We start from the raw sequence: 434,840 nt of genomic DNA on the forward strand, positions 1-434,840 counted from the left end.
TAAATAAACCTGATTACGGACCATAATGTGTCAACCATGTCTCCGTACACGTGTCAGCGATGTGTCCGGTCTCTACAACAGGGTCAAAGTACCTGAGGAAGTCGCATAATACGCTTGCTGGATATGGCTGAACCCAAGGCTATTTCAGCCCGGGTCAGACGGCCTATGCTGACTTGATGCGGGAAGCCTTGACAGACCAGTGTTAACCATTAAACGAATGCCCCAAAAACTTTTAAAATGGCGCCTCATAAGGTCGAGGCCGCACTATCGGTCCAACCCGCGCCTCCCGGACGATAAATAAGTCATATCCCGATTCCCGAATAGCAATTTGCATTTTTTCATAAGGTTGCTGGGCGGCATGCGAAAAGTCGAAATGCTTCCCAGGTGTGAGGCGGGCCATATTTGGGGTATATACGTTATACGATTGTCCTCCGTCGCCGGAACCGAACATTGACCACGACGAATCCACTGCAACATAAAATCCACGCCCAAGCTCCTGATACCCATCGCGTGATTTTATAAATTTCGGGTCAAGCGATTTCAGTAAGCCCTTTTTATTAGGGGTTGAAGAACCGTGAATACCTATCCGGTCCCACCCCGGTGGAATTTCATCAACGGCTGGGCTGGCTACTAGCGAACGGGCCGAGCCAAACTCATGTCGCCTTCCCAAAGTTCTTTTATAGTTAGACATATTTTCATTAAACTCCTCCAGGTTTATTTCAAATCTTGTCTTACTTTTGTGTAGGCTTGGGAACATAGTTCGAAGCCTAATGATATTCCAGGATTGCTCCGGGGTTCGCCCATCGGGATCAGATAAATTTATCGGGTCGCACAGGCAATAACAATACGGGTTAAGACCTCCAGATCCGAAAGGGCTCACAGCATCTGGAGAAGTGAAGCGCATCAAGGCTGGGTTAAAAAATCGATAGCCAGCGCCCAGTGCATAATTATAAGTTACTGGGTCAGATCGCTCCCCATTAAATCCAGTAGCAGCCATCTGCATTGGCGCAGGGGGGCAATAACCATATGGCGAATAGGCAATAGCGTGGGTCATGCTGTTCTTCTTGAATATGTGCCTGGCAATCGACATGGCGGTGTTCTCCAAGCTTGACACTCTGCTTGTAAGTATTGCATTGCAGAAGGGTAATGAAAACTAGCAAAAATAATAGGTTCAATAATTGCGCGATGCTCGAGTGTGGCGCGCTGGATAGCACAGACTTTGCCCGTGTTCGCGGGTAAACCCGCTCCTACACCCGACCGCGCAGGCCTTTCGAATTTAGAGCAAGACAGTTGTTCCTACATCTACAGCGTATGTCTTGCGGCAGGCTAGTAGCCTTGCGATCACATGCCTGGCGCAAAATCCCGCCGTTAGCACGAACCCCCGTAGGAGCGGGTTCACCCGCGAACACCGGCGTAGCCGGTGCCATGCCCCGCGTCGCCTGCTTCGCGGGTATGAACCCTTTGATACAGCCAACCTTTTCAGTGCTGAACACCTCAAAAAGCTTGACCACTCACATATCAAGGAGCGAACTTCGCGCGCGATGCGCTCGATCTGTGTATCACAGCAACATTCAAGAGAAGCCTAGCGCTTGCCCAGAATCTTCCCCAGCATCTCCGGCCGTGGTGCCCCTTGCTGGCTTTGCAGGTTGCCTTGCTCATCTTGGTAGAAAATGGCCGGGGTCGCCTGCAACCCCATCTCTTCCATCAACGCCATGTTCACCGCCAGCTTCTGTTGCACAGCCTCTGGCACCTGTTCCAGCGCCTTCAGGGTGCTGGCCTTACCGGCCTTCTCGTGCTGTTGCAGTGCCTTGGCCGGGTCTTTCGCCGCCAGCAGCGCCGCCGACTTGCCCGGGCTGTCTTCGCGGATGATGCCGACCATGATATGGCGCAACTGCACCTTGCCCGACTTCACCCAGGGCCGCGCCTGTTCCCAGAACATGTTGCAGTACGGGCAGTTCGGGTCGCTGAACAGGTACACCTTGCGCGGCGCATCGGCCTTGCCGTCGGCGATCCACGCGGTCTTTTCCATTTTCGCCCAGATTTCCTTGCTCATCGGCGCGTATACCAGCTTTTGCAGCGGCTCGGCGCTCAGGTCCTTGCCCTGTTCGTCGAACAGGCTGCCGACCAGCACGTGCTTGCCGTCAGGGGTCAGGTACAGGGCCAGGGCGTTGTTCTGGTACTCGGCGGCATAACCGCGCAGGCCGTTGGGCGCATCGAAGCTGCCCTTGATCACGGCGCCCTTGGCTTGCAGCTGCTGAACTGCTTTGGGCAGTTCTTCGGCCTGCAGGGCAGGGGAGGCCAGCAGGGCCAGGGTCAGGGGCAGCAGTGCAGTCAATCGCATGTCAGTTTCCTTGTGCGGCAGGGGCGGGCGCAATGGCCCGGTCGAAAGGTTCCAGGGCGTGGCGCAGGCTGGCCCGGGACAGCTCGCCCAGGTGGCTGCCAACCAGCCGCCCGTTGGCGTCGTAGAACAGGGTGGTGGGCAAGGCCATGGAACCGACGCGCTGGGCCAGCAGGCCGGTGCCGTCGAACAGCACGTGGGTCAGGCTCAGGCCGGTGGTGGCGAGGAAGGTGCTGACGTTCTCCGGAGTTTCGCCCTGGTTGACGAACAGGAAGGTCACGTGCGGGTAATCGCTTTGTGCCTGTTGCAGCACTGGCATCTCACGCCGACACGGTGGGCACCAGGTGGCCCAGATGTTGATGACCAGCGGCTTGCCGCGGTAACTGTGCAGCGCCACCGGTTGGCCACCAGCGTTTCGCAGGCTCAGTTCAGGCAGCTCGGTGCCTTTGCTGTACAAGTGTCCGCCGAAGCTGGCCAGGCCCCAGAACAGCGCGCCACTGAACAATGCCCAGCCCAACGGGCGGCGCAGGCCCGGTTGACGCCAGCCCTGCCACACCGCACCGAGGACGATGCCGGCAAGGCCCGACCAGAGCAGGAAGCCGCCGTCGCGGATGTCGATCATTTGCAACGGCTCATCACGGTACATCGGCCAATAGGCCAGCACGAAGCCGGCACGGGCGCACAGCAGGCCGATCAGGAACAGGTTGAACAGCGCCGATTCCGGGCTTTCGCCGCCACGCCGGGCGACCCACCAGCCGACCACGCTGGCGATCACCAGGGCGGTGAGCATCAGCAGGTGGTTGAGGGCCATGGTCAGTGGCCCGAGGGTTACGGTCAACATCAGCCTTGGCTCCTGGTCTGGGCCCAGTGTTGCTGGAACGCGGCGGCATCCACTTCACCGGTAATGCGCCGCGCGCGGCGTTCGTCGCCTTCCGGGCCGATCCAGATGATGCTGGGCGGGCCGGGTACCTGGTAGCGCTGCAGCAGGGCTTTGCTGGCCGGCGTGTCGGCGGTGACGTCCAGGCGCAGCAGGTGCACGCCGGCCAGGCCGGCCTGTACGTCGCCACGGGCGAACACCTGTTTTTCCATGACCTTGCACGACACGCACCAGTCGGCATAGTAGTCGAGCATCACCCATTGGCCACGGGCCTTGGCCGCATCCAGTTCACGTTGCAGGTCTTCAGGGCGGCTGACCGTGACGAAGCTGTCTTCGGCATGCTGGGCAGCAACGGCCGCGGTACCCCCACCGGTGAACGGGCGCAGCGGCTGCCAGAGGTCATCGCCACCGGCGGCGGCACCGACCAGCAACAGGCTGCCCCACAAGGCACCCAGCAGCGGTACTGCGCGCAATGCTGGCAGGCGCTGCAGGGCGGGCCATGTGGCCCAGGCCAGGGCGATCAACCAGCCGCCACTCAGTGCCAGCAGCAGCGTGGCGGGCAACAGGCTACGCACGGTGTACAAGGCCATGGCCAGGAACACGAAGCCGAACACGCCCTTGACCCGGTCCATCCAGGCGCCTGGGCGCGGCAAGTAACGGTTGCCCAGGGTCACCAGCAACAGCAGCGGCACGCCCATGCCCAGGCCCAGGCTGAACAGCACCAGTGCCCCTTGCAGCACGTCGCCGCTCTGGGCGATGTACAGCAGCGCGCCGGCCAACGGCGCGGTCATGCATGGGCCCAGCAGCAGGCCGGACAACGCCCCGAGCAGCGCCGCGCCATACAGGTTACCGCCCCGGGTGCCTTGCCCGGCGCGGTCAAGGCGGTCCCGCAGGGCGGCGGGCAGTTGCAGTTCGAAGGCGCCAAACATAGGCAGGGCCAGCAGCACGAACAGCCCCGCCAGGCTGCCCAGCAGCCAGGGTTGCTGCAGCCAGGCCTGCAGGCTGGCACCCAGCAGTGCGGCGACCACGCCCAGGGCGGCGTACACCAGTGCCATGCTCAGCACATACACCCCGGCCAGCAGCCAGCCGCGTCGGGCGCTGGCGCCATTGCCCAGCACCAGCCCGGCAAGGATCGGCAGCATCGGGAGCGAGCAGGGGGTAAAGGCCAGCAGCAGCCCAAGGCCGAAGAACGCCAGCAGGCTCCAGGCCAGGTGGCCCTGTTGCAGGCCACTGGCCAGAGCCTGGTCGCTGGCTTGCTCGGCGGCGGGTGCCACACTGCCGCCCAGGTCGATCAGGGTGGTCTGCGGGGGGTAGCACAGGCCGGCGTCGGCGCAGCCTTGCCAGCCCAGGCGCAACTGGCCCTGGGCATCGGCCGGCAGCAGCAGTTCGAGCTGGTCGCGGTACACCGCACTGTCACCAAAGAATTCGTCATGGTGGTTGAGCGCCGGCGGCAATTGCGGGTGCTGCCCGGCAGGCAGGCCATCGAACTTCAGGCGCTTCTGGTACAGGTAGTAGCCCTGCTTGATCTGGAAGTACAGGCGCATCTGGCCGTCGGCCTGGCGGTCGTGGGTAAGCACAAAGGCCTGGTCGACCGGCAGGAAGTCCGGTTTTACATCGAACGGGTTGGCCTGCAACGGGCCGGCCAGAAGCAGTGTCAGGAAGAGCAGGAGGACGCGCATGTCTTCGCCTTGGCAGATCTAGGAATGGGGCCATGCTGGCTGGGGTTGATTAAATGAAGGTTAACTCTGGTTTTTGGTCTGCCAGCCCCACCCAATGCCACCCATCATCCCAGACACACCGCGACATATTGTCGGCTTGACTTTGCCAATCCCCACACACTTCCTGTAAAGTTGACGTACAAGTCAGCTTTTCCCCGCTAGCACTAGAATCAAAATAGGGCAGGCCCCCCAACTGCCCAGAGGATCAAGCATGTCCAACCGTGATATTTCCCGGCGCGCCTTCTTGCAAGGCGGGCTGATAGCTGGTGTCGGCGTGACCATGGCGCCACTCGGCAGCCAGGCATTCGCCGCCCTGATGGAGGACCGCGTCACCACCTCGCCGCAGAAGTGGATGAACCATGACGGCAAGGCGCGCTTCCGTAACGATGCCCTGTCCAAGGTGTGCGGCGACAAGGTGTTCGCCCGCGATATCCGCGCCAAGGACATGCCCGGCTGGCCCACGCAGCAGGGCCATGCGCTGCTGCTCAAGGCGACCAAGGCCGACCGTATCTATGCCGGTCACGACCTCAGCCTGCTCGGTGGCGAGCTGCAGCCTGACCGCATCGTTACCGCCGCCGATCTCGAGAAAGACGGCATTGCCTGGCCGGAAGCCCATTCGCCCGACCCGCTGCTGCCGCCCGGCAAGGTGCCGATGTTCATCGGCCACCCGGTGGCGATCCTGATCTGGCACGACTTCGAGCGCTTCCGCCAGGCCAAGCGCAAGCTGCAGTTCAACGAAAAGGCGATCCGTTACGGCGCCCAGGCGCCGCTGTACCAGCGCGACCCATACGGCAGCTTTCGCTTCGTGCGGGTGGGCGGTGCCACGCCGTTCGACGACGATGAGTTCTCCAGCCTGAAGAATTCCATGCTGTTCCCGACCATTCTCAACCGCAAGCCGGTGTGGTCGAAGCAGCCCAACCAGCACGGCGACCTGACCGAGCAGGGGCTGTTCTACGCCAATCGCATGGCCGAGCAGCTGGACAACCCGCCCGAGGACTGGCTGGTGTTCGACGAGCGCTACAAGACGCCGTCCATCGAACCCGCCGCGCTGGAACCGGACAACGGCAACGGCTGGTACGACCCGGCCAGCGGCACGCTGCACTTCGTGGTTGCCACCCAGTGCCCGTTTGAAGTGGCGCAGGAATGCGTGCACATGATCAAGCCGTCGCGTTTCGCCCTGAACACGCTGAACATGCACCCGGGCTATACCGTGGGCTACGGCTCGAAAGACAACAACATCTTCGTCTTCTACGCCGCCGTGGCCGCGCTGTATGGCGCCGGCGTGCCGATCCGCCTGGCCAATGACCGTTACGAGCAGTTCCAGAGCGGCATCAAGCGCCATGCCTTCGATATCCGCTACCAGCTGGCCGTGGACAAGAAGGACAACAGCTTCAAGATCTTCCGCGCCGACATGAGCTGCGACGGCGGCGGGCGCATCAACTACAGCCCGTCCGTAGCTGCGGTAGGCGCCACTGCTGCGCAGTCGATCTATTACATGCCGCAGAACGACCTGTCGGTTACCGCCTACCATTCCCGCGGTGTCGAGGCCGGCTCCATGCGCGGCTACGGCACCTTGCAGAGCATGGCTGCCACCGAGATGATGGTGGACGAAATCGCAGGCCGCCTGGGCGTCGATGCCATCGACCTGCGCCGTGCCAACGCGCTGAAATCGGGCATGAAGAACACCCAGGGCGCGGTTCCGGCGGGCGCGCTGCGTCTGTACGAGATTCTCGACAAGGCCGCCGTGCACGACTGGTGGCGCAACCGCGACGCACGCAAGCAGCAGATGGATGCGCAAGACCAGGACCACTGGTACGGCGTGGGCTTTGCGATTTGCCAGAAGGACTTCGGCACCGGTTCCGAAGCACCGATGGCCAGCATCGAGTTCAGCCGCGACGGCCGCATCAGCCTGCGCCACATCGGCACCGAGTTGGGCACCGGCATGGCTACCTCCCAGGCCCTGGTGGTCAGCGACTTCCTGGGGCGCTCGGCTGACGAGGTGAGGACGGCGGTTACCGAATGGCCAGAGCTGCAACTGAGCACCAGCGGCAACCCGTACCTGATCAGCCAGCCCGAGCAGGACGCCGCGCTGCGCAACCCGCGCTGGGTCGGCAAGCTGGCGTCGCCATCGTCGGCGACCAACTCGGCCTTCTACTTCAGCCATGCCACCCGCGAAGCGGCGCGCGTGCTGTTCAACCACGGCCTGTGGCCGGCGGCCATGGCCATCTGGAGCCAGGGCCCGCATGGCGGCCAGGCCAACCCGCTGGTGGTGCGCCGCGAGAACGCGGTGTGGGTCAACGGCGAGCTGACCGGTAACGGCCTGCAGCCGATCCCGTTCGCCCAGCTGGCACAGAAGGCCCACGACATGGGCCTGGTCACCGGCGCCAGCGTGCACGGTTTCAACCGTTGGAGCTGGGCCGAGGCCGACTTCGTCATCGACGGTGTGCGCGAGCGCTTCCCGCTTGACGCCGTGGCGGTGAAATACGGCGATGGCGCGGTGAACGCCAAGAAGGCGCAGATGAGCAGCCACGGTTACCACCTGCTCGACCGGCAGAACGCTGCCTACCCCGACACCCAGCTGAACAATGCCATGGTTACCTACTACAGCCCGGTGGCGACCATTGTTGAAGTCAAGGTGAACAAGGGCACCCATGAAGTGCAGGTGCTCAACCACCACAGCTGGGTCGAGTGCGGCCGAGTGTTGGTACCGGAGCTGGTCAAGGGCCAGCTCGAAGGCGGTATCGCCATGGGCATCGGCCACGCGCTGACCGAAGAAATGCCGATGTACGAGGGCGGGCCCGGGGAGGGCGACTGGAACTTCAACCGCTACCGCCTGCCGCATGCGCGCGACGTGGCGGTGTGGAAGCAGACCAGCGAAATCCTCCCGCCGCTGTCACCGACCGACCCGTCCAAGGGCATCGCCGAAGTGGTGATGATCCCGGTCGTGGGGGCCATCGGCAATGCCGTCGCCCATGCCATTGGCAAGCGCGTGCGCGATCTTCCCATCACTCCAGCCCGTATCAAGGAGGCCCTCAATGGCTAACCGTCCACTGCAACTGACCCTCAACGGTCAACCGGTCGGCCCGGTCGAGGTCCCCGCTGACCTGGCGATGATCGACTACCTGCACGAACACCAGAACCTCACCGGCTCGCGCCTGGGTTGCGGCCAGGGCATCTGCCACGCCTGCGTGGTGATCGTCGACAACCCCGACGGCACCAGCGAAGAAGTGCGCACCTGCATCACCGGCGCCCACTACTTTGAGGGCAAGAAGGTACGCACCATTGAGGGCCACGCCAAACCGGACGCGGCCGGTAACCTCACGCTGAACCCGATCCAGCAGAAGTTCGTCGACCTGTTCGCCTTCCAGTGCAGCTACTGCGCGCCGGGCTTCGTCAACGCCGCTACCGTGCTGGTGGAAACCGCCCAGCGCCAGCCATTGAAGAAGAGCGAAGTGGAAGACCGCATCGAGGCCAGCCTCGGGCACCACATCTGCCGCTGCACCGGCTACGTGCGTTATTACGACGCCACCCGCAAGGTGCTCAACGACCTCGGCCTGGTCAAGGAGGGTTGAGCATGGGCTTCGTTCGTAACGCAGTGGCATTGGCCCTGGGCCTGGCGGTCAGCTCGTTCGCCTTGGCGGCGGAAGAGGCTCAGGTCAAGCGCGGTGAGTACCTGGCACGCGCGGCCGACTGCATGGCCTGCCACACCGCCGAAGGCGGCGCGCCGTATGCCGGCGGGCTGCCGATTCATTCGCCGTTCGGCACCATTTATGGCAGCAACATCACCCCGGACAAACAGTACGGCATCGGCAACTACAGCGCCGACGAGTTCTTCGCCGCAGTCACTGAGGGCAAGCGCAAGGACGGCGCCAACCTTTATCCTGCCATGCCTTACACCTCGTACCACCTGATCAAGCGTGAAGATTCGGACGCGATCCTCGCCTACCTGATGACCATACCGCCGATCAATCGCCCGGCGCCGCAGACTGCGTTGCGCTTCCCGTTCAATGTGCGCATGGGCCTGAGTGGCTGGAACATGCTGTATGGCAAGAGCGTGCAGCTGCAGCCAACCGAAGGCAAAAGCCCGGCCTGGCAGCGTGGTCAGTACATGGTCGAAGTCATGGGCCATTGCGGCGAATGCCATACCCCGCGCAACCCCATCGGCGCGTTGCAGCAGGACCAGCGCATGACCGGCGGCCTGCTTGGTGGCTACCTGGCGCCGAGCCTGCTGGCCCAGGACCTGGCCGAGCGCGGCTGGACCCAGCCAGACCTGACCACCTTCCTCAAGCATGGCATCAGCGCCCAGGGCAGCATGTTCAACGAGATGTTCCCGGTGGTGCACCACAGCACCCAACACCTGGAAGATGCCGACCTGGCGGCCATGGCCACCTACCTGCTGGGCGACCAGCCACCGCCGGCCAAGGCCATCCAGGCCGTTGCCCTGGAGCAGATGAGCGACAGCGCCAAGCGCGGCCACCAGCAGTACCTCAACGTGTGCGCCGGTTGCCATGGTGTCGACGGCGAGGGCAAGCCGCACATCGCCGTGGCCATGCAGGGCAACACCGTGCTGCGCCAGGGTGACTCGCGCAACCTGGTCAAGGTCATCCTCGAAGGCATCCGTGAACAGCAGTTCACCGGCTTCGAGCGCATGCAGCCGATGCCGGGCTTTGCCGACAAGCTCGATGACCAACAGGTGACGGATATGGTCAACTACCTGCGCCAGGCCTGGGGTGGATTGCCCGGTGACCTGAACGTACAGCAGCTCGCCGAGCTGAAGGTGGAATAAACGTGCAGCATCTCGATCTACAGGTGGTCCGTCAGGCCTTGCAGTGGTCGTGCAACGGTCAGCGGGTTTGGTTATGTACGGTGCTCGCCACCTACGGCTCGGCGCCCCGCGCGCCGGGCTCGCTGCTGGCAGTCAATGCCAGCGGCCGGTGGCTGGGGTCGCTGTCGGGTGGCTGCGTCGAGGACGACTTCCTCGAACGTGTGGCCCTGGGTGAGTTCCCGGAGCCGGTTGCCATCGTGCGCTACGGTGACGACAGCGACCCGCGTTCGAGTATCCGCTTGCCCTGTGGTGGCGTGCTCGAAGTGCTGGTGGAGAACCTGCCCGCCGAGCGCGAGGTGCAGGCGCACCTGCGTCAGCTGGAAAGCGCGCTGCTGGGCCAGCGTCGGGTGCTGCGTGAAGTGAGCCTGCCGGACGGTACCCGCCAGCTGGCCGATGACCATTGCCAAGGGCCACGCGTCGAGCGGGATAGCGCCCGTGTTCGCCTGCGCGTCGGCGCCGCCCAGCGCCTGCTTCTGGCCGGCTATTCCAGCGTGGCGCATTTTTGCGCCGAGTTCGGCAAGGGCATGGGGTTTGAAGTCATCCTTTGCGAGCCGCGGGACGAAGTGCTGGATGGCGTGCGGCTGGACGGCATCGAAGTGCGCCGCGAGTTGCCGTCGGAGTTTATCCGCCATGGCGGTTGCCATGCCGACACGGCGGTGGTGGCATTGACCCATGACCCCAAGATCGACGACCTGGCGATGCTTGAAGCGGTGCGTACCGAGGCCTTCTATATTGGCGTGATGGGCTCCCGGGTGACCTCCGACAAGCGCCGTGAACGCTTGCAGCGAATTGGTGGCCTGGGTTGCGATGAGGTGGCGCGCATCCATGCGCCGATTGGCCTGAACCTGGGCAGCAAGACCCCGGCCGAGATCGCCCTGGCGGTACTGGCCGACATCCTTCGTGTGCGTAACGGCATCGAGCGGGCGGCGCTGTGAGCGTGGTTGCGTTGGTATTGGCGGCAGGCAGCAGTGTGCGCTTTGGCTCTGACAAGCGCCGTTCGCTGCTGGCTGACGGTCGAAGCTTGCTGGTGCACAGCGTAGAGAGCGCCTGCGCAGTGTTCGATGATGTTCGGGTGGTGTTGCGTGAAGGGGAGCGAGGTGTGGACCTGGGATTGCCAGCGCGATGCAGGGTGGTCTCCAGTGGCGATTACGCTCGGGGCATGGGTCATAGCCTGGCAGCAGGTGCCGCATCGCTGGCCGACAGTGAGGCGCAAGCGGTGGCGATCCTGTTGGGTGACATGCCCTGGGTGGAGTCCGCGACCCTGGATTTGCTTGCACGCGTGGCCAGTGGGTCAACGATAGTCCTGCCGTGTCATGCTGGACGACAGGGCCATCCGGTGTTGTTCGGGCGTGATTTCTGGCCGGCGCTTGCCCGGCTGAAGGGTGATGAAGGGGCGCGTTCGGTGCTGAAGACCCATGCGGACCGTTGCGTCCGGTTGGATGTCGAAGATGTCGGCGTGCTGCAGGATGTCGATTCGCCCGATGCGCTGCGCCAGTGAGCGTTGTAAGCGCGTGCTAATCATCTTCCTTTTCATCGAGTTCGTAGGGTCCCAGTTCGCCCGTCTACGCTAGCAGAATCAGATGCACGTCGGCCTTCAGCTGCTGAAGATTGGCCAGGCTGGCAGACACGCCCAGCACCAACGCCGGGACGAAGCCGTGCATCTCATCCGCCGCTTTTCAGGGCCAATACTGTGTTTAGAAGTCAGAAAAGCTATAGGGTTCGAGGGGGGAGATCTGTGCAAGTAGTATCAAGTGCTCGACAGCTTTGACTTTTTCTAGGTGGGCAAGATCGCAGGGTCCACCGAATGCCAAGGCTGGAACGAAACCATACATCTCATCATGATTGAGTTTGCCTAATTTGTTATATGCAGGCTCGAATAAATCGCCAAAGTCGTTGGACTCCCGTTCGATCAATAGAAAGAAGCCTTGCACCTCCTTGTCCATGTTGCCTGCATCAAGTTTATTCACTCTGCCGCAGTATTGTGAAGTGTGGGCTACGATGTCTAATGAAAACCCGGAATTTTCTCCGTACAGATAGAGATCACCAAAGGCGCCTCGAGCGATGACGTGATAGGTATCTCGCCCTTCGAGCGCAGTGCCCTCTATGAATGAGGCGGCGACACCCTCGTAGTCTTGCGGATTGACCGTCCAGAATATTCCATCACCATATCCGCACCATCCATGCTCGGCCCAGTATTCCAACAGTTTCTTCGGCAATTTACCGCTGTAGCGCTCTATGCTAGAAGGTGCCACCTCCTGCCTGAAAATCGGTTCGCCCATTTCTTCTATGAAGAGGGAGAAAAATTCGTCCATTGTCGCGCTCCTTATCTTGTTAGCATTTGTGCAGTCTGACATTTAAAAAGCCTGATGCGCGGCCATCTTTGGCTTGTTCTTCGACTGATCTTGTCAGCTCTCCTACCCTGCTTCTCCATTGGGGACCTATAGTGGAATTTACTTGCCTATCCCCGAAGTCAGAGATGACATCCTTGCCGCCGGCGATTAGATCTGGATTGTGCAGCGCAGCAAGAGAGGACATCGTTTCCTTAGCCTGCATCGTTGAAATTGTTCTTGCTTCAATTGGGTTCATGTCCTTGGGCAATTTTCTATAAGCTCTTTTCCTTAGGTCGTCATACAGTTTTTGTCTTGCTTTTCTCGCAGTTTTCGGATCTCGATTTATGGGGTTTGCAATATTTTCCAGGAACTCTTCAATCGTCAGCCGATTGAGTCCATCTTGTTGTCCCTTTAACTGCCGCTCAAACTCGCCATGCTTCGACGCTGGCAGTTTATCTGCCTTGAAACACGCCACCGTATGCAACGGCATCCTACCGGGCTTAGCTGTAGAGGGCTCTTTGTCTTTTCCCGCCTGCCGATTCGGCTGAACTGGCTGCGGATCATCCATCGCCCCTTTGCGCCGCTCCGGCACCTGCAGATCCGGCCGTTTCTTCAACCCCTCTTCATGCTGGAGCATCCATTGCCCCAGCCGCGCGCCTTTGCGGCTGGCCGCCATCTCCTGGGCCAGCACTCAGGCATCGCCGCGCCCGCGGGTGAGGTACGACACGATCGCCCCCAACAACAGCACCACGACTTCCACATGGCCTTGGGCAATCTGATGCGTGGCCCGGGATATCGCATAGGGGTCGTCCCGGCAGAACGGGCCGGTGCCTTCATTGCCGCAGGTGCCTTCCCAGGCGAAGCGGATGCCATCGACGTAGTACTCACCGATCCGCGGCAAGCCGTCGATGAAGAACTCGGTAATGGAGGCCAGCCCCAGCGCGCCGAGGATCCAGCCGCTGACCTTGAGGCCCATGACCGCGCCTGCGCCAGCGAACGGAATGGTTCCGGCGCCGCCGGCGAATGCGCCTACCCCCGCGCCAAGCAGGCCACCGGTAATGGTGCTGCCGGCGACGATCATCGCCATCTGCTGCACGATCCTCAGCAGTTCGTCGCTGATGCTGTTGATGTCGAGGTCGGCAAAGCGCTGGCGTAGCATGTGCGCCGCCTGCCATTCAGCCTGGTAGAAGGCTGTGCGTACAGCGTTGACCCGGCGCAGGTTGAGGCCCAGTGAGGCGACTTCTTCATTGAGGCTGGTGCGGAACTGGCCACTGCTTTGGTAGCCCACCATGGCGATGACACGTGACTCGATCTCGTGCCACGAGGGCACGAGGTAATCCAGGTACATGAGGTGTCTCCCTGACAACGTGTGCAGGGGGAAATCCCATCATGGATTCGGATCAGAGGTTTCTGCGTCAGCTGTAGGAAAAGGCGACTTCGTTTCTGTTGTGTTCGAGAAGCTCGGGGATTGGGGTGAGGCTGCTTAGGGCAGGGTGGCGACCCCGCGCGGCGCTCGATCTCCCCCCAACCCTCCCTAAAAGGTCCATAATCCCCCCTTAATCCGCCCAAGGTGCAATGCCAGCCATACCATTCCGGGAGCCCCACCATGCACGTTCTGCTCTGCGAGGACGACGACCTGATCGCCGCCGGCATCTGCGCCGGCCTTACCGCCCAGGGCCTGACCGTGGACCGGGTGGGCAATGCCGCCGATGCGCGGGCGATGCTGCAGGCCGCGCAGTTCGACGTGATGATCCTCGACCTTGGCCTGCCCGACGAAGACGGCCTCAAGCTGCTGCGTCGCCTGCGCCAGCAGGGGGTGGACTTGCCAGTGCTGGTGCTCACTGCCCGCGATGCCGTCACCGACCGCGTCGATGGCCTGCAGGCCGGCGCCGACGACTACCTGCTCAAGCCGTTCGACCTGCGCGAACTGGCCGCTCGCCTGCATACCCTGCTACGGCGGGTGGCCGGGCGGGCGGTGAATGTGATCGAGCACGGGCCGTTGCGGTATGACCCCAGCAGCTGCGAGGCGAGCCTGGCCGGGCAGCCCGTCGACCTGTCCCGCCGTGAGCAGGCCTTGCTCCAGGCACTGCTGCAGAACCCCGGGCGGGTGCTGTCCGGCGAACAACTGAAAGACTGCGTGTACGGCTTCAGCGACGAAGTCGAAAGCAACGCCCTGAACGTGCATATCCACCACCTGCGGCGCAAGCTGGGCAACGGCATTGTCGAGACCGTGCGTGGCCTGGGTTACCGGCTGGGCCCGGCGCAGGCACCGGAAGAGGCTGCATCATGAGCCTGCGGGTTCGCCTGAGCCTGATCCTGGGCAGCGCTTTCGTGATCATCTGGGCGCTGGCCGCGGCGTGGATGCTGCGTGACCTGCGCCAGCAGATGATGTTTTCCCTCGACCAGCGCCTGGTGGCATCGGCGCGTATGGTCGCCGGGCTGATCGACCAGTTGCCACAACCGCTGACCGCCAAGGGCGGGGAGGCGCACTTTTCTGCCGACCAGTTCAGTGTGCCGGACGGCATGGCTTGTCAGGTCAGTTCGCTGCGTGGCGAGATCCTCGCCAGCAACCACAAGCACGATGGCGCCATGGACGACGAGCGCAGCGGCTTCCGTGACCAGACTATCGACGATGCACTGTGGCGCACCTTCACCTACAACCACGGTGATGTGCGCATCACCACTGCCGACCGGCACATGGAGCGCGAGGCGCTTAACCAGTCGATTCTGCTGGCGGCGTCGGCACCCGTGCTGATGGCCTTGCTCGGCAGCCTGGGGTTGTTGTGGATCGGCCTGGGCAAAGGCCTGGAACCCCTCAACCGCATGCGCGACGCCTTGCGCCGACGGCGAGCGGACAGTGTCGAGCCGTTGCAGGTGGCGGGCATGCCCAGCGAGTTGCAGCCCTTGCTGGAAACCCAGAACCAGCTGTTCCTGCGCATTGCCCAGACCATCGAGCGCGAGCGGCGCCTGACCGACGATGCGGCCCATGAATTGCGCAGCCCGCTGACCGCGATCAAGACCCACCTGCAGGTGGCACGCATGACCGATGGCGCGGTGCGCGAGCAGGCGCTGGAGCATGCCGAGCAGGGCACCGACCGAATGCACCGCACGCTGGAGCAGTTGCTGATGCTGGCGCGGGTAGAAGGCAGCCTGTCCTTCGAAGATGGTGTGCAGTGCAGTGCCGAGCAGGTGGCCCGCCAGGCAGTGCAGGACGCCGGTGGGGGGGACAACCGTCGTATCGTGCTACGTCTGCCTGAAGCAGCCACTCAGGTCTACCTCGGCATGCCCGCACCGTTGGCGGTGGCCGCGCTGCGCAACCTGCTGGACAACGCACTGCGCCATGGCGGCGACGAGGCGGTGGAGCTGGAGGTGCAGATGGCCGACGGCCAGGTGGGCTTCATGGTGCGCGACCACGGGCCTGGGATTGCCGAAGCCGACCTTGAGCACCTGACCGAGCGCTTCTGGCGCAATGGGCAGAGCGGGGGCTGCGGGTTGGGGTTGGCGATTGTCCAGGCGATCGTGCAACGTTGTGCCGGTAGCCTGCGCTTTGACAGCCGTAGTGATGGATTGCGGGTGCTCTTGCAAGTACCGGCGCGCTCCGGGCATTGATCTTTATCGGCTGCGCCGGCCTCTTCGCGGCTTCACCCGCGAAGAGGCCGGCGCAGGCAAAGTAAAATCCAGTAACAACCGCTAAATCCTCCCGGCACTCAAGCGTTTTCCAAGCGATAACTGCCCATTCGCTTGCTTGCGAGGATTTACCCATGTCCACCGCTTCCAGCCTTGCCCAGGTTGCACCGGTCAGCGCGTCGCAACCTTTGTACGAGTTTACCGAATCACCCTTGCTGCAACGCCAGCAACAGCAGGAGTCCAACGCCCGCAGCTACCCGCGGCGCATTCCGCTGGCGCTCAAGCGCGCCCGTGGCATCTACGTGGAGGATGTCGAAGGCCGCCAGTTCATCGATTGCCTGGCCGGCGCCGGTACGCTCGCGTTGGGCCATAACCACCCGGTGGTGGTCGAGGCCATCCAGCGTGTGCTGGCCGATGAGCTGCCCCTGCACACCCTGGACCTGACCACGCCGGTCAAGGACCGCTTCGTCCAGGACCTGTTCGGCATCCTGCCCGAGGCGCTGCGCCGCGAGGCCAAGGTGCAGTTCTGCGGCCCGACCGGCACCGATGCCGTGGAGGCGGCACTCAAGCTGGTACGCACGGCTACCGGTCGTAGCACGGTGCTGGCCTTCCATGGCGCCTACCACGGCATGAGCCAGGGCGCGCTGAGCCTGATGGGCAGCAACGGGCCGAAACAGCCGCTGGGCGCCTTGCTCGGCAACGGCGTGCAGTTCATGCCGTACCCCTACGATTACCGCTGCCCGTTCGGCTTGGGCGGCGAAGCCGGGGTGAAAGCCAACCTGCATTACCTGGAAAACCTGCTGCTCGACCCGGAAAGCGGCGTGCCACTTCCGGCGGCGGTGATCCTTGAGGTGGTGCAGGGCGAGGGTGGTGTGATCCCGGCCGATATTGAATGGCTCAGGGGTGTGCGCCGTATCACCAAGCAGGCCGGTGTGGCGCTGATCATCGACGAGATCCAGAGCGGCTTTGCCCGCACCGGGCGCATGTTCGCCTTCGAGCATGCCGGCATCGTGCCGGACGTGGTCACGCTGTCCAAGGCCATTGGCGGCAGCCTGCCGTTGGCGGTAGTGGTGTACCGCGACTGGCTGGATACCTGGAAGCCGGGCGCACATGCCGGCACCTTCCGTGGCAACCAGATGGCCATGGCGGCGGGGTCGGCGGTAATCAACTACCTGGTCGAGCACCGCCTGGCCGAACATGCCGAGGCTATGGGGCAGCGCTTGCGCCAGCACCTGCTGCAGTTGCAGCGCGATTATCCGCAACTGGGTGATGTGCGCGGGCGTGGCTTGATGCTTGGGGTCGAACTGGTGGACCCACAGGGCAATGCGGATGCATTGGGTCACCCGCTGGCCAACCGCGAGCTGGCGGCCAAGGTGCAGCGTGAGTGCCTGAAGCGCGGGCTGATCCTGGAACTGGGCGGGCGCCATGGTGCGGTGGTGCGCTTCCTGCCGCCACTGATCATCAGCGCCGAGCAGGTTGATGAAGTGGCGCAGCGTTTTACCAAGGCATTGATCGCGGCGGTCTGAATCATGGCGGGGGCCGCCTTGCCGGCGAAAGGAGCGCAAAGCGCCCCCGGTTATTTCCAGTCAATCAAAGGTCCGCCCGGCCCGCCAATAGCCCATCAAGGTCAGGCACTCGCGCTGCAGCCCGCGTTCCTTGATCAGGTAGCGGCGAATATCCATGACTGTCGCTGATTCCCCCGCCACCCAGGCATGGAACGCACTGTTGGCGCTACTGGCCTGCTCCCACAGTATCCGCGTGTCGATATCCACCTCTTCCAGCTTTACTCGCGGCGCGGCTTGCACCTGCGGCAGGCTGGCCAGTTCGCGCACTGCATGCTGCATGGCCTGGCCATGCTCGCAATTGAGCAACTCGCGCGGCAACCAGTGAAGGTCGGTAGCGTTGCCATGGCGCAAAGGCAGGCAGTCCGCTTCCAGCGGTACTTCGATAAACGCTTGCACCGGCAATTCGGGTTGGTCTTCGGCCAGTTGCTCAAGAATGCCGGCAATTGCCGGCAATGCCGTCTCGTCACCAACCAACAGCACGTTGCGTACACCCTGCGGCGGTTTCCATTCATACCCGCCGGGGTCGCCTTCATGGGCAAGATTGGGCGCGACCATCTGCAATCTCTCACCCACTTGCGCGTGCGTGGCCCAGGCCGAAGCGGGGCCGTTGACGCCATGCAGTACGAAGTCGACATCCACCTCCAGTGCCTCAGGTCGCAAGGCGCGGATGGTGTAGGTGCGCATCGGTGGGCGCCGGGCTGTCGGCAAGGCGCTGTGCGCAGCCTTCCAATGCTGCGCGTTGCTCAGGTTGGGCAGTGAGCCGTCGGGCGCGGGAAACAGCAGCTTGACGCGCTGGTCCGGCGCCAGGGTGACCATCTGGGCGACATCCGGGCCGGTGAATACCAGGCGAGCCAGCGAGGGGCTGAGGTGGATGCGCCGGGCAAGCACCAGGTCGAAAATGCGGTAGGCGCCGGTGGCGGGGGCGCGGCCTCTGATCAAGCGGCGCAGCCCTTGCTGCAGCGCATGGGTGATGCTGGCGGAGCTGGACATGCGATGGGCCTCTTGCAAGCGGTTTCCTCTAGGACGAGCCGCTGGCGCTGCAAATTAACCCCGCATCGGCCGTTACCAGCCGCGCCCGGAGTTCACCCAGAAGTTCACCGACAGCGAGGTCGACACCGATTCCACCTGGTGGAACCAGCCCTCCGGCAGGAACAGCAGGTCGCCGGCCTGCAGCACCACGCGCAAGAACGGCACGTCGCGCGCTGCGGGGAAGCGCTGGTAATCCGGGGCGTCAGGATTGAAATCGCAGCCGTCGAGGCCGCCTTTGGGGCTGGTTGACCACGTGCCCAGCGCAGGGCGGTGATGCGGCGCGGCGAGGATGAACGACTTCTGCCCCCACACCTGGGCGAACAGGTTGTCGGTGTCGTCGCGGTGCAGGGGCGTCAAGGTGCCTTTTGGACCGATCCAGATGCGCGGTGCGATGAATTTGTCGCGGCTGAAGTATTGCGGGTAGTTGATCAGCGCCAGCAGCTTCTCCGGCACGATGTTGTTGCCCATGTAGGCCGGGGGGGGCCCCGGTTTGGTCGGGGTGTCCAGCGAGGCGATGAACGCGGCCATGGAGGTTGAGCGGAAATCGCGGTCGGTGGAGAAGGTCTTCTTCACGTAATCACCGTGTCGGGTGATGCCCTGCAATTCGGCGAAGTGCTCCAGTGATGCCTCGCGGCCCATGGTGAATAGCGGCCAGTCCTGCAAGGCAGCGCTGATGACCACCGGCGTGCCGTGCTTCAGATACTCGCTCTTGAAGCGTGCCACTGGCATGTCGGAGTGGGCAATGCGTGCCACCTCGCGCTGCACGGGCTGCGCGATCGACACCCGTTCGCTGAGGCGGGCAGGGGTCGGGTAACGCTGGTTCATCGACACCTTGGCCGCTGCGGCACCCCGACGGGCGTTGCTGATGATCTGCGGCAGCAGGGTGGCCAGGCCCATGTTGCCGGTAATCTTCAGTCGTGCGCTGGCGAACAGTTCCTCGACGTTGGCCGTACCGCCCATGATGCCGAGAAAGTCGCGCTCGGCCACCTCGATGGTGACATCGGGGGCGCTGTGCCGGCCGGCGCCGGTGCGGCTGGTGTCTCGTACCTCCGACCAGAAGGCCAGGTCCTGGGCGAAGACGAACTGGAATACGCCTTCGATGCCGACGGCATGGGCGTTGGCGAACAGTTTGCTGAGGATGCTCTGAAGGTCCACGGTGTGCCTCGGGCGGTGTTTCGTTGTGCAGGGATAACGAGCGCCTGCGCCAACGATTTAGCCGTATGGCGGTTAATTTTTCGGTGTGCTGCTACGTCCCGTAGGGAGGCTTGAGTCACATTGTTTACCCAAGGAACCCACATGGCACTGCACCCTGATCTGGCGGCATTTCTGGAATTGGTCGAGTTTGGCCGGCTGACGGGCAGGAGCCTGCCCATGCACGCGATGGACGTGGCCCAGGCCCGGGCCGAGTTCGCCGGTAGCTCGCAGGTGCTCGACCCGAGCCCACCGGGCAATGTCACGGTCAGCGAGTTGCAGGTTACCGCGCGCGACGGTGCCAGCCTGGATGCGCGCTTGTATCGCCAGGGCGAAGCGGGCGCAGACTTGCGACCGGTGATTTTCTACCTGCATGGGGGCGGCTATGTGGTTGGCAGCCTCGACTCCCACGACTCGGTGTGCCGCCGCCTTGCGGCCCTTGGTGAGTTCGCGGTGCTGGCGGCGGATTATCGGCTGGCACCGGAACAGCAGTTCCCGGTCGCCCTGCACGATGTGCTGGATGTTGCCAACTGGCTGGCCGAACAGGCAGCGGTGCTGGGCCTGGACAACCGCCGAGTGGTGCTGGCAGGGGACAGCGTGGGCGCCAGTCTGGCGGCGGTGCTGGCGATTACGGCGGTCGAGCAGCCCGAAGTGTTGGCGTTCAAGCCACTGGCACAGTTGCTGTTCTATCCGGTGACCGATATTTCCTGCCAGCGGGGCTCGCATCGCGAGCATGCCGAGGGCTACCTGCTGGAGACGCCAACCCTGGAGTGGTTCTACCAGCACTATGCGCCGCAGGCGGAGCAGCGCCGGGACTGGCGGGTTTCGCCGCTTCTGTCGACGCTGTGTGAGCCGCTGGCGCCGGCCTACCTGTTCGTGGCTGAGTATGACCCGTTGCATGATGAGGGCATTGCCTACCGTGACTGGTTGCTGGCCGGCGGGACGGCTGTGACGTTTGCGCGGCTGCAAGGGCTGACCCACGACTTCTTGCGCATGTCGGGGATCGTGGGGCAGGTGGAGGAGATTTATCGGGATGTCGGGCAGTGGTTGAGAGGGATTGCCGGTCAGCCATGACTTAGGCTTGCCAGGGGCGCTTCGCGCCCCATCGCCGACAAGCCAGCCCTCAAGCGCGCCGATAGCGCTTCAATACATCCACCAATCGCTCGATCTCGGCCTCGGTGTTCAACAACCCAGGCGCGGTGCGCACCACGGGCCCCGCATCCCGCGATACTGCATCCACCACAATGCGTTGGCTGTTAAGGTACCTGGCCACCTCATCGGCATCCTGCCCCTTGACCCTGAAGAAGGTGAAGCCCGCGGAATAGTGAGCGCTGCGCGGTGTTACCAGTTCTATCCCCGGCAGTGCCTCCAGGCGCTGCTTGAGGAAGTCGTTAAGCCCGTGGATACGCGCCTGTACGGCTGCCTTGCCCAGTTGCAGGTGCAACTCGAAGGCCTTGCCCAGCGCCCAGCGGTGCTCGAACGCGTGGTAGCCGCCTGGGGTCATCACCGTGGCGAAGTCTTCATTTTCGGAGAACGTGGCAATGGTCGGGGCCAGCTGTTTCAGCTCGGTGGAGGCTGCACATATGATCCCTGTACCGCGTGGCCCGAACATCCACTTGTGGGTGCCGGCGATGAAGTAATCGCAGTTGAAATCGGCGAAGTGCGTATTTTCGACGCCAAAGCCATGCACGCCATCAATCACGTAGATGATCCGGTCCTGCTCGTCACGCTGGCGATTGACCTCGTGTACCAGCTTGCCGACCTCGCCCACGGGCAGTTTGACGCCGCTGCCCGAATGCACCCAGGTCATGCCAAGAACCCGGGTTCTCGGCCCGATCGCGGCCGAAATCGTGCTCAGCACCTGGTCGGTACTCACCTTGGCGGGGTCGTCGAACAGCCGCAGGCGCCGCACAGCCGTGCCATCGCGCGCGGTGCGAAAGCCCATGGTATGGCGGGCCGCCGAGTGCTCGTGCACGGTAGTAAGAATTTCCTGCCCCGGCGCAATCTTCAGCCCACCATAGATCAGCCCCAGGCCTTCGGTGGTGCTGCCGGTCAAGGCAATCTGCCGCGGTTTCACTTCAAGGTAACGCGCAGCCCATTCACGCACGTCAGCTTCGTGCTTCCATTCCGACTGGCTGTCCCAGTCGACCATGTAGGCCGGTTGGCGGTCGAACTGCGCGCGCAGGGCTTCGATGGCTTCGCGCACGGGCCTTGGGTGCGAGGTGATCAGGAAGTTGGCAAAGTGTGCGTAGGTCGGGTCCAGCTCGAACAGGCTGCGAAACGCGGCCCAGTCATCGGCCGTGGCGGGCTTGGCCGGTGCAGCGTGGGCGACAGGCAGCAGCGGGCCGGGGCCGGTCAGTGGCAGGGCGGCAGCCAGCAGGCCGGCCTGCTTGAGGAATGTGCGACGGTCGTTCATCAAGGTGCTCGCAAGGGTCATGGGGACGAAGTGGCGACGGGTTGCGCGGCGCGCTGCACCTGCTCCCACACGCGCAGAAAGTTGCCGCCCCAGAGCTTGGCGATATCTGCTTCGGAATAGCCGCGGCTGATCAGTTCGGCTGTGACGTTGCGTGCTTCGCCTGCGTTCTGCCAGCCCTCGATGCCGCCGCCTTCGTTGAAGTCCGAGCTCAGGCCGACGTGGTCGATACCGACCTTGCGTACGGTGTAGTCGATGGCGTCACCATAGTCCTTGAGCGTGGCAGGTGGTTCTTCGTCGAGGATGCCGTACAGCTCGTTGGCGTACTGGCCGACCTTCTGCTCGGGCCAGCCGGCGATCACCGGGTCGCCAGGCATCAGCGCGTAGTTAAGGTTGGCCAAGGGCGGCAGGCCGTAGCGGGCGCGCAGGATGTCGAGTTTGTCCTGGGTCTTGCTGCTCAGTGGCTTGAGGTAGGTGGAGAAGGCCACCAACTGGATTACCCCGCCGCTGTCCTTGATCAGTTGCAGCTCCTTGTCGGAGAGGTTGCGGTTGATGTCGACCATCGCTCGTGGCGCCGAGTGCGAGGCCACCAACGGCGCGCGGCTCAGGGCGGCCACCTGGGCCAGCGCCTTGCTCGACATCTGCGACACGTCGATGATCACGCCTAGGTCATTCAGCCGTTGCACGGCGCGCTTTCCGGTTGGTGACAAGCCTTCCAGCGCATCGACGGTGTCATTGAAGAACGGCAGCGGGCGCGAAGAGTCGGCCCAGCTGTTGTTGCCCACGTAACTGAAGCCGAACATACGCACGCCGCGCGCGGCCCAGCGGTCGAGCTGGTCGATGTCGTCACCCAGGGCATAGGCGTTTAGCATGCTGAGAAATACCGCGAACTTGCCTTCGCCATGCAGGCGCCGCATGTCTTGCGGGGTATAGGCAATACCGACCTGCTGCGGGAAGTCGCGGACCATGGCGGTGATGGCGTTGTAGCGCACCTCCTGGGTGTGGCGCGCGGCCTCGACGAAGCCCGGGGTAGGGCGGTGCGGGCCATCGTTGCCGGTCCAGGATTCTGGCCAGGCGAAGATGGTCAGGGCGGCGGCTGACAAACGGCCCTGTGCGGCCTTGGCCAGGTCGAAGCGGCCATTGCCATCCTTGTCGGCCTCGCTGCCTTCGGTCCCGAAGGTCAGCGGCAACGTGATGTGGCTGTCAAACGAGATGATGCGTTCCTGCAGGTCGTTGGCCTGGCGGGTCACCTCGCGGGAATAGCCGGCTGGGGTGGCCAGGTAGTGCCAGGCGGCAAACCCGGCACCGGCGGCAATCGCCGTGGCCAGGCTGATAAACAGGGCTTTCTTCCAGCGTGGAGTCGTCATCTTGGTCTCAGTAGGTTCACCGTCAGGGATGGGCACAGAGGCCGCCGCTACCTGCAATGAACGAGCTCGCACGCGCAAAATTTAGCCAGCGTCCTTGGCCATGCGCCGTTAAATTTCGCTGTCCGTGCAACGTTCTAGCCTTGGACGGGCCGTGCTCCATGGCCGCAATGAATGCACAGGTAAGCAATGACGATTTCCCGACGCGGTTTCATCGCCGGTGTGGCATTGACGGGTGTGGTGGTACCTGGCGCGCTGGGTGCGTTGTATGTGCAGCGCCAGCGGGATGCCGAAGCGTTTCCGCAAACCCCTGGCGAGGCCGTGGTCGAGCTGGCCGACACCGCCTTGCAGCAGTTGGGCGATACCCTGCGCGGCATCTGGCGCTGGACCCTGCAGGGCAAGGATGCGGGGCTGGATGGCCTGCCGGGAGGTGAACTGGAGTTGTTCCTGGATGTGGCAGCCAGCGGTCGTGCACTGCGCGGTTACCTGGACACTCCAGAGCGCCTGCGTGGGGACGAGGAGCCGCGCTACCGGGTGGTCGGCGACCTGCTGGCGGACAAGCCGGGCACCGTGCGCTGGCGGCTGTTTTCGGCCCAGGCGCGCTATGAATGCCACATCGTGCTCGATGAAGTCTGGGGGCGGTTCGGCAATGCCGGTCCGGCAACCCTCAACGGGCACATTGCGCGCATGGACCGTGCGCTGACATTGCCGGTGGAGGACAACCACTTCCTGGCGTTGAAACGCACCTTCCCCGAAGCGCGCGAACGAACCCCGCTGAACCCTCGACTGCTGGCCTGGCTCATTGCGCCGGAGCATCGCCTTTTTCATCAGTTGTGGCACTCCTCGCGGGACAAATGGCACAAGCTGGACAAGAGCAAGCAGAAGGCCCTGCGTGGCCTTGGCTGGCAACCGGGGCCGCGTGACCGCGAGCGTGACGCACGCGGGCGGCACAAGGACCGCAACGGTTCGGGTGAGGACTTCTTCTTCATGCACCGGCACATGCTTGGCAGCGCCCGTGCCCTCCAAGACCTGCCCTCCTGGCCGCGCTTTCCGCTGCCACAACCGGAGCTGGAGCGTGACCGTGCAGGCTTTGCCCGCTACTTCGATAACCACGACGGCAATGCCCTGCCACCCACCTGGCTGGCCAGTGATGACGAGGAGTACACCCAGTGGGTACGTGACATCAAGTCACCGGATACCTTCCACGGCAATTTCCAGGTCTGGGAGTCGCGGTACACCGACCCGGATTACTTGAGCAGCCTGACCCTGGGCCAGTTCGGCTCGGAGGTGGAACTGGGCCTGCACGACTGGTTGCACATGCGCTGGGCATCGGTGCCGCGGGACCCTTCCAACGGCATGCCGGTGCCGACGGCGCGCTCCCCGGACGATTTTGCCGAACGCTGGTTCGCGGCGGACAACGACTTTCTCGGAGACCCGTTTTCTTCTCATGTGAACCCGGTGTTCTGGCATTTTCACGGCTGGATCGACGACCGTATCGAAGACTGGTTCCGTGCCCATGAGCGGCTGCACCCGGGCGAGGTGCGGCGGCTGGAGGTTAACGGTGTGCAGTGGTTTGCGCCGGGGCGTTGGGTCGAGGTGGCAGACCCGTGGCTGGGGCCGGACACCCACGGTTGCTCGACCGTACCGGGACTACGGCCCGGGCGCAGCGTGGAGATGGACCCGGAGACGATGAAGCTGGCATTGCGCATCATTTACAGTGATGAAGACCTGTTCGACAAGTTGCAGCCCAAAGTACCGAAGCGGCCTTGGTATGCGCGTAACCTCAGGGTGGCGCAGCGTTCGGGCTGACTGGCGGCGCGTTGCGCCCCAATCGCGTCACAAGGCCGCTCCCGCAGGTCGGCGCACGGCTTGAATCTTGCGCGGTCAATGTGGGTGCGGCCATGCGTCGCGATTGGGCTGCGCAGCAGCCCCCGAAGAAGACTCGGACTAACGTTCGACCTGCCACCCCCCACCCAATGCTTTGTACAACGCCACGCTAGCCTGCAGGCGGGCCAGGCGCAGTTGCGCCTGCTGGTCCTGCGCCACATACAATGTGCGCTGGGTTTCAAGCACGCTCAACAAGGTCTCGGCCCCCGCGCCGTAACGCTGCTGAGCAAGGTCGAATGCCAGTCGTGCCTGCTGCACCTCTTCATCCTGCCATTGCCGCTGCTGGTCCACACCGTGGATCGCATTGAGCGCTTTCTCGACATCGGCAAAGCCCGCCAGGATGCTGCTGCGGTAGGCCTCCAGCAATTCTTCCTGTTCAGCCTCGGCCAGCTCTCGGGCAGCGCGTAGTCGGCCGTTGTTGAAAATCGGCGCGACCAGGCCGCTGGTGAGGGTGTAGTACGAGCTGTCGAACAAGTGGGCAAAGGTATTGGCGCCAGCGCCCAGATTGGCCCCTAGGGTCAGCTTGGGGAGCATGGCGGCGCGGGCGACCTGCACATTGGCGCTGGCTGCAGCCAGCCGCGCTTCTGCTGCGGCAATGTCCGGGCGGCGTGTGAGCAGTTCGCTGGGTAGACCGCTGCCAATGGTCGGCCATTGCAACGCATCGATCGCTTCCGGGCTGGCGGGCAGCGACTGCACGGGGTCGCCGAGCAGGGTTGCCAGCGTAACCCGGCTGTCTTGCCATTTCTGCTCCAGCAATGGCAGCTGGCGTTGCTGGGTGGCCACCAGACTGCGCTGCTGGGCCAGTTCCAGACGCGTGGCGGAGCCGCTACGCTGGCGCGTCTCTACCAGGCCTAGCACGTCCTGGGCATTGCGCAGGTTGAGGCGGGCAATGCGCAGCTGCTCTTCCAGGGCCAGGCCCTGCAGGTAACTGTCGGCGACTGCGCTGACCAAGGTCAGCTCCACCGTCTGGCGGTCGAAGCGGCTGGCGTCGAGGCTGCGCAGGGCGTTGTCGCGCGTTGCCCGCAGGCCACCCCAGAAGTCGATTTCGTAGCGGGCGCTGAGCTGCGCGTCGAACGATGTGCTGGTGGGCGCGTTACGGCTTACGTCCAACTGGTCATTGCCTTCGCCATGCAGCAGGCGCTGGCGGCTGCCGTTCAGGTCCAGTTGCAGTTCTGGCAACAAGGGTGCGCCTGCAATGAGCGCGCGGGCCTGGGCCTGGCGGACGCGCGCCGTGGCAGCAGCCAGATCGTGGGCGTTGACCAAGGCGTGCTGTACCAGGCGGTCCAGCTCGCGACTGGCGAAGCTGTGCCACCACTGTGCTGCGGGCAGGTGGGCCGAAGGCGCTGCGGCATCGCCTTGCCAGGCAGGTGGCGCGACGATTCCACTGGTAGGCGTGGGGGGAGTGCTGCAGGCGGCAATGGTTGCACAAAGGGGCAGGCACAACGTCAACAGGCTGATGCGGCTAGGCAATGTCATGGGCTATTCGCTGGTAAGGGCTTTGACCGGATCGAGGCGGGCGGCCTTGCGCGCGGGCATGAAGCCGAACACGATGCCGGTGACGACGGCGCAGGCAAAGGCACCGAGCATGGCTGGCAGGGCAAAGGCTACTGCCACCTCGGCCAGCATCAGGCCGCCGCCAATGGCCAGGGCCAGTACGATGCCAGCCAGGCCGCCGACCATCGACAGCATTACCGCTTCGCTGAGGAACTGGCGCAGAATGTCGCGCTGTCGCGCGCCGGTGGCCATGCGGATACCGATTTCCCGGGTACGCTCGCGCACGGTCATCAGCATGATGTTCATTACGCCGATGCCGCCTACCAGCAGCGAGATCGCGGCGATCGCCCCCAGCATCAGCGACAGGCTGTTCTGCGTGCGTGCTTCGGCCTGGATCAGTGCCGCGTCATTGGTCAGCTCGAAGTCCTGGCGGCCATTGTGGCGTTGGCGCAACAGCTGGTCGATGGCTGCTTCGGCCTGGTTGACCCGGGTAGAATCAAGGGCAGCGACGGCGATGTAGTCCGGGTCGCGCTGGCCGAACAGGCGGATGGCGGCGGCAGAGTAGGGCACGGCGATGCGCCCATCGCTGTCCTGGTCGCCGGAGCTTGCGCCTTTGCCAGCCAGGATGCCGATCACCTGGAAGGGCACATTGCCGATCAGGATGTACTGCCCCAGCGGATCGCGCCCTGGGTCGAGCATTTTCTCCCGCACTTTCTGGCCGATCACGGCCACGGCGGCCGCATTGGCTTCGTCGCTTTCGCTGTAGAAGCTGCCTTGGGCCGCCGGCCAGTTGAAGATCTCCGGGAAAAAGGTGTTATTGCCGCCTACGTAGAATGTCTGACTGTTGTTGCCATGGCGCACCATCAGTTTTTCGCCAATCACCGGCATCACATGCTTGACCTGCGGCAGTTCGCCAATGGCTGCCACATCATCAAGGGTGATGGTGCCGGCAGGCTCGCCAAGCGTCGCCGGCTTGCCATTGAGGTAGAGGATGTTGGAGCCGAAGGCGGCCATCTGAGCCATGACCTGACGCTTGCTGCCTTCGCCCACGGCCAGCATCACCACCACCGAGGCCACGCCGATGACGATACCCAGCAGAGTCAGGGCGGTGCGGAAGCGGTTGACCCACATGACCCGCCAGGCTGCTTGCAGGGCTTCGAGCAGTTCACCCTTCCATGCCCCGCGCAGGGTAGCGCCGCGGTCCAGGCGCTGGCGCAACTGTTCGGCTTGCAGGCCTTGGCCTTGGTCGATCGCCGGCTGTTCGCCGGCCGAGTCACCTATGATCAGACCGTCGCGGATCTCGATCACCCGCTGCGCCCGCGCGGCCACTTCGCGATCATGGGTAATCAGGATGATCACATGGCCCTGGCTGGCCAGTTCGTCGAGCAGTGCCATCACCTCGGTGCCGCTGTGGCTGTCGAGGGCGCCGGTGGGCTCGTCGGCGAGGATGATATGGCCGCCGTTCATCAGTGCGCGAGCAATCGAAACCCTTTGCTGCTGCCCGCCGGACAGCTGGTGCGGGCGGTTGCCGGTGCGGCTGGCCAGGCCCAGACGGCCGAGCAGGGCGCTGGCGCGGGCGTGGCGTTCGCTGGCGTCAATGCCGGCATAGATGGCCGGCATCTCGACGTTTTCCTGGGCCGAGCCCGAGGGGATCAGGTGGTAGCCCTGGAACACGAAGCCAAATGCTTCGCGGCGCAACCAGGCCAGTTCATCGCTATCCAGTTCGGCCACATCTTTGCCGGCAAAGCGGTAGCTGCCAGAGGTTGGGCGGTCGAGGCAACCAAGGATGTTCATCAAGGTCGACTTGCCCGAGCCTGAGGCTCCGACGATGGCGACGAACTCGCCGGGGTGGATGCTGAGGCTGATGCCATGGAGGATATCGACTTTGGGGGTACCCACACCGCCATAGGACTTGCGGATGTCGATCAGCTCGATCAAAGGTGTGCTCATTCAGCCTCCGCTCACGGCGGGGGCGCCGATGACCAGGCGCTCGCCTTCGTTGAGGCCGTCCAGCACCTGTACCCGCAGCCGGTCACTGAGCCCGGTGCGTACCTGACGCTGTTCCACCTTGCCGTCCCCAGTCAGCACGTGCGCCAGGCGCAGGCCGTCACCGTCATCCAGCGCAGCCAGCGGTACCGTCAGCACCTGGCTGGCCTTGCCAGCGACGAAGAACACCTGCGTGGTCATCTCGGCCATCAGCGCGCCGTCCGGGTTGTCGACATCCAGCAGCACGCTGTATTGCACAACCTGGCTGCCGGCACTGCCATTGCTGACGCTGGCCGGGCTGCCGCCGCCCTGGCTGGCCTGTTCCAGTGGTTTGGGCGGGATTGGCAGCACTTGCCGCACGGTGCTGGTCCAGCGGCGCTTGCCGCCTGCCAGGGTGGTGAAATAGGCGGTCATGCCTGGTTTGACCTTGCCAATGTCGGCCTCCGACACCTGTGCCCACACGGTCATCGGCGAGAGCCTGGCGATGCGCAGGATCAACGGGGTTTGCTGCTGGGCGTTGAGGGTTTGCCCTTCGCGGGCATCAACCGCCACCACCGTGCCGTCCATGGGGGCGTAGATGCGCGTGTAGCCCAATTCGGCTTCGTCGCTTCGCAGGCTGGCCTGGGCCTGGCGGATCTGCGCCAGGAACATGTCGATGCGCGCCTGGGTGACCTTCATCTGCGCGAAGGCGGTTTGCACGTCTTCATCGCGGGTGGCGCCAGCGGCGGCCAAGTCGCGCTGGCGCTTGAGCTGCTGCTGGGCCAGCAGGTATTGCGCGCGCTGTTCGGCCAACTGGGCCTTGAGGTTGTCGATAGAGAAGCGCCCGGCATCCAGACGCGCTTGCTGGGTGGAGGGGTCGATCTCGACCAGCAGTTGGCCCTTGCGCACGGTGTCGCCAACTTCAACGTGCAGCTTGTGGATCTGGCCGGAGGCCTGGGCGCCAACATCCACGTAACGTCTCGGTTGCAAAGTACCCAGCGCGGTAACGCTGCTCTCGATATCAGTGCGGGTCACGGCGACCGTGCTCAACGGCTGGGCGCCGTAGGGCAGGGCCTTCAAGGCCAGCAGGCTGCCTAGGCCGAGCAAGCCCAGGCCAGTGAGCAGGGCACGGCGACGGGTGTTGGTTAAAGGTCTCATGCAGACATCCAGCCAAGGGGTGTGGGGACGCGCATCAAGTGGCGGGCGCGGACCGGGTGCCAGATAGACGAAAGCGGTAGCGGGGGATTTAGCAGGGGTGCGGGCTAACACGTGGCCAGCCGCGCTTGTTGCTGAGAATAATTATAATTTGTAAGATCGCACGTTGACATCACTCGGTCCTGCATTGCTGCCTGAAAGGGCTTTCTGGCAAAAGCTGGCAGGACATCTCAGGTATCGTCGTGGAACATTACTATCGCGAACTGGTGGGTTTCCTCTCCGCACGCCTGGGCAGTCGTCAGGCCGCCGAGGATGTGGCGCACGATGCTTACCTGCGGGTGCTGGAGCGCACCGACGCCGAGCGTATCGAGCACCCACGCGCCTTCCTCTACCGCACGGCGCTCAATCTGGTGGTTGACCGCCACAGGCGATACCAGGTGCGCCAAGCCGAGCCGCTGGAAGTACTGGATAGCGACGAGCGCTGGCACACGGCGGCGCCGGCCCATGACTTGCAGCTTGATCAGCGGCTGGCGTTGATGCAGCGTGCACTGGATGAGCTGAGCAAGGTGTGTCGCGACTGCTTCCTGCTGCGCAAGCTCGATGGCCTGTCGCACCCGCAGATTGCCGAGCACCTGGGCATATCCCGCAGCATGGTGGAGAAACACATCGTCAATGCGATGAAGCACTGCCGGCTACGCATGCGCGAGTGGGAATCGTGAAGGCCGGCTTAAAGGCAAATGCAAATTCCGTCAGTCAATCACTTGATTTATGCGGGTTTCCCGACTTCTATCAAAGAAGACCGCTGCCAGGCTTGGCCATGGCAGTAGCCGGTACTGGCGCAGTATGGTCATGGAGCGTACCCATTACCCAACTGCCCAGGTCCCACCATGGCAAACAAGACCCTGCGCATCCTCATCGCCGACGCACACCCGTGCCAGCGCCTGCAGCTGGAGCGGTTGCTCAATGGGCTGGGCTATTACCGGATCGCCCCCGTGGAGAGCTTCGAGGAGCTCCAGCGCCTTGTTCAGTGCGCCTTGCAGCCTTTTCATCTGCTGCTGGGCAATATCGAACTGGCCAATCATGCCGGGGTCGACCTGGCGCGCTTCTGCCGCGTCAGCACGCAGATCCAGCACGCCCTGCTTTACCACTCCAGTCAGTTGAAAGTGCCTTCAGTACCGCAGGCCGAACGCCAGGCGGTCAGCCTGAGCCTCCCGCAGGTGCCTGATAACGAGGCGCTGGAGTCATTCATGGCGATCATCGACGCGCCGCTGGTGGTCGGCAAGTTGCCGCTGCCGGGCAGCATGCCGGCTACCGTGGCGCGGCCACGGCCGCGGGCCAACTTCGCGCACACGGTGTTCAACCGCTAGCGGCGCAGCGTGCAGGGCAACGGGGCAGCTATTTGTTATCCTCTTGCCCTTTGCCGATTTGCGGACCCCTGCCATGACTGCCATCGATACCGCTCGCCCGCCCCGGTTCAGCCGCGGCGATCACCGGACCCTGGGCCTGGCGGCACTGGGTGGCGCGCTGGAAATCTACGACTTCATCATTTTCGTGTTCTTTGCGCTGACCCTCAGCCAGCTGTTCTTCCCGCCCGAAATGCCCGAGTGGCTGCGCCTGCTGCAAAGCTTCGGCATCTTCGTCACCGGTTACCTGGCGCGGCCGCTGGGCGGCATCCTGATGGCGCACTTTGCGGACCACCTGGGGCGTAAACGTGTGTTCAGCCTTAGCATCCTGATGATGGCCCTGCCGTGCCTGCTGATCGGCGTGATGCCGACCTATGCCGACATCGGCTATGCCGCGCCGCTGATTCTGCTGGCGCTGCGTATCTTCCAGGGTGCGGCGGTGGGGGGCGAGGTGCCGAGTGCCTGGACCTTCGTTGCCGAGCACGCGCCAGCCGGCCGACGCGGTTATGCCTTGGGCTTCCTGCAGGCCGGGCTGACCTTCGGCTACCTGCTGGGGGCGCTGACCGCGACCTTGCTGGCGCAAGTATTCACACCGCAGGAGATCCTCGACTACGCCTGGCGTTACCCGTTCCTGTTGGGTGGGGTGTTTGGCGTGATTGGCGTGTGGCTACGTCGCTGGCTGAGCGAAACACCGGTGTTTCTTGCCTTGCGCGCACGTCAGGAACAGCCGGTGAAGTTCCCCCTGCGGCGGGTACTGGGCGAGCACCGCCGTGCGCTGATTCCGGCGGCGCTGCTGACTTGCGTGTTGACCTCTGCCGTGGTGGTGCTGGTGGTGATAACCCCGACGGTGATGCAGCAGCGCTTCGGCATGAGCGCCGGGCACACCTTTGCCCTGAGCAGTGTGGGCATCGTCTTCCTCAATATCGGCTGCGTACTCGCCGGCCTGCTGGTTGACCGCGTGGGCGCCTGGCGTGCGCTGATGCTTTACAGCGTGCTGCTGCCGCTGGGCATCGGCGCGTTGTACGCCAGCCTGAATGGGCAGTGGGGCATGACCTGGCTGGCCTACGCGCTGGCAGGGCTGTCCTGCGGCGTGGTGGGGGTGGTGCCGTCGGTGATGGTCGGGTTGTTCCCCGCCGAGATCCGGGTTTCGGGCATTTCCTTCACCTATAACGTGGCCTACGCACTGTGGGCCAGTACCACGCCGCTGGCATTGATCGCGCTGATGCCGTGGAGCCCGTGGGTGTGTGTCGGGTTTTGTCTGATCATGGGTATGGTGGGGCTGCTGACGGCCCTGTATTTCGGGCGCCGCGAGCCATTGACGTTTACTGCGGAGCCGATGCCGATCATGTGTGGTGACAAATGAGAGGGTAACGCTATCGAGGCGCTGAGGCAGACTTCCGGGCGGGGGTTATTGGAATAACCTATTGGCCAAATTTAACCTGGAAGGTTAATTTCTCATGGAAAAGAGAACGCCTCACTGTCCGCTGGAACGGGTAAAAGTCTTGGCTGCTGCAAGGCGCATCAGCCCTACAAGCGCTGCACTGAGAGGCGCCAAAGCGCTGGGAATGGATTATCCGGGCATGCTTGAAGTGATCTCCAGTTTGGAGCGCACTGATTTTTACAAGAGCATGACCAGCCATATGGATCATCGGGTTTGGCAGGACGTCTATCGTCCGCTTACAGCAATTGGGTACGTTTATCTGAAAGTGTCCGTGGTAGACGACGTGCTCATCGTGTCTTTCAAGGGGTTGTAACCATGAGATGTCCAATATGCGGCGGTGCGGAGCTTGCACCTGATGTTCAAGGCATGCCCTATAGCTATAAAGGAGGGGCAACCGTCATCCCTGACGTAAGTGGCGATTACTGTTCCGCATGTGGTGAATGTGTACTTAGTCACGATGAGGCCATGCGTGTCAGTAACCTGATGACGGCATTCGAGCGCCAAGTCAACGCAACTGTTGTGGATCCTTCCTTCATTGCTTCAATGCGCCGGAAGTTCGATCTCGACCAGCGTGAAGCGGGGGAAATTTTCGGTGGTGGCGTCAACGCGTTCTCCCGTTATGAAAATGGCAAGACCACACCACCCGTGGCATTGGTGAAACTGCTCAAGCTGCTGGATCGCCATCCAGAGCTCTTCGAGGAAGTGCGTACTGCCTGATTTTGGCGGTAACAAAAAGCCCCCGGCTCGTGAGAACCGGGGGCTTTTTGTTGCCGCCAGGGCAGAGGCCTTACATGTTCGGGTAGTTCGGCCCGCCAGCGCCTTCAGGGGTGACCCAGGTGATGTTCTGGGCCGGGTCCTTGATGTCGCAGGTCTTGCAGTGCACACAGTTCTGCGCGTTGATCTGGAAGCGCTTGTTGCCGTCTTCCTGGGTGACCACTTCGTACACGCCCGCCGGGCAGTAGCGCTGGGCCGGCTCGTCGTACAGCGGCAAGTTGCTGGCGATCGGGATACTCGGGTCGGTCAGCTTCAGGTGGCAGGGTTGTTCCTCTTCATGGTTGGTACTGGAGAGGAATACCGAGCTGAGCTTGTCGAAGCTCAGCTTGCCGTCCGGCTTCGGGTAGTCGATCTTTTTCGAGTCGGCAGCCAGCTTGAGGCAGGCGTAGTCCGGCTTGGTGTCGTGCAGGGTGAACGGCAGCTTGCCGCCGAACCAGTTCTGGTCGACGTAGTTGAATGCACCACCAAACAGTGGGCCGAACTTGTGCAGCGCAGGGCCGAAGTTACGGCTGGCGAACAGTTCTTCGTGCAGCCAGCTGGCCTTGAAGGCGTCAACGTAAGTGTTCAGCGCATCGCCGCCCTCGCTGCCAGCGATCAATGCGTCCGCTACTGCTTCGGCCGCGAGCATGCCCGATTTCATCGCGGTGTGGCTGCCCTTGATCTTGGAGAAGTTCAGGGTGCCCAGGTCGCAACCGATCAATGCGCCACCGTTGAACACCATCTTCGGCAGCGAGTTCAGGCCGCCTTTGCAGATGGCGCGGGCGCCATAGCTGATGCGCTTGCCGCCTTCGAGGTACTGCTTCATCACCGGGTGGTGCTTCAGGCGCTGGAATTCGTCGAACGGCGACAGGTACGGGTTGGCGTAGGACAGGTCGACGATCAGGCCGACCACCACCTGGTTGTTTTCCAGGTGATAGAGGAACGAGCCACCGGTGTTGTCCTTGGCTACCACGTCCAGCGGCCAGCCGGCGGTGTGCACCACCAGCCCCTGCTCGTGCTTGGCCGGGTCGATCTCCCAGATTTCTTTCAGGCCGATGCCGTAATGCTGGACATCGGACTCGCTGTCGAGGTTGAAGCGCTTGATCAGCTGCTTGCCGATGTGGCCACGGCAGCCTTCGGCAAACAGGGTGTACTTGGCACGCAGTTCCATGCCCGGGGTGTACAGGCCTTCCTTCGGGTTGCCTTCGCGGTCGACACCCAGGTCGCCGGTGACGATGCCGCGGACCACGCCGTTGTCGTCGAACAGCGCTTCCTGGGCGGCGAAGCCCGGGTAGATTTCCACGCCCAGGTTCTCTGCCTGCTGGGCCAGCCAGCGGCACAGGTTGCCCAGCGAGATAATGTAGTTGCCATGGTTGTGCATGGTCTTGGGCACGAACAGGTCCGGCACCTTGGTGGCGCTGCCGGCATCCTTGAGCACATAGATGTCGTCGCGCTTCACTTCGGTGTTCAGCGGTGCGCCGAGCTCTTTCCAGTCGGGGAAGAGTTCGTTCAGGGCGCGGGGTTCGAACACCGCGCCGGAGAGGATGTGGGCGCCGACTTCAGAGCCTTTTTCCACCACGCAGACGCTGATTTCGCTACCGGCTTCGGCGGCCTTCTGCTTCAGGCGGCAGGCGGCGGACAGGCCTGCCGGGCCGGCGCCGACGATGACCACGTCGAATTCCATGTATTCGCGTTCCACTGGTTCTCTCCTACTCATCAAGGCTCGTGCTGTTGCTTTGTCTTATGGGTGTTTGCGCGCAGTAGCTCATCACGGGAGCGAAACTGTAGCTGCGCAAATGACGGACTACACCGTTTTGTCTTGGCCGCGCATTATATCTACACCACTTGGCGGGTCCAATACAAACGTTTGTTTGAATTTGCCGCAGGCCAGTAAAATCAAAGGAACACGGCTGGAGGGTGACCGATTTGCCGTATTGACCGGATGGGGTGTTACGGTCAAGATACGAGCGGTTTTACGTTCGCCGTAGGCTTGCAGCCGGGCGCAGGTACACCTCTAAAGACCAGGTGTGGAGCAGGGTTTTGCGGCCTTGGGCCGGTTTGTAGTGGAGTTTACACGCCACGACAGAAAATGACCCGTGAGTATTTGTCGCAAGAGTCCGGACAAGACTGTTCGGTCACAGTGAAGATACTGGCTCCCGGTACGTTTTTAGAGGTGCCCTTGTACCCACGCGCATCGCCGGGCTCAGCCCCAGGCGACTATCTATTCACCGGAGAGTAACGAGGAATCCATGAAGGTTCTTGTAGCTGTCAAACGAGTGGTCGACTACAACGTCAAGGTTCGCGTCAAGGCGGACAACTCCGGCGTCGACCTTGCTAACGTCAAGATGTCCATGAACCCCTTCTGCGAAATCGCCGTGGAAGAGGCCGTACGCTTGAAGGAAAAAGGCGTTGCGACCGAGATCGTCGTCGTTTCCGTCGGCCCGACCACTGCCCAGGAGCAACTGCGTACCGCCCTGGCCCTGGGTGCCGACCGTGCCATCCTGGTAGAAGCCGCTGACGAGCTGAACTCCCTGGCGGTGGCCAAGGCGCTGAAAGCCGTTGTCGACAAAGAGCAGCCGCAGCTGGTCATCCTTGGCAAGCAGGCCATCGACAGCGACAACAACCAGACTGGCCAGATGCTGGCTGCGCTGACCGGCTACGCCCAGGGCACCTTCGCCTCCAAGGTGGAAGTCGCCGGCGACAAGCTGAACGTCACCCGTGAAATCGATGGCGGCCTGCAGACCGTATCGCTGAACCTGCCAGCCATCGTCACCACCGACCTGCGCCTGAACGAGCCACGCTATGCGTCGCTGCCGAACATCATGAAGGCCAAGAAGAAGCCGCTGGAGACCGTTACTCCAGACGCGCTGGGCGTTTCCCTCGCCTCCACCAACAAAACCCTGAAAGTTGAAGCGCCGGCTGCCCGCAGCGCTGGCATCAAGGTCAAGTCGGTGGCCGAACTGGTCGAGAAGCTGAAGAACGAAGCGAAGGTAATCTAAATGACTATCCTGGTTGTCGCTGAATACGAAGCCGGCGCCGTTGCCCCGGCCACCCTGAACACTGTCGCCGCAGCCGCCAAGATCGGTGGTGATGTGCACGTGCTGGTCGCAGGCCAGAACGTCGGTGGCGTTGCTGAATCCGCTGCCAAGATCGCTGGTGTGGCCAAGGTCCTGGTTGCCGATAACGCCGCCTACGCCCACGCCTTGCCGGAAAACGTCGCGCCGCTGATCGTCGAGCTGGCCAAGGGTTACAGCCACGTGCTGGCCCCGGCCACCACCAACGGCAAGAACATCCTGCCGCGCGTTGCCGCGCTGCTGGACGTGGACCAGATCTCCGAGATCATCTCGGTCGAGTCCGCCGACACCTTCAAGCGCCCGATCTATGCCGGTAACGCCATTGCCACCGTGCAATCGAGCGCTTCGATCAAGGTCATCACCGTGCGTACCACCGGCTTCGACCCAGTCGCTGCCGAAGGTGGCTCGGCTGCTGTTGAAGCGGTGAGTGCCGCGCACAACGCCGGTATCTCGGCCTTTGTCGGTGAAGAGCTGGCCAAGTCCGACCGCCCAGAGCTGACCGCTGCCAAGATCGTCGTTTCCGGCGGCCGCGGCATGGGCAACGGTGACAACTTCAAGCATCTGTACAGCCTGGCCGACAAGCTCGGTGCTGCTGTCGGTGCCTCACGCGCTGCGGTCGACGCCGGCTTCGTGCCGAACGACATGCAGGTCGGCCAGACCGGCAAGATCGTTGCGCCACAGCTGTACATCGCCGTCGGTATCTCCGGCGCGATCCAGCACCTGGCCGGCATGAAAGACTCCAAAGTGATCGTTGCGATCAACAAGGACGAAGAAGCGCCGATCTTCCAGGTGGCCGACTACGGCCTGGTCGCTGACCTGTTCGAAGCGGTTCCGGAGCTGGAAAAGCTGGTCTGATCCGCCTGCTTCACTTATAAAGAACCCGGCCCTCGCATTGAGGGTCGGGTTTTTTTATGGGTTGAGGAGTGAGGGATGACGTTGCGCGGAACGGGCAGGGTGCTGGCATGCATGGTGGCGTTGGCTTCGCCGCTGGCCATGGCGGCAGGCAAGTGCGAGCGCCTGGTGGCAACCGGCAGCCCTGATGCGCCGCCTTATTCGTGGCAGGACCCGAAAGACCCGAAACACCTGATAGGCGCCAACGTCGACCTTCTGCGCCAGGTGGCTGGCGAGCTGGGGGTGAAGGTGGAGGTGCTGAGTGCAGGCCGTCGCGACCAGGCCCTGGAGGAAGTGCGCAGCGGGCGTATGGACCTGCTGCTCGATACGCCGATGCAGGTGGAGCAACTGACCGCGCTGGACTACATCCACCCACCCCTTCAACTCAACGAATACCTGGTGTGGACACGCCACGATGCCACGCTGACCTTCGATGGCCCGGCGGACCTGGCACAGTACCAGGGTAGCTTGTCCGAACGCGCGCGCCTGACCCCGGCCTTTACCGCGTTTGCCAAGGCCCAGCTGAAGCTGGTGCCGGCGCAGAACCTGACCCAGGCGTTCCAGAAACTGGTGCTTGGCCAGGTGGACTATGTGCTCGCTGGTCGCTATTCGGGCATGGCCATGGCCCAGAGCCTGGGCATGAACAATGACCTGGTCGCCCGCGGCCTGCCGGTGGACCGGCCAGGCCTGTACTTGGCCCTGTCGCACAACTCGGCATGCAATGACAGCTGGTTGCGTGGGCAATTGGCAAAAAAACTGACAGAATTGCCGATCTCCGGTGCGTCCGAGGCGGTCCTGCAACGTAATGTCGAGCGCTGGAAAGCGCAGTTGCAGGTGCCAGCGGACGCCCCCAAACACTAGGAAGATTGCGTGAGAACCCAACCACTAATCCTTGCCTTGGCCGTGCTCGGCCTGGCTGGCTGCGCCAATGATCCGGCCCCTGACGAGCAGATGCGCATTTCCGAGCAGGCACTGGAGCAGGCCAGGGCCGTAGGTGCCACCGAGCAGGTCGAAACGCTGCAGATGGCTGAAGACAAGCTGGCCCGGGCCAAGGCCAACATGCTGACCCAGGACTACCGTGATGCGCGCATGCGCGCCGAGCAGGCCGAACTTGATGCCCGCCTGGCCGAGGCCCAGGTGCTGAACCAGAAAAGCGAAGAGCAACTGCAACTGCTGCAGTCGCGGGTCAAGCGCTTGCGCAAGCAACTGGAGGTGCAGCCATGATGCGCCGTACCCCATTGGCCGCGCTGGTGTTGCTGGCGCTGGCAGCAGGCTTGCAAGGTTGTGCCAGCCAGCGCAGCTCTGCTGCGCTGGATGAAGCCAGTGCCACCTTCGCCAAGGTCAAGGATGATTCCGATGTGCTGCGCAGTGCGCCACGTGACGTGATCCGTGCAGGTGAGTCGCTGGCCCGTGCCGAGCGCCTGTCCAGCTATATCGGCACCGGTTCCGATGTGCGTCATTACGCTTACCTTAGCCAGCGCTACAGTGAAATTGCCAGTGAGCATGCCAAGCTGGCGCTGAACCAGGAGCGCCAGGCCAAGCTTGACCTCGAGCGTCAGCGCCTGCAGTTGGCGTTGCGCGAGGCCAAGCTGGCCAGCGTGCAGCAGCAGGGCAAGTGGGTCGAGTCGCAGATCGCTGCGCTGGCTTCGGAGCAGACTGATCGTGGCCTGGTGATGACCCTGGGTGACGTGCTGTTTGATACTGGCCGTGCCGAGCTGAAGAATTCGGCCAGCCGTACCGTGCTCAAGCTTGTGCAGTTCCTTCAGCTCAACCCGCGGCGGGTAGTGCGTATCGAGGGCTATACCGACAGCACTGGCGCGTCCGAGGACAACCTGAAACTGTCCCGCGACCGGGCGCAGGCCGTGGCCGACATGCTGGTGGACCTTGGTATCGACGAAAAGCGCCTGCAGGTCGAGGGCTATGGCGACCAGTACCCGATCGAGGCCAACGCCTCTGAGCGGGGCAGGGCGCAGAACCGCCGCGTGGAGATCGTGTTCTCCGACGACAAGGGCAGGCTCGCGCCTGCGCGCTGATCGCTGGCGTGCGGAGGACGGCACCGGCTTTGCCGGTGTTCGCGGCTAAAGCCGCTCCCACAGGGTAGTGTCAAGCCCAAGACATGTGCAGAACCTGTAGGAGCGGCCTTGTGCCGCGAAAGGGCCGCCATGCGGCCCCGCTTTTTGTCGGCTTAGTCGTTTCGATAGCTATCACGCTATTGTATTGTCGACTATGTTGCATACTGTCCCAGTACACTTTGCAACTGTTACGGTATCCTCTACCGTCACTGAGCCGTATAAGAACAACGAGCCGCCGCCATGACCAACCTGCTGCTGTACCAGCGTATCGCCCAGCAACTGGCCGATGACATCCGTCGCGGTGTCTACCAGCCAGGCGAGCGGGTACCCTCCGTGCGCAAGATGAGTGCCCAGCTCAATGTCAGCCATGCCACGGTGCTGCAGGCCTATGCCAACCTCGAAGACCAAGGGTTGATCCGCGCGCGGCCACAATCTGGCTACTACGTGCACCAGACGCCGGCCCTGACCGCGCAAACCCCGGACATTGCCCGGGTGGAGCGCCCAGGCCTGGTCACCCGTGCCAGCATCATCCAGCAAGTGCTGACCGAGGCGCGCCGTGATGGCGTGTTCCCGTTCGGCGCCGCGGTGCCGCATGTCGACTACCTGCCAGTGCGTGCCCTGCATCAGCAAATTGCCAAGGTCACCCGCTTTCACAGCCCGCGTGCCTTCAGCTACATGTTCAGCCCCGGTTTCGAGCCACTGCGCCGGCAGATCGCCATTCGCATGCGCGATGCCGGCGTGCTGGTCGACCCGCGTGAAGTGATCGTGACCCATGGCTGCGTCGATGCCCTGCAAATGTCCCTGCGCGTGTTGACCCGCCCGGGCGATCTGATCGCTGCCGAGTCGCCGACCTATTACGGGTTGCTGCAACTGGCCGATTTGCTCGGCCTGAAAGTGATCGAAATCCCCAGCGATCCATCCACGGGTATCAGCCTTGAAGCCTTGCAGCTGGCGGCTAACCAGTGGTCGATCAAGGCCTTGGTACTGACGGCGCGCCTGAGCAATCCGCTGGGTGGCACGGTCCCTGAGGAGCGGCAAAAGCAATTGCTGCGCCTGGCGTCAGACTTCGATATTCAGATTATCGAGGACGACATCTATGGCGAGTTGATGTTCGAGCAAGGCAAGACCAAAGCGCTGAAGGCATTCGACCGCCTGGACCGGGTGATCTACTGTTCAAGCTTCTCCAAGACCCTGTCCCCCGGTGTGCGCGTTGGCTGGATGATCGCCGGGCGCTATCAGGACGAAATTCAGCGCCTGCAGACCTTCACCACCCATTCGGCCTGTAGCGTGACGCAGATGGGGGTGGCGGCCTATCTGGAAAATGGCGGTTACGACCGGCACCTGCGCTACATCCGCCAGGAGTATCGCAAGAACCTCAGTGCCTACCAGTTGGCGGTGCAGCAGCACTTCCCCGAGGGTACCCAGATGACCCGGCCCACGGGCGGTTTCATCCTCTGGATAAGCCTGCCGGGGCGGGTCAATACCCAGGAGCTGCATGTGCGGGCGCTGGAGCAAGGCATCAGTATCGCGCCGGGGTTAATATTCAGTAACACGGAACAGTTCAACCACTGCATCCGCCTTAATTGTGGCATCCCGTGGAACAAAGAGGCCGAGCGGGCAGTGATTACGCTGGGTTTGCTGGCTCAGCAGTTGTGCAGGGAGCCTGCGCTCACACTTTTGTAAGGCTTGCCAGCCGCCCGTGGAACATGGAGCATACGCACCTTTCTTGCCAGTCTGTCCATTTGCCATGAAAGCTTTGCGCCGTTTTGCCTTGATCTTGTGCCTTGCACCGCTCTGCTACCCGGGCAGTCCAGCCTTGGCTGCGCAGCCGGCAAGCCAGGCGCAGGCAGCCCAGGGCAAAAATGTGCAAAAAAAGGCGCCAGGCAAGCCTGCGCAGAAGCAGGTGGTGAAAAAGGCTGGCAGCAAGAACAAGGCGCACAAGCCGGTCAGCAAAGCGGTCGCCAAACCATTGCCCAAGGCAAAGCTGGACCTCAGCCTGCCTGTCGATATGGTCGACAATCTGGAGCCGAATGTGGGTACCCCGTCGCCCATCCAGCGGCGCAAACCTTTGCTGCCGCCCATGTTTACCGAAAAGCCGGAAACCAGCGACAGCCCGTTCCAGCTCAATGGCCGGTTGATCAATAACGAAATGCAGCTGCAGTTGCGTAATGACAGCCGTCATGACGTGGAAGGGGCAGCCATCGATTTCGAGTATCGCCAGTAGCCGGGAACTGACTGCCGGGTCACGGCAAATTTCATCGTGCCAGTAATTTCAAACGCCTGTTTGAGCGGTTACTATCCAGGGACGTTCGTCCCGTTTTGTTCCAGGGAGTCCTGATTTTGGTGAATGACCATGAATTGCCGTGAGGGCTGTGGTGCCTGCTGCATCGCCCCGTCCATCACTTCTGCGATGCCGCGCATGCCCAATGGCAAGCCGGCTGGCGAGCGCTGCCTGCACCTGACGGCTGCCAACCTCTGCGACCTGTTCGGCAAGCCCGAGCGGCCGGCGGTATGTGGCGGCTTCAAGGCGGATGTCGAGGTGTGCGGCAGTGATCGTGACGAGGCAATCAGGATTCTTGGCTGGTGGGAGCAGATGACGGCGGCGTGACAGGCTGGATCTTCGACAACAAGGATAAACATATGAGATCGTTCAAGCGTATTGCACTGCTGTGTGGCGTGGGTGTTCTGCTGTCGCCTGCGGCCTGGGCCGAGAACTGGCAGGTGGCCAAGGACGAGGAGGGGATCAAGGTATCCCTCAGCGAAGTGGCGGGCTCCAAGTACAAGGCTTATCAGGGTGTCACCGTGATCAAGGCGCCGCTGGCCAAGGTGCAGGCGTTGCAGGAAGACGTGGTCGGCGCCTGCGCATGGATTCACGAGTGCAAGTCGCAGAAGCTGCTCAAGCATGAGGGTGACCAGAGCTGGACCTACACCCAGTTCAATACGCCATGGCCGGTGACGCCGCGGGATTCGATTCTGCATGTGACCACTGTCAAGGCAGCGGACGGCAGCCTGGTGCGGAACCTGAAGGAAGAGCCGACCTATCTACCGGAAGAGAAGGGCTTTGTGCGGGTAGCCAAGGTTGAGGGCTTCTGGAAGCTGGTGCCCAAGGGCGACAGCACGGAAGTGACCTACCAGGTGCACACCGAGCCGGGTGGTAGCGTGCCGGCGATGGTGGCCAACAAGTTCGTGGTGGATGCGCCGTTCAATACCCTGAAAGGGCTGCGCGAACGGGCTGAGAAAAACTGAGGTTTAACGCGGGGCTCCCGCAAGGGTCGAGCTGCGGCCATCAGGACCTGGAATAAAAAAGGCTGCCCGAGGGCAGCCTTTTTGCGTTCGGCTAAAAAGCTTACTTGCGGTCTTTCAGTGCAGTGATGTCGCGTTTTTGCTCGCCGGTGTACAGCTGGCGCGGACGGCCGATCTTGTACGGGCTGGAGAGCATTTCTTTCCAGTGCGAGATCCAGCCCACGGTACGTGCCAGGGCGAAGATCACGGTGAACATGCTGGTCGGAATGCCGATTGCCTTGAGGATGATCCCCGAGTAGAAGTCGACGTTCGGGTACAGCGAGCGTTCGATGAAGTACGGATCGGTCAGGGCGATCTCTTCGAGGCGCATGGCCAGTTCCAGCTGCGGGTCGTTCTTTATGCCCAGCTCGCGCAGGACTTCGTCGCAGGTCTGCTTCATCACGGTGGCACGCGGGTCGCGGTTCTTGTACACGCGGTGACCGAAGCCCATCAGCTTGAACGGGTCGTTCTTGTCCTTGGCCTTGGCGATGAACGTGTCGATGTTCGAGACATCGCCGATTTCATCGAGCATGGTCAGGACGGCTTCGTTCGCACCGCCGTGGGCCGGGCCCCACAGTGCGGCGATACCGGCGGCGATACAGGCGAACGGGTTGGCACCCGACGAGCCGGCCAGGCGGACGGTGGAGGTGGAGGCGTTCTGCTCGTGGTCGGCGTGGAGGATGAAGATCCGGTCCATTGCCTTGGCCAGCACCGGGCTGATCGGTTTGATCTCGCACGGGGTGTTGAACATCATGTGCAGGAAGTTTTCCGCGTACGACAGGTCGTTGCGCGGGTACATCATTGGCTGGCCCATGGAGTACTTGTAAACCATCGCGGCCAGGGTCGGCATCTTGGCGACCAAGCGCACCGCGGAAATTTCGCGGTGTTGCGGGTTATTGATGTCCAGGGAGTCGTGATAGAACGCCGACAGGGCGCCGACCACGCCACACATCACCGCCATCGGGTGAGCGTCGCGGCGGAAGCCGTTGAAGAAGGACTTCAGCTGCTCGTGAACCATGGTGTGGTTCTTGACGGTGCTGACGAACTGGGCCTTCTGCTCGGCATTCGGCAGTTCGCCGTTGAGCAGCAGGTAGCAGGTTTCGAGGTAGTCGGATTGCTCGGCGAGTTGCTCGATCGGGTAGCCGCGGTGCAGCAGGATACCTTTGTCGCCGTCAATGTAGGTGATCTTCGACTCGCACGAGGCAGTCGCCATGAAACCAGGGTCGAAGGTGAAGTGACCAGTGGCCCCCAACCCGCGGACGTCGATTACATCAGGACCAACGGTGCCGGTTAAAATGGGCAGCTCGACGGGGGCAGCGCCCTCGATGACCAACTGCGCTTTTTTGTCAGCCATGTGGCCTCCTATTAATGCTTGAAATCATCAGACAGACCCCCCACGCAGGGCCCGCACCACTATAGAGGGATAAATCCAGATGTCAATTTGCCTAAAGGCTTGTTGAAACAGGCATTCAAGCCTGATTTTTCCCGAAATTCTCGCCCATTTACGCCTTTTGTTCGTTAAAGGCAATGCGCTATTTGGGCTACCCCGTCACGTTGTCATAAGCAGCCTAACTGTCTATACTCGGCACCCGACCGCCAGGGGCTTGCAAGCCCGAACTGCTGGGGGTCGCCGTTCCCTGGGTGGTGGGTACCTGACCAGTACACTTACCAACAACTTTGCCCTGATTCGCTAGGGGCTCTTCAGTGTGAAAAAAGCCGTGAAAAGCCAACGACCTGTAAACCTAGACCTAAGGACCATCAAGCTCCCTGTCACTGCGTACACGTCCATCTTGCACCGTATCTCCGGCGTCATCCTGTTCATCGGCCTTGCCATCATGCTTTATGCACTGGGCAAATCGCTGGGTTCCGAGGAAGGCTTCGGTGAGGTGAAGGCGTGTCTGACCAGCCCGCTGGCCAAATTCGTGACCTGGGGTCTGCTGTCTGCCCTGCTTTATCACCTCGTGGCAGGTGTTCGTCACCTGATCATGGACATGGGTATCGGTGAGACGCTGGAAGGCGGCAAGCTGGGCTCGAAAATCGTGATCGTCATCTCCGTGGTGCTGATCGTTCTGGTGGGAGTTTGGGTATGGTAACCAATGTCACGAACCTGTCGCGTTCGGGCCTCTATGACTGGATGGCGCAGCGCGTTTCTGCGGTCGTTCTCGCGGCTTACTTCCTCTTCCTGATCGGCTACGTGATCGCCCACCCAGGCATCGACTACACCCAGTGGCATGGTCTGTTCTCCAACAACGCGATGCGGATCTTCAGTCTGCTGGCCCTCGTTGCCCTGGGCGCTCACGCCTGGGTCGGCATGTGGACCATTGCAACCGACTACCTGACGCCTATGTCGTTCGGCAAGTCGGCAACTGCGATTCGTTTCCTGTTCCAGGCGGTATGCGGCGTTGCGATGTTCGCTTACTTCGTCTGGGGTGTGCAGATTCTCTGGGGTATCTGATCCATGGCTAGCATTCCAACCATTTCCTTCGACGCCATCATCATCGGTGGCGGCGGCGCCGGCATGCGTGCTGCGCTGCAACTGGCTCAAGGCGGCCACAAGACTGCCGTAGTCACCAAGGTCTTCCCGACCCGCTCGCACACTGTATCCGCCCAGGGCGGCATCACCTGCGCCATCGCTTCGGCCGACCCGAACGACGACTGGCGCTGGCACATGTACGATACCGTCAAGGGTTCCGACTACATCGGTGACCAGGACGCTATCGAATACATGTGTCAGGAAGGCCCGGCTGCGGTCTTCGAGCTGGACCACATGGGCCTGCCGTTCTCGCGGACCGAAACCGGCCGCATCTACCAGCGTCCGTTCGGTGGTCAGTCCAAGGACTTCGGTAAAGGTGGCCAGGCCGCCCGTACCTGTGCCGCTTCCGACCGTACCGGTCACGCGCTGCTGCACACCTTGTACCAGGGCAACCTGAAAGCCGGTACCACCTTCCTCAACGAGTACTATGCCGTTGACCTGGTGAAGAACCAGGAAGGCGCCTTTGTCGGTGTGATCGCGATCTGCATCGAAACCGGCGAAACCATGTACATCAAGTCCAAGGCCACCGTTCTGGCGACTGGCGGTGCGGGCCGTATCTACGCCTCCACCACCAACGCCCTGATCAATACCGGCGACGGTATCGGCATGGCCCTGCGTGCCGGTGTACCGGTGCAGGACATCGAGATGTGGCAGTTCCACCCGACCGGCATCGCTGGCGCCGGTGTACTGGTCACCGAGGGTTGCCGCGGTGAAGGTGGTTACCTGATCAACGCCCACGGCGAGCGCTTCATGGAGCGTTACGCGCCGAACGCGAAAGACCTGGCCGGCCGCGACGTGGTTGCCCGTTCCATGGTCAAGGAAATCATCGCCGGCAACGGCGTGGGCCCGAACAAGGACCACGTACTGCTGAAGCTGGACCACCTGGGCGAGGAAGTGCTGCACAGCCGCCTGCCAGGTATCTGCGAACTGTCCAAGACCTTCGCCCACGTCGACCCGGTCGTCGCGCCGGTGCCGGTCGTTCCGACCTGCCACTACATGATGGGCGGCGTTGCCACCAACATTCATGGCCAGGCGATCACCATGGACGAAGAAGGCAAGGATCACATCATCCCTGGCCTGTTCGCCGTAGGTGAAGTGGCGTGCGTATCGGTTCACGGTGCCAACCGCCTGGGCGGCAACTCGCTGCTCGACCTGGTGGTGTTCGGCCGTGCTGCCGGCCTGCACCTGGAGAAGGCGCTGAGCGACGGCATCGAGCATCTCGACGCCAGCGACACCGACATCGAAGTTGCCCTGAACCGCCTGAACAAGCTCAACGAGCGCTCCACTGGCGAAGACGTTGCCAGCCTCAAGCGCGAGCTGCAGAGCTGCATGCAGAACTACTTCGGTGTATTCCGTACCGGCGAGTACATGCTCAAGGGTATCGAGCAACTGGCCGGCCTGCGTGACCGCATCGCCAACGTCAAGATCAACGACAAGTCCCAGGCCTTCAACACCGCGCGTATCGAAGCGCTGGAGCTGCAGAACCTGTTGGAAGTCGCCGAAGCTACCGCCATCGCGGCCGAAGCCCGTAAAGAGTCCCGCGGCGCTCACGCCCGTGAAGACTTCGAAGACCGTGACGACGAAAACTGGCTGTGCCACACCCTGTACTACCCGGGTGAGAAGCGCGTTGCCAAGCGCGGCGTCAACTTTGCGCCGAAGACCGTTCCGGCCTTCGAGCCAAAAATCCGGACTTACTAAGGGTGGCTGCTATGTTGAAAGTCGAAGTTTATCGTTACAACCCCGACACCGACTCGGCGCCCAAGATGGAGTCGTTCGACGTCGATACCGGCGGCAAGGACCTGATGGTTCTGGATGTATTGGCGCTGATCAAGGAAAAGGACGAGGGTTTCTCGTACCGTCGCTCCTGCCGTGAAGGCGTGTGCGGTTCCGATGGCATGAACATGAACGGCAAGAACGGCCTGGCCTGCATCACCCCGCTGTCGGGCGTGGTCAAGGGCAACAAGCTGGTTCTGCGCCCGCTGCCGGGTCTGCCGGTCATTCGTGACCTGGTCGTCGACATGAGCATCTTCTACAAGCAGTACGAGAAGGTGAAACCATTCCTGCAGAACGACACGCCGGCCCCGGCCATCGAGCGTCTGCAGTCGCCTGAAGAGCGTGACAAGCTGGACGGTCTGTACGAGTGCATCCTGTGCGCTTGCTGCTCGACTTCCTGCCCGTCGTTCTGGTGGAACCCGGACAAGTTCCTGGGCCCCGCCGCACTGCTGCAGGCCTACCGCTTCCTGGCCGACAGCCGTGACACCAAGACTCAGGAGCGCCTGGCGTCCCTGGATGACCCGTTCAGCGTATTCCGCTGCCGCGGGATCATGAACTGCGTAAACGTTTGCCCGAAAGGTCTGAACCCGACCAAGGCAATCGGTCACGTACGTAACATGCTGCTGCAAAGCGGCACCTGATACAACGTGTTGTACCTGCAGTATGCCGAGGTGCGGGTGTGAGCCCGCACTGAGGTAAAACCCGAACAAGGGCCCACAAAGCCCGCGTTCATACCTATGAAGATATGAGACCAGCAGGGGCTTTCCGGGCTGGTACCCGGAAAATCAGCAGGATCCAAGTGGCGTGGTTCAGTCGCTTTATTCGGACTTTTCCAGGTTTGCTGTGGCTCTTGTCGATCAGTCCCCTAATCGAGGGTGACCAAGCATGCAAGAAAGCGTGATGCAGCGCATGTGGGATAGCGCCCACCTTTCAGGTGGTAACGCTGCATATGTGGAAGAGCTCTACGAACTCTACCTGCACGACCCTAACGCTGTGCCAGAAGAGTGGCGCACTTACTTCCAGAAGTTGCCAGCCGACGGCAGCACCGCTACTGATGTATCGCACTCGACAATCCGCGACCATTTCGTACTGCTGGCAAAGAACCAGCGCCGCGCCCAACCGGTGTCCGCCGGGAGCGTGAGCAGTGAACACGAGAAGAAGCAGGTTGAAGTTCTGCGACTGATCCAGGCCTATCGTATGCGCGGCCATCAGGCTGCCAAGCTTGACCCGTTGGGGTTGTGGCAGCGTCCAGCGCCCGTAGACCTGTCGATCAATCACTACGGCTTGACCAATGCCGATCTTGATACGACCTTCCGTGCCGGCGACCTGTTCATCGGCAAAGAGGAGGCGAGCCTACGCGACATCTTCGATGCACTCCAGAAGACATATTGTCGCACCATTGGCGCCGAATTCACCCACATCGTCGATTCCGAGCAGCGCAGCTGGTTCCAGCAGCGTCTGGAAAGCGTGCGCGGTCGTCCGGAGTTTTCCGCTGACGTGCAGGCTCACCTGCTCGAGCGCGTGACCGCCGGTGAGGGCCTGGAAAAGTACCTGGGCACCAAGTACCCGGGCACCAAGCGTTTCGGCCTTGAAGGCGGCGAGAGCCTGATTCCGATGCTGGATGAAATGATCCAGCGTTCCGGCTCTTACGGCGCCAAGGAGGTCGTGATCGGCATGGCCCACCGTGGCCGCCTGAACGTGCTGGTGAACACCTTCGGCAAGAACCCGCGCGAGCTGTTCGACGAGTTCGAAGGCAAGAAGATGAACGAGCTGGGCTCCGGTGACGTGAAGTATCACCAGGGCTTCTCCTCGAACGTGATGACCCCGGGTGGCGAAGTGCACCTGGCCATGGCGTTCAACCCGTCCCACCTGGAAATCGTTTCGCCGGTGGTCGAGGGTTCGGTGCGCGCCCGTCAGGACCGCCGCAACGACACCGTTGGCGACAAGGTGGTGCCGATCTCGATCCACGGCGACGCAGCATTCGCCGGCCAGGGCGTGGTCATGGAAACCTTCCAGATGTCGCAGACCCGCGGTTTCAAGACCGGCGGTACCGTGCACATCGTGATCAATAACCAGGTTGGTTTCACCATCAGCAACCCGCTGGACGCGCGCTCCACCGAGTACGCCACCGACGTTGCCAAGATGATCCAGGCGCCGATCCTGCACGTGAACGGCGATGACCCGGAAGCAGTGCTGTTCGTCACCCAGCTGGCCATCGACTACCGCATGCAGTTCAAGCGTGACGTGGTCATCGACCTGGTCTGCTACCGTCGCCGTGGCCACAATGAGGCTGACGAGCCTAACGGCACCCAGCCGCTGATGTACCAGCAAATCAGCAAGCAGCGCACTACCCGTGAGCTGTATGCCGAGCAGCTGATCCAGGCCGGTCGCATCGACGCCGAGCGCGCTCAGGCCAAGATCGACGAGTACCGCAACGCGCTGGACAATGGCCTGCACGTGGTGAAGAGCCTGGTCAAGGAGCCGAACCGCGAGCTGTTCGTCGACTGGCGTCCGTACCTGGGCCATGCCTGGACCGCGCGTCACGACACCCGCTTCGACCTCAAGACCCTGCAGGATCTGTCGGCCAAGCTGCTTGAGCTGCCGGAAGGTTTCGTGGTCCAGCGTCAGGTGTCGAAGATCTACGAAGACCGTCAGAAGATGCAGGCCGGTGGCTTGCCGATCAACTGGGGTTATGCAGAGACCATGGCTTACGCCACCCTGCAGTTCGAAGGTCACCCGATCCGCATGACCGGCCAGGACATCGGCCGTGGCACCTTCTCGCACCGTCACGCGGTGCTGCACAACCAGAAGGACGCCAGCACCTACATTCCGTTGCAGAACCTGTTCCCAGGCCAGCCACGTTTCGATCTGTACGATTCGTTCCTGTCCGAGGAGGCGGTACTGGCCTTCGAATACGGCTACTCCACCACCATGCCGAACGCGCTGGTGATCTGGGAAGCCCAGTTCGGCGACTTCGCCAACGGTGCGCAAGTGGTGATCGACCAGTTCATCACCAGCGGTGAGCACAAGTGGGGCCGCCTGTGCGGTCTGACCATGCTGCTGCCACACGGTTACGAAGGGCAGGGCCCGGAGCACTCCTCCGCGCGTCTGGAGCGTTACCTGCAGCTGTGCGCCGAGCACAACATCCAGGTCTGCGTACCGACCACTCCGGCACAGATCTACCACCTGCTGCGTCGCCAGGTCATCCGCCCGCTGCGCAAGCCGCTGGTAGTCCTGACGCCGAAGTCGCTGCTGCGCCACAAGCTGGCCATCTCGACCTTGGAAGAACTGGCAGAAGGCTCGTTCCAGACCGTGATCCCGGAAATCGACGCAATCGATCCGGCCAAGGTCGAGCGCCTGGTGCTGTGCAGCGGCAAGGTTTACTACGACCTGCTGGAAAAACGCCGTGCCGAAGGCCGCGAAGACATCGCCATCCTGCGTCTCGAGCAGCTGTACCCGTTCCCGGAAGACGACCTGGTCGAAATCCTGGCGCAATACAGCAACCTCAAGCACGCCGTATGGTGCCAGGAAGAGCCGATGAACCAGGGCGCCTGGTACAGCAGCCAGCACCACATGCGCCGTATCCTGGGCCGCCACAACAAGGCACTGGTCCTGGAATACGCCGGTCGCGACGCGTCTGCCGCACCAGCCTGTGGTTACGCTTCGAAGCACGCCGAACAGCAGGAAAAACTGCTGCAAGACGCCTTCACTGTCTAACGCCTTCGCGCACCTGAAACCGAATTTAAGGAAACACAGATAATGGCTATCGAGATCAAAGCCCCAACCTTCCCGGAATCGGTTGCCGATGGCACCGTTGCCACCTGGCACAAGAAGCCGGGCGACGCCGTCAAGCGTGACGAGCTGATCGTCGACATCGAGACCGACAAGGTTGTCCTGGAAGTACTGGCTACCGCCGATGGCGTGCTGGGCGACATCGTCAAGGGCGAGGGCGACACCGTCCTGTCCGACGAACTGCTGGGCTCGATCGTTGAAGGCGGTGCTGCCGCGGCTCCTGCCGCCGCAGCCGCTCCTGCTGCTGCTCCGGCTGCCGCTGCTGTCGCTGCTGGCGAAGATGACCCGGTTGCTGCCCCGGCCGCCCGCAAGCTGGCTGAAGAAAACGGCATTGACCTGGCTGCCGTTGCCGGTACCGGTAAAGGCGGTCGCGTCACCAAGGAAGACGTGGTTGCTGCTGTTGCCAACAAGAAGTCGGCACCTGCCGCTGCCCCGGCTGCCAAGCCTGCCGCTGCTGCTGCCCCGGTTGTCGTCGCTGCTGGCGACCGCACCGAGAAGCGCGTGCCGATGACCCGCCTGCGTGCCAAGATCGCCGAGCGTCTGGTCGAAGCCCAGTCCAACATGGCGATGCTGACCACCTTCAACGAAGTGGACATGACCGAAGTCATGGCCCTGCGTTCGAAGTACAAGGACCTGTTCGAGAAGACCCACAATGGCGTGCGCCTGGGCTTCATGTCGTTCTTCGTCAAGGCCGCTACCGAAGCCCTGAAACGCTTCCCGGCGGTCAACGCCTCGATCGACGGCAACGACATCGTCTACCACGGCTTCGCCGACGTCGGCGTTGCCGTGTCCAGCGACCGTGGCCTGGTGGTACCGGTACTGCGTAACGCCGAATCGATGAGCCTGGCTGAAATCGAGAACGGCATCGCCACCTTCGGCAAGAAGGCCCGTGACGGCAAACTGTCCATCGAAGAGATGACCGGTGGCACCTTCACCATCACCAACGGTGGTACCTTCGGTTCGATGATGTCGACCCCGATCGTCAACCCGCCGCAGGCCGCCATTCTCGGCATGCACAACATCATCCAGCGCCCGATGGCCATCAATGGCCAGGTCGTGATTCGCCCGATGATGTACCTGGCGCTGTCGTACGATCACCGCCTGATCGACGGCAAGGAAGCGGTAACCTTCCTGGTCACTATCAAGAACCTGCTGGAAGATCCGTCCCGCCTGCTGCTGGACATCTAACCCTCTGGCTGCGTACCGTGCCGGCCCTGGCTTCGCGAGAAGCCATGCCGCGCGGTTCGCGGCTTGTAGCTAGTTGCTGATAAGGAATCTTTTATGACCCAGAAATTCGACGTAGTGGTGATTGGTGCAGGTCCTGGCGGCTATGTTGCTGCTATCAAGGCTGCCCAACTTGGTCTGAAGACTGCCTGTATCGAGAAATACACTGACGCCGAGGGCAAGCTGGCCCTGGGCGGTACCTGCCTGAACGTAGGTTGCATTCCTTCCAAGGCGCTGCTGGACAGCTCCTGGAAGTACAAGGAAGCCAAAGAGAGCTTCAACGTCCACGGTATCTCCACTGGCGAAGTGAAGATGGACGTTGCTGCGATGGTTGGCCGCAAGGCTGGCATCGTCAAGAACCTGACCGGTGGCGTTGCCACCCTGTTCAAGGCCAACGGCGTTACTTCGATCCAGGGCCACGGCAAGCTGCTGGCTGGCAAGAAAGTCGAAGTCACCAAGGCTGACGGCACCACCGAAGTCATCGAAGCCGACAACGTGATCCTGGCTTCCGGCTCGCGCCCGATCGACATTCCGCCGGCTCCGGTCGACCAGAACGTCATCGTCGACTCCACCGGCGCCCTGGAATTCCAGAGCGTACCGAAGCGCCTGGGCGTTATCGGTGCTGGCGTGATCGGCCTGGAACTGGGTTCGGTATGGGCTCGCCTGGGTGCTGAAGTTACCGTCCTGGAAGCCCTGGACACCTTCCTGATGGCTGCCGACACTGCCGTGTCGAAAGAAGCCCAGAAGACCCTGACCAAGCAAGGCCTGGACATCAAGCTGGGCGCTCGCGTCACTGGCTCGAAAGTCAACGGCAACGAAGTTGAAGTGACCTACACCAACGCCGAAGGCGAGCAGAAGATCACCTTCGACAAGCTGATCGTTGCGGTCGGCCGTCGCCCTGTAACCACCGACCTGCTGGCTTCGGACAGCGGCGTGACCATCGACGAGCGTGGCTACATCTTCGTCGACGATCACTGCGCCACCAGCGTTCCGGGCGTGTTCGCCATCGGTGACGTGGTACGCGGCATGATGCTGGCCCACAAGGCCTCGGAAGAGGGCATCATGGTTGTCGAGCGCATCAAGGGCCACAAGGCCCAGATGAACTACGACCTGATCCCGTCGGTTATCTACACCCACCCTGAAATTGCATGGGTCGGCAAGACCGAACAGTCCTTGAAGGCCGAGGGTGTTGAGGTTAACGTAGGCACCTTCCCGTTCGCGGCCAGCGGCCGTGCGATGGCAGCCAACGACACCGGTGGTTTCGTCAAGGTCATCGCCGATGCCAAGACCGACCGCGTTCTGGGTGTACACGTGATTGGCCCATCGGCTGCCGAACTGGTGCAGCAGGGTGCAATCGCAATGGAATTCGGCACCAGTGCCGAGGATCTGGGCATGATGGTCTTCAGCCATCCAACCCTGTCCGAAGCGTTGCATGAAGCAGCGCTGGCGGTGAATGGCGGCGCCATTCACGTGGCCAACCGTAAGAAGCGTTAATTATAAGAAACCACGGCGGGCAGCCCGTCGTGAGTCTTGCGTGCATGACTCACCGCGGAACGTCCGCCGGACCGGATCACACGGGAAAACCCGGGGTCAACGGTCACAGGTGGTGCGGCGCCAGTAATGGCGCAGCGCCGAAGCGCAGTACCTAACGAAGACGGTAAAAAGCATGAATCTTCACGAGTATCAGGGTAAGCAGCTGTTCGCTGAATACGGCCTGCCAGTTTCCAAGGGTTTCGCAGTCGATACCCCTGAAGCTGCAGCAGAAGCTTGCGACAAGATCGGCGGTTCCGAGTGGGTTGTAAAAGCCCAGGTTCACGCAGGTGGTCGCGGTAAAGCGGGCGGCGTCAAGCTGGTTCGCAGCAAGGAAGACGCCAAGGCGTTCGCTGCGCAATGGTTGGGCAAGCGCCTGGTAACCTACCAGACCGACGCCAACGGTCAGCCAGTGACCAAGATCCTGGTCGAATCCTGCACTGACATCGCCAAAGAGCTGTACCTGGGCGCTGTAGTCGATCGCTCGAGCCGCCGTATCGTGTTCATGGCCTCCACCGAAGGTGGCGTGGACATCGAGAAAGTCGCTCACGAAACTCCTGAGAAGATCATCAAGGCTACTATCGATCCACTGGTCGGCGCTCAGCCGTTCCAGGGTCGTGAACTGGCATTCCAGCTGGGTCTGGAAGGCAAGCAAGTTGCACAGTTCGCCAAGATTTTCGTAGGCCTGGCCAAGCTGTTCAAAGAACACGACCTGGCCCTGCTGGAAGTCAACCCGCTGGTCATCAAGGCCGACGGCGACCTGCACTGCCTGGATGCGAAGATCAACATCGACGCAAACGCCATGTACCGTCAGCCTAAGCTGAAAACCTTCCACGACCCGTCGCAGGACGATCCTCGTGAAGCCCACGCTGCCAGCTTCGAGCTGAACTACGTGGCCCTGGAAGGCAACATCGGCTGCATGGTCAACGGTGCCGGCCTGGCCATGGGTACCATGGACATCGTCAACCTGCATGGCGGCAAGCCAGCCAACTTCCTCGACGTTGGCGGTGGTGCTACCAAAGAGCGCGTTACCGAAGCCTTCAAGATCATTCTGTCCGACAGCAATGTCGCGGCCGTCCTGGTCAACATCTTCGGCGGCATCGTTCGCTGCGACATGATTGCCGAAGGCATCATCGGTGCAGTGAAAGAAGTCGGCGTCAAAGTTCCGGTTGTGGTTCGCCTCGAAGGCAACAACGCCGAACTGGGCGCTAAAGTACTGGCAGAAAGCGGTTTGAACATCATTGCGGCAACCAGCCTGACCGACGCTGCTCAACAAGTTGTCAAAGCTGCGGAGGGCAAGTAATGAGCGTCCTGATCAATAAAGACACCAAAGTCATCTGCCAGGGCTTCACCGGCTCGCAGGGTACTTTCCACTCCGAACAAGCCATCGCCTACGGCACCAAGATGGTCGGCGGCGTAACCCCAGGCAAGGGTGGCACCACCCACCTGGGCCTGCCGGTGTTCAACACCGTCAAGGAAGCCGTGGAAGCTACCGGCGCTGACGCTTCGGTCATCTACGTACCGGCTCCGTTCTGCAAAGACTCGATCCTGGAAGCTGCCTTCGGCGGCATCAAGCTGATCGTCTGCATCACCGAAGGCATTCCTACCCTGGACATGCTGGATGCCAAGGTCAAGTGCGACGAGCTGGGCGTTACCCTGATCGGCCCTAACTGCCCAGGTGTCATCACCCCGGGCGAGTGCAAGATCGGCATCATGCCAGGCCACATCCACCTGCCAGGCAAGGTCGGTATCGTTTCGCGTTCCGGCACCCTGACTTACGAAGCTGTGAAGCAGACCACCGACGCCGGCTTCGGCCAGTCGACCTGCGTCGGCATCGGCGGTGACCCGATCCCGGGTTCCAACTTCATCGACATCCTGAAGCTGTTCCAGGAAGACCCGAAGACCGAAGCGATCGTCATGATCGGTGAGATCGGCGGTTCGGCTGAAGAAGAAGCCGCGGCCTACATCAAGGCCCACGTGACCAAGCCAGTCGTTTCCTACATCGCCGGTGTTACTGCACCTGCGGGCAAGCGCATGGGCCACGCTGGCGCCATCATTTCCGGCGGCAAAGGCACTGCGGACGAGAAGTTCGCCGCCCTGCAGGACGCTGGTGTGAAGACCGTGCGTTCCCTGGCTGACATCGGCAAGGCCCTGGCCGAGCTGACTGGCTGGGAAGCCAAGAAGTAATACTGCTACACCCCCCACGCGCACAGAGGCCACCTTCGGGTGGCCTTTGTCGTTGTTGCGCCGGATATTTTATCGACATGGAACATTCGATAGTTTTTATCAGGTTTTTCCACCAGACATTCACGCTAATTGGCAATAAATTATCGCTTGGCACAGATATCCAGACGACAAACATGTACGCACATCGGACAAGCAGCACTGTAACAGTGCGTTTGCCGGGTAAAACGGTTAATCTACGCGCCACTCTGTGCCCGCTCCCCAAAAGGGAACGACACGCTAAACGGGTCTGGCCTATCAAGCCGGGCAGCATTTCCCTCACCCCTGGGGAAATCCCTTCTCGAATCCCGATTTCAGCAGTGTGGTACTACCTTAAATGAAAGTTCTCAAAGGCCAGGATATCCTGGCGCTTGGCTTTATGACGTTTGCGCTTTTCGTTGGCGCGGGCAATATCATCTTCCCGCCTATCGTCGGTCTGCAGTCCGGCCCGCACGTCTGGATGGCAGCACTAGGCTTCCTGGTGACCGCCGTGGGTCTGCCGGTCATCACCGTGGTCGCCCTGGCCAAGGTCGGTGGCGGCATGGATGCCCTTAGCAGCCCGATCGGCAAATTCTTCGGCGGCCTGCTGGCGGCTGTGTGCTACCTGTCGGTCGGCCCGCTGTTCGCCACCCCGCGTACGGCGACCGTGTCGTTCGAAGTAGGTGTTGCACCGCTGACCGGTGAAAGCCCGTTGGCGCTGTTCATCTACAGCCTGGTGTACTTCGCCGTGGTGCTGGCCGTGTCCATGTACCCGGGCAAGCTGCTCGACACCGTCGGCCGCTTCCTGGCCCCGTTGAAGATCATCGCCTTGGCCGTGCTGGGCATCGCTGCCTTCGCGCTGCCGGCCGGCACCATTGGTGAAGCACAGCCGGCCTATGCCGCCGCCGCGTTCTCCAAGGGCTTCTCCGATGGCTACCTGACCATGGATACCCTGGGTGCCCTGGTGTTCGGTATCGTCATCGTCAACGCCATCCGCTCGCGCGGTGTCACGTCGCCGAAGCTGATCACCCGCTACGCCATCATCGCCGGCCTGATCGCCGGTGTCGGCCTGGCCCTGGTGTACATCAGCCTGTTCCGTCTGGGTGCCGGCAGCCACGATATCGCGGCTGACGCTACCAACGGTGCGGCGGTACTGCATGCCTACGTGCAGCACACCTTCGGCTCGCTGGGCAGCGGCTTCCTCGCCGTACTCATCGCCCTGGCTTGCCTGGTGACTGCGGTTGGCCTGACCTGCGCCTGTGCCGAGTACTTCAGCCAGATCTTGCCGCTGTCGTACCGTGCGCTGGTAGTGATCCTGGCAGGCTCCTCGCTGCTGATCTCCAACCTGGGCCTGACCAAGCTGATCATGTTCTCGATCCCGGTACTCACCGCCATCTACCCACCCTGCATCGTGGTGGTGGGCCTGAGCTTCGTGAAAGACCTGTGGAACTCGCCGACCCGCATCCTGGCGCCGGTGATGCTGGTGTCGCTGTTGTTCGGCATGGTCGACGCAATCAAGGGCAGCAGCATCGCCCACGTGCTGCCGGACTTCATGGCGCACTTGCCGCTGAGCGACCAAGGCCTTGCCTGGCTGGTGCCTTCGGTGGTGACTCTGGTTGGCGCCGTGGCCTGCGACCGCATGCTTGGCAAGCCGCGCGAGGCGCTGGCCTGACCTGAAAAGTTGAAGCCTGAGGGCGGCACCGGCCACAAGCCGGAGGGTGCTCGCCAAGGGTCTAGACGCGAAAGCCCCGCATCCGAAAGGAAGCGGGGCTTTTTTTGGGCAACCCCTTTGCCTTGCGCTCCTACAGCTGATTGCGCCAGCCATGCACATTTCACAGTGCAGCTGTGTCTTTTGCCGCTTGCCAGCGTCGAAACCTGATCCCTATCCTCTAGGCATCTGGCCCTTTCGGGAACCCTGCATGAACTTCATCCAAAGCAACCTCAACAACCTGCTGGCTATCGCCTGGTTTGCCCTGTGCTGGGGTGGCTATACCCGCTATGCCATCTGGAAGGGCCGCGACACCGCGTGCCTTGCCAGCGTGTTGCACCTGTACCGTGAGGACTGGATGCGCCGCATGCTGCTGCGCGACAACCGTATCGCCGATGCCAGCGTGATCGGCAACCTCGAACGCAACGCGTCGTTCTTTGCCTCCAGCACGCTGATCATCCTCGCCGGCATCCTTACCGTGCTGGGTGCCTCCGACCGGGCGCTGTCGCTGTTGGCCGACTTGCCGCTGGTGCAGCAGACCTCCCAGGGCATGTCGGAGATCAAGCTGCTGTGCCTGGCCACGGTCTTCGTCTACGCGTTTTTCACGTTCAGCTGGTGCATGCGCCAATACAACTTTGCAGCGGTGCTGGTGGGTTCGGCGCCCATGATCGGGGAGCGGCTGGTCAACGAACTGGAGCGCAAGGCATTCGCCTCGCGGGCGGCGCGGGTATTGTCGCTTGCCGCCAACCAGTTCAACCTGGGCCTGCGTTCGTATTACTTTGGCATGGCCATGTTGAGCTGGTTCATCAGCCCGTGGTTGTTCATGGCCATGAGCGTCGGGGTAGTGTTGATTCTCTACCGTCGCGAGTTCCATTCGGATGTGCTGGATGTGATGGTGTTCACGCCCACGGAAAGTGTGCCGGGTGAACCGGCCCGGGAAAGTACGGCCACGGGTAACTGAAACGTTTAATCCGTAAATTGCAGGTACAAAAAAACCCGACAGTGTCGGGTTTTTTTGTTTTAGCCAATTACTGCTTGGCAGGTTCTGCCGGAGCAGTTTCTGGCGCAGGGGTAGCTGGCGCGGCTTCCGGAGCCGGAGTAGCCGGAGCGGCTTCTTCGGCAGCCTTCTGCTCGGCTTCAGCCTGATCTTTGGCGGCTTCAGCGTTTTCCTTGGCGGCTTCGTTCATTTTATCCTGAGCTTCGCCCGCTTTCTCCTGGGCTTGCTCGGCGTGTTGCTGTGCGTCCTGGGCTTTGTCTTCGCTCGCTTTATCGCAAGCGGCCAGGCCCATGGCAGCGGCCAGCATCAGAGCAAAAGCAAAAGGTTTACGCATGGGTGTGTTTCTCCTTGGTGGAATAAGTGACTTGTTCCTTCGAGTGCAACTACGCGGAATAAGTTCCGCGAAGACTACAGATATATAACGCACCGTTCTATATAGACTTTTTAACATTTTTATGCCGCTGCGGCAGTGCGCGTGGAAACAGCGAATGAGCGATTCAACCTTGATGGCCATGGCCGAGCGTTTTCTCTCGGCCCTTAGACATTGCCAGTTGCTGAACATGCGTGTGGCCCAGGCCGATGGCAATGGCATGACCCTGGTATTGCCCTGGTCGCCGGCCATTGTCGGCAACCCGCAAACGGGCGCGGTACATGGAGGGGCGCTGACCACGCTGATGGATACCACCTGCGGCATGGCCACCCTGTGCGTGCTGCCGCGCTTCGAGGTGTGCCCGACACTGGATCTGCGCATCGACTACATGCACCCGGCCGAAGCCGGCAAGGCCATCTACGGCCACGCCCAGTGCTACCGGGTTACCCGCGACGTGATCTTCACCCGTGGCACCGCCTACCAGGACGACCCCGACCAGCCGATCTGCCAAGTGGTGGGGACCTTCATGCGCCTGGGCCAGGAGATCAAGGGCGGTATCCGGTTCGGCAATAACCTGAAGGAGGGCGGCGCATGATTCCGTACGCGGTTCGCCAGCAACTCAACGCCGCCCACGCGGTCGGTGATTACCGGCCATTGCTGGCACTGATTCCCTACGCAGGGCTGATTGGCATCGAATGCGAGCGCCAGGGCGATGACCTTCTGTTCCGCCTCCCAGCCAACCCCGACAACATCGGCAACCCGTTGCTGCCCGCCATCCATGGTGGCGTGATTGCGGGTTTCATGGAGCTGTCCGCCGCGCTGTACCTGCTGATCTACAGCGAAAGCGCGAGTATCCCGAAGGTGATCGATTTTTCCATCGACTACCTGCGCGCCGGGCACTTTCGCGATACCTACGCCCAATGCCAGCTGTGGCGCCAGGGCCGCCGGGTGACCAATGTGGCTATTACTGCCTGGCAGGGCGACAGGCAGGCGCCAATTGCCACCGCCCGTGCGCATTTCAAGATCGAGCCGGAAAAGCCCTTGAAATCATCCGGGCAGCCCCCATCTGAATGACATCCGCCATTAACGCAGGCCGAACTGGCCGCCAGGCGCCACTGCAATCAGATCGGAGTTTCGAAGACCATGACTGTGGAAACACAAAAGGAAACGCTGGGCTTCCAGACCGAGGTGAAGCAACTGCTGCACCTCATGATTCATTCGCTGTACTCGAACAAGGAAATCTTCCTGCGGGAGCTGATTTCCAACGCCTCCGACGCCGTGGACAAACTGCGTTTCGAAGCCCTGGCCAAGCCAGAGCTGCTTGAAGGTGGCGATGAGCTGAAAATTCGCCTGAGCTTCGACAAGGATGCCGGTACCGTTACCCTTGAGGACAACGGCATCGGCATGAGCCGCGAAGACGTCATCGCTCACCTTGGCACCATCGCCAAGTCCGGCACCGCCGACTTCATGAAGAACCTCACCGGTGACCAGAAGAAGGACTCGCACCTGATCGGTCAGTTCGGCGTGGGCTTCTACTCCGCGTTCATCGTGGCCGACAAGGTCGACGTGTACAGCCGTCGCGCCGGTCAGCCTGCTGCCGAAGGCGTGCACTGGTCGTCGAAAGGCGAGGGCGAATTTGAAGTCGCCACCATCGACAAGCCACAGCGCGGTACCCGCATCGTCCTGCACCTGAAGCAGGAAGAGAAAGAGTTCGCCGATGGCTGGCGCCTGCGCAACGTGGTCAAGAAGTACTCCGACCACATCGCCCTGCCTATCCAGCTGCCGAAGGAGCAGGTTGCCGCTGAAGGCGAAGAGCAGCCAGCCGAAGAGTGGGAAACCGTCAACCGTGCCAGCGCCCTGTGGACCCGTCCGCGTACCGAGATCAAGGACGAGGAATACCAGGAGTTCTACAAGCACATCGGCCATGACTTCGAAAACCCGCTGGCTTGGAGCCACAACAAGGTCGAAGGCAAGCTCGAATACAACTCGCTGCTGTATGTGCCGGCTCGCGCACCGTTCGACCTGTACCAGCGCGAAGCACCGCGCGGCCTTAAGCTTTACGTGCAGCGCGTGTTCATCATGGACCAGGCCGAGTCGTTCCTGCCGCTGTACCTGCGCTTCATCAAAGGTGTGGTCGACTCCAACGACCTGTCGCTGAACGTTTCTCGCGAGATCCTGCAGAAAGACCCGATCATCGATTCGATGAAGACCGCGCTGACCAAGCGCGTGCTGGACATGCTGGATAAACTGGCGAAGAACGAGCCTGAACAATACAAGGGCTTCTGGAAAAACTTCGGCCAGGTGCTGAAGGAAGGCCCGGCCGAAGACTTCGCCAACAAAGAGAAGATTGCCGGCCTGCTGCGCTTCGCCTCCACCCACGACGACAGCGGCGAGCAGAGCGTTGCCTTGGCGGATTACCTAGCCCGCGCCAAAGAAGGCCAGGACAAGATCTACTTCCTCACCGGCGAGTCGTACGCGCAGGTCAAGAACAGCCCGCACCTGGAAGTCTTCCGCAAGAAAGGCATCGAAGTGCTGCTGCTGACCGACCGCATCGACGAGTGGCTGATGAGCTACCTCAACGAGTTCGACGGCAAGGCCTTCGTCGACGTCGCCCGCGGCGACCTCGACCTGGGCAAGCTGGACTCCGAAGAAGACAAGAAGGCCCAGGAAGAAGTCGCCAAGGACAAGGAAGGCCTGGTCGAGCGTCTGAAAGGGGCGCTGGGTGACAGCGTCGCTGAAGTGCGTGTGTCCCACCGCCTGACCGACTCGCCGGCGATCCTCGCCATCGGCGAGCAGGACCTGGGCCTGCAGATGCGCCAGATCCTCGAGGCCAGCGGGCAGAAGGTGCCGGAGTCCAAGCCGATCTTCGAATTCAACCCGACCCACCCGCTGATCGAGAAGCTCGACAACGAGCAAAGCGAAGACCGCTTCGCCGAGCTGTCGCACATCCTGTTCGATCAGGCGGCGCTGGCGGCCGGTGATAGCCTGAAGGACCCGGCGGCTTACGTTCGTCGCCTGAACAAGCTGCTGGTCGAGCTGTCTGCTTGAGTTGATGCAAAGGAAAGCCCGCTTCGGCGGGCTTTTCTCATGGTGAAGCCTTAAGGAGTGCTTGATGAGCAAGGTAATCGTCGAATCGCTGGTTTATCACCTGTCTGGCAAGACCTATGAAAGCCGCCTTGTATACGAGCCCGGCGCGCTGGGGCGCCCGGGGCTTGTCATGGCGCCGAACTGGATGGGTATTGGCGAAGGTGCCGAGCGCATTGCCAAGGAAGTGGCCGAGAAGGGATACGTGGTGCTGATTGCCGACCTGTATGGGCAATCGGTGCGGCCGTCCAATGCCGACGAGGCGGGGGCGGCGATGATGCCGTTGAAGAACGACCGCAGCGAGCTGCGCAAGCGCATGAAGGGGGCGCTGGAGCAGCTGCTGGCGCAGTCCAAGGCACTGCTGGAGCCTGGCAAGGTGGCAACCTTCGGCTTCTGCTTTGGCGGTTGCTGCGCCCTGGAGCTGGCACGTACTGGCGCCGACCTGAAGGCTGCGGTGTCGTTCCATGGCACGCTGGATACCCCGAACCCGGAAGATGCCAAGCACATCAAGGGTTCGGTGCTGGTGTTGCACGGCGCGTCGGACCCACTGGTGCCGAAGGAGCAGTTGCCGGCGTTCGAGGACGAGATGAACGCGGCCAAGGTTGACTGGCAGTTGCTGAGCTATGGCGGGGCGGTGCACTCGTTTACCGACCCGAATGCCAATGTACCGGGCAAGATGCAGTATGACCGCCGCACCTCGGAACGGGCTTTCCGTGCGATGCACAACCTGCTGACAGAAGTGTTCCAGCGCTGATATAGCAGGGGGCGCCTTGCGCCCCATCGCCGGCAAGCCAGCTCCCACTGGTACAGCGTACGCCGCTCTTTGTGGGAGCTGGCTTGCCGGCTATGGGCTGCACAGCAGCCCCGAAATTACCGGGGCAACTCGATCCTTGAAGTTTCCCCCGGTACCACCGGCCAATCCCCCGCAGCCCACCGTGCCCTGGCTTGCTCGATCAGTTCCGGGTCGCTTGCCACGAAATTCCAGTTCATTCGCCGCGGCCCATCCAGTGGCTCCCCGCCAATCAGTACCAACTGGCACTCTGCGTCCGCATACAGCGTCACGTCCTCGCCCTCCGGCAGCACCACCAGGCTGCAAGGCTCCACATCCTCATCGCCCAGCAGCAACTCGCCATCCAGCAGGTAAAGCGCCCGCTGCTCGTGTTCAGCCGGTATCAGCAGCGTCGTCGCCGGTTGCATCTGTACGTGCGCATAAAGGGTGGGGGAGAGCACCGGCACCGGTGACTCCAGGCAGAACCCGGTGCCAGCAATCATGCAGATGCGTACCCCCAGGTGGTCACTCACCGGCAGGCTCGCCGCCGGGTGGTGGCTGTAGCTCGCCGGGCCTTGTTCGTGCGCGCGCGGCGAAGCCAGCCACACTTGCAAGCCGTGCAGGCGCGAACCATGGGCCAGGGCATCTGCCGGCGTACGCTCGACATGGGCCACGCCGCTGCCAGCCGTCATCCAGCTGACATCGCCGGGGAGCACCCGCTGCTCTGAGCCGAGGCTGTCCTTGTGCAGGATCGCCCCCTCGAACAGGTAGGTCAGGGTTGAAAGGCCGATGTGCGGGTGCTGGCGGATGTCCATGCCATGCCCCGGGGCATAGTCGGTTTCGAGCATATGGTCGAAGAACACGAACGGGCCGACGCTACGGCACTGTGCTGCCGGCAGCGGGCGCAGGATCGGCTGGCCCTCGACCGATTCGGCACGTGGGCGGATGATCAGGGGGCTGCTCATGCGGTGGGCTCCAGGCGCGGTGGAAATGCCTCAAGCATAGCGGTTTGCCTGGTGCGGCTGAACCGTATCGTTTGCCGGCCGGTCTACTGTTTCCATACCCGTAGAAGGAAGCTGCCCATGATTGCCCGAGCGCTGGCCTGCGTGTTGTTGTCTGGCTGGCTGTGCCAGGCGGCACAGGCACGCGACTACCGCTACAGCGATGCCCACCTGCACTACGTCGACTTCTTCCAGGAGAGCGAAGGCATGCCGGCGTTGCTAAAGGCCATGGATGCCGCAGGCATCGAGCAGTCGATGATTTCCGGCATACCGGTGGCCAAGAAATGGCATGAAGACGAGCCCAAGCGCCCGCGTTATTACGCCGGTGACGATGCCGATGCCTATTGGTACAGCGCCACCGATACCTACGTGGCGGCCGCCCTGCAGCAGTTGCCGATTGAGCAGCGGAAACGCTTTCATCCGTTCCTGACTGGTTTCAACCCGGTGGACAAGAACGCTGTCAGCCATATCGAACGCATGCTCGATATGTACCCGGGGCTGTGGGAGGGAATCGGCGAGGTTTTCACCCGTCACGATGACCTGACAGCGCTGACCAGTGGCGACACGCCGCGCGCCAACAACGAAGCCATGACGCGCATTTACCATCTGGCGGCCGAGCGGGACCTGCCGGTACTGCTGCATTCCAATATCACTTCAAAACGCGAGCGTAACCCGCTGTACCTGGCTGAGATCGAAGAGCCGCTGCGCAATCACCCGCACACGCGGTTCATCTGGGCGCACGCCGGCAGCAGCATGGAGATCCACCGGCACCAGACGCAGATGGACTTTTTGCTCCCAGTGCTGACGCGGTTGCTGGAGGATTACCCGAACCTGTATGTCGACCTGTCGTGGAGTGTGCTGCAGCCCTATCTGCTGGATGACAAGGGCGTGCCGCGCAAGGCCTGGGTGGCATTGGTCGAGAAATACCCGGAGCGGTTCATGCTGGGGTCGGATGTGGTGGGGCGGTTTGGCAGCCTGGGGGAACAGATGCACGGGTTCAGGCCGTTTCTGGATGCTTTGCCTGAGAATGTAGCGAACAAAGTGGCCCGCGATAACTTTCTGGCCGTGCTGCCCAGGCAAAAATAGGGGGTTGCCTGTACTGGCCCTATCTCCGGCACAGGCTACAAATGAAAACGCCCCGAACCAGTCGGGGCGTTTTCGATTACCGCATCAGCGTCTTACTTGCCTTCCCAGCGCTTGAGCACCAGGGTGGCGTTGGTGCCGCCGAAGCCGAAGCTGTTGCTCATGACCGTATCGATCTTGGCGTTTTCTTCGGTTTTGCGCAGGATCGGCAGGTCGGCGACCTCCGGGTCCAGTTCGTCGATGTTGGCGGAGCCGGCGATGAAGTTGTTTTCCATCATCAGCAGGCAATAGATCGCCTCGTGCACGCCAGCGGCGCCCAGCGAGTGACCCGACAGGCTCTTGGTCGAGCTGATCTTCGGTGCCTTGTCGCCGAATACCGCGCGAACGCCCTTGATCTCGGCAACGTCACCGACCGGGGTCGAGGTGCCGTGGGTGTTCAGGTAGTCGATCGGGGTGTCGACGGTGGACAGTGCCTGCTGCATGCAGCGGATGGCGCCTTCGCCGCTCGGGGCAACCATGTCGTAGCCATCGGAAGTAGCACCGTAGCCAACGATTTCGGCGTAGATCTTGGCGCCACGGGCCAAAGCATGTTCCAGCTCTTCGACGACAACCATGCCGCCACCGCCAGCAATGACGAAGCCATCACGGTCGTTATCGTAGGCACGCGAGGCCAGTTCCGGGGTTTCGTTGCGCTTGGTCGACAGGGCGCCCATGGCATCGAACAGGAACGACTGGCTCCAGTGTTCTTCTTCACCGCCACCGGCGAAGACGATGTCTTGCTTGCCCCACTGGATCTGCTCCAGGGCGGTACCGATGCAGTGTGCCGAGGTGGCGCATGCCGACGAGATCGAGTAGTTCAGGCCCTTGATCTTGAACGGGGTGGCCAGGCACGCCGAAACGGTGCTGCCCATGGTGCGGGTAACGCGGTATGGGCCGACGCGCTTGACGCCTTTCTCGCGCAGGGTGTCCAGCGCTTCCATCTGGTTCAGGGTCGAGGCACCGCCGGAGCCAGCTACCAGGCCGGTACGCGGGTTGGAAACCTGCTCTTCGGTCAGGCCTGCGTCCTTGATCGCGTCCTGCATCGCCAGGTAAGCGTACGCCGCGGCGTGGCCGACGAAGCGGTATACCTTGCGGTCGATCAGTTCTTCGAGGTTGAGGTCGATGGACCCGGAAACCTGGCTGCGCAGCCCCATTTCCTTGTATTCCGGGTTGAAACGGATACCCGGACGGCTTTTACGCAGGTTTTCGGTGACGGTAGCTTTGTCATTGCCCAGGCACGATACGATGCCCAGACCAGTGATAACGACGCGGCGCATGCGAATAACCCTTAGAAATTGTCAGTGGAAGTGAACACGCCGACCCGCAGGCCTTCGGCAGTGTAGATCTCACGGCCGTCGACGCTGACCGAGCCATCGGCGATGGCCATGTTCAGCTTGCCCTTCAGGACACGCTTGATCTGAATGTTGTAGGTGACTTTCTTGGCCTCTGGCAGTACCTGGCCGAAGAATTTCACCTCGCCCGAGCCCAGGGCGCGGCCGCGGCCCGGCAGGCCTTGCCAGCCGAGGAAGAAGCCTACCAGCTGCCACATGGCATCGAGGCCCAGGCAGCCCGGCATGACCGGATCGCCTTCGAAGTGGCAGGCGAAGAACCACAGGTCCGGGTTGATATCCAGCTCGGCGACCAATTCACCTTTGCCGTACTTGCCGCCTTCTTCGCTGATATGGGTGATGCGATCGACCATCAGCATGTTCGGCGCGGGCAGTTGCGCATTACCTGGGCCGAACAGCTCACCGCGACTGCAGCGCAGCAGGTCTTCCCGAGTAAAGGCGTGTTGTTTGGTCATGCGAGCTCCTCAATAACCCCCTGCGGCAGGGGATGAATCTTCCCGGCCGGCCTGATACGCATCGCGTTCAAGACGGCAGCCTACAGGTAGACTATTGCGTTGTGGTGAAAGTCACAGTGCACCCGGTGAAAGAAGTACAGGTGTGCACTGAAACGTCTATTTTCAGGTCCGATGATGGTCCTGTCCAGTGTTTAAGACTGCCGCACTTTAGCATTTATCGCCAGTCGCGGTTGTCTGACCGGGTAACCAGCGTTCCAGCACCTGCTGCAGCTCGGTACGGCGCAAGGGTTTGCTCAGGTAGTCGTCCATGCCAGCGGCCATACAACGCTCGCGGTCACCCTGCATCGCATTGGCAGTCAGGGCGATGATCGGTAACCCGGTGCCGTTGGGCAATTGGCGGATACGCCGGGTGGCTTCATAGCCGTCCAGGTGCGGCAGCCGACAGTCCATCAGCACGGCGGCAAAGCGCTGGCGGCTGACCAGGTCGACGGCCTCAAGTCCATCTTCGGCTGTGCATACCGCCAGGCCCAGGCTGCGCAGCATGGCTTCGATGACGCTCTGGTTGACCGGATTGTCCTCTACCAGCAGCACCTGATCACTGCCGGGCGCAGTCGTTTTCGCGTGCGTTGGCAACGCCGGTCGGCTGGGGGGAGGGCTGGCCAGGGCCAGCGGCATCTCCAGGGTAAATGTAGAACCCAGGCCTTCGCGGCTTTCACCGCGCAGCTTGCCGCCCATGCGTTCGGCCAGGGTGCGGGCGATCGACAGGCCCAGCCCGGTGCCGCCATAACGGCGGGAGATCGAGCTGTCGGCCTGCTGGAAGGCCACGAACATCATTTCCAGGCGGTCGCTGTCGATGCCGATACCCGTGTCGCGCACACTGCAGGTGAGCCAGATCAACTGCCGGTCGAGCACCTGCCAGCGTGCTTCGACCTGAACCTGGCCGCGTTCGGTGAACTTCAGTGCGTTACCGACCAGGTTCAGCAGGATCTGGCGGATGCGCGTGGGGTCGCCGTTCACTTGCAACTGCTCGATGTCGGCCGGCAGTTGCAGGTGCAAGCCAAGGCCACGCTGCTGGGCACTGTGCTGGAACGACAGGACGCAGCTGGTAATCAGCTCACCCAGGTTGAAATTGATGTGTTCCAGCTGAAGCGCAGCGCGTTCGATGCGCGAGAAGTCGAGGATATCGTTGATGACTTTCAGCAAATGCCCGGTGGATTCGCTGGCCACTGCGGTGTAGTCGGCCTGTTCGGTACTTAGCTGCGTGGTTTCCAGCAGCTGCAGCATGCCCAGCACGCCATTCATCGGGGTGCGCAGCTCGTGACTCATCATCGCCAGGAAGTCCGATTTGGCTCGGTTGGCTTGCTCGGCTTCCTCGCGGGCCTGGATCAGCTCGGCAATGGCCTGCTTCTGTTCATCGCTGGCCTGCTCCAGGGCGTTGGCCAGGTTGTTGATATGGCGGGCCAGGTGGCCCAGCTCGCTATCATCGACCACGGGCAGCGGGGTGTTGTACTGGCCCTGCTGTATGGCCTTGACCGCATGGCCCATGTCGCTGATCGGCTTGGCCAGGCTCAGGGCCAGGCGGCGCGCCAGCAAGAAGGTGAACAGCAAGGCGAACAGCGCCAGGATGCCGGCCTTGATCACGATTTCCTGTTGGCGTTGGCTGAAGGCGTCATCAGACATGCCGACGATCACCCGGCCCAGGTAGTCATCGCCGATCGCGGGTGTGGCGGCCTTGCCCTGCTGCAGGAAGTCGCTGTCCAGGCGGATTTGCTGCAAGCGTATGGGCGCCTGGAACACCTCTACCCGCTGCGCGCGGTTGGCGCTTTCGTCGGACTGCTCGACGTACACAAGGATGTGGTTGCGGCTGTCCTGCACCTCGAGGAAGCGCACGTGCGGGATGCTGAGGGTGGCGCGCATCAGGCCTTCGAGCACCTCGTTGTTGCCCGAGATCACCCCGTACTCCGAGGCCGGGGCCAATTGGTTGGCGATCAGCTGCCCGGTATGGTTCAGCTCCTGGCGCAGGTCCTGGATGCGCACGAAGGTGAAGAAGCTGATCAGCAGCAAGGTCAGCAGCAGGGCAGGGCCAAGGCTTATGATTTGCGTGCGGGTGTGGATGTCCCAGCTCAGGCCTTTGCTCATGGGGTGGGCTCTCCTTCGGCCAGGGCCTTGGCGGCGGCGGACGGATCGATCGGTTGCAGGCCCAGGGCGCGCGCCACCTGCTGGTTGCCACTGACGCCGAAACGGGCCGGATACAGGCTGCGCGGCCAGCGCCCCGGAGGCTGGTCGAGCAACTGGTCAAGTACTGCCAGCCAGTCCTCCTGGTCGCTGTAGGTACTGGCCAGGGCGCCGGCGCGAACAAAGCCGGCGTTCGGGCCGATCAGCGCCATCTGCCGGCCATAACTGCTCAGCAACAGGTTCTTCGCAGTCTTGGAGTTGTACAGGTCCGGGTCATCCAGGCCCAGCAGCACATCGCTGTTACCCAGCAGGTGCTGCAGGGGCCGGCTGTCACGCAGGTCGGGCCAGTCCTGGGCAATGATTTCCAGGCCCAGCGGGCGGGCAGCATGGCGCAGCTCTTCGAGCAGGAAACCACTGTGCTCGCCGTACAGCACACCAATGCGCTGGGCCTGTGGCAGCAGGTAGCGCGCCAGGCGCAGTTGCCGGCCCAACGGCGGGTCGCTCCACAGCAAGGTGAGAAACGCCGGGCGCGACTTTCCCAGGCGCTGTTCAGCCTGCACCCGGCTTATTCGCATGGCCAGGGCTGGCGGGCCGGCGTTTTCACCCAGGCGCCACTCCAGGGCAGCACTGTCGAGCAGAATCAGGCGCTGGTCGGTCTTGAGCTGGCCAGGGCGTGGCAGGTCAGCGGTGGTCTGGAAATGCACATGATCGTGCGGCCGACGGTTTTCGAGTGCGGCGACGAAGCTGCGGATGCCGGGCTGGTCTTGCGCGCCTACCAGCAGAATTTCGCTGGCGGACAACGGCCCCAGGGGCCACAGACACAGCAGCAACAGGCGCAGCACCACGGCCATCAGAACGCCAGCTCCGCGCTGAAGCTGAGGCGGTGGCGGCTGTCGTAGCGGTTCTGCACGGTCGTGGTCGGCTCGTCGTCCAGGCGTTGCTGCCACAGCGCCGCCAGCTCCAGGTTGCTGCCCTGCACCCGAAGGCGCTTGGCCAGGCGCAGGTCCAGACGCTCGTAGCGGTACTGGTTGAGCGCATCGTCACCGTAGTAGAACAGCGCACTCGACCAGCCATCGCCCCATTCGCGCATCCAACCGACCGAGCCGCTGTTGCGGGCGGTGAGGCGGCGGTCGTCGGGGTTGCTGGCCCAGGCATCGACATAGGCATAGGTCAGGCGCAGGCGGTCACGCAGGGTGGGGCGCCAGTCCAGTTGCGTCTCGCTGCCGCTGAACCGGGCCTTGTTCGCGTTGCTGGCGACGTACTGGTTGTTCTTCAGGGGCTCGCTGATCATGCCGGTGATCTCGTCGTAGAACAGCTTCACATCCAGGCTCAGGTCGATGTCGCTGAAGTAGCCGTTGTAGCCCAGTTCGCGCGAGCGCATGCGCTCTTGGTCCAGGTCGCCCGGGCCGCGGGTCTTGACGAAGTACTCACCGTGCTGCTGGCCGAACGCATTGGGGCTGAGGTTCTTGACCGTGTAGCTCCAGTTGATGTTGTTCTCGAACATGTCGGGCGAGCGCACCGCCTCGGAATACACTGCACGCAGGCCGTGGCGCGGGGTGATCAGGTAGTTGACCGCAACGCGCGGGGTCAGCGAGCTGCCCGACAGGCGCGAGTCTTCGAACATCGCCCCACCCTGCAAGATCCAGTGCTCGTCGGCGCGCCATTCCAGCTGGCCGAACACGCGCCAGGTCTGGTCGTCGATGCTGCCGTTGAAGTAGGTCTGCGAGTCGGCACGGTCATAGCGGTAGTTCATGCCGCTGAGCAGGCGCAGGCTGTCGGTCAGGCTGAGGGTGTCCTGGATTTCCAGGTCGTAGCGGGTTTCGCGGGTGCTCTGGTCGACATCGCCGCAGACCACGCTGCTGCCGCCCTTGTTGTTCCACTGATCCTTGATGGTATCGACCAGCGCTTGTTCTGCCGGGTTGCTGCTGGGTGGCGGGTTGTTGGCGCCGCGTGCGACCAGCTCGGCGTAATTGGGGTTCATCTGCCACAGCCGGGTCAGTTCGGGGCTGAACGACAGTGCGGCATCACAGGCCCGCCAGACCTGTTGGCGGTCGAAATGCTGTGCCGAACCTTGCACATACAGGCTGTGGTCGGGATTGAAGTCGATGTTCCAGCGCACCGACCCTGCGTAGTCCTTGGCATTGACGTCGGCATTGTCGCCGCGCTGGGTAACGTAGGGGAATACCGGCTGGTAGGTATAGGGCCGCTGGTTGCTGCCTTCTTTTGCCGCCAGTTGCCATTCCAGGGTCTGGTCGACCGCCAGGTTGTGGCTGGCACTGAGGTTGAAGCGGGTCAGCCGGCGGCTGTCCCGGTAGTCCTGGCCGAACTGATCGTGGTCGAAGCCGTCGTCCTGCTGGCCCGACAACGACAGGCGCATGTCGCCGCCATCCCAGCCGAAGCCGTGGCTGGCATAGAAGTCGTTGATGCCGTCCTCGCCGCGGGTCACTTTCAATCGTGTGCCATGGCTGTCGGCGGGGTTGCGGGTGAGGATGTTGACCACCGCCATCAGCGCATTGGCACCGTAGCTGACCGTGTTGGGGCCGCGGAACACCTCGATGCGCTCGATGTCTTCCATGGCCAGGGGGATATCGCTCCAGTCCACCGTGGCCAGGCCAGCCCGGTACACCGAGCGGCCATCGATCAGCACCTGCATGCGCCGCGCTTCGCTGGCGTTGCTGCCGTGGTAGTTGACCGTCGGCTGGTTGCCGGCGCCGTAGCCGATCATCATGCCCGGTACCAGGCGCAGCAGTTCGGGGATGTCGCGGGCGCCGCTGGCGCGGATCAGCTCGCTGTCGAGCACGGTCATGCTGCCCGGGACTGCCGCCGGGGATTGTTTCAGGCGCGTGGCGGTCAGAACCTGCGGCAGGTCGCTATTGTCGATGAACAGGTCGTCGGCCATGGCCGGGCCACCGAGCAGGGCAGTCAGTATCAGCAGGCGCGGGAACGGGGGCGAGCCAGGGAACACGGGGCAGCCTTGTATCAGGATTGAAACAGGCATGGTAACTGACCTTGGCGTATTTTCCAGTGATCTGCGTCGGCTGTTCTGGCCCTTTCCCGGATGAGCCCGTTTTCACAGCGGCTGAACGCTGTGCTGTACCTGTGGGAGCGGCCTTGCCCGCGACGAGGCCAGTACTGACACTGGTTCTGTAGCAGGTGAGCCGTATAATGGCGGGGTCGCCACTTAACTTTTGGCTTTAACGGATTGGATATGACTGAACAGCAACCTGTTGCAGTTCTGGGCGGCGGCAGCTTCGGCACCGCCGTGGCGAACCTGCTGGCGGAAAACGGTGTGCCGGTGCGCCAATGGATGCGCGACCCGGCGCAGGCCGAGGCCATGCGCGTCAATCGCGAGAATCCGCGCTACCTCAAGGGCATCCGCCTGCAGGATGGCGTGGAGCCGGTCAACGATCTGCTGGCCACCTTGCAGGCCAGCGAGTTGATCTTCGTCGCCCTGCCATCAAGTGCCTTGCGCAGTGTGCTGGCGCCCCACGCCGAGCTGTTGCGGGGCAAGGGCCTGGTCAGCCTGACCAAGGGTATCGAGGCGCAGAGCTTCAAGCTGATGAGCCAGATCCTTGAAGAGATCGCCCCTGACGCCCGCATCGGGGTGCTGTCGGGCCCCAACCTGGCCCGCGAGATCGCCGAACATGCGCTGACCGCCACAGTGGTCGCCAGCGAGGACGAACAACTCTGCCAGCAAGTGCAGGCTGTACTGCACGGGCGTACCTTTCGTGTCTACGCCAGCGCCGACCGCTTCGGCGTCGAACTGGGTGGGGCGCTGAAAAACGTCTACGCCATTATCGCTGGCATGGCCGTAGCCTTGGGCATGGGCGAAAACACCAAGAGCATGCTGATTACCCGGGCCCTGGCCGAGATGACCCGCTTCGCCGTCAGCCAGGGTGCCAACCCCATGACCTTCCTTGGCCTGGCCGGTGTCGGTGACCTGATCGTCACCTGCTCCTCGCCCAAGAGCCGCAACTACCAGGTGGGCCATGCGCTGGGCCAGGGGTTGAGCCTGGAAGAGGCTGTCAGCCGCCTGGGCGAGGTGGCCGAAGGCGTCAACACCCTCAAGGTGCTCAAGGCCAAGGCGCAGGAGGTACAGGTGTACATGCCGCTGGTGGCGGGCCTGCATGCCATCCTGTTCGAAGGCCGCACACTGAACCAGGTGATCGAGCACCTGATGCGCGCCGAGCCCAAGACCGATGTCGATTTCATTTCCATCAGCGGTTTCAACTGAGCCCTTGGCGGCTCTGACACGAGCAAGGAGCAACACATGAACGATACGCCCGAACGCGCCCAGCGCGAGTCGATCATCCTGCGGGTGCTGTGGATGCTGGTGTTCCTGGTGGTCTGGCAACTGGCCGAATTGCTGCTCGGCGGCCTGGTGCTGGTGCAACTCATCTACCGACTAGTGTATGGCGCGCCCAGCGCCAGCCTGATGAACTTCGGCGACAGCCTGAGCCAGTACCTGGCGCAGATCGGCCGCTATGGCAGCTTCCACACTGAGCAGAAGCCCTGGCCATTTGCCGACTGGCCAGCACCGCGTGCCCCGGAAGGCGAGGCGCCGCATGCCGTGGCACCGGCCCCGCACCCGGTGCGGGACGAGGAACCCAAGCTGTGAAGCTGTGGGTGCTGCGCCACGGTGAGGCGGAGCCGCGGGCCAACACCGACGCCGAGCGCCGCCTGACCGGCCATGGTCGCGAGCAGGTGCTGCACAGCGCTGCCCGCCTGCTGGGGCAGCCGCTGCAGGCGATTATCGCCAGCCCCTACGTGCGCGCCCAGCAAACGGCGGCGCTGGTGCATGACACGCTGGGTTTCAGGGAGCCGGTGCGTACCGTGCCCTGGTTGACGCCAGAGAGCGATGTGCAGCAGGTCATTGGCGAAATCGAGCGCCTGGGCCTGGAGCATGTACTGCTGGTCAGCCACCAGCCGCTGGTGGGGAATTTGATCGGTGCGCTGGAGCATGGTCACCAACAGCAACCAGCCGCCATGAGCACCGCCAGCCTGGCGGAGCTGGAAGGGGATTGGCCGCTGGCTGGGTTGATGACCCTGCTGGCGATCAACCCACCGGTGTGATTCCTCGGCAAATCGATAAGGCAACTGGTATTTTTGTCAGTTGCCGCACTTGATGGCCTCTTGCTAGCGTTGCCTCAAAGCAATCAGGGAGGGAGCAGCGGATGAGCGGTGAGATGCGGGAGCTTTTGAGTTCCCTGGACCTGCAACCCACCGTAGACAAGGTGGGGCAAGGCGTTACGCTGGATTTTGCCCAGTACAGCCTGCTGCGCGACTCGGCCGACGCCAAGCTCTACCAGCTGCTGCACAAGGTCAGCCGCAACGGCAACCTGGAGCCCGCCACCAGGCAGCAAAGCGAGCGAGACCTGCGCACGCTGCAGGACGCCTGCCTGCGAGTCTCCCACCTGCTACAAACGAGTTGCCTGGCCTTGCGCCGTCTGCAACTCGACTTTCAGGACCAGCGCCTGGCCCGTGAGGCGCTGGAAAGCCAGTTGGCCTACATGCAGGCCTGCTTGCGCCGGTCTCTGGCCAGCTTCGACCGCTCGGCGTGACCTGATAGCCCTCGCCGATGACCTTTCCGAATGTTGCTGAATCGCGCCCCGATGCCGACAATGAGCCATCATCTTCCGTCCGGACCAGGCGCCATGTCGCAGCAGATCTTCTTCGCTCATGCCAACGGTTTCCCTTCGGCCACGTATGGCAAGCTGTTCGCTGCCCTGGCGCCGGACTACCAGGTGCAGCACCTGGCCCAGCATGGCCACGATCCGCGCTTTCCGGTAGACGACAACTGGCAGAGCCTGGTCGATGAGCTGCTGCATCACCTGGCGCAGCAGGACCAGCCCGTCTGGGGTGTCGGGCATTCGCTGGGGGGGGTGTTGCACCTGCATGCTGCCTTGCGTCGCCCCGAGTACTACCGCGGGGTGGTGATGCTCGACTCGCCGGTGCTCACCCGTGCCGACCAGTGGCTGCTGCGCACCGCCAAGCGTTTCGGTTTCATTGACCGCATTACCCCGGCCGGCCGCACCTTGGGGCGCCGCGAAGTTTTCAATGACCGCGACAGTGCCCGGGACTATTTTGCTGGCAAGTCACTGTTTCGCCATTTTGACCCCGACTGCCTCGAAGCCTATGTAGAACATGGCCTGCAGGCGATGGAGCAGGGGCTGCAACTGCGCTTCGATCCGGCTACCGAAATCAGTATCTACCGCAGCATCCCGCACACCAGCCCCGCGCCTGCGCGGCAGTTGCAGGTGCCGCTGGCCATGGTGCGCGGCGAGCGCAGCAACGTCATTCGCCGTCACCACACCCTGGCGGTGCGCGGCATGCCCAAAGGCGAATATCACAGTGTGCCCGGCGGCCACATGTTCCCGCTGGAGCGCCCGACCGACACCGCCAGCCTGATCAAGGGCCTGTTCGACCGCTGGAGCCAGGCATGAGCGCGCAGGTGCAGGAAGTGCGCCTGAGCCTGGGCCATATCGAACTGGCGGCACACCTGTTCGGCCCCGAGGACGGGCTGCCGGTAATTGCCCTGCATGGCTGGCTGGATAACGCCAACAGTTACGCTCGCCTGGCGCCGCAACTGAAGGGCCTGCGCATCGTCGCCCTGGACCTGGCCGGGCACGGTTACTCGGAACACCGTCCGCCTGGTGCCGGCTATGCCCTGGCCGACTACGCCCACGACGTGCTGCGGGTTGCCGAGCAGCTGGGTTGGCAGCGTTTCGCCCTGTTGGGCCACTCGCTGGGCGCAATCATTTCGGTACAACTGGCCGGCGCCTTGCCCGACCGGGTCAGCCACCTGGCGTTGATCGACGGCGTCATCCCGCCGACCGGTGCCGAGCAGGACGCAGGCGAGCGCTTGGGGATGGCACTGCAAGCCCAGCTGCGGCTGGATGGCAAACGCAAGTCGGTGTACGCAACGCTGGAAGAAGGCGTACATGCGCGGATGAAAGGCATGGTCGCGGTCAGCCGCGAGGCTGCAGAATTGCTGGCGCAACGTGGCCTGATGCCGGTACCCGGTGGCTACAGCTGGCGCAGTGACAGCCGCCTCACCCTGCCATCGCCGGTGCGCCTGAGTGAAACCCAGGCCATGGCCCATGTGCGCCGGGTGAGTTGCCCGGCGCTGTTGGTGGTGGCCGCCGACGGCATGCTGGCGCGCCACGCCGCGTTGCTGGAGAAGCTACCCTTTGAGCAGGTGACGCTACCCGGTGGTCATCACCTGCACCTGAATGATGAGCAGGGCGCGGCCCTTGTCGCAGACTGTATCAATCGCTTCTTTGGCTTTGCTTGACTTGCACCGGACAAGTGTCGAGGCTTGGCGGGTTGAACAGGGAGACAACCATGCAACTGCCAGACATCCTGGAGCTTCACTTCGGCGCCGCGCGCCGCCTGGTTCGCCAATGAGCGCGCCTGTTGCCATCCGTACTGCTGTCGCCGCCTGCCTGGCGCTGGCCAGCCCTGGGTTGTGGGCCGGCAGCCTGCCGGTGCCGGTGGACGCAAAGGTCGTTGACCAGCGTCCGGCCGTGGAGCAAGAGCGCGTCTACCCCATGGGCCCGCTGCGCAAGATCAGCGGCCGCCTGCGGGTCGAAAACAAGGTCGAGAGCCGTGGCCAGGTCAGCTCGGTAACCTACGAACTGCCGGTCGAACGTACGGCCCGTGAAGCCTTCACCAGTGCCCGCGAAGCACTGCAGCGCGAGGGTGGTTACCCGTTGTTCTGGTGCCAGGGCCGCGATTGCGGCGAGGCCAGCCTGTGGGGCAACGATGTGTTCGCCAACGCCCGCCTCAACGGTGGTGACGAGCAGCAGGCGTTCATCCTGCTACGCCGCTCGGCTGAGGAGGCCGACACGCTGGTCGCGCTGTACAGCGTTACCCGTGGCAACCGCCGCGCCTACCTGCATGTGGAGGAGTTCGTCGCCGCCAGCCCGCTGGGCGAGCTGCTGCCTACTGCCGCCACGGTGATGCGCGAAATGCGCGACACCGGCAAGCTCGACTACCCTGACCTTGCTGCGCCGCGAGACACCTGGGTGAACCTGCTGGCCCGCAGCCTGAACCTCGACAGCACCTTGCGCGCCAGCCTCAGTGGCGCCCAAGCCGAAGCCTGGCGCGAGGCGCTGGTCAAGGCCGGGGTGCGTAATGGTCGCCTTGAAGTCGGTAGCGCACCCACCAATGGCCTGCACCTTGAATTGATCCGTTGAACGAGCGCCACCATGGTTAACAATGACCGCCTGCTGATCCAGATTCTGCTGCTGGCCTTGCTGGGTGCCGGCCTTTGGGTGATGGCGCCGTTCATTTCTGCATTGCTGTGGGGGGCTATCCTGGCTTTTGCCAGTTGGCCGCTGATGCGCTTGCTGACACGTGTGCTGGGCGGGCGTGAAACCCTGGCGGCGAGCCTGCTGACCACGGCCTGGATCCTGATCGTGGCACTGCCGCTGGTGTGGCTGGGGTTCAACATGGCCGATCATATTCGCGATGCCACGGCGTTTGTGCGTGACGTGCAGGTCGACGGCCTGCCCGACGCGCCGGCCTGGCTGGGTGGCATTCCATTCGTGGGCGAGCGCCTGGTCAACGGGTGGCAATCGCTGGACCAGCAGGGCGCGGCCTTGGTGGCCTCGGCCAAGCCCTACTTCGGGCAGGTGGGCAACTGGTTGCTGGCGCGCAGCGCGCAGATCGGCAGCGGCGTGCTGGAACTGACCCTGAGCCTGGTGTTCGTGTTCTTCTTCTACCGCGACGGGCCACGTCTGGCGGCATTTGTGTTGCGCTTGCTGCACCGTTTGATTGGCGAGCGCGCTGAGTATTACCTGGAGCTGGTAGCCGGTACTGTGCAGCGGGTGGTCAACGGGGTGATCGGCACGGCGGCCGCGCAGGCCCTGCTGGCGCTGATCGGCTTCCTGATCGCCGGGGTGCCCGGGGCGATCGTGCTGGGCCTGGTGACCTTCATGCTCAGCCTGATCCCCATGGGCCCGCCACTGGCCTGGATCCCGGCCACTGCCTGGCTGGTGTGGAAGGGCGAATACGGCATGGCGGTGTTCCTGGGTATCTGGGGCACCTTCGTCATCAGTGGCGTGGACAACGTGCTCAAGCCCTACCTGATCAGCCGTGGCGGCAACCTGCCGCTGGTGATCGTGCTGCTGGGTGTATTCGGTGGCTTGCTTGCCTTTGGCTTCATTGGCCTGTTCATCGGGCCGACCTTGCTGGCGGTCGGTTACAGCCTGCTGCTGGACTGGAGCCGTAACGCCGCACAGCAGCCGCCCCAGCAGTAAGCCTGTAACGGCCTCTTCGCGGGCACGCCCGCTCCCACAGGTACTGCACAGTCTTCAAGGCCTGTGTCGTACCTGTGGATTCACCCGCGAAGAGGCCAGCACAGGCAGTCCAAAGTGCTGATCTTTACGCATTCTTTATACCTCACCCCATCCCCAGATCTCGCCCCTTTACGCCCCTCCCTAAGACAATTTCCCCAAAGCGGCCCAAGCCGTAACACGGGGAGAACCACTCATGAACATGCTCGACGGGCTGTCACTGCTGCTGGCAGTGGCCTTGGCGTTTTATCTGCTGGTGGCGCTGTTGCGCGCCGATCGCAGCTAGGGAGCGACCATGCACAGTTACGATTTCGCCTTGCTCCTGGCGTTCTTTGCCATCGTGCTGCTACCGGCACCCTGGCTGGGGCGGTTCTACTTCAAGGTCATGGAAGGCCAGCGCACCTGGCTGTCGCCGCTACTCGGCCCGGTCGAGCAAGCTTGCTACCGGCTGGCGGGGGTGAACGCCAGCCAGGAGCAGAACTGGCGGCAGTACACCCTGGCCCTGCTGGCCTTCAACCTGGTCGGGTTCCTGCTGCTGTTCGCCGTGCTGTTATTGCAGGGCTACCTGCCGCTCAACCCGCAGCACCTGCCAGGCCAAGAATGGTCGCTGGCGTTCAATACCGCCGTCAGTTTCGTGACCAACACCAACTGGCAGGCCTACAGCGGTGAAGCGTCGGTCAGTTACCTGAGCCAGATGCTCGGCCTGACCGTGCAGAACTTTGTCAGTGCTGCCACCGGCCTGGCCGTGCTGGTGGCGTTGTGCCGTGGCATTGCCCGGCGCAGCGCGTCGACACTGGGCAACTTCTGGGTCGACATGACCCGTGCCACCCTCTACTGCTTGCTGCCGCTGTGCTTGCTGCTGGCGCTGTTGCTGGTATGGCAGGGTGTGCCACAGACCTTTGCCGACTACGTCCATGCGCTGACCTTGCAAGGTGCTGACCAGACCATTCCACTGGGGCCGGCTGCCAGTCAGATCGCTATCAAGCAATTGGGTACCAATGGTGGCGGCTTCTTCGGCGTCAACTCGGCGCACCCGTTCGAAAACCCCACCGCCTGGAGCAACCTGTTCGAGGTGGCTTCGATCATCCTCATTCCGGTGGCCTTGGTGTTCACCTTCGGCCACTACGTGAAGGACCTGCGCCAGAGCCGCGCCATCCTCGCCTGCATGCTTGCCCTGTTCCTGATCGGTGGCAGCACGGCGTTGTGGTCCGAGCATCAACCCAACCCGGCGCTGCAGAGCCCGCAGGTGCAGCAGACCGCGCCCCTGGAGGGCAAGGAAATCCGCTTCGGCACCACCGGTTCGGTGCTGTGGACGGTCACTACCACCGCCGCCTCGAACGGCTCGGTCAACGCCATGCACGACAGCCTGAACCCGCTGACCGGCATGGTGGCGATGGTCAACATGATGGTCGGCGAGGTGATCTTCGGCGGCGTCGGCGCGGGCCTCTACGGCATGCTGCTGTTCGTCCTGATCGCGGTGTTCCTGGCCGGGCTGATGATTGGCCGCACCCCGGAATACCTGGGCAAGAAACTGCAGGCCCGTGAGGTGCAGTTGCTGGTGGCGACCCTGCTGGTGATGCCGGTCGGCGTGCTGGTGCTTGGCGCCATTGCTGCCAGCCTGCCAGGCCCGGCAGGGGCAATCAGCAACCCGGGGGCGCACGGTTTCAGCCAGCTGCTGTACGCCTATACCTCGGGCACGGCCAACAACGGTTCGGCGTTCGCCGGTTTTGGCGCCAACACGGTGTACCACAACCTGATGATCGGCCTGGCCATGCTCATCGGCCGCTTTGGCTACATCCTGCCGATCCTGGCCTTGGCCGGCAGCCTGGCGGCGAAGAAAAGCGCGCCACAGGGGCAGAACAGCTTCCCCACCCACGGCCCGCTGTTCACCGGCCTGCTGCTGGTGACCATCCTGCTGGTCGGCGGCCTGACCTTCCTGCCGACCCTGGCCCTTGGGCCAATTGCCGAACACCTGAGCCTGGGTTTTTGAGGACCGATCATGAACATGCCCATTCCTGAAGTGAATACCCGGCACACTGCCAAGGACCAGACCCGCTTCGCCGCGCTGTGGCGCCCGGCGCTGGTGCAGGCGTTTGTAAAACTCGACCCGCGCCAGCTCAAACGCTCGCCGGTGATGCTGGTGGTGGCCCTGACCGCAGTGCTCACCACCGTGCTGTGCTTCGCCCCCGGTAACGGCGTGAGCACGGGTGTTGCCGTGCAAATCGCCCTGTGGCTGTGGTTTACCGTGCTGTTCGCCAACTTCGCCGAAGCCCTCGCCGAAGGCCGTGGCAAGGCCCGCGCCGACAGCCTCAAGGCCGGTAGCCAAGGCCTGACTGCCCAGCGTCGCCAGCGTGATGGCAGTTACGAGACGGTTGCTGCCAGCGCGCTGCGCAAGGACGACGTGGTGCGCGTGGTAGCGGGCGAGATGATCCCCGGTGACGGCGAGGTGCTTGAAGGTATCGCGGCGGTCAACGAGGCCGCCATTACCGGCGAGTCTGCACCGGTGATCCGTGAGTCCGGCGGCGACCGCTCGGCGGTCACCGGCAACACCCGGCTGGTCTCCGACTGGCTGCTGATCCGCATTACCAGCAACCCGGGCGAGTCGACCCTGGACCGCATGATTGCCCTGGTCGAAGGTGCCAAGCGACAGAAGACCCCCAACGAGATCGCCCTCGACATCCTGCTGATCGGCCTGACCCTGATCTTCCTGATCGTGGTGGTGACCTTGCAGCCGTTCGCCCACTTCGTGGGGGGCAGCCTGCCGCTGATTTTCCTGGCTGCGTTGCTGGTGACGCTGATTCCCACCACCATCGGCGGGCTGCTGTCGGCCATCGGCATCGCCGGCATGGACCGGCTGGTGCGGCTGAACGTCATTGCCCGTTCGGGCCGTGCAGTGGAAGCCGCCGGTGACGTGCATACGCTGATGCTCGACAAGACCGGTACGATCACCTTCGGCAACCGCCGCTGCAGCGCGCTGCATGCAGCACCAGGCATCGCTGCCAAGGAACTGGGGGAGGGCGCCTTGCTGGCCTCGCTGGCTGACGATACCGCCGAGGGCAAGTCGGTTGTCGAGTACCTGCGCCAGTTGCACGACTTCGTCGAGCCTCCCGCCGGTCAGTTCGAAGCCGTGGCCTTCAGCGCCGAAACGCGCCTGTCGGGCATCGACTACCAGCAGCACCGCTACCGCAAGGGCGCGGTAGATGCCGTGCTGGCGTTCGTCGGCATGCAACGCCTGGAAATGCCCCCGGCGCTGGCCCGCGAAGTGGAACGTATTGCCCAGAGTGGCGGCACACCGCTGCTGGTGTGTATCGACAAGCGCCTGCTTGGCGTGATCCACCTCAAAGACGTGGTCAAACCCGGCATCCGCGAGCGCTTCGCCGAACTGCGCAAGCTGGGCATCCGCACGGTCATGGTGACCGGCGACAACCCGTTGACTGCCGCTGCCATCGCCGCCGAAGCGGGGGTGGATGACGTACTGGCCGAGGCCACGCCCGAGAAGAAGCTGGCGCGCATTCGCCAGGAACAGAACGACGGTCGCCTGGTGGCCATGTGCGGCGACGGCGCCAACGACGCCCCGGCACTGGCCCAGGCCGACGTGGGCATGGCCATGAACGACGGCACCCAGGCTGCGCGCGAGGCGGCCAACATGGTCGACCTGGACAGCGACCCGACCAAGTTGCTGGATGTAGTACAGGTCGGCAAGGAGTTGCTGGTGACCCGCGGTGCGTTGACCACGTTCTCCATTGCCAACGACGTGGCCAAGTACTTCGCCATCCTGCCGGCACTGTTTGCGGCCATCTACCCGCAGCTGGGCGTACTCAACCTGATGCACCTGGCCAGCCCACAGAGCGCGATCCTGTCGGCCATCGTGTTCAACGCGCTGATCATCATCGTGCTGATCCCGCTGGCGCTGCGTGGTGTGCGGGTGCAGGCGGCCAGTGCGGCGCACCTGTTGCGGCGCAACCTGCTGATCTACGGGCTGGGCGGCATTGTGGTGCCGTTTGCCGGGATCAAGCTGATCGACCTGCTGCTCAATGCCCTGAACCTGGTCTGAGGAGGCCGCCATGAATGCTTATGTACGCCCGGCGTTGAGCCTGGCCCTGTTGATGACGCTGGTGACCGGCGCACTGTATCCGCTGGCAGTGACCGGCATCGCCCAGGTTGTTTTTCCGGACCAGGCCAATGGCAGCCTGGTGCGGGATGACCAGGGCCAGGTGCGCGGTTCGGCACTGATCGCCCAGGAATTCAAGGGTGATGGCTGGTTCCATGCACGGCCGTCGGCAGGCGCTTACGCCACGGTGGCCAGCGGTGCCAGCAACCTTTCGCCAAGCAACCCGGCGCTGGCCGAGCGGGTCAAGGGGGAGGCGGCTGCGCTGTATCAGGTGCAGCAGGGGCCGGTGCCGCAGGCGTTGCTGACCACCTCGGGCAGCGGCCTCGACCCACACCTGCCACCGGAGGGCGTTGCCTATCAGATCCCACGTGTGGCGGCGGCGCGGAAACTGCCGGTGGAGCGCTTGCAAGCCTTGCAGGAAGAGGCCACCCTCCACCCATTGATCGGCCCACCGGTGGTCAATGTACTGGCGTTGAACAAGGCGCTTGAGCAATTGAGCCACTGATATTGGGGCCGCTTTGCGGCCCTTCGCGGGCTTGCCAAGCAGGCCCGGTGTTGGTCGACTGTCGCAAATCCTGAAGGATGAAACATGAGTGATTCCGCCCGCGCAGATGCGCTGTTGGCTAACCTACCGCGCACCGGCCGGGGTCGGCTGAAGGTGTTCCTTGGCGCCGCCCCCGGCGTCGGCAAGACCTTCGCCATGCTGCAGGCCGCCCACGGCCAGCAACGTCAGGGTGTGCAGGTATTGGCCGGGGTGGTGGAAACCCACGGCCGTGCTGAAACCGAAGCGCTGCTCGCCGGCCTTCAGCAGCAGCCGTTGCTGCGCAGCCAGTACCGTGGTGTCACCCTGGAGGAAATGGACCTCGACGGCCTGCTCAAGGCTGCGCCGGCCTTGGCTCTGGTCGACGAACTGGCCCACACCAACGCCCCCGGCAGCCGCCACGCCAAGCGCTGGCAGGACGTGCAAGAGCTGCTGGCCGCCGGCATCGACGTGTACACCACGGTCAACGTCCAGCACCTGGAAAGCCTCAACGACAAGGTGCGCGACATCACTGGCGTACAAGTGCGTGAAACCCTGCCGGACTGGGTACTGCAGGAAGCCTTCGAACTGGTGCTGATCGACCTGCCACCCCGCGAACTGCTCGAACGCCTGCGTGAAGGCAAGGTTTACGTGCCCGAGCAGGCGCGGGCGGCCATCGATGCTTACTTCTCGCAAACCAACCTCACCGCCTTGCGCGAACTGGCCATGCAAACTGCCGCCGCGCAGGTCGATGCCGACCTCGCCGACGGCTATCGCCAGCGTGGCCAAGAGGCCCCGGCCTTGCGCGGGCGGCTTCTGGTAGGCGTGGACGGCGACGACCAGGCCGAACGCTTGGTGCGCCATGCCAGCCGCGTGGCGCAACGCCGCCACCTGCCCTGGAGCCTGGTGCATGTGGACAACGGCCGCCTGCGCGACGAAACCGCGCGTCACCGCTTGCAGGCCGCGCAGCAGCTGGCCGAGCGCCTGGGCGGCGAGGTGGTGCTGCTAAGGGCTGGCGAAGTGGCGCGCACGTTGATCCAGCATGCCGCCGAACGGCGGGCCAGCCTGGTGCTGGTGGGGCAGTCCCGTGACCGCCTGCGTCGTCGCCTGTTCGGTGCCGGTGTGGCTGCGCGGCTGCTGCGCGAAAGCCATGGGCTGGAAATCAACGTGCTGGACCGCGACGTGCAGCCGCACGCACCGCGGTCGGCGGTGCGGCGGGTGTGGGTGTGGCGCCACTACCTGCTGGCGCTTCTGGCCACGGTCATGGCGGCGGGGCTGGCCTGGGCGGTGTCGAGTGTGCTGGCGCTGCCCAACATCTCGCTGGTGTTTCTGGCTGCGGTGTTGCTGGTGGCGGTGCGCAGCAGCCTGGGGCCTGCGCTGGCCTGCGCCGCGCTATCGTTCCTGACTTACGATTTTCTGTTTATTCCACCCAATTTCTCGTTCAGCATCCAGCGCGAAGAAGACGTGCTGACCCTGGTGTTCTTCCTGCTGATGGCCGCGCTTACCGGCAACCTGGCGGCACGCCAGCGCCGCCAGTTGCAGGCGCTGCGCGAAACTCAGGCGCAGACCAGCCAGCTGCTCGACCTGTCGCGCCGGCTGACCGTGGCCACCGACCGCCAAGCCGTGTTCAATGCCGCCGGCCAGCATCTGGACGGCTGGCAAGACATGCAGGTGTGCCTGCTGGAGCGCAACGCCGAAGGCCAGCTGCAGGTGGCCAGCGGCGAAGCCCAAGCCTTCAGCGACACCGAACGGGCTGCCGCCGATTGGGCCTGGCAGCACGGCCAGGCTGCCGGCCACGGCAGCGACACCCTGCCCAACGGCCGTTGGTGGTGGTGGCCGCTGGCGGTGGACGAGCAGCCGCTGGCGCTGCTGGGTGTGCGCCCGCGCAACGGGCAGCCGCTCAACGACCCACGCCGGCGCCTGCTCACGGCCCTTGGCCAGCCACTGGCTCAGGCCCTGGCCCGCGCACGTTTGGCCGAACAACTGGAGGCCGCGCGCCTGCACGGCGAAACCGAGCAGCTGCGCAGCGCTTTGCTGGCCTCCGTGTCCCACGACCTGCGCACGCCGTTGACTGCCATGCGCGGCAGCATCGACAGCCTGCTGGCGCTGGGCGAAGCGATACCGGCCGAGGACCGCCGCGAGTTGCTGGAGGGCACCCGCAACGAGGCCGAACGCCTGGACCGCTATATCCAGAACCTGCTGGACATGACCCGCCTGGGCCACGGCGGCCTCAAGCTGGCCCGCGACTGGGTAGCCCCGGCCGACATCGTCGGCAGTGCGCTCAACCGCCTGCGCGTTGTGCTGGCGCCGCTGCGGGTGCACACCGATGTGCCGGCCGAGCTGCCGTTGCTGTTCGTGCATGCGGCGCTGATCGAACAGGCGCTGGTCAACGTGCTGGAAAACGCCGCACGCTTTTCCCCGGCCAATGGCCGGCTTGAGCTGCAGGTGGCCGTGCATGATGACCAGTTGCGCCTTACCGTCAACGACCAGGGCCCCGGCATTCCGGTCGCCGACCGCGAGAAGATCTTCGACATGTTCTATACCGCAGCCCGTGGTGACCGCGGCGGGCAGGGCACAGGCCTGGGCCTGGCAATCTGCCAGGGCATGATCGGCGCCCATGGCGGGCAGATTCTGGTGGGCGAAGGCATCGATGGCCAGGGCACCGGCATCACTCTATGCTTGCCGCTACCCCCTCAACCTGAAGCCGAAAGCGAAACGCCATGAGCCAGTCCGCCACCCTGTTGGTCATCGACGATGAACCGCAGATCCGCAAGTTCCTGCGCATCAGCCTGGCCTCGCAGGGCTACAAGGTGCTCGAAGCCGCTACCGGCCAGGAAGGGCTGGCCCAGGCTGCACTGGGCAAGCCGGACCTGGTGGTGCTCGACCTGGGGCTGCCGGACATGGACGGCCAGCAGGTGCTGCGTGAGCTGCGCGAATGGAGCGCGGTGCCGGTGATGGTGCTGTCGGTGCGCGCCAGTGAGGTGCAGAAGGTGGATGCGCTGGATGGCGGGGCCAACGATTACGTGACCAAGCCGTTTGGCATCCAGGAATTTCTGGCACGGGTGCGGGCCTTGCTACGCCAGGTGCCCCAGGCCGGGGGCTTGGAAGTGGCAGCCAGCTTTGGGCCGCTGACCGTGGATTTTGCCTTTCGCCGGGTGACCCTGGACGGTGTGGAGGTGGCGTTGACGCGCAAGGAGTACGCCTTGCTGGCGCTATTGGCCGGGCACCCAGGGCGAGTGATTACCCAGCAGCAACTGCTCAAGGATGTCTGGGGGCCTACCCATGTGGAGAATACCCACTACCTGCGGATCGTGGTGGGGCATCTGCGGCAAAAGCTGGGCGATGACCCCACGGCGCCACGGTTCATCATCACCGAGGCAGGGGTGGGGTACAGGTTGGTGGCGCCGACCACATAATCCCTGTGGGAGCGGGCGTGCCCGTGAAGAATCAGCGCTATGCATGGCACCGGCTGCGCCGGTGTTCGCGGGCATGCCCGCTCCCACATTGACCGCATCGCCCTCAAGTCATGCGCAGTACCTGCGGGTGCCGGCTTGCCTAAGGGCCAGAGTAGGTTCAGGGCGCTGTTCTCGACTCCAGATCCATTTCCGTGGGCCACACTACTCGGGGTGCCAGGCGCAGGGCGAACTCACACCAGAGTACATCGTTGTGGTCCTTGGGCTCACCGGGTGGGGGCAGTGCCGAAGGGCCTTCCTGCATATAGGTGCAGATGTAGGCCCAGGCGTGCTGGTCGGCGCCCATGGTACTCAAGTGAAAACGGTCGATGACGTTGTTCGTACCGGGCGCGACGATGGAGAGCATGACACCCCATTTGAAAATGACCCCACCGTTTGGCAGGGCGCCGGTTTGTGACCAGCGCTCGGCGCGGACTTGGGACCAGTCGTAACTGACGGGCACGACTTTGCCTTTGTCGAAAGGGTTCCACCATTGACGCTTGAAGTTGTAGGCGTAAATTTTTTTGCGGACCCGGTTGAAACGGATGGGCAGGTCTCGGGGAGCTGCCAGATCCGCCCGGAACAGAATGATGATGCTCCATGAGAATAGTGAGTACATACCAACGAGTAGGAGTATGCTCTCAATGTCTGTTGGGTCCGTATGGAGGATCATCCAAGGAAGATCAACCAAGATCGAAATCAGATAGATTAATGTCAGTGCCGAAACGACACCACGCCATGCCATTGCTGAACGAGAGATTTCGAGGTAAATATCATCTTGATGGTTTGGCGCGTGAGTGCCCAGGTGCGGTTCCAGAATCGGTGCATCGAAAGGCGACGGCAAGTCTTCTTTCCATCCGGGGCAGGGGGGGATCAGTACTGGACCGCTCATTGACTGCCGCCGGTGCTGGAGCGGATATTATTTTCCTTGAGAACGATTTGAGCGCATGCGGATTGGTCATGTCTATCGGGCCAGTAGCTTAGGGTTAACTCAACGGCCTGGAGAGTGTGGTAGTCGGACAGTGGGAGCGTTCCCTGGATGCTGAGTGTTCCAGTTACTTCATCTAGCTTTATAAGTGGCTGCATAGGGGAAGCCCCTGAGAAGAGGTGCCTGGGTTCTTTATTTTCAGCGTGCAGTGTTAACGGTGACGAACTGTCGGCTGACAAATTAGCTGCTTCGCAGCCTCTAGCTCCGTAATGCAGAATTAGACTCCACTGATAATGCGAGAGGTGCTGATTAAAGTGTGGAATGCGCATGAAGTAGTCGAGGCTGAAACTTGCGGGCACCGCATTTCCGTCGTCAGTAAACATCGTGGATGCAACTTCTCGGTGAATGGCGTGGTTTATATCGAATTGGATCTGGATCGAGACCTCCGCATGCAAACCGATGATGGCCGCATTGAGGGCTCCAATGGCCGCGTCCATATCAGTTTCGGTTACCCATTGGCGACGTGATTGAGGTAGTCCCCACCTAGCATTTCTGGCCCAAAGCTCCGTTGGTGATGATTCTTTCCGCTTGGCCGAAGTTGCGAGCAGATAGGCTGCCATGCCCAACGTCATGCTTAGGCCTATTGGGCCAAGCAAAGCGCTATATCCAAAAGCGGCCCAGACTCCAAATGCTGCGGCCCCAAATGAACTGGCACTTGCGAGCTGGTACAACTGAGTCGCAGCGTTATCTCCTGTCTTCTTGGATCTCAGGCTTGCAAACCTGTATTGAGCCCCATCCATGACGCCAGCAATCGCCGCAATGCCGGCCCCAAATCTGGCCATACCGGTACCCAGGGAGGTCGTTGTCACTGTTCCTGGCCACGGAATCTGCGGGCGTATCTTCGCAACGAGAAGCCCTGCCGCTTCTACACTAGTACCCAGTAAACCAAGCGAAGAAGACCAGATTGCCGCAAGCGCCTCCGGGTTGTGCTGATGCGTTTCCTGCAACGTTCGATAGTTGTTGCGCAGGCTGTCCTGATGGAACCATAGGCCCCCCAGGGCAAACAGCAGTTGGACACTTGCACCACTGGCTAATCCATCCCGCAAGCTGCGCATGGCATCGCTAGCCACGCTTTGCGCGGCCATCGAGCTGACTTTCAATCCATCAGTAACCTGTGCACGCAGCGTACCCGTACCAATCACCACACTCCTTACCAGGTCCCCGACGCCACCGGCCGCACCTTCCCGTAATTGCACCAACCGAACCTGCAAACTCTCGGCACTTTCAAACGCCCAGAGCACCACCTCGATCATCTGGTTACGGTTGCCCGCTGCCGCAATGTTGATCGCGCCACTGAGCACCATGGCGCGTACCTTGCGGCCCAAGGGATCACGGAATTGCTTGTCTACCTGCTGCAGAAACGCATCGGTCCGTGCCTGCACCGCTTCATTAAGCAGGCTCATGTATTCGCCCACTGTCAGCGACACGCGCAGCGGCGTCACCTGCTGCCCGGCGAACAGCGCAAATGCCGAACGATGTACGTGGCCGATCAGCGTCCTGGAACGTTCACTGATGTGCTGGCTGAGTGCATTCCCAGCGCTGTTGGTCGCGGCCAGCAACTGGCCAACGGCATCCTGTATCGGCTTGATCATCAACAGCTGGCCATCGGCGGTGCCGGCGATACTTTTGATGATGTCGTACACCTTGCCGAAGTCATCCCCGGACAGCCCGCTGGCCACCTGCTGCATCAGCTTCTGGTTCTTGGCCAGCAACGCTTGGTAAAGCAGGCTACGGTCGTCTTCCAGAAGCTGCTGCCAGATATGCTGGGTCATCCCGAGCGGCTGGCCTTGCGCGGGTAGCGCTTCAGTGGGCCCGCCGGCCAGACAGGCCGCCATCATCTGTATGAAGTGCTCCACCGAAACAGGGTCTTTCGCGTCGTAGTCGAAGTAGCCGATCTGCTGAAACGCACGTTTGGCGTAGTGGTGCGCGTACAGCTTGCCTACCTGGTCGACCATCGACTGCCAGTTTTTCAGCTCGCGGTCGTAATCCGCCTGGAAGTCGGCACGGGCGCGCTCGTCGTAACGCTCTTCCAGCCGCTTGCGGGCCCCCTCTTGCCTGCGCGCGATGTCGCGTTCGCTCTGTGCTTGCAGGTCCACCGGAGGAAAGTGTGTTTTGATCCCTAACGGGCTTTTGTTCCACTGCTGAACCCGCCGGGCCTCGCGCTGTGCGTCCGCGGCCCCCAGAGCAGCAGCGGTGGCGGCATGCAGTTCGCGGATGCCCAGTAACGCTTGCGAGGTGAAATACTCGAAGTGGCGCTGGGGTTGGGCACGCCACTCCTGCATGGCCTGCACCCAGCCCGTGCGCTGCGCGTTGAGCTCCATCACCATCCCGACCGGGTCGGGCAGGGTCAGCGCCAGCACGCCGTTGGGTAGCTGTTCCTGCTGGATGACCTTGCGCACATGGTTGCGGGTTTGATCCCCGCGGCCCAGGCGGCTGTAAAAGCCATGAACGCTGGTAAACCTGGCAGAAGAAAACGTAGAGAACTCCAGCACATTTTCCATGCCGAAGCGGAAACTGTCGGTCATGGCAATGCCGATGCTGGCAGGGTTGTTGCGCGCGGTCTCCAGGTCTACCTCGACGAAGCGGGCGAGGGTGCCCGGATCACCGTCGGCAATACCTTTGCGATAACGGTCGAGTACGGCAAGGGGCCAGGGATCGTTGGCGAAGGCGACCCAGGCTTTGCGGTAGAGCGAGGTGTTGATGTTGATGAATGAGGCGATCACAGCGTGGCCTTCGGTGGCGCATACCTTGGGCAATGACTTGGGCGGCCCCAAGGGCATCTGCGACACAGGGAAACGCTGCAAGGTGCCTTCTGCCGCCACCTCGTAGGCCTGCCAGATTTCCTGGTCGAGCAGCACGTAGACATAACCCTGGCGCAGCAGGCGCAATTGGTCGGTGTGCATTGGGTGGAAGGTGATTTCGCTGTCGTCCGCCAGGCGATAGGGGCGCCCTGTATCAGGGCGAGGGGCGTAGGCCTCGCGCAGCAGCATGATCGGCAGGCCGGAGCGTTCGCAGGCATTGCAGCTGCCGTATGTGTTGGGTATCTCTTCCTGCATGGCAATGTGGACGGCTTTGCTGGTGCTCATGAATAACTCCTTGCCTGCGGCAGGGCGGCCACGATGTGCGACCAGGCGCGGTCGTCGTAGCAGGCGAAACGCGATGCCAGGCGTTGTATGCCGGCCGCTGCCTGTGCCACGTCGTGCTGGATGGTGGGATGTTGAAGGAGCAATGGGTGGACCATGACCATGTGCAGGCACATGCACTGGATATCGGCACGGTCGCGAAGGCCCTGCCTGAAGGCCTTGAGGAGCAGATTCATGGCATGAACGGGCGCGTTTTCGGGCAGGGCTGATGGGCCTGTGAATTGCCAGGGGGCGCCGGTTTGCTGCACGGCATTCAGGCGACGCCAGGCGCCGAGCAGTTGAATGATCTGCGGCGCGAGGTGCTGGGTAGCCCTTGCCGCATCAGGGACGACCAGCTCGCCAGCCGGCGGTTGCCGTTCGAACACCGCGCAACTGCCACAGCCATCGGGGTGCAGCCAGCTACGAATGGGCCCAAGGACTTGGGCCGCGTTGCGCATGGTTGCGCGCAGCAACACCAGGCGTACAGGCTCGAACCAGGCGGTGATGCCGTGCGGCGGCGGTTGGTGCAGCACATGGCATTGCTGGCTGATGTGTCGGGCGATGAGGTCGGCGGGTTGCTCGCTGACTAGCCAGCCACACACATAGTGCCAGGTGGCCGTTGCCTCACGTGCGGCGCAGGTCGCGCTGAGTGCAGCAAGGGCTGTGGGCGCTGCACCGGGTTTGGCAAGCTGCACCAGGGCTGGCCAGTATTGAGGGTCCTGGACTAGCCCGCGGCTATCGACGCGCACTACCGCATCGTCACCCAGCGTCTCGGTGAGCGATGCAATGCTTAACGGGTGCTCGGGCGTGCACCCCGCAAACGGGTCCAGTAGAAGATACAGGGCCTCTTCTGGTTGGCGCAGCTGGGTCGCGAAGCGATCGACCCACTGCAGGTAGCCCTGCGCGGACTGGCTCGACATGAGAAGTTCCTTTGTCTTCTTGATGGCGAGCAAAAATCTAACGAGGAATCAATTCTGTAGGGAGTTATCGGCTTCCTAACGTGCTGTAGGACTTTTCGTTTTCGGATGGGGCGGCTCAGGACCTTGGGGATTCTGTTTCAAAGCATTGGCGCATGACCTCCAGGTAACGTCTGGCGCCCAGGCCCAACGGGCGTGACTTGATCCAGATGATGTCCACCCACAGGCGCAGGCGGCTGGCCATGTTGTCAAAGCGCACCTCGGCCAGTGCACCGGATGCAATCAGCGGTTCAACCAGCGGCTGCGGCAGGTAGGCCCAGCCCAGCCCGGACTGCACCAGGTCCAGCGTGGCCAGGTAGCTGTCGGTCAGCCAGATGCGCCGCGACAGCACCATGCGTGGGTCCGACCCGGTGGCCTTGCCCGAGGCCACGATGATCTGCCGTTGTTCGGCAAAGGCCTCTTCAGGCAATGGCGTGCCGCTGTTCTGCCCGGCCGGATGGCGCGGCGAGGCGACGGCCACCAGCAATTGGCTGCCGGCTTCGAGGAATGACTCGCGCTCGTCGATGCCGGGCCGTTCGAACACCAGTGCCAGTTGCACACTGCCGTCATGCAGCAGGCGAATGGCTTCGGTCTGGGTGGCGGAGCGCACCTCGATTTCCAGGCTGGGAAACTCCTGGGCGAGGATCTCCAGTGGCTGGCTCCAGCGGCCGGTCTGCAGCTCGGGCGCCATGGCGATGGTCAGGCGCTTTTCCAGGCCTTTGTGCAATTGCAGGGCCTGGGCATCCAGCAGGTTGAGCTGGCAGATCACCTGCCTGGCCTGGGGCTCCAGCGCCAGCGCGGCGCTGGTGGGCAAGGCTTTGCGTGTGGCCCGGTCGAACAGCGGCATGTCCAGCTCCGCTTCCAGTTGGGCGATTGCCATGCTTACGGCCGAAGGCACACGGCCCAGCTTGCGCGCGGCAGCGGAGAACGAGCCGGCATCCAGCACCGCGAGGAAAATTGCCAGGGAGTCGCTGGAGAAGGCCATGTTCGGTGAACCTGATGTTGGGGCGTTGTGAGCGAATAGTAATGGATGGAATTGCCAAGGGTAGGGCTTGAAGTATTCGGTGTTTGTGAGATCGAGCGCCGCGCGGGCGGCGCTCGATCTGACAGGCGACGAACTTCCAAGGGCGAACGCTCCAGCCTCACCCAGATCCCTACAGCCCTTCGCCCAGCACCCGGTCAATGCAGTCGACAAAGTAGTCCACGCTCGCCCGGGTGGTGCACATCGGTGGCTTGATCTTGAGGATGTTCAGGTAATCGCCGGTCGGCTGCATGAAGATGCCCAGGTCACGCAGGCGATTGCACAGCGTCATGGTTTCTTCGGTGGCCGGCTCCAGGGTTGTGCGGTCGCGCACCAGTTCCAGTCCCAGGTAGAAGCCCGAACCATGTGCCGCGCCCGCCAGCGGGTGCTTGTCGACCAGCGCTTGCAGGCGGGCCTTGAAGTAGCGCCCGGTGTCGCGGGCGTTGTCCCACAGGCCTTCTTCCTGCATTACGTCCAGCACCGCCATGCCGATGCGGCAGCTGACCGGGCTGCCACCGGCCGAGGAGAAGAAGTAACCCTCGGCCTCCAGCGCCTCGGCGATCTCGCGGCGTGTGATGACCACGCCCAGCGGCTGGCCGTTGCCCATGCCCTTGGCCATGGTGATGATGTCGGGCACTACGCCCTGTTCCTCGAAACCCCAGAAGTATTCGCCCAGGCGGCCATAACCCACCTGCACTTCGTCGGCGATGCATACCCCGCCACGGGCGCGGACCTTGGCATAGGCATCGCTCAGGTAGCCGGCCGGCAACGAGATGCCGCCGGCATTACCGTACACCGGCTCGCAGATGATGCCCGCCAGCTGGCGGCCACGGGCATCCAGGTCAGCCAGTTTGGCGTCGACGTCCTGCAGGTAGTCGGCGGCGCTGTCAGCACCGCGGAAACGACCGCGGAAGGTGTTCGGTGCTTCGACCGGGTGTACCCAGGCCGGGCGGGTTTCCAGGGCTTGCGGGTTGTCGGCGATGGACGTGGAGATGGCGTCGGTAGCCACCGACCAGCCGTGGTAGGCCTCCAGCACGCTGAGCAGGTCACGCCCGCCGCTGTAGGCCCAGGCCAGGCGAATCGCCAGGTCGTTGGCTTCGGTGCCGCTGTTGACCATGAACACCCGGTCGAAACCTTCGGGTGCCAGCGCCAGCAGGCGCTCGGAGAACTCGGTGATGGCGGCGTAGTGGAAGCGCGAGTTGGTGTTCAGCAGCGACCACTGCCGCGCCGACTCGGCGACCATGCGCGGGTGGCCATGCCCTAGCACCGCGACGTTGTTGAGCATGTCCAGGTACGAACGGCCCTGCATGTCGATCAGGTAGTTGCGCCAGCCGCGTTCGATGTGTGGCGGCTGCGCGTAGTAGTGCTTCTGCGAACGGGCGAAGCTGGCGTCGCGGCGGGCCAGCAGGGCCTGCGGATCGGGTAGCGGCTCGGCTTCGCAATCGAAGCCCAGCAGCGCGGATGGCGACGGGCACAGGGCCAGCCAGGCGGCAGCGTGTGACGGGGTGGCGAAGAATGGCGGCTGCATGCCGCTGTCCAGGCACAACTGCACGCTGAGGAAACCACAGCTGCTGCCCAGGGACTGGCCTTTTTCCATGGCCTGGCCGTCTGCTGGTGCGTTTTCCAGGCCCTGCAGCCACAAAGCCCAGTGTGCGGTGCGCAGGCAGCCACGGCCGTCGCCATGGCGCTGCCAGGTGCCGGGTGCTGGCGCTTGCACGAGGGTACCGTTGGGCAGGTGCAGCTCAACGCCGAGGGCGCAGGTGGCGGGCTCTTCGGGGCGGTCGATGTGGGTTTGCGACAGGCGATATTGCCCGTGCAGGCTGCAGGCCGGAGCGGCTTGCGAAGCCAGCAGACGCTGGTCGAAACCGGGCTGCTCCCAGTTGCCGGCCTCGCAGTGTGTGCTGAGTACTCCCAGGTCCACCCGTGTTACGGCCTGCCCGGCCAGCTCGGGGAGCAGGGGTGCGCAACCGTTGAAGTCCGGCGCCTTGGGTTGCAGGCCCGCAGCCTGCAGGATGGCCGCCTCCATCAGGGCGATGGGCACGGCGGTGGCAGTGTCGAAAATTTCCCATTCGTGGGCAATGTTGTCGCGGGTGTACTGGTTGCCCGGGTCGACGGCGAGCTGCTTTTCACTGCTCAGCACCAGTACGGCAGCGCGGTTCAGCACCAATGGCCACAGCGCGCGCAGTTCGGCCTCGGTCAACGGGTTGAGCGCCTGGTAGGCCCGCACGGCTGGCAGGATGCGCAGTGGGTCGCCCTCGGCGTGGTGCAACAGCGCAGCGCAGGTTACCGACAGATCGGCGATGCGCCAGGTGCGCAGCAGGTCGCCGAAATCGATCACGCCTTGCAGTTGCCACTGGCGCTGGGCATCACGGGCCCACACGGTGTTGTCGTCGGTGATGTCCAGGTGCACGGCCTGACTCGGCAAGTGATCAACCAACGGCATCAGGCGCTCTCGGGCCTGGCGGGTGGCGTGTTCGATGCGGGCGCGCTGCCCGCTGTCCTGCAGTACCGGCAGCAGATGATCGATCAACGCCTGGGCATGCTGCGGGTCCCATTGCAGGGTGCGCGCAAGGCCTGGGTGGTCGAAATCGGCCAGGGCCTTGTCCAGCTTCGCACAGAGCCCGCCCAGCTCAGCCATCAGGTGTGGCTCCATGTGCTTGAGACGGGTCAGCGGCTGGCCTTCGATGTAATCGAGCAGCCGCAGGCGCAGTGGTTGTTCGTCGATGTCCAGTTCCAGCAACCCCATGCCGTCGTGGGCCAAGCGTACGGCGGGTACCGGCAAACCCTGCTCGCGCAGGAAGGCCAAGGCGGCGTGCTGCGCTTCAAGTTCCAGTTGGGCATAGCTGCCGTGGCAGGCCTTCAGCACATAGCCACCCTGGGGCGTGGTCACGCGAAAGTTCAGGTCTTGCTGGCTGCCCAGTACCGAAAGGTTGCCGGCAACGCCGTAGTGGGCCTGAAGCACGGCGTGGGCATGGGTTTCGCTCAGCGTTGGGCTGGGCCGGCCGGAGCGCTGTATCAGCGTGGCCAGGGCAGGGGAAGCGGGCGGGTGTTGTGGGCTGGACATGGCTCTACCGGTGGTACTTGGGGTTGACAGTGAAGAATTTATGCCCGAATCGATTGATGATGGAAGACGATTGTTGTCAGAAAAATTGATAACTAGGCTGAGTTATAGAAAATCAATGGGGGGCCGCTTTGCGGCCCTATCGCGACACAAGGCCGCTCCCACAAAGACCGCGCAGCAGTCTCAGTGCTTCCTGTGGGAGCGGGCGCGCCCACGAAGGGGCCGGCCTTTGCAGCACGTTGATCAGCCATAGGGCGAAGTTCTGGGCTCAGCGGGCATCTGTACCTGGAGCAATGCCGACTCAAGCAAAACCCGCAGCGCCTCCAGCTCATGCATCGAGGTCATCACCAGGATCGAAGCCGGGGATTTTGGCCGAAGCAGCAGCCCCCCAAAGCTAACTAACGGCATTCACCTCTAAAAACGCCGCCTCCAGCAACTGCCGGGTATACGGATGCTGCGGCGCATGGAAGATCGCCTGCGCATCCCCTTGCTCCACCACTTGGCCATGCTTGATCACCATCAACTGGTGACTCAGCGCCTTGACCACCGCCAGGTCATGGCTGATGAACAGGTATGTCAGGTTGTACTTCTGCTGCAGGTTACGCAGCAATTCCACCACTTGCCGCTGGACAGTGCGGTCCAACGCGGACGTGGGTTCGTCCAGCAGAATCAGTGCGGGCTTCAGCACCAGCGCCCGGGCAATGGCGATGCGCTGGCGTTGCCCGCCGGAAAACTCATGGGGGTAGCGATGGCGCGTGCGCGGGTCCAGGCCTACTTCCTCCAGGGCCGCAATAATCGCCGCTTCCTGTTCCTGCGCGGTGCCAATGCCGTGAATGCGCAGCCCTTCACCCACAATGTCCGCCACGCACATGCGCGGGCTCAGGCTGCCAAACGGGTCCTGGAACACCACCTGCATTTCCCGCCGCAGCGGCCGTACGGCCTTCTGGTTCAGCCCTTGCAGGTTCTGCCCATGGAAGCGGATGCCGCCCTGGCTGGAAATCAGCCGCAGGATCGCCAGGCCGAGCGTCGACTTGCCCGACCCGGATTCCCCGACAATCCCCAGCGTCTGCCCTTGCGGCAAGCTGAAGTTGACCCCGTCCACGGCCTTTACATGGTCAACCGTGCGCCGCAGCAGCCCCTTCTTGATCGGGAACCACACCTTGAGGTCATCCACTTCCAGTAGCGGCGCGCCCACCGGGTTGTGCGCCGGCAGCCCGCTGGGCTCGGCATTTATGAGCATTTGGGTGTAGTGGTGCTGTGGCGAGCTGAACAGCGTGGCGCATTCGGCTTGCTCTACAATTTGCCCGCGCTGCATCACGCACACGCGGTGGGCGATGCGACGCACCAGGTTCAGGTCATGGCTGATCAGCAGCAGCGCCATGCCCAAGCGCGCCTGCAGTTCCTTGAGCAGGTCGAGAATCTTCAGCTGCACGGTCACGTCCAGCGCCGTGGTCGGCTCATCTGCAATCAGCAGTTCCGGCTCGTTGGCCAGTGCCATGGCGATCATTACCCGTTGGCGCTGCCCGCCGGATAGCTCGTGGGGCAGGGCCTTCAAGCGCTTGTGCGGCTCGGGAATGCCGACCAGGTCCAGCAGCTCCAGGGTACGTGCGGTCGCTTCCTTGCCGGTCAGGCCCTTGTGCAGCAGAAGGATTTCGTTGATCTGCTTCTCGATGCAGTGCAGCGGGTTGAGCGAGGTCATCGGCTCCTGGAAGATCATCGCAATGCGGTTGCCGCGAATGCGCTGCAGGGTCTTCTCGTTCTGCTGCAGCAGGTCCTTGCCTTCGTAGCGGATGCTGCCGCTGGGGTGGCGGGCCAGGGGGTAGGGCAGCAGGCGCAGGATCGAGTGCGCGGTGACCGATTTGCCCGAGCCACTTTCGCCCACCAGCGCCAGCGTCTCGCCTTTGCGGATGTCAAAGCTGATGCCATCCACCACCCGGTTGACCTGGTCCCCGGTCACGAACTCCACGGCCAGGTCCCGCACTTCGATCAGGTTCTGTTCACTCATGTCACTTCCTCGGGTCGAAGGCATCGCGGGCGGATTCGCCGATGAACACCAGCAAGCTCAGCATCAGCGCCAGTACGGCAAAGGCGCTGATGCCCAGCCACGGCGCTTGCAGGTTGGACTTGCCCTGCGCCACCAGTTCGCCCAGCGATGGCGAACCGGCGGGCAGGCCGAAACCGAGAAAGTCCAGGGCGGTGAGGGTGCCGATGGCGCCGGTCAGAATGAATGGCATGAAGGTCATGGTCGAGATCATGGCGTTGGGCAAGATGTGCCGGTACATGATGGCGCCGTTGCGCATGCCCAACGCACGGGCGGCGCGCACGTATTCCAGGTTACGCCCACGCAGGAACTCGGCGCGCACCACATCCACCAGGCTCATCCACGAGAACAGCAGCATGATGCCCAGCAGCCACCAGAAGTTGGGCTGCACGAAGCTGGCCAGGATGATCAGCAGGTACAGCACCGGCAGGCCCGACCAGATTTCCAGAAAGCGCTGCCCGGCCAGGTCGACCCAGCCGCCATAGAAGCCTTGCAAGGCGCCGGCGATGACGCCGACGATGGAGCTGGCCACGGTCAGGGTAAGGGCGAAGAGTACCGAAATGCGGAAGCCGTAGATCACCCGCGCCAGCACGTCGCGGCCCTGGTCGTCGGTGCCCAGCCAGTTGTCCGTGGAGGGTGGCGCCGGGGCGGGCACGCGCAGGTCGTAATTGATGCTCTGGTAGCTGAACGGGATTGGCGCCCACAGCACAAAGCTGTCTTTCTTGGCCAGCAGTTCGCGGATGTACGGGCTCTTGTAGTTGGCCTCCAGCGGGAATTCGCCGCCGAAGGTGGTTTCCGGGTAGCGCTTGAACGCCGGGAAGTACCATTCGCCGTCGTAACGCACGGCCACCGGCTTGTCATTGGCGATCAGCTCCGCGCCCAGGCTCAGGCCGAACAGGATCAGGAACAGCCACAGCGACCACCAGCCACGGCGGTTGGCCTTGAAGCGCTCGAAGCGCCGGCGGTTGAGGGGGGACAAGGCCATGTCAGTGCTCCCGGCTGGCGAAGTCGATGCGTGGATCGACCAGGGTGTAGGTCAGGTCGCCGATCAGTTTCACCACCAGCCCCAGCAGGGTGAAGATGAACAGGGTGCCGAAGACCACCGGGTAGTCGCGGTTGATGGCCGCTTCGAAACTCATCAGGCCCAGGCCGTCGAGGCTGAAGATGACCTCGATCAGCAAGGATCCTGTGAAGAAGATGCCGATGAACGCCGACGGGAAGCCGGCTATCACCAGCAGCATGGCGTTGCGGAACACGTGGCCGTACAGCACCCGTGGCCGGCTGAGGCCCTTGGCCTTGGCGGTGACCACATATTGCTTGTTGATCTCGTCGAGGAAGCTGTTCTTGGTCAGCAGGGTCATGGTGGCGAAGTTGCCGATGACCAGCGCGGTGATCGGCAGTACCAGGTGCCAGAAGTAGTCCAGCACCTTGCCGGTGGTGCTCAGCTCGTCGAAGTTGTTGGAGGTGAGGCCACGCAGCGGGAACCAGTCGAAGTAGCTGCCCCCGGCGAACAGCACGATCAACAGGATGGCGAACAGGAACGCCGGGATGGCGTAGCCGACGATGATCGCCGAGCTGGTCCACACGTCGAAGTGGCTGCCGTGGCGCACCGCCTTGGCGATCCCCAGCGGGATCGACACCAGGTACATGATCAGTGTGCTCCACAGCCCCAGCGAGATCGACACCGGCATCTTCTCGACAATCAGGTCGATCACCTTGGCATCGCGGAAGAAGCTGTCGCCGAAGTCCAGCTGGGCGTAGTTCTTGATCATGATCCACAGGCGTTCTGGCGGCGACTTGTCGAAGCCGTACATGCGCTCGATTTCGGCGATCAGCGCCGGGTCCAGGCCCTGGGCGCCGCGGTAGTTGGAACCGGCCACGGAAACCTCGGCGCCGCCACCGGCAATGCGGCTGGTGGCGCCCTCGAAGCCTTCGAGCTTGGCGATCATCTGCTCTACCGGGCCACCGGGGGCGGCCTGGACGATGATGAAGTTGATGACAAGGATACCGAACAGGGTCGGGATGATTAGCAGCAGGCGCCGCAGGATATAGGCCAGCATGTTAGTTGGCCTCGTCCGCAGGGGCGTCGCTCACCGCCGGGGTTACCCCGGGCTTGATCCACCAGGTGTCGATGCCGATGTCGTACTTGGGCGACACTTGCGGGTGGCCGATGTGGTTCCAGTAGGCTACGCGCCAGGTCTTGATATGCCAGTTGGGGATCACGTAGTAGCCCCATAGCAACACGCGGTCGAGGGCGCGGCAGTGGTCGATCAGGCTCTGGCGAGAGTCGGCGTTGATCAGCTCTTCCACCAACTGGTCGATGGCCGGGTCGCGCAGGCCGATGAAGTTGCGGCTGCCGGGGTTGTCGGCGGCGGCACTGGACCAGAATTCGCGCTGCTCGTTGCCCGGCGAGTTGGACTGTGGGTAGCCGCCGACGATCATGTCGTAGTCCCGTGAACGCAGGCGGGTGATGTACTGGGAAACGTCGACCCGGCGGATGCTCAGGTCGATGCCCAGGTCGGCGAGGTTGCGCTTGAACGGCAGCAGAATGCGTTCGAACTCGGTCTGCGCCAGCAGGAACTCGATGCTTACCGGCTTGCCTTGGGCGTCGACCATCTTGTCGTCGACGATTTTCCAGCCGGCTTCCTGCAGCAGCTTGTAGGCCTGGCGCTGCTGCTCGCGGATCATGCCGCTGCCGTCGCTGACAGGGTTCTTGAAGGCCTCGGAGAATACCTGGTCAGGGACTTTGCCACGCAGCGGCTCGAGGATTTTCAGCTCGTTGGGGCTGGGCAGGCCGTGAGCGGCCATTTCCGAGTTGTCGAAGTAGCTGCCGGTGCGGGTGTAGGCACCGTTGAACAGCTGCTTGTTGGTCCACTCATAGTCCAGCAGCAGGCTCAGCGCCTGGCGCACACGCACGTCCTGGAACACCGGGCGGCGGATGTTGAAGATGAAACCCTGCATGCCAGTAGGGTTGCCGTTGGGCAGCTCTTCCTTGATCAGGCGGCCTTCCCGCACGGCGGGCACGTTGTAGGCGGTGGCCCAGTTCTTCGCGCTGACTTCCAGCGCATAGTCGAACGCCCCGGCCTTGAGCGCCTCCAGGGCAACGGTGGTGTCACGGTAAGAGTCGAAGGTCATGGCATCGAAGTTATAGAACCCGCGATTGATCGGCAGGTCCTTGGCCCAATAGTCCTTGACCCGCTCGTAGCGCACCGAGCGCCCGGCCTTGACCTCGGCAACCTTGTACGGGCCGCTGCCCAAGGGGATTTCCAGGTTGCCGCGGTTGAAGTCGCGGTTTGCGTACCAGTGCTTGGGCAGTACGGGCAGCTGGCCGAGAATCAGCGGCAGCTCGCGGTTGCCCTTGTGCTTGAACCTGAACAGCACCTTCAGCGGGTCTTCGGCGACCACTTCGGCGACGTCGGCGTAATACTGGCGGTACAGCGGCGCACCGTCCTTGATCAGGGCATTGAAGGTGAACACCACGTCTTCGGCACGCATCGGGTGGCCGTCGTGGAAGCGGGCTTCGGGGCGCAGGTAGAAACGCACCCAGCTGTTGTCCGGGGCTTTCTCGATCTTGCCGGCCACCAGGCCGTATTCGGTGAACGGCTCGTCCTGGCTCTGGCGCATCAGGGTGTCGTAGATGCTGCCGATGTTCTCGGCCGCGACGCCCTTGTTGATGAACGGGTTGAGGCTGTCGAAGCCGCCGAAGCTGGACTGGCGGAAGGTACCGCCCTTGGGGGCGTCGGGGTTGACGTAGTCGAAGTGCTTGAAATCGGCAGGGTACTTGGGTGGCTCGTCGTACAGAGTGAGCGCGTGCTGCGGTGCGGCCAGGGTGGGAAGGCTCAGGCAGGCGAGCAACAGGCTGCATGCCAGCCGGCGCAGACGGTGCGTTGGCGTCATTGGGCTTTCTCCGAAGTCTTGATCCACCAGCTGTTCAGCCCAAGGGTATAGGGCGGTGTGGTGACGAAGGCGAACCGGTTGCGGTAGGCCAGGCGATGGTTGTCGAGGTACCAGTTGGGGATCATGTAGTACTGCCATGAGAGCACGCGGTCCAGGGCGCGGGCGGCGGCGACCTGGTCGTCGCGGGTGCGTGCGGCAAGCAGGGTGTCGAGCAAGTGGTCGACCACCGGGTCCTTGACCCCAGCATAGTTCTTGCTGCCCTTGGTGGCGGCCTGGCTGGAATGGAAGTACAGCCACTGTTCAAGGCCGGGGCTCAGGGTCTGGTTCAGGGTCATCAGAATCATGTCGAAATCGAACTGGTCCAGACGTTGTTTGTACTGGGCACGGTCCACGGTGCGCAAGCGTGCATCGATGCCGATGCTGGACAGATTTTCGACATAAGGTTGCAGGATGCGTTCAAGGTTGGGGTTTACCAACAGCAGTTCCATGCGCAGTTGCTGGCCCTTGCTGTCGACCAGGCGCTGGCCGTTCAGCTTCCAGCCAGCCTCGGCAAGCAGGCCCAAGGCCTGGCGCAGGGTCTGGCGGCTGATCCCGCGGCCATCTGTGTGGCTGACCTTGTAGGGTTCGCTGTACAGCTTGGCCGGTAACTGGTCACGGAACGGCGCCAGCAACAGCCACTCCTTGCCGGTGGGCAGGCCACTGGCAGCGAACTCGCTGTTGGGGTAGTAACTGGTCGAGCGGCGGTAGGCGCTGCTGAACAGGGCGCGGTTGGTCCACTCGAAGTCGAGCATCAGCCCCAACGCCTGGCGTACCCGCGGGTCGCTGAAGGTGGCCCGACGGCTGTTCATGAACAGGCCCTGGGTTTGCGTGGGGATCTGGTGCGGGATCTGCGCCTTGATCACTTCGCCACGGCGCACGGGCGGGAAGTTGTAGCCGTTGGCCCAGTTCTTCGCCTGGTGCTCGATATAGATGTCGAATTCGCCAGCCTTGAACGCTTCGAAGGCCACCGTGGCGTCGCGGTAGAACTCGTATTCCACGCGCTTGAAGTTGTACTTGCCACGGTTGACCGCCAGGTCCTTGCCCCAGTAGTTCTTGACCCGCTCGAACACCAGGCGGCGCCCGGGTTGTACCTGGGTGATGCGGTAGGGGCCGCTGCCCAAGGGGGGCTCGAAGGTGGTGGCCTTGAAGTCGCGTTTTTGCCAGTAGTGCTTGGGCAGCACCGGCATTTCGCCCAGGCGCAGGATCAGCAGCGGGTTGCCCGCGCGCTTGAACACGAAACGGATGCGCAGCGGGCCGAGGATGTCTACCCGTTGCACTTCCTGCAGGTTGGTGCGGTAGATCGGGTGGCCGTCCTTGAGCAGCGTGCGGTAGGAAAAGGCCACGTCTGCCGAGGTGATCGGCTGGCCGTCGTGCCAGCGGGCTTCCGGGCGCAGGTTGAACACCACCCAGCTGCGGTCCTCGCTGTATTCGACCGAACGGGCGATCAGGCCGTAGCTGGAGGTCGGCTCGTCACCCGACGGGTCGTACTGACCGGTGCCGACCATCAGCGGCTCGTTCAGCTCGCTGATGCCGTACTGCTGGAAATTGGGCGTGGTGACCGGGCTTGACCCCTTGAAGGTGTAGGGGTTGAGGGTATCGAAGGTGCCAAAAGCCATGGCGCGCAAGGTACCGCCCTTGGGCGCTTGCGGGTTGACCCAGTCGAAATGGGTGAATGTGGCTGGGTACTTGAGCGTGCCGAACTGCGCGTATCCGTGGCTTTCGCTCACCATCGCGGCTACGGGGAAGCTCAAGGCCAGGCTGATTGACAGCAGGAGGGGACGTATCAAGTCGGCATCCGATCCAGAGGCGTTGGGCTTTGATCGGGTACAGTAACAGCTTGGTGGGATTGGAAAAAGAGTGCGGCCAGAGGATTGCAAAGGGCCGCTGGGCGCCCCATCGCCGGCAAGCCAGCTCCCACCCCGACTGCATCGGCTTCAAGCCATGTGCAGTACTTGTGGGAGCCGGCTTGCCGGCGATGGGGCGCGCAGCGGCCCCGGGTTTTACATCAATGCGAGAGGTAGACGGTCAGGGTCTGGCCTGGCTTGAGGGCGTGGCCGCTGCGTGGGTTCCAGCGCTTGAGGTGCTGCATTTCCACGTTGAAGCGTTTGGCCACCAGGTACAGCGAGTCGCCCTTGCGCACCTTGTACTGGGTGGAGCGCTTGCCGGATGCCGCTACCCGGTTACCGGCGGCACTCGGTCCCTTGCCACCGCGCAGGGCCAGCACCTGGCCGGCCCGCAGGCTGTTGCCGGACAGGCGGTTCCAGCGCTTGATGTCACTGACCGAGACGCGATTGGCCTTGGCGATCGCGCCCAGGTTGTCGCCGCGTTTGACCCGGTAGCTGCGCGCCGCCACCGGTGCCTTGGCTTCGGCTACGGCGCGGGCGAACACGGCCTTGTTCGGTTGCAGGCTGACCAGTTGCTCGGGCTTGAGGTTGGACAGGCTGTCGCTCAGCAGCTGCGCCTTGGCCGTCGGCACCAGCAGTTGCTGCGGGCCGTCCACGGTCATGCGCTTCTTGAAGGCCGGGTTGAGCTGGATCAGCTCGTCTTCGTCGATGTTGGCAAAGGCCGCCACCCGCGACAGGTCCAGGCGATCATTGATGGCGACCGCTTCGAAGTAGGGCTCGTTGGCAATCGGGTTCAGGTTCACGCCATAGGCTTCAGGCGTAAGCACCACCTGCGAGAGGGCCAGCAGCTTGGGCACATAGTCGCGGGTTTCCTGAGGCAGCGGCAGGTTCCAGTAGTCGGTTGGCAGGCCGAGCCGTTCGTTGCGCTCCATGGCGCGGCTAACCGTGCCTTCGCCGGCGTTGTAGGCGGCCAGGGCCAGCAGCCAGTCACCGTTGAACATGTCGTGCAGGCGGGTCAGGTAGTCCAGTGCGGCGTTGGTCGACGCGGTGATATCGCGGCGGCCATCGTAGAAATTGGTCTGGCGCAGGTTGAAGTGGCGGCCTGTCGCTGGCATGAACTGCCACATGCCGGCAGCACTGGCGCGTGAATAGGCCATCGGGTTGTAGGCACTTTCGATGGCGGGCAGCAGGGCCAGCTCCAGCGGCATGTCGCGCTCTTCAAGACGCTCGACGATGTAGTGCAGGTAGAGGCTGCCGCGCTCGCCGGCACTTTCGATGAAGGTCGGGTTGCTGGCGAACCACAGGCGCTGCTGCTCGATGCGCGGATTGACGTCGATGCTGTCCTGCAGGGCAAAGCCCTGGCGCATGCGCTCCCAGACATCCTGCGGTGCCTGCTCGGCCGGCTTGACCAGCAGCGGTGCAGGTTTGTGCTTGATCCGCGCCTGGTAGTTGTGCGCGCGAACGCTTTCGGATTCGTCAAGCTGACGGGTGCTCTGGCAGCCCACCAGGGTGGCGGCCAGAGCCAGCGCACTGATTTGGGCCAGGCGCGTCAGGGCGACGGAATGAGAGGTTCTGCGGCTACGGGAAGACATCGGCTGAGACAGGTATCCGGGCGAAAAATTTCGGCGATTCTAGAAACCGCTCCGGGCCTGGTCAACCTTTGACCATCGATTGCGATATATCTTGAGGTTATCAGAAGGTGTCCTTCCAAGACCTCAAGGCAGCAAAAACAGTGACCTGCGAGTCGTTTGGATGTCCCTTCCATTCGTCTGCTTTTTGTTTAACTAATGTTTCAGAGGTACGCAGGAAGGGGTTGGTCAGGCGTTCCAGGCCAATCGTTGATGGCAAGGTGATGCGATTGTCGGCGCGTAAACGGGTAACGTCCTCGAACCGCTTTAGAACGTGCTGGTTGGTAGGTTCCACCGCCTTTGCAAAGCGCAGGTTGCTGAGGGTGTATTCGTGGGCGCAGTACACTTCGGTGTGGGCCGGCAGTGCCGCCAGGCGGGCCAGGGCCGGCTGCATCTGTTCGGGTGTACCCTCGAACATGCGCCCGCAGCCGGCGGCGAACAGGGTGTCGCCACTGAACAGCACTGGCGTTGCCGGTTGGTCGCTGAAGAACGCGATATGCCCCAAGGTGTGGCCGGGCACTGCCAGTACCTGGAACGTCATGCCCAGCACCGTCACCTGGTCGCCTTCGTCCAGTGCCAGGTCGCGGCAGGGAATACGTTCGTTGGCAGGGCCGCACACCCGTGCGTTCGTCAGTTGCTTGAGCCGTTCGACGCCGCCGACATGGTCGTTATGGTGGTGGGTAATCAGGATGTCGCTGAGCACCCAGTCGGGGTTGGCCGACAGCCAGCGTTCCACCGGGCCGGCGTCACCCGGGTCGACCACCGCGCAGCGGCGTTTGGCAGTATCCTGTAACAACCAGATGTAGTTGTCGGAGAAAGCGGGGAGAGCATCGATCTGTATCATGGTGCGGATCCGATTCGCCTAGCGTGGCACATGAAGGCATCTTAGCCGCGATGGCGCGGTGGGAGAACCTTCGAGGGAGAGCGCAATGACCGACCAAGCTTTTGCCCAGGCTGACCCGGACTGGGTCAAGCTGATCAGCCTGGCCCGTGAGTGGTTCAATGGCCCGATCGGCCAACTGATGCTCAAGGAAGAGGAAAAGCTGCTGGAAGAAGAGCTGGGCCGCTTCTTCGGGGGCTACCTTGTGCACTACGGCCCCTGCGCGGAGCCGCCGCCCAGCGCCCCCCAGGTGCAGCGCAACGTGCGCCTTGGGGCGCCGCTGCCGGGGGTGGAAATTGCCTGTGAAGAGCAGGCCTGGCCGCTGAGCGAGCATGCCGCCGATGTGGTGGTGCTGCAGCATGGCCTGGATTTCAGCCTGTCGCCCCATGGCTTGCTGCGCGAGGCCGCCAGCGCCGTGCGCCCGGGCGGGCACCTGCTGATCGTCGGGATCAACCCGTGGAGCAGTTGGGGCATGCGCCATTTCTTCAGCCATGGCGCCTTGCGCAAGGCGCGTTGCATCTCGCCTTCGCGGGTAGGCGACTGGCTCAACCTGCTGGGCTTCGCGCTGGAGAAACGCCGCTTCGGGTGCTATCGTCCGCCGCTTGCTTCACCGGCCTGGCAGCAGCGCCTGGCGGGTTGGGAGCGGATGGCCGGCGGCTGGCAGAGCTCCGGTGGCGGGGTGTACCTGCTGGTGGCGCGCAAGATGGTGGTGGGCCTGCGGCCGTTGCGCCCGGAACGCCGCGAGCCGATGGGCAAGTTGCTGCCGCTGCCGCTGGCCAAGGTGAACCGCACGGCGGTCAACCCTGAAACTGACAAGCACTGAATTCAAGAGTGGTACATGAGCGATAGCGTCGAAATGTTTACCGATGGTGCCTGCAAAGGCAATCCTGGCCCAGGTGGCTGGGGGGTCCTGATGATCTACAAGGGCGTCGAGAAGGAACTGTGGGGCGGCGAACGTGAAACCACCAACAACCGCATGGAGCTGATGGCGGCGATCCAGGGCCTGATGTCGCTGAAGCGCGAATGCGAAGTGGTGCTGACCACCGACTCGCAGTACGTGATGAAGGGCATCAACGAATGGATGGTCAACTGGAAGAAGCGCGGCTGGAAGACCGCTGCCAAAGAGCCGGTGAAGAATGCCGACCTGTGGCAGCAGCTCGATGAGCAGGTCAACCGCCACAAGGTGAGCTGGAAGTGGGTGCGCGGCCATATCGGCCACCCCGGCAACGAACGCGCCGACCAGCTGGCCAACCGTGGGGTCGATGAGGTGCGCGCCCAGCGTTGAGCTGGGGTACAATCGCGGCCTTTGTAACTGATGCAAGTTGGAGCGCCCCGCGTGGAGCAGCAGCAAGATAAACGGTTCGTCATTCTCGATACCGAAACCACGGGTATGCCGGTCAGCGAAGGCCACCGGATCATCGAGATCGGCTGTGTCGAGGTGCTCGGCCGGCGCCTGACCGGGCGGCACTTCCACGTCTACCTGCAGCCGGACCGCGAGAGTGACGAGGGCGCTATCAACGTCCACGGCATCACCGACACCTTCCTGGTCGGCAAGCCACGGTTTGGCGATGTAGCCGAGGAATTCTTCGAATTCATCCAGGGCGCCACGCTGGTCATCCATAACGCGGCGTTTGACGTTGGCTTCATCAACAACGAATTCGCCTTGCTGGGCCAGCAGCATCGCGCTGACATTTCGCAGCATTGCACCATTCTCGACACTCTGTTGCTGGCACGTTCGCGCCACCCAGGGCAGCGCAACAGCCTGGATGCGCTGTGCAAACGCTACGACATCGACAACTCTGGCCGTGAGCTGCACGGCGCATTGCTCGACTCGGAACTGCTGGCTGACGTCTACCTGGCGATGACCGGTGGCCAGACCAGCCTGTCGCTGGCGGGCCATGGCGCAGACGCCGAGAGTGATGGGCAGGGCGCTGGCGGCAGCGAGATCCGCCGGATTGTCGGGCGTACGCCGGGGCGGGTGATCATGGCCAATGCCGAGGAACTGGAGGCGCATGCCGAGCGCCTGGCCGCTATCGCCAAGTCGGCGGGTGGGCCCTCCATGTGGCAGGCCCTTACCGAGACAGCTGCTGGCTGATTTATAGCCTGTACCGGCCTCTTCGCGGGCGTGCCCGCGAAGAGGCAGGCGCTGAGAACACAGGTTCAACTACCCTGAAATGGACGTCATGTCCTTCGGAGGTAGCCACCTGATGTACAAGGACCTCAAGTTCCCGATCCTCATCGTCCACCGCGCCATCAAGGCGGACAGCGTTGCCGGCGAGCGCGTGCGGGGCATCGCCGAGGAGCTGCGCCAGGATGGCTTCGCCATTCTCGCCGCCGCCGACCATGCCGAAGCCCGCCTGGTTGCCGCCACCCACCACGGCCTGGCCTGCATGCTGGTCGCTGCCGAAGGCGTTGGCGAGAACACCCACCTGCTGCAGAACATGGCCGAGCTGATCCGCCTGGCCCGCCTGCGCGCACCCAGCCTGCCGATTTTCGCCCTGGGCGAGCAGGTAACCCTGGAAAACGCCCCGGCCGAGGCCATGAGCGAGCTTAACCAGCTTCGAGGAATCCTCTACCTGTTCGAGGATACCGTGCCGTTTCTCGCCCGCCAGGTGGCGCGCGCCGCACACACCTACCTCGACGGCCTGCTGCCGCCGTTCTTCAAGGCCCTGGTGCAGCACACTGCGCAATCCAACTATTCCTGGCACACCCCTGGCCATGGCGGCGGCGTGGCCTACCATAAAAGCCCCGTGGGCCAGGCTTTTCACCAGTTCTTCGGGGAAAATACCCTCCGCTCGGACCTGTCTGTTTCCGTGCCGGAACTCGGCTCGCTGCTCGACCACACCGGGCCGCTGGCAGAAGCCGAAGCCAGGGCGGCGCGCAACTTCGGCGCTGACCACACCTTCTTCGTCATCAACGGTACTTCCACCGCCAACAAGATCGTCTGGCACGCCATGGTCGGCCGCGACGACCTGGTGCTGGTGGACCGCAACTGCCACAAGTCGGTAGTGCACGCGATCATCATGACCGGCGCCATTCCGCTGTACCTGTGCCCGGAGCGCAACGAACTGGGCATCATCGGCCCGATCCCGCTCAGCGAATTCAGCCCCGAGGCAATCGCGGCGAAGATACTGGCCAACCCCCTTGCCCGCGATCGTGGGCAGCGCATCAAGCTGGCGGTAGTGACCAACTCCACCTATGACGGCCTGTGCTACCACGCCGGGATGATCAAGCAGAGCCTGGGTGCCAGTGTCGAGGTGCTGCATTTCGACGAGGCCTGGTTCGCCTATGCGGCGTTTCATGACTTCTTCACCGGGCGCTATGCCATGGGCACTGCCTGCACGGCAGACAGCCCTCTGGTGTTCAGTACCCACTCCACCCACAAACTGCTGGCCGCATTCAGCCAGGCCTCGATGATCCATGTGCAGGACGGGGCCAGGCGTCAGCTGGACCGTGACCGATTCAACGAAGCGTTCATGATGCATATCTCGACCTCGCCACAGTACAGCATTCTCGCCTCGCTGGACGTGGCCTCGACCATGATGGAAGGGCCGGCCGGGCATTCGCTGCTGCAAGAGATGTTCGACGAGGCGCTGAGTTTTCGTCGTGCCCTGGCCAACCTGCGCGAGCACATTGCTGCGGATGACTGGTGGTTCAGTATCTGGCAGCCACCGAGCACCGAAGGTACCCAGCGCCTGGCCGCGCAGGACTGGTTGCTGCAACCGGGGGCGGAGTGGCATGGCTTTGGCGAGGTTGTGGACGACTATGTGCTGCTCGACCCGCTCAAGGTGACCTTGGTGATGCCGGGCCTGAGCGCGGGGGGTGTGCTGGGCGAGCATGGCATCCCGGCGGCGGTGGTCAGCAAGTTTCTCTGGGAGCGGGGGCTGGTGGTGGAGAAAACCGGCCTGTACAGCTTCCTGGTGCTGTTCTCCATGGGCATTACCAAAGGCAAGTGGAGCACTTTGCTTACGGAATTGCTGGAGTTCAAGCGCCACTATGATGGCAATACAGCCCTGAGCAATTGCCTGCCGAGTGTGGTGGCAGCCGATGCATCACGCTACCAGAGGATGGGGCTGCGCGACTTGTGTGAGCAATTGCATGACTGCTACCGCGCCAATGCCACGGCCAAGCAACTGAAGCGGCTGTTCACGCGCTTGCCGGAGGTGGCTGTGAGCCCGGCCCGGGCCTATGACCAGATGGTGCGTGGCGAGGTGGAGGCGGTGCCGATCGAGGCGCTGCTGGGGCGTGTGGCTGCGGTGATGCTGGTGCCGTATCCGCCTGGTATTCCATTGATCATGCCGGGCGAGCGGTTCACCGAGGCGACCCGCTCGATACTCGATTACCTGGCCTTTGCCCGGGCATTCAACCAGGGCTTCCCCGGTTTTGTCGCCGATGTGCATGGCCTGCAGAACGAGAGCGGCCGTTACACCGTGGACTGCATCACGGAATGCGAATGATCTCGACGCCGCTGCGCGCCAGTTCGAAACGGTTTTCACCGAGGTGGTTGACCTTGTCGCCGATGGCCAGGCGGTAGGTGGTGATGGGGGCGCCCAGCGTGCTGCCGTCAAGTTGCAGGGTGGATTCCTGGAACTCGTGCACGGGGTAGATACGGCCTTCGGCGTCACGGGCGTGGAATTGGCCGACCATTACTGCTGCCATTTGGGTGGAAACCTCTGAATTACGTAGAAAATGTCTGAAGGCATAGACCGTGGAACAGCCTCGGAAGTTTTCACCCTGCGGAAAAAAAACCAAAGCGCCGAGGAACGGTCATCTATAACTACAACGTCTCTTTACCCAGCAAAGGTTGGAAATTGCCATGAGCCAGGTGTATTCGGTAGCGGTTGTCGTGGGTAGCTTGCGCAAGGAGTCGTACAACCGCAAGGTCGCCCGCGCACTTTCGGAGCTGGCGCCGTCCAGCCTTGCCCTGAAGATCGTCGAAATTGGCGATTTGCCGTTGTACAACGAGGACGTCGAGGCCGAAGCGCCGCCGGAGGCGTGGAAGCGGTTTCGCGAGGAGATCCGTCGCAGTGATGCGGTATTGTTCGTCACGCCAGAATATAACCGATCAGTGCCGGGCTGCCTGAAAAATGCCATCGATGTGGGCTCGCGGCCGTACGGGCAAAGTGCCTGGAGCGGCAAACCGACGGCGGTGGTGAGTGTATCGCCCGGGGCCATTGGCGGCTTTGGCGCCAACCATGCCGTGCGCCAGTCGCTGGTGTTTCTGGACATGCCGTGCATGCAGATGCCCGAAGCCTACATTGGCGGTGCCGCAAGCCTGTTCGAGGACTCGGGCAAGCTCAACGACAAGACCCGGCCGTTCTTGCAGGCGTTTGTCGACAAGTTTGCTTCGTGGGTGAAGTTGAACCGGGCGGTTTGACGCGGTCTTTGCAGGAGCAGCCTTGTGCTGCGAAGAGGCCGGCACAGACCATACTGATGCGTGATCTGTACCGGCCTCTTCGCAGCACAAGGCTGCTCCTACAGAAACAGTGCACTGCATGTTCTAGCGGAAGCTGTAGGAAACGCCGGCATAAACGCCAAGCCCTTCGCCCGGCGTAGAGCGGGCGTTGTCCTTGCCGGCATCGTTGTAGGTGGGTGTCACCGTGGCCGCATAGCGCTTGTTGGTCAGGTTGCGCAGGTCCAGCCAGGTCTGCCAGTCGTGTTTGGGTGAATTCCAGCCCAGGCGCGCGCCGAGCAAGGCATATTCATCGGCGTGGTAGCTGTTGGCATAGTCCACCTGCACCTTCGACGCCATTTGCGTGTTGATCCCGGCATAGAAGCCACTCGGCCAGTCATAGCGCAGTTCGGCCTGGTAGTAGTGCATGGGGATGCCGGGCAGGCGGTTGTCGCCAAACTTGTCGTCATCACGGTAGTGGAAGTCGCTGAAGGTATAGGCCTGGCGCAAGCTCAGCTTGCCGGTGCCGGCGCTTTCCCACAGGGTGCTGTCGAGGCCGGCCTCCACGCCCTGGTGCACGGTAGCGCTGGCGTTGAACTCCGAGGTGAAGTTAGGCACCACCTCCACGGCCAGCAGTTCGTGGCGCACTTGCGAGTAGTACCAGGCAAGGTCCCAGCGGCCGAGCGCCGAGTCGCCACGCGCGCCCAGCTCCAGGGTAGTGGCAGTCTGGTTCTGCATCTCGATCGGCTGGATCTGTTTGCCGCCTGTGCTGGGCGCGCTCCAGATCAGCGACCACGGGTGTGGCGGTTCTACCGAGCGGCTGAGGTTGCCGTACACCTGCAAGTCCGGGCGGATGTCGTAGCGCAGCCCCAGGCGCGGTGCGTAGTCCCAGTCATGCATGCTCACCTTGCCACCTTCGGCCGGGTAGGTCACGGCACTTTCGCGGCGGGTGTAGATCATCGCAAGACCCGTGGTCAGCCACAGGTCCGGGACCAGTTCCAGGTCGTTGCCGACATGCAGCACGGTGTCCGAGCCCTGGTAGGTGAAGTCACGGGTGCGCGCGCCGAATACATCGCCATCGCGGGTAAATTGTGAAGCGCCACTGTTGGGCAGGTGCTTGGTGGTGCGCCAGCCGATGGTGGTCTTGCTTTCGTGACCAAGCAGCGTGTCGCGGCGGAAATAGTTCAGCGTGCCGCTGACATCGGTATAGGCCACCTTCAGGCGCATCGGGCCTTCACGCAGGTCCATCGGGTAATCGTGATAGACCAGGCCGGCTTCCAGGCGCGCATCGTCGTCGAGGTAGAAGGTGGTCTTGTTGCCCACCCAGGTGCTGCCTGGTTGCGGGCGGCTGTCGTCGCGGGCCAGATAGGCCGGGTTGGCAGCGCGCGGGTGGTGCTTGATCTGGTCTTTGGTCAGGCGCCCGGCCAGTTCGTTTTCGGTCTCGCGGTAGCGCAGGTAGAAGCGGGTTTCCAGGTTCGGGTTGAAGCGGTAGCCGACATTGGCAGCAATGCCCTTGGCACTGCCGCTGCTGTGCGCCTGATACCCGTCATATTCCGAGTCGGTCAGGGCCATGTAGTAGTCGAGGTTGCCCAGCACTTGCCCCGAGCTGATGTGCCGGTGCTGGTAACCGCGGCTGCCGACCTCGTAGCGCACTTGCAGCGGCGCGGCGTCGTAGCCGGTGTGGGTGACGTAGTTGATCGCGCCGCCCAGCGCCAGGGCACCCTGGTCGAAACCATTGGCGCCCCGCAGCACTTCGGCACGGCTCAGCCATAGCGGCTCGAACAACTCGTAGGGTGTACCGCCCGGGCCAGTCAGTGGCAGGCCGTCGAACATCGTGTACACCCCGGAGCCATGGGCCCCCGGCGCGCGGTTGATGCCCGAGCCGCGGATCGACAGTTTGATGCCATCGTTGCCCGCCGATTGGGCGAATACGCCGGGCTGGTAGGCCAGCACGTCCTGGTTGCTGGCCACTCGGCCTTGCCCCACGCTTTGCATGTCCACCAGGTTGCTGGCGCCTGGCACCTCCCGCAGGCGTTCGCTGGCAGCTGTCAGGTCGTTCTGCTCCTCATCGGTGATCAGCACCTGGCCCAATTCGACCGAGGATGCTGCCAGGGCGGGCTGGGCGGCAACAAAGGCAGCCAGCAGGCCAAGGCAGGACGATGGGGAATAAACGGAACGCATTGTACGACTCCAGGCGAAAGACGAATGGACAACGGCGTTGAGACGAGCGAAATGCCGCTTGGAGCACGAAGAAACTCAGCAAATCTTGCACTGCTTTCGTCAGACGCTTTTGTACGAAAGTTCTTTACAAGCCGCACCGGTGGAGAGAGGCGGCATGGGCTTCGTAAGGTGGTTGCAGACCGGCAGCGATGCCTCGCTCAATCACCCGTGGAGTACCAGCATGACTGACAACGCACTACACCCACAGCAACCCCCGGCGCGCGCCCCGGTTCGCCTGACGCCACGTGAACGGCAAGTGCTGTTGTGGTGTGCCGACAGCCATGACCCGTTCTGGCCACGGGTGGGCACCACTGAGGCATGCGGCTGGTCAGTACGCGCCGAATTCGAAATGACTCACGAACTGTCCCCCGGCGGGATGCCCAATCCGGAAGTGTACCTGCCTTCGGCCAATGGTGATTTGCGCAAGGCCGCCCTGCCTGGGGCAGGCCAGGCCAGCCCGGTTGAGTGAGGCGTCATTGGGGGCAGTGAAAAAACTGCGCAGATAAAAAAACACCCCGCATAGGCGGGGTGTTTTGTGTGGCCGGGGTGATCAGCCGATCAGTTGCAGGCCGGCTTGCTGGACCAGTTCCAGCAGCGGTTGCGGGTAGACGCCGAGTACGAAGGCAAGAATGGCGATGGCCAGCAGCATGACGCCACCGGTGCGCTGTTCCCACTTCAGTGGGGCGTCGTGGCGACGCAGATTAGGCTCGACCAGGTACAGGGTGACCATGACGCGCAGGTAGTAGTACACGCCGATGGCGCTACCGATCACCAGCGCACCGACCAGCCACCACAGGTGCGACTCGACGCCAGTGGCGATGATGTAGAACTTGCCGATGAAGCCAGCGGTCAGCGGGATACCCGCCAGCGACAGCATCATCACGGTCAGTACCGCGGTCAGGTACGGGCGGCGCCAGAACAGGCCGCGGTACTCGTACAGTGCATCGGCGTCACGGCCGCCGTAAGGCGAGGACATCAGGGTGATGACACCGAAGGCGCCCAGGCTGGTGATCACATAGGTGACCAGGTACACGCCCATGGCTTCCAGGGCCAGGCCTTTGCTGGCAACCAGGGCAATGACCAGGTAGCCGAAGTGGGCGATGGACGAGTAACCCAGCAGGCGCTTGAGGTTGCTCTGGGTCAGCGCCAGCAGGTTGCCAATCAGGATCGAGGCCACGGCAATCACCGCCAGCACGGTGCTCAGCGCGCCGCTGCTGGCAGCAGGGGAGAGCATGAACAGGCGCACGACAACGGCGAATACTGCCACTTTGCTGGCGGTTGCCAGGAACGCGGCGACCGGCGCCGGGGCGCCTTCGTATACGTCCGGGGTCCACAGGTGGAACGGTACCAGCGACAGCTTGAAGGCCAGGCCGACCAGCATCATGCCCAGGCCCAGCTGGGCCACCAGGCTTGGCATGCTGGTGGTTGCCAGGGCTTTGCCAATCTGGTCGAAGCTCAGGCTACCGGCATCTGCGTACAGCAGGGCCATGCCGAACAGCAGGAAAGCGGAGCCTGCGGCCGACAGCACCATGTACTTGATGCCGGCTTCCAGTGATCGCTTGTTGAAGAAGGCGTACGCCACCAGGCCGTAGACCGGTACCGACAGCAGCTCCAGGCCGATGAACAGGCCGGCCAGGTGGTTGGCGCTGACCAGCACCAGGCCACCGAGGGCCGACATCAGCAGCAGCAGGTACAGTTCTTCACGGTTGCCCGGGAAGCCCTTGGAGCCTTCGCCGAGGTAGGCGTGGGCCAATGTGACGCACGCCAGCGTCGCCACCAGGATGATCGCCATGTACAGGCAGGCGAACTTGTCGATGGTGATCAGCGGGGTAACCGCCAGCGGCGCGACCTTCAGCGCCGGCAGGATCGACAGCAGGGCCAGGTTCAGGCCCACGGTGGACAGCAGGAAGGTCTGCGAGTGATTGCGCTTCCAGGCGATCGCCAGCATCACCACCACCGTGGTGATGGTGGTGATCAGCATCGGCGCCAATGCGATGAAGTGTTGAGTGGTGAATTCCATAGCGCTCTTACCGGGCCGAAGCGAGTTGAGTGAAAGCGGAACCGAGCCACTGCTGCACACCACTCATGGTGGCGGCAGAGGTGTCGAGGAACGGCTGCGGGTACACGCCCAGCAGGATCAGCAGTACCGCCAGGCCCAGCACCATGATCAGTTCGCGACCGTCCATGCCGGCCAGTACGGTATCGGCCTTGGCCGGGCCGAAGTAGGCGCGGTGGATCATGATCAGCGAGTAGACCGAGCCGAATACCAGGCCGGTGGTGGCGATCACGGTGATCCATGGTACGTGCGCGAAGCTGCCGATCAGGATCAGGAACTCGCCGACGAAGTTGCCGGTACCCGGCAGCCCCAGCGATGCTGCGGCGAAGAACAGGCTGATCGCCGGCAGGTAGGCGATGCGGTGCCACAGGCCGCCCATCTGACGCATGTCACGGGTGTGCAGGCGCTCGTACAGCTGGCCGGACAGGATGAACAGTGCCGCAGCCGACAGGCCGTGAGCCAGCATCTGTATCACCGCACCTTGCAGGGCCTGCTGGCTGCCGGAGTAGATACCGATCAGCACGAAGCCCATGTGCGAGACGCTGGAGAAGGCGATCAGGCGCTTGATGTCGGTTTGCGCAAAGGCCAGGAAGGCACCGTAGAAAATACCGATCAGGCCCAGGGTCATGGCGATCGGCGCGAACTCGGCCGACGCGTTCGGGAACAGCGGCAAGGCGAAGCGCAGCAGGCCGTAGGCCGCGGTCTTCAGCAAGATACCGGCCAGGTCGACGGAGCCTGCGGTCGGTGCCTGAGCGTGCGCATCAGGCAGCCAGGAGTGGAACGGTACCACCGGCAGCTTCACCGCAAAGGCAATGAAGAAGCCCAGCATCAGCACGTATTCGACACCGGCTGGCAGCTCGGCCTTGAGCAGGTCGCTGTAGTTGAAGGTGAGCACGCCGGTGGTGTTGTAGTTGACCAGCACCAGGCCAAGGATCGCCACCAGCATGATCAGGCCGCTGGCCTGGGTGAAGATGAAGAACTTGGTCGCCGCGTAGATCCGGGTCTTCTTGCCGTCTGCCGAGCTGTGACCCCAGAGCGCGATGAGGAAGTACATCGGCACCAGCATCATTTCCCAGAAGAAGAAGAACAGGAACAGGTCCAGGGCCAGGAACACACCGACCACGCCGCCGAGGATCCACATCAGGTTGAGGTGGAAGAAGCCGACGTGGCGCTGGATCTCTTTCCAGGAGCACAGTACCGACAGCACACCGAGCAGGCCGGTGAGCAGGATCATCAGCAGCGACAGGCCGTCGAGGGCCAGGTGGATGCTGATGCCGAAGCGCTGGATCCACTGGAGTTTGTATTCCAGGGCCCAGGCAGGCTCGGCGCCTGGAGCGGGGGCGAGGGTGTAGTCGCCGTTAGCCCACAGCCACAGGCCGATGCCGAGCAGCAGGGACATGGTCAGCAGCGCGATCCAGCGCGGCAAGGTGGCGCCGAAGCGCTCACCCAGCCAGCACAGGAAGCCGCCGATGAAGGGGATCAGGATCAGCCAAGGCAAAATCATGACGGGTTGGTTTCCTTTGGCAAAGTCGCAAGATTCATTGTCATACCGCAGCTACTAGCACGGCACCGAGCACCAGCACGGCACCCACGGCGATAGAGGCGGTGTACCAGCGCAGTTGGCCAGTCTCGGTCTTGCTCATGGCGACATGACCGCCACGCGCCATCCGCGGAATCAGGCCGATGCTGCGGTCTACCGGGTCCTTGCGCAGGATGTGGCAGATCAGCAGGTACGGTTTGACGAAAAGCTTGTCGTAGATCCAGTCGAAGCCCCACGCGGCGAACCACCAGGCCGACAGGGCGCGACCGATGCCGCTGTTGGCGACGGCGCTGACGAAGCTGCGCTTGCCCAGGAACAGCAGGGCCGACAGCAGGATACCGGCGATGGCGATGGCACCCGAGGTGATCTCCAGCGCGTGCTTGGCTTCGCCACCGGCGTGGCCGGCACTTTCAGGCAGCACGCCTGCCAGCGGTGGGGTGATCCAGGCACCCACGAAGGTCGACAAGACGATCAGCACGCCCAGCGGCAGCCAGTGGCTGATGCCGTGGCCCGCGTGAGCTTCGGTCTTGGCTTCGCCGTGGAAGGCGATGAAGATCAGGCGGAAGGTGTACAGCGAGGTCATGAACGCACCGACCAGGCCGGCGTACAGCAGGCCGGTGTTGCCGCTGGCGAAGGCTTCCCAGAGGATTTCGTCCTTGGAGTAGAAACCCACGGTCACGATCGGCAGGGCGGCCAGGGCAGCACCACCGACCACGAAGCTGGCGTAGGCCAGTGGCAGTTTCTTCCACAGGCCGCCCATCTTGAAGATGTTCTGCTCGTGGTGGCAGGCAACGATCACTGCACCGGAGGCAAGGAACAGCAGGGCCTTGAAGAAGGCGTGGGTCATCAGGTGGAAGATCGCCGCATCCCAGGCGCCAACGCCCAGGGCCAGGAACATGTAGCCGATCTGGCTCATGGTCGAGTAGGCGAGGATACGCTTGATGTCGGTCTGTACCAGCGCGGCGAAGCCGGCCAGTACCAGGGTCACGCCACCGACCACACCTACAAGGTGCAGGATGTCCGGCGCCAGCAGGAACAGGCCGTTGGTACGGGCGATCAGGTACACGCCCGCGGTCACCATGGTTGCCGCGTGGATCAGTGCCGAAACCGGGGTCGGGCCAGCCATCGCGTCGGCCAGCCAGGTCTGCAGTGGCAGCTGGGCCGATTTACCGACCGCACCGCCCAGCAGCATCAGCGTTGCCAGCACCATCCAGGTGTCGCCAGCCTGGAATTTCTGCGGTGCCAGCACCAGCAGTTCCTGCACGTTCAGGGTACCTAGCTGGGCAAACAGGATGAACAGGCCGATGGCCAGGAACACGTCGCCGATGCGGGTGACGATGAACGCCTTGAGTGCCGCGTTACCGTTGTTGCGGTTGCTGTAGTAGAAACCGATCAGCAGGTACGAGCACAGGCCTACACCTTCCCAGCCGAAGTAGATGAACAGCAGGTTATCGCCGAGGATCAGGAACAACATGCTGGCGATGAACAGGTTGGTGTACGAGAAGAAGCGCGAGTAGCCGGCTTCGCCACGCATGTACCAGGACGCGAACAGGTGGATCAGGAAGCCGACACCGGTAACCACGCCGAGCATGGTGACCGACAGGCCGTCCAGGTACAGGGTGAAGTTCGGCGCAAAGCCGTCCACCGACATCCACTGCCACAGCAGTTGGCTGTACGCGCCGCCTTCAGGTGGCGCGACATTGAACTGCCAGATGACATAGGCGGCGGTAGCCGCCGACAGGCCCACCGAGCCGACGCCGATCAGGGCGGACAGGTTCTCCGAGAACCGCCCGCGCGAGAACGACAGCAGCAGGAAGCCTACGAGGGGGAAGACGAAAGTCAGGAAGAGAAGGTTCATCCGCGCATCTCACTGGCAGCATCGATGTCGAGAGTGTGGAAGCGGCGATACAGCTGCAGCAGGATGGCCAGGCCAATACTGGCCTCGGCGGCTGCCAGGCTGATCACCAGAATGAACATCACCTGGCCGTCGGGCTGGACCCAACGGGCCCCGGCGACGACGAACGCCAGGGCAGAGGCGTTCATCATGACTTCCAGGCTCATGAGCACGAAGAGGATGTTGCGGCGGACCATCAGGCCAACCAGACCTAAGCAGAACAGGATACCGGCGACCGCCAGGCCATGCTCGAGAGGGATAGCACCCATGATTTACTCCTTCGCCTCGTTGCGGCCCAGGTGGAAGGCGGTGACGGCTGCAGCCAGCAGCAGCATCGAGGCCAGTTCGACCACCAGCAGGTACGGCCCGAACAGGCTGATGCCCACTTCTTTCGGGCCCACGGTGGTGCCGCTGATGCCAGCGCCGCTCGTGGCGACGAACAGCACGTACAGCAGTTCCAGCAGCAGCAGGGTGCCGAGGATCACCGGCCCTGCCCAGATGCCGGGCTTGAGCCAGCCGCGCTCCTGGGCGACCGAAGCCGGGCCCAGGTTGAGCATCATCACCACGAACACGAACAGCACCATGATGGCGCCGGCGTAGGCGATCACTTCCAGGGCGCCGGCGAACGGCGCACCCAGGGAGAAGAAGATCATGGCCACGGAAATCAGCGAAATGATCAGGTAAAGCAAGGCGTGCACGGGGTTTGTGCCGGTCACCACCCGAAGGGTGGAGACCACGGCAATCCCGGATGCGAAGTAGAAAGCGAATTCCATCTTTCTGTCCTTATGGGAGCAAGCTCTTCACGTTGATCGGTTCGGCTTCGTTCTGCGCAGAGCCTTTCGGCTTGCCAGCGATTGCCATACCCGCAACACGGTAGAAGTTGTAGTCAGGGTTCTTGCCGGGGCCGGAGATCAGCAGATCTTCTTTCTCGTACACCAGGTCCTGACGCTTGAACTCGGCCATTTCGAAATCCGGAGTCAGCTGGATCGCGGTGGTCGGGCACGCTTCTTCACACAGGCCGCAGAAAATGCAACGCGAGAAGTTGATGCGGAAGAATTCCGGGTACCAGCGACCATCCTCGGTCTCGGCCTTCTGCAGCGAGATGCAGCCAACCGGGCAGGCCACCGCGCAGAGGTTGCACGCTACGCAGCGCTCCTCGCCATCGGGGTCGCGGGTGAGGACGATGCGGCCGCGGTAGCGCGGCGGCAGGTACACGGGTTCTTCGGGGTACTGCAGGGTGTCGCGCTTGCGGAACCCGTGGGAGAACACCATTGCCAGGCTGCGCAGCTGAGTGCCGGTGCCCTTAACGATGTCGCCGATATACTTGAACATGGGTCAAATCCTCACTGGGCCGCGACGGCTGGCGTGTTGTAGAGCACGATCGCAGCGGTCACCAGCAAATTGATCAGGGTCAGCGGCAGGCAGAACTTCCAGCTGAAGTCCATCACCTGGTCATAGCGCGGGCGCGGGATCGAGGCGCGCAGCAGGATGAACAGCATGATGAAGAACGCGGTCTTCAGGGCGAACCACAGGAACGGCACTTGCGGCAGGATGCCGAACGGGCCGTGCCAGCCACCGAAGAACAGGGTTACCAGCAGCGCCGAGATGAGGATGATGCCGATGTACTCACCGACGAAGAACATGCCCCATTTCATGCCGGCATACTCGATGTGGTAGCCGTCGGCCAGCTCCTGTTCTGCTTCCGGCTGGTCGAACGGGTGACGGTGAGTCACGGCGACGCCAGCGATGAAGAAGGTGCAGAAGCCGAAGAACTGCGGAATGATGAACCACAGGTTCTGCGCCTGGTACTCGACGATGTCGCGCATGTTGAACGAGCCTACCTGCACCACCACGCCCATCAGCGCCAGGCCCAGGAACACTTCGTACGATACGGTCTGTGCCGAAGCACGCAAGCTGCCCAGCAGGGCGTACTTGTTGTTCGACGACCAGCCGGCGAACAGCACCGCGTAGACCGACAGGCCGGCCATGGCGAAGAAGAACAGCAGGCCGATGTTCAGGTCGGCAACGCCCCAGCCCGGTGTGATCGGGATGATCGAGAAGCCGATCAGCAGGGCGCTCATGGCCACGACCGGCGCCAGGGTGAAGATCATCTTGTCGACGAAGGGCGGGTTCCAGTCTTCCTTGAAGAACATCTTCAGCATGTCGGCAGCGATCTGGAACATGCCGAACGGGCCAACGCGGTTCGGGCCGTAGCGGTCCTGCCACCAGCCCAGCAAGCGGCGCTCGACGAAGCTGAGCAGGGCGCCGCAGACCACCACGGCCAGCAGCACCACGATAGCCTTGACGACCTGGATGATCACGTCGATCACTTCGGGGGTGAACCAGCTCATTGTGCTGCCTCCTGCAGACCTTCGACGGATGCACCGAAGATGGCAGGCGGGATGCCGGCCAGGCCTTTCGGCAACGCGACCAGGCCAGCGCCCAGTTCTTCATTGATGCGCAGCGGCAGGCGCAGGGCCACACCGGCAACGTTCAGGCTCAGCAGAGCACCGTCGTTGACACCCAGGCGGTCGGCTTCGGACTTGGCCAGGGCCACGTAGGCAGCCGGGATGCGCTGTTGCACCGGGGCGGCGCGCGACGAGCTTTCCTCGCTGCCGAACAGGTGGAAGAACGGCACGGCAGTCCAGGTGCCACGGGCCGGGTTGAAGGCACCCGGAATGGCGCTGAACCAGCTCAGGCGGTCGCCTTGCGGCTCGATCAGGCGCACGCCCGGGTCACCGGCACGCAGGTGGCCACCGACCTCGTCCTGGAACTTGTTCCAGGCTTGCGGCGAGTTCCAGCCCGGCGACCAGGCGAACGGCACCTGCTGGCGCGGTTCGGCGGAGCCCGAGTAGCCTTCCATCGAGAAGGCGAACGCGGTGTCCTTGTCTTGCGGGGTGCGCGGTTCGTGCACGCTGATGTTGGCGCGCATGGCAGTACGGCCGGAATAACGCAGCGGCTCGCGGGCCAGCTTCATGCCCTTGATGCGGAACGCGGCGCTTGGCGCGGCGTTGACGATGCCGGCCAGTTGCGGGGCGGCTTCGGCACAGGCGCTGGTAACGTGGTCCAGCTGGGTCCAGTCGACCGGCTTGTTCAGCAGGGTGGCACGCAGGGCGTGCATCCAGCGCCAGCCCTCGTGAATCTGGATGCTGCTGTCCAGGTATTGCGGGTCGAACACCTGGAAGAAGCGCTGGGCGCGGCCTTCCTGGCTGACCAGGGTACCGTCGCCTTCGGCGAACGAGGCCGCTGGCAGTACCAGGTGGGCACGGTCGACAGTGGCGGTTTTGGAGTGGTCGGCAACGATCACCACCTTGGCTGCAGCCAGGGCAGCGTCGACCTTGGCGGCCGGTACGCGGGCGTACAGGTCGTTTTCCAGTACAACGATGGCGTCGGCTTTGCCGCTGATGACCGCGTCCAGCGCGGCATCGATGGACTCTCCACCGAGCATGGCCAGGCCGATGCTGTTGGCCTCAGGCACCACCAGGCTCAGCGAGCCGTTCTTCTCGCGCAGCTTGAGGGCCTTGGCGATGTTGGCGGCGGCTTCGATCAGCGCCGGGTCAGCCAGGGAAGTACCGGCAACGACCAGTGGGCGCTTGGCAGCGACCAAAGCGTCGGCGATGCGCTGGGCCAGGGCCTTGGCTTCGTCGTCCAGGCCGGCAACGGCAGGTGCGCTCGGGTCGATGGCATGGGCCACGGCGAAACCGATGCGGGCCAGGTCGGCCGGGGCGGCGTGCACGCATTCTTCGGCGACGTCGTCCAGCTTGGTTTCAGCCAGGGAGGCGATGAACAGCGGGTACAGCGCGTGCTGGCCGATGTTCTTCACCGCGGCGTCGAGCCACGGCTGCACTTTCATCGCTTCGGCCATGGCCTCGGCCTTGCCTTTGGTGGCCTGGCGTACAGCCAGGGCGACGCGGGCAGCGGTCTGGGTCAGGTCTTCACCCAGCACGAACACGGCGTCGTGGTCTTCGATGTCGCGCAGCGTTGGCACCGGCAGCGGGCTGTTGTTCAGCACGTTCAGGGCCAGGCGCACGCGGGCCAGTTCGCCTGCTTCCATGCCGGAGTAGAAGTACTCGGCGCCGACCAGCTCACGCAGGCCGTAGTTGCTTTCGAGGCTGGCGCGTGGCGAGCCGATACCGACGATGGTGCGGCCGCGCAGCAGGTCGGCGGCCTTGTCCAGGGCGGCGTCCAGGCCCAGCTTGGTGCCGTCGGCCAGGTGTGGCTGGCGTGGGCGATCCTTGCGGTTGACGTAGCCGTAACCGAAGCGGCCACGGTCGCACAGGAAGTACTGGTTGACCGAGCCGTTGAAGCGGTTTTCGATCCGGCGCAGTTCGCCATAGCGCTCGCCGGGGCTGATGTTGCAGCCGCTGGAGCAGCCGTGGCAGATGCTTGGGGCGAACTGCATGTCCCACTTGCGGTTGTAACGCTCGGAGTGGGTCTTGTCGGTGAAAACACCGGTCGGGCAGACCTCGGTCAGGTTGCCGGAGAATTCGCTCTCCAGCACGCCGTCTTCGACGCGGCCGAAGTACACGTTGTCGTGAGCGCCGTAGACGCCCAGGTCGGTACCGCCGGCGTAGTCCTTGTAGTAGCGCACGCAGCGGTAGCAGGCGATGCAGCGGTTCATCTCATGGGCGATGAACGGGCCGAGGTCCTGGTTCTGGTGGGTACGCTTGGTGAAACGGTAGCGGCGCTCGTTGTGGCCGGTCATTACCGTCATGTCTTGCAGGTGGCAGTGACCGCCTTCCTCGCACACCGGGCAGTCGTGCGGGTGGTTGGTCATCAGCCATTCGACGACGCTGGCGCGAAACGCCTTGGACTCGTCATCTTCGATGGAAATCCAGGTGCCGTCGGAAGCAGGGGTCATGCAGGACATGACGATACGACCACGGGTGTCGTTCTCGTCGGTGTACTGCTTGACCGCGCACTGCCGGCAGGCGCCAACGCTACCAAGCGCCGGGTGCCAGCAGAAATAAGGGATGTCGAGGCCTAGCGACAGACACGCCTGTAACAGGTTGTCTGCACCGTTGACTTCGAGCGCTTTGCCGTCTACGTGGATAGTGGCCATTGTTCAAAGTTCTTCGTTGGCCCGCGTGAGCGGGCGTGGCTAATGGAAATCGGTGGGCTTGCGACACGCCGCGAATGAATCGGGCCTGTCGGCAAGCTGGCGAGTGGCACGGACCACCCGCCTAATCATCTTGCTATGCGCCGACCACGATCGGCCCGGCCTGGATTGGCTTGGCCAGGTTTGGGCGCAGGGTGTCACCAGCGGATGCTGGGGCGACACCGGCCTCGAACTCGGACCGGAAGTATTTGATGGCACTGCCCAGCGGCTCGACGGCACCCGGTGCGTGAGCACAGAAGGTACGGCCTGGGCCGAGGAAGTTGACCAGGCCCAGAAGCGTCTCGATGTCTTCGGCACGGCCTTGGCCGTTTTCCAGTGCGCGCAGCATCTTCACGCTCCACGGCAGGCCGTCACGGCATGGCGTGCACCAGCCGCACGACTCGCGGGCGAAGAACTCTTCCATGTTGCGCAGCAGCGAGACCATGTTGACGCTGTCGTCTACCGCCATGGCCAGGCCAGTACCCATACGGGTGCCGACCTTGGCGATGCCGCCGGCGTACATTTGCGCGTCGAGGTGCTCGGGCAGCAGGAAGCCGGTACCGGCGCCGCCTGGCTGCCAGCACTTGAGCTTGAAGCCGTCGCGCATGCCACCGGCGTAGTCTTCGAACAGCTCGCGGGCGGTGACGCCGAACGGCAGCTCCCACAGGCCCGGGTTCTTCACCTTGCCAGAGAAGCCCATCAGCTTGGTGCCGTGGTCTTCGCTGCCTTCGCGGGCCAGCGACTTGTACCAGTCGTTGCCGTTGGCGACGATGGCCGGCACGTTGCACAGGGTTTCGACGTTGTTCACGCAAGTCGGCTTGCCCCATACGCCCACGGCGGCAGGGAAGGGCGGCTTGGAGCGCGGGTTGGCGCGACGGCCTTCCAGCGAGTTGATCAGTGCGGTTTCTTCACCGCAGATGTAGCGGCCGGCACCGGTGTGCACGAACAGCTCGAAATCGAAACCGGAGCCCAGGATGTTCTTGCCCAGCAGGCCGGCGGCCTTGGCTTCATCGATGGCGCGGTTGAGGTTTTTCGCAGCAGTGGTGTATTCGCCACGCAGGAAGATGTAGCCACGGTAGGCCTTCAGGGCGCGGGCGCTGATCAGCATGCCCTCGACCAGCAGATGGGGCTGTTGCTCCATCAGCATGCGGTCCTTCCAGGTGTTCGGCTCCATTTCGTCCGCGTTGCACAGCAGGTAGCGGATGTTCATGGATTCGTCTTTGGGCATCAGGCCCCACTTCACGCCAGTGGGGAAGCCTGCGCCGCCACGGCCCTTGAGGCCGGAGTCCTTGACGGTCTGCACGATGTCGTCCTGCGACATCTCGCCCAACGCCTTGCGGGCAGCGGCGTAACCGTTCTTGGCCTGATACTCGGCAAGCCACACAGGCTCGCCGTCGTCACGCAGGCGCCAGGTCAGCGGGTGGGTTTCGGCCGAACGCGCAATGCGGTTGGCCGGGCCGAAGGAAGTAATGGTCATACGTAACCCTCCAGCAGTTTGGTGACGCCAGCGGGCTGCACGTCGCCAAAGGTGTCGTCGTCGATCATCAGCGCCGGGGCCTTGTCGCAGTTGCCAAGGCAGCACACCGGCAGCAGGGTGAAGCGGCCGTCGGCGGTGGTCTGGCCGAGGCCGATACCCAGCTCGCTCTGGATCTGGCTGACGACCGATTCATGGCCGCCGATGTAGCAGACCATGCTGTCGCACACGCGGATGATGTGGCGGCCGACCGGCTGGCGGAAGATCTGGCTGTAGAAGGTGGCTACACCCTCGACGTCGCTGGCCGGGATGCCCAGCACCTCGCCGATGGCGTGGATGGCGCCGTCCGGCACCCAGCCACGTTCCTTCTGGACGATCTTCAAGGCTTCGATGGACGCCGCGCGCGGGTCCTCGTAGTGATGCATCTCGTGCTCGATGGCCGAGCGCTCTGTTTCGCTCAGGGCGAAACGGTCTGTCTGGATAAGCGTGCTGTTCATGCTTAGCGGTCCACGTCAGCCATAACGAAGTCGATACTGCCCAGGTACGCAATGAGGTCGGCAACCATGCTGCCTTTGATCACCGAAGGGATCTGCTGCAGGTGCGGGTAGCTCGGGGTACGGATCCGGGTGCGGTAGCTCATGGTGCCGCCATCGCTCGTCAGGTAGTAACTGTTGATGCCCTTGGTCGCCTCGATCATCTGGAACGACTCGTTGGCCGGCATGACCGGGCCCCACGAGACTTGCAGGAAGTGCGTGATGAGGGTCTCGATGTGCTGCAGGGTGCGCTCTTTCGGTGGCGGCGTGGTCAGCGGGTGATCCGCCTTGTACGGGCCTTCCGGCATGTTGCGCAGGCACTGGTCGATGATGCGGATACTCTGGCGCATCTCCTCGACACGGACCATGCAGCGATCATAGGCATCGCCGTTGTGGGCCAGCGGTACTTCGAATTCGAAGTTCTCGTAGCCGGAGTAGGGGCGGGCTTTGCGAAGGTCGAAATCGCAACCGGTGGAGCGCAGGCCGGCTCCGGTGGTGCCCCATTCCAGGGCTTCCTTGGTGTTGTACGCGGCAACGCCAATGGTACGGCCCTTGAGGATGCTGTTCTGCAGGGCAGCCTTGGTGTACTCGTCCAGGCGCTTTGGCAGCCAGTCGACGAAGTCCTTGACCAGTTTCTCCCAGCCGCGCGGCAGGTCGTGGGCGACGCCACCGATGCGGTACCAGGCCGGGTGCAGGCGGAAACCGGTGATCGCTTCGATCACGGTGTAGGCGCGCTGGCGGTCGGTGAAGGTGAAGAACACCGGGGTCATGGCGCCCACGTCCTGGATGTAGGTACCCAGGAACAGCAGGTGGCTGGTGATGCGGAAGAACTCGGCCAGCATCACGCGAATCACGTCGACCTTCTGCGGCACCTTGATGCCTGCCAGCTTTTCCACCGCCAGTACGTACGGCAGGTTGTTCATCACCCCGCCGAGGTAGTCGATACGGTCGGTGTAGGGGATGAAGCTGTGCCAGGACTGGCGCTCGGCCATTTTCTCGGCGCCACGGTGGTGGTAGCCGATGTCCGGTACGCAGTCGACGATCTCTTCACCGTCCAGCTGCAGGACGATACGGAACGCACCGTGCGCCGAAGGGTGGTTGGGGCCGAGGTTGAGGAACATGTAGTCCTCGTTGGCGCCCTGACGCTTCATGCCCCAGGCTTCAGGGTTGAAGCGCGCCGACTCTTCTTCAAGCTGTTGCTTGGCCAGGGTCAGGCTGTAGGGGTCGAACTCGGTGGCACGGGCCGGGTAGTCCTTGCGCAGCGGGTGGCCTTCCCAGGTGGGCGGCATCATGATGCGGCTGAGGTGTGGGTGGCCGGCAAAGTCGATGCCGAACATGTCCCACACTTCGCGCTCGTACCAGTTGGCGTTTGGCCAGATACCGGTCACGGTCGGCAGGTTCAGGTCGCCTTCGCTCAGCGATACCTTGATCATCACGTCGCTGTTACGCTCGATCGACAGCAGGTGGTAGAACACGCTGAAGTCGGCGGCCGGCAGGCCACGGCGCTGGGTGCGCAGGCGTTCGTCGACGCCGTGCAGGTCGTACAGCATGCTGTAAGGCTTGGCGACACCGCGCAGGAAGCTGAGCACCTCTTTGAGCTGGGCGCGCTTGACCCACAGCACGGGCATGCCGGTGCGGGTTTCCTGGGCGACGAATGCCTCGGCGCCAAAACGGTTGTTCAGTTCGACGACCACATCCTGGTCGTCAGCCTTGTAGGGCGGAATATAAATAGCGTTGTCCGCTGTCATGGTCTCGGTCGCTTTGGGTCAACGTTAAGAATGAAGCCAGGCCGCCGGCTCCAGGGGGAGCGGGCGGCAGGTCGCTGGATCAGACTTCGTCGGGGCTGCGCAGGTTGGTTACTGCAATGCGCTGCTCACGACGCAGGTCTTTCTGGGCTGGCATCTCGGCACGGTAAATACCTTGATCACCAACAACCCAGGAGAGCGGGCGTCGTTCTTGGCCGATCGACTCCTGCAGCAGCATCAAGCCTTGCAGGAAAGCCTCAGGGCGTGGCGGGCAGCCAGGCACATAGACGTCCACGGGGAGGAACTTGTCGACCCCCTGAACGACCGAGTAGATGTCGTACATGCCACCGGAGTTGGCGCACGAACCCATGGAGATGACCCATTTCGGCTCGAGCATCTGCTCGTAGAGGCGCTGGATGATCGGCGCCATCTTGATGAAGCAGGTACCGGCGATGACCATGAAGTCGGCCTGACGCGGCGACGCCCGGATGACTTCGGCGCCGAAGCGGGCGATGTCGTGGGGTGCCGTGAAGGCCGTGGTCATTTCCACGTAGCAGCAGGACAGGCCGAAGTTGTACGGCCAGAGGGAGTTCTTGCGACCCCAGTTGACCGCGCCACGCAGCACATCTTCGAGTTTCCCCATGTAGATGTTCTTGTGGACCTGGTCCTCTAGCAGCTGATCGGTGACGGTTTCCCGTTCACCTACCGGGTACTGCTCGTTAGGCGCATCCGGATCGATTCTGGTGAGATTGTATTGCATTGCCAAAGCCTCATTGTTTCAGCTTCGCTTGCCGCTTGCGGCGACCTTCGGGAGCCCAATCAAGAGCACCGACGCGCCATAGGTAGACAAGACCTGCCAACAGAATTGCTATGAAAACGAGCGCTTCGACGAACCCGGTCCAGCCGCTTTCGCGGACGGACACAGACCATGCAAAGAGAAAGAGGGCTTCGATATCGAAGATCACGAACAGCATCGCGACCAGATAGAATTTGGCGGACAGGCGCAGGCGGGCGCTGCCGACGGGCAGCATGCCGGATTCGAAGGGTTCGTTCTTGGCGCGGCCCCAGGCCTTGCTACCGAGCAGGCTGGACAGGCCGAGCATGAAGGCGCACAGGCCGACGACACCCAGGAGGAAGATGGCAAAGCCCCAGTTGTGGGCGATGAGTCCTGCCGAATCGGACATGCTAGAGATCCTTATACAGAGACCCAGCTCTGCAGTCTGAAATAAGTAAAGCGGCGACGTGGTGTCGCAGGTGCAGTGACCAAATGTCGCAGCTGAATCAATCGCGCTGATTTTATGGGTAAAGCCGGTGCAAGTAAAATTTCTGTCGCAAATTTATTCGTAGGATTAAGAACAAAAGGCACTCGTAAATGGCTGAAAGCCTTGAAATTCGGGCATTGCGTGCGGTTTTGTTAATTATGTTTCTTGCGACTGGTAACGAATTCCAAGTTGCGTAATGATAATTAATATCATTTGACCTGATGCTATGTAATTTGGCTGTTCTGCGCCTTGTAAAGTTCCTCCGGCGATTCCCCCCTACTTGCAAATGCGAAAGACTCCTGTTCTAGCAGCTTCCGACACTGCGCGCACCGCTCTGGGTCAATACTTTATCGGTTGAGCGGTGACGGGCTGATGAAGCAATCGCCCACTGGCCGAGCCAGTAGGTGAGGATGATCAGGTACGGCGCGGCGGCGAACGGGCTGACGAAGCGGTCGATGCCGATCAGGCTGTCTGAGCTCACGAGCCGGCCGGCACCGAACACCGCCAAACCGCTGCAGGCCAAGGCGCGCCAGAGCGTGGTGTTGATGGCCGGGGCGTATATATAGAGAGCGGCGGCAGCCAGGGCGAGAATCATCAGGCCGCTTGGCAGAGGTCCTTGCTGCTGCGCTGCCTCAAGCATAGACCTGATCCTGGGTTTTGCTGGTCATGCCTTTGGATTGTAGGGGGGCATAGGTTTGGTGACAGGTATGCGGCGCCTGCGGGAGAGCGCCGCTCGCGCGACATCGCAAACCTTACGACAGGCATCATGTCGCCCTGGGCAATGGGTAGCCCCCCCAAAAAAACAAGGGCCCAGTGCTTTCACAAGCACCGGGCCTTTGTTCAACAGCAACCCACTAGCAGTGGAACTGTTCTTCCTTGTCGCCGATCGGCCCCGCTTTTGTTTCAGGCGCCGAGGCGTACCACGTAGAGGCCGTTTTTGGTATCTGTCGCAAGCTTGAGATTGCAGGCGACAAGCGGTTGACCATTGCGTTGGCAGCGGATCCATGAGGCCATCCCGCGCTCTCCGACGAAGGCCCAGCCACTGGCGCCATAATCATGGTCAGGTTTGCCGTCGCTGTTGAAGCGCAGAGTGACAAAATGGCCCTCTGATTCTGCATTTTCATAAAGCACGGTCAGGTAAATTTTCTCGGCGTTGCCGGATCTGGCGTCAAAGGACAGATCTGACGCGGAGGCCATTACCGATGGGGGCTTTTCGACAATGACGGGTCTCCCTTCATTGAAACCGTTGTTCAGCGTGCCGTCGCTGTTAAACGACATGAGCGCGGTACCCTCATCGTAAGTGTTGATGTCGGTGCGGCACGCCAGCACGAAGTGATGATTGGAGGTTGACTGCTTGAGCAGCGCAGGAAGCAGCGTGTGGCCTGGCGTATGCAGGTGCAGATAACCACCGTCGGCAAATGTCCTGTCGATCTTGGCGTGCTCATCGAGGCGGGTCACGATGACGTGGTTCTTGAAGTCTTCAGTAGGTAAGGGCGCGTACGCCGCATAAATACCATGTTCATTCAGTGCCAGTGCCCCCAGCAGTACTGGGTCGTTGCCGTGCGCAGCGCGCCAGTAGCCTGTGCCATTGAAGTCGGTAGCCAGGTCCCCCTTCAGCGTGATTGCAACAACGTGGTCGCGCGAGCGGAAGTAGAGCACTCCGTTCCGTATGCCCGCGCCGTCGTTGTCGTGGGAAGACGAACTGCTGTACTTGCTGGGCGATGCCAAATCGGTCGGCCAGGCCTTGGTTGTGGAGCTGACCGAAGGATAAATCCGATAGGGCTTCCCGTCCTCGCCAAAACTGGTGTCGGGCTTTCCATTGGCGTGCAAGCGAACGACGATGGGGTGATATGAATTCGGGGCGTCGTTGTAGTCGCCTACCACAAATATTCGCCCAGCTTCATCCGTAATGATCTCAGACAGCAAGACCCGCAGGGCACCTTCATATTCGATCGTTGTGACACCTTGCGAACCGAATTCGGGGTCAAGCGTACCGCCAGGCTCAAGGCATAGCAGCTTGAGGGCTGTCGCGTTTCGGGGCGCCGAGGAAATAAGTGTTTTTTGAGTTGATTCGATTATCGCGATCGGGCCGAGATGGTCGTACTTTGGGTGCGAAAAACGGCCTTGCGACGCATACGCTGGGTCCAGCTCGCCAGCGTTGAGGATGGTTGGCATGATGCGACTCCTGTTTGGGGGAGTCGCTAGCCTCTCAGAAGGTGTGGGGCTGAAAAACTGGCAATAATACTAGGTTCTGCATGAGAGGAACCCATTAGCCCTGGCTGTTTTCCGTGGTCTTTGCGGAGAAAGCATGGCCCTGATCATGGATTTCGCTATGGCTTGTATCGACAGGCATTGGCAAAACAAAAGCCCGGAGCTTTCTCAAGCCCCGGGCTTTTGTTCAATCGCAACCCACTATCAGTGGAACTGCTCTTCCTCGGTCGAACCGGTCAGGGCAGTGACCGACGATGCGCCACCCTGGATCACGGTGGTCATGTCGTCGAAGTAACCAGTACCCACTTCCTGCTGGTGCGCCACGAAGGTGTAGCCTTTGCTAGCGTCAGCGAATTCCTGCTCTTGCAGCTTCACGTAGGCGGTCATGTCGTTGCGGGCGTAATCATGCGCCAGGTTGAACATGCCGTGCCACATGTTGTGGATGCCCGCCAGGGTGATGAACTGGTGCTTGTAGCCCATGGCCGACAGCTCGCGCTGGAACTTGGCGATGGTGGCGTCGTCCAGGTTCTTCTTCCAGTTGAAGGAAGGCGAGCAGTTGTACGACAGGATCTGGTCCGGATACTCCTTCTTGATCGCTTCGGCGAAGCGACGGGCTTCGTCCAGGTCCGGCTTGGCGGTTTCGCACCAGATCAGGTCGGCATATGGCGCGTAGGCCAGGCCGCGGGAGATGGCCTGGTCGAGGCCGGCGCGGACCTTGTAGAAGCCTTCACGGGTACGCTCGCCAATCACGAACGGCTGATCGTACGGGTCGCAGTCGCTGGTCAGCAGGTCGGCGGCGTTGGCGTCGGTACGGGCCAGGATGATGGTCGGTACGCCCGACACGTCAGCTGCCAGGCGCGCGGCCACAAGCTTCTGTACGGCTTCCTGGGTTGGTACCAGCACCTTGCCGCCCATGTGGCCGCATTTTTTAACCGACGCCAGCTGGTCTTCGAAGTGCACGCCAGCGGCGCCTGCTTCGATCATGTTCTTCATCAGCTCGTAGGCGTTCAATACGCCACCGAAACCGGCTTCGGCGTCTGCCACGATCGGCGCGAAGTAGTCGATGTAGCCTTCGTCGCCCGGGTTCTTGCCGGCTTTCCACTGGATCTGGTCGGCGCGGCGGAACGAGTTGTTGATGCGCTTGACCACGGTCGGTACCGAGTCAACCGGGTACAGCGACTGGTCAGGGTACATGGACTCGGCCGAGTTGTTGTCGGCGGCAACCTGCCAGCCGGACAGGTAGATGGCCTGGATGCCAGCCTTTACCTGCTGTACTGCCTGGCCGCCGGTCAGGGCGCCCATGCAGTTGACGAAATCTTTTTCTGGGCGGAAGGACGGGTGGGCACCTTGGGTGACCAGCTTCCACAGTTTTTCTGCACCTTGGCGGGCCAGGGTGTGCTCTGGCTGAAGGGAGCCACGCAGGCGAACGACATCAGCGGCGGTGTAGGTACGGGTCACGCCTTTCCAGCGCGGGTTCTCGGCCCAGTCTTTCTCGAGGGCTGCAATTTGCTGTTCGCGTGTCAGTGCCATGGAAATAAACCTCGTCGCATCGATCTTGGGTTAATTGTGCTGATGCTCGGGTGCAGATCAGGGCGCTTGGCGGCTGTCCTGTTCGCAGGAGTGCGGCGGCGAACGCGAAGGCTCGAAGGGGGAAGGGTGGGCAGGCCAGGCGAAGGTGTGCTCCGGCAGGTCGGCTCGTGGTTGCCTTGCTGCGGTGCTACGCGATTGCCAGTACTGCGGTGATGCGCTTCCGTCCCTCGGGACAACTTCTTCGTTGCAGTCGCAATCCCGTCGAACCGCCTTGTGGGCCGTATAGACACGAGGCGCCTCCAGGGGTGGGAGGAGCACGCCTCGAAGGCCCTTGCCAGGGCCCCTGATTAGCGGGAGCGAGGCCATCATGCCCTTGGGAAAAAGACCCTGTCAAATGTTTTGTAGTGGTTTTTTTCGCTTACTACATCTTTGGTCTAATGCGACTTGGCGGTCAGTTTCTAGGCCTTTGGTCGAGGCCTTGAGTTGCCTGGGTTCACTCGAGAAGGTCGACTTTTACCCGCAAAGTCATGTTTTCACCGCGCTGGGTGCTGTAACTGCGGCTTGACGCGCTGCGGTCGGCTTGGCTCTGCTGGTTGTAGCCGGCCAGGGTGATCCATTCGCCGAGCTTGCCGGTGATTGTCGTGTCGGTGCTTTGCACTTTCACTACATCTGCACGTTCCTGGCTGATACGGTCATTATTGGTGCTTATTTGCAGACGAACCGTGTCACCACTCAAGCTTGGCGTGACATAGAAACCTTGGGTCACATTGCGGTATTCGGTGTTGCTCTGGATGCGCCCGTAGCCGTCGGTGCTGGTGCTGGTGATCGGGATGCTCTGGCCCACCTGAATGAGCGCAGGCTGGCCTTCGCTGGCCTGCACCTGCTGCATGCCGCCGTCGCGGTTGCTGGTGCCGTAGTGGATGACGCGTGCGTTGCCGCGGTTGTCCTGGAAGTTGCTGTCGTTGTTGTCGACACTGATCAGCAGGCGCTTGGGAGCGGTGTCCAGTTGTTGCAGCAAGGCGCGCAGGTCGCCGATGCGCTCGGGGCTGGCGTTGACGATCAGCTTGTTCTCGAAAGCGCTGACCGTGCCGTCGTTGCCGATGAATGCCTGCGCGGCAGGCAGTAGTTCGGCGCTGGTGCGGTGCTGCAGCGGCACCACTTCGGTGGCGGCCTGGGCGGCGAGGCTGGCAAGCAGCAGCAGGAAAGTGAAAAGGGGGCGTAGCGGCATGTCCATGATCTCCGCAGGTGGAATCAACATGATGGCAAATTTGCTGGCCTCCTGCCGGATCTGGATCACGCCCGCGCTGTTCAGAAGGTCGTATTATCCTGATTTATCTTGTAGGCTATAAATTATAGTAGGCAAGATAATTGAGGATAATGACATGGCTCCTGTTCGCCCGCTCCTGCGCCGTGATCAACTGGCCAACGCTTTGGCCCAAGACCTGGCAGGCGAGTCGCTGATCGATTACAGCGCTGGCATGTTCCTGGCCGCGCCCCGGCGCACGGGCAAGAGCACCTTCCTCAACAATGACCTTATACCGGAATGCGTACGGCGCGGCTGGCGACCGGTTTACGTGGACCTGTGGTCGGACCGCGACGCGGCCCCGGCGCAGCTCATCAGTGGCGCCATCGGCACTGCGCTGGCCAGTTTCGAAGGTGCGCTGGCCAGGACCGCGAAAAAGGCTGGTATTGAAAAAATAAACCTGCTGCGCACCCTGAGCTGGGATTTCACCCGCCCGCAACTGCCTGCGGGTACTACCTTGGCGCAGGCACTTTCCGTGTTGCATCAAGTGTCAGGGCAGATGGTAGTGCTGATCATCGACGAGGCTCAGCACGCCCTTAACAGCGAAGATGGCCTCAATGCGATGTTCGCGCTGAAAGCTGCACGTGACCACCTCAACCGTGGCGACCGTCCGGATGGCTTGCGCCTGGTGTTCACCGGCTCCAGCCGCGACAAGCTGGCCAACCTGGTACTTAAGAGCAAGCAGCCGTTCTTTGGTGCCACCATCACGCCCTTCCCATTACTGGGGCGTGAATATGTCGAATTCATCACGGGCTTGTGGAACCGGCGCCTGGCCGATAGCAATCAGTTCAAGGTAGAGGACCTGGCGTACGCTTTCGAGCTGGTGGGCCGTCGCCCGGAAATGCTCAACAAGCTGTTGGCCGAAGTCAGCGTCGGCCTCGGTGAAGCGGCCAACTTGGGCGATCTGCTGCGCACTGGGGCACTCAACCATCAGGCTGGTGTCTGGAGTGACTACGAAAGTGCCTGGAACGAGCTTTCGCCGTTGCAGCAGGCGGTGCTTGAGGTAATGGCCGAGCGCACGCTAGGCCGACATCCGTTCTCGCCGTTCACAGAGCAGACCTTGATCGACATCAGACGCAAGCTGGAGCAGGCCCAGGCAGAAGTCAACGCCAATACGCCTAACGTACAGAAGGCCCTCGATGCCCTGCGCGACAAGGAGCTGGTGTGGAAGGCCAATCGTGGCGAGTACGCGCTGGAGGATGCTTCCATGGCTGAATGGCTTGCCCGCGACAAGGCAGTTGCTGGCCGCAGCTGAACCTTTGAGTTGTCCCGCCAGTCGCACTCAGAGGGAGTGCATGGGGTGATCGCATGAGGGGTGGCCTGTTCTTGCTGTTGTGGCTTTGTAGCCTTGGTGCAGAGGCAGCAGCTGATGTGCTGCGCATCAAGCAACTGCAGCGTTGCGGCGACCTGCTGGGCGAAGGCGGGCAGCAATGGTGCCTGCGTGCCGAGGGGCTCGGTGCAGATGTGCCCAAGGTATGGCTGGGCGGTGTGCGACTGCCAACAGCCGATATCGAACGCAAAGGTGACCGGCTTATCCTGAACCTGGCGAAACAAGCCCAGCGCAGCGCGCCCTTGTGGCTGGAATACGGTGGCCGCACCAGCAACCCGATATGGCTGACCCGCCAGCGCAGTCATGTTGTTGCCGCAGGGCCTGATGAAGTGGCGAAGAACATGGATGGGCTGACTACCTATGTCGACCTGGTCAGCCTGTTGATCGAAGAAAAACACGACGGCTTTGGCGAGGCCCGGCGCATTGCCGGGAAATACGGCGCCCAGGTTGTCGGTGCCATACCACCGCTGAATGTCTACCAGCTGCGTTTGCCGGTGGACGACCTGGTGCAGCGTGACGCGATGATCCTGCGCATGGGCAGTGAGGTCAGCGTGGATGCCGTGATTCTCGAGGAGTCCGCCCCGGAGCGTGGGGAAGAGGGCAGCGGGCGCGACAGCCGCGCCATTGACCAGGCAGACGAATGGGCCGCCAACCGCTTCATGGACGCGCTGTATTTCTACCAGCGACGGATTGGCGCTTCGCGCTTGCCGGTGCAGCCCGTGCGGGTCGGGGTCATCGAGCGCGAAGTGGACTTTGACGCCCCGGGGTTCAGCCAATACCGAGGCGGCTGCGAACAGGGTCAGACGTGCCTGTTCGCTCGCGACGGTGATCGCCCGACAAGCCACGGCAGCCATGTCGCAGGCATTCTCGCCGCGCAGGGTGAGGGTTTTTTACCGGGGCTGGGCAAGCACAGCCCTGGCTTCGAGGTGATTGTAGAGCGCAACTCGGATGCAGGTATCACCGCCAACATCGCTGCATCGGTGAACCTGGTCGAGGATGGCGTGCGGGTGCTGAACTGGAGCTGGGGCATCCACAGGGTCGGCGCACGCGATGTCAACGGTGATGAGGTCGATTCGCTGGTGCGTTCCGGGCTGGCGATGAGTGGCTACGAGGAGTTGCTTGAGGAGTTCTTCCTCTGGCTGCGCAAAGAGCACCCGGACGTGGTGGTGGTGAATTCGGCGGGCAACGGTGCGTCGTGGTCAGGTACCGATGAATACCGCCTGCCGTCGTCGTTCATTACCGAACAACTGCTGGTGGTGGGCGGGCACCAGCGCAGCGACAAGGCGACGGCGGTCGAAGCCCCCGACCATGTGCGCAAGCGCCACAGTTCCAACATCGACATGCGCGTGGATGTCAGTGCTGCTGCCTGCATACGCCCGGCGGCGGCCGCGGCTGCGCATTGCGGCACCTCGTACGCGACACCCCTGGTGACTGCCACCGTGGCAGCGATGCTGTCGATCAACCCGGCCCTCACCCCGGAACAGGTCCGCATGCTGTTGCGGCGCAGTGCCCTGACCCTGGGCACCGAGCAGGATTTCGAGGCGATGGATGCCGAAGACCTGACGGCGCCGATCCTGCCTTCGGAGCGTGGTGGGCGCCTGAACCACCCCGACCTGGGGCGTTCGGCGCGCCTGGACATGCAGCGCGCGCTGGACCTGGCAGTGCAGAGCCGGGAGCGGGTGCGCTGAACGGTGGCCGCTGTCAGACAAATTCCGTAACATCGCGCCCCTCGTTTTTGTAACGTCCGCCCGGACTGCCTCACAGGAAGCCCATGAAGCCCGCCCGATTACGCGCCGACCTGCTCGCCGGCCTGACCACCTCGTTCGCCCTTGTGCCCGAGTGCATCGCCTTTGCCCTTGTGGCTCACCTCAATCCGCTGATGGGTCTGTATGGCGCTTTCATCATCTGCACCCTTACGGCGCTGTTTGGCGGTCGACCGGGGATGATTTCCGGCGCTGCCGGCTCGATGGCGGTGGTGATCGTTGCGCTGGTGGTGCAGCACGGCGCGCAGTATCTGCTGGCCACGGTGCTGCTGGGTGGCGTGGTGATGATCCTGTTCGGCCTGCTACGGCTGGGCAAGCTGGTACGGCTGGTGCCGTACCCGGTCATGCTCGGCTTCGTCAATGGCTTGGCCATCGTCATCGCCATGGCGCAGCTTGAGCACTTCAAGGCGGGTGAGCACTGGCTCAGCGGCGCGCCGCTGTACCTGATGATCGGCCTGGTGGCACTGACCATGGCCGTGGTCTACGTGCTGCCGAAACTTACACGTGCGGTACCGCCAGCGCTGGTGGCGATCCTGGGCGTTGGCCTGCTGGTGTACCTCCTCGGCCTGCCCACCCGCACTTTGGGCGACATGGCGCACATCGCCGGTGGCCTGCCGGGGCTGGCACTGCCGGATGTGCCCTGGAACCTGGAAACCCTGAAGATCATCGCCCCCTACGCCGTGCTGATGGCCATGGTTGGCCTGCTGGAAACCTTGCTCACCCTCAACCTGACCGATGAAGTGACCGAGAGCCGTGGCTTCCCGGACCGCGAGTGCGTGGCACTGGGCGCGGCGAACATGGTCTCGGGCCTGTGCGGTGGCATGGGCGGTTGCGCAATGATCGGCCAGACGGTGATCAACCTCAGCTCCAATGGTCGCGGCCGGCTGTCCGGGGTAGTGGCCGGGGTGATGATCTTGCTGTTCGTGTTGTTCCTGTCGCCGCTGATCGAGCGTATTCCGCTGGCGGCGCTGGTCGGGGTGATGTTCGTGGTAGCCCAGCAGACCTTTGCCTGGGCGTCGCTGCGGGTGCTGCACAAGGTGCCGGTGAACGATGTGCTGGCAATCATTGCAGTGACCGTTGTGACAGTGTTTACCGACCTGGCCATGGCGGTGCTGTTCGGCATCATCATCGCGGCGCTCAACTTTGCCTGGCAGCATGCGCGGGAGCTGTACGCCGACAGCCATGAGGACGCCGACGGCGGCAAGCGCTATCAGGTGCATGGCACGCTGTTCTTTGCCTCGACCGCGTCATTCCTCAACCAGTTCGACCCGGCCCAGGACCCGACCCAGGTCACGCTGGATTGCCAGCATTTGAGCTTTGTCGACTATTCGGCGGTTGCGGCGCTCAAGACCCTGCGTGAGCGGTATGCCAAGGCGGGCAAGCATTTGCGCGTGGTGCATTTGTCAGAGCGGTGCAAAAAGCTGTTGAAGCGGGCTGGCGAACAGCACTGAGCCTGGTTGTCACCCGTGCCGGCCTCTTCGCGGGCGTGCCCGCGAAGAGGCCGGCACAGGCGAATGAATCATTCCCCGCGGTTCTTCTTGACGATGCCATCGGCGATGCTCGCCGGTGCCTCGGCATAGCGGGTGAACTCCATCGAGAAGCTGGCCCGGCCCTGGGTCATCGAACGCATCGAGGTGGCGTAGCCGAACATCTCGCCCAACGGCACCTCGGCACGGATTACCTTGCCGGCCGGTGTTTCGTCACCGTCCTGAATCATCCCGCGGCGCCGGCTGAGGTCGCCCAGAATGTCGCCCTGGTATTCCTCCGGCGTCACCACCTCCACTTTCATCACCGGTTCCAGCAACACCGCGCCGCCTTTCTGCGACAGCTGCTTGGTGGCCATTGAAGCCGCGATCTTGTAGGCCATTTCGTTGGAGTCGACATCGTGGTACGAACCGTCAAATACGGCGGCCTTGAGGCTGATCAGCGGGTAGCCGGCAAGCACGCCGTTCTTCATCTGCTCTTCGATACCCTTCTGGATCGCCGGGATGTACTCGCGCGGTACCACCCCGCCGACAATCTCGTTGATGAACTCCAGGCCCTCCTTGCCTTCGTCGCCAGGGGCGAAACGGATCCAGCAATGGCCATACTGGCCACGGCCGCCCGACTGGCGCACAAAGCGCCCCTCGATTTCGCAGGTGTTGCGGATTTTTTCCCGGTAGGCCACCTGCGGCTTGCCGATGTTGGCTTCGACGTTGAACTCGCGGCGCATGCGGTCGACGATGATGTCCAGGTGCAACTCGCCCATGCCCGAGATGATGGTCTGGCCGGTTTCTTCGTCGGTACGCACGCGGAATGACGGGTCTTCCTGGGCCAGCTTGCCCAGGGCGATGCCCATTTTTTCCTGGTCGGCCTTGGTCTTGGGCTCCACGGCCACGGAAATCACCGGGTCAGGGAAGTCCATGCGTTCGAGGATGATCGGTTTGTCCATGTCGCACAGGGTGTCGCCGGTGGTCACGTCCTTCATGCCGATCAGCGCGGCGATGTCGCCGGCGCACACGTCCTTGATTTCGGCACGCTGGTTGGCATGCATCTGCACCATGCGGCCGATGCGTTCCTTCTTGCCTTTGACCGAGTTGAGTACCGCGTTGCCTGAGCTGAGCACGCCGGAATAAACGCGAGCAAAGGTGAGTGTGCCGACGAACGGGTCGGTGGCAATCTTGAAAGCCAGGGCCGAGAACGGCTCCTTGTCGTCGGCGTGCCGTTCCAGGTGCTTTTCTTCATCGTCCGGGTCGGTGCCGCGGATGGCGGGAATTTCCGACGGGGCGGGCAGGTAGTCGATTACCGCATCGAGCATCAGCGGTACGCCCTTGTTCTTGAAAGAGGACCCGAGGATGGTCGGCACGATTTCGTTGGCGATGGTGCGTTTGCGCAACCCGGCCTTGATCTCTTCGATGCTCAGTTCTTCGCCTTCAAGAAACTTGTTGAGCAGTTCGTCATTAGCCTCGGCGGCTGCTTCTATCATGTGCGCGCGCCATTCGTCGGCAAGCGTCTGCAGTTCGGCGGGTATATCTTCTTCACGGTAGCTGGTGCCGTGGTCAGCGTCGTTCCAGTAGATGGCTTTCATCTTCACCAGGTCGATCTGGCCGATGAAGTTCTCCTCGCTGCCGATGGCCAGCTGGATCGGTACCGGGTGGTGCCCCAGGCGTTTGTCGATCTGCTTGACCACACGCAGGAAGTCGGCACCCTGGCGGTCCATCTTGTTGATGTAGGCCAGGCGTGGCACATGGTATTTGTTGGCCTGGCGCCAAACCGTCTCGGACTGTGGCTCTACCCCGTCAGCACCGCTGAACACCACCACCGCGCCATCGAGCACGCGCAACGAGCGCTCCACCTCGATGGTGAAGTCGACGTGGCCGGGGGTGTCGATGATGTTGAAGCGGTACTTGTGCTCAAACTGCTTGGTCGAGCCTTGCCAGAACGCCGTGGTCGCCGCCGAGGTGATGGTGATGCCGCGTTCCTGCTCCTGGGCCATCCAGTCCATGGTCGCCGCGCCATCGTGCACCTCGCCCATCTTGTGGTTGACCCCGGTGTAGAACAGGATCCGCTCGGTAGTGGTGGTCTTGCCGGCGTCCACGTGGGCGACGATGCCAATATTGCGGTACAGCTCGATGGGCGTTGTGCGGGCCATGGCGGACTACCTGCGAATGGGCGGATTCCACCACGTTAGCAGACCGGTGGAATCCTGCCCTGCCGCCGGGCCGTCAGTCGGCCTGGGCTTGCAGCATCCACTGGCCATCCACTTCACGGGCCAGGCCGCTGGCCGTCAGTAGCGCCAGCAGACGCGAGTGCAGGGCGGCTTCGGTGAAGGTCTTGAGGGTGGCCAGGTCCAGTGTGCCGACCAGGTTGAGGTCGGCCTTGGTGTACGACAGCCATGCCTTTTTCAGTACCTGGGCAACATCGCTGCCGGAGGTGCTGGCGAAGCGGCGGTGCCATTGGCGGCTGTCGAAGGTAAAGGTGTGGGCGTGGCTGTAGGTGCTTTCGTCGCCACCTTCGGTGCAGCGATGGCAACGGCACGGGCCTTCGCCGAAGGCGTTGCGCAGGTAGCTGTTGAAGTCCACGACGGGCTTGAGGGACAGGCGTTTGTCGACATCGAACAGGTCGGCGATCAGGGGTTCTTCGGCGCTCACTCGGGATCCTCGTGTGGTGTGGCGTGCATCGGCGGGCACCCTAACAGATCGGGGCATTCAGATCACCTGTAGAGACAACGGAGACCGCCTGCCGTACTCTACGCGCCCTTACGCCTACACACCCACTGAGGTAACCCCGCTTGAGCACCAAGTACCCGTACACCGCCACCGTGACCATCAGCGCCGAAGACCGTGGCGGAGATACCGAAGCTTCGGAAAACCCCAGCATGCGCGTGGGCCTGGAAGCGGTGACCGAAACCCTGAAGAAGGTGCATTTCGTCGGTACGCTCGCGGCACCTGAAAAGCCGGCCACGCACATCTGCGTGACCCTGGAGAACGGCCTGACCTACTACGGCCCGATCGTCAACGGCCACGCCGAACTCGAAGGCGGCTGGATCGCCTTCGAATCCGACATGCTAACCCCCGAAGAACTGGGCCTGTAAGCCTCAGTTCAGCTCCACCAGGCACTGCTCGAGGATATCCAGCCCTTCCTCGAGCACCTCGGCTTCGATGGTCAACGGGGCCAGCAGGCGGATGATGTGCCGCGCCTTGCCGCTGGGCATCAGCAGCAAGCCCTTGGCCCGCGCCGACTCCATTACCTTGGCCAGTTGCGCCGGCGCCGGGCTGCCGTCGGCATTGACGAATTCGATGCCGCGCATGGCGCCCACGCCCGTCAGGCGGCCGATGTACGGGCTCAGGCCCGACGCCTTCCAGCGCTGGTGGCGGCTGACGATGGCCTGCTCCTGGCGCTCACCCCAGGTGGCGATGTTCTCGTCGGTCATCTGCGCCAGGCTGGCCAGCGCCGCCGCACAGGCAATCGGGTTACCCGAATAGGTGCCACCGAGGCCGCCCTTGGGCAGTGCTGCCATCAGTTCCTTGCGCCCGACCACCGCACCCAGCGGCATGCCGCCGGCGATGCTTTTGGCCAGCAGCAGCAGGTCGGGCTCGAGCCCTAAGCGCGGGAAGGCGAAGCGCTGGCCGGTGCGGCCGAAGCCGGACTGGATCTCGTCGATGATGATCAGGATGCCGTGTTGGTCGCAGAAGCGGCGCAAGGCTTGGGCGAAGGCGGGGTCGAGGGCGAGGAAGCCGCCTTCGCCCTGCACCGGCTCGAAGATGAATGCTGCCACGTCTTCCACGGCCAGTTCGACGCTGAACAGGCGTTCCATGGCCTTGAGTGCCTGCTCGCAGGTAACCCCGGTATCCACGCCAGGGTAGGGCAGGTGGTACACCGGCCCAGGCAACTCGCCCACCCGTTGCTTGTAAGGGGCCACCTTGCCGTTGAGGTTCAGGGTGGCCAGGGTGCGGCCATGGAAACCGCCGTCGAAGGCAATGATGGCGCGCTTGCCTGTAGCACCGCGGGCAACTTTCAGGGCGTTTTCTGCCGCTTCCGCACCGCTGTTGGTGAGCATGCCGGCCAACGGGTAGCTGACCGGTACGAACTGGCTCAGCTGTTCCATCAGCGCCAGGTACGGGCCATGGGGCGCGGCGTTGAAGGCATAGTGGGTCAGGCGGGTGGCCTGGGCCTGGATTGCTTCGACCACGGCGGGGTTGCAGTGGCCCAGGTTGAGCACGCCGATACCGCCGACAAAGTCGATGTAACGTTTGCCGTCGGTGTCCCAGACTTCGGCATTGCGGCCATGAGAAAGTGTGATCGGGTGAACGATGGCGATGGATTGGCTGATACTTTCCTGGTTCATGGGCACGCGGGACCTTTGTTCAAGTTTCTTATTATCCAAACGTGTTGAGGGGTTATTCCGCAAACGAATTATTCGATTGCGGTCATTCCCTGAATTCGTGAACTGGCCGGCACAGGTCAAATCAGTCGCCCTCAGCCACCCGCTCGCGAATCCACTGCACAAAGGCCCTGATCTTGGGCACTTCGGCGGCATGCTCGGCATGGGCAATGAAGTGCCGGCCATTGCTTGCCACCGGGTGGTCCAGGGCCACCACCAGCTTGCCCTCGCTCAGTTCCTCGGCCACCAGGTAGCGCGGAATCAGGGCGATACCGCAGCCGGCAATCGCTGCGCGAATGCACAGGTAGAACGTGTCGAAACGCGGCCCGTGGTAGCTGTTCTGGCTGTGCAGCCCCAACCCCAGGAACCATTCATGCCAGGCCTCCGGCCGCGACACGCACTGCAACAGGCGGTGCTCGGTCAGCGCCTGGGCGCTTTCAAAGGGGTGGTTGGCCAGCAACTGCGGGCTGCACACCGGCACCACTTCTTCGCTGAACAGCTCGATGCAGGTTGCCCCAGGCCAAGTGCCCTGGCCGAAGAAAAAGGCCACGTCGGCCTTGGCCTGCACCAGGTCGAATGGCTCCAGTTCGTTGCGCACATCCAGGTGGATACGTGGGTAGCGGTCGCCGAAACCCTTGAGTTTGGGCACTAGCCAGCGCGCACCAAAGGTGGGCTGGGTGGCGATGCGCAGCACCTCTGTTTCGTCGCCGTAGCTGAGGATGTAGCGGCTGGAAATATCGATCTGGGTGAGGATCTTGTTCACTTCGGTGAGGTACAGCGCGCCGGCCGGGGTCAGGTGCAGGCGCCGGCGAATGCGCTGGAACAGCGAGTGCGAGAGCATGTCTTCGAGCTGCGCGACCTGCTTGCTGACGGCGCTCTGGGTCAGGTGCAGTTCCTGGGCCGCGCGGGTGAAGCTGAGGTGGCGGGCGGCCGCTTCGAAGCACTGAAGGGCGGTGGTCGAAGGCATCAGGCGTTTGGACATGACAGGCAAATACCGAGCAAAAAAGGAAGGAGTTCATTCCAAAGCGGAATCATGTGGTTCGAAAAGGTCGTTTGTTGACCCCGGCCTATAGATTAATACTGACCTGGATCAACGATTACAACCGGTCATGTGAAGAGGAGGTCTGTACCCGCTTCCGGCATCTGCAAAACAACAAAAACGACTATCAGAAATTTACAAGAATTCTGCTCCGACCTTCAGCCGCCTCAAAGCGGCCGACCCATTCGAGGGTTCTTCATGGCTTCGCAAGACAACAAGAAACAGCGTTCCCTGCAGCACGGCCTGACCTCCCGTCAGGTTTCCATGATCTCCATTGCCGGCATCATCGGCGCCGGCCTGTTCATCGGCTCGTCGAACGCCATCGCCACGGCCGGCCCGGCCATCCTCATTTCCTACGCCATGACCGGCCTGCTGGTATTGCTGGTGATGCGCATGCTGGGCGAAATGGCCATCGCCAACCCTAACAGCGGCTCGTTCTCCACCTATGCCTCCGAGGCCATCGGCCCTTGGGCAGGCTTTACCATCGGCTGGTTGTACTGGTGGTTCTGGGTGCTGATCATTCCGGTCGAGGCGATTGCCGGCGCCGACATCCTGCATGCTTACTTCCCAGGCGTACCGTCCTGGTTGTTCGCCTTCCTCATCATGCTGGTGCTGTCGGGTACCAACCTGATCAGCGTGAAGAACTTCGGCGCCTTCGAGTACTGGTTCGCGCTGGTCAAGGTGGTGGCGATCATTGCCTTCATCGTGGTCTGCAGCCTGGCGGTATTCGGCTTCTGGCCGCTGGCCCAGGTGTCCGGGGTCAGCCGGCTGTGGGAAAACGGCGGCTTCATGCCCAACGGGTTCGGCACTGTGCTCGGTGGCGTGCTGATCACCATCTTCTCGTTCTTCGGCGCCGAAATCGTCACCATTGCCGCTGACGAAACCGCCAACCCGAAAGACAAGATCCGCCGTGCCACCAACCTGGTGGTGTACCGCATTGCCATCTTCTACCTGGCGTCGATCTTCCTGGTGGTGTCGCTGGTAGCCTGGAACGACCCCGCGCTGAAAGCGGTCGGTTCGTTCCAGCGCGTGCTGGAAGTGCTGAACGTGCCGGGCGCCAAGCTGCTGGTCGACCTGGTGGTACTGGTGGCGGTGACCAGCTGCATGAACTCGGGCTTGTACACCGCGTCACGCATGCTCTATTCGCTGGGCGCCCGCGGCCAGGCACTGAGCATGACCAAGCGTATCTCCGGTTCGGGCGTGCCAACCGTGGCGGTCATCTTCTCGACGCTGGCCGGTTTTGCCGGGTGCCTGGTCAACTATGTGTTCCCTGGTAAGGTCTTCGGCTTCTTGCTGTCCACCACCGGCGCCATCGCCTTGCTGGTGTACCTGGTGATTGCCGTGTCGCAGCTGCGCATGCGTGCCCGCGCCGACCGTGAAGGGCGCCCGCTGGAGCTGAAGATGTGGCTGTTCCCATGGCTGACCTGGTTGGTGATCGGCACCATCGTCATGGTGCTGGGCTACATGCTGTTCAGCGATGCCTACCGCTATGAAACGCTGATGACCGCTGGGGTGACTGCGTTCATCCTGCTGGTTTCGCTGACCCAGCGGCATGCCAAGGTGGTTGCCCAGACGGCCTGATGTATCTGCTTTAATGGGGGCGTTGCGCGCCCCCATTCCAACAAGCACAGGAAGCGTATGACTGACCACCCACTTTCCCTTCAGGCCCTCGCGGCGCCGGAAGGCACCTGCTACGGCTGCGGTTGTTCCCACCCCAGTGGCCTGCACCTGCAAAGTCACTGGGACACCGATGGCATCCACCTGGTATGCCGCCATGCACCCGACAGCACCTTTATCGGCTGGCCTGGCCTGGTCTACGGTGGCCTGCTGGCGATGCTCGTCGATTGCCATTCCAACTGGACGGCCATGGCCTACCACTACCGCAACGAAGGCCGCGAGCCGGGTAGCCTGCCGCGTATCGACTGCGTTACCGGCACACTCAACCTGACCTACCTGAAACCCACGCCGATGGGCGTCGAGCTTTTGCTCAAGGCCCGAGTGGAAGGGGAAGTGGGGCGCAAGTGCCGGGTGCTTTGCGAAGTCTGGGCCGAGGATGTGCTGACCGTGACCGCCGACTCGGTGTTCGTCCGTGTCGATACCGAAAAGCTCAAGCTCAAGGCCCACGGCCAGGCTTGAGTGACCCGGGCTGATGAGTGGTCGGTGATGGTCAGCGGCCGGGGATGTCTCTAGAGTGACAGGTCCATTCCCCAGGCAAGGTTGATCATGACCGATCTCAGTGCTTTCCCTGTTACCCGCAAGTGGCCCGCCAAACACCCCGAACGCCTGCAGCTGTATTCGCTGCCGACGCCCAACGGCGTCAAGGTGTCGATCATGCTCGAAGAAATCGGCCTGGCCTACGAGGCTCACAAGGTCAGCTTCGACAACGATGACCAGCTGAGCCCTGAATTCATCTCGCTCAGCGCCAACAACAAGATACCGGCCATCCTGGACCCCGACGGCCCGGGCGGGCAGCCGTTGCCGCTGTTTGAGTCAGGGGCGATCTTGCAGTACCTGGCGGAGAAAAGTGGGCAACTGCTCAGCCAGGAGCCTGCTCAGCGTTACCAGACCCTGCAGTGGCTGATGTTCCAGATGGGCGGCATAGGGCCGATGTTCGGCCAGGTCGGGTTCTTCCATTTCTTTGCTGGCAAGGACTATGAAGACAAGCGCCCGCGTGACCGCTATGTCAACGAATCCAAGCGGCTGCTGGGTGTGCTGGATCGGCACTTGAAAGGTCGGGAGTGGATGGCTGACCAATACAGCATCGCCGACATTGCTATCTTCCCTTGGGTGCGGAACCTGGTGGAACGCTACAACGCCCGGGAGTTGGTGGGCTTTGACCAGTTCAAGGAAGTGCAGCGGGTGCTGGCGACGTTCCTCGAACGGCCGGCGGTGCAGCGCGGCCTGAAAATCCCGAGCTGATAACGCCGAACCAGTCACGTACACCGATCCCTGTAGGAGCGGCCTTGTGCCGCGAAAGGGCCGCAAAGCGGCCCCGGGATTTCAGCAAAATGCACAAAATGCCGGGGCCGCTTTGCGGCCCTTTCGCGGCACAAGGCCGCTCCTACAGAGGGCGTAGTACAGGTTAGAAAATGTGGCTCAGCAGCCAGTACAGGCTGCCAGCCAACAGCATCGCTGCCGGCAAGGTCAGCACCCAGGCCATCAGCAGGTTAATCAACGTGCGCCTCTGAATCCCTGAGCCATTCGCCACCATGGTCCCCGCCACCCCCGAGCTCAGCACGTGGGTGGTCGAAACCGGCAACCCGAACATGTCAGCTGCGCCAATGGTGCACATGGCAACGACCTCCGCCGAGGCGCCTTGGGCATAGCTCAGGTGGGTCTTGCCGATCTTCTCCCCCACGGTCACCACGATGCGCCGCCAGCCAACCATGGTCCCCAGCCCCAGCGCGATGGCCACGGCCACCTTGACCCATAGGGGAATGTAGCGGGTGGCGTCGTCCAGTTGGGTCTTGAATAGTTGGACATGGCTGCGGGTGTCGGCGTCGAATGCCACTAAACGGTTTTTCTCGATCAGGCGAATGGCTTCGCTGGTCAGGTACATGTCATTGCGTACGTTGGCCATGGCTTCGGCGGGTATGCGCTTGAGCGAGCCGTAGCCTTTGACCTCTTCACCGATCATCCCGGTCAGCGCGGCCAGCGCCGGTACCAGTTGCGGGCTGGCCTTGGGTTCGCCAATGAATGCGGTCAGCGTCTGGCGTGGGTCGGCCGGAGGCGCTTGCGGATTGCTGCGCACCAGTGCCTGGCGGGTTACTTCGGCAACTGCGGAAAACTGCAGGGCCTGTTCATTGGGCATGGTCTTGTTCAACGCATACGCCATTGGCAGGGTGCCGACCAGAATCAACATGATCAGGCCCATGCCTTTCTGGCCGTCGTTGGAACCATGAGCGAAGGACACCCCGGTGCACGTCAGGATCAGTACGCCACGAATCCACCATGGCGGCGGTGTCTGGCCTTGCGGCGCCTGGTATAGCGCTTGACGCTTCACCAGGGCTCGAAGGGCGAGCAACAACAAGGCGGCGCAGGCAAAGCCGATCAGGGGGGAGAACAGCAAGGCGTAGCCCACCTTGCTGGCCTGGGCCCAGTCCACGCCGCTGGTGCCGTCACGCCCATGCATCAGGGCATTGGCCACACCCACACCGATGATCGAGCCGATCAGGGTGTGCGAGGATGACGCCGGCAGCCCCAGCCACCAGGTACCGAGGTTCCAGATGATCGCCGCCAGCAGCAGGGCAAAAACCATTGCAAAGCCGGCCGAGGAGCCCACCTGTAGAATCAGTTCCACCGGCAGCAGGGCGATGATGCCGAATGCCACCGCGCCACTGGAGAGCAGCACGCCGAGGAAGTTGCACAGCCCGGACCACACCACTGCGACCGGTGCCGGCAGCGCGTTGGTGTAGATCACGGTGGCCACCGCGTTTGCGGTGTCGTGGAAGCCATTGACGAATTCGAAGCCCAGGGCAATCAGCAGTGCCATGCCCAACAGCAGAAACGGCGTGACTGTGGTGATCACCGTGCCGCTGGCGTTTACATCCTGCTTCAGGCTCCAGGCGGTGTAGGCGATGCCGGCCAGCAGCAGGCCGAAGAACAACACGAGGGTGGCGCGCCCAGGCTTGTGGGCAAGCTGCGGGCGGGCGTCGCGCTGGGCCAGGTGCGGCTGGCTGGCCAGTGACGGGGTTGCCATGATGGCTCCGGTTGGCGTTGGGCAAGTTGCCGAAGGCCTTGAGCATAGAAACAATTCGTAACCCGACCGTGACCTCGATCAATGAATTATCTAGGCTCAAGACGGACGGTAAAAGCAGGAGAAACCCATGATCCGCTGCAAGCGTGTCTACGATGCGGTCACGGGCGACGATGGCCAGCGAGTGCTGGTCGACCGCCTGTGGCCGCGCAACCTGCGCAAGGAAGACCTGCACGGGCAGTGGTTGCGCGAAGTGGCACCCTCCAATGAATTGCGCAAGGCGTTTCACCAAGGGGCAGTCGACTTTGCCGGTTTTACCCAGCGCTACCAACGAGAGCTCGCCGCTCACCCCGAGTATTGGTATCCGCTGCTGGACCTCGCCGGGAAGGGCCCTCTGACCCTGCTTTATGCAGGCAAGGACACCGAGCACAACAATGCCCGAGTGCTGGCCGATTGGTTGGAAAGCGAACTGGACCGGCATGGGCCTGGCAGTTCACCCGTGTGCTATGCCCAATGAGCGATGTGGTAATGCCCCTGCAACTGATTCCCGCCAACGACAATCACCGTACGTTCGCCCGCGACCTCACGCGGCGCGCCATGCTGCCGTATTACCGTGAATTTGACCTGCTCTGGATCGAGGACGCCTTCGACCAGGCTTGGGGTTGGCGCGAGCAGTGGCTGGTCAGGGAAGGCGACAGTCTGTTGGGTTTCTGCAGCCTCAGCCAGGACCGCCAGGCGCTGTTTATCCGCGAGTTGCACCTGTTGCCCGAGCACCGCGGGCGCGGTGTCGGCAGCTGGGTATTGGAAGAGCTGGCGCTGTGGGCCAGCCAGCGGCGCCTGCCGTTGCTGAGGCTGATGGTGTTTCGCAGCAACCCGGCGCGCCTGTTGTACCAGCGCCACGGTTTTGTCGAAATGGGTGAGGACGGGTGCTTTGTGCGCATGCAACGTACGATCGGCTAGTGGCGCAATGATGGCTTGTCTCCACCGAAGCGCAGCGGCATAGTGAACCCAGGCGCTCACGGTCGCCCGCAGACGGGGCGGCAGTGGATGAGCGTGATCAGGGATAAGGAGAAGCCCACAATGAACGGGATTGGTCCGCGGCTGCGGGAAGAGCGTGAGCGCCTGGGCATGACCCAGCGCGTGTTTGGCGATATCGGTGGGGTCGAGCCCAATGCCCAGGGCAAGTACGAAAGCGGCGAGCGTACGCCACGGGTCGATTACCTGGCAGCCCTCGCGGTCAGGGGGGTGGATGCACTGTACGTGCTTAGCGGCATCCGCACGCCGGCCCCGCTGGAGGGCCTGAGCACGGATGAGTCGGGGCTGCTGGGCGCCTTCCGGCAATTGCCCATCGACGACCAGGCGGCCATCTGGCACCTGCTGGGCCGCTTGAGCAGCGATAGAAAACCCAGGCAAACAGTGAGGCCTGTCACTGTTGAGCGTCAGGCGTTTCTTACAGAAGCAATGCGTTAGACCCGTTTGGAAAAATTTTGTTAAGGTGGCGGGATCCAATCGCCCTGTTGACGAGGTGTGTGCTTGATTAGGGTCTTAGTGGTCGACGATCACGATCTGGTACGAACCGGTATCACCCGCATGCTGGCCGACATCGATGGCCTGCAGGTGGTGGGTGAGGGGGACTCGGGCGAGTCCGCGCTCAAGCTGGCCCGTGAGCTGAAACCGGACGTGGTGCTGATGGACGTGAAAATGCCCGGCATCGGCGGCCTGGAGGCCACCCGCAAATTGCTGCGCAGCCACCCGGACATCAAGGTAGTGGCCGTGACCGTGTGCGAGGAAGACCCGTTCCCCACGCGCCTGTTGCAGGCCGGTGCGGCCGGTTACCTGACCAAAGGCGCAGGCCTTGACGAAATGGTCCAGGCCATCCGCCTGGCGTTTGCCGGCCAGCGCTACATCAGCCCGCAAATCGCCCAGCAGCTGGCGCTGAAACCGTTCCAGCCGCAGGGGTCACCGTTCGACACATTGTCGGAGCGGGAAATCCAGATTGCCCTGATGATTGTCGGCTGCCAAAAAGTGCAGATCATCTCTGACAAGTTGTGCCTCTCGCCCAAGACCGTCAATACTTACCGTTATCGGATCTTTGAAAAACTCTCGGTCACCAGCGACGTCGAACTGACCTTGCTGGCCGTTCGCCACGGTATGGTCGACGCAAGCCTGTAAAACCTCATGTCCCAAGCTTTTGATGCCAGCGCATTCCTGGCGACCTGCAGTGGTCGCCCGGGCGTTTACCGAATGTTCGACGCCGAAGCCCGGCTGCTTTACGTGGGCAAGGCCAAGAACCTCAAAAAACGCCTGGCCAGCTATTTTCGCAAAACCGGCCTGGCGCCCAAAACCGCCGCGCTGGTAGCCCGTATCGCCCAGGTTGAAACCACCATCACCGCCAACGAAACCGAGGCGTTGCTGCTGGAGCAGAACCTGATCAAGGAATGGCGGCCGCCGTACAACATCCTGCTGCGCGACGATAAATCCTACCCCTACGTGTTCCTGTCAGACGGCGAGTTCCCGCGGTTGGGCATTCACCGTGGGGCGAAGAAGGCCAAGGGCCGCTACTTTGGCCCATACCCCAGCGCCGGGGCCATCCGCGAAAGCCTCAGCCTGCTGCAAAAGGCCTTTTCGGTGCGCCAGTGCGAAGACAGCTACTACGCCAACCGCACCCGGCCGTGCCTGCAGTACCAGATCAAACGCTGCAAAGGGCCCTGCACCGACCTGGTCACCGCCGAGGAATACGCCGACGACGTGCGCCATTCGGTGATGTTCCTTGAAGGCCGTAGCCAGCAATTGGGCAACGAGCTGAATGCCGAGATGGAGAAGGCCGCCATGGCCCTCAATTTCGAAAAAGCCGCCGAGCTGCGCGACCAGATTGCCCTGTTGCGCCGCGTGCAGGACCAGCAGTACATCGAGGGCGGCAGCGGCGACGTCGATGTCATCGCCGCTTTCGTGAACCCAGGTGGTGCCTGCGTGCACCTGATCAGCGTCCGCGGCGGCAGGGTGCTGGGCAGCAAGAACTTCTTCCCGCAGGTGGGCATCGAGGAGGAGGTGGCCGAGGTCATGGCCGCATTCCTCTCCCAGTACTACCTGGGCAACGCAGAGCGCGAACTGCCCGGCGAGCTGATCGTCAACGTTGTTCACGAAGACTTCGACGCCATCACCGAAGCACTGCACACGCTGCGGGGCCGTGAACTGACCATCAGCCACCGGGTACGCGGCACGCGCGCCCGTTGGCAGCAGCTGGCAGTGACCAATGCCGAGCAGGCGCTGAATGCCCGCCTGGCAAACCGCCAGCACATGGCTGCACGCTTTGAGGGCTTGGCCGAAGTCCTAGGCCTGGACGAAGTGCCGCAGCGCCTGGAGTGCTACGACATCAGCCATTCCAGTGGCGAAGCCACCGTGGCCAGCTGCGTGGTATTCGGCCCCGAAGGCGCGCTCAAGTCCGACTATCGCCGCTTCAACATCGAAGGCGTCACGGCCGGCGATGACTACGCCGCCATGCACCAGGCCCTGACCCGCCGTTACGGGCGCATCAAGGACGGTGAGGGCAAGCTGCCTGACGTGTTGCTGGTGGACGGCGGCAAGGGGCAGCTGAACATGGCCCGCGATGTGATGCAGGAATTGGGCTTCACCGACCTGACCTTGCTCGGTGTAGCCAAGGGCGTAACCCGCAAGGCCGGTTTTGAAACCCTGTACCTGAACGACGTGCACCACGAGTTCACGCTGAAAGGTGATTCACCGGCCCTGCACCTGATCCAGCAGATCCGCGACGAAGCCCACCGTTTCGCCATTACCGGCCACCGCGCTCGCCGCGGCAAGGCCCGCCGGGTGTCCAGCCTGGAGGATGTAGCCGGGGTAGGGCCCAAGCGCCGGCGCGACCTGCTGAAACATTTCGGCGGCCTGCAGGAGCTCAACCGCGCCAGTGTCGATGAAATCGCCAAAGCCCCCGGCATCAGTAAAAAGCTTGCCGAGTCGATTTATGCCAGCCTGCATAGCGAGTAGAATGCCGGGCTCAACTTGCAGCCAGTCGTACCGATGAATATTCCAAACCTGCTCACCGTTCTACGCGTCCTGCTCATTCCGTGCTTCATTCTGCTGTTCTACATGCCCTATCACTGGAGCTACATGGCAGCCAGCAGCGTGTTTGCCGTTGCCGCCGCCACCGACTGGCTGGACGGCTACCTGGCGCGTCGCCTGCAGCAAAGCACGCCGTTCGGTGCCTTCCTCGACCCGGTGGCCGACAAGCTGATGGTGGCGGTGGCTTTGGTGCTGCTGGTGCAGACCCACGCCAACTTCTGGCTGACCCTGCCGGCGGCGGTCATCATCGGCCGCGAAATCGTGGTGTCGGCCCTGCGCGAGTGGATGGCCGAGCTGGGCGCGCGGGCGCACGTGGCGGTGTCCAACCTTGGCAAGTGGAAGACCGCGGCGCAGATGCTGGCGCTGGTGATCCTGCTGGCCAACCCGCCAGCGGTAACGTTCTGGGTCATTCTGGGCTACGGGCTGCTGCTGGTGGCGGCGGGGCTGACGCTGTGGTCGATGGTGCACTACCTGCTGGCCGCCTGGCCGCACCTGCGCGAAGGCTCCGAGCAGAAATAAACTTTTTTTGAATCAAGGGGTTGACGCTGTTTTAGAAATCGCTAGAATGGCACCCATCACGACGCGGGAATAGCTCAGTTGGTAGAGCACGACCTTGCCAAGGTCGGGGTCGCGAGTTCGAGTCTCGTTTCCCGCTCCAAATTCGATCCTCAGTGCGTCGCTGGGATCAAGAAAGAAGAGGCCATAGGGCCTCTTTTTTTATGCCTGCATTTTATTGATGTTCTCCTTTCTCAAGGCAAACACAAGCCCTGTAGCAGCAGCCTTGTGCTGCGAAGAGGTCATTGCAGCCGAAGATAATCTTCAGCCTTACCGGCCTCTTCGCAGCACAAGGCTGTTCCTACAGGTTGATGCGTTAGCCTGAGTGATGGTGCAAGACCGTTGCTCCGATAGCCCCGCGCAGGGTTGCCGGGCTATTTCAGAAAGTTCAGGTCCAGTGGGTAGTCCAGAATGATTCGGGTCTGGTCCAGGTCATTGGCGATTGCGCCGTAGTCGCCGCCCGTGCGCATCGACGCATGCAGCAGCCGCACGGAAAGGTTTTTCGCAGGCCCTGACTGCACCACGTATTTCACCCACAGGTCCCGTTCCCATTGCGACCCGTCGCGCACCGCCTCGAACCGTGTATAGGCACCCCCGGCATCGCGGCCATCGATATCGGTACCGCGTATGTAGCGCGCTGTGAAGCTCAGCCCAGGGACGCCAAAGACGGCAGCGTCCAGGTCGTAACGTGCGCTCCAGGCCCTTTCGTTGGGGCTGTTGAAGTCGCTGCCTTGTGAGGCCGCATCCAGTTCGATGTCGAAACTGTTCCATACATAGTCGAAAGGCTGGTCGCCATCGATGCGGGTATAGGCAACTTCGAACTTGTGACCACCCATTGCGTAGCCCACCCGGGCACTCCAGGCATCGTTGCGTATGTCGCCAAGCAGCGAGGTGCCGGTGTCGCGGGTGCGGTAGTAATTGGCGCCGGTATTGAACACGCCACCCACTTTCAACGGCACCCGGTATTCGATAGATGCAAATTGCTGGTTCCAGATATTGTCCAGTTCGGACCCGAACAGCTTGACCTTCACGTTGTCGAGGCCGGTGTAGATACCGCCGTAATAACTGACAAAGTCACTGTCGGCCTGGCGGCCACCGTACGCGGTACCCAGCTTGCCGCCGTGATTGGTGGCTGCCCGGTCGCTGCTGGAGGTGAAGCGCCCTGCATTGAGGGCCAGCCCTGCGAAGGTATGATCGGTGACGTTCCAGCCTCGCAGCGTTTGCGGCAGCAGGCGGATATCACCGTATTTGAGTACGGGTGAATCAGGGAAGTGGTCGCCATAGGCCAGTTCAGTGCTGCCAACGCGCATCTTTACCGCGCCACCGGCCTTGGCGTACTCATGCTTGGGGTCGCCCTGGTTGTCGCGCGCGACGATGCCGCCATTGCCGACACCGTCGCCAACCCGGCCTTTGCCACCGTCGAGCTTTATTGCGCCCATGTAATGCAAGTCTAGGCCGAACCCTACCAGCCCTTGGGTATAGCCGGAATTGAACTTGGCCAGCACACCTTGCGCCCATTCCTGGCGATAACTTTGCCGCTCACCGGCCGGGTTGAGGTAGCTGCCGTTGCGGTTGTCGGCGTTCCAGTAGAAGTTTCGCAAGCCGACCGTGGTGGTACTGTCTTCAATAAAACCATGGTCCGATTCTGCCGCGCAGGCAATCGAGCCAAACAGGCAGGCACTCGCGCCTGCCATCCCCAAGGTGAAAGTTTTGAACGACATGAAGACTTCCTTATTGCCAGATTCAAGAACGGCAGCGTGAAGATTTATTGTTATTGCCCCTGCGTCTGCGTCTGCGGCGGGCAGCCGGGGGCCTGATCGCTAACTTGCGGGTGCGGCAAGTTGCGCTCTTTATTGTTGTATTACTCGGTAGGCCGGGTTGCTCAAGGCAACCCGGAGCACATCGGTTTTTGCCTCAGGCAGTCATGCCGGCAAAGAAGCGCGAGGCATTTTCGTCCAGGGTTGCAATGTCGTAGCCACCTTCCTGGACCACCACGCAAGGCAGGCCCAGCGCCTTGATCCGCTGCCCAAGCAGGCGGAACCCTTCATGGCTGACGTGTACCTTGGACTGCGGGTCGTTTTCGTAGATGTCAAAGCCCAGCGACAGCACCAGCACGTCCGGGGCGAAGGCGCGCAGCGCCGTTGCCGCCTGGTCCATGCAGGCAAAGAAATCCGCTTCGCTGGCGCCATGGGCCATGGGCAGGTTCAGGTTGAAGCCAGCCCCTGCGCCGGCCCCGGTCTCATCATCGAAACCGGCGACCACCGGGTAGAAGTTGGTCGGGTCGCCATGAATCGACACGTACAACACATCGTCCCGCTCGTAGAAGATTTCCTGGATGCCTTGGCCGTGGTGCATGTCGGTGTCGAGCACTGCGACTTTGCCGAACTTGCCACGCAGCACCTGGGCGGCGATTGCGGCGTTGTTCAGGAAGCAGAAGCCACCTGCGGCTTCGGCGCGGGCATGGTGCCCTGGTGGCCGGCACAGGGCATAAGCGGCCTGGTCGCCTTCGATCACCGCATGTGCCGCGGCCACCGCGCTCTGCGCCGACCAGTAGGCGGCCTGCCAGGTGTGCTCGCCGATCGGGCAGCTGCCATCGGCCAGGTAGCGGGCTGTCTTGCCTAGGATGCCGCGCAAGGGGTTGCCTTCGCGGATGTAGATGTTGGACATCACCTCATCGCCCCAGTCTTCCGGCACTTCGTGCCACTGCTGGTAGGCGCTGCCCAGGTAGTCCAGGTACGCCTGGCCATGGACGGCCGCCAGCGGGGCGAGGCCGTGGTCGGCGGGTTCGAGCAGCGGGTAGCCGAGCTTTTCGACTACTGCCAGTAGCGGGTCGATGCGGGCCGGCACTTCCTGCGGTTGGCGCATCTGGCCACGCGACAGGTAGGAGCGGGGGTGGTGCAGGCGTTGAGCAGGATGGAAAAACGTTTTCATGAATCACCTCTTGGTAACGCGTGCGGTCAATAACCCAGTTCGGGATCGACCAGATTGTTCAGTCCCAGCCCGGCGCTCAGGCGCGACACGTTGTCGGCCACTTGCCGGGCGATGCACAGGTCGGACGCGGCCGACGCCATGTGCGGTGTCACCCACACGCCGGGCGTGTGCCACAGCGGCGAATCGGCAGGCAACGGCTCCTGTTCGAACACATCGAGCAATGCGCCGCGCAACTGCCCGCTGGCCAGCGCCTGGCGCAGGTCGTCCGGGTTGAGGTGCTGGCCACGACCACAGTTGATCAGGGCGCTGCCTTCGGCCATGTGCCGGAATACGGCATGGTTCAGTACGCCATGCGTGCTGGCGGTGAGGGGCAGCAGGTTGACCAGCACATCCAGCCCGGCGAGGAAGCCTTGCAGCGAAGCCGCGCCTGCGAAGGTGGTTACGCCATCGATCTGGCGCGGCGTGCGGGCCCAGCCGCACACGTCATAACCCGCCGCCGCCAGCCGCTGCGCCACCGGTGCGCCAATCGCGCCCAGGCCCATCACGCCAACCCGGAAATCCCCCGCCTTGCGCTGTACCGGGCGCTGCCAGTGCTGGCTGGCATTGCCGGCGATCACCCGGTCGAAGCCCCGGTGAAAGTGCAGCACGCCCCAATGCACGTACTCGCTCATGCCCTGGGTGTGGTCAGGGTCGACAACCCGGCACACGGGCAGCGACGCATCGCGTGAGCTGTCCTGCGCCAGGTGATCGATGCCCGAGCCGATCGAGTGCACCAGGCGCAGGTTCGGCAAGCGGCCAAGGCTACCTTCGGGCGGGAACCAGCACACGGCCACTTCGGCGTGCCTTGCGCCGGCATCTTCCGGGCGCAACACGTTCAGCTGCGGGGCGTGCTCGGTGAACAGCGCGGCCAGCCAGTCAGTCAGCGCCGGGTTCTGGCAAAGCAATACGAGGCTGGCCATGTCAGCTGCACCACTCGCTGCGCTGCGCGTCGATCAGGCTGAGCGCGGCCTGCCAGGCCATGTCGATGATGCCGTCGATGCCATCGCGCCCGAACTGTGCGGCGGTGTGCCGGCACACTTCCTCGCTGGGGATGTTCAACGCCACGCCGGCAGACATCGCCTGGATTTGAGCCTGGCAAGCGCGCTCCAGGAAATAGATCTCGTGGAACGCTGCCGCCACGTTGCTACCTGCGGCGAGCAGCCCATGGTTGCGCAGGATCATCGCCTTGTGCGCGCCAAGGTCGGCGACCAGCCGTTCGCGTTCTTCCAGTGACAGCGCGATGCCTTCGTAGGTGTGATACGCCAGGTTGCCGTAGAACTTCAGCGCGTGCTGGGTCAGTGGCAGCAGGCCGTCACGATGTGCTGCCACCGCCATGCCCGCTGCCGTGTGGGTGTGGATGATGCAGTGCAGGTCCGGGCGCGCCTCGTGGATCGCCGAGTGGATGACAAAGCCGGCCGCATTGACCTTGCCGCCGTTGAAATGGCTGTCGACCACGTTGCCGTCCAGGTCGATCAGCACCAGGTCGCTGGCGCGCATCTTCTCGAATGCCACGCCATAGCGGTTGATCAGGAAGTGCCGGTCAGGCCCGGGTACACGCAGGGTGATGTGCGTGTCGATCAGGTCGGTCATGCGGTAGTAGGCGATCAGGCGATACAGCGCAGCCAGCTCGCAGCGCGATTGCCATTCGGTCTCTGGCATGTTGTGAGGCTTGCTCATCAGGCGATTCCTTGCGAAGTGGAGAGGGCGACCGGCCTGGCGCTGGCGTTGCGCAGGTGCGAGAGCCCCAGCACGCCGGCCAGCGACATCAAGGCCAGCACGCTGAAGAACAGCGCCAACGGTACCCATTGCCCGGCGAACTGGCCGGCAACGAACGTGCCCAGCATTGGCGTGAGGCCACCGGTCAGGCCGCTGCCCAACTGGTAGGCGATGGAAATGCCCGAGTAACGGACCCGGGCCGGGAACGCTTCGGCCATGTAGCCGGCAATTACCGCATACAGTGCCGACAGCATGACCACGGCCAGGGCGATGCCGGCCGTCATGTAGATCACATTGCCGGTTTGCACCAGCAGGAACATCGGGTACGGCACCACCATGCACAGTGCAGCGACCCAGGTCAGGAAACGCCCTTCGCCCAGGCGCTCGGCGAGCATGGCCGAACAGGGTTGTGAGAGAAACTGCAGGATGGTGACCACGAACAGGCAATCGAGAATGGTGGTCTTGGCGATGCCCTGATACTGGGTGACGTAGGTGATCATGAAGGTGTTGGTGAAGAAGAACCCGCCGGAGCCGATGGTTACGGCCAGGGCTGCGAAGACGATGTTCCGCCAGTGGTTGCGCAACACTTCGCGCACTGGGTTGTCGCTGGTCTGGTCGCTGTCCTTGACCTCGGCAAACTCTGGTGACTCCGGCACGCCGAAGCGGATCAGCAAACCGACGATCATCAGCAGCCCGCTCATCAGGAACGGAATACGCCAGCCCCAGCTCATCAGGTCTTCCGTCTCCATTGCAGTGATGAAGCGGAAGGCGATCAGCGCCAGCAGCAGGCCCGCCGGGCTACCCCACTGGGCAAACGAGGCGAAGAACACCTTGCGGCCCTTGGGCGCATGCTCGCTGGCCATCAGCACCGCGCCGCCCCATTCGCCACCGACCGAGATGCCTTGTAGCAGGCGCAGGAATATCAGGCCGATGGGGGCCCAGATACCGGCCTGTGCGTAGGTCGGCAGCAGGCCGATGCAGGTGGTGGCCACGCCCATCAGCACAATCGTGACCAGCAGCATTTTCTTGCGCCCCAGGCGATCGCCCAGGTGGCCGAACACCATGCCGGCGAACGGCCGTGCGATAAAGCCCACGGCAAAGCTGCCAAACGCGGCCATGGTGCTGAGCATCGGGTTTTCGCTGGGGAAGAACAGCTGCCCGAGCACCAGGGCTGCGGCGAAGGCGTAGATGTAGAAATCATAGAATTCGATGGTGGTGCCAATAAAGGCAGCCGCCGCGGCACGACGCGGGGTGGGGGTATTGCTCTTCATCTGAGGCTCCTGGGCGTCATTGTTATAGGCAGGAGAAGGAGAGCCCTGCACGGGCAGGGCAAAGGCACTCTGGCGGTGCGTTGCTAGATGTTGAGCCAAGTCCTATGCTAGGAAAAGCTTCTAATTTAAATACTCAAGTATAAGACCAACAAATAATGACGCCGACATCGACGCCCCCGGCAAGAGACCCGGAAGCCAAGCGTTTCCTCAACGACCGCCTTGACTGGAACCTGTTGCGGACGTTTCTGGTAATCGGCCAGGAGGGCAGCATCAGCCGGGCTGCGGCACGCCTGCACCTAAGCCAGCCGGCCGTCAGCCAGGCGCTGAGGCGCCTGGAGGAGCAACTGGACAGTGCCTTGGTGGTACGTCGTGGGCCACGCATCAACCTGTCACAGGCGGGGGAGGAGGTGATGCAGATCGCGGCCGAGCTGTACGGCACGGTCTCGCGCCTGGGGCCTGCGCTGGACAGCCCGGCCGAGACAGTGACGGGCAAGATCCGCCTGCTGAGCATCAGCCGCATCCAGTCCCGTGCCTACGACGACTTCCTGGCGCAGTTTCACAGTGACTACCCGCAGGTGGAACTGGAAATCGATGTGCTGCGCAGTTCGGATGTGGTCAGTGGCCTGTTGCAGAAGACCGCATCATTCGGTTTGAGCCTGTGTCGCACACCCCAGCCAAGGCTGGAGCAACGGGTGCTGCTCGAACAGCGCTACGCGTTTTTCTGTGGCAAGCGCCATCGTTTTTTTGGTCGCAAGAACCTGACCGTCGCGGACCTTCAAGGCGAGAACTTTGTCAGCTTCACCAGTGACCAGATGGGCGGTAACCTGTCGCCGCTTACGGTGTTTCGCGATCAGCAGGGCTTTACCGGGCGCATTGTCGCGTCGTCTCCGAGCCTGGATGAAATTCTTCGGCTGGTGGGGGCTGGTTATGGCATCGGCTGCCTGCCGGAGCACATTGTTGCGGCGGATGTGCTGGCCAACGAGCTCTGGCGTCTGCCGCCATGGGACGGGGTGATCGATGTGAACGTGTACCTGCTCTGGAACCGCGAGCAGAAGTTGACTCAGGCCGAGTCGATATTCTTGGAGCGGTTCCAGCAGATGCTCATGACCACAGACCCGGTCGAGCGGTTTTAATTGGCATACAGAGGCGTGCGGTAGATCGTTATGGTCCCGATTACACCGCTCCTAGAAAAGGTTCGCAAGCTCAATGGCAAAGTAGATGAGTTTGTTGGAAGCATCGAAGCTCTGCCCTCCATGATTACGAGATGCAGCACTAATATGAAACATCCACTTCGCTACCTAGGATGATCAGGGGTCGCTAGCTGGATCACTGATCCTGCCACAACTAGGGATAGGAATTTGAACCCGCCGACGATCTCAATAGACCTCCCGAGGCCAGCAGAAACGGGTATTCTCGCCCTAGCGGATGTCCTGTATATTCTTTACACGCTAGGACTTCCCTAAATTTGCCCTTAGAAATCTCGTATCTGGAGCATGCGCATGGATGACCAAGCCTCAACCACAGCCGACACCCTTGAGCTGTTGCATCTGAACCAAGTCGCCATCAGAGCAGCTCTGGAGGAGCTCTCGCTGTGGGTGAGCCATCGCGGCTCAGTCCACATACATGAGAACGTCATGGCTGCGCTAGCGACTCTTGATATCCATTCTGAGGCGATCTCAGCCGGGGTAGAACGCCTGCGGGCGTGAGCGATCCAAAGTATAGAGGTGGTCTAGCACATCGAGCCCATCAGTGATTGGTTCAAATTCACTCGCTTCGGGGGGGCACGGCTTTTGGCGGGGGGTCGCCCGGATATCTTTCTAAGCTAGGTTCCGACGATCCGCGATAGTTATCAGAGCCGCAGACTGGTGTGCAATATGATATACCCGATTTGCACGTCGCAGCACTTGAAACTGCACCCGGAAGTCCAAATCCTAGAGGGCATAAAAGGTCACTTATGGACGTGCGTAGGTGGCAGAGCACGTCGAATAGTTATCTGTTTTGAAGTGCGTGGGTTGAACCTTAAAGCACGCATTGGTAATTTAGCCAATGTCCTAAGTGTGAACCGCTAAAATGCAATTATTACGTTGACGTTGGCACACTAGAGGCTCGCATTGGTTTGGCACTATCTGATCGATCCTCTGGTGCAACATTGGCTGTTGGTGAGGCCCGCTGAAAATCAGCTTGAGCAAACAGAAAGCCCGCATTTTTTGTTCGGTAACGAATAGACAGATGACAGCGCCTACTGTTGATTGCGTGACTGGATGCTCGAGAACTTCGAATGAGAGGCTTGACCCCAATATGCAACCAGCCCTGCAGTGCAGGGTTTAATCATACTGAGTGACGCGCCAAGTAGTGTATCTATGAGAAAGCCTCATCGGTAAGCCTCCCAAAGTTTTGCCTAATCCTCGGCAGAATTTAGCCGGATTCGGTTCAAAGATGTGATCGGGCTCGCGCGGCGGGCCATCGCCTGCACGGGCTTCGCTTCACAATTGGAGTGCGTAGCTCAGGCCCAGAAGCCAAGCAGCACCAACGCCGCCACGCCAAGCCCAACCGCAACCGAACAGCCGCCCAGCGACAGCGCTGCCCGGCCTTGCCGGTACCAGCCGTCATGGCCCAGTTGCCGTGCCGGCGCCAGCAGGCTGCGCCAGCGCAGTTCCGTTTCGTGAAACGCCTGCAGGTTCGCCGTATCCGCATCCAGCCAGCGACGAAAGTCTATCCGTTCGCAAGCCGTCACCTGTGGGCTCTGCAAGCGCACATACCATTGCCCTGCAACGCTCGACAGCACATCACGACGCGAGCGACCGGCCTGCAGCGCCTGGTCCATGTTCCGCTCGATGCTCGCCAGGGGCAGGTCGAGGCGGGCGGCGATGGTGGCGAAATCCAACTGGTCGAGGCGGTTGAGCAGGAATACTTGCTGCACGCGGCGGGGCAGCCGCTTCAGGGCATGCAGCAGGGCGTGGTCAGCATCGTCTTCGGCAACAGGCGTTGGGTGTTCAAGCGGCAGTAGCAGACGGGTCATGGACAGCTCCTTGCTTGAAGGGGAGGGGTGGGGGGCATCTTCCTTGATGCGAGACCAGCGTAGGCGAAACGAGATTGATTCTCAAGTGCTGATTCCGCAAAGTTTTGTAATGAGCGTTCACGCCCTGAAACACCTTTGCTATCATGCGCGCCATCACGATCTTCATTAGCCTGAAGAGCAAAAAAAAAGACCCGGCAAAAAGCCGGGTCAAAAACCGTGATTAGCCTGATGAGGAGATAATCTGAGAGCGACCTAAGCTCCAGATTATCCAGCAGATCTCGCGATCAGCTGAGTGCAATAATAATCGTTATCATTTGCCAGTCAAATGAATTTTCGCTAATTCGGTAAAAAAGTTTTACCGATGCGCTTCCTTGTCCCGGCAGTCGGGGCCTCTGCCGTTCGCGGCCATCACGTTCTCTCCCTCCTTTTTACTCAGAAATCCGGATCTGCGGCGCGCTTGTGCTCCAGCAGGGCGCGGGCCATGTCCATCATGTGCATCAACGCGTAGGTCAGCTCGCGCTGGCTGCCGTGCTGGTGGCTGGCGGTTTCCTGCGCTGTAGCGGCTGCGCAGCGCAGCAGGGCGATGGCGTGCTCCCGGGCCTGGTCGCCGGTGACGCTCTCGTGCAGGGCCCAGATCTTGTTGTCGAGGGTCGGGCGCTGCGGCTTGGGGTTGAGGTAGTAGTCGAGGGCGCGGCGGGCGGCTTCGCTGTCGAGATCTGTTTCGTCGTTTTTCGGTGGTTTCATCGCGATACCTTGTGATTTCCCTTCAAACACAATGGAATCAGAGGATAGGTCAATCTGTACTGACTATGCTCAAATAAATAATTCAGATTGTGTATTGCTGCGGATAATACAGTCCGTATTGTTTCCGCTCATGGAAAACTGGAACGCATTTCTCAAGCGCTACAAGCGCGAACACAACCTCAGCCAGCTGAAGCTGGCCGAACGGCTGGGCATGACTCAGGGTGGCGTGGGTCATTGGCTACGTGGCACGCGGCGGCCGACGCTGGAAACCATCAACGAAAAGCTCGAGAAACTTGGCCTGGTGTTTCTGGAGGCACAAGTCATGGTGGTAGAGCGTGACATCTTGCGCGAAGCCCCTGGGCGCTATGCGGTCGAGCAGCCGGTATCAGCCCAAGCGCTGCTTTATGCAAGCTTCCGCTTCCCGGTTCTGACCTGGGCTGACTTGCAGGGGCCTTTGCCTGAAGCGGGCAAATGCCACGAACAGACGGATTACATGCCCGCAGGCAATGCGTTCTGGCTAGTGGTGGAAAACGACTCGATGAATGCAGCCAGTGGCAAGAGCGTGCCTGAGGGCATGCGAGTGCTGGTGGACACGGGGCTGCAGGCAGAACCCGGCAGGTTGGTGATTGCGCGGCAGCCGGGGCGGCCTGCAGTGTTGCGGCAGTTGGTCGAGGAAGGTGGAGACAAGATGCTCAAGCCGCTGAATACGCGCTATCCGACAATCCTGTGTGAAGAGGGCTGCGAGTTCCTGGGGGTGGTCGTGCGGGTGCATGGGGCCTTTTGAATGGGTTTGAGTCATTGATGTTGTTTGAATGGGCACGTCTTGGTTGTTGTGTCGTCCTCAAGATCGAGCGCCGCCCGCGCGGCGCATCGCGAGCTGCGCTCGCTCCTACGTTTGTTTCTGGCCAGTAACGGCTGTGAGGAACGCGCGCGAACGCCTTGTTTGTACGACGCGATATCGAGCCATGCGCCAAAGCGTACGCGCGCAAATCTCGCAGGATTAATTGGCCCGAAACAAACGTAGGAGCGAGCGCAGCTCGCGATGCGCCGCGCGGGCGGCGCTCGATCTCCGGGGCACCGCCAAACTCAAGCCAACCGCCCCGACCTCACTCAGCCAGTTCGACCAGCACCGTCCCTTCGCTGACCATATCCCCTTCCTGGCAGAACAACGCCTTCACCGTCCCTCCATGCGGCGCACGAATGCTGTGTTCCATCTTCATGGCCTCCAGCACTACCAGCGCTGTACCGGCTTCAACCACCTGCCCCGGCTCGACCAGAACCCGCACGATGCTACCGTTCATGGGCGCACCCAGGCCGCCTTGATGACCATGGCTGGCCTCGGCTTCGGCAATCGGGTCGAAGGCCTGAATGGCGTGCATCTCGCCATCCCAGTGCAGGTACAGGGTGCCACCGCGGCGGATCGCCAAATGCTGGCGGCGCACACCTGCCTGATCGTGCACCAGTTGCTCACCCGCTAGCTGCCAGGTGGACGCAGCGCTGCGCTCCAGGGCAACCGCCTGGTCCTGCCCGGCGCTTGCCAGATGCAGGCTGCTGCGTGCCGGCAGGCCCAAACGCAGGCCGTTGTGCGCACCCCACGGCGAACTGCGGTCGTCATCACGCTTATGCCCGGGCTGCCCCTGCAGCCAGGCTTCGGCTGCCGCTTCCCAGAAGCCCGCCGGCAGCGCCTGGGGCGCCGGCAGCAACACATCCTGGTGGCGGGGAATGAAGCCGGTGTCCAGCTCTGCCGCCGCAAACGCCGGGTGGGCGAGAATGCGGCGCAGGAAAGCAATGTTGGTCTTTACCCCGCCAATGGCGAACTCGTCGAGCATGGCCAGCAAGCGCAGGCGCGCTTGTTCGCGGTTTTCACCCCAGGCAATCAGCTTGCCGAGCATCGGGTCGTAGAAGGGCGACACCACGTCGCCTTCGCTGACCCCGCTGTCCACCCGCCGGCCTTCGCCTGGCGCCGACTCACGGTACAGCGCAAGCGTGCCGGTCGCGGGCAGGAACTCGTTGGCCGGGTCTTCGGCATACAGCCGCACTTCGATGGCATGGCCAATCAGCGGCACCTGTTCCTGGGTGATCGGTAGTTGCTCGCCGCAGGCCACGCGAATCTGCCAGGCCACCAGGTCCAGGCCGGTGATGGCCTCGGTGACCGGATGTTCCACTTGCAGGCGGGTGTTCATCTCCATGAAGAAGAACTCGCCACGGGCATCGAGCAGAAACTCCACGGTGCCGGCACCCACATAGCCGATAGCCTGGGCGGCACGCACCGCCGCTTTGCCCATGGCCCGGCGCAGTTCGGGCGACAGGCCGGGGGCAGGGGCTTCTTCGACCACTTTCTGGTGGCGGCGCTGAATCGAGCAGTCGCGTTCGTTGAGGTACAGGCAGTTGCCGTGCTGGTCGGCAAATACCTGGATTTCGACGTGACGCGGCTTGAGCACATACTTTTCCACCAGCATGCGCGCATCGCCGAACGACGACTGCGCCTCACGCTGGGCCGAGGCCAGGGCGTCGGCCAGCTGGCTTTCTTCCTCGACCACTTTCATGCCCTTGCCGCCGCCGCCGGCGCTGGCCTTGAGCAGCACCGGGTAGCCGATGCGTTCGGCGGCGGCACGGAAGGTGTCCAGGTCCTGGGCTTCGCCGTGATAGCCCGGCACCAGCGGCACGCCAGCGGCGTCCATCAGCGCCTTGGCCGCCGACTTGCTGCCCATGGCGTCGATGGCGGTGGCAGGTGGGCCAAGGAAGATCAGCCCGGCCTGTTCGATAGCGCGGGCGAAGCCAGCGTTCTCCGACAGAAAACCATAGCCCGGGTGAATCGCCTGGGCACCGCTGGCCTTGGCAGCGGCCAGCAGCTTGTCGACCAGCAGGTAGCTTTCGGCGGCCTTGGTGCCGCCCAGGTCGACGCGGATATCCGCTTCGCGGCTGTGCCGGGCGTCACGGTCGGTGGCGCTGTGCACGGCAACAGTGGTCAGGCCCATGGCCTTGGCGGTGCGCATTATCCGGCAGGCGATTTCGCCACGGTTGGCGACCAGCAGGGTGGTCAAAGCGGGGCGGCTCATGGGCGCGGTTCCTTCTTGTCATCGGTTTGCCAGGCGGGGCGGCGTTTTTCCAGGAAAGCGCGCAGGCCCTCCTGGCCTTCGGCGCTGACGCGGATGCGGGCGATGGTGTTCTCGCAGTAGCGGCGCAGGGCCGGGCTGAGTTCGCCGTCGTCCACTTCGCGCAGCAAGTCCTTGGTGGCGCGCAACGCTTGCGGGCTGTTCTGCAGCAGGTTGTTCACCCACGCTTCGACCTGGGCGTCCAGCTCACTGGCCGGGTACACCTCGGCCAGCAGGCCCAGCTCGCGGGCCCGTATGCCGCTGAAACGCTCGGCAGTGAGGGCATAGCGGCGCGCGGCGCGTTCACCAATCGCCTTGACCACGAACGGGCTGATGACTGCGGGCGCCAAGCCAATGCGGACTTCCGACAGGCACAACTGGGCGTCTTCGGCGCCGATGGCCATGTCACAGCAGCTGATCAGGCCCAGCGCGCCGCCAAAGGCTGCACCTTGGACCACGGCCAGGGTAGGCGCCTTGAGGCGGTGCAGGGCGTACATCAGCTCGCCCAGTTCGTGGGCATCATCCAGGTTGGTGTTGAAGTCCAGCTGCGCCGACTGCTGCATCCAGGCCAGGTCGGCGCCGGCGCTGAAGTGCCGGCCACGGCCGCGCAGCAGCACAAAGCGCAGGCCGGCGTCTTCGGCCAGGCGGTCGATGGCCACGATCAGCTCGCGGATCATCTGTGCGTTGAAGGCGTTGTTCTTGTCCTCGCGGCTCAGCCACAGGGTGGCGAAGCCGCGTGGGTCACGGATCACTTCAAGGGTGCTGAAATCGCTCATGGGTCACATCCGGAAAATGCCGAAGCGGCTCTGTTCGATCGGTGCGTTCAGCGCGGCAGACAACGCCAGGCCAAGTACATCGCGGGTTTGTGCCGGGTCGATGACACCGTCGTCCCACAGGCGGGCGCTGGAATAGTAGGGGTGGCCCTGGTGCTCGTACTGGTCGAGGATCGGTTGCTTGAGCCTGGCCTCGTCCTCGGCACTGAAGGGCTGGCCGCTGCGCTCGCTTTGCTCGCGCTTGACCTGCGCCAGCACGCCAGCGGCCTGTTCGGCACCCATCACGCCAATGCGCGCGTTGGGCCACATCCACAGGAAGCGTGGGTCGTAGGCGCGGCCGCACATGCCGTAGTTGCCGGCGCCAAAGCTGCCGCCAATGATCACCGTGAACTTCGGCACCTGGGCACAGGCCACGGCGGTGACCAGCTTGGCGCCGTGCTTGGCGATGCCGCCTTCTTCGTACTTCTTGCCCACCATGAAGCCGGTGATGTTTTGCAGGAACAGCAGCGGGATGCCACGCTGGCAGGCCAGCTCGATGAAGTGCGCGCCTTTTTGCGCGGCTTCGGCGAACAGGATGCCGTTGTTGGCCAGGATCGCCACCGGGTAGCCATGCAGGTGGGCGAAGCCGCACACCAGGGTGGTGCCGAACAGGGCTTTGAACTCATCGAACACCGAGCCATCGACCAGCCGCGCGATCACTTCACGCACGTCGAACGGTTGCTTGGCATCGGCTGGCACCACGCCATACAGCTCGTCGGCGGCATACAGCGGCGCCACCGGGGCCAGGCGCTGCAGCTTGCCCAGCTTGTGCCAGTTGAGGTTGGCCACGCTGCGCCGGGCGATGGCCAAGGCGTGCTCGTCGTTATCCGCGTAGTGGTCGGCCACGCCGCTGGTGCGGCAATGCACATCGGCGCCACCCAGGTCTTCGGCGCTCACCACTTCACCTGTAGCGGCCTTTACCAGCGGCGGCCCGGCGAGGAAGATGGTCGCCTGCTGGCGCACCATGATCGCTTCGTCGGCCATGGCCGGTACGTAGGCGCCGCCAGCTGTGCACGAGCCCATCACCACGGCGATCTGGGGGATGCCCTGGGCGCTCATGTTGGCCTGGTTGAAGAAGATCCGCCCGAAATGCTCGCGGTCGGGGAACACTTCGTCCTGGCGCGGTAGGTTGGCGCCGCCCGAATCCACCAGGTAGATGCACGGCAGGCGGTTCTGCTGGGCGATGGTTTGCGCACGCAGGTGCTTCTTCACCGTCAGCGGGTAGTACGAACCGCCTTTGACCGTGGCGTCGTTGGCCACGATCATGCATTCCACGCCTTCGACGCGGCCGATGCCGGCGATCACGCCAGCGGCGGGCACGTCTTCGCCGTATACCTCATGCGCAGCCAGCTGGCCGATTTCGAGGAATGGCGAGCCCGGGTCCAGCAGGCGGTCGATGCGTTCGCGCGGCAGCAGCTTGCCACGCGACGTGTGCCGTTCCTGGGCTTTGGGCCCGCCGCCCTGTGCCACCTGGGCGAGCAGGCCGCGCAGGGCCTGAACCTGTTCGAGCATGGCCGCGCTGTTGCCGGCGAACTCCGCCGAACGCGGGTTGATCTGGGTGTGCAAGGTAGCCATGTGCGCCCGTCCTTTATGTTCAGCGGGTTTCGTTGAACAGTTCGCGGCCAATCAGCATCCGGCGGATTTCGCTGGTGCCGGCACCGATTTCGTACAGCTTGGCATCGCGCAGTAGGCGGCCCGCCGGGAATTCGTTGATGTAGCCGTTGCCACCGAGAATCTGGATCGCCTCCAGGGCCATTTGCGTGGCGCGTTCGGCGGTGTAGAGGATTACCCCGGCAGCGTCCTTGCGGGTGGTCTCGCCACGGTCGCAGGCTTGGGCCACGGCGTACAGGTAGGCGCGGCTGGCGTTCAGTTGGGTGTACATGTCGGCAATCTTGCCCTGGATCAGCTGGAACTCGCCGATGCTTTGGCCGAACTGCTTGCGGTCGTGTATGTAGGGCACCACCAGGTCCATGCAGCTTTGCATGATGCCGGTTGGGCCACCGGACAACACCACACGCTCGTAATCCAGGCCGCTCATCAGCACGCGTACGCCGCCGTTGAGCTGGCCGAGTATGTTTTCTGCCGGCACTTCCACGTCATCGAAGAACAGCTCGCAGGTGTTGGACCCGCGCATGCCCAGCTTGTCGAACTTGTTGCTGCGGCTGAAACCTTTCCAGTCACGCTCGACGATGAACGCGGTAATGCCGTGCGCGCCCTTGTCCAGGTCGGTCTTGGCGTAGATCACGTAGGTGTTGGCGTCGGGGCCGTTGGTGATCCAGGTCTTGCTGCCGTTGAGCACGTAGTAATCGCCGCGCTTTTCGGCGCGCAGTTTCATCGATACCACGTCGGAGCCGGCGTTGGGCTCGCTCATGGCCAGCGCACCGATGTGCTCGCCGCTGATCAGCTTGGGCAGGTACTTGAGCTTCTGTTCATGGGTGCCGTTGCGGTTGATCTGGTTAACGCACAGGTTGGAATGGGCGCCGTAGGACAGTGCCACCGAGGCCGAGGCGCGGCTGATTTCTTCCATCGACACCACGTGGGCCAGGTAGCCAAGGCCGGCGCCGCCATACTCTTCCGACACCGTGATGCCCAGCAGGCCCATGTCGCCGAACTTGCGCCACATGTCGGCGGGGAACAGGTTGTCGTGGTCGATCTGCGCGGCCCGCGGGGCCAGTTCGGCGGCAACGAAGGTGCGCACCTGGTCGCGGAGCATGTCGATGGTTTCGCCCAGGGCGAAGTTCAGGGAGGGGTAATGCATGCTGGGGCACCTTCTTGTTCTTGAAATTGGGTTACATCGCAGCTTGGGGATCCACCCCGCTCCCACAGGGGTCGGCGTGGCGCCTCGAGTGGATGTCGTTCATCACCTTTACGTTAACGTAAACCTGCATGAGGTCACTGTCAATCCACTCATCACCTTTACGTAAACGTAAATCTGCGCCAGAGTATTCCCGCTTGCTTCAGTCGTGCCCAGAACAACCACAAGAAGGGACACCCATGAGTCAACCGAGCTATACCCGCGGTCGCCAGGACCAAGCCTTGCTGACCCTGACCGTCGGCCAGGCCTTCGATGCCACGGTGGCCCGCTGTGCCGATGGCGAGGCGCTGGTGTCGCGCCACCAGGGCCTGCGCTACAGCTGGCGGCAGTTGGCCGATCAGGTCGAAGTGCATGCCCGCGCGCTGATGGCCCTGGGCGTGAACACCGGCGAGCGTGTCGGCATCTGGTCGCCCAACTGCGCCCAGTGGTGCATTTTGCAGCTGGCCAGTGCCAAGGTCGGCGCCATCCTGGTCAACATCAACCCGGCCTATCGCGTAGGTGAGCTGGAATACGTGTTGCGTCAGTCCGGCTGCCGCTGGCTGGTGTGTGCAGATGCCTTCAAGACGTCTGATTACCACGCCATGGTCCAGGAACTGGTGCCAGAATTGGCCTGCGCCACGCCAGGTGAACTGGTCAGTGAGCGCCTGCCGGACTTGCGCGGCGTGATCAGCCTGGCCGCCAACCCGCCTGCCGGCTTCCTGCGCTGGCATGCACTGGCCGAAAAGGCTGGGCAGACAACGCTAGAGGCCTTCACCGCCCGCCAGCAAGGCCTGCAATTCGACCAGCCGGTGAACATCCAGTACACCTCCGGCACCACCGGTGCGCCCAAAGGTGCCACGCTCAGTCACTACAACATCCTCAACAACGGTTTCATGGTGGGTGAAAGCCTTGGCCTGACAGCCAGCGACCGTATGGTGATCCCGGTGCCGCTGTACCATTGCTTCGGCATGGTCATGGCCAACCTCGGCTGCATCACCCACGGCAGCACCATGATCTACCCCAACGACGCCTTCGACGCCGAGCTAACCCTGCGCGCCGTGGCCGAGGAGCGTGCCAGCATCCTGTACGGCGTACCGACCATGTTCATCGCGATGCTCGATCACCCCTCGCGTGCGCAGATGGACCTGTCGACCCTGCGCAGCGGCATCATGGCCGGCGCCACCTGCCCGATCGAGGTGATGCGCCGGGTCATCGACCAGATGCACATGGCAGAAGTGCAGATCGCCTACGGCATGACCGAAACCAGCCCGGTGTCGCTGCAAACCGGCCCGGACGACGATCTGGAGCTGCGCGTGACCACCGTCGGTCGCACCCAGCCGCAGCTGGAGAACAAGCTGGTGGACGCCGATGGCTGTATCGTCGCCCGCGGCGAGATCGGCGAACTGTGCACCCGCGGCTACAGCGTCATGCTTGGCTATTGGGACAACCCCCAGGCCACGGCGGATGCCATCGACCCGGCCGGCTGGATGCATTCGGGCGACCTGGCGGTGATGGACGAGCAGGGCTATGTGCGCATCGTCGGGCGCAACAAGGACATGATCATTCGCGGCGGCGAGAACATTTACCCACGTGAGCTGGAGGAGTTCTTCTACACCCACCCGGCGGTGGCCGATGCGCAGGTGATCGGCATCCCGTGTAGCCGCTATGGCGAAGAGATCGTAGCCTGGATAAAGCTGCACCCGGGGCATAGCGCCACGGTCGAGGAACTGCAGGGTTGGTGCAAGGCACGCATCGCCCACTTCAAGGTGCCGCGGCATATCCGTTTCGTTGACGAATACCCGATGACGGTGACCGGCAAGGTGCAGAAGTTCCGCATGCGGGAAATCAGTGTGGCGGAGATCTCGGCGGTATCTGCGGGTTGTTGAGGTGTTGGGTCAACCGGCGCTTTCGCGGGTAAACCCGCTCCTCCAGGGCCCGCGCCGACCTAGGATACGGCGCAGTACCTGTGGGAGCGGGCAAGCCCGCGAAAGGGCCGAAATGGTCAACGCTCATTCAGCGCCTTGTACAGTTCGCCCGCAACCTCGGCAACGCTCAGGTAGTCACGCCGCAAACGAACGCTGTAACGCGCTTCCAACTGCATCAACGCAAATTCACATTTGTCCCTGTCCAGATGCGCCAACAAGGTACCTGGCCCCGAGTCGACCACACCTGCATCCTGAAGCATATCGACCACTTGTCGCTCGAATTCCTCACGCTGCCGGCGGGTTGCGGTATCCACGATGAAGGAGGCTCCTGGCTTGATATCGAGAGCCTCAATCTTCAGCACAACCCATCGGCACCGCTACTGGCAAAAATATCAGGTAGCGTGGTCTACCCTTAAGCCTTCACCGGTGGCTCCTGGCTCGGCGGGTCGCCCACCGTTGGCGGCATGGTTGGCTTGATCGGCAGCTCGTCCGGGTCTTCTTCCGGCACGGGCGGCGGCAAGCTGGGGTCGTCGATATTGGGATCGGGGGTTTCCGGTGGAATGGGAATGTTCATGGCCTGACCTCGCGTGGGTGGGTGAAGAGGTGCTGTAGGCTCTGACCGCTGGCAGCTGCCGTTCGCTCAATTATTTTGAACCCCCCGCCTGTACCCGGCTCTGAACCCTTACCGCCACCAGCCTGAGGGAGCAAGGTCGATGTCACGAAACGAGCCCTTTGAAAGCGTGCCCACGGCGAACGATCACCCGGACCAGGCCATCAGCTTGTCCCAGGCGCTGCTGGCGCCGCGTATCGTGATCGAAGACACCGAACCCGCGCTCGAAGCCGGCACCTTCGCCGCCAAGGCCATCAGCGGCCAGCCAGTGGCGGTCAGCAGCAAGGTCTACAGCGATGGCCACGACCGCCTGGCGGTGATGCTCAACTGGCGCCAGGCCAACAGCCGGCGCTGGCATTGCGTGCCGATGCAATCGGCGGGCAACGACCTGTGGTTGGCCGAGTTCACCCCCACCGAACTTGGCCCGCACCTGTTCAGCATCGAGGCCTGGGTCGACCCGTTCGCCACCTATAGCCATGACCTGGAGAAAAAGTACCACGCCGGTGTCGAGGTAAAACTGGAACTGGAAGAGGGCCGCTTGATGCTGGGCAAAGGCATCGAGCTGTGCAGCGGTGCCGTGCGCGATGAGCTCGAAGCGCTACAGCAGCGCTTGGCGGAGCTGGATACCGACGGGCAGGTGGCACTGTTGCTGGGCCCGGACGTTGCGCACCTGATGAGCGAAGCGGGGCACCGCAGTTATCTGGCCCGCAGCCGCGAGTTCCCCGTCGATGTCGACCGCCCGGCCGCGCAGTTCGCCAGTTGGTACGAGCTGTTCCCGCGCTCGATCACCGATGACCCGCAGCGCCATGGCACCTTCAATGACGTGCACCAGCGCCTGCCTATGATCCGTGACATGGGCTTCGATGTGCTGTACTTCCCGCCCATCCACCCCATCGGCACGCAGCACCGCAAGGGCCGCAACAACGCCCTCAAGGCCGAACCCGGCGACCCTGGCAGCCCGTACGCTATCGGCAGTGCCGAAGGCGGCCATGACGCCATCCATCCGCAGCTGGGCACGCGGGAAGACTTTCGTCGACTGGTTGCCGCCGCCGCTGAGCATGGCCTTGAAATCGCCCTGGATTTCGCTATCCAGTGCTCGCAGGACCACCCATGGCTAAAAGAGCATCCCGGCTGGTTCAGCTGGCGCCCGGACGGCACCATTCGCTACGCCGAGAACCCGCCGAAAAAGTACCAGGACATCGTCAACGTCGATTTCTACGCCCCGGACGCCGTCCCTTCGCTGTGGCTGGCGCTGCGCGACGTGGTGCTCGGCTGGGTAGAGGAGGGCGTGAAGACCTTCCGCGTCGACAACCCGCACACCAAGCCACTGCCGTTCTGGCAATGGATGATCGCCGATGTGCGCGCCCGCTACCCGGATGTGATCTTCCTTGCCGAGGCATTCACCAAGCCCGCGATGATGGCGCGCCTGGGTAAGGTCGGCTACGCGCAAAGCTATACCTACTTCACCTGGCGGAACACCAAGCAGGAACTGCGCGAATTCTACGAGCAGCTCAACCAGCCGCCGTGGAGCCAGTGCTACCGGCCGAACTTTTTCGTCAACACGCCGGATATCAACCCGTTCTTCCTGCACACCTCCGGTCGCGCCGGCTTCCTCATCCGCGCCGCGCTGGCCACCATGGGTTCGGGCCTGTGGGGCATGTACTCCGGCTTCGAGCTATGCGAAAGCGCGCCGCTGCCAGGCAAGGAGGAATACCTGGATTCGGAGAAATACCAGATCCGCCCGCGCGATTTCACCCAGCCGGGCAACATCATTGCCGAGATCGCCCAGCTCAACCGCATTCGCCGGCAGAACCGCGCCTTGCAAACCCACCTGGGCGTGGCGTTTTTCAACTGCTGGAACGACAACATCCTGTACTTCGCCAAGCGCACGCCAGAGCGTGACAACTACATCCTGGTGGCGATCAGCCTCGACCCGCACAACGCTCAGGAGGCGCATTTCGAGCTGCCACTGTGGGAGCTGGGGCTGGATGACAACGCCGAAACCCATGGTGAAGACCTGATGAACGGCCACCGCTGGTCGTGGTACGGCAAGACCCAATGGATGCGCATAGAGCCGTGGCACCAGCCGTTCGGCATCTGGCGCATCGAAACAGCCCGGTAGAGCCAGGCACACATCTCCTTGTGGGAGCGGGCATGCCCGCTCCCACAGGTATGGGGTCAAGTCAGTTGCTTGCAGAGCAACCTGGAAAATGAAAGGAGTCACCCATGGCCAAGCGTTCCCGCCCGGCAGCCTTCATCGACGACCCGCTGTGGTACAAGGACGCCGTCATCTACCAGTTGCACATCAAGTCGTTCTTCGATGCGAACAACGACGGCATCGGCGATTTCGCCGGCCTGATCAGCAAGCTGGACTACATTGCCGAACTGGGCGTCAACACCCTGTGGCTGCTGCCTTTCTACCCTTCGCCAAGGCGCGATGACGGCTACGACATTGCGGAATACAAGGCCGTGCACCCCGACTACGGCAGCCTGGCCGACGCCCGCCGCTTCATCGCCGAGGCACACAAGCGCGGCCTGCGGGTAATCACCGAGCTGGTCATCAACCACACCAGCGACCAGCATCCGTGGTTCCAGCGGGCGCGCCATGCCAAGCGCGGCAGCAAGGCGCGGGATTTTTACGTGTGGTCGGATGACGAACAGAAGTACGACGGCACGCGCATCATCTTCCTCGACACCGAAAAGTCCAACTGGACCTGGGACCCGGTCGCCGGCCAGTACTTCTGGCACCGCTTCTACTCGCACCAGCCAGACCTGAACTTCGACAACCCGCAGGTGCTCAATGCGGTGATCAAGGTGATGCGCTTCTGGCTTGACCTGGGCGTCGACGGCCTGCGCCTGGATGCCATCCCGTACCTGATCGAACGCGACGGCACCAACAACGAAAACCTGCCCGAGACCCACACGGTACTCAAGGCCATTCGCGCTGAAATCGACGCTAACTACCCCGACCGCATGCTGCTGGCCGAGGCCAACCAGTGGCCCGAAGACACCCGCCCGTACTTCGGCGAAGGCGAGGGCGACGAGTGCCACATGGCCTTTCACTTCCCGCTGATGCCGCGCATGTACATGGCCCTGGCCATGGAGGACCGCTTCCCGATCACCGACATCCTGCGCCAGACGCCGGAAATTCCGGCCAACTGCCAATGGGCAATCTTTCTGCGCAACCACGATGAGCTGACCCTGGAAATGGTCACCGACCGCGAGCGCGACTACCTGTGGAACTACTACGCCGAAGACCGCCGCGCCCGCATTAACCTGGGTATCCGGCGGCGCCTGGCACCGCTGCTGCAGCGTGACCGCCGGCGCATAGAGCTGCTGACCAGCCTGCTACTGTCGATGCCGGGCACACCAACCCTGTACTACGGTGACGAGCTGGGCATGGGCGACAACATCTACCTCGGTGACCGCGACGGGGTGCGTACGCCCATGCAGTGGTCGCCGGACCGCAACGGGGGTTTTTCCCGTGCCGACCCGCAGCGCTTGGTGCTGCCGCCGATCATGGACCCGCTATACGGCTACCAGACGGTCAACGTAGAAGCGCAGAGCCACGACCCGCATTCATTGCTGAACTGGACCCGGCGCATGCTGGCCGTACGCAAGCAGCAGAAGGCCTTTGGCCGCGGCACCCTGCGAACCCTTACGCCCAGCAACCGGCGCATCCTCGCGTATATCCGCGAGTACACCGATGCCGATGGCAACACCGAGGTCATCCTGTGCGTGGCCAACGTGTCCCGCGCCGCCCAGGCTGCCGAACTGGAATTGTCACAATACGCCGACAAAGTACCCGTGGAGATGCTCGGCGGCAGCGCCTTCCCGCCCATCGGGCAACTGCCGTTCCTGCTCACCCTGCCACCCTATGCCTTCTACTGGTTCCTGCTGGCCTCCCATGACCGCATGCCCAGCTGGCACATCCAGGCCACCGAGGGGTTACCCGAATTGACCACGCTAGTTTTGCGCAAGCGCATGGAAGAACTGCTGGAAGCACCCGCCCGCGACACCCTGCAAACCACCATCCTGCCCCAATACCTGCCCAAGCGGCGCTGGTTCGCCGGCAAGGAGGGGCCCATTGACGAGGTGCGCCTGCGCTACGGCGTGCGCTTCGCTACCGCTACCACGCCCGTGTTGCTCAGCGAAATCGAAGTGGTCAGCGGGGGGACGGCCAACCACTACCAGCTGCCGTTTGGCCTGCTGCCCGAAGACCAGATCAACACAGCGCTGCCGCAGCAGCTGGCCTTGTCGCGGGTGCGCCGTGCCCATCAGGTTGGCCTGATTACCGATGCCTTCGTGCTCGAACCGTTTATCCGCGCAGTGCTGCACGCCTGCCAGGATGGCCTGCGCCTGCCCTGCGGCAGCGGCGCGGGCGAACTGCGTTTCGAATGCACCGACCTGCTGGCAGCCCTTGGGTTGAACGATGAAAGCGCAGTGCGCTACCTCAGCGCCGAGCAGTCCAACAGCTCGGTGGTGGTCGGCGACCGCGTGGTGCTCAAGCTGATCCGTCGGGTTAACCCGGGCATTCACCCGGAACTGGAAATGAGCGCCTACCTGACCGCTGCCGGCTTTGCCAATATCTCGCCATTGCTGGCTTGGGTCAGCCGGGTGGATGAGCAAAACGCCCCACACCTGCTGATGATCGCCCAAGGCTACCTGAGCAATCAGGGCGATGCCTGGGCCTGGACCCAGAACACCCTGGAACGGGCTATCCGCGACCAGATGGCCCCACCCAGCCGCGATGCCGAGGCACACACCGATGCCTTGGTGGAGCTCACCGGCTTTGCCGCCTTGCTCGGCCAGCGCCTGGGCGAGATGCACCTGCTGCTGGCTGCGCCGACCGACGATGAGGCCTTCCGCCCACGCCCCAGCGATGCTGACGACAGCCAGCGCTGGGGTACGCAGATCAGCGCCGAACTGACCCACGCCCTCGACCTGCTGGCCCAGCACCGTGACAGCCTCGACCACGACAGCCAGGCCCTGATCGACGACCTGCAGCAACAGCGCGATGGCCTGGCGCAGCACATCGCCAACCTGGCGGGCCAGGCCGAGGGCGGCCTGCTGATGCGGGTGCACGGCGACCTGCATCTGGGCCAGGTGCTGGTGGTGCAGGGGGATGCCTATCTGATCGATTTCGAGGGCGAACCGTCCCGTCCACTGCAAGAACGCCGGGCAAAGCACAGCCCGTACAAGGATGTCAGCGGCGTGTTGCGATCCTTCGACTATGCTGCTGCGATGATCCTGCGCAGCGCCTCTGCGGTCGACCTTTCCGGCCCGGCGCAGCAGGCTCGTCAGCGGGTTGCCCGGCAGTACCTGCATCAGTCGCGCCACGCCTTTGTCGAAGCCTATGGCCTGGCCACCGCCGCCATGCCCCATGCCTGGCAACAGGCCGAGGGCGAGCGCGCCGCACTGGAATTGTTCTGCCTGGAAAAAGCCGCCTACGAGATCACATATGAAGCCGAAAACCGTCCGAGCTGGCTGGCCGTGCCTTTGCACGGCCTGCATGGACTGATCAGTACTTGGGGAGAGTCATAAATGAATGCAACCACGCGTGAAAACGGCGGCCTTCGGCAACGGGACCTGGATGCCCTGGCCCGCGCCGAGCACGCCGATCCCTTCGCAGTGCTAGGCCCCCACGGCGATGGCCAAGGCGGGGTGTTTATCCGCGCCTTCCTGCCCAATGCGCTGAGTGCACGGGTGCTGGCGCGCCATGATGGGCGCGTCCTGGCCGAAATGGTGCAAAGCGCAGTACCGGGCTTGTTCACGGCGCACCTCGATGATGCACAAGCCTATCTGCTGCAAATTGGCTGGGTCGGTGGCGAGCAAGTCACCGAAGACCCTTACAGCTTTGGCCCGCAACTGGGCGACATGGACTTGCACCTGTTCGCCGAAGGCAACCACCGCGACCTGTCCGGGCGCTTCGGCGCCCAACCGATCCAGGTCGAGGGCGTCGACGGCGTGTGTTTCTCGGTGTGGGCGCCGAATGCCCGGCGGGTGTCGGTGGTGGGTGACTTCAATAACTGGGACGGCCGCCGCCACCCCATGCGCTTGCGCCACAGCGCCGGGGTGTGGGAGTTGTTCGTGCCGCGCCTGGGCGTAGGCGAAACCTACAAGTACGAGGTGCTGGGCAAGGACGGGATACTGCCACTGAAAGCAGACCCGCTGGCCCGCGCCACTGAATTGCCGCCGAGCACCGCATCCAAGGTGGCCGGTGAACTCAGCCACGCGTGGCAAGACCAAGACTGGATGGCACAACGCGCGCAGCGCCATGCCTACAGCGCACCCCTGTCGATCTACGAGCTGCACCCAGGCTCCTGGCGCTGCGAGCTGGACGAGGCAGGCGAAGTCGGGCGCTACTACAACTGGCGTGAACTGGCCGAGCGGCTGGTGCCCTATGTGCAGGAACTGGGCTTTACCCATATCGAATTGCTGCCGATCATGGAGCACCCGTTCGGCGGCTCCTGGGGCTATCAGCCACTGTCGATGTTCGCGCCCACCTCACGCTATGGCAGTGCCGAGGACTTTGCCGCGTTCATCGATGCCTGCCACCAAGGCGGCATTGGCGTGCTGCTGGACTGGGTGCCGGCGCATTTCCCCACCGACGAACACGGCCTGGCGCGTTTCGACGGCACTGCCCTGTACGAATATGACAACCCCCTGGAGGGCTACCACCAGGACTGGAACACACTGATCTACAACCTCGGCCGCAACGAAGTGCGCGGCTTCATGATGGCCTCGGCGCTGCACTGGCTGAAGCACTTCCACATCGACGGCTTGCGGGTCGATGCGGTGGCCTCGATGCTGTACCGCGACTATTCGCGCAAGGCCGGCGAATGGGTGCCCAACCGCCACGGCGGGCGCGAGAACCTGGAGGCCATCGACTTCATCCGCCACCTCAACGGCGTGGCTGCCCACGAGGCCCCCGGTGCATTGATCATCGCCGAGGAGTCCACCGCCTGGCCCGGCGTCAGCCAGCCGACCCAGCAGGGCGGCCTGGGCTTTGCCTACAAGTGGAACATGGGCTGGATGCACGACACCCTGCATTACATCCAGAACGACCCGGTGCATCGCAACCACCACCATAACGAGATGAGCTTCGGGCTGATCTACGCCTATTCCGAACACTTCATCCTGCCCATCTCCCACGACGAGGTGGTGCACGGCAAGCACTCGCTGATCGACAAGATGCCCGGCGACCGCTGGCAGAAATTCGCCAACCTGCGCGCCTACCTCACTTTCATGTGGGCGCACCCAGGCAAGAAGTTGCTGTTCATGGGCTGCGAGTTCGGCCAGTGGCGTGAGTGGAACCATGACAGCGAGCTGGACTGGTACCTGCTGCAGTACCCCGAGCACCAAGGCGTGCAGCGCCTGGTGGGCGATCTCAACCGCCTGTACCGCGAAGAGCCGGCGCTGCACGAGCAGGATTGCCAGCCGCAGGGCTTCCAGTGGCTGATCGGTGACGACGCGCAAAACAGCGTGTACGCCTGGCTGCGCTGGAGCAGCAGCGGCGAGCCGGTGCTGGTGGTGGCCAACTTTACCCCGGTTCCACGCGAGGGCTACCGCATTGGTGTGCCGTTTGGCGAGCGCTGGCAGGAGTTGCTGAACAGCGATGCCGAGCTGTATGCAGGGTCCAACGTAGGCAATTTGGGGGCAGTGGCCAGTGAGGCAGTGGCCAGCCATGGGCAGCCACTGTCGCTGGCGCTGAATTTGCCGCCGCTTGGGGTGCTGGTAATGAAACCGGCTTGATACGTTGCCTGTACCGGCCTCTTCGCAGCACAAGGCTGCTCCTACAGGTGGGCGCATTCCCTTGTAGGAGCAGCCTTGTGCTGCGAAGGGGCCGGGCCTGCCTACCACCGCATCCGCACACCAAGGCTGCCAATCAGCCCGTTCAGGTCATTGTCATCCACATCGCTGCTGTAATCGGCGCTGACAAACAAGGCCACCGAAGGCGTCACCCGCGCCACCAGCCCCAAGCCCAGTTCCACCGTAGTTGAGTAGCGCGAGCTGGAGATCTTGTCGACCTGGTCCAGCTTCACCTCGTCGGGATTGCTGAAGTCGTACCACACGTTGGTCCGCACATAAGGTTCGATGGGCATGCCACGCACGTCGTAGCGCCCGGACAATTTCGCACCGACCCGGCCGCTCCAGCTCGGCTGGCTGTCGAAGGCCTGCAGGGTTTCTTCCTGCACCTGGTTGCCGGGGAAGAACTGCTGGTTGATCAACTGTGCCTGGGGTTCGATCACCCAGTTGCCGCCCAGGCGGATCGGGTAGCCGCCTTCCACCGAGAACGTCATCGCATGGCCGCTTTCGTCAAGGCGCTGGCCGCTTTCACCCCGGCCCATTACATCGATGCGTGAGCCCATGGCCACCGCATCCAGGTGCCAGCCCTGTTCATGGGTCATGCTCCAGTACACGCCCAGGCTTTCCCCGCTCAGGTTCACCGCGTTGCGCTGCTTGTCGCCCAACAGCGGGCGCATGCCGTTGAAGCTGCTCTGCAGGTTGTTATGCCCCACGAAAACCCCTGCGCGGTGCACGTTGCCCGCTGCAGTTTCACGCACGAACAGGTCCGGGCCGATTGTCAATTGCTGGCTGGGGGCCTCCAGTTGGTCTGGGGGTTGCGTGCCACTGCGCGAGGTGGTCGGGAAAAACTGTGCCCACTGGCTGGCGATCAGGTCCGGTGCTGTCTGCCCGTGGCGCGCGCTCATGGTTTGCGAAAACGCACTCAGGGTGCCGATGCTCAAGCCACTGGCGCTGACCGGGTCGAGCGACATCTGCGGCATTGCAGGCTGTTGCAGAAAACCGGGCGAGGTGGGGTCACCCTGCAGTTCGTACGCGAAAGTTTCCACCGGGGTTGCCAGAAGCAGCGACGTGGAAACCGCATAGAAAATGCTGTCGAAGCGCAAGGGGTTCGAGGTGCTTTTCATGGCGGATCTCCTGTTGGTTTTTGTGGGGTACAGCCCGAGGACCTGGCCTGTTGTCACGAGCTGTACGGCAAAAACAGTGGGCGACCCAAACCAGCACGCCAGCCTTTGCAAGCGCGCACGAAGGCGCGAGCTAGAGGCCCGGCGCGAGATCTTTAATGCTTGGTAATGTTCAGCTAAGGAGAGGACGCCGCTTGCGTCAAGAAAGCGTGAAAGAACTGTTCAGGTTGTGTAATTTCTCTCAAGCACTTGATTTTCCGAGAAAATCTCTAGGGCATAGCGGGGTTCGCTATTTCCCGCTTCGTGGCTATGAAGAATGATTGCTAGAGCCTGACCTCCACCGCCAACGGCAAGTGGTCTGACAGGTGCGACCAAGGTTTGTGCCCCAGAATCCGCGGCCCATGGCTTTCGGCGTTGCGCAGGTAGATGCGGTCCAGGGGCAACAGCGGCAGGCGGGCAGGGTAGGTGCGGGCCAGGTGGCCATGGTGGCGCTCGAAAGCCTCATGCAGGTCGCGTCGCAGGCCAAGGGTGCGGTTGCCGTGGCTTTTCCAGTCGTTGAAATCCCCGGCGATGATCACCGGGGCATCGGCAGGCAGGGAGTCCAGCAATTTGCGCAGCAGCAGCAGCTGCTGTTGCCGGTGGCTCTCCAGCAACGACAGGTGCACGCAGACCGCATGAACCGGGCCTTGCCCCGGCACATCCAGAACGCAGTGCAACAGACCACGGCGCTCGGGGCCGGTGATTGACACGTCGAGGTTGCGGTGTTCGATGATCGGGTACTTGGACAGCAGCGCATTGCCGTGGTGGCCGTCGGGATAGACCGCGTTGCGGCCGTAGGCAAAGTCGCTCCACATACTGTCGGCGAGGAATTCGTACTGCGAGGTCTGCGGCCAGCCCGGGTAGCGCGCGGCGTGGCGGTCGTGGCTGCCAAGCACTTCCTGGAGGAAGACGATGTCGGCCTGAGTGCTGCGCACCGCCTCGCGCAGTTCCGGCAGGATGAAGCGCCGGTTGAAGGCGGTGAAGCCCTTATGGGTGTTCACCGTCAGTACCCGCAGCCGCTTCACGGCCGCGGCCTGGTTGACGCTGGCAAAACCTGTGCTGCCGGCTTCGGGGTTCACAATTCCTCCTCGATCACAGGTGCATGTGTGTTGCCTGCACCGGCCCTATCGCCGGCAAGCCAGCCATACACAGTCGGACAGGCGCGGCCACCCCAGGTTCACTCCTCCTCGTGCTGCAACACCATCAGCAGCATCGATCGCCCCTTTACCTCGAACGTGCTGTCGAACTGCAGGTGCTGCCCCTTGCGCAACTCTGGCCGGTCGGTATCGATCAGGCAGCTCCAGTAATCACCTTCAGGTACCGTCGGCAACTTGAATGGCACAACATCATGGTGGGCATTGACGATCAGCAGTACCGTGGCCTCGGAACCCGGCCGGGCGATGCCGCTGACCTGCGCGCGACCATCGATCAGCATGCCCAGGCAGCGCCCATGCGGGTCTTCCCACTGCGCCACGCTCATTTCGTTGCCATCCGGTGCCAGCCAGGTCACGTCCTTGACCCCGATTGCCTCATTGTAGTCACCCACCAGGAAGCGTGAGCGGCGCAGCACCGGGTAGGCCAGGCGCAGGCGGGTCAGGCGTTTGACGAAGGCCAGCAGCTCTTTGCCCTCCTGGTCCAGGTCCCAGTTCACCCAGCCGATTTCGCTGTCCTGGCAGTAGGCGTTGTTGTTGCCGTGCTGGGTACGGCTGAACTCGTCGCCGGCGACGATCATCGGCGTGCCTTGGGCCAGCAGCAGGGTGGCAAAGTAGTTGCGCATCTGGCGCATGCGCAGCGCGTTGATATCCGGGTCGTCTGTCGGCCCTTCGGCACCGCAGTTCCATGACAGGTTGTTGTCGGTGCCGTCCTGGTTGTTCTCGTCGTTATCTTCGTTGTGCTTGTGGTTGTACGACACCAGGTCGCGCAGGGTGAAGCCATCGTGTGCGGTGATGAAGTTGACCGAGGAATAAGGCCGGCGCCCGCGGTTGTTGAACATGTCGCCCGAGGCGGTCAGGCGTGCGGCGAAGTCAGCCAGCTGGCCTTCGTCGCCTTTCCAGAAGGCGCGCGCAGTATCGCGGAAACGGTCGTTCCATTCGGCCCAGCCGGGGGCAAAGTTGCCTACCTGGTAGCCACCCGGCCCGCAGTCCCAAGGTTCGGCAATCAGCTTGACCTGGCTCAGCATGGGGTCTTGGCGGCAAGCGACGAGGAAGCCGTGGCGCTCGTTGTACCCTTCGTGGTAGCGGCCAAGAATGGTCGCCAGGTCGAAGCGAAAGCCGTCCACGTGCATTTCGCCGGCCCAGTACCGCAGCGAGTCGGTGACCAGCTGCAGCACGCAGGGGTGGCTCAGGTCCAAGGTGTTGCCGGTGCCGGAATCGTTGATGTAGAACCGCTTGTCGTCCGGCATCAAGCGGTAGTACGAGGCGTTGTCGATACCGCGCATCGACAGGGTCGGCCCACGTTCGTTGCCTTCGGCGGTGTGGTTGTAGACCACATCGAGGATCACCTCCAGCCCGGCGTCGTGAAGGTGGGCGACCATTTCCTTGAACTCGGCAATCTTGCCGCTGGCCAGGTAGCGCGGGTGCGGGGCGAAAAAGGCGATGCTGTTGTAGCCCCAGTAGTTGTTCAGGCCTTTGTCCAGCAGGTGCTGGTCGTTGACGAAGGCGTGAATCGGCAGCAGCTCGATGCTGGAGACGCCCAGCTCCTTGATGTGCTTGAGCAGCTCGTCGTTGGCCAGGCCGGCAAAGGTGCCGCGCAGTTTTTCCGGCACTGCCGGGTGGCGCATGCTGATGCCGCGGGTGTGCGCTTCATAAATGATCGTGCGTTCCCAGGGGACCGACACACGCTGGTCGCGGCCCCAGGTGAAGGCCGGGTCGATCACCTTGCATTTGGGCACGAAGGGCGCGCTGTCGCGCTCATCGAACGACAGGTCGCCGTCGGGGTGGCCGATGGTGTAGCCGAACAATGCCTCTGACCACTCCAGGCTGCCGACCAGCTGCTTGGCATACGGGTCGATCAGCAGTTTGTTGGGGTTGAAGCGGTGACCGTTTTCCGGCTCGTAGGGGCCGTACACCCGGTAGCCATAGACCAGGCCGGGGTGAGCGTCGGGCAGGTAGCCGTGGTAGATCTCGTCAGTGTATTCGGGCAGTTCGATGCGCTCGAGTTCCTGTTCGCCGGTGGAGTCGAACAGGCACAGCTCGACCTTGGTGGCGTTGGCCGAGAACAAGGCGAAGTTGACCCCAAGGCCATCCCAGGTGGCGCCGAGGGGGAAGGGCATGCCTTCGCGGATGCGCGATGGTGCGACCGAGCGGGTTTTCTTTGGGGTGCGGGGGCTCATGACGATCCTCAAATGGCCGTTATGGAAGGGGAATGTGGTGTCCTGCATTGGCCTCTTCGCGGGTTTACCCGCGAAGAGGCCGGGACAGGCTTACCCGGCAGTAGGCTTTTTCACCGCGCGGGGCTTTTTCGCCGCAGCGGGCTTGCCCCCCGGCAGGGCAGCCACCTTGGGCTCGGCAGGCGCCTTGGGCTCAGCGGCTGCCTTGGGCTTGGCCGGCGCCCGCTTGCGTGGCTCGGCCTTGGGGGCCAGGGCCTCGGCCTCGGCCAACTTGCGGGCCATATCCCAGTGGCGTTCTTCCTCCCCTACGGGCTTACCTTCAGATTCCCAGATCTGGTAGGCAAATTCGCGAATACGCTTTTCATCGACACTCATCATGACGCTCCTGATGCTCAAGATTGTTGTATCAACACGTTGACCGGAAACTCCGCCAGCACGGTGCTCAACATCAACTCCTTGGAAGAGCTGACCGCCGCGCAGGGGAAAAGTCCCGTCGAGTTGGCAGGTGACAAGGCAAACGGCAGTACCAGCCGGGTGTCGTCCCAGTTCTGTGCCGGGATCAACGGTGTAGGGTTGCCACCGAGCAGGGTACTGGCCAGGCGTGGCGCAACGATGACGGCCCGCTCGCCGTCGCCCAACCGGGCAAAGGCGATCACCTTGTCAGCGTGTTTGCCCAGCACGGTCAGCGGCAGATAGGCGCCACGGCGGAACAGTTCGGCGTGCGCCTGGCGGCAATCCAGCACCCGGGCGATCAGGGCCTGCTTGATGCGGCCGTCGCGCCAGTGCGCCAGCAGCTCGGCTGGCGGCGTGGCGTCGTCCAGGGTGCGACGCCTCAAAGCGTAGTCCACGGGGCGGCGGTTGTCGGGGTCGACCAGGCTGAAGTCCCAGTACTCGTTGCCCTGGTACAGGTCGGGCACACCGGGTGTGGTCATGCGCAGCAGGGCCTGCACCAAGCCATTGAGGGCGCCGGGGCAGGCGAGTAGTTGCGCGGCATCTGCCACGGATTTGCGCAGTTGCTGGTTCTCGCTGTCCAGCAGCAAGCCATCGATGTAGCGGGCACAGGCGCCTTCGTAGGCCTCGTTCGGCGCGCTCCAGCTGCTACGCAACTTGGCTTCGCGCAAGGCCTTCTGCTGCCACTGGCGGATACGCTCGGCGTACTGGCGCAGGGCGTTGTCGTCGTGCAGGTCGAGGCCCAGCGGCCAACTGCCAAGCAGGGTTTGCAGCAGCATCAGCTCGTCGCCGGGGCTGGGTGCCAGGCCATCGTCCAGCTGTGCGCGCAGCGGCGCTGCCAGTTCACGCCAGTGTTCCACCCGGCTGGCCAGCCACGGGCCGCGTTCGCTGAGCACGGCCAGGCGCGCGCGGGTGTCTTCCCCGCGCTTGTGGTCATGGGTGGCAGTGGCGAGCAGGTTGTCGGGGAAGTCGCGCAGACGCCGCTGGGCTTCGTTATGGAAGTGCATGGGTGGCGCGCTGAAGTGCTCGGCCTCGAAGCCCACGTCGTTGCGCGACAGCAGCCGGGCGCTGCGGTAGAAAGTGGTGTCTTCCACGGCTTTGGCGGCGCTGGGCGCGGTCAGTTGCTGGAAGCGCACGCAGGCGTGGCGCAGTTGCTTGCGGGCGCGGCCCGGTGGCAACTGCCGCCAGGCTTGCCCGCCCAGCCATTGTTCAAGATGGTCCAGTAACGGCCAATCGGCTTCTCCGAGGTCGTGCCGGGCGTTGGCCAGCGCCTGCTGGAAAAAACCTTCGTCTTCAGCGGGGCGCCCGCAGGCATTGAAGTAGGTGCGGTACACCGGGTAATGCGCCACCAGTGCCTGCAACGCCCGGCGGATCGCGCCCAGGGTCAGGTCGCGGGTCATCAGGTCGTTGCGCGCAACCTGCAGCAGTGCCTGGGCCACCGATTCGCAGTCACCGGCCAGGCTGGCATTGAGCACAAGGTGCCGCGCCAGGCGCACTTCTTCAGGGAAGCCCGACCGTTCGGTGACGTTCGCCCACAGTTCGGTCAGCGGCGCTTCGCCGGCTGGGTCATGCTGCAGCAGCGAGACCTGGTTCATGAATTCGTAGCCGGTGGTGCCGTCGGTGAGCCAGTCGCGGTGCAGGTGTTCGCCGGCGCCGAGGATTTTTTCCACGTAGATCGGGAAGTGCTCCAGGGCCGCCTGCAAAGGCCGCTGCGCCAACAGGCCATCAACCCGACGGCGCAGCTTGCGGCAGTAGCCGCGCGGGTCGGCCAGGCCGTCGATGTGATCGATGCGCAGGCCGTCCACCAGGCCGCGCTCGATCAGCTCGAACAGCTTGGCGTGGGTGGCCTCGAACACCACGGCGCGCTCCACCCTCAGGCCACCCAGCTCGTTGATGTCGAAGAAGCGCCGCCAGTTGATGTCGTCGGCAGCGGTTCGCCAACTGGCCAGGCGGTAGGTCTGGCGCTCCAGCAGCAGGTGCAGGCGCTTGAGGCCATTTTCGGCGCGGCTGTCGAATGCCACCAGCGCCGATTCCAGGTCGGCACCTTCGCGCACCAGGCGTGCCAGTTCGGTGTGCAGCGGCAGGGCATCGACCAGCGGGGTGGTCGATTCGGCCAATGCCGTGAAGTGCTCGGCCAGAGTCTTGAGCGCCGGCTCCGGGCTGAGGGCGAGAATCCAGCCATAGTCGACCGGGCACACCGGGAAGCGGTGATCGTAATGGGCGATTTGCAGCGTGCCGTGCTGCTTGTCGAATTCAATCGGTATCTCGCCATTCTTCAGCGCTACGCCATAGTCGCTGGCAAGGAACGGCAGCAGCAGTTGCCCGGCCAGCAGCGGGTCGCTGGAGTGCCACTGGATATCGAAGAACTCCGCATACGGGCTGCGCCGGCCCCAGGCCAGCAGGCTTTGCCACCAGGGGTTGTCGGCACCGCCCACGGCCATGTGGTTGGACACGGTGTCGAGGATCAACCCCATGCCATGCGGGCGCAGCGCGGCGACCAGCCGCTCCAGTGCTGCCTCGCCGCCCAGTTCGGGGTTGACGCAGGTTGGGTCGACCACATCGTAGCCGTGGCGCGAGCCAGCTCGGGCCTTGAGGATGGGCGAGGCATACAGGTGGCTGATGCCCAATTGGGCGAAGTACGGCACCAGCGGTACGGCGTGATCGAGGGTGAAGTCACTGTGAAACTGCAGGCGCAGGGTCGCGGTCAGCGGCTTCATCGGTCACGCTCCCAAGCCTGTTCGCGGGCCTGGGCCAGCAGCTCCAGGCGCCGCGCGGCATCCTCGTCATCGAGCAGTTCTGTCACCGGCCGGGTGAAGCGCCGCCGCCAGTTGGGGTGCCCGCTGGTGGTGCCCGGCAGGTTGGGCTGCTCGTCGCAGCCCAGCAGGTCTTCGAGCGGTATCAGCACCAGGGGCGCACGGGTATGGCCAACGAAGCGGATGGCCGCATCGATTACTGCGTCGTTGTCCTTCAGTTCACCGTAGTTGGTCTCCAGGGTACGGCGCAGGCCGTCGTGTTCTATCTGGCGGCCTTGGCGCCAGTGCAGTTCGGTGGCAGCGTCGATCAGTTGCAAGCGGTGGCTCCAGTCGATGTCGCGGTTTTCCAGCCAGCCGGCCAGCGGTGCCAGATCGTGGGTGCCGGTGGTGGCCAGGGCGTTGTCCGGCCAGTCCAATATCGGTTTGAACCGGCCTGGCTGAGTTTGCTCGAACGGCAGCACGCGCATGCCCAGCACGGCCTTCTCGGCCAGTGTTTCGCGCAGGCCGTCGGGCACCGTGCCCAGGTCTTCACCGAGAATGATCGCCTGGTGGCGCACCGACTCCAGCGCCAGCAGGCGCAACAGGTCGTCCACCGGGTAATTGAGGTAAGCGCCTTCGCTGGGCTTGGCCCCCTGCGGGATCAGCCATAGCCGGCGCAGGCCCATCACATGGTCGATGCGCAAGCCACCGGCATGGGCCAGGTTGGCCCGCAGCATCTCGATGAAGGCGCGGTAGCCGTTGCGCTTGAGGCCTTCGGGCGAGAACGCACAGATGCCCCAGTCCTGCCCGGCGCGGTTGAGGATGTCGGGTGGCGCGCCTACTTTCAGGCCCGCCAGCAATTCGTCCTGGCGGCTCCAGGCCTGGCTGCCGGCACCGTCGGCACCCACCGCCAGGTCGGCGATCAGGCCCACTGCCATGCCGTTGCCGCGGGCTGCTTCCTGGGCACGTTGCAGGCCACGCTCGGTCAGCCATTGGCAGAAGGCATGGAACTCGACCTTGGCCGGGTAGGCATTGGCAAAGGCTTCAACTTCCGGGTGGTAGGGGTCGTGCCAGGCCTTGGGCCAGTTGCGCCAGTCGGCACCCAGGCCGTGCTCCACCGCCTGGGCTTGCAGCACCTCGAAGCGGCAGTGGTGCTCCAGCGCCTGGCCGCCAGCTTCGCGGAAGCTGTCAAAATCGCTGCGGAGCGGGTGGTCGCCCTGGCTGAAACCCTGGTACAGCGCTTCAAGCAGGCGCAGGCGGGCGCTGGCGGCGCGTGGCCAGTCGACCAGCGGGCGTTGCTCAAGTTCTTCCAGTTGTTGCTCCAGCCCGCAGGCTTCGATGGCCATGCGCACTTCCCGTTCGCCCAGCAGGGCGGCGGGGCTGGCGTACAGGGTGTTGAGCAACAGGCGGCTGGAGGGCGAGTAGGGGCTGTAGTGCTCCTGGTCGATGGCCGACAGTGTATGGATGGGGCTGATGGCCAAGGCATCGGCACCGCGCTCGGCAGCCGAGCGGGCCAGTTGCTCCAGCGCCAGGCAGTCGCCGTAGCCGCCGTCGCCGGGGCGGCGCAGGCTGTACAGCTGCACCGCCAGGCCCCAACAGCGTGGTGGTGGCTGTTGCACCGTGTCTTCGAGGCTGTGGCAGCGGGGCGGGGCCACGGCCACGGTGAAGTGGCGGCTGTCGATTTCCACCTGGTGGTAGCCGATTGGCAGCTCACCGGGCAGGCGTGCCTGGTCGTCAAGTTTCAGGGTGAGTGAGGCGTGGTCTTCCAGGGTGCAGTGGGCGACGCTGGCGGCGCTGAAGTAACGCGCCAGCGCCAAAGGCTTGCCCAGGTCTGCGGTCAGCAGGGGCGGCAGGTGTTCGCTGTCTTCGGCCGCTTCAACCGTGCGCAGGCTGATGGCGATGGCGTCGTCGTCAGCGGCAGCGTGGCCCAAGCCTTCGAGAATGGTGCGCAGCACCTCGTCACTGACGCGCTGGGGCCGGGCATTAGCGTCGATCCAGTCGCGGCTCAACCCGACGCGGTTTGCCAAGCGGTGCAGGGCGGTTTCGCTCATGGGCGCTCCTGGGCAGGGGGAAGCAGGCTGACCACGCAGCTGTACGCGGCCAGTTGACTATCAGGGTGTTGGGTATCGCTGGTGTCGAACAGCCGGGTGGCGGCAGCCGGCAGTTCGACCGCCTGCGCAGTTGGCGCCAGGTTCAGGTCGATGCGCAGGGTATTTCCATTGCCCAGCCGCCAGCGAGCGGTCAGCGCTTTGTCGCCGTGCACCTCGGCGCCCAGTGAACGGCTACCGGGCAGGTGCGGGATGACGTGGCGGCGGCGCAGGGTCAGCAGTTGCTGATACAGGCCGTGCCATCCGGCGATCACCTCCTTGTTTTGCGGGCGTGAAGACTCGAAGGTCTGCTGGGCGTTGGGGTCGGGAATATGCTCACGCTGCTCGGGGTCGGCGAAAGCAGTGAAGTGGGCGAACTCACCACGGCGGCCTTCGCGCACCGCGTCGGCCAATTCGTCATGGAAGTCGGTAAAGAACAGGAACGGCCGGCAGCTGCCGTCGTCGTCGCCCATGAACAGCAGCGGAATCATGGGGGCCAATAGCAGCAGGCCGGTGGCCGCACGCAGGGCTGGCGGCGGGCACAGGCGGGTCAGGCGTTCGCCAAGCGCGCGGTTGCCGACCTGGTCGTGGTTCTGCAAGAACAACACAAAGGCGCTGGGCTCCAGGTGCCCGCTGGGTTCACCGCGGGGCGTGCCGTGGCGGTTTGCCTGGCCCTGGAACACGAAGCCTTCAGAAAGGCAGCGTGCAAGCTGGTCGATGGGGCGCTTTTGGTAGTCGGCGTAGTAGCCTTCGGTTTCGCCGGTCAGCAGTACATGCAGGGCATTGTGGCCGTCGTCGTTCCACTGGGCGTCAAAGCCCTGTTCCAGCAGGCCGGCCTGGTTGTGCTCATTCTCCAGCACCAGCCACACATGGCGGCCCGGCTCTACGGCGGCGCGCACCCGCTGGGCCAGCTCGATCAGGAAATCGGGCTGGTCGATGGCATGCACGGCATCCAGGCGCAGGCCGTCGCAGCGGTAGTCGCACAGCCACATCAGCGCGTTCTGGATGAAGTATTCGCGCACCTGCGGGCGGCGGAAATCGATGGCCGCGCCCCAGGGTGTCTGCCGGTCTTCGCGGAAGAACGGGCTGGCGTACTGGTGCAGGTAATTGCCGTCGGGGCCGAAGTGGTTGTACACCACATCCACCAGCACCATCAGCCCTTGGCCGTGGGCCTGGTCGACCAGTGCGCACAACTGCTCGGGGCTGCCGTAGGTGTTTTGTGGCGCGTAGGGCAGCACGCCGTCGTAGCCCCAGTTGCGCTCGCCCGGGAACTGCCCCAGCGGCATCAGCTCGATGGCACTGATGCCCAGCTCGGCCAGGCGCGGCAGCTGCCTGGCAACCCCGGCGTAGCCATCAAGCAAACCGACATGCAGCTCCTGGATCACTGCTTCGTGCCAAGGGCGGCCTTGCCAAGGGTGTTGCCACTGGTAACCGGCCACATCCACCACCTGGCTCGGGCCTTTTACGCCCTCAGGCTGGTAGCGGGAGGCCGGGTCGGCCACTTGCAGCTCACCGTCGATAAGGTAGTGGTACCGGTCACCGGCCTGGCACGGAGCCACACCGGTGTACCAGCCATCGTCGTCGGGCAGCAGCTCGATGGCCGGCTGTTGCTCCAGTTCTACGCTCACGCTGCGCGCATCGGGTGCCCAGAGGGCGAAGCGCGCCGACGTGGCGTCCAGTAAGTGTGCGCCATGCCTGTGCATCTTCCAGCCCCCGCTCAGTAGTGGCTCAGTTGTGCCTGCTTGACCAGGTCCTCGTAGAGGCGGGCGTAGGGTTCCACCGCCTGGCACCAGTTGAATGGCTGGGTCATCGACAGGCAGCGCATGGCGTTCAGCAGGTCCTTCTTGCCGTATACATAGAAGGCACGGCTGAGTGCCTCCCGGTAGCTCTCCACCGTCGACTCGTTGAACAGGAAGCCCGTGACGCCGCACTCGATGGTGTCGGCCAGGCCGCCAGTGTTGCGCGCTACCGGCAGCGAGCCGAAGCGTTGCGCGTACATCTGGCTGAGGCCGCAGGGCTCGTAGCGCGACGGCATCAGCAAGAAGTCGCTGCCGGCGAACATGCGCCGGGCGTCGGTTTCGTTGAAACCGATGCGCACGCCGATGCGGCCGGGGTGGCGCAGCGCCAGCTCGCGCATGGCCTGTTCTTCTTCCGGCTCGCCACGGCCGATGATCGCAATCTGCCCGCCTTGTTCGACGATGTAGTCGGCCACACCCAAGGTCAGGTCCAGGCCCTTCTGGTACACCAACCGTGATACCACGGCGAACAGCGGTCCGTCAGAATCCTGCAGACCGAACAGAGCGCGTACCTCCTGAGTGTTGCGCGCCTTGCCTTCCCAGTCGTTGATGCTGAAGTTGTGCTGCAGGTGCTTGTCGGTGGCCGAGTCCCAGCTTTCGTCGATACCGTTGGGGATACCGCCGAGCAGGCCTTGCTGGGCTTTGCTGGCGAGGAAGCCGTCCAGGCCGCAGCCGAATTCCGGGGTGGTGATTTCCCGGGCATAGGTGGCGCTGACGGTGGTGATGTGGCTGGAGTAAGCCAGGCCAGCCTTGAGGAACGACAGCTTGCCGTAGAACTCCATGCCTTCCTGCTGCATGGCGTGGTCGGGAATTGCCAGCTCCGGGCTGCAACCACGGCTGTACACCCCCTGGTACGCCAGGTTGTGAATGGTGAACAGGGTAGGCGTGTTCAACCCGCGCCAATGCATGTAGGCAGGCGCCAGGCCAGCGGGCCAGTCATGCGCGTGAACCACTTCCGGTTTCCAGTGGATCTTGCCTTCGCCAGCCGCGATTTCGGCAGCCGCCAGGCCCAGGCGGGCGAAGCGGATGTGGTTGTCGGGCCAGTCGCGGCCGTTGTTGGCACCATAGGGTGTGCCGTCGCGCTGGTACAGCTCGGGGCAGATCAATACATAGATGACCAGGCCGTCAGCCATGTCCATGCGCCCGATCTTGCAGGGCGGCAGGGCCGCGTGACCGCCCAGTTCACCGACGATATGGATCGGGTTGTCGCTTTCCATTACCTGGCGGTAGCCAGGGATCAGCACCCGTACATCGTGCAGGTGGGCCAGGGCACGGGGCAGGGCGGCGGACACGTCGCCCAGGCCTCCGGTCTTTACCAGGTCTGCGATTTCCGAGGTGACGAACAGAATCTTGCGCATGTTCGGGTTGTGCTGGCGCTGGGCGCCGGGTGCCTTGCCTGTCGTGGCGAAATCCGGGGTGAGCGGCTCGCGGTTGTCCGGTTTGAATGAATCTACGTGAGGCTCGACAGCGGCACTGATCATACTTCTCTCCGTCCCTATGCTTGGCCGGGTGCTGGCACCCGTGAAGATATTTCGTGTTGGTTCTCTCTAATTCGAAACTGCTTAGTGCGTTCCATGCCCCAGGGTCGTGCGCGCAGGCACAGCGCGATCGGCATTCCGGCCGAAGGCGATTGGACTGTTTGGGGTGTGCGGGCTCAGGATCGGGATAGCCCGATGCGTCTGGCCTGCTTATGTTGATGACCCGCCGGGTTTCCTGAAAGTTCGACTTTTTTTGGGTCACTCTTCCACTGAGCAATTGGCGGGCCGAAAACCGAGTGTAGGAGAGAAAGTGATAAAAAGGTGACCCACTGGTCACTATTGTTATGTGCGCAATAGACGCAAACGTTGGCGTTTGTGACCGGTTGTGAAATGGTTTGGGCGACGGTGGTGCGGGGTGGTTGAGGGGTGGGCCAAAATGTGGCTCGCCACCGGTAACGCACCTTGATGGTGCGCAACAAGTTGAATGGGTAGCTTTGAAAGCGGCGAGTGGGAGCCAGGCAGCCCCCACAAGAGGGAGAAAAACTAGAGGCTTGTAGCCTTTTCGCCAGCGCGCTGTTGCGCCAGCAGCAGGTTCAACTGGGCGACCTGTTGGCGCAGCTGGTCACGTTCGTCTTTCAGTTTACGCAGCTCATCACGGCGCACGGAGACATAGAGGGTCTGGGTTGGGGTTGCAGGCATCAAGGTACCCATGAGCACACCTCGCGGTTTTGGCTGGTGACAAGTCAAAGCGTAGACGCTTCACGCGGGGCGCATTCTGAATTCTTTTGCAGTTGGTGGGAACTTTTTTGTTTATCGTGGTCTTGCCGTTCGTCGCTGAACCCTCGGGCGGCATGCTGGACTAATCTGAAACGCTGGACTGTGTTGTCATCCATTTCGTAAGGGAGCATCGGCTCATGCAATTGGGAATCGTCGGGCTGGGCCGCATGGGCGGCAATATCGCAAGGCGCCTGATGCGCGCCGGCCACCGCACCGTGGTGCACGACCGCAACCGCGAGGCTATTACCGGGCTGGAGGGCGAGGGCGCGCAAGGCGCGCACGACCTCGGTGCGTTGGTACAAAAGCTGAAAGCGCCGCGCGCAGTGTGGGTAATGCTGCCGGCCGGCGAGCCCACCGAGCAGACCATCGCGCAGCTGGCCGAGCTGCTGGAGCCGGGCGATGCGATCATCGACGGCGGCAATACCTTCTACAAGGACGACATGCGCCGCGCTGCCGAGCTGGCAAAACGCGGCCTGCATTACCTGGACGTCGGCACTTCTGGCGGCGTATGGGGCCTGGACCGTGGCTATTGCATGATGATCGGCGGCGAAAAGGACGTGTTCGAGCGCCTGGAGCCACTGTTCAAGGCGCTGGCCCCGGGCGTGGGTGACATCCCGCGCACGCATGGCCGCAGCGGCGAGCACCAGCGCGCCGAGCATGGCTATATCCACGCTGGCCCACCGGGCGCCGGGCACTACGTGAAAATGGTGCATAACGGTATCGAGTACGGCCTGATGCAGGCCTATGCCGAAGGCTTCGACCTCCTGCGCAGCAAAGGCGGCAACGAGCTGCCGCAAGACCAGCGCTTTGACCTGAACGTGGCCGAAATCGCCGAAGTGTGGCGGCGTGGCAGCGTGGTGACCTCATGGCTGCTCGACCTCACCGCCGATGCCTTGGTGGCCGACCCGCAGCTGTCGCAGTTCAGTGGCTCGGTATCCGACAGTGGCGAAGGCCGCTGGACCATCGATGCCGCCGTCGAGCAGGCGGTGCCGGTGCCGGTGCTGTCCAGCGCACTGTTTGCGCGCTTCCGCTCGCGCCAGCAGCAGGGCACTTATGGTGACAAGGTCCTTTCGGCCATGCGCCTGGGCTTCGGTGGCCACGTCGAGAAGAAAGGCGAATGACCAAACAGACCATTCCAGCCGCCCCCCCTTGTACCCTGTTCCTGTTTGGCGCCAATGGCGACCTGGTCAAGCGCCTGCTGATGCCGGCGCTGTACAACCTCAGCCGCGACGGTTTGCTGGACCGCAACCTGCGCATCGTTGGCGTGGACCACAACCCGGCCAGCGCCGAGGATTTCGCCGCGCGCCTGCATGCGTTCATGCTCGAGCGTGACAAAGGCGGCGAGGGCAGCGCCAAGTGCCTGGACGAAAAGCTCTGGGCACGCCTGGCCAAGCGCCTGGATTACCAGACGGGCGATTTCCTCGACCCGGCCACTTACCAGGCCCTGGCCAAGCGCATCGACAAAACCAGCCACGGCAATGCCATCTTCTACCTGGCCACCTCGCCGCGCTTCTTCCCCGAGGTGGCGCAGCGCCTGGGGCAGGCTGGCTTGCTCGACGAGTCTGGCGGCGGCTTCCGCCGCGTCGTGGTCGAGAAGCCATTCGGCACCGACCTGGCCAGCGCCGAGGCGCTCAACGCCTGCCTGTTGAAAGTGATGGGCGAACGGCAGATCTACCGCATCGACCATTACCTGGGCAAAGAGACGGTGCAGAACATTCTGGTCAGCCGCTTCTCCAACGGCCTGTTCGAATCGTTCTGGAACAACCACTACATCGACCACGTGCAGATCACCGCTGCGGAAACGGTCGGCGTCGAAACCCGTGGTGCGTTCTACGACAGCACCGGGGCCCTGCGCGACATGGTTCCCAACCACCTGTTCCAGTTGCTGGCAATGGTGGCCATGGAGCCACCGGCCGCGTTCGGCGCCGACGCGGTGCGCGGCGAAAAGGCCAAGGTGGTCGGTGCCATTCGCCCATGGTCGGCGAAAATGGCCCTGAAAAACTCGGTGCGCGGCCAGTACAGTGCCGGCAAGCAGGGGCGCAAGCAGCTGCCCGGCTACCGCCAGGAGGCCAACGTGGCGCCTGACAGCCAGACCGAAACCTATGTGGCGCTTAAGGTGATGATCGACAACTGGCGTTGGGCTGGCGTGCCGTTCTACTTGCGCACCGGCAAGCGCATGAGCGTGCGCGACACCGAAATTGCCATTTGCTTCAAGCCCGCGCCCTATGCGCAGTTCCGCGAGTCGGAGCTGGAGCGGCCCAAGCCCAACTACCTGAAAATCCAGATTCAGCCCAACGAAGGCATGTGGTTTGACCTGCAGGCCAAACGGCCCGGCCCGGAGCTGGTGATGGAGAACGTCGAGATGGGCTTTGCCTACAAGGACTTCTTCAAGATGACCCCGGCGACCGGCTACGAGACGCTGATCTACGACTGCCTGACCGGTGACCAGACCCTGTTCCAGCGGGCCGACAACATCGAGAACGGCTGGCGGGCGGTGCAGCCGTTTCTGGATGCGTGGGCGCAGGCCAGCGAGGTGCATGAGTACCCGGCTGGTGAAGACGGGCCGGAAGCCGGCAATGAATTGCTGACCCGCGACAAGCGCGAGTGGCACCGCTTGGGGTGAGACTTTTGTAAAGCCTGTGCCGGCCCTTTCGCGGCTAAAGGTCCGGCACAGGCAATCACATCAAGGAGACCTAATGCCTGCCCACATCGAAGACTACGCCTTGCTGGGCAATTGCCGCAGCGCCGCCCTGGTCAGCCGCGATGGCTCCATTGACTGGCTGTGCCTGCCACGCTTCGACGCCCCCGCCGTGTTTGCGGCCCTGCTGGGCAATGAAGAAAACGGCCGCTGGCGCCTGGCCCCCTGCGACCCGGTCGAGCACACCAGCCGGCAATACCTGGAGGACACCCTGGTACTTGAAACCACCTGGGTCACCGCCTCTGGCCGGGCACGGGTGCTCGACCTGATGCCCCTGGGCGAGGTCAACTCGGTGGTGCGCATCGTCGAAGGCCTGGCTGGCGAAATCAACTTCGAGATGGACCTGGTCCTGCGTTTCGACTACGGGCGCAGCGTGCCTTGGGTAGAAAAGCTCGACCCCCTGACCCTGAGCGCTGTGGCCGGCCCCGACCGCCTGATCCTGTGCAGCACGGTCCCCTCGCACGCCCGTGACCACCACACCGTTGCACGTTTTCGCGTCTGTGCGGGGGAGCGCCATGTGTTCAGCATGCGCCACCAACCCTCGCACCTGCCTGTGCAGCCCGATTGCGATGTCGAGGCTGCGCTGCAGCAAACCCTCCAGCAATGGCAGGCCTTCGCTGCCCGGTGCCCGCAGGTAGGCCCCTATACCCCGCTGGTGCGCCGCTCGTTGCTCACCCTCAAGGCCATGACCTACGCCCCCACTGGCGGCATCGTCGCCGCCGTCACCACCTCGCTGCCCGAGCGTGTGGGCGGGGAGCGCAACTGGGACTACCGCTTCTGCTGGCTGCGCGACGCCACCATGACCTTGCTGGCGTTCATGAACCTCGGCTACTTCGACGAGGCCCAGGCCTGGCGCGAATGGCTGCTGCGCTCGGTAGCCGGCAACCCCGAGCAAATGCAGATCATGTATGGCCTGGCGGGCGAGCGCGACCTGCAGGAATACACCTTGCCGTGGCTGGCCGGTTACGAGCATTCGCAACCCGTGCGGGTAGGCAATGCCGCATCGCAGCAGATGCAGCTGGACATCTATGGCGAACTGGCCGATGCCATGTCCCAGGCGATCAAGGGCGGCCTGCCGCGCCACCCGCGCAGCGCCGCCATCTCCCGCCTGATCATGCCTTACCTCGAAGGCATCTGGCGCGAGCCGGACGAAGGCATCTGGGAAGTGCGCGGCGGCCGGCAGCAGTTCGTCCACTCCAAGGTGATGGCCTGGGTCGCCTTCGACCGTGCTGCGGGGTTGGCCGACACCACTGAAGAAGGCCGCGAGCGCGGGCAGCATTACCGCCAGGTGGCCGACGAGATTCACCGCGAAGTCTGCGAGCAAGGCCTGGACCCCAGCGGCCAGTTCTTCGTCCAGGCGTATGGCTCTACCGAAATGGACGCCAGCCTGTTGCAAGTTGCCCTGACCGGCTTCCTGCCGGTGGATGACCCCCGCTTTTTACGCACGCTGGAGCAGGTCGAACGGCGCCTGCTGAAGAACGGCCTGCTGATGCGCTACGACAGTGACAGTTGCAGCGATGGCCTGACGCCGGGGGAGGGCACCTTCCTGGTGTGTTCGTTCTGGCTGGCAGACGTTTATGTTTTGCTGGGCCGCCAGGCTGAAGCCGAAGCGCTGTACCAGCACCTGACCGGCCTGACCAACGACCTTGGCCTGCTGGCCGAACAATACGACCCGGCCGGCCAGCGCATGCTCGGCAACTTCCCCCAGGCGTTCAGCCATATCGGCATCATCAACACCGCACTCAATCTTCATCGCGCACAGTGCCCGGTGCGCGACCGGGCGAGGTGCGGGTAGCGGATGAACGTAGCAACTGCCTTGCTCAATATCTAGAATCGCGTGAGATCCCTGTGGGAGCGGGTTTACCCGCGAAGAATACAACGCGCAGCATGGCACCGGCTTCGCCGGTGTTCGCGGGTGAACCCGCTCCCACAAGGTGCGCGATAGGCTTGGTACTCCGTCAATTGTGACGCATTGCGTCACATATATTGTCTGTATGAGTGTGATGTGTAGGGTCACACTAGGTGCGTACACCTAGTTCGGAGAGCTGTTCATGACTTTGCACAATCCGCCACATCCTGGCGAAACCTTGCGCGAAGATGTTTTGCCAGCGCTTGGCCTGACGGTAAAAGCCTTCGCGTCGCACCTTGGGTTTTCCCGCGAAGCGCTTTCGCGGGTACTGCATGGCCGCGCGGCAATGTCTCCGGACCTGGCTGTACGCCTGGAGATGGCGGGTATCAGTACCGCCCGCCTATGGTTGGCCATTCAGGCTGATTACGATATCTGGCAGGCGCGCCACCGCCATCAGCCCGTGATTACCCGGTTGTTTCAGGCCGCGTGATATAAAAGTGTGAAACGAGCGGAGTAGACTAGGCCAAACCCCTTCGGCACGGAGCACACATGGGCATTCGCGGTACTGACCGGCAAATCGACAATATCGAGTTCAGTGACGGCCGGTTGACCGGTGGCTTGGCGGTTTGGGCGGCCCAAGCCTGATGGCCAATCACAAGATCGAAATTCGCCGACGCAATATCGAGAAGATCTTGCAGGCGGCGGAAAAGGTGTTTGCCGAGAAAGGCTACGGCGCCACCTCCATGGGGGACATCGCCGAGCAGGCCGAATTGCCACGCTCCAACTTGCACTATTACTTCAGCACCAAGGACGAGTTGTTCCGTGCGGTGCTGCAGGACCTGCTGGATGTGTGGAAGCAGGACGCACTGTGCTTCGAGAACTTCGACGACCCGCGCGTGGTGCTGACCAGCTACATCAGGGCCAAGATGGGCCACTCGCGCTCGCGGCCGCTGGGCTCGAAGATCTGGGCCGAAGAGATGCTGCACGGGGCGCCGGTGCTTGGGGTGAACCTGGATGACAGCCTGGTGCCCTGGGCGAAATTGAAGGAAGCCAAGATTCGCCGTTGGGTGGAGGAGGGGCGTATTCTGCCGGTGGAGCCGTCGGCGTTGTTGTACATGATCTGGGCGTCTACCCAGCACTATGCCGACTTTGGTTACCAGGTGCAGTTGCTCAATGGTGGTGAGGTGCTTTCGGACATGGCGTTCGAGAGTGCGGTGCAGACGGTGACCAGCGTGATCTTGCGGGGGATCGGGCTGGAGCCCTGACCCGAGGTTCCAGCCTGACGCGGTCCATTATAGGAGCGGCACAAGGCCGCTCCTATACCGATCGCGTTGCTGGTTCAGGCAGTGATCTACCTCAACTGGCCTCGCGGTAGGGGTTACGCGGGTCCTGCGTCCAGTTCAGGTACGGCTTGCCGGTATCCTGCGCCTGCATCTCGATGCAGTTTTCTACCGGGCAGGTGATCTGGCACAGGTTGCAGCCCACGCATTCCTCTTCGATCACGCTGTAGGCATGTGTGCCATCTGCCTTCAGCGTGCTGGCAATGGCCTGGTGCGAGGTATCCTCACAGGCGATGTGGCAGCGCCCACAGCCAATGCACGCCTCCTGATCGATGTGCGCCACCGATTTATAGTTGATGTCCAGGTACTTCCAGTCGGTGGTGTGCCCCACCGCCTGCCCGCGGAACGCTTCGACAGTGTGATGCCCATGCTGGTCCATCCAGCGCGCCAGGCCGTCCTTCATGTCCTCGACAATACGGAACCCGTGCAGCATCGCCGCGGTGCACACCTGCACGGCGCCACTGCCCAGGGCGATGAACTCAGCCGCATCACGCCAGTTGCCGATGCCGCCAATGCCGCAGATCGGCAAGCCGCGCGTTTCCGGGTCGCGGGCAATTTCCGCCACCATGTTCAGGGCAATCGGCTTCACTGCCGAGCCGCAATAACCGCCATGGGTGCTCTGGTCACCGACGATGGGGTGGGCGACCATGCGGTCCAGGTCGACGCTGGTGATGGAGTTGATGGTGTTGATCAACGACACCGCATCGGCCCCGCCGCGGTGCGCAGCGCGAGCTGACTGGCGGATGTCGGTGATGTTCGGCGTGAGCTTGACGATCACCGGCAGCGAGCAGTACGTCTTGCACCAGCGGGTGACCAGCTCCACGTATTCCGGCACCTGGCCGACTGCCGCACCCATGCCACGTTCCGGCATGCCGTGCGGGCAGCCGAAGTTCAGCTCGATGCCATCGGCACCGGTGGCTTCCACCAGCGGCAGGATGAACTTCCACGAGTCCTCCACGCACGGCACCATCAGCGACACGATCAAGGCTCGGTCGGGCCAGTCTTTCTTCACCTGGGTGATTTCGTGCAGGTTGATTTCCAGCGAACGGTCGGTTATCAGCTCGATGTTGTTGATGCCCTGCACCAGGCGGTTGGCGCCGTAGTGCGCCGAATAGCGCGACGACACGTTGACCGCCGCCGGGTCCTCGCCCAGGGTTTTCCAGACCACGCCGCCCCAGCCGGCCTCGAAGGCGCGGACCACGTTGTAGGCCTTGTCGGTTGGCGGTGCGGACGCCAGCCAGAACGGGTTGGGTGCCTTGATCCCGGCAAATACGATAGACAAGTCGGCCATTTACGCTGCCTCCACGTTGAGCATGAGTTGGGCATGGATGGCTTCGGCGGCCAGCTTGCCGTGCTGCACGGCCTGGACGGTAAGGTCCTGGCCCAGGGCGGTGCAGTCGCCGCCGGCATACACGCCCGGCAGGCTGGTCTGCAGGGTTTCGTCAACGCGAATGCGCTCACCCTCGCGGGCCAGTTGTGCGGCCACCGGGTCGACGAGGCAGGCATCGTCGAAGCGCTGGCCGATGGCCTTGAAGATGGCATCGGCGGCCAGCTCGAAGGTTTCGCCGGTGTCGCGCAGGCGGCCGTCCGCCAGTTCGGTGCGGGCAAAGCGCATGCCGCGCACCTTGCCGGCGTCGTCCAGCAGCACGGCGTCGGGGCGGGCCCAGGTGTGCAGGCGCACCTGGTTGGCCTTGGCGATGTCCTGCTCGTGGCCGGTGGCGCCCATGTCGGCGTGGCCACGGCGGTACACCAGGTTGACGTCGCGGGCCCCCAGGCGGCTCATCTGCACGGCCATGTCGATGGCGGTATTGCCAGCACCGATCACCAGGCAGCGGTCGGCCAAGGGTAGCTGGCTCAGGTCATCGGCCTGGCGCAACTCGCGGATGTATTCGGTGGCGGCGAGCACGCCAGGGGCTTCTTCATCGGGCAGGCCCAGCTGGCGCACGGCGGTCAGACCGAGGCCGAGGAACACCGCGTCGTACTGATCGCGCAGTTCGCCCAGGCTGAGGTTGCCGCCCAGGCGCTGGCCATGGCGTACTTCGATGCCGCCAATGCCCAGCAGGAACTCCACTTCACGCTGGGCGTAGTCGTCGACCAGCTTGTAGCGGGCGATGCCGTACTCGTTAAGCCCGCCGGCCTTGTCGCAGGCCTCGAACACCACCACGTCATGCCCGTGCATGGCCAGCCGGTGCGCGCAGGACAGCCCGGCAGGGCCGGCGCCGACTACGGCGATGCGTTTGCCGGTAGCCGGTGAGCGCTTGAACGGGTGTTCGGTGAAGTGGGCGTTGTCAAGGGCGTAGCGCTGCAACTGGCCGATCAGTACCGGTGCACATTCCTGCGCGTTGTTGCGCACGCAGGCTTGCTGGCAGAGGATTTCGGTGGGGCAGACGCGGGCGCAGCTGCCTCCCAGGATGTTGGCCGAGAGGATGCGCTCGGCGGCGCCTTGCAGGTTTTCGTCGCTGATGCGGTGGATGAATGACGGGATGTCGATGTCACTGGGGCACGCGTTGACGCAGGGGGCGTCGTAGCAGTACAGGCAGCGCGCACTTTCGACGGCGGCCTGGCGGGCGGTGAGGGGTGGGGCCAGGTCGCTGAAGCGCTCGGCCAACTGGTCGGCACCGGCCCGGGGGCGCGGCAAGTGGTTCAGGGCGTCGATCACGGTTGTAGCCTCTCTCTTTATTATATTTGGCTTGAAACGGGGGCGCTGTGCGCCCAATCGCCGGCAAGCCGGCTCCCACAGGGAGCCCACAGGCCTCGAGAGCTGCGCGGTCGAGGTGGGAGCTGGCTTGCCGGCGATGGAGCAGCCCCAATGGCCTCAGCGCTGAACGGGCGTCGGGCGCTGCTGTTCGGCGCGTCGCCCCAGCACCTCGTACACCGACGGATACGCCGGCCGTTCCACATACCGCCCCGCACCGGCCTCGGCGCGCAGGTCGCCATCGGCCCAGAGCACCTTGCCTTGGCTGATGGTGTGGCTGGGGACACCGCGCACAGTGCGCCCTTCGAAGATGTTGAAGTCCACCCGCTGGTGGTGGGTCTGGGCCGAGATCGTGCGGGTGCCCTGCGGGTCCCACAGCACCAGGTCGGCGTCGGCACCCACGCGGATGGCGCCCTTGCGCGGGAACAGGTTGAAGATTTTCGCCGTGTTGGTGGAGGTCAACGCAACGAACTCATGCATCGACAGGCGCCCGCTGTTGACCCCGGCATCCCACAGTACCGCCATGCGGTCTTCGATGCCGGCGGTGCCGTTGGGGATGCGGCTGAAGTCGTCGCGGCCCATGGCTTTCTGCTCGGCGCAGAAGCAGCAGTGGTCGGTGGCCGTGGTGTGCAGGTTGCCCGACTGCAAGCCGCGCCACAGCGCCTCCTGGTGTTCGCGCGGGCGGAACGGCGGGCTCATCACGTAGCCGGCGGCAGTGGCCCAGTCCGGGTCACGGTAGACGCTGTCGTCCAGCAGCAGGTGCCCGGGCAGGACTTCGCCGTACACCGGCTGGCCCTTGGCGCGCGCATAGGTGATTTCATCCAGCGCTTCACGGCTGGAAATGTGCACCACATACAGCGGCGTACCAATCGTTTCGGCAATGCGGATGGCGCGGCTGGCCGCTTCACCTTCCACTTGCGAAGGGCGCGAAAGCGGGTGTGCCTCCGGCCCGGTCAGGCCCTGGGCCAGCAGTTTTTTCTGCAGGTGGTAAACCAGCTCGCCGTTCTCGGCATGCACGGTGGGCACCGCGCCCAGTTGCAGGCAGCGCTCGAAGCTGGCCACCAAGGTGTCGTCGGCGGCCATGATCGCATTCTTGTAGGCCATGAAGTGCTTGAAGCTGTTCACCCCATGCCGGGTCACCAGTTCGCCCATCTCCTCAGCCACCTGCTCACTCCACCAGGTGATGGCCACATGGAAGCCGTAGTCGCTGGCGCTCTTTTGCGCCCAGCCGCGCCAGGTGTGGAAGGCCTCCAGTAGCGACTGCTGCGGGTTGGGGATGACGAAGTCGATGATCGACGTGGTGCCACCGGCCAGGCCCGCAGCGGTGCCACTGAAGAAATCCTCGCTGGCCACCGTGCCCATGAATGGCAACTGCATGTGGGTATGCGGGTCGATGCCGCCGGGCATCAGGTACTGGCCGCTGCCGTCGAGGATCTCGCAGTCGGTGGGCGGTTCGAGGTTTTGCCCGATGGCACGGATCAGGCCATCGGCACACAGGACATCGGCGGGGTAACTCTCTTCGTGGGTAACCACGGTGGCGCCACGGATCAACAGGGACATGCCGTTTTCCTCGCAGGCTGACCGGTCTGGGCCGGTTCTTGGAATTGTTTCGGGTGCAGGGCAGGCAGGGTGGTTAATCCTGTCAGTCCTGACAAGATTCGAGGCTAGATGCTGATCTGGGAATCTTCAAGAAAATTTTCCTATAAATTTTATGGTTTTTAAATATCTGATATTTAAGGATTAATTTTTAAAGACCCGCTGACTTCGGGCCTTTCAGGGGTTGTTGACTGACTTGACAAGATGGAATTCTGGTCAAGATTTCTAAGCACATACGCGTGTGTACTCCGGCCATCGAATTAGCCCGATGAGCAAACAACTACAAGAAAATCTGGAGAAGGGCCCATGCAACAGAGCAGATCGGAAGTGGTCGAGCAGGATGGCCTGTTTGAGCTGTCCGAGGGCAGTGATGTCCTCGACAGCCCGCGCTACAACCACGACATCGCACCGACCAAGGTGCACCAGCGCACCTGGAACAAATGGCACATCACCGCCTTGTGGGTGGGCATGTCCATCTGCGTACCCACCTACACCCTGGGCGGCGTGCTCACCGCCTACTTCGGCCTCAGTGTCGGCGAAGCGCTGCTGGCGATCCTGCTGGCCAACGTGATCGTGCTGATCCCGCTTACCCTCAACGCTTTCCCCGGCACCAAGTACGGCATCCCGTTCCCGGTGCTGCTGCGCTCGTCGTTCGGCATCCTCGGCTCCAACGTACCGTGCCTGATCCGGGCCGTGGTCGCCTGTGGCTGGTTTGGTATCCAGACCATGTTCGGCGGGCTGGCCATTCACCTGTTCCTTGGCTCGGTGTTCGATGGCTGGAAGGCCTTGGCCGGCACGGGCGAGGTGATTGGTTTCATGATTTTCTGGTGCCTGAACCTTTGGGTGGTGCTGCGCGGCGCCGAGTCGATCAAGTGGCTGGAAACGCTGTCGGCACCGCTGCTGGTGGCGGTGGGCGTCGGCCTGCTGTTCTGGGCCTTGCCACACATGTCGATGACCGAACTGCTGGCGCAACCACCCAAGCGCCCGGAAGGGGCGAGTGTGGTCGGTTACTTCTGTGCAGGGCTTACGGCCATGGTCGGCTTCTGGGCCACCTTGTCGCTGAACATTCCCGACTTCAGCCGCTACGCCCGCAGCCAGAAGGACCAGATTCTCGGGCAGATCTTCGGCCTGCCGCTGACCATGTTCCTGTTCGCTTCGCTGGGGGTGGTGCTGACCGCCGCCTCGGCGTCGCTGGTGGGTGAGACGGTGTCAGACCCGGTCAGCCTGATCGGCAGGATCCACAGCCCGTTCTGGGTGGCCCTGGCCATGGCGCTGATCGTGATTGCCACACTGTCGACCAACACGGCGGCGAACATCGTGTCGCCGACCAACGACTTCCAGAACATCGCCCCACGCCTGATCGGGCGCACCCGCGCGGTATGGCTGACCGGCTTTATCGGCCTCGTGCTGATGGGCCATGAGTTGCTGAAGAAGCTTGGCCTGATCGTCTCCGACCTGAGCCTGGAGAGCGTGTATTCCAACTGGCTGCTGGGCTATTCCAGCCTGCTCGGGCCGATTGCCGGGATCATGGTGGTGGACTACTTCCTGATCCGTCGGCAGCAGCTGGACCTGGCCGGGTTGTACCGCGACGACGTGTACCCGGCGTGGAACTGGCCCGGGTTTGCCGCCTTCGGCTTGCCGGTGGCGCTGACGGTCATGGCGATTGGCAACAGCAGTTTCAGCTGGTTCTACGACTACGGCTGGTTTACCGGCTCGCTGCTGGGCGGCGCGCTGTACTACGTCTTCGCCAGTTTGGTTGTGGGCGCGGGTTCACCCGCGAAGAGGCCCGCAGCGACAACAAAAAAAGCCTGAAGGAGAAACCCGTGACCCCAGTCAAAGAGATCCTCAAGACCACTGCTCGGCATGTCGACAGCAACCGCCTGTGGCAGTCGCTGATGGACCTGGCCCGCCTCGGTGCCACCGCCAAGGGCGGCGTCTGCCGCCTGGCCCTGACCGACCTCGACCGCCAGGCCCGCGACCTGTTCGTGCAGTGGTGCGAGGCCGCCGGTTGTACGGTCAGCATCGACGCTGTCGGCAACATCTTCGCCCGCCGCCCGGGGCGTAACCCCAAGCTGCCCCCGGTAATGACGGGCAGCCATATCGACACCCAGCCCACGGGCGGCAAGTTCGATGGCTGCTTCGGGGTGATGGCCGGGCTGGAGGTGATCCGTACCCTGAACGACCTGGGCGTGGAAACCGAAGCCCCGCTGGAAGTGGTGGTGTGGACCAACGAAGAAGGCTCGCGCTTTGCACCGTGCATGATGGGTTCAGGGGTGTTTGCCGGCAAGTTCACCCTGGAGGAAACCTTGGCCAAGCGTGATGCCCAGGGGGTCAGCGTCGGTGAAGCCTTGAACGCTATCGGCTATGCGGGCCCGCGCGCGGTGCTGGGTCACCCGGTCGGGGCCTATTTCGAGGCCCATATCGAACAGGGCCCGATCCTTGAGGACCAGGCCAAGACCATCGGCGTGGTGCTCGGAGCGCTGGGGCAGAAGTGGTTCGACCTGACCTTGCGCGGCGTTGAAGCCCACGCGGGGCCGACACCCATGCACCTGCGCAAGGACGCCTTGGTCGGCGCTGCCGCCGTGGTGGAGGCGGTCAACCGTACCGCCCTCGGCCACCAGCCCCATGCCTGTGGCACTGTGGGTTGCCTGCAGGCGTATCCAGGCTCGCGTAACGTGATCCCGGGTGAGGTGCGCATGACCCTGGACTTCCGCCACCTGGAGGGCGAGCAACTGAATGCGATGATCGCCGAGGTGCGCGGGGTGATCGAGGCAACCTGTGCCAAGCATGGCTTGAGCCACGAACTGGTGCCTACGGCCGACTTCCCGGCGTTGTACTTCGACAAAGGCTGTGTCGATGCCGTGCGCGCCTCGGCGCAGGCGCTGGGGTTGCCGCACATGGACATTGTCAGCGGCGCGGGGCATGACGCGATCTTCCTGGCCGAACTAGGGCCAGCGGGGATGATTTTCGTGCCCTGCGAAAACGGCATCAGCCACAACGAAATCGAGAACGCCACGCCCGATGACCTGGCGGCGGGCTGCGCAGTGTTGCTGCGGGCGATGCTGGAGGCGTCGGAAGCGATTGCCAGCGGGCGCTTGGCGGCCTAGCCAGAGATTGATGTTGCCTGCACTGGCCCTATCGCCGGCAAGCCAGCTCCCACAGGTACAGCGCCGCCCTCAGGCCCGGTGATACCCCTGTGGGAGCTGGCTTGCCGGCGATCAGGCCGTAACAGGCGATGAAAGGCTCGCCAGAAACACCGCGATCTGCCGCTCACCACGCAGATGCACAACCGGCACCTGCGGCCCGATTGCCTGGCGGTTCGCTTCGATACCTGGGCGATAGCCCCGGTCGAACGTCCACACAAACTTCAGGAAGGTCAGAAACGCCCGGTCCAGCCGCTCTGTGCACCCGGCCGGCAGGTCTGGCCGTGGCTTGTTCATCACACTGCGCAGGATGACCCGCTTCAGGCATGTCAGCCGTGGTGTATCCAGCCAGATGACCAGGTCGGCCCTTGGCAAGCGCAGGTCGAAGGTGCGGCGGCTGTAGTTGCCCTCGCATACCCACGCTTGCCCGCTAACCGCATCGCGTACCCGGCTGCGAAAGGTCTCGGCATCCGGTTCTACCCAACCGGCCTCCCAGAACAACGTGTCGAGGTGTACCACCGACGTCCCAAGGCGGGCGCCGATCTGGCGGGCCAGGGTTGATTTGCCACTGCCGGCGTTGCCCAGAATCACGATGCGTTGCATGGCCAAGTCCTTTTGGAAAACCGGCCATGCTAATTCATCCGGCTGGCTCAAGACAGCCATCACGGCCAATGCGATAGCGCTGCAGGTCCTGCGCCAGGATCAGTTGCCCGTGGTAGTGGGCGAGGGCTTCGTCACGCACGTTGTCGATATTCGGGCTGCGCCGCGGGTCGTTCTGGTAACGGGCGCTGAAGTGCGTCAGCACCAGGTTGCGCACGCCTGCGCTTTCGGCAAAGCGCGCCACCGCCGCCGCGGTACTGTGGCCGAAGGTGACCCCGGTGCGTTCGACCACGGCCTGGGTGAACGTGGCTTCGTGCACCAGCACATCCGCGCCTTGGGCAGCGTCGGCCAGCAGCTCGGGGGTATCGTTGTCGCCGCAGACGATCACCCGCCGCGGTGGCCGGGAAGGGCGCAGGTAGTCGTTGCCGTTCAGCAACTGCTCGCCATGCTGTACCGTCAAACCCTTGGCCAGCTCGCCCCACAGCGGGCCACGCGGTATGCCTTCGGCTTCCAGGCGGGGGATGTCCAGGCGCGGTTCGGGGTTGAGTTCGGTGAACACGAATCCGACGCTCGGCACGCGGTGTGACAGCTGAACGGTGGTCACCTGCAGGGTATCGTTGCGCCATTCGACCAACTCTTCCACGGCCAGCAGGCGCAGTTCGAACGGCAGGAAGGTGTCGCTGGCTACCAGGCCCTGGCGTACCCAGTCATGCAGCGCAGCCGGCAGGATCAGCTCCAGCGGTTGGGTACGCCCGCTCATGCCGGCACTGGCCAGCAGGCCGGGCAGGCCGAAGCAATGGTCGCCGTGCACGTGGGTGATGAAAATGGCGCGCAGGTCGCGGATCGACAGCGGGGTCCGCAGCAGCTGATGCTGCGTGCCTTCGCCGCAGTCGACCAGGTACCAGCCGCTGCCATTGGCCTCGATCACCGCCGTGGCGCTGACATTGCGTGCCTTGGTTGGCACCCCGGCGCAGGTGCCGAGGAACAACAGGTCCATGCTCAGGTTCCTTGTTTCAACCCAACAGCGCCAAGTCGTGCAGCAACGCCTGCAGCCCTTGTGGCACCAGCGGGCAAGTGCGCTCGAAATCGGCGCTGTCGCACCAGCGGGCGCGGAACGGGCTGCCGTTGGACTCGTGGCCGTCCAGCCAGGCGCGCTGGTACAGGCTGGCGTCGTCGAAGCGCGCATCGTACACCTGCACGACCTCATGCCCCGGTTTGCCGGCATAGGTGAACAGGCTTTCTAGGGTGCCGAGCAGGCGGACATCACTGATCGGCTGGCCCAACTCCTCCATGATTTCCCGCGCGATGGCATCGCGGCCCAGCTCTCCGAACTCGATACCGCCACCCAGTGGGCGGGACAGCGTCTGGCCGGTGACGGGATCATCGAACACGTTGACCAGAATCTTGCCCTGGTGATGGAACACGCACAGGGCAAGAAAACGGATGCGGGGTGCTGACGGCGGCTTGGTATTCAACGGTCTCGTTCCTTCGAGGCGAGAAAGGGCGCACACCATAGCCGGATTGCCGCCAGCCGTCGACCGCCTGCTAGTCTCCCTGCCGCCAGATGAGCTTGCTGGTGTCATACCCTTGCTCCCGGGCGATGGTCAGCAGTTGCTCGCGCTGCTGGTCGGTGACCGCAGGCGTGCGTGAAAGCAGCCACAGGTACTCGCGGTTGGGGTGGCCGACCAACGCCACGCGGTAGTCCTTGTCGTGGTACAGCACCCAGTACTCGCCCTTGGTCAGGCCCGGTGCCAGGCGGCTGAACCAGTTGTCGAAGCGCACCCACAGCTTGTCGGTGCTGCCCGGCTGCTGGGCCTCGGCGATGCCCTTGGCTTCGTTCCACTGGCCGTCCTTTTCCTTGCAGCGGTTGGTCACGTCGATCCGGCCATCCGGGCGCAGACCATAGTGTGCCTCGGACTGCACGCAGTTGCGCTGGAAGAACATCGGCAGCCGGCCCAGTTCATACCAGGTGCCCTGGTAGCGTTGCAGGTCCACCTGCTGGGTGTGCGGTGGTGCCGGTTGATCGTTGCCGGCGCAGCCGAGCAGCGCCAGGGTCATGCAGGAAAGCAGCAGCGTAGTGCGCAGCGCCATGGTTGACCTCCTTGGAGCGGATAGGGGCTTCCTGTGTTTCGATGCCTGCGCGGGGCAAAAGTTGTACGGGATTACACCACGTCGAATGAACCGGTCTGCACCTGGCCTGCGCGCACGTAGCGGCTGATGATCACACCCTTGGGCGAGACTTGCGACTGCTGCAAGGTAAAGGCCGCTGCTGATGCGTCATGACCGAACAGGCGTTTGCCGTGGCCGAGTAGCAGCGGGTGGGTCAGCAGTTGCAGTTCATCGACCAGGTCTGCCGCCAGCAGTTGCTGCACCAGTTCGGCGCTGCCCTGGGTCAGCAGGTTGGCGCCGTCCCGTTGCTTGAGCGAGCGTACCCCAGCGGCGATGTCCGTGCCGAGAGCGTGGCTGTTGTGCCAGTCGAGGGTGGCAGGGGTGTGGGTGGCCACATGCTTGGGCACGCTGTTGAACAGGTTGGCGATGGAGAAGTCTTCGGCGTTGTCTTTGATGTTTGGCCAATAGCCGGCAAAAATGTCGTAGGTGCGCCGGCCCAACAGCAGCTCAAATGGCTGGCTGAACAATGCCTGCATCGCCTGGCCAAACACTTCCTCGGCGTAGGGCACGATCCAGCCGCCGTAGGCAAAACCGCCGCTGGTGTCTTCCTTCGGGCCGCCGGGAGCTTGCATCACGCCGTCGAGGCTGATGAAGGCGGCTACGATGAGTTTGCGCATGGGGACTCTCCTGTTGGCAGCCCGGTGGCTGCTTTAATGGGTAGTCGAATGGCACCAGGCAGAATCGACACAGGTCTCGAAAGTGATGCAGTTCCTGTGTAGGAGCGGCCTTGTGCCGCGAACGGGCTGCGAAGCTGCCCCAGGATTTCAGCGCAAATGCACAAATTGCCGGGGCTGCTTCGCAGCCCGTTCGCGACACAAGGTTGCTCCTACAAGAGACTGAATTAGCCGATCACAAGGGGCCCGTGCAGGTTTACATCACAGCCAGTAGGTCACCGCCCACCAACCCAGCCCACCCATCACCACGGTATAGGGCAAGGCCATCCACACCATCCGCCCGTACGACAGCCGGATCAGCGGCGCAATCGCCGAGGTCAGCAGGAACAGGAACGCTGCCTGCCCATTCGGCGTTGCCACGCTGGGCAGGTTGGTGCCGGTGTTGATCGCCACCGCCAGCGTTTCGAAATGCTCGCGGCTCATGCTGCCATTGAGAAACGCCTGCTTCACTTCGGTTATGTAGATGGTGGCGACGAACACGTTGTCGCTGATCGCCGACAGCAAACCGTTGGCCAGGTAGAGCATGCCCGGTTGCTGCTCGGCCGGCAGCGTCAGCACCCAGCTGATCAATGGGCTGAACAGCTGCTGCTGATGGATAACCGCGACCACGGCGAAGAACACCACCAGCAACGAGGTGAACGGCATGGCGTCCTGGAAGGCGCGGCCCAGCCGGTGTTCATCGGTGATACCGGTAAACGCCGTGATCAGCACGATCACCATCAGGCCAATCAGGCCCACTTCAGCCACATGCAGCCCCAGGCAGACGATCAATATCAGCGCTGCAAACCCTTGCACCCACAGCGCGATGCGCTGGGCCTGAGTGCGCGCGGCGTCGTCCTCGGCCGCGTAGGCGGCCAGCACCTGGCGCACCGGCTCGGGCATCAAGGTGCCGTAGCCGAACAGGCGCAGTTTTTCCAGCAGCACACAGGTCAGCAGGCCGGCACCCAGCACTGGCAGCGACACAGGTGCCACCTTGACGAAGAAGTCGGCGAAGTGCCAACCCATCTCGTGGCCGATCAGCAGGTTCTGTGGCTCGCCCACCAAGGTGCACACGCCACCCAGGGCGGTACCCACTGCGCCGTGCATCAGTAGGCTACGCAGGAAGTCGCGGAACTGGTCGAGGTCTTCGCGGTGCAGGTGGGCGATCTGCTGGTCGCTGTCCACCGCGCTTTCCTCGCGCGGGTTGGCGCCGGATGCGACGCGGTGGTACACGGCGTAGAAGCCGACCGCAGCGCTGATGATCACCGCCGTCACGGTCAGCGCATCGAGAAACGCCGACAGAAACGCCGACAGCACACAGAACAGCAACGCCAGAACTGCCTTCGAGCGTACCCCGAGCAAAATGCGCGAAAACAGGAACAGCAGCAGCTCCTTCATGAAATGGATACCGGCGACCATGAACATCAGCAGCAGGATCACCGGGAAGTTGTGTTGCAGTTCCTCATACAGCGCCTGTGGCGTGGTCATCTGTAACAGCAAGGCTTCGATCAGCAGCAGGCCGCCAGGCATCAGCGGGTAGCACTTCAGCGCCATGCCCAGGGTGAAGATGAATTCGAGCACCAGCGCCCAGCCGGCTGCAACCGGGCCAACGGTAACCAGCAGCAGCGGGTTGAGCACCAGGAACAGGCAGATGACCGCCTTGTACCAAAGCGGCGACTGGCCCAGAAAACCGTGGGCGAGGGCGCCGGACAGGGAGCGTGACATGAATATGTATCCTTATGATTCGGCGATGGCGCACGGTGCCGGATTGGCGCGTCTTAGGCAAGGCGTGCAGTCCCGTTTTTGGCACAAGTACGGCCATCGGGCTGGGTTAACATCCACGCCATGAATTCTTCACCCGCAGGAGTGCCGCCCGTGACCGAGTACAGTGCGTTCAAGGTTGAACTGACCGACAACATCGCCCACGTTCAGATCAATCGCCCGGAAAAGGTCAACGCGATGAACGCGGCCTTCTGGGAAGAAATCATCACTATCTTCCAGTGGATCGACGACACCGATGCCGTGCGGGCGGTAGTGATCAGTGGTGCAGGCAAGCATTTTTCCGCAGGCATCGACCTCATGATGCTGGCCTCGCTGGCTGGGCAAATGGGCAAGGACGTGGGGCGCAATGCGCGCTTTCTGCGTAGCACCATCCAGCGCCTGCAGGCCTCGTTCACCGCCGTGGACAAATGCCGCAAACCCGTATTGGCGGCCGTGCAGGGCTACTGTATCGGCGGCGCCATCGACCTCATCTCGGCGTGCGACATGCGTTACTGCAGCAGCGACGCGCAGTTCTCGATCAAGGAAATCGACATGGGCATGGCCGCCGACGTCGGCACACTGCAACGTTTGCCACATATCATTGGCGACGGCATCATGCGTGAGCTGGCCTTCACCGGGCGCAACGTTGCGGCCGACGAGGCCCTGCGCATCGGCCTGGTCAACCGGATCTATGATGATCAGGCCGCACTGCTGGACGGTGTCTTTGCCATCGCCCGGGAGATTGCTGCAAAATCGCCGATCGCCGTGGCCGGCACCAAGGAAATGCTCAGCTACATGCGTGACCATCGCATCGACGATGGCCTGGATTACATCGCCACCTGGAACGCCGCGATGCTGCAGTCCGAAGACCTGCGCGTGGCCGTGGCGGCGCACATGAGCAAACAGAAACCGACGTTCGCCGACTGATCGGGCCGGGGGACGCGCAGTCAAGGAACCCCGACATGTCAGCACGCTGGACTACTGCAGTACTCGACCCGCAGATCACCGGGGGCGTGGCCGTGGCCCGGAGCCCGGAAGGGTTTCTGGTGGACGACAACGGCGCGCTGTTCCCCCGCGACTGGCTCAAACGCCAGGACCTCGACGTGTTATGCGAGCATGGCATCGGCCATTTCGACGGCCAGCCGGTGTTCCTGCTGGAGCTGCGCAGCGCCACCGACGTGCCCGGTTGCCACTGGCGTGGCCTGCGGGCATTCATGCTCGAAGGCGACTTCGACACCTACAAAGTACTGGGTTATGCCGCGCAGATCGGCACCTGGGCCCGCGAGCACCGTTTCTGCGGCAGCTGCGGCCAGGCGATGACGCAAATTCGCTGGGAGCGGGCGATGTACTGCCAGCCATGCGACCTGCGCAGCTATCCGCGTATTTCGCCGAGCATGATAGTGCTGGTGACCCGTGGCGATGAAATCTTGCTGGCGCGCTCGCCGCGCTTCGTCACCGGGGTGTACAGCACCTTGGCGGGCTTTGCCGAGCCGGGGGAGTCGGCAGAAGACTGCCTGGTGCGCGAAGTGCGTGAAGAGGTGGCGGTGGACGTGCGGAACATCCAGTACGTCGGCAGCCAGTGCTGGCCATTCCCGCACTCGATGATGCTGGGCTTTCATGCCGAATACGCGGGGGGCGATATCGTCATGCAGCCGGACGAGATCGAGGACGCCCAGTGGTTCAGCGTCCACGACCTGCCACCGTTGCCGGCCGGGCGGTCGATTGCCCGGTACCTGATCGATCTTTATGTGGCCAGGCGCTTAGGCTTGCCCGAACCAGTGCTGCCACGCTAGGCGCACGGTCAAGGCGAGCACCACGGTGATGAACACCGGGCGGATGAATTTGCTGCCGCCACTGATCGCCGTGCGTGCGCCAAAAAAGGCACCAACCATCACCGACAGGCCCATGCACAGGCCGACGACGTAATCCACCTGCCCGGAAATGATGAACACCGTCAGCGCCGCGATGTTGCTGACGAAGTTCATGCTACGCGCCACGCCGCTGGCGCGGACCAGGTCGATGGGGTACAGCAGCAGGGTGCTGACCGTCCAGAACGCCCCGGTACCCGGGCCGGCCACGCCGTCGTAGAAGCCCAGGGTGAAGCCTTGCGGCACTTGCCACTTCTTCTTGATCGGCGCATCGGCATCCAGCGGCGCCTTGGGTGTGCCGCCGAACAGCAGGTAGATGCCACAGGCGAAGACGATCACCGGCAGCATCTTGTTCAACCACTCGGCTGGCATGTAGTGGGCGATGACCGCACCCAGCAACGCCCCGGTCAAGGTGGCGAACAACGCCGGGCGCCACTGCGCCGGGTGGAACAGCTTGCGCTTGTAGTAGGTGAAACCTGCGGTGGCCGAGCCAAAGGTGGAGCTGAGCTTGTTGGTGCCCAGTACCAGGTGCGGGGGCATGCCGGCGGTGAGCAGGGCCGGGGTGGTGAGCAGGCCCCCGCCACCGGCGATGGCATCGATGAAACCAGCGACGAAGGCGACCAGCGCCAGGATGAGCAGGGTTAGGGGTTCTACGGTGAGTTCGAAGGGCATGGGGGTCTTGGCAGGCAGGGAGGCAAGGTGCGGCAAAGGGCCGCGCTATAAGGGAGACATGGTAAGCCTGGGAGGGGTGTGTTGCCAGTGCCGGCCTCTTCGCGGGTAAACCCGCTCCCACAGGTTCAGCGTAGAACCTGAGGGCAGCGCTGTACCTGTGGGAGCGGGTTTACCCGCGAAAGGGCCGTTACAGGTGATTACATCAGCTACGGATAAACGCCAGCAAATCCGCGTTGATCACATCGGCATGAGTAGTCGGCATGCCATGCGGGTAGCCTTTGTAGGTCTTCAACGTGCCATTGGGCAGCAGCTTGGCCGACAGCACCCCGGAGTTTTCATACGGCACGATCTGGTCATCGTCCCCATGCATCACCAGTACCGGCTGTTTTATGCCTTTGAGGTCTTCGGTGAAATCGGTCTGGGAAAACGCCACGATGCCATCGTAATGGGCCTTGGCACTGCCCATCATGCCTTGGCGCCACCAGTTGGCGATGATGCCTTCGCTGGCTTCGGCACCGGGTCGGTTGTAGCCGTAGAACGGTCCGGCTGGCACATCCCGGTAAAACTGCGCCCGGTTGCTGGCCACCTGGTTCTGGAAATCATCGAACACCGACTTGGGCAGGCCACCGGGGTTGCCGGGGGTTTGCACCATCAAGGGCGGCACGGCGGCGATCAGCACGGCTTTGGCCACGTTGTCCTCAGGGTACCGAGCCATGTAACGCACCACCTCGCCACCCCCGGTCGAGTGGCCGACATGTACGGCGCCCTGGGTGCCCAGGTGGGCAACCACGGCGGCTACGTCGTCGGCGTAGTGGTCCATGTCGTGGCCGTCCCATACCTGGCTGGAGCGGCCGTGACCTCGGCGGTCGTGGGCCACCACGCGATAGCCCTGGGCGAGGAAGAACAGCATCTGCGCGTCCCAGTCGTCGGCACTGAGCGGCCAGCCGTGGTGGAAGTGGATCACCGGTGCATCGCGCGGGCCCCAGTCCTTGTAGAAAATCTGCACGCCGTCTTGCGTCGTTACATGGCTCATGATCGTGTCTCCTGTATGCAGGAACCGAAGGGAGCTATTGAGAATAGGGCAGATTTCGGCGAAGCAAGCGCCGGCCGTCTTCAGAGCGTGTCGCGTATTCTGTACCAGGCCTTGGCGGCGGCTTCCAGCGGTGCTGCGAGCAGGTCCCCGCCGGGGAAGCGTCCATTGTCGATGACTTGGTACAGCGCCAACAGGTCTTCATCGCCAAGAATGGCATCGCTGACGGCTCGCGCTGCGGCCAGGGTTGGCAGTACGCCATGGCCGGAGAAACCCTGCAGCCAGTAGCGCTGGCCCTCGCGGCCGACGTCCGGGGTGCGTTGTATGCTGCAATCAATATGGCCGCCCCAGGCATAGTCGATGGCTACCCCGGCCAGTTGCGGGAACACCCGCTCCAGGTACGGGCGGGTGGCGCTGGCGACGTTCTTGGGAATGCCGCCCAGGTAAGTGCAGCCGCCACCGAACAGCAGGCGGTGGTCCGGGGTGAGGCGAAAGTAGTCGGGTACGAACTGGTTGTCGATCACACAACTGTTGCGAGGTAGTAACGAATGGGCGAAGTCGGCATCCAGAGGCGCGGTGGCGACCTGGTAGGAACCGACTGGTAACAGGCGACGCGACAGGCTGCGGTCAAGGCGGTCGATGTAGGCGTTGCAGGCCAGCACCAATACCTGGCAGCGAACTTCGCCACGGTCGGTACGGGCGACATAGCCGTCGCGAGCCTGCTGGTAGCTGAGCACCTGGCTCTGTTCGTAGATTTGCCCGCCGGCAGCCTCGATGGTACTGGCCAGGCCTTGGGCCAGCTTCAGCGGGTTGAGGTGGGCGCCTTTGGCGTCATACAGCGCAGCCTGGTAGCGCGGGCTGTCGATCCATTGTGGCAGCTCGTCGCGGCCGATCAGGCGCAGGGCGTCGTAGCCCCATTTGTGTTCTGCATCGTGCAGGGCCTCTTCGAGCATTTTCACCCGGCGCGGCAATACCGCAGTCCACAGGCTGCCCTGCCGGTAGTCGATATCGAAGCCGTGGCGTTGTGGCAGTTCGCGCATCTCGTCGGCGGCCCAGCACATGCTGGCCCACAGGCGCCGGGTGCGTTCCACGCCCAAGGCCTTTTCCAGTGGCGGCATGTCGCAAGACCAGCCCAGCAGTGCCTGGCCACCGTTGCGCCCGGAAGCAGCCCAGGCCACACGGCTGGCCTCCAGCAGTGTTACGCGTTTGCCTGCCTGGGTCAGGCGCAGGGCGGTATGCAGGCCGCTGAAACCGGCGCCGATGATCAGCACGTCGGTGTCGTGGGTGCCTTGCAGGGTAGGGCGCAGCGGGATGTTGGCGGGGTAGGTCTGGGCGTAGTAGCTGGCGACGTGCTGGGCGGATTGTTTGAACATGCAGAAGCCTCGTGAAAATTATTGTGATTACTTTCATGAAAACTTAGCAGGGAAATTTCATGGTGCCAATGTGTCAGGCAGGGTTTGGTAGTTTACCTGTTATTGATGTGCTGCCTTAGCTGGCTTGCCGGCGATAGGGCCTGTGATGCCAGTGCAGAAGCTTCAGGTTGTCGCTTTTTTTCGGGGCTGACGCGGCTTGCTTGCTGCCGATTTGCTTCCGGCTGCTTTGCTTTTCCCACCTCCACCGCGACGCTTCTTCTTCCAGGGCGGCGCTGCCCCGGCTGCCGGCCCGCTGATGGTCATGCGCATGCCGCTGCAACGCTCGACCAGCTTGCCCATCCACGCCGACTGTCGGGCCACGAATTCTTCCAGGCTCATCTCGCCGCTTTGCACCATGTCCAGCGCCTGCTCCCAGATCGCTGTGGTGCCGGGGTCGGCGATGGCGCGGGGGACGGCATCGATCAGGCTGAAGGCCGCAGGTGTGGCCGCCAGCGCTTTGCCGTTTTTTACGAGATAGCCGCGGTCGAGCAGGCCCTGGATAATGCTGGCGCGGGTGGCCTCGGTGCCGATGCCGGTGGTTTCCTTGAGTTTCTGCTTCAGCCGAGGGTCATCCACCAGCTTGGCCACGTTTTTCATCGCCTTGATCAGGTCGCCTTCAGTGAACGGCTTGGGCGGCTGGGTCCACAGGTCTTTCAGTTGCAGGCCTTGCACGGTGCAGTCCTGGCCTTCGCTCAGCGCTGGCAGCACCTGGGCCGGTGGTGCTTCGCGGCCTTTGACCGGGGTCAGCGCTTCGGGCAGGGCGCGGCGCCAGCCCGGCTCGACGATCTGCTTGCCCACCGCGCGCAGGGCATGGCCGGCGCAGTCGAAGTCGGCCTGGGTGCGGTCATATTCGTGGTTGGGCAGGAACTGCGCCAGGTAGCGGGCGCGGATCAGGGTGTACACCGCCTTGTGCTTGGCCGGCAGGCGCGATGGGTCGCTGGCGGCGGCAGTAGGGATGATGCCGTGGTGGGCGCTGACCTTGGCGTCGTTCCACGCCCGCGAGCGGCGCTGCGGCTCCAGGTGGGGCTGCAGCGGTGCGAGGCTGGCATCGGCCCGTTGCAGGGCGGCGAGAATGGCCGGTGCTTCGGCGTGCTGGCTCAGCGGCAGGTAGCCGCAGTCGCTGCGCGGGTAGGTGATGAGCTTGTGGGTTTCGTACAGGGCCTGGGCAATGTCGAGGGTTTCCTGGGCGCCGAGGCCGAACTTTTTCGAGCACAGCTCTTGCAGGGTGCCGAGGTCGAAAAGCAGGGGCGCGGCTTCACGCACGCGCTCGGTGGTCACCTTTACGGCCCGTGCCGTGCCAGCGTTACCGATGGCGGCGGCGGCCTGTTGCGCCAAACTCTGGTTCAGGCAGCGGCCCTGGTCGTCGCAGGCGTCCTCAGGCGCACGCCACTGGGCGTTGAAAGCTTGGCCTGCATGTTCAAGCTGGACGTCGATGGCCCAGAACGGCACCGGCACAAAGTCGGCGATGCTGCGGTCGCGGTCGACCACCAGGCGCAAGGTGGGGGTTTGCACCCGGCCCACCGGCAGCACGCCCTGGTAGCCGGATTGGCGGCCAAGCAGGGTGAACAGCCGGCTCATGTTCATGCCGATGAGCCAGTCGGCGCGGGAGCGGCCCAGCGCCGAGTGATAAAGGTTGAACGTTTCGTGGCCGGGCAGCAGGCGTGCCAGGGCCTTGCGGATGGAGGTGTCGTCGAGCGCCGACAGCCAAAGGCGCTGCACCGGGCCGCGGTAGCGGCAATGCTCGACCAGCTCGCGGGCAATCATTTCGCCTTCGCGGTCGGCGTCGGTGGCAATCACCAGCTCCCGCGCTTCGCCCAGCAGGCGCTTTACCGCCTTGAACTGGCTCGCGGTCTTGGGCTTGACCAGCATCTTCCACTTGTCGGGGATGATCGGCAGGTCGGCCAGGTTCCAGCGCTTGTAGCGTTCGTCGTAGCTGTCGGGCGGGGCGGTTTCCAGCAGATGGCCGATGCACCAGGTTACGCAGACGTCAGTGCCTTGCCAGCAGCCGTCGCCCTTGCGGGTGGCGCCGAGCACTTTGGCGATGTCTTTTGCCTGTGAGGGTTTTTCGCAGAGGAACAGGCGCATGGCCGGGGACGCTTCATCGGGGGTGATGGGCACTAGGATGCGCAAGCGGGGGCGCGGAGGCAAGTTTTATCTGGATGGATGTACAGGTTTTTGTCAGGGGAAGTGTGTTGAGCCTGTACCAGCCCTTTCGCGGGTAAACCCGCTCCCACAGGGGCCGCACATTTTTCAGAATGTGTGGGGCGCCTGTGGGGAGGTGATGGATCAGACGCGCGAGTCGCGCACCATGTCCACGTGCGGGATGCCGGCTTCGAGGAATTCCTCGCTGACTATGCGAAAGCCGAGGCGCTCGTAGAACGGCGTGGCGTGCACCTGGGCGCTGAGCATCTGCTGCTTCAGGTCGCGGTTTTGCGCTTCGACGATCACTGCGTTCATCAGCGCGTCACCCACTTTCAGGCCGCGCCAGTCCTTGAGCACCGAGATGCGCCCGATGGTGCCGTCCGCCAGCAGGCGCGCGGTACCAATCGGGTAGTCACCCTCCATGGCCAGGAAGTGCAGGGCGTCCTGGTCTTCCGAATCAAACTCCAGCTCTGGCGGAATGTGCTGCTCGGCGACGAACACCGCTTCACGGATACGGCGGATGTCGGCGTTGTCTTTCTGCCAGTCGGCGAGGCGAACGCTGATCTTATTCATTGGCGAATCCCAGGCTCCCTTGTTTGACCAGCTGCTGTAGAAGCATAAGGCCATCTTCGTCCTGCAGCCAGTCTGCGAGGTTGTCGATGTGCAGGGCGTCTGCCGCGCACACCAGCTTCAGCAGCTCGCGCAGTTTGCCTGGCAGCGGGCAGCTGCGGCCGCTGGCGAACAACAGCAGGTCGTCCTCGAACTCCGACCAGGCCATGCGTGCGCTTGGGTTGCGGATCAGGATGGCGCCTTGCTCGAGGGCGTCCACCAGCTCTTCCTCGCTCAGCTCTTCGCCAACGATCTGCTCAGGGTAGCGCGGCTCGGTCATGAACTGGCCGAACCAGGTCAGCAGCAGGTCCTTGTCGCCCATGTGCTTCTCGAGCAGGGCCTTGAGGCGGTCGAGGGCGTCGTGCTGGATCTGGTGGGGGTCGCTGACTGGCTGGGCGTCGGCGTCACTGTAGCGCTCTTCGTCCGGCAGGAACTGGCCGAGGAAGTCGGTGAAGTGGGTCAGCACTTCGGCGGCGCTTGGCGCGCGGAAGCCCACCGAGTAGGTGAGGCAGTCGTCCACGGCTACGCCGTAGTGAGCCAGGCGTGGTGGCAGGTAGAGCATGTCACCTGGCTCCAGGGTCCACTCTTCGCTCTGCTCGAATTCGGCAAGGATGCGCAGGTCGGCGTGCTCCAGCAGCGGGCTGTCGCTGTTGCACATCTGGCCGATCTTCCAGTTGCGCTCGCCGTGGCCTTGCAGCAGGAACACGTCGTAGTTGTCGAAGTGCGGACCAACGCTGCCACCGGGGGCTGCGAAGCTGATCATTACATCGTCGATACGCCAGCTGGGCAGGAAGCGGAAGTTTTCCAGCAGTTCGGCCACCTCCGGGACGAACTGGTCCACCGCTTGTACCAGCAGGGTCCAGTCTTTTTCCGGCAGCTCGGCGAAGGTGTCTTCGTTGAACGGGCCGCGGCGCAGCTCCCACGGGTGGGCGCCGTGCTCCAGCACGATACGCGACTCGACTTCCTCTTCCAGGGCCAGGCCAGCCAGTTCGTCGGGGTCGATTGGGCTGATGAAGTCGGGGAAGGCCTGGCGCACCAGCAGGGGCTTCTTCTGCCAGTAGTCGCGCATGAATTCGCGGGCCGAGATGCCGCCGAGCAGCTGCAGTGGAGTATCAGGATTCATGTTCAACCTATTGAAAAAACGTAATTTTCGTACGGGAATAAAAACGCCCGGCCAGGCCGGGCGTTGTACGCGACGGTCAGCTTAGATGCGTTTGGCCTGGGCTGCCGCGTTACCGATGTAGGTAGCGGGGGTCAGCTGCTTGAGCTCGGCCTTGGCTTCGGCTGGCATGTCGAGGCCGTCGATGAAGGTGAGCAGCGCGTCCGGGGTGATGCCCTTGCCACGGGTCAGCTCTTTGAGCTTCTCGTAGGGGTTTTCGATGTTGAAGCGGCGCATTACGGTCTGGATCGGCTCGGCCAGTACTTCCCAGCAGGCGTCCAGGTCGGCTGCGATGCGGGCTTCGTTGACTTCCAGCTTGCCGATGCCTTTCAGGCTGGCTTCGTAGGCAATGACGCTGTGGGCAAAGCCCACGCCCAGGTTGCGCAGCACGGTGGAGTCGGTCAGGTCGCGCTGCCAGCGCGAGATCGGCAGCTTGCTGGCCAGGTGCTGGAACAGCGCATTGGCGATACCCAGGTTGCCTTCGGAGTTTTCGAAGTCGATCGGGTTGACCTTGTGCGGCATGGTCGACGAGCCGATTTCGCCGGCAACGGTCTTCTGCTTGAAGTAGCCCAGCGAAATGTAGCCCCACACATCACGGTCGAAGTCGATCAGGATGGTGTTGAAGCGGGCGATGGCGTCGAACAGCTCGGCGATGTAGTCGTGCGGCTCGATCTGGGTGGTGTACGGGTTGAACTGCAGGCCCAGCTCGTCTTCGATGAAGGCGCGGGCGTTCTCTTCCCAGTCGATCTGCGAGTAGGCCGACAGGTGGGCGTTGTAGTTGCCCACGGCGCCGTTGATCTTGCCCAGCAGCGGTACGGCAGCAACCTGGGCGATCTGGCGCTCCAGGCGGTACACGACGTTGGCCAGCTCTTTACCCAGGGTGGTCGGCGAAGCCGGCTGGCCGTGGGTGCGCGACAGCATCGGCACGTCGGCGTGGGCGTGGGCCAGGGCGCGGATGGCGTCGGCGATCTGGCGCATCAGCGGCAGCAGCACGTCGTCACGGCCGGCGCGCAGCATCAGGGCGTGGGACAGGTTGTTGATGTCCTCGCTGGTGCAGGCGAAGTGGATGAACTCGCTGACCTTGGCCAGCTCAGGCAGCTTGGCGGCCTGCTCCTTGAGGAGGTATTCGATCGCCTTGACGTCGTGGTTGGTGGTGCGCTCGATTTCCTTGACGCGCTCGGCGTGCTCAAGTTTGAAATCGGTGGCCAGGTTGTCCAGCAGCGCGTTGGCTTCGGCGGAGAACGCCGGCACTTCGCCGATCTGCGGGTGGGCGGCCAGGCGCTGCAGCCAGCGCACTTCGACCAGGGCGCGGAAACGGATCAGGCCGAATTCGCTGAAAATGGGGCGCAAGGCCTGGGTTTTGCCGGCATAACGGCCGTCTACAGGGGAAACCGCAGTGAGCGAAGAAAGCTGCATGGGGTGTTCTCGGACAGTCAGGCTTTTGGAAGGGCGCATATCATACATGAAAATTGCGCCCAGGTCGGGTGGCTGACCAAAGGTCGGCCCTATAAAACAGGTCGCGGTCCTTATGTAGGAGCAGCCTTGTGCTGCGAATGGGCTGCGCAGCAGCCCCAGGATTCTGGCCATGGCACAGATTGTCGGGGCTGCTGCGCAGCCCATTCGCAGCACAAGGCTGCTCCTACAAGGGCACGGCGTCGCTTTTTCAGGAAGGCGAACGCATCATGTCGTACAGTTCGTTCAGCAGCTTGCGCCGGCTGAACACCAGTTGCCAGCGGTGACCGCCCAGCTGGCGCCACAAGCGTGCGGCGCGGATGCCGGCCAGCAGCAGGGCGCGGATTTTCGAGGCGTTGCTGGCCTGCTGCAGGAAGCGCATGTCGCCATGCACCTGAATGCGCTGACGCAAGGTACTCAGGGTGTCCTGGTACAAGGCGCCACTGGAAGCAATGACGTTTTCATGAACCAGGCCAAAATGGTCAGCCTGGGACTGGATTTGCGGCAGGCGGTTGCCGATGGTATCGAGCAGGTCGCCGCGCTTGTTCAGCTGGCGCTCCAGGCCCAGCATCGACAGGGCGTAGCGCAGTGGCTCGCGCTGCAGGCTGTTGGGGTCGCGCTCCAGGGCGCCGATCAGCGCGCGGTAGCCGTCGCGCAGGTTCAGGTCGTCACCGCCGAACACCTCGAGGGTGTCCTTGGGGTCACGCACCAGCAGGCTGCCGAGCATGCAGCCGATGTTGGCCTCACTGGCCTGGCCGGTGCGGGCGATGCGGTCCACCAACACGGCGGCCTGAAACACACCACCCAACGCAATCAGCTGCTCCTGCAGGTTGCTCATGTGCGCGGGCTCCACGGCTCGGCGGCTTCGATCACGCCGCCGCCCAGGCACACTTCACCGTCGTAGAACACCACCGACTGGCCTGGGGTAACGGCGCGCTGCGGCTCGTCGAACACCGCGCGGTAGCCGCTGGCCGTAAGTTCCAGGGTGCACTGCTGGTCGCTCTGGCGGTAGCGTACCTTGGCGGTGAGCTGACGCGGGCTGCTGAGGTCGATGGGGTTGACCCAGAAGATTTCCGAGGCGAGCAGGGCGCGGGAGAACAGCCAAGGGTGTTCGTTACCCTGGCCGACCACCAGCACATTGCGGGTCAGGTCCTTGTGCAGCACGTACCAGGGCTCGTCACCGGCATCCTTCAGGCCGCCGATGCCCAGGCCCTGGCGCTGGCCGATGGTGTGGTACATCAGGCCATGGTGGCGGCCGATCACTTCACCGTCGGTGGTTTCGATTTCGCCCGGCTGGGCTGGCAGGTACTGTTTGAGGAAGTCGCTGAAGCGGCGCTCGCCAATGAAGCAGATGCCGGTGGAATCCTTTTTCTTGGCGGTGGCCAGGCCGTGCTTTTCGGCGATGGCGCGCACTTCCGGTTTTTCCAGCTCGCCGACCGGGAACAGGGTGCGGGCGATTTCCTTGCCGCCGACCGCGTGCAGGAAGTAGCTCTGGTCCTTGTTCGGGTCCAGGCCCTTGAGCAGTTCGGTAAGCCCGTCGGTGTCGCGGCGGCGCACGTAGTGGCCGGTGGCAATCAGGTCGGCACCCAGCGACAGGGCGTAGTCGAGGAACGCCTTGAACTTGATTTCGCGGTTGCAGAGGATGTCCGGGTTGGGCGTGCGGCCGGCCTTGTATTCTTCAAGGAAGTGCTCGAACACGTTGTCCCAGTATTCGGCGGCGAAGTTGGCGGTGTGCAGCTTGATGCCGATGCGGTCGCACACGGCCTGGGCGTCGGCCAGGTCTTCACGGGCGGTGCAGTATTCGGTGCCGTCGTCTTCTTCCCAGTTCTTCATGAACAGCCCTTCCACCTGGTAGCCCTGCTCGATGAGCAGAAGGGCGGAGACGGAAGAGTCCACGCCGCCGGACATGCCGACGATGACGCGGGTCTTGGCGGGGTCTTTGAGTGCTGGGCTGGTCATGGGTACCGGTGTGTATCAAGGGAAAAACGTCGATTCTATCAAACCCGTGGCGACGCGTCAGTCGCGGAGCAGGGTAAGGCTGTGCAAGGGGCCATTGAGGTAGTCGTCGAGGCAACGTGGCACCAGCTCGCTGCGCCAGCGGGCCGGGGCGGCCAGCAGCTCGTCGCGGGTCAGCCACACGGCGCGGACGATGTCGCTGTCCAGTGCCAGGTCGGCGTGGTGGCGCACCGGGCGGGCGGCGAAGCAGATGCGCTGGTAGGTCACGCCGTTGCTGGGGGCGGTGTACAGGTAGATGCCGACCACGCCGGTGAGCTCGACTTCCCAGGCGGTTTCCTCCAGGGTTTCGCGCAGGGCGGCCTGGGGCAGGGTCTCAAAGGGTTCGAGGTGGCCGGCGGGTTGGTTGAAGACGTGCTGGTTGGCTTTGAATTCTTCGACGAAGAGGAACTTGCCTTCGTGCTCGACGATGGTGGCGACGGTGATGTGGGGTTGCCAGGTCATGAGCATTTCCTATGGTTGGCACGGGCCCTGTAGGAGCGGCCTTGTGCCGCGAAAGGGCTGCGAAGGGGCCCGAGGTAATCAGCTTCGCAGCAAAAAACGCCGGGGCCGCTTTGCGGCCCTTTCGCGGCCCAAGGCCGCTCCTACAGGGGGCCGTGCAAGCTCTTTCAGAAAGCAAAAACCCCGGTGCGTGGCCGGGGTTTGTGCTGTTACTTCAAGCGAACCTTACAGGGCAGCAATGGCGCTGTTCAGGGTCTGGCTTGGGCGCATCACCTTGGCGGTCAGCTCGGCATCCGGGGCGTAGTAGCCACCGATGTCGGCTGGCTTGCCCTGAACGGCGTTGAGCTCGGCGACGATGGTCTCCTCGTTCTCGGCCAGGGTTTTTGCCAGCGGGGCGAAGCGTGCCTGCAGGGCAGCGTCGTCAGCCTGGGCAGCCAGGGCCTGGGCCCAGTACAGGGTCAGGTAGAAGTGGCTGCCGCGGTTGTCGATACCGCCAACTTTGCGCGAAGGCGACTTGTTGGTGTCGAGGAACTTGCCAGTGGCCTGGTCCAGGGTGTTGGCCAGCACTTTGGCACGCGGGTTGTCGTAGGTGTTGCCCAGGTGCTCCAGGGAAGCGGCCAGGGCCAGGAATTCACCCAACGAGTCCCAACGCAGGAAGTTCTCTTCCACCAGCTGCTGCACGTGCTTGGGCGCCGAACCGCCGGCGCCGGTCTCGAACAGGCCACCGCCGTTCATCAGCGGCACGATCGACAGCATCTTGGCGCTGGTGCCCAGCTCCATGATCGGGAACAGGTCGGTCAGGTAGTCGCGCAGCACGTTGCCGGTCACCGAGATGGTGTCCTTGCCTTCGCGGATGCGGGCCAGGGAGAACTTGATGGCGTCGACCGGGGGCAGAACACGGATGTCCAGGCCGGTGGTGTCGTGATCCTTCAGGTACTGCTGCACCTTCTCGATCATCACGCCGTCGTGGGCGCGGGCCGGGTCCAGCCAGAACACCGCAGGGGTGTTGCTCAGGCGGGCACGGTTGACGGCCAGCTTGACCCAGTCCTGGATCGGCGCGTCTTTGGTCTGGCACATGCGGAAGATGTCACCGGCTTCGACGTTCTGCTCCAGCACAACGTTGCCCTTGCCATCGACCACGCGCACGACGCCGTCGGCCTTGATCTGGAAGGTCTTGTCGTGAGAGCCGTACTCTTCGGCTTTCTGCGCCATCAGGCCAACGTTCGGCACGCTGCCCATGGTGGTCGGGTCGAAGGCGCCGTGCTGCTTGCAGTCTTCGATGGTGGCCTGGTAGATACCGGCGTAGCAACGGTCCGGGATCACGGCCTTGGCGTCTTGCAGTTCACCGGCGGTGTTCCACATCTTGCCCGAGTCACGGATCATGGCCGGCATCGAGGCGTCGACGATGACGTCGCTCGGCACGTGCAGGTTGGTGATGCCTTTGTCGGAGTTGACCATGGCCAGGGCCGGGCGCTGGGCGTACAGGGCCTGGATGTCAGCTTCGATCTCGGCCTGCTTGTCGGCTGGCAGGTCCTTGATGCGGGCGTACAGGTCGCCGATACCGTTGTTGGCGTTGAAGCCTACTTCGGCCAGGGCTGCGGCGTGCTTGGCCAGCACGTCGTTGTAGAACTCTTCGACGATGACGCCGAACATGATCGGGTCGGAAACCTTCATCATGGTGGCTTTCAGGTGTACCGACAGCAGCACGCCGGCGGCCTTGGCATCGGCGATCTGCTCGGCGATGAAGGCTTTCAGGGCCTTGCGGCTCATGGTGGCGCAGTCGATGATTTCTGCGGCCTTGACGGCGGTCTTTTCTTTCAGGACGGTGGTGGTGCCGTCTTTGCCGACCAGCTCGATGCGCAGGCTGTCGTCAGCTTCGATCAGTGCGGCCTTCTCGCTGCCGTAGAAGTCGCCCTGGGTCATGTGGGCAACGTGCGACTTGGAGTCGGCGGCCCAGGCGCCCATCTTGTGCGGGTGCTTGCGGGCGTAGTTCTTGACCGACAGCGGCGCGCGGCGGTCGGAGTTGCCTTCGCGCAGCACCGGGTTCACGGCGGAGCCCTTGATCCGGTCGTAGCGGGCACGGGACTCTTTCTCGTCCGCGGTGGCCGGCTCGTCGGCGTAATCAGGGATGTTGAAGCCCTTGCCTTGCAGTTCCTTGATCGCGGCCTTGAGCTGCGGTACCGAGGCGCTGATGTTCGGCAGCTTGATGATGTTGGCTTCAGGGGTGGTAGCCAGCTGGCCCAGTTCCGCCAGGTGATCGCCTACTTGCTTCTCTGCGCCCAGTTGCTCCGGGAAGGCGGCAAGGATACGGCCGGCCAGGGAGATGTCGCGAGTTTCGACGGCGATGTCAGCCGAAGCGGTGAAGGCTTCGACGATCGGCAGCAGCGAGTAGGTGGCGAGGGCGGGGGCTTCGTCGGTGAAGGTATAGATGATCTTGGAACGGGTGGGCATGCGGGTTAACTCTCTGTGTGCTGAGCGTGCTCGAGTCTCGTGGTGCGCAGGGTAGGCGCATCGCCCTGGCAGCGCCATGAGCGGAAAGTCGAGAGGCTGCGAGCGGTGATGGTGGATGCATCAGTCGAGCGTCAATGCTGAGCTGCGGTAACAACCCAGGCTTTTCGGCCATTCATGGCCAAGGGCGGTCCGCATTTTCCTGGGATTCGCCCCGATGACCCTACGGTCGCGGCGGAGTATACCAAACCATTCGGGCTAATCAGCAAGGCCAAGTGATATCGGCCCATTTATAAGACCAAAGACGTAGCTGCAATGTGGCGGGTTGTCGCACGCCTTGCAGGTCGGCAGATGTGGTTTAGGCTCAGTGGATCGCACGATGTCCAATCACACCCGACAGCGGAGTAGTGCAAGCATGGGATACCAGAAAATCAAGGTTCCGACCGACGGCACCAAGATCACCGTCAATGCAGACCATTCGCTCAACGTTCCTGACAACCCCATCATTCCTTATATCGAAGGCGACGGGATTGGCGTCGATGTCTCGCCGGTAATGATCAAAGTGGTGGATGCGGCCGTTCAGAAGGCTTACGGCGGCAAGCGCAAGATCGCCTGGATGGAGGTATATGCTGGCGAAAAAGCCACCCAGGTTTACGACCAGGACACCTGGTTGCCGCAGGAAACCCTCGATGCCGTGCGGGACTACGTGGTGTCGATCAAGGGCCCGTTGACCACCCCGGTGGGGGGTGGCATCCGTTCGCTCAACGTAGCCCTGCGCCAGCAACTGGACCTGTATGTGTGCCTGCGCCCGGTGCTGTGGTTCCAGGGTGTGCCGAGCCCGGTGAAGAAGCCCGGTGATGTCGACATGGTGATCTTCCGCGAGAACTCCGAGGACATTTATGCCGGTATCGAGTGGAAGGCCGGCTCGCCTGAGGCGGACAAGGTGATCAAGTTCCTCAAGGAGGAAATGGGCGTCACCAAGATCCGCTTCGACCAGGACTGCGGCATCGGCGTCAAGCCGGTATCGCGCGAGGGCACCAAGCGCCTGGTGCGCAAGGCCCTGCAGTACGTGGTGGACAACGACCGCGAGTCGCTGACCCTGGTGCACAAGGGCAACATCATGAAGTTCACCGAGGGTGCCTTCAAGGACTGGGGTTACGAAGTGGCCCGTGACGAGTTTGGTGCCGAACTGCTCGATGGCGGCCCGTGGATGAAGTTCAAGAACCCGAAAAGCGGCCGTGAAGTCATCGTCAAGGACGCCATCGCCGACGCCATGCTGCAACAGATCTTGCTGCGCCCGGCCGAGTATGACGTGATCGCCACCCTCAACCTCAACGGCGACTACCTGTCCGATGCGCTGGCGGCGGAAGTGGGGGGTATCGGCATTGCGCCGGGCGCCAACCTGTCCGACAACGTGGCCATGTTCGAGGCTACCCACGGCACCGCGCCCAAGTATGCCGGGCAGGACAAGGTAAACCCGGGCTCGGTGATCCTCTCGGCAGAGATGATGCTGCGGCACATGGGCTGGACCGAGGCGGCCGACCTGATCATCAAGGGCACCAACGGCGCCATTGCGGCCAAGACCGTGACCTACGACTTCGAGCGCCTGATGGACGGCGCCACGCTGGTGAGCAGTTCAGGCTTTGGCGACGCCATGATCAAGCATATGTAAGGCAATATAAAACCGGCCGCTCCTGTAAAGAAGCGGCCGGTTGTTTCGTATACCGGCACAGCGCAGGCAGTCAGGCTTTGGCAGTTTCGCTCTGCGGCTCGCCCAGGGTTCTGTCGGGCTCTGCCGCGGCCACCGCAGCGTCCTTGATTTCGACGGCGTGCAAACCTTTGGGGCCCTGTACGATGTCGAATACTACGGATTGGCCTGCCTTGAGGGTTTTGTATCCGTCCATCCGGATGGCCGAATAATGGGCGAACAGGTCATCGGATTTACCTTCCTCATTGATGAATCCATAGCCCTTGGCATTGTTGAACCACTTGACTTTACCGCTTGCCATCCCTATGTCCCTCTGCAAAGGACTCCATCACTGGAGTATCATCCACTTCATCCGCATACGAACCTTGCGAAAAATCTGGTTGACTGCGCGGATCTTTATCGACCACGGTGGGTTCTTATTGGTTGTAACACCGTTTTGCCGATAGTCAAGGTCGCCCGGCGCCTGCGCCGGCCGTGGCCTATGCCGTCAACCCACAACCTTAACCTGACGCTCATGATGAAATTCTTTCCATGCATGCACCTAGTGAGATTCGACTAACATTCAATCAGGATCGCCCGCAAACGAATGAGGACGACGGCTCGGGTCTTGCAGTCCAGGAAGCCAAGCCGATCCTGCAGGCGCCACCGATGTACAAGGTGGTTTTGTTCAACGATGACTACACGCCAATGGATTTCGTCGTCGAAGTGCTCGAGACGTTCTTCAGTCTGAACCGCGAGCTGGCGACCAAGATCATGCTGACCGTCCATACAGAAGGGCGGGCAGTGTGCGGATTGTTTACCCGTGACATCGCCGAAACAAAGGCTATGCAGGTCAACCAATACGCCAGGGAAAGCCAGCATCCGCTACTCTGTGAAATCGAGAAGGACGGTTAATCGCCGACCACTTGGGTATGAGGTGAAGCTATGTTAAACCGCGAGCTCGAAGTCACCCTCAATCTGGCCTTCAAGGAGGCCCGTTCGAAACGTCATGAGTTCATGACCGTCGAACATCTGCTGCTGGCACTCCTTGACAATGAGGCTGCCGCGACCGTTCTGCGCGCCTGTGGCGCCAATCTCGACAAGCTCAAGCACGACCTGCAAGAGTTCATCGATTCCACCACGCCGTTGATTCCTGTCAACGATGAAGACCGTGAAACCCAGCCGACCCTGGGTTTCCAGCGCGTACTGCAGCGTGCCGTGTTCCACGTACAGAGCTCTGGCAAGCGCGAAGTGACCGGCGCCAACGTGCTGGTGGCGATCTTCAGCGAACAGGAAAGCCAGGCCGTGTTCCTGCTCAAGCAGCAGAGCGTAGCCCGCATCGACGTGGTCAACTACATCGCCCATGGCATCTCCAAGGTGCCGGGGCATGGCTCGCAGTCTGATAGCGACCAGGAAATGCAGGACGATGAGGGCGGTGAAACCTCCTCTTCGAGCAACCCGCTGGACGCCTATGCCAGCAACTTGAACGAGCTGGCCCGTGCCGGCCGTATCGACCCGCTGGTAGGCCGCGAGCAGGAAGTTGAGCGCGTGGCGCAAATCCTTGCCCGTCGGCGCAAGAACAACCCGCTGCTGGTGGGTGAGGCTGGCGTGGGCAAGACGGCCATCGCCGAAGGCCTGGCCAAGCGCATTGTCGATGGCCAGGTGCCCGACCTGCTGGCGCAGAGTGTCGTGTACTCCCTCGACCTTGGCGCGCTGCTGGCCGGTACCAAGTACCGCGGCGACTTCGAGAAGCGCTTCAAGGCGCTGCTCGGTGAGCTGCGCAAGCGCCCGCAGGCGATCCTGTTCATCGACGAAATCCACACCATCATTGGCGCCGGCGCGGCGTCGGGCGGGGTGATGGATGCCTCCAACCTGCTCAAGCCGTTGCTGTCGTCGGGTGAGATCCGTTGCATTGGCTCGACCACCTTCCAGGAGTTCCGTGGCATCTTCGAGAAAGATCGTGCCCTGGCTCGGCGTTTCCAGAAGGTGGATGTCAGCGAGCCGTCGGTCGAAGACACCGTGGGTATCCTGCGCGGCCTGAAAGGCCGCTTCGAGAGCCACCACAACATCGAGTACAGCGACGAAGCCCTGCGCGCCGCCGCCGAACTGGCCTCGCGCTACATCAATGACCGGCACATGCCGGACAAGGCCATCGATGTGATCGACGAAGCCGGTGCCTACCAGCGCCTGCAGCCGGAGGCCAACCGGGTCAAGCGCATCGACGTGCCGCAGGTCGAGGACATCGTTGCCAAGATTGCCCGCATTCCGCCCAAGCATGTCAGCAGTTCCGACAAGGAGCTGCTGCGTAACCTCGAGCGTGACCTGAAGCTGACCGTATTCGGCCAGGATCAGGCGATCGATTCGCTGGCTACCGCCATCAAGCTGTCCCGCGCCGGCCTCAAAGCGCCCGACAAGCCTGTCGGTTCGTTCCTGTTCGCCGGCCCTACCGGCGTCGGCAAGACCGAAGCGGCGCGGCAGCTGGCCAAGGCACTGGGCGTGGAGCTGGTGCGTTTCGACATGTCCGAGTACATGGAGCGCCACACGGTGTCGCGCCTGATCGGTGCACCTCCTGGTTACGTTGGCTTTGACCAGGGTGGTTTGCTGACCGAGGCGATCACCAAGCAACCGCACTGTGTACTGCTGCTCGATGAAATCGAGAAGGCCCACCCGGAAGTCTTCAACCTGCTGCTGCAGGTGATGGACCACGGTACCCTCACCGACAACAACGGGCGCAAGGCCGACTTCCGTAACGTGATCCTGATCATGACCACCAACGCTGGCGCGGAAACCGCGGCACGGGCCTCGATCGGCTTCACCCACCAGGACCATGCGTCCGATGCCATGGAAGTCATCCGCAAGAGCTTCACGCCAGAGTTCCGCAACCGCCTGGATACCATCATCCAGTTTGGCCGCCTGAGCCACGAGACGATCAAGAGCATCGTCGACAAGTTCCTTATCGAACTGCAGGCCCAGCTGGAAGACAAGCGTGTGCTGCTGGAAGTCAGCGATGACGCCCGCGGCTGGTTGGCGGCGTCGGGCTACGACGTGCAGATGGGTGCGCGGCCGATGGCGCGGCTGATCCAGGACAAGATCAAGCGGCCATTGGCCGAGGAGATCCTGTTTGGCGAGCTGGCCGAGCATGGCGGGGTGGTGCACATCGACCTGCGAGATGGCGAACTGGTGTTCGACTTCGAGACCACGGCTGAGGTTGCGTGATAGTGGGGCCGCTTTGCGGCCCATTCGCAGCACAAGGCTGCTCCTGCAAGGGTTACCCAATTCCTTGTAGGAGCAGCCTTGTGCTGCGAATGGGCTGCAAAGCAGCCCTTTGCAAGCTGACAGGCACAAAAAAGCCCGGCACATGGCCGGGCTTTTTCATGGCTGGAGCTTAGCGCGCACGGTAAGTGATGCGGCCCTTGCTCAGGTCGTACGGCGTCAGCTCGACGCGGACCTTGTCGCCAGTGAGAATACGGATGTAGTTTTTGCGCATCTTTCCGGAGATGTGCGCGGTTACGACGTGCCCGTTTTCCAACTCCACGCGGAACATGGTGTTGGGCAGGGTGTCGACGACAGTACCTTCCATTTCGAAGCTGTCTTCTTTCGACATGCAGTTGAGCCCTCGGATCCAGTGTTAGCCCGACGCATATCCGCACCGGGCAAAAAAGTGGCGCCGATTATGCCGGAAATCTGCGTGTCAAGCCAATGCTTTCAGTTGAGGGTGACCCAGCGCTGGTTTATCAGCAACTCGATGGGCCGATACTGCGTCTTGTAGTTCATTTTCTTGCAGTTCTTGATCCAGTAGCCCAGGTAAACCGCCTCCAGGCCCTGGCGCACGGCCTCGGTGATCTGCCAGAGGATGGCGAAGCGGCCAAGGCTGCGTCGCTCCTCGTCCGGCTCGTAGAAGGTGTACACCGCCGACAGGCCATTGGGCAGCAGGTCGCACACTGCCACCGCCAGCAACCGGCCTTCCAGGCGGAACTCGTAGAACCAGCAGAACGGCAGGTCGCGCACCAGAAAGGTAGAAAACTGGTCGCGGCTGGGCGGGTACATGTCACCGTCGGCGTGGCGCGTTTCGATATAGCGCCGGTACAACTCGAAGTACTCCTCCTTGAACGTCGGGCGCGCGGCGCTCACGGTGAGGTCGGCGTTGCGCTTGAGAATGCGCCGTTGCTGGCGGTTGGGAATGAAGCGCGCCGCCGGGATGCGCGCCGGCACACAGGCGTTGCAGTTCTGGCAGTGGGGGCGGTACAGGTGGTCGCCACTGCGCCGAAAGCCCATTTCCGACAGGTCCGCGTACACGTTCACGTCCATCGGCTGGCTGGGGTCGAGGAACAGTGTGGTCGCCTGCTCGTCAGGCAGGTAGCTGCAGGAGTGGGGCTGAGTGGCATAAAACTTCAACCGCGCCAACTCTGTCATGATCAACCCCTTCGGTGAGACTTTGTTTTAAGTGTAAGCCAGCTATGGCAACTCGCCTAGGCAACCCACGTTGCGCTGTTGGGCTGGTCGAGGTGGCGTGCCAGGTAGCCGGCGAACTCGGCGCGGCTGATGGCATGGGCGCCCAGGCTGTGCAGGTGGTTGGTGGGCATCTGGCAGTCGATCAGCACGAAGCCGGCTTCGCGCAGGTGGTTGATCAGGGTCACGAAGCCAACCTTGGAGGCGTTGTCGGCGCGGCTGAACATTGATTCGCCGAAGAACAGCTGGCCCATGGCCAGGCCGTACAGGCCGCCGACCAGCTCGCCGTCCTGGCGTACCTCCACCGAATGCGCGATGCCACGGCGGTGCAGTTCGCAGTAGGCGTTGCGCATGGTGTCGGTGATCCAGGTGCCGTCGGCGTAGTCGCGTGGTGCAGCGCAGGCAGCGATGACGGCGGCAAAGTCGGTGTCGAAGCTGACCTGGTAGCGGCCCTGGCGCATCAGCTTGGCCAGCGAGCGGGAAACATGGAGTTGGTCGGGCAGCAGCACCGTGCGCGGGTCGGGTGACCACCACAGGATCGGCTGGCCGTCCTGGTACCACGGGAAGCAGCCATGGCGGTAGGCCTGCACCAGGCGCTCGGGGCTCAGGTCGCCGCCAGCGGCAAGCAGCCCGTTGGGATCGTGCAGGGCCTTTTCCAAGGGCGGGAAGGTCAGCGAGTCGCGGGTCAGCCAGGTGAGCATGGTCTATCGTGCGGTGGGGGAGGGGAGAGGGCAGCATGGCGCGGGTGAAAAGCAGGGTCAATCTCTTTGGCTGCCTCAACGCCAGCGTTGCAGTTTGTAGGAGCAGCCTTGCGCTGCGAAGAGGCCGGTGCTGCCACAGCAGATTCATGGCCTTGCCGGCCTCTTCGCAGCACAAGGCTGCTCCTACAGAGAGGCAGTGCAGTTTCGGCAATTCTGGGCAATTTCCTGCACATTCATGAAAACGCCGGCACCATCCGCTACATTTGCGGTCACACCTGTGCAAAAACACAGCATAAGCCTTTGTCACAAAAGAAAATGCATGCTCAAATTGCAGCCATGTGAAAGTCGCCCCCGGCAAACCCCCCATGCGGCGTGCCGCCATGGCGGCTGGCGGGCAGTAATGTTAAAAGTAGTGGTTCATTGGCCGCACAGCTGGCCGATCACTATTGGACGCGCACCACGCGCAGGAATAGACGCGTTTTGAAGAAATCCACCGCAACCCCAGCTCCTTTGCCTGTGCCCCTGTGGCGGCAGCAGCTGCATTACCGCCTCAAGGAAGGTGCGTTGATCGCGATCGGCGCCCTGTGCCTGTACCTGTGGATGGCGCTGCTGACCTACGACACCTCCGACCCAGGCTTCAGCCACACCAGCAACGTCGACCAGGTGCAGAACGCCGCCGGGCGAGCCGGTGCCTACTTCGCCGACATCCTGTTCATGGTGCTGGGTTACTTCGCCTACATCTTCCCGCTGTTGCTGGCGGTCAAGACCTGGCAGATCTTCCGTGAGCGCCATCAGCCCTGGGACTGGAGCGGCTGGCTGTTCTCCTGGCGTCTGATCGGCTTGGTGTTCCTGGTGCTGTCCGGTGCAGCGCTGGCGCATATTCACTTCCATCCGCCGGCGAGCATGCCGTTTTCCGCCGGTGGCGCGCTGGGCGAAAGCCTTGGCGAGCTGGCGCGCAACCTGCTGAACGTGCAGGGCAGCACGCTGATGTTCATTGCCCTGTTCCTGTTCGGCCTGACCGTGTTCACCGATTTGTCGTGGTTCAAGGTGATGGACCTGACCGGCAAGATCACCCTTGACCTGTTCGAGTTGGTGCAGGGCGCTGCCAACCGCTGGTGGGAGGCGCGCAACGAGCGCAAACGCCTGGAGGCGCAGCTGCGTGAGGACGAGCCGGTGTTCAAGGCACCGCCAACGGCCGCCGACAAGCGCGAGCCTGCCAAGCCGGCATTGCGCGAGCGGATCTTCAAGCGTGAAGAAGCGCCCGCCCAGCCTGTTGCGCCACGCGAGCCGACCCTGGCACGTGAGCCCGTGGTGCCGCGCGAGCCGGTAGTGCCGCGTGAACCCGTGGTATCCCGCGAGCAGCCTGCGGCCCCGACGATTGTGCCACCGGCAGCAGCCAGGGCGCCGGAGCCGAGCAAGCGGGTGATGAAGGAGAAGCAGGCGCCGCTGTTTGTCGACAGCGCCGTTGAAGGCACCCTGCCGTCGATCTCCATCCTCGACCCTGCCGAGCAGAAAAAGATCGAGTACTCGCCAGAATCCCTGGCCAGTGTCGGCCAGTTGCTGGAAATCAAGCTCAAGGAATTCGGCGTTGAAGTGGCGGTGGACTCGATCCACCCAGGCCCGGTGATTACCCGTTATGAAATCCAGCCGGCCGCTGGCGTGAAGGTCAGCCGCATCGCCAACCTGGCCAAGGACCTGGCGCGTTCGCTGGCCGTGACCAGCGTGCGAGTGGTGGAGGTAATCCCTGGCAAGACCACCGTGGGTATCGAGATCCCCAACGAAAACCGGCAGATGGTGCGCTTCTCCGAAGTGCTGGCCACGCCGCAGTTCGAGGAGCAGAAATCGCCGGTCACCTTGGCCCTGGGCCACGACATCGGCGGCAAGCCGGTGATCACCGACCTGGCCAAGATGCCACACCTGCTGGTGGCCGGTACCACCGGCTCCGGTAAATCGGTGGGTGTGAACGCGATGATCCTGTCGATCCTGTTCAAGTCTGGCCCGGAAGACGCGCGGCTGATCATGATCGACCCGAAAATGCTCGAGCTGTCGATCTACGAAGGCATCCCGCATTTGCTCTGCCCGGTGGTTACCGACATGAAGGACGCTGCCAACGCCCTGCGCTGGAGCGTGGCCGAGATGGAGCGGCGCTACAAGCTGATGGCGGCCATGGGCGTGCGTAACCTTGGCGGCTTCAACCGCAAGATCAAGGATGCCCAGGAAGCCGGCGAGATCATCCATGACCCGCTGTACCGCCGCGAGAGCATGGACGACGAGCCGCCTGCACTGAAAACCCTGCCCACCATCGTGGTGGTGGTCGACGAATTCGCCGACATGATGATGATTGTCGGCAAGAAGGTCGAAGAGCTGATTGCCCGTATCGCGCAGAAGGCGCGGGCGGCCGGTATCCACCTGATTCTTGCCACCCAGCGCCCGTCGGTGGACGTGATCACCGGCTTGATCAAGGCCAACATCCCGACCCGCATGGCGTTCCAGGTGTCGAGCAAGATCGACTCGCGCACCATCATCGACCAAGGTGGCGCCGAGCAGCTGCTGGGCCACGGTGACATGCTGTACATGCCGCCGGGTACCAGCCTGCCGATCCGGGTGCATGGTGCGTTCGTCTCCGACGACGAAGTGCACCGCGTGGTGGAAGCGTGGAAGCTGCGCGGCGCGCCGGACTACAACGACGACATCCTCAACGGCGTGGAAGAGGCCGGCAGCGGCTTTGAAGGCGGCGGCGGTGGTGGCGATGGCGATGATTCGGAAAGCGACGCCCTGTATGATGAGGCCGTGCAATTCGTGCTGGAAAGCCGCCGTGCGTCGATCTCGGCCGTGCAACGCAAGCTGAAGATCGGCTACAACCGCGCCGCCCGCATGATCGAAGCCATGGAAATGGCTGGCGTGGTCACCCCGATGAACAGCAACGGCTCGCGGGAAGTGATTGCCCCGGGCGGCCCGCGCGACTGATGAATACCTTGCCGGGCGCCAACGGTGGCGCCCGGCCTTTTCAATGCTCAATGAGGATTACCATGCGCGCGATTCGCATGCTGTTGGTTTCTGCCCTTGCTCTGGGCAGCGTTTCGGCTTTTGCCGGTGAGCAAGATGTACAACGCCTGACCCAGCTGCTTGAAAAGTCGCAGACCATCGAGGCCAATTTCTCTCAATTGACCTTGGGTGCCGACGGCGCCAGCCTGCAGGAAACCGCTGGCCAGATGACCGTCAAGCGCCCCGGCCTGTTCTACTGGCACACCAATGCGCCGCAGGAGCAGGTGGTGGTGTCTGATGGCAAGATGGTTACCCTGTGGGACCCGGACCTGGAACAGGCCACCGTCAAGAAGCTCGACGTGCGCCTGAACCAGACCCCGGCACTGCTATTGTCCGGTGACGTGTCGAAGATCAGCCAGAGTTTCGACATCACCTCGAAAGAGCAGGGCGAAGTCATGGACTTCACCCTCAAGCCGAAGACCAAGGACACCCTGTTCGACTCGCTGCGCGTGTCGTTCCGCAAAGGCCTGATCAATGACATGCAGCTGATCGACAGCGTCGGCCAGCGCACCAATATCCTGTTCAATGGCGTCAAGGCCAACCAGGCGGTGCCGGACAGCAAGTTCAAGTTCGACATCCCCAAGGGCGCGGACGTGATCAAGGAGTAACCGGAGCTCGTCATGGACCTGTTTCGAAGCGAACCCGTTGCCCAGCCCCTGGCCGCCCGCCTGCGCCCGTCCAACCTGGACGAATACGTCGGCCAGGAGCACCTGCTGGCACGCGGCAAACCGCTGCGTGAGGCGCTGGAGCAGGGCGCGCTGCACTCGATGATCTTCTGGGGGCCGCCTGGGGTGGGCAAGACCACCCTGGCGCGGCTGCTGGCGCAGTTCTGCGATGCGCACTTCGAAACCGTGTCTGCGGTGCTGGCCGGGGTGAAAGAGATTCGCCAGGCCGTGGAAGTGGCCAAGCAGCAGGCGGGCCAGTATGGCCGGCGCACCATCCTGTTCGTTGACGAAGTGCACCGCTTCAACAAGTCGCAGCAGGATGCCTTTTTGCCCTATGTGGAAGACGGCACCCTGCTGTTCATCGGCGCCACCACCGAGAACCCGTCGTTCGAACTGAACAACGCGCTGCTGTCGCGGGCGCGGGTGTATGTGCTCAAGAGCCTGGACGAGGCGGCCCTGCGCAAGCTGGTCAACCGTGCGTTGACCGAAGAGCGTGGCCTGGGCAAGCGCAACCTGCGGGTGGGCGACGACGCCTTCAAGATGCTGATGGCCGCCGCTGACGGCGATGGCCGGCGCATGCTCAACTTTCTCGAGAACGCTTCGGACCTGGCGGAAGACGGCAGCGAGATCGACGTCGAGATGCTGCAGAGCCTGCTGGGTGACAGCCGCCGTCGCTTCGACAAGGGCGGCGAGGCGTTCTACGACCAGATTTCCGCGCTGCACAAGTCGGTGCGTGGGTCCAACCCCGATGGCGCCCTGTACTGGTTTGCCCGCATGCTCGACGGCGGTTGCGACCCTTTGTACATCGCCCGCCGTGTGGTGCGCATGGCCAGCGAGGACATCGGCAACGCCGACCCGCGCGCGCTCAGCCTGTGCCTGGCAGCCTGGGACGTGCAGGAGCGCCTGGGCAGCCCCGAGGGCGAACTGGCGGTGGCACAGGCCATCACCTACCTGGCCTGTGCGCCGAAGAGCAACGCGGTGTACATGGGCTTCAAGACTGCCCTGCGCGAAGCGGCCGAGCATGGCTCGCTGGAGGTGCCGTTGCACTTGCGCAACGCCCCGACCAAGCTGATGAAACAACTGGGCTACGGCGACGAGTACCGCTATGCCCACGACGAGCCCGACGCCTACGCTGCCGGTGAGGATTACTTTCCCGATGAGCTGGAACCCCGCCAGTACTACCAGCCGGTGCCCCGTGGCCTGGAGCTGAAGATTGGCGAGAAGCTGCGCCACCTGGCCGACCTGGACCGCAACAGCCCCCGGCAGCGGAGAAAACCGTGATTGCCCTGGTTGCCGCGGTGAGCGCGGGCGGTATCGCCGGCACCTTGTTGCGCTTTGCCACCGCCAACTGGGTCGCGGCCCACTGGCCACGGCACTTCTATGTCGGTACGCTGGCGGTCAACCTGGTTGGCTGCCTGCTGATCGGCCTGCTGTACGGCTTGTTCTTGCACAAGCCGCTGGCGCCGGTCGAGCTGCGCGCTGGCCTGATTGTCGGCTTCCTCGGAGGCCTTACAACCTTTTCCTCTTTCTCGCTCGATACCGTGCGCCTGATGGAAAGCGGGCAAGTGCCCCTTGCCTTGGGCTATACCAGTATCAGCGTGGTGGGCGGGCTGCTCGCGACCTGGGCCGGCCTGTCTTTGACCCGATTCTGAACCAACACCTACCTATAACGAGAGAACGATATGCTCGATTCCAAACTGTTACGCGGCCAACTTCAGGAAGTGGCGCAACGCCTGGCCTCCCGTGGCTTCAGCCTGGATGTCGCGCGCATCGAATCACTGGAAGAGCGCCGCAAGGCGGTGCAGACCCGTACCGAGCAACTGCAGGCCGAGCGTAACGCCCGTTCCAAGTCCATCGGCCAGGCCAAGGCCAAGGGCGAAGACATCGCGCCGTTGATGGCCGACGTCGAGCGCATGGCCAACGAACTGGCTGCCGGCAAGACCGAGCTGGACGGCATTCAGGCCGAACTGGACGGTATCCTGCTGACCATCCCCAACCTGCCGGACGCCAGCGTACCGGTCGGTGCCAGCGAGGATGACAACGTCGAAGTGCGCCGTTGGGGTACGCCGACCGCCTTTGACTTCGTAATCAAGGACCACGTCGCCCTCGGCGAAGTCAGCGGTGGCCTGGACTTCGAGGCCGCAGCCAAGCTGTCTGGTGCCCGCTTTGCCGTGCTGCGTGGCCCGATCGCCCGCCTGCACCGCGCCCTGGCGCAGTTCATGATCAACCTGCACACCGGCGAGCACGGCTACGAGGAGCACTACACCCCGTACCTGGTGCAAGCGCCTGCCTTGCAGGGCACTGGCCAGCTGCCGAAGTTCGAGGAAGACCTGTTCAAGATCACCCGCGAAGGTGAAGCTGACTTCTACCTGATCCCGACTGCCGAAGTGTCGCTGACCAACCTGGTAGCGGGTGAAATCCTCGACGCCAAGCAGCTGCCGCTGAAACTGGTTGCCCACACCCCTTGCTTCCGCAGTGAAGCCGGTGCTTCTGGCCGTGACACCCGCGGCATGATCCGCCAGCACCAGTTCGACAAGGTCGAGATGGTGCAGGTGGTGGAACCGGCCAAGTCGATGGAAGCCCTGGAAGGCTTGACCGCCAACGCCGAGCGCGTGCTGCAGCTGCTGGAGCTGCCGTACCGCGTGCTGGCCCTGTGCACCGGCGACATGGGCTTTGGCGCCGTGAAAACCTACGACCTGGAAGTGTGGGTACCGAGCCAGGACAAGTACCGCGAAATCAGCTCGTGCTCCAACTGTGGCGACTTCCAGGCACGCCGCATGCAGGCCCGCTGGCGCAACCCGGAAACCGGCAAGCCAGAGCTGGTGCACACCCTCAACGGCTCCGGCCTGGCCGTAGGCCGTACCCTGGTTGCCGTGCTGGAAAACTACCAGCAGGCCGACGGTTCTATCCGTGTACCGGACGTGCTGAAGCCGTACATGGGCGGCGTCGAGGTCATCCGCTAAATGGATTACCTGCCGCTGTTCCACAAGCTGCAAGGCGGCCGCGTGCTGGTCGTCGGTGGCGGTGAGATCGCCTTGCGCAAGGCGCGCCTGCTGGCGGATGCCGGTAGCGAGCTGCGCGTGGTGGCGCCGGAGGTCGACGGCCAGTTGGCTGCGTTGGCCCGGGAAGGTGGCGGTGAGGTGCTGGTGCGTGGCTATCAGGCAGCCGACCTGGTCGGTTGCCGGCTGGTGATCGCGGCTACCGACGACCCTGAGCTGAATGCCCAGGTGTCGGCGGATGCGCAGGCACTCAGCCTGCCCGTCAACGTGGTGGATGCCCCGGCCCTGTGCACGGTGATCTTCCCGGCGATTGTCGACCGTTCACCACTGGTGATTGCGGTATCCAGTGGCGGTGACGCCCCGGTGTTGGCGCGTTTGATCCGCGCCAAGCTGGAGGCCTGGATTCCGTCGGCCTATGGTGAGCTGGCCGGGCTGGCTGCGCGTTTCCGGCACAAGGTCAAAACCTTGTACCCGGACGTCAACCAGCGTCGCGGCTTCTGGGAAACCGTGTTCCAGGGGCCGATTGCCGAGCGCCAGCTGGCCGGGCAGGGCGCCGAGGCCGAACGCCTGTTGCAGGCGATGGTGGATGGCGCGCCGGTGCAGCAGGGTGGTGAGGTGTACCTGGTAGGTGCTGGCCCGGGCGACCCGGACTTGCTCACCTTCCGCGCCTTGCGCCTGATGCAGCAGGCCGATGTGGTGCTGTACGACCGCCTGGTGGCGCCTGCCATTATCGAGATGTGCCGGCGTGATGCCGAGCGCATCTACGTGGGCAAGCGCCGTGCTGACCATTCCGTGCCCCAGGACCAGATCAACCGCCTGCTGGTCGACCTGGCCAAGCAGGGCAAACGCGTGTTGCGCCTGAAGGGTGGCGACCCGTTCATCTTCGGCCGGGGTGGCGAAGAGATTGAAGAGCTGGCCGAGCATGGCATCCCGTTCCAGGTGGTGCCGGGCATTACTGCGGCCAGTGGCTGTTCCGCTTATGGCGGTATACCGCTGACTCACCGCGACTACGCCCAGTCGGTGCGTTTCGTCACCGGGCACCTGAAGGATGGCACCAGCAACCTGCCGTGGAATGACCTGGTGGCGCCGGCGCAGACGTTGGTGTTCTACATGGGGTTGGTCGGTTTGCCGACCATCTGTGCCGAGCTGATTCGCCATGGCCGGGCGGCAAGTACCCCGGCGGCGTTGGTGCAGCAGGGGACTACGCGTAACCAGCGGGTGTTCACCGGTACTTTGGCGGACTTGCCAGAGCTGGTGGCCCGGCATGAAGTGCATGCGCCAACCCTGGTGATTGTGGGGGAAGTGGTGCAGTTGCGTGACAAGCTGGCCTGGTTCGAAGGTTCGCAGAACAGCTGAAATTGTCGGGGCCGCTTTGCGGCCCATTCGCAGCACAAGGCTGCTCCTACAGGGATCGCGTGAAGCTCTGCGTGATTCCTGTAGGAGCAGCCTTGTGCTGCGAATGGGCTGCAAAGCAGCCCCGGCTATCTCAAGCCTGCCAGATCCCTTTCCCCACCAACATCTCCCGATCATGCGGCAAGCCAAAGTCCTGCAAAGGCCCCTTAGGCACGATCCCGGTCGGGTTGATGGTCTTGTGGCTCATGTAATAGTGCTTCTGGATATGCTCCATATCCACCGTCCCCGCCACCCCCGGCCACTGGTACAGCTCACGCAGCCAGTTCGACAGGTTGTGATAGTCACTGAGGCGGCGCAGGTTGCACTTGAAGTGCCCGTGGTACACCGCATCGAAGCGCACCAGCGTGGTAAACAGGCGTACATCGGCCTCGGTCAGGTACTCACCGGCCAGGTAGCGGTTACGGCTCAGCACGTCTTCGAGATGATCCAGCTCGTTGAACACATCGTCGAACGCTCCCTCGTAGGCGTCTTGCGTGGTGGCAAAGCCTGCGCGGTACACGCCATTGTTCACCGCCGGGTAAATGCGCTCGTTCAATGCCTCGATGGTCGGCCGCAGTGGCTCGGGGTAGAGGTCCAGCGTATTGCCGGTCAATTCGTTGAACGCGCTGTTGAAGATGCGGATGATCTCCGACGACTCGTTGTTGACGATACGTTTCTCTTGCTTGTCCCACAGCACAGGCACGGTCACGCGGCCGGTGTAATGCGGGTCATCCTGTGTATAGCGTTGGTGCAGGTACTGCAGGCCGTCGAGGTGGTCACCGCTGGAGCCTTGCTGCTGGTCGAAGGTCCAGCCATTGTCTTGCATCAGCCAGCTGACCACCGACACATCGATCAATGGCTCAAGGCCTTTCAGGGCACGCAAGATCAGGGTGCGGTGGGCCCATGGGCAGGCCAGCGAGACGTACAGGTGGTAACGGCCAGCCTCCGGGGCGGGCAGCTGATTGCGGCGCTGGGCGTTTTCGCGTTTGAACGTGCCGTCCTTGCCGTTTTCATACCACTGGTCGTGCCAGCGGCCGTCGATCAAAAGGCCCATGGTGAGCTCCTGAAACAAAGTTGTTTGTCGTTGGAGCCCAGTCTAGGCCAAATCGTTCGAACAAATAGCGCAAAGATCGGGGTGCTATTATCGGCTAAATCGATCTATTCCGCGTATTCCAATAGCCTTGCGCTGTCGCGAATGCCTGCTCGCGGTCTTGCCCCAGGCCACGCAGGGCCAGGGCCATGGTCGCGATCAGGGCCTTTTCGCCATAACTGTCTTCCACTTCACCGCGCCAGAACGCGCGCAGGTGCTCGGCCTGCAGGCTGCCCGGTTTGACATGGCGGCGCTCGCTCAGCGCTGGCCACTCTTCGTCCCACGCTTCGCCTGCCGTGGTGCCGTAGAGGTGGCTGATGACATCGGGGTTGACCTCAATCTCGCCGCCATCGCCCTTGATCACCACAGCATGGTCGCCCAACAGGCGGCTGGCCTCACGGTGCACGGCCTGGTAGCCAGGGTGGAAGATGCTTTGCAGGCCGCAGCGTGCGCCCAGCGGGTTAAGTACCCGGGCCAGCGAATGGATGGGCGAGCGCAGGCCCAAGGTGTTGCGCAGGTCGATCATGCGCTGCAACTGCGGTGCCCAGTCATGCAGCGGGAAGAACGCCAACTGGTGCTGGTCGAGGGCGTTGCCGACGGCGGCCCAGTCGCGGCACAGCGGGATCTGCAGCAGGTCGAGCAGTTGCTCGCTGTACATGCGCCCGGCAGTGTGTGCGCCGCCGCCGTGCATCAGGATGCGCACGCCATTGCCGGCCAGGCACTTGGCCGCCAGCAGGTACCAGGGCAGGTGGCGCTTCTTGCCGGCGTAGGTGGGCCAGTCCAGGTCCACCGCAATGCGCGGTGCCTGCAGGTGGGCGCGCAGGGCCTCGGTGAAGCCGGCCAGCTCTTCGGCGCTTTCTTCCTTGTGGCGCAGCAGCATGAGGAAGGCCCCCAGCTGGGTGTCTTCGACCTTGCCTTCCAGCAGCAGGGTCATCGCCGCGCGGGCTTCTTCGCGGGTCAGGCCGCGCGCGCCGCGCTTGCCTTTGCCAAGAATGCGCACGAATTCAGCGAACGGGTGTTCGGCAGGGGTCTCCAGGGTGAGGGGACGAGCTTCATTCAAGAGGGGCTGGGTCATATGCAGTTGGTCGGCTTGGGCAGGCCCGCCAGCTTGGCGGCAAGTTTGGCGGGGGTGCCATTGAACAGGCGGTTCAGGTGCGGGCTGTTGCCCTTTTCCGGGCCCAGCTTCAGGGCCGTGTACTTGATCAGCGGGCGCGTGGCCGGGGACAGCTGGTATTCCTGGTAGAACTGGCGCAGCAGTTCGAGGATTTCCCAATGGTCCGCCGTCAATGGGATACCCTCGCGCTCGGCCAAAGCCTCGGCGGCGGCGCGGGACCAGTCTTGCAGGTCGACCAGAAAGCCGTCCTTGTCCAGGGCGATCGCTTGATCGCCAACGTTGAGCGTACTCATAGCCAGCTGTTGACCTTGTCGTAATGCAGCGACAGTTCGACAAACCCGGCGTAGTCCACGGCCTTGGCCAGGTCGTTGTCCACCGCGCGGGCTTGCACATCCTCGTCCAGGGCGAACAGGCGCTGGGCCAGGCCGGCAGCTTGCAGCTGGCGGTGCGGCTCGCTGCCGCTGCGCAGGGCATACACCGCATCGCCGCACAGCAGCAACGCGTCGTCGGTGCCGAGCAGGCGCAGGCAGCTGGCCAGGCGCTCGTCGCCAAACGGGGAGTGGGCAATTACATGCAGGGTTGTCATCAGAGCGTTACCACCTGGTCGAAACGGGCGATCAGCGCGGCAAGGGCCGCGTCATCCAGCACTTGCACCGGCAGCGCCAGGGCATCGACTGCCAGGCCGCGGCGGGTGAGGCTGTGGCTGCAGGCGAACAGCTCCTCGACACCGAACATCGGCAGCGCCTGCAGGTTGGCGGCCAGATTCTTCTGTTGCACGGCGGTGGGTTGCTGGCCGGGAGCGAGCTGGAACACCCCGTCGTCCAGGAACAGCATGCCCAGCGGCAGGTCGAAGGCCCCGCCGGCCAGGGCGATGTCCAGCGCTTCGCGGGCCGATGGGCCATTCCAGGGGGCCTGACGGCTGATGATCAACAAGGATTTGGTCATTTCAGTCGCCTCCAAAGCAGACAAGGCGGTCGGCAACCTGCGCCGCTTCATGCAGCTGGCCAAGCCCCGACAGTTCCCAAGGTTTGGGCAGGTTCACCGCCGGGCGCTGGTAACGGTTGGCTTCGGCCTCGTCGAGCACGCCACGGCGCAGGGCGGCGGCGATGCACACCACGGCGTCCAGCTGGTTGGTCTGGATAAAGGTACGCCATTGGCCTGCCACGTCCAGTTCATCCTGGGGCGCGACCACGTTGGCCGAGGCACTGTGCACCCCGTCCTGGTAAAAGAACAGCCGGGCAATCTCATGCCCGCCGGCCAGCACTGCCTCGGCGTAGCGCAAGGCGCGCCGCGAGGAGGGCGCATGGGCCGGTGAGAACACTGCGATAGCGAATTTCATGGATAACTCATGCAAAGGAATGCCGCCATGATAAAGCAAAAAAGCCCGCGCCCGCTTGTGCAAGCGGCGCGGGCTTTCTATGTATCCGTGTGCCCTACGCGACCCCTGTGGGAGCGGCCTTGTGTCGCGATGGGCTGCAAAGCAGCCCCATGGCCCTGTCAGAGGCACACAAGACTCAAGCCTGCTCCTTGCTCTCCGGCAAGAACCAGTTCAGCACCAGCGCACAGATCCCCCCGGTAGCCACACCCGACTCCAGCACATTGCGAATCGCCGCCGGCATATGCGCCAGGAACTCCGGCACCTGCGCCACGCCCAGGCCCAGCGCCAACGACACGGCAATGATCAGCAGCGCCCGGCGGTCCAGCCGGGTGCTGGCCAGAATATTGATCCCCGAAGCCGCAACCGCCCCGAACATCACCATGGCCGCGCCACCCAGCACCGGCTCCGGCACTGCCTGGATCACCCCGGCAACGCTAGGGAACAGCCCCAGCACCACCAGCATCACGGCAATCCACAGACCAATGTGACGGCTGGCAATGCCGGTCAGCTGAATTACCCCGTTGTTCTGGGCAAAGATCGAGCTGGGGAAGGTGTTGAACACACCGGCCAGCAGCGAGTTGGCACCGTTGACCAGCACGCCACCCTTGATCCGCTGCATCCATACCGGCCCTTCGACCGGCTGGCGCGACACCTTGCTGGTGGCGGTAACGTCACCGATGGCTTCCAGCGAAGTCACCAGGTAGATCACCAGCATCGGAATGAACAGCGCCCACGAGAAGCCCAGGCCGAAGTGCAGCGGCGTCGGCACCTGGAACAACGCGGCTTCGTGCATGCCGGTAAAGTCCAGGCGGCCCATGTAGCCGGCCAGTGCATAGCCAACCGCCAGGGCGATGACGATGGCGCAGCTGCGCATCCACACCACCGGCACGCGGTTGAGGATCACGATGATCGCCAGCACCACGCCCGACAGCAGCAGGTTCTCGCCATTGGCAAAGGTGCCATTGGCCATGGCGCCGAAGCCGCCGCCCATGCTGATCAGGCCGACCTTGATCAAGGTGAGGCCGATCATCAGCACGACGATACCGGTCACCAGCGGGGTGATCAGGCGTTTGACGAACGGCAGGATGCGCGACACCCCCATCTCCACGAACGAGCCCGCAATCACCACGCCGAAGATGGCTGCCATCACACCCTCTACCGGCGTGCCTTGCTTTACCATCAACGCGCCGCCCGCAATCAGAGGGCCGACAAAATTGAAGCTGGTGCCCTGCACGATCAGCAGCCCGGCGCCGAATGGGCCAAAGCGCTTGCACTGCACGAAGGTGGCGATACCCGAGATCACCAGCGACATGGAAACGATCAGGTTGGTATCACGCGCAGAAACGCCCAGCGCCTGGCAAATCAGCAGGCCAGGGGTAACGATCGGCACAATGATCGCCAGCAGATGCTGAAGGGCAGCCAGCAGGCCGATCAGCAGCCGTGGCTTGTCCTCCAGGCCAAGCACCAGTTCATTGGCAGGCGCCGCTGCGCCTGGGCTGTGTTCGTGTGAGCTCATTGCTGAATGCCGCCCCGGAAGAAAAAAGGAGCGCATTCTACGGGGTGAAGAGGAATTGCGGTAGAGAAAAGCACGATGGCGGCATGATCGGCGAGCATTTGCTTGTTTATCTGACTTTTTGGTCAGCAATTGCGGTTGGCAGGGTTGTGAGGGGCAGGTGTCCGCCCTGAGTTATAGGGAGAGGCAGAAATCGAGCGCCGCCCGCGCGGCGCTCGATTTATCAGGCACTGAACCTCTATTGACGTACACCCCGCACCCCAGTCCCCTTTCGAAAACCCACAAAAAAGCCCGCCGAAGCGGGCTTTCTCACACAGCAATCAATCAGTCATCGCGACCCATGATGCCAAACAGCTGCAGCAGGCTGACAAACAGGTTGTAGATCGACACATACAGGCTGATGGTCGCCATGATGTAGTTACGCTCGCCACCATGAATGATCGCGCTGGTCTGGAACAGGATGCAGACCGACGAGAACAGCACGAAGCCAGCGCTGATCGCCAGTTGCAGGCCGCTGATCTGGAAGAAGAAGCTGGCAACGACAGCACCCAGCAACACGAAGAAGCCCGCAGTGATGAAGCCGCTGAGGAAGCTCATGTCCTTGCGGGTGATCAGCACATAAGCCGACAGGCCACCAAACACCAGCGCAGTCATGGCAAACGCCGAGCTGACCACTTCAGCGCCACCGGCCATGCCCAGGTAGCGGTTCAGGATAGGGCCGAGGATGAAGCCCATGAAGCCGGTGAGGGCGAAGGTGGACACCAGGCCCCAAGCCGAATCACGCAGCTTGTTGGTCAGGAAGAACAGCCCGTAGAAGCCGATCAATACCACAAATATGTTCGGGTAGCCGACGCGCATCTGCTGGGCCACGAATGCCATGACACCGCTGAAGGCGAGGGTAAGCGCCAGCAGGCTGTACGTGTTGCGCAGGACCTTGCTGATCTCCTGCTGCTCGACCTGCTGGCCGTGGTGGACGGCGTAATCCTGTTCGCGCATGGCGACACTCCTTGGTAAAACCTGTGGTTTCAGACGTTCAGATGCTAGGAGTCTATCAGAGCTCCTGCAACCCGCGACACAGAGAGTTTGACAGCGTGTTTCATTACGGTATTATGGCGGCCGCAAAACGAGCTGGAAGCGTGGCCGAGTGGTTTAAGGCAACGGTCTTGAAAACCGTCGATGGGCAACTATCCTAGAGTTCGAATCTCTACGCTTCCGCCATATTCAAAGCCCTGATTATTCAGGGCTTTTTGCGTTTTTGGGGCCTGTAAAACGGGCTTCTGGAGCGGGTCAATTCAAAGGAGTGAGTGAATGTCCATTGTGCCTTTTGCACGTCTGGTTGCAGCGCTTGGCGTTGCCGTGAGCCTTACAGCCATTGCCGAAGACAGGGTGCCTGAACCCAACGAAGCGAATTGCTCGGGTGAAACCTATGAGCAAATCCTGGCGAGCCTCTCCAAGGAATGGGACCGCAATGAGTTCATCGCAAACTGCAAAAGCTTCCATGCTGCCAAAAAGATGACCAAGTGGAAGTTCGAAAAGAGCCCACCTGACAGCTTCTGAGCCCAGCTCAAGCCCCGGCAGAGATGCTGGGGCTTTTTTGCATCAGGTTGGGGCTGTAGGCGCTTTTCGAGCCAATGTCGGATGCCAGGCAAATCAGCGCATCATGCCCAGCTCGGCATCATCCATCAGCGCCTTGGCCAGCGCACTCAGATAGTGAGCAGCCCAGATCATCATCGGTTTCTCTTCCATCAACCCGATAATCGTCAGCTCCCGCACGTACCCCATCAACTCCGAAGATTGCTCCCGGGCGCTTTTGCAGGGAATTCCGGCTTCGATGCGAAACAGTGGGTGGGTCTGGTTTTCACCCTGGTAGAACGTGGTCTTGCCTACTGTGGTTTGTTCGTTCGATTCGTCTGTAGTCATGGGTCCATCTCCCTGATCGGCTCAGTGCTGCATTCGCGGCTCGTTCGGCGTCTGTGCCTGAATCAATGCGGACTCAAGTAACGAGCGCAGGGACTCAAGTTCATGGGTCGTCGCCATCATCAGCACCGCTGCAGGTGACTTGGGCTGCATCAGCATCGCTTGTTGCGAAATGGCTAGCGCGCAGGCGGCATATTCCGCGGCTTGGATGAGGGTATCTTCCAGGGAGTGGAGCGTGTGGGGTGGATCGGGGACCATCTTTAACATTTGCTTATTACCTCTATGGATGCCACTACCTGACTGCTGTCAAACAGAAGGGTGGTAGCTGTACGTGGGTTGACAGACCGGCGGAATAAGCAAGTTCCGGCGCACGCAAGCGTGCCCCACGCACAGCCACCATAGAAGGAAAGCCGTAATGCTTAAACCGTTACGGCCCGTCAAAGCCGTGTCGCTGATGAGCAGCGACCGGCCCAGACTAGAGCCCCAATAGGGCACCCGCAACGGAAAATAGGCGGCAACAGTATCTTTGGGAAATGCCCTACAAGAAAGCGAAAAATTCTGATTTTTCGACACAGATAGACATCATCTTGGGTGGAGATAGCAAGGAATCGTGCGTTGTTCTATGGGAGCGCGGCCAAGGCTGTGATAATGGTGGCAATGACAAGGGCCATACCATGCTGATCATCTCCAATAACGTGCATCTGCCGGATGGCGAAATCGAACTCACCTACATCCGCGCGCAAGGCGCGGGCGGGCAGAATGTCAACAAGGTGTCCAGCGCCGTACACCTGCGCTTCGACATCCCGGCCTCGTCGTTGCCCGAGTTCTACAAGGAGCGGCTGCTGGCGCTGCGTGACAGTCGCATCACCGGCGACGGTGTGTTGATCATCAAGGCCCAACAATACCGCACCCAGGAGCAGAACCGTGCTGACGCACTGGCGCGTCTTGGCGAGTTGATCATCGCTGCCGGCAAGACCGAGAAGAAACGCCGCCCCACCAAGCCGACCCTTGGCTCGAAAACCCGCCGCCTCGAAGGCAAAGCCAGGCGGAGCACTGTCAAGGCGGGCAGGGGGAAGGTGGATTTCTAGTGCTGGTGGTGGACGTTGCTGGTTTCTGCGTGTTGCCGGGCGTTCTGGCAAGGAATGCGGTCGTTGTGCTTCGGGCCGATCATCGTCAAGCTGGGTATGTGCAGATTGCAGGCTCGCCGGGACGGCACGAGCCAGGCGCAGGCCCCATGGGTTTTGGACCACTGCACTCGCGGGGCTTCAAAAGCTATCTACCAGGAACTGAATAGTGCGCTACGACCTCACTAGCCTTGACCTTTTCATCACCGTTGCTCAAGAGCGCAACCTCACTCGGGCAGGGCGAATCAAGCATGTCGCGGTCTCGGCCATCAGCAAAAGGATCACTGAGCTTGAGGCGCAGATCGGCTCCCCTCTGTTGCTGCGTAATGCACGCGGCGTCGAGCTGACGCCAGCGGGGCAGTCCTTGCTGTTCTACGCCAGGCAACTCAAGCAAACCATGGCTCAGCTCGACACGGAATTGAGTGGGTATGCCAGCGGGGTCAAGGGGCATATCCGCATCCACGCCATCACTTCCGCGCTGTCCCAATTCTTGCCACAGGACGTTGACGGCTTTGCCCAGTTGTACCCACAGATCAAGTTTGATATCGAGGAACGAGTGGGTTCTGCGGTGATCCGAGCAGTGGCTGATGGGCGAGCTGATCTGGGGATCATTGCAGCACAAACAGCCTCAGAGGGCCTTGAGGCCCTGACCTACAGGCATGATGAGTTGACCTTGGTGGTCCCCAGTGGTCATGAGTTAGCCACGCGTAAGGTCATCAAGTTCAAAGAGGTGCTGGAGCATGAATTCGTTGGCCCTCACCTTGAAAGCTCGATGCACACCTTGCTGACAGCGGAAGCCGCCAAGCTCGGCATGAGCCTCAAGTTGCGCATTCGAATCAGCAGCTTCGACTGCATGTGCAGAATGGTGTCTGCCGGGTTGGGTATCGCGGTGCTGCCTCGTAGCGTCATCAATCAGTATCTGCGTAGCCACAAGCTCAAGGCTGTGACCCTGGATGAGCCATGGGCACGCCGCACGCTGTTACTGGTGGTCAGAAAGTACGAAGCCGCATCCCCCACGCTCAAAACGTTCATCGATCACCTGAAGCTACCAGAGTAGAGCAGTCCGTCAGCGTTCTCGTTTGGAGAACGCTGTTGTGGTAATTGACCAATTTTCATCCCCGCAGACTGCTCTTAGTATCGGCTCAACCGCCTAAGGCATGGCTCCGTGCATGCCTGCTAGCACTATAAGAAGCCGAGCGAAATGAGCATGACCGAGACTGCCTGCGACCTCTTTACTCCCCTGACAATCAACGATGATTCGTTCACGATTGTCGATCTGGGCAAGATGCTTGATCACAGCCAGCTGGCAAAGCTGCCGTATTCCATTCGTATCCTGCTGGAGAACGTTGCACGCTGCTCTCCAGAAGCCTTGCCGTCAGTGTTGGCGAGAGCTACCGGGCAGGGCCCGGACTGCGAAGTACCTTTCCAGCCCAACCGCCTGATGTTCCATGACACCACCTGCCTGCCTGCTTTGGCCGATTTCGCCGGCATGCGCGATGTTGTCGCCGAGCTGGGGGGCGATCCACAGGCGATGAACCCCCTGATCCCCGCTGTACTGACTATCGACCACTCGGTGATCGTGGAGCGCTACGCCGAGGCGAACGCGGTCGAGCAGAACCTGGACATCGACTTCCGCCGCAACAGCGAGCGCTACCGTTTCATCAAATGGGCTCAGAAAAGCCTGGACAACTTTGGTGTGATCCCACCGGGTACCGGCATCATTCACCAGATGAACATGGAGGCGTTGGCCCAGGTCGTTTGGGAAAGTCGCGCAGCGAACGGGGAGCGCCTGCTCCACCCTGACGACATGGTCGCCACCGACAGCCACACGCCGATGATCAATGCCATTGGTGTGCTGGGCTGGGGCGTTGGTGGGCTGGAAGGGCAGGCCGCCATGGTGGGTGAACCGGTACCGATCAGCTTCCCGAAAGTGATTGGTATCCGCGTGACCAATGCCATGCGTCCAGGTGTTACAGCCACCGATTTGTCCCTGCATGTGGCAGAGATTCTGCGTAAGCGCTCGGTCGTGGGCAAGTTCGTGGAGTTCACTGGGCCAGGCCTCTCCACGCTTAGCTGGGCAGCACGTGGCACAGTCTCCAACATGGCGCCCGAGTACGGGGCGACGGTTGTGTTCTTCCCGTTCGACAATGAGACGTTGGCCTACCTGGAGCTCAGCGGTCGTTCGGCCAAGTTGCGCGAGCAAGTCATCGCCTACATGAGCGCCCAGCCGCTGTGGCGCCGTGACGAATTGGCCGAGCCGGAATTCGACGAGCTCATCGAGCTTGATCTGGCGAGCATCGAGCCGAGTGTTGCAGGCCCACACCAACCGCACCAACGTCAGCCACTTTCCAAGGCCGCAGCGTCGTTCCAGGATGAAGTGCTGGGCGGCGGCACGCTGATCACAGCCCCGCAAGAGCAGAGCTTCTTCGAGCCATCTTTTGGTGAGTCGATCACTCACGGCGCTGTGGTGATGTCGGCTATTACCAGCTGTACCAACACCGCAAACCCGGCGCAGATGATCCAGGCGGGTTTGCTCGCCCGTAAGGCCCGGAGCCTTGGCCTTCAGCGTAAGCCGTGGGTCAAGACGTCGCTCTCGCCTGGCTCGCAGGTGGTCGCAGACTACTTGGCTGAAGCCAACCTGCTGGAAGACTTTTCTGCATTGGGCTTCGATCTGGCGGGCTTCGGTTGCATGACCTGCATCGGCAACTCGGGGAAGCTCGAAGAGCACGTTGAGCATTTTGCCGATCAGGGCCTCAAAGGCGTGGTCGTGTTGTCCGGCAACCGAAATTTCGAAGGCCGGGTGAACCCTAAAGTACCGGCAGGCTATCTGGCATCCCCGGCGTTGTGCGTTGCCTACGCCATCGCCGGTACCATCGATATCGACCTGACTTCGCAGCCGCTTGCCACGGATGCTGAGGGCCAGCCGGTATTCTTGCAGGATCTCATGCCAAGCGATGCTGACATTGCCGATGAGGTCGCCAAGGTGGTCAAGCCGGAGTTCTTCCAGCATCGCCTGGCAACTGTCTGGGAGGGTACGCACCATTGGCAGGCGCTTTCTGCCGAGGGCAGCGTCCAGTTTCCATGGAGGCCCGAGTCTACCTACCTGCGTCGTCCGCAATACCTGGCGGATATCCAGGCGCACCCCAAAGCGTCCCTGGCTATCAATGGTGCTCGGGCGCTGATGGTGCTTGGCGACAACGTCACCACTGACCACATCTCGCCAGCAGGCGCGATCCCTGCCAATAGCTTGGCGGGCCAGTGGTTGCTCGAACGTGGTGAGGATCCACAGGACCTCAACCAGTATTCCACGCGTCGCAGTAACCATGAAGTGATGCTGCGTGGTGCCTTCACCAACAAATCAGTGAAGAACCGTCTCCTTGGCGATCAGCAGCCAGGGCTTGGCGCCTGGGCGTGGAATGCTGACCACAGCGAATGCTTACCGCTGTACGAGGCCGCCAAAAGCTATGCCCTGCAAAAGACACCGATGGTGGTTTTTGCAGGTATCAACTACGGCGCTGGCTCCAGCCGTGACTGGGCCGCGAAGGCACAGGCCCTGCTTGGGGTGAAGGCGGTGGTTGCGCAAAGCATCGAGCGTATTCACCGCAGCAATCTGATCGGCATGGGCGTACTGCCTCTGGTCTTCAAACCTGGCCAAAGCGTTGACGACCTTCGTTTGGATGGCAGCGAGCAGTTCGATTTCCGGGGCCTTGATGAGCTGGCTGTAGGCGAGAACCTGATCAAGCTGATCGTTCATCGCGCCGATGGCCGTCGTGATGAAGCTGAGGTTATTGCGCGTGTGGATTCGCAGCAGGAAGTGCGCTACCTGGCCAACGGTGGTGTGCTCCCGTTCGTGATCCGCAAGGTTGTTGCCCGCACTCGGGCTTGATGTTTAAAGGCCCCATGTGGGGCCCTACTTGGCCAAAACAATAAGAAGGACTCGTCCATGGATCGCGAACAATCCAACGTTGTTGCGCCTGACCCCGCGAGCGTCACGCACGCAGGGTTATGCCGTCGCACGCTGATCAAGCACTTAGGTACAGCCACAGGGCTCGGTATCCTGGGCTCATTGCTACCTGCAGGGTTGGTCAGCGCCGCGAGTGCCATGTCTTCAAACAATTCTGCAAGCGGGAGTAATACCCCAATGTTCGCTTATGTCGGATCGCGCACAACCCGGGAGCGCAATGCCCGTGGTGATGGCATCACGGTCTATCGGTTGAATCAAGACGCCGGCACGCTGGAGCAGGTGCAGTTGGTCGACGATTTGGTGAATCCCTCGTTTCTTGCCCTCAATCGCGCCGGTGATCGCCTCTACACTGTTCATGGCGACCGCAGTGAGGTCAGTGCCTTCAGCGTCGACAAGGCAAGTGGGAAGCTGGCATTCCTCAACCGCCAAAGCTGTGAAGGAAAGAATCCGGTGCATTTGGCGCTGGATCCGAGCGAGCGGTTCCTGGTGGTTTCCAACCATATTACCGGCACCTTGGCAGTGCTCAATGTGGAAGAAAATGGCGCCTTGGGCGGTATCAGTCAATTGCTCAAGCTTGAAGGCCCCACTGGCCCTCATCGGGTTGAGCAGCCATTCGCCAAGCCGCATTTCAACCCGTTTGATGCAACAGGGAACTACGTTCTGGTACCGGATAAAGGCCTGGATCGAGTGTTCAGCTTCCGCTTTGACAACGGCAAGCTGCACCCTGCCGACCAGCCATTCGCTGTTGCCCGCGAGGGTTCTGGCCCGCGTCATATCGCAATGCACCCCAAAGCCGGTTTCGCTTATGTGATCAACGAGCTGGACTCAACCGTTACCAGCTACCGTTTCGACTCCCGCAGTGGTGCCCTGCAACCGTTCCAGGTATTGCCGTCGCTGCCGGCGAGCTATACCGGCAACAGCCGCGCTTCCGAGATCGAAGTGGATCGCAGCGGGCGTTTCCTCTATGCCTCCAATCGCGGCTACGACAGCATCGCTGTGTTCAAGATTGATCAAGGAAGCGGCCTGTTGAGCCCTGTCGACTTCGTGCCTAGCGAAGGGAAAACGCCGCGTTTCTTCAGCCTGACGCCAAATCAGCGGTTCCTGTTTGCACTCAATGAGGACAGCGACAGCATCGTGTCATTTGCTGTCGATCCGCATACCGGTGGTTTGAGCAAGACAGATTTTTCGATTTCGACCGGCAGCCCGGTCTGCATGATCTTTTCCGCCTGATACCTGCTGCAACGATAACAATTAAAGGGCGAGCTACGGTTCGCCCAGATGAGGTCTTTATGAACAACAACAAAACTGTCGATGAGCAGGCTGTCGTTCGCAAGGTTACCTTGCGGATCATCCCGTTCATGTTCTTGCTGTACATCGTCTCCTACCTGGACCGCGCCAATATCGGTTATGCCGCGCTGGAGATGAACAAGGAACTCGCCCTGACCAGCGAGGCGTTCGGTTTCATTTCCGGGATCTTCTTCATCGGCTATTTCCTGTTCGAAGTGCCGAGCAACGTGATGCTCAACAAATACGGTGCGCGGGTCTGGATAGCCCGAATCCTGGTGACCTGGGGCCTGATTGCTGCCGCTACCGCCTTCGCCCAGACCGCCAACCAGCTTTACGTGCTGCGCTTTTTCCTGGGCGTGGCGGAGGCGGGCTTCTTTCCGGGCGTGATCGTCTACCTGACCTACTGGTTTCGCTCGAAGGAGCTGGCCACTACCGTCGCGCTGTTCACCGCGGCAATCCCTGTCAGCTACATCATTGGCGCGCCGCTTTCGACCTGGATCATGGACAACATCAAATGGCTCGACTGGAGCGGCTGGCGCTGGATGCTGTTCCTCGAAGGCGTCCCGGCAGTGTTCCTTGGCATAGCCTGCTTCTTGTTCCTGACTGACAAACCGGAGCAGGCCAAATGGCTTACCCAGCAGGAGAAAGACTGGCTGCTCGCCGAGCTCGAGCGTGATCGCCAGAGCCGCAAGAACGTCAAGCGATTGGGTGTTTTCAAGACAATGGTCAACAAGAAGGTGCTGTACCTGGCCTTCATCTATTTCGTGTACCAGTGCGGCAGCCTAGGTGTGGGTTACTGGATGCCGCAGATCATCAAAGGCTTCTCCAGCGAGCTCACGCACACGCAAATCGGTTTGATCGCAATGCTGCCCTATATCGTTGCGACGGTTGCGATGGTTATTTGGTCGCGAAGCTCTGACCGACGAAACGAGCGCAAGATGCATTCTGCGATCCCCCTTGCAGTGGCGGCCTTGGGCCTGGTGGGGGCGGGCATGTTGTCCAGTCCTGTGGCATCAATGGCGATGATCTGTGTGGCATTGTCGGGTCTCTACAGCTTCAAATCCCCGTTCTGGGCACTGCCGACGCTGTTCCTTGATCGTGCTACCGCAGCGGTATCCATCGCGGTAATCAACTCCATCGGCAACCTGGGTGGCTTCGTTGGCCCCTCAATGATTGGCGTGGTTAAAGGCAACAGCCAGAGCGCCGCTACCGGCCTGCTGTTCCTCAGCGCACTGTTGCTCATCGCCTTCCTGATGACTGCACTGATGCGTGTGACCAACAAAGAGCCCGATCAGCCAGTGGCCGCTTCAGCCCACTGACCTGCTGACAGAGTCGCTCTTACAGGGCATTCCAATCTTTGTAAGGGCGGTTCCAGACCGCGTAGCAATTCCCGTCACGAATAATTTCTTCCTGGCCCGTTCCGGGTCGGGCAGCGTCATGCCAAAAAATGGAATCGCCAGATGCACAACAACAAAAACATCCTGCGCACCCTGATCTGTCTGTCCCCTTGCCTGGTCGTCGGTGCCGCCGGGGCAGAAGGTTTTGTCGAGGACAGCAAGGCAAGCCTGCAACTGCAAAACTACTACTTCAATCGCGATTTTCGCGAGGGTGCCGGCCAGTCCAAGCGGGAAGAATGGGCCCAGGGATTCCTCTTCGATTTCCGCTCTGGTTACACCCCAGGCACTGTGGGCTTTGGCCTTGATGCGTTGGGAATGCTGGGTATCAAGCTGGATTCAAGCCCTGACCGATCCGGTTCCGGCCTGCTGCCGGTGCATGACGATGGGCGCGCTGCCGATGAATTCAGTCGTCTCGGCCTGACCGCCAAGGTGAAGGTTTCCGAAAGCGAGCTCAGGTACGGAACACTCATCCCTAAGCTACCGACCGTGCAGGCCAATACCGGGCGGATACTGCCGCAGACCTTCGAAGGTGGCTTGCTGACCAGTAACGAAATCGAGGGCTTCACGCTGACGGGTGCACGCTTCAATCGCGTGACTGATCGTGACTCGACCGACGCTCAGAAAATCACCCTGAACAACAAGAACCGCAGGTTTACCGGTGCTGTGGAAGGTGATGATTACTGGGTGGGCGGATTTGATTACGCGGTTAACAAAGGGCTGACACTTAGCTACCAGTACGCCGAACTGCAGGACGTGTACCGACAAAACTTTTTGGGTATCAATCACACGTGGAGCATTGGCCCCGGTAAGCTCAAAAGCGATTTGCGCTACATGCTGAGCGACGACGCTGGCAACGCGAATGCTGGCAACATCGACAGTGGTGCGCTCAGTGGGTTGTTCACTTATAGCCTGGGCGGCCATGCATTTGGCCTCGGGCTACAGAAAATGAACGGTGACACTTCGATGCCATTTCTCAATGGCACGGATCCGTACCTCACCAACTATATCCAGATCAACGATTTCGCCGAGCCTGGCGAACGCTCCTGGCAGCTGCGTTACGACTACAACTTTGCCGCCATCGGCATTCCTGGGCTGACGTTCATGAGTCGCTATGTCAAAGGCGATCACGCTGATGCAGCTACCCATGCCGGGGAAGGCCGTGAGTGGGAGCGCAATACTGATATTGCATACGTATTCCAGTCCGGTGCATTGAAAAATGTTGGTATCCGTTGGCGCAATGCGGCCTACCGCGCGAACCTTGCGCGTGGCGCGGATGAGAATCGCTTGATCGTTTCGTATACCTTGCCAATCTGGTAAACCCCTTTCAGGAGATCCCTATGACAACCATCACCCCCGCGGTACTCGATGACTTGGCCCCAGGTGGCGTCATGCACGCTGCGATCAACTTTGGTAACCCCGTGCTCGCTCAGCGTGGCCCGAATGGCGAGCCACAAGGCGTATCCGTTGCACTTGCCAAAGCCCTTGCGCAAGAACTGGGTGTGAAGCTGGAAATGCGCACTTTCGATGCCGCAGGCAAAGTCTTTGCCGCGTTGGACGAGGGGGTATGGAACCTGGCGTTTCTGGCTATCGAGCCGGTGCGTGAGGCGCAGATCTCGTTCAGCGAACCCTACGTCATTATTGAAGGCACGTACCTCGTTGAGCGCGATTCCCCCTTTCAGTCGGTGGCTGATCTGGACCAAGCCGGGCTGAAGCTGGCAGTGGGCAAGGGGGCTGCCTACGATCTGTTTCTGACCCGTACCCTGAAGAACGCCGAGCTTGAACGCGCGGACACGTCCGCAGGGGCGGTTGATCTGTTCCTTGAACAAAAACTCGATGCGGCTGCGGGCGTGCGCCAACCCTTGCAGAAGGTAGCTGATCTCGACCCGCGCTATCGCGTGCTGGATGACGCCTTCACCTCAATCCGCCAGGCAATGGCGGTGCCACGTGGACGGGATGCGGGCGCGGCATACGTAAGGGCATTCGTTGAGCGAAAAAAAGCTGAAGGTTTCATTCATGCGGCTCTGGCTCAGAGCGGCCAGGCGGACGTGACCGTCGCACCTTGAATCGTGCCAAGAAAGCGATAGTCTCGGGCTGAAATGGGGTGAGGCTTGGGATAGTGGCTGTTGGTCGGGGCCATGGGGGCTGCTGTGCAGCCCATCGCAGGCAAGCCAGCTCCTACAGGTATTACACAGCTTTCGATGCTGGTGCATCAACCTGTAGGAGCGGCCTTGTGCCGCGAAAGGGCCGCAAAGCGGCCCCCGGATTTTGGCGTTACATCAACTGGTGCTGGGGCTGCTTTGCAGCCCTTTCGCGGCACAAGGCCGCTCCTACAAAGGTCCGCGTAAGGCAACAGACTGTGTAAGCCGGAAGATCACTTGATCAGCGGCACACCACTCAGCTTCTGCAACTCGTCAAAGTCGATATCTGCACAAATCTCGACCACTTTCAGCCCTTCAGGCGTCACTTCCAGTACGGCCAGGTCGGTGTAGATGCGGCTGACGCAAGCAATGCCGGTCAGCGGGTAGGTGCACTCGGGCACCAGCTTGCTTTCGCCGGTCTTGGTCAGGTGGTCCATCATCACGAACACTTGGCGAGCGCCGGTGGCGAGGTCCATCGCGCCGCCTACGGCCGGGATCGAACCTTCGGCACCGGTGTGCCAGTTGGCCAGGTCGCCCTTGACCGAGACCTGGAAGGCGCCCAATACGGCGATGTCCAGGTGGCCGCCACGCATCATCGAGAACGAGTCGGCGTGGTGGAAGAAGGCACCACCGGTCAGCAGGGTGACGTGCTGTTTCCCGGCGTTGATCAGGTCATCGTCTTCCTCCCCCGGCGCAGGGCTTGGGCCCATGCCCAGAAGGCCGTTCTCGCTGTGCAGGAATACTTCCTTGTCGCCCAGGTAGTTGGCCACCAGGGTCGGTGCGCCAATGCCCAGGTTTACGTACGCGCCTTCCTGGATGTCTGCGGCCACGCGCTGGGCCATCTCGGTGCGGGAGAGCTTTTTGGTGATGGTCATGGCAGGCCTCAGACAGCTTTGGCGATCGAAGAAGCGGCAGCGCCGGTGACGGCAACCACGCGCTGGACGAAGATACCCGGGGTGATGATGTGCTCCGGGTCCAGTTCACCGAGTTCGACAACCTGGTCGACCTGGGCGATGGCGGTCTTGGCAGCCATGGCCATGATCGGGCCGAAGTTGCGCGCGGCCTTGCGGTAGGTCAGGTTGCCCCAACGGTCACCCTTGTGCGCCTTGATCAGCGCAAAGTCGGCGTGCAGCGGCATTTCCAGCACGTACATGCGGCCGTCGATTTCACGGGTTTCCTTGCCTTCGGCCAGCAGGGTGCCGTAGCCGGTCGGCGAGAAGAACGCACCAATGCCCGAACCCGCTGCGCGGATGCGCTCGGCCAGGTTGCCTTGCGGCACCACTTCCAGCTCGATCTTGCCGGCGCGGTACAGTTCGTCGAACACGTAGGAGTCGGACTGGCGCGGGAACGAGCACACCACCTTGCGCACGCTGCCCGCCATGAGCAGGGCGGCCAGGCCGATCTCGCCGTTGCCGGCGTTGTTGCTGATAATGGTCAGGTCGCGGGCACCGGTTGCGATCAGGCCATCGATCAGCTCGGACGGCATGCCGGCTGTGCCGAAGCCACCGACCATAATGGTCGAACCGTCGGTGATCCCTTCCACCGCGCTGGCGATGGACTCGTACGTTTTATTGATCAAGGCGAGCTCCTGGTTGTTCCTGGAGTATGGTTGTCGGGCTGGCCGGCGCGTTTAAGCGATGAGGCCTGTCAGCGCTTGAAATTGTTTGCTGACTTTCGCTATAGCGTGCCGCAAGATAGGGCAACAGTAGAGGGGGTTTAGCGGAATTTGTGCGATTATCGAACTGTTGTGCGATGTGCGAGCAGTTCTGGCGGCTATTTGTCACATTCCGGATAGGGGCCTGATTTCATCTGGTTTGCGCCTCGTTGGTGCGTTCAGGGCCTGCCCATAACCTTTCTTGCACAAGTGCTGTGCATTCAATGACTTGAATTCCCCATTAATCACCGCTCCCGCCGTTGGCGTGCGACTTGCTATCAGATTGCCATCCGATGTCGCGTATGGTGAAGATAATGTCGCTTTCCAGTGGGTCCATGGAGTTGTCATCGAGTGAAAAGGGCTGGCTGCCCTGGCTGGGTAAAACCGGAAAGCTCAGGATGGGCTGGGCATGTCACCTTAATCGGGCGAATTACCCGCAGATCGAGCAAACTTTCGAAGCCATTGCTCAAACCCGCGTGCGTTTGTTGCATGATTGGGCGTGCGAGCACTGGGAGCACTTGGCGGAACTTGCAGAACAACTCGCCCAAGGGTTCGCTCAACCCGACAGCACGCTGCTGCGGGACAAGCTGGCACAGGCCGAAGACTTTTCCGAGTTGTTTGTCGTCGATGCTGCCGGCAGCATCATCACCTCAACTTGGCCACAACGTGGTACGCCACGTATCGAGTACACTGCAGCGCTGGCCCAAGGCCTGAAGGCGCCGTTTCTGCATGGCCCCTACAGCGACCCGCTGACCCTGCGCATTGGCCCGTCGTCTTCACGCTTCCACGATGAAGTAACGCTGATGTTCTACCAGCCGGTGAAGGCCGGTGGCAAAGTGCTCGGCTGCCTGTGCGGCCGGGTGCCCAACGATGTGCTGGGCGACCTGATCCAGCGCGAGGCCGGGCATATCTTCGCCGAGTCGGGTGACAACTACCTGTTCATGGCGCAGTCGCGCTTCGATCCGTCCATCCAGCCCGGCACTGCGCTGTCGCGCTCGCGCTTCGAGGACGGCACCTTTACCCACGGCGAAAACCTTAAAAGTGGTGTGCACACGCCCTGGACCACCGTGCAGGTCCAGCGCCATACCGAGCTGGAACTGCGCTTCACCGACCCCTCCACGCGCGAACTGCACCCGGGGGTAAGGGAAACCATCAGGCGTGGTGCCAACCTGTTCGTGACTTACCCGGGCTACTCGGACTACCGCCACGTGCCGGTGGTCGGCAAGGGCGTAACGTTCCAGTTACCGGGTTCGCCCGACCGCTGGGGCATGATGTGCGAGGCGGACCTGGAGGAGGTCTACCGACGCCGCTCGCTGAGCTATGGGTTGATGAAACCCTATGTGGCGACCATGGCCGGGTTGTTCGGCTGCAACTACCTGGTGCAGCACCATGCCGGCCTGCCGCAAGGGCTGAATGACGTGATTCTGGCCGTGAGCATGCTCGGCGCCACGCTGGTGTTCGGCGTGTTTGGGCCCAAGCGCCTGGCAGCCAGGTTGAATGGCATGAGCGGCGTGCTGCGCACCATCGCCGAGGGTGAAGGCAACCTGCGTCAGCGCCTGGACACCAGCACCCTGGGCAACGATGAGAGCGGCGACATGGCGCGCTGGATCAACAGCTTCATCGACCGCCTGGACGCGGTAGTGGGGCAGGTGGTGAAGGCCAGTCGCACGGTCGGCAGCACCAACCAGATGATGCTCGGGCGCAGCCAGGAGGCGAGTGTGAGCTCTGCCGATGTGGCGGACGCCGTGCACCACATGATGATCATCATGGAGGAGCAGCTTGGTGAACTGCAGCAGGCCTCGGTCAGCGCCGAGCAGATGAAGCAGGCGATGGACGAGGTGGTCAGCCGTGCCCGCGAGCAGTTTCTGGCGGTGCAGGCAGGCACCCAGTCGATTCGCGATGTGGTGGCGTGCTCGTCCTCCAGCGTGCAGCGGCTCGACAGCCGCATGGTCGAGATCGACAACATCACCGGGTTGATCAGCGCCATCACCAACCAGACCAACCTGCTGGCGCTCAATGCTGCCATCGAGGCGGCGCGTGCCGGCGAGCATGGCCGCGGCTTTGCGGTGGTGGCCGACGAGGTGCGCAGCCTGGCCGCGCGAACCGCGCGCGCCGCCGAAGACATTCGCCACATGGTCGAGAGCCTTCAGGGCGAAACCCGCCAGGCCGTCAGCTTCATGGAGCAGGGCGTACAGGACGTCGACAACAGCCTGCGCCTTGCCGAAGATGCCTCGTCCGAGAACGTTCAGCTGCACCAGGCCGTGGAGGGCATGTTCGCGATCATCCAGCAGCTCAACCGGCGTAGCGTGGAATACGGCAAGACCATCGACCAGGTCAACCAATCCTCCAGCGAGATGCGCCAGACGGCGGTGGTGCTGCAGAGCAGCGCGCAGAAGGTGCGGGTGGATGCTGGCAAGTTGCAGAAGCTGGTGGGGCAGTTCGAGGTCAGTGGCGAGGAGAAGGGGGCGGCTGCAGCTTGAGCAAAGGACCGCATCCGCGAAAGGGTTCGTGCATGCATACAAGGTATGCCTTGCCCTCTGGCATTGCATCATGCACTGCCGCTTCAGGCATCATGTACCCAGCCCCATCCACAAAAGCTGAACCCGCAGATGCCTGACTCCATCAAACCCAACCGTGCCATCTATGACCTGGACATGCTCCGCACCGTGGTCATGGTGGCCGACTGCGGCAGTTTCACCACCGCTGCCGCGCGCCTGCACTCCACCCAGTCCACGGTCAGCCAGAAGGTGCGCCGGCTGGAGGAAATGGTCGGCCAGCAGCTGCTCGACCGCAGTAACCGCGAGGTGCACCCGACCGATGCGGGGGAAACCCTGCTGGGGTATGCGCGGCACCTGCTGGCGGTGAGCAGCCAGCTGACCGAGGCCATGTCGGGCGGGGTGACGGTGACCGTGCGCATCGGCCTGCCGGACGATTTTGTCGCGGGCAAGACGATGCAGGCGCTGGCGGCGTTCAACCGGCGTAACCCGACGGTGAAGCTGGAAATTACCGGTGGGCTTAGCCGGGACTTGATGAGCACGTATGACCGTGGCGAACTGGACCTGGTGCTGATCAAGCAGCGGCGCCATAGCCGGGAGGCCAATGCGTGCCAGCCGGAGCGCATCGAGTGGATCGACAGTGCGCAGTACCCGTGTTTTGCCCAAGACCCTATTCCGCTGGTGACCTTTCCGCCGCGGGGGTTGTACCGGGATGACATGATCGGTGCGGTCGAGGCAATGGGGCGCAGTTGGCGGATCGCTTTTACCAGTTCGAGCCTGGCGGGGATTCAGGAGGCGGTGGCGAACGGGTTGGGGGTTAGCCTGTTGCCGTCGCGGGTGGTGACGGGTGGGCATCGAGTGCTCGGGGTGGAGCAGGGGTTCAAGCCCATCAAGGTGTTTGAGGCGGCGATTTTTCATCGGCCTACGGCGGACCCTATGGTCATGGCGCTGGCTGAAATTCTGATCGGGATCTTGCGGGCTGAGGAAGATTGAGCCTGCGCAGCCCATTGGCTGCGCCTTCGCTCAGCGTACAAAGCTCGAAACCGTGCCGCGTACCCTGTGGGAGCGGGTTTACCCGCGAAGAAGACATCGCGGTGTATGGCACCGGCGCTGCCGATGTTCGCGGGTGAACCCGCTCCCACAGGGGCCGAGCAGGGCTGAGATCTGAACTTCGCCTGAGGTTAACGGCGCAGTTCGGTAGCAAACTGCGCAGCTTTCAACTGCAACTGCGCAGGCCCGCCCCAGAACGCGCCGTGGCGCACGATCACCCGTTCATGAATGGCCGCCGCCACCGCCGCAGCAGCATTGGGTGCCTTGAACAGAACGAAGCTGGCCTCGTTACCAACCTTCAAACCATAGTCCTGCTTGCCCATCACCCCGGCACTGGCTTCGGTCGCCATTTCCAGCGCAACCCGCAGCTCCTCGTCGGTATTGAAGCCCGAGCGGTAGCTGACCAGCATCGCCCGCTGCAGCATGTCGCCATTGCCGTAGGGCCACCAGGCGTCCTGGATGTTGTCATTGCCGGTAAATACCCGCACACCGCCGTTACGCAGGCGCAGTACGGGTGGGAAAGCATGTTCGCCGGGGGCGTTGGTCATGATGGAGATGCCGGCGGCGGCCAGCACTTCGGCGGTGCGGTCGACGACAGCGTCGGATACGTCACCCAGGCCATAGGCGTGGCTGACCGCCACCAGGCCGTGCATGCCCAGTGCCTGGGTGCGCGCGGCGATGCGTTGGAGCTGAGCGATGCAGATGTCGCCGGGTTCGTGCAGGTGGATATCAACCTTCACGCCATGGCGCTCGGCGATACCGAACACGATGTCCAGCTGGGCGTCGGCGTCGCCATCCAGTGTGGTGGGGTCGATGCCGCCGACCACCTGCACGCCTTCGCGGATGGCCGCTTCCATCACTTCAGCCGTACCGGGGCAGGACACCACACCGGCCTGAGGGAAGGCCACCAGCTCGATGTCGAGCAGGTCTTTCCACTTGTCCCGGGCTTCGAGCATGGCGTGCAGGTTGGTCAGGCCGGTGGTGGCGTCCACGTCCACGTGGCAGCGCATCGCCAGGGTGCCGAACGAGGCGGCCTGGCGCATCAGCGCATCGGCGCGCTCGACGATGGGTGGGGCACTGGCCAGTTCGCGTTTTTCCACGGCCAGGCGCTCGCGCAGGCTGGCCACGGGTTGGTGCGGTCGCCAGCGGTCGCCGACAAAACTTTTGTCCAGGTGGATATGGCCGTCGACAAAGCCCGGCAGCACCAGCAGGCCTTCGAGGTCGATGGTTTCACGGGCTGGGGTGCTGGCGCGTTGCGGGCCGATGTGGGTGATGCGGCCGTTGGTTACGGCAATGTGCAGGGGCAGGCCATCGGCGTCGATGGCGTTGATGAACTCACGGTCGTTCATGATCGGGCCTTTTTTACTGAGGCTTGGGTGATGTACCACGGTAGGGGGGATGCGGGTATGTCTCCAATTAATTATCAGGATCGGGTGCAGTGCATTTCTGGATGCCGGCAACGGGCGGCGGCCTGCATTAAAAAGTCCACTGAAGTCGATGCCGATAATTAACTTTCAAAGCCTTCGATCTCGGCCCACGATTGCCTACGAGACCCGCCCAGCCGCCCGCTACGGCGCCTTCCAGGGCAGGTCGCCACACACAATAAAAACAAATGCCGTGTCGGGGTCCCCATGACGCAAGATTCCAAGCTGCTGCGTGCCGCGCTGATTTTCATCGCCTGTACTTCCTTCATCGTCTGTGGCGTACAACCCATCTTCATGGGGTTGGTCACGGAGCAACTGAGCCTGTCACTCGATCAGCAGGGCTGGGTGGTGTCGGTCGAGATGATCGGCATGACCCTGGGCACCTTGCTTTGCCCGGTGCTGATGAAGCGCCATGGCGGGCGCAGCCTGTGCCTGATAGTGGGCGCACTGTGCGTGGCGTTGAGCATTGCGACCGCCTTTGCCACCACCAACACCCTGCTGCTGATCGTGCGCTTGGCGGCTGGCACCTGTGCGGGGCTGGTGTATGCGTATGCGGTGTCCACGCTGGGCCGCTTGCCCAACCAGGACCGCTCGTTCGGGTTGATGCTGTTGCTGCAAACGCCAGAGTACTCGCTGTTTTCGGCAGCGTTGCCGTTGCTGGCCGCGCAGAGTGGCACGGTAACCGCCTTGTGCGCGTTTGGCCTGTGGTACTTGCTGATCTGCGGCGCCAGCCTGGTGCTGCCGCGTCGCCCCGCGGCGTTGCTGGCCAGTGGCGAAGCCTCGCCTGCCCAGGGTGGTTCGGCGCGCACAGGGCGCACTGCGTTGGTGGGCATGCTGTTCATGCAGATTGCCATTTATTGCGTGTGGGGCTTCATCGATCAGTTGGCGCGAGACCAGGGCATCAGCGGCGTCGATATTGGCTGGGCGTTCGGCCTGTCGGCCCTGGGTGGTTTGCCGGGTGCGGGGCTGCCTAGCCTGTTGGGTGCGCGGGTCAATCGCCAATTGATGATCGCCGTGGGGCTGGTGGCGGTATTCATTTCTATCGCCATGCTCACCGGCCATACACGCACGCCGACGCAGCTGTTCGTCGCGTTGTTGCTGATCAACTTTGGCTGGGTGCTGTCGTTGTCGTACTACATGGCGCTGATCACCACCAACGACCCGACCGGCAAGCTCACGCCGCTGGTCAGCATCACGTTGATGGGGGCTGCAGCGGTGACGCCGGCACTGATCGCCATGCTGGTGGAGGGCTCCAACCAGCAGCTGATTTTCCTGTTGGGTACCGGGGCGTTGGTGATTGCCTTTGCGGTCACTTGCCTTGGGGCAGGTCGCAGGGGGATGCCCAGCAAGGCTGCTTACTGAGCATACCCCTGGTGGCAGCCAATACCGGCCCAGGCTTCAGCCCCGGGCAATCGGCTCCGGCAAGCCCTTTACGCCGGGGTTTAATGCGAACACGCCACCGGCCAGTGGCTGGTCGCTCAGGTCAATGCCTTGTGGGCGAATCGACGTCACGAACAGCGTATCCAGCTGCGGGCCGCCGAATGCGCACATGGTCGGTTTCTTTACCGGTAGCGGCAGGGCGCGGTCCAGTTTCCCTTCGGGGGTAAAGCGCAGTACCTGGCCGGCATCGATCGCGCAAATCCAGTAGCAACCCTCGGCATCTACCGCAGCCCCGTCCGGTCGGCCGGGGTGCTGGTTCATGTCGACGAATATTCGGCGGTTGTGCGGTGTGCCGCTGTCGATGTCGTAGTCGAAGGCCCAGATCAGCTGAACGCTGGGGTGCGAGTCGGAGACATACAATGTTTTGCCGTCCGGGCTGAACGCCATGCCGTTGGGCACGATCAGCTTGTCCAGTCGTGCTTGCATTGGCTTTACCGTTGCGTCCGCCATCGGGTCATATCGGTAAAGCGCACCCACCGGCTCGGCGCCCATGTTTGTTTGCATCGTACCGGCCCAAAAGCGCCCCTGGCGGTCGCAACGCCCGTCATTGAAACGCATGCCGGGCCTCGCGTGTTCGACGCTGGCGCGCTTGTCGGCAATCAGGCGACCGTCAGCCTGGGGGGTGAGGTGGAAGACCCCGCTCTCCAAGGCCCCAAGCCAGTGGCCTTGCTGGCTACGGACGATGCAGCCGAGCATTTCGTCTGCGGCCCAGTGACGGGTCTGGCCATCTGGTTGCCAGCGGTGCAGGCGGCCTGCCGGTATATCTACCCAGTACAAGGCATTTTCCTGCGGGTGCCAGACCGGGCTTTCGCCTGTGGCATTTCGTGCATCGGTAATCAGTTCGGCTGTCATGGAAGAATTGCGCACTCCATCAGGGTTTAGTCGCCAAAAGGGCCGGCAGCGGTGAAGGCGCCACCTTGCAGGTGGGCCGTCGGGTCATCTGTAGCGGGCTTTGGCTGCTGCTCCAGGGCCGTGCGGAAGCGCTCGGCACTGTCCTTCGGATTGAAGTCCAGGTGTGCGGCGTGGCGGTTGCTCCACCAGAGGTCGCGGTTGGCTGAGACACCGTACACCACGGTATGGCCGACGTTTTCGGCAAGCAATGCGCGCTCTACCAGATGCGCCAGGTCGCCGTAGCTCAGCCAGGTGGACAGCATGCGCACATTGCGTGGTTCGGGGAACGAAGAGCCGATGCGCAGGCTGACGGTTTCGATGCCGTAGCGGTGGAAGTAGAACGTGGCCAGGTCTTCGCCGTAGGCCTTCGACAGCCCGTAGTAGCAGTCTGGTCGGCGCGGCGAATGCGCATCTACCTGTTCGCCTTGAGGGTAAAAGCCGGTGACATGGTTCGAGCTGGCGAACACCACGCGCTTGATGCCGTGCTTTCGGGCGGCCTCATAGATGTGGAAGGTACCGACGATGTTGGCTTGCAAAATCTCTTCGAAGGCACGCTCGGTGGAGATGCCGCCCAGGTGCACGATGGCGTCCACATCCTGGGCCAGGGCCAATACGCCGGCCTTGTCGGCCAGGTCGCAGTTGATGACTTGCTCATGCTCGCCCGCAGCCGCTGCCATGGGGCTGATGTCTGAGACGCGCACGATGTTGGCGTGTGCTTGCAGTGCTTCGCGAAGCACTTGCCCGAGCCCGCCGGCGGCGCCGGTGAGCAGCAGGCGGTTGAAGGGTTTGCGGTTGGTCGTGGTCATTGTCGGATGCCTTTTGCTGAAACTGCATGAGGGTGCCGTGGTGCAACGACACCGGCATGGTCGGGCGGTTGCCCTTACAGGAAGTTGTACTGGATACCCAGGCGCCAACGGGCCTGGCGATCGTCCGTGTAGCTGTTGACCTTGATGTCACCCACTTCCATGAAGGGCGCCCACTGTTTGTTGAGCTTGTACTTGATGATCAGGTTCTGCTCGTAGTCGCGCTTCTTGTTGTCGTAGCGGATGTAGTCGGTGGTGAAGTGGATGTACTGGTATTCGAATGCCCACGGGCCGCTGGGGGTGTAGCCGAGCCAGCCTTCAAGGCGGGTGGTGTTCTGGTTGTCCTTGGCGCGGTCCGCCTTGCTGTGGTCGATCTGGTCGCGGTCGAGGCTGCGTGCGTCGTGGCGTACGCGCGTGGCGACGTACCAGGTGTCGCTGAGCTTGTAGTTGTACTTCAGGCCGAACTTGTAGGTGGTTGCGTCCTTGGAGCTGTCCATCTGGAAGGCGGGGGTCCAGGTCGACTTGGGGCTCATCTTGTAGTTGTAGTCCACGGTGAACTCATGGCCGTTGTTGACCATGTTGTCGTAGGCGACGTCTTCGCGGTCGCCGGCAGTCTTGTACTTGATTTCTGCGGCAAACCCCAGGCCGCTGTCCTTGCGGTAACTCAGCTTTATCCGGTCGGAGTGAATGCTGTCGTCTTCGGTGAACGTGTGCCGGTAGTTGATGCTGGCGGAGTCTGCGCAGGCGTAGAACGACAGGCCGAGCGTACTGGCGGCGATGAGGCGGCGAAGTGTGTTGTTCATGCGATCTCTTTTTTTGTTTTTGTTGAGGACGTGATGAGGCGTGTGAGCAAGGTGGGTGAGGTGGTGAGCGCTCCGTGATTTTTAAAATAAGTTATCGTACGACTGTGGGGCTGTCTACGAATTATTGAAATGTTGTCTGATCACATGGTTGGATGGCTCTAAATCGGTGGTTATGGCTTTGTGTATGCTTTGTGATGGGGGTCGTAGGGTGGGGTTTAGCAGGCTATTCACGACTATTTCGTCGGTTTGAAGAGGTGCTTTTCAAATGTTGTATGATGACGTAGGATTGCCCTCAGAGCGTGACCCACCCGCCACAAATCCAATAAGAAGGCTCAGACGTCCATGATCATTACTGCTGTAAACGTCCAGGTGTTTTCCTACCCCACGCGCCGCGCTGTAGACAGCGCCGGCCATGCCCATCCGGGCGATGTGACCCAGGCCAAGATGGCCTTGCTACGCATCAAGACTGAGTGCGGCAACGAAGGCTTCGCCTTCGGCGCTCCCGAGCTGATCCGTCCGTATGTGCTGGATGGCTTCGTGCGCAAGGTGCTGGTCGGCGCCAATGCCTTCGACCGTGAAAAGATCTGGCACGACCTCGCCCACTGGCAGCGCGGCAGCGCAAGCCAGCTCACCGACCGCGCCCTGGCACTGGTCGAACAGGCCCTCTGGGACTGGGCCGGGCGCAAGCTCAAGGTGCCGGTGCACAAGCTCATCGGTGGCTACCGCGACAAGGTCCCGGCTTACGGTTCGACCATGTGCGGTGACGAGCTGCCGGGCGGCCTGTCGACCCCTGAAGAGTACGGCCGCTTCGCCGAGACCCTGGTCAAACGTGGCTACAAGGCGATCAAGCTGCACACCTGGATGCCGCCGGTGTCGTTCGCCCCGAGCGTGAGCATGGACATCAAGGCCTGTGCCGCCGTACGTGAAGCGGTCGGCCCCGACATCGCGCTGATGATCGACGGCTATCACTGGTACAGCCGCACCGAAGCGCTGACCGTCGGCCGTGCCCTGGAGAAGCTGAATTTCGCCTGGTTCGAAGAGCCGATGATGGAAGACTCGGCCGAGTCCTACGCGTGGCTGGCCGCCCAGTTGGACATCCCCGTGCTGGGCCCGGAGAGCCTCGGTGGCAAACACCTGAGCCGCGCCAGTTGGGTCAAGAACGATGTCTGTGACATCCTGCGTGCCGGCGTTGCCGGGGTCGGCGGTATCGCCCCGTGCCTGAAGGTCGCGCACATGGCCGAAGCGTTTGGCATGGATTGCGAGATCCACGGCAACGGCGCGGCCAACCTGGCGGTGGTCGGCGCGATCAAGAACTGCACCTGGTACGAGCGCGGCCTGCTGCACCCGTTCCTCAACTATGACGAAGTACCGGCCTACCTCAAGCGCCTGGTCGACCCGATGGATGAAGACGGCTTCGTGCACCTCTCCGACCTGCCTGGACTGGGGGAGGAGATCGACTTCGACTACGTCGAGACCAACACGCTGCAGAGTTTCTGATTCGTGCATGGCGGCACGCCTCGGTGCGTGCCGCCCGAGAGTCCAATAACTATAAAAAGGCTATCTCACATGAGCGTTCTCCCCAAATTCTGGGCGGGGGTCCTGGCCGCATCGCTGGCGATGACGTCGGTTCCTGCCGCTTTCGCCAAGACCCCCGCCGACCAGTTGATCGTCGGCATGAGCATGATCAACCTCCTGTCGCTCGACCCGGCCGCCGCCACCGGCCTGGATGTCTCCGAGGTCAATGCCAACCTCTACGACATGCTGCTGGTGCAGGACGTCAAGCAGCCGGACCAGCTGGTACCGGCCCTGGCGCAAAGCTGGCAGGTCAGCGACGACCGCAAGACCCTGACCTTCACGCTGCGCCCCGGCGTGACCTTCCAGTCGGGCAACCCGCTGACCGCCGAAGACGTCGCCTGGTCGTTGCAGCGCGTGCTCAAGCTCAATCTGGCCCTGGCCTCGACATGGAAGGCTTACGGCTTCACCGCCGGCAACGCCGCCCAGTACCTGCGCGCCGCCGACGAGCACACCTTTGTCCTCGAGCTGCCGCGGCCAACCGACCCGATGTTGGTGCTCAACACCCTGGCGACCTCGCCCAGTGCCTTTATCCTCGACCGCAAAGTGGTTCAGCAACACCAGAAGGGCGACGACATGGGCGGCGCCTGGCTGACTACCCACGCCGCCGGAAGCGGCCCGTTCATCCTCAATGACTGGCGCGCCAACGATGTGATCCTGATGAGCCGCTACGACGGTTACTGGGGTGGCCCGGCCAAGCTCAAGCGCATCGTCATGCGCAACATGACCGAGTCGCAGTCGCTGCGCCTGATGGTCGAGCGCGGTGACCTGGACCTGGCCAAGGGCATGTCCGCACCCGACATCGAAGCCCTGGAGAAGTCCGACAAGGTGCGCACCCAGACCGTGCAGCGCGGGACCCTGTATTACGTTGCCCTGAGCGTCAAGAACAAGCCCTACGATGACGCCCGCGTGCGCCGCGCGGTGCGTTCGCTGATCGACTATCAAGGCATCAACCAGACCGTCATGCCGCACTACGGCCAGCTCAACCAGCGCCCATTGCCGCTCGGCCTGCCGGCACGGCTGGACGATCCGGGCTACACCCTGAACGTCGCCGAGGCGAAAAAACTGCTGACCGAAGCCGGTTACCCGAATGGCTTCAAAACCACCATCCGCGTGCTCACCGAGCCGCCATTCATCAACATCGCCTCCAGCCTGCAGGCGACCCTGGCCCAGGCCGGCATCCAGGCGACCATCGTCACCGGCACCGGCAACCAGATCTACGGCGCCATGCGCGAACGCAGCTTCGACATCCTGGTCGGCCGCGGCGGTGGCGGGGCCGAGCGTCATCCGCATTCGAGCCTGCGGACCCTGGTGTACAACCCGGACAACCGCGACGAAGCCAAGCTGAGCAACTTCCAGGGCTGGCGCACGTCGTTCTACAGCCCCGAGCTGAACGCGCTGATCGAGCAGGCCGAAGTCGAGCCTGACAAGACCAGGCAACTGGCCCAGTACCAGCAGATCCAGAAGACCCTGGACGCGCAGGTCGGGGCGATCCTGCCGGTGTCGCAGATGACCGACACCGTGGTGGTCTACCACGATGTTCAGGATTACCAGACCCACAGTGCGGCCACCACCCGCTACAAAGACGTCTACAAGTCGCGATGAGCGGGAGCGGGGCGTGCGCGCCCCGAACGCCTCGGTGTTGGCTGAACGCATTTTCAGGAGCCTGTTATGTTAGTTTCGACTGCCTCTGTGCTGGGCACGCGCGTGTCTGGCACTGCCCGACGGGCCAGCACGGTCCTGGTGACCCTGCTCGGTCTGTTGGCGCTGACCTTCTTCATTGGTCGGGTGATGCCGCTGGACCCGGTGCTGGCCGTGGTCGGGCCGGACGCCGACAGCTCCACCTACGACCAGGTGTACCGGGCGATGGGCCTGGACCAGCCGATCTGGGTGCAGTTCGGGCTGTACCTCAACGACCTGCTCCACGGTGATTTCGGCAACGCCCTGCTGACCGGCCACCCGGTGCTGGACGACATCAAGCGGGTGTTCCCGGCGACCATCGAGTTGGCCACCCTGGCAATCCTTTTCGGCATCGTCATCGGCTTGCCACTGGGCGTGGTCGCGGCCAGTAACCAGGGCCGCCTTGGCGACCATGTGGCACGGGTGATCACCCTGTTCGGTTACTCCACGCCGATCTTCTGGGTCGGCATGATGGGCCTGCTGGTGTTCTACGCCTGGCTCGGCTGGGCCGGCGGGGCAGGGCGCATCGACCTCGCCTACGACGGCATGGTGCCGGACATCACCGGCCTGTTGCTGATCGACACGGCCCTGGCCGGCGATTGGGAAGCCTTCACCAGCGCGCTGCGGCACATCGTCCTGCCGGGGCTGATCCTGGGCCTCAACTCGGTCGCCTACATCAGCCGCATGACCCGCAGCTTCATGCTCGAACAGCTGTCCCAGGAATACATCATCACCGCCCGGGTCAAGGGCCTGTCGCGCCGCCAGGTGGTCTGGGGCCATGCGTTTCGCAACATCCTCGTGCAACTGCTGACGGTGGTGGCTTTGGCCTACGGCTCGCTGCTCGAAGGCGCGGTACTGATCGAAACGGTGTTTGCCTGGCCCGGTTTCGGTCAGTACCTGACCAGCAGCCTGATGCTCGGTGACATGAACGCGGTGATGGGCTGTGTGCTGGTGATCGGGCTGATCTTCGTCGCCCTGAACCTGATCAGCGACGCCCTGTACAAGGTGTTCGACCCACGGACCCGTTAAGCCCCGCGCGGCCAGCGCGAACACAGTGCATGACTATAAAAACAAGGACAGCCACATGAAAACTGTACTTCCGATCCTGCGCCTGAGCCTGCTGGGTGCGATGCTGGCACTGGGGCCGATGGCCGCCGTGCAGGCCAAGACCCCCGCCGACCAGTTGATCGTCGGCATGAGCATGGTCAACCTGTTTTCCATCGACCCGGCCAACGCCCCGGGCCTGGATGCCTCCGGGGTCAACGCCAACCTGTATGACACGCTGGTCAAGCGCGACCAGGGCAACCCGGAAAAACACCTGCCACAGTTGGCCGAACGCTGGGAGATCAGCGAAGACGGCAAGCAGGTCACCTTCCACCTGCGCAGGGACGTCAAGTTCCATTCCGGCAACCCGCTGACCGCCGAAGACGTGGCCTGGTCGCTGTACCGGGTGATGAAACTCAACTTCGGCCTGGCCACCACCTGGAAGGCCTACGGCTACAGCGTCGACAACATTCAGGGGCTGATCCGCGCCACTGACCCGCATACCCTGGTGGTCGAGCTGCCGCAGCCCGCCGACCCGCTGCTGCTGATCGACTCGCTGGCGACCTCGCCCAGCGCGGTCATCGTCGACCGCCAGGAAGCCTTGAAGCACGAGAAGGACGGTGACCTGGGCGCCGCCTGGCTGGTCACCAACGAGGCCGGCAGCGGCCCGTTCACCCTGACCAAGTGGAGCGCCAACGACGCCTTGGTGATGACCCGCTTCGACGGCTACTGGGCGGGGCCTGCAAAAATGAAGCGGGTGCTGGTGCGGCACATGACCGAGTCGCAATCACTGCGGCTGATGCTCGAGCGCGGTGACCTCGACCTGGTCTACGGCATGGCCGCGCCAGACATCAAGGCCATCGAGAGCTCGCCCAAGCTGCAGGTGCAACCGCTGCAGCGCGGCACCATGTACTACGTGGCGATGAGCATGAAGCAGCCCGAATTCGCCAACCAGAAAGTCCGCGAAGCGGTGCGCAACCTGATCGACTACAAAGGTATCGACGAGCAGGTCATGCCGCACTACGGCATGCTCAACCAGCAGCCGATGCAGCTTGGCCTCGACGCCCGCCTGCCGGACCCAGGCTACAAGATGGATGTCGCCAAGGCCAAGGCGTTGCTGGCCGAAGCCGGCTACCCGCAAGGCTTCACCACCACCATCCGGACCTTGTCCGAGCCGCCGTTCATCGACATCGCCGCGCGCATGCAGTCGACGCTCGCCGAAGGCGGAATCAAGGCCAGCATCGTCACCGGCACCGGCAACCAGGTGTATGGCGCGATGCGCGCGCGCAACTTCGAGATGATCGTCGCGCGCGGTGCCGAGCGCTACCCGCACCCGTATTTCAGCCTGCGCACCTTTGTCTACAACCCGGACAACAGCGATAGCGCGGGCCTGCCCAACTTCCAGGGCTGGCGCGCGTCTTTCTTCGATCAACAGCTCAATGCGCTGATCGACCAGGCGGGCGTCGAGCGTGACGCCGCCAAGCGCGTGAGCCTGTACCACCAGGCCCAGCAGCGCTACGACCAGCAGGTCGGGCCGATCATGATGCTCTCGCAGATGACCGACACCGCGGTGAGTGCGGTGGACGTCAAGGGCTTTACCGGCGATGACGCCGAGGCGACCCGTTACCTGGGCGTCTACAAGCAACGCTGAACCTGTCCGGGGGCGCCAGCGGGCGCGCCGGGCGGCCATGATTTCACACCGAGAACATGCCGATGATTGCCAACATGTCTTCTACTCAAGCAAGCGCCAAGCCGCAGGCCGACACCACGCCGGCTTCCAGCCTCGACGCCTTTTACAAAAGCAGCCTGCGGGTGCTGCGCCACCTGTTGCGCAACCCCATGACCCTGGCCGGGCTGCTGGTGGCCGTGCTGCTGATCGTGGTCGCCACCTTCGCCCCGTGGATCGCCACCCATGACCCGGTGGTGCAGAACCTCGCCAACGCCCTGCAGGCCCCCGGTGCCGCGCACTGGTTCGGCACCGACGAATATGGCCGCGACATCTTCAGCCGGTTGGTCTACGGCTCACGAATCACCCTCTACATCATTACCCTGGTGACGATTATCGTCGGACCGATCGGGCTGTTCATCGGCACTGTGTCGGGCTACTACGGTGGCATCGTCGACACGGTGTTCATGCGCATCACCGACATCTTCATCTCGTTCCCCAGCCTGGTCCTGGCACTGGCGTTCATCGCTGCCCTTGGCCCTGGCCTGGAGCATGCCGTGGTCGCTATCGCGCTGACCTCGTGGCCACCGATCGCACGGCTGGCAAGGGCTGAAACCCTGTCGCTGCGCAAGGCCGACTTCGTTGTCGCGGTCGAGCTGCAGGGCGCCTCGTCGACGCGCATCATCCTGCGTCATATCGTGCCGATGTGCCTGTCGTCGGTGATCATCCGCCTGACCATGAACATGGCCGGGATCATCCTCACCGCCGCGGCGCTGGGCTTTCTCGGCCTTGGCGCACAGGCGCCGCTGCCGGAGTGGGGCGCAATGATCTCCACCGGTCGACGCTACATGCTCGAATGCTGGTGGCTGGTGGCGGTACCGGGTGCGGCGATCATGCTGGTGAGCCTGGCGTTCAACCTGCTGGGCGATGGCCTGCGGGACATTCTCGACCCGCGTAGCGAGTAACTGGAGGCTTTATGTCGTCGCTCAAACTCAACGTCGAAGCGCTCAACGTACGCTTCGTCAACGGCAAGAAAGAAATGCACGCGGTGCGCGATGTGTCGTTCACCCTTGGCCGGGAAAAACTGGCCATCGTCGGCGAGTCCGGCTCGGGCAAGTCGACGGTCGGGCGCAGCTTGCTCAAGCTGCACCCCGGCAGCACGCAGATCACCGCCAAGGCCCTGCAGTTCGGCGATGTCGACCTGCTCAGCGCCAGCGAAAAGGCCATGCAGAAGATCCGTGGCCAGCGCATCTCGATGATCATGCAAGACCCCAAGTACTCGCTCAACCCGGTGGTCAAGGTTGGCGACCAGATCGCCGAGGCGTACCTGGCGCACCATAAGGCCAGCCGCAGCGAGGCACGCGAGCGGGTCATGCTGATGCTGGAAAAGGTCCATATCCGCGACCCGAAACGCGTCTACAACCTGTACCCGCATGAAGTCAGCGGCGGCATGGGCCAGCGCATCATGATCGCCATGATGGTCATCACCAGCCCGGAGGTGATCATCGCCGACGAGCCAACCTCGGCGCTCGACGTGTCGGTGCGTCAACAGGTGCTCAACGTGCTCGAAGAGTTGGTGGTCGAGCAGCAGATGGGGCTGATCTTCGTCAGCCACGACCTCAACCTGGTGCGCAACTACTGTGACCGGGTGTTGGTGATGTACGCCGGGCGGGTGGTCGAGTCGCTCGCCGCGTGCGACCTGCAGTATGCCGAACACCCGTATACCCGTGGCCTGCTGGCGGCCTTGCCGAGCATGGACAACCGCCGCCCGCGCTTGCCGGTGCTGCAACGCGACCCGCTCTGGCTCACCTGCTGAGGTAACTGACATGTCCATGATCCAAGCACAATCGCTGAACCTGAGCTTCGGCGTTGGCGCCACCCTCAACCAGGTGCTGCACGACGTCGACCTGACCGTCGAGGACGGCGAGTCGTTCGGCCTGGTGGGCGAGTCGGGCTCCGGCAAGACCACCGTGCTGCGCTGCCTGGCCGGCCAGTACCGGCACTGGAGCGGGGCGCTGAGCATTGCCGGCGGTGCGTTGCAGCACAAGCTGCCCAAGGAGCACTTTCGCAAGGTGCAGATGGTCTTCCAGGACCCCTACGGCTCGTTGCACCCGCGGCACACCATCGACACCGCCTTGCGCGAGCCGCTGACCATTCACGGCATGGCTGATCGCGACGACCGGATCAACGACATCCTGGTCAAGGTCGGCCTCAATGACAGCTTCCGCTACCGCTATCCGCACCAGTTGTCGGGCGGGCAGCGCCAGCGTGTGGCGATTGCCCGCGCGCTGATCCTCGAGCCGCGTGTGTTGCTGCTGGATGAGCCGACCTCGGCGCTGGATGTCTCGGTGCAGGCCGAGATCCTCAACCTGCTGGCAGACCTGCGCCAGCGTGAGAAGCTCACCTACCTGATGGTGACCCACGACCTGGGGGTGGTCAGCCACCTGTGCGACAAGGTCGCGGTGATGCAGCAAGGGCGGATCGTCGAGCAACTGGACTGCCGGGCACTGAGCCAGGACCAGGCCACCCACGATTACACCCGTATGCTGGTGCAAGCCAGCCGCGACTTCAGCGCCGATTGTGCCCCGGCCATGTCGGCCTGAACCCGGCAATTACAAGGAAGACAAAAACATGCCGAATGCCAACCTTGCATCCGCTTCGCGGGTGCGTGCTGCCGTGGCTGCCCTGGCCATGGGCAGCAGCTTGCCGCTGTGGGCCGTAGAGGCCCCTGCTACGGTCCAGGTGCCGACGCTGGCCTACGACGACCGGCAGATCATCCTGGTCTGGGAAAAGCCCGCCAGCCATGCCGAAATCGTCGACTACCACGTGTACGCCAATGGCAGATTGCTGGGTGCAAGCAACGCCAACAACGATCAGGTCTCACCGGCCAAGCCTTACATCGACCATTTCTACCAGCAGGACCCGCAGAACTTCCACCACCGCATCGCCATTCACAGCTTCACCGCCCAGGGGCTTGCGCCCGATACCGAGTACCGCTTCACCGTGCGTTCGGTCGATCGCAACGGCAAGGAGTCGGCCGACAGCCCCGTGGTTGTGCAGCGAACCACGGCCGTACCGGCACTGTTCAATGTGCAGCGCTACGGTGCCAAGGGCGATGGCAAAGCGCTCGACACGGCCGCCATCCAGCGTGCCATCGACGCTTGCAGCAAGGGCTGCAAGGTGCTGCTGCCTGCCGGCACGTACAAGAGCGGGGCGCTCTACCTCAAGAGCAACATGACCCTGGAAATCGCCGAGGGCGCTACCCTGCTGGGCTCCGAGCGTGCCGAGGACTACCCGCGCGAAGGCTATATCCAGTACCCGTATTCCACCACCGTGCGCCCGGCCTCGCTGATCAACGCGTTGCCGCGCGACCCGCAGGCGCATCAGGCCTTCGAGAACATCCGCATCGTTGGCAAGGGCACGATCGACGGCAATGGCTGGAAGCGCAACCCGGATGTGCTCGACGAGCGCGGGCAAGCCTTGCCCTTCTACCTGCCCAGCGACAACACCCGCTACATGCACGATGGCGTGCTGGCCAGGGCCCAGGTGGAGCGGGCGGTGGCCGAGGGCATGAACGTCAAGGACGCCTACGGCCAGATGCGCTCGTCGCTGATCACCCTGCGCAATGTGACAAACGTGTTCTATGGCGGCTTCACGGTGGTCAACCCGGCCTACCACGGCATCATGAATCTGGAGACCCAGAATGTGGTGCTGGCGAACACCACGCACCGTACCTACGACGCCAACAACGGCGACGGTATCGAGTTTGCCAACAGCCGCGGCGCGCTGGTGTTCAACAACTTCTTCGACACCGGTGACGACTGCGTCAACTTCGCCGCTGGCACCGGTGCGGGTGCGGTCCAGCAAAAGCCGCAGGAAGATGCCTGGATCTTCAACAACTATTTCCGCAAAGGCCATGGAATGATCGTGGCGGGCAGCCATACCGGCGCGTGGATTCAAAACATCCTGGCCGAGGACAACGTCTCGGATGGCACCGATGCCGGGCTACGCATGAAAAGCACCAACTTCATGGGCGGTGGCGCACGCCACGTGACCTTCCGTGATTCAGCCATTCGCAATACCGCAAAACAGGCCTTCATCTTCACCCTGGATTACAACGACCCGAATGCCAAGCTCGACTACAAGCGCTCGACGGTGGCGGGGCAGTTCCGTGACATCACGGTCAGCGACGTGAGCGTGGAAAACGCCAGCACCGCTGCCATCGAGGTGAAGGGCGATAGCAGCCATGGCGCCTGGCATCAGGGGCTGGTGTTCGAGCGTGTACGTTTCAGCGGGCCGGCCCCGGTCAAGATCGATGGCCTGAAAGATTCGCGGTTCGTCGGGCTTCGCTTCACCCACACCGGGGGCGCCAACCCTTGGCAGGTACAGGGCAGCCAAGGGCTGGCCTTCACGGATGTGGAGCCTGCGCCTTAGCTTCAGGCCTCGCTGTAAAAAGCCTGTAGCCGTTGCGCCTCACGCAGGCGCGTACGGCTGTTGCTCAGGTGCAAGTACATGGCGGCGCGCGCCGCATCAACCTGACGGCTGGCGATGGCATCGTAGATCTGCTGATGTTCGGCGTTGATACCGGCCAGGTAGGTGCTGCGGTTGCTCTGGCCGGTGTAGGCAGAGTTCATGCGCGTGCGGGGGATCATCTTGGTGCCCAGATGCTTCATGATATCGATCAGGTACTGGTTGCCTGCGGCCTTGGCAATTTTCAGGTGGAACTGGAAATCGGCGTTTGTCGTGCTGCCGGATTTTTCCGGGCCCTGCATCAGGGCCTCCAGCGCTTGCTGCAGTTCTTCGAGAGCCTGTGGCGTGGCCCGTTCGGCGGCCATGCCGGCGGCTTGCACTTCAAGGCTCAGGCGGTATTCCAGCAGGTCGAGCACATCGGACAGCAGGCTGATGGTTGCCGGCCCCACGTTGAAGCTCTCCGGTGCCGGCATGTCCAGCACGAAGGTGCCGACACCATGGCGAGTCTCGACCAGGCCCGCGGCCTGCATGCGTGATAAGGCCTCGCGTATCACCGAGCGGCTGACACCTTCGGTTGCGATTAGCGTGGCTTCGGTGGGCAGCTTGTCGCCACGCTTGAGTGTGCCTTCGCGCATGCGCTCGGCGAAGCGTTCGACCAGCGCTTCGGCCAGGCGGCGGGGCGGTTGTGAGGGGCTGGCGGTGTGGTCTGGCATTGCTGTGCTCGCGTCTGAACAGCGGCCAGTATAGTGCGTTTTGGCACCAGGCTGCGGGTATACTCCGGGGTCTTCCGCTTATCAAGGGTTCACACAATGGCATCCGCCACCCCGGAAAAACGCCTGAATCTCGCCCAGCAACTGGTGCATGACCTGTCGCAGCAGATTCGCTCGGGTGAATTGCCAGCGGGTAGCAAATTGCCCACCGAAGAAGCTGTGACCAAAGCGCGAGGCGTAAGCCGTACCGTGGTGCGTGAAGCCATTTCGCGGTTGCAGGCCGAGGGCCTGGTCGAAACCCGCCGTGGTATCGGCACCTTCGTTGTAGACGCCATCCCGGCAGGTGACTTCCAGAGCACCAGCCCTGGAATGGGCGATGCTTACAACGAGGTGGCGATCATCGAGTTGCGGCTTTGCCTTGAGGTTGAGGCGGCTGCCATTGCTGCCCAGCGTGCCACCCCAGAGCAACTGGCTGCCCTGCGGGCGGCGCTGGATGAGGCCGTTGATACGCAGTCAGCGCCCTGCATGCGAACCGACTTCGAGTTTCACCTGCAGATAGCCCAATGCACGGGCAACAGCTTTTTCATCGACACCATGACCCACCTTGGGCATACCTTGTTTGCGGTGGCGCGGCAGGCCATGCCGACGTGCGATGCTCAGCAGCGGGCACTGGAGGCGCGGGAGCGCGAGCAAGTGCATGCCGCGATCACCCGCAAGGATGCCGGTGCTGCCCGTGCGGCCATGCGGCTGCACCTGGTCAATTGCCTGACACGCGCGCAGCGAAGCATTGCCCCAGGCGAACGGGGTGCCGAGCCGTAGGTGGCGGCACGCTGCAACGCCACAACGTATCTCAGCCCAGCCGAAAAGCCGCGCAAAGGCCCAACGTCTGTGGCAGTGTTGGGTATCTGGCCAGCCCCGCAGGGACCGACATGCAAACTCGCAAAACCGGTGTTCGCGCCCAACAGGCCGACCGCACCCGGGACAACATTCTCAAGGCTGCGGTGAAGGTCTTCAGCAAGGAAGGCTTCACCGGTGGGCGTATCGAGCAGATCTCCACGCTGGCCAAGTCCAACGACCGGATGATCTATTACTACTTCGGCAGCAAGGAAAAGCTGTTCATCAGCGTGCTGGAGCATATCTACGCCAGCTTCAACCAGGCCGAAGCCAAGCTGCGCATCGACCTCGGCGACCCGGAACAGGCCCTGCGTGAGCTGGTGGCGTTCATCTGGGATTACTACGTGCGCCACCCTGAATTCGTCACCATCCTCGCCACCGAAAATCTTCACCAGGGCCAGCACGCGCGCAAGTCGCAGAACCTCAAGGCGCTGTCCGGCGAAGCGGTGGGCGTGCTGCGGCCGATCATTGAAGCAGGCCAGGCCAAGGGCCTGTTCCGCGACGACATCGACATCACCCACGCCTACCTGATGATTGCCTCGCTCTGCTATTTCTATAATTCCAACCGGCATACCCTCAGCTCGTTTCTGGCCGTGGACCTGGCCGACAAGCAGGCCAAGGCCGACTGGCTGGTGTTTATCAGCGACCTTGCCCTGCGCGGCCTGCGCCGCTGACGCTCAGTGGCTGCCGGGGTTGGCGCGCACCTGCGCGGCCTTGGCCGCCAGCCCTTGCCAGGCGGGCTTGTCCGCAGCGAAGCGCTGGCGCAGGTAAGCTGCCAGGTCGGCGACCTGGCGGTCCGACAGGCTGTCCTTGAAGCCGGGCATGTAGCCCAGGTCACGGGTTGCGGGGGTGGCAATGCCGTGCAACACCACGCGCAATAGGTTGTCCGGCAGGGGGCTGTGGACGTTGCTGTTGACCGCCATCGACGGGCTGACGCCAAACAGCTTCGGCCCCAGACCATCGCTGTGGCAGGCCATGCATGCGCCTTTGAATACCCGCTCGCCGTTGCTCAGCGACACTTGCGTGTCCACCTGGGGCGCGGCCTTGGCGGCCACTGCCTGTGGCTCGCCGTCGAGTGAACCGAGGTAGTGGGCAATGGCACGCACGTCGCTCTTTGGCAGGGTGGCCAGTTCGCTGACCACCGGGCCCATGGGGCCCGCCGCCACTCCGTGCTTTTCGGAGAAGCCGGTGGTCAGGTAGCTGAAAAGCTCGTCTTCGCTCCACGGCGTGGATGATTTGCCCAGGGCATTCAGGGCAGGGGCTTCCCACCCATCGACCATGCCGCCGGCCAGGTAGCTGCTGCCGCCTTTTTCCGCGCCCAGCAGGTTGCGCGGCGAGTGGCAGGCTGTGCAGTGGCCCAGGCCGTCGACCAGGTAGGCGCCGCGGTTCCACTGGGCACTGCGCTGCGGGTCGGGCTGGTATTCGCCGCGTTGCAGAAACAGCGCATTCCAGCCGGCCATCAGTGGCCGCTGGTTGAACGGGAAGCGCATCTGGTTGGCGGGTGCTTGCTGGCGTACCGGAGTTTGCGACATCAGGTAGGCATACAGCGCCTGCATGTCGGCGTCGTTGATGTTGCGAAACGAGGTATAGGGAAACGCCGGGTACAGGTGCCGACCGTCGCGGCTGATGCCTTCGCGCATGGCCCGCTCGAAGGCGCCGAACGACCAGCGGCCGATGCCGGTTTCCGGGTCGGGCGTGATGTTGGTGCTGTACAGCGTGCCGAACGGTGTTTCCATCGCCAGCCCGCCTGCATTGACCTTGCCGCCGCTGACCGTATGGCACACGGCGCAGTCACCGGCCGCCGCCACCTGGCGCCCACGATCGAGCATCGCGGCGCTCCAGCTGCCGGCGCCTGGTGGGGTTACCGGGGCGATTTCGGCGCGCCAGGGCAGGGCTGTGGCGAGTACACCCAGTGCAGCGCCGAATACCCCGGCCAGCGAGCCGAACCACCACTTCGAACGCTTGGTGGTCGGCTGCGCTGGCGCGGGCGCGTCAGGGGCCTGACCTTCGCCATCGAGGGCGGCACGCACCCGTTCTGCCGTGATGGGCAGCTCGCGAAAACGAATGCCGGTCGCGTCGAAAATGGCATTGGCGATGGCCGCCGCGCTCGGTACCGAGGCCGACTCGCCACTGCCCATCGGTGCTTCGTGCTGACGCGGCAGCATCATCACGTCGATGGCCGGCAGTTCGGGGAAGGTCAGGATCGGGTAGCCGCCCCATTCCTTGCTGGCCACGGTCGACTCTTCGAAGCTGACCTGCTCCTTGAGCACCCGGCTGGTGGACTGGATGACGTTGCCGTGGATCTGGTGGCGCACGCCCTCGGGGTTGACCATCATCCCGGCATCGTGGCCGATCACCACGCGGGTGACGGCCACTTCACCGGTGCGCCGGTCCACCGCGACATCGGCCACCCATGCCGCCCACGCCGCGCCAAAACCGGGGAACTTGCTGTGGATGTAGCGTGCATAGGCAAAGCCCCTGCCGCGCAGCACATCGCCTTCGGCCTGCGCCTGCATGGGCCGGGTATGCGGCTGCCATTCGGCGCGGTCGGCGGTGGCCTTGACCAGGTCGATGGCGCGCGGGTCGGACAGGTGCCTGAGGCGGTATTCGACCGGGTCGACGCCAGCGGCAAAGGCCAGCTCATCGATGTACGACTCGTGGGCGAAGCTGTTGGGCATGGCCGACACGCCACGCATCCACGAGGCGCGTACCAGTGGCGTCATGTCGTTGATGGTGACGCGCATGTGTTCGTAGTCATAGGGCGGTATCGACGTGCGGTCGCCCATTTCGAACAGGGCCGGCACCGGTTCCACGGCACCGGTCAGCAGCAGGGCCAGGGTAGGTGCGCCATTGGACGGGTAGCTGGTCTGGAAGTCGTAGGCGGCCACGCTGCCATCGGCGTTCAGGCCGCCGTCGATTTCCATCAGCTGCGCGGTGCCCTTGGGCTCCCACACATGCTCCTGCTCGCGGGTCAGCTGCACCCGCACCGGGCGCTGTACCGCGCGCGACAGCAGCACCGCGTCGGCGCACACGTCATCGGCACAGTTGCGGCCGTAGCAACCGGCGGCCTCCATGCGGATGATCTCGATGCGCTCCTCTGTGCACTCCAGCAGCCAGGCCAGGTCGGCGCGCAGCAGATGCGGGTTCTGCGTGCCGGACCACACGCGGATTGGCCCATCGGTGAAGTCGGCCAGTGCGCACGACGGGCCGATCGATGCGTGCAGCTGGTACGGCCACAGGTAGCTGCGGCTCAGGCGCTGGGTGGCATTGGCAATGCCGCCGTCGACATCGCCCTGGTCCAGCACGGTGCGCTGTACCCGCGGGTTGTCGCGGATGGCCTGGGCGACATCGCTGAGGTCGGGCAGCTTGCCTGTGAATGGCTTCCAGCTGATTTTCAGCGCCTGGGCCGCGCGGATCGCTTGCTCTTCGCGCTCGGCCACTACGCCGACAAAGTCGCGGATGACGACCACGGCCACCACGCCGGGCAAATGGGCGATGGACGATTCATCCACCGCCAGCAGGCTGTTGCCGACGAAGTCGCCGCTGTCATGACCGGCGTAGGGCGGGCGGATCACCCGGCCGTGAAGCATGTCGGGCAGGCGCATGTCATGCACATAGGTCAACTCGCCGGTGGCCTTGCCGGGAATGTCTACCCGTGCAGCGCTGCGGCCGACCAGGCGGTAGTCGTCGATGGCCTTGAGCGGGGCATCTTCGGCAATGTGCAACTGGTGGTTTTCGCCCTGTACCAGTTCGGCAAAACGCAGCGTGCTGCCATCGCTGGCGATGACCACGCCGTCTTCGATGCGTAGCACTTCGGGCGTGCAGCCAAGGCGATGCGCGGCCTGCTGCAACAGGTGGCGCCGTGCGGTGGCGGCTGCCTTGCGCAGGGGCACGGCGGAAATCTGCAGGGTGGCGCTGGCGATGGTCGCGCCCTGGTTGGGTGCCCGCTCGGTGTCGCCCAGTACCATGTGCACCTGGTCCATGCGCAGGTCCAGCTCTTCGGCGACGATTTGCGCCAGCGAGGTGCGGATGCCGGTGCCCAGGTCGACGTGGCCGTTGAAGGCGTAGACCATGCCGTCGTCGCTGACAGCGATGAACAACGCCAGCTCGCGCGCCTTGACCACAGGCGTCACACCCTTGGCCACGGGGCCCGAGGGTGGGGTGATCTGGTCGACGATCAGCAACACGCCAGTCTTGGCCAGCAGTTGGTCGCGGCTGGGCACCTGTTGTGAGTGGTTCATGCTTTTCTCCGGGTCTCGGCGGCGCGGCGCACGGCGCGCAGGATTTCGACGTGAGTGCCGCAGCGGCACAGGTTGCCGGACAGTTCCTGGCGAATCTGTTCGTCGCTGGGGTCGGGAATACGGTCGAGCAGGGCCTTGGTGGTCATGATCATGCCGTTCATGCAGTAGCCGCACTGGGCTGCCTGTTCGTCGATGAACGCCTGTTGCACCGGGTGTGGCGCAGCCTTGCTGCCCAGCCCTTCGAGGGTGGTGATATCGCGACCCGCTGCGCCGGCCAGGGGGATGACGCAGGAGCGTGCGGCCACGCCGTCGATGATCACCGTGCACGCCCCGCATTCGCCCAGGCCGCAGCCGTATTTGGGGCCGTTCAGGCACAGGTCGTTGCGCAGGATAAGCAGCAGCGGGGTGTCGGGCATGGCGCTGACTTCGACAGGCTGGCCGTTGACCCGCAGGGAGATGGTTGTTTGCATTGTTGGCTCATCTCTGGAGGTTGCTTGCGCTACCAAAGGACTCACATGACGCGAGATTTTCAGTAAGTACTCACTACATGAAATGAGTGAGCAAGAAGCAGGCCAGAGATGGTTTACCGGGCGCGTCAGCTTGTCAGCCGGGGTTTTCGTCGCTGTCGATCATCTTGCGCAGGAGGTACAAAATGGCCACGCGTTCGCCGGCATTCAGGCTGCCCATGCTCAATTCGCTGATCTGCCGGGCGCAGGGGATCATTGCGTCGAGCAATGCCGCGCCGCTGTCGGTGAGTTCGACAATGACCTTGCGCCGGTCGCCCGGGTCTGGCGACAGCTGCACCAGCTCGCGCGTTTTCAGGCGCTCGACGATGCCGCGGATGGTTGCCTGGTCCACGGCGGTGGCCTTGATCAGTTCTGCCTGGGAGCTGGAGCCGTGGTCGCGCAGGGCACACAGGGTAACGAACTGGATCGAGGTAAGCTGCGGGTCGCAGGCCTGCTGTTGGAAGATCGCCGTGTGCCGTTGGTAAGCCTTGCGCAGCAGGTGGCCGACTTGTTCGGTGACGTCATAGGGTGTGGTGTCGAGCGGGGCGCTGCTGGGGGTGATTTTCTTTGGCATGGGATGGCTTGGGCTGGGTGGAAAGGTGCTGGCCGGCCGCCAATAGCGGAGCGCCCGGCCAGTATAACCACTATCGCGCCCTTGATTCCTCTGGTGCGACCACGTCGCCGGCCAGCACCACGGCCTTGTCGTCCAGGTAGATATCGCAGTTGCGCAGCGGGATGTCCAGGTGGCAGGGGGTCTTGCGCTTGCCGCCGACCTCGGTGTTCGGGCCGGTGGAGAACAGGAAGTTGCCGTAGAACGCGCGGGCGTCCATGCACATGCCGTCGTTGCGGTCGTGCAAGCCCATGGCCGTCCACTGCGCGCGCGGCTGCAGGCCCCAGCCGATGTGTGAGATACCGTACACCTCGGGGTCGTTGAAGTACTTCATGTAGTCGCGCAGGTACTCGGCCTCGAAGCCGCCGTGGATGCCGGTGATAAAGCCTTTTTCAATCTCCAGGGTGATGCGCTCGCGGCAGTAGTTCTTGAACGGCAGGATGATGTCGCCCACGTCCAGCACCAGTGTGCCCTCGGCACTGTCCTCGTTGGGCCAGGTGAACAGGAAACCGCTGGGCCAGTGGTCCCAGCGCCCCGGTTCGTCGGCATAGCCGTACTCGGTCACGGCGGGGTACTGGCCGAGCGGGGCGTGGAAGTCGCTGCCGGCCTTGGACCGCACATGCATGCTGCACGCCTGTTTCAGCAAGGTTTCAGCGGCCAGCACCCGGCGTTTGTCGTCTTCGCTCGGCAGCATGCGCGCCAGCACTTCGGGTGGCTCCACCGCCAGCAGGATGCGCGTGCCGGTCTTGAGGATCTGCTCCTGCTCGGGCGAGTGCAGCAGCATCATGGTATCGACGACCAGGTCGGCCGCTTCCAGCGCCCGCTGCGCCGCCAGGTTGCCGGTCAGTGCGGTGTCGCCGCAGTAGGCAGTCATGTCGTTGCCCATGGCGGTCGGGTGGTTGAACGCCGGCAGCTCTACCGCATACACCTTCGCCTTCAGGCGCTGCGCGGCCTCCATCGCGGCGTTGACCGTGCGCGGGTCGGAGTAGTGGCTCTTGAGTACGGCCACGCTCTGCGTCTCGTCCACGCGGGACAGCTTCAGTACGTGCTCGAACATCTGGGTCAGTTGTGCATTGCTCACCGGCATCGGGGTTCTCCTGGGTGGCGTTGACAGGGGTGCACCATGGCAGTGCCTGGCGCTTCATCGCGGTGCAAAATAATAGTGTGTACACCCTACTTTTGCAGATGAAAGCGCATCCGGACGGCAAGTGCAAGTTATCTGTTAAACGTTACCTATTCACACATCCCGCCAATGTTTGCGGTAACAGATAGCCGATATTGGCTTTCGATCAGGTGTTTGAAAAATATTTTGCTGGGCCTCTATCCAAAGTTCATTTGCAGCGTATACGCTCTAAATCGTCAGGCGGTCGAACCGCTGGCCACATATCAGAACAAGAGGAGAGATACCCATGCGTGGTAGGCAGAAAATCGCAATCGTCGGTGCGGGTCTGGGTGGGGCGGCCGCCGCCACGTTGCTGCAGCAGGCCGGGTTCGATGTCGAGGTGTTCGAGCAGGCGCCGGAGTTCACCCGCCTGGGGGCGGGCATCCATATCGGCCCCAACGTGATGAAGATCTTCCGCCGCATGGGGCTGGAGCAGAAGCTGGAGCTGATGGGCTCGCATCCGGACTTCTGGTTCAGTCGCGATGGCAATAGCGGTGACTACCTGGCGCGCATCCCGTTGGGCGAGTTTGCCCGCCGCGAGTACGGCGCGGCCTACATCACCATTCACCGTGGCGACCTGCACGCCCTGCAGATCGAGGCGATCAAGCCGGGTACCGTGCACTTCGGCAAGCGCCTGCAAAAGATCGTCGACGAAGGCGACCAGGTGCGCCTGGACTTCGCCGACGGCACCCACACCCTGGCCGACATCGTCATCGGCGCCGACGGCATCCACTCCAGGATTCGTGAAGAACTGCTGGGCGCTGAAGCGCCGATGTACAGCGGTTGGGTCGCCCACCGTGCGCTGATCCGCGGGGTAAACCTGGCGCAGCATGCCGATGTGTTCGAGCCCTGCGTCAAGTGGTGGTCCGAAGACCGCCACATGATGGTCTACTACACCACCGGCAAGCGCGACGAGTACTACTTCGTCACCGGCGTACCGCACGCGGCCTGGGACTTCCAGGGGGCCTACGTTGACAGCAGCCAGGAGGAAATGCGCGCTGCCTTCGAGGGCTACCACCCCACCGTGCAGAAGCTGATCGACGCCACCGAATCGATCACCAAATGGCCGCTGCGCAACCGCAACCCACTGCCGCTGTGGAGCCGTGGCCGCCTGGTGTTGCTGGGTGATGCCTGCCACCCGATGAAGCCACACATGGCCCAGGGCGCGTGCATGGCCATCGAGGATGCGGCCATGCTGACCCGCTGTCTGCAGGAGACCGGGCTGTCCGACCACCGCACCGCGTTCGCCCTGTACGAGGCCAACCGCAAGGAGCGGGCGTCCCGGGTTCAGGCGGTATCGAACGCCAATACCTTCCTCTACAGCCAGGAGGACCCGGCCTGGGTCTACGGCTATGACCTGTACAGCCAGGCGCTGAAAAGCGGGGAGGCGGCATGAGCACCTTCGTCGCCGGCGGCAACGTCTGCGCCAATGGCATCCGCCAGCATTACCTGCGCTATGGCGGCAAGGGCCATGCGCTGATCCTGGTGCCAGGCATCACCAGCCCGGCGATCACCTGGGGCTTTGTCGCCGAGCGCCTTGGGTTGTACTTCGACACCTACGTGCTGGATGTGCGCGGCCGCGGCTTGTCTTCAAGCGGCCCCGAACTGGACTACGGCACCGACGCCTGTGCTGCGGACATTCCGGCCTTTGCCGCAGCGCTGGGCCTGGATAGCTACCACCTGGTCGGGCACTCGATGGGTGCGCGCTTTGCCATTCGCGCGGCTGCCCAAGAAGCACCGGGGCTGCAACGGCTGGTGCTGGTCGACCCGCCGGTGTCCGGGCCAGGCCGCCGTGCCTACCCGAGCAAGCTGCCGTGGTATGTGGATTCGATCCGCCAGGCCACTGTGGGCATGAGCGGCGACGACATGCGCGCATTCTGCGCCAGCTGGAGCGACGAGCAGCTGGCGCTGCGGGCCGAATGGCTGCACACCTGCCACGAGCCGGCGGTCGTGCGGGCGTTTGATGATTTTCACAACGTGGATATCCACCAATACCTGCCCGCGGTGCGCCAGCCAGCATTGCTGATGGTGGCCGGGCGAGGTGGGGTAATCGAGCCCCGTGACATCGCTGAAATATGCGAACTCAAGCCGGATATCCAGGTCGCGCATGTCGACAACGCCGGCCACATGATCCCATGGGATGACCTGGACGGCTTCTTCGCCGCTTTTGGCGACTTCCTCGACCAACCCCTTGTCTGACGGAGCACGAGACATGACCAAGCTATACCGCATCGGCCAGATCGTGCCGAGCTCGAACACCACGATGGAAACCGAAATCCCGGCGATGCTCAACGCGCGCCAGGCGATCCGCCCCGAGCGCTTCACCTTCCATTCCAGCCGCATGCGCATGAAGCAGGTGAAGAAGGAAGAGCTGGCCGCCATGGACGCCGAGTCCGACCGCTGCGCAATGGAGCTGTCCGACGCCAAGGTGGATGTGCTGGGCTATGCCTGCCTGGTGGCGATCATGGCCATGGGCCTGGGCTATCACCGGCAATCGGAAAAGCGCTTGCAGCAGGCCACCGCTGACAACGACGCGCTGGCACCGGTAATCACCAGCGCCGGGGCGTTGGTCGAGGCCTTGCATGTGATGAAGGCCAAGCGCATTGCCATCGTCGCGCCATACATGAAGCCGTTGACCGAGTTGGTGGTGAACTACATCCGGGAGGAGGGCTTTGAGGTGCAGGACTGGCGCGCGCTGGAAATCCCCGACAACCTCGCCGTGGCCCGCCACGACCCGGCCAACCTGCCAGGCATCGTCGCCGGCATGGACCTTGAGGGTGTCGATGTGGTGGTGCTGTCGGCCTGCGTGCAGATGCAATCGCTGCCGGCAGTGGCCAAGGTCGAGGCGCAGACTGGCAAGCCGGTGGTCACTGCTGCTATCGCCACTACCTACGCCATGCTCAAGGCGCTGGACCTGGAGCCGGTCGTGCCGGGCGCCGGTGCCCTGCTGTCGGGCGCCTACTGAAATCGGGAGATGGACATGAGCGACGCACAAAGCGCCCGTGACAACTACCAGGGCGTATGGGGCCAGCGCATCGGCTTTGGCCGCAAACCAGCCCTGTTGATGATCGACTTCATGCAGGGCTACACCACCCCCGGTGCACCGCTGTACGCCCCGGGCGTGGTGGTGGCGGTCGAACAGGCCGCTGGCCTGCTGGCGCTGGCCCGCGACTGCGGTACCCTGGTGGTGCATACCAACATCCGCTACCAGCCGCCGCATTTTGCTGACGGCGGCGTGTGGGTGCGCAAGGCGCCGGTGATGAAGGACATGGTCGAAGGCAACCCGCTGGCGGCGTTCTGCGAGGCCGTTGCGCCACAGGCAGGGGAGGTGGTGCTGAGCAAGCAGTACGCCAGTGCCTTCTTCGCCACCAGCCTGGCCCCGCTGCTGCATGCTCAAGGCGTAGATACCGTGGTACTGGCTGGCTGCTCTACCAGCGGCTGCATCCGCGCCAGTGCGGTGGATGCCATGCAACACGGGTTTCGAACCATCGTGGTGCGCGAATGTGTCGGTGATCGCCACGACGACCCGCACGAAGCCAACCTGTTCGACATCGACAGCAAGTATGGCGATGTCGTCACCCGCCAGGAGGCGATGCAGCAACTCAGGCGCCTGGCCGGCTGAACGCCGGGTAGCCCTTACCAATAACAATCAAGGACCGGTGCGGGAAGCCCGTCCATGACCGCCTGCTGTCCGGGTGGTCGCCCCGCAGGAGCACTCGGGGTCTTCAGGCGCTGCCCAGGCACGCCGCGTATAGTGCGCGGGGTGCCCGGCGCGTCGAACACTGCTGGCCTTAAAACAACCACAAAGTCGCCCGCCAGGAGACAGGAAATGCCAATTGCGAATGCAACCACGGTCCACAGTGACATCGACCATGGCACTAAAGCGCTGTACAGCAAGATCACCTGGAGGCTCATCCCCTTCCTGTGCTTCTGCTACCTTGCAGCTTATCTGGACCGCATCAATGTCGGCTTTGCCAAGCTGCAGATGCTCGAAGACCTGCAGTTCAGCACAGCGGCCTATGGCCTGGGTGCCGGGCTGTTCTTTGTCGGCTACATCATTTTCGAAGTGCCGAGCAACCTGATCCTGCAGCGCGTTGGCGCCAAGCTATGGATCGCACGCATCATGATCACCTGGGGCCTGCTGTCGGCCTGCACCATGTTCGTTTCCACCACCACCCAGTTCTATGTCCTGCGTTTTCTGCTGGGGGCTGCCGAGGCCGGCTTCCTGCCGGGCGTGCTGTACTACCTGACCATGTGGTACCCCACCTATCGGCGCGGGCGCATCATTGCCTTGTTCATGATCGGGCTGCCCTTGTCGAGCGTGATCGGCGGGCCGATTTCTGGCTGGATCATGGGGCATTTCGACCAGGTGCATGGCCTGCACGGCTGGCAGTGGCTGTTTTTGCTGGAGGCGATCCCCAGTGTGTTGCTGGGCATCCTCACGTTCTGGGCATTGCCTAACCATTTCCAGCAGGCCAAGTGGCTGTCGGCTGACGACAAGGCGCAGCTGGCAGCGGACCTGGCGGCTGACGATGCCGAAGGCAAGGACAGCAAGCACAGCTTTCGCGACGGCTTTTTCAACCTGAAAGTGTGGATGCTGGGGGGCATCGACTTTTCGATTTTGCTCAGCGCCTACGCCATGGGCTTCTGGATGCCGACCTTCATCCGCGATGCTGGCGTCAGCGATACCTTCCACATCGGTCTGCTGACGGCCATTCCGAGCCTGGCCGCACTGGCCGGCATGTTGATGATCGGGGCCAGCTCCGACCGCCACCGTGAGCGCCGCTGGCACATCATCGTGCCGTTCATCATTGGTGCAATCGCCATGGCCAGCAGCACGTTGTTCAGCCAGAACCTGGTGATGACCGTGGCGCTGTTCGCCATTGCCTCGGCAGCGATCATCGGCGCGATGCCGGTGTTCTTCAGCCTGCCGGCGACCTTCCTCAAAGGCACTGCGGCCGCCACCGGCTTTGCCCTGGCTTGCTCGGTGGCCAACATCGCAGGCCTGGTGAGCAACTCACTGATGGGCCTGGTCACCGACCTCACCGGTACCTCCCACGCCGCATTGTGGGTGTTTGCCGGCTGCCTGATCCTCAGCTGCTTCCTGGTCATCGCCTTGCCGGCGAAGCTGGTCAACCGCTAGCGGCCCAGCGCTTCAAGCAACGGCAGGGCAGGCGGGCCGGGTGCCCGCCTGCCGACCCTCACTCGATGCAACCCGCACGTTGGCGGCCATACACGGCCGCCGCGCCGGGTTGCTGTTGCCCGATTCCAGGAGTCGCTCCATGCAAGGTTTCACTGCACCGCGTTTTTCTTCGTCTGCGTGCCTGGCCGGCGGGTGTATCGCCGCCGCGTTGTGCCCCAAGGCCTCGGCAGAGGAGGCCGGTTTCATCGAAGGTGCCCGCGCCACGCTGCAGGCACGCAATTACTTCTTCAGCCGCGATTATGCCGATATCAAGGGCGCGAGCACCCAGTCGCGTACCCAGGAATGGGCGCAGGGTTTTATCCTGAACGCAAGCTCCGGCTACACCCAGGGCACGCTCGGCGTCGGCATGGATGTGACGGGCCTGCTTGGTTTCAAGCTCGACAGCAGCCCGCAGCATGCCAGGTCCGGGTTGCTGCCCAGCCTGGACAGCGGCAAGTCGGCGGACGAATACAGCCGCCTGGGGGCGGCGATCAAGTTCAAGGTCTCGCAAACCGAACTGAAGGTGGGCGAGTTGATGCCCAACCTGCCTGTGCTGTTGTTCAGCGATCTGCGCCTGCTGCCGCCTACCTACCAGGGCGCGATGCTGGAGTCGCGCGAGTTTGCCGGGTTGACCCTGAATGCCGGCCAGTTCCGCTCCACCAGCCTGCGCGACTCGTCCAACAGCCAGAAAATGTACGCGCTGGTCAACGACCCGATCAACCCTGCGCGGCTGGCGCGTTTCACCAGTGACCGCTTCAACTACGTTGGCGCCGATTATGCCTTCAACGGCAACCGTACCAGCGTCGGTGTATGGCAGGCGCAACTGGAGGATATCTACCAGCAGCGCTTCTACAGCTTCAAGCACGCCGAGCCGCTGGGGGACTGGACGCTGGGGGTCAATGCCGGCTACTTCGATGCCCGGGAGGACGGGCGCAAGATTGCCGGTGACTATGACAACCATGCGCTGTTCAGCCTGTTTTCGGCCAAGACCGGCGGGCATACCTTTTATGTGGGCTACCAGCAGATCGGCGGCGATGATGGCTTCATCCAGGTGGGTGCAAACACCAACCCGATGGGTAATACGCTGCCGACCTATGAGTTCTCGGCGCCAGGCGAACGCTCGTGGCAGGTGCGGCATGACTACAACTTTGTCGCCTTGGGGCTTCCGGGGCTGACGTCGACCCTGCGTTATGTGAAAGGGCGCGACGTGGACACCGGGCTGGGCTTTGAAGGGCGGGACCGCGAGCGTGACCTGGACCTGGCCTACGTGGTGCAGAGCGGGCCGCTGGCCGGGTTTGGGGTGCGCGTGCGCAACGTGATGGCGCGCTCCAACTACCGCACCGACATCGATGAGAACCGCTTGATCCTCAGTTACACGGTCAAGCTGTTCTAAAGCCGATGGACTGTGCTGCGCGCTTTGTGTATGGGTGGCCTTGTGTCGCGGCAGGGCTGCGCAGCAGCCCCAGGGTTTCAGCGAAAATGCATAAATTGCCGGGGCTGCTACGCAGCCCTGTCGCGACACAAGGCCGCTCCTACAAGTCTGGTGCATGCCTTGCGGGAGCAGTAGCGGTCACTGCAGGGTCACGGGCTTGAGGTTATCCGGCAACTGCCTGATAGCCGCCTCAATTTGCGCGATCGGCCCGGCGAGGCGGTCCGCTTCCATGTCCTTGCCCTCACTTCTCAGGCGGTCGCACTCAAGGCGCAGGTCCAGCAATTTTTTCTGTAGCTTCAGGGCCGAAGTGTTGAACGGGTCCATGCTTTTCTCGTGCTGTAGGCTTCCGTGCCGTTGTAGGAAAAATGGACCGTAGCAGCTCGAATTAACTGGAGAAACTGATGTTTCATACAGGTTTGTACCCCTACCGCGATTCTTCCCACAGCGCACAGTAAAAAGTCCTACAAACTACGTTTCAATTCATGTGCTCTCAATCGAGCTCGACATCCCGTGTCAGCTGCGTTCAGTCGCCTTTTGAAGGGCAGGCCACCCTGCGTGGTTACAGCCGGAGCCTGTAACCCGTCTTGAAACCTCATGTAGCAATAATGTATCTGCGCCGCATCTGATCCGCTTTTTTTCCACAAACCTGAATCTGTAACCGTATCAGCCCAGGCTCGACAATATGTGCATCCCCGCATCACAACTGTAGAGGTTCCAATGGGCAAGCTGGCGCTGTTCCTGGGTGGTTTTCTGCTACTGACCATTCTGATTGGTATTCTTGGCACCATTCCGCCAAGCTGACTTCAACTGCTTTTTTCCTGCGCGGCCCGTCTATTTCAAATGACGGGCCCAATGCCTGACCAATTGGCCAGTATTCCCCCTGCTTGCACTGCTGGACCAGCGGTAGCTGCAAGTCATTCTCAAGTGCAAAAGCCTCGTGTAGTCTCCCGCCGCCGCTCATTCGGGCCGGTCTTTTTGCCGTGGAGTCGATACATCAATGGAATACAAGAAAGGCACTTCAGCCATGCTGGAGTGGCGTAGCCGTTTTCTTGCCGAAGGCACACTTGATGAGCAGGGATATGACCAGGCATTGCGCGATGCCCTGGTGCTGGAACAGGCCGGAGTGATCACCACGGCGGAGTGGATCGAGCTGGTCAAGCTGGCAAACACGGCGTTGCTGGTTGTGCGATAAGTCGTTCTTTGCGTTGGGAAATCTGTCCACAAAAAACGTGGGTAGGTCTGTGGATAAAGTGCTGTAAGCCAGGCCCGAGGCGGGCTCTGTTAAATTGAGCAGAAATTGAACAGTCATTTCGGCGGGCTGTTTTAGCAGGCCAGGCCGGTACGGCGCAGTGCCGCTAGCAGGTCGCGTACCCGCGCCGGCAGTTCGCCAGCAGGGTACACGGCATGCATTTGCGGGTCCTGGCCGCTGCTGGAAGTCAGGCGGTATTGCGGGCATACCCGGCCTAGCCGCCCGGCCTTGACCTGCGCTTCGCCAACCCAGGCAGCCAGGCGGGCGATGCCTGCCCCGGCCAGGGTGCTGTGGTACACCGCGTCACCGGAGTCCAGGCGTAGCCTCGGCCTGGGCCGCAGGCTGGTAATCTGGTCGTCGCGGCAAAAATGCCAGGCCTTGAGAATGCGCGGGGCGGTGTGCAGGATCAGCGCATGCCCTTCGAGCTCTTCAGGGTGCTGTGGTGTGCCGGCCACCGCCAGGTAAGCCGGGCTGGCATACAGGTGGCGCTGGTAGGCCCACAGCGGGTAGCCGATCAGCTCGCTCGATTGCGGAAAGGCCCCACGTACCACGAAATCGAACTTGCCTTGCAGCGGGTCGAGGGTTTCGTCGCAGTACCTTACGTCCAGGGTGACTTTGGGGTGGCAGCGGGAGAACTCGGCGAGCACCTGTGGCAGCACATGCTCACCCAGCAGTTGCGGCACGGCAAAGCGTATCCAGCCCTCGGCGCTGCCACTGAGCGCGGCCAACTCGTCGGCCGCATCACGTTGCACATCCAGCAAGCGTTCGGCATGGGGCAGCAGGCGCTCACCGGCTTCGGTGAGGGTGACGGCGTTGGCGTTGCGGTTGAGCAGCTTGCTTCCGGCGTTGTCTTCAAGGGTTTGTACCGCACGGGTTACCGCGCTGGGTGAGCGCCCCAGCGCGCGGGCGGCGGCCACGAAGCTGCGCTTGTGTGCCACGCTGACGAACGCCTGGATTTCCCGCAACATGTCCAATGCCATTGCCTGCTCCTTGTTGCAGTTTTTGCAATATGGCATTTCAACACAAGCGCAGCACTTTGATTAGCCTTGCTGGGGTCTTCTCTGCCTGGAACCGCGTCATGATGGATGTTGCTGTGCTTTCTGTGTTCGCCTTTGCCGCTGGGCTGATCGACGCCGCAGTGGGGGGCGGCGGGCTGATCCAGATCCCGGCCTTGTTCAACGTGCTGCCCACCGCGCAACCAGCGGCGTTGCTCGGCACCAACAAGCTGGCGTCTGTGTGTGGTACGGCCTTCGCGGCGCGCTCGTTCATTCGCAAGGTGACGCTGGACTGGGGGCTGATCGTGCCGGCAGCGCTCAGCGCCTTTGTCATGTCGTTCGCAGGCGCGGCCACGGTATCACTGGTGCCGCCCAGTGTGATGCGCCCGGCAGTGCTGGTGATGATCGTGCTGATGGCCATCTACACCTTCTGCAAGAAAGACTTCGGCACGCTGCACAAACCCGCGAAGATCGGCCGCAAGGAGCAGTGCCTGGCGGTGCTGATCGGTGGTGCGATCGGTTTTTACGATGGCCTGTTCGGTCCGGGCACCGGCAGCTTCCTGATCTTCCTGTTCATCCGTTTCTTCGCCTTGGACTTCCTGCACGCCTCGGCCTCGGCCAAGGTGGTGAACATTGCCACCAACCTGGCGGCGCTGGTGTTCTTCGTGCCCTCTGGCAACGTGCTGTATGCCATCGCGCTGCCCATGGCGGCGTGCAACGTGCTCGGGGCCCTTACCGGCACCTGGCTGGCAGTACGCAAGGGCGCAGGCTTTGTGCGCGGGCTGTTCCTGATACTGCTGTGCGTGCTGATCGCCAAGCTGTCGTGGGACTTGCTGGCCGGTTGAGTCACACCACCTGGCGCTGTGCTTCTGCCTGTTCGACGCGGTTGCGGCCATGGGCCTTGGCCCGGTACAGCGCCTGATCGGCGCTTGCCAGCAACGTGTCCAGGCTGGGGGCCGGGATATTGGCGTCGCAGCCGGCCAGGCCGATACTCACGGTAATCTGCAGGCGCTGGTCGGCCTGCACCACGTGCAGGTCCTGTACCGCGCGGCGCAGGCGTTCGGCGGTGAACTTGGCACGTTCTGGGGCAAGGCCCGGGAGGATGACGACAAACTCCTCGCCGCCCAGGCGCGCGAGCAGTTCATCGTTGTGCAACTGGTCTTGCAGGGTGCTGGCGAACTGGCGCAGCACCTGGTCACCGACCCCGTGGCCATGGGCATCGTTGATCGACTTGAAGTGGTCGATGTCCAGCATCATCAGGGTCAGTGGCAGCGCCTGGGCATGCTGCTGGCGGCTGTCCAGCAGCGCGTTGGCGCGGCGGGTGAAGGCACTGCGGGTGAGCACGCCGGTCAGGTGGTCGATGGTGGCCTGGTGCGCCAGGCGGGCCATCAGGCTGCGGTTGGCCTGGCTGACGCAGGCCACCACCAGCGGGCCGAGCACCAGCATGGCAATGCCCAGGCGCGCCGACATCAGCGTGGTCACCCCAGGCTCGCTTTGCGGCACGCTGAAGTGCATGAGGTTTTGCGCCACCGCCACAATCAAGGTGCTGCCGGCGGTGAGTGTGAGCAGCGAAACCATGAATGGCGAGTAGGTCCAGGCACACCACAGCAAGGCGGCAATCGGGAAGGCGATGGCACCGGGGCCGCCAAAGGCAATGCTGACCGCCAGCGAGACCAGCAGCACCAGCAGCGGCGCCAGGCGGATGGCCTGGGCACCTCCGCGCACCAGGGCCCGTACCGAGGGCGCGGTGAACAGCACCGGCAGCACCAGCACGCTGGTCGAGAACTGTTCGCTGAACCAGGCCAGCCAGGTGGCGCGTAAGGATTGCTCGAACCAGGGTGCAGCCATGACCGCTGCCATGCTGGCCGCCACCATGGCGGCGGCGGCACAGGCGGCGAACACGCTGAGTACGCCGTGCGGGGTGCGCATGCGCCGGTGCAGCCGTGGCAAGCGCGACAGCAGCTGCCAGAGGGTTACTACCACAGCAAGATTGCACAGGTTGAACCACAGGGCCGGCACCCAGGCACTGCCACACAACAGGTCGGCGCCGACCATGGCCAGCCACACCAGGCTGAAGCCGGTCAGGGTGGCCAGGCGAGGGTAGCGCAACAGTACGCCGGCCAACACAGCGTTCACTGGCCAGAACAGCGACAGCGATTCGATCGGGCGTGCCAGGATGCCGCCCAGGGTGAGGGCAAAGGTCAGGCAAAGCAGAACGACATAAGGCAACAAGCGCGATTGGGCTGGAAAAACCATGAACTCGACCGGCAAGCGGAAACGAAATCCAGGACAACGCCTTGAAGCACCTGGGGCAATACCCGTAGTGTGTTTCGTCAGGCCAGTTGATGTCAATCTGCCGCGATCGGTCGAGATAATGTCAAATTGCCTCTAATCCTTGTTGCTTTCCTTTACAACCCGAAGAACCACGGCACCATCACGACGGTGACCACCATCACCAGCACGGTGAACGGCACGCCGATTTTGACGAAGTCGGCGAAGCGGTATTGCCCCGGCCCCAGCACCAGTGTGTTGACCGGCGATGACACCGGCGTCATGAATGCCGCCGATGCGGCCAGGGCCACGGTCATGGCAAACGGGTAGGGTGACATGCCCAGTTGCGCGGCGGTACTGACAGCCACCGGCGCCATCAATACCGCAGTGGCCGTGTTGGAAATGAACAGGCCAATCACCGCCGTGACGGCGAACAGGCAGGCGAGAATGGCACTTGGGCCGGCGCCACCCAGCACGCTGACCAGCCCGCCCACCGCCAGGTCGATACCACCGGTTTTTTGCAGTGCCTGGGCGAACGGCAGCATGCCGACGATCAGCACCAGGCTTTGCCAATGAATGGCCCGATAGGCGCTGTTCATGTCGATGCAGCGGCCGGCGCCCATCAGCAGGCAACCGATCAAGGCCGCGATGACATTGGGCACGGTACCGCTCACCATCAGCCCGACCATCACCGCCAGGCTAAGCAACGCCTGTGGCGCGCGGGTGCGGGCTGGCGCGACCTGGTCGATCTCGGCGGGCAGGCTCAGTACCAGAAAGTCCTTGGGCTGGCTTTGCAACTGGCGCACGGCCTTCCACGGGCCGACCACAAGCAAGGTATCGCCAAGGCGCAGCTTTTCTTCCACCAGTTGCTCTTCGATAGCGGCCTGTTCGCGGCGCAGGCCGACCACGTTGAGGCCGAAGCGGGTGCGGAAGGCCAGTTCGAGAATGCTTTTGCCGATCAACTGCGAGCCCGGCGGCAGCGAGACCTCGGCCATGCCCAGCTCCTGGGACTGATCGATGAAGTAGGCTGCCTTGAAGTGCAGGGGCTCCAGTTGCATGGCCTGGCACAGGCTGCGCAGGTCGTCGCGGTTGGCGAACAGGTCAAGCAGCAGCACGTCGCCCTGGTGCAGTACGGTGTTGGAGTCGGCGCCGATCACCCGTGTGGTGAACTTGTGCTGGCGCTCGATGCCGATCACGTTGGCGCCGTGCCGGGTGCGCAACTCCAGCTCGCCGAGGGTATGGCCGATCAGCGGTGAATCAGGGCGTATGCGCAGGCGCCGTTCACGGCCGTTGAGCTTGTAGTCCAGCACCAGGTCCAGCAGTGTGCGGCGGGTTTCCACGCGGCCGTCCTTGCGTACTTCGCCGTTCAGCCAGTGGCGGGTCAGCAGCATGTAGCCGATGCCCAGCACCAGCACCACCAGGCCGAACGGAGTAAAGCTGAAGAAGCTGAAGCCCGCTTCGCCATTGCGCACCAGCTCGCTGTGCACCACTACGTTGGGCGGTGTGGCCACCAGGCTTAGCATGCCGCTGATCAGCCCGGCAAACGCCAGTGGCATCATCAGGCGGCTGGGCGACAGCTGCAGGCGAGCGGCAATGCTTAGCACCACCGGGATGAAAATGGCCACCACGCCGGTGGAACTCATCATCGACCCCAGCCCGGCCACGGCCACCATCAGCAGCACCAGCAGGCGTGTCTCGCTATTGCCGGCCCGCTCGCTCATCCATTCGCCAATACGGTAGGCAATACCGGTGCGCACCAGGCCTTCGCCGATCACGAACAGGGCGGCGATCAGTACCACGTTGGGGTCGCTGAAGCCGGCCAGGGCCTGCTCCACGGTAAGGATGCCGAGTAGCGGCAGGGCCAGAATCACCATCAGCGCGACCACGTCCATGCGTGGGCGATTGATGATGAACAGAACGACGACGATGGCCAGCAGGCCGAGGACCCAGAGCAGATCTTGGTTCATGGGGAGAGGGTGTTCCTTCACACGGGGCACGATAGACAGTAGCAGCCAATGTGCCAGCTTGTGATGAAGGGGGTGTTGATGTGCTGCAACAAATAGGGCCGCTATGCGGCCCTTGAGTCAGCTGATCAGTGACGGTGACGGCGGTGCTTCTTGCTGCCGCGGTTGTCGTCACCCAGGTGGTTGCCGAGGGCACCACCGGCCGCGCCGCCCAGGCCGGCACCGACGGTGGAGCCGGTCTTGCCGCCCACTGCGCCGCCCAGCAGCGAGCCGCCAGCCGAGCCCAGGCCACCGCCGATGGCGGCTTCGGTACGGTTGCCCTTGCGTGCACCTACCGCACTGCCGGCTGCGCCGCCCACGCCGGCACCGATGGCCGCGCCGGTCTTGCCGCCGAGTTGTTGACCGACAACGTTACCCAGGACACCACCCAGGCCACCGCCAATGGCGGCAGTACCGTCACCGGCGAAAGCGCCTTGGCACAGCAGCAGGCCGAGGGCAAGGGAAGGCAGAGTCAGACGCATGATACGAACCTCAAAGGAATCATCAGGTTAAGTTGCCGCGCAACGGGCGGCAGGTCAGGGGGGTAAAGACGCTTCAGCGGTAGTCGCGGTCACCGTGGTACTGACGATTGTCATCGTCATCGCGGTCATGCCGATGGTGGTGGCGATGGCCACGGTCGCGGTCACGCCAGCCATCGTCGTCGTCATGGTAGCGATGGCTGTGGCAGCCTGCGGTCAGCAAAAATGCAGCAATCAGCGAAAGGCTTGCAAGGCGGGTCATCACGATATAGGTCCTTGATCCGCAATGGTTTACGGGACACTTCCTGAGACTGGAAATGATCCATTTGGTTTCCCGGGCGGGCAAAAAATTGTCGTTGCAGTGATGAGCGGCGTGCTTGCAGGCTGTTGTTCTGTCCCATTCGGTCAGGGTCGCGCGGGCAATGTCCCTCTAAACTGTGGGGCAAGCCGCAGCCAAGACGGCAATCTGCCACTCGGTGAATCACGATGATCGCCCATACCCCACGTTGTTCGCCGCCGTTGTACTGGTCGCAACCATTATGGCGTTCTGCCTGTTGCTGGTCGGGCGCAGCAACCGCCGTGACAACCTGCTGCTCACCGGTTGCGGGCTGCTGATGCATGCGCTGGCTTATGTCTGCTACACCGTCTATGCCCAGGCCCCGCTGTGGGTCAGCTACGGCCTGGGCAACAGCTTGCTGTCGCTGGCTCTGGCGTTCTACACCGCCAGCCTGTTCCGGGTGCGTGAGCAGGTGGTGCCCTGGCGTGTCATCTTCGTCATCCCCGCCTGCATGCTGCTGGCGACGCTGGTATTGATGCTGCAGTGCTCGATGATTCTTTACTGGGCGTGGCGCCATGCCGAGCGGCCGGGCAGGGCCCACCTGCTGCTGCAGATCGGTGCGTTGATCAGCCTGGTCGGCCTGGGCATGCGTGTGCGCGCAACCCGGCGCGCTTTGCCGGTGACCAGATCGAACTGCGCTTCAGCGTCGGCTTGTGGTGTGGTGTGCCGGGCCCCAAAGACAGCACCGCCAACCTGCTGGCCCAAGCCGATGCGGCGCTGTACCAGGCCAAGGCCGCCGGGCGCAACACGGTGCACATGGCGGCGTTGATCCAGGCGGGATGAATCAGGATGCCGGCTGAATCGCCAGCACTACACCGTTGGTGATCTGCACCAGCACGTAGTGGCCACCCATGCGTACCCAATGGCTTTCCTTCTCGGGTGCTGGCAAGCCTTTGGCTTTCCAGTCCTTGATGGCCTCCTCGTCGCGTTTGTACTGGTCCGGGGCCTTGTCGCCCACTTCAAGCGTGCGATTGTGGGTTTCCGGGGCGGTGATGCTTTCTTCGCTGGAGGGCGCGGCGCTAACGGCCAGGGGCAGGCAGGGCAGGGCGGCGAGTAGCAGATAGTGAAGCTTCATGTGGTGCTCCTGATGGCGGTATACCTTAGCTGCGACAGCGGCATGCGCGTGACAATTCACTCGCGATACCCGCCAGTGCTAGAGTCGCATCTTTTTCAATACCCTGAGGATGGAACATGCGTGCGATTCTGCCGATGGCCGCAGCGCTGATACTGGTCGGTTGTGCTTCTGCGACCATGGAGACGGCCCGCGGCGGCAAGCCGGCTGCGCAGCTCGATTCGCACAAGGCGCCGGAGCTGGTGGCGCAGTGCATCCAGTACAGCTGGCAGGAAGAGAAGGTGTTCGGCGACGATGCCAGTGGCTACCTGGAACCCCGCAAGCAGGGCGGGTTCACGGTCTATACCCGTGAGGCGGAGGCGTTTGTGGATGTTTACCCCCAGGCGGGCGGGGCGCGGGTCGACTACTACGCGCAGAAGAATGACGGCGTGGCGCTGCAGCGCCGGGCAGCGGCGGCTACCTGCCTGTAAGGGCCAGTGCAGTCCAGTTGTTTGCTCGGTGGGTGTTTTTCGGCCTTTACAATTTTTAGCAAGGCAGTGGTGTCGTAGATGAGCAGGTGGCGGCTAGCATGAGCCGTCACCACTCAAGGAAGACGCCATGGACCGCTCACTGCAACTCAACCGCACCAGTTGGGACGAACGCGCCCCGCTGCACGCTGCCTCCAAGGAATACGAAGTCGATATTCTGGTCCAGCGCCCCGGGCACCTTTCCGAAACCGTGCGCTTCGACCTGCCTTTGCTTGGCGACATCACCGGGCTGAACACCGTCCACCTGCAGTGCCACATCGGCACCGACACCTTGTCGCTGGCACGCCTTGGCGCCAAGGTCTGCGGCCTGGACTATTCGGCGGTTTCGCTGGTGGAGGCGCGGGCACTGGCCGAGCGTTGCGCGATGCCCATCGCGTATGTCGAGTCCGACGTCTATGCCGCCGACAAGGTACTGCCGGCAGGCACGTTCGACCTGGTCTACACCGGTATTGGCGCGCTCTGCTGGTTGCCCCGCATCGAGCCGTGGGCGCGTGCGGTCGCGGCGCTGCTGAAGCCTGGCGGGCGGTTGTTCCTGCGCGATGGGCACCCGATGCTGATGGCCATCAACGAAGACCACCAGGATCGCCTGCAGCTCGAATACCCGTATTTCGAGCACGAAGCGCCGACGGTGTGGCACAACGACCAGACCTACGTCGAGACCGAACAGCGCCTTGCCCACACCGAAACCCACGAATGGAACCACGGCCTGGGTGAAGTCGTGACTGCCCTGCTGGCGCAGGGGCTGCAATTGACGGCACTGGTCGAGCACCAGAGCATCCCCTGGGAGGCGCTGCCGGGGCAGATGCTCAAGGGCAGCGATGGTGAGTACCGCTTGCGCGAGCAGCCTGCACGCTTGCCCCTGAGTTACACCTTGGTGGCGGTCAAAGCCTGATCAGGACAGGTAGCCGCCGTCGACGTTGAGTGCCGTGCCGGTGGTGTAGCTGGAGGCATCGCTGGCCAAGTACAACACCGCGCCGGCCATTTCCTTGGGGTCGGCCACGCGTTTGAGCGGGATCTGCTGCAGTGCGGCGTTCAGGATGGCGTCGTTCTTCACCAGTGCAGAGGCGAACTTGGTGTCGGTCAGGCCCGGCAGCAGGGCGTTGCAGCGAATGCCGAACTGGGCGCACTCTTTGGCGAAGACTTTGGTCATGTTGATGACTGCCGCCTTGGTCACCGAATAGATACCCTGGAAATGGCCCGGGGACACGCCGTTGATGGACGCCACGTTGATGATGCTGCCGCCGCCATGCTCGCGCATCAGCTTGCCGGCTTCCACCGACATGAAGAAGTAACCGCGAATATTCACGTCCACGGTCTTCTGGAACGCATTCAGGTCGGTGTCCAGCACGTTGCAGAACTGCGGGTTGGTGGCGGCGTTGTTGACCAGGATGTCCAGGTGCCCGAACTGTTCGCGGATGCCGGCGAACACCTGCCGGATCTGTTCCATCTCACCGATGTGGCAGGCCACCGCCGTCGCCTTGCCACCCGCCGCGATGATTGCCTCGGCCACCTGTTGGCAACCGTCTAGCTTGCGACTGGAAACGATCACATGGGCACCTTGCTGGGCCAGCAGGTGGGCGATGGCTTCGCCGATGCCGCGGCTGGCGCCGGAAACGAAGGCAATCTTGCCGTCGAGGTCGAACAGGTGGGTCTTGGACATGCTGTTTTCCTTGTTATCCGTCGTCGTGGCGTTGTTCAGAGGCTGGACTTCGCGATGACCTGCAAGCTCATCTGCTCCAGCAAGCGGTTCATGTGGATGAACTGGGCGAAACGCTTGTCCTGGGTCTGGCCGTGGAAGTAGCGGTAGTAGATCTGCTGGACGATGCCGGCCAGGCGGAACAGGCCATAGCAATAGTAGTAATCGAAGTTGTCCAGCGGGATGCCCGCGCGCTCGGCGTAGTAATCCACGAACTGGCGGCGGGTGAGCATGCCTGGGGCGTTGCTCGGCTGACGGCGCATCAGTTGCACCGGCGCCGGGTCGTCGGCCTCGATCCAGTAGGCCAGGCTGTTGCCCAGGTCCATCAGCGGGTCGCCCAGGGTGGCCATTTCCCAGTCCAGCACACCGATGATGCGCATGGGGTTGTCGGCGTCGAGGATCACGTTGTCGAAGCGGTAATCGTTGTGCACGATGGCGGGTTTCGGATGGTCGGCGGGCATTTTATCGTGCAGCCAGGCGGTCACCTTTTCCCAGCGCGGGGCATCCGGGGTCAGGGCTTTTTCGTAGCGGCTGGTCCAGCCCTCGATCTGGCGCTGCACGTAGCCTTCCGGCTTGCCCAGGTCGGCCAGGCCGCAGGCGTTGTAGTCCACCTGGTGCAACTCGACCAGGCGGTCGATAAAGCTTTTGCACAGGGCCTCGGTGCGGCTGGCGTCCAGGTTCAGCTCGGCGGGGATGTCCGAGCGCAGGATGATGCCCTTGACCCGTTCCATGACATAGAACTCGCCGCCGATCAGGCTGCTGTCGGTGCAGTGCACATACGCCTTGGGGCAGAAGGGGAAACCGCTGTTCAACTGATTGAGGATGCGGAACTCGCGGCCCATGTCGTGGGCCGACTTGGCCTTTTGCCCGAAGGGCGGGCGGCGCAGCACAAAGTCCCGGTCTGGGTAGCTGACCAGGTAGGTGAGGTTGGAGGCCCCTCCCGGGAACTGGCTGATGCGCGGCAGGCCGTCCAGGCCGGGGATGTTGGCCTTGAGGTAAGGGTCGATGACGGCCGCGTCGAGTTCTTCGCCGGGGCGTACCTGGGTGGACTGGTCGGTGAGCGTCATGCGTTTTCCTTATTCTCGATCGCAAGGACTATTGGCTAATCTAATGGCCTGGCGGCGCTGGAACAAGCGTGCCAAGTGCCATATAGGCGAGGGTGTTGCAGGTCGATCACTGCACCGAATGCAGGGCAAAAAAAAACCGAAGCCGCCACGGCTTCGGTTTTTCGATCATCCGGTGTACCCAGCCCTCAGGACGGGAACAGCTCGCTGAGTTTCATCGACAGCATCATGTCGCCTTCAACGCGCAGCTTGCCGCCCATGAAGGCCTGCATGCCGTCGGTTTCGCCACTGACGATGCCCTTCAGGGTTTCGCTGTCCATCACCAGGGTGCAGTTGGCGTCCGGGTTTTCGCCTTCCTGCAGGTCGCAGGTGCCGTCTTTGACGATCAGCGCGTATTGCTTGCCTTCGTCGGTGATGTTGAAGCCGAACACCAGGTCCAGGCCGGCGGCAGCGGATGGGTTGAACTTCTCTTGCATCTTTTTGACGGCATCAGCTACGGAGGTCATGGCGCATTCCTTATAGAGTTATTTACACGTCCCCGCAGGGACACAACAAACCGGGCTCATCGATAGGTGAGAAGCTCCGGTACCCTCAACAGCTGCACATGGGCCTGGCTGTTGAAGGAGGCCAGTGCCACGTCGGGGCCGCGGAACTTCAGCTGGCTGAGCGACGTGTTGATGATCTGCCAGTTCAGCGCGAACGCCTGGCTGGGGGTAATACGGGTAACCAGGTGGAGCAGGGCGGCGATGGTGCCGCCCGATGTGAAGATGGCGACATTGTCGCCGCTGCCGGCGGTATCCAGCACGCGCTGCAGGCCACCTTGTACACGGTGGGTGAACGCCTGCCAGCTTTCCAGGCCATCGTCGGCATGTTGGCCGGCGTGCCAGCGCTGCACCATCAAGGCGAACAGGCGCTGGAACTCGCTGCGGTGCTGCGCAGCATTGCGCAGGATGTGCAGGGCATCGGGTTCTTCTGGCAGCAGCCCGGGCAACAGGGCGCGGATGACGCCATCGGCATCGAACTCATTGAACGCGGCGTCGGTCTCAACAGCCGGCACCGCGCAGCCGCTGGCATGCAAGGCCTCCAGGGCCAGGCGTGCGGTATCCTGCTGGCGGCGCAGGTTGCCTGCCACGCAGCGGTCCAGCCGAATACCCAGTTGGGCCAGGTGCTCACCCAGGGCCTGGCTCTGGCGCACGCCCACGGGCGAGAGGACGTCGTAGTCATCGGCACCGAAGGAGGCTTGGCCATGTCGGATCAGGTAGAGGTTGCCCACGAAAGGTTCCGGCCTGTTTGGAGGTTGCTGCGAGGTTAGGATGCAGCACACGGGCTGTCAACGAAAAAACATACAAGCGTTTGAAAAGGTTGTTTGAAAGGTGTTGCCAGCGTTTACACCGGCTGGCAGCGCCTCAGGTGCAGCGGTATGCTTGCAACAGTTAAGCGCCGCTTTGGCGCAGGTATTTAAGGAGTCAACGTGGAGTTTCTTGCCGAGTACGCAAGCTTTCTCGCCAAAACCGCCACCCTGGTCATCGCCATCCTCGTGGTGCTGTCGGCCATCGCCGGGTTGCGCAGCAAAGGGCGGCGCAAGCCGGGTGGGCAGCTGCAGGTCACCCGCCTGAACGAATTCTACAAGGACCTGCGCGAGCGCCTGGAGTCCGGCCTGCTCGACAAGGCCCAGCTCAAGGCCTTGCGCAAGCAGCAGGCCAAGGCGGAAAAACAGCAGAAGAAAGGCAAGGCCGAGGAAAAGGGCCGGGTCTTCGTGCTGGACTTCGATGGCGACATCAAAGCCTCTGCCACCGAAAGCCTGCGCAACGAAATCACCGCGCTGCTGACCCTCGCCACCCCGCGTGACGAAGTGGTGCTGCGCCTCGAAAGCGGTGGTGGGCTGGTGCACAGCTACGGCCTGGCTGCATCGCAACTGGCGCGCATTCGCCAGGCGGGCATCCCGCTGACCGTGTGCATCGACAAGGTGGCCGCCAGCGGTGGTTACATGATGGCCTGCATCGGCGAGAAAATCGTCAGTGCGCCGTTCGCCGTGCTGGGTTCGATCGGGGTGGTGGCGCAGTTGCCCAACATCAACCGCCTGTTGAAGAAGCACGACATCGACTTCGAAGTGCTGACCGCCGGTGAGTACAAGCGCACCCTGACCGTATTTGGCGAAAACACCGACAAAGGCCGGGAGAAGTTCCAGGAAGACCTGGACATCACCCACCAGCTGTTCAAGGATTTTGTCGCCCGCTATCGCCCACAACTGCATATTGATGAAGTGGCCACAGGCGAAGTCTGGCTCGGCGTTGCCGCACTCAACCGCCAGTTGGTGGACGAACTGCAAACCAGCGACGAGTACCTCAGCGCCCGCGCGCGCAACGCCAACCTGTTTCACCTGCACTATGCCGAACGCAAGAGCCTTCAAGAGCGAATCGGCATGGCTGCCAGCGGCACGGTGGAGAACACCGTGGTGGGCTTATGGAGTAAACTCGGCCGCCTGCGCTAACACCTTGAACCCGTTGAAATTTTTTTTCGTTCAGGGGGTTGCAAGGTGAAAGGAATGAAGACATAATGGCGCCCATCGAAACGCAGCAAACTTTGAAAAAGGTTCAGCGTTTCAAGGAGATAGCAAAGCGCAAGCAGCTAGATCCGACCTTTGAGGCCGAGTAGCAAAGTGGTTATGCTCCGGATTGCAAATCCGTCTACGCCGGTTCGATTCCGACCTCGGCCTCCACCATTTGAAAACCCCGCAGATTAACGTCTGCGGGGTTTTTCTTTGTGCGCAGAAAAGCTGAAGTGTTCCGCAACTTTTGGCATGTGTTCCGCAACCCCCCTTATTTTGTGGGGCTCACGATCTCGCCAACGCGCCGGTAGACGCGCTTGGTGATCTCTTCCTTCGAGTGCCCCAATAGCCTGCTGGCGTGCCCTATGTCTTCGATTTCAGAGGCAGCCTTCGGTCTGATATCGCGGAACTGGAACTGCCGAACTGAGGCGGCCAGGTCAGCGTTGCCGAATGACGGCACTCGTATTGATGTTCGGGTGAGGTTTTGCCGACCTGGTGGGACGCAGATGTTCTTGGGGATTTATGCCCGGTGAGGGATGGCTTTATACGAAGAGGCATTCACCTCTCAGCCAGGCGAGTCGATGACGAGGATGCTTGCCAGGGGAGTGGCTCAAGCTCGTCGCATCGCTGCCGAGGGCGCTCCTGCCGCCGATCTTCTCGCCGCCTCGAAATAGAGGGAGAGGGGTTACAGCTGGGTGGAGTGCAGGTGTACTCCTGGCGCGTTACGGCTGACTTTTAAGGGGGGGCCGAAGTCCTCAAGGAACACGGTGATCGTGTCCAGCCGAGGTGCGCCGGTGATCACCAGCTTCGTTACCGTCGAGCGCTCAACCTTCAGCGGCTTGGTCGGTTTGTTTTCTGTGGGCATGGGGATACCTCGGAGCCTGGCAAAGCCGGGCTACGCTGAATGTTACATTGGTAGAGGAGGTCCGGAGATGACTACAAAGTTCGTCTGCCAGAACTGTGAGAAAGAAACGGAAGCAGAGCTGGATCACGATGAAGAATTGAACAGGCAGGCCTTCTACTGCCAGCACTGCGGGGCAAAGCATGTTTCGGTGATGGAGTCGCGTGCACCCGGCGGTCCGGTGGAGATGCAGTTCCGAGTTGTCGAAGACTAGGCTGCAACAGCCTGGGCAGTGGCTGATCGCCAAGGAGCCGCCCTCGCCGGAGAGGCGTTATCCTTGAATAGGGGAAGGCGCTGGCTGATGGCACGGCGCCACGTTTTGCGGAGGGTGGGGAGGTTTGATATAAAGCCCGGCCATTTCCAGGAAGGAACCTCATGAAACGCACCATCATTGGCTCAGCCATCATCGCCATTGCTGCCCTGTCCCTCAGCGGGTGCTGGGAGTCCGAGGAAGAGAAGAAGGCGCAGGCACAGCAGGAAGCCAGCGAGAATCTCTGGAACATCACTCCGCCTGATGAGAGCCAGGACCAGGGATTCAAACCGTGAAGTCATGCCTTACCTCAATCCTCGCTGCGGCACTCGTTATGAGCTTGGCTGGCTGCAAAGAAGACGCCGTCGACACGGCAGCCTACGAGCCGACCAGCGAACACTGTCAGCCCGACTACCTGAAAACGCTTTCAGACAACAAGGCCCGCGAAGACCTGGTCGAGAAGTGCATGACCGGTGGCTCGTACAAGAAGTCAGAGCCGAAGACCTGGTAACGTCCGGTCTTCGTCATACAGCGCCGCCTCATCAGGCGGCGTTTTCGTATGTGGGGAAGGCGCTGGCGTGCAGCGCTGCTGTTGTTATGCTTGGCCGCTTACCAAAGAGGAAGAGTGGTAATGCAGTTGCGTGAAAGACTTCGGGCGTTCCAGCTATGGTTCAACCCGAAGCGCAGACGGTGGGCTGGCGTGACCCTGATCACGCTTGGGGTGGTTGGGATGTTTCTCAACCCGCAAAGCCGTTGGACCCTGGTGCTGGGAACTGGAATCTACTGGTTCTTCACGGCCCTGCCGCCCGCACTCGGCGGCAAGCGTTGAGGTGCTGGCGGGCAGCGCCGGAGTGTCAGGCGGCGATCGGAAGCTCTTTGCCCAGGGCCTGCTGAACTGTCGCGATGACGCGGCAGAGGTAGGCCCAGTCAGGGTTCGGCTCCATGGCGCCGGGTCTTCGAGGTACACACTGATCGGATCGAGGCCGTGCACCTCGGTGATCAGCAGCTTGGTGACGGTCGATGTCTCGATGTTCATGGCTTTGTCCATGCATGCGCCGCCCTCCGTGGCCGGATGCGACATGGTGGCAGTGTGAATGCCGAAAAATTGATTTGGTCTGTGGCTGTTAGAGGTGAACAAGACTGCGTCGTGTTAGATTGCGTGCATCAAACAAGGAGGTTTAGATGAGCCAGAGCAGAGACAGCAAGATCGATAACATTGAGTTCAATGTAGCGAGCATTGAGCGCAGCAAGGCTTTCTACGGTGAGGCCTTCGGCTGGAGCTTTGTGGACTATGGCCCCAGCTACACAGAATTTAGCGATGGGCGTCTTACTGGTGGTTTTACGACCGGGGAGCCCGTGCAGCCCGGAGGCCCGCTGGTGATAGTGTATTCAACTGATCTCGAAGAGTCGCAACGTAAACTTGTTTCGGCGGGCGCCCGTATCAGTCGAGAAATATTCTCTTTCCCTGGAGGGCGGAGATTCCACTTCACCGACCCAGATGGATACGAACTGGCTGTTTGGAGTACCGATATTCCAGAGGTTTAGATTTGCCCCCGATGGTTCTATGCATGCGCCGCCCTCCGTGGCCGGATGCGGCATGGTGGCAATTTGGTTTGGTTTGGTTTGGTTTGGTTTGGGATGGGGTATCAGGGGTGACCGGCATGGGGCCGGGCATCGTCAGAGCCATCATCGCCTCCATTGCGTACGAAGGTGGCGCCAGGCCCGATGTCGAGTAGGTCGCATACCCGGTTGATGATCTTTTGCCTTCGACAAACATCCAAAAAGCCCAGCCATAGAGCTGGGCTTGTTCGTTTTAGGGATTTACTTAAGGTGGGGCCAGACTGGTAGAATTTGCGCCCCTTGAACCTTGAGATGGATCTTATGCGACAGTTTTTGGCAAAGACTTTTGGGGGGCTAACCCCGAGCTACTACGCTCGGCAGTTATTCTTCGGCGCGCTGTTTGGGGCTTTTTTCATTTACATGAAATCACGCGCTCCACTAGGTATTGATTTCGCAACGGTAGCCATCTCGGTGGTGAGTACCTTGCTCTATCCCTATTCTCGATTTGTTTACGAGAGCGTGGTGGGCTTCATCATGGGCCGCAACATGTTCTTCGTGAATGCGCTGCTGATGCTGTTTATCAAAGTGATGACGATGTTCATGTGCTGGTTCCTGGCGATCTTCATCGCGCCACTGGGATTGCTGTACCTCTACTGGCATCACAGTAGACAGCCTACCAACTAAATCCTCCGAGCCCAGCCTAGCGCTGGGCTTTTTCGCTTATGCAGATGACGCTGAAAGTGCAGTATGAGGGGGCAGGGCGGCCGGAGGCAACGCTGTTTAAAGGCCCGTCCCCTGCTGATCACAGGCCCCCTAACACGGCTTCAGCGCCGGTCATCCGCCCCCATTCATGAGCGCGGCCAAGTACCGGGTTTTTTATTGCCCGAACAGGCCCTCAAGAGGGCCGGTGAGAGTGCCGACCCCTTGGGTGTGCGATCAAGCAGCCTGCAGCGCGGTAGGTATCACCTGGAGTCGAACTCCGAACTTGGCCAGAGCTTCTTCCAGGCTCTCGAGCTTCGAGGTGTGCTCGAAGTCGACCAAGCGCCCGGCTGCGGTAGGGGAGATGCCAAGCATCGAGGCTAGGTCAGCCCGGGTCTTGCCGGAGCGGACCAGCTCATTCCACAGTGCGATTTTTGCGACCGTTACGCCAGAAAGCCGAACGATGTGATCGCCGGCTTCGGTGGCAGGTGGAATTGCTCGCTTCTGGTCCACGTAGATTGACAGCGCCAGGGTGAGCCCGTCCACCGCATTTGCCAGAAACTCCTCCAGGCTATCGCCCACGCTGTGAGCCTCAGGGATGTCTGGGCAAGACGAGGCGATACCCATCTGCTCAAGTCGGCCTGAATCCTGACAGGTCCTGACGGATGACATTCACATGGCAGCACTACGAAGCGAGGTCAAAGCCTTCATTGTTCATGCTCTGGCCTGCTTCGATACACCCAGCCAAGTGGTGGAGGCCGTCAAGAAAGAATTTGGGGTAGATGTCAGTCGCCAGACGTGCGAGGGGCATGACCCAACCAAGTACGCCGGGCGGGGCCGGTTCGATTCCGACCTCGACCTCCACCATTCGGAAGCCCCGCAGATGAAAATCTGCGGGGTTTTTCTTTGTGCGCTGAAAAACCTGATCGTGTCTGCATCAGCCCTCCACTGGGCAGGGCTGAATGGCTATCAATCTGCAGGTAGCATTCAGAGCTTGTATTGAATGGTGTAGGACGCATCGGTTCTCGGTTCTATCGTAATAGGAATACCGAAGAGCTTCCCTCGACAATCACTGACAACACAGCGATATACCGTGCCCTGCTGGAGCTGGGCCCATAAGCCTTCGTCATGTATCGCGATACCTAGTACACGGTTGTTCGGATCCTCTCTGACCTGAGCAACGTAGTGGTCCAGGTCGCACCCGAATTCAGCAGTGGTAAACTCTGGATCGTAGCCGATCGGCACACCGTGCCTTTTCAGATCGTCCCTGATGCGTTCAATCACGTCGTCTGCTTCTTGTTTTAGCATGATCGTTATCTCGCGGTGCTTGTACTCATCAAAACTCTAGCTGACCCTGATGATTTTCGTTGTTCATCGGTGTAATCAACGACTCACCCTCATTCCTCACATTTCCTACCGCCTTGCCGACCGGATACCACCGGAATTGCGCAGCTGGCATGCAACCTTGCCACACGATCGTCGCAGCCCGCTGCGGCGATGTAGTCGGGTCGATCCATTCCCGCGCGAGCTCAGGGGGCAACACCAAGGGCTTCCTGTCGTGGATGTCGATCAGTCCCTGATCCGCTGCTGCGGTGATGATCACAAATCCATCGCGCTCGTCAGGCCCGGTGTTCTGGTGCACTTCTGCAAGCGCAGCGAAATAGAGCGGGGCGCCGTTGGCGCTTGTGATGTAGTACGGCTGCTTGCGCTTCGGATCCGCTGGGTCTGGTATCCACTCGAACCAGCCATTCGCCGGCGCCAGGGCTCTACCACCTGGCCACAGGTCTTTGAAGAATTTCCCTGTTACCACCGTTTCAGCCCGGGCGTTAATCGGGTCCGGCCGCTGCCCCTTCGCCCAAAACGGCGACCACCCCCACTTGACCCGATCTACGCTGAGTCCATCGCCGACCGGGCGGATAACTTCGACGCGTGTCGACGGTGCCACGTTGAAGCGGTTGATTGGCGCGTGGTCGTAGCCATTGATCACCACCAGGTCCAGCGACAGCTGGCGCAGGTAATGATCCATCGACTCATAGATCGAATATCGTCCGCACATTTTCCCACCTCTCGCCCGACAGATTGTTCATCACTCAGAATTTACCGGGCACCCGATGCCAGATTGGTTGTATATAAATACAGTTGTCGTTGGGCCTTTCGCACTGTGGCGAGAGACGTCTTACTCATTCGCGGGTTGGTCGGGCGGGTTAAATTCAGACCGCTTGAACGTCGATGACTCAGTGCTTGTAGAGTAACGCTTCAACTACAACGCCGAACGGCGAGTATGCTGGGGAATTCAAGCCACCGGAAACAGCAAGGTGGCGGCTAGCCCGCCGCTTGCTCGATTATGCAAATGCACCTGCCCGCCCATTCGGTCAACGATGGTCGCCACGATGGAAAGCCCAAGGCCTGCACCATTGGGACTGTTACGGCTGTAGAAACGCTCGAATACGCGCGACAGGCTGGCCTCATCGATACCCGGCCCCTCGTCCTCGACGACCAGCTCGACGTGATTCTCCAGGCGCCTGAGTGACACCGTGATGCGGCCAGCGGGCGGTGAGTGCTCCACCGCGTTCGACACCAGGTTCTGCAGGGCGATGCCCAGGGCGCCGGCATCGATTGTCAGGTGATGGTCGCCTTCACCGATATCCAACGAGGGCTCCAGGCCGCGGTCCAGTATCCACGGGGTCAGGTCAGCCAAGGTCTCGGTGGCCACTTCGGCCAGGTCGATCTCAGTACTGGCTCGCTGCCCCAGCCTTGGCTCGACACGGGCCAGCGTCAGCAACTGATTGACAACCCGGGTAAGCCGGTCCACCCCACCCATCAGAAAGCCCAGCGCTTTGTGTCGCTCGGCCTCGTTGCTGGCCTCCAGCGCGTTCTGCGCGTGCAGGCGGAGAACGGCCAAGGGTGTGCGCATTTCGTGGGCGGCATCGGCAATGAACCGATGCTCACGCCGCAACAGGTCCTCGATCTGCGCCAACAAGCGGTTGATGGCGGCCTGCATGGGCTCCAGCTCCGAGGGCAGAGGCACCAACTGCAGCGGCTCTAGCGAATCGGCGTGACGCCCACGGATGATGTTGGCCATGTTCTGCAACGGCCGCAGTCCCCAGCCGATAGCAGCCCAAACCAGCAGTGCCAACACCAGGCTGCCGACCAGGAACGGGAACAGGGTGTGGCGAACGATGCGATCGATCAAGTCGTAGCGCACATCGTCACGCTCGCCCACCCAGATCACCCAGTGTCGTTCCGGCACCGGCAGCACGAAACCGCGCCATTGCTCGCCACCGCTGGAAAAGTCGTAGAAACCGGGGACCGTCGGTGGAGGGTCGATGGTCGGCGCACTGGGTGTGTGCACCAGCAGGCCAGCGCCGTCCTGCCAGACCTGGAATGCCAGCTTGCTCTCGTAGGGGTGGCCTACCCGATGGTGGCCCGCCTGGGCCAATGCCTCGTTGAATGCCTGGTACATCGCTTCACGCGAGCCACTTTGCACCGGCAGGCTCATGACGCCCTGCAGCAAGCGAGCGTTCTGAGCCAGGTGCGCGTCGTAAACCTCGTTAATTTCATGGCGGCTGTCGTGATAGTTATAGAGCGCCAGCAGGCCGGTCCCCAGCAGCAGCAACAGCATCACCCGCCACAGGGTGCGTTGGCGCAGCGAGCTCATGCCTTGGCCTCGACCAGATAGCCAATGCCGCGCACCGTACGGATCAGCCCGTTGAACAGTTTTTTGCGCAGGTGGTAGATGTTCACCTCCAGCGTGTTGCTCTCGGGTTCCTCATCCCAGCCATACAGCAGCTGGGTCAGGCGTTCGCGGGTGAAAACCTTGCCCGGCTGCGCCAGCAACTCGTGCAACAGCATGTATTCCTTGGGGGTCAGCACCACTTCAACGCCGTTGTAATGAACTTGCTGGGTAGCTGGGTCGAGGCTGACGCCGGCATGCTCGATCATGACCTTGGCGCGGCCGGCGCTGCGCCTGAGCAACGCGCGCAAGCGTGCCTTCAGCTCGTTGAGGTCGAACGGCTTGACCAGGTAATCGTCGGCGCCGGCATCGAGGCCGGTGATGCGATCATCGAGGGCATCCCGTGCGGTGAGGATCAGCACCGGGAGGCTGTCGCCGCCGGCGCGTACCCGCCGCAGGAGTTCAATGCCATCCATGCGGGGCAATCCAAGATCCAGGATCACCAGGTCGAAGATCTCGTGTTGCAAAGCATGCAAGCCACTGACACCGTCACGCAACCAGTCGAGGGTGTAGCCCTCCTGGCGCAAACCGTCGCAGATCCCCTCTCCCAGTGCGATATCGTCCTCAACCAGCAAAAGCCGCATGTTCAGTCCTGTTTGTCCTTGATCGCCTTGAGTAAAGCATCGATATCCGCGCGACGGCCCTGATCAGCCAGCTCACGCCCCGGCCGCGGTGGGGCTTGCAAGGCTTTGTGTAGGGCTGCGGTAGCCTCCGGGTAGCGTTTTTGCCGATACAGATGATCAGCCCAGAAATAGTTGCTGTCGATACCGCCGGGGCTGATCTGCAGGGCTTTGCGCAGCATCTTGTCGGCCATCTCGGCATCACCGAAACCAATCGGCCAACCGGGCACTTGATCGTACAGCGTGCCCAGGCTGGTATAGGCCGAACCCTGCAGGGCGTTGGGGTCCAGTTTCATGGCCTGCTCCAGGCTAGCCTTCGCGGCCTTGACCTTGCCTAGCGCGCCAAGGCCACCGGTGGCCCCCGCCCAGCTGCTGTTGATGATGCCCTCCCAGATCAATGGCTCTGGGGTACCGGGATACTGATGAACGAAGGCCGTCGCGTCACTCGCCAGCTTTTCGAAGGCGTCAGCACGTTTGTCCTTGGGTAACTGGTACTGGATCTGCGCCCAGCGCTGCTGTAGCTCACTCAGGTGCTGTGTGCCGGTCTGATCCAGTGCCCAGGTGAAGGGTGCGAATGCCAGCAAGCTGGCGATGAGCAGTCGCTTCATTTGATCGACTCCTTGGAGTGGCTGCCGATGTAGCGGCGAATGACAGGCAATTGTTTGCGCAGTGCGCGGTCGACTACACCCGGCAACATGCCGTTAATGCGCACGAAGAGCTTTTCCGGCCAGCCCAGGTAAAGCTCGCTGCGTTCAGACTCCACGGCCTGAAGCACTGCACGAGCGACATCCGCCGGGTCGTCCATGCCGACTTTCAACGCTTGATTGAGCGCTGTCGCAGCACTGCTATTCATCGCGGTGCGGGTCGCGCGGGGCGCTGCATAGAGCACATTCACCGTGGTGTCGGCCAACTCGCGCCGCAGCGCTTCCGAAAAGCCACGCAGGGCGAATTTGCTGGCGCAGTAGGTGGCATAGCCGGGGTAGCCGATCGAGCCATAGGTGGATCCGACATTAACCACCAGCGCCTTGGGCTGGGTGCGCAGCAACGGCAGGCAGCCACGTGTCAGTTGTATCGGCGCCTTCAGATTGATGTCCAGCAGCTCATCGAGCTCGTGCTCGCCCAACTGATCGAGCAAGGCGAAGCGGTTCACCCCGGCAGCGTTGATCAGAACGTTGACATTGCCCATCTCGCGGGCTCGACCAACCACTTGCTCGCGCCCTGCCTGGCTGCGCAGGTCAGCTTCTTGCCAACGCAAACGGTCCGGATACCGATTCATCAGGCCAGCCAGCTTGCCCATGTGCCGGCTGACCGCCAGCACCTGGGCACCGGCAGCGCACAATTGCCCGGCAAGCTCCAGTCCAATACCCCCGCTGGCACCGGTGAGAACCACCACGGATTCAGGCAAGCGCATGACGCACCTCGTGCTGCGCGGCGCGCGGCAAGCCCTGGAACATCTCGGTGTACAAGCGGTAGACGACCTTTGCGGCGTGGATGACAGCCTGCTGGTCGCCCTCGTCATCGAGGCGGTCCATCAACTGCTTGTAGGTCACCATGTGGTCCTGGTCGAGCGCACCATGGGAGCTGAGGTAGCTGAACGCCTGGCCAGGCAAGCCCAACGTGCTCTGGATGGTGGCCGCCGCCTGCGTGGCCAGGGCGATGCTGGTGCCTTCCAGTACGTTGACCATGCCGAACAGCCCGACAGGGTTACCGCGTGCAATCAGGTCGTAGAGGTAGGCGACCATCAGCTCGATTGGTAGCGCTGGCCGACTATCACGCACGGCCTCCCAGTCGCCGCCGCAGGCGTTGATGTCGTTGAGGATCCACTGTTCGTGGCCGTACTCCTCATCGATGTATTCGCACACGGCACCGCGCAGCCATTCCAGGCGCGACGGCAAACGCGCGCCACAGGCCATCATCAGCGGCACCGTATGGCGGACATGGTGGTAGGCCTGGGTCAGGAAGGCGACGTAGCTGTCCAGGCTGACCTGGCCGGCCAACGCGTCCCGGATTACAGGCACTGCGAATAACGCCTGACGCTCCTCGGCAGTTTGTGTTTGCAAAGCATCGAAAAATGACATGGTGAACCTCACAACGCGATGTCGGATAACAGGGTTTGGTAACGCTGCAGGATCGCCTCGCGCCGTGGGCGGCCGTTGGCAGTCAGGGTTTCATCAATGGGGCTTAGCGGGGCCGGCAAACGGCGCCAGGCATGCACATGGGCGTAATCGGGCAGTTGCGCGTTGCAGTGCCGTACGGCCTGCTCGATAGCCTCGTCGCTGGCGGCGGGGTCCAGTGGCCAGAGCAGCGCCAGGTTGTGCGGCAAGGCTTCGCCATGCACGAATGCCTGTGCAATCACGCCGCCCTGAGTCAGCTCCGACTCAACCCACTCCGGGTTGACGTTACGACCGAAGCTGGTGATGAACTGGTGCTTACTGCGCCCGTCAAGGTACAGGTAGCCCTCTTCGTCGAGGTGACCGAGGTCGCCCGTCGCCCACCACTCACCGGTCACCGGCGCCTCTTCCAGGTAACCCAGCAAGGTCGAGCCAGCCACCAGCACCTCGCCGTCGTCAGCAATGCGCACCTGCACATGGGGCAAGGGCTTACCGACGCTGCCTGGGCGAACGGCCCCCGGGCGGTTCAGCGCAACCACCGATGCGCATTCGGACAAGCCATAGCCTTCGAATACTGGCAAGCCGACGGCATCGGCCCGAGCCAGCAGATTGGGTGATACCCGGGCGCCGCCCACGGCCACGAATCGCAGTGGGCCAACACCCATGAGCCTGCGCTCGATAGCGGTGACCAGCCCCATCAGCAGTTGCGGCACGAGGATCAGACTTTGTGCACCGCTTAGGGCAATCGCAGCGAGCAAGCGCTTGAAATCCACCTGGCTTGCGCCGCCCATGCCCAACTGTTGCTGCGGGTAGAGCTGGACGCAGGCGCCCGCCATGAGCGCGGCATATACGCCGAGGTTCTCCAGCAATACACCCAGTGGCAGTACCGCCAGGTATTGCTGAGGCTCGGTTGGTCGGCTTGCAGCTTCCAGCTCCCGCGCTACCCGCAGCATGGCCTCGGCGCCCAGACATACGCCCTTGGGGCTCCCGGTACTACCGGAGGTGTAGGTGATCTTTGCGGTGCCCGCCGGCAATTCAGGCGCGACGACGCCATCACGCGTCAGGAAGCCTTCTGCCGGCTTTTGGGTAAACCCTTGCTCAAGGAGCTGGGCGGTCCACTGCGTCTCGCACAGCACGCTCGTGGCACCACTCTGCTGTAGGCAGTGCCGGAACTGAGCCGCGCTGAAGAACGGCGGTACGATCACACAAGTGCGCTCGGCGAAAAGAGCCGCCAAGTCCCAGAAAAGCAGTTCAGGCCCGTTATCCAGCACCATGACGAACGTGCCCGCTGGCCTAGTCAGCAAGCGGGCTACACGGAATTCGACCTCGTCAAGCAATTGCCGGTAGGTGAAACACTGGCCCAGGCCCTGAACAGCTACAGAATCGGGTTTTTGCTGGGCATGCTGGAGCAACAACGCCTGAAAGAGATGCAGTTCATGCGGCATGACCGGTCTCCTGGGCCCGCTTGGGAAACCCAAGGCGTTGGAACACCCCCGCCCGGGTCAGGGCATCGAAGCCATGGCCGATGTTGCCGGCGAACACATGTGGTCGTTGGTCGTAGTACGTTCCCCACTGATTAGACTGCCCCTGCAAGCGCTCAGGATCAGCCGCAGCCAAAACGGTAGGCATTAAGCCCAGCCGTTGAAAACTGTTGATCAGTGTCGCCGCGCCGGTGAATGCCACCCACTCCAGGCCACGCGAAGCCAACAACCAAGTCACGGCAATGATCATGATTCGGGCGCTGCCAGCACTGAGTGAGGCCAGGTTGCCCACTTCGACCATGCCTGTACGGTCCAGGGCAACACCGGCGACCTGCGAAACAGCCACCTCCAAAGGGGCGTCCAGATACCGCTCGAGAAACAGAGGCCCGTCGCAGGCTGATCGCATGCCGGCCGCTGCGATCAGGCGTCCGTGGCTGTCATGCAATGCCAGCAGCTCTGGCAAGTAATGCTGCACATCCGCTTGGTGCACGGTGGCAAAGCACTGGTGGATGAAGTGCTCCAGATCCTCGCGTGAAGAGTCGCCTGCCAGATGAAGCGACAACCGCGCGTGGTGGTCGGCATGACTGCCTACAGGAAGCGGGAGCAGGCTGCTCCATTCAGATTCGCTCATAAAACTCCCCCGATTGGGTTCGACGGAGAGAATTATCAGCGGCGAATCTGAAGGGAATCTGAAGTCAAACAACAGAAAGCGTCTGAGATCAGGATCAGTCGCAGAAGATCGAGCACTCGGCCACTGCACCAGCTGCGTGTTCAACTTGATGACGGTGAAAACCCGATGCTGGCACCAGCGCGCTGTGGCCAAATGGATCCGACAGTCTATGCCAGGCCGCGCACTGCGTCTTGAGCACTTATCTTGAACCTCATCTCTGAGGCGATGGTCATCAGCAGGAGGGCGAGTAATATCGTCTCGGCGCCCTCATTAAATATTGAAACGTTCTCAAGCTATGGTGAACTCAAGCCAAATCCAACATTGATGGAGTCAGGAAATGGATTATTCCAGCATGGTTGAAGCGTTGGACAAGATGCTCAAAGACGCGGCTACAGCACAATCCGGCTTACAGGCATCAGGTGCCGGCTGTCATCGATGGATTCGCTGCCATTCGTCCGCGACTTCGCCCATCGTTGAGGGTGCCCCGGTTTTGATCCATGCCATAAAGGCACGGTCGAACTTGAATGACGCGCCACATTCACTGAGCAGAAACTGACGAACCTTCTGCGTGTTGCGGTAATGCTTGTCCAGCGGTGTGGCTCTGGTGATCGGGCCGGCGTGCCAGTCGAAGCTCATGGTCTGTTCCTTGACTGTTGAGAAGGCAAAAAGCCCGTAGAGGATCATCTACGGGCGTTGTGGTCGTGCGAAATGATCAGCTTTGAGGCAATCAACCTTCGAACTGGATCACCATACGCCCTTTGATCTTGCCTTCCAGCATCTCGTCGAAGATCTGGTTGATATCCTCGATTGGCCGCAAAGTCACCTTGGGCACCACTTTGCCTTCAGCCGCAAACTGGAAGGCTTCCTGCAGATCCTGGCGTGTCCCGACCAGCGAGCCCACCACTTCGATGCCATCCAGCACCAGGCGGGGAATGTTCAGGTCCATGGATTCCGACGGAAGCCCGACCGCAACCAGTCGCCCGCCAGCGCGCAGGGCATCGACGGCCGAGTTGAATGCGCCTTTGGCGACGGCAGTCACCACGGCGGCGTGGGCGCCACCGGTCTTGGCCTGGATAACCTTTGCGGTGTCTTCATTGAGCGGGTTGACCACCAAGTCTGCGCCCATTTCGCTGGCGAAGCGCAGTTGCTGCTCATTGACGTCGATGGCAATCACTTTGGCGTTGAAGACGTTCTTGGCATATTGCAGGGCCAGGTTGCCCAGCCCGCCGAGGCCGTAGATGGCAATCCATTGGCCTGGGCGGATGTTGGAAATTTTCACCGCCTTGTAGGTCGTGACGCCGGCGCAGGTGATGCTGCTGGCGGCAGCGGAATCGAGGCCGTCTGGTACTTTGACCGAGTAGTCGGCCTTGACGATGCAGGCTTCGGCCATGCCACCATCCACGGTGTACCCGGAGTTCTTCACCTCGCGGCACAGGGTTTCGTTGCCGCTGTTGCAGTACTCGCAATGCCCGCAACCCTGGTAGAACCAGGCAACACTGGCACGGTCGCCCGGCTTGAGCGATGTAACGCCCGGCCCGACTTCCTGAACCACGCCGATGCCTTCGTGGCCCAGCACGACGCCGGTCTTGTCACCGAAATCGCCATTTTTCACGTGCAGGTCGGTGTGGCAGACACCGCAGCATTGCATCTTCAGCAGCGCTTCGCCGTGTTCGAGGGGGCGCAGGGTTTTTTCTACCACGTCCACGCGACGGCCTGGTGCAACAACAGCAGCTTTCATAAGAGCCTCCGTGTCTATCCGAGTGAGCTTGGGTTATCGCTGGGTTAGCATAGCCCTTGCCGGGTCGGGCAAAACTGCTTCAGGTCATGCTTCAAGAACACGTCGCAAAAAGAAAAGCCCGCGGCAATGATGCGGCGGGCTGCAAGAACGTACGGAGCGGGGCCAGTGTGCCAATCCGGTTGTCAGTATTTCGTGAAGCTCAGGTCATGAGGCTGTCATGCTCCCAAAGCCATAAAAAAGCCCGCCATGAAAGGCGGGCAAAAGACGTTTGAAGGGAGAGACTGCAGGCTGCGCGTGGCCGGTTAACCCAGGATTAAGCAGCAACACATTGACCTCGGAACCTGATACGCCTATACAGGCCTGCCATCACCCCAGGAGCCAGCATGCACGACGACGACCTGCACGAACCCGAGCACGATCACCTGCTTGACCATGAATTTCTCTACGACGACATGGAGCCCGAGGCGGATGCCCAAGGCGCCGAGGATGAAGTGGAAGAAGACGAGGAAACGCTGGATGACCTCGATGACGAGGAGCGTGATCACCCAGCCTGGTTCGATGACTGCGAAGACGACTGACTCAGCGCCCGTCCACCGAAAAACGCCCTGGGCCGCTCACGGCCAGCAACAGCAGGCCGCCCATGATGCTCATGTTTTTCAGAAACTGGGTCATGTTGGCGCTGCGTTCGGGGTCGACCATGTTCCAGAACGGGTGGCCCAGCAGCGCCGTGCCCAGCACGAACAGCGCAAACAGAAACGCCAGCGGACGTGTGTAGAAGCCCAGGATCAGCAGGATGGCGACGACAAACTCCATGATTACGGCAATTGCAGCCGCCAGCATGGGGGCAGGGGCGCCCAACGACGTCATGTAGCCAACCGTGCCATCAAAGCCGGTGAGCTTGGCCCAGCCAGACAAGACGAACAGGATCATCAGCAGTACGCGGGCGATCAGGATAATGATGTCGCGTTGGCCATCGAACAGGGAGTAGCGCATGGTGGCGTTCCAGTGGACGGGTACAAGTTCCACTCTAGCAGCTGCGCAAGACATTGCTGGCAGGCAGCAAAAAGGCGCCGCACGGGCGCCTTTTCAACGAAGTTTGGTGCGAGTGGCGGGACTCGAACCCGCAAGGCTCACGCCGACAGATTTTAAGTCTGCTGTGTATACCAATTCCACCACACTCGCACGCTTGAAAGGGCCGCAACGACCAGCTCGCTTCTAAGCAGAAGGGCTTTGCAATCAAGCGCGCTTTATAACCCATTGTTATAGTTGAGTCAACTGCAGCACCTATGATCAACAGAATGAAGGGCCGAACCACTGGATAATTGACACCTTGCTGTCATTACGCCACTGTCACCCCTTTATTGGATCCAAGAGTATGCGGCGATGGCTCAGTCCGACGCTAGCGAGCGTGTCGTGCGCCCACGGCTGTTATGGCGGCTGCTGTTTGCGCTGGTGATCGTGTTGGGGGCGTTTCTTTACCTCAGCCTGATCAGCCTGGGTGGCTACCTCTTGATGCTCGGTTTCGATGCCGAGCACCCACAACCGCAGCGGTGGATGGCTCTGGCTGGCGGCGGGGGGATCATGCTGGTTGGCCTGTGGCTGCTGAAAGTTGCCATGCCACGCCGTCTCAGCCCTGCGTTGGTCGAGCCTGAACGCTGACCATTGGTAGCCAGGGGGGGCCGTTGGCGGTTACCCTCGGCTAAGCTCACATCGTCCCTCCTGCTGTGCCAGTGGAGTTTTCATGGTTTCAGCTGACTGTCTCGATCATCCCTCCATACCTGCCGAGCGCTATGAACAGCTGGTGCAGTCGGTGGTGGATTACGCCATCTATATGCTCGACCCGACCGGCCATGTGGTGTCGTGGAATGCCGGCGCGCAACGGATCAAGGGCTACCGCGCCGATGAAGTGATCGGCCAGCATTTCTCGCTATTCTTCACCCCCCAGGATTGTGCCGACGGCCGCCCCGAGCGCTTGCTGCGCCAGGCGCTGGAGCAGGGTGTGGCGCAGGATGAGGGCTGGCGGGTGCGCAATGATGGTACACAGTTCTGGGCGCTGGCCGCGCTGGACGTGGTCCGCGATGACCAGGGCCAGATCATCGGCCTGGCCAAGGTCACGCGAGACATCACCGACCGTCGCGAGTCGGCGATGCAGCTCGATGCCGTGCGCGCCCAGCTGTTCCAGGCGCAGAAGCTGGAAGCCTTGGGCCAATTGACCGGGGGGCTGGCGCATGACTTCAACAACATGCTGACCATCATCATCAGCTCGGCGCGCCTGGCGCTGGCCAGCCAGGACCCGGCGCGTATCCAGCGCATGCTGCAGCACATTCTCGATGCGGGGCAGCGGGGCACCGAACTGACCCAGCAGCTGCTCAGCTTTGCCCGTCACCGCCGGCTCGATGTGGCGTGCGTCGCACCGCAAGACCTTGTCGCCGCCACCCGTGGCCTGTTGGAGCACGCACTGCCCAGCTCGATTGAACTGCAGGTGCAGTTGCAAGCGGGCTTGCCGTTGATCGAAGTGGATGCCGGGCAGTTGCAGATGGTGCTCCTGAACCTGCTGTTCAATGCCCGCGATGCCATCGCCGGGGAGGGCCGGATAGGCCTGACGGCGGAGGTGGTCGAGTTGGCGGGCGAGGTGGAAGGGCTGCAAGGCAGCTTCGTGCGCTTTGTGGTGGAAGACAGCGGCGAAGGGATTGCACCAGAAGTATTGCCGCGCATCTTCGAGCCATTCTTCACCACCAAGCCGTTTGGCAAGGGCACTGGCCTGGGCCTTAGCCAGGTGTATGGTTTTGCCAGGCAGAGCGGTGGCGCCATTTGTGTCACCAGTGAGCTCGGCCATGGAACTTCCATGCAGCTTTACTTGCCAACGTATCAGGACAAGACCAACAGCCCACTCGACAGGTAAGCATCATGGCGCAGGCACTCAGGCGGTTGGTGACAGGTATCGAAGGGCTCGATGCGCTGCTAAAGGGCGGCCTGGTAGCCGGCGCCTCCTACATCATTCAAGGCCCGCCGGGTGCCGGCAAGACCATCCTGGCCAATCAGTTGGCCTGCGGGCACGTGCGTACGGGCGGCCGGGTGCTGGTGGCCACCTTGCTGAGCGAATCGCATGAACGGCTGTTCCAGTACCTGTCCACCCTGGACTTTTTTGACCCGACGCTGGTCGGCGACCAGATCCAGTTCGTCAGTGCCTTCGACACCCTTGAGCAGGAAGGGCTGGATGCCGTGGTGCGGCTGCTGCGCCAGGAAATCGCTCGGCAGCAGGCCAGCCTGTTGATTGTCGATGGTGTGCTCAATGCCCGGGTGCGCGCCGAAACCGCGCTGGATACCAAGAAGTTTGTCTCCGAGCTGCAGGGCCATGCGGCCTTTGCCGGCTGCACCGTGCTGCTGCTCACCAGCGCACGGCTGGACGAGGGCAGCCCGGAGCACACCATGGTCGATGGGGTGATCGAGCTGGGTGAGCAACTGGTGGGCAGCCGCGCCGTGCGCCATATCCAGTTGCGCAAGACTCGCGGCAGTGGGGCGTTGTCGGGGCGCCACGAATGCCTTATCGATGAAAGCGGCATGCACGTCTACCCGCGCCTGGAGGCGTTGTTCAGCCACCCCAGCCAGATGGGCAGCGCTACCCCGGCGCGCATCGGCAGCGGTGTGCCATCCCTCGATGAGATGCTCGATGGTGGCTTGGCCATGGGTTCGGTGAGTCTGTTGATCGGGCCGTCGGGTATCGGCAAGACTTCACTGGGGCTGGCCTTTCTTGGCGCCAGCACCAAGCAGGCACCGGGGCTGCACTTCGGCTTTTACGAAACGCCCGACCGCCTGCGCAACAAGGCCGCATCGCTGGGTTACGACTTTGCAGCCATGGAGCAGGAAGGTAGCCTGCAGTTGTGCTGGCAACCGACTACCGACGGGTTGCTGGACCAGATCGGTGCGCGCCTGCTTGAGCGTGTCGAGGCCCATGGCAGCAAACGCGTGTTGATTGACAGCCTCGGGGCGTTCAGTCGCCTCGCTGTCGACCCGACGCGGCTCAATGCGTTTTTCCGTGCCATCGCTGGCGAGCTGCGTGCGCGTGATGTGAGCGTGATGCTGACCTGGGAAATGCGCGACATCTTCGGCGCGGAAATCAGTGCCCCGGCCCCGGACCTGTCGAGCATTGTCGACAACCTGATGCTGATGCGCTTCGTCGAGCTGGATTCGCAGCTGCGACGCATGGTGTCGATCCTCAAGGTGCGTGACAGTCACCATGACCCTGCCTTGCACGAGCTGTTGATCGGGCCGCAGGGCATTACCTTGCGCAGGGCATTCGAAGGTGCATGCGGTGTGCTCTCGGGTACGCCGATACCGCAGGGGAGCGGGTGACGGATGAGCCAATGAACACCATCCTGATCGTCGATGACGAATACCTGATTGCCGATATCCTCGGTTTTGCGCTGGAGGACGAAGGCTATCTGGTGGAAAAGGCGAGCAACGGCAGCAAGGCGCTGGAGGCGTTGAGGGAGAAACGCGTTGAGCTGGTGATTACCGACTACATGATGCCTCTGCTCAACGGTGAGGAACTGGTTCGTGCCATGCGCGAAGACCCGACGCTGTGCGAGTTGCCGGTCATTCTGATGAGCGGCGCGCAGGCCAGCCAAGGATGCCCGGCCCTGTTCGCCGCAATATTCGACAAGCCGTTCGACATGGACGAGATGATCGCCAAGGTGCGTCAGCTACTGGGCACCTGAGGCTGGCGGTCGAGCGCGTCCTTGCACGCTGGAGAGGGTAGGCTCAGTGTGAGTCGTCGTGCTTTTCCGGGGCTGGGCTACCGGCCTGGATGCGTTTGAAAATTTCTTCGCGATGGACCTGGACATCTTTCGGTGCATCGATCCCGATCCTCACCTGCATCCCTTTGACGCCTAGAATGGTGACTTTGATGTCATCGTTGATGACGATGCTTTCGCCAACCTTGCGGGTGAGTATCAGCATGTAGTTCTCCTTGGTGATGTAAAAAACCGCTGGGCCAGTTGCCGCGGCGGTGGGAGCGTATCCCTCTTCCTTCTCATTAAAGACGCTTTCGGCGGATAGTAATTCCCCGACAGACAAATTCTGTTGCGTATCTTCAGTTGCAGGTGCCGAAACAAACCGCCAGCGGTTTGTCGGCCAAGGTGCTCGATGGCAAGAATAGGGGGCTTGGTGGCCAATGGGAAATTTCTTCGTATCATCGCCTGAATAGACAGGCTTAATGGCCATCCTGTTCCTCAAGTGCCTGAAGAAATAGCAACAAGGCCACTTCTTCAGGGTCCAGGCCTTTGCGCATACGGCGCTTCGGCAAGTTGCCCAGTCGCCCCTGGGCATAGTGTTCAAGTACGGCCGGGTGAATGTAGCAGCGCCTGCAGACTGCGGGCGTGTTGCCCAGCCGTGTAGCCACCTGGCGGACGATGGCAGCGACCTGGCGCTTTGCCTCGGTCTCGGGCTCCCAGGCCAAGGGCCTGAGCAGGTTCAGGGCCAGGCTGCTGCCGGCCCAGGTGCGGTAGTCCTTGGCAGTGAAGTCGGCGCCGGTCAGCTCCTGCAGGAACTGGTTGACCTCGCTGGAGCCGATGCTGTGGCGCTGGCCGTTTTCATCCAGGTACTGGAACAGCGCTTGGCCAGGCAGTTCCATGCAGCGTTTGAGCAGGTTGGCCAAGCGCCGGTCGGTGAGGGTGACGTCGTGCTCGACACCCCGCTTGCCGCGGAACTGGAAACGGATGCTGCTGCCCTTGACCTGAACATGGCGGTTGCGCAGGGTGGTCAGCCCGTAGGACTGGTTGTCGCGCAGGTAGCGCTGGTTGCCTATGCGGATCAGGGTGTGGTCCAGCAAGCTCACGACCAATGCCATGACCTTTTCCCGGTCCAGGCCTGGCCGTGCCAGGTGGGTTTCCAGTTGCGCGCGCAGTTTTGGCAAGGCCTCAGCGAAGGCCAGCATGCGCCCGTACTTGTGCTGGTCGCGCAGTTCGCGCCACTGCGTGTGGTAGCGGTACTGCTTGCGGCCACGGGCATCGCGACCGGTTGCCTGCAAGTGGCCCTGCGGGTCGGTGCAGATCCACACATCTGTATAGGCAGGCGGAATCACCAACGCGGCTATGCGCGCAAGGGTGGCGCTGTCGCGCACCCGCTGGCCATCGGCATCCAGGTAAATGAAGCGGTCGCGCCAGCGTCGCCGGGTCAGGCCCGGCTGGCTGTCGTCAACGTAGTGCAAGCTGCGCGGCAGGGGGCAGTCGAGCATGGCGGGCAGGCCTCGATCAGGTCATTGATCAATGGACAACACCCGCGCGCAGGATGCTCAGCCCAGTAACGCCACCGACTTTATCTGGGCGAACAGCAGTTGGCCCGGGTGCAGGCCGAGCTGGTCTGCCGAGAAGCGCGTGATGCGCGCGAGTAAGGCATTGCCGCCGGCATCCAGGCTGACCAGCACATGGGCTGGGTTGTCGGCCGGGCGGCTTTCGCGCACCTGTACCGGCAGGCGGTTGAGGATGCTCGATGTGCTGTCGGCCGCCAGCGCCAGGCTGACGTCACGGGCCTGCACCTTGACGCGCAAGGTGCTGCCCATCACGTGGGCCGGGTGGGCGATGCGCAGCACCGGCCCTGAGCCGCCGGGCAGGCGCAGGTCGAGCAGGTCGTAGTGCGGGTCGTGGCCGACCACCAGGCCTTCGAACACCACGCCAGCGTCCTCGCCCTGGGCCAGCGACAGGTCGAGGCGGGCCAGGGTTTCGCCAATCGGGCCGCTGGCGACCACCAGGCCTTGCTCCAGCAACACCAGGTGGTCGGCCAGCCGCGCCACTTCATCCTGGGCGTGGCTGACATACACCAGCGGAATGTCCAGTTCATCGTGCAGGCGCTCAAGGTAAGGCAGGATCTCACGCTTGCGCGGCCCGTCGAGGGCCGCCAGCGGCTCGTCCATCAACAGCAGGCGTGGGCTGCTGAGCAGGGCACGGGCAATGCCCACCCGCTGCGCCTCGCCGCCAGACAACGTCGCGGGGCGGCGTTCCAGCAAGTGGCCGATGCCCAGCAACTGGCAGGCCTGGTCCAGGCTCACCTTGCGTTCAGCTGCCGCCACCCGGCGCCAGCCGAATTCGAGGTTGCCGCGCACCGACAGGTGCGGGAACAGGCTGGCCTCTTGGAACACGTAGCCCACCGGCCGCAGGTGCGGGGCCTGGAAGTAGCCGCGGGCGGTGTCTTCCCAGACTTCGCCGTTAACCTCGATGTAGGCGCTGGCGGCCCGTTCCAGGCCGGCCAGGCAGCGAAGGCAGCTGGTCTTGCCGGAGCCCGAGTGGCCGAACAGCGCGCTGACGCCGCGCCCGGGCAGGTGCAGGTCAACGTCCAGGGTAAAGTCGTCGCGCGCCAGGTTCAGGCGCGCCACTATCGATGCGGTCATTTCAGCTCCAGCCAGCTTTGCCGCGGCGTCCGGCGTACAGCAGGAGCAGCACCAGGAAGGAAAACACCAGCATGGCACCGGCCAGCCAGTGGGCTTGCGAATACTCCATGGCCTCGACGTGATCGAAGATTTGCACCGAGACCACGCGGGTCTTGTCGGGGATGTTGCCACCGATCATCAGCACCACGCCAAATTCGCCAACGGTATGGGCGAAGCCGAGGATGCTGGCGGTGACGAAACCGGGGCGGGCCAGCGGCAGCACCACATGAACGAAGGTGTCCCATGGGCTGGCGCGCAAAGTGGCGGCGACTTCCAGCGGGCGCTGGCCGATCGCGCCAAATGCATTCTGCAGCGGCTGCACCACGAATGGCATGGAATACACCGTCGAACCGATCACCAGGCCCGTGAAGCTGAACACCACGCTGCCCAGGCCCAGCGCCTGGGTAGCCTGGCCGAGCCAGCCGTGCGGCCCGAGGGCGATCAGCAGGTAAAAGCCGATCACCGTGGGTGGCAATACCAGCGGCAGAGCCACCACCGCGCCTACCGGCCCGCGTAGCCATGAGCGCGTACGCGCCAGCCACCAGGCGATGGGGGTGCCGATAACCAGCAGGATCAGGGTGGTCAGGCTGGCCAGTTTGACGGTCAGCCAGATTGCACCCAAGTCACTGGCGTCCAGTGGCATCAGAGTTCATAGCCGTAGGACTTGATCACCGCAGCGGCTTTCGGGCCTTTGAGGTATTCGACCAGAGCCTTGGCGGCCGCATTGTCCTTGCCTTTGTTGAGGATCACCGCGTCCTGGCGGATTGGGTCGTGCAGGTTGGACGGCACGATCCAGGCGGAGCCGTTGGTTACCTGGCCGTCCTTGTAGATCTGCGACAGGGCGACGAAGCCCAGCTCGGCATTGCCGGTGGAGACGAACTGGAAGGCCTGGGTGATGTTCTGGCCTTCGACGATCTTGCCTGTGGTGGCTTCGGTGAGCTTCAGCTTGTCCAGCACCTGGGTGGCGGCCAGGCCGTAAGGTGCCGCTTTCGGGTTGGCGATGGACAGGTGTTTGTAATCGCTTTTCTTCAGTACGTCACCCTTGGCATCTACGTAGCCTTCCTTTGCCGACCACAGGGCCAGGGTGCCGATGGCGTAGGTGAAGCGCGACCCAGGGACGATTTCCTTTTCTTCTTCAAGCTTCTTCGGGGTGCTGTCGTCAGCGGCGAGGAACACTTCGAACGGTGCGCCGTTCTTGATCTGTGCGTAGAACTGCCCAGTGGCGCCGTAGGCTGCGACCAGTTTGTGGCCGGTGTCTTTTTCAAAGTCTTTTGCGATGGCCTGGATCGGGGCTGTGAAGTTGGCTGCGACCGCGACCTGAACCTCATCGGCCCAGGCAGTGTTGAAGGCGAACAGGGTGGCCAAGGCGGTGACGGCCAGGTGGGATAGGCGGATACGCATGAAGACAGCTCCTTGGGGTTATCGTTATGTGCTGAACTATATAGCGATAGGCCATTTGCCGGGAAGGGGCTGGGTGATGCATTTGCAGGCTCGGCCTCTTCGCAGCACAAGGCTGCTCCTACAGGCGCCTGTAGGAGCAGCCTTGTGCTGCGAAGAGGCCGAACCTGTATATGAAGATGCCTAACGACTAACCAAGGCCAGTGCTTTTTCGGCAATATCCCGGGTCAGCTCCCTCGCAGGCACGTGCCGCCCCAGCCGCAACGCCTGCCCTGACCACAGGTTACTAAAGTCACTGTTACCTTGCGGATCGGTGATCGCCCGCAATGGCATCAATGCTCCACCCGCCAGCGGGAAGCGCGGTGCCAGGTCGCTCATCGGCCCCAGCTCGCGCATGATGCGGTTGTTGATGCCGCGCGCCGGGCGGCCGGTAAACAGGTTGGTCAACGCCGTGTCGCTCGCGGGCGCGCTGTCCAGCGCCAGGCGATGCGCCGACGAAACCTTGGCCTCGGGGCAGAACAGGTAAGCCGTGCCGATCTGCACTGCCGAAGCGCCCAGTGCCAGCGCCGCCACCAGGCCACGGTGGTCGCCGATACCGCCTGCGGCAATCACCGGCACGCTGACCGCGTCCACCACCTGCGGCACAAGGGCGAAGGTGCCGATCTGGCTGGTAATGTCGTCGCTGAGGAACATGCCCCGATGGCCGCCGGCTTCATACCCCATGGCGATGATCGCGTCACAGCCATTGCGTTCCAGCCAAACCGCTTCTTCTACCGTAGTGGCGCTGGACAGTACCTTGGCACCACTGGCCTTCACCCGTTGCAGCAGGTCAGCCTTGGGCGGGCCGAAGTGGAAGCTCACCACCTCCGGGCGCAGTTGCTCGATCAGCTGGCAGCTTTGTTCGTCGAACGGCGCACGGTTGGACACTGGCGTGGGGGCCGTGAAATCAGCACCCGTTTCGTTGTAATAAGGCTTAAGGGCCTGCTTCCAGCGGGCATCGCGCTCGGCATCGGGCGCTGGCGGTTGGTGGCAGAAGAAGTTCAGGTTCAGCGGGCGGCCCGGGCAAGCGTTTCGAAAGGCTGCAATCTCGCCCCGTACTTGTTCGCATGTGAGCATGGCGCAGGGCAGGGCGCCAAGCCCTCCGGCGTTGGCCACGGCGATGGCCATCGCCGACCCGCTGGCACCGGCCATGGGCGCCTGGAGGATAGGCAACTCGATGCCCAGCAGATCGAGGATACGACGGTCGGGCCAGTTGCTCATGCAGTTCTCCTTGGCGCGCAGCCTTACAGTGCCTTGCTCACCTGAATGTCGCTGATCTTGTCGGCGTCGTCGCCGTGGATCTTGCGCAGGGCATCGAGTGCCTGTTCCTGCGACGCGTCGGGCATGACGGCGAAATCCCAGCGGCGCTCGCCGTCGAGCTTGTATTTGATGACGTACTTGATGTTCTGTGTCATGGCAGTCTTATCTGAGTTTCGACGAAGAGCGACGGATGATCTTGATCTTGTGGCTCAAGGTGGGCTTGCGTGTTACCGAGATCGGGCGGGTGGTCACGGTGTCGATGGTGATGTTCCAGAAGCCGGTGCTGGGTACCGTGATTTTGGCCGGGAAGTCAACGAACTGGCCGCCATGGTAGGTGTGACGGCCGCCGTTCTTGAAGCTGCGGAAGTTGGCGTCGTTCATCAGGCGGATGTTGCAGCGCTGGGAGCATTCGATAACGACGATGTCGTCCTCGTTGAGGTGCTCGCGCTGGTGTACGAATTTCATGTGATGCTCCGCAAGGTTTGGATCTGTAAAGGCAAAAGATACCACGATGTGCCGTTACACTGGCGCGCTCGATGGCCAGGCCCCGATAAATCTGCCAATGCAGGGAGCAAAACCGCCTGGCTGCGGTCGAACAGGATTCTTGAAGGCTGAGGTGCTCTAAATGAAGTGGATGGTGGCGGTGGTGTCTGTGGCGGCGCTGGGCGGTTGTGTCAGCGTTTCGGAGCTGGAGCAATCGCACGAAACGCTGGATGTGATTTCTGGCAAGACCCCGCGTGAATATGCCGACTGCATCAAGCAGAAGCTGGCCGATACGCGCGATCCGCTAGTGGAAGAGCCGCGTGGTGACGGCCTGCGCCTGATCGTGCCGCAGAAGATCAGCTCGGGGGTAGGGCCGGCGGCACTGGTGGACATCGACAAGCGAGGCAGCGGCAGCAGCATCAAGCTGCGTGAGCGGCTGAACAACTTCCCCCTGCGCCTGGGCGATGTGCGCACGGCGGCCACCCAATGCATCTCCGGGCATTGATCTGAGGCAACGGACCTTCCTGTCTTTGCTTATATGTTTTAAGCCTAAACATATAACAAAAGAAAGGGAGATTCGTGATGACACCGTTGAGACGCGTCGTGATCGGCAGCCTGCTGATCCTGGCCTGGCCCACGGCGCATGCCGCCGATGGCCAGAAAGTCTTCACCCAGGGTGGGGCAAACCCCGCTGCCATGGCTTGCCTCGGGTGCCATGGCCCCGACGGCAAGGGCATTGCCGCCGCCGGCTTTCCGCGCTTGGCCGGGCTACCGGCTGGTTACCTCAGCAAGCAACTGCATGACTGGCGCAATGGCAGCCGCAAGCAGCCGGTGATGGAACCGCTCGCCAAGGCCTTGAGCGAAGATGAAATCAAGGCGGTGAGTGCCTACCTGGCCAGCCTGCCGGCAGACCCCGCCGGCAACCTGTGGCGCCAGCAGATTGCCGATGACCCGACCACCCGCATGGCCCTGTACGGCGACTGGAACCGGCAGATACCGGGCTGCGCGCAATGCCATGGCCCTGGCGGCGGCGGGGTTGGCGAACACTTCCCGCCTTTGGCCGGCCAGCCTGCCAGTTACCTGGTGGCGCAGCTCAATGCCTGGCGCGACGGCAGCCGCAGTAATGATCCCAACCAGCTGATGGTCGGCGTGGCCAAGGCCATGACCGATGACGAGATCAAGGCTGTCGCCGAGTTCTTCGCCCGCTCCGCCAGCCAGGAGGTCACGCCATGAAACCCTTGATTCCAGCCTTTTTACTGGTGGCCATGAGCAGCGCCCAGGCCGCCCCGATCGCCATGGAAGACCAGTCGCAGCTGAAGGTACCCGGCGTGCAGGCCGCGCCGCAGTTTGTGCCGCCCGTTGAAAGCGAGTTGCCCGACAATGCCTTTGGCAAGATGGTGCGTGAGGGCCATGCCCTGTTCGTCGATACCCGCCGGCTGATGCCCGAGGCCGTAGGCAACGGCATGAATTGCAGTAACTGCCACCTCGACCAGGGGCGCCTGGCGCATTCCGCGCCGATGTGGGGCGCGTACCCGATGTACCCCGCGTACCGCAAGAAGAACGACAAGGTGAATACCTTCGCAGAGCGCATCCAGGGGTGCTTCCAGTTCAGCATGAACGGCAAGCCACCTGCCGCCGATAGCCCGCAGATGACGGCACTGGCGACCTATGCGTACTGGCTGTCGACCAAGGCGCCCACTGGCGTGGAGATTGCCGGGCGTGGTTACCCGGAGGTGCCGCAGCCCGAGGGCGGCTATGACTTCAAGCGGGGCCAGCAGGTGTACGGCGAGCAATGCGCGATTTGCCATGGCGACAACGGCCAAGGGCAGAAGGTGGCCGGTGATTACGTGATGCCGCCGCTGTGGGGCAAGGACTCCTACAACTGGGGCGCTGGCATGCACCGCATCAACACGGCAGCGTCGTTCATCAAGTACAACATGCCGCTGGGCAAGCCGGGCAGCCTCAGCGATCAGCAGGCCTGGGACGTTGCCGCGTGGGTCAACCGCCATGAACGGCCGCAGGACCCGCGACTGGTGGAGGGCTCCATCGAGAAGACGCGGGTGAAGTTCCATGCCAATGACGGCGTGAACCTGTATGGTCAGAAGGTAGATGGGGTGCTGATCGGGCAGGGCACCGGTAGCTGATGCAGCGCCTGTGCCGGCCTCTTCGCGGGTGACCCCGCTCCCACAGATCTGTGCAGAGCTCAAGCCTGATGCGGTGCCTGTGGTAGCGGGTTTGCCCGCGAAAGGGCCGGTACAGGCACCCTGATTTTGCTGTCATCCGCCCGTCATGTATGACGGTAATATTTACGATCCCCCGGAACTATCTACACTGGGTTATCTCTATGATGGCATCGGTCGCTATCAGGGGCATTGTAAGGTAAGTGCCGCCTGATTAGACTGCGCCGAATTCCACAGGCCTAGCCTTTGTTAAGGACGTATATGATCAAAAAATGCTTGTTCCCGGCGGCCGGCTACGGCACTCGCTTCCTGCCCGCTACCAAAGCCATGCCCAAGGAAATGCTGCCGGTGGTCAACAAGCCACTGATCCAGTATGGCGTTGAAGAAGCATTGGACGCCGGTCTGAACGAAATCTCCATCGTGACCGGTCGCGGCAAGCGCGCCCTGGAAGACCACTTCGACATCAGCTACGAGCTGGAAAACCAGATCAAGGGCACCGACAAGGAAAAATACCTGGTGGGTATCCGTCGCCTGCTCGACGAGTGCTCGTTCTCCTACACCCGCCAGACCGAAATGAAAGGCCTGGGCCACGCGATTCTCACCGGCCGCCCGCTGATTGGCGACGAGCCGTTTGCAGTGGTGCTGGCGGACGACCTGTGCGTTAACCTTGACGGTGACGGTGTGCTGGCGCAGATGGTCAAGCTGTTCAAGCAATACCGCTGCTCGATCGTCGCGATCCAGGAAGTGGACCCGCAGGAAACCAACAAATATGGCGTCATCGCCGGCGAAGAGATCCGTGACGGTATCTTCCGTGTGGACTCGATGGTCGAGAAGCCCAAGCCTGAAGATGCGCCGTCGAACCTGGCCATCATCGGCCGCTACATCCTGACCCCGGATATCTTCGAGAAGATCGAGCAGACCGAGCCGGGCAAGGGTGGCGAGATCCAGATCACCGACGCGCTGATGAAGCAAGCGGCCGAAGGTAACGTGATTGCCTACAAGTTCAAGGGCAAGCGTTTCGACTGCGGTGGTGCCGAAGGCTACATCGAGGCGACCAACTTCTGCTTCGAGAACTTCTACAAGGCTGGCAAGGCTTACTGATTGGCCCAGCTGGTACGAGAGCCACCCTTCGGGGTGGCTTTTTTGTTTGCGGCGGCCAACGGCGTTATGCTGGGCGCCTGCCTAGGAGAGTGAATACATGGCCTACGATTTTGATCTGTTCGTGATTGGTGCCGGGTCCGGCGGTGTGCGTGCAGCGCGCTTTGCCGCGGGCTTTGGCGCGAAAGTGGCGGTGGCCGAAAGCCGCTACCTGGGGGGGACCTGCGTCAACGTCGGCTGCGTGCCGAAAAAGCTGCTGGTGTACGGCGCGCATGTCGCGGACGAACTGGAACAAGCCGCAGGTTTCGGCTGGACCCTGGAAGAAGGGCACTTCGACTGGGGCACCCTGATTGCCAACAAGAACCGCGAAATCGAGCGCCTCAACGGCATCTACCGCAACCTGCTGGTCAACAGCGGCGTCACCCTGCTGCAAGGCCACGCACGCCTGACCGGCGCCAATGAAGTGGAGGTGGAAGGCCAGCGCTACACCGCCGAGCACATCCTCATCGCGACCGGTGGCTGGCCGCAGATCCCGGACATCCCGGGCAAGGAACTGGCGATCACGTCCAACGAAGCCTTCTACCTCAAGGACCTGCCACGTCGGGTGCTGGTAGTGGGTGGAGGTTACATCGCCGTCGAGTTCGCCGGTATCTTCCAGGGCCTGGGGGCCGACACCACGCTGCTGTACCGTGGCGACCTGTTCCTGCGCGGCTTCGATGGCTCGGTGCGCACACACCTGAAGGAAGAACTGGAAAAGCGCGGCCTCGACCTGCAGTTCAATGCCGATATCCAGCGTATCGACAAGCTTGAAGATGGCAGCCTCAAGGCCACCCTCAAGGACGGCCGCGAGCTGGTTGCAGACTGTGTGTTCTACGCCACAGGGCGGCGCCCGATGCTGGACAACCTGGGCCTGGAAAACACCGGCGTCGAGCTGGATGCGCGTGGTTACATTCGTGTCGACGAGCAGTACCAGACGACTGCGCCTTCGATCCTGGCCATTGGCGATGTGATCGGCCGTGTGCAGCTTACCCCGGTGGCCCTGGCCGAAGGCATGGCCGTGGCGCGGCGCCTGTTCAAGCCGGAGCAGTACCGCCCGGTGGACTACCAGAACATCCCGACGGCGGTGTTCAGCCAGCCGCCTATCGGTACTGTTGGCCTGACCGAGGAGCAGGCGCTGGAGGCCGGGCACAAGGTGCAGGTGTTCGAAAGCCGCTTCCGCGCCATGAAGCTGACCTTGACCGACATTCAGGAAAAGACCCTGATGAAATTGGTGGTGGATGCCGAGACTGACAAGGTGCTGGGTTGCCACATGGTTGGCCCTGACGCTGGCGAGATCATCCAGGGCCTGGGCATTGCCCTGAAAGCCGGTGCGACCAAGCAGCAATTCGACGAAACCATCGGCGTGCACCCGACGGCGGCCGAAGAGTTCGTGACCATGCGTACAGTCACTCGTTAATGCCACTGGCCTCATCGCCGGCAAGCCAGCGCCCACAGGTATTGCACAAGTCCATGGGCCTGCGCTGTACCTGCGGGAGCTGGCTTGCCGGCGATGGGGCCAATGAATGCAGCGCAACCCTGTGCTCAGCCCATTCCCTTCTATTAATTAACCCGGGTTATAGCCAAAACCAATCACAAGCATGAGCTTTGCCAATGAGCCTTCGGCGGGATGATTAGTTAGGATTCTATCCATCAACTGATTCCAACCCCATGAAGGAGCGTCTCTCATGCCAATCATCAACAGCCAAGTCAAACCGTTCAACGCCACCGCCTATCACAAGGGCGAGTTCGTCCAGGTCAGCGAAGCCGACCTGAAAGGCAAGTGGTCTGTCGTGTTCTTCTACCCGGCTGACTTCACCTTCGTCTGCCCGACCGAGCTGGGCGACCTTGCCGACAACTACGCCGAGTTCCAGAAACTGGGTGTGGAAATCTACGGCGTGTCCACCGACACCCACTTCACCCACAAAGCCTGGCACGACACCTCGGACACCATCGGCAAGATCCAGTACCCGCTGATCGGTGACCCGACTCACGTCATTTCGCGCAACTTCGACGTGCTGATCGAAGAAGCCGGCCTGGCAGATCGCGGTACCTTCGTGATCAACCCGGAAGGCCAGATCAAGATCGTCGAACTGAACGACGGTGGTGTAGGCCGCGATGCTGCCGAACTGCTGCGTAAAGTGAAGGCTGCCCAGTACGTTGCCGCCCACCCAGGCGAAGTGTGCCCGGCCAAGTGGAAAGAAGGCGAAGCCACTCTGGCACCATCGCTGGACCTGGTAGGCAAGATCTAAGGTCATGCCCATAACGCGGGCGGTAAGCAGCCGCCAAAGCTGAAATACCTACCGCCCCGTCAAACGCCCGGGCGACATCGCCTGGGCGTTTTTGTATCCGAGTTTTGAAAAAAGGAATCGCCCGTATGTTGGACGCCACGCTTAAATCGCAACTGAAAACCTACCTGGAGCGGGTCACCCAGCCGATCGAGATCGTAGCCTCCCTCGACGACGGCGCGAAGTCCCGCGAATTGCACGACCTGCTGGTGGAAATTGCCGGTTTGTCGAACCTCATTACCTTCAGCGCGGACGGTACCGATGCCCGTCGCCCGTCGTTCTCGCTGAACCGCCCGGGTAGCGATATCAGCCTGCGCTTCGCCGGCATACCCATGGGCCACGAATTCACTTCGCTGGTGCTGGCGCTGCTGCAAGTCGGCGGCCACCCGTCCAAGGCCAGTGCCGAAGTGATCGAGCAGATCCAGGCGCTTGAAGGCGAGTTCACCTTCGAAACCTACTTCTCGCTGTCGTGCCAGAACTGCCCGGACGTGGTCCAGGCGCTGAACCTGATGGCAGTGCTCAACCCTAATGTGCGCCATGTGGCCATCGACGGTGCGCTGTTCCAGGACGAAGTGGAATCGCGCAAGATCATGGCGGTGCCAAGCGTCTACCTGAATGGCGAAGTGTTCGGCCAGGGCCGCATGGGCCTGGAAGAAATCCTCGGCAAGATCGACACCAGTGCCGGTGCTCGCCAGGCCGAGAAGATCAACGCCAAGGACGCTTTCGATGTACTGGTGGTTGGTGGTGGCCCGGCCGGCGCGGCAGCGGCCATCTACGCCGCACGTAAAGGCATCCGCACCGGTGTTGCTGCCGAGCGCTTCGGCGGCCAGGTGCTCGATACCCTGGCCATCGAAAACTTCATCTCCGTGCAGGAAACCGAAGGGCCGAAACTGGCCACGGCACTGGAAGAACACGTCAAGCAATACGACGTGGACATCATGAACCTGCAGCGCGGCGAAGCGCTGATTCCGGCCACCGATGGCGGCCTGCATGAAGTACGCCTGGCCGGCGGTGCCTCGCTCAAGGCCAAGACCGTGATCCTGGCCACCGGTGCCCGCTGGCGCGAAATGAACGTGCCGGGCGAGCAGGAATACCGCGGCCGTGGCGTGGCCTACTGCCCGCACTGTGACGGCCCGCTGTTCAAAGGCAAGCGCGTGGCGGTGATTGGCGGCGGCAACTCGGGCGTGGAAGCGGCCATCGACCTGGCCGGCATCGTCGCCCAGGTGACGCTGATCGAATTCGACAGCCAGCTGCGTGCCGATGCAGTGTTGCAACGCAAGCTGCACAGCCTGCCGAACGTGAAAGTGATCACCAGCGCGCTGACCACCGAAGTGCTGGGCAATGGTGAGAAAGTGACCGGCCTGCGCTACAAGGATCGCACTACGGATGAAACGCACGACGTGGCGCTGGAAGGCATCTTCGTGCAGATCGGCCTGCTGCCGAACACTGATTGGCTGAAGGGTACCGTCGAGCTGTCGCCGCGTGGCGAGATCATCGTCGATGCCAAGGGCCAGACCAGCATCCCGGGCGTGTTTGCCGCCGGTGACGTGACTACCGTGCCGTACAAGCAGATCGTGATTGCTGTGGGTGAAGGGGCCAAGGCTTCGCTGGCAGCCTTCGATCACCTGATCCGTACTTCGGCTCCGGCATAAGCCTGTACCGGCCTCTTCGCGGCTAAAGCCGCTCCCACGGGTACTGCGCAGTTTTGAACACTGTGTAGATCCCTGTAGGAGCGGCTTTAGCCGCGAAAGGGCCGGTCCAGGAAAAGAAGAACCCGAGGGTGTCTATGATTAGTGCAGATCCCCTCAGGAATCACACCCATGACCCTGATCAGCCGCGAACCCTGGTGGTTAGTCCCCCCAAAGCCCGGTCAGCAAGAGCAGGACCTGCACTGGGGCTACCTGGAAATCTACGCCGACGGCCGCACCGTGTTCGTCGACCAGCGCCCCAGTGACCGGGAGCTGGCCGAACGCAAGAGCTGCCGCAACTTCCCCGACCGCGAGCCGTAAAGGCTCAGCCTTCCAGCTCGGCCAAGCGCGCCTCCAGCGCCGCGATGCGGGCTTCAAGGGCTTCGATGCGGTCTTCCGAGACACTGCCGCCACTGCTGCGCACGCCACCTTCCTGCTGGCGTGCAGCGAGGATTACTTCGATTTCAGCCGGGTCGCCCAGGGCGTGGGTGTAGCGGTCTTCGCGCTGGCCGGCCTGGCGTGGCAGGTGCAATGCCAGACCGCGCGAGATCAGGCGCTCCAGTTGGTGCTGGATCTGCTCGGTGTCGTCGAAGTCGTGCAGGCGGTTGCTGCGGGTAAGCAGTTCGTTGAGGGTTTGCGGGCCACGCAGGAACATCAGGCCCATCAGTATCAGCTGCGCTGGCACCAGCTCCAGTGCCTTATCCACCCTTTGTTCCCAGCGGTCGGCACGGCTGCCCATCTGCAGGCGGGTCATGTCCTGCCCTTCAAGGGCGCGCAAGGCCTGGCCGACCTGGCCTTGGGTCAGGTTCATCACCGGCTCGCGGCTGGTCTTCTGGTTGCAGGCCAGGACCAGGGCATTGAGGGTGAGCGGGTAGCTTTCCGGGCTGGTGGCCTGCTTTTCGATCAGCGAACCGAGAATGCGGATCTCAACGCTGTTGAAGCGGCCTTCACCTGCGGTTTCGTGTTCTGACATGGCCCTGTCTCATTACTGGGGAAAGGCCACTAGCCTAGGTAATGCGCCTGGCTTAAGCAATCACTGGCATCATTGCTTGCCTGCAAGGGGCCGCACAGCGGCCCCTTGGCCTTCAAGCGCTACGCCGCTCTTCGGCTTGGCAAGCCGCCGCTGTGAACAGCACATCGGTCGACGAATTCAGCGCCGTCTCGGCCGAGTCCTGCAACACACCAATAATGAAGCCCACCGCCACCACCTGCATGGCAATTTCACTGGGGATGCCGAACAGGCTGCACGCCAGTGGAATCAGCAGCAGCGAGCCCCCGGCCACGCCCGAAGCACCGCAGGCGCACACCGCCGCCACCACGCTGAGCAGCACGGCCGTTGGCAGGTCCACCGGGATACCCAGGGTATGCACCGCAGCCAGGGTCAGCACGGTGATGGTGATGGCCGCGCCGGCCATGTTGATGGTTGCGCCCAGCGGGATCGACACCGAATAGGTGTCTTCATGCAGGCCAAGGCGCTCCGACAGTGCCAGGTTGACCGGGATGTTGGCCGCCGAGCTGCGGGTGAAGAACGCGGTAATGCCGCTTTCGCGCAGGCACAGCAGGGTCAGTGGGTAGGGGTTGCGGCGGATTTTCCAGAACACGATCAGCGGGTTCATCACCAGCGCCACGAACAGCATGCAGCCGATCAGCACAGCCAGGAGGTGCAGGTAGCCGAGCAGTGCGTCAAGGCCAGACTGGGCAAGCGTGGAGCTGACCAGGCCAAAAATGCCCAGCGGGGCGAAGCGGATGACCACGCGCACGATCAGGGTCACGCCGTTGGACAAGTCTTCGACCACGGTACGGGTGGTTTCGCCAGCATGGCGCAGGGCCACGCCCAGGCCGATTGCCCAGGTCAGCACGCCGATGAAGTTGGCGTTGAGCAGGGCATTGATCGGGTTGTCGACCGCGCTCAGCAGCAGGTTCTGCATCACCTCGGTGATGCCGCCCGGCGCGCTCAACGTTGCCTCGCCAGTGCTCAGCACCAGGCTGGACGGGAACAGCATGCTGGCAACTACAGCCACCACCGCTGCGGCGAAGGTGCCCAGCAGGTACAGCCAGAGGATCGGGCGGATGTGGGTTTCCTGGCCGTGGCGGTGGTTGGCGATAGACGCCATGACCAGGACGAACACCAGTACGGGCGCTACGGCTTTCAGGGCGCTGACGAACACCTTGCCGAGAAAGGCCATGTCGCGGGCGATGGCGGGCGCGAGCAGGGCAAGGGCGATGCCGGCGAGCAGGCCGATGACGATCTGCGTCACCAGGCTGGTGCGGTTGAGGAGGCGGAGAAGGGGGGTCATGTGCAGCGGTATCTCGGAATCTGGAAAGGGCGCGACTTTACCATAGAGTACTTGTGGGGCTGTTGCGGCCTGTTCGCGGGTAAACCTGCGAACAGGCCGTCGCAATCACCAATGAAACAACTCCCGACGCGCCCCCTCGGTAATCGCCACGATCCCCGGGTGCTTGACCTTGCGTTCCACCGAAATGGCATAGAACGACTCGTGCACGGCCTCGGTCTGGCCGATCAGCGTCACGCCATACTGGCGGCACACTTCTTCGGCGATCACGCTGGGGGCAACGAAAATGCCGCTGCCCGACTGGCCGAACGCCTGCATCAGGGCACTGTCATCGAACTCGCCGACGATGCGTGGCTGCACCTGTTGCTCACTTAGCCACCGTAGCAAGCGGCTGCGCACTACGGTTTCCTGGCCGGGCACCAGCAATGGCGCATCCTGCAGGCAGGCGGGGAAGGGGCCGTCAAGGCGCTGTGCCAACGCCGGGGTAGCGAAGAAGCTTAGCCCGCACTCGCCCAGCTTCTGGCTATAACCCTTGATGTCCAGGTTGCTGGGCATGGGGCTGTCGGAAATCACCAGGTCCAGGCGCTGGATGGCCAGGTCTGCCAGCAACCGCTCAAGTTTGTCCTCGCGGCAGTTGATGCGCAGCACCTCATCCAGCTCCATGGTCGGTGCCAGCAGGCGGTAGACGATGGATTTGGGCACCACGTCGGCCACCCCCACGCGGAACAGGATCTGCTCCTGCGGGCCTGCCCGCAGCATGGCTTCCAGCTCGCCGCCGATCTGGAACATCTGCTCTGCATACACCAGCGCCTGGCGGCCGGTCTCGGTCAGCTCCAGCTGCCGGCCGGCGCGCTGGAACAATTCAAGGCCGTAGGTTTGCTCGAACAGGCTTATTTGCCCGCTGATGGTCTGCGGTGTGAGGTTCAGCTGCTCGCTGGCACGGGTGATGCTGCCGGTCTTGGCCACGGCCCAGAAGTAATGCAACTGGCGATAATTGAGCACCGTTGGTCGTCCCGATTCGTAAAAACCGAAGTATACGCCATGAAAATACGAATTTTCCTGAACTATTCGCGTCTCTAGAATGCACCGCATCAGGCGCCATGCGCCGCCGGGATATTTCAAGCGAGGACACCATGCTGCAACTCAAATCCATCGGTACCCCATTGGTGCTGGCTTTGGCCCTGTTTACCCTGGCAGGCTGCGACCAGGCCGAGAAATCCGCCCAGCAGATGCTCGACCAGGCCGCGCAGTCGGCCAAGCAGGCCATCGACGACACCAACAAGGCCGCCCAGCAGGCGTTGAACGAGGCCATCGGCGGCGAAGGGCAAAAGCCTGAAGATGCCGACAAGAAAAAAGACACCCAGGAAATCTGACCCTAAACCGCCGCTGCAGGATTTGAACAATGGAATACTTGCTGGAACTCGCCGCTAGCCCCACCGCCTGGATTGCCCTGGCTACGCTGGTCGCCATGGAAGTCGTACTGGGCATCGACAACCTGATCTTCATCTCCATCCTGACCAACAAACTGCCCGTGGAGTACCGTTCCAAGGCACGACGTATCGGTATCAGCATGGCGTTGGTCATGCGCCTGGCCTTGCTCAGCACGGTGGCCTGGATCGTACAGCTGACCGACCCGGTGTTCGAAGTGTTCGGAAACGCCTTCTCCTGGAAGGATGTGATCCTGATTGCCGGTGGCCTGTTCCTGCTATGGAAGGCGACCAAGGAAATCCACGAAAGCGTTGACCCGCACGGTGCGAAGGAAGAAGCCAAGGTCGGTTCGACCATTACCCTGGGCTTTGCTGCGGCAATCTTCCAGATCCTGCTGCTGGACATCGTCTTCTCGGTCGACAGCATCATCACTGCTGTGGGCATGACCGAGCACTTGCCGATCATGATCATTGCCGTGATCACGGCAGTCATCGTCATGATGGTGGCCGCCGACCCGCTGGCCAACTTCATCAATGACAACCCGACGGTGGTCATGCTGGCCTTGGGCTTCCTGATCATGATCGGCATGACGCTGATCGCCGAAGGTTTTGGCGCTCATGTACCGAAGGGGTATGTGTATGCGGCCATGGCGTTCTCGACCGCGATCGAGATGCTCAACATTTTTGCTCGCCGGGCGCGATTGAAGCGTGAGGCGGCTGAAGGTTGATGTAAAGAAGGTTGATGCAAAAGGCGGGGCGCATTGCGCCCCGTTCGCGTTTTCTGAAGTCTTAATGCACCCCGGCTGGCCGCCGTGCCCGGCGCACAGGTTGCGGCTTGGCAGGGGCCTGCGGTGGCAGGTGGTGGTGGGAATGGCGCCGCACGATGCGCAGTACGCCCCACAGCATGGCGGCTGCAACGCTTAGCCACATGCCTACCAGCATGAAAATTGCCATGGTCAGGCTCATCTGTGCCTCCATCTCTACGGCAAGCGCTCGATTGGCCAGCGCTGCCTTCCAGACACTGCTTTAGTCTAGCCCTTCGCCTGTGACGTTCCATCGAACAAAGGTCTATCTCTGAGTCCGATTCGCTCCAAGCCGCTGTCGGACTATACCCGCGCCGCTGTCGGACCTATGATCGGTGGCCAGAGCCGGGCGCTGCCTGCCTGGCGTTGGAACAAGCGAGTGTCCATGCAGCAACATTCCATCAAAGCTGCCCCACGGCGGCTGTTGGTCGCCTGTCTGATGGCGGCCACCTTGGCCGGCTGTGCCAGCGCACCGCCTGCCAACCTCAAAGGCCTGCCGCAGCGGGTCGAGATCAGCAGCGTGCCGTTCTACCGTGGCAACGCCAACCACAGCGGTGCCATGGCGCTGGCAGCGGTGCTGTCGCAACAGGGCGCACCCATCACCCCGGGCCTGCTGGACAAACCGTTGAACCTGCCACAGGGCGCCGAAGCGCTGGACACTGGCATCCCTCGCGTGGCGCGGGACTATGGCATGGTGGTGTACCCGTTGGACAAACAACTGGACGCACTGCTGGCCCAGGTGGCGGCGGGCAACCCGGTGTTGCTGCGTTACGAGGAGGGTTCGGCCTGGTGGGGTGAGCCACGTTATGCGGTGCTGATCGGCTATGACCGCTACAAGCAGCGTGTACTGCTGCGCTCGGGCATGCACCGGCGGCAGGTGATGGCGTTCGATGACTTTGCATCGGCGTGGGCGAAGCAGGGGAGTTGGGCGGTGCTGGTGCAGCCACCGCGGCAGTTACCGGCCCAGGTGGACCGCCAGCGGTGGTTACAGGCTGCGGATGAACTGGCGCGGGCGGGGCAGGAAATTGCGGCGAAGCAGGCTATCAGCAGCCTGAACAAATAGCGGTGCCAGCTCCCACAGGTAGCGCACTGGGTTCGACGCCTGTGCGGTACCTGTGGGAGCTGGCTTGCCGGCGATAGGGCCAGGCCTGCTTACATCAGAAGCCCAGGCGATCGCGCAGGCTGTAGTACCAGGCGCCAATGGCGCTGAACGGCACACGCAGCATCTGGCCACCCGGGAACGGGTAGTGCGGCAGACCGGCGAAGGCGTCGAAACGCTCAGCCTGGCCGCGCAGGGCCTCGGCCAGCACTTTGCCCGCCAGGTGGGTATAGGTCACGCCGTGGCCCGAGCATCCCTGCGAGTAGTAGATGTTGTCGCCGATACGGCCAACCTGTGGCAGGCGCGACAGGGTCAGCAGGAAGTTGCCGGTCCAGGCGTAGTCGATCTTCACGTTCTTCAGCTGCGGGAAGGCCTTGAGCATCTTCGGACGAATGATCGCCTCGATGTTGGCCGGGTCACGCGCGCCGTACACCACGCCACCACCGAAGATCAGGCGCTTGTCGCTGGTCAGGCGGTAGTAGTCGAGCAGGTAGTTGCAGTCCTCGACGCAGTAATCCTGCGGCAGCAGGGTACGCGCCAGCTCTTCGCCCAGTGGTTCGGTGGTGATCACCTGGGTGCCGCATGGCATGGACTTGGCGGCCAGTTCCGGCACCAGGTTGCCCAGGTAGGCGTTGCCGGCGACGATGATGAACTTGGCGCGCACCTTGCCTTGTGGGGTGTGCACGACCGGGTTGGCACCGCGCTCGATGCGGATTGCCGGGGTTTGCTCATAGATGATGCCGCCCAGTGACTCGACCGCAGCAGCTTCACCCAGGGCCAGGTTCAGTGGGTGGATGTGGCCGCCGCTCATGTCCAGCATGCCGCCGATATAGCTGTCGCACGCGACCACTTCACGGATGCGCTTCTGGTCCATCAGCTCGAGCTGGTTGTGACCGAAGCGTTCCCACAGGCGCTTTTGCGATTCCAGGTGGCCCATCTGCTTGCTGGTGATGGCGGCGAACACGCCACCGTCTTTCAGGTCGCACTGGATGTTGTACTTGGCCACGCGCTCACGAATGATGCGCCCGCCTTCGAAGGCCATGTGGCCCAGCAGTTGCGCTTCCTTGGGACCGACGGTGCGTTCGATGACGTCGATGTCGCGGCTGTAGCTGTTGACGATCTGGCCGCCGTTGCGGCCCGATGCGCCGAAGCCGACCTTGGCCGCTTCGACGATGCTCACCTTGAAGCCGTTCTCCAGCAGGAACAGGGCGCTGGAAAGGCCGGTGTAGCCGGCGCCGATGATGCACACATCGGTTTCCACCTCACCCTGCAGCGCCGGACGTGGCGGCACCGGGTTGGCCGAGGCGGCGTAGTAGGACTGGGGGTAGGGGGTGTTAGCCATGCTGCAGGAACCTCGTGTTTTATATTTTTAACGAATGTACCGATGCTATCAATAATAATAAACACCCGCTAGTCGTCTGGTGAAAATCCTTTACGGCGGACCTGCCAGCGCCTCTTTATATAAAGAGTTTAAGATTCAGTAGGTTAGCTCGAAAAAAAGTGTTGACAGGGTTTTTCTAATGCGTAAAATGCGCACCACACGACAGGCACATAGCTCAGTTGGTTAGAGCACCACCTTGACATGGTGGGGGTCGTTGGTTCGAGTCCAATTGTGCCTACCAAATCGAAGAAGGGGTGATCCGAAAGGGTCATCCCTTTTTTCATTGTCCATTTCGCGGGCATCGAAACCGCGGTATGGGCAGGCAGCGCTCATATTCGAAAGTTTTTGATTTTTCTCAAAAAAAAGCTTTACAGGTACGCATTGCATCACTAATATGCGCACCACACGACAGGCACATAGCTCAGTTGGTTAGAGCACCACCTTGACATGGTGGGGGTCGTTGGTTCGAGTCCAATTGTGCCTACCAAATCCCAAAAAGGGCGATCAGAAATGATCGCCCTTTTTGCATTTTCCGCTAGAACGCCTTTGGCAGCCACAGCGCCAGTTGTGGAAAGGCAATCAGCAAGCTGATCAGCACCAGCAAAGCCAGGCAGAACGGCAGCGCGCCATACACCACGTCCATGAAGTTGCCGCGGCCACGGATGCTCTGCACCACGAAAAGGTTCATGCCGAACGGCGGGGTGATCTGGCCCATTTCGCACAGCACGATCAGCACCACCCCGAACCACAGTGGGTCAAAGCCCAGGGCGACGACGATCGGCACGATCAGCGGCGCCGTGGTGATCAGCATCGCCAGGGTGTCCATGAAGCAGCCGAGCACGATATAGAACACGATGATCGCCAGCAGCGTGGCCGTAGGTGACAGGTTCAGGTTGGTGACGAAGTTGACCAGGGTGGTGGTCAGCCCGATGGACGCCAGCACGAAGTTGAGGAAAAACGCCGACAAGGTGATGAAGATGATCATTCCGGTGGTGCGCAACGTGGCTTCGAAGGCCTGGCCCAGGCTTTGCCAGGTGAGAGCCCGGCGCCACAGGCCCAAGCCCAAGGCGCTGAGTACCCCCAGTGCCGCCGACTCGCTGGCAGTGGCAAAACCGCTGTAGATCGAGCCGATCACCAGGGCGAAGATGGCCAGTGGCGGCAGCAGGTCGGGGATGCAGGCCAGGCGTTCTGCCCAGCGGGTGTGTTCTTTGCGCCCACCCAATTGCGGGCGCACCAGGCAGGCCAGCACGATCAGTGCGACGAACAACAGGCTGAGGATGATGCTGGGGATGGTTGCAGCCAGATACAGCTTGGGCACCGACACGTTGGCGATCAGGGCGAACAGGATCATGTTGATCGATGGCGGAATCAGGATGCCCAGCGTGCCGCCAGCGGCGATTGAGCCCAGGAACAGCGGGGCGTTGTAGCCTTTGCGTTCCTGCTCCGCAATGGCCAGGGTGGAAATGGTTGCGGCGGTTGCCACGCTGGAGCCACTGGTGGTGGCAAGCAGTGCGCTGGCGCCGATGTTGGAGTTCATCAGGCCGCCCGGCAGCCAGGACAGCCATTTCTCGACCGCCTGGTACATGCGCCCGGCCACCCCCGAACACACCAGCAGTTCACCCATCAGTATGTATAGAGGGATGGACACCAGCAGGAACTCGGCGCTGGTGTTCCAGGCGATTTCGCCCATGGCATTGCTCAATGGCAGGGTCGAGAACAACTGCGACAGCGACATCCCCAGCAGGCCGATACTGACGGCGGCGGCCACGCTCAGCGCCAGCAGGGCCAGCAGCAGGAACAAGGTGATGCTCAGCATGGCGTGTGCTCCTTGGCGGTGTTGGCCGCGGGGTGCAGCTCCTGTTCGATTTCCTGCTCGACCGTGTTGATACCGATCAGTGCACTGACCGCCCCCCAGCGCCCGCGCAATAAATGCCCCAGGCTCACCAGCGCCAGGCTGAGCAGGGTCAGGGCGAAGAACAGGTAGCCGGCAAACCAGATGGATTGCGGTATCCATTGCGGCACTTGCAACGGCGTGTTGGACACTGAGCGGTATTCGATGGAGTCCTGCAGCACATTCCAGGCGTGAAAGGCCAGGGTGCTGACCAGCACGGCCATGCAGGCCAGGGCGAACAGGTCGAGCGCCACCCGTGGCTTCAGGCCAAGGCGAGCGTAGAGGATGTCGACGCGGATGTGTGAGCGCTTGAGCAAGGTGACCGGAAACGCCCAGGCGCTGGTGACTGCCAGAACATAGCCGGCAATCTCATCGGCGCCGCCCATGGAGATGCCCAGGGTCTTGCGCAAGATCAGGTCGATGCCAATCAGCAGGGCGCAGCCGAGCAGGGCAAAGCCACCTACCCAGGTGCTGGCCTTGGCGATGGCGGTGATGGCCGCCAGGCCGGAATGGGCCGTATTCATCACTGTCTGCTCCGAGGTAAAGGGCTTATGGGGCCAGGCGCATGCCGATGGCACGGCCTGCGCTGGCATTCCATTGCTCGACACAACCGGGGCCGCAACGCTTGCCCCAGTTGTTGGCGATTTCCAGCGCCGCCTGGCGCACGCGCTGCTGTTCTTGCGGGTCGGGTGCCGACGCGCTCATGTGCGCCGGTTGGTGGATCTGGCAGTCGGGGCTGCCGACATTGCATGCCTTGGCGTAACGGTTTTCCCTGGCCGTCTCCTGCCACAGGGCATCTTCCAGCACCTTCGACTGCGCCTGCAGCAGTTGCTGCACCTCAGGCGGCAACTGTTGCCAGCGCTTGAGGCCGATGCCATAGAAGCCGACCGACCAGTCCACCGGCAGGTCGTACAGGTACCCGGCCACGTCGTACCATTTGGCGGCGTTGCCCGAGCCGATGCCGGTAATGGCGCAGTCGATGACGCCGGTCTGCATGGCGGTCACCACTTCGGCAAAAGGCAGGGTGACCGGGGCAGCGCCAATGGCCTTGACCAGTTCGGCCATGTTGCGCCCGCGCGTGCGGATTTTCCGGCCCTTGAGGTCGGCCAGCGATCGCACGGGCGCGCGGCAGAAAAACACCTGCGCAGTGTACGGCACGGTGGCCAGCAGCTTTATGCCATGGCGCTCGGCCATACGCTGTTCCAGCACCGGCTTGTAGGCGTCGGCAATGCGGCGGGCGGTGCCGATGTCGGCGGCCATGCCCGGCAGGTCGATGCCTTCGAAGGTGGCATCGTCACCGGCGACGAATGCGAACACGCCCATGCCGATGTCTACCGCGCCAAAGCGCATCAGGCGGATGATTTCCGGGCCCTTCAGGCCGCTCTCCGACAGCCCCAGCAGTTGGGCGGTGACCTTGCCGTGGGATGCGGTGGGCAAGGTGTTGGTCCAGAACGGCTGTTCGACGGCGCGGAACGTGTAGTTGTGGCTGCCGCCACCAATCACGTTGAAACGGATTTGCGGGTAGTCCTGCGCCTGTGCGGCCGGGCTGCCCATCAGCGCGCCAAGCGCCAGCGGTATGAGCCGGGAGATGAGCTTCACGGTAGTCCTCTTGTTGTTGTTCAGGAGCTACTTCGGGTACGGTCTGGCGCTATTGGCGAGGGCGGGTCGCCGCCTCGATGGTCGACCGCGACCCGACGATATCGGGAAACTTCTCGCCCTTGGCCAGCCGGGCGAGGGTGTGCTTTTCGTTGCGCTGGAAGTCGATTGCCCGTTGCGCCAGTTCTACCACCTTGCCTGGGCGCAGGAATACGATGCCGTTTTCGTCCGCCACCACGGCGTCGCCCGGGTGCACGATGACCCCGCCGCACTGGATGGCAGTGCAGAACTCGCCTTCGTGGCCGATCACCCGCGTGGTGATGGCACTGGCACCGCGTGACCATACCGGTACGCCGTGCTCGCGCAGTTCGCCAAGGTCGGTGACATAACCGTCGACAATGATCCCGGCTACCCCGGCCTGCTTGGCGGCGTAGGCCATGGCCCCACCCAGCGCGGCGGTGATGCGCTCGCCGCATCGGTCCACGACGAGGAAATCGCCGGGGCGTGCGCAGCCCATGGCGTAGTGCAGGATGCCACCGTCATTGCCGGGCATGCGTACGGTTACGGCGGTGCCCACCGCCCGTACATTCTGCAAGTGTGCCTTGATTTCCGGGTGGGGTATGCCGTGGGTAATGAAATGGCCGATAGTTGCCGGTTCGGCATTGATCAGTATTTCAAGTTCGTGGGCGTTAACCGGGGTAGGTAGAGCTTCGATGATATACATAGGGAGTTGTTGTTATGCCGGATGCTTTTTCGAAGGGTTTCGGTCATCCTAACAAGCGCCCTGAACGGTCGATAATAAAAATCCGTAAGCAGTAGCCGGAGCAGTTTTTATCATGCGTATCACGCTGATGCAGATCGAGGCATTCTACTGGACCGCCCGCCTGGGCGGTGTGCACGCGGCCTCACGGCATCTTCACCTGACGCAACCTGCGGTGTCGGCGCGCATAAAGGAAATGGAGTCGTTGCTGAGCGTCAAGCTGTTCGACCGCAGCAAGCAGCGTATGAGCCTCACCGCCGACGGCCACACGGCGCTGCGCCATGCCGAACTGGTATTGAACAACAGCACGCAGCTGGAGCAGTTCGCTGCCCAGCAAAAGCAACACCGGCGCCTGCGCCTGGGTGCAGACGAGTGCTCGGCCATGGTCGGGCTGACTGCGGTAATAAGCGAAATCAAGGCGCACTTCCCGGAAATCACCCTGGAAATCACCATCGATGTGGGCGCCGCGCTCAACCGCAAACTGAACGATCACGAACTGGACATCGCCCTGCTGACCAACCCGGCCACACGCGAGGATGTGACCGATGTGTTCCTTGGCTGGATGACATTTCAGTGGGTGGCGGCGCGGCACCTGGAGATTGCCGACGGGCCGTTTCTGCCGCAGCAGGCGCGGCAGTATTCGATCGTTACCCACAGCGCGCCGTCGACATTGTATTCGGTGGTGGACCGTTGGTTGCAGGAAAGCGGCTCGGCGAGCCACGCTTTTCATTCCAGCAATTCGCTGGCGTTTATTGCCAAGATGGTATCGGCGGGGCATGCCATTGGCATATTGCCGGTGCCACTGATTCGCGACATGTTGGCGGTGGACATGTTGAAGACATTACCGTGCGACCCGGCGATCCCTGCGGCAAAGTTCTGCCTTTCCTACTTGACTGAACGGCCGGACATGCAACTGGGTGAACTGGTATCGATCATTCGGGCGACACTGGTAAAACAGAACTTTCTGGTGGATTAGTCGCGCGCCCGCAGGCACCGTAGCAGCCCGAAAACTGCGCGGTGCCTGCAGGCGCCGGTTGTGTGGCGTGTCAGCCGGTCAGGTGAGTGCCTGTTTTACTGTAGCGATATGTTGCCCGGCCTGGTTGAGCCATGACAGATCGCTGCCCATCAGCAGCATGTCGCTGCCCATGTCCAGCAACCGCCTGGCGGTGACCCGGTCGGCCGGAAAGCACGGCACCATCACGTTGATCGAGCGGGCATGGCATTTCTCGATCAGCAACTGCAAGCGTTGCAGCACCTCGGGGTTGCCCAGGCGGTAGTCGACCGGCAACCCGCGTGAAAGTGAGTAGTCCGCCGGCCCGAAGTGCACCGCATCGATCCCTTCCACATCGAGAATCTCATCGATGTTGTCGAAAAACTCATAGCTTTCGGCCATGGGCACGATCACGCTGCGGTCGTTTTCTGCCTGGGTGTAGCGCGCCCAGTCGAAACCTGGCCCGGCGAACCCGGCCGAGCGCACCGAGCTGTCGCCACCGCGGCGTCCCAGCGGCGGGAACTTGCTGTAGTGGATGATCTGGCGCATCTGCGCGGCGTTGTGCACTTGCGGCACGATCACCCCGGCAGCGCCCATTTCCAGGGCCTTGCGTATATCCCATTCCAGCGTGCCCCGTACCCGTACCAGGCTGGGGATTGCAGCGCTGCTGGCGGCCAGCAGCAGTTTTTCCATGTGGCGGTCCACGCCCAGCGCGGTGTGCTCGGCGTCTATGAAGACGAAATCCAGGCCCCAGTTGCCGGCCACCTCGATGGCCATGCAGGCGGTGCTGTAGATGTTTATGCCGAAGGTGGCACCGCGCGCCATGCGGGCCTTCAGCAAGGTGTGTGTGGTGCTTTGGTTCATGTTCGATACCGCCTTGGGTCAGATGCGATAGGTTTCGGGCAGCCGGTCGCGGAACGGGTGCACTTCGAATATGCCCGGGTCACGGATCAGCGACTTGTTGCGTGCCTTGGCCAGGTCGATCTCGGCGGTGTACACACCGTCTTCCAGGCCGGCGCGCACCAGGGTTTTGCCGGACGGTTCGATGATGTGGCTGGTGCCGATGAACTGCATGCCCTCGTCCATGTCGTTGCGGTTGGGAGCAACGAAGTACACCATGTTTTCAGCGGCGCGCACGGTGCTGAAAATGTCCGGCAGCATGCGCGCCTGTTCTGGCCAGGCAGCAGGCAGTACGACGATGTCGGCGCCTTCCAGGGCCAGGGTGCGTACCACTTCGGGGAAGCGGATTTCGTAGCAGATGGCCAGGCCGATGCGGCCGATGTCGGTATCGAACACAGGCGCTGCCCATTCGCTGGGGCGGTCGGTGAAGCGGTCGCCGATCATGAACGGCAGGTGGCGCTTGCGGTGCAGGCCGATGATGCCCTGCGCGCCGATCAGCGCAGCCGTGTTGTACACCGAGCTGGCGTGCCGCTCGTAGAAGCCGACCACGATCAGGATGCCGGTCTGCGCCGACACCTCCAGCAGTGGCGCCAGGGCGTCGAGGCTGATGGCGCCGCGCTCGAGGTCTTCACGGCTGTCGAACGCGCCGCCAGTGATCAGGCATTCGGCAAAGGCGATCAGCCGCGAGCCTTGTGCAGCGGTCTGGCGTGCCAGCGCGGCAACCTTGTCGACGGTCAGGGCCGGGTTACCGGCCACCGGGTGAATCTGGGCTACGGAGATTTTCATGCTGTTCCTTGATGGCAGTTGAAAGGCGCCGCAATGCGCGGCGCGAGGGCGTCACTGTGGCTGGTAACCCATGGCCTGGTAGACCTTGCTGACCAGTTCGGGATTGATCTGTGCGGCGTACTTGTCGACCACGGGGCGGATTTTGGCCTGGATGCGCGCCACCTCTTCGGGCGGCAGCTGGTTGACTTGCATGCCCGCGCCCTGCAGGTCGGCGATGGCCTTGCTGTCGGCCTCCCGGGAGATGCGCCGTTGTTCCAGACGCACTTCCTGGGCAACTTCGGTCAGCAGTTGCTGCTCGTCCTTGTTGAGGCTGTCCCAGAACGTCTTGCTGATCAGCACGATCTGCGGGTTGTAGTTGTGCCGGGTCAGGCTCAGGTACTTCTGCACCTCGTTGAAGCGCGAGGCGAGGATCAGCGCCGCCGGGTTTTCCTGGCCGTCCACGGTGCCGGTCTCCAGCGCCGTGTGCACCTCGGTGAAAGGAAGCGGCGTCGGGTTGGCACCGAGTGCCGCCCACACGTCGAGGAACAGCGGCGATTGCTGGGCGCGAATCTTCAGCCCGGCGATGTCTTCCAGCTTTTGCACCGGCCGCGCATTGTTGGTCAGGTTGCGCTCGCCCAGCTCCCAGAACGCCAGGCCAACCAGGTTTTTCGCCGGCAGCTGGTCGGTGAGCATCTTGCCCACCTCGCCGTCGAGCATGGCATCGACCTTGGCGGTGTCGGTGTACAGGAACGGGAAGTCGAGGATGCCAAAGTCGGTGACGTGGTTGAGCATCAGCCCGGCGTTCCAGGTCATCATTTCCACCACGCCACCCTGCAAGGACGACAGCACCTGCACGTCGCCGCCCAAAACACCGTTAGGGAAGGTGCGTACCTTGATCTTGCCTTCGCTGCGCGCCTGAACCTTCTTGGCGAACAGTTCCATGCCGATGGCCGGTGGCGTGCCCTTGGGGCTGGTAGCGGCGAACTTGATGACGCGGGCATTGTAGTCGGCGGCCATGCTCAAGCTGCTGGACAGCAACAGGGCGGTGATGAGGGCGAGTTTCTTCATGGACAGTACCTTTATTGTTATAGGGGAGATCAATGCCCGAACCACTGGGCGGGAACGGTGACCAGGTCGGGGAAGATGACCAGCAGGGACAGCACGATGATTTCCGCGATCAGGAACGGGAACGTGCCTTTGAGCAGTGCCTCGTAACGCATGCGACCGATGCCGCAGACCACGTTGAGCACCGTGCCCACCGGCGGGGTGATCAGGCCGATCGAGCAATTGATCATGAACAGCACGCCGAAGTAGATCGGGTCGATGTTCGCAGCGGTCACCACCGGTACCAGGATCGGCGCGAGCAGCAATACGGTGGGGGTGAGGTCCATGACCATGGAAATCACCAGGATCAGCAGCATCAGCACTACGATCAGCAGCCGCGGGTTGTCCATCACTGGCTGGATCAGGTCGATGATTTGCCCGGGGATATCGGCGATGGTGATCATCCAGGCCGGGATCGAAGCGGCAGCTACCAGGAACATCACGGCAGCGGTGGTCTTGCCGGCGCGCAACAGCAGTTCGTTGAGCGACTTGAGGCTGAGCTCGCGGTAGATCAGCGACGACACCAGCAGGGCATAGACACTGGCCACCGCACCGGCCTCGGTCGGGGTGACCACGCCAAAGCGCAGGCCGACGACGATGATCACCGGCAGCATCAGCGCCCAGAAGCTGTCAACCAGGGCCTTGAGGCGCTCCTTGCCGCTGGCCTTGGGGCTCAGCTCCACATCGTTGTTACGCCGCGACATCAGCCACCAGGCCACCACCAGTGCGGCGGCGATCATCAGGCCCGGGGCGATGCCGGCGAGGAACAGCTTGGTGATCGACAGCCCCGAAGCCACGCCCAGCACGACGAAACCGATGCTGGGTGGAATGATCGAACCCAGCACCGACACCGATGCGATCAGGCCCCCGGAGCGGTCACGGTTGTAGCCGGCGATGACCATCATCGGCAGCAACAGGGCGGTCAGCGAGGCGGCGTCGGCCAAGGCCGAACCGGACAGGCTTGACAGCAGCACGCCGGCAAAAATGGTGACGTAGCCAAGCCCGCCGCGCAGGTGGCCGACCAGGGTGATGGCCAGCTTGATGATGCGGTTGGACAAGCCGCCGCTGTTCATTACCTCGCCAGCGATGATGAAAAGCGGAATTGCCAGCAGCGGGAAGCTGCCCGCCGAGTTGATGATGTTCTGCGCGATGATCTGGCCATCGAACAGGCCCAGCAGCCACATCAACGCCACGCCGCAGAGGATCAGGGCATAGGCGATGGGGGCGCCGATCAGGATGGCGGCCATCAGGACGCCGACGAAAACAGACAGGGCCATTATTCGACTGCTCCGTCATTGAGCGAAGTTTCGGTCTGGGCGGGCGTCGGGAGGTTGCCCGTGAGGTTCCTGACCAGTTGGGTGCAGATCAGCAGTGCGCTGAGGATGCAGAAGACCAGGCCTGCGCCGTAGAACAGCGCCATGGAAATACCCGTGGAGGGAGCGCCGACATGCAGGTTGATCAGGGTCTGCTTCCAGCTGCCGTGGAGAAACAGCCAGGTCACATAGAGCATCAGCAGTTGCGTCAGTGCCAGCAGGCAGCGGGCCACGCCAGGCGAGACGCGGCGGGTGACGATGTCGACGCCGATGTGGCCGTGTTCGTGCAGCATCAGTTGCGCGCCAGCAAACACCAGCCAGACAAACGCCAGGCGGGAAATCTCTTCGCTGAAGAACAACCCCGAGTTGAAGCCATAGCGCAGCACGACGTTGGTGAAAATCAGGCAGGTGATGCCGACCAGGCAACCTACCACCAGCGTCTTGAGGATGATGAAGTAAGCATCGACCAGGGTTTTCATGGCGCCTCCTGGGGCAGAACTGCCCAGGAAGCGCCAAAAGCGCCCGGTGCGATCATGCGGACGCAAGCATCCACCTGTATGTATGAGCGGGACATGGGTTCACCTTTATTATTATTCGACATACGTCGTCGTATGACTGCCCCGATTCTTGTACGAAATTCCCGGTTTGCGCTGCCTCAAGTTTTTTATCAGCGGGATAAGAAATGGCGATCAGCGCCGCCGTCGGGGGTGTCGTCCGATGACTTGGTTGCAAGGTGTAACGTATGGTCGCGGTCCTTGCGCGGGGCCGTCGTGCTAGAATCCGCCCCTTCGAATCTGGAGGTACACGCGTGCGCAAACTGGCTGTGGTAATGGCAGTGCTTGCCTTGGCGGGCTGTGAGAACGAGGTGGAAGGCGTGCACAAGCAGGTGGCCGAACACCTGCACAACCCCAAGACCGCCAAGTTCGGCAACGTGCGGATCGACACCCAGGGCACCATCTGCGGCCAGGTCCGCGGCAAGGACGATGCCGGGCAGTACGAAGCCTACCGCAGCTACGTGGCCATCAAGCGCGACGGCCAGTACGACATCATCGTCGACGACACCGGCAACAACCTGCGCATCCGCGAAGTGTGCGGCGGCGCCGACCTGCAACGCCGTGCCGATGCACTGGCTGGCCAGCCGGCCCCGGAGGGCTGGGATGTGGAAGTGATCCAGGGCGCCAACATGGGCGCGCTGAGCGACATGACCGCACGGCTGATCGAAAAGGGCATCCCCTCTTCGGTGGAATACCGCAACGGCAAGCCGGTGGTGCTGATGGGGCCGTTCCCTAGCCGTGAAGAAGCGCAAGCCCGCAAGGACGAAGTGATGGCCAAGCTGGGCACCGATTCGGTGGTTATCCAGCACGGCGCAGCCCGCTAGAACTGCAGCAGTGGGTGGGAGGCCGGAGCCTTCGCGGCACCTGTGGGAGCGGGCATGCCCGCTCCCACAACATTTGCCTTCATAAGGCCGCGCCAACCGGGTGTGTGTAGCTTTGTCAGGCGTGAGTTAGACATTGTTCACACAAGTTTGGCTATGCTTGGGTGGAAGATGCCGAACGGGGAGGGGCCTCATGTCTACACTGGAGCGGGCCATTGCCGTGGCCGCCAGAGCGCATGAAGGGCAATACGACAAGGGTGGAGTGGCGTACATTCTCCACCCGCTACGCGTGATGATGCGGGTGTCCACGCCCGAGCAACGGATTGTCGCAGTGCTTCACGATGTGATCGAGGACACCCCGCTGACGTTGTCCGACCTGGCGCGCGAGGGGTTTGCGCTGAAAATCCTTGCCGCCTTGCTGGCGCTCAGTCGCCGTGAGGGCGAGCCTTACCAGGACTTCGTGGTACGCCTGGGCGACGACCCGTTGGCCCGAACCGTCAAGCTTGCCGACCTGGCCGATAATAGTGACCTTTCCCGCATTCCTTGCCCTGGCCCCGCCGACCTGGCGCGGCTGGCCCGTTACCGGGAAGCCAGCGCCTATTTACAAGCGCTGGCCTGAGGCTCAACTACACGCCTTGAGGTTGACCGGGCCCACAAACTCGTTACCTCGTCCCATCACACAGGCTACCTGCTGGTTGCGTTGCCGCTCCCATGCCTGCGGCGGGTAGGTCTTGTTCCAGGCCTCGTACAACTGGCGGTCCTGCCTGGACAGGCGCAGGTTGTACTGCTTGCTCATATAGAAGTAGGTGCGGGCGATCATGCCGCGGATCGACGGGCGTGGCATCACCTTCTTGGCCTTGAAGTCGACCTGGGTCAGGCAACTGCCATACTGGCCGCGCTGTTCTGGCAGCCAGCCGAAACTGAAGTTGCTACGGTCGCCGTTGACCTCGCCGATGCTCGGCACCAGGTTGTGCAGGTCGGCTTCGGCGCGTTTGTACACCTCGTCATGCTGCGAGCACTGCTTGCGCCCGCCGCTTTGCCAACACTGGCGCTGATGGCCGATCTGCCAGGCCGGTACGATGTGTTCCCACTCGATGCGCGACGCGCGCTGGGCATTCTTGCGCGGGGCATAGCCGCAGGACGCCAGGTCGACCTTGTTGCCCTTGTATTTGCAGCCGCAATAGAATTCGGTCGATTGCGGCGCATAGAGCTTCCAGGCGACCTTCTTGGCCTCCTGGAAGGTGCGTGGGGCATCGGCTTGCACCAGTGGAGTGGTCAGTAACAGGCAGGCTACCGCGAAAAGCGAAACTCTCATGCGCGGTCAGTCTTCCTTCGGTACGGTCCAGAAAACCTGCACGCCGCCGTCGTCACGGTGGGCGAGGGTGACGTTGTCGTTCTCGGCGATTTCCTCAAGCAAGGTTTCCCAGTCATCCGGGCTTTCCTGCTCCAGGCGAAAGATCAGCGCCGCACGGCTGCGCTGGGCGGTGGGGCTGTTGATGATCTTCTGGATGCGTACACCCAACTGTTCATAGCTGCTCGGGGTGGCGGAGGCGGTGCTGGACACAGGAAATTCCTTGTTTTGCTGTATGCGCATACAGTATTTCAGCGTAAGTAAATTCGCAACTGCTTGCCAGGAAAAATCCTGCGTTCGCGCTGCCGCTGCTGGTCTGGTGTAATGCCGGCAATTTCTGGAAGCTGCGCATGTATCGATTTCTTTCTCGTTTTCCTTCATCTACAAGCCTGGTCCTGCTGTTTGCAGGTGGCATGAGCGCCAATGGCGGTGCCAAGGCCAGTTCACCCGATGTAGTCGTCATGGACCCGTTGGTGGTGACCGGCGCCTATGCGCCCACCAGCACATTCGACCTGCCGTTTTCGGTGGATACCGTTGACCTGTCCCACGGCCCGGATGGCCAGCTTGGCGTCAACCTGTCGGAAGTGCTCAGCAAAGTACCTGGGCTGGTGGTGCAGAACCGGCAGAACTACGCGCAAGACCTGCAGATTTCTTCACGGGGTTACGGTGCTCGCTCGGCCTTTGGCGTGCGCGGCATAAAGCTGCTGAGTGACGGCATACCGGCCAGTACGCCCGACGGGCAAGGGCAGGCCGCCACGCTGAACCTGGACGTGGCCGACCGGATCGAAGTGCTGCGCGGCCCGGCAGCGACGCTGTACGGCAGCAACGCCGGTGGCGTGATCCAGATGTTTACCCGCGACGGGCAGGGGCCTGCACGCGTGGGTGCCGAAACCACCTTTGGCAGCGACGGCTTCAACAAGAACCACCTGTCGGCAGAGGGCGGCAACGACACTGCAGGTTTCGTGCTGGATGCCTCGCGCCTGGATACCGATGGCTATCGCGACCACAGTGCCGCGCGCCGTGACCAGACCTTCGCCAAGGTCAATTTCAAGCCCGATGAAGACTCGCGCATGGCGCTGATCTACAGCAGCCTTGAGCAGAACAACACGCAGGACCCGCTGGGGCAGACCTGGGATGCCTACAAGCATGACCCACGTTCCACAGCGGCAGTGGCCGAAACCTACAACACCCGCAAAAGCATCGACCACCAGCAGCTAGGCATGAACTACGAGCGCTACTTTGGCGATGCCATGCTGCAGTTCAACCTGTATGCGGGGCGGCGCAGCGTGGTGCAGTATTTGTCCATCCCCAGAACGGTGGCCTCGAACAGCCAGCGTGGCGGCGGGGTTGTGGACTTTGATCGTGAATTCCACGGCGGCACCCTGCGCTGGATCCAGCCGGTTGCCGACGTACCGGGAAATCTCACCTTCACCGTCGGCGCCGATTACGACCAGAGCAAGGACGACCGCCGCGGCTACCAGAATTTCAGCGGCGACCAGTTGGGCGTTAAAGGTGAGTTGCGCCGTGACGAGAAAGACACCGCTACCAGCCTCGACCCGTACCTCCAAGCCCATTGGGAAATCGGCAACTGGACCAGCGAGCTGGGGCTGCGCTACAGCACCATGGAAATGCGTGTCGACGACCATTACCTGGCCAACGGTGACTCCAGCGGCTCGAAGAAGTACCAGCAGGCCACGCCATCACTGTCGGTGATGTACGCGTTCACGCCGGACCTGCGCGGTTACGTGAGCGTCGGCAAAGGCTTCGAAACCCCCACCCAGGCCGAGATGGCCTATGCGCCGGGCTTGGCCGAAAGCTTCAACTTCGGCCTCAAGCCCGCCACCAGCATGCAGTACGAAATGGGTGTGAAGTACCGGCTTGGCGAGCGCACGCGCCTGAATGCGGCGGTGTATGAGATTCATACCGATGACGAAATCGTCGTTGCCAGCGCTACGGATGGTCGAACCAGCTATCGCAATGCAGGGCGTACTGTACGACGTGGCTTTGAGGCGAGCCTGCAAAGTGACTTGAGCGAGCAGTGGCAGACCACCCTGGTGTATACCCGCACCGATGCCCGCTATGCCGATGACATCAGCCAGACCATCGAGAGTGGCAACCGCCTGCCCGGTGTGCCGCTGAACAACCTGTATGGTGAGCTGGTCTGGAAGCCGGTGTCGTCCATCAGCATGGGGGTTGAAGGGCAGTACCGCAGCAAGGTGTATGTGGACGACAGCAACAACGCCAGGGCCGCACCGGCTTATGCGGTATTCAACTGGCGGACCCGGTTCGAGCAACATGTGGGGCCCTGGACGTTCCACCAGCTGCTGCGGCTGGACAACCTGTTTGACCGGCAGTATGTGGGGTCGGTGATTGTCGGTGACGGCAACGGGCGTTATTACGAGGCAGCGCCTGGGCGGTCGTGGTATGCGGGGGCGGGGTTGGAGTACCAGTTCAGGTAGCCGGCAACATCCTCACCAGGCAGGCAGCGCGGTGTATTGCACGGGCTTGCCCACTCCCACTTGTGTCAGGCAAAACGCTCGAAGGAGTACGGGGACGGGTCGATCAGCGGGGTGGCCTGGGCCACCAGGTCTGCCGCCAGCTGGCCAGCAGCAGGCGAGGTGCCGAAGCCATGCCCGGAAAAGCCGGTGGCCAGGGTCAGGCCCGGGATACTGGCCACCGGGCCGATGACCGGGTTGGAGTCGGGGGTGACGTCAATCGTGCCAGCCCAGGCGCTGGCGATACGGGCCTGTTCGAACACCGGCCAGGCCGCTTTCAGGTTGCGCATGGCCTCGTCGTTGAGTGCCGGGTTGGCGTGCGGGTCTTGTACCCGTACACGCTCGAAGGGGGTTACATCCGTGGCCTTCCAGCGCCGGGCCAGGGCCAGGTCCTTGAAGAAGTACTTGCCAAAGCTGATGCGCAAAAAATCCCGCTGGGCACGTAGCTGGGGCAGGTAACGCTTGGCCAGCAGCAGGTGATCGAGGGTGAGGAAGGCGTCCAGCGCGCCACGCTGGGTGATGATGTAGCCGCCGTCCTTGTGCTTGCGGAAGGAAAAGTCCGGTGCGCCCACGGCGATGTCGGTCGGCCCGTCCATTGGCTGTGTGCGCAGCACGGAACAGGTCAGCGGCAAGGTCGGCAGATTGATGCCCAGGTTGCCGAGGAACTTGCGCGACCACAGGCCACCGGCCAGCAACACCTGGTCGCAGCGGATTTCGCCTTGCTCTGTGACCACCCCGCTGACACGGCCGGCTGCGGTGACCAGCGTGCGCACCGCGCAGTTCTCCACTACCACTGCACCTTTGGCGATCGCCGCCCGGGCGATGGCGCTGGCGGCCAGGGTCGGTTCGGCGCGGGCGTCGGAGGGGGTGAAGATGCCACCTGCCCAATCCGCCCGACCACCCGGCACCATCCGGGCGATTTCACGGGTGCTAAGCAGGCGCGAATCCAGGCCCAGCGCCTCGACGCTTTTCAGCCAGCCTTCATGCATGCCCATCTGCGTGTCGTTACGGCCGATGAACATGATGCCGGCTTGGCGATAGCCAACGTCGCTGCCAACCCGTGCGGGCATCTCGGCCCACAGCCGATCAGCCGCCAGTGCCAGGGGAATGTCATGGGCGTGGCGGTTGGTCTTGCGCACCCAGCCCAGGTTGCGCGACGACTGCTCGCCAGCGATACGCCCCTTTTCCAGCACCACCACCGGTATGTTGCGTTCGGCGAGGCTCAGTGCGGCGGTGAGGCCGATAATGCCGCCACCGATGATCACCACGGTAGTGGCGTCGGGGTGGCGGGTGCTGGTTTGCACAGGGGCGATCGTGGGAGACATGGCTTTACTCTTTGTTGTGCGTGCAGGGGGAGTGTTCAGCGCCAGCCGGCGGCCTCACTGGCCAAGGCGGATCAGGGTCACTTGCGCTTGCCCCGCACCGCGGTAGGCGGTGACCTCCAGCTCGACCTTGTAAACGGTGGAGCCCAGCGGCGGGCAGGTGACCGTGGTGGCCGGGTCGATGCCGCGGAACTTCTCGCCGATCACGTCCATGACCCGTGGTACATCGGCAGGGTCCTGGATGAACACGCGTGAGTTGATGACATCGGCCAGGCTGGCATCGACTGCGGCCAGCGCGGTTTCGATGTTGGCGAACACCTGGTGGGTCTGTTCGATGACGTCCTCTGGAATGACTTGGGTCTGCGGGTTGCGCCCGGCGGTGTTGGAGACGTGAATCCAGTTGTCCACCGCCACCAGGCGGGAGTAGCTGGCCATGTCTTCGAACTTGGAGCCGGTTTTCAGTTTGATGATCTGTGTCATGGGCTTTGCCTTGTTATCCGGTTGCGGGGGATCAGCTGAGAACGGGGGTTTCCCAGAGGTTGAGCTTTACGCCGATGCCTTGCTCGAGCGCCTTGCGGTACACCACGGTGCCCCAGGCCACGTCTTCGACGGGCATGCCGCCCACCGACATCAGGATGATTTCGTCGTCATGCAGGCGGCCCGGTGCGTCGCCGCTGATGATCTTGCCGATGTCTTCCACCTGCTCGGGGGCCAGCGTGCCTTCGGCAATCATGTCCATGAAGCGCACACCTACCAGCGGCACGTGGTTGTGCGCAGGCTTGGGCAGCTCTTCGAACCAGGCCTCGTAGAGGCCGGTGTTGTCCACCACCTTGCGCACGTCGTCCTGCTCCATGCCGGCGTCGATACTGCACGGGGCTGGCATGGCCAGGAACGCGCCAGGCTTGACCCACTCGCGTCGCACCAGCGGGTACTGGCTGGGGTCGCCGACTTCGCCCGAGCTGCAGTAGCTGACCAGGTCGGAACCGCGTACCACTTCTTCCAGGGTTTCAACCACCTGGACATGAGTGATTTGCGGGAAGCTGGTTTTCACCCAGGCGACGAAGGCATCCAGGTTCTTCTGGCCACGGCCCTTGACCTTGAGGGTGTCGATCAGCGGGCAGACGGCCATGAACGCAGCGACCGTGGTCTTGCCCATCACCCCCGGGCCGGCCAGGCCGATGACCTTGGCGTCCTTGCGCGCCAAGTGGCGGGCGCCGACGCCCGGGATGGCGCCGGTGCGATAGGCCGACAGCAGGTTGGCCGACATGTGCGCCAGTGGCGCGCCGGTGTCGGCATCGTTGAGGGTGAACATCAGGATCGAGCGGGGCAGGCCTTTCTCACGGTTGGCGATGTTCGAGCCGTACCACTTGGCGCCTGCGGTCTGGAAGTTGCCGCCGAGGTACGCCGGCATCGCCATCATGCGCCGGTCGGCGGTGGGCTTGGGCATGTTGGGGAATGGCGAGTGCTCGGGGAAGGTAATCATCGCGCCGTGCGAGTCGCTGTTCGGGCCGGCCATGCGGTAGTCACCCTGGTACAGCAGGCCGAACATTTCTTCCATGGTGTCGACACAGGCCGGCATGTCGGTGACGCCGGCACGGATCATGTCCTGCTCGGACAGGTAGATGAAGTCAATTCTGGTATCGAGGGTCATGGCGGGTCTCGCAGGGCTGGCTGCCGTCGGATTTGTTGTTGGTTTCGAGGCAACCAGTTTCGCTAACGACTGGTAGGTCGTCTTGTGTCTGCCTGCCAGCCGAGTTGACCGTCAGTGCCAGGGCTTCAATGGCCCGCGAGCGAGAAGCTGGCCGGAGTGTCGCGCAGGCTGAGGGCGGTCAGCAGGCACACCACCAGGGTGCACAGCGCCAGCAGCGCGGCCCATGCGGTCGGGCCGTGGTTGAGTACCACTGCGGCCAGTGGAGCTGCGCCGGCAGACGCCGACAGCTGGATGGCGCCCAGCAGCGCTGCGGTGGAGCCCAGTGCCTTTTCTTGCGAGGCCATCACCAGCGACATCAGCGTCGACTCGGCTATCCCCAGGCCGAACAGGGCTATCACCATGCCGCCGGCCACACCTGGCAGCCCCAGACCGGTCAGTGCACCGAGCAGGCTGATGCAGGCACCGCCGGCCATGCACAGCACGCCCACCCGAGTCAGGGTATTGAGGCCCAGTCGGCTGATCAGGTGGCTGGCCGTCATGGCGCCGAACAGGATCGACACCCCGGTGGCGCCAAACAGCAGGCCGAAGGCTTGGGCGCTCAGGCCGTAGTGGGCCTGGTACACCAGGGTGGCACCGCCGATGTAGGCGAACAGGAAGAAGAATACCGCAGCCACCGCCAGGGTCGGGCGCAGGAAGCGGCGGTCGGCGAGGATGGCCAGGTAGGTGCTGCAGGCGTGGCCCAGGCGCAGGGGTTCGCGTTTGCTGGGCGGCAGGGTTTCCGGCAGGTTCAGCAGGCTGTTGACCAGCACTGCCACGCCCATGCCGGCGAGTACCAGCATCACTGCACGCCAGCCGAAATGTGCGTCGATCACGCCGCCCAGTGCAGGTGCCAGGATCGGTGCGACGCCTTCGATGGTCATCAGCAGGGCGAACAGTTTGGTCGCGGCTACGCCCTGGCTCACATCACGCACCATGCTCATGATCACCACCAGGGTCAGCGCACTGCCCAGGCCCTGGAAAAAGCGCAGCATGATCAGGGTGTCGAGGCTGGGGGCTGCGGCTGCGCCCAGCGAGCACAGGATGAACAGCAGCAGGCCGGCCAGCAGCGGCTTGCGCCGGCCGTAGGCGTCGACGAAGGGGCCGAAGATCAGCTGGCCGGCGCCCATGGCCAGCAGGAAGAAGGTCAATGTCAGCTGTACGCGGGTGAAGCTTGCCTGATAGTGGCTGGCGATTTCCGGCAGGCTCGACAGGTACATGTCGACGGCCGATGGGCCGAGGGCGCCGATCAGGCCAAGGCCCAGGGCGAAGCTGAAGGGTATGGGAGGGGAGGGATTGGCGCGCATGGTTTTCTCTGGCTAATTTTCCTCCTGCCGTCCGGTAGGTTGGTGAATGTTATGCGCCGAGTCGGCTAAGGTCAAACCGTTCCGCAAGGCCACTGATTCCTGTGGGTGCGGGCATGCCCGCTCCCACATTGACCGCATCGCCTTCAAGTCATGCGCATGCAGCACAAGACAGAGGTTGGTTAGCGTGGTTGCTTCAGAACGGCACAGCTACCGTCAGCTGGCTATACACATTGGTGCCATTTCCCCCCACCTGGTTGCCGCCGTTGCTCTCGTCCTTGCGCGGCTGGTACAGGCCCACCAGCGGGCTGATGATCAGGTGCTCGTTGACTGCCCATTCCACATACAGGTCCAGCTCCCGGGCATCGAGGTTGAGGCTGTCGCGGGTGCGCACGGTGTCGAAGTCGAAGTACAGCGCGCCGACCGTGAGGTTTTCCAGCGGCGTCGCCTTCACGCCCACATGGTGGATGCCCGTGTTGCTGTTGAAGGGGCCGGCGTAGTTGGCAGCGACTTCACCCTGGAACCAGGTGCCGTAACCGCTGGACAGGCCGCTGAACAGCGCGTCCCAGCCTGCCGAGTAGCGGGTGTAGCGGTAGGTAACCTGCGGTGCCCACGGCAGGTCGGCGAAGGTGTAGCCGGCCTGCAGGTACCAGGCTTGCTCGGGGCCGTCGGTCTTGTCCTGCCAGGCGTATTCGAAGGCGAAACTGGCATTGTCGATGCCGGCGTTGCCTTCGCCGCGCACGCTGTACACGTCCATGCCTTCGCGGGCTTTCTGGAAGTCGCTGGCCCATTGGTCGGTGACGTCGATGCCGTGAATCCAGGTCAGCCCCAGGGTGCCCAGGGCGTGGGTGTAGTCCAGCGTGCCGGCGGCCAGTTCGGTTTCGGCCTGGGCGCGGTTGTCGGATTTCAGCCACAGCAGGCTGCCATGCAGGCCATCGCTGCCCCCCAGGCGCAGCATTGCGGTGCGGTCGAAGGCGTGGCGGGCGGCCAGGTAGTAGGCCCCGCCGCGGTCCAGCGCACCGTCGGCCACGCCGTTGCCCAGGTTCGGGCCGTCGTCGTTGATCAAAAAACCACTGCCCAGGCGAATGGTCTGGCGGCCGGCGGAAACGTCCACCCCATCCTTGCCCAGCACCGGGAACAGGTCGGCCGAGCGCCAGCCGAGGAAGGCGTCTTCGATCTTGGTGGTGCGTTCGGAGCCATCGGTGTTGCCGGCCGCATCGCCATCGCCCCAGGTGGCCGAGCTCACCCAGTTCAGGCTGCCGTACAGCGTGCCGTTGCCGGCCAGGCCCTGGTCACCGCTGAGGCCATATTTGATAAAGCCTTCACGCCAGGTCGAACCCCCTGTGGTGCCGTCGTAGTTCTTGCGGCTGTTGAACATGCCCCATACCGCCAGCATGTCGGCGTTCAGGTGGCTGTCATCGTCGGCGTACAGCTCAACGGCCGGCGCGGCCTGGCTGGCCAGCAAGGTTGCCAGGGCCAGGGTGGACAGCGTTTGCGGTTTGACCATTACACATCCCTCGTTTGTTCTCGGCGACCTTCACAGGGGCCTTTGTTGTTCGGGGGCACCCTCGGTTCTGGCGAGGGGCCATCGCGGTTGGCGGCGATGGCCTATTAGGGCGTGTGCGGTGGGGCGGGGTCTTGTTCGTGGCTGCCAAGGCGCTTGCACGCCTTGGCCACAGGCGCGGTCAGTAGCGGATCATCACCGACTTGAGCTCGGTGAAGTCATCGATGAAGGCCGAGCCGAACTCGCGGCCAATGCCGGAAGCTTTGATGCCCCCAAACGGTACAGCCGGGTCGAGCAGGGTGTGCATGTTGACCCACAGGGTGCCGGCCTGGATTTGTGGGATCATGCGCATGGCCTTGCCCAGGTCGTTGGTCCACAGGCTGGCGCTGAGGCCGTAGGGCGAAGCGTTCATCAGGTGCAGCAGTTCGTCTTCGTCGTCATAAGGCAGGAAGGTCGCCACCGGGCCGAAGGTTTCCAGGGTGAGCAGGGTGTCGCTGGCCGACCGGGCGAGGATTACCGTGGGTTCGACGAAACAGCCGGGGCCGTCGCCCAAGGTGCCGCCGTGAATGATCTGGCTGCCTTCGGCGCGGGCGATGGCGAACAGTTCGGCCAGCTTCTGCTGGTGCGGCTTGTTGGCCACGGGGCCGAACTGGGTGGCCTCGTCCAGTGGCGAGCCGATTTTCAGTTGGCCCAGGCGCTGGGACAAGGCGTCCAGTAGCGGGTCGATGCGCGAGCGGTGCACGTAGAAGCGCTCGCCAGCGGCGCAGATCTGCCCCGAGTGCAGGAAGCCAGCCTCGATGATGCCATCGACCGCTTTGTCCACGGCCACGTCGGGCAGGAAGGCCACCGCGTTCTTGCCGCCCAGTTCCAGTGTCGCGCGGGTCAGCTTGGCGCCCATGGCAGCCTGGCCTACGGCGATGCCAGTGGGCACGGAACCGGTGAACGAGACCTTGTCGGTACCTGCGTGCTCGATCAGTGCCTTGCCCACCAGGCCACCACCGGTCAGCACGTTCAGTGCACCGGCCGGCAGGCCTGCTTCGGTGGCCAGTTCGGCAATGCGCAGCAGCGTCAGCGGGGTGAATTCGCTGGGTTTGAGGATAATGCTGCAGCCGGTTGTCAGGGCCGAGGCCAGCTTCCAGATGGCGATCATGGTGGCGAAGTTCCACGGCACGATGCCCACCACCACGCCAATCGGCTCGCGCAGGGTGAAGGCGCTGTAGCGCTCACCGGCGAACGAGGGCAGCGACGGGGTGATGGTCTGGCCGGTGATCTTGGTCGCCCAGCCGGCGTAGTAGCGCAGGAAGTGCGCGGCCTGCTCTACTTCGAAGGCACGGGAAATGCCGATGAGCTTGCCGGATTGCAAGGTTTCCAGCTGCGCCAGTGCTTCGCGGTTGGCTTCCAGCAGGTCGGCCAGCTTGAACAGCACTGCGGCGCGGGCGGCGGGGCTGGTGTGCGACCAGGCGGTAAAGCCTTGGCGCGAGGAGCTGACGGCATGGTCGACATCGGCCTGGTTGGCGTCGGCGATGTGGGCGATGGTCTGGCCGTTGGCCGGGTTGACCACGGCAATGTTCGACGACGACTGGCTGGCGAGGTGCTGGCCGTGGATGAACACGCCATGCTCGCGGGCCAGGAAGGCCGTGACGGCAGGTAGGAGGGTGATGTCGCTCATGCAGACTCCGGGGCAGGTGGCCAAAGTTTGCAGCTTAGTGAGCGGGGCAGAGCGGTGCTTGTGCCTGCGTGACAGGTGCATGACTGTGGCTGCCAAGCGATGAGTCAGCCTTGCGCGATCCTTTGTAGGAGCGGCGCCAGGCTCTGGAGCTGATTGCTGGCAGGCAGCAACAAGCCCGGCGGCAGCCATCGGCAAGACGCCATGCCGCCGGCAGCGCACAGTAATCACTCGTTCAACGCCACAAAAACAAGCCGGGGCATACGATGTCACTCAATAACAAGCTCACCGAGCACCTCAACCGCGGCACGGTCGGTTTCCCCACCGCACTGGCCAGCACCGTCGGGCTGATCATGGCCAGCCCGGTGATCCTCACCGCGACCATGGGCTTTGGCATCGGCGGCAGCGCCTTCGCCGTGGCCATGGTCATCGCCGCACTGATGATGCTGGCGCAGTCCACCACCTTTGCCGAGGCTGCGTCGATCCTGCCGACCACGGGCTCGGTATACGACTACATCAACTGTGGCATGGGCCGCTTCTTCGCCATTACCGGCACGCTGTCGGCCTACCTGATCGTGCATGTGTTCGCCGGTACCGCCGAAACCATCCTGTCGGGGGTGATGGCGCTGGTGAACTTCGAGCACCTCAATACCCTGGCGGAATCCGCCGGCGGTTCGTGGCTGCTGGGGGTGTGTTTCGTGGTGGCGTTTGCGGTGCTCAATGCCTTTGGCGTCAGCGCCTTCAGCCGCGCGGAAGTGATCCTCACCTTCGGCATGTGGACCACCTTGATGGTGTTCGGCGTGCTCGGCCTGATCGCCGCTCCCGCAGTGGAACTGGACGGCCCGTTCGGCGTGTCGCTGCTGGGCACCGACCTGATGACCATCCTCTCGCTGGTCGGCATGGCCATGTTCATGTTCGTTGGCTGCGAGTTCGTCACGCCGCTTGCCCCCGAACTGCGTCGCTCGGCCTGGGTGCTGCCGCGGGCCATGGCGCTGGGCCTGTTTGGCGTGGCCAGCTGCATGTTCATCTACGGAGCGGCGATGAAGCGCCAGGTGGAAAACGTGGTGCTGGATGCCGCCAGTGGCGTGCACCTGCTGGACACGCCGATGGCCATCCCGCGCTTCGCCGAGCAGGTGATGGGTGATATCGGCCCAGTGTGGCTGGGTATCGGCTTTCTGTTCGCCGGCGCGGCCACCATCAACACGCTGATGGCCGGTGTGCCACGCATTCTTTACGGCATGGCGGTCGACGGCGCGTTGCCCAAGGTGTTCACCTACCTGCACCCGCGCTTCAAGACGCCGCTGCTGTGCATCCTGGTGGTGGCGTTGATCCCTTGCCTGCATGCGTGGTACCTGGGCGGCAACCCGGACAACATCCTGCACCTGGTGCTGGCCGCCGTGTGCGCCTGGAGCACCGCCTACCTGCTGGTGACCCTGTCGGTGGTGATTTTGCGCATACGCCGCCCAGACCTGCCGCGTGCCTACCGCTCGCCGCTGTTCCCGTTGCCGCAGATATTCTCCAGTAGCGGTATCCTCATCGGCATGGCGTTCATCACACCGCCGGGCATGAACCCTGCCGATGTCTATGTGCCGTTCGCCATCATGCTTGGCGCCACTGCGGCCTATGCATTGTTCTGGACGCTGTGCGTGCAGAAGGTCAACCCGTTCAAGCCGGCGCGGGTCGAGGATGTGCTCGAGAAAGAGTTTGCTGCCGAGCCTGGCCACGCCGTGGAGCATGTGCTGCATGATCAGAAATTTGCGTGAACGCTTGCTGGCGCCTCGGGCGCCTTCCGGCTATCGCCCAGGTGCCACGCTGGCATGCCTGGCGCGCAACTTGGGGCAGCAGAACCTGGTGGCTGCCGGGGTGATCCAAGACCCGGCCCAGGGCTGGCAGGCCAAGGTGCACGAACGCGTCGAGGCCCACCTGCTGATGCACATCGTCACCTGTGAGTTCCAGCTGCAGTTGCCTGCTCCGCAAGGGGGCGAGGTCAGCCTGGAGCTGCGCCATACCGGTGCGCTACGCCGTATCGGCCTGGCCTGTGTGTACCGCAAGGGCGACCGGGCGCACTTTGCCCGACTGCGCGACCTGTTGCTGCAGCAGGCCGCACTGGTGGCGGCGCTGATGCCGCTGGATTTCAAGCGCCTGACCTTGGCCTGGCGCGACGGCCAATGGTTGCTGACGCTGGAGCACATGGGCGGTAGCGAAGTGGTCAACCGCATGCCGGCGTTTCGCCGCTACATCCCCATCAGCCCGCAACAGCGGGCGCACCTGATGGCCAGCCTGGCCCAGTTCAACACTTTGCTGCCCAACCTTTGACGCAAACTGGCATACGCCTTGCTGTATCTAGCGACGAATGATGACAGTTGTGCGCACATAGATAACATGTTAACAATGTGCGCATAACAACAAATCCTGCGTCGAGGGCAGCCATGCATACTCAACAATCCAACCGTCAGGGGCTGGAACGCTGGACCACGGCCATGCAACAGATCTGTGGCCGTTTCGAGACGGAACTTGCGTCCAATCACTCGCTGTTCATCGGCGAGGTTTCTACCTTTTCCCGTGCCGGCTTGCCGCTGGCCAACCTGCGCACCAATGCCGGCAACATCCGCCGGCTGGGCGAAAACCCGACCCTTGACGATGACCAGCATTGTTTCCTGGTCAGCCAGCGTGCTGGGCATTCCACCGTGTCCCAGGGGGGCATGCAGGTCAGCCTGGCGCCGGGTGAGCTGCTGCTGATGGATTCGGTCGGGCGCTGCGAAATCACCCCCAGTGGGTTGATCGAACATGTCTCGCTGGCCCTGTCGCGTGAGCAGGTACGCAAGTACGTGCAAGGTAGCGGCCCGATGTTTGGCAAGATCTCCTCAAGCAACGCCTGCGGGCGCATGCTGCATGTGCTGATGGACCAACTGTGCAAGGACGGCAATGTAAGCGGTGATGGTGCCCAGGGCGACGCGCTGCAGACCGCCTTCATTGCCCTGCTGGAGCCGGGCTTCGAGCGCCATGGCGAAGCGCTGGGCAACCTTGGGGCCTTGAGCGGTGCCAACCTGCGCGGCTACGTGCAGCAGGTGATCGACGAGTCGCTGTCACAGCCTGGGCTGACCCCGTCCAACCTGGCCGGGCGCCTGAACATTTCTGTGCGTCACCTGTACCGGCTGTTCGAGGAGGAGGGCGACAGTGTGTGCCGCTACATTCAGCGGGCGCGCCTGAAGCGCAGTGCGGATGACCTGGCCAACCCGTTCTTCAGGAGCGAGTCGATTACCTCGATCGCCTACAAGTGGGGGTTCACCGACTCGGCGCATTTCAGCCGCTCGTTCAAGAAACAGTTCGAACGCTCTCCGAAGGACTACCGGGCGCAGGCGATGGCGTGAGTGTGAGGGGCTCTGGTCTCAGCGACGGCCGTTGAAGTAGCCCGACAGCTGGTGCACGGTCTTGCCGGCAGTGAGCAGCAGCGGGCGGAAATGGTCCTTGCCGAGGATGCGCGCATGCTTGACCGAACTGACCAGGTCATAGCGCTTCGATCCCTCCTGCATACCCTCGGCGAGTATCTTGCAAATGATGTGGCTGGGCGTGACGCCAAAGCCGGAGTAGCCCTGCACATAGAAAGCGTTGGGGCGGTTGTCGAGGGTGCCTATCTGCGGAAACAGGTTGGCACTGGTGGCCATCGGGCCGCCCCAGGCCAGGTCGATGCGCACGTCTTTCAGGTAGGGGAAAATCTTCAGCATCAGGGCGCGGTTCCACGCCTTCAGGTCCAGCGGGAAGTGCTCGACGAAGGGCGTGGCGGCGCCAAACAGCAGGCGGTTCTCGCGGGTGACCCGGTAGTAGTCGATCACCGGGCGGATGTCGCTGTAGGCCCCGCGTATCGGGCTGATGCGCTCGATCAGCTCATCCGGCAATGGCTCGGTCATCATCTGGAAGGCATAGGTGTTTATAGTGCGTGCGTGCAGCTGCGGCTCCAGCTTGTTGAGGAAGCTGTCGCACGCCCACAGCAGCTTGCTGGCGCGTACCGAGCCACGGCCGGTGCGTACCGTGATGCGCTCGCCGTAGGTCACCTCCAGCGCCGGGCTGTGTTCGAAGATGCGCGCACCGTGGCCAACCAGTGCCTGCGCTTCGCCCAGCAGCAGGTTCAGGGAATGCACATGGCCACCGCCCATGTGCAGCAGGGCGCTGCTGTAGGCATTGCTGCCGATGATCTGGCGCACTTCGCTGCCACCGAGAAAACGGATCTCGTCGCGTGTATTGATCGCCTTGAAGGCCTTCTCCCATTTGCGCAGGGTCTGTTCCTGGCGGCGGTTGAAGCCCATGTAGCCATAGCCGTGGCAGAAGTCGGCGTCGATGGCGTAGCGGGCGATGCGGTCCTTGATGATGCCGGCGCCCAGTTCGCTGATTTCGAAAATATCCCTCACGCCCTGATCGCCGACGCTGCTACGGATCTTCTCCAGGTCGTGGCCGATGCCCGCCATGATCTGCCCGCCGTTGCGCCCGCTGCCGCCGTAGCCCAGGTAACGGGCCTCGAGCACGACGATATTGGTCACGCCTTGTTCCGCCAGCTCCAGGGCGGTGTTAATGCCGGAGAAACCGCCACCGATCACCACGACATCGGCCTCGATGTCGCGCTCCAGGGTTGGGAAGCTCAGGTTGTACTTCTTGGTCGCCGAGTAGTAGGTGGGGCTCTCGAGGGTGATCATGACGCCGCCTGCTGACTGGAAATGGGTAGAAATCATTCTATTAATGTATTAATGATTGTGCACTGGCATACTCGCCGGTTTGCTATTTCCAGCCTCCTTGAGCCCGCATGACCACACCAAGACCCTCCCTGACCCTGACCTTGCTGCAGGCGCGCGAAGCCACCATGGCGTTCTTCCGCCCGGCGCTGAATGCCCATGACCTGACCGAGCAGCAATGGCGGGTAATCCGTATCCTGCGCCAGCAAGGCGAGCTGGAAAGCCATCAGTTGGCGGAGCTGGCCTGTATCCTCAAGCCCAGCATGAGCGGGGTGCTCAAGCGCCTGGAGCGTGACGGCATCGTGGCGCGGCGCAAGTCGCCGGAAGACCAGCGCCGGGTGTTCATCAGCCTGACGGAGGCTGGCCAACAAGCGTTTCTGGCGATGAGCGAGGAGATGACGCACAACTACGACAAGATCCTCGCCCAGTTTGGCGAGGACAAGCTGCAGCAGCTGATGCAGCTGCTGGATGAAATGAAGAAGATCAAACCCTGACGCGCCAGGCGTCAGCGGTTGAGTGACAGCGAGTCTTCCAGCACTTTCAGCAGTGCTGCCGCGCGCCGCTCATAGGCGTCGGGGCCTGCGTACATCAGCTCTACATACAGGCTGTCGATGATGCCCAGGTAGGCATCGGCATACAGCGCCAGGCGGCTGTGCTGCTCATGCGCCCAGCCGTGGCGAGCTTGCAGGGCCACGCTGAACCCTTCGCGTATGCCGTCCAGGTATTGTTCAAAGCCCGAAGTGACAATCGGCTTGATGCCCGCCGGGGGCAGGAACGCCGTGCGCAACACGAAGCGCAGTTCGGCCGATTCGCGATAACGTTCGGCCAGGTGCAGGGCCAGCCAGTGCCCCGCCGCCAGGCCGTCGCGGGCTTCCTGCGCAAAGCCGTGCTCGACAAAGGCCGTTTCCTGCACCAGCGCACGCTGGAACACCTCCACGAACAAGGCGTCCTTGTTGGCGAAGTGCGCATACAGCGATGCCTTGCGCATGCCCGCCAACTGGGCGATTTCGTTCAGCGAAGAGGCGTCATAACCGTACTCGGCGAAGTGGCCGACGGCGGCATCGCACACACGCACCGCAGAAGGGGAAAGGTCTTTCAACAGCAACACTCCGTCAGGGGCGCGGCGGGCCGCGCGCGTCTTGAGGGTGGGATTGTGGTGATCGAAAATGCACGGGTCAATGCTTGTCGCAAGGCAATTTCCGGGCGCCATGGAAAGTGCAATGTTCCCCTCGTAACGTGCATTTCGCCACCCAATCGCCGCTCACATACTGATCGCGTCTTCGAATCCAATAAGAAAGAGACCGCTCATGAAAAAGCCAAACCCCCTGCTGGAAGACCTGAAGTCCGTCCTGCCGACCATTGCCGCCAATGCCATGCGTGCAGAGCAGGACCGCAGTGTGCCGGCAGAGAATATCGCCTTGCTGAAAAGTATCGGCATGCACCGCGCTTTCTTGCCCAAACACTTCGGCGGCATGGAAATCACCCTGCCGGAGTTCGCCCAGTGCATCGCCTTGCTGGCGGGGGCCTGCGCCAGCACAGCATGGGCCATGAGCCTGTTGTGCACCCACAGCCACCAGATGGCAATGTTCTCGCCCAAGCTACAGCAGGAGGTGTGGGGTAGCGACCCGGATGCTACCGCCAGCAGCAGTATCGCGCCGTTCGGCCGCACCGAAGAGGTTGAGGGTGGCGTGTCGTTCAGCGGCGAAATGGGCTGGAGTTCCGGTTGCGACCACGCCGAATGGGCGATTCTCGGTTTCCGCCGCAAGAATGCCGAAGGCACTCAAGACTATTGCTTCGCCATCCTGCCACGCAGCGACTATGAAATCCGTGATGACTGGTATGCCGTGGGCATGCGCGGCAGCGGCAGCAAGACCCTGATCGTGCGTGATGCCTTCGTGCCCGAGCACCGCATCCAGAAGGCCAAGGACATGATGGAGGGCAAGTCGGCGGGCTTTGGTTTGTACCCCGACAGCAAGATCTTCTACGCCCCGTATCGCCCGTATTTTGCCAGCGGCTTCTCCACGGTCAGCCTGGGCGTTGCCGAGCGCATGCTGGAGGTGTTCCGCGAGAAAACCCGTAACCGGGTGCGTGCCTACACCGGTGCTGCCGTGGGCGCCGCCACCCCGGCGCTGATGCGCCTGGCCGAGTCGACCCATCAGGTGGCCGCTGCCCGGGCATTGCTGGAAAAGAGCTGGGACGAGATTGCCGAGCACAGCGCCCGCCACCAATACCCGTCGCCTGGCACGCTGGCGTTCTGGCGTACCAACCAGGGCTACGCCGTGAAGATGTGCATCCAGGCCGTCGACCGCCTGATGGAAGCGGCCGGTGGTGGCGCCTGGTTCGAGAGCAACGAACTGCAGCGGCTGTTCCGCGATTCGCACATGACCGGCGCCCATGCCTACACCGATTACGACGTGTGTGCGCAAATCCTCGGCCGCGAGCTGATGGGCCTGGAGCCTGACCCGGCGATGGTCTGAGCCGCCACCTGTTTTCACCCATCCCCTCCAAACACAACAACAAACAGGGCAGGCTGGCAGGCCTGCCCGGGAGTCTTGCATGTCCAACGAAACCTTCGATTCACGTGCCTTCCGCCGCGCCCTGGGCAACTTCGCCACCGGCGTGACCGTGGTGACTGCCGCCGGCCCCAGTGGGCGCAAGGTCGGCGTTACCGCCAACAGCTTCAACTCGGTGTCGCTGGACCCGGCGCTGATCCTGTGGAGCATCGACAAGCGCTCCACCAGCCATGAAGTGTTCGAAGAGGCCTCGCACTTTGCCGTGAACATTCTGGCTGCGGACCAGATCGAGCTGTCCAACAACTTTGCCCGCCCGAAGGAAGATCGCTTTGCCGGTATCGACTACGAGACCGGCACTGGCGGCGCGCCGTTGTTCGCCGATTGCGCGGCACGCTTTGAGTGTGAAAAGTACCAGCAGCTGGACGGTGGCGATCACTGGATCCTGGTGGGCAAGGTAGTGGCCTTTGATGACTTTGGCCGCTCGCCGCTGCTGTACCACCAGGGCGCCTATTCAATGGTGCTGCCGCATACCCGCATGACCCAAGCCGCAGAGGGGCAGGCACCGAGCAGCCACTTCCAGGGCCGCCTACAGCACAACCTGTACTACCTGATGACCCAGGCGCTGCGTGCCTACCAGGCTGACTACCAGCCACGCCAGCTGTGTACCGGCCTGCGCACCAGCGAGGCACGCATGCTGATGGTGCTGGAGAACGATGCGGGCCTGAGCCTGAACGAGCTGCAACGCGAAGTGGCGATGCCGGCTCGGGAGATCGAGGAAGCGGTTGCCAACCTCAAGCGCAAAGGGCTGATTGCCGATGACGAAGGGCGAGTGCGACTATCGGTGAAGGGCGTGGACGAGACCGAGGCGTTGTGGACCATTGCCCGGCAACAGCAGGACAAGGTGTTCGGGCAGTTCAGTGAACAGCAGCTGGAGACTTTCAAGACCGTGCTCAAGGCCCTTATCAACATCTGAACATTGCTTTGGATGGCACCGGCAAAGCCGGTGCCATCCAACCAGAAGCCTCAGTAGACACCACCCCCGGTACTGGGGACTACCACTGTATCCTTGAACTTCCCCGCCAGCTCGCGCAGCCCGCGCATCAGCACCGTGGTATCCACACCCACCGCCACAAACGCCGCACCCAACTCGATGTAGCGCCGCGCCAGTTTCTCGTCCGCGCTGAGAATGCCGGCGGCTTTGCCCGCCTTGCCAATGCGCACGATCGCGTCTTCAATCGCCGCCTGCACCTCCGGGTGCCCGGGGTTGCCGCGATGCCCCATGGCCGCACTCAGGTCCGCAGGCCCGATGAACACGCCATCCACACCTTCCACCGCAACGATCTCGTCCAGGTTGGCCAGGCCTTCCTTGTTCTCGATCTGCACCAGCAGGCACATTTGCTCATCGGCGTGGTCCAGGTAACCGGGGAGGGTATTCCAGCGCGAAGCCCGCGCCAGCGCGCTGCCCACCCCGCGAATGCCCTTGGGCGGGTAATGCATGGCCTTGACCAGCTGACGCGCCTGTTCGGCACTTTCGACCATCGGCACCAGCAAGGTTTGTGCGCCGATATCCAGCACCTGCTTGATCAGCGCGGTATCGCCGATCACCGGGCGGATCACCGCCTGGCTGGGGTAGGGTGCCACCGCCTGCAACTGGGCGAGCATGCCGCGCAGGTCGTTGGGCGCGTGCTCGCCGTCGATCAGCAGCCAGTCGAAACCGGCATTGGCCGCCAACTCGGCGCAGTAGGCATCGGCCAGGCCGAGCCACAGGCCGATTTGCGGTTCACCGCTGTGCAGGCGTTGCTTGAAGTGGTTGATGGGCATGTCCATGGGCAGGTCCTTAAACGAAGCGGCAGGCGATGGAGCCGAGCATGTCGTAGTCGACGTGGAAGGTGTCACCTGGGCGAGCGGCGACCGGGCGGGTGAACGAACCCCCAAGGATGATCTGGCCGGGCTGCAAGGTGACGTCGTACGGCGCCAGTTTGTTGGCCAGCCAGGCAACGCCTTTGGCCGGGTGGTTGAGTACGGCGGCGCTGACCCCGGATTCCTCGATCACGCCATTGCGGTAGAGCACCGCCGGCACCTTGCGCAGGTCGATTTCGGTGGGGCGCACGGCCCGCCCGCCCATCACCACGCCGGCATTGGCGGCGTTGTCGGAGATGGTGTCGAACACCTTGCGGGTGGCCTGGGTTTGCGGGTCCACCTGCTGGATGCGCGCGTCAATGATTTCCAGCGCCGGGATCACCCACTCGGTGGCGTCCAGCACATCAAACACGGTGATGTTCGGGCCCTTCAGCGGCTTGCCGAGGATGAACGCCAACTCCACTTCAACCCGCGGCACGATGAAGCGCTCGAAGGGGATGTCGCTGCCTTCGTCGAACAGCATGTCGTCGAGCAAGGCGCCGTAGTCGGGCTCGGTGATGTTCGACGACACCTGCATGGCGCGCGAGGTCAGGCCGATCTTGTGGCCCACCAGCTTGCGCCCGGCGGCGATCTTTTTTGCCACCCAGGCGCGCTGAATGGCGTAGGCGTCTTCGATGGTGATTGCCGGTTGCTCCAGCGAGAACTGGCGCACTTGCTCGCGGGAGCGTTCGGCCTGGTCGAGGCGGTCGGCGGCGTGCTGGATGAAAGCGTTGTCTAGCATGGGGGCGGTCTCTTGATTCAAGGGTTGACGATGGCAGCCTGGGTGCGCAGCACCAGCAGGCCGCCCAGGGCGATGAAGACGGCGAGTACGTACAGGGCCAGGCTGGCGCTATGGGTGGTGTCGCGCACCCAGCCGATGAAGTAGGGCGTGAAGAACGAGGCGATGCTGCCCAGCGAGCTGATCAGGGCAATGCCGGCGGCCTGGGTACGGGCGTTGAGGAACGCCGGCGGCAGTTGCCAGAACATCGGCAGCGCAGCGCTGGCGCCCATGCCGGCCAGCACCAGGCCGGCCATTACCGGCAGCGCCTGCTCGGGGGCAATGGCCGCAATGGCGATGCCGATGGCAGCCATCAGCAGCGGTACGCACAGGTGCCAGCGGCGTTCGCGTTGGCGGTCGCTGGAGCGCCCGCACGCCAGCATGAACACGCAGCCGGCCACGTACGGCACAGCGCTGAGCAGGCCGACACTGGCGTCGCTGGCCACACCGGCACTGTGAATCAGGCTGGGCATCCAGAACGCAAGGGTGTTCACCGCCAGCATCACCGCGCAATACACGGCCACCAACAGCCACAGTGCACGGCTTGCGAAAATGGCGCCGAACGAGGTTACGGGCTTGCGCTGTTCTTCCTCACCGAATTGCGCGCGCAGCGTGGCTTTCTGCTGCTCATCCAGCCAGCTCACCCGCTCGAAGTGCTCCGGCAAAATGGCCAGTACCACCAGGCCCAGCAACACCACCGGCGCCCCTTCGAGCAGGAACATCCACTGCCAGCCACGCAGCCCGCCCGTGTCGTGCATGAAGGCCAGGATGGCCCCGGACACTGGCCCGCCGACCACTCCGGCCAACGGCACGGCAATGGCGAACAGCGCGGTGACCTGGGCGCGGCGCCCGGCCGGGTACCAGCGGTTGAGGTAAACCAGAATGCCCGGGAAGAACCCGGCCTCGGCCGCGCCCAGGGCAAAGCGCAACAGGTAGAACGCGCTGCTGCTTTCGATCAGCAGCATGCTGGTCGACAACAGCCCCCACACCACCATCAGGCAGGCGATCCAGCGGCGTGGGCCAACGCGGTCGAGCATCAGGTTGCTGGGGACGCCGAACAGCGCATAGGCAATGAAGAACAGCCCGGCACCCAGGCCATAGACCGTGTCGGACAAGTGCAGGTCCTGGCTCATCTGCATCTTGGCGAAGCCAATGTTGATGCGGTCCAGGTGGGCGAACAGGTAGCACACCAGCAGCAGCGGCATCAGCCGCCAGGTGACTGCCCGATGGGTACTGTCGGCCCGTTCAGCGTTTGCCTCGCGCGGCGAGGCTTGTTCGAGTGTGCTCATGTTTTTGTACTTGTTCTGTAATGAGTCGGGGAGGGCGTGGTTTGAGCCGGCGCGCTAGCGGTTGAACAGTGGGTGCAAGGTGCTGTGCTTGGCGTCGTAGACCTGGGCGGTGCTGTGGTCGATCTGCACGGTGATGCCGATCGGGCGCTGTTGCAGCAGTGGGTCCAGGCGCGCTTTCAACACTGCCAGCAAGCTGTCGCCCACTGTTTTGTGCACCTCGGCGCTGCGGCCGCTAGCCATGCGCAGGTTGGCGTACAAGAAGCCGTATTCGCCTTTGCCATCGGCCACCGCGCAATGGGCGGCGGGGTAGGCCAGCACGCGGGTACCGCCAGTGGGGAACACGGCTTTGCCTTCGGCATCGCGCTGTTCGAGCATGGTGTCGGCCAGGGCGCGGCACAGGCCGGGGATGTCGGCGTCGGTTTCCAGGTCGGGGGTGTAAAGCAGAACCAGGTGTGGCATGGGGGCCTCCTCGGTGAGGGGCGGCTGGCCACCCGCCAGGGCGACCAGCCGCGAACGGGTGGGTTACAGGCGGCTGATGGGCACCACGGCGGCCGGGTTGGCGGCCTGGGCAGCGGGGATGGCACCACCGTCCTGCGGGGTGACCGGGAAGATCGCGTTGATCTGGCCGGTGCCGGAAGAGCCGAAGTAGGGCGTGACCACATCGGCCTTGCCGTCGTAATCGGACCAGCCCAGCGCACCCAGCAGCATTGCCGTGTCGTGCATGAAGCCTTCACCGTGGCCTTTGGCGGCGTACTCCGGCAGCATCCCGCAGAACGCTTCCCACTCGCCGTCCTGCCACATTTGCACCACACGGTGGTCGAGGGTTTCGAGGAACGGGCTCCACACCTTGGTGGCAAAGTCCGGCGCCTGGCCGTTCTGCGCGAAGCGGTGCGACAGCGAGCCGCTGGCCAGGAACGCCACGGTGCCGTCGTAGTGGTCTTCTACTGCCTTGCGCATGGCCCAGCCCAGGCGGGCACTGTCGGCCAGGTAGTGCGAGGTGCACAGTGCCGAGACCGAGACCACCTTGAAGTGCTGGTCCTGGTTCATGTAGCGCATGGGCACCAGGGTGCCGTATTCCGGGGCCAGGGTGGTGGCGTGGTGGGCCATGGTTTCGACGTTGAAGCGGTTGCACTCCTCGGCCAGCAGCTTGCCCAGCTCGGGGTTGCCGGGGAATGCGTAGGGCATGTTGCTGATGAAGTGCGGCAGTTCGTTGCTGGTGTACACGCCCTCGAAATGCGGCCCGCACAGCACGTGGTAGTTGGCGTTGACCAGCCAGTGCGTGTCGAACACGACGATGGTGTCCACGCCCAGCTCACGGCAACGGCGGCTGATTTCGTGATGCCCGTCGATGGCCGCCTGGCGAAAGCCTTGGCGCGGGCCTGGCAGTTCGGACATGTACATGGACGGTACATGGGTAATCTTGGCAGTGAGAGCGAGTTTGCCCATGGGGGTCTCCGATAAGACGCTGTTGTTGTTTTGGGGCTGACCCGGTCCCTTGTAGGAGCGGCCTTGTGCCGCGATGGGGCGCACAGCGGCCCTGGCGATATCTGCGGCGAGGCTGAAATCCAGGGGCCGCTGCGCGCCCCATCGCGGCACAAGGCCGCTCCTACAGGGACGGTGTAAAACCGCACAGAGGGTTAAATGCCCCAGCGAGGAATGTGGTGGTTACCCATGGAAATACACACGTTCTTGATCTCTGCAAAGACCTCGAAGCTGTACTGCCCACCTTCACGCCCGGTACCGGAACCTTTCACGCCGCCGAACGGCTGGCGCAGGTCGCGTACGTTCTGGCTGTTGATGAACACCATACCGGCCTCGATGCCACGGGCCAGGCGATGGGCTTTGCCGATGTCCTGGGTCCAGATGTACGAGGCCAGGCCATACTCGGTGTCGTTGGCCAGTTGCAGCGCCTCGGCTTCGTCCTTGAACGGGATCAGGCACACCACAGGGCCAAAGATTTCTTCCTGGGCAATACGCATCTTGTTGTTCACGTCGGCGAACACGGTGGGCTGGATGAACTGCCCCTTGGCCAGGTGCGCAGGCAGGTTGGCCGGGCGCTCCAGGCCCCCGGCGACCAGGCGTGCACCTTCTTCGATGCCAATGCGGATGTACCCGGTGACCTTGTCATAGTGCTGCTGGGTGATCATCGAACCGACCTGGGTTTTCGGGTCGGTCGGGTCACCTACGATCAGGCGCTTGGCGCGCGCCGCAAACTCGGCGACAAACTGCGGGTACACGCTTTCCTGGATGAAGATGCGGCTGCCGGCGGTGCAGCGCTCGCCGTTCAGCGAGAAGATGGTGAACAGCGCGGCGTCCAGCGCACGTTCCAGGTCGGCGTCCTCGAAGATCAGCACGGGCGACTTGCCGCCCAGTTCCATCGAGTACTTTTTAAGGCCCGCGGTCTGCATGATCTTCTTACCGGTGGCGGTACCGCCGGTGAAGGAAATGGCGCGCACATCGGGGTGGCGGACAAGTGCATCGCCGGCGGTAGCGCCGTAACCCTGGATCACGTTCAGCACCCCATTGGGGATGCCGGCTTCTACCGCCAGGCGGCCCAGTTCGTTGGCGGTCAGAGGCGACAGCTCACTCATCTTCAGCACGGCGGTGTTGCCCAGCGCCAGGCACGGCGCAGTCTTCCAGGTAGCCGTCATGAACGGCACGTTCCATGGGCTTACCAGGCCGCACACACCCACCGGCTGGTACAGGGTGTAGTTGAGCATCTGGTCGTCGACCGGGTAGGTGTGGCCATCCATGCGCGTGCACACTTCGGCGAAGAAGTCGAAGTTGTGCGAGGCACGCGGGATCAGCACGTTCTTGGTCTGGTGGATCGGCAGGCCGGTGTCGAGGGTTTCCAGCTCGGCCAGTTTCGGCACGTTCTGCTCGATCAGCTCACCCAGCTTGCGCATCAGCCGGGCACGTTCCTTGGCTGGGGTGTTGGCCCACTTGGGGAAGGCTTCCTTGGCCGCAGCCACCGCCTGGGCCACTTCCTCGGCGCCACCGCTGGCGACTTCACAGATGGCGTCGCCGGTGGCCGGGTTGTAGTTGATGAAGGTGTCTTTGCTCTCGACCTCACGGCCGTTGATCCAGTGCTTGATCATGCTGCTCATGCCTTGTTGTTCTTGAAGAAGTCAGCTTCGCTGACGATACGGTTGACCAGGCGACCGACGCCTTCCACTTCCACCACCACTTGATCGCCCGGCACCACATCGGCCAGGCCTTCTGGCGTACCGGTGGCGATCATGTCGCCCGGTTGCAGGGTCATGAAGCTGGAGAAATATTCGATGAGGTGCGGGATGTCGAAGATCATGTCCGCCGTGGTGCCTTCCTGCTTCAGCTCACCGTTGATCCAGGTACGCAGCTTCAGGTTGCTGACGTCTGGCACATCGGCCGCATCGACGATCCATGGGCCGACCGGGGTGGTGGCGTCGCGGTTTTTCACCCGCAGGTTGGGGCGGTAGTAGTTTTCCAGGTAGTCGCGGATGGCGTAGTCGTTGCACACGGTGTAGCCGGCAACGTAGGCCAGGGCGTCCTCGCGCTTGACGTTTTTCGCCGCTTTGCCGATCACCGCCACCAGCTCGCACTCGTAGTGCATGTAGCCGACGTTGTCCGGGCGCCAGGTGACCTGGTTGTGGCCGGTGTAGGTGCCTGGCGACTTGATGAAAGCCAACGGTTCGGTGGGCGGCGCGAAGGCCAGCTCCTTGGCGTGGTCGGCGTAGTTCAGGCCCAGGGCGAACATGCTGCCGGTGGCGGGTGGCAGCCAGGTGACCTGGTCCTGATGGACCAGGCGGCCGTCGGCAAGGCGCAGGTGATCGTCTTCGACCGTGACATCGTGGGCCTGGCCGTCGAACTGGATACGGGCGTGTTTCACAGGTAATTCCTCACTCGGCGACGATGTGGTTGGTCAGCTTGCCCAGGCCGTCGATCTCGATGTCGACGCGGTCACCTGGCTGTACATCGACGCGGCCCTCGGGGGTTCCGGTGATCAGGATGTCGCCGGCGTGCAGGGTCATGAACTCGCTGATTTCGGCAATCAGCTGCGCCACCGTGCGTACGCAGTTGGCGGTGTTGTTGTGCTGGCGCAGTTCGCCGTTCACATACAGGCGCAGGCCCAGGGCATCGGGGTTGGCCACTTGGCTGGCGGGCACCAGTTCAGGGCCGACCGGGCAAAAACCATCACGGCACTTGGCCTTGACTGCAGGGCGGTAGTAGCTGTCTTCGGGCAGGCTCACTTCGTTGACGATGGTGTAGCCCGCCACATGCTCCAAGGCATCGGCCACGCTGACGCGGCTGGCGTCCTTGCCAATCACCACTCCCAGCGCCGGGCCGGGTTGCACGCGCTGCACGCCGGCCGGGAACACCACCTGGCCTTCATGCTGGTTGCGGGTGTTCGGGGTCTTGACGAACAGCACCGGCTTGACCGGCAGTTGCTTGTACGGTGCTTCCACGAACGCCGCTCGGTGCTGCTGCAGCAAACCCTGGTAGTTCAGCGCGACGCCGAACAGGGTGCCGCTGGCAACGTCATGCAGGGCATGGCTCATGCTCTTCTCCTGGCAGTGCAGGGCGGTGGCCGTCCTGCGGATTTCGTTAATGTGTTAATGTTATAGTTAATATGTTAACGATGGTCAAGGGGTGGCCAGTGGCGCCTGCCGGCAAGGCAAGGCACCATGGGCCATCGTCAACAGGGTAAAGCGATTTGCGAGCAAGCAGCCATGAGCGACCGGCATCCGATACCGAACATCAACATTGGCCAGGTCTACGACCAGCGCTACAGCGACAGCGAGGTGCATTACGACCGGCTGGGCAACCTGGCGGGCTTTTTCGGGCGCAACATGCCGGTGCACCGGCATGACCGGTTTTTCCAGGTGCATTACGTGAAGTCGGGCACAGTCCGGGTGTATCTGGATGACCAGCAGTACATCGAGGCCGGGCCGATGTTCTTCCTCACGCCACCCACGGTGGCGCACGCGTTCGTCACCGAAGCTGACAGCGACGGGCATGTGCTGACGGTGCGCCAGCAACTGGTGTGGCAATTGATCGAAGCCGATGCCAGCCTGCTGCCGGCGGGCATGCAGGTGCAGCCAGCCTGTGTGGCGCTGGGCAACCTGCCGGCTGAATACAAGGCCGAGGCGCAGCGCCTGCAAGGCTGGCTGGACGCGTTGAGTGACGAGTTTGCCACGCAGCAACCGGGTCGCGAGGCGGCGTTGCAGTCGCTGACCCGCCTGATCATGATCAGCCTGCTGCGGCTGTGCCCCAACTCGCTGGAATCGACCCCGGCGCGGCATGAAGACCTGAAGATCTTCCACCGTTTCAATGCCCTGATCGAAGCGCATTACCTTGAGCATTGGCCGCTGGCCCGCTACGCGCAGCAGATTGGCGTGACCGAGGCACGGCTGAACGATGTGTGCCGGCGCATCGCCGACTTGCCATCCAAGCGCCTGGTGCTGGAACGGCTGATGCAGGAGGCCAAGCGTTTGCTGTTGTTTTCCGGCAGCACGGCCAACGAAATCTGTTACCAGCTCGGCTTCAAGGACCCGGCCTATTTCAGCCGCTTCTTCAACCGCTACGCCAAGCTCACACCCGGGGAGTACCGCCAGCGGCAGGCAGAATTGCAGTGAAATGGCCATGGCGGCTCACCCGGGTGCTGTTGTTGTTTACAGCGGATGGTCGCAGCCCGCGCGCCGGGCTTGAATGGGTTTTCCGTGGAACAGATTGCACTTTCCATCGTGCATGCCCTTAAATTCGTGAATTGAGAAAAAGCCACAGGTTTGACCATGACCAAGACGCAACCTTCGCTCACGCTAAGCCTGTTGCAGGCCCGAGAAGCCGCGATGGCATTTTTCAGGCCGCTGTTGAACCAGCACGACCTGACCGAGCAGCAATGGCGGGTAATCCGCATCCTCAAGCAGCACGGCGAGCTGGAGAATTACCAGTTGGCGGAACTGGCCTGCATCCTCAAGCCGAGCATGACCGGGGTACTGGGGCGCCTGGAGCGAGACGGGCTGGTGCGGCGGCAGAAGGCCGCGCAGGACCAGCGACGGGTGTTCGTCAGCCTGACCGAAGGCGGGGAGGCGTGCTTTGCCTCGATGAAGGAAGGCATGGAGGCCAACTACCAGAAGATTCAGGCGCAGTTTGGTGAAGAGAAGCTGCAGCAGCTGATGGGGTTGTTGAATGACCTGAAGCGCATCGCGCCATAACGTTCTTCAGGCCTTGTGCGAGCTTCTGTAGGAGCAGCCTTGTGCCGCGAAAGGGCTGCGCAGCAGCCCCGGCGATTTCTGCGGCGAAGCTCAAATCCTGGGGCCGCTACGCCGCCCATTCGCGGCGCAAGGCCGCTCCTACAGGGGGCGCGGCGAGGTACTCAGTACTCCCAGAAAATTCGCTGCAGCTCTTTGCTGTCCTGGGTCTTGGTCATGGCGACCATCGCCAGAATCCGCGCCTTCTGCGGGTTCAGGTCGTGGGCCACGACCCAGTCGTTCTTGTCATCCGGCTGTTCGGCGTTGCGCAGCACGAAACCACCCTGGTTGACGTGCGACGAGCGGATGATCTGCACGCCGTTCTTGCGCAGTTCCTGCAACGCCGGCACCACCCGCGACGACACCGAACCGTTGCCGGTACCGGCATGGATCAGCGCCTTGGCACCGTTCTGCGCCAGTGCCTTGTAGGCGGTGTCGGTCACGTTGCCATAGCCATAGGCAATGTCCACCTGTGGCAGGCTGCTGATCTGCTTGATGTCGAACTCGGAATTGACCGTGTGGCGCTTGGCCGGCAGGCGGAACCAGTAGGATTTGCCTTCCACCACCATGCCCATCGGGCCCCAGGCGCTCTTGAAGGCTTCGGTCTTGATGTTGACCGACTTGCTCACGTCACGGCCCGACTGGATCTCGTCGTTCATGGTCACCAGTACGCCCTTGCCGCGCGACTGCTTGTCGCCGGCCACGGCCACGGCGTTGTACAGGTTGAGCATGCCGTCGGCAGACATGGCGGTGCCCGGGCGCATCGAGCCGACCACCACGATTGGCTTGTCGGTCTTTTCCACCAGGTTGAGGAAGTAGGCGGTTTCTTCGAGGGTGTCGGTGCCGTGGGTAATGACGATGCCGTCGACGTCCTTGCTCTCGGCCAGTTCGGCAACCCGCTTGCCGAGCTTGAGCAAGTCCTCGTTGGTGATGCTTTCAGAGGCGATCTGCATCACTTGCTCGCCGCGTACGTTGGCGATGTCGGCCAGTTCCGGCACGCCGGCAATCAGCTTGTCGATGCCCAGCTTGGCAGCCTGGTAGGTGGCGCTGTTGGCCGCGCTGGCACCGGCGCCGGCAATGGTACCGCCAGTGGCGAGGATGACCACGTTGGCCAGCTTCTGCTGGTTTTCGGCTTCTTTGGCAGAGGCGGTGGTTGGCAGGATCAGCAGCAGGGCGAGTGCGCTGGGGGCGAAGGTTTTAAGTGCGGCATTCATCGTTATTGTTCTCTCTCTTCCTAGTGAGATAGTTATTGAGTCGCGCAGGGCTACAGGCATGTTTCATACCAGCTTGCGTGGACGGCTTTTTGTGGGAGCGGCCTAGTGTCGCGAAAGGGGCGCGCAGCGGCCCCGGATTTCGGCGTTACAGCACGCATCGCCCGGGCCGCTTTGCGACCCTTCACGGCACAAGGCCGCTCCTACAAGGGGCAGTGTTCCATTCGCAATTCCGAACAAGCATAGGAAAAGGTGTTCGGTTTTCCGGAAAAATCTGCATAATCGGCCACAGCAGTGCTTGGCCTCCGACAGCCAAACGGATTTGACAAACAGCAGTCCTGTTTCCATAGTTAGTCAACGCAAACGTTTGCGATCCGATAAAAAACACAAGATTCGGAGTCATCGTCCATGAAACTGCCGTTCCCCGGTCGTCTGCTGGCCCTCGCTGTCGTTTCCTCCCTTTCCCTCGCCCTGCCATTGTCTGCCGCCCACGCAGAAGACAAGCCCAAGGTCGCCCTGGTGATGAAGTCACTGGCCAACGAATTCTTCCGCACCATGGAAGACGGCGCCAAGGACTACCAGAAAACCCACGCCAACGAATTCAACCTGGTCGCCAACGGCATCAAGAACGAGACCGACACTGGCGAACAGATTCGCATCGTCGAGCAGATGATCAATGCCGGCGCCAAGGCGCTGGTGATTGCCCCGGCTGATTCCAAGGCGCTGGTGTCGGTGGTGAAGAAGGCCATGGACCAGGGCGTGGTGGTGATCAACATCGACAACCGCCTGGACCCTGATCTGCTGAAGAGCAAAAACATCAGCGTGCCGTTCGTTGGCCCTGACAACCGCAAAGGCGCGCGCCTGGTCGGTGACTACCTGGCCAACGAGAAGCTCAAGGCCGGCGACCAGGTGGGCATCATCGAAGGGGTGCCGACCACCACCAACGCCCAGCAGCGCACCGCCGGCTTCAAGGACGCCATGGATGCCGCGCAGATGAAAATCGTCTCGGTACAAAGCGGCAATTGGGAAATCGACAAAGGCAACGCCGTCGCCGCCGCCATGCTCAACGAATACCCCGAGCTGAAAGCCTTGCTGGCCGGCAACGACAGCATGGCGCTGGGCGCCGTATCTGCCGTGCGCGCCGCCGGCAAGACCGGCCAGGTGCAAGTGGTGGGCTATGACAACATCAACGCCATCAAGCCGATGCTTGCCGATGGTCGCGTGCTTGCCACCCTCGATCAGGCCGCCAGCCAGCAGGCGGTGTACGGCATCCAGGCTGCGCTGAAAATGGTCAAGGGCGAGAAACCTGATGTGGATGCCGACAACGTCATCCAGACCCCGGTCGAACTCATCACCAAGAAGCCCTGACGCTGCCAGGAGAAACGGCCATGCCTGCATCGGCCAACGAAGTGGTGCTCGCCGCCAGCGGCCTGGGCAAGACCTACGCCCAGCCCGTGCTCGGCGAGGTCAGCCTGAACCTGCGGGCCGGCGAAGTGCTGGCCCTGACCGGCGAGAACGGCGCGGGCAAGAGTACGTTGTCCAAGCTCATCAGCGGCCTGGAGGTGCCCACCACCGGGCACATGACCTACCGCGGCCAAGCCTACGCGCCCGGCAGCCGCAGCGAGGCCGAGCGCCTTGGGGTGCGCATGGTGATGCAGGAGCTGAACCTGCTGCCGACGCTGACCGTGGCGGAAAACCTGTTTCTCGACAACCTGCCCAGCCGTTTCGGCTGGATCAGCCACAAGCGCCTGCGCCAGCTGGCCACCGCCGCCATGGCGCAGGTCGGGCTCGATGCCATCGACCCGGATACCCCGGTGGGCGAACTGGGCATTGGCCATCAGCAGATGGTCGAGATTGCCCGCAACCTGATCGGCGACTGCCATGTGCTGATCTTCGATGAGCCCACCGCGATGCTCACCGCGCGCGAGGTGGAGCTGCTGTTCACCCAGATCGAGCGCCTGCGCCAGCGTGGCGTGGCCATCGTCTACATTTCCCACCGCCTGGAAGAACTGCAGCGTGTTGCACAGCGCATCGTCGTGCTGCGCGACGGCAAGCTGGTGTGCGACGAGCCAATCCAGCGCTACAGCAGTGCCGAACTGGTCAACCTGATGGTCGGCCGCGAGCTGGGCGAACATATCGACCTGGGCCGCCGGCAGATCGGCGCGCCGTTGCTCAAGGTCGACAAGCTCAGCCGTGCTGACAAGGTGCGCGAGGTGTCGTTTGAGGTCAGGGCAGGGGAGATCTTCGGCATTTCCGGCCTGATTGGTGCCGGCCGTACCGAGCTGTTGCGGCTGATCTACGGCGCCGACCGTGCCGACAGTGGCAGCATCGCGCTCGGCCAACCCCTACAAACCGTCACCATCGACTCGCCCAAGGCGGCCGTAAAGGCGGGTATCGCGCTGATTACCGAAGACCGCAAAGGCGAGGGCCTGCTGCTGACGCAGTCGATCAGCGCCAACATCGCCTTGGGCAACCTGGGCGCGGTGTCACGCGCTGGCGTGCTTGACGGCCAGGCAGAGCAGGCCTTGGCCGAGCGCCAGATCCAGGCCATGCGCATTCGCAGTGCCGGCGCCCACCAGGTTGTGGGCGAGCTGTCTGGCGGCAACCAGCAGAAGGTGGTGATTGGCCGCTGGCTGGAGCGCGACTGCCAAGTGCTGCTGTTCGACGAGCCCACCCGAGGCATCGACGTGGGTGCCAAGTTCGACATCTATGGCCTGCTGGCCGAACTGGCGCGCCAGGGCAAGGCGCTGGTGGTGGTGTCCAGCGACCTGCGCGAGCTGATGCTGATCTGCGACCGCATCGCCGTGCTGTCGGCCGGTCGCCTGATCGACACCTTCGAGCGTGATCATTGGAGCCAGGACCAGCTGCTGGCCGCAGCCTTTGCCGGTTATCAGAAACGTGACGCACTGCTGCACGATGCAGCCCCCAGGATGGACGCATGAAAACCACCCCGCTCGATAGCCAACGCGCCGCCCCTGTGCGCCGCAGTGGCACCTACTTTGGCCTGGGCACCTACCTGGGCCTGGCTGGCGCCTTGCTGGCGATGATTGTGTTGTTCTCGTTCCTCAGCAGCCACTTCTGGTCCTACAACACCTTCAGTACCTTGGCCAACCAGATCCCCGACCTGATGGTGCTGGCGGTGGGCATGACCTTTGTCCTGATCATCGGCGGCATCGACCTGTCGGTGGGCTCGGTGCTGGCCCTGGCGGCTTCTGCCGTGAGTGTGGCCATCCTCGGCTGGGGCTGGGACGCGCTGCCGTCGGCGCTGCTGGGCATGGCCGTGGCCGCACTGGCCGGCAGCATTACCGGCGGCGTTACGGTGGCCTGGCGTATTCCGTCGTTCATCGTCTCGCTTGGCGTGCTGGAAATGGCCCGCGGCCTGGCCTACCAGTTCACCGACTCGCGCACCGCCTATATCGGCGATGCCTATGCGTGGTTTTCCAACCCGGTTGCCTTTGGTATTTCGCCAGCGTTCATCATTGCCTTGCTGGTGATCGTACTGGCCCATCTGGTGCTGACCCGCACGGTGTTCGGCCGCTACCTGATCGGCATTGGTACCAACGAAGAGGCCGTGCGCCTGGCAGGTATCGACCCGCGCCCGTACAAAGTGCTGGTATTTGCCCTGATGGGGCTGCTCGCAGGCTTGGCTGCGCTGTTCCAGATATCGCGCCTGGAGGCGGCCGACCCCAATGCCGGCTCCGGCCTGGAGCTGCAGGTGATCGCCGCCGTGGTGATCGGCGGTACCAGCCTGATGGGTGGGCGTGGCTCGGTCATCAGCACCTTCTTTGGCGTATTGATCATCTCCGTACTGGCCGCCGGGCTGGCTCAGATTGGCGCCAGCGAGCCGACCAAACGCATCATCACCGGGGCGGTGATCGTCATCGCCGTGGTGCTCGACACTTACCGCAGCCGGCGTGCAGCCCGGCGGAACTGACAATATGGCAACCATCAAAGACGTCGCGGCACTGGCGGGCATTTCCTACACGACCGTGTCCCATGTACTGAACAAGACCCGACCGGTGAGCGAACACGTGCGGCAGAAGGTTGAAGCCGCCATTATCGAGCTGGACTACGTGCCCAGCGCGGTGGCGCGCTCACTAAAGGCGCGCAGCACGGCCACCATCGGCCTGCTGGTGCCCAACAGCGTCAACCCGTACTTCGCCGAGCTGGCGCGGGGCATTGAAGACGCCTGTGAGCGCAACGGCTACTGTGTGATTTTGTGCAACTCCGATGACAACCCACAGAAGCAGCGCAGTTACCTGCGCGTGCTGCTGGAAAAGCGTATCGATGGCCTGGTGGTGGCCTCGGTGGGCCAGGACAGCGACCTGCTGCAAAGCCTGGCCTGCGTACGCACGCCGATGGTTATCGTCGACCGTGAACTGGAAGGCGTCGATGCCGACCTGGTGCGCATCGACCACGAGCAAGGCGCCTACCTGGCCACCCAGCATCTGCTGGAGCTTGGCCACCGCGATGTCGCCTATATTGGTGGCCCCGCCGAAACCGGGGTTACCCAGCTGCGCCTGAACGGCTTCCGCCGTGCCATGGCCGAGGTCGGCGTGCCGGTGCTGGGCAGCCGTGTGCTGCACTGCGACTTCACCAGCCCGGGTGGGCATGCCGCAGCAGCGCAGGTGCTGGAGGGCAAGCGGCCCACGGCGATTTTTGCCGGCAACGACATGATCGGTTTCGGCGTGCTGCGTGCTGCGGCCGAACGCAATATCAGCGTGCCCGGCGAGCTGTCGGTGATCGGCTTCGACGACATCGAGCTGAGCCGCTACGTGTATCCGCCGTTGACCACCGTGGGCCAGTCGATTCGCGAGCTGGGCGAGAGCGCCGCCTCACTGTTGCTGACACGTATAGGAACACCCCGGCAAGGCGCGGCGGAGCAACGCATTGTTGCCCCGCGCATCGTGCTGCGTGAGTCCACCGGGCCGCGCCCGGACTTGTTCAACGATTACCGCTAACGCTAAGGAAACGTCATGAATGCCAAGGTTGTGGTGGTCGGCAGCCTCAATATGGACCTGGTGGCCCGCGCCCAGCGCCTGCCCCGGGCCGGCGAAACACTCCCCGGCGAAAGCTTTTTGACCGTGCCGGGCGGCAAAGGCGCCAACCAGGCCGTGGCGGTGGCGCGGCTCGGCGGGAGCGTGGCAATGATCGGCAATGTGGGTGACGATGACTATGGCCGGCAACTGCACCGGGCCCTGTATGTCGAGGGCATCGATTGCCAGGGCGTCAGCACCTGCCCAGGGGTGTCCAGCGGTGTGGCACTGATTACCGTGGATGCTGCCAGCCAGAACTGCATCGTCATCATTCCTGGCGGCAACGGCCTGCTGACGCCGCAGTCGGTACAGCGCTTCGATGCCTTGTTACAGGCTGCCGAGGTGGTCATCTGCCAGCTGGAAGTGCCGGCCGACACCGTGGCCTGGACCCTGACGAGGGCGCGTGAACTGGGCAAACAGGTGATCCTGAACCCGGCGCCGGCCACCGGCCCCTTGCCGGCGGACTGGTTTGCGCGCATCGATTACCTCACGCCTAACGAAAGCGAGGCCGAAGCCCTGACCGGGGTGGCAGTCACCGACCAAGACAGTGCCCGGCGTGCTGGCGAGCGCTTGCTACAGCTGGGGGCGGGTAAAGTGATCATCACCCTGGGGGCCCAAGGGGCCTTGCTGATTACTGCGCAGGGCCATCAGCACTATCCGGCGCTTGTGGTGCAACCGCTGGACACCACCGCTGCTGGCGATACCTTCATTGGTGGCTTTGCTGCCGGCCTGGTGCGGGGGTTGGAGGAGGGCGAGGCCATTGCCTTTGGCCAGCGTGCCGCCGCCTTGTCGGTTACCCGTGCCGGTGCCCAGCCGTCCATTCCCTACTTGGCGGAGCTGACACCATGAAGAAAACCCCATTGCTGAACGTTGCCTTGTCGCGGGTCATTGCCGGCATGGGGCATGGCGATATCCTGGTGATCGGCGATGCCGGGCTGCCGGTGCCGCCGGGCGTGGAGCTGATCGACCTGGCCATTACCCCCGGTCTGCCGGATTTCGCCAGCGTGTTGCGGGTAGTGCTGAGCGAGTTGCAGGTAGAACGGCATGTGCTGGCTGAAGAAATGCAGAAAGTGGTGCCGCCCGGGCTGGTCGAGATTGAGCGGTTAAAGGGGAAGCTGGGCAAGCGCGAATGGCTTAGCCATGAAGATTTCAAGGTGCTGTCGCGCAGTGCCCGCGCGGTGGTGCGTACCGGTGAATGCCAGCCTTACAGCAACATCGCCCTCATCTCCGGCGTGACTTTCTGACAGCCACCGCGCTTTTTGTAGGAGCGGCCTTGCGCCCCATCGCGGCACAAGGCCGCTCCTAAAGGGGACTGCGGTGTGTTTGTGTCCTGTGTTCTGGCAACAAGGAGTGCCCCATGCTCAAACCCCTGCTACAAGGAATCGCTTTCATGGCCACAGCCACCACCCTCCAGGCGGCCCCCATCGACTTGATCATCGACACCGACCCCGGCGCCGACGACGTGGTCGCGCTGTTCCTGGCCATGGCCTCGCCTGACGAGCTCAATATCCGTGCCATCACCACCGTGGCCGGCAACGTGCGCCTGGATAAAACCTCGCGCAACGCCCGCCTGGCCCGCGAATGGGCGGGGCGCGAAGACATCCCGGTGTACGCCGGCGCCGGCCGCCCACTGGTGCGCGCGCCGATCTACGCCGCCGACGTTCATGGCGAAGAAGGCCTTACCGGTGTGCCGGTGCACGAGCCCAAAACGCCTCTGGCCCAAGGCAATGCCGTGCAATACCTGGTCGACACCCTGGGCACGGCCAGGCCGCACAGCATCACCGTCGCCATGCTTGGCCCGCAAACCAACCTGGCCCTGGCGTTGATCCAGCGCCCGGACATCGCCCAGGGCATCAAGGAGGTGGTGGTCATGGGCGGCGCCCACTTCAATGGCGGCAACATCACCCCGGCAGCGGAATTCAACCTCTACGCAGACCCGCATGCCGCCGAAGTGGTGCTGGCCAGCGGTGTACCACTCATCTACCTGCCGCTGGACGTCACCCACAAGCTGCTGACCAGCGACGCCCGCCTGAAACAATTGGCAGCCGTGAACAATCAGGCCAGCAAGCGCGTGGTCGATATCCTCAATGCCTACAGCACCCACGACATGGACCTGTACGGCATGCCCGGCGGCCCGGTGCATGACGCCAGCGTCATTGCCTACCTGTTGAAGCCCGAGCTGTTCAGCGGCCGACGCATCCATATGAGCATCGACAGCCGCGAAGGCCCGACCTTCGGCCAGACCATTGCCGACTGGTACGGCGTACTCAAGCAGCCGGCGAATGTGCTGTGGGTAGAGCAGGGCGATGCCCAGGGGCTGTTCGACCTGCTCAGCGCACGTCTGGCGCGATTGGAATAGCCGCGTGCGGCGCGTAGCGCTCGAACACCTGATCGATGAAGCTGCGTGCCGCCTCGGCGCCGTTGTCCCGTACCAACAGGTCGATGGCGATCAACAGCAATTCTTCCGGTGTGCCAGGGCTGTACGCGCTCTGGCCCTCGGCCCATTTGACCTTGATGTCGGCATCGATGCTGTGGGTACTCATGAAAAGCTCTCGCTGGGGGCCCGGAACGAAGGGGGAACACCTGACCCTGGTGCTCGATGGAGGCGGGATGCGCTCCACTTCTTGCAGCAAATCATGGCTTTGCGCCAGTGACCGTGCGCGCTAAGCATATGGCAAACGCAGGGGGTTGTGCAAAATCCGGTCACGATTGCTTTTCGCCTCGGTGCTAGAGTTCAGGCAGACTTGACCGGTTTTGCAACGAATACTGAGCGGAGCTGTCGGAACAGACAGTTCCCGGACCCATTTAGGAGGCTTCATGTTCCGTACCCGTGCTTACCTGGCAACCCTGGCGGTGGCTGCTGTCCTGGCTGGTTGCAGCACAGGTGGCAACGCTGGTGGCGATGCGCCGGCCGCATCGGCTGGCAACGATGGCCGCTGCGAAGCCAGCGGCGCCGATTTTGCCATTGGCAAACCAGGCAGCGCCGAGCTGCTGGAGCAGGCGCGCAAGGCCAGTGGCTCGCAGACAGCACGCATCCTCAAACCGCACGATGTAGTAACCCTGGAATACCGCTCCGACCGCCTGAACCTGAACGTGGACGAGCAAGGCAAGGTAACCCGCGTCAACTGCGGTTGATGCAGCTCCAAAGGCCCATGCGGTCCCTGTAGGAGCGGCCTCGTGCCGCGAAAGGGCCGCAAAGAGCAGCGTATACCGCCTGGTAAGCGCCCATAAAAAAACCCGCCACAAGGGCGGGTTTTTTCACAGCTTCCGAATTACTCCGGACGAACCTGAGCAGCCTGCATGCCCTTCTGACCGCGCTCGGCGACGAAGGAAACTTGCTGACCTTCTTTCAGGCTCTTGAAGCCGTCGGATTCGATGGCCTTGAAGTGAACGAACAGGTCGTCGCCGCCGCCTTGTGGGGTGATGAAGCCGAAGCCTTTCTCATCATTGAACCATTTGACGGTGCCGGTTTGGCGATTGGACATGGGATGAATCTCCAGAAACTTGAAATTTTTCGAAGTGCCTAGACGCCTGAGCTGTCTGGCACAGATGACATCATAGTCTAATTCTGCGGAAGTAGCGCCTTTTACCTTCACCGGATGTTGATCCAGCGCAAAATAATGGTCAGCCACCACCGCCTTTAAGGTTTCAGCGCTTCGGTGCGCAGGCCTGTTGCACCACGGTCTGGGCCTTCTGCATCAGCTTGGCGTCAACGCCATCCTTGCTGTCCAGGTCGGCAATCTCGGCGTCGGTGAAATTCTTTTTGATCGCTTGTGCGCCGCAATCGCAGTGTTTTTTCGCGGTGGCAGCGTCAACGCCCTGGCTGCCGGCCACTTGCGTGCACTGGGCGGTGTAGGCGGCCTCCTTCCCGGCTGGGAAGTTGCCGGCGTTCGCAGCCACGGGCAGCAGCAGGGCGCCAGCGGCCGCCAGGGCCAGAAGAGACGGAACTCGCATAACCAGTTACTCCTTGGGTTAAGGTCTCATCAAGAGTAGGTTGCTTCCCAAAGTCTGAGCGGTATTTTTCCGCGTTAGTTCACCGCTGCGGTTCAATTTCCAAATATTTCTGCCTGGGGTACAACCCGCGTGCTAGCATGCTCGGCTTGTGGTCGCGCCTGTGCCGGCTGCAGCTATCTTTTTTCTTTCCAGTCACTCTGGTTCGTCCCTTGCAAGCCGAAAGGCTTCTGCCACTGTGAGGCAGGCTTCCTTATAAAGGAGGGCAGGTCGGATCTTGTACTGGCTCATCCCAACCCACGTGACCTTTGGTAGGGGTCACCACTAGGAGAGGAGGCGCCATGCCCACTATTACTCTTCCCGATGGCAGTCAACGTTCGTTTGATCACGCCGTATCCGTAGCCGACGTTGCCGCTTCCATCGGCGCCGGCCTGGCCAAGGCCACCGTCGCCGGCAAGGTCGACGGCAAACTGGTCGATGCTTGCGACCTGATCAGTCACGACGCCACCCTGCAGATCATCACCCCTAAAGATGAAGAGGGACTGGAGATCATCCGTCACTCGTGCGCCCACCTGGTCGGCCACGCCGTGAAGCAGCTGTACCCGACCGCCAAGATGGTGATCGGCCCGGTTATCGACGAAGGCTTCTATTACGACATCGCCTACGAGCGCCCCTTCACCCCTGAAGACATGGCCGCCATCGAAAAGCGCATGATGGAGCTGATCGAGAAAGACTACGACGTGGTCAAGAAAGTGACCCCGCGCGCCGAAGTCATCGACGTGTTCAAGGCCCGTGGCGAAGACTACAAGCTGCGCCTGGTCGAAGACATGCCGGATGAGCAGGCCATGGGCCTGTACTACCACGAAGAATACGTCGACATGTGCCGCGGCCCGCACGTGCCGAACACTCGCTTCCTCAAGGCATTCAAGCTGACCAAGCTGTCCGGTGCCTACTGGCGCGGTGATGCCAAGAACGAGCAGCTGCAGCGCGTGTACGGCACTGCCTGGGCCGACAAGAAGCAGCTGGCTGCCTACGTTCAGCGCATCGAAGAAGCCGAAAAGCGCGACCACCGCAAGATCGGCAAGCAGCTCGACCTGTTCCACCTGCAGGAAGAAGCCCCGGGCATGGTGTTCTGGCACGCCAACGGCTGGACCGTGTACCAGGTACTCGAGCAGTACATGCGTCAGGTTCAACGCGCCAACGGCTACCTGGAAATCAAGACCCCGCAGGTTGTCGACCGCATTCTCTGGGAGCGTTCCGGCCACTGGTCCAACTACGCCGAGAACATGTTCACCACTTCGTCGGAAAGCCGTGACTACGCGGTAAAACCGATGAACTGCCCGTGCCACGTGCAGGTGTTCAACCAGGGCCTGAAAAGCTACCGCGACCTGCCGCTGCGCCTGGCCGAGTTCGGTGCCTGCCACCGTAACGAGCCGTCCGGCGCCCTGCACGGCATCATGCGTGTGCGTGGCTTCGTACAGGATGACGCGCACATCTTCTGCACCGAAGAACAGGTGAAGAAAGAAGCCGCCGACTTCATCAAGCTGACCCTGGATGTTTACAAGGACTTCGGCTTCAGCGACATCGCCATGAAGCTGTCCACTCGTCCGGCCAAGCGTGTTGGTTCCGAAGAGCTGTGGGACCGTGCCGAAAGCGCACTGGCCGACGCCCTGAACGAATCGGGCCTTGAGTGGGAATACCAGCCAGGCGAGGGCGCCTTCTACGGCCCGAAAATCGAGTTTACCCTGCGCGACTGCCTCGGCCGTAACTGGCAGTGTGGTACCCTGCAGTACGACCCGAACCTGCCAGAGCGTCTGGACGCCAGCTACATCGCCGAAGACAACAGCCGTGTTCGCCCGGTCATGCTGCACCGTGCCATCCTCGGTTCGTTCGAGCGCTTCATCGGCATGCTGATCGAGCACTACGCTGGCGTGTTCCCGGCGTGGCTGGCGCCGACCCAGGCGGTGATCATGAATATCACCGACAAACAGGCCGATTTCGCCCTCGAGGTTGAGAAATCTCTGAACGGTAGCGGTTTCCGTGCCAAGTCGGACTTGAGAAATGAGAAGATCGGCTTTAAAATCCGCGAGCATACTTTGCTCAAGGTCCCGTACCTTTTGGTTATAGGGGATCGCGAAGTCGAAACGCAGACCGTTGCAGTGCGTACTCGCGAAGGCGCAGACCTGGGCTCCATGCCCGTCGCCCAATTCGCTGAGCTTCTGACACAAGCGGTTTCCCGGCGTGGTCGCCAAGAATCGGAGTAATGACTATTAAGCGTGAAATGAGAAACGATAAGCGTGCTGTACCGAAGGCCCCGATCAACGAGAATATCTCGGCCCGCGAGGTTCGGTTAATTGGCGCAGACGGCGAGCAGGTTGGCATCGTCTCGATTGATGAAGCGCTGCGTATCGCTGATGAAGCGAAGCTGGATCTGGTAGAAATCTCTGCAGACGCGGTACCACCGGTCTGCAAGGTCATGGACTACGGCAAGCACCTCTTCGAGAAGAAGAAGCAGGCCAACGAAGCCAAGAAAAACCAGAAGCAGATCCAGATCAAAGAAATCAAGTTTCGTCCAGGGACGGAGGATGGGGATTACCAGGTAAAACTACGCAACCTGGTACGTTTCCTTACCGATGGGGACAAGGCCAAGATCTCTCTGAGATTCCGTGGTCGTGAGATGGCCCACCAGGAGCTGGGCATGGAGCTGTTGAAGCGGGTTGAAGCTGACCTGCTTGAATACGGCACCGTTGAGCAGCATCCGAAGATGGAAGGACGCCAGCTTATGATGGTCATCGCCCCCAAAAAGAAGAAGTAATCTCCCGGGCACGGCAGGCCTGATGATTATTGTGTAATTTTTTTCGAATGCGGAGTTCAACATGCCAAAAATGAAAACCAAGAGCGGTGCTGCGAAGCGCTTCCTGAAGACAGCTTCGGGCTTCAAGCACAAGCACGCTTTCAAGAGCCACATCCTGACCAAAATGTCGACCAAGCGTAAGCGTCAACTGCGCGGTGCCAGCTTGCTGCACCCGTCTGACGTGGCAAAAGTCGAGCGCATGCTGCGCGTTCGTTAATTCTGGTTAAGATAGAGGAAGTTACTCATGGCTCGTGTTAAGCGTGGCGTCATCGCTCGTAAGCGTCACAAGAAAATTCTGAAACTGGCTAAAGGTTACTACGGTGCACGCTCGCGCGTATTCCGCGTAGCCAAGCAAGCGGTCATCAAGGCAGGCCAATACGCCTACCGCGACCGTCGCCAGAAGAAGCGTCAGTTCCGCGCACTGTGGATCGCTCGTATCAACGCCGGTGCCCGCAACAACGGTCTGTCCTACAGCCGTCTGATTGCTGGCCTGAAAAAGGCTTCGATCGAAATCGACCGTAAGGTTCTGGCCGATCTGGCAGTGAACGAAAAAGCGGCGTTTGCTGCGATTGTCGAGAAAGCTAAAGCCGTTCTGGCTTAAGTACCCGCGACAATCACCCGGCGGCGCTAGCGCCGTCGGGCATTGAACGTCATCGATAGGGGAAGAGCCTTCAAAGCTCTTCCCCTATTTTCGTATCTGGAGTCTGTACATGGAAAACCTGGATGCGCTGGTCTCCCAAGCCCTAGAGGCCGTGGAGCGCGCTGAAGACATCAATGCCCTGGAACAGATCCGGGTTAATTATCTCGGCAAGAAGGGCGAGCTGACCCAGGTGATGAAGACCCTGGGCAACCTGCCAGCCGAAGAGCGGCCGAAAGTCGGCGCGCTGATCAACGACGCCAAAGAGCGCGTCACCGTTGTGCTCAATGCCCGCAAGGCCGCCTTTGAAGAAGCCGAGCTCAGCGCTCGCCTGGCTGCCGAATGCATTGATGTCACCCTGCCAGGCCGCGGCCAGGCCACCGGTGGCTTGCACCCGATCACCCGTACACTCGAGCGCATCGAGCAGTTCTTCACCCACATCGGCTACGGCATTGCCGAAGGCCCAGAGGTCGAAGACGACTACCACAACTTCGAAGCGCTCAACATCCCCGGCCACCACCCGGCCCGGGCGATGCACGACACCTTCTACTTCAATGCCAACATGCTGCTGCGTACCCACACCTCGCCGGTGCAGGTGCGGACCATGGAGTCCACCCAGCCGCCCATCCGCATTGTGTGCCCGGGCCGCGTATACCGCTGCGACTCGGATATCACCCACTCGCCGATGTTCCACCAGGTCGAAGGCCTGCTGATCGATCGCGATATCAACTTCGCCGACCTCAAGGGCACCATCGAAGAATTCCTGCGGGTGTTCTTCGAAAAAGAACTGGCGGTGCGTTTCCGCCCATCGTTCTTCCCCTTCACCGAGCCGTCCGCCGAAGTCGACATCCAGTGCGTGATGTGTTCCGGCAACGGCTGCCGCGTGTGCAAGCAGACCGGCTGGCTGGAAGTGATGGGCTGCGGCATGGTGCACCCGAGCGTGCTGCGCATGTCCGGCATCGACCCTGAAGAGTTCCAGGGCTTCGCCTTCGGCATGGGCGCCGAGCGCCTGGCCATGCTGCGCTATGGCGTCAACGATTTGCGTCTGTTCTTCGACAACGACCTGCGGTTCCTTGCCCAATTCCGCTAGGCCCAATCGACGCACATTCTAGGAGAACAGCATGAAATTCAGTGAACAGTGGCTGCGCGGTTGGGTAAACCCGCAAGTCTCCCGTGACGAACTGGTCGCCCGCCTGTCCATGGCCGGCCTCGAAGTCGACAGCGTTACCCCCGCTGCCGGCCAGTTCAGCGGCATTGTGGTAGGCGAAATCCTCGCCACCGAACAGCACCCGGACGCCGACAAGCTGCGCGTGTGCCAGGTGACCAACGGCCAGGAAACCTTCCAGGTCGTGTGCGGCGCGCCTAACGCCCGCCCAGGCATCAAGATCCCGTTCGCCATGATCGGTGCCGAGCTGTCTGGCGACTTCAAGATCAAAAAGGCCAAGCTGCGCGGCGTCGAGTCCTTCGGCATGCTGTGCTCGGCGGCCGAGCTGGAAATCAGCGAAGAGAACGACGGCCTGCTGGAACTGGCGGCTGACGCCCCGGTTGGCGAAAACATTCGCACCTACCTGAGCCTGGACGACGCCAGCATCGAAATCGGCCTCACGCCGAACCGTGGTGACTGCCTGTCCATCGCCGGCCTGGCCCGTGACGTCAGCGCGCTGTACGACACCCCGGTCACCCGCCCGGTGGTGCCTGCCGTAGCGCCTGCCCACGACGAAGTGCGCCCGGTCGAAGTCAGCGCCCCGGCGGCCTGCCCACGCTACCTGGGCCGCGTTATCCGTAACGTCGACCTCAGCAAGCCGACCCCACTGTGGATGGTCGAACGCCTGCGCCGCAGCGACGTGCGCAGCATCGACGCCGCCGTCGACATCACCAACTACGTGATGCTCGAACTCGGCCAGCCGATGCACGCCTTTGACCTGGCAGAAATCAACGGCGGCATCCGCGTACGCATGGCTGAAGAGGGCGAAAAGCTCGTCTTGCTCGACGGCCAGGAAGTTGCCCTGCGTGCCGACACCCTGGTCATCGCCGACCACACCCGCGCCCTGGCCATCGCCGGCGTCATGGGTGGCGAGCACAGCGGTGTGAACACCGAAAAAACCCGCGACCTGTTCCTGGAAAGCGCCTTCTTCGAGCCGATTTCCGTCGCCGGTAAAGCCCGTTCCTACGGCTTGCACACCGATGCCTCGCACCGCTACGAGCGCGGCGTTGACTCGCAGCTGGCCCGCGAAGCCATCGAGCGCGCCACCCAGCTGCTGCTGGACATCGTCGGTGGCGAAGCCGGCCCGGTGGTCGAAGCTGTCAGCGAGCAACACCTGCCAAAAGTGGCTCCCGTCACCCTGCGCGCCGAACGCATTACCCAGATGCTCGGCATGGAAATGGACCCAGCCCAGGTCGAGCAACTGCTCAACGCCCTGGAGCTGACCACGACCAAGAGTGGCGGCTCTGAAGGTGTAGCGCAGTGGACCGTCAACGTCCCAAGCCACCGCTTCGACATCAGCCTGGAAGTGGACCTGATCGAAGAGCTGGCCCGCCTGTACGGCTACAACAACCTGCCGGTTCGCTACCCGCAAGCCCGCCTGGCCCCACAGGGCAAGCCGGAAACCCGCGGTGACCTGCCAACCCTGCGTCGCCTGCTGGTTGCCCGCGGCTACCAGGAAGCCATCACCTACAGCTTCATCGACCCGAAACTGTTCGAACTGTTCAGTCCGGGCGTAGAGCCGCTGCTGCTGGCCAACCCCATCTCCAGCGACATGGCCGCCATGCGTGCATCCCTGTGGCCGGGCCTGGTCAAGGCACTGCAGCACAACCTGAACCGCCAGCAAGACCGCGTGCGCCTGTTCGAAAGCGGCCTGCGCTTCGTCGGCCAACTGGGTGACCTGCAGCAACAGCCGATGATCGCCGGCGTCATCACCGGCAGCCGCCTGCCAGAAGGCTGGGCCAACGGCCGCGACGGCGTCGACTTCTTCGACGTAAAAGCCGACGTCGAAGCCTTGCTGGGCTACTCCGGCGCCCTGAGCGATTTCACCTTCAGCGCCGGCAAACACCCAGCCCTGCACCCAGGCCAAACCGCCGCCATCGAGCGCGACGGCAAACTGGTCGGCTACCTCGGCGCCATCCACCCAGAGCTGGCCAAAGCCCTGGGCCTGGACCGCCCGGTGTTCCTGTTCGAGTTGGTGCTGGGCGACGTGGTCGAAGGCCGCCTGCCGAAATTCAGCGAGCTGTCCAAGTTCCCGGAAACCCGTCGTGACCTGGCTTTGATTGCAGGACGTGATGTAGCTTCTAGCGCGGTGCTTGAATTAATTCGTGACAATGCAGGCGAATGGCTCACAGACCTCAGGCTGTTTGATGTCTACCAAGGTAAAGGCATTGATCCTGATAGAAAAAGCCTTGCCGTTGGCTTGACCTGGCAGCATCCATCGCGCACTCTTAACGACGATGAGGTGAACACTACCCTGCAAAACATCCTCACCTCGCTCGAACAAAGGTTGAACACCACGTTAAGGAAATAACGGCATGGGTGCTCTGACGAAAGCTGAGATGGCCGAAAGGCTGTACGAGGAGCTAGGGCTTAACAAGCGTGAGGCCAAGGAGCTGGTCGAGCTGTTTTTCGAAGAAATTCGGCACGCACTTGAAGAGAACGAGCAGGTGAAGCTGTCCGGTTTCGGCAACTTCGACCTTCGCGACAAACGCCAGCGGCCGGGCCGCAACCCCAAGACAGGGGAAGAGATCCCGATCACTGCACGGCGCGTCGTCACCTTTCGTCCAGGGCAGAAGTTGAAGGCCCGGGTTGAGGCATATGCTGGAACCAAGCCATAACGACGAACTGCCCCCCATACCGGGCAAACGCTACTTCACCATTGGTGAAGTGAGTGAGCTTTGTGCGGTAAAGCCGCACGTGCTGCGGTATTGGGAGCAGGAGTTCGACCAGCTTAACCCTGTGAAGCGGCGGGGGAACCGGCGGTATTACCAGCGGCAGGATGTGCTGATGATCCGCCAGATTCGTGCGCTGCTTTATGACCAGGGGTTCACCATTGGCGGGGCTCGATTGAGGCTTTCCAGTGATGAGGCTAAGGATGAATCCAGCCAGTACAAGCAGCTGATTCGGCAGATGATTGTTGAGTTGGAGGATGTGCTGGTGGTTTTGAAGAAGTGAGCTGGGCTTTTTCTGATGAGTGGAAATTTTTTTGAGAAAAAGCTTTCATTTATCAGAGGGTTAGGGTACATTCTTCAACGTTCTCGGCAAGATTGAGAACATGCTTCAAGCCCAGTCGGGGCGTAGCGCAGCCCGGTAGCGCACTTGCATGGGGTGCAAGGGGTCGAGTGTTCGAATCACTCCGTCCCGACCATTATTTAAACAACTAAGCCACCTTCGGGTGGCTTTTTTGTTTGTGCTTTAGACCACGCTGTGCGGTAGTGTAGTCGTATAAGCTGATCAATGCGCTTATTTCAGCTGTAGCTTGTCATCAGATCATACCCACCGCTTATCCCTGGTGTGCCGTCTATTGCTGAATGATTGGTACCTGTAGGGTGGTGCAATGAGCCGGGACAAATCTGATCACGAGGTGCGGGCTTATCTGCGGCAGTGAACTTGACAGCCTTAGATGAGGCCTTGATTCTCAGATGCTGCGCCACCAAGAGCTGTCAGGATCAGAGCAGATGGTGCCTAGTACTGAAGGCTGGTAACGACGCAGCCACACACTGCGAAACTTGCATAAGCTGTCTCGTCTCAGCAGGTCTGTTCCTGCCGCGCCGCGTAACCTACCTGCAATAGACAGGCTCCGTCAGGATCGAGTAATGTTGTAGGCGAATTTGCACCCACGATTGATCGAGCAAACGAGGTTGTCTATCCATGGTGTACATCTCCCTTATACGCTCATTGGCATCCTGAAAACCTCAGCCTAGACCCGGACTGCAACAGGAACAAGGAATGTTATACACCACGCCCGTTCAGGGGCTTCTGCGACAGTCGGTGTCTATTTGTATTTATCACTGCACACAATAATTTGAATTCCTGGAGTACAAATGGATAGCCAGATAGCCGTATTAGATCATCTCATTGAGGAAGGTAATAAGTTCACCTTCAAAAACTTCTGCTATCCAAACAGTAGTTATCCAGGCCAGTATGGGGGTGATGATAAACCTGAATGGTTTGAGTGGAAAGCCCGCTCCTTCAATATTGTAAGTAAAACAATGGCAAATGATAGCCCTGCTGCAAAGCTTGCTTCCGTTGCCAGAAGCATACCAACGTCTGGTTACAATCCGGAAAATTTTGAGAGAGCCAAATCATCGTTCTTAAAAGCACTTGAAAACACCCGCAGCGCGTTGACTGAAGACGTATTTGGCGAACTAAGCAAAAGTGAAAGTGAAAACACATCGCCAGCTCTATCTAACAAAGTTTTCATTGTTCACGGGCATGACTCAGAGCTAAAAAACGACGTCGAGCGGTTTGTTCACGAGATTGGCTTGCAACCTGTTGTCCTGCATCGTCAAATCGATGCCGGCGCAACGATCATAGAAAAATTTGAAAAACATAGCGATGTTGGATACGCCTTCATTCTGCTTACGCCAGATGAAATTGCTTATACAGCGGACCAAGAATTACTCAATGACGCAGACAGGAAGAAAGAGTCTCGCGCAAGACCTAATGTTATTTTTGAGTTTGGCTACTTTGTAGGCCGGCTAGGTCGAAATAGAGTTTCCTGCATACATAAAGGAGACGTAGTAATCCCCAGCGATTTAGCGGGGCTTGTGTACAAAAAAATCGAAAACTCAATTGAATCGCAAGCGTATTCAATAATTCGGGAATTAAAAGCGGCTGGTTATAAGATTCAGGTATAGCAACGCATCACTACTTTTTAAGCCGTTCGCTACGCTTACTCGGGGCCGGCTAGATCCGGCTCCGTTTAAAAACTTCAGTTTGGATCTATTCCGGCGCTGGCACAAGCAGTTTTGAGATGCAGGTATACATTGAAATTGAAGTTTTAATCTCGTTTGGGTTGGAGTCCTCGCTTCTATATTTGGTTTTTAACTAGTCGTTATGGAGGCTCTTATGAAAAACTCAATCGCCAACCTTACTAGTGTGGTGTTTCAGAAGTACCACTAAAAAACCATGACCCGAGCACTCGTGCTGCACGAGCGACTGAAGCGAGGGTGTCCTCTGCTTTCTTGTGCCATCGGAATGCTTCAGGTTCTGGTAGTACGTTTCCAGGTAGTGCTTAATCGAAGCTTCCAGATCTTTGACGCTGACATGTGCCTGTCGCTTGATCCATTTCTCGCTCAACATTGAGAAAAAGCGCTCGACCAAATTTAGCCAAGAGGCCGAAGTGGGCGTGAAGTGGATGGTGTAGCGTGGGCGCGCTGCAAGCCAGGCCCTGACTTTGTCAGTCTTGAGTGTTGCGTAGTTGTTCATGATCAGATGAATAGGCATTTCAGCGGGCACCGACGCATCAATTTCTCTCAGAAAGGCGAAGAATTCAGTGCTGCGGCGCTGACGCTTCAATCGACCAATAACCTCACCCGTTGCCACATCCAGAGCAGCGAACAGAGAGGTTGCTCCATGTCGTTTGTAATCGTGCGTGCGAGTTGCAGGATTGCCAGGGGAAAGGGGCAACCCAGGCTGAGTGCGGTTTAACGCCTGGATCTGACTCTTCTCATCAACGTATAGCACCAGAGCTCTTTCGGGTGGATTCAAATACAGCCCAACGATGTCGTGAACCTTATCGACAAACAATGGATCGGTGGAGAGCTTGAAGGTTTATTCCAGATGCGGCTTGATCCCGAACGCGTGCCAGATGCGCATGATGCTGGCAGGGGACAGACCGGTTTCGCGACTCATAGGCCGCGTACTTCAGTGGCTGGAGTCGTCTGGCCTGCCTTTCAATATCTGATTGACTACCTGCTGAACTTGTTCATCCGAAATAGTACGCGGCCGACCAGAGCGCGGTTCATCGTTCAAACCCAGCAACCCCAACTTAGAGGAACGCTGGCGCCATCGTGACACCACATCCTTGTTGGTGCCCAAGCGCTTGGCGATGTCGTTACCTGATTCGCCGGCGGCACAGGCGAGGATTATCTCGGCGCGTAGGCATGCATCCTGGGCACCTTTGCGAAGCTTGACCCGACGCAATAACTCCGTGTGTTCGGTTTCAGAAGGGTAATGACAGTTGCTGGTCGGCTCATGTCGATACACATCATCTTGATGAGTGGGTTTCTACAGGGCTTAGTCCGAATTTTCAGCGGTACCTCTGAAACATCACACTAGCATCAGCAATCACTGCAGATGTTGCACAAGTGCCAATCCCTGTGATATAGCTCGGATCGCTGAGGGTATTTTCTGACGGAATAGGATGAATTCGCGATGGGCAACATGCTTGGTTACCAAGCTGTGAGGCCTTGTGCGGCTTGATTTTTTGTAGGAAAAAGCCGAGAGTTCGAGCGAAATTACCGCAAGGATGCACCGCCTGTGCCTCAGCTTTCCCTCCTAGAGAGTTCCGCCATCCAGGCCGCCATGAACGAGTTTTCGAGGCTCGGACGAATGGCGTTCCTGAAACGTTATGATTACCCTAAATCTGCGGAGTACATAGTTCGTAACCCTCTAACAGGGGATTGGTGCGATTTGAAAGCCATTGTGGGGGTTGCGTTCGGGAAGCAATTTCCTAGCCAGGGTGCTCTAGGGGCTGAAAGTTTCGCTGGCGTTGAATCTATCATGCCCTCTTTACTTACTAAGTTAGGTTTCGAAGTTATGCTTGGTGAGCAAGATTGGAGTGAAGGTGAGGTTCGATCCATTGTGGAGGACTATTTCGAAATGCTTCGCTTGGAGGCTGATGACATCGCCTATAACAAGTCAGCCCGAAACAGGATGCTGCGCGAGCATTTGGAAGGGCGAAACAAATCGGCGGTGGAAAGTAAGCATCGGAATATCAGCGCTGTTCTCGATAGTATGAATTTGCCTTTCATTCCTGGCTATCTACCCTTTAGTAACAGCCAGTCACTGTTAAGAGAAGCGGTACAGCATTACGTAAAAAACCATCGGGCAGATATGGTCAAGATCGTCGATGGGTTGGAGGAGGTGAAAACTCCGGCACAGAAATCGTACTCCGCAGTTCTGGTCAAATCGCCCGTTATGGAAGAGCGGAAAGCGCTGGTAGCACCAACCCGTGTCGGAGAACGCCTACCGCGCAAGCTTGACTACGCTGCCCGCGACGACGCGAATCGCGAGCTTGGGCGTTTGGGAGAGCAATGGGTGGTTGGCTATGAGAAGCATCGGTTGACGGAGACGGGGCATCCTGAGCTGGCGCAGCAGGTGGAGTGGATCTCGGACTCCCAGGGCGATGGTGCTGGCTACGATATCCTCTCATTTGAGAGCGGTATTCTTCATCGCTTTATTGAGGTGAAGGCGACCAATGGGGCGCGCGAGTCCTCGTTTGTAGTTAGCCGAAATGAGCTGGAGTTCTCAGCGGAAGCGCAGGACCAATTCTATCTTTACCGAGTTTTCAAGCTCAGCAGCGCTCCCCAGTTGTTCATTCTTCGCGGCGATTTGTCGACTCAGCTGTACTTGAAACCATTGGATTTTAGGGCCAGCTTCCGCGAGCACTTCGGTTAGTGCGTGCGTAGTTTTTGTGTAGATAGCCAGACCTTTTTGCTCTGTTGCTTGAGTTGGAAGGGCCGGTTCACGACCCTTCCCGCGGGGGCCTTTTTTCACTAGTTACTCATCATCCCCAACTCAGCATCGTCCATCAGCGCCTTGGCTAAAGCACAAAGGTAGTGCGAAGCCCAGATCAGCTGTGGTTTATCTTCCATCAAACCATCCAGAGTCATATCCCGTGCATAGCCCATCAGCTCCGAGGCCTGCTCGCGGGCACTCTGGCACGGGATGCCGGCTTCGATGCGGAAGAGGGGATGGGTCTGGCTTGCACCTTGATAGAAGGTGGTTTTGCCGACGGTGAATTTGGTTTCTTCTGTGGACATTGGTCGATCTCCCCGAAATCTCTAGTGCCTGGGCTGGCCTCTCGCCGGCAAGCCAGCTCCCACAAGTGCTGCATAGGTTTCACGATCTGCGACATGGCTCAGATCTATGTGGAGGCTCGGTTTGCAGGCGTTTGGGTGCCTGGGCGACACATCAATTAGGCTTCAGTGCGAAGTCCCAGGCTCAGTGGGCATCTGCACTTGGGCTATTGCGGACTCCAGTAAAGCCCGCAGCGTCTCCAGTTCATGCATCGAGGTCATCATCAAAATCGATGCTGGCGACTTGGGCTGTAGCAGCATTGCCTGATGCACGACAGTCGCAGCGCAAAGCGCGTAGTCCGAGGCTTCGATGAGGGTGTCTTCGAGGCAGAGAGTCTTGTGGGGTGGATCTGGAACGATCTTGAGCATGGTGAAACTCCAACGTCGGAAAGTGGAGCTACCTCAACCTTGCTGTCAAACAAGATGGTGGCAGCTGTACGCGGGTTGACAGACCGAGACGTTGGCACTCGGCGCACCAGAAGGTGCCCACACGTACAGCCGCCATGAAAGCGAGCACATGAGGACAACGTCAGCGGTCTGTCAAAACCGGTCGCTGAATTGGCAGCGACGGATCGAGACTAGGGCTGACTATTTCCATGTGCAACGAAAAACAGGCGCGAGGAGTATCTTTGGGAAATGGCCTACAAGGAAGGGGTTATTTCTGATTTTTCGACCCGCTGCCGTTCCTCAAGACGTCGACAGGAAACATGCGGGCAAAAGAAAGCCCGCCGAGGCGGGCTAAGTACTATCACGTAGGGATAGCTTGATACTGCCTAAGCCACTGTGAAAATTGGGTGAAAGAAAAGTCCCCAGAATGTGATCAATCAGCGTAGCAGGCCTCGCGCCCTTTACAGCTGGGCTTTCTGCCGCTGGTAGCGCTGAAAACGGGTAACAGCGATTTGGACGGCAGCTGCCACGAGGCACAGCAGGCCGATTTTCCAGCTGCCCTCCAGGCCGTAATGCTCGGCGATTTTCCCAGTGAGGAGGACGCTAACGAAGATGGCGAAAGGCAGGATCAATTTGTTCATCGGGTCTTCCAGCAGGCTACAAATGGCTTGGGTGAGGATGGAGTTCACCCCGCGGAAATGACGCGATCTTAGCAAATCCGTTTGCGGCTTTGTGGTCACATCCACAGCGGCTGCTCGGTCTGCTGTCTGTAGCGCGATACTGGCAAAGGGGCAGCATGGACTTCCGCCATTCGGCCCTCGAAACTGATCCACTCTCATCTCGACCAGGGCAGGTCATGAATAACTTGAAACGGACCACCTTTCTCATGGTAATGCTGGCAGTAGCCTCGTTGACCGCCTGCGTCCCTTGGAAACGCGAACGCGCCGCGTACGCGGACCTCTGCGAATCCGAGTTCCAGTTCAAGGTGCCAGGGCCGCAGGGTGAGACCACGCTCTACCTGGAAACCTACTTCTACGACCACGCCGCTCTATGGGGCGAAAAGCCCTACGAGCAAGCCCTGTACGTGCAGTACCCGGGCGAGAAGTACTCGCGGCAGGAATTTTATGTGCAACTGGTCGCCTACAACAAAGACCGTCAGCGCCCGTCGACTGATTCCAGGCGTGGCGAGCCGCCGATACCGGTGCTGTACGACAGCCGCCAGGCTTACATCACCTTTGAAGACGGTTCGCGGCTGAATGCACGGTCCGAGGTGTACGTTGGCGTCAACGAGACGTACGACTTTCCGTTGGTGAATGAGAAGACCGCCCGGCCTTCGCCGTACGACATCAACAGCGATGAAGTGCACCGGATGATTCCCAGGATGACCAACAACACGCGCTATGGCTCGGCGTATGTGATTTTCCAGACGGACAAGTTTGATGCGTACTCCAAATGGACGATTCATCTGGGGACACTGGATGTGCAGGGCCGCAAGGTGCAGATTCCGCCGTTGAGGCTCTGTTATCACCCTGTGAAGAAATGGATCGGGATTGAGCCGCTGATGAGGCCTTAAGGGTATCTCCGAAGTGGGCCGGGGTGGGGCCGGGCCTGAGGTCGGACAGCTATGGCCAATGGGGCCGCTTTGCGGCCCATCGCAGGCAAGCCAGCTCCTACAGGTGCGGTGCATGGCTTGGCATTTGGGGCTTGAGGCTTGGGCAGCCGTGGTCAGTCAACCCACCGCCACAGTGGCTCATCCAGCAAACCGACCCCTCGCAACTGCGTCTGCCCGTGGTGCTTCTCCAGCTCCAGCACATTGCACCCGTCGCACGCGGTCAATGCGTCGATCAGCGGCTTGCTGTGCGACACCACCCACACCTGGCTACGTTGCGAGGCGCGGATGATCAGGCGGGCCAGCGCAGGTAGCAGGTCGGCATGCAGGCTGGTTTCCGGTTCGTTCAGCACCATCAGTGACGGCGGGCGGGGTGTCAGCAGCGCTGCCATCAGCAACAGGTACCTCAAGGTGCCATCCGACAATTCAGCACCCCCTAACGGGCGCAGCAGCCCATGCTGGTGTAGCCGCACGCTGAACAGCCCGCCCGGCGGTGCATCAATCGCCAGGCGGCTGCCGGGAAACGCGTCGTCCAGCGCCGCTACCAGGTCTTCGACATCACCTATCTCGATAATGGTCCGCAACGCCGAAGCGAGGTTGCGGCCGTCGTGATGCAGCACCGGCGACCGGGTACCCAGCTGTGGCTGTCGACAAGGCGCATCGCGGTCGATGCGAAAGTGGTCGTAGAACCGCCAGCTGTTGATGAAGGCGCGCAGCTCACCAATCTCCGGCGCCTGGCGGGGTCGGCCGACGATGTTGAAGAAGCTCTCACCGCTGTCAGCATGCTGATCCAGCACTGCCCAGCCATTGCCCTCGCGGGCCCGCACCATGGCGTTCTTGCGCTCGACCAGCAAGGAAGCGGGCCGATAGGCACCAGCGCCCCAGATGGCTTCGCACTTTATCTCAGGGTCGAGCATGAACGCGGTCGGATACGGCAGGGGAATCGGCAGGCCGAGGGAGATGGCAAAACCGTAGTCCTCGGTAGCAAAGCCCAGGCGCAGGCGCCTGGCCTCGCTCGGGTGCTGGCCTTGGATGGGCACTTCGCCGCGCTTCATCCGTGCGCTGGTTGCCGGGCCGGCCCACCAGGTCGAATCCAGCCCGCCTTCACGGGCGAGGGCTTCGATCACGCCGCCCTGGGCGGTTTCGGCCAGCAGGCGCAGGGCCTTGTACAGGTTGGATTTGCCGCTGCCGTTGGCACCGGTCACCAGGTTGAGTTGGCCCAGCGGCAGTACCAGGTGGTTGATCGAGCGGTAGTTGCCGATGGCGAGGGTAGTGAGCATGCAGTGCTTTCCAGCGTGTACCAAGCGACCGATTGTGGCCGAAGCGGGGCTGCCTTGCCAGCTTCATCAGGTGTTCAGCCGCGTGCCTGCAAGGCCGCTGGCTAGCGTTAATGCACCTGGCCAGGCCACTTGCGCTGGGTAGCCAGCGCCAACAACTCACGCTGCCCAGAAATACCCAGTTTGCGGTACAGCCGCTTGATATACGTAGCCGCACTCGAACGCTGAATACCCATGTTCACGCTAATGTCCTCAACCTCACACCCAGCCAGCATCAGTTGCAGCAGCTCCTGGTCACGCCGGGTCAGTTCCGGGTACAGGCTGACAACCCGTTCACTGAGCAGTGCCGGCATCTCATTGGCTTCGAGATAGGCGCGGTAATGCAGGCGCGAGACTTGTACGATCAGCGGGGCGGCTGTTTCGATGACATTGATTTCGTGGGGGGCAAAACGGCCGTGCTCCCGGCCCCGGTAGAAGTTTACCGATAGCCAGCGGTTGCCTTCGCAGTGCGTGAGCAGGGCAACGCGTTCGGAAATTTGCGGCAGCTCGTAGCAGATGCGACGGTAATCGCGGTGGGCGATGTCTTCGATGCCTTGGCGTTGCACCATGATGCGCTCGGCTGTGGGCAGGGCCTGGCGCGCAGTCATCGCTTGCTGGTTGCCGTCCATGCTGTAGAAGCGTTCGGCATAGTTGCTGGAGATTCTGGGTAGCTCGATCATTCGCGCGCGGTCGGCGAATGAAATGATCTGCGGGCTGCGGTTGGGGCTATAGGCGAAAATGGTGCACTGGGCCAACGGGACCTGGGCGCTGACCAGTTTCAGCATGTCGGCGGCCAACAGCTTGCCGCGGCTTTCGCTTGTGCGGGCGAGCAGGGTGGCGGTTTGCTCGATGGGTAGGCGAAAGTCGGTCGTGGAGGGGCGTAGTGGCCAGAATTCCATGCGGTACTCCCTGAGGGCAAGGCATGACTTATTGTTTTAGGCGGCCGCTGGGGCTGGGCTGTTGGGCAGGATAACCAATTTGCAGGCGCGACGCTTAGCCTGGGGGTCTGCAAGCAGTGGCTTTGCTTCAGCTTGTCGGGTCTTGCCCCAACACCTTGCTCAACGCCACGCGTGCATCTTCCAGCTGCACCAGCGATGCATGTCGCGCCCCGAGCGCGTCGCCGTTCTGAATAGCAGTGAGAATCGCCTTGTGCCGGGGCAGGGCCAGCTGGTCGAAGTTCGGCCGCTGGTTCGAATAGCGCACCGATTCACGCAGGGCCATCGACAGCATGTTGCACAGGTAGGCGAGCAGGTCGTTATGGGTGGCATCGGCGATGCGGGCGTGGAAGTCCAGGTCGGGTTGCAGGCGCTCTTCATGAGTGCGCGCGGCTTCCATGCGCTGGTAGGCTTCGCCGATCGATGCGACATCTTCGCTGGTGGCATTGGTGGCGGCCAGCGCGGCGGCGGCGGGCTCGATGACCCAGCGTACGCTGGACAAGGTGTTGAAGAAGTCCTTTTGCGGGGTGGCCTGCATCAGCCAGTGCAGCACGTCGGGGTCGAGCATGTGCCAGTCATGGCGGGGCCTGACCAAGGTGCCTACCCGAGGGCGGGCCTGGACCAGGCCCTTGGCGGTAAGCGCGCGCATCGCTTCACGGAACACCGGCCGGCTGATCGCGTAGCTTTCGCACAGGCTGGCCTCGGAGGGCAGCTTTTGCCCGGGTGCGAGTTGGCCGGAAACGATTTGCAGGCCAAGGTCCTGGACCAGGGTGGCGTGCATGCTTTTGCGCGTGGTGGGCTGGCGGTAGTTCATGGGGGCGCGGGTGGTCCTTCGAGCGGGGCAGGCATCATAGCATTAGTGGGTGAGGGGAGGTCTGTGAGGCAGGTTTGAGCGGGTTGGGTTTGTTCGGGGCAGGGGGGGCTGGGTGGCACGGGCTTCGCCCGTGTTCGCGGGTGAACCCGCTCCTACAGGTACCGTGCTGGTAGGAGCGGTGTTGCGAGCTGGTTAGTGCGAATGCTTGGGCACCGCTGCCCCCCGGCAGCCCACCAGAAAGTCGAAATCGCACCCTTCATCCGCCTGCATCACATGGTCCAGGTACAGCTTGGCGTAACCGCCAGTGATCAACTGTGGTGGCGCTTGCAGGTCGGCCAGGCGGCCGGCCAGTTCCTCGGCGCCAACGTCCAGGTGCAGCCGGCCTTCCTTGCAATCCAGCTCGATCCAGTCGCCTTCACGTACCGCTGCCAATGGCCCGCCCGCAGCGGCTTCGGGCGCCACGTGCAGCACCACGGTGCCGTAGGCGGTGCCGCTCATGCGGGCGTCGGAGATGCGCACCATGTCAGTCACACCCTGGGCCAGCAGCTTGGCAGGCAGGCCCATGTTGCCCACCTCGGCCATGCCTGGGTAGCCCTTGGGCCCGCAGTACTTCATCACCAGCACCGAATTGGCGTCCACCTCCAGCTCAGGGTCGTTGATGCGTGCCTTGTAATCTTCGAAGTTTTCGAACACCACAGCACGCCCGCGATGCTGCATCAGCGCAGGGGTTGCCGCTGAGGGTTTGAGCACCGCGCCCTTGGGCGCCAGGTTGCCGCGCAAGATACAGATGCCACCATCGGCCACCAGCGGTTTGTCGAGCGGGCGGATGACTTCTTCGTCATACAGCGGCGCGGCCTGGCAGTTGTCCCACAGGCTCTTGCCGTTGGCGGTCAGCGCGTTGGGGTTGGGCAGCAGGCCATGTTCACCCAGGCGGCGGATCACTGCGGGCAGGCCGCCGGCGTAATAGAACTCCTCCATCAGGAAGCGGCCCGAAGGCTGCAAGTCGACCAAGGTCGGTGTGCCGCGGCCGACGCGGGTCCAGTCTTCCAGTTGCAGGTCTACGCCAATGCGCCCGGCAATCGCCTTGAGGTGGATCACGGCGTTGGTCGAACCACCGATGGCGGCGTTGACGCGGATGGCATTCTCGAAGGCTTCGCGGGTAAGGACTTTCGACAGGCGCAGGTCTTCGCGCACCATGTCGACAATGCGCATGCCCGACAGGTGGGCGAGTACATAGCGGCGGGCATCCACAGCCGGGATGGCGGCGTTGTGTGGCAGCGAGGTGCCCAGCGCTTCGGCCATGCAGGCCATGGTCGAGGCGGTGCCCATGGTGTTGCAGGTGCCCGCCGAGCGCGACATGCCAGCCTCGGCCGAGAGGAACTCGTTGAGGTCGATCTGGCCGGCTTTATAGGCCTCGTGCATCTGCCAGACGATGGTGCCGGCGCCAATGTCCTTGCCTTTGTGCTTGCCGTTGAGCATCGGCCCGCCGGTAACCACGATCGCCGGTACGTCGCAGCTGGCGGCACCCATCAGCAGCGCCGGGGTGGTTTTGTCGCAGCCGGTCAGCAGCACCACGGCGTCCACCGGGTTGCCACGTATGGCTTCCTCCACGTCCATGCTCGCCAGGTTGCGGGTGAGCATGGCGGTGGGGCGCAGGTTGGACTCGCCGCTGGAAAACACCGGGAACTCCACCGGGAAGCCGCCAGCCTCCAGCACGCCTTTTTTCACATGCTCGGCAATTTTGCGGAAGTGGGCGTTGCACGGGGTCAGCTCCGACCAGGTGTTGCAGATGCCGATGATCGGCTTGCCTTGGAATTCGTGGTCTGGAATGCCTTGGTTCTTCATCCAGCTGCGGTACATGAAGCCGTTCTTGTCGGCGGTACCAAACCATTGGGCGGAGCGCAGGGGGCGTTTGTTATCTGACATGAGCGGGACACCTAATTAGTATTACTATTTGTCGTTATGTGGCTGACTCTACCGGCTAAAAAGGCATCTGTGAAGGGTTGTTGTTTTAAATGGTAATACTATATGATCGATTCGCCAGGTTAGCGGTCTGCCAAAAAGCCCCGGCCAGGTGCTGTGCCCATTACAAGAACAATTGGAGACATCGCCATGATCCAGGAGCAGCGGCTTGTCCGCCTGATCACACTGAAACTCATCCCTTTTCTGGTTCTGCTTTACCTGGTGGCCTATGTCGATCGTTCGGCGGTAGGCTTTGCCAAGCTGCACATGGGCGCCGACATCGGCCTGGGTGACGCGGCATATGGCCTTGGCGCCGGGCTGTTCTTCATCGGTTATTTCCTTTTCGAGGTGCCGAGCAACCTGTTGCTCGACCGCTTTGGCGCACGTCGCTGGTTTGCCCGCATTCTGCTGACCTGGGGCGCGATCACCGTCGGCATGGCGTTTGTCACGGGGCCAAATGGCTTCTATGTGATGCGCTTTTTGCTGGGGGCCGCCGAGGCGGGCTTCTTCCCCGGCGTGCTGTACTACATCACCCAGTGGTACCCGGTGCGCCATCGCGGCAAGATCCTTGGTTTCTTCATTCTTTCGCAGCCGTTGGCCATGCTGATCACCGGGCCGCTTTCCGGCGCGCTGCTGGGGCTGGAGGGCAGCTACGGCCTGCATGGTTGGCAGTGGCTGTTCATCTGTATCGGTACCCCGGCGGTGCTGCTGGCCTGGCCAACCCTGCGGCTGCTGCCGGACGGCCCAGCCAAGGTGCGCTGGCTCAGCGACGAGCAACGCAACTGGCTGCAAGAGCAGTTGGCCAACGACCTGCGCGAGTTTGGCCAGACCCGTCATGGCAACCCGCTGCATGCGCTGAAGGATGGCCGGGTGCTGTTGCTGGCGCTGTTCTACTTGCCGATGACCCTGAGCATCTACGGCCTGGGCCTGTGGCTGCCGACGCTGATCCATCAGTTTGGCGGCAGTGACCTGGTTACCGGTTTCGTCTCGGCCGTGCCCTACCTGTTCGGCATCATCGGCCTGTTGATCGTGCCGCGTAGCTCCGACCGCCTGAATGATCGCTATGGCCATCTGGGCCTGCTGTACGCACTGGGGGCCATCGGCCTGTTCTTCAGCGCCTGGCTGACGGTGCCGGTGCTGCAGTTGGCCGCGCTCTGCCTTGTGGCGTTTGCGCTGTTCTCCTGTACAGCCATCTTCTGGACGTTGCCGGGGCGGTTCTTCTCCGGTGCCAGCGCTGCTGCGGGCATCGCCTTGATCAACTCGATCGGCAACCTCGGCGGCTACCTGGGCCCGTTCGGCATCGGCGCGCTCAAGGAGCACACCGGGCAACTGTCGTCCGGCCTGTATTTCCTGGCGCTGGTGATGCTGTGCGGGGTGCTGCTCACCGGCGTTGTCTACAACCGCCTGGAGCGCCGCCAGCGCCTGGCTTCCACGCGGGCGGCGCAAGCCTCCCGCTAATCTTTGCAACCGACAAGCGAGCACAAGCATGCGACTGATCCAATTCGAAACCGCTGGCGGCGAGCGCCGCGTGGGCGTGGTGGAAGGCGAGTACGCCCTTGAAGTACGTGGCGCCAGCAGTACCCGTGAGCTGGCCCTGCAGGCCATTGCCGCTGGCCGTGACCTGGCCGGCGAGGTGCAGGCCGCCGGGCTGGGCGAGCGCCATGACTATCTGGCCTTGCTGAGCGAAGGCCGTGTATTGCCACCGCTGGACCACCCGGACCCGGCCCACTGCCTGGTGACCGGTACAGGGTTGACCCACCTGGGCAGTGCCGCCACCCGCGACAAGATGCACCAGCAGCAGGCTGAGGGTGCCGTGACCGACAGCATGCGCATGTTCCAGTGGGGCCTGGAGGGCGGTCGGCCGCTGGCGGGCGAGGAGGGTGCGCAACCGGAGTGGTTCTACAAAGGCGACGGCGGCATCGTCGTGCGCCCCGGCGCCGATTTGCCGCTACCGGCTTTCGCCGAAGATGCCGGCGAAGAGCCGGAACTGGTCGGGCTGTACCTGATCGGCACCGATGGCACGCCATACCGCCTGGGCTACGCCCTGGGCAACGAGTTCTCCGACCATGTGATGGAGCGGCGCAACTACCTGTACCTGGCGCATTCCAAGCTGCGCGCCTGCAGCTTCGGTCCGGAGCTGCGCCTGGGGGCGTTGCCGGCCCACCTGGAAGGCACCAGCCGCATTCTGCGCGACGGGCAGGTGCTGTGGAGCAAGCCGTTTCTGTCGGGCGAGCAGAACATGTGCCACAGCTTCGAAAACCTTGAGTTCCATCACTTCAAGTACGACCAGTTCCTGCGTGCTGGCGATATCCATGTGCACTATTTCGGCACTGCCACGCTGTCGTTTGCTGACGGCGTTCAGGCTCGCCCGGGCGATACCTTCGAGGTCAGCCTCGACGCCTTTGGCCAGCCGTTGCGCAATGGCATTGCCGCAGCGCCTGGGCAGGTTCGCCCTGGGGTAGTGAAAAGCCTTGGAGCTTGATGCCAGCCAGTCAAGGCATCCTCTTTATCTGTTACAGGAGTCAATCATGTCTGGAAGCAACTTCATTGGCGGGCAGCGCAGCGCTGCTGGCAGTGTGCGCCTGCAAAGCGTCGATGCGCGCACCGGCGAAGCATTGCCTGTGGCCTTCATCCAGGCCACCCCTGAGGAGGTGGCCGCAGCCGCCCAGGCCGCCGAAGCGGCTTTTGCCGAATACAACGCCATGGCGCCAGAGCGCCGTGCGCAGTTTCTGGATGCCATTGCCGATCAGCTGGACGCGCTGGACGATAGCTTCGTCGCCACCGTGTGCCGCGAGACGGCGTTGCCGGCTGTGCGTATCCAGGGCGAGCGTAGCCGAACCAGCAACCAGATGCGCCTGTTCGCCAAGGTGCTGCGCCGTGGCGATTACCTGGGGGCGCGCATCGACCGCGCGCAGCCACAACGCCAGCCGCTGCCACGCCCCGACTTGCGCCAGTACCGTACCGGCCTGGGCCCGGTGGCCGTGTTCGGCGCCAGCAACTTCCCGCTCGCGTTCTCCACTGCCGGCGGTGACACCGCCGCAGCGCTGGCTGCCGGTTGCCCGGTGGTGGTCAAGGCACACAGCGGCCATATGGCCACGGCCGAGCAGGTGGCCGAGGCCATCGAGCGTGCGGCGGTAGCCACCGGCATGCCCGCTGGCGTGTTCAACATGATCTACGGTGCCGGTGTCGGTGAAGCGCTGGTACGCCACCCGGCCATCCAGGCTGTGGGCTTTACCGGTTCGCTCAAGGGCGGCCGTGCCCTGTGCGACCTGGCTGCGGCGCGCCCTCAGCCGATCCCGGTGTTTGCCGAGATGAGCAGCATCAACCCGGTGCTGGTATTGCCAGCGGCGTTGCAGGCCCGCGGCGAGCAAGTGGCCAAGGAACTGGCCGCTTCGGTGGTGCTGGGCTGCGGGCAGTTCTGCACCAACCCCGGGCTGGTCATTGGTATCGCCGGTGAGGCGTTCAGCGCCTTCGTCGCGGCACTGGCTGCGCAACTGGCGGACCAGCCCGCCCAGACCATGCTCAATGCGGGCACCTTAAGCAGCTATGCCCGCGGCGTGCAGCGCCTGCAGCAACACCCGGGCGTGCGCCATCTGGCCGGTACCGGGCAGGTAGGCGAGCAAGCCCAGGCACAGTTGTTCAAGGCCGATGTGAGCCTGCTGCTCAACGGCGACGAGCTGCTGCAGGAGGAGGTTTTCGGCCCAGCCACGGTGGTGGTCGAAGTGGCCGACCAGGCCGAATTGCACCGCGCCCTGCAAGCCCTGCATGGGCAACTGACCGCCACCCTGATTGCCGAGCCGGAAGACTTCCAGCGCTTTGCCACGCTGGTGCCCCTGCTGCAGCGCAAGGCCGGGCGCCTGTTGGTCAATGGCTACCCGACCGGCGTCGAGGTATGCGATGCGATGGTGCATGGTGGGCCGTACCCGGCCACCTCCGATGCCCGTGGTACCTCGGTCGGCACACTGGCCATCGACCGCTTCTTGCGCCCGGTGTGCTACCAGGACTACCCGGACGCGCTGCTGCCCGATGCCCTTAAAAACGCCAACCCGCTAGGCCTGCAACGCCTGGTCGATGGCCAACACAGCCGTGACGCGCTGAGCTGACCCGGCGCTGGCGCTGTATGCCCGCCGGGTATGCCCCGGCGGGTTTCCGACCGACACCACAAAATAACAACAAGAGGTTGCAGCCATGCCGAGTCGTTCCCTGCCCGCCGACCAGGTCGCGTGGAACTCATTGGATAATCGCCTGTTTCGCAAGATCAGCTGGCGCATCGTGCCGTTGTTCATCGTGTGTTTTCTGTTCGCCTATCTGGACCGGGTCAATATCAGCTTCGCCAAACTGCAGATGCAAAGCGCGCTGGGTTTCAGTGACGCTGTCTACGGCCTGGGTGCGAGCCTGTTCTTCGTCGGCTACTTCCTGTTCGAGGTACCGAGCAATGTGTTGCTGCACCGCATCGGCGCGCGTATCTGGATTGCCCGCATCATGGTCAGCTGGGGCTTGACCTCGGCGGCAATGATGTTCGTCACCAGCGAAACCTGGTTCTACGTGCTGCGTTTTCTGATTGGTGTGATGGAAGCCGGCTTCGTGCCGGGGGTACTGTACTTCTTCACCCAGTGGTACCCCAGCGATCGCCGTGCGCGCATCAACGCCTATTTCAAAAGCTCGATCTGCCTGTGTGGCATCGTCGGCGGTCCGTTGGCCGGGTTTATCCTCAGTCACTTCGACGGGGTAAGCGGCCTGGCCGGATGGCAGTGGCTGTTCTTGCTCGAAGGCCTGCCTTCGGTGGTGCTCGGCCTGCTGGTACTTTGGCTGGTCAGTGACCGCATCGAAGATGCCCGCTGGCTCGACGGCGAAGAGAAGCGCTACCTGCGCGCGCGCCTGGACGCCGAGCCCAAGCCCAGTGGTGGCAGCTCGATCAGGGCGATTTTGCGCGAGCCGGCTTCGCTGGCGCTGTCGGCGATTTACCTGTGCCTGGTCATGGCGCTGACCGGTTTGCTTTTCTGGATGCCTCAGCTGATTCGTAACGCCGGGGTGGACGATGCCCTGGATATCGGCCTGCTGACGATGATCCCGTATCTGCTGGCAGTGGTGGGCAACCTGCTGATCGGCCGCAGCTCCGACCTGCGCGGCGAGCGCCGCTGGCATATGGCGAGTTGCGCAGCGATAACCACCGTGGGTTATGCCCTTTGTGCCGGTTTCAACGCCCAGCTTTGGGTGCTGATGCTGGGCATGAGCCTGGTCATGACCGGGATCATCGCCTGGATGCCGATCTTCTGGACCTTGCCGCCTAAATACTTGGCCGGGTTGGCCGCTGCGGCCGGCATTGCGCTGATCAATTCGATTGGCCAGCTCGGCGGCATCATTGCCCCCTACATGGTGGGCAAAGTCCGAGAACTCAGCGGCTCGGCGACCCCCGCACTATGGCTGTTGACGGCGGTCAGCCTGCTGGCGGTGGTGTTGATTGTCTGGGCCGTGCCACGCCGCTTGTATGCGGCTCAATCTGAATCGCGCACCCACTGAGGAGGTTGCATGCAACGTGTCGTTTCTTTCGGCCCTGTTTCCAGCGCCGAGGTGCTGGCCGACCTTGAAAAGCGGTACCACTTCCGGCGTTTCGACCAGCCGCTGGCTGACCGCGAAAGCTTCCTGGCGGCCTTGGCCACTGCCGACGGAATGATCGGCAGTACCTTGCCGCTGGATGCCGCGCTGCTCGACTACGCGCCTGCGCTGAAGGTGATTGCCAGCGTGTCTGCCGGCGTCGACAACTACCCTTTGGGCTATCTGCGCGACCGCGGTATCTGCCTGACCAACACCCCCGACGCAGTGACCGAAACCACCGCCGATACCGGGTTCATGCTGTTGATGATGGCCGCGCGACGGGCTTGTGAGCTGGGCCAACTGGTGCGTGACGGCGGCTGGACGTGCGCTATCGATGCTTCGCGCTTCGGCCTGGATGTACACGGCAAGACCTTGGGCATCGTCGGCCTTGGCCGCATTGGTGCGGCCGTGGCCAGGCGCGCGCACTTCGGTTTTGGCATGCCGGTGCTGTACAGCGGCAATAGCGCCAAGCCCGTATATGAAGCGGAGTTCGCGGCACGGCGTGTGCCGCTGATGCAGTTGCTGGCCGAGGCGGACTTCGTCTGCGTCTGCGTGCCGCTGAGTGCAGACACCCACCACCTGTTCGGCCGCGAGCAGTTCGCCGCCATGCGTGCGGATGCGGTGTTCGTCAATATTGCCCGCGGCGCGGTGGTCGACGAGGCCGCGCTGGTACAGGCGCTGGCCGAAGGGCAGATCCGTGCGGCCGGGCTGGATGTATACGAGCGGGAGCCGCTGCCAGCAGGCTCGCCATTGCTGGCGTTGCCCCAGGTGGTGGCCTTGCCGCACATTGGCTCGGCCACTGTCGAGACACGTGCGTTGATGGCCCGTACCGCAGCGGCTGAACTGGCGGCAGTGCTTGAGGGCAGGGCACCACAGCATCCCGTGCTGTAGGCCCTGGCTTGCCTGCGCAGCTCTGCCGCAGCAGCTTAGAAGCGGACCGTGATACCCGCATTGACCGAATGGAACCGGGCGTCCGAACCAAACTGGCCCTGGTACGACAGGCCCACCTCAGTCTGGCGGTTCAGTTGCACTTTCGCACCCACTTCGGTCATTGCCACGTTGCGCGTCTGGGCGATGCCCTGTACCGCGAAGTCCGGGCCCCCGGCAAAGGCCTGGGTGCTGCTTGGGTCCAGGTCGCCGTAGGCGCGGCGCCAGCCCAGCGAACCGTAGAACTGGGTGTCGTGGTCAGCCACGCGGGTGCGGGTTGAAGCGCGCATGCCCACGGTCGAGAACCAGGTGTCCTGCTTTTCACTGGCCACGTCCAGGGCAGCCGCACCGCCTTTTTCGTGGAAGCTGTCGGCGTCGTACTTCACGTAGGCCACGCCCACGAACGGCTCCAGCGCCACCGCACCCAGGCCGATGCGGTAAGCCGCTTCGCCACTGGCCTGCAACGTGTTGGCGTCGCGCTCGCCCTTCAGGTGGTCGTTGAACCCGGCGAAGGCCACGTTGCGTTTGCTGTCCAGCTTGTGCCAAGTGTAGCCGACGTCTGCGCTCAGGCGCAGGGCATCGAGTTGGGCACCGGTGTACAGGCCCAGGTGGTAGTTGTCGCTGTGGCCCTTGGCATCGCGGTCGTCGGCATCGAACTTGGTGCGGCTGTAGCCACCGTAAACACCGGCGCGCCAGTCCGGGTTGATGCTGCCATCGGCGCCAATCAGTACACCGCCGGTTCTCTGGTGCAGGCCGCCAGCGCCGTTGTTGCCGTCCAGCTTGGACCAGTTGCCGAAGGTTTGTGCCCAGGCACCGCCCTGCGCTTCAGGGGTGGTTGGCATGAGGTTCGAAGCACCCAACGGCATGCGCACGCTCGTGCTGTCGAACAAGTCGCGCAGGCGGGTGCCCAGCACGCCGGAAACCACCTGGCTGTTGGCGATAAGCGCGGTGCCGGTGCTGGCGTGGTAGTCACCGGAGAGCTGGTCGATGGCATTGCGCGCGCTGTCGGCATCCAGCACCAGCAGGTTGTTGTACAGGCGCAGCGGGTCGCCGCTTTGCTGCAGCACGCTTAGTGCGCCTGCGGTGTGCCACTGGTTTTCGGTTTGCGCCACGGTCTGGAAGATGCCGGGGGTGCCAGGCCCGCCCGTTTCTGGCGGCTGCACCGGGGGGAGTACGGGGGGCTGTACGGGCGGCTGTACGGGCGGCTCGACCGGGGGCTGTACCGGTGGTTGTACAGGCGGCTCGACAGGCGGTTCCACCGGAGGCGTCACCGGTGGTTCTACGGGCGGCTCCACGGGTGGTTCAACCGGTGGTTCAACCGGTGGCTCAACCGGTGGCTCAACAGGGGGAGTGGTCTTCTGCGCGATGGTCAGGTTCAGTTCGTTGGCTGTGCGCTGCAGGCTGACGTTGAGAAACGCCGAGTTGGTGAAGGCCTGGGCATAGGCCGTGCCGGCAGCCGCACCGTCCACTACACCGCCCTGGGCCGCCAACAGCGTATAGGTTTGCCCGGTCTGGTAGCTTTGCGCGTCGTTGAGCGTGGTGACATCGACCCGTGTGCCACGCAGGGTCGCGCTGCCGCTGACGTTTACGCGGTCGGCGCCGCCATTGCCGGCGATGTCTGCGGCGTAGCGCGAGCCGTCGGCCATGTCCAGGTCGCCCTTGATCGACAGGGTGCCCAACGCGCCTTCACCCGGCGAGAGGGTACCGCCCGAGGCCACATGGGTGGTGCCGACCTGGCCGTTACCGGCCAGCACGCCACCGGCCAGCACCTGGGCGCGGTTGCTGTAGTTGCCCGAGGCGTCGGTGTGGCCCACGGTGCCGTTGACCACCAGGGTGCCGTTGCCGACGCTCAGCAGCGAGGTGCCGCGTGGGTTGGTCTGGTCGACATCGCCGGCCAGCACCAAACGCCCGCCGCGCACCACCGTGCTGCCGGACATCCCGGTCAGGTCGCCGCTCAGGGTGGTGTTGCCGCTGAAGGCGTAAACGCGGCCCGCACCGCTGATGCTGTTGCTCAGTTGCAGGTCGCTGTCGGTATGGTTGAACGCCAGCGCTCCGCTACCGGCGCCGAAGCGGATTGCCGTTTGCGGGTCCAGGCGGCCGGCGGCCTGTGCGGCGCTGGCCGTGAGGGCGTCGATATCGGTGCGGCTATCGTCTCGTACAACCCCGCCCCCGATGCTGAGGGTGCCGCGTGCGGCCGAGTTGATGCTGGTCAGCACGCTGATGTCGATGCCTTCGGTACTGCTCAGCTCGGCGCCATTGCCCAATACCAGGTTGGTGCTCGAAGTGGTGGTGCCCAAGGTCAGCGCGCGGGTGGCCAGGCGCGTGCCTTCGCCGGACACGCTCACCACGGTGTTGCGGTTCAGGTTGGCCGAGCCCAGCTCCATCGAGTCACTGGTCAGCACCGCACCGTTGCTCAGGCTGAGGTCGTTGCGGTTGCGGAAGGTGCCGGTGTTGTCCCAGCGGGTGTTGGCGCCGGACAGGTCGCTGATCGAGTTGATGGCCACACGTTCGCTGGCAAGCTGCCCGCCATCGCGCAGGGTAATGCGCGAGTCGTAAAGGAATACGCCGCCAGAAGTCACGTTGACTGCGTCCACCTTCGCACCCTGGCCACTGACCACCAGGTTCGCCCGGGACAGCGCATTGCCGGCGTTGCCGTTGTCGCTGAGCTGCAGGTCGCGCACCGATACCTGGCCGCCGTCGAGCACGTTGAGCGTGCCCTGGCCGGCGCCGCCGACCACGATGGTGTTACCCAGCACGGCAGTGGTACGGGGCACCACCCAGCGCGTACCAGGGCCCTGGACCGTGACAGTCGCCATGGCCGTACTGGCTTCGTTGTTGGTGAGCGAGCCACCGATCCGCCCACCCTTGCTGGTGAGTTCGGCGCCGTTGTTGATGGTCAGGCTGGCGGGCACGCCGTTGCCGGGGCGCAGCGACACCGTGCCATCGTAGGCGCGGTCACTGCTGAAGGTGTCCTCGCCACTGTCGAGGATGTAGTCAGCTGCTTGAGCGCTCGGCAGCAGGGCGAGGCTGATCGCGAACGTCAGCGGGGATAGTCGGAAAAGGGGATTCATAGCGACTCCAGATACTCCATTAGATGCCACGCAAGTGGCTGCCAGCCCTGAGGGCAATGGCGTTCCATATGTGCAACGGATTAACGCTGGGAGTATCGGCAAGCCCTTGCCGCGCTGAGAATAGTACGCATGTGCTAGTGGCTTGCGGAACGTGACGCTGTGCACACAGTGGGCTGTATGGCGCACATGCGTTTCTTGCCGAATGTGTGATCTATGCCGCTCAGTCTTCGTCAAGCATGCGACCCCTTACCGACGTCTGAAGGGGATTGAGCCAGGGCCTTTCATGCAAACGCTGTTGAACGAGATTCTTGAAGAAGTACGCCCCTTGATCGGCAAGGGCAAAGTGGCTGACTACATCCCAGCGCTGGCCGACGTACCGGCGCAGCAGTTGGGCATCGCGGTCTATAGCAACGATGGCAGCCATTACTGTGCAGGCGATGCAAGCGTACCTTTTTCGGTGCAGAGTATTTCCAAGGTGTTCAGCCTGGTTCAGGCAATAGGCCACTCAGGTGAAGCCATTTGGGAGCGGCTTGGCCATGAGCCTTCAGGCCAGCCGTTCAATTCGCTGGTGCAGCTGGAGTTCGAGCGCGGGCGCCCGCGCAACCCGTTTATCAATGCGGGGGCGTTGGTGATCTGCGATATCAACCAGTCACGCTTCGCAGCACCCACGTTGTCGATGCGTGATTTTGTTCGACGTCTTTCGGGCAACCCTCACATTTCGATCGATGCCCGTGTCGCCGATTCGGAATATCAGTTCCGCGCGCGTAACGCTGCCATGGCTTACCTGATGCAGTCTTTTGGTAACTTCCATAACGAAGTCGAGCCGGTGCTGCGCAGTTACTTCAGTTACTGCGCGCTACAAATGAACTGCCTGGACCTGGCCCGGGCATTCTGCTTCCTGGCCAACGACGGGTTTTGCAAGCACAGCGAAGAGCAAATCCTCACCCGGCGCCAGGCCCAGCAGGTGAACTCGATCATGGCCACCAGCGGGCTGTATGACGAAGCCGGTAATTTCGCCTACCGAGTGGGGTTACCAGGCAAGAGTGGCGTGGGTGGCGGCATCGTGGCAATCGTGCCGGGGCAATTTACCGTATGCGTTTGGTCCCCCGAGTTGAATGCTGCGGGCAACTCCCTCGCGGGCATGGCGGCGCTGGAGTTGCTGAGTTCACGGATCGGGTGGTCGGTGTTTTGATCAGTGGGCGGGCTCGCGGGTAACGGAGCCTGCTATCTCCTGAGTCACCCAGCCCTTGAACGCCTCCGCTACCGGCGACGGGTGCATGGCGCCTGACTGGGCCAGCACCACTTTTTGTGGTGACACCTCTTCCAGTAATGGCCGGCACAGCAGCGGTGTACCGTCATAGCAGTGGTCGCCGGCTGGGCGGGTGCACGACAGGGCAACCCCGTAGCCATGCGCGACCAGACCGCGTTGCATCTCGAAGGTCTGGGTGTATTGCTGGGTGCGCGGTTGCAGGTTGTGCGCCCAAAACAGTGAAAGGAAATACTCACGCGTTTGTGCGATGTCCTCAAGAATCAGGCATTCCTGGGCCAGTTCATGCAGCGGTATCGCTGCCAGGTGGGCCAGGCGATGGTCCGTAGCGATGAGCGCGTAGGGTTTCAACTCCGCCAGTACCTGGCGCGGCAGCGAGGGATCAAGGCCGATGTCGTAAGTAAGCGCAAGCTCTGCTTTACCGGCGCTCAGGTGGCGGTGCACGCCTGCCAGGTCCGTTTCGAACAGCGTTACCTCGACATCGGGGTACTGCTTGCGAAAGCTCGATAGCAGCCGGGGTGCGAAGTATGGGCCTAAGTCTTGAAAGCAGATTAGCGACAGGTTGCCGCGCAGCGAGCCTTGCGCTGTATCGGCGTTCTGATTCATGGCGATGGCCATGCCAATGATATCGCGGGCCTGTGCGAGCAATCGCGTGCCCGCTGACGTCAGCTCCAGCCCTCGGCTGACCTGGCGCCGGAATAGCCGCTCATTCAGCGCCTCTTCAAGTTGGGCAATAGCGACCGATACCGACGGCTGTGAAACGTGGCGGGCTCTCGCCGCAGCGCTGATGCTGCCGTGTTCGGCCACGGCGACGAAGTACTCTAACTGCCGGAACGAGAAACCTATCATTTTTTCCTATACTCCGAATTAGGAAATATATTCTTTTCCTATTGGTGCCGAAACGCAATACTCGCCGTGCACCATGCTTGTCCCGCTTAACTTCTGGCAGTGGTGCTGTTGCCCAATAAAAAGACCAAAGGGTGCTTTATGAAACAGTCCGCCGAATTTCAACTCAGCGAAGAAACCATCGAAGCTTTCCAGCGTGATGGTGCTGTCTGCGTACGTAATTTGTTCACGCCGGAGGAAGTTGCACTGCTCGAAACCGGCATCGAACAGAACCTGAAAACCCCCAGCGAGCGCGCCAAAGTGGCGAGCCGCCCCGACGACCCAGGTTGGTTCTTCGAAGACTTCTGCAACTGGGGCGATATCGCTGCCTATCGCCAGTTCATCTTCGAGAGCCGGGTGGGTAGCGTTGCCGCTCAACTCATGAACAGCGAAACAGCCCGGCTTTATCACGATCATCTGCTGGTCAAGGAGCCCAACACGCGCCAGCGCACGCCTTGGCACCAGGACCAGCCGTACTACAACATCGATGGGCGCCAGAACTGCAGCATGTGGATGCCTATCGACCCCGTCGCAAGGGAATCCACCCTGGAGTTTGTCGGGGGCTCGCACCTGGGGCCGTGGCTGATGCCGCGCAGCTTCCTCGACAGCCAGGCGCAATGGTTCCCGGAAGGCAGCCTGGCCGACTTGCCGGATATCGAGGCCGACCGCAGCGCCTGGCACATCCTCGGCTGGGAGCTTTCCCCAGGCGACGCGGTGTTCTTCCACATGCTGACCTTGCACGCTTCTGGAGGTGTCAGGGGCAACCGCCGGCGCCGTGCCTTCTCGGTGCGTTTCCTGGGCGACGACATCACTCACGCACCGCGCCAGTGGAAAACTTCACCGCAGTTTCCCGGGCTCGAAACACAATTGGCCAGCGGTGCCCAGATGAACCATGAGTTGTTCCCGGTGCTGTGGCCAAGAGCTTGATGATTGAATAAATGCGTGCCTGATTAAAACGCACAGCATCGGCGTTGTGCGGACCTGATAATAAAATCAAGAAGGTATCTATGAGCGCTCAATCTTCACAACAGCTGAAGCGGGGTCTCTCTACCCGGCATATTCGCTTCATGGCATTAGGTTCTGCTATCGGTACGGGGCTGTTCTATGGCTCGGCATCGGCAATAAAACTGGCAGGGCCATCAGTGTTGCTCGCCTATTTGATAGGGGGTGCCGCCATTTACATGATGATGCGCGCCCTTGGCGAAATGGCAGTTCATAACCCGGTGTCAGGCTCGTTCGGCCACTATGCCAGCCAATACCTGGGCCGCTATTTTGGCTTTCTGACTGGTTGGAGCTACGCGTTCTCCATGTTGGTGGTGTGCCTGGCAGACGTGACGGCATTTGGCGTCTACATGGGGCTGTGGTTCCCCGAAACACCCGCCTGGATCTGGGTGCTTGGAATAGTGTTCTTCATCGGGGCGCTGAACCTGTGCAGCGTGAAAGTGTTCGGCGAGATGGAGTTCTGGCTGTCGTTGCTGAAGGTGACCGCTATCGTTGCCATGATTGTGGCAGGCGGGGCCGTGCTGCTGTTGGGCATCCAGCTGAACGACGAGGCAGGCACTGTTGCCGGCATCTCGAACCTGTGGAGCCACGGCGGGTTCTTCCCTAATGGCATCGGTGGGATGATTGCTTCGTTCACCGTTGTGATGTTCGCTTTTGGCGGGGTCGAAATGATCGGCATTACCGCAGGAGAGGCAAAGGACCCGAAGCGCGTGCTGCCTAAGGCCATCAACTCGGTGCCTCTGCGCATTCTGCTGTTCTATATCCTTACCCTGTTCGTGCTCATGGCCATTTATCCCTGGACCAGCATTGGTAGCCACGGTAGCCCATTCGTTCAGATCTTCAGTGGCCTTGGCATCAGCTCAGCGGCAACCGTGTTGAACATCGTGGTAATTTCCGCTGCGGTATCAGCCATCAATAGCGACATATTCAGCGCCGGGCGAATGATGTACGGCATGGCTCAAAACGGCCAAGCCCCTGGCGGATTTGCATCATTGTCGCGTTTCGGTGTGCCGTGGATGACGGTTGCAGTGATGGGCGTCGCTCTGCTGTTGGGCGTGGTATTGAATTACCTGGTGCCAGAAGACTTGTTCCTGGTGCTTGCCGCGGTGGTCACTTTCTCCATTGTCTGGGTCTGGTTGATGATCCTGCTGTCGCAGGTGGCCATGCGGCGCGGCATGAGTAAGGAGGAAGTTGCTGCACTGGGCTATCGGGTGCCGCTGTGGCCAGTAGGGCCGGCTTGCGCGATTGCGTTCATGGTGTTCATCTTTGGCGTGCTCGGTTGGTTCCCGGCCAGCCGCACAGCCCTGTATGTCGGGGTTGGCTGGTTGGTCCTTCTGTCTTTGGGCTACTGGCTGTGGGGTGTACGTACACCGCGACCAGTGTCAGCCAGCGCATGAGGCATTGAACTGTGCGCGTTCCGCATTGCGAGGGGACCGGCCCCTTCGCGGGTTCACCCGCGAACACCGGCAAAGCCGGTGCCATCCAGCGCGCTGTCTCGTCCTACTGATCTTGGCCGAATCGCCAGCACCGAGTGCGGTAGTTTTCAGCAGACCTCATCCGTTGCTGGCGCAGTGCGTGACTCAAGGTCGATTTCCGTCGGCCACTGTACTTTCGGCGCCAGGCAATGCATGTGGCTCAGGCCATCGTCATCGTTCCAGTCGCGGGGTGGGTGCACGAACTTGGGCAGGGCTTCCGGGCCTTGCTGCATGAAGAGCCGGGCAATGGCCCAGTACGCCTCGCCCTCATGCAGGGTATGAGTGAAGAAGACACGATCAATGACTTCGTCAGTCTCAGGATTGCGGACTGACAGCATGACGTTTTCGATCAGGCCACCATGGCCAGGGGCGTAGATTCGGTAGACCTCGGCGGTGACGTCGTCCCAGTTGTAGGCGACGGGTTGGACACCCCAGCGTTTACGGCTGAAGATGAAGATGCGGTCGAAGCGGTACTGGTAAAAATAGACTTTCCGACGCAAGCGATTAAAGCGAATAGGCTCATCTCTAGGAAGAACAACGTCCAGTTTTATGTAAGGAAACAAAGCCCACGCGGCAGCAGGAGGGCTAAGTACCAAGAATGCATTCATCGCCCAATCACCTTGCCAGCCATCTACAATAAAGCTCCGGTACAAAAATAGCGCAATTCCACAGCAGAACAGAAGCGTGACAGTCCCAATCAAAACGCCTATGCCACGCAAATTCACCGTAGCTCTTGGCAGTTCCAAATATGCTTCATCGCAGTAGTTGGGAGGTGGGGTTAATTCATTCGCGTCATACTGCAAGGTCGGAGTTTGATCAACATGAGGCAGGTCATGGCTCCAGCCTATTGCTCGAGCCCACAGAATTTTACCGCTGTTTCTCACTCGTTCACCTCCCGAATACAGCTCTCTAAAAGCGCACTTGCTATCTCTCGATCTGGCCAGTACGCCACGCGTAGGGTGGCTGCGACTATACTGTGTCTTCCAATGGCTGGCGCAAGCTCTATCACGGCAACATTTTCTAGAAGGGAAATATCCGCATTATCTGCAGAGCCATGCAGTTTTGTTTGTAAATTAAAATCGGGCGTGTAATCGGGGAAGCGTGGTGGTGCATAATAAGAGGTTTTCGCTGCTTCAGATAAAGGCTTTAAATCTGCAACATTATATTCCCCTGACGCAATCACTTCCCCGCCGTCAAAATCAGGGAATTCACCATCACCCATGCGATGGACGGTTAAACTCCAGAGGTAGGCGGAGCGCACCTCACTGTATTTAGGTAAAATTATTCGGAACTTTATTTTGTGCTCTACAGTCAAATTTATTAATCCGCCCAATTTAGGTGCGGCTTGATTGGTCGCTAGGGTTGACTCAAAATTCAGCTTTGCATGCAGCCCCAAGGTTGCCGCATTTAGCTCAGCAAACGCTATGTCTGCCCACTCAGGAGTATCCCAATGTATACGTGGATTCTCATTGGCCTTCCCGAAATAGCACCGTTTCACCCAGCGTTCGAAACTGTGAGAATCATTTGTTTCAGCTCGTTTGCTGAATGAATACGCAATGAGCGTCAAGATAATAGCCGCACCTAATGGGCCTATCAGATAAGGTTGTGCGACTGCCAGGGTAAACGCCCCTGCGCCAGCACCATAGAACAAACCAGCCACGGCATGCTGTCTACTAGCGATAACGTCGCCCGCCGCCGAGGTACGTTTGGTCGCAGAAATCGATTGCGCAACATCGAAAATGCCAGCTACAGCACTTAGCAAAGCTCCGAACCTTATCAGTGAAGCTCCAGTGCCTGCCCCCCATGACGTCTTAATTAAAGCGGTACTGGACCTCATGACTAGCCCAACCAACTCGATCTGACCGCCCAATATTCCCAATTGCGAACCCTGCAACGCCAGCTTGGCCTCATGCGCCCTAGGCCCGATCTCGGCTTCCGTCTTCTCCAGGTTTCTGCTCAGGCTGTCGTATTGCAAGTACAGGCCTCCAATCGCCAGCAGTACTTCCCAGCTTCCAGCCACACCCCGCAATCCGCGAAAGCCGGTTCGCACCAACTGCGCCGCCTGCTGCGAAGTGATACGCATGCCCTGCAACACCTTTCGCGCATTCGACTCGAGCGTCCCCGCCGCGACCGAGACCTCCACCAAGGTACGCTGCGCCAAGCTGCTCGCCTGGGTCACCTTCATACTGGCTTCCTCAAACAACCGACCCTGCACGTCCGCCGCAGTACCCTCGACCCACACCGACACACTGATCATGGTGTTGGTAAACCGCGGGTCGAGCACTGCCAGGCTCATCAGCCCGTGCTGAATGATCGGCCGCACCTTGTTCCAGGCCTTGGTCGAATGGATGTCGATGTCATCGATGTTGCGATGCATCCGGTCCCGTGCCTCGGCAATCGACGCATTGGCCTTGTGCTGTAACTCGCGCAAGTGGGCGCTCTGCAAGGCGTAGTACTCGCCCAGCTTCATCTTCACTTCCAGCTCGATCAGGTGCACGCCGTTGTAGAGAAACTGCGTCGCGCTGTTAAGATGCCGCACGGCGGTCTGAATACCAGGTGGCAAATTGGGCGCAAGGCGTTGGCTCGCCGCGTTGAGCGCGCCCTGGGTTTCGGCAATGGCCTGCTTCAAGGTATTGCGCATGCGCAAGCCGGCATCGTCGCTCGCAATGATCTTGCTCAGCATGCCGTAGAGCTTGTCGCTGTCATTCCAGTTGGTGACGTCGGAAAAGCTGGGAAGCAGCCCGGCCAACAACGCACGGTCACGCATCAACAACGCGCGATAGGGAGGGCTATCAGGATCCTGTAGCCATTTCTGCCAGAGCGTTTCGGTGGTGCCGGCAGCGGGACTTACATCGGACGCCACCGCCTCGGTAATACCGCCACCTAGGCATAAGGCCATGGTCTTGGCATACGCCACGCCAGACTCACGATGATCGCCGTCGTAGTCGTATTGCTCGGCCACCTTGAACATGGGCGTGTCGAACAGCGCGGTATAAGCATGGGCGTCCTTATCGATGTAGCGCTGGAACTCGGCTTCCTGCTGGTCATACTCGGCCTGGAACGCCGCTCGCTTCGGTTCGTGGTAGCGCTCTTCAAGACGCTCGTCACTTTCCAGCTGGGCTCGTTCTACCAACCGTTGACGTTCCACTGCCGGGTCGACGAAGACCGGTGGCCCATCGCCGGTCATCGGTTCCAGCGAAGGCACCTTCTGCGCCGCCCACTCCCGGTGCGTGGCACGAATGGCCTGCAGGATCTGCGAGGTCTGCAACTGGTAGGCACGCATGGGGTCTTCACGCCAGACCTGGCGCTTCACCACCCAGTTCAACCGCTGATGGTTGAATTCCTGAATCAGGCCAACGGTATCGTCGAGCACCACCGCCAGCACGCCGTTCTCCAGCTTGTGCCGGTT

At 62.5% G+C, this 434,840-nt stretch carries 395 protein-coding genes, 7 tRNA genes and 7 pseudogenes; 200 read left to right on the top strand and 209 right to left on the bottom strand.

What is annotated here, in order from left to right:
• Nucleotides 1–232: 232 nt before the first annotated feature.
• The 4 genes from SB765_RS10555 to dsbD all read right to left on the bottom strand — a co-directional run bounded on the left by SB765_RS10555 (nt 233) and on the right by dsbD (nt 4,894).
• Nucleotides 233–1,054 carry an RHS repeat-associated core domain-containing protein gene (locus SB765_RS10555; RefSeq protein ID WP_410931292.1) on the bottom strand — a complete coding sequence of 274 codons (822 nt, stop codon included), beginning with the start codon at nt 1,052–1,054 and terminating at the stop codon, nt 233–235.
• Between the two features lie 528 nt (nt 1,055–1,582).
• Nucleotides 1,583–2,341, bottom strand: a complete 759-nt coding sequence (gene dsbG / locus SB765_RS10560) for a thiol:disulfide interchange protein DsbG (RefSeq protein WP_410931293.1) — start codon at nt 2,339–2,341, stop codon at nt 1,583–1,585.
• Between the two features lies 1 nt (nt 2,342).
• Nucleotides 2,343–3,179: a TlpA disulfide reductase family protein gene (locus SB765_RS10565; protein WP_016498658.1), complete on the bottom strand. Its 837-nt coding sequence runs from the start codon at nt 3,177–3,179 to the stop codon at nt 2,343–2,345.
• A complete protein-coding gene (gene dsbD / locus SB765_RS10570; protein ID WP_410931294.1) occupies nt 3,179–4,894 on the bottom strand; it encodes a protein-disulfide reductase DsbD in 1,716 nt (571 codons plus the stop codon). The genes SB765_RS10565 and dsbD overlap by 1 nt, the downstream gene beginning before the upstream one ends.
• Nucleotides 4,895–5,144: 250 nt before the next feature.
• On the opposite strand from dsbD, the gene SB765_RS10575 reads away from it, so the two are divergent.
• The 5 genes from SB765_RS10575 to SB765_RS10595 are packed head-to-tail and all read left to right on the top strand — an operon-like array spanning nt 5,145 to nt 11,256.
• Nucleotides 5,145–7,976, top strand: a complete 2,832-nt coding sequence (locus SB765_RS10575) for a xanthine dehydrogenase family protein molybdopterin-binding subunit (protein ID WP_410931295.1) — start codon at nt 5,145–5,147, stop codon at nt 7,974–7,976.
• Nucleotides 7,969–8,505 (top strand): (2Fe-2S)-binding protein, encoded by a 537-nt coding sequence (locus tag SB765_RS10580; RefSeq protein ID WP_016498661.1) that lies wholly within the window; start codon nt 7,969–7,971, stop codon nt 8,503–8,505. The genes SB765_RS10575 and SB765_RS10580 overlap by 8 nt, the downstream gene beginning before the upstream one ends.
• A 2-nt stretch (nt 8,506–8,507) precedes the next feature.
• Complete coding sequence (locus SB765_RS10585; RefSeq protein ID WP_410931296.1) at nt 8,508–9,719, top strand: cytochrome c; 1,212 nt, start codon at nt 8,508–8,510, stop codon at nt 9,717–9,719.
• 2 nt (nt 9,720–9,721) lie between these two features.
• Nucleotides 9,722–10,693 (top strand): XdhC family protein, encoded by a 972-nt coding sequence (locus SB765_RS10590; protein ID WP_410931297.1) that lies wholly within the window; start codon nt 9,722–9,724, stop codon nt 10,691–10,693.
• Entirely contained in the window at nt 10,690–11,256 is a 567-nt protein-coding gene (locus SB765_RS10595) for a nucleotidyltransferase family protein (RefSeq protein WP_341796360.1), read from the top strand. Before SB765_RS10590 ends, SB765_RS10595 begins: the two co-directional genes overlap by 4 nt.
• 64 nt (nt 11,257–11,320) lie before the next feature.
• Here the strand turns inward: SB765_RS10595 and SB765_RS10600 are convergent, their stop codons facing one another.
• The 3 genes and pseudogenes from SB765_RS10600 to SB765_RS10610 all read right to left on the bottom strand — a co-directional run bounded on the left by SB765_RS10600 (nt 11,321) and on the right by SB765_RS10610 (nt 13,436).
• Nucleotides 11,321–11,419 (bottom strand): T6SS immunity protein Tdi1 domain-containing protein, encoded by a 99-nt coding sequence (locus SB765_RS10600; RefSeq protein ID WP_410931298.1) that lies wholly within the window; start codon nt 11,417–11,419, stop codon nt 11,321–11,323.
• Between the two features lie 33 nt (nt 11,420–11,452).
• Entirely contained in the window at nt 11,453–12,070 is a 618-nt protein-coding gene (locus SB765_RS10605; protein ID WP_341796359.1) for a GAD-like domain-containing protein, read from the bottom strand.
• Nucleotides 12,071–12,089: 19 nt separating this feature from the next.
• Nucleotides 12,090–13,436: pseudogene (locus SB765_RS10610) on the bottom strand (DUF6861 domain-containing protein).
• A 258-nt stretch (nt 13,437–13,694) separates the two neighbouring features.
• Here SB765_RS10610 and SB765_RS10615 point away from each other — a divergent pair.
• The 3 genes from SB765_RS10615 to SB765_RS10625 all read left to right on the top strand — a co-directional run bounded on the left by SB765_RS10615 (nt 13,695) and on the right by SB765_RS10625 (nt 17,241).
• Nucleotides 13,695–14,378: a response regulator transcription factor gene (locus tag SB765_RS10615; RefSeq protein ID WP_016498667.1), complete on the top strand. Its 684-nt coding sequence runs from the start codon at nt 13,695–13,697 to the stop codon at nt 14,376–14,378.
• Complete coding sequence (locus SB765_RS10620) at nt 14,375–15,697, top strand: ATP-binding protein (protein ID WP_410909996.1); 1,323 nt, start codon at nt 14,375–14,377, stop codon at nt 15,695–15,697. Before SB765_RS10615 ends, SB765_RS10620 begins: the two co-directional genes overlap by 4 nt.
• 152 nt (nt 15,698–15,849) lie before the next feature.
• Entirely contained in the window at nt 15,850–17,241 is a 1,392-nt protein-coding gene (locus SB765_RS10625; RefSeq protein ID WP_341796355.1) for an aspartate aminotransferase family protein, read from the top strand.
• Between the two features lie 60 nt (nt 17,242–17,301).
• Here the strand turns inward: SB765_RS10625 and SB765_RS10630 are convergent, their stop codons facing one another.
• Together SB765_RS10630 and SB765_RS10635 are read right to left on the bottom strand one after the other, a co-directional pair.
• Nucleotides 17,302–18,270: a siderophore-interacting protein gene (locus SB765_RS10630; RefSeq protein WP_341796354.1), complete on the bottom strand. Its 969-nt coding sequence runs from the start codon at nt 18,268–18,270 to the stop codon at nt 17,302–17,304.
• A 72-nt stretch (nt 18,271–18,342) separates the two neighbouring features.
• The gene (locus SB765_RS10635) at nt 18,343–19,464 is read right to left on the bottom strand and encodes a cupin-like domain-containing protein (protein ID WP_410931299.1); all 1,122 of its coding nucleotides are present in this window, start codon (nt 19,462–19,464) and stop codon (nt 18,343–18,345) included.
• 141 nt (nt 19,465–19,605) lie between these two features.
• Between SB765_RS10635 and SB765_RS10640 the strand changes: the two genes are divergently transcribed.
• Entirely contained in the window at nt 19,606–20,574 is a 969-nt protein-coding gene (locus SB765_RS10640) for an alpha/beta hydrolase (RefSeq protein ID WP_410931300.1), read from the top strand.
• Nucleotides 20,575–20,623: 49 nt separating this feature from the next.
• Here the strand turns inward: SB765_RS10640 and SB765_RS10645 are convergent, their stop codons facing one another.
• The gene (locus SB765_RS10645; protein ID WP_410931301.1) at nt 20,624–21,916 is read right to left on the bottom strand and encodes an aminotransferase class V-fold PLP-dependent enzyme; all 1,293 of its coding nucleotides are present in this window, start codon (nt 21,914–21,916) and stop codon (nt 20,624–20,626) included.
• A 17-nt stretch (nt 21,917–21,933) separates the two neighbouring features.
• Nucleotides 21,934–23,280, bottom strand: a complete 1,347-nt coding sequence (locus SB765_RS10650; RefSeq protein WP_341796350.1) for a dipeptidase — start codon at nt 23,278–23,280, stop codon at nt 21,934–21,936.
• Nucleotides 23,281–23,466: 186 nt separating this feature from the next.
• Between SB765_RS10650 and SB765_RS10655 the strand changes: the two genes are divergently transcribed.
• Nucleotides 23,467–25,086, top strand: a complete 1,620-nt coding sequence (locus SB765_RS10655) for a PvdJ/PvdD/PvdP-like protein (RefSeq protein ID WP_341796349.1) — start codon at nt 23,467–23,469, stop codon at nt 25,084–25,086.
• A 138-nt stretch (nt 25,087–25,224) separates the two neighbouring features.
• Here SB765_RS10655 and SB765_RS10660 read toward each other — a convergent pair whose 3' ends face one another.
• Genes SB765_RS10660 through SB765_RS10670 form a run of 3 tightly spaced genes read right to left on the bottom strand, consistent with a single transcriptional unit; the run spans nt 25,225 to nt 29,781 of the window.
• Nucleotides 25,225–26,640 carry an efflux transporter outer membrane subunit gene (locus tag SB765_RS10660; RefSeq protein WP_341796348.1) on the bottom strand — a complete coding sequence of 472 codons (1,416 nt, stop codon included), beginning with the start codon at nt 26,638–26,640 and terminating at the stop codon, nt 25,225–25,227.
• Nucleotides 26,641–26,643: 3 nt separating this feature from the next.
• Nucleotides 26,644–28,608 (bottom strand): MacB family efflux pump subunit, encoded by a 1,965-nt coding sequence (locus tag SB765_RS10665; protein WP_410931302.1) that lies wholly within the window; start codon nt 28,606–28,608, stop codon nt 26,644–26,646.
• Nucleotides 28,609–29,781: an efflux RND transporter periplasmic adaptor subunit gene (locus tag SB765_RS10670; RefSeq protein ID WP_341796346.1), complete on the bottom strand. Its 1,173-nt coding sequence runs from the start codon at nt 29,779–29,781 to the stop codon at nt 28,609–28,611. It abuts the gene before it with no gap.
• Nucleotides 29,782–30,020: 239 nt separating this feature from the next.
• On the opposite strand from SB765_RS10670, the gene SB765_RS10675 reads away from it, so the two are divergent.
• The 5 genes from SB765_RS10675 to SB765_RS10695 all read left to right on the top strand — a co-directional run bounded on the left by SB765_RS10675 (nt 30,021) and on the right by SB765_RS10695 (nt 33,339).
• On the top strand, nt 30,021–30,497 hold the full coding sequence (locus SB765_RS10675) for a sigma-70 family RNA polymerase sigma factor (RefSeq protein WP_016498679.1): 477 nt from the start codon (nt 30,021–30,023) through the stop codon (nt 30,495–30,497).
• A 168-nt stretch (nt 30,498–30,665) separates the two neighbouring features.
• Complete coding sequence (locus tag SB765_RS10680; protein ID WP_341796345.1) at nt 30,666–31,145, top strand: histidine kinase; 480 nt, start codon at nt 30,666–30,668, stop codon at nt 31,143–31,145.
• Nucleotides 31,146–31,218: 73 nt separating this feature from the next.
• The gene (locus tag SB765_RS10685) at nt 31,219–32,544 is read left to right on the top strand and encodes an MFS transporter (RefSeq protein WP_410910003.1); all 1,326 of its coding nucleotides are present in this window, start codon (nt 31,219–31,221) and stop codon (nt 32,542–32,544) included.
• 94 nt (nt 32,545–32,638) lie between these two features.
• A complete protein-coding gene (locus tag SB765_RS10690) occupies nt 32,639–32,935 on the top strand; it encodes a type II toxin-antitoxin system MqsR family toxin (protein WP_341796343.1) in 297 nt (98 codons plus the stop codon).
• 2 nt (nt 32,936–32,937) lie between these two features.
• On the top strand, nt 32,938–33,339 hold the full coding sequence (locus SB765_RS10695) for a type II TA system antitoxin MqsA family protein (RefSeq protein ID WP_341796342.1): 402 nt from the start codon (nt 32,938–32,940) through the stop codon (nt 33,337–33,339).
• Between the two features lie 70 nt (nt 33,340–33,409).
• Here the strand turns inward: SB765_RS10695 and SB765_RS10700 are convergent, their stop codons facing one another.
• Nucleotides 33,410–35,092: an electron transfer flavoprotein-ubiquinone oxidoreductase gene (locus tag SB765_RS10700; RefSeq protein WP_080642769.1), complete on the bottom strand. Its 1,683-nt coding sequence runs from the start codon at nt 35,090–35,092 to the stop codon at nt 33,410–33,412.
• 532 nt (nt 35,093–35,624) lie between these two features.
• Here SB765_RS10700 and SB765_RS10705 point away from each other — a divergent pair.
• The 9 genes from SB765_RS10705 (at nt 35,625) to SB765_RS10745 (ending at nt 42,658) form a co-directional block, all read left to right on the top strand.
• A complete protein-coding gene (locus SB765_RS10705) occupies nt 35,625–36,374 on the top strand; it encodes an electron transfer flavoprotein subunit beta/FixA family protein (protein WP_016498683.1) in 750 nt (249 codons plus the stop codon).
• Nucleotides 36,375–37,304 (top strand): electron transfer flavoprotein subunit alpha/FixB family protein, encoded by a 930-nt coding sequence (locus tag SB765_RS10710; RefSeq protein WP_028613362.1) that lies wholly within the window; start codon nt 36,375–36,377, stop codon nt 37,302–37,304.
• A 75-nt stretch (nt 37,305–37,379) separates the two neighbouring features.
• The gene (locus SB765_RS10715) at nt 37,380–38,201 is read left to right on the top strand and encodes a substrate-binding periplasmic protein (RefSeq protein ID WP_410931303.1); all 822 of its coding nucleotides are present in this window, start codon (nt 37,380–37,382) and stop codon (nt 38,199–38,201) included.
• 9 nt (nt 38,202–38,210) lie between these two features.
• Nucleotides 38,211–38,564, top strand: a complete 354-nt coding sequence (locus tag SB765_RS10720) for a DUF4398 domain-containing protein (protein ID WP_049275988.1) — start codon at nt 38,211–38,213, stop codon at nt 38,562–38,564.
• Nucleotides 38,561–39,373, top strand: coding sequence for an OmpA family protein (locus SB765_RS10725; RefSeq protein WP_410931304.1), 813 nt, complete (start codon nt 38,561–38,563; stop codon nt 39,371–39,373). The genes SB765_RS10720 and SB765_RS10725 overlap by 4 nt, the downstream gene beginning before the upstream one ends.
• 279 nt (nt 39,374–39,652) lie before the next feature.
• Nucleotides 39,653–41,095, top strand: coding sequence for a PLP-dependent aminotransferase family protein (locus tag SB765_RS10730; RefSeq protein WP_016498688.1), 1,443 nt, complete (start codon nt 39,653–39,655; stop codon nt 41,093–41,095).
• A 64-nt stretch (nt 41,096–41,159) separates the two neighbouring features.
• Complete coding sequence (locus SB765_RS10735) at nt 41,160–41,636, top strand: hypothetical protein (protein WP_341796339.1); 477 nt, start codon at nt 41,160–41,162, stop codon at nt 41,634–41,636.
• Nucleotides 41,637–41,765: 129 nt separating this feature from the next.
• On the top strand, nt 41,766–42,020 hold the full coding sequence (locus tag SB765_RS10740; RefSeq protein WP_009684718.1) for a YkgJ family cysteine cluster protein: 255 nt from the start codon (nt 41,766–41,768) through the stop codon (nt 42,018–42,020).
• Nucleotides 42,021–42,052: 32 nt separating this feature from the next.
• Nucleotides 42,053–42,658 carry an START domain-containing protein gene (locus SB765_RS10745; protein ID WP_341798913.1) on the top strand — a complete coding sequence of 202 codons (606 nt, stop codon included), beginning with the start codon at nt 42,053–42,055 and terminating at the stop codon, nt 42,656–42,658.
• 100 nt (nt 42,659–42,758) lie between these two features.
• On the opposite strand, the gene gltA is transcribed toward SB765_RS10745, so the two are convergent.
• Nucleotides 42,759–44,048 (bottom strand): citrate synthase, encoded by a 1,290-nt coding sequence (gltA, locus tag SB765_RS10750; RefSeq protein ID WP_016488282.1) that lies wholly within the window; start codon nt 44,046–44,048, stop codon nt 42,759–42,761.
• A 352-nt stretch (nt 44,049–44,400) separates the two neighbouring features.
• Here gltA and sdhC point away from each other — a divergent pair, with 352 nt between their 5' ends.
• The 11 genes from sdhC to SB765_RS10805 all read left to right on the top strand — a co-directional run bounded on the left by sdhC (nt 44,401) and on the right by SB765_RS10805 (nt 58,417).
• Complete coding sequence (gene sdhC, locus SB765_RS10755; protein ID WP_008091902.1) at nt 44,401–44,787, top strand: succinate dehydrogenase, cytochrome b556 subunit; 387 nt, start codon at nt 44,401–44,403, stop codon at nt 44,785–44,787.
• Nucleotides 44,781–45,149 carry a succinate dehydrogenase, hydrophobic membrane anchor protein gene (gene sdhD / locus SB765_RS10760; RefSeq protein ID WP_016498691.1) on the top strand — a complete coding sequence of 123 codons (369 nt, stop codon included), beginning with the start codon at nt 44,781–44,783 and terminating at the stop codon, nt 45,147–45,149. Before sdhC ends, sdhD begins: the two co-directional genes overlap by 7 nt.
• Nucleotides 45,150–45,152: 3 nt before the next feature.
• Entirely contained in the window at nt 45,153–46,925 is a 1,773-nt protein-coding gene (gene sdhA, locus SB765_RS10765; RefSeq protein WP_016488281.1) for a succinate dehydrogenase flavoprotein subunit, read from the top strand.
• A gap of 11 nt (nt 46,926–46,936) precedes the next feature.
• Complete coding sequence (locus SB765_RS10770) at nt 46,937–47,641, top strand: succinate dehydrogenase iron-sulfur subunit (protein ID WP_008091906.1); 705 nt, start codon at nt 46,937–46,939, stop codon at nt 47,639–47,641.
• Nucleotides 47,642–47,885: 244 nt separating this feature from the next.
• Nucleotides 47,886–50,717, top strand: a complete 2,832-nt coding sequence (locus tag SB765_RS10775; RefSeq protein WP_341796338.1) for a 2-oxoglutarate dehydrogenase E1 component — start codon at nt 47,886–47,888, stop codon at nt 50,715–50,717.
• 42 nt (nt 50,718–50,759) lie between these two features.
• Nucleotides 50,760–51,980, top strand: coding sequence for a 2-oxoglutarate dehydrogenase complex dihydrolipoyllysine-residue succinyltransferase (gene odhB / locus SB765_RS10780; RefSeq protein ID WP_341796337.1), 1,221 nt, complete (start codon nt 50,760–50,762; stop codon nt 51,978–51,980).
• Nucleotides 51,981–52,073: 93 nt separating this feature from the next.
• Nucleotides 52,074–53,510, top strand: a complete 1,437-nt coding sequence (gene lpdA / locus SB765_RS10785; RefSeq protein WP_341796336.1) for a dihydrolipoyl dehydrogenase — start codon at nt 52,074–52,076, stop codon at nt 53,508–53,510.
• A 172-nt stretch (nt 53,511–53,682) separates the two neighbouring features.
• Nucleotides 53,683–54,849: an ADP-forming succinate--CoA ligase subunit beta gene (gene sucC / locus SB765_RS10790; RefSeq protein WP_008091914.1), complete on the top strand. Its 1,167-nt coding sequence runs from the start codon at nt 53,683–53,685 to the stop codon at nt 54,847–54,849.
• Nucleotides 54,849–55,733: a succinate--CoA ligase subunit alpha gene (gene sucD, locus SB765_RS10795; RefSeq protein WP_003254203.1), complete on the top strand. Its 885-nt coding sequence runs from the start codon at nt 54,849–54,851 to the stop codon at nt 55,731–55,733. Before sucC ends, sucD begins: the two co-directional genes overlap by 1 nt.
• A 373-nt stretch (nt 55,734–56,106) precedes the next feature.
• On the top strand, nt 56,107–57,420 hold the full coding sequence (gene brnQ / locus SB765_RS10800; RefSeq protein ID WP_016498696.1) for a branched-chain amino acid transport system II carrier protein: 1,314 nt from the start codon (nt 56,107–56,109) through the stop codon (nt 57,418–57,420).
• Nucleotides 57,421–57,667: 247 nt separating this feature from the next.
• The gene (locus SB765_RS10805; RefSeq protein ID WP_063424499.1) at nt 57,668–58,417 is read left to right on the top strand and encodes a DUF599 domain-containing protein; all 750 of its coding nucleotides are present in this window, start codon (nt 57,668–57,670) and stop codon (nt 58,415–58,417) included.
• A 67-nt stretch (nt 58,418–58,484) separates the two neighbouring features.
• On the opposite strand, the gene SB765_RS10810 is transcribed toward SB765_RS10805, so the two are convergent.
• Nucleotides 58,485–58,787 (bottom strand): hypothetical protein, encoded by a 303-nt coding sequence (locus SB765_RS10810; RefSeq protein WP_016498698.1) that lies wholly within the window; start codon nt 58,785–58,787, stop codon nt 58,485–58,487.
• 154 nt (nt 58,788–58,941) lie between these two features.
• Between SB765_RS10810 and SB765_RS10815 the strand changes: the two genes are divergently transcribed.
• The 4 genes from SB765_RS10815 (at nt 58,942) to SB765_RS10830 (ending at nt 62,661) form a co-directional block, all read left to right on the top strand.
• Nucleotides 58,942–59,418: a PaaI family thioesterase gene (locus SB765_RS10815; RefSeq protein ID WP_410931305.1), complete on the top strand. Its 477-nt coding sequence runs from the start codon at nt 58,942–58,944 to the stop codon at nt 59,416–59,418.
• The gene (locus tag SB765_RS10820) at nt 59,415–59,897 is read left to right on the top strand and encodes a PaaI family thioesterase (protein WP_016498700.1); all 483 of its coding nucleotides are present in this window, start codon (nt 59,415–59,417) and stop codon (nt 59,895–59,897) included. The genes SB765_RS10815 and SB765_RS10820 overlap by 4 nt, the downstream gene beginning before the upstream one ends.
• A 69-nt stretch (nt 59,898–59,966) precedes the next feature.
• Nucleotides 59,967–61,871 (top strand): molecular chaperone HtpG, encoded by a 1,905-nt coding sequence (gene htpG / locus SB765_RS10825; protein WP_341796334.1) that lies wholly within the window; start codon nt 59,967–59,969, stop codon nt 61,869–61,871.
• A 64-nt stretch (nt 61,872–61,935) separates the two neighbouring features.
• On the top strand, nt 61,936–62,661 hold the full coding sequence (locus tag SB765_RS10830; RefSeq protein ID WP_341796333.1) for a dienelactone hydrolase family protein: 726 nt from the start codon (nt 61,936–61,938) through the stop codon (nt 62,659–62,661).
• Nucleotides 62,662–62,777: 116 nt separating this feature from the next.
• Here SB765_RS10830 and SB765_RS10835 read toward each other — a convergent pair whose 3' ends face one another.
• Nucleotides 62,778–63,641, bottom strand: a complete 864-nt coding sequence (locus SB765_RS10835; RefSeq protein ID WP_174371959.1) for a pirin family protein — start codon at nt 63,639–63,641, stop codon at nt 62,778–62,780.
• A 117-nt stretch (nt 63,642–63,758) separates the two neighbouring features.
• Between SB765_RS10835 and SB765_RS10840 the strand changes: the two genes are divergently transcribed.
• The gene (locus tag SB765_RS10840; RefSeq protein ID WP_341796331.1) at nt 63,759–64,763 is read left to right on the top strand and encodes an amidohydrolase family protein; all 1,005 of its coding nucleotides are present in this window, start codon (nt 63,759–63,761) and stop codon (nt 64,761–64,763) included.
• Between the two features lie 92 nt (nt 64,764–64,855).
• On the opposite strand, the gene fabB is transcribed toward SB765_RS10840, so the two are convergent.
• From fabB to SB765_RS10865, 5 genes are all read right to left on the bottom strand, one after another.
• Entirely contained in the window at nt 64,856–66,076 is a 1,221-nt protein-coding gene (fabB, locus tag SB765_RS10845) for a beta-ketoacyl-ACP synthase I (RefSeq protein ID WP_341796330.1), read from the bottom strand.
• 11 nt (nt 66,077–66,087) lie between these two features.
• Entirely contained in the window at nt 66,088–66,603 is a 516-nt protein-coding gene (gene fabA, locus SB765_RS10850) for a 3-hydroxyacyl-[acyl-carrier-protein] dehydratase FabA (protein ID WP_016498706.1), read from the bottom strand.
• A 207-nt stretch (nt 66,604–66,810) separates the two neighbouring features.
• Nucleotides 66,811–68,742 (bottom strand): ATP-binding protein, encoded by a 1,932-nt coding sequence (locus SB765_RS10855; RefSeq protein ID WP_341796329.1) that lies wholly within the window; start codon nt 68,740–68,742, stop codon nt 66,811–66,813.
• Nucleotides 68,739–69,629: an ABC transporter substrate-binding protein gene (locus tag SB765_RS10860; protein WP_341796328.1), complete on the bottom strand. Its 891-nt coding sequence runs from the start codon at nt 69,627–69,629 to the stop codon at nt 68,739–68,741. Before SB765_RS10860 ends, SB765_RS10855 begins: the two co-directional genes overlap by 4 nt.
• Nucleotides 69,629–71,776 (bottom strand): TonB-dependent receptor plug domain-containing protein, encoded by a 2,148-nt coding sequence (locus SB765_RS10865; RefSeq protein ID WP_341796327.1) that lies wholly within the window; start codon nt 71,774–71,776, stop codon nt 69,629–69,631. Before SB765_RS10865 ends, SB765_RS10860 begins: the two co-directional genes overlap by 1 nt.
• Nucleotides 71,777–71,986: 210 nt before the next feature.
• Here SB765_RS10865 and SB765_RS10870 point away from each other — a divergent pair, with 210 nt between their 5' ends.
• The 14 genes from SB765_RS10870 to SB765_RS10935 all read left to right on the top strand — a co-directional run bounded on the left by SB765_RS10870 (nt 71,987) and on the right by SB765_RS10935 (nt 86,124).
• Entirely contained in the window at nt 71,987–73,012 is a 1,026-nt protein-coding gene (locus SB765_RS10870; RefSeq protein ID WP_410910007.1) for an NAD(P)H-dependent glycerol-3-phosphate dehydrogenase, read from the top strand.
• A gap of 36 nt (nt 73,013–73,048) precedes the next feature.
• On the top strand, nt 73,049–73,396 hold the full coding sequence (locus SB765_RS10875) for a DUF4389 domain-containing protein (protein ID WP_016498711.1): 348 nt from the start codon (nt 73,049–73,051) through the stop codon (nt 73,394–73,396).
• Nucleotides 73,393–73,851: a phosphohistidine phosphatase SixA gene (sixA, locus tag SB765_RS10880; RefSeq protein ID WP_410910008.1), complete on the top strand. Its 459-nt coding sequence runs from the start codon at nt 73,393–73,395 to the stop codon at nt 73,849–73,851. Before SB765_RS10875 ends, sixA begins: the two co-directional genes overlap by 4 nt.
• 101 nt (nt 73,852–73,952) lie before the next feature.
• Entirely contained in the window at nt 73,953–74,339 is a 387-nt protein-coding gene (locus SB765_RS10885) for a hypothetical protein (RefSeq protein WP_410910009.1), read from the top strand.
• Nucleotides 74,340–74,432: 93 nt separating this feature from the next.
• Nucleotides 74,433–75,221, top strand: a complete 789-nt coding sequence (locus tag SB765_RS10890; protein WP_410910010.1) for an alpha/beta fold hydrolase — start codon at nt 74,433–74,435, stop codon at nt 75,219–75,221.
• Entirely contained in the window at nt 75,218–76,072 is an 855-nt protein-coding gene (locus tag SB765_RS10895) for an alpha/beta hydrolase (protein WP_410910011.1), read from the top strand. Before SB765_RS10890 ends, SB765_RS10895 begins: the two co-directional genes overlap by 4 nt.
• Nucleotides 76,073–76,181: 109 nt before the next feature.
• Complete coding sequence (locus SB765_RS10900) at nt 76,182–76,976, top strand: DUF4892 domain-containing protein (protein WP_410931306.1); 795 nt, start codon at nt 76,182–76,184, stop codon at nt 76,974–76,976.
• Nucleotides 76,977–76,988: 12 nt separating this feature from the next.
• Nucleotides 76,989–78,041: an AI-2E family transporter gene (locus SB765_RS10905; protein ID WP_341796321.1), complete on the top strand. Its 1,053-nt coding sequence runs from the start codon at nt 76,989–76,991 to the stop codon at nt 78,039–78,041.
• A 232-nt stretch (nt 78,042–78,273) separates the two neighbouring features.
• Nucleotides 78,274–78,363, top strand: a complete 90-nt coding sequence (kdpF, locus tag SB765_RS10910; protein WP_003251485.1) for a K(+)-transporting ATPase subunit F — start codon at nt 78,274–78,276, stop codon at nt 78,361–78,363.
• 9 nt (nt 78,364–78,372) lie between these two features.
• Nucleotides 78,373–80,067 carry a potassium-transporting ATPase subunit KdpA gene (gene kdpA, locus SB765_RS10915; protein ID WP_410931307.1) on the top strand — a complete coding sequence of 565 codons (1,695 nt, stop codon included), beginning with the start codon at nt 78,373–78,375 and terminating at the stop codon, nt 80,065–80,067.
• Between the two features lie 9 nt (nt 80,068–80,076).
• Entirely contained in the window at nt 80,077–82,131 is a 2,055-nt protein-coding gene (gene kdpB / locus SB765_RS10920) for a potassium-transporting ATPase subunit KdpB (protein WP_410910013.1), read from the top strand.
• Nucleotides 82,132–82,141: 10 nt separating this feature from the next.
• Nucleotides 82,142–82,693, top strand: a complete 552-nt coding sequence (gene kdpC, locus SB765_RS10925) for a potassium-transporting ATPase subunit KdpC (RefSeq protein ID WP_341796319.1) — start codon at nt 82,142–82,144, stop codon at nt 82,691–82,693.
• 84 nt (nt 82,694–82,777) lie between these two features.
• Nucleotides 82,778–85,432 carry a DUF4118 domain-containing protein gene (locus tag SB765_RS10930; RefSeq protein WP_410931308.1) on the top strand — a complete coding sequence of 885 codons (2,655 nt, stop codon included), beginning with the start codon at nt 82,778–82,780 and terminating at the stop codon, nt 85,430–85,432.
• Nucleotides 85,429–86,124, top strand: coding sequence for a response regulator (locus SB765_RS10935; protein ID WP_410931309.1), 696 nt, complete (start codon nt 85,429–85,431; stop codon nt 86,122–86,124). Before SB765_RS10930 ends, SB765_RS10935 begins: the two co-directional genes overlap by 4 nt.
• A 157-nt stretch (nt 86,125–86,281) precedes the next feature.
• Here the strand turns inward: SB765_RS10935 and SB765_RS10940 are convergent, their stop codons facing one another.
• The 12 genes from SB765_RS10940 to gloB form a co-directional block, all read right to left on the bottom strand.
• On the bottom strand, nt 86,282–87,004 hold the full coding sequence (locus SB765_RS10940) for a DUF6708 domain-containing protein (RefSeq protein WP_410931310.1): 723 nt from the start codon (nt 87,002–87,004) through the stop codon (nt 86,282–86,284).
• A gap of 44 nt (nt 87,005–87,048) precedes the next feature.
• Nucleotides 87,049–90,234 (bottom strand): T6SS effector BTH_I2691 family protein, encoded by a 3,186-nt coding sequence (locus SB765_RS10945; protein ID WP_410931311.1) that lies wholly within the window; start codon nt 90,232–90,234, stop codon nt 87,049–87,051.
• A complete protein-coding gene (locus tag SB765_RS10950) occupies nt 90,231–91,190 on the bottom strand; it encodes a hypothetical protein (RefSeq protein ID WP_341796315.1) in 960 nt (319 codons plus the stop codon). Before SB765_RS10950 ends, SB765_RS10945 begins: the two co-directional genes overlap by 4 nt.
• 115 nt (nt 91,191–91,305) lie before the next feature.
• Nucleotides 91,306–92,211 carry a LysR family transcriptional regulator gene (locus tag SB765_RS10955; protein WP_410931312.1) on the bottom strand — a complete coding sequence of 302 codons (906 nt, stop codon included), beginning with the start codon at nt 92,209–92,211 and terminating at the stop codon, nt 91,306–91,308.
• Between the two features lie 169 nt (nt 92,212–92,380).
• The gene (locus SB765_RS10960; protein ID WP_410931313.1) at nt 92,381–95,311 is read right to left on the bottom strand and encodes an aminotransferase; all 2,931 of its coding nucleotides are present in this window, start codon (nt 95,309–95,311) and stop codon (nt 92,381–92,383) included.
• A gap of 391 nt (nt 95,312–95,702) precedes the next feature.
• Complete coding sequence (locus SB765_RS10965; protein ID WP_341796312.1) at nt 95,703–97,313, bottom strand: ABC transporter ATP-binding protein; 1,611 nt, start codon at nt 97,311–97,313, stop codon at nt 95,703–95,705.
• Between the two features lies 1 nt (nt 97,314).
• Nucleotides 97,315–98,334, bottom strand: coding sequence for an ABC transporter permease (locus tag SB765_RS10970; RefSeq protein WP_016488246.1), 1,020 nt, complete (start codon nt 98,332–98,334; stop codon nt 97,315–97,317).
• Nucleotide 98,335: 1 nt separating this feature from the next.
• Nucleotides 98,336–99,409: a microcin C ABC transporter permease YejB gene (locus SB765_RS10975; protein ID WP_016498730.1), complete on the bottom strand. Its 1,074-nt coding sequence runs from the start codon at nt 99,407–99,409 to the stop codon at nt 98,336–98,338.
• 1 nt (nt 99,410) lies between these two features.
• Nucleotides 99,411–101,246, bottom strand: a complete 1,836-nt coding sequence (locus tag SB765_RS10980) for an extracellular solute-binding protein (RefSeq protein ID WP_410931314.1) — start codon at nt 101,244–101,246, stop codon at nt 99,411–99,413.
• Nucleotides 101,243–103,072: an extracellular solute-binding protein gene (locus SB765_RS10985; RefSeq protein WP_410931315.1), complete on the bottom strand. Its 1,830-nt coding sequence runs from the start codon at nt 103,070–103,072 to the stop codon at nt 101,243–101,245. The genes SB765_RS10980 and SB765_RS10985 overlap by 4 nt, the downstream gene beginning before the upstream one ends.
• Before the next feature lie 218 nt (nt 103,073–103,290).
• Nucleotides 103,291–104,721 carry a lytic transglycosylase domain-containing protein gene (locus SB765_RS10990; RefSeq protein ID WP_063424467.1) on the bottom strand — a complete coding sequence of 477 codons (1,431 nt, stop codon included), beginning with the start codon at nt 104,719–104,721 and terminating at the stop codon, nt 103,291–103,293.
• A gap of 100 nt (nt 104,722–104,821) precedes the next feature.
• Complete coding sequence (gene gloB, locus SB765_RS10995) at nt 104,822–105,601, bottom strand: hydroxyacylglutathione hydrolase (RefSeq protein WP_410931316.1); 780 nt, start codon at nt 105,599–105,601, stop codon at nt 104,822–104,824.
• Between the two features lie 85 nt (nt 105,602–105,686).
• Between gloB and SB765_RS11000 the strand changes: the two genes are divergently transcribed.
• From SB765_RS11000 to SB765_RS11015, 4 genes are all read left to right on the top strand, one after another.
• Entirely contained in the window at nt 105,687–106,460 is a 774-nt protein-coding gene (locus SB765_RS11000; RefSeq protein ID WP_016498735.1) for a class I SAM-dependent methyltransferase, read from the top strand.
• 15 nt (nt 106,461–106,475) lie between these two features.
• Nucleotides 106,476–106,922: a ribonuclease HI gene (rnhA, locus tag SB765_RS11005; protein ID WP_016498736.1), complete on the top strand. Its 447-nt coding sequence runs from the start codon at nt 106,476–106,478 to the stop codon at nt 106,920–106,922.
• A 51-nt stretch (nt 106,923–106,973) separates the two neighbouring features.
• Nucleotides 106,974–107,732: a DNA polymerase III subunit epsilon gene (gene dnaQ, locus SB765_RS11010; protein WP_341796308.1), complete on the top strand. Its 759-nt coding sequence runs from the start codon at nt 106,974–106,976 to the stop codon at nt 107,730–107,732.
• A gap of 112 nt (nt 107,733–107,844) precedes the next feature.
• A complete protein-coding gene (locus SB765_RS11015; RefSeq protein ID WP_410931414.1) occupies nt 107,845–110,094 on the top strand; it encodes an Orn/Lys/Arg decarboxylase N-terminal domain-containing protein in 2,250 nt (749 codons plus the stop codon).
• Here SB765_RS11015 and SB765_RS11020 read toward each other — a convergent pair.
• Nucleotides 110,078–110,296: a hypothetical protein gene (locus SB765_RS11020; protein ID WP_016488235.1), complete on the bottom strand. Its 219-nt coding sequence runs from the start codon at nt 110,294–110,296 to the stop codon at nt 110,078–110,080. The two genes, SB765_RS11015 and SB765_RS11020, sit on opposite strands and share 17 nt — an antisense overlap.
• Before the next feature lie 157 nt (nt 110,297–110,453).
• Between SB765_RS11020 and chrR the strand changes: the two genes are divergently transcribed.
• Nucleotides 110,454–111,014 (top strand): class I chromate reductase ChrR, encoded by a 561-nt coding sequence (gene chrR / locus SB765_RS11025; protein WP_174370026.1) that lies wholly within the window; start codon nt 110,454–110,456, stop codon nt 111,012–111,014.
• Between the two features lie 123 nt (nt 111,015–111,137).
• Here chrR and SB765_RS11030 read toward each other — a convergent pair whose 3' ends face one another.
• Nucleotides 111,138–113,210, bottom strand: a complete 2,073-nt coding sequence (locus SB765_RS11030) for a TonB-dependent receptor family protein (RefSeq protein ID WP_410910023.1) — start codon at nt 113,208–113,210, stop codon at nt 111,138–111,140.
• 220 nt (nt 113,211–113,430) lie between these two features.
• On the opposite strand from SB765_RS11030, the gene SB765_RS11035 reads away from it, so the two are divergent.
• Nucleotides 113,431–113,718 carry a hypothetical protein gene (locus SB765_RS11035; RefSeq protein WP_410910024.1) on the top strand — a complete coding sequence of 96 codons (288 nt, stop codon included), beginning with the start codon at nt 113,431–113,433 and terminating at the stop codon, nt 113,716–113,718.
• A gap of 81 nt (nt 113,719–113,799) precedes the next feature.
• On the opposite strand, the gene nuoN is transcribed toward SB765_RS11035, so the two are convergent.
• The 17 genes and pseudogenes from nuoN to SB765_RS11120 all read right to left on the bottom strand — a co-directional run bounded on the left by nuoN (nt 113,800) and on the right by SB765_RS11120 (nt 133,850).
• The gene (gene nuoN, locus SB765_RS11040; RefSeq protein ID WP_019470482.1) at nt 113,800–115,269 is read right to left on the bottom strand and encodes an NADH-quinone oxidoreductase subunit NuoN; all 1,470 of its coding nucleotides are present in this window, start codon (nt 115,267–115,269) and stop codon (nt 113,800–113,802) included.
• A 7-nt stretch (nt 115,270–115,276) separates the two neighbouring features.
• Nucleotides 115,277–116,809 (bottom strand): NADH-quinone oxidoreductase subunit M, encoded by a 1,533-nt coding sequence (nuoM, locus tag SB765_RS11045; RefSeq protein WP_258653377.1) that lies wholly within the window; start codon nt 116,807–116,809, stop codon nt 115,277–115,279.
• Between the two features lie 40 nt (nt 116,810–116,849).
• Nucleotides 116,850–118,703, bottom strand: a complete 1,854-nt coding sequence (gene nuoL, locus SB765_RS11050; protein WP_016498749.1) for an NADH-quinone oxidoreductase subunit L — start codon at nt 118,701–118,703, stop codon at nt 116,850–116,852.
• A complete protein-coding gene (gene nuoK / locus SB765_RS11055) occupies nt 118,700–119,008 on the bottom strand; it encodes an NADH-quinone oxidoreductase subunit NuoK (protein ID WP_003251446.1) in 309 nt (102 codons plus the stop codon). The genes nuoL and nuoK overlap by 4 nt, the downstream gene beginning before the upstream one ends.
• 3 nt (nt 119,009–119,011) lie before the next feature.
• The gene (gene nuoJ, locus SB765_RS11060; protein WP_410931317.1) at nt 119,012–119,512 is read right to left on the bottom strand and encodes an NADH-quinone oxidoreductase subunit J; all 501 of its coding nucleotides are present in this window, start codon (nt 119,510–119,512) and stop codon (nt 119,012–119,014) included.
• A 10-nt stretch (nt 119,513–119,522) separates the two neighbouring features.
• Nucleotides 119,523–120,071, bottom strand: coding sequence for an NADH-quinone oxidoreductase subunit NuoI (gene nuoI, locus SB765_RS11065; RefSeq protein WP_003251442.1), 549 nt, complete (start codon nt 120,069–120,071; stop codon nt 119,523–119,525).
• Nucleotides 120,072–120,082: 11 nt separating this feature from the next.
• Complete coding sequence (gene nuoH, locus SB765_RS11070) at nt 120,083–121,090, bottom strand: NADH-quinone oxidoreductase subunit NuoH (RefSeq protein WP_012273297.1); 1,008 nt, start codon at nt 121,088–121,090, stop codon at nt 120,083–120,085.
• Entirely contained in the window at nt 121,087–123,801 is a 2,715-nt protein-coding gene (gene nuoG / locus SB765_RS11075; protein WP_049276690.1) for an NADH-quinone oxidoreductase subunit NuoG, read from the bottom strand. The genes nuoH and nuoG overlap by 4 nt, the downstream gene beginning before the upstream one ends.
• A gap of 133 nt (nt 123,802–123,934) precedes the next feature.
• Nucleotides 123,935–125,314 (bottom strand): NADH-quinone oxidoreductase subunit NuoF, encoded by a 1,380-nt coding sequence (gene nuoF / locus SB765_RS11080; protein ID WP_341796304.1) that lies wholly within the window; start codon nt 125,312–125,314, stop codon nt 123,935–123,937.
• Complete coding sequence (nuoE, locus tag SB765_RS11085; RefSeq protein ID WP_012273294.1) at nt 125,311–125,808, bottom strand: NADH-quinone oxidoreductase subunit NuoE; 498 nt, start codon at nt 125,806–125,808, stop codon at nt 125,311–125,313. Before nuoE ends, nuoF begins: the two co-directional genes overlap by 4 nt.
• Before the next feature lie 2 nt (nt 125,809–125,810).
• Nucleotides 125,811–127,592: an NADH-quinone oxidoreductase subunit C/D gene (gene nuoC, locus SB765_RS11090; RefSeq protein WP_019470487.1), complete on the bottom strand. Its 1,782-nt coding sequence runs from the start codon at nt 127,590–127,592 to the stop codon at nt 125,811–125,813.
• A gap of 79 nt (nt 127,593–127,671) precedes the next feature.
• On the bottom strand, nt 127,672–128,349 hold the full coding sequence (locus tag SB765_RS11095; protein WP_012313769.1) for a NuoB/complex I 20 kDa subunit family protein: 678 nt from the start codon (nt 128,347–128,349) through the stop codon (nt 127,672–127,674).
• A gap of 10 nt (nt 128,350–128,359) precedes the next feature.
• Nucleotides 128,360–128,773: an NADH-quinone oxidoreductase subunit A gene (locus SB765_RS11100; protein WP_003251427.1), complete on the bottom strand. Its 414-nt coding sequence runs from the start codon at nt 128,771–128,773 to the stop codon at nt 128,360–128,362.
• A 382-nt stretch (nt 128,774–129,155) separates the two neighbouring features.
• A pseudogene (locus tag SB765_RS11105) lies at nt 129,156–129,413 on the bottom strand (lysoplasmalogenase family protein); the annotation flags it as partial.
• 341 nt (nt 129,414–129,754) lie between these two features.
• Nucleotides 129,755–131,026, bottom strand: a complete 1,272-nt coding sequence (locus SB765_RS11110; RefSeq protein ID WP_410910026.1) for a delta-60 repeat domain-containing protein — start codon at nt 131,024–131,026, stop codon at nt 129,755–129,757.
• A gap of 240 nt (nt 131,027–131,266) precedes the next feature.
• Complete coding sequence (gene aceA / locus SB765_RS11115) at nt 131,267–132,592, bottom strand: isocitrate lyase (protein ID WP_012273289.1); 1,326 nt, start codon at nt 132,590–132,592, stop codon at nt 131,267–131,269.
• A gap of 493 nt (nt 132,593–133,085) precedes the next feature.
• Nucleotides 133,086–133,850: a secretin N-terminal domain-containing protein gene (locus SB765_RS11120; protein ID WP_341796301.1), complete on the bottom strand. Its 765-nt coding sequence runs from the start codon at nt 133,848–133,850 to the stop codon at nt 133,086–133,088.
• Nucleotides 133,851–133,974: 124 nt separating this feature from the next.
• Between SB765_RS11120 and SB765_RS11125 the strand changes: the two genes are divergently transcribed.
• The 3 genes from SB765_RS11125 to SB765_RS11135 all read left to right on the top strand — a co-directional run bounded on the left by SB765_RS11125 (nt 133,975) and on the right by SB765_RS11135 (nt 138,439).
• On the top strand, nt 133,975–135,150 hold the full coding sequence (locus tag SB765_RS11125) for a hypothetical protein (RefSeq protein ID WP_341796300.1): 1,176 nt from the start codon (nt 133,975–133,977) through the stop codon (nt 135,148–135,150).
• A 53-nt stretch (nt 135,151–135,203) separates the two neighbouring features.
• Nucleotides 135,204–136,913 (top strand): S8/S53 family peptidase, encoded by a 1,710-nt coding sequence (locus SB765_RS11130; RefSeq protein WP_410931318.1) that lies wholly within the window; start codon nt 135,204–135,206, stop codon nt 136,911–136,913.
• Nucleotides 136,914–136,996: 83 nt separating this feature from the next.
• Entirely contained in the window at nt 136,997–138,439 is a 1,443-nt protein-coding gene (locus SB765_RS11135; RefSeq protein ID WP_410931319.1) for a SulP family inorganic anion transporter, read from the top strand.
• A 68-nt stretch (nt 138,440–138,507) separates the two neighbouring features.
• Here SB765_RS11135 and fusA read toward each other — a convergent pair whose 3' ends face one another.
• Nucleotides 138,508–140,619 carry an elongation factor G gene (gene fusA, locus SB765_RS11140; RefSeq protein WP_341796296.1) on the bottom strand — a complete coding sequence of 704 codons (2,112 nt, stop codon included), beginning with the start codon at nt 140,617–140,619 and terminating at the stop codon, nt 138,508–138,510.
• Nucleotides 140,620–140,692: 73 nt separating this feature from the next.
• On the bottom strand, nt 140,693–141,118 hold the full coding sequence (locus SB765_RS11145; RefSeq protein WP_341796295.1) for a hypothetical protein: 426 nt from the start codon (nt 141,116–141,118) through the stop codon (nt 140,693–140,695).
• A gap of 140 nt (nt 141,119–141,258) precedes the next feature.
• Between SB765_RS11145 and SB765_RS11150 the strand changes: the two genes are divergently transcribed.
• Nucleotides 141,259–141,561 carry a hypothetical protein gene (locus tag SB765_RS11150; RefSeq protein ID WP_266032199.1) on the top strand — a complete coding sequence of 101 codons (303 nt, stop codon included), beginning with the start codon at nt 141,259–141,261 and terminating at the stop codon, nt 141,559–141,561.
• A gap of 3 nt (nt 141,562–141,564) precedes the next feature.
• Here SB765_RS11150 and SB765_RS11155 read toward each other — a convergent pair whose 3' ends face one another.
• Entirely contained in the window at nt 141,565–142,815 is a 1,251-nt protein-coding gene (locus SB765_RS11155) for an aspartate aminotransferase family protein (RefSeq protein WP_341796294.1), read from the bottom strand.
• A gap of 121 nt (nt 142,816–142,936) precedes the next feature.
• Nucleotides 142,937–143,833 (bottom strand): transcriptional regulator GcvA, encoded by an 897-nt coding sequence (gcvA, locus tag SB765_RS11160; RefSeq protein WP_341796293.1) that lies wholly within the window; start codon nt 143,831–143,833, stop codon nt 142,937–142,939.
• Between the two features lie 255 nt (nt 143,834–144,088).
• On the opposite strand from gcvA, the gene SB765_RS11165 reads away from it, so the two are divergent.
• From SB765_RS11165 to SB765_RS11175, 3 genes are all read left to right on the top strand, one after another.
• Nucleotides 144,089–145,471 (top strand): amino acid permease, encoded by a 1,383-nt coding sequence (locus SB765_RS11165; protein ID WP_410931320.1) that lies wholly within the window; start codon nt 144,089–144,091, stop codon nt 145,469–145,471.
• Nucleotides 145,472–145,528: 57 nt separating this feature from the next.
• Nucleotides 145,529–146,026 carry a PaaI family thioesterase gene (locus SB765_RS11170; protein WP_410931321.1) on the top strand — a complete coding sequence of 166 codons (498 nt, stop codon included), beginning with the start codon at nt 145,529–145,531 and terminating at the stop codon, nt 146,024–146,026.
• A gap of 87 nt (nt 146,027–146,113) precedes the next feature.
• Nucleotides 146,114–146,809 (top strand): glutathione S-transferase N-terminal domain-containing protein, encoded by a 696-nt coding sequence (locus SB765_RS11175; RefSeq protein ID WP_341796291.1) that lies wholly within the window; start codon nt 146,114–146,116, stop codon nt 146,807–146,809.
• Nucleotides 146,810–146,972: 163 nt separating this feature from the next.
• Here the strand turns inward: SB765_RS11175 and SB765_RS11180 are convergent, their stop codons facing one another.
• Nucleotides 146,973–148,589: an inorganic phosphate transporter gene (locus SB765_RS11180; protein ID WP_410931322.1), complete on the bottom strand. Its 1,617-nt coding sequence runs from the start codon at nt 148,587–148,589 to the stop codon at nt 146,973–146,975.
• Nucleotides 148,590–148,716: 127 nt separating this feature from the next.
• On the opposite strand from SB765_RS11180, the gene SB765_RS11185 reads away from it, so the two are divergent.
• The 7 genes from SB765_RS11185 to SB765_RS11215 all read left to right on the top strand — a co-directional run bounded on the left by SB765_RS11185 (nt 148,717) and on the right by SB765_RS11215 (nt 153,321).
• Nucleotides 148,717–149,103 carry a DUF488 domain-containing protein gene (locus tag SB765_RS11185; RefSeq protein ID WP_341796289.1) on the top strand — a complete coding sequence of 129 codons (387 nt, stop codon included), beginning with the start codon at nt 148,717–148,719 and terminating at the stop codon, nt 149,101–149,103.
• Nucleotides 149,104–149,114: 11 nt separating this feature from the next.
• Nucleotides 149,115–149,546 (top strand): GNAT family N-acetyltransferase, encoded by a 432-nt coding sequence (locus tag SB765_RS11190; protein WP_341796288.1) that lies wholly within the window; start codon nt 149,115–149,117, stop codon nt 149,544–149,546.
• Nucleotides 149,547–149,666: 120 nt separating this feature from the next.
• Nucleotides 149,667–150,056 (top strand): helix-turn-helix domain-containing protein, encoded by a 390-nt coding sequence (locus SB765_RS11195; protein ID WP_049276675.1) that lies wholly within the window; start codon nt 149,667–149,669, stop codon nt 150,054–150,056.
• Between the two features lie 63 nt (nt 150,057–150,119).
• Complete coding sequence (uvrY, locus tag SB765_RS11200) at nt 150,120–150,758, top strand: UvrY/SirA/GacA family response regulator transcription factor (RefSeq protein WP_023047491.1); 639 nt, start codon at nt 150,120–150,122, stop codon at nt 150,756–150,758.
• Nucleotides 150,759–150,764: 6 nt separating this feature from the next.
• Nucleotides 150,765–152,588, top strand: coding sequence for an excinuclease ABC subunit UvrC (gene uvrC, locus SB765_RS11205; RefSeq protein ID WP_410931323.1), 1,824 nt, complete (start codon nt 150,765–150,767; stop codon nt 152,586–152,588).
• Nucleotides 152,589–152,621: 33 nt separating this feature from the next.
• The gene (gene pgsA, locus SB765_RS11210) at nt 152,622–153,182 is read left to right on the top strand and encodes a CDP-diacylglycerol--glycerol-3-phosphate 3-phosphatidyltransferase (protein WP_016498771.1); all 561 of its coding nucleotides are present in this window, start codon (nt 152,622–152,624) and stop codon (nt 153,180–153,182) included.
• Nucleotides 153,183–153,245: 63 nt separating this feature from the next.
• Nucleotides 153,246–153,321, top strand: a tRNA-Gly gene (locus SB765_RS11215).
• Between the two features lie 271 nt (nt 153,322–153,592).
• On the opposite strand, the gene SB765_RS11220 is transcribed toward SB765_RS11215, so the two are convergent.
• The 5 genes from SB765_RS11220 to SB765_RS11240 all read right to left on the bottom strand — a co-directional run bounded on the left by SB765_RS11220 (nt 153,593) and on the right by SB765_RS11240 (nt 159,175).
• Nucleotides 153,593–154,939: an OprD family porin gene (locus SB765_RS11220; protein WP_410931324.1), complete on the bottom strand. Its 1,347-nt coding sequence runs from the start codon at nt 154,937–154,939 to the stop codon at nt 153,593–153,595.
• Nucleotides 154,940–155,132: 193 nt separating this feature from the next.
• A complete protein-coding gene (locus SB765_RS11225; RefSeq protein WP_410931325.1) occupies nt 155,133–156,149 on the bottom strand; it encodes a histone deacetylase family protein in 1,017 nt (338 codons plus the stop codon).
• A 26-nt stretch (nt 156,150–156,175) separates the two neighbouring features.
• On the bottom strand, nt 156,176–157,108 hold the full coding sequence (locus SB765_RS11230; protein ID WP_410931326.1) for a 2-hydroxyacid dehydrogenase: 933 nt from the start codon (nt 157,106–157,108) through the stop codon (nt 156,176–156,178).
• A gap of 1 nt (nt 157,109) precedes the next feature.
• Nucleotides 157,110–157,865 carry a class II aldolase/adducin family protein gene (locus SB765_RS11235; RefSeq protein ID WP_410931327.1) on the bottom strand — a complete coding sequence of 252 codons (756 nt, stop codon included), beginning with the start codon at nt 157,863–157,865 and terminating at the stop codon, nt 157,110–157,112.
• Nucleotides 157,865–159,175, bottom strand: a complete 1,311-nt coding sequence (locus SB765_RS11240; protein WP_341796284.1) for an MFS transporter — start codon at nt 159,173–159,175, stop codon at nt 157,865–157,867. The genes SB765_RS11235 and SB765_RS11240 overlap by 1 nt, the downstream gene beginning before the upstream one ends.
• A 155-nt stretch (nt 159,176–159,330) precedes the next feature.
• Here SB765_RS11240 and SB765_RS11245 point away from each other — a divergent pair, with 155 nt between their 5' ends.
• Nucleotides 159,331–160,308, top strand: coding sequence for a LysR family transcriptional regulator (locus tag SB765_RS11245; protein WP_341796283.1), 978 nt, complete (start codon nt 159,331–159,333; stop codon nt 160,306–160,308).
• 366 nt (nt 160,309–160,674) lie between these two features.
• Nucleotides 160,675–160,881, top strand: coding sequence for a hypothetical protein (locus SB765_RS11250; RefSeq protein WP_241799429.1), 207 nt, complete (start codon nt 160,675–160,677; stop codon nt 160,879–160,881).
• Nucleotides 160,882–161,678: 797 nt separating this feature from the next.
• Here SB765_RS11250 and SB765_RS11255 read toward each other — a convergent pair.
• Both SB765_RS11255 and SB765_RS11260 read right to left on the bottom strand, forming a co-directional pair.
• Nucleotides 161,679–162,194: a DUF4880 domain-containing protein gene (locus SB765_RS11255; RefSeq protein WP_410931328.1), complete on the bottom strand. Its 516-nt coding sequence runs from the start codon at nt 162,192–162,194 to the stop codon at nt 161,679–161,681.
• Between the two features lie 432 nt (nt 162,195–162,626).
• On the bottom strand, nt 162,627–162,938 hold the full coding sequence (locus tag SB765_RS11260; protein ID WP_341796281.1) for a DUF6124 family protein: 312 nt from the start codon (nt 162,936–162,938) through the stop codon (nt 162,627–162,629).
• Nucleotides 162,939–163,068: 130 nt separating this feature from the next.
• On the opposite strand from SB765_RS11260, the gene SB765_RS11265 reads away from it, so the two are divergent.
• Nucleotides 163,069–163,722: a LexA family protein gene (locus SB765_RS11265; protein ID WP_049276622.1), complete on the top strand. Its 654-nt coding sequence runs from the start codon at nt 163,069–163,071 to the stop codon at nt 163,720–163,722.
• 322 nt (nt 163,723–164,044) lie between these two features.
• Here SB765_RS11265 and SB765_RS11270 read toward each other — a convergent pair whose 3' ends face one another.
• The 4 genes from SB765_RS11270 to SB765_RS11285 are packed head-to-tail and all read right to left on the bottom strand — an operon-like array spanning nt 164,045 to nt 169,603.
• Nucleotides 164,045–165,997 (bottom strand): acetyl/propionyl/methylcrotonyl-CoA carboxylase subunit alpha, encoded by a 1,953-nt coding sequence (locus SB765_RS11270; protein WP_410931329.1) that lies wholly within the window; start codon nt 165,995–165,997, stop codon nt 164,045–164,047.
• Nucleotides 165,994–166,809 (bottom strand): gamma-carboxygeranoyl-CoA hydratase, encoded by an 816-nt coding sequence (locus SB765_RS11275; RefSeq protein WP_410931330.1) that lies wholly within the window; start codon nt 166,807–166,809, stop codon nt 165,994–165,996. Before SB765_RS11275 ends, SB765_RS11270 begins: the two co-directional genes overlap by 4 nt.
• 3 nt (nt 166,810–166,812) lie before the next feature.
• Entirely contained in the window at nt 166,813–168,420 is a 1,608-nt protein-coding gene (locus tag SB765_RS11280; protein ID WP_016498805.1) for a carboxyl transferase domain-containing protein, read from the bottom strand.
• A gap of 19 nt (nt 168,421–168,439) precedes the next feature.
• Nucleotides 168,440–169,603 carry an isovaleryl-CoA dehydrogenase gene (locus SB765_RS11285; protein ID WP_341796277.1) on the bottom strand — a complete coding sequence of 388 codons (1,164 nt, stop codon included), beginning with the start codon at nt 169,601–169,603 and terminating at the stop codon, nt 168,440–168,442.
• A 236-nt stretch (nt 169,604–169,839) separates the two neighbouring features.
• Here SB765_RS11285 and SB765_RS11290 point away from each other — a divergent pair, with 236 nt between their 5' ends.
• On the top strand, nt 169,840–171,525 hold the full coding sequence (locus SB765_RS11290) for an AMP-binding protein (protein ID WP_410931331.1): 1,686 nt from the start codon (nt 169,840–169,842) through the stop codon (nt 171,523–171,525).
• A gap of 116 nt (nt 171,526–171,641) precedes the next feature.
• Here the strand turns inward: SB765_RS11290 and SB765_RS11295 are convergent, their stop codons facing one another.
• Both SB765_RS11295 and SB765_RS11300 read right to left on the bottom strand, forming a co-directional pair.
• Complete coding sequence (locus tag SB765_RS11295; RefSeq protein WP_341796275.1) at nt 171,642–171,878, bottom strand: hypothetical protein; 237 nt, start codon at nt 171,876–171,878, stop codon at nt 171,642–171,644.
• Nucleotides 171,879–171,976: 98 nt separating this feature from the next.
• The gene (locus SB765_RS11300; RefSeq protein WP_162838450.1) at nt 171,977–172,138 is read right to left on the bottom strand and encodes a hypothetical protein; all 162 of its coding nucleotides are present in this window, start codon (nt 172,136–172,138) and stop codon (nt 171,977–171,979) included.
• 139 nt (nt 172,139–172,277) lie between these two features.
• Here SB765_RS11300 and SB765_RS11305 point away from each other — a divergent pair, with 139 nt between their 5' ends.
• The 3 genes from SB765_RS11305 (at nt 172,278) to glgB (ending at nt 179,929) form a co-directional block, all read left to right on the top strand.
• Complete coding sequence (locus tag SB765_RS11305) at nt 172,278–174,296, top strand: alpha-1,4-glucan--maltose-1-phosphate maltosyltransferase (RefSeq protein WP_410931332.1); 2,019 nt, start codon at nt 172,278–172,280, stop codon at nt 174,294–174,296.
• A gap of 104 nt (nt 174,297–174,400) precedes the next feature.
• Nucleotides 174,401–177,718, top strand: coding sequence for a maltose alpha-D-glucosyltransferase (treS, locus tag SB765_RS11310; RefSeq protein WP_410931333.1), 3,318 nt, complete (start codon nt 174,401–174,403; stop codon nt 177,716–177,718).
• Nucleotides 177,719–179,929: a 1,4-alpha-glucan branching protein GlgB gene (gene glgB, locus SB765_RS11315; RefSeq protein WP_410931334.1), complete on the top strand. Its 2,211-nt coding sequence runs from the start codon at nt 177,719–177,721 to the stop codon at nt 179,927–179,929.
• A 101-nt stretch (nt 179,930–180,030) separates the two neighbouring features.
• On the opposite strand, the gene SB765_RS11320 is transcribed toward glgB, so the two are convergent.
• The 9 genes from SB765_RS11320 to SB765_RS11360 all read right to left on the bottom strand — a co-directional run bounded on the left by SB765_RS11320 (nt 180,031) and on the right by SB765_RS11360 (nt 193,725).
• Nucleotides 180,031–181,107 carry an autotransporter domain-containing protein gene (locus SB765_RS11320; RefSeq protein ID WP_410910034.1) on the bottom strand — a complete coding sequence of 359 codons (1,077 nt, stop codon included), beginning with the start codon at nt 181,105–181,107 and terminating at the stop codon, nt 180,031–180,033.
• A gap of 320 nt (nt 181,108–181,427) precedes the next feature.
• Nucleotides 181,428–182,222 (bottom strand): endonuclease/exonuclease/phosphatase family protein, encoded by a 795-nt coding sequence (locus SB765_RS11325; RefSeq protein ID WP_410910035.1) that lies wholly within the window; start codon nt 182,220–182,222, stop codon nt 181,428–181,430.
• A 98-nt stretch (nt 182,223–182,320) separates the two neighbouring features.
• Nucleotides 182,321–184,474 carry a glycogen debranching protein GlgX gene (gene glgX / locus SB765_RS11330; RefSeq protein ID WP_341796269.1) on the bottom strand — a complete coding sequence of 718 codons (2,154 nt, stop codon included), beginning with the start codon at nt 184,472–184,474 and terminating at the stop codon, nt 182,321–182,323.
• A gap of 90 nt (nt 184,475–184,564) precedes the next feature.
• On the bottom strand, nt 184,565–184,849 hold the full coding sequence (locus SB765_RS11335) for a DUF2934 domain-containing protein (RefSeq protein WP_084967438.1): 285 nt from the start codon (nt 184,847–184,849) through the stop codon (nt 184,565–184,567).
• Between the two features lie 14 nt (nt 184,850–184,863).
• Nucleotides 184,864–187,638 (bottom strand): malto-oligosyltrehalose synthase, encoded by a 2,775-nt coding sequence (locus SB765_RS11340; RefSeq protein ID WP_410931335.1) that lies wholly within the window; start codon nt 187,636–187,638, stop codon nt 184,864–184,866.
• Nucleotides 187,635–189,704, bottom strand: a complete 2,070-nt coding sequence (gene malQ / locus SB765_RS11345) for a 4-alpha-glucanotransferase (RefSeq protein ID WP_410931336.1) — start codon at nt 189,702–189,704, stop codon at nt 187,635–187,637. Before malQ ends, SB765_RS11340 begins: the two co-directional genes overlap by 4 nt.
• Nucleotides 189,701–191,443: a malto-oligosyltrehalose trehalohydrolase gene (gene treZ, locus SB765_RS11350; RefSeq protein WP_341796265.1), complete on the bottom strand. Its 1,743-nt coding sequence runs from the start codon at nt 191,441–191,443 to the stop codon at nt 189,701–189,703. The genes malQ and treZ overlap by 4 nt, the downstream gene beginning before the upstream one ends.
• Nucleotides 191,444–191,457: 14 nt before the next feature.
• Complete coding sequence (gene glgA, locus SB765_RS11355) at nt 191,458–193,017, bottom strand: glycogen synthase GlgA (RefSeq protein ID WP_341796264.1); 1,560 nt, start codon at nt 193,015–193,017, stop codon at nt 191,458–191,460.
• Nucleotides 193,018–193,557: 540 nt separating this feature from the next.
• Nucleotides 193,558–193,725 carry a DUF6026 family protein gene (locus SB765_RS11360; RefSeq protein WP_410931337.1) on the bottom strand — a complete coding sequence of 56 codons (168 nt, stop codon included), beginning with the start codon at nt 193,723–193,725 and terminating at the stop codon, nt 193,558–193,560.
• Nucleotides 193,726–193,928: 203 nt separating this feature from the next.
• Here SB765_RS11360 and gnd point away from each other — a divergent pair, with 203 nt between their 5' ends.
• The 5 genes from gnd to SB765_RS11385 all read left to right on the top strand — a co-directional run bounded on the left by gnd (nt 193,929) and on the right by SB765_RS11385 (nt 199,603).
• Complete coding sequence (gnd, locus tag SB765_RS11365; protein WP_341796262.1) at nt 193,929–194,912, top strand: phosphogluconate dehydrogenase (NAD(+)-dependent, decarboxylating); 984 nt, start codon at nt 193,929–193,931, stop codon at nt 194,910–194,912.
• Complete coding sequence (zwf, locus tag SB765_RS11370) at nt 194,909–196,414, top strand: glucose-6-phosphate dehydrogenase (RefSeq protein WP_341796261.1); 1,506 nt, start codon at nt 194,909–194,911, stop codon at nt 196,412–196,414. The genes gnd and zwf overlap by 4 nt, the downstream gene beginning before the upstream one ends.
• Before the next feature lie 73 nt (nt 196,415–196,487).
• A complete protein-coding gene (locus SB765_RS11375) occupies nt 196,488–198,284 on the top strand; it encodes a glycoside hydrolase family 15 protein (protein ID WP_410910041.1) in 1,797 nt (598 codons plus the stop codon).
• Nucleotides 198,285–198,540: 256 nt separating this feature from the next.
• Entirely contained in the window at nt 198,541–198,828 is a 288-nt protein-coding gene (locus tag SB765_RS11380; protein WP_063422603.1) for a HigA family addiction module antitoxin, read from the top strand.
• Between the two features lie 154 nt (nt 198,829–198,982).
• On the top strand, nt 198,983–199,603 hold the full coding sequence (locus tag SB765_RS11385) for a TetR/AcrR family transcriptional regulator (protein ID WP_341796259.1): 621 nt from the start codon (nt 198,983–198,985) through the stop codon (nt 199,601–199,603).
• Between the two features lie 91 nt (nt 199,604–199,694).
• Here SB765_RS11385 and preA read toward each other — a convergent pair whose 3' ends face one another.
• From preA to hydA, 3 genes are all read right to left on the bottom strand, one after another.
• Nucleotides 199,695–200,969, bottom strand: a complete 1,275-nt coding sequence (gene preA / locus SB765_RS11390; RefSeq protein ID WP_410931338.1) for an NAD-dependent dihydropyrimidine dehydrogenase subunit PreA — start codon at nt 200,967–200,969, stop codon at nt 199,695–199,697.
• The gene (locus SB765_RS11395; protein ID WP_410931339.1) at nt 200,970–202,337 is read right to left on the bottom strand and encodes an NAD(P)-dependent oxidoreductase; all 1,368 of its coding nucleotides are present in this window, start codon (nt 202,335–202,337) and stop codon (nt 200,970–200,972) included. It abuts the gene before it with no gap.
• Nucleotides 202,338–202,493: 156 nt separating this feature from the next.
• The gene (hydA, locus tag SB765_RS11400; RefSeq protein WP_410931340.1) at nt 202,494–203,933 is read right to left on the bottom strand and encodes a dihydropyrimidinase; all 1,440 of its coding nucleotides are present in this window, start codon (nt 203,931–203,933) and stop codon (nt 202,494–202,496) included.
• A 342-nt stretch (nt 203,934–204,275) separates the two neighbouring features.
• Between hydA and SB765_RS11405 the strand changes: the two genes are divergently transcribed.
• Nucleotides 204,276–205,781 (top strand): NCS1 family nucleobase:cation symporter-1, encoded by a 1,506-nt coding sequence (locus tag SB765_RS11405; protein ID WP_341796256.1) that lies wholly within the window; start codon nt 204,276–204,278, stop codon nt 205,779–205,781.
• 11 nt (nt 205,782–205,792) lie between these two features.
• On the top strand, nt 205,793–207,076 hold the full coding sequence (locus SB765_RS11410; protein ID WP_197898881.1) for a Zn-dependent hydrolase: 1,284 nt from the start codon (nt 205,793–205,795) through the stop codon (nt 207,074–207,076).
• A 111-nt stretch (nt 207,077–207,187) separates the two neighbouring features.
• Here SB765_RS11410 and SB765_RS11415 read toward each other — a convergent pair whose 3' ends face one another.
• From SB765_RS11415 to nhaB, 6 genes are all read right to left on the bottom strand, one after another.
• On the bottom strand, nt 207,188–207,715 hold the full coding sequence (locus SB765_RS11415) for an AAA family ATPase (protein WP_341796254.1): 528 nt from the start codon (nt 207,713–207,715) through the stop codon (nt 207,188–207,190).
• Nucleotides 207,716–207,749: 34 nt separating this feature from the next.
• Nucleotides 207,750–208,709: a ribonuclease Z gene (locus tag SB765_RS11420; protein ID WP_341796253.1), complete on the bottom strand. Its 960-nt coding sequence runs from the start codon at nt 208,707–208,709 to the stop codon at nt 207,750–207,752.
• A 16-nt stretch (nt 208,710–208,725) separates the two neighbouring features.
• Nucleotides 208,726–209,226: an NUDIX hydrolase gene (locus tag SB765_RS11425; protein WP_241800954.1), complete on the bottom strand. Its 501-nt coding sequence runs from the start codon at nt 209,224–209,226 to the stop codon at nt 208,726–208,728.
• Between the two features lie 31 nt (nt 209,227–209,257).
• The gene (locus SB765_RS11430) at nt 209,258–209,803 is read right to left on the bottom strand and encodes a lipocalin family protein (RefSeq protein WP_016498835.1); all 546 of its coding nucleotides are present in this window, start codon (nt 209,801–209,803) and stop codon (nt 209,258–209,260) included.
• Nucleotides 209,804–209,874: 71 nt separating this feature from the next.
• The gene (locus tag SB765_RS11435) at nt 209,875–210,498 is read right to left on the bottom strand and encodes a dihydrofolate reductase family protein (RefSeq protein WP_410931341.1); all 624 of its coding nucleotides are present in this window, start codon (nt 210,496–210,498) and stop codon (nt 209,875–209,877) included.
• Between the two features lie 258 nt (nt 210,499–210,756).
• The gene (gene nhaB / locus SB765_RS11440; RefSeq protein ID WP_410931342.1) at nt 210,757–212,259 is read right to left on the bottom strand and encodes a sodium/proton antiporter NhaB; all 1,503 of its coding nucleotides are present in this window, start codon (nt 212,257–212,259) and stop codon (nt 210,757–210,759) included.
• Between the two features lie 150 nt (nt 212,260–212,409).
• Between nhaB and SB765_RS11445 the strand changes: the two genes are divergently transcribed.
• Together SB765_RS11445 and nudC are read left to right on the top strand one after the other, a co-directional pair.
• Nucleotides 212,410–213,222 (top strand): crotonase/enoyl-CoA hydratase family protein, encoded by an 813-nt coding sequence (locus tag SB765_RS11445; protein WP_410931343.1) that lies wholly within the window; start codon nt 212,410–212,412, stop codon nt 213,220–213,222.
• Nucleotides 213,223–213,257: 35 nt separating this feature from the next.
• Nucleotides 213,258–214,088, top strand: a complete 831-nt coding sequence (nudC, locus tag SB765_RS11450) for an NAD(+) diphosphatase (RefSeq protein WP_341796250.1) — start codon at nt 213,258–213,260, stop codon at nt 214,086–214,088.
• On the opposite strand, the gene SB765_RS11455 is transcribed toward nudC, so the two are convergent.
• The 11 genes from SB765_RS11455 to SB765_RS11505 all read right to left on the bottom strand — a co-directional run bounded on the left by SB765_RS11455 (nt 214,056) and on the right by SB765_RS11505 (nt 227,544).
• The gene (locus SB765_RS11455) at nt 214,056–214,835 is read right to left on the bottom strand and encodes a TSUP family transporter (protein WP_016498840.1); all 780 of its coding nucleotides are present in this window, start codon (nt 214,833–214,835) and stop codon (nt 214,056–214,058) included. The two genes, nudC and SB765_RS11455, sit on opposite strands and share 33 nt — an antisense overlap.
• A gap of 202 nt (nt 214,836–215,037) precedes the next feature.
• A complete protein-coding gene (locus tag SB765_RS11460) occupies nt 215,038–215,868 on the bottom strand; it encodes an alpha/beta fold hydrolase (RefSeq protein ID WP_410931344.1) in 831 nt (276 codons plus the stop codon).
• A gap of 80 nt (nt 215,869–215,948) precedes the next feature.
• Nucleotides 215,949–217,238, bottom strand: coding sequence for an NAD(P)/FAD-dependent oxidoreductase (locus SB765_RS11465; protein WP_410931345.1), 1,290 nt, complete (start codon nt 217,236–217,238; stop codon nt 215,949–215,951).
• Nucleotides 217,239–217,400: 162 nt separating this feature from the next.
• On the bottom strand, nt 217,401–219,362 hold the full coding sequence (locus SB765_RS11470; RefSeq protein WP_410931415.1) for a DNA topoisomerase III: 1,962 nt from the start codon (nt 219,360–219,362) through the stop codon (nt 217,401–217,403).
• 201 nt (nt 219,363–219,563) lie between these two features.
• Entirely contained in the window at nt 219,564–219,992 is a 429-nt protein-coding gene (locus tag SB765_RS11475) for a GNAT family N-acetyltransferase (protein WP_016498845.1), read from the bottom strand.
• A complete protein-coding gene (locus tag SB765_RS11480; protein ID WP_086978345.1) occupies nt 219,985–221,151 on the bottom strand; it encodes a cupin domain-containing protein in 1,167 nt (388 codons plus the stop codon). The genes SB765_RS11475 and SB765_RS11480 overlap by 8 nt, the downstream gene beginning before the upstream one ends.
• Nucleotides 221,152–221,232: 81 nt before the next feature.
• Nucleotides 221,233–222,603, bottom strand: coding sequence for an adenylosuccinate lyase (gene purB, locus SB765_RS11485; RefSeq protein ID WP_258908181.1), 1,371 nt, complete (start codon nt 222,601–222,603; stop codon nt 221,233–221,235).
• A gap of 247 nt (nt 222,604–222,850) precedes the next feature.
• Nucleotides 222,851–223,477 carry a high frequency lysogenization protein HflD gene (gene hflD / locus SB765_RS11490; protein WP_063422621.1) on the bottom strand — a complete coding sequence of 209 codons (627 nt, stop codon included), beginning with the start codon at nt 223,475–223,477 and terminating at the stop codon, nt 222,851–222,853.
• Complete coding sequence (gene mnmA, locus SB765_RS11495; RefSeq protein ID WP_341796246.1) at nt 223,474–224,598, bottom strand: tRNA 2-thiouridine(34) synthase MnmA; 1,125 nt, start codon at nt 224,596–224,598, stop codon at nt 223,474–223,476. The genes hflD and mnmA overlap by 4 nt, the downstream gene beginning before the upstream one ends.
• A gap of 57 nt (nt 224,599–224,655) precedes the next feature.
• The gene (locus SB765_RS11500; protein WP_410931346.1) at nt 224,656–225,096 is read right to left on the bottom strand and encodes an NUDIX hydrolase; all 441 of its coding nucleotides are present in this window, start codon (nt 225,094–225,096) and stop codon (nt 224,656–224,658) included.
• A gap of 222 nt (nt 225,097–225,318) precedes the next feature.
• On the bottom strand, nt 225,319–227,544 hold the full coding sequence (locus SB765_RS11505) for an NADP-dependent isocitrate dehydrogenase (RefSeq protein ID WP_410910050.1): 2,226 nt from the start codon (nt 227,542–227,544) through the stop codon (nt 225,319–225,321).
• Between the two features lie 412 nt (nt 227,545–227,956).
• On the opposite strand from SB765_RS11505, the gene icd reads away from it, so the two are divergent.
• On the top strand, nt 227,957–229,213 hold the full coding sequence (gene icd / locus SB765_RS11510) for an NADP-dependent isocitrate dehydrogenase (protein WP_410931347.1): 1,257 nt from the start codon (nt 227,957–227,959) through the stop codon (nt 229,211–229,213).
• A gap of 70 nt (nt 229,214–229,283) precedes the next feature.
• Here icd and cspD read toward each other — a convergent pair whose 3' ends face one another.
• A complete protein-coding gene (cspD, locus tag SB765_RS11515; RefSeq protein WP_016498853.1) occupies nt 229,284–229,550 on the bottom strand; it encodes a cold shock domain-containing protein CspD in 267 nt (88 codons plus the stop codon).
• Between the two features lie 230 nt (nt 229,551–229,780).
• Here cspD and clpS point away from each other — a divergent pair, with 230 nt between their 5' ends.
• Together clpS and clpA are read left to right on the top strand one after the other, a co-directional pair.
• The gene (clpS, locus tag SB765_RS11520; RefSeq protein WP_016488124.1) at nt 229,781–230,143 is read left to right on the top strand and encodes an ATP-dependent Clp protease adapter ClpS; all 363 of its coding nucleotides are present in this window, start codon (nt 229,781–229,783) and stop codon (nt 230,141–230,143) included.
• Nucleotides 230,144–230,173: 30 nt separating this feature from the next.
• On the top strand, nt 230,174–232,444 hold the full coding sequence (clpA, locus tag SB765_RS11525) for an ATP-dependent Clp protease ATP-binding subunit ClpA (protein WP_410931348.1): 2,271 nt from the start codon (nt 230,174–230,176) through the stop codon (nt 232,442–232,444).
• 169 nt (nt 232,445–232,613) lie between these two features.
• Here clpA and infA read toward each other — a convergent pair whose 3' ends face one another.
• The 3 genes from infA to aat form a co-directional block, all read right to left on the bottom strand.
• Nucleotides 232,614–232,832, bottom strand: a complete 219-nt coding sequence (gene infA, locus SB765_RS11530) for a translation initiation factor IF-1 (protein ID WP_002553999.1) — start codon at nt 232,830–232,832, stop codon at nt 232,614–232,616.
• Nucleotides 232,833–232,933: 101 nt separating this feature from the next.
• Nucleotides 232,934–233,641, bottom strand: a complete 708-nt coding sequence (locus SB765_RS11535; protein WP_341796242.1) for an arginyltransferase — start codon at nt 233,639–233,641, stop codon at nt 232,934–232,936.
• A 56-nt stretch (nt 233,642–233,697) separates the two neighbouring features.
• Complete coding sequence (aat, locus tag SB765_RS11540) at nt 233,698–234,378, bottom strand: leucyl/phenylalanyl-tRNA--protein transferase (protein WP_410931349.1); 681 nt, start codon at nt 234,376–234,378, stop codon at nt 233,698–233,700.
• Between the two features lie 432 nt (nt 234,379–234,810).
• Here aat and SB765_RS11545 point away from each other — a divergent pair, with 432 nt between their 5' ends.
• From SB765_RS11545 to cysG, 6 genes are all read left to right on the top strand, one after another.
• Complete coding sequence (locus SB765_RS11545) at nt 234,811–237,345, top strand: DNA translocase FtsK (RefSeq protein WP_410931416.1); 2,535 nt, start codon at nt 234,811–234,813, stop codon at nt 237,343–237,345.
• Nucleotides 237,346–237,407: 62 nt separating this feature from the next.
• A complete protein-coding gene (lolA, locus tag SB765_RS11550; RefSeq protein WP_410931350.1) occupies nt 237,408–238,031 on the top strand; it encodes an outer membrane lipoprotein chaperone LolA in 624 nt (207 codons plus the stop codon).
• Nucleotides 238,032–238,043: 12 nt separating this feature from the next.
• A complete protein-coding gene (locus SB765_RS11555; RefSeq protein ID WP_028613325.1) occupies nt 238,044–239,369 on the top strand; it encodes a replication-associated recombination protein A in 1,326 nt (441 codons plus the stop codon).
• Nucleotides 239,366–239,740, top strand: coding sequence for a fluoride efflux transporter CrcB (gene crcB, locus SB765_RS11560; protein ID WP_410931351.1), 375 nt, complete (start codon nt 239,366–239,368; stop codon nt 239,738–239,740). The genes SB765_RS11555 and crcB overlap by 4 nt, the downstream gene beginning before the upstream one ends.
• Before the next feature lie 30 nt (nt 239,741–239,770).
• Nucleotides 239,771–241,051 (top strand): serine--tRNA ligase, encoded by a 1,281-nt coding sequence (serS, locus tag SB765_RS11565; protein WP_102689951.1) that lies wholly within the window; start codon nt 239,771–239,773, stop codon nt 241,049–241,051.
• The gene (gene cysG / locus SB765_RS11570; RefSeq protein WP_341796238.1) at nt 241,052–242,443 is read left to right on the top strand and encodes a siroheme synthase CysG; all 1,392 of its coding nucleotides are present in this window, start codon (nt 241,052–241,054) and stop codon (nt 242,441–242,443) included.
• A gap of 130 nt (nt 242,444–242,573) precedes the next feature.
• On the opposite strand, the gene SB765_RS11575 is transcribed toward cysG, so the two are convergent.
• The 8 genes from SB765_RS11575 to SB765_RS11610 all read right to left on the bottom strand — a co-directional run bounded on the left by SB765_RS11575 (nt 242,574) and on the right by SB765_RS11610 (nt 248,570).
• A complete protein-coding gene (locus tag SB765_RS11575) occupies nt 242,574–243,533 on the bottom strand; it encodes a glutathione S-transferase family protein (RefSeq protein ID WP_410931352.1) in 960 nt (319 codons plus the stop codon).
• Nucleotides 243,534–243,627: 94 nt separating this feature from the next.
• Nucleotides 243,628–244,629: a glycosyl transferase family protein gene (locus tag SB765_RS11580; protein WP_410931417.1), complete on the bottom strand. Its 1,002-nt coding sequence runs from the start codon at nt 244,627–244,629 to the stop codon at nt 243,628–243,630.
• Nucleotides 244,630–244,640: 11 nt separating this feature from the next.
• Complete coding sequence (locus SB765_RS11585) at nt 244,641–244,976, bottom strand: TusE/DsrC/DsvC family sulfur relay protein (protein ID WP_016488112.1); 336 nt, start codon at nt 244,974–244,976, stop codon at nt 244,641–244,643.
• Nucleotides 244,973–245,269, bottom strand: coding sequence for a sulfurtransferase complex subunit TusB (gene tusB / locus SB765_RS11590; protein ID WP_016498866.1), 297 nt, complete (start codon nt 245,267–245,269; stop codon nt 244,973–244,975). The genes SB765_RS11585 and tusB overlap by 4 nt, the downstream gene beginning before the upstream one ends.
• Nucleotides 245,269–245,628 carry a sulfurtransferase complex subunit TusC gene (gene tusC / locus SB765_RS11595; protein ID WP_410931353.1) on the bottom strand — a complete coding sequence of 120 codons (360 nt, stop codon included), beginning with the start codon at nt 245,626–245,628 and terminating at the stop codon, nt 245,269–245,271. Before tusC ends, tusB begins: the two co-directional genes overlap by 1 nt.
• Before the next feature lies 1 nt (nt 245,629).
• Entirely contained in the window at nt 245,630–246,022 is a 393-nt protein-coding gene (tusD, locus tag SB765_RS11600) for a sulfurtransferase complex subunit TusD (RefSeq protein ID WP_410931354.1), read from the bottom strand.
• 175 nt (nt 246,023–246,197) lie between these two features.
• Nucleotides 246,198–247,577, bottom strand: a complete 1,380-nt coding sequence (locus SB765_RS11605; RefSeq protein WP_410931355.1) for a nucleobase:cation symporter-2 family protein — start codon at nt 247,575–247,577, stop codon at nt 246,198–246,200.
• Between the two features lie 321 nt (nt 247,578–247,898).
• On the bottom strand, nt 247,899–248,570 hold the full coding sequence (locus SB765_RS11610; RefSeq protein ID WP_019471940.1) for a Bax inhibitor-1/YccA family protein: 672 nt from the start codon (nt 248,568–248,570) through the stop codon (nt 247,899–247,901).
• Between the two features lie 134 nt (nt 248,571–248,704).
• Between SB765_RS11610 and SB765_RS11615 the strand changes: the two genes are divergently transcribed.
• Both SB765_RS11615 and trbK (SB765_RS11620) read left to right on the top strand, forming a co-directional pair.
• Nucleotides 248,705–248,792, top strand: a tRNA-Ser gene (locus SB765_RS11615).
• A gap of 90 nt (nt 248,793–248,882) precedes the next feature.
• Nucleotides 248,883–249,131 carry an entry exclusion lipoprotein TrbK gene (gene trbK / locus SB765_RS11620; RefSeq protein WP_016498870.1) on the top strand — a complete coding sequence of 83 codons (249 nt, stop codon included), beginning with the start codon at nt 248,883–248,885 and terminating at the stop codon, nt 249,129–249,131.
• 93 nt (nt 249,132–249,224) lie between these two features.
• Here the strand turns inward: trbK (SB765_RS11620) and SB765_RS11625 are convergent, their stop codons facing one another.
• A complete protein-coding gene (locus SB765_RS11625) occupies nt 249,225–249,494 on the bottom strand; it encodes a DUF3077 domain-containing protein (RefSeq protein ID WP_019471965.1) in 270 nt (89 codons plus the stop codon).
• 21 nt (nt 249,495–249,515) lie between these two features.
• Nucleotides 249,516–249,758 carry a hypothetical protein gene (locus SB765_RS11630; protein WP_410931356.1) on the bottom strand — a complete coding sequence of 81 codons (243 nt, stop codon included), beginning with the start codon at nt 249,756–249,758 and terminating at the stop codon, nt 249,516–249,518.
• Nucleotides 249,759–250,165: 407 nt separating this feature from the next.
• On the opposite strand from SB765_RS11630, the gene arfB reads away from it, so the two are divergent.
• From arfB to SB765_RS11665, 7 genes are all read left to right on the top strand, one after another.
• Nucleotides 250,166–250,579 (top strand): alternative ribosome rescue aminoacyl-tRNA hydrolase ArfB, encoded by a 414-nt coding sequence (gene arfB, locus SB765_RS11635; RefSeq protein ID WP_410931418.1) that lies wholly within the window; start codon nt 250,166–250,168, stop codon nt 250,577–250,579.
• A gap of 205 nt (nt 250,580–250,784) precedes the next feature.
• Nucleotides 250,785–251,672 (top strand): LysR substrate-binding domain-containing protein, encoded by an 888-nt coding sequence (locus tag SB765_RS11640; protein WP_410931357.1) that lies wholly within the window; start codon nt 250,785–250,787, stop codon nt 251,670–251,672.
• A gap of 150 nt (nt 251,673–251,822) precedes the next feature.
• Complete coding sequence (gene acnA, locus SB765_RS11645) at nt 251,823–254,501, top strand: aconitate hydratase AcnA (protein WP_410931358.1); 2,679 nt, start codon at nt 251,823–251,825, stop codon at nt 254,499–254,501.
• A 255-nt stretch (nt 254,502–254,756) separates the two neighbouring features.
• Nucleotides 254,757–255,809 carry a lactonase family protein gene (locus SB765_RS11650; protein WP_410931419.1) on the top strand — a complete coding sequence of 351 codons (1,053 nt, stop codon included), beginning with the start codon at nt 254,757–254,759 and terminating at the stop codon, nt 255,807–255,809.
• Nucleotides 255,810–255,868: 59 nt separating this feature from the next.
• A complete protein-coding gene (locus SB765_RS11655) occupies nt 255,869–257,185 on the top strand; it encodes an MFS transporter (RefSeq protein ID WP_019472011.1) in 1,317 nt (438 codons plus the stop codon).
• A gap of 141 nt (nt 257,186–257,326) precedes the next feature.
• Complete coding sequence (locus SB765_RS11660; protein ID WP_410931359.1) at nt 257,327–258,580, top strand: OprD family porin; 1,254 nt, start codon at nt 257,327–257,329, stop codon at nt 258,578–258,580.
• Between the two features lie 20 nt (nt 258,581–258,600).
• On the top strand, nt 258,601–259,326 hold the full coding sequence (locus tag SB765_RS11665; RefSeq protein ID WP_410931360.1) for a transporter substrate-binding domain-containing protein: 726 nt from the start codon (nt 258,601–258,603) through the stop codon (nt 259,324–259,326).
• 308 nt (nt 259,327–259,634) lie between these two features.
• On the opposite strand, the gene SB765_RS11670 is transcribed toward SB765_RS11665, so the two are convergent.
• Both SB765_RS11670 and SB765_RS11675 read right to left on the bottom strand, forming a co-directional pair.
• A complete protein-coding gene (locus SB765_RS11670; protein ID WP_003251131.1) occupies nt 259,635–260,276 on the bottom strand; it encodes a 3-oxoacid CoA-transferase subunit B in 642 nt (213 codons plus the stop codon).
• A gap of 8 nt (nt 260,277–260,284) precedes the next feature.
• On the bottom strand, nt 260,285–260,980 hold the full coding sequence (locus SB765_RS11675) for a 3-oxoacid CoA-transferase subunit A (RefSeq protein WP_010954768.1): 696 nt from the start codon (nt 260,978–260,980) through the stop codon (nt 260,285–260,287).
• 1,904 nt (nt 260,981–262,884) lie between these two features.
• Between SB765_RS11675 and SB765_RS11680 the strand changes: the two genes are divergently transcribed.
• Both SB765_RS11680 and SB765_RS11685 read left to right on the top strand, forming a co-directional pair.
• Nucleotides 262,885–263,535: a methyl-accepting chemotaxis protein gene (locus SB765_RS11680; RefSeq protein WP_410931420.1), complete on the top strand. Its 651-nt coding sequence runs from the start codon at nt 262,885–262,887 to the stop codon at nt 263,533–263,535.
• A gap of 129 nt (nt 263,536–263,664) precedes the next feature.
• Complete coding sequence (locus tag SB765_RS11685; protein WP_341796229.1) at nt 263,665–264,543, top strand: LysR family transcriptional regulator; 879 nt, start codon at nt 263,665–263,667, stop codon at nt 264,541–264,543.
• Nucleotides 264,544–264,731: 188 nt separating this feature from the next.
• On the opposite strand, the gene SB765_RS11690 is transcribed toward SB765_RS11685, so the two are convergent.
• A complete protein-coding gene (locus SB765_RS11690) occupies nt 264,732–265,949 on the bottom strand; it encodes an amidohydrolase family protein (RefSeq protein WP_410931361.1) in 1,218 nt (405 codons plus the stop codon).
• Between the two features lie 282 nt (nt 265,950–266,231).
• Between SB765_RS11690 and SB765_RS11695 the strand changes: the two genes are divergently transcribed.
• Nucleotides 266,232–267,386, top strand: a complete 1,155-nt coding sequence (locus SB765_RS11695; protein WP_341796227.1) for an MFS transporter — start codon at nt 266,232–266,234, stop codon at nt 267,384–267,386.
• A 36-nt stretch (nt 267,387–267,422) separates the two neighbouring features.
• Here SB765_RS11695 and SB765_RS11700 read toward each other — a convergent pair whose 3' ends face one another.
• From SB765_RS11700 to SB765_RS11710, 3 genes are all read right to left on the bottom strand, one after another.
• Nucleotides 267,423–268,316 (bottom strand): SMP-30/gluconolactonase/LRE family protein, encoded by an 894-nt coding sequence (locus SB765_RS11700; RefSeq protein WP_410931362.1) that lies wholly within the window; start codon nt 268,314–268,316, stop codon nt 267,423–267,425.
• A gap of 26 nt (nt 268,317–268,342) precedes the next feature.
• Entirely contained in the window at nt 268,343–269,161 is an 819-nt protein-coding gene (locus SB765_RS11705) for an NAD-dependent epimerase/dehydratase family protein (RefSeq protein WP_341796225.1), read from the bottom strand.
• Between the two features lie 74 nt (nt 269,162–269,235).
• The gene (locus tag SB765_RS11710; protein WP_063422691.1) at nt 269,236–269,961 is read right to left on the bottom strand and encodes an oligogalacturonate-specific porin KdgM family protein; all 726 of its coding nucleotides are present in this window, start codon (nt 269,959–269,961) and stop codon (nt 269,236–269,238) included.
• Between the two features lie 342 nt (nt 269,962–270,303).
• Here SB765_RS11710 and SB765_RS11715 point away from each other — a divergent pair, with 342 nt between their 5' ends.
• From SB765_RS11715 to SB765_RS11750, 8 genes are all read left to right on the top strand, one after another.
• Nucleotides 270,304–271,458: a mandelate racemase family protein gene (locus tag SB765_RS11715; RefSeq protein WP_016487993.1), complete on the top strand. Its 1,155-nt coding sequence runs from the start codon at nt 270,304–270,306 to the stop codon at nt 271,456–271,458.
• A gap of 69 nt (nt 271,459–271,527) precedes the next feature.
• Nucleotides 271,528–273,138, top strand: a complete 1,611-nt coding sequence (locus SB765_RS11720; RefSeq protein ID WP_019472022.1) for an ABC transporter substrate-binding protein — start codon at nt 271,528–271,530, stop codon at nt 273,136–273,138.
• Between the two features lie 66 nt (nt 273,139–273,204).
• The gene (locus tag SB765_RS11725) at nt 273,205–274,242 is read left to right on the top strand and encodes an ABC transporter permease (RefSeq protein ID WP_023047279.1); all 1,038 of its coding nucleotides are present in this window, start codon (nt 273,205–273,207) and stop codon (nt 274,240–274,242) included.
• Between the two features lie 55 nt (nt 274,243–274,297).
• Nucleotides 274,298–275,908: an ABC transporter substrate-binding protein gene (locus SB765_RS11730; protein WP_341796222.1), complete on the top strand. Its 1,611-nt coding sequence runs from the start codon at nt 274,298–274,300 to the stop codon at nt 275,906–275,908.
• A 62-nt stretch (nt 275,909–275,970) separates the two neighbouring features.
• Nucleotides 275,971–276,888 (top strand): ABC transporter permease, encoded by a 918-nt coding sequence (locus SB765_RS11735; protein ID WP_410910067.1) that lies wholly within the window; start codon nt 275,971–275,973, stop codon nt 276,886–276,888.
• Nucleotides 276,889–276,899: 11 nt separating this feature from the next.
• Complete coding sequence (locus tag SB765_RS11740; RefSeq protein WP_341796220.1) at nt 276,900–277,739, top strand: ABC transporter ATP-binding protein; 840 nt, start codon at nt 276,900–276,902, stop codon at nt 277,737–277,739.
• A 10-nt stretch (nt 277,740–277,749) separates the two neighbouring features.
• Nucleotides 277,750–278,526 carry an ABC transporter ATP-binding protein gene (locus SB765_RS11745; RefSeq protein ID WP_410931363.1) on the top strand — a complete coding sequence of 259 codons (777 nt, stop codon included), beginning with the start codon at nt 277,750–277,752 and terminating at the stop codon, nt 278,524–278,526.
• A 28-nt stretch (nt 278,527–278,554) separates the two neighbouring features.
• Nucleotides 278,555–280,357 (top strand): glycosyl hydrolase family 28 protein, encoded by a 1,803-nt coding sequence (locus tag SB765_RS11750; RefSeq protein WP_410931364.1) that lies wholly within the window; start codon nt 278,555–278,557, stop codon nt 280,355–280,357.
• 2 nt (nt 280,358–280,359) lie between these two features.
• On the opposite strand, the gene SB765_RS11755 is transcribed toward SB765_RS11750, so the two are convergent.
• Nucleotides 280,360–281,106: a FadR/GntR family transcriptional regulator gene (locus SB765_RS11755; protein ID WP_341796217.1), complete on the bottom strand. Its 747-nt coding sequence runs from the start codon at nt 281,104–281,106 to the stop codon at nt 280,360–280,362.
• 96 nt (nt 281,107–281,202) lie between these two features.
• Between SB765_RS11755 and SB765_RS11760 the strand changes: the two genes are divergently transcribed.
• Together SB765_RS11760 and SB765_RS11765 are read left to right on the top strand one after the other, a co-directional pair.
• Complete coding sequence (locus tag SB765_RS11760) at nt 281,203–281,922, top strand: FadR/GntR family transcriptional regulator (protein WP_341796216.1); 720 nt, start codon at nt 281,203–281,205, stop codon at nt 281,920–281,922.
• Between the two features lie 110 nt (nt 281,923–282,032).
• The gene (locus tag SB765_RS11765; RefSeq protein ID WP_016487984.1) at nt 282,033–282,671 is read left to right on the top strand and encodes a TetR family transcriptional regulator; all 639 of its coding nucleotides are present in this window, start codon (nt 282,033–282,035) and stop codon (nt 282,669–282,671) included.
• A 3-nt stretch (nt 282,672–282,674) separates the two neighbouring features.
• On the opposite strand, the gene SB765_RS11770 is transcribed toward SB765_RS11765, so the two are convergent.
• The 4 genes from SB765_RS11770 to SB765_RS11785 all read right to left on the bottom strand — a co-directional run bounded on the left by SB765_RS11770 (nt 282,675) and on the right by SB765_RS11785 (nt 288,441).
• Nucleotides 282,675–286,238 (bottom strand): molybdopterin cofactor-binding domain-containing protein, encoded by a 3,564-nt coding sequence (locus SB765_RS11770; RefSeq protein ID WP_410931365.1) that lies wholly within the window; start codon nt 286,236–286,238, stop codon nt 282,675–282,677.
• On the bottom strand, nt 286,235–286,708 hold the full coding sequence (locus SB765_RS11775) for a (2Fe-2S)-binding protein (protein ID WP_016498881.1): 474 nt from the start codon (nt 286,706–286,708) through the stop codon (nt 286,235–286,237). The genes SB765_RS11770 and SB765_RS11775 overlap by 4 nt, the downstream gene beginning before the upstream one ends.
• A gap of 133 nt (nt 286,709–286,841) precedes the next feature.
• Nucleotides 286,842–287,318, bottom strand: a complete 477-nt coding sequence (locus SB765_RS11780) for a MarR family winged helix-turn-helix transcriptional regulator (protein WP_410931366.1) — start codon at nt 287,316–287,318, stop codon at nt 286,842–286,844.
• A 70-nt stretch (nt 287,319–287,388) separates the two neighbouring features.
• Nucleotides 287,389–288,441 (bottom strand): 2,5-dihydroxypyridine 5,6-dioxygenase, encoded by a 1,053-nt coding sequence (locus SB765_RS11785; protein ID WP_410931367.1) that lies wholly within the window; start codon nt 288,439–288,441, stop codon nt 287,389–287,391.
• Nucleotides 288,442–288,763: 322 nt separating this feature from the next.
• Between SB765_RS11785 and nicC the strand changes: the two genes are divergently transcribed.
• The 6 genes from nicC (at nt 288,764) to SB765_RS11815 (ending at nt 295,091) form a co-directional block, all read left to right on the top strand.
• Entirely contained in the window at nt 288,764–289,912 is a 1,149-nt protein-coding gene (nicC, locus tag SB765_RS11790; protein ID WP_341796212.1) for a 6-hydroxynicotinate 3-monooxygenase, read from the top strand.
• Nucleotides 289,909–290,715 carry an N-formylmaleamate deformylase gene (gene nicD, locus SB765_RS11795; protein WP_341796211.1) on the top strand — a complete coding sequence of 269 codons (807 nt, stop codon included), beginning with the start codon at nt 289,909–289,911 and terminating at the stop codon, nt 290,713–290,715. Before nicC ends, nicD begins: the two co-directional genes overlap by 4 nt.
• Nucleotides 290,716–290,728: 13 nt before the next feature.
• Nucleotides 290,729–291,481, top strand: coding sequence for an Asp/Glu racemase (locus SB765_RS11800; RefSeq protein ID WP_341796210.1), 753 nt, complete (start codon nt 290,729–290,731; stop codon nt 291,479–291,481).
• Nucleotides 291,482–291,496: 15 nt separating this feature from the next.
• Nucleotides 291,497–292,138: an N-carbamoylsarcosine amidohydrolase gene (locus tag SB765_RS11805; RefSeq protein WP_341796209.1), complete on the top strand. Its 642-nt coding sequence runs from the start codon at nt 291,497–291,499 to the stop codon at nt 292,136–292,138.
• 207 nt (nt 292,139–292,345) lie between these two features.
• Entirely contained in the window at nt 292,346–293,659 is a 1,314-nt protein-coding gene (locus SB765_RS11810) for an MFS transporter (protein WP_410931368.1), read from the top strand.
• 139 nt (nt 293,660–293,798) lie between these two features.
• Nucleotides 293,799–295,091 carry an OprD family porin gene (locus tag SB765_RS11815; RefSeq protein WP_410931369.1) on the top strand — a complete coding sequence of 431 codons (1,293 nt, stop codon included), beginning with the start codon at nt 293,799–293,801 and terminating at the stop codon, nt 295,089–295,091.
• Between the two features lie 177 nt (nt 295,092–295,268).
• On the opposite strand, the gene SB765_RS11820 is transcribed toward SB765_RS11815, so the two are convergent.
• Nucleotides 295,269–295,454, bottom strand: coding sequence for a hypothetical protein (locus SB765_RS11820; protein ID WP_341796207.1), 186 nt, complete (start codon nt 295,452–295,454; stop codon nt 295,269–295,271).
• Nucleotides 295,455–296,127: 673 nt separating this feature from the next.
• Here SB765_RS11820 and SB765_RS11825 point away from each other — a divergent pair.
• The gene (locus SB765_RS11825; RefSeq protein WP_341796206.1) at nt 296,128–296,322 is read left to right on the top strand and encodes a hypothetical protein; all 195 of its coding nucleotides are present in this window, start codon (nt 296,128–296,130) and stop codon (nt 296,320–296,322) included.
• 131 nt (nt 296,323–296,453) lie between these two features.
• On the opposite strand, the gene SB765_RS11830 is transcribed toward SB765_RS11825, so the two are convergent.
• Nucleotides 296,454–297,359 (bottom strand): LysR substrate-binding domain-containing protein, encoded by a 906-nt coding sequence (locus SB765_RS11830; RefSeq protein ID WP_410931370.1) that lies wholly within the window; start codon nt 297,357–297,359, stop codon nt 296,454–296,456.
• A gap of 98 nt (nt 297,360–297,457) precedes the next feature.
• Here SB765_RS11830 and SB765_RS11835 point away from each other — a divergent pair, with 98 nt between their 5' ends.
• Nucleotides 297,458–298,219, top strand: coding sequence for a sulfite exporter TauE/SafE family protein (locus tag SB765_RS11835; protein ID WP_016498893.1), 762 nt, complete (start codon nt 297,458–297,460; stop codon nt 298,217–298,219).
• 1 nt (nt 298,220) lies between these two features.
• Here the strand turns inward: SB765_RS11835 and SB765_RS11840 are convergent, their stop codons facing one another.
• From SB765_RS11840 to SB765_RS11855, 4 genes are all read right to left on the bottom strand, one after another.
• Nucleotides 298,221–299,645: a diguanylate cyclase gene (locus tag SB765_RS11840; protein ID WP_341796204.1), complete on the bottom strand. Its 1,425-nt coding sequence runs from the start codon at nt 299,643–299,645 to the stop codon at nt 298,221–298,223.
• A gap of 137 nt (nt 299,646–299,782) precedes the next feature.
• Entirely contained in the window at nt 299,783–301,612 is a 1,830-nt protein-coding gene (locus tag SB765_RS11845; RefSeq protein ID WP_341796203.1) for an SLC13 family permease, read from the bottom strand.
• A 125-nt stretch (nt 301,613–301,737) separates the two neighbouring features.
• Nucleotides 301,738–302,130 carry a glycine zipper domain-containing protein gene (locus SB765_RS11850; protein WP_016498896.1) on the bottom strand — a complete coding sequence of 131 codons (393 nt, stop codon included), beginning with the start codon at nt 302,128–302,130 and terminating at the stop codon, nt 301,738–301,740.
• A gap of 73 nt (nt 302,131–302,203) precedes the next feature.
• On the bottom strand, nt 302,204–302,389 hold the full coding sequence (locus SB765_RS11855) for a hypothetical protein (RefSeq protein ID WP_410931371.1): 186 nt from the start codon (nt 302,387–302,389) through the stop codon (nt 302,204–302,206).
• Nucleotides 302,390–302,666: 277 nt separating this feature from the next.
• Here SB765_RS11855 and SB765_RS11860 point away from each other — a divergent pair.
• Nucleotides 302,667–303,247: pseudogene (locus tag SB765_RS11860) on the top strand (diguanylate cyclase domain-containing protein).
• Between the two features lies 1 nt (nt 303,248).
• Here the strand turns inward: SB765_RS11860 and SB765_RS11865 are convergent.
• Complete coding sequence (locus tag SB765_RS11865; RefSeq protein ID WP_341796202.1) at nt 303,249–303,539, bottom strand: RcnB family protein; 291 nt, start codon at nt 303,537–303,539, stop codon at nt 303,249–303,251.
• 116 nt (nt 303,540–303,655) lie between these two features.
• Between SB765_RS11865 and SB765_RS11870 the strand changes: the two genes are divergently transcribed.
• On the top strand, nt 303,656–304,006 hold the full coding sequence (locus SB765_RS11870) for a hypothetical protein (protein WP_341796201.1): 351 nt from the start codon (nt 303,656–303,658) through the stop codon (nt 304,004–304,006).
• 127 nt (nt 304,007–304,133) lie between these two features.
• Nucleotides 304,134–304,955: a class I SAM-dependent methyltransferase gene (locus tag SB765_RS11875; protein WP_410931372.1), complete on the top strand. Its 822-nt coding sequence runs from the start codon at nt 304,134–304,136 to the stop codon at nt 304,953–304,955.
• On the opposite strand, the gene SB765_RS11880 is transcribed toward SB765_RS11875, so the two are convergent.
• From SB765_RS11880 to SB765_RS11895, 4 genes are all read right to left on the bottom strand, one after another.
• Nucleotides 304,956–305,723 (bottom strand): SDR family oxidoreductase, encoded by a 768-nt coding sequence (locus tag SB765_RS11880; RefSeq protein ID WP_410931373.1) that lies wholly within the window; start codon nt 305,721–305,723, stop codon nt 304,956–304,958.
• A 35-nt stretch (nt 305,724–305,758) separates the two neighbouring features.
• Nucleotides 305,759–306,826, bottom strand: a complete 1,068-nt coding sequence (locus SB765_RS11885) for a phosphotransferase family protein (protein WP_410910080.1) — start codon at nt 306,824–306,826, stop codon at nt 305,759–305,761.
• A 185-nt stretch (nt 306,827–307,011) separates the two neighbouring features.
• On the bottom strand, nt 307,012–307,329 hold the full coding sequence (locus SB765_RS11890) for an SCP2 sterol-binding domain-containing protein (RefSeq protein ID WP_016487959.1): 318 nt from the start codon (nt 307,327–307,329) through the stop codon (nt 307,012–307,014).
• Between the two features lie 56 nt (nt 307,330–307,385).
• Nucleotides 307,386–308,096 carry a histidine phosphatase family protein gene (locus SB765_RS11895; RefSeq protein ID WP_410931374.1) on the bottom strand — a complete coding sequence of 237 codons (711 nt, stop codon included), beginning with the start codon at nt 308,094–308,096 and terminating at the stop codon, nt 307,386–307,388.
• A gap of 198 nt (nt 308,097–308,294) precedes the next feature.
• Between SB765_RS11895 and sohB the strand changes: the two genes are divergently transcribed.
• Nucleotides 308,295–309,314, top strand: coding sequence for a protease SohB (gene sohB / locus SB765_RS11900; RefSeq protein ID WP_258653214.1), 1,020 nt, complete (start codon nt 308,295–308,297; stop codon nt 309,312–309,314).
• Nucleotides 309,315–309,468: 154 nt separating this feature from the next.
• A tRNA-Cys gene (locus tag SB765_RS11905) sits at nt 309,469–309,542 on the top strand.
• 100 nt (nt 309,543–309,642) lie between these two features.
• On the opposite strand, the pseudogene SB765_RS11910 reads toward SB765_RS11905, so the two are convergent.
• Nucleotides 309,643–309,819: pseudogene (locus SB765_RS11910) on the bottom strand (integrase); the annotation flags it as partial.
• Between the two features lies 1 nt (nt 309,820).
• On the opposite strand from SB765_RS11910, the pseudogene SB765_RS11915 reads away from it, so the two are divergent.
• Nucleotides 309,821–310,045 (top strand): annotated as a pseudogene (locus SB765_RS11915) (hypothetical protein); the annotation flags it as partial.
• An 11-nt stretch (nt 310,046–310,056) separates the two neighbouring features.
• On the opposite strand, the gene SB765_RS11920 reads toward SB765_RS11915, so the two are convergent.
• A complete protein-coding gene (locus tag SB765_RS11920) occupies nt 310,057–310,236 on the bottom strand; it encodes a hypothetical protein (RefSeq protein ID WP_410910421.1) in 180 nt (59 codons plus the stop codon).
• A gap of 67 nt (nt 310,237–310,303) precedes the next feature.
• On the opposite strand from SB765_RS11920, the gene SB765_RS11925 reads away from it, so the two are divergent.
• The 6 genes from SB765_RS11925 to SB765_RS11950 all read left to right on the top strand — a co-directional run bounded on the left by SB765_RS11925 (nt 310,304) and on the right by SB765_RS11950 (nt 312,766).
• A complete protein-coding gene (locus SB765_RS11925) occupies nt 310,304–310,486 on the top strand; it encodes a hypothetical protein (protein WP_063422729.1) in 183 nt (60 codons plus the stop codon).
• A 161-nt stretch (nt 310,487–310,647) separates the two neighbouring features.
• Nucleotides 310,648–310,818, top strand: coding sequence for a hypothetical protein (locus tag SB765_RS11930; RefSeq protein WP_410931375.1), 171 nt, complete (start codon nt 310,648–310,650; stop codon nt 310,816–310,818).
• On the top strand, nt 310,815–311,033 hold the full coding sequence (gene trbK / locus SB765_RS11935; protein ID WP_341796142.1) for an entry exclusion lipoprotein TrbK: 219 nt from the start codon (nt 310,815–310,817) through the stop codon (nt 311,031–311,033). Before SB765_RS11930 ends, trbK (SB765_RS11935) begins: the two co-directional genes overlap by 4 nt.
• A 120-nt stretch (nt 311,034–311,153) precedes the next feature.
• Nucleotides 311,154–311,351, top strand: a complete 198-nt coding sequence (locus SB765_RS11940; protein WP_341796141.1) for a hypothetical protein — start codon at nt 311,154–311,156, stop codon at nt 311,349–311,351.
• A gap of 353 nt (nt 311,352–311,704) precedes the next feature.
• A complete protein-coding gene (locus tag SB765_RS11945; RefSeq protein ID WP_341796140.1) occupies nt 311,705–312,067 on the top strand; it encodes a VOC family protein in 363 nt (120 codons plus the stop codon).
• 336 nt (nt 312,068–312,403) lie between these two features.
• Complete coding sequence (locus tag SB765_RS11950) at nt 312,404–312,766, top strand: hypothetical protein (RefSeq protein WP_410910083.1); 363 nt, start codon at nt 312,404–312,406, stop codon at nt 312,764–312,766.
• A 252-nt stretch (nt 312,767–313,018) separates the two neighbouring features.
• Here SB765_RS11950 and SB765_RS11955 read toward each other — a convergent pair whose 3' ends face one another.
• Nucleotides 313,019–313,363, bottom strand: a complete 345-nt coding sequence (locus SB765_RS11955) for a type II toxin-antitoxin system HicB family antitoxin (protein WP_410931376.1) — start codon at nt 313,361–313,363, stop codon at nt 313,019–313,021.
• Between the two features lie 94 nt (nt 313,364–313,457).
• Between SB765_RS11955 and SB765_RS11960 the strand changes: the two are divergent.
• A pseudogene (locus SB765_RS11960) lies at nt 313,458–313,616 on the top strand (DUF2280 domain-containing protein); the annotation flags it as partial.
• A gap of 152 nt (nt 313,617–313,768) precedes the next feature.
• Here the strand turns inward: SB765_RS11960 and SB765_RS11965 are convergent.
• The 11 genes from SB765_RS11965 to adhP form a co-directional block, all read right to left on the bottom strand.
• A complete protein-coding gene (locus SB765_RS11965) occupies nt 313,769–314,089 on the bottom strand; it encodes a hypothetical protein (protein ID WP_258653213.1) in 321 nt (106 codons plus the stop codon).
• Between the two features lie 28 nt (nt 314,090–314,117).
• Complete coding sequence (locus SB765_RS11970; protein ID WP_410931377.1) at nt 314,118–314,837, bottom strand: SOS response-associated peptidase family protein; 720 nt, start codon at nt 314,835–314,837, stop codon at nt 314,118–314,120.
• A 237-nt stretch (nt 314,838–315,074) separates the two neighbouring features.
• Nucleotides 315,075–316,439: an ATP-binding protein gene (locus tag SB765_RS11975; RefSeq protein WP_341796135.1), complete on the bottom strand. Its 1,365-nt coding sequence runs from the start codon at nt 316,437–316,439 to the stop codon at nt 315,075–315,077.
• Nucleotides 316,436–317,098 (bottom strand): response regulator, encoded by a 663-nt coding sequence (locus tag SB765_RS11980; protein WP_410910086.1) that lies wholly within the window; start codon nt 317,096–317,098, stop codon nt 316,436–316,438. The genes SB765_RS11975 and SB765_RS11980 overlap by 4 nt, the downstream gene beginning before the upstream one ends.
• A gap of 2 nt (nt 317,099–317,100) precedes the next feature.
• On the bottom strand, nt 317,101–317,742 hold the full coding sequence (locus SB765_RS11985) for a TRAP transporter TatT component family protein (RefSeq protein WP_410910087.1): 642 nt from the start codon (nt 317,740–317,742) through the stop codon (nt 317,101–317,103).
• On the bottom strand, nt 317,739–318,545 hold the full coding sequence (locus SB765_RS11990; protein ID WP_016498943.1) for an SDR family oxidoreductase: 807 nt from the start codon (nt 318,543–318,545) through the stop codon (nt 317,739–317,741). The genes SB765_RS11985 and SB765_RS11990 overlap by 4 nt, the downstream gene beginning before the upstream one ends.
• Nucleotides 318,532–319,212, bottom strand: a complete 681-nt coding sequence (locus tag SB765_RS11995; RefSeq protein WP_341796132.1) for a TenA family transcriptional regulator — start codon at nt 319,210–319,212, stop codon at nt 318,532–318,534. Before SB765_RS11995 ends, SB765_RS11990 begins: the two co-directional genes overlap by 14 nt.
• Nucleotides 319,213–319,220: 8 nt before the next feature.
• Nucleotides 319,221–320,690: an AMP-binding protein gene (locus SB765_RS12000; RefSeq protein ID WP_410931378.1), complete on the bottom strand. Its 1,470-nt coding sequence runs from the start codon at nt 320,688–320,690 to the stop codon at nt 319,221–319,223.
• Nucleotides 320,680–321,357, bottom strand: a complete 678-nt coding sequence (locus SB765_RS12005) for a thermostable hemolysin (protein WP_410910089.1) — start codon at nt 321,355–321,357, stop codon at nt 320,680–320,682. The genes SB765_RS12000 and SB765_RS12005 overlap by 11 nt, the downstream gene beginning before the upstream one ends.
• Before the next feature lie 468 nt (nt 321,358–321,825).
• A complete protein-coding gene (locus SB765_RS12010) occupies nt 321,826–322,032 on the bottom strand; it encodes a DUF6434 domain-containing protein (RefSeq protein WP_059395924.1) in 207 nt (68 codons plus the stop codon).
• Nucleotides 322,033–322,123: 91 nt separating this feature from the next.
• Complete coding sequence (adhP, locus tag SB765_RS12015; protein ID WP_084966332.1) at nt 322,124–323,134, bottom strand: alcohol dehydrogenase AdhP; 1,011 nt, start codon at nt 323,132–323,134, stop codon at nt 322,124–322,126.
• A gap of 383 nt (nt 323,135–323,517) precedes the next feature.
• On the opposite strand from adhP, the gene SB765_RS12020 reads away from it, so the two are divergent.
• Nucleotides 323,518–323,712, top strand: coding sequence for a hypothetical protein (locus SB765_RS12020; RefSeq protein ID WP_341796130.1), 195 nt, complete (start codon nt 323,518–323,520; stop codon nt 323,710–323,712).
• Between the two features lies 1 nt (nt 323,713).
• Here the strand turns inward: SB765_RS12020 and SB765_RS12025 are convergent, their stop codons facing one another.
• Both SB765_RS12025 and SB765_RS12030 read right to left on the bottom strand, forming a co-directional pair.
• A complete protein-coding gene (locus SB765_RS12025; protein WP_016498950.1) occupies nt 323,714–324,127 on the bottom strand; it encodes a DoxX family protein in 414 nt (137 codons plus the stop codon).
• Nucleotides 324,128–324,231: 104 nt separating this feature from the next.
• Nucleotides 324,232–324,316 (bottom strand) — tRNA-Leu (locus SB765_RS12030).
• A 201-nt stretch (nt 324,317–324,517) separates the two neighbouring features.
• Between SB765_RS12030 and SB765_RS12035 the strand changes: the two genes are divergently transcribed.
• From SB765_RS12035 to SB765_RS12050, 4 genes are all read left to right on the top strand, one after another.
• On the top strand, nt 324,518–324,793 hold the full coding sequence (locus tag SB765_RS12035) for a hypothetical protein (protein ID WP_410910090.1): 276 nt from the start codon (nt 324,518–324,520) through the stop codon (nt 324,791–324,793).
• Between the two features lie 82 nt (nt 324,794–324,875).
• Nucleotides 324,876–326,036 carry a two-component system sensor histidine kinase NtrB gene (locus SB765_RS12040; RefSeq protein WP_410931379.1) on the top strand — a complete coding sequence of 387 codons (1,161 nt, stop codon included), beginning with the start codon at nt 324,876–324,878 and terminating at the stop codon, nt 326,034–326,036.
• A 5-nt stretch (nt 326,037–326,041) separates the two neighbouring features.
• Nucleotides 326,042–327,487, top strand: coding sequence for an ATPase domain-containing protein (locus SB765_RS12045; RefSeq protein ID WP_410910092.1), 1,446 nt, complete (start codon nt 326,042–326,044; stop codon nt 327,485–327,487).
• An 11-nt stretch (nt 327,488–327,498) separates the two neighbouring features.
• Entirely contained in the window at nt 327,499–327,852 is a 354-nt protein-coding gene (locus SB765_RS12050) for a response regulator (RefSeq protein ID WP_016498954.1), read from the top strand.
• A 43-nt stretch (nt 327,853–327,895) separates the two neighbouring features.
• Here SB765_RS12050 and csrA read toward each other — a convergent pair whose 3' ends face one another.
• The 8 genes from csrA to SB765_RS12090 form a co-directional block, all read right to left on the bottom strand.
• Complete coding sequence (gene csrA / locus SB765_RS12055) at nt 327,896–328,093, bottom strand: carbon storage regulator CsrA (RefSeq protein ID WP_004375914.1); 198 nt, start codon at nt 328,091–328,093, stop codon at nt 327,896–327,898.
• Between the two features lie 253 nt (nt 328,094–328,346).
• Nucleotides 328,347–329,369: a DNA topoisomerase IB gene (locus tag SB765_RS12060; RefSeq protein ID WP_341796127.1), complete on the bottom strand. Its 1,023-nt coding sequence runs from the start codon at nt 329,367–329,369 to the stop codon at nt 328,347–328,349.
• Nucleotides 329,370–329,426: 57 nt separating this feature from the next.
• Nucleotides 329,427–330,518, bottom strand: a complete 1,092-nt coding sequence (gene modC, locus SB765_RS12065; protein WP_341796126.1) for a molybdenum ABC transporter ATP-binding protein — start codon at nt 330,516–330,518, stop codon at nt 329,427–329,429.
• Between the two features lies 1 nt (nt 330,519).
• Nucleotides 330,520–331,200, bottom strand: coding sequence for a molybdate ABC transporter permease subunit (gene modB / locus SB765_RS12070; RefSeq protein WP_016487935.1), 681 nt, complete (start codon nt 331,198–331,200; stop codon nt 330,520–330,522).
• A complete protein-coding gene (gene modA, locus SB765_RS12075; RefSeq protein ID WP_410931380.1) occupies nt 331,200–331,958 on the bottom strand; it encodes a molybdate ABC transporter substrate-binding protein in 759 nt (252 codons plus the stop codon). Before modA ends, modB begins: the two co-directional genes overlap by 1 nt.
• A 180-nt stretch (nt 331,959–332,138) precedes the next feature.
• Nucleotides 332,139–333,215, bottom strand: coding sequence for an NAD(P)H-dependent flavin oxidoreductase (locus SB765_RS12080; RefSeq protein ID WP_410931381.1), 1,077 nt, complete (start codon nt 333,213–333,215; stop codon nt 332,139–332,141).
• Nucleotides 333,216–333,238: 23 nt separating this feature from the next.
• Nucleotides 333,239–333,409: a hypothetical protein gene (locus SB765_RS12085; RefSeq protein WP_095115567.1), complete on the bottom strand. Its 171-nt coding sequence runs from the start codon at nt 333,407–333,409 to the stop codon at nt 333,239–333,241.
• A gap of 7 nt (nt 333,410–333,416) precedes the next feature.
• A complete protein-coding gene (locus SB765_RS12090; RefSeq protein ID WP_016487931.1) occupies nt 333,417–333,719 on the bottom strand; it encodes a DUF1883 domain-containing protein in 303 nt (100 codons plus the stop codon).
• Between the two features lie 160 nt (nt 333,720–333,879).
• Between SB765_RS12090 and SB765_RS12095 the strand changes: the two genes are divergently transcribed.
• The 8 genes from SB765_RS12095 (at nt 333,880) to SB765_RS12130 (ending at nt 341,348) form a co-directional block, all read left to right on the top strand.
• Nucleotides 333,880–334,242 (top strand): hypothetical protein, encoded by a 363-nt coding sequence (locus SB765_RS12095; RefSeq protein ID WP_016498960.1) that lies wholly within the window; start codon nt 333,880–333,882, stop codon nt 334,240–334,242.
• 77 nt (nt 334,243–334,319) lie between these two features.
• The gene (locus SB765_RS12100; RefSeq protein WP_410931382.1) at nt 334,320–334,970 is read left to right on the top strand and encodes a c-type cytochrome; all 651 of its coding nucleotides are present in this window, start codon (nt 334,320–334,322) and stop codon (nt 334,968–334,970) included.
• Nucleotides 334,967–335,881 (top strand): c-type cytochrome, encoded by a 915-nt coding sequence (locus SB765_RS12105; RefSeq protein WP_410910097.1) that lies wholly within the window; start codon nt 334,967–334,969, stop codon nt 335,879–335,881. Before SB765_RS12100 ends, SB765_RS12105 begins: the two co-directional genes overlap by 4 nt.
• 297 nt (nt 335,882–336,178) lie before the next feature.
• Nucleotides 336,179–337,018, top strand: coding sequence for a UTP--glucose-1-phosphate uridylyltransferase GalU (gene galU, locus SB765_RS12110; RefSeq protein WP_016487927.1), 840 nt, complete (start codon nt 336,179–336,181; stop codon nt 337,016–337,018).
• 97 nt (nt 337,019–337,115) lie between these two features.
• On the top strand, nt 337,116–338,471 hold the full coding sequence (gorA, locus tag SB765_RS12115) for a glutathione-disulfide reductase (RefSeq protein ID WP_016498963.1): 1,356 nt from the start codon (nt 337,116–337,118) through the stop codon (nt 338,469–338,471).
• Nucleotides 338,472–338,739: 268 nt separating this feature from the next.
• Nucleotides 338,740–339,303, top strand: a complete 564-nt coding sequence (ahpC, locus tag SB765_RS12120) for an alkyl hydroperoxide reductase subunit C (protein WP_004375926.1) — start codon at nt 338,740–338,742, stop codon at nt 339,301–339,303.
• A gap of 125 nt (nt 339,304–339,428) precedes the next feature.
• Nucleotides 339,429–340,991, top strand: coding sequence for an alkyl hydroperoxide reductase subunit F (gene ahpF, locus SB765_RS12125; RefSeq protein WP_016498964.1), 1,563 nt, complete (start codon nt 339,429–339,431; stop codon nt 340,989–340,991).
• A 168-nt stretch (nt 340,992–341,159) separates the two neighbouring features.
• Nucleotides 341,160–341,348 carry a hypothetical protein gene (locus tag SB765_RS12130; protein WP_016498965.1) on the top strand — a complete coding sequence of 63 codons (189 nt, stop codon included), beginning with the start codon at nt 341,160–341,162 and terminating at the stop codon, nt 341,346–341,348.
• Nucleotides 341,349–341,352: 4 nt separating this feature from the next.
• Here the strand turns inward: SB765_RS12130 and SB765_RS12135 are convergent, their stop codons facing one another.
• The 3 genes from SB765_RS12135 to nhaR all read right to left on the bottom strand — a co-directional run bounded on the left by SB765_RS12135 (nt 341,353) and on the right by nhaR (nt 344,323).
• Nucleotides 341,353–342,000, bottom strand: coding sequence for a YceH family protein (locus tag SB765_RS12135; RefSeq protein ID WP_410931383.1), 648 nt, complete (start codon nt 341,998–342,000; stop codon nt 341,353–341,355).
• A 112-nt stretch (nt 342,001–342,112) separates the two neighbouring features.
• Nucleotides 342,113–343,324: a serine/threonine transporter SstT gene (gene sstT, locus SB765_RS12140; protein WP_410910100.1), complete on the bottom strand. Its 1,212-nt coding sequence runs from the start codon at nt 343,322–343,324 to the stop codon at nt 342,113–342,115.
• Between the two features lie 105 nt (nt 343,325–343,429).
• Complete coding sequence (gene nhaR, locus SB765_RS12145; RefSeq protein WP_138736085.1) at nt 343,430–344,323, bottom strand: transcriptional activator NhaR; 894 nt, start codon at nt 344,321–344,323, stop codon at nt 343,430–343,432.
• Between the two features lie 131 nt (nt 344,324–344,454).
• Here nhaR and SB765_RS12150 point away from each other — a divergent pair, with 131 nt between their 5' ends.
• A complete protein-coding gene (locus SB765_RS12150) occupies nt 344,455–344,694 on the top strand; it encodes a hypothetical protein (protein WP_019473606.1) in 240 nt (79 codons plus the stop codon).
• Nucleotides 344,695–344,723: 29 nt separating this feature from the next.
• Nucleotides 344,724–345,476, top strand: a complete 753-nt coding sequence (locus SB765_RS12155) for a TerC family protein (protein ID WP_410910101.1) — start codon at nt 344,724–344,726, stop codon at nt 345,474–345,476.
• Nucleotides 345,477–345,537: 61 nt separating this feature from the next.
• On the opposite strand, the gene SB765_RS12160 is transcribed toward SB765_RS12155, so the two are convergent.
• Nucleotides 345,538–345,714 (bottom strand): hypothetical protein, encoded by a 177-nt coding sequence (locus SB765_RS12160; RefSeq protein WP_016498971.1) that lies wholly within the window; start codon nt 345,712–345,714, stop codon nt 345,538–345,540.
• A 165-nt stretch (nt 345,715–345,879) separates the two neighbouring features.
• Here SB765_RS12160 and SB765_RS12165 point away from each other — a divergent pair, with 165 nt between their 5' ends.
• Nucleotides 345,880–346,614 carry a peptidase C39 family protein gene (locus SB765_RS12165; RefSeq protein WP_341796119.1) on the top strand — a complete coding sequence of 245 codons (735 nt, stop codon included), beginning with the start codon at nt 345,880–345,882 and terminating at the stop codon, nt 346,612–346,614.
• 94 nt (nt 346,615–346,708) lie between these two features.
• Here SB765_RS12165 and SB765_RS12170 read toward each other — a convergent pair whose 3' ends face one another.
• Complete coding sequence (locus SB765_RS12170) at nt 346,709–347,992, bottom strand: NAD(P)/FAD-dependent oxidoreductase (protein WP_341796118.1); 1,284 nt, start codon at nt 347,990–347,992, stop codon at nt 346,709–346,711.
• 203 nt (nt 347,993–348,195) lie between these two features.
• On the opposite strand from SB765_RS12170, the gene SB765_RS12175 reads away from it, so the two are divergent.
• Together SB765_RS12175 and SB765_RS12180 are read left to right on the top strand one after the other, a co-directional pair.
• A tRNA-Val gene (locus tag SB765_RS12175) sits at nt 348,196–348,272 on the top strand.
• A gap of 169 nt (nt 348,273–348,441) precedes the next feature.
• Nucleotides 348,442–348,518 (top strand) — tRNA-Val (locus tag SB765_RS12180).
• 48 nt (nt 348,519–348,566) lie between these two features.
• On the opposite strand, the gene SB765_RS12185 is transcribed toward SB765_RS12180, so the two are convergent.
• Genes SB765_RS12185 through SB765_RS12200 form a run of 4 tightly spaced genes read right to left on the bottom strand, consistent with a single transcriptional unit; the run spans nt 348,567 to nt 352,242 of the window.
• Complete coding sequence (locus tag SB765_RS12185; protein WP_341796117.1) at nt 348,567–349,847, bottom strand: TRAP transporter large permease; 1,281 nt, start codon at nt 349,845–349,847, stop codon at nt 348,567–348,569.
• Nucleotides 349,841–350,446 carry a TRAP transporter small permease subunit gene (locus SB765_RS12190; protein WP_341796116.1) on the bottom strand — a complete coding sequence of 202 codons (606 nt, stop codon included), beginning with the start codon at nt 350,444–350,446 and terminating at the stop codon, nt 349,841–349,843. Before SB765_RS12190 ends, SB765_RS12185 begins: the two co-directional genes overlap by 7 nt.
• 25 nt (nt 350,447–350,471) lie before the next feature.
• Complete coding sequence (locus SB765_RS12195) at nt 350,472–351,521, bottom strand: TRAP transporter substrate-binding protein (protein ID WP_410931384.1); 1,050 nt, start codon at nt 351,519–351,521, stop codon at nt 350,472–350,474.
• A 49-nt stretch (nt 351,522–351,570) separates the two neighbouring features.
• A complete protein-coding gene (locus tag SB765_RS12200; protein ID WP_341796114.1) occupies nt 351,571–352,242 on the bottom strand; it encodes an RraA family protein in 672 nt (223 codons plus the stop codon).
• Nucleotides 352,243–352,354: 112 nt separating this feature from the next.
• Between SB765_RS12200 and SB765_RS12205 the strand changes: the two genes are divergently transcribed.
• Nucleotides 352,355–353,254 carry a LysR family transcriptional regulator gene (locus SB765_RS12205; protein WP_016487907.1) on the top strand — a complete coding sequence of 300 codons (900 nt, stop codon included), beginning with the start codon at nt 352,355–352,357 and terminating at the stop codon, nt 353,252–353,254.
• A 78-nt stretch (nt 353,255–353,332) separates the two neighbouring features.
• Here SB765_RS12205 and SB765_RS12210 read toward each other — a convergent pair whose 3' ends face one another.
• Genes SB765_RS12210 through SB765_RS12230 form a run of 5 tightly spaced genes read right to left on the bottom strand, consistent with a single transcriptional unit; the run spans nt 353,333 to nt 357,830 of the window.
• The gene (locus tag SB765_RS12210; RefSeq protein ID WP_341796113.1) at nt 353,333–354,133 is read right to left on the bottom strand and encodes an HpcH/HpaI aldolase family protein; all 801 of its coding nucleotides are present in this window, start codon (nt 354,131–354,133) and stop codon (nt 353,333–353,335) included.
• 18 nt (nt 354,134–354,151) lie between these two features.
• Nucleotides 354,152–354,955: a carbon-nitrogen hydrolase family protein gene (locus SB765_RS12215; protein WP_341796112.1), complete on the bottom strand. Its 804-nt coding sequence runs from the start codon at nt 354,953–354,955 to the stop codon at nt 354,152–354,154.
• 51 nt (nt 354,956–355,006) lie between these two features.
• The gene (locus SB765_RS12220; protein WP_341796111.1) at nt 355,007–356,002 is read right to left on the bottom strand and encodes a TRAP transporter substrate-binding protein; all 996 of its coding nucleotides are present in this window, start codon (nt 356,000–356,002) and stop codon (nt 355,007–355,009) included.
• A gap of 29 nt (nt 356,003–356,031) precedes the next feature.
• Nucleotides 356,032–357,315, bottom strand: coding sequence for a TRAP transporter large permease subunit (locus SB765_RS12225; RefSeq protein ID WP_410931385.1), 1,284 nt, complete (start codon nt 357,313–357,315; stop codon nt 356,032–356,034).
• Nucleotides 357,315–357,830, bottom strand: coding sequence for a TRAP transporter small permease (locus tag SB765_RS12230; RefSeq protein WP_341796109.1), 516 nt, complete (start codon nt 357,828–357,830; stop codon nt 357,315–357,317). Before SB765_RS12230 ends, SB765_RS12225 begins: the two co-directional genes overlap by 1 nt.
• Nucleotides 357,831–358,159: 329 nt before the next feature.
• Between SB765_RS12230 and SB765_RS12235 the strand changes: the two genes are divergently transcribed.
• Together SB765_RS12235 and SB765_RS12240 are read left to right on the top strand one after the other, a co-directional pair.
• Nucleotides 358,160–358,729: an SPOR domain-containing protein gene (locus tag SB765_RS12235; protein WP_063426967.1), complete on the top strand. Its 570-nt coding sequence runs from the start codon at nt 358,160–358,162 to the stop codon at nt 358,727–358,729.
• A gap of 190 nt (nt 358,730–358,919) precedes the next feature.
• Nucleotides 358,920–359,345: a GTP pyrophosphokinase gene (locus SB765_RS12240; RefSeq protein ID WP_341796108.1), complete on the top strand. Its 426-nt coding sequence runs from the start codon at nt 358,920–358,922 to the stop codon at nt 359,343–359,345.
• A 3-nt stretch (nt 359,346–359,348) separates the two neighbouring features.
• On the opposite strand, the gene SB765_RS12245 is transcribed toward SB765_RS12240, so the two are convergent.
• Both SB765_RS12245 and SB765_RS12250 read right to left on the bottom strand, forming a co-directional pair.
• Complete coding sequence (locus SB765_RS12245; protein ID WP_410910106.1) at nt 359,349–360,041, bottom strand: endonuclease; 693 nt, start codon at nt 360,039–360,041, stop codon at nt 359,349–359,351.
• A gap of 6 nt (nt 360,042–360,047) precedes the next feature.
• Nucleotides 360,048–360,290, bottom strand: coding sequence for a DUF1654 domain-containing protein (locus tag SB765_RS12250; RefSeq protein ID WP_016498977.1), 243 nt, complete (start codon nt 360,288–360,290; stop codon nt 360,048–360,050).
• 200 nt (nt 360,291–360,490) lie between these two features.
• Between SB765_RS12250 and SB765_RS12255 the strand changes: the two genes are divergently transcribed.
• Entirely contained in the window at nt 360,491–362,536 is a 2,046-nt protein-coding gene (locus SB765_RS12255; protein ID WP_410931386.1) for a TonB-dependent receptor family protein, read from the top strand.
• A gap of 65 nt (nt 362,537–362,601) precedes the next feature.
• Here the strand turns inward: SB765_RS12255 and SB765_RS12260 are convergent, their stop codons facing one another.
• The 6 genes from SB765_RS12260 to SB765_RS12285 form a co-directional block, all read right to left on the bottom strand.
• Complete coding sequence (locus tag SB765_RS12260; protein WP_410931387.1) at nt 362,602–363,897, bottom strand: NAD(P)/FAD-dependent oxidoreductase; 1,296 nt, start codon at nt 363,895–363,897, stop codon at nt 362,602–362,604.
• Between the two features lie 54 nt (nt 363,898–363,951).
• Entirely contained in the window at nt 363,952–364,374 is a 423-nt protein-coding gene (locus tag SB765_RS12265; protein WP_016498980.1) for a RidA family protein, read from the bottom strand.
• A 31-nt stretch (nt 364,375–364,405) separates the two neighbouring features.
• A complete protein-coding gene (locus tag SB765_RS12270; RefSeq protein ID WP_341796104.1) occupies nt 364,406–365,545 on the bottom strand; it encodes a tyramine oxidase subunit B in 1,140 nt (379 codons plus the stop codon).
• A 125-nt stretch (nt 365,546–365,670) separates the two neighbouring features.
• Complete coding sequence (locus SB765_RS12275) at nt 365,671–366,888, bottom strand: multidrug effflux MFS transporter (RefSeq protein WP_410931388.1); 1,218 nt, start codon at nt 366,886–366,888, stop codon at nt 365,671–365,673.
• Between the two features lie 193 nt (nt 366,889–367,081).
• A complete protein-coding gene (locus SB765_RS12280; protein WP_410910109.1) occupies nt 367,082–368,392 on the bottom strand; it encodes a hypothetical protein in 1,311 nt (436 codons plus the stop codon).
• A gap of 178 nt (nt 368,393–368,570) precedes the next feature.
• Complete coding sequence (locus SB765_RS12285) at nt 368,571–370,058, bottom strand: aldehyde dehydrogenase family protein (protein WP_410931389.1); 1,488 nt, start codon at nt 370,056–370,058, stop codon at nt 368,571–368,573.
• Nucleotides 370,059–370,321: 263 nt separating this feature from the next.
• Here SB765_RS12285 and SB765_RS12290 point away from each other — a divergent pair, with 263 nt between their 5' ends.
• The 3 genes from SB765_RS12290 (at nt 370,322) to feaR (ending at nt 373,426) form a co-directional block, all read left to right on the top strand.
• Complete coding sequence (locus SB765_RS12290) at nt 370,322–371,818, top strand: APC family permease (protein ID WP_410931390.1); 1,497 nt, start codon at nt 370,322–370,324, stop codon at nt 371,816–371,818.
• A complete protein-coding gene (locus SB765_RS12295; RefSeq protein ID WP_410931391.1) occupies nt 371,799–372,371 on the top strand; it encodes a DUF3156 family protein in 573 nt (190 codons plus the stop codon). Before SB765_RS12290 ends, SB765_RS12295 begins: the two co-directional genes overlap by 20 nt.
• Before the next feature lie 113 nt (nt 372,372–372,484).
• Nucleotides 372,485–373,426 carry a transcriptional regulator FeaR gene (gene feaR, locus SB765_RS12300; RefSeq protein ID WP_410910113.1) on the top strand — a complete coding sequence of 314 codons (942 nt, stop codon included), beginning with the start codon at nt 372,485–372,487 and terminating at the stop codon, nt 373,424–373,426.
• 18 nt (nt 373,427–373,444) lie between these two features.
• On the opposite strand, the gene SB765_RS12305 is transcribed toward feaR, so the two are convergent.
• Nucleotides 373,445–374,743 carry an NAD(P)/FAD-dependent oxidoreductase gene (locus SB765_RS12305; protein ID WP_197863340.1) on the bottom strand — a complete coding sequence of 433 codons (1,299 nt, stop codon included), beginning with the start codon at nt 374,741–374,743 and terminating at the stop codon, nt 373,445–373,447.
• 107 nt (nt 374,744–374,850) lie between these two features.
• On the opposite strand from SB765_RS12305, the gene hpaR (SB765_RS12310) reads away from it, so the two are divergent.
• Complete coding sequence (gene hpaR / locus SB765_RS12310) at nt 374,851–375,273, top strand: homoprotocatechuate degradation operon regulator HpaR (RefSeq protein WP_341796096.1); 423 nt, start codon at nt 374,851–374,853, stop codon at nt 375,271–375,273.
• An 11-nt stretch (nt 375,274–375,284) separates the two neighbouring features.
• On the opposite strand, the gene SB765_RS12315 is transcribed toward hpaR (SB765_RS12310), so the two are convergent.
• Nucleotides 375,285–375,884: a TetR/AcrR family transcriptional regulator gene (locus SB765_RS12315; RefSeq protein ID WP_410910115.1), complete on the bottom strand. Its 600-nt coding sequence runs from the start codon at nt 375,882–375,884 to the stop codon at nt 375,285–375,287.
• 202 nt (nt 375,885–376,086) lie between these two features.
• Between SB765_RS12315 and SB765_RS12320 the strand changes: the two genes are divergently transcribed.
• Both SB765_RS12320 and SB765_RS12325 read left to right on the top strand, forming a co-directional pair.
• Nucleotides 376,087–377,256 carry a p-hydroxyphenylacetate 3-hydroxylase oxygenase component gene (locus SB765_RS12320; RefSeq protein ID WP_410931392.1) on the top strand — a complete coding sequence of 390 codons (1,170 nt, stop codon included), beginning with the start codon at nt 376,087–376,089 and terminating at the stop codon, nt 377,254–377,256.
• A gap of 79 nt (nt 377,257–377,335) precedes the next feature.
• On the top strand, nt 377,336–378,265 hold the full coding sequence (locus SB765_RS12325; RefSeq protein ID WP_410931393.1) for a p-hydroxyphenylacetate 3-hydroxylase reductase component: 930 nt from the start codon (nt 377,336–377,338) through the stop codon (nt 378,263–378,265).
• A gap of 50 nt (nt 378,266–378,315) precedes the next feature.
• Here the strand turns inward: SB765_RS12325 and hpaI are convergent, their stop codons facing one another.
• The 8 genes from hpaI to SB765_RS12365 form a co-directional block, all read right to left on the bottom strand.
• On the bottom strand, nt 378,316–379,119 hold the full coding sequence (hpaI, locus tag SB765_RS12330) for a 4-hydroxy-2-oxoheptanedioate aldolase (RefSeq protein ID WP_410931394.1): 804 nt from the start codon (nt 379,117–379,119) through the stop codon (nt 378,316–378,318).
• 10 nt (nt 379,120–379,129) lie between these two features.
• Nucleotides 379,130–379,933 (bottom strand): 2-oxo-hept-4-ene-1,7-dioate hydratase, encoded by an 804-nt coding sequence (gene hpaH / locus SB765_RS12335; protein WP_049274708.1) that lies wholly within the window; start codon nt 379,931–379,933, stop codon nt 379,130–379,132.
• A gap of 17 nt (nt 379,934–379,950) precedes the next feature.
• A complete protein-coding gene (locus tag SB765_RS12340; RefSeq protein WP_410931395.1) occupies nt 379,951–381,258 on the bottom strand; it encodes an MFS transporter in 1,308 nt (435 codons plus the stop codon).
• A gap of 54 nt (nt 381,259–381,312) precedes the next feature.
• Nucleotides 381,313–381,717 (bottom strand): 5-carboxymethyl-2-hydroxymuconate isomerase, encoded by a 405-nt coding sequence (locus SB765_RS12345; protein WP_341796091.1) that lies wholly within the window; start codon nt 381,715–381,717, stop codon nt 381,313–381,315.
• A gap of 63 nt (nt 381,718–381,780) precedes the next feature.
• Nucleotides 381,781–382,704, bottom strand: coding sequence for a 3,4-dihydroxyphenylacetate 2,3-dioxygenase (gene hpaD, locus SB765_RS12350; RefSeq protein WP_410931396.1), 924 nt, complete (start codon nt 382,702–382,704; stop codon nt 381,781–381,783).
• A 191-nt stretch (nt 382,705–382,895) separates the two neighbouring features.
• Nucleotides 382,896–384,356, bottom strand: a complete 1,461-nt coding sequence (gene hpaE / locus SB765_RS12355) for a 5-carboxymethyl-2-hydroxymuconate semialdehyde dehydrogenase (RefSeq protein ID WP_410931421.1) — start codon at nt 384,354–384,356, stop codon at nt 382,896–382,898.
• Between the two features lie 5 nt (nt 384,357–384,361).
• Nucleotides 384,362–385,126: a fumarylacetoacetate hydrolase family protein gene (locus SB765_RS12360; RefSeq protein WP_410931397.1), complete on the bottom strand. Its 765-nt coding sequence runs from the start codon at nt 385,124–385,126 to the stop codon at nt 384,362–384,364.
• A gap of 10 nt (nt 385,127–385,136) precedes the next feature.
• Entirely contained in the window at nt 385,137–385,796 is a 660-nt protein-coding gene (locus SB765_RS12365; RefSeq protein ID WP_086975724.1) for a fumarylacetoacetate hydrolase family protein, read from the bottom strand.
• 171 nt (nt 385,797–385,967) lie between these two features.
• Here SB765_RS12365 and hpaA point away from each other — a divergent pair, with 171 nt between their 5' ends.
• Complete coding sequence (gene hpaA, locus SB765_RS12370) at nt 385,968–386,873, top strand: 4-hydroxyphenylacetate catabolism regulatory protein HpaA (RefSeq protein ID WP_016499001.1); 906 nt, start codon at nt 385,968–385,970, stop codon at nt 386,871–386,873.
• Between the two features lie 156 nt (nt 386,874–387,029).
• Nucleotides 387,030–387,452 carry a homoprotocatechuate degradation operon regulator HpaR gene (gene hpaR, locus SB765_RS12375; RefSeq protein ID WP_016499002.1) on the top strand — a complete coding sequence of 141 codons (423 nt, stop codon included), beginning with the start codon at nt 387,030–387,032 and terminating at the stop codon, nt 387,450–387,452.
• Nucleotides 387,453–387,613: 161 nt separating this feature from the next.
• Here the strand turns inward: hpaR (SB765_RS12375) and SB765_RS12380 are convergent, their stop codons facing one another.
• On the bottom strand, nt 387,614–388,702 hold the full coding sequence (locus SB765_RS12380; RefSeq protein ID WP_016499003.1) for an asparaginase: 1,089 nt from the start codon (nt 388,700–388,702) through the stop codon (nt 387,614–387,616).
• Nucleotides 388,703–389,107: 405 nt separating this feature from the next.
• On the opposite strand from SB765_RS12380, the gene SB765_RS12385 reads away from it, so the two are divergent.
• From SB765_RS12385 to SB765_RS12415, 7 genes are all read left to right on the top strand, one after another.
• Complete coding sequence (locus SB765_RS12385) at nt 389,108–390,067, top strand: sugar ABC transporter substrate-binding protein (protein WP_341796088.1); 960 nt, start codon at nt 389,108–389,110, stop codon at nt 390,065–390,067.
• A 20-nt stretch (nt 390,068–390,087) separates the two neighbouring features.
• Nucleotides 390,088–391,641 (top strand): sugar ABC transporter ATP-binding protein, encoded by a 1,554-nt coding sequence (locus SB765_RS12390; RefSeq protein ID WP_341796087.1) that lies wholly within the window; start codon nt 390,088–390,090, stop codon nt 391,639–391,641.
• Entirely contained in the window at nt 391,638–392,633 is a 996-nt protein-coding gene (locus SB765_RS12395; protein ID WP_341796086.1) for an ABC transporter permease, read from the top strand. Before SB765_RS12390 ends, SB765_RS12395 begins: the two co-directional genes overlap by 4 nt.
• 4 nt (nt 392,634–392,637) lie before the next feature.
• Nucleotides 392,638–393,660, top strand: coding sequence for a LacI family DNA-binding transcriptional regulator (locus SB765_RS12400; RefSeq protein ID WP_043199738.1), 1,023 nt, complete (start codon nt 392,638–392,640; stop codon nt 393,658–393,660).
• 15 nt (nt 393,661–393,675) lie between these two features.
• Nucleotides 393,676–394,584, top strand: coding sequence for a ribokinase (gene rbsK / locus SB765_RS12405; protein WP_410931398.1), 909 nt, complete (start codon nt 393,676–393,678; stop codon nt 394,582–394,584).
• Nucleotides 394,581–394,979, top strand: a complete 399-nt coding sequence (rbsD, locus tag SB765_RS12410; protein WP_028613275.1) for a D-ribose pyranase — start codon at nt 394,581–394,583, stop codon at nt 394,977–394,979. Before rbsK ends, rbsD begins: the two co-directional genes overlap by 4 nt.
• A 113-nt stretch (nt 394,980–395,092) precedes the next feature.
• Nucleotides 395,093–396,094 (top strand): nucleoside hydrolase, encoded by a 1,002-nt coding sequence (locus SB765_RS12415; protein WP_410931399.1) that lies wholly within the window; start codon nt 395,093–395,095, stop codon nt 396,092–396,094.
• Here SB765_RS12415 and SB765_RS12420 read toward each other — a convergent pair.
• A complete protein-coding gene (locus tag SB765_RS12420) occupies nt 396,066–396,278 on the bottom strand; it encodes a hypothetical protein (protein ID WP_016499011.1) in 213 nt (70 codons plus the stop codon). The two genes, SB765_RS12415 and SB765_RS12420, sit on opposite strands and share 29 nt — an antisense overlap.
• A gap of 274 nt (nt 396,279–396,552) precedes the next feature.
• Between SB765_RS12420 and SB765_RS12425 the strand changes: the two genes are divergently transcribed.
• Nucleotides 396,553–396,870 carry an I78 family peptidase inhibitor gene (locus SB765_RS12425; protein WP_043199732.1) on the top strand — a complete coding sequence of 106 codons (318 nt, stop codon included), beginning with the start codon at nt 396,553–396,555 and terminating at the stop codon, nt 396,868–396,870.
• A 137-nt stretch (nt 396,871–397,007) separates the two neighbouring features.
• Here SB765_RS12425 and SB765_RS12430 read toward each other — a convergent pair whose 3' ends face one another.
• Complete coding sequence (locus tag SB765_RS12430) at nt 397,008–397,220, bottom strand: cold-shock protein (protein WP_016499013.1); 213 nt, start codon at nt 397,218–397,220, stop codon at nt 397,008–397,010.
• Between the two features lie 163 nt (nt 397,221–397,383).
• Complete coding sequence (locus SB765_RS12435; protein ID WP_016499014.1) at nt 397,384–397,689, bottom strand: hypothetical protein; 306 nt, start codon at nt 397,687–397,689, stop codon at nt 397,384–397,386.
• Nucleotides 397,690–398,027: 338 nt separating this feature from the next.
• Here SB765_RS12435 and thrS point away from each other — a divergent pair, with 338 nt between their 5' ends.
• The 10 genes from thrS (at nt 398,028) to SB765_RS12485 (ending at nt 407,021) form a co-directional block, all read left to right on the top strand.
• Entirely contained in the window at nt 398,028–399,950 is a 1,923-nt protein-coding gene (gene thrS, locus SB765_RS12440; RefSeq protein WP_016499015.1) for a threonine--tRNA ligase, read from the top strand.
• Nucleotides 399,950–400,501 (top strand): translation initiation factor IF-3, encoded by a 552-nt coding sequence (gene infC, locus SB765_RS12445; RefSeq protein ID WP_016499016.1) that lies wholly within the window; start codon nt 399,950–399,952, stop codon nt 400,499–400,501. Before thrS ends, infC begins: the two co-directional genes overlap by 1 nt.
• Nucleotides 400,502–400,562: 61 nt before the next feature.
• A complete protein-coding gene (gene rpmI / locus SB765_RS12450) occupies nt 400,563–400,757 on the top strand; it encodes a 50S ribosomal protein L35 (protein WP_003250667.1) in 195 nt (64 codons plus the stop codon).
• A 27-nt stretch (nt 400,758–400,784) separates the two neighbouring features.
• The gene (rplT, locus tag SB765_RS12455; protein WP_009394046.1) at nt 400,785–401,141 is read left to right on the top strand and encodes a 50S ribosomal protein L20; all 357 of its coding nucleotides are present in this window, start codon (nt 400,785–400,787) and stop codon (nt 401,139–401,141) included.
• 109 nt (nt 401,142–401,250) lie between these two features.
• Nucleotides 401,251–402,267 (top strand): phenylalanine--tRNA ligase subunit alpha, encoded by a 1,017-nt coding sequence (gene pheS / locus SB765_RS12460; protein WP_016487883.1) that lies wholly within the window; start codon nt 401,251–401,253, stop codon nt 402,265–402,267.
• 31 nt (nt 402,268–402,298) lie between these two features.
• A complete protein-coding gene (gene pheT / locus SB765_RS12465; protein WP_410931400.1) occupies nt 402,299–404,692 on the top strand; it encodes a phenylalanine--tRNA ligase subunit beta in 2,394 nt (797 codons plus the stop codon).
• Between the two features lie 4 nt (nt 404,693–404,696).
• Nucleotides 404,697–404,999: an integration host factor subunit alpha gene (gene ihfA / locus SB765_RS12470; protein ID WP_003250679.1), complete on the top strand. Its 303-nt coding sequence runs from the start codon at nt 404,697–404,699 to the stop codon at nt 404,997–404,999.
• Nucleotides 404,980–405,336: a MerR family transcriptional regulator gene (locus SB765_RS12475; protein ID WP_003250681.1), complete on the top strand. Its 357-nt coding sequence runs from the start codon at nt 404,980–404,982 to the stop codon at nt 405,334–405,336. The genes ihfA and SB765_RS12475 overlap by 20 nt, the downstream gene beginning before the upstream one ends.
• Before the next feature lie 116 nt (nt 405,337–405,452).
• Nucleotides 405,453–405,529 (top strand) — tRNA-Pro (locus tag SB765_RS12480).
• A 676-nt stretch (nt 405,530–406,205) separates the two neighbouring features.
• Nucleotides 406,206–407,021, top strand: coding sequence for a TIR domain-containing protein (locus SB765_RS12485; RefSeq protein WP_132841533.1), 816 nt, complete (start codon nt 406,206–406,208; stop codon nt 407,019–407,021).
• Between the two features lie 236 nt (nt 407,022–407,257).
• Here SB765_RS12485 and SB765_RS12490 read toward each other — a convergent pair.
• Nucleotides 407,258–408,362, bottom strand: a pseudogene (locus SB765_RS12490) (IS630 family transposase).
• 355 nt (nt 408,363–408,717) lie between these two features.
• On the opposite strand from SB765_RS12490, the gene SB765_RS12495 reads away from it, so the two are divergent.
• The gene (locus SB765_RS12495) at nt 408,718–409,785 is read left to right on the top strand and encodes a DUF3883 domain-containing protein (protein WP_410931401.1); all 1,068 of its coding nucleotides are present in this window, start codon (nt 408,718–408,720) and stop codon (nt 409,783–409,785) included.
• Nucleotides 409,786–409,883: 98 nt separating this feature from the next.
• Here SB765_RS12495 and SB765_RS12500 read toward each other — a convergent pair whose 3' ends face one another.
• The 3 genes from SB765_RS12500 to SB765_RS12510 all read right to left on the bottom strand — a co-directional run bounded on the left by SB765_RS12500 (nt 409,884) and on the right by SB765_RS12510 (nt 411,214).
• Nucleotides 409,884–410,150 (bottom strand): DUF3077 domain-containing protein, encoded by a 267-nt coding sequence (locus tag SB765_RS12500; RefSeq protein ID WP_132841530.1) that lies wholly within the window; start codon nt 410,148–410,150, stop codon nt 409,884–409,886.
• Between the two features lie 162 nt (nt 410,151–410,312).
• A complete protein-coding gene (locus SB765_RS12505) occupies nt 410,313–410,555 on the bottom strand; it encodes a hypothetical protein (RefSeq protein WP_049277761.1) in 243 nt (80 codons plus the stop codon).
• Between the two features lie 479 nt (nt 410,556–411,034).
• Entirely contained in the window at nt 411,035–411,214 is a 180-nt protein-coding gene (locus SB765_RS12510) for a hypothetical protein (protein WP_019471428.1), read from the bottom strand.
• Nucleotides 411,215–411,429: 215 nt separating this feature from the next.
• Between SB765_RS12510 and SB765_RS12515 the strand changes: the two genes are divergently transcribed.
• Entirely contained in the window at nt 411,430–412,146 is a 717-nt protein-coding gene (locus SB765_RS12515) for a hypothetical protein (RefSeq protein ID WP_410931402.1), read from the top strand.
• A 152-nt stretch (nt 412,147–412,298) separates the two neighbouring features.
• Here SB765_RS12515 and SB765_RS12520 read toward each other — a convergent pair whose 3' ends face one another.
• From SB765_RS12520 to SB765_RS12535, 4 genes are all read right to left on the bottom strand, one after another.
• A complete protein-coding gene (locus tag SB765_RS12520) occupies nt 412,299–413,462 on the bottom strand; it encodes an AAA family ATPase (RefSeq protein WP_410931403.1) in 1,164 nt (387 codons plus the stop codon).
• A 107-nt stretch (nt 413,463–413,569) separates the two neighbouring features.
• Nucleotides 413,570–414,397, bottom strand: a complete 828-nt coding sequence (locus tag SB765_RS12525) for a helix-turn-helix transcriptional regulator (RefSeq protein WP_410931404.1) — start codon at nt 414,395–414,397, stop codon at nt 413,570–413,572.
• Between the two features lie 127 nt (nt 414,398–414,524).
• The gene (locus SB765_RS12530; RefSeq protein WP_061203959.1) at nt 414,525–415,247 is read right to left on the bottom strand and encodes a FadR/GntR family transcriptional regulator; all 723 of its coding nucleotides are present in this window, start codon (nt 415,245–415,247) and stop codon (nt 414,525–414,527) included.
• Between the two features lie 192 nt (nt 415,248–415,439).
• Nucleotides 415,440–417,173, bottom strand: coding sequence for an IlvD/Edd family dehydratase (locus tag SB765_RS12535; RefSeq protein ID WP_410931405.1), 1,734 nt, complete (start codon nt 417,171–417,173; stop codon nt 415,440–415,442).
• 186 nt (nt 417,174–417,359) lie between these two features.
• Here SB765_RS12535 and SB765_RS12540 point away from each other — a divergent pair, with 186 nt between their 5' ends.
• The 5 genes from SB765_RS12540 (at nt 417,360) to SB765_RS12560 (ending at nt 423,695) form a co-directional block, all read left to right on the top strand.
• Complete coding sequence (locus SB765_RS12540; protein WP_061203957.1) at nt 417,360–418,667, top strand: MFS transporter; 1,308 nt, start codon at nt 417,360–417,362, stop codon at nt 418,665–418,667.
• A 28-nt stretch (nt 418,668–418,695) separates the two neighbouring features.
• Nucleotides 418,696–419,691 carry an AraD1 family protein gene (gene araD1 / locus SB765_RS12545; RefSeq protein ID WP_410931406.1) on the top strand — a complete coding sequence of 332 codons (996 nt, stop codon included), beginning with the start codon at nt 418,696–418,698 and terminating at the stop codon, nt 419,689–419,691.
• 46 nt (nt 419,692–419,737) lie between these two features.
• Complete coding sequence (locus SB765_RS12550) at nt 419,738–421,312, top strand: aldehyde dehydrogenase (NADP(+)) (RefSeq protein ID WP_410931407.1); 1,575 nt, start codon at nt 419,738–419,740, stop codon at nt 421,310–421,312.
• Between the two features lie 85 nt (nt 421,313–421,397).
• Nucleotides 421,398–422,729 carry an MFS transporter gene (locus tag SB765_RS12555; RefSeq protein ID WP_410931408.1) on the top strand — a complete coding sequence of 444 codons (1,332 nt, stop codon included), beginning with the start codon at nt 421,398–421,400 and terminating at the stop codon, nt 422,727–422,729.
• Between the two features lie 9 nt (nt 422,730–422,738).
• Entirely contained in the window at nt 422,739–423,695 is a 957-nt protein-coding gene (locus tag SB765_RS12560; protein WP_410931409.1) for a 2-hydroxyacid dehydrogenase, read from the top strand.
• Between the two features lie 35 nt (nt 423,696–423,730).
• Here SB765_RS12560 and SB765_RS12565 read toward each other — a convergent pair whose 3' ends face one another.
• On the bottom strand, nt 423,731–426,802 hold the full coding sequence (locus tag SB765_RS12565; RefSeq protein WP_410931410.1) for an autotransporter domain-containing protein: 3,072 nt from the start codon (nt 426,800–426,802) through the stop codon (nt 423,731–423,733).
• Nucleotides 426,803–427,085: 283 nt separating this feature from the next.
• Here SB765_RS12565 and glsB point away from each other — a divergent pair, with 283 nt between their 5' ends.
• Nucleotides 427,086–427,994, top strand: a complete 909-nt coding sequence (glsB, locus tag SB765_RS12570; protein ID WP_016499031.1) for a glutaminase B — start codon at nt 427,086–427,088, stop codon at nt 427,992–427,994.
• On the opposite strand, the gene SB765_RS12575 is transcribed toward glsB, so the two are convergent.
• Nucleotides 427,995–428,918 (bottom strand): LysR substrate-binding domain-containing protein, encoded by a 924-nt coding sequence (locus SB765_RS12575; protein WP_410931411.1) that lies wholly within the window; start codon nt 428,916–428,918, stop codon nt 427,995–427,997.
• A 138-nt stretch (nt 428,919–429,056) separates the two neighbouring features.
• Here SB765_RS12575 and SB765_RS12580 point away from each other — a divergent pair, with 138 nt between their 5' ends.
• On the top strand, nt 429,057–429,881 hold the full coding sequence (locus tag SB765_RS12580; protein ID WP_410931412.1) for a phytanoyl-CoA dioxygenase family protein: 825 nt from the start codon (nt 429,057–429,059) through the stop codon (nt 429,879–429,881).
• Nucleotides 429,882–429,961: 80 nt separating this feature from the next.
• Entirely contained in the window at nt 429,962–431,353 is a 1,392-nt protein-coding gene (locus tag SB765_RS12585; protein WP_341798904.1) for an amino acid permease, read from the top strand.
• 146 nt (nt 431,354–431,499) lie between these two features.
• On the opposite strand, the gene SB765_RS12590 is transcribed toward SB765_RS12585, so the two are convergent.
• A complete protein-coding gene (locus tag SB765_RS12590; protein WP_232251928.1) occupies nt 431,500–432,039 on the bottom strand; it encodes a DUF6708 domain-containing protein in 540 nt (179 codons plus the stop codon).
• Between the two features lie 272 nt (nt 432,040–432,311).
• Nucleotides 432,312–434,840: T6SS effector BTH_I2691 family protein (locus SB765_RS12595; RefSeq protein WP_410931413.1), on the bottom strand; the 2,529-nt coding region annotated here is incomplete at its 5' end.

Source organism: Pseudomonas sp. SIMBA_067 (assembly GCF_046534675.1).
Taxonomy (GTDB): domain Bacteria; phylum Pseudomonadota; class Gammaproteobacteria; order Pseudomonadales; family Pseudomonadaceae; genus Aquipseudomonas; species Aquipseudomonas putida.

What these genes read in the sequence shown, in the direction of transcription:
- kdpC (WP_341796319.1), top strand. Translation starts at nt 82,142, where the DNA reads ATGAATGCTTATGTACGCCCGGCGTTGAGCCTGGCCCTGTTGATGACG.
- SB765_RS11305 (WP_410931332.1), top strand. Translation starts at nt 172,278, where the DNA reads ATGTCACGAAACGAGCCCTTTGAAAGCGTGCCCACGGCGAACGATCAC.
- SB765_RS11850 (WP_016498896.1), bottom strand. Translation starts at nt 302,130, where the DNA reads ATGCGTCTGACTCTGCCTTCCCTTGCCCTCGGCCTGCTGCTGTGCCAA.
- SB765_RS10585 (WP_410931296.1), top strand. Translation starts at nt 8,508, where the DNA reads ATGGGCTTCGTTCGTAACGCAGTGGCATTGGCCCTGGGCCTGGCGGTC.
- SB765_RS11320 (WP_410910034.1), bottom strand. Translation starts at nt 181,107, where the DNA reads ATGAAAAGCACCTCGAACCCCTTGCGCTTCGACAGCATTTTCTATGCG.
- SB765_RS11265 (WP_049276622.1), top strand. Translation starts at nt 163,069, where the DNA reads ATGGAAAACTGGAACGCATTTCTCAAGCGCTACAAGCGCGAACACAAC.
- SB765_RS10555 (WP_410931292.1), bottom strand. Translation starts at nt 1,054, where the DNA reads ATGACCCACGCTATTGCCTATTCGCCATATGGTTATTGCCCCCCTGCG.
- SB765_RS11760 (WP_341796216.1), top strand. Translation starts at nt 281,203, where the DNA reads ATGGCATCCGCCACCCCGGAAAAACGCCTGAATCTCGCCCAGCAACTG.
- SB765_RS10805 (WP_063424499.1), top strand. Translation starts at nt 57,668, where the DNA reads ATGAACTTCATCCAAAGCAACCTCAACAACCTGCTGGCTATCGCCTGG.
- SB765_RS11425 (WP_241800954.1), bottom strand. Translation starts at nt 209,226, where the DNA reads ATGGTGTGCGCCCTTTCTCGCCTCGAAGGAACGAGACCGTTGAATACC.
- SB765_RS12260 (WP_410931387.1), bottom strand. Translation starts at nt 363,897, where the DNA reads ATGTCTCCCACGATCGCCCCTGTGCAAACCAGCACCCGCCACCCCGAC.
- SB765_RS12430 (WP_016499013.1), bottom strand. Translation starts at nt 397,220, where the DNA reads ATGTCCAATCGCCAAACCGGCACCGTCAAATGGTTCAATGATGAGAAA.
- SB765_RS12475 (WP_003250681.1), top strand. Translation starts at nt 404,980, where the DNA reads ATGCTGGAACCAAGCCATAACGACGAACTGCCCCCCATACCGGGCAAA.
- SB765_RS10625 (WP_341796355.1), top strand. Translation starts at nt 15,850, where the DNA reads ATGTCCACCGCTTCCAGCCTTGCCCAGGTTGCACCGGTCAGCGCGTCG.
- sdhA (WP_016488281.1), top strand. Translation starts at nt 45,153, where the DNA reads ATGGCTAGCATTCCAACCATTTCCTTCGACGCCATCATCATCGGTGGC.
- SB765_RS10710 (WP_028613362.1), top strand. Translation starts at nt 36,375, where the DNA reads ATGACTATCCTGGTTGTCGCTGAATACGAAGCCGGCGCCGTTGCCCCG.
- SB765_RS11755 (WP_341796217.1), bottom strand. Translation starts at nt 281,106, where the DNA reads ATGCCAGACCACACCGCCAGCCCCTCACAACCGCCCCGCCGCCTGGCC.
- SB765_RS11245 (WP_341796283.1), top strand. Translation starts at nt 159,331, where the DNA reads ATGACGCCGACATCGACGCCCCCGGCAAGAGACCCGGAAGCCAAGCGT.
- SB765_RS11500 (WP_410931346.1), bottom strand. Translation starts at nt 225,096, where the DNA reads ATGACCTGGCAACCCCACATCACCGTCGCCACCATCGTCGAGCACGAA.
- SB765_RS12100 (WP_410931382.1), top strand. Translation starts at nt 334,320, where the DNA reads ATGACACCGTTGAGACGCGTCGTGATCGGCAGCCTGCTGATCCTGGCC.
- aceA (WP_012273289.1), bottom strand. Translation starts at nt 132,592, where the DNA reads ATGGCACTGACACGCGAACAGCAAATTGCAGCCCTCGAGAAAGACTGG.
- SB765_RS11660 (WP_410931359.1), top strand. Translation starts at nt 257,327, where the DNA reads ATGCACAACAACAAAAACATCCTGCGCACCCTGATCTGTCTGTCCCCT.
- SB765_RS11965 (WP_258653213.1), bottom strand. Translation starts at nt 314,089, where the DNA reads ATGCTAAAACAAGAAGCAGACGACGTGATTGAACGCATCAGGGACGAT.
- hpaE (WP_410931421.1), bottom strand. Translation starts at nt 384,356, where the DNA reads ATGATCAAGCACTGGATCAACGGCCGTGAGGTCGAGAGCAAAGACACC.
- SB765_RS11335 (WP_084967438.1), bottom strand. Translation starts at nt 184,849, where the DNA reads ATGATGAGTGTCGATGAAAAGCGTATTCGCGAATTTGCCTACCAGATC.
- SB765_RS11945 (WP_341796140.1), top strand. Translation starts at nt 311,705, where the DNA reads ATGAGCCAGAGCAGAGACAGCAAGATCGATAACATTGAGTTCAATGTA.
- SB765_RS11180 (WP_410931322.1), bottom strand. Translation starts at nt 148,589, where the DNA reads ATGGCAACCCCGTCACTGGCCAGCCAGCCGCACCTGGCCCAGCGCGAC.
- nuoH (WP_012273297.1), bottom strand. Translation starts at nt 121,090, where the DNA reads ATGAGCTGGTTCACCCCCGAAGTGATCGACGTGATCATCCAGGTCGTC.
- SB765_RS10820 (WP_016498700.1), top strand. Translation starts at nt 59,415, where the DNA reads ATGATTCCGTACGCGGTTCGCCAGCAACTCAACGCCGCCCACGCGGTC.
- SB765_RS12290 (WP_410931390.1), top strand. Translation starts at nt 370,322, where the DNA reads ATGTCACTCAATAACAAGCTCACCGAGCACCTCAACCGCGGCACGGTC.
- infA (WP_002553999.1), bottom strand. Translation starts at nt 232,832, where the DNA reads ATGTCGAAAGAAGACAGCTTCGAAATGGAAGGTACTGTCGTCGACACC.
- SB765_RS10690 (WP_341796343.1), top strand. Translation starts at nt 32,639, where the DNA reads ATGGAAAAGAGAACGCCTCACTGTCCGCTGGAACGGGTAAAAGTCTTG.
- SB765_RS11700 (WP_410931362.1), bottom strand. Translation starts at nt 268,316, where the DNA reads ATGACAGCCGAACTGATTACCGATGCACGAAATGCCACAGGCGAAAGC.
- SB765_RS11705 (WP_341796225.1), bottom strand. Translation starts at nt 269,161, where the DNA reads ATGACCACGACCAACCGCAAACCCTTCAACCGCCTGCTGCTCACCGGC.
- SB765_RS10970 (WP_016488246.1), bottom strand. Translation starts at nt 98,334, where the DNA reads ATGGCCTTGTCCCCCCTCAACCGCCGGCGCTTCGAGCGCTTCAAGGCC.
- pgsA (WP_016498771.1), top strand. Translation starts at nt 152,622, where the DNA reads ATGAATATTCCAAACCTGCTCACCGTTCTACGCGTCCTGCTCATTCCG.
- fusA (WP_341796296.1), bottom strand. Translation starts at nt 140,619, where the DNA reads ATGGCCCGCACAACGCCCATCGAGCTGTACCGCAATATTGGCATCGTC.
- dsbG (WP_410931293.1), bottom strand. Translation starts at nt 2,341, where the DNA reads ATGCGATTGACTGCACTGCTGCCCCTGACCCTGGCCCTGCTGGCCTCC.
- SB765_RS12240 (WP_341796108.1), top strand. Translation starts at nt 358,920, where the DNA reads ATGTCTACACTGGAGCGGGCCATTGCCGTGGCCGCCAGAGCGCATGAA.
- SB765_RS12365 (WP_086975724.1), bottom strand. Translation starts at nt 385,796, where the DNA reads ATGAGCCATGCCCTGCATGACGTTGCCAGCGGCACCCTGTTCGGCGTC.
- SB765_RS11020 (WP_016488235.1), bottom strand. Translation starts at nt 110,296, where the DNA reads ATGGCAGCAGTAATGGTCGGCCAATTCCACGCCCGTGACGCCGAAGGC.
- SB765_RS11655 (WP_019472011.1), top strand. Translation starts at nt 255,869, where the DNA reads ATGAACAACAACAAAACTGTCGATGAGCAGGCTGTCGTTCGCAAGGTT.
- SB765_RS12280 (WP_410910109.1), bottom strand. Translation starts at nt 368,392, where the DNA reads ATGGTCAAACCGCAAACGCTGTCCACCCTGGCCCTGGCAACCTTGCTG.
- SB765_RS12245 (WP_410910106.1), bottom strand. Translation starts at nt 360,041, where the DNA reads ATGAGAGTTTCGCTTTTCGCGGTAGCCTGCCTGTTACTGACCACTCCA.
- SB765_RS11285 (WP_341796277.1), bottom strand. Translation starts at nt 169,603, where the DNA reads ATGCATTACCCCTCCCTGAACTTCGCCCTGGGCGAAACCATCGACATG.
- SB765_RS11870 (WP_341796201.1), top strand. Translation starts at nt 303,656, where the DNA reads ATGCGTGCGATTCTGCCGATGGCCGCAGCGCTGATACTGGTCGGTTGT.
- nuoE (WP_012273294.1), bottom strand. Translation starts at nt 125,808, where the DNA reads ATGAACAGCACGCTTATCCAGACAGACCGTTTCGCCCTGAGCGAAACA.
- tusD (WP_410931354.1), bottom strand. Translation starts at nt 246,022, where the DNA reads ATGAAATTCGCTATCGCAGTGTTCTCACCGGCCCATGCGCCCTCCTCG.
- SB765_RS11280 (WP_016498805.1), bottom strand. Translation starts at nt 168,420, where the DNA reads ATGGCTACCTTGCACACCCAGATCAACCCGCGTTCGGCGGAGTTCGCC.
- mnmA (WP_341796246.1), bottom strand. Translation starts at nt 224,598, where the DNA reads ATGACCAGCCCAGCACTCAAAGACCCCGCCAAGACCCGCGTCATCGTC.
- SB765_RS10655 (WP_341796349.1), top strand. Translation starts at nt 23,467, where the DNA reads ATGACGATTTCCCGACGCGGTTTCATCGCCGGTGTGGCATTGACGGGT.
- SB765_RS12575 (WP_410931411.1), bottom strand. Translation starts at nt 428,918, where the DNA reads ATGATAGGTTTCTCGTTCCGGCAGTTAGAGTACTTCGTCGCCGTGGCC.
- hpaH (WP_049274708.1), bottom strand. Translation starts at nt 379,933, where the DNA reads ATGCTAGACAACGCTTTCATCCAGCACGCCGCCGACCGCCTCGACCAG.
- SB765_RS12165 (WP_341796119.1), top strand. Translation starts at nt 345,880, where the DNA reads ATGATCGGTGGCCAGAGCCGGGCGCTGCCTGCCTGGCGTTGGAACAAG.
- SB765_RS12420 (WP_016499011.1), bottom strand. Translation starts at nt 396,278, where the DNA reads ATGAGTACCCACAGCATCGATGCCGACATCAAGGTCAAATGGGCCGAG.
- SB765_RS10950 (WP_341796315.1), bottom strand. Translation starts at nt 91,190, where the DNA reads ATGTCGAGCCAGTCCGCGCAGGGCTACCTGCAGTGGGTCGATCGCTTC.
- SB765_RS10640 (WP_410931300.1), top strand. Translation starts at nt 19,606, where the DNA reads ATGGCACTGCACCCTGATCTGGCGGCATTTCTGGAATTGGTCGAGTTT.
- SB765_RS12400 (WP_043199738.1), top strand. Translation starts at nt 392,638, where the DNA reads ATGGCAACCATCAAAGACGTCGCGGCACTGGCGGGCATTTCCTACACG.
- thrS (WP_016499015.1), top strand. Translation starts at nt 398,028, where the DNA reads ATGCCCACTATTACTCTTCCCGATGGCAGTCAACGTTCGTTTGATCAC.
- sdhD (WP_016498691.1), top strand. Translation starts at nt 44,781, where the DNA reads ATGGTAACCAATGTCACGAACCTGTCGCGTTCGGGCCTCTATGACTGG.
- nuoN (WP_019470482.1), bottom strand. Translation starts at nt 115,269, where the DNA reads ATGGAATTCACCACTCAACACTTCATCGCATTGGCGCCGATGCTGATC.
- SB765_RS10835 (WP_174371959.1), bottom strand. Translation starts at nt 63,641, where the DNA reads ATGAGCAGCCCCCTGATCATCCGCCCACGTGCCGAATCGGTCGAGGGC.
- SB765_RS10875 (WP_016498711.1), top strand. Translation starts at nt 73,049, where the DNA reads ATGAACGATACGCCCGAACGCGCCCAGCGCGAGTCGATCATCCTGCGG.
- SB765_RS12305 (WP_197863340.1), bottom strand. Translation starts at nt 374,743, where the DNA reads ATGATCACCCTCGAGAGCCCCACCTACTACTCGGCGACCAAGAAGTAC.
- SB765_RS12275 (WP_410931388.1), bottom strand. Translation starts at nt 366,888, where the DNA reads ATGCGCGCCAATCCCTCCCCTCCCATACCCTTCAGCTTCGCCCTGGGC.
- gltA (WP_016488282.1), bottom strand. Translation starts at nt 44,048, where the DNA reads ATGGCTGACAAAAAAGCGCAGTTGGTCATCGAGGGCGCTGCCCCCGTC.
- SB765_RS12020 (WP_341796130.1), top strand. Translation starts at nt 323,518, where the DNA reads ATGCACGACGACGACCTGCACGAACCCGAGCACGATCACCTGCTTGAC.
- treZ (WP_341796265.1), bottom strand. Translation starts at nt 191,443, where the DNA reads ATGCACAGGCATGGCGCACACTTACTGGACGCCACGTCGGCGCGCTTC.
- SB765_RS11815 (WP_410931369.1), top strand. Translation starts at nt 293,799, where the DNA reads ATGCAAGGTTTCACTGCACCGCGTTTTTCTTCGTCTGCGTGCCTGGCC.
- acnA (WP_410931358.1), top strand. Translation starts at nt 251,823, where the DNA reads ATGACCGAGACTGCCTGCGACCTCTTTACTCCCCTGACAATCAACGAT.
- SB765_RS10645 (WP_410931301.1), bottom strand. Translation starts at nt 21,916, where the DNA reads ATGAACGACCGTCGCACATTCCTCAAGCAGGCCGGCCTGCTGGCTGCC.
- SB765_RS12585 (WP_341798904.1), top strand. Translation starts at nt 429,962, where the DNA reads ATGAGCGCTCAATCTTCACAACAGCTGAAGCGGGGTCTCTCTACCCGG.
- dsbD (WP_410931294.1), bottom strand. Translation starts at nt 4,894, where the DNA reads ATGCGCGTCCTCCTGCTCTTCCTGACACTGCTTCTGGCCGGCCCGTTG.
- nuoG (WP_049276690.1), bottom strand. Translation starts at nt 123,801, where the DNA reads ATGGCCACTATCCACGTAGACGGCAAAGCGCTCGAAGTCAACGGTGCA.
- SB765_RS11455 (WP_016498840.1), bottom strand. Translation starts at nt 214,835, where the DNA reads ATGCCCTTCGAACTCACCGTAGAACCCCTAACCCTGCTCATCCTGGCG.
- SB765_RS10630 (WP_341796354.1), bottom strand. Translation starts at nt 18,270, where the DNA reads ATGTCCAGCTCCGCCAGCATCACCCATGCGCTGCAGCAAGGGCTGCGC.
- SB765_RS12495 (WP_410931401.1), top strand. Translation starts at nt 408,718, where the DNA reads ATGGCGTTCCTGAAACGTTATGATTACCCTAAATCTGCGGAGTACATA.
- SB765_RS12130 (WP_016498965.1), top strand. Translation starts at nt 341,160, where the DNA reads ATGACCCTGATCAGCCGCGAACCCTGGTGGTTAGTCCCCCCAAAGCCC.
- SB765_RS11290 (WP_410931331.1), top strand. Translation starts at nt 169,840, where the DNA reads ATGAGTCAACCGAGCTATACCCGCGGTCGCCAGGACCAAGCCTTGCTG.
- gloB (WP_410931316.1), bottom strand. Translation starts at nt 105,601, where the DNA reads ATGATACAGATCGATGCTCTCCCCGCTTTCTCCGACAACTACATCTGG.
- SB765_RS11155 (WP_341796294.1), bottom strand. Translation starts at nt 142,815, where the DNA reads ATGAACCAGGAAAGTATCAGCCAATCCATCGCCATCGTTCACCCGATC.
- SB765_RS12415 (WP_410931399.1), top strand. Translation starts at nt 395,093, where the DNA reads ATGCTCAAACCCCTGCTACAAGGAATCGCTTTCATGGCCACAGCCACC.
- araD1 (WP_410931406.1), top strand. Translation starts at nt 418,696, where the DNA reads ATGCGACTGATCCAATTCGAAACCGCTGGCGGCGAGCGCCGCGTGGGC.
- SB765_RS11825 (WP_341796206.1), top strand. Translation starts at nt 296,128, where the DNA reads ATGGAATACAAGAAAGGCACTTCAGCCATGCTGGAGTGGCGTAGCCGT.
- SB765_RS10685 (WP_410910003.1), top strand. Translation starts at nt 31,219, where the DNA reads ATGACTGCCATCGATACCGCTCGCCCGCCCCGGTTCAGCCGCGGCGAT.
- SB765_RS11475 (WP_016498845.1), bottom strand. Translation starts at nt 219,992, where the DNA reads ATGAATAAGATCAGCGTTCGCCTCGCCGACTGGCAGAAAGACAACGCC.
- SB765_RS11385 (WP_341796259.1), top strand. Translation starts at nt 198,983, where the DNA reads ATGGCCAATCACAAGATCGAAATTCGCCGACGCAATATCGAGAAGATC.
- SB765_RS10705 (WP_016498683.1), top strand. Translation starts at nt 35,625, where the DNA reads ATGAAGGTTCTTGTAGCTGTCAAACGAGTGGTCGACTACAACGTCAAG.
- SB765_RS11885 (WP_410910080.1), bottom strand. Translation starts at nt 306,826, where the DNA reads ATGACGCTCACCGACCAGTCCACCCAGGTACGCCCCGGCGAAGAACTC.
- SB765_RS11985 (WP_410910087.1), bottom strand. Translation starts at nt 317,742, where the DNA reads ATGAAGCGACTGCTCATCGCCAGCTTGCTGGCATTCGCACCCTTCACC.
- uvrC (WP_410931323.1), top strand. Translation starts at nt 150,765, where the DNA reads ATGTCCCAAGCTTTTGATGCCAGCGCATTCCTGGCGACCTGCAGTGGT.
- ahpF (WP_016498964.1), top strand. Translation starts at nt 339,429, where the DNA reads ATGTTGGACGCCACGCTTAAATCGCAACTGAAAACCTACCTGGAGCGG.
- SB765_RS10865 (WP_341796327.1), bottom strand. Translation starts at nt 71,776, where the DNA reads ATGCCTGTTTCAATCCTGATACAAGGCTGCCCCGTGTTCCCTGGCTCG.
- rnhA (WP_016498736.1), top strand. Translation starts at nt 106,476, where the DNA reads ATGAGCGATAGCGTCGAAATGTTTACCGATGGTGCCTGCAAAGGCAAT.
- SB765_RS10680 (WP_341796345.1), top strand. Translation starts at nt 30,666, where the DNA reads ATGGCAAACAAGACCCTGCGCATCCTCATCGCCGACGCACACCCGTGC.
- SB765_RS11690 (WP_410931361.1), bottom strand. Translation starts at nt 265,949, where the DNA reads ATGAACGACCGTGAGTTCATCAACGCCATCGACGCCGATGGCCTGCCC.
- glgB (WP_410931334.1), top strand. Translation starts at nt 177,719, where the DNA reads ATGAATGCAACCACGCGTGAAAACGGCGGCCTTCGGCAACGGGACCTG.
- SB765_RS12060 (WP_341796127.1), bottom strand. Translation starts at nt 329,369, where the DNA reads ATGCTCGACTGCCCCCTGCCGCGCAGCTTGCACTACGTTGACGACAGC.
- modB (WP_016487935.1), bottom strand. Translation starts at nt 331,200, where the DNA reads ATGCCACTGGACGCCAGTGACTTGGGTGCAATCTGGCTGACCGTCAAA.
- SB765_RS12395 (WP_341796086.1), top strand. Translation starts at nt 391,638, where the DNA reads ATGAAAACCACCCCGCTCGATAGCCAACGCGCCGCCCCTGTGCGCCGC.
- SB765_RS10770 (WP_008091906.1), top strand. Translation starts at nt 46,937, where the DNA reads ATGTTGAAAGTCGAAGTTTATCGTTACAACCCCGACACCGACTCGGCG.
- SB765_RS12200 (WP_341796114.1), bottom strand. Translation starts at nt 352,242, where the DNA reads ATGTATATCATCGAAGCTCTACCTACCCCGGTTAACGCCCACGAACTT.
- SB765_RS12225 (WP_410931385.1), bottom strand. Translation starts at nt 357,315, where the DNA reads ATGGCCCTGTCTGTTTTCGTCGGCGTCCTGATGGCCGCCATCCTGATC.
- SB765_RS11430 (WP_016498835.1), bottom strand. Translation starts at nt 209,803, where the DNA reads ATGGCGCTGCGCACTACGCTGCTGCTTTCCTGCATGACCCTGGCGCTG.
- pheT (WP_410931400.1), top strand. Translation starts at nt 402,299, where the DNA reads ATGAAATTCAGTGAACAGTGGCTGCGCGGTTGGGTAAACCCGCAAGTC.
- SB765_RS10725 (WP_410931304.1), top strand. Translation starts at nt 38,561, where the DNA reads ATGATGCGCCGTACCCCATTGGCCGCGCTGGTGTTGCTGGCGCTGGCA.
- serS (WP_102689951.1), top strand. Translation starts at nt 239,771, where the DNA reads ATGCTCGATTCCAAACTGTTACGCGGCCAACTTCAGGAAGTGGCGCAA.
- SB765_RS11235 (WP_410931327.1), bottom strand. Translation starts at nt 157,865, where the DNA reads ATGAGCAAGCCTCACAACATGCCAGAGACCGAATGGCAATCGCGCTGC.
- SB765_RS12560 (WP_410931409.1), top strand. Translation starts at nt 422,739, where the DNA reads ATGCAACGTGTCGTTTCTTTCGGCCCTGTTTCCAGCGCCGAGGTGCTG.
- gorA (WP_016498963.1), top strand. Translation starts at nt 337,116, where the DNA reads ATGGCCTACGATTTTGATCTGTTCGTGATTGGTGCCGGGTCCGGCGGT.
- SB765_RS11175 (WP_341796291.1), top strand. Translation starts at nt 146,114, where the DNA reads ATGACCGATCTCAGTGCTTTCCCTGTTACCCGCAAGTGGCCCGCCAAA.
- SB765_RS11720 (WP_019472022.1), top strand. Translation starts at nt 271,528, where the DNA reads ATGAGCGTTCTCCCCAAATTCTGGGCGGGGGTCCTGGCCGCATCGCTG.
- SB765_RS10620 (WP_410909996.1), top strand. Translation starts at nt 14,375, where the DNA reads ATGAGCCTGCGGGTTCGCCTGAGCCTGATCCTGGGCAGCGCTTTCGTG.
- SB765_RS10745 (WP_341798913.1), top strand. Translation starts at nt 42,053, where the DNA reads ATGAGATCGTTCAAGCGTATTGCACTGCTGTGTGGCGTGGGTGTTCTG.
- SB765_RS11110 (WP_410910026.1), bottom strand. Translation starts at nt 131,026, where the DNA reads ATGCCAACCATCCTCAACGCTGGCGAGCTGGACCCAGCGTATGCGTCG.
- SB765_RS11980 (WP_410910086.1), bottom strand. Translation starts at nt 317,098, where the DNA reads ATGCGGCTTTTGCTGGTTGAGGACGATATCGCACTGGGAGAGGGGATC.
- hpaD (WP_410931396.1), bottom strand. Translation starts at nt 382,704, where the DNA reads ATGGGCAAACTCGCTCTCACTGCCAAGATTACCCATGTACCGTCCATG.
- sucC (WP_008091914.1), top strand. Translation starts at nt 53,683, where the DNA reads ATGAATCTTCACGAGTATCAGGGTAAGCAGCTGTTCGCTGAATACGGC.
- SB765_RS11225 (WP_410931325.1), bottom strand. Translation starts at nt 156,149, where the DNA reads ATGAAAACGTTTTTCCATCCTGCTCAACGCCTGCACCACCCCCGCTCC.
- SB765_RS11340 (WP_410931335.1), bottom strand. Translation starts at nt 187,638, where the DNA reads ATGAAGCCGCTGACCGCGACCCTGCGCCTGCAGTTTCACAGTGACTTC.
- SB765_RS11735 (WP_410910067.1), top strand. Translation starts at nt 275,971, where the DNA reads ATGATTGCCAACATGTCTTCTACTCAAGCAAGCGCCAAGCCGCAGGCC.
- SB765_RS11855 (WP_410931371.1), bottom strand. Translation starts at nt 302,389, where the DNA reads ATGACCCGCCTTGCAAGCCTTTCGCTGATTGCTGCATTTTTGCTGACC.
- SB765_RS11695 (WP_341796227.1), top strand. Translation starts at nt 266,232, where the DNA reads ATGACGCAAGATTCCAAGCTGCTGCGTGCCGCGCTGATTTTCATCGCC.
- SB765_RS11465 (WP_410931345.1), bottom strand. Translation starts at nt 217,238, where the DNA reads ATGTTCAAACAATCCGCCCAGCACGTCGCCAGCTACTACGCCCAGACC.
- infC (WP_016499016.1), top strand. Translation starts at nt 399,950, where the DNA reads ATGACTATTAAGCGTGAAATGAGAAACGATAAGCGTGCTGTACCGAAG.
- SB765_RS12010 (WP_059395924.1), bottom strand. Translation starts at nt 322,032, where the DNA reads ATGAGCTTCGACTGGCACGCCGGCCCGATCACCAGAGCCACACCGCTG.
- SB765_RS11130 (WP_410931318.1), top strand. Translation starts at nt 135,204, where the DNA reads ATGAGGGGTGGCCTGTTCTTGCTGTTGTGGCTTTGTAGCCTTGGTGCA.
- SB765_RS12385 (WP_341796088.1), top strand. Translation starts at nt 389,108, where the DNA reads ATGAAACTGCCGTTCCCCGGTCGTCTGCTGGCCCTCGCTGTCGTTTCC.
- SB765_RS11135 (WP_410931319.1), top strand. Translation starts at nt 136,997, where the DNA reads ATGAAGCCCGCCCGATTACGCGCCGACCTGCTCGCCGGCCTGACCACC.
- SB765_RS10605 (WP_341796359.1), bottom strand. Translation starts at nt 12,070, where the DNA reads ATGGACGAATTTTTCTCCCTCTTCATAGAAGAAATGGGCGAACCGATT.
- trbK (WP_016498870.1), top strand. Translation starts at nt 248,883, where the DNA reads ATGTCCATTGTGCCTTTTGCACGTCTGGTTGCAGCGCTTGGCGTTGCC.
- SB765_RS12345 (WP_341796091.1), bottom strand. Translation starts at nt 381,717, where the DNA reads ATGCCACACCTGGTTCTGCTTTACACCCCCGACCTGGAAACCGACGCC.
- SB765_RS10695 (WP_341796342.1), top strand. Translation starts at nt 32,938, where the DNA reads ATGAGATGTCCAATATGCGGCGGTGCGGAGCTTGCACCTGATGTTCAA.
- hpaR (WP_341796096.1), top strand. Translation starts at nt 374,851, where the DNA reads ATGACCACACCAAGACCCTCCCTGACCCTGACCTTGCTGCAGGCGCGC.
- SB765_RS11930 (WP_410931375.1), top strand. Translation starts at nt 310,648, where the DNA reads ATGAAACGCACCATCATTGGCTCAGCCATCATCGCCATTGCTGCCCTG.
- SB765_RS11610 (WP_019471940.1), bottom strand. Translation starts at nt 248,570, where the DNA reads ATGCGCGAACAGGATTACGCCGTCCACCACGGCCAGCAGGTCGAGCAG.
- ahpC (WP_004375926.1), top strand. Translation starts at nt 338,740, where the DNA reads ATGCCAATCATCAACAGCCAAGTCAAACCGTTCAACGCCACCGCCTAT.
- sstT (WP_410910100.1), bottom strand. Translation starts at nt 343,324, where the DNA reads ATGACCCCCCTTCTCCGCCTCCTCAACCGCACCAGCCTGGTGACGCAG.
- hflD (WP_063422621.1), bottom strand. Translation starts at nt 223,477, where the DNA reads ATGAGCAACCTGCAGGAGCAGCTGATTGCGTTGGGTGGTGTGTTTCAG.
- SB765_RS12320 (WP_410931392.1), top strand. Translation starts at nt 376,087, where the DNA reads ATGAAAAAGCCAAACCCCCTGCTGGAAGACCTGAAGTCCGTCCTGCCG.
- SB765_RS10890 (WP_410910010.1), top strand. Translation starts at nt 74,433, where the DNA reads ATGTCGCAGCAGATCTTCTTCGCTCATGCCAACGGTTTCCCTTCGGCC.
- ihfA (WP_003250679.1), top strand. Translation starts at nt 404,697, where the DNA reads ATGGGTGCTCTGACGAAAGCTGAGATGGCCGAAAGGCTGTACGAGGAG.
- SB765_RS10665 (WP_410931302.1), bottom strand. Translation starts at nt 28,608, where the DNA reads ATGAGCACACCTTTGATCGAGCTGATCGACATCCGCAAGTCCTATGGC.
- SB765_RS11125 (WP_341796300.1), top strand. Translation starts at nt 133,975, where the DNA reads ATGGCTCCTGTTCGCCCGCTCCTGCGCCGTGATCAACTGGCCAACGCT.
- SB765_RS11270 (WP_410931329.1), bottom strand. Translation starts at nt 165,997, where the DNA reads ATGAGCCGCCCCGCTTTGACCACCCTGCTGGTCGCCAACCGTGGCGAA.
- glgX (WP_341796269.1), bottom strand. Translation starts at nt 184,474, where the DNA reads ATGAGCCCCCGCACCCCAAAGAAAACCCGCTCGGTCGCACCATCGCGC.
- nuoJ (WP_410931317.1), bottom strand. Translation starts at nt 119,512, where the DNA reads ATGGAATTCGCTTTCTACTTCGCATCCGGGATTGCCGTGGTCTCCACC.
- SB765_RS12550 (WP_410931407.1), top strand. Translation starts at nt 419,738, where the DNA reads ATGTCTGGAAGCAACTTCATTGGCGGGCAGCGCAGCGCTGCTGGCAGT.
- icd (WP_410931347.1), top strand. Translation starts at nt 227,957, where the DNA reads ATGGGATACCAGAAAATCAAGGTTCCGACCGACGGCACCAAGATCACC.
- SB765_RS11605 (WP_410931355.1), bottom strand. Translation starts at nt 247,577, where the DNA reads ATGAGCTCACACGAACACAGCCCAGGCGCAGCGGCGCCTGCCAATGAA.
- SB765_RS11890 (WP_016487959.1), bottom strand. Translation starts at nt 307,329, where the DNA reads ATGACCTCCGTAGCTGATGCCGTCAAAAAGATGCAAGAGAAGTTCAAC.
- SB765_RS12205 (WP_016487907.1), top strand. Translation starts at nt 352,355, where the DNA reads ATGCGTATCACGCTGATGCAGATCGAGGCATTCTACTGGACCGCCCGC.
- brnQ (WP_016498696.1), top strand. Translation starts at nt 56,107, where the DNA reads ATGAAAGTTCTCAAAGGCCAGGATATCCTGGCGCTTGGCTTTATGACG.
- SB765_RS12530 (WP_061203959.1), bottom strand. Translation starts at nt 415,247, where the DNA reads ATGAACTACCGCCAGCCCACCACGCGCAAAAGCATGCACGCCACCCTG.
- SB765_RS11880 (WP_410931373.1), bottom strand. Translation starts at nt 305,723, where the DNA reads ATGTCCAAGACCCACCTGTTCGACCTCGACGGCAAGATTGCCTTCGTT.
- SB765_RS11360 (WP_410931337.1), bottom strand. Translation starts at nt 193,725, where the DNA reads ATGGGTACCTTGATGCCTGCAACCCCAACCCAGACCCTCTATGTCTCC.
- SB765_RS10905 (WP_341796321.1), top strand. Translation starts at nt 76,989, where the DNA reads ATGGTTAACAATGACCGCCTGCTGATCCAGATTCTGCTGCTGGCCTTG.
- SB765_RS12215 (WP_341796112.1), bottom strand. Translation starts at nt 354,955, where the DNA reads ATGAAAATCTCCGTAGCCCAGATTCACCCGGTGGCCGGTAACCCGGCC.
- SB765_RS11585 (WP_016488112.1), bottom strand. Translation starts at nt 244,976, where the DNA reads ATGAGTACGCTCAACGTTGGCGATCAAGCGATCGCCCTGGACAAGGAC.
- SB765_RS12295 (WP_410931391.1), top strand. Translation starts at nt 371,799, where the DNA reads ATGATCAGAAATTTGCGTGAACGCTTGCTGGCGCCTCGGGCGCCTTCC.
- arfB (WP_410931418.1), top strand. Translation starts at nt 250,166, where the DNA reads ATGCTGATCATCTCCAATAACGTGCATCTGCCGGATGGCGAAATCGAA.
- nicD (WP_341796211.1), top strand. Translation starts at nt 289,909, where the DNA reads ATGAGCACCTTCGTCGCCGGCGGCAACGTCTGCGCCAATGGCATCCGC.
- hydA (WP_410931340.1), bottom strand. Translation starts at nt 203,933, where the DNA reads ATGTCCCTGTTGATCCGTGGCGCCACCGTGGTTACCCACGAAGAGAGT.
- SB765_RS12150 (WP_019473606.1), top strand. Translation starts at nt 344,455, where the DNA reads ATGCTGCAACTCAAATCCATCGGTACCCCATTGGTGCTGGCTTTGGCC.
- SB765_RS11480 (WP_086978345.1), bottom strand. Translation starts at nt 221,151, where the DNA reads ATGAATCCTGATACTCCACTGCAGCTGCTCGGCGGCATCTCGGCCCGC.
- rbsD (WP_028613275.1), top strand. Translation starts at nt 394,581, where the DNA reads ATGAAGAAAACCCCATTGCTGAACGTTGCCTTGTCGCGGGTCATTGCC.
- SB765_RS10895 (WP_410910011.1), top strand. Translation starts at nt 75,218, where the DNA reads ATGAGCGCGCAGGTGCAGGAAGTGCGCCTGAGCCTGGGCCATATCGAA.
- SB765_RS12500 (WP_132841530.1), bottom strand. Translation starts at nt 410,150, where the DNA reads ATGTCCACAGAAGAAACCAAATTCACCGTCGGCAAAACCACCTTCTAT.
- SB765_RS11165 (WP_410931320.1), top strand. Translation starts at nt 144,089, where the DNA reads ATGGCTTCGCAAGACAACAAGAAACAGCGTTCCCTGCAGCACGGCCTG.
- SB765_RS10840 (WP_341796331.1), top strand. Translation starts at nt 63,759, where the DNA reads ATGATTGCCCGAGCGCTGGCCTGCGTGTTGTTGTCTGGCTGGCTGTGC.
- purB (WP_258908181.1), bottom strand. Translation starts at nt 222,603, where the DNA reads ATGCAGCTTTCTTCGCTCACTGCGGTTTCCCCTGTAGACGGCCGTTAT.
- SB765_RS10580 (WP_016498661.1), top strand. Translation starts at nt 7,969, where the DNA reads ATGGCTAACCGTCCACTGCAACTGACCCTCAACGGTCAACCGGTCGGC.
- cysG (WP_341796238.1), top strand. Translation starts at nt 241,052, where the DNA reads ATGGATTACCTGCCGCTGTTCCACAAGCTGCAAGGCGGCCGCGTGCTG.
- SB765_RS10990 (WP_063424467.1), bottom strand. Translation starts at nt 104,721, where the DNA reads ATGTCTTCCCGTAGCCGCAGAACCTCTCATTCCGTCGCCCTGACGCGC.
- SB765_RS11120 (WP_341796301.1), bottom strand. Translation starts at nt 133,850, where the DNA reads ATGTTGATTCCACCTGCGGAGATCATGGACATGCCGCTACGCCCCCTT.
- clpS (WP_016488124.1), top strand. Translation starts at nt 229,781, where the DNA reads ATGCATGCACCTAGTGAGATTCGACTAACATTCAATCAGGATCGCCCG.
- SB765_RS11575 (WP_410931352.1), bottom strand. Translation starts at nt 243,533, where the DNA reads ATGGGCCTTTTGATCGACGGCCGCTGGCACGACCAGTGGTATGAAAAC.
- SB765_RS12160 (WP_016498971.1), bottom strand. Translation starts at nt 345,714, where the DNA reads ATGAGCCTGACCATGGCAATTTTCATGCTGGTAGGCATGTGGCTAAGC.
- SB765_RS11380 (WP_063422603.1), top strand. Translation starts at nt 198,541, where the DNA reads ATGACTTTGCACAATCCGCCACATCCTGGCGAAACCTTGCGCGAAGAT.
- SB765_RS11715 (WP_016487993.1), top strand. Translation starts at nt 270,304, where the DNA reads ATGATCATTACTGCTGTAAACGTCCAGGTGTTTTCCTACCCCACGCGC.
- SB765_RS10930 (WP_410931308.1), top strand. Translation starts at nt 82,778, where the DNA reads ATGAGTGATTCCGCCCGCGCAGATGCGCTGTTGGCTAACCTACCGCGC.
- SB765_RS10715 (WP_410931303.1), top strand. Translation starts at nt 37,380, where the DNA reads ATGACGTTGCGCGGAACGGGCAGGGTGCTGGCATGCATGGTGGCGTTG.
- SB765_RS12080 (WP_410931381.1), bottom strand. Translation starts at nt 333,215, where the DNA reads ATGAGCAACTGGCCCGACCGTCGTATCCTCGATCTGCTGGGCATCGAG.
- SB765_RS12095 (WP_016498960.1), top strand. Translation starts at nt 333,880, where the DNA reads ATGAAGTGGATGGTGGCGGTGGTGTCTGTGGCGGCGCTGGGCGGTTGT.
- SB765_RS11250 (WP_241799429.1), top strand. Translation starts at nt 160,675, where the DNA reads ATGGATGACCAAGCCTCAACCACAGCCGACACCCTTGAGCTGTTGCAT.
- nuoK (WP_003251446.1), bottom strand. Translation starts at nt 119,008, where the DNA reads ATGGGTGCTATCCCTCTCGAGCATGGCCTGGCGGTCGCCGGTATCCTG.
- SB765_RS11625 (WP_019471965.1), bottom strand. Translation starts at nt 249,494, where the DNA reads ATGACTACAGACGAATCGAACGAACAAACCACAGTAGGCAAGACCACG.
- SB765_RS12035 (WP_410910090.1), top strand. Translation starts at nt 324,518, where the DNA reads ATGGCTCAGTCCGACGCTAGCGAGCGTGTCGTGCGCCCACGGCTGTTA.
- rpmI (WP_003250667.1), top strand. Translation starts at nt 400,563, where the DNA reads ATGCCAAAAATGAAAACCAAGAGCGGTGCTGCGAAGCGCTTCCTGAAG.
- SB765_RS12040 (WP_410931379.1), top strand. Translation starts at nt 324,876, where the DNA reads ATGGTTTCAGCTGACTGTCTCGATCATCCCTCCATACCTGCCGAGCGC.
- rplT (WP_009394046.1), top strand. Translation starts at nt 400,785, where the DNA reads ATGGCTCGTGTTAAGCGTGGCGTCATCGCTCGTAAGCGTCACAAGAAA.
- SB765_RS12565 (WP_410931410.1), bottom strand. Translation starts at nt 426,802, where the DNA reads ATGAATCCCCTTTTCCGACTATCCCCGCTGACGTTCGCGATCAGCCTC.
- SB765_RS11970 (WP_410931377.1), bottom strand. Translation starts at nt 314,837, where the DNA reads ATGTGCGGACGATATTCGATCTATGAGTCGATGGATCATTACCTGCGC.
- glgA (WP_341796264.1), bottom strand. Translation starts at nt 193,017, where the DNA reads ATGATCAGTGCCGCTGTCGAGCCTCACGTAGATTCATTCAAACCGGAC.
- chrR (WP_174370026.1), top strand. Translation starts at nt 110,454, where the DNA reads ATGAGCCAGGTGTATTCGGTAGCGGTTGTCGTGGGTAGCTTGCGCAAG.
- SB765_RS11095 (WP_012313769.1), bottom strand. Translation starts at nt 128,349, where the DNA reads ATGCAATACAATCTCACCAGAATCGATCCGGATGCGCCTAACGAGCAG.
- SB765_RS11185 (WP_341796289.1), top strand. Translation starts at nt 148,717, where the DNA reads ATGATCCGCTGCAAGCGTGTCTACGATGCGGTCACGGGCGACGATGGC.
- preA (WP_410931338.1), bottom strand. Translation starts at nt 200,969, where the DNA reads ATGGCCGACTTGTCTATCGTATTTGCCGGGATCAAGGCACCCAACCCG.
- SB765_RS11740 (WP_341796220.1), top strand. Translation starts at nt 276,900, where the DNA reads ATGTCGTCGCTCAAACTCAACGTCGAAGCGCTCAACGTACGCTTCGTC.
- SB765_RS11470 (WP_410931415.1), bottom strand. Translation starts at nt 219,362, where the DNA reads ATGCGCCTGTTCCTCTGCGAAAAACCCTCACAGGCAAAAGACATCGCC.
- sucD (WP_003254203.1), top strand. Translation starts at nt 54,849, where the DNA reads ATGAGCGTCCTGATCAATAAAGACACCAAAGTCATCTGCCAGGGCTTC.
- SB765_RS12525 (WP_410931404.1), bottom strand. Translation starts at nt 414,397, where the DNA reads ATGGAATTCTGGCCACTACGCCCCTCCACGACCGACTTTCGCCTACCC.
- SB765_RS10730 (WP_016498688.1), top strand. Translation starts at nt 39,653, where the DNA reads ATGACCAACCTGCTGCTGTACCAGCGTATCGCCCAGCAACTGGCCGAT.
- nudC (WP_341796250.1), top strand. Translation starts at nt 213,258, where the DNA reads ATGTCAGCACGCTGGACTACTGCAGTACTCGACCCGCAGATCACCGGG.
- SB765_RS11195 (WP_049276675.1), top strand. Translation starts at nt 149,667, where the DNA reads ATGAACGGGATTGGTCCGCGGCTGCGGGAAGAGCGTGAGCGCCTGGGC.
- SB765_RS10615 (WP_016498667.1), top strand. Translation starts at nt 13,695, where the DNA reads ATGCACGTTCTGCTCTGCGAGGACGACGACCTGATCGCCGCCGGCATC.
- gcvA (WP_341796293.1), bottom strand. Translation starts at nt 143,833, where the DNA reads ATGTCCAAACGCCTGATGCCTTCGACCACCGCCCTTCAGTGCTTCGAA.
- SB765_RS11875 (WP_410931372.1), top strand. Translation starts at nt 304,134, where the DNA reads ATGGACCGCTCACTGCAACTCAACCGCACCAGTTGGGACGAACGCGCC.
- SB765_RS12535 (WP_410931405.1), bottom strand. Translation starts at nt 417,173, where the DNA reads ATGTCAGATAACAAACGCCCCCTGCGCTCCGCCCAATGGTTTGGTACC.
- zwf (WP_341796261.1), top strand. Translation starts at nt 194,909, where the DNA reads ATGACCAAACAGACCATTCCAGCCGCCCCCCCTTGTACCCTGTTCCTG.
- SB765_RS12000 (WP_410931378.1), bottom strand. Translation starts at nt 320,690, where the DNA reads ATGCCGCATGAACTGCATCTCTTTCAGGCGTTGTTGCTCCAGCATGCC.
- malQ (WP_410931336.1), bottom strand. Translation starts at nt 189,704, where the DNA reads ATGAGCGAAACCGCCCTGCACCGCTTGGCAAACCGCGTCGGGTTGAGC.
- SB765_RS11765 (WP_016487984.1), top strand. Translation starts at nt 282,033, where the DNA reads ATGCAAACTCGCAAAACCGGTGTTCGCGCCCAACAGGCCGACCGCACC.
- SB765_RS11535 (WP_341796242.1), bottom strand. Translation starts at nt 233,641, where the DNA reads ATGACAGAGTTGGCGCGGTTGAAGTTTTATGCCACTCAGCCCCACTCC.
- SB765_RS10900 (WP_410931306.1), top strand. Translation starts at nt 76,182, where the DNA reads ATGAGCGCGCCTGTTGCCATCCGTACTGCTGTCGCCGCCTGCCTGGCG.
- SB765_RS10965 (WP_341796312.1), bottom strand. Translation starts at nt 97,313, where the DNA reads ATGAGTGAACAGAACCTGATCGAAGTGCGGGACCTGGCCGTGGAGTTC.
- SB765_RS11805 (WP_341796209.1), top strand. Translation starts at nt 291,497, where the DNA reads ATGAGCGACGCACAAAGCGCCCGTGACAACTACCAGGGCGTATGGGGC.
- SB765_RS11800 (WP_341796210.1), top strand. Translation starts at nt 290,729, where the DNA reads ATGACCAAGCTATACCGCATCGGCCAGATCGTGCCGAGCTCGAACACC.
- SB765_RS10735 (WP_341796339.1), top strand. Translation starts at nt 41,160, where the DNA reads ATGAAAGCTTTGCGCCGTTTTGCCTTGATCTTGTGCCTTGCACCGCTC.
- SB765_RS10975 (WP_016498730.1), bottom strand. Translation starts at nt 99,409, where the DNA reads ATGCTGGCCTATATCCTGCGGCGCCTGCTGCTAATCATCCCGACCCTG.
- SB765_RS12510 (WP_019471428.1), bottom strand. Translation starts at nt 411,214, where the DNA reads ATGAACAAATTGATCCTGCCTTTCGCCATCTTCGTTAGCGTCCTCCTC.
- SB765_RS12555 (WP_410931408.1), top strand. Translation starts at nt 421,398, where the DNA reads ATGCCGAGTCGTTCCCTGCCCGCCGACCAGGTCGCGTGGAACTCATTG.
- SB765_RS11750 (WP_410931364.1), top strand. Translation starts at nt 278,555, where the DNA reads ATGCCGAATGCCAACCTTGCATCCGCTTCGCGGGTGCGTGCTGCCGTG.
- galU (WP_016487927.1), top strand. Translation starts at nt 336,179, where the DNA reads ATGATCAAAAAATGCTTGTTCCCGGCGGCCGGCTACGGCACTCGCTTC.
- SB765_RS10565 (WP_016498658.1), bottom strand. Translation starts at nt 3,179, where the DNA reads ATGTTGACCGTAACCCTCGGGCCACTGACCATGGCCCTCAACCACCTG.
- SB765_RS11730 (WP_341796222.1), top strand. Translation starts at nt 274,298, where the DNA reads ATGAAAACTGTACTTCCGATCCTGCGCCTGAGCCTGCTGGGTGCGATG.
- SB765_RS10740 (WP_009684718.1), top strand. Translation starts at nt 41,766, where the DNA reads ATGAATTGCCGTGAGGGCTGTGGTGCCTGCTGCATCGCCCCGTCCATC.
- SB765_RS11035 (WP_410910024.1), top strand. Translation starts at nt 113,431, where the DNA reads ATGACTGACAACGCACTACACCCACAGCAACCCCCGGCGCGCGCCCCG.
- SB765_RS12540 (WP_061203957.1), top strand. Translation starts at nt 417,360, where the DNA reads ATGATCCAGGAGCAGCGGCTTGTCCGCCTGATCACACTGAAACTCATC.
- SB765_RS12425 (WP_043199732.1), top strand. Translation starts at nt 396,553, where the DNA reads ATGTTCCGTACCCGTGCTTACCTGGCAACCCTGGCGGTGGCTGCTGTC.
- cspD (WP_016498853.1), bottom strand. Translation starts at nt 229,550, where the DNA reads ATGGCAAGCGGTAAAGTCAAGTGGTTCAACAATGCCAAGGGCTATGGA.
- SB765_RS11775 (WP_016498881.1), bottom strand. Translation starts at nt 286,708, where the DNA reads ATGCAAACAACCATCTCCCTGCGGGTCAACGGCCAGCCTGTCGAAGTC.
- SB765_RS10955 (WP_410931312.1), bottom strand. Translation starts at nt 92,211, where the DNA reads ATGGCCTTCTCCAGCGACTCCCTGGCAATTTTCCTCGCGGTGCTGGAT.
- SB765_RS10855 (WP_341796329.1), bottom strand. Translation starts at nt 68,742, where the DNA reads ATGAGCAAAGGCCTGAGCTGGGACATCCACACCCGCACGCAAATCATA.
- kdpF (WP_003251485.1), top strand. Translation starts at nt 78,274, where the DNA reads ATGAACATGCTCGACGGGCTGTCACTGCTGCTGGCAGTGGCCTTGGCG.
- SB765_RS11940 (WP_341796141.1), top strand. Translation starts at nt 311,154, where the DNA reads ATGCAGTTGCGTGAAAGACTTCGGGCGTTCCAGCTATGGTTCAACCCG.
- SB765_RS11920 (WP_410910421.1), bottom strand. Translation starts at nt 310,236, where the DNA reads ATGCCCACAGAAAACAAACCGACCAAGCCGCTGAAGGTTGAGCGCTCG.
- SB765_RS11460 (WP_410931344.1), bottom strand. Translation starts at nt 215,868, where the DNA reads ATGAGCCATGTAACGACGCAAGACGGCGTGCAGATTTTCTACAAGGAC.
- csrA (WP_004375914.1), bottom strand. Translation starts at nt 328,093, where the DNA reads ATGCTGATACTCACCCGCAAGGTTGGCGAAAGCATCGTCATCAACGAT.
- SB765_RS10935 (WP_410931309.1), top strand. Translation starts at nt 85,429, where the DNA reads ATGAGCCAGTCCGCCACCCTGTTGGTCATCGACGATGAACCGCAGATC.
- SB765_RS11375 (WP_410910041.1), top strand. Translation starts at nt 196,488, where the DNA reads ATGCCTGCCCACATCGAAGACTACGCCTTGCTGGGCAATTGCCGCAGC.
- SB765_RS11255 (WP_410931328.1), bottom strand. Translation starts at nt 162,194, where the DNA reads ATGACCCGTCTGCTACTGCCGCTTGAACACCCAACGCCTGTTGCCGAA.
- SB765_RS10660 (WP_341796348.1), bottom strand. Translation starts at nt 26,640, where the DNA reads ATGACATTGCCTAGCCGCATCAGCCTGTTGACGTTGTGCCTGCCCCTT.
- nuoF (WP_341796304.1), bottom strand. Translation starts at nt 125,314, where the DNA reads ATGACCATTACTTCCTTCGGCCCGGCCAACCGCATTGCGCGTTCGGCC.
- aat (WP_410931349.1), bottom strand. Translation starts at nt 234,378, where the DNA reads ATGCTCACCTGGCTGACCCGCGACTCGCTGACCTTCCCGCCCTTGGAA.
- SB765_RS10960 (WP_410931313.1), bottom strand. Translation starts at nt 95,311, where the DNA reads ATGTCCAGCCCACAACACCCGCCCGCTTCCCCTGCCCTGGCCACGCTG.
- SB765_RS11685 (WP_341796229.1), top strand. Translation starts at nt 263,665, where the DNA reads ATGCCTGACTCCATCAAACCCAACCGTGCCATCTATGACCTGGACATG.
- odhB (WP_341796337.1), top strand. Translation starts at nt 50,760, where the DNA reads ATGGCTATCGAGATCAAAGCCCCAACCTTCCCGGAATCGGTTGCCGAT.
- SB765_RS11995 (WP_341796132.1), bottom strand. Translation starts at nt 319,212, where the DNA reads ATGTCATTTTTCGATGCTTTGCAAACACAAACTGCCGAGGAGCGTCAG.
- SB765_RS11780 (WP_410931366.1), bottom strand. Translation starts at nt 287,318, where the DNA reads ATGCCAAAGAAAATCACCCCCAGCAGCGCCCCGCTCGACACCACACCC.
- SB765_RS11950 (WP_410910083.1), top strand. Translation starts at nt 312,404, where the DNA reads ATGCGACAGTTTTTGGCAAAGACTTTTGGGGGGCTAACCCCGAGCTAC.
- gnd (WP_341796262.1), top strand. Translation starts at nt 193,929, where the DNA reads ATGCAATTGGGAATCGTCGGGCTGGGCCGCATGGGCGGCAATATCGCA.
- SB765_RS12390 (WP_341796087.1), top strand. Translation starts at nt 390,088, where the DNA reads ATGCCTGCATCGGCCAACGAAGTGGTGCTCGCCGCCAGCGGCCTGGGC.
- SB765_RS12380 (WP_016499003.1), bottom strand. Translation starts at nt 388,702, where the DNA reads ATGAATGCCGCACTTAAAACCTTCGCCCCCAGCGCACTCGCCCTGCTG.
- SB765_RS12025 (WP_016498950.1), bottom strand. Translation starts at nt 324,127, where the DNA reads ATGCGCTACTCCCTGTTCGATGGCCAACGCGACATCATTATCCTGATC.
- SB765_RS10830 (WP_341796333.1), top strand. Translation starts at nt 61,936, where the DNA reads ATGAGCAAGGTAATCGTCGAATCGCTGGTTTATCACCTGTCTGGCAAG.
- fabA (WP_016498706.1), bottom strand. Translation starts at nt 66,603, where the DNA reads ATGACCAAACAACACGCCTTTACTCGGGAAGACCTGCTGCGCTGCAGT.
- lolA (WP_410931350.1), top strand. Translation starts at nt 237,408, where the DNA reads ATGCGCGCGATTCGCATGCTGTTGGTTTCTGCCCTTGCTCTGGGCAGC.
- SB765_RS11240 (WP_341796284.1), bottom strand. Translation starts at nt 159,175, where the DNA reads ATGAAGAGCAATACCCCCACCCCGCGTCGTGCCGCGGCGGCTGCCTTT.
- SB765_RS11975 (WP_341796135.1), bottom strand. Translation starts at nt 316,439, where the DNA reads ATGAGCTCGCTGCGCCAACGCACCCTGTGGCGGGTGATGCTGTTGCTG.
- SB765_RS11770 (WP_410931365.1), bottom strand. Translation starts at nt 286,238, where the DNA reads ATGAACCACTCACAACAGGTGCCCAGCCGCGACCAACTGCTGGCCAAG.
- nicC (WP_341796212.1), top strand. Translation starts at nt 288,764, where the DNA reads ATGCGTGGTAGGCAGAAAATCGCAATCGTCGGTGCGGGTCTGGGTGGG.
- SB765_RS11190 (WP_341796288.1), top strand. Translation starts at nt 149,115, where the DNA reads ATGCCCCTGCAACTGATTCCCGCCAACGACAATCACCGTACGTTCGCC.
- modC (WP_341796126.1), bottom strand. Translation starts at nt 330,518, where the DNA reads ATGACCGCATCGATAGTGGCGCGCCTGAACCTGGCGCGCGACGACTTT.
- SB765_RS11220 (WP_410931324.1), bottom strand. Translation starts at nt 154,939, where the DNA reads ATGTCGTTCAAAACTTTCACCTTGGGGATGGCAGGCGCGAGTGCCTGC.
- nuoC (WP_019470487.1), bottom strand. Translation starts at nt 127,592, where the DNA reads ATGACAGCGGACAACGCTATTTATATTCCGCCCTACAAGGCTGACGAC.
- SB765_RS12045 (WP_410910092.1), top strand. Translation starts at nt 326,042, where the DNA reads ATGGCGCAGGCACTCAGGCGGTTGGTGACAGGTATCGAAGGGCTCGAT.
- hpaR (WP_016499002.1), top strand. Translation starts at nt 387,030, where the DNA reads ATGACCAAGACGCAACCTTCGCTCACGCTAAGCCTGTTGCAGGCCCGA.
- SB765_RS12185 (WP_341796117.1), bottom strand. Translation starts at nt 349,847, where the DNA reads ATGCTGAGCATCACCTTGTTCCTGCTGCTGGCCCTGCTGGCGCTGAGC.
- SB765_RS11405 (WP_341796256.1), top strand. Translation starts at nt 204,276, where the DNA reads ATGCAACAGAGCAGATCGGAAGTGGTCGAGCAGGATGGCCTGTTTGAG.
- SB765_RS12220 (WP_341796111.1), bottom strand. Translation starts at nt 356,002, where the DNA reads ATGAAGAAACTCGCCCTCATCACCGCCCTGTTGCTGTCCAGCAGCTTG.
- SB765_RS11810 (WP_410931368.1), top strand. Translation starts at nt 292,346, where the DNA reads ATGCCAATTGCGAATGCAACCACGGTCCACAGTGACATCGACCATGGC.
- SB765_RS10860 (WP_341796328.1), bottom strand. Translation starts at nt 69,629, where the DNA reads ATGGCCGTGGTGCTGCGCCTGTTGCTGCTGTGTCTGTGGCCCCTGGGG.
- SB765_RS11830 (WP_410931370.1), bottom strand. Translation starts at nt 297,359, where the DNA reads ATGGCATTGGACATGTTGCGGGAAATCCAGGCGTTCGTCAGCGTGGCA.
- fabB (WP_341796330.1), bottom strand. Translation starts at nt 66,076, where the DNA reads ATGCGCCGCGTCGTTATCACTGGTCTGGGCATCGTATCGTGCCTGGGC.
- SB765_RS12515 (WP_410931402.1), top strand. Translation starts at nt 411,430, where the DNA reads ATGAATAACTTGAAACGGACCACCTTTCTCATGGTAATGCTGGCAGTA.
- SB765_RS12105 (WP_410910097.1), top strand. Translation starts at nt 334,967, where the DNA reads ATGAAACCCTTGATTCCAGCCTTTTTACTGGTGGCCATGAGCAGCGCC.
- SB765_RS11100 (WP_003251427.1), bottom strand. Translation starts at nt 128,773, where the DNA reads ATGTCCGATTCGGCAGGACTCATCGCCCACAACTGGGGCTTTGCCATC.
- SB765_RS12340 (WP_410931395.1), bottom strand. Translation starts at nt 381,258, where the DNA reads ATGAGCACACTCGAACAAGCCTCGCCGCGCGAGGCAAACGCTGAACGG.
- lpdA (WP_341796336.1), top strand. Translation starts at nt 52,074, where the DNA reads ATGACCCAGAAATTCGACGTAGTGGTGATTGGTGCAGGTCCTGGCGGC.
- SB765_RS12325 (WP_410931393.1), top strand. Translation starts at nt 377,336, where the DNA reads ATGTCCAACGAAACCTTCGATTCACGTGCCTTCCGCCGCGCCCTGGGC.
- SB765_RS11785 (WP_410931367.1), bottom strand. Translation starts at nt 288,441, where the DNA reads ATGCCGGTGAGCAATGCACAACTGACCCAGATGTTCGAGCACGTACTG.
- kdpB (WP_410910013.1), top strand. Translation starts at nt 80,077, where the DNA reads ATGAACATGCCCATTCCTGAAGTGAATACCCGGCACACTGCCAAGGAC.
- feaR (WP_410910113.1), top strand. Translation starts at nt 372,485, where the DNA reads ATGCATACTCAACAATCCAACCGTCAGGGGCTGGAACGCTGGACCACG.
- SB765_RS10650 (WP_341796350.1), bottom strand. Translation starts at nt 23,280, where the DNA reads ATGACGACTCCACGCTGGAAGAAAGCCCTGTTTATCAGCCTGGCCACG.
- SB765_RS11820 (WP_341796207.1), bottom strand. Translation starts at nt 295,454, where the DNA reads ATGGACCCGTTCAACACTTCGGCCCTGAAGCTACAGAAAAAATTGCTG.
- SB765_RS11030 (WP_410910023.1), bottom strand. Translation starts at nt 113,210, where the DNA reads ATGCGTTCCGTTTATTCCCCATCGTCCTGCCTTGGCCTGCTGGCTGCC.
- glsB (WP_016499031.1), top strand. Translation starts at nt 427,086, where the DNA reads ATGCAAACGCTGTTGAACGAGATTCTTGAAGAAGTACGCCCCTTGATC.
- nuoI (WP_003251442.1), bottom strand. Translation starts at nt 120,071, where the DNA reads ATGTTCAAGTATATCGGCGACATCGTTAAGGGCACCGGCACTCAGCTG.
- modA (WP_410931380.1), bottom strand. Translation starts at nt 331,958, where the DNA reads ATGCGTATCCGCCTATCCCACCTGGCCGTCACCGCCTTGGCCACCCTG.
- nuoM (WP_258653377.1), bottom strand. Translation starts at nt 116,809, where the DNA reads ATGATTTTGCCTTGGCTGATCCTGATCCCCTTCATCGGCGGCTTCCTG.
- SB765_RS10600 (WP_410931298.1), bottom strand. Translation starts at nt 11,419, where the DNA reads ATGCACGGCTTCGTCCCGGCGTTGGTGCTGGGCGTGTCTGCCAGCCTG.
- SB765_RS12005 (WP_410910089.1), bottom strand. Translation starts at nt 321,357, where the DNA reads ATGAGCGAATCTGAATGGAGCAGCCTGCTCCCGCTTCCTGTAGGCAGT.
- adhP (WP_084966332.1), bottom strand. Translation starts at nt 323,134, where the DNA reads ATGAAAGCTGCTGTTGTTGCACCAGGCCGTCGCGTGGACGTGGTAGAA.
- SB765_RS12505 (WP_049277761.1), bottom strand. Translation starts at nt 410,555, where the DNA reads ATGCTCAAGATCGTTCCAGATCCACCCCACAAGACTCTCTGCCTCGAA.
- SB765_RS11990 (WP_016498943.1), bottom strand. Translation starts at nt 318,545, where the DNA reads ATGCGCTTGCCTGAATCCGTGGTGGTTCTCACCGGTGCCAGCGGGGGT.
- SB765_RS11555 (WP_028613325.1), top strand. Translation starts at nt 238,044, where the DNA reads ATGGACCTGTTTCGAAGCGAACCCGTTGCCCAGCCCCTGGCCGCCCGC.
- SB765_RS11415 (WP_341796254.1), bottom strand. Translation starts at nt 207,715, where the DNA reads ATGCAACGCATCGTGATTCTGGGCAACGCCGGCAGTGGCAAATCAACC.
- SB765_RS11015 (WP_410931414.1), top strand. Translation starts at nt 107,845, where the DNA reads ATGTACAAGGACCTCAAGTTCCCGATCCTCATCGTCCACCGCGCCATC.
- SB765_RS11725 (WP_023047279.1), top strand. Translation starts at nt 273,205, where the DNA reads ATGTTAGTTTCGACTGCCTCTGTGCTGGGCACGCGCGTGTCTGGCACT.
- SB765_RS12050 (WP_016498954.1), top strand. Translation starts at nt 327,499, where the DNA reads ATGAACACCATCCTGATCGTCGATGACGAATACCTGATTGCCGATATC.
- SB765_RS11300 (WP_162838450.1), bottom strand. Translation starts at nt 172,138, where the DNA reads ATGAACATTCCCATTCCACCGGAAACCCCCGATCCCAATATCGACGAC.
- SB765_RS11505 (WP_410910050.1), bottom strand. Translation starts at nt 227,544, where the DNA reads ATGCCCACCCGTTCCAAGATCATCTATACCTTCACCGACGAAGCCCCC.
- SB765_RS12230 (WP_341796109.1), bottom strand. Translation starts at nt 357,830, where the DNA reads ATGAAAACCCTGGTCGATGCTTACTTCATCATCCTCAAGACGCTGGTG.
- pheS (WP_016487883.1), top strand. Translation starts at nt 401,251, where the DNA reads ATGGAAAACCTGGATGCGCTGGTCTCCCAAGCCCTAGAGGCCGTGGAG.
- SB765_RS12210 (WP_341796113.1), bottom strand. Translation starts at nt 354,133, where the DNA reads ATGAACCAAAGCACCACACACACCTTGCTGAAGGCCCGCATGGCGCGC.
- SB765_RS10815 (WP_410931305.1), top strand. Translation starts at nt 58,942, where the DNA reads ATGAGCGATTCAACCTTGATGGCCATGGCCGAGCGTTTTCTCTCGGCC.
- SB765_RS12435 (WP_016499014.1), bottom strand. Translation starts at nt 397,689, where the DNA reads ATGCGAGTTCCGTCTCTTCTGGCCCTGGCGGCCGCTGGCGCCCTGCTG.
- SB765_RS11680 (WP_410931420.1), top strand. Translation starts at nt 262,885, where the DNA reads ATGGACGAGGTGGTCAGCCGTGCCCGCGAGCAGTTTCTGGCGGTGCAG.
- kdpA (WP_410931307.1), top strand. Translation starts at nt 78,373, where the DNA reads ATGCACAGTTACGATTTCGCCTTGCTCCTGGCGTTCTTTGCCATCGTG.
- SB765_RS12085 (WP_095115567.1), bottom strand. Translation starts at nt 333,409, where the DNA reads ATGACACAGAACATCAAGTACGTCATCAAATACAAGCTCGACGGCGAG.
- SB765_RS10810 (WP_016498698.1), bottom strand. Translation starts at nt 58,787, where the DNA reads ATGCGTAAACCTTTTGCTTTTGCTCTGATGCTGGCCGCTGCCATGGGC.
- SB765_RS10575 (WP_410931295.1), top strand. Translation starts at nt 5,145, where the DNA reads ATGTCCAACCGTGATATTTCCCGGCGCGCCTTCTTGCAAGGCGGGCTG.
- hpaI (WP_410931394.1), bottom strand. Translation starts at nt 379,119, where the DNA reads ATGGACATGCCCATCAACCACTTCAAGCAACGCCTGCACAGCGGTGAA.
- SB765_RS11000 (WP_016498735.1), top strand. Translation starts at nt 105,687, where the DNA reads ATGACCGACCAAGCTTTTGCCCAGGCTGACCCGGACTGGGTCAAGCTG.
- clpA (WP_410931348.1), top strand. Translation starts at nt 230,174, where the DNA reads ATGTTAAACCGCGAGCTCGAAGTCACCCTCAATCTGGCCTTCAAGGAG.
- SB765_RS10870 (WP_410910007.1), top strand. Translation starts at nt 71,987, where the DNA reads ATGACTGAACAGCAACCTGTTGCAGTTCTGGGCGGCGGCAGCTTCGGC.
- SB765_RS11260 (WP_341796281.1), bottom strand. Translation starts at nt 162,938, where the DNA reads ATGAAACCACCGAAAAACGACGAAACAGATCTCGACAGCGAAGCCGCC.
- SB765_RS12135 (WP_410931383.1), bottom strand. Translation starts at nt 342,000, where the DNA reads ATGTCAGAACACGAAACCGCAGGTGAAGGCCGCTTCAACAGCGTTGAG.
- tusC (WP_410931353.1), bottom strand. Translation starts at nt 245,628, where the DNA reads ATGACCAAATCCTTGTTGATCATCAGCCGTCAGGCCCCCTGGAATGGC.
- SB765_RS10670 (WP_341796346.1), bottom strand. Translation starts at nt 29,781, where the DNA reads ATGAGACCTTTAACCAACACCCGTCGCCGTGCCCTGCTCACTGGCCTG.
- SB765_RS10700 (WP_080642769.1), bottom strand. Translation starts at nt 35,092, where the DNA reads ATGAGTAGGAGAGAACCAGTGGAACGCGAATACATGGAATTCGACGTG.
- SB765_RS11745 (WP_410931363.1), top strand. Translation starts at nt 277,750, where the DNA reads ATGTCCATGATCCAAGCACAATCGCTGAACCTGAGCTTCGGCGTTGGC.
- SB765_RS11275 (WP_410931330.1), bottom strand. Translation starts at nt 166,809, where the DNA reads ATGAGCGATTTCAGCACCCTTGAAGTGATCCGTGACCCACGCGGCTTC.
- SB765_RS10775 (WP_341796338.1), top strand. Translation starts at nt 47,886, where the DNA reads ATGCAAGAAAGCGTGATGCAGCGCATGTGGGATAGCGCCCACCTTTCA.
- SB765_RS12190 (WP_341796116.1), bottom strand. Translation starts at nt 350,446, where the DNA reads ATGAATACGGCCCATTCCGGCCTGGCGGCCATCACCGCCATCGCCAAG.
- treS (WP_410931333.1), top strand. Translation starts at nt 174,401, where the DNA reads ATGGCCAAGCGTTCCCGCCCGGCAGCCTTCATCGACGACCCGCTGTGG.
- SB765_RS11435 (WP_410931341.1), bottom strand. Translation starts at nt 210,498, where the DNA reads ATGCGCAAACTCATCGTAGCCGCCTTCATCAGCCTCGACGGCGTGATG.
- SB765_RS11925 (WP_063422729.1), top strand. Translation starts at nt 310,304, where the DNA reads ATGACTACAAAGTTCGTCTGCCAGAACTGTGAGAAAGAAACGGAAGCA.
- SB765_RS11670 (WP_003251131.1), bottom strand. Translation starts at nt 260,276, where the DNA reads ATGACCATCACCAAAAAGCTCTCCCGCACCGAGATGGCCCAGCGCGTG.
- htpG (WP_341796334.1), top strand. Translation starts at nt 59,967, where the DNA reads ATGACTGTGGAAACACAAAAGGAAACGCTGGGCTTCCAGACCGAGGTG.
- hpaA (WP_016499001.1), top strand. Translation starts at nt 385,968, where the DNA reads ATGAGCGACCGGCATCCGATACCGAACATCAACATTGGCCAGGTCTAC.
- rbsK (WP_410931398.1), top strand. Translation starts at nt 393,676, where the DNA reads ATGAATGCCAAGGTTGTGGTGGTCGGCAGCCTCAATATGGACCTGGTG.
- SB765_RS12265 (WP_016498980.1), bottom strand. Translation starts at nt 364,374, where the DNA reads ATGACACAGATCATCAAACTGAAAACCGGCTCCAAGTTCGAAGACATG.
- SB765_RS12580 (WP_410931412.1), top strand. Translation starts at nt 429,057, where the DNA reads ATGAAACAGTCCGCCGAATTTCAACTCAGCGAAGAAACCATCGAAGCT.
- nhaB (WP_410931342.1), bottom strand. Translation starts at nt 212,259, where the DNA reads ATGTCACGCTCCCTGTCCGGCGCCCTCGCCCACGGTTTTCTGGGCCAG.
- SB765_RS11420 (WP_341796253.1), bottom strand. Translation starts at nt 208,709, where the DNA reads ATGGACCTGTTGTTCCTCGGCACCTGCGCCGGGGTGCCAACCAAGGCA.
- SB765_RS11835 (WP_016498893.1), top strand. Translation starts at nt 297,458, where the DNA reads ATGATGGATGTTGCTGTGCTTTCTGTGTTCGCCTTTGCCGCTGGGCTG.
- SB765_RS11630 (WP_410931356.1), bottom strand. Translation starts at nt 249,758, where the DNA reads ATGTTAAAGATGGTCCCCGATCCACCCCACACGCTCCACTCCCTGGAA.
- SB765_RS12590 (WP_232251928.1), bottom strand. Translation starts at nt 432,039, where the DNA reads ATGAATGCATTCTTGGTACTTAGCCCTCCTGCTGCCGCGTGGGCTTTG.
- SB765_RS12270 (WP_341796104.1), bottom strand. Translation starts at nt 365,545, where the DNA reads ATGACCCTCGATACCAGAATTGACTTCATCTACCTGTCCGAGCAGGAC.
- SB765_RS11230 (WP_410931326.1), bottom strand. Translation starts at nt 157,108, where the DNA reads ATGGCCAGCCTCGTATTGCTTTGCCAGAACCCGGCGCTGACTGACTGG.
- SB765_RS12520 (WP_410931403.1), bottom strand. Translation starts at nt 413,462, where the DNA reads ATGCTCACTACCCTCGCCATCGGCAACTACCGCTCGATCAACCACCTG.
- SB765_RS12090 (WP_016487931.1), bottom strand. Translation starts at nt 333,719, where the DNA reads ATGAAATTCGTACACCAGCGCGAGCACCTCAACGAGGACGACATCGTC.
- SB765_RS10945 (WP_410931311.1), bottom strand. Translation starts at nt 90,234, where the DNA reads ATGAGCACCAGCAAAGCCGTCCACATTGCCATGCAGGAAGAGATACCC.
- tusB (WP_016498866.1), bottom strand. Translation starts at nt 245,269, where the DNA reads ATGACAACCCTGCATGTAATTGCCCACTCCCCGTTTGGCGACGAGCGC.
- SB765_RS10980 (WP_410931314.1), bottom strand. Translation starts at nt 101,246, where the DNA reads ATGACGCCAACGCACCGTCTGCGCCGGCTGGCATGCAGCCTGTTGCTC.
- SB765_RS11845 (WP_341796203.1), bottom strand. Translation starts at nt 301,612, where the DNA reads ATGAACCAAGATCTGCTCTGGGTCCTCGGCCTGCTGGCCATCGTCGTC.
- SB765_RS12255 (WP_410931386.1), top strand. Translation starts at nt 360,491, where the DNA reads ATGAGCGCCAATGGCGGTGCCAAGGCCAGTTCACCCGATGTAGTCGTC.
- SB765_RS11650 (WP_410931419.1), top strand. Translation starts at nt 254,757, where the DNA reads ATGTTCGCTTATGTCGGATCGCGCACAACCCGGGAGCGCAATGCCCGT.
- SB765_RS11865 (WP_341796202.1), bottom strand. Translation starts at nt 303,539, where the DNA reads ATGAAGCTTCACTATCTGCTACTCGCCGCCCTGCCCTGCCTGCCCCTG.
- SB765_RS11710 (WP_063422691.1), bottom strand. Translation starts at nt 269,961, where the DNA reads ATGAACAACACACTTCGCCGCCTCATCGCCGCCAGTACGCTCGGCCTG.
- nuoL (WP_016498749.1), bottom strand. Translation starts at nt 118,703, where the DNA reads ATGAACCTTCTCTTCCTGACTTTCGTCTTCCCCCTCGTAGGCTTCCTG.
- SB765_RS12170 (WP_341796118.1), bottom strand. Translation starts at nt 347,992, where the DNA reads ATGGCTAACACCCCCTACCCCCAGTCCTACTACGCCGCCTCGGCCAAC.
- SB765_RS12155 (WP_410910101.1), top strand. Translation starts at nt 344,724, where the DNA reads ATGGAATACTTGCTGGAACTCGCCGCTAGCCCCACCGCCTGGATTGCC.
- SB765_RS11170 (WP_410931321.1), top strand. Translation starts at nt 145,529, where the DNA reads ATGACTGACCACCCACTTTCCCTTCAGGCCCTCGCGGCGCCGGAAGGC.
- SB765_RS10885 (WP_410910009.1), top strand. Translation starts at nt 73,953, where the DNA reads ATGAGCGGTGAGATGCGGGAGCTTTTGAGTTCCCTGGACCTGCAACCC.
- SB765_RS12285 (WP_410931389.1), bottom strand. Translation starts at nt 370,058, where the DNA reads ATGAGCGACATCACCCTCCTACCTGCCGTCACGGCCTTCCTGGCCCGC.
- SB765_RS11665 (WP_410931360.1), top strand. Translation starts at nt 258,601, where the DNA reads ATGACAACCATCACCCCCGCGGTACTCGATGACTTGGCCCCAGGTGGC.
- SB765_RS12485 (WP_132841533.1), top strand. Translation starts at nt 406,206, where the DNA reads ATGGATAGCCAGATAGCCGTATTAGATCATCTCATTGAGGAAGGTAAT.